The 461,373-nt window shown below is 55.7% G+C and carries 396 protein-coding genes, 5 tRNA genes, 1 other RNA gene, 17 pseudogenes and 2 riboswitches (1 of these 421 running past the window's edge); of the genes and pseudogenes, 185 read left to right on the forward strand and 234 right to left on the reverse strand.

Annotated features, from left to right (window positions below):
- Positions 1-1,100: the 5' portion of a YcjX family protein gene (locus R8G34_07045; protein ID MDW3222634.1), read on the reverse strand. Its footprint begins 316 nt before the window's first position; only the first 1,100 of its 1,416 coding nucleotides appear in the window; its start codon is at positions 1,098-1,100; its stop codon lies off the left edge, out of view.
- 112 nt (positions 1,101-1,212) lie between these two features.
- Here R8G34_07045 and truA point away from each other — a divergent pair, with 112 nt between their 5' ends.
- A complete protein-coding gene (gene truA / locus R8G34_07050) occupies positions 1,213-1,986 on the forward strand; it encodes a tRNA pseudouridine(38-40) synthase TruA (GenBank protein MDW3222635.1) in 774 nt (257 codons plus the stop codon).
- Between the two features lie 27 nt (positions 1,987-2,013).
- Here the strand turns inward: truA and R8G34_07055 are convergent, their stop codons facing one another.
- From R8G34_07055 to R8G34_07070, 4 genes are all read right to left on the reverse strand, one after another.
- Positions 2,014-2,520, reverse strand: coding sequence for a hypothetical protein (locus R8G34_07055; protein ID MDW3222636.1), 507 nt, complete (start codon positions 2,518-2,520; stop codon positions 2,014-2,016).
- Positions 2,517-4,169, reverse strand: a complete 1,653-nt coding sequence (locus R8G34_07060) for a hypothetical protein (protein ID MDW3222637.1) — start codon at positions 4,167-4,169, stop codon at positions 2,517-2,519. Before R8G34_07060 ends, R8G34_07055 begins: the two co-directional genes overlap by 4 nt.
- Positions 4,166-5,146, reverse strand: a complete 981-nt coding sequence (locus tag R8G34_07065; protein MDW3222638.1) for a membrane dipeptidase — start codon at positions 5,144-5,146, stop codon at positions 4,166-4,168. The genes R8G34_07060 and R8G34_07065 overlap by 4 nt, the downstream gene beginning before the upstream one ends.
- Before the next feature lie 215 nt (positions 5,147-5,361).
- Complete coding sequence (locus tag R8G34_07070; GenBank protein MDW3222639.1) at positions 5,362-6,597, reverse strand: acyl-CoA dehydrogenase family protein; 1,236 nt, start codon at positions 6,595-6,597, stop codon at positions 5,362-5,364.
- Positions 6,598-6,678: 81 nt separating this feature from the next.
- Here R8G34_07070 and R8G34_07075 point away from each other — a divergent pair, with 81 nt between their 5' ends.
- From R8G34_07075 to R8G34_07090, 4 genes are all read left to right on the forward strand, one after another.
- Positions 6,679-7,713 carry a phosphotransferase gene (locus tag R8G34_07075; protein ID MDW3222640.1) on the forward strand — a complete coding sequence of 345 codons (1,035 nt, stop codon included), beginning with the start codon at positions 6,679-6,681 and terminating at the stop codon, positions 7,711-7,713.
- A gap of 4 nt (positions 7,714-7,717) precedes the next feature.
- Positions 7,718-8,329, forward strand: a complete 612-nt coding sequence (locus R8G34_07080) for a 2-hydroxychromene-2-carboxylate isomerase (protein MDW3222641.1) — start codon at positions 7,718-7,720, stop codon at positions 8,327-8,329.
- 61 nt (positions 8,330-8,390) lie between these two features.
- Positions 8,391-9,581, forward strand: a complete 1,191-nt coding sequence (locus tag R8G34_07085; GenBank protein ID MDW3222642.1) for an FAD-binding oxidoreductase — start codon at positions 8,391-8,393, stop codon at positions 9,579-9,581.
- Between the two features lie 15 nt (positions 9,582-9,596).
- Positions 9,597-10,433, forward strand: a complete 837-nt coding sequence (locus R8G34_07090) for an NAD(P)-dependent oxidoreductase (protein ID MDW3222643.1) — start codon at positions 9,597-9,599, stop codon at positions 10,431-10,433.
- 4 nt (positions 10,434-10,437) lie between these two features.
- Here R8G34_07090 and R8G34_07095 read toward each other — a convergent pair whose 3' ends face one another.
- Together R8G34_07095 and R8G34_07100 are read right to left on the reverse strand one after the other, a co-directional pair.
- Positions 10,438-11,133: a UTRA domain-containing protein gene (locus R8G34_07095; GenBank protein MDW3222644.1), complete on the reverse strand. Its 696-nt coding sequence runs from the start codon at positions 11,131-11,133 to the stop codon at positions 10,438-10,440.
- Positions 11,130-12,494, reverse strand: coding sequence for a formimidoylglutamate deiminase (locus tag R8G34_07100; GenBank protein MDW3222645.1), 1,365 nt, complete (start codon positions 12,492-12,494; stop codon positions 11,130-11,132). The genes R8G34_07095 and R8G34_07100 overlap by 4 nt, the downstream gene beginning before the upstream one ends.
- A gap of 76 nt (positions 12,495-12,570) precedes the next feature.
- Between R8G34_07100 and hutI the strand changes: the two genes are divergently transcribed.
- From hutI to hutU, 4 genes are read left to right on the forward strand one after another with little or no spacing between them, the layout of a single operon-like run.
- Entirely contained in the window at positions 12,571-13,773 is a 1,203-nt protein-coding gene (gene hutI / locus R8G34_07105) for an imidazolonepropionase (protein MDW3222646.1), read from the forward strand.
- Complete coding sequence (hutH, locus tag R8G34_07110; GenBank protein MDW3222647.1) at positions 13,770-15,332, forward strand: histidine ammonia-lyase; 1,563 nt, start codon at positions 13,770-13,772, stop codon at positions 15,330-15,332. Before hutI ends, hutH begins: the two co-directional genes overlap by 4 nt.
- Positions 15,322-16,104 carry an N-formylglutamate deformylase gene (gene hutG / locus R8G34_07115; GenBank protein MDW3222648.1) on the forward strand — a complete coding sequence of 261 codons (783 nt, stop codon included), beginning with the start codon at positions 15,322-15,324 and terminating at the stop codon, positions 16,102-16,104. The genes hutH and hutG overlap by 11 nt, the downstream gene beginning before the upstream one ends.
- Positions 16,101-17,765 (forward strand): urocanate hydratase, encoded by a 1,665-nt coding sequence (hutU, locus tag R8G34_07120; GenBank protein MDW3222649.1) that lies wholly within the window; start codon positions 16,101-16,103, stop codon positions 17,763-17,765. The genes hutG and hutU overlap by 4 nt, the downstream gene beginning before the upstream one ends.
- On the opposite strand, the gene R8G34_07125 is transcribed toward hutU, so the two are convergent.
- Both R8G34_07125 and R8G34_07130 read right to left on the reverse strand, forming a co-directional pair.
- Positions 17,766-19,034 carry a tetratricopeptide repeat protein gene (locus tag R8G34_07125; GenBank protein ID MDW3222650.1) on the reverse strand — a complete coding sequence of 423 codons (1,269 nt, stop codon included), beginning with the start codon at positions 19,032-19,034 and terminating at the stop codon, positions 17,766-17,768. It lies immediately after the preceding gene.
- 59 nt (positions 19,035-19,093) lie between these two features.
- Positions 19,094-20,458, reverse strand: coding sequence for an MATE family efflux transporter (locus R8G34_07130; protein ID MDW3222651.1), 1,365 nt, complete (start codon positions 20,456-20,458; stop codon positions 19,094-19,096).
- A 326-nt stretch (positions 20,459-20,784) separates the two neighbouring features.
- Here R8G34_07130 and R8G34_07135 point away from each other — a divergent pair, with 326 nt between their 5' ends.
- Together R8G34_07135 and R8G34_07140 are read left to right on the forward strand one after the other, a co-directional pair.
- Positions 20,785-22,068 carry a dienelactone hydrolase gene (locus R8G34_07135; protein ID MDW3222652.1) on the forward strand — a complete coding sequence of 428 codons (1,284 nt, stop codon included), beginning with the start codon at positions 20,785-20,787 and terminating at the stop codon, positions 22,066-22,068.
- 187 nt (positions 22,069-22,255) lie between these two features.
- On the forward strand, positions 22,256-22,798 hold the full coding sequence (locus R8G34_07140; GenBank protein ID MDW3222653.1) for a hypothetical protein: 543 nt from the start codon (positions 22,256-22,258) through the stop codon (positions 22,796-22,798).
- 91 nt (positions 22,799-22,889) lie between these two features.
- On the opposite strand, the gene R8G34_07145 is transcribed toward R8G34_07140, so the two are convergent.
- The gene (locus R8G34_07145; GenBank protein MDW3222654.1) at positions 22,890-23,654 is read right to left on the reverse strand and encodes a VPLPA-CTERM sorting domain-containing protein; all 765 of its coding nucleotides are present in this window, start codon (positions 23,652-23,654) and stop codon (positions 22,890-22,892) included.
- Positions 23,655-24,042: 388 nt separating this feature from the next.
- Between R8G34_07145 and parE the strand changes: the two genes are divergently transcribed.
- From parE to R8G34_07160, 3 genes are all read left to right on the forward strand, one after another.
- Positions 24,043-26,001 (forward strand): DNA topoisomerase IV subunit B, encoded by a 1,959-nt coding sequence (gene parE, locus R8G34_07150; GenBank protein MDW3222655.1) that lies wholly within the window; start codon positions 24,043-24,045, stop codon positions 25,999-26,001.
- Positions 26,001-26,705 carry a hypothetical protein gene (locus tag R8G34_07155; GenBank protein MDW3222656.1) on the forward strand — a complete coding sequence of 235 codons (705 nt, stop codon included), beginning with the start codon at positions 26,001-26,003 and terminating at the stop codon, positions 26,703-26,705. The genes parE and R8G34_07155 overlap by 1 nt, the downstream gene beginning before the upstream one ends.
- 756 nt (positions 26,706-27,461) lie before the next feature.
- Positions 27,462-28,151, forward strand: a complete 690-nt coding sequence (locus tag R8G34_07160) for a hypothetical protein (GenBank protein MDW3222657.1) — start codon at positions 27,462-27,464, stop codon at positions 28,149-28,151.
- Here the strand turns inward: R8G34_07160 and R8G34_07165 are convergent, their stop codons facing one another.
- Positions 28,152-28,487, reverse strand: coding sequence for a c-type cytochrome (locus R8G34_07165; GenBank protein MDW3222658.1), 336 nt, complete (start codon positions 28,485-28,487; stop codon positions 28,152-28,154).
- Positions 28,488-28,672: 185 nt separating this feature from the next.
- Between R8G34_07165 and R8G34_07170 the strand changes: the two genes are divergently transcribed.
- On the forward strand, positions 28,673-29,107 hold the full coding sequence (locus R8G34_07170; GenBank protein MDW3222659.1) for a DMT family transporter: 435 nt from the start codon (positions 28,673-28,675) through the stop codon (positions 29,105-29,107).
- On the opposite strand, the gene R8G34_07175 is transcribed toward R8G34_07170, so the two are convergent.
- From R8G34_07175 to R8G34_07195, 5 genes are all read right to left on the reverse strand, one after another.
- A complete protein-coding gene (locus R8G34_07175; protein MDW3222660.1) occupies positions 29,104-30,087 on the reverse strand; it encodes an Ldh family oxidoreductase in 984 nt (327 codons plus the stop codon). The two genes, R8G34_07170 and R8G34_07175, sit on opposite strands and share 4 nt — an antisense overlap.
- A gap of 72 nt (positions 30,088-30,159) precedes the next feature.
- Entirely contained in the window at positions 30,160-30,843 is a 684-nt protein-coding gene (locus R8G34_07180) for an ABC transporter ATP-binding protein (GenBank protein ID MDW3222661.1), read from the reverse strand.
- Entirely contained in the window at positions 30,836-32,122 is a 1,287-nt protein-coding gene (locus tag R8G34_07185) for a lipoprotein-releasing ABC transporter permease subunit (GenBank protein MDW3222662.1), read from the reverse strand. Before R8G34_07185 ends, R8G34_07180 begins: the two co-directional genes overlap by 8 nt.
- Positions 32,123-32,174: 52 nt before the next feature.
- Complete coding sequence (locus tag R8G34_07190) at positions 32,175-32,672, reverse strand: DUF2937 family protein (protein MDW3222663.1); 498 nt, start codon at positions 32,670-32,672, stop codon at positions 32,175-32,177.
- A 69-nt stretch (positions 32,673-32,741) separates the two neighbouring features.
- Positions 32,742-34,133 carry a proline--tRNA ligase gene (locus tag R8G34_07195; protein ID MDW3222664.1) on the reverse strand — a complete coding sequence of 464 codons (1,392 nt, stop codon included), beginning with the start codon at positions 34,131-34,133 and terminating at the stop codon, positions 32,742-32,744.
- Between the two features lie 248 nt (positions 34,134-34,381).
- Here R8G34_07195 and R8G34_07200 point away from each other — a divergent pair, with 248 nt between their 5' ends.
- The 5 genes from R8G34_07200 to R8G34_07220 all read left to right on the forward strand — a co-directional run bounded on the left by R8G34_07200 (position 34,382) and on the right by R8G34_07220 (position 40,721).
- On the forward strand, positions 34,382-34,897 hold the full coding sequence (locus R8G34_07200; protein ID MDW3222665.1) for a fasciclin domain-containing protein: 516 nt from the start codon (positions 34,382-34,384) through the stop codon (positions 34,895-34,897).
- Positions 34,898-35,074: 177 nt separating this feature from the next.
- Positions 35,075-36,142, forward strand: a complete 1,068-nt coding sequence (locus tag R8G34_07205) for an AI-2E family transporter (protein MDW3222666.1) — start codon at positions 35,075-35,077, stop codon at positions 36,140-36,142.
- A gap of 1 nt (position 36,143) precedes the next feature.
- The gene (locus R8G34_07210; GenBank protein MDW3222667.1) at positions 36,144-36,818 is read left to right on the forward strand and encodes a chromosomal replication initiator DnaA; all 675 of its coding nucleotides are present in this window, start codon (positions 36,144-36,146) and stop codon (positions 36,816-36,818) included.
- A 41-nt stretch (positions 36,819-36,859) separates the two neighbouring features.
- Positions 36,860-39,034, forward strand: coding sequence for an RNA degradosome polyphosphate kinase (locus R8G34_07215; GenBank protein MDW3222668.1), 2,175 nt, complete (start codon positions 36,860-36,862; stop codon positions 39,032-39,034).
- Positions 39,035-39,128: 94 nt separating this feature from the next.
- Positions 39,129-40,721: a Ppx/GppA family phosphatase gene (locus R8G34_07220; protein ID MDW3222669.1), complete on the forward strand. Its 1,593-nt coding sequence runs from the start codon at positions 39,129-39,131 to the stop codon at positions 40,719-40,721.
- Here the strand turns inward: R8G34_07220 and R8G34_07225 are convergent.
- The 7 genes from R8G34_07225 to R8G34_07255 form a co-directional block, all read right to left on the reverse strand.
- Positions 40,706-41,026 carry a hypothetical protein gene (locus R8G34_07225; protein MDW3222670.1) on the reverse strand — a complete coding sequence of 107 codons (321 nt, stop codon included), beginning with the start codon at positions 41,024-41,026 and terminating at the stop codon, positions 40,706-40,708. The two genes, R8G34_07220 and R8G34_07225, sit on opposite strands and share 16 nt — an antisense overlap.
- Positions 41,027-41,063: 37 nt before the next feature.
- On the reverse strand, positions 41,064-42,068 hold the full coding sequence (locus tag R8G34_07230) for an endonuclease/exonuclease/phosphatase family protein (protein MDW3222671.1): 1,005 nt from the start codon (positions 42,066-42,068) through the stop codon (positions 41,064-41,066).
- A complete protein-coding gene (locus tag R8G34_07235; GenBank protein ID MDW3222672.1) occupies positions 42,068-42,748 on the reverse strand; it encodes a molecular chaperone DjiA in 681 nt (226 codons plus the stop codon). The genes R8G34_07230 and R8G34_07235 overlap by 1 nt, the downstream gene beginning before the upstream one ends.
- Positions 42,749-42,800: 52 nt before the next feature.
- The gene (locus R8G34_07240) at positions 42,801-43,277 is read right to left on the reverse strand and encodes an N-acetyltransferase family protein (protein MDW3222673.1); all 477 of its coding nucleotides are present in this window, start codon (positions 43,275-43,277) and stop codon (positions 42,801-42,803) included.
- Positions 43,277-43,888, reverse strand: coding sequence for a VOC family protein (locus tag R8G34_07245; GenBank protein ID MDW3222674.1), 612 nt, complete (start codon positions 43,886-43,888; stop codon positions 43,277-43,279). The genes R8G34_07240 and R8G34_07245 overlap by 1 nt, the downstream gene beginning before the upstream one ends.
- A 376-nt stretch (positions 43,889-44,264) precedes the next feature.
- Complete coding sequence (gene scpA / locus R8G34_07250) at positions 44,265-46,394, reverse strand: methylmalonyl-CoA mutase (GenBank protein ID MDW3222675.1); 2,130 nt, start codon at positions 46,392-46,394, stop codon at positions 44,265-44,267.
- Complete coding sequence (locus tag R8G34_07255) at positions 46,357-47,298, reverse strand: hypothetical protein (GenBank protein MDW3222676.1); 942 nt, start codon at positions 47,296-47,298, stop codon at positions 46,357-46,359. The genes scpA and R8G34_07255 overlap by 38 nt, the downstream gene beginning before the upstream one ends.
- A 165-nt stretch (positions 47,299-47,463) precedes the next feature.
- Here R8G34_07255 and R8G34_07260 point away from each other — a divergent pair, with 165 nt between their 5' ends.
- Positions 47,464-47,907 carry a DUF4174 domain-containing protein gene (locus R8G34_07260; GenBank protein MDW3222677.1) on the forward strand — a complete coding sequence of 148 codons (444 nt, stop codon included), beginning with the start codon at positions 47,464-47,466 and terminating at the stop codon, positions 47,905-47,907.
- Positions 47,908-47,957: 50 nt separating this feature from the next.
- Here R8G34_07260 and R8G34_07265 read toward each other — a convergent pair whose 3' ends face one another.
- The 6 genes from R8G34_07265 to R8G34_07290 form a co-directional block, all read right to left on the reverse strand.
- Positions 47,958-49,958 (reverse strand): acetyl/propionyl/methylcrotonyl-CoA carboxylase subunit alpha, encoded by a 2,001-nt coding sequence (locus R8G34_07265; protein MDW3222678.1) that lies wholly within the window; start codon positions 49,956-49,958, stop codon positions 47,958-47,960.
- A 495-nt stretch (positions 49,959-50,453) separates the two neighbouring features.
- Entirely contained in the window at positions 50,454-50,801 is a 348-nt protein-coding gene (locus R8G34_07270) for a hypothetical protein (protein ID MDW3222679.1), read from the reverse strand.
- 193 nt (positions 50,802-50,994) lie between these two features.
- Positions 50,995-51,375, reverse strand: a complete 381-nt coding sequence (locus tag R8G34_07275; protein MDW3222680.1) for a DUF6497 family protein — start codon at positions 51,373-51,375, stop codon at positions 50,995-50,997.
- A complete protein-coding gene (locus R8G34_07280) occupies positions 51,372-51,770 on the reverse strand; it encodes a cupin domain-containing protein (GenBank protein MDW3222681.1) in 399 nt (132 codons plus the stop codon). The genes R8G34_07275 and R8G34_07280 overlap by 4 nt, the downstream gene beginning before the upstream one ends.
- Positions 51,767-52,165: a RidA family protein gene (locus tag R8G34_07285; protein ID MDW3222682.1), complete on the reverse strand. Its 399-nt coding sequence runs from the start codon at positions 52,163-52,165 to the stop codon at positions 51,767-51,769. The genes R8G34_07280 and R8G34_07285 overlap by 4 nt, the downstream gene beginning before the upstream one ends.
- A gap of 11 nt (positions 52,166-52,176) precedes the next feature.
- Positions 52,177-53,709: an acyl-CoA carboxylase subunit beta gene (locus tag R8G34_07290; protein MDW3222683.1), complete on the reverse strand. Its 1,533-nt coding sequence runs from the start codon at positions 53,707-53,709 to the stop codon at positions 52,177-52,179.
- Positions 53,710-53,890: 181 nt separating this feature from the next.
- Here R8G34_07290 and R8G34_07295 point away from each other — a divergent pair, with 181 nt between their 5' ends.
- Together R8G34_07295 and R8G34_07300 are read left to right on the forward strand one after the other, a co-directional pair.
- Positions 53,891-55,120: a multidrug effflux MFS transporter gene (locus R8G34_07295; protein MDW3222684.1), complete on the forward strand. Its 1,230-nt coding sequence runs from the start codon at positions 53,891-53,893 to the stop codon at positions 55,118-55,120.
- A gap of 1,409 nt (positions 55,121-56,529) precedes the next feature.
- Complete coding sequence (locus tag R8G34_07300) at positions 56,530-57,930, forward strand: short-chain fatty acyl-CoA regulator family protein (GenBank protein MDW3222685.1); 1,401 nt, start codon at positions 56,530-56,532, stop codon at positions 57,928-57,930.
- Here R8G34_07300 and R8G34_07305 read toward each other — a convergent pair.
- From R8G34_07305 to R8G34_07335, 7 genes are all read right to left on the reverse strand, one after another.
- Positions 57,927-58,592, reverse strand: a complete 666-nt coding sequence (locus R8G34_07305) for a thermonuclease family protein (GenBank protein MDW3222686.1) — start codon at positions 58,590-58,592, stop codon at positions 57,927-57,929. The genes R8G34_07300 and R8G34_07305 overlap by 4 nt on opposite strands.
- A 65-nt stretch (positions 58,593-58,657) precedes the next feature.
- Positions 58,658-60,316, reverse strand: coding sequence for a choline dehydrogenase (gene betA, locus R8G34_07310; GenBank protein ID MDW3222687.1), 1,659 nt, complete (start codon positions 60,314-60,316; stop codon positions 58,658-58,660).
- Between the two features lie 85 nt (positions 60,317-60,401).
- On the reverse strand, positions 60,402-61,859 hold the full coding sequence (gene betB, locus R8G34_07315; GenBank protein MDW3222688.1) for a betaine-aldehyde dehydrogenase: 1,458 nt from the start codon (positions 61,857-61,859) through the stop codon (positions 60,402-60,404).
- Between the two features lie 41 nt (positions 61,860-61,900).
- The gene (gene betC, locus R8G34_07320) at positions 61,901-63,409 is read right to left on the reverse strand and encodes a choline-sulfatase (GenBank protein MDW3222689.1); all 1,509 of its coding nucleotides are present in this window, start codon (positions 63,407-63,409) and stop codon (positions 61,901-61,903) included.
- Positions 63,406-63,981 carry a transcriptional regulator BetI gene (gene betI / locus R8G34_07325; protein ID MDW3222690.1) on the reverse strand — a complete coding sequence of 192 codons (576 nt, stop codon included), beginning with the start codon at positions 63,979-63,981 and terminating at the stop codon, positions 63,406-63,408. The genes betC and betI overlap by 4 nt, the downstream gene beginning before the upstream one ends.
- Positions 63,982-64,049: 68 nt before the next feature.
- Complete coding sequence (locus R8G34_07330) at positions 64,050-64,955, reverse strand: DMT family transporter (GenBank protein ID MDW3222691.1); 906 nt, start codon at positions 64,953-64,955, stop codon at positions 64,050-64,052.
- A 39-nt stretch (positions 64,956-64,994) separates the two neighbouring features.
- Complete coding sequence (locus tag R8G34_07335; protein ID MDW3222692.1) at positions 64,995-65,594, reverse strand: LysE/ArgO family amino acid transporter; 600 nt, start codon at positions 65,592-65,594, stop codon at positions 64,995-64,997.
- Positions 65,595-65,683: 89 nt separating this feature from the next.
- Here R8G34_07335 and R8G34_07340 point away from each other — a divergent pair, with 89 nt between their 5' ends.
- A complete protein-coding gene (locus tag R8G34_07340) occupies positions 65,684-66,589 on the forward strand; it encodes a LysR family transcriptional regulator ArgP (protein MDW3222693.1) in 906 nt (301 codons plus the stop codon).
- A gap of 427 nt (positions 66,590-67,016) precedes the next feature.
- Here the strand turns inward: R8G34_07340 and R8G34_07345 are convergent, their stop codons facing one another.
- The 4 genes from R8G34_07345 to R8G34_07360 form a co-directional block, all read right to left on the reverse strand.
- Entirely contained in the window at positions 67,017-67,757 is a 741-nt protein-coding gene (locus tag R8G34_07345) for a YebC/PmpR family DNA-binding transcriptional regulator (protein MDW3222694.1), read from the reverse strand.
- 67 nt (positions 67,758-67,824) lie between these two features.
- The gene (locus tag R8G34_07350) at positions 67,825-68,094 is read right to left on the reverse strand and encodes a hypothetical protein (protein ID MDW3222695.1); all 270 of its coding nucleotides are present in this window, start codon (positions 68,092-68,094) and stop codon (positions 67,825-67,827) included.
- Positions 68,091-68,495, reverse strand: a complete 405-nt coding sequence (locus R8G34_07355) for a hypothetical protein (protein ID MDW3222696.1) — start codon at positions 68,493-68,495, stop codon at positions 68,091-68,093. Before R8G34_07355 ends, R8G34_07350 begins: the two co-directional genes overlap by 4 nt.
- Before the next feature lie 98 nt (positions 68,496-68,593).
- Positions 68,594-69,085, reverse strand: coding sequence for a hypothetical protein (locus tag R8G34_07360; protein ID MDW3222697.1), 492 nt, complete (start codon positions 69,083-69,085; stop codon positions 68,594-68,596).
- Between the two features lie 53 nt (positions 69,086-69,138).
- On the opposite strand from R8G34_07360, the gene R8G34_07365 reads away from it, so the two are divergent.
- A complete protein-coding gene (locus R8G34_07365; protein MDW3222698.1) occupies positions 69,139-70,911 on the forward strand; it encodes an SLC13 family permease in 1,773 nt (590 codons plus the stop codon).
- A gap of 171 nt (positions 70,912-71,082) precedes the next feature.
- Positions 71,083-72,102, forward strand: coding sequence for a hypothetical protein (locus tag R8G34_07370; protein MDW3222699.1), 1,020 nt, complete (start codon positions 71,083-71,085; stop codon positions 72,100-72,102).
- Between the two features lie 19 nt (positions 72,103-72,121).
- Here R8G34_07370 and R8G34_07375 read toward each other — a convergent pair whose 3' ends face one another.
- Genes R8G34_07375 through R8G34_07385 form a run of 3 tightly spaced genes read right to left on the reverse strand, consistent with a single transcriptional unit; the run spans position 72,122 to position 75,676 of the window.
- Positions 72,122-73,903, reverse strand: coding sequence for an SLC13 family permease (locus R8G34_07375; protein MDW3222700.1), 1,782 nt, complete (start codon positions 73,901-73,903; stop codon positions 72,122-72,124).
- 52 nt (positions 73,904-73,955) lie between these two features.
- Positions 73,956-74,867, reverse strand: coding sequence for a DMT family transporter (locus R8G34_07380; GenBank protein MDW3222701.1), 912 nt, complete (start codon positions 74,865-74,867; stop codon positions 73,956-73,958).
- On the reverse strand, positions 74,864-75,676 hold the full coding sequence (locus R8G34_07385) for a TIGR00282 family metallophosphoesterase (GenBank protein MDW3222702.1): 813 nt from the start codon (positions 75,674-75,676) through the stop codon (positions 74,864-74,866). Before R8G34_07385 ends, R8G34_07380 begins: the two co-directional genes overlap by 4 nt.
- A 126-nt stretch (positions 75,677-75,802) precedes the next feature.
- Between R8G34_07385 and R8G34_07390 the strand changes: the two genes are divergently transcribed.
- Positions 75,803-76,636: an SDR family NAD(P)-dependent oxidoreductase gene (locus R8G34_07390; protein MDW3222703.1), complete on the forward strand. Its 834-nt coding sequence runs from the start codon at positions 75,803-75,805 to the stop codon at positions 76,634-76,636.
- A 4-nt stretch (positions 76,637-76,640) separates the two neighbouring features.
- Here the strand turns inward: R8G34_07390 and R8G34_07395 are convergent, their stop codons facing one another.
- On the reverse strand, positions 76,641-77,249 hold the full coding sequence (locus R8G34_07395; protein ID MDW3222704.1) for an outer membrane beta-barrel protein: 609 nt from the start codon (positions 77,247-77,249) through the stop codon (positions 76,641-76,643).
- A 111-nt stretch (positions 77,250-77,360) separates the two neighbouring features.
- On the opposite strand from R8G34_07395, the gene R8G34_07400 reads away from it, so the two are divergent.
- Together R8G34_07400 and R8G34_07405 are read left to right on the forward strand one after the other, a co-directional pair.
- Positions 77,361-77,924, forward strand: coding sequence for a DUF2975 domain-containing protein (locus R8G34_07400; protein MDW3222705.1), 564 nt, complete (start codon positions 77,361-77,363; stop codon positions 77,922-77,924).
- Positions 77,925-77,970: 46 nt separating this feature from the next.
- Complete coding sequence (locus tag R8G34_07405) at positions 77,971-78,156, forward strand: helix-turn-helix transcriptional regulator (GenBank protein ID MDW3222706.1); 186 nt, start codon at positions 77,971-77,973, stop codon at positions 78,154-78,156.
- Here R8G34_07405 and R8G34_07410 read toward each other — a convergent pair.
- On the reverse strand, positions 78,153-78,713 hold the full coding sequence (locus tag R8G34_07410; protein ID MDW3222707.1) for a 5-formyltetrahydrofolate cyclo-ligase: 561 nt from the start codon (positions 78,711-78,713) through the stop codon (positions 78,153-78,155). The two genes, R8G34_07405 and R8G34_07410, sit on opposite strands and share 4 nt — an antisense overlap.
- Positions 78,710-80,101 carry a magnesium transporter gene (mgtE, locus tag R8G34_07415; GenBank protein MDW3222708.1) on the reverse strand — a complete coding sequence of 464 codons (1,392 nt, stop codon included), beginning with the start codon at positions 80,099-80,101 and terminating at the stop codon, positions 78,710-78,712. Before mgtE ends, R8G34_07410 begins: the two co-directional genes overlap by 4 nt.
- Positions 80,102-80,210: 109 nt before the next feature.
- On the opposite strand from mgtE, the gene guaD reads away from it, so the two are divergent.
- Positions 80,211-81,512, forward strand: a complete 1,302-nt coding sequence (gene guaD, locus R8G34_07420; protein ID MDW3222709.1) for a guanine deaminase — start codon at positions 80,211-80,213, stop codon at positions 81,510-81,512.
- 9 nt (positions 81,513-81,521) lie between these two features.
- Here guaD and R8G34_07425 read toward each other — a convergent pair whose 3' ends face one another.
- The 5 genes from R8G34_07425 to R8G34_07445 form a co-directional block, all read right to left on the reverse strand.
- On the reverse strand, positions 81,522-81,947 hold the full coding sequence (locus R8G34_07425) for a CAP domain-containing protein (GenBank protein MDW3222710.1): 426 nt from the start codon (positions 81,945-81,947) through the stop codon (positions 81,522-81,524).
- Positions 81,944-83,284: an 8-oxoguanine deaminase gene (locus R8G34_07430; protein MDW3222711.1), complete on the reverse strand. Its 1,341-nt coding sequence runs from the start codon at positions 83,282-83,284 to the stop codon at positions 81,944-81,946. The genes R8G34_07425 and R8G34_07430 overlap by 4 nt, the downstream gene beginning before the upstream one ends.
- On the reverse strand, positions 83,281-84,099 hold the full coding sequence (gene hisN / locus R8G34_07435; GenBank protein MDW3222712.1) for a histidinol-phosphatase: 819 nt from the start codon (positions 84,097-84,099) through the stop codon (positions 83,281-83,283). Before hisN ends, R8G34_07430 begins: the two co-directional genes overlap by 4 nt.
- A gap of 97 nt (positions 84,100-84,196) precedes the next feature.
- The gene (locus R8G34_07440; GenBank protein ID MDW3222713.1) at positions 84,197-84,568 is read right to left on the reverse strand and encodes a helix-turn-helix transcriptional regulator; all 372 of its coding nucleotides are present in this window, start codon (positions 84,566-84,568) and stop codon (positions 84,197-84,199) included.
- A 507-nt stretch (positions 84,569-85,075) separates the two neighbouring features.
- Positions 85,076-85,951, reverse strand: coding sequence for a LysR family transcriptional regulator (locus tag R8G34_07445; protein ID MDW3222714.1), 876 nt, complete (start codon positions 85,949-85,951; stop codon positions 85,076-85,078).
- 117 nt (positions 85,952-86,068) lie between these two features.
- Between R8G34_07445 and R8G34_07450 the strand changes: the two genes are divergently transcribed.
- Together R8G34_07450 and R8G34_07455 are read left to right on the forward strand one after the other, a co-directional pair.
- A complete protein-coding gene (locus R8G34_07450; protein MDW3222715.1) occupies positions 86,069-86,284 on the forward strand; it encodes a DUF1127 domain-containing protein in 216 nt (71 codons plus the stop codon).
- A gap of 177 nt (positions 86,285-86,461) precedes the next feature.
- Positions 86,462-87,199: a Bax inhibitor-1/YccA family protein gene (locus tag R8G34_07455; GenBank protein MDW3222716.1), complete on the forward strand. Its 738-nt coding sequence runs from the start codon at positions 86,462-86,464 to the stop codon at positions 87,197-87,199.
- A 282-nt stretch (positions 87,200-87,481) separates the two neighbouring features.
- Here the strand turns inward: R8G34_07455 and R8G34_07460 are convergent, their stop codons facing one another.
- The 7 genes from R8G34_07460 to gatC all read right to left on the reverse strand — a co-directional run bounded on the left by R8G34_07460 (position 87,482) and on the right by gatC (position 92,319).
- The gene (locus R8G34_07460; GenBank protein MDW3222717.1) at positions 87,482-88,003 is read right to left on the reverse strand and encodes an AAA family ATPase; all 522 of its coding nucleotides are present in this window, start codon (positions 88,001-88,003) and stop codon (positions 87,482-87,484) included.
- A 76-nt stretch (positions 88,004-88,079) separates the two neighbouring features.
- On the reverse strand, positions 88,080-88,247 hold the full coding sequence (rpmG, locus tag R8G34_07465) for a 50S ribosomal protein L33 (protein ID MDW3222718.1): 168 nt from the start codon (positions 88,245-88,247) through the stop codon (positions 88,080-88,082).
- Positions 88,248-88,641: 394 nt separating this feature from the next.
- An RNA gene (gene rnpB / locus R8G34_07470) (RNase P RNA component class A) lies at positions 88,642-89,032 on the reverse strand.
- Between the two features lie 99 nt (positions 89,033-89,131).
- Positions 89,132-89,785 (reverse strand): N-acetylmuramoyl-L-alanine amidase, encoded by a 654-nt coding sequence (locus tag R8G34_07475; GenBank protein ID MDW3222719.1) that lies wholly within the window; start codon positions 89,783-89,785, stop codon positions 89,132-89,134.
- A 6-nt stretch (positions 89,786-89,791) separates the two neighbouring features.
- Positions 89,792-90,505 (reverse strand): hypothetical protein, encoded by a 714-nt coding sequence (locus tag R8G34_07480; GenBank protein MDW3222720.1) that lies wholly within the window; start codon positions 90,503-90,505, stop codon positions 89,792-89,794.
- A gap of 39 nt (positions 90,506-90,544) precedes the next feature.
- Positions 90,545-92,032, reverse strand: a complete 1,488-nt coding sequence (gene gatA / locus R8G34_07485) for an Asp-tRNA(Asn)/Glu-tRNA(Gln) amidotransferase subunit GatA (protein MDW3222721.1) — start codon at positions 92,030-92,032, stop codon at positions 90,545-90,547.
- Positions 92,032-92,319: an Asp-tRNA(Asn)/Glu-tRNA(Gln) amidotransferase subunit GatC gene (gene gatC, locus R8G34_07490; GenBank protein ID MDW3222722.1), complete on the reverse strand. Its 288-nt coding sequence runs from the start codon at positions 92,317-92,319 to the stop codon at positions 92,032-92,034. Before gatC ends, gatA begins: the two co-directional genes overlap by 1 nt.
- A gap of 326 nt (positions 92,320-92,645) precedes the next feature.
- On the opposite strand from gatC, the gene R8G34_07495 reads away from it, so the two are divergent.
- Positions 92,646-93,335 carry a metal-dependent hydrolase gene (locus R8G34_07495; GenBank protein MDW3222723.1) on the forward strand — a complete coding sequence of 230 codons (690 nt, stop codon included), beginning with the start codon at positions 92,646-92,648 and terminating at the stop codon, positions 93,333-93,335.
- A gap of 245 nt (positions 93,336-93,580) precedes the next feature.
- Here R8G34_07495 and R8G34_07500 read toward each other — a convergent pair whose 3' ends face one another.
- Positions 93,581-94,030: a nucleoside deaminase gene (locus R8G34_07500; protein ID MDW3222724.1), complete on the reverse strand. Its 450-nt coding sequence runs from the start codon at positions 94,028-94,030 to the stop codon at positions 93,581-93,583.
- A gap of 63 nt (positions 94,031-94,093) precedes the next feature.
- Between R8G34_07500 and R8G34_07505 the strand changes: the two genes are divergently transcribed.
- From R8G34_07505 to R8G34_07575, 15 genes are all read left to right on the forward strand, one after another.
- Positions 94,094-94,954: a pseudouridine synthase gene (locus tag R8G34_07505; GenBank protein ID MDW3222725.1), complete on the forward strand. Its 861-nt coding sequence runs from the start codon at positions 94,094-94,096 to the stop codon at positions 94,952-94,954.
- A gap of 289 nt (positions 94,955-95,243) precedes the next feature.
- Positions 95,244-96,131, forward strand: a complete 888-nt coding sequence (locus R8G34_07510) for a 5-bromo-4-chloroindolyl phosphate hydrolysis family protein (GenBank protein ID MDW3222726.1) — start codon at positions 95,244-95,246, stop codon at positions 96,129-96,131.
- Positions 96,132-96,160: 29 nt separating this feature from the next.
- A complete protein-coding gene (locus R8G34_07515; GenBank protein MDW3222727.1) occupies positions 96,161-97,357 on the forward strand; it encodes a toxic anion resistance protein in 1,197 nt (398 codons plus the stop codon).
- Positions 97,317-98,306, forward strand: coding sequence for a DUF2927 domain-containing protein (locus tag R8G34_07520; GenBank protein MDW3222728.1), 990 nt, complete (start codon positions 97,317-97,319; stop codon positions 98,304-98,306). Before R8G34_07515 ends, R8G34_07520 begins: the two co-directional genes overlap by 41 nt.
- A gap of 25 nt (positions 98,307-98,331) precedes the next feature.
- Positions 98,332-99,444 (forward strand): SPFH domain-containing protein, encoded by a 1,113-nt coding sequence (locus tag R8G34_07525; protein MDW3222729.1) that lies wholly within the window; start codon positions 98,332-98,334, stop codon positions 99,442-99,444.
- A gap of 12 nt (positions 99,445-99,456) precedes the next feature.
- On the forward strand, positions 99,457-100,188 hold the full coding sequence (locus R8G34_07530; GenBank protein ID MDW3222730.1) for a hypothetical protein: 732 nt from the start codon (positions 99,457-99,459) through the stop codon (positions 100,186-100,188).
- A gap of 2 nt (positions 100,189-100,190) precedes the next feature.
- Positions 100,191-101,303, forward strand: a complete 1,113-nt coding sequence (locus R8G34_07535) for a TFIIB-type zinc finger domain-containing protein (protein MDW3222731.1) — start codon at positions 100,191-100,193, stop codon at positions 101,301-101,303.
- Positions 101,300-101,971: a nitroreductase gene (locus R8G34_07540; GenBank protein MDW3222732.1), complete on the forward strand. Its 672-nt coding sequence runs from the start codon at positions 101,300-101,302 to the stop codon at positions 101,969-101,971. Before R8G34_07535 ends, R8G34_07540 begins: the two co-directional genes overlap by 4 nt.
- Positions 101,968-102,414 carry a D-aminoacyl-tRNA deacylase gene (dtd, locus tag R8G34_07545; protein MDW3222733.1) on the forward strand — a complete coding sequence of 149 codons (447 nt, stop codon included), beginning with the start codon at positions 101,968-101,970 and terminating at the stop codon, positions 102,412-102,414. Before R8G34_07540 ends, dtd begins: the two co-directional genes overlap by 4 nt.
- Positions 102,415-102,427: 13 nt before the next feature.
- Positions 102,428-103,537, forward strand: coding sequence for a DUF4147 domain-containing protein (locus R8G34_07550; GenBank protein MDW3222734.1), 1,110 nt, complete (start codon positions 102,428-102,430; stop codon positions 103,535-103,537).
- A 42-nt stretch (positions 103,538-103,579) separates the two neighbouring features.
- On the forward strand, positions 103,580-105,571 hold the full coding sequence (locus R8G34_07555; GenBank protein MDW3222735.1) for a CocE/NonD family hydrolase: 1,992 nt from the start codon (positions 103,580-103,582) through the stop codon (positions 105,569-105,571).
- A 115-nt stretch (positions 105,572-105,686) separates the two neighbouring features.
- Positions 105,687-107,279, forward strand: coding sequence for an ABC transporter substrate-binding protein (locus tag R8G34_07560; protein ID MDW3222736.1), 1,593 nt, complete (start codon positions 105,687-105,689; stop codon positions 107,277-107,279).
- A gap of 12 nt (positions 107,280-107,291) precedes the next feature.
- Complete coding sequence (locus R8G34_07565; protein ID MDW3222737.1) at positions 107,292-108,248, forward strand: ABC transporter permease; 957 nt, start codon at positions 107,292-107,294, stop codon at positions 108,246-108,248.
- Positions 108,245-109,057 carry an ABC transporter permease gene (locus tag R8G34_07570; GenBank protein MDW3222738.1) on the forward strand — a complete coding sequence of 271 codons (813 nt, stop codon included), beginning with the start codon at positions 108,245-108,247 and terminating at the stop codon, positions 109,055-109,057. Before R8G34_07565 ends, R8G34_07570 begins: the two co-directional genes overlap by 4 nt.
- A gap of 103 nt (positions 109,058-109,160) precedes the next feature.
- Entirely contained in the window at positions 109,161-110,798 is a 1,638-nt protein-coding gene (locus tag R8G34_07575; GenBank protein ID MDW3222739.1) for an ABC transporter ATP-binding protein, read from the forward strand.
- Positions 110,799-110,966: 168 nt separating this feature from the next.
- On the opposite strand, the gene R8G34_07580 is transcribed toward R8G34_07575, so the two are convergent.
- Positions 110,967-111,452, reverse strand: a complete 486-nt coding sequence (locus tag R8G34_07580) for a hypothetical protein (protein MDW3222740.1) — start codon at positions 111,450-111,452, stop codon at positions 110,967-110,969.
- Positions 111,453-111,666: 214 nt separating this feature from the next.
- On the opposite strand from R8G34_07580, the gene R8G34_07585 reads away from it, so the two are divergent.
- Together R8G34_07585 and R8G34_07590 are read left to right on the forward strand one after the other, a co-directional pair.
- Positions 111,667-112,290, forward strand: coding sequence for a PAS domain-containing protein (locus tag R8G34_07585; GenBank protein ID MDW3222741.1), 624 nt, complete (start codon positions 111,667-111,669; stop codon positions 112,288-112,290).
- 74 nt (positions 112,291-112,364) lie between these two features.
- A complete protein-coding gene (locus tag R8G34_07590; protein ID MDW3222742.1) occupies positions 112,365-113,201 on the forward strand; it encodes an alkaline phosphatase family protein in 837 nt (278 codons plus the stop codon).
- A 3-nt stretch (positions 113,202-113,204) separates the two neighbouring features.
- Here the strand turns inward: R8G34_07590 and R8G34_07595 are convergent, their stop codons facing one another.
- From R8G34_07595 to R8G34_07610, 4 genes and pseudogenes are all read right to left on the reverse strand, one after another.
- Positions 113,205-115,097, reverse strand: a complete 1,893-nt coding sequence (locus R8G34_07595) for an acyl-CoA synthetase (protein ID MDW3222743.1) — start codon at positions 115,095-115,097, stop codon at positions 113,205-113,207.
- Between the two features lie 143 nt (positions 115,098-115,240).
- Complete coding sequence (locus R8G34_07600) at positions 115,241-117,052, reverse strand: ABC transporter transmembrane domain-containing protein (GenBank protein ID MDW3222744.1); 1,812 nt, start codon at positions 117,050-117,052, stop codon at positions 115,241-115,243.
- A gap of 994 nt (positions 117,053-118,046) precedes the next feature.
- Positions 118,047-118,120, reverse strand: a tRNA-Gly gene (locus R8G34_07605).
- 172 nt (positions 118,121-118,292) lie between these two features.
- Positions 118,293-119,425 (reverse strand): annotated as a pseudogene (locus tag R8G34_07610) (IS1182 family transposase).
- Between the two features lie 462 nt (positions 119,426-119,887).
- Between R8G34_07610 and R8G34_07615 the strand changes: the two are divergent.
- The 3 genes from R8G34_07615 to R8G34_07625 all read left to right on the forward strand — a co-directional run bounded on the left by R8G34_07615 (position 119,888) and on the right by R8G34_07625 (position 130,877).
- Complete coding sequence (locus R8G34_07615; protein ID MDW3222745.1) at positions 119,888-120,901, forward strand: DUF1214 domain-containing protein; 1,014 nt, start codon at positions 119,888-119,890, stop codon at positions 120,899-120,901.
- 60 nt (positions 120,902-120,961) lie between these two features.
- Complete coding sequence (locus tag R8G34_07620; GenBank protein MDW3222746.1) at positions 120,962-121,234, forward strand: hypothetical protein; 273 nt, start codon at positions 120,962-120,964, stop codon at positions 121,232-121,234.
- Positions 121,235-122,879: 1,645 nt separating this feature from the next.
- Complete coding sequence (locus R8G34_07625; GenBank protein ID MDW3222747.1) at positions 122,880-130,877, forward strand: calcium-binding protein; 7,998 nt, start codon at positions 122,880-122,882, stop codon at positions 130,875-130,877.
- A gap of 521 nt (positions 130,878-131,398) precedes the next feature.
- Here the strand turns inward: R8G34_07625 and R8G34_07630 are convergent.
- Positions 131,399-132,002: pseudogene (locus R8G34_07630) on the reverse strand (integrase core domain-containing protein).
- Between the two features lie 838 nt (positions 132,003-132,840).
- On the opposite strand from R8G34_07630, the gene R8G34_07635 reads away from it, so the two are divergent.
- Positions 132,841-136,860, forward strand: a complete 4,020-nt coding sequence (locus R8G34_07635) for a Calx-beta domain-containing protein (GenBank protein MDW3222748.1) — start codon at positions 132,841-132,843, stop codon at positions 136,858-136,860.
- Positions 136,861-137,127: 267 nt separating this feature from the next.
- On the forward strand, positions 137,128-137,475 hold the full coding sequence (locus tag R8G34_07640; protein MDW3222749.1) for a hypothetical protein: 348 nt from the start codon (positions 137,128-137,130) through the stop codon (positions 137,473-137,475).
- A 700-nt stretch (positions 137,476-138,175) separates the two neighbouring features.
- Here R8G34_07640 and R8G34_07645 read toward each other — a convergent pair.
- The 7 genes and pseudogenes from R8G34_07645 to R8G34_07675 form a co-directional block, all read right to left on the reverse strand.
- Positions 138,176-138,436 (reverse strand): annotated as a pseudogene (locus tag R8G34_07645) (transposase).
- Positions 138,437-138,806: 370 nt separating this feature from the next.
- Positions 138,807-138,977, reverse strand: coding sequence for a hypothetical protein (locus R8G34_07650; protein ID MDW3222750.1), 171 nt, complete (start codon positions 138,975-138,977; stop codon positions 138,807-138,809).
- Positions 138,974-139,402, reverse strand: coding sequence for a hypothetical protein (locus tag R8G34_07655; protein ID MDW3222751.1), 429 nt, complete (start codon positions 139,400-139,402; stop codon positions 138,974-138,976). Before R8G34_07655 ends, R8G34_07650 begins: the two co-directional genes overlap by 4 nt.
- Positions 139,392-140,636, reverse strand: a complete 1,245-nt coding sequence (gene speB / locus R8G34_07660) for an agmatinase (GenBank protein MDW3222752.1) — start codon at positions 140,634-140,636, stop codon at positions 139,392-139,394. The genes R8G34_07655 and speB overlap by 11 nt, the downstream gene beginning before the upstream one ends.
- Positions 140,614-141,384, reverse strand: a complete 771-nt coding sequence (locus R8G34_07665) for an ATP-binding cassette domain-containing protein (protein MDW3222753.1) — start codon at positions 141,382-141,384, stop codon at positions 140,614-140,616. The genes speB and R8G34_07665 overlap by 23 nt, the downstream gene beginning before the upstream one ends.
- The gene (locus tag R8G34_07670; GenBank protein MDW3222754.1) at positions 141,381-142,193 is read right to left on the reverse strand and encodes an ABC transporter permease; all 813 of its coding nucleotides are present in this window, start codon (positions 142,191-142,193) and stop codon (positions 141,381-141,383) included. Before R8G34_07670 ends, R8G34_07665 begins: the two co-directional genes overlap by 4 nt.
- 38 nt (positions 142,194-142,231) lie before the next feature.
- A complete protein-coding gene (locus R8G34_07675) occupies positions 142,232-143,281 on the reverse strand; it encodes a putative urea ABC transporter substrate-binding protein (protein ID MDW3222755.1) in 1,050 nt (349 codons plus the stop codon).
- Positions 143,282-143,362: 81 nt separating this feature from the next.
- A riboswitch (guanidine-I (ykkC/yxkD leader) is annotated at positions 143,363-143,468 on the reverse strand.
- Between the two features lie 2,212 nt (positions 143,469-145,680).
- Between R8G34_07675 and R8G34_07680 the strand changes: the two are divergent.
- Positions 145,681-146,359: pseudogene (locus R8G34_07680) on the forward strand (transposase).
- A gap of 141 nt (positions 146,360-146,500) precedes the next feature.
- Here the strand turns inward: R8G34_07680 and R8G34_07685 are convergent.
- The 6 genes from R8G34_07685 to R8G34_07710 form a co-directional block, all read right to left on the reverse strand.
- The gene (locus tag R8G34_07685; protein MDW3222756.1) at positions 146,501-148,342 is read right to left on the reverse strand and encodes a glycosyl hydrolase; all 1,842 of its coding nucleotides are present in this window, start codon (positions 148,340-148,342) and stop codon (positions 146,501-146,503) included.
- 3 nt (positions 148,343-148,345) lie between these two features.
- On the reverse strand, positions 148,346-149,455 hold the full coding sequence (locus tag R8G34_07690) for a P-loop NTPase (GenBank protein MDW3222757.1): 1,110 nt from the start codon (positions 149,453-149,455) through the stop codon (positions 148,346-148,348).
- 3 nt (positions 149,456-149,458) lie between these two features.
- Positions 149,459-150,223 carry a dimethylsulfide dehydrogenase gene (locus R8G34_07695; protein ID MDW3222758.1) on the reverse strand — a complete coding sequence of 255 codons (765 nt, stop codon included), beginning with the start codon at positions 150,221-150,223 and terminating at the stop codon, positions 149,459-149,461.
- A gap of 11 nt (positions 150,224-150,234) precedes the next feature.
- Entirely contained in the window at positions 150,235-150,882 is a 648-nt protein-coding gene (locus R8G34_07700) for a molecular chaperone TorD family protein (protein ID MDW3222759.1), read from the reverse strand.
- 107 nt (positions 150,883-150,989) lie between these two features.
- Complete coding sequence (locus tag R8G34_07705; GenBank protein MDW3222760.1) at positions 150,990-151,970, reverse strand: 4Fe-4S dicluster domain-containing protein; 981 nt, start codon at positions 151,968-151,970, stop codon at positions 150,990-150,992.
- 26 nt (positions 151,971-151,996) lie between these two features.
- Positions 151,997-154,732, reverse strand: a complete 2,736-nt coding sequence (locus R8G34_07710) for a molybdopterin-dependent oxidoreductase (GenBank protein MDW3222761.1) — start codon at positions 154,730-154,732, stop codon at positions 151,997-151,999.
- Positions 154,733-154,923: 191 nt separating this feature from the next.
- Between R8G34_07710 and R8G34_07715 the strand changes: the two genes are divergently transcribed.
- Complete coding sequence (locus tag R8G34_07715; protein MDW3222762.1) at positions 154,924-157,323, forward strand: ATP-binding protein; 2,400 nt, start codon at positions 154,924-154,926, stop codon at positions 157,321-157,323.
- Positions 157,320-158,051 (forward strand): response regulator transcription factor, encoded by a 732-nt coding sequence (locus R8G34_07720; GenBank protein MDW3222763.1) that lies wholly within the window; start codon positions 157,320-157,322, stop codon positions 158,049-158,051. The genes R8G34_07715 and R8G34_07720 overlap by 4 nt, the downstream gene beginning before the upstream one ends.
- 641 nt (positions 158,052-158,692) lie before the next feature.
- Here R8G34_07720 and R8G34_07725 read toward each other — a convergent pair.
- From R8G34_07725 to R8G34_07735, 3 genes are all read right to left on the reverse strand, one after another.
- The gene (locus R8G34_07725; GenBank protein ID MDW3222764.1) at positions 158,693-158,995 is read right to left on the reverse strand and encodes a helix-turn-helix domain-containing protein; all 303 of its coding nucleotides are present in this window, start codon (positions 158,993-158,995) and stop codon (positions 158,693-158,695) included.
- Positions 158,996-159,829: 834 nt separating this feature from the next.
- Complete coding sequence (locus tag R8G34_07730; protein ID MDW3222765.1) at positions 159,830-161,089, reverse strand: class II D-tagatose-bisphosphate aldolase, non-catalytic subunit; 1,260 nt, start codon at positions 161,087-161,089, stop codon at positions 159,830-159,832.
- Between the two features lies 1 nt (position 161,090).
- A complete protein-coding gene (locus R8G34_07735) occupies positions 161,091-162,041 on the reverse strand; it encodes a sugar kinase (GenBank protein ID MDW3222766.1) in 951 nt (316 codons plus the stop codon).
- 114 nt (positions 162,042-162,155) lie between these two features.
- Between R8G34_07735 and R8G34_07740 the strand changes: the two genes are divergently transcribed.
- The gene (locus tag R8G34_07740) at positions 162,156-163,199 is read left to right on the forward strand and encodes a LacI family DNA-binding transcriptional regulator (protein ID MDW3222767.1); all 1,044 of its coding nucleotides are present in this window, start codon (positions 162,156-162,158) and stop codon (positions 163,197-163,199) included.
- A 72-nt stretch (positions 163,200-163,271) separates the two neighbouring features.
- Here R8G34_07740 and R8G34_07745 read toward each other — a convergent pair whose 3' ends face one another.
- The gene (locus tag R8G34_07745) at positions 163,272-163,655 is read right to left on the reverse strand and encodes a hypothetical protein (GenBank protein ID MDW3222768.1); all 384 of its coding nucleotides are present in this window, start codon (positions 163,653-163,655) and stop codon (positions 163,272-163,274) included.
- A gap of 385 nt (positions 163,656-164,040) precedes the next feature.
- Here R8G34_07745 and R8G34_07750 point away from each other — a divergent pair, with 385 nt between their 5' ends.
- Positions 164,041-165,036 (forward strand): zinc-dependent alcohol dehydrogenase family protein, encoded by a 996-nt coding sequence (locus R8G34_07750; protein MDW3222769.1) that lies wholly within the window; start codon positions 164,041-164,043, stop codon positions 165,034-165,036.
- 123 nt (positions 165,037-165,159) lie between these two features.
- On the opposite strand, the gene R8G34_07755 is transcribed toward R8G34_07750, so the two are convergent.
- The 6 genes from R8G34_07755 to dctP all read right to left on the reverse strand — a co-directional run bounded on the left by R8G34_07755 (position 165,160) and on the right by dctP (position 171,094).
- A complete protein-coding gene (locus tag R8G34_07755) occupies positions 165,160-165,324 on the reverse strand; it encodes a hypothetical protein (GenBank protein MDW3222770.1) in 165 nt (54 codons plus the stop codon).
- 79 nt (positions 165,325-165,403) lie between these two features.
- Positions 165,404-166,921: a malonyl-CoA synthase gene (locus R8G34_07760; protein ID MDW3222771.1), complete on the reverse strand. Its 1,518-nt coding sequence runs from the start codon at positions 166,919-166,921 to the stop codon at positions 165,404-165,406.
- Between the two features lie 2 nt (positions 166,922-166,923).
- Positions 166,924-168,171: a malonyl-CoA decarboxylase gene (locus R8G34_07765; protein ID MDW3222772.1), complete on the reverse strand. Its 1,248-nt coding sequence runs from the start codon at positions 168,169-168,171 to the stop codon at positions 166,924-166,926.
- Positions 168,168-169,484, reverse strand: a complete 1,317-nt coding sequence (locus R8G34_07770; protein ID MDW3222773.1) for a TRAP transporter large permease — start codon at positions 169,482-169,484, stop codon at positions 168,168-168,170. Before R8G34_07770 ends, R8G34_07765 begins: the two co-directional genes overlap by 4 nt.
- A complete protein-coding gene (locus R8G34_07775; protein ID MDW3222774.1) occupies positions 169,484-170,032 on the reverse strand; it encodes a TRAP transporter small permease in 549 nt (182 codons plus the stop codon). The genes R8G34_07770 and R8G34_07775 overlap by 1 nt, the downstream gene beginning before the upstream one ends.
- A 75-nt stretch (positions 170,033-170,107) precedes the next feature.
- Complete coding sequence (gene dctP / locus R8G34_07780) at positions 170,108-171,094, reverse strand: TRAP transporter substrate-binding protein DctP (protein ID MDW3222775.1); 987 nt, start codon at positions 171,092-171,094, stop codon at positions 170,108-170,110.
- A gap of 140 nt (positions 171,095-171,234) precedes the next feature.
- On the opposite strand from dctP, the gene R8G34_07785 reads away from it, so the two are divergent.
- Positions 171,235-171,882 carry a GntR family transcriptional regulator gene (locus tag R8G34_07785; protein ID MDW3222776.1) on the forward strand — a complete coding sequence of 216 codons (648 nt, stop codon included), beginning with the start codon at positions 171,235-171,237 and terminating at the stop codon, positions 171,880-171,882.
- Between the two features lie 840 nt (positions 171,883-172,722).
- A complete protein-coding gene (locus R8G34_07790) occupies positions 172,723-173,628 on the forward strand; it encodes a hypothetical protein (protein ID MDW3222777.1) in 906 nt (301 codons plus the stop codon).
- 77 nt (positions 173,629-173,705) lie between these two features.
- On the opposite strand, the gene R8G34_07795 is transcribed toward R8G34_07790, so the two are convergent.
- Positions 173,706-175,790 (reverse strand): hypothetical protein, encoded by a 2,085-nt coding sequence (locus tag R8G34_07795; GenBank protein ID MDW3222778.1) that lies wholly within the window; start codon positions 175,788-175,790, stop codon positions 173,706-173,708.
- 98 nt (positions 175,791-175,888) lie between these two features.
- On the opposite strand from R8G34_07795, the gene R8G34_07800 reads away from it, so the two are divergent.
- A complete protein-coding gene (locus R8G34_07800; protein ID MDW3222779.1) occupies positions 175,889-177,343 on the forward strand; it encodes a transporter substrate-binding domain-containing protein in 1,455 nt (484 codons plus the stop codon).
- Between the two features lie 304 nt (positions 177,344-177,647).
- Here R8G34_07800 and R8G34_07805 read toward each other — a convergent pair whose 3' ends face one another.
- The gene (locus tag R8G34_07805; GenBank protein MDW3222780.1) at positions 177,648-178,037 is read right to left on the reverse strand and encodes an EamA family transporter; all 390 of its coding nucleotides are present in this window, start codon (positions 178,035-178,037) and stop codon (positions 177,648-177,650) included.
- Between the two features lie 643 nt (positions 178,038-178,680).
- On the opposite strand from R8G34_07805, the gene R8G34_07810 reads away from it, so the two are divergent.
- From R8G34_07810 to R8G34_07830, 5 genes and pseudogenes are all read left to right on the forward strand, one after another.
- Positions 178,681-179,052 carry a hypothetical protein gene (locus R8G34_07810; protein ID MDW3222781.1) on the forward strand — a complete coding sequence of 124 codons (372 nt, stop codon included), beginning with the start codon at positions 178,681-178,683 and terminating at the stop codon, positions 179,050-179,052.
- A gap of 2,003 nt (positions 179,053-181,055) precedes the next feature.
- Positions 181,056-181,435: pseudogene (locus R8G34_07815) on the forward strand (IS3 family transposase).
- Positions 181,436-181,818: 383 nt separating this feature from the next.
- Positions 181,819-181,893: transfer RNA gene (locus R8G34_07820), tRNA-Phe, on the forward strand.
- A 164-nt stretch (positions 181,894-182,057) separates the two neighbouring features.
- Positions 182,058-183,248, forward strand: coding sequence for an integrase arm-type DNA-binding domain-containing protein (locus R8G34_07825; protein ID MDW3222782.1), 1,191 nt, complete (start codon positions 182,058-182,060; stop codon positions 183,246-183,248).
- A 24-nt stretch (positions 183,249-183,272) separates the two neighbouring features.
- On the forward strand, positions 183,273-183,698 hold the full coding sequence (locus tag R8G34_07830; GenBank protein ID MDW3222783.1) for a hypothetical protein: 426 nt from the start codon (positions 183,273-183,275) through the stop codon (positions 183,696-183,698).
- A 30-nt stretch (positions 183,699-183,728) separates the two neighbouring features.
- On the opposite strand, the pseudogene R8G34_07835 reads toward R8G34_07830, so the two are convergent.
- Positions 183,729-185,111: pseudogene (locus R8G34_07835) on the reverse strand (IS3 family transposase).
- A gap of 129 nt (positions 185,112-185,240) precedes the next feature.
- On the opposite strand from R8G34_07835, the gene R8G34_07840 reads away from it, so the two are divergent.
- Positions 185,241-186,317 (forward strand): type I restriction-modification enzyme R subunit C-terminal domain-containing protein, encoded by a 1,077-nt coding sequence (locus R8G34_07840; GenBank protein MDW3222784.1) that lies wholly within the window; start codon positions 185,241-185,243, stop codon positions 186,315-186,317.
- A gap of 231 nt (positions 186,318-186,548) precedes the next feature.
- Positions 186,549-186,845, forward strand: a complete 297-nt coding sequence (locus tag R8G34_07845; GenBank protein ID MDW3222785.1) for a DUF6538 domain-containing protein — start codon at positions 186,549-186,551, stop codon at positions 186,843-186,845.
- Here the strand turns inward: R8G34_07845 and R8G34_07850 are convergent.
- The 3 genes and pseudogenes from R8G34_07850 to R8G34_07860 form a co-directional block, all read right to left on the reverse strand.
- Positions 186,768-187,323, reverse strand: a pseudogene (locus tag R8G34_07850) (integrase core domain-containing protein). The gene R8G34_07845 and the pseudogene R8G34_07850 overlap by 78 nt on opposite strands.
- A gap of 192 nt (positions 187,324-187,515) precedes the next feature.
- Positions 187,516-193,518, reverse strand: a complete 6,003-nt coding sequence (locus R8G34_07855) for an amino acid adenylation domain-containing protein (GenBank protein ID MDW3222786.1) — start codon at positions 193,516-193,518, stop codon at positions 187,516-187,518.
- Between the two features lie 522 nt (positions 193,519-194,040).
- Complete coding sequence (locus R8G34_07860; protein ID MDW3222787.1) at positions 194,041-194,271, reverse strand: DDE-type integrase/transposase/recombinase; 231 nt, start codon at positions 194,269-194,271, stop codon at positions 194,041-194,043.
- 448 nt (positions 194,272-194,719) lie between these two features.
- Here R8G34_07860 and R8G34_07865 point away from each other — a divergent pair, with 448 nt between their 5' ends.
- The 3 genes from R8G34_07865 (at position 194,720) to R8G34_07875 (ending at position 198,539) form a co-directional block, all read left to right on the forward strand.
- Positions 194,720-197,875, forward strand: coding sequence for an integrin alpha (locus R8G34_07865; GenBank protein MDW3222788.1), 3,156 nt, complete (start codon positions 194,720-194,722; stop codon positions 197,873-197,875).
- Positions 197,876-198,268: 393 nt separating this feature from the next.
- Entirely contained in the window at positions 198,269-198,457 is a 189-nt protein-coding gene (locus R8G34_07870; protein ID MDW3222789.1) for a DDE-type integrase/transposase/recombinase, read from the forward strand.
- The gene (locus tag R8G34_07875) at positions 198,396-198,539 is read left to right on the forward strand and encodes a DDE-type integrase/transposase/recombinase (protein MDW3222790.1); all 144 of its coding nucleotides are present in this window, start codon (positions 198,396-198,398) and stop codon (positions 198,537-198,539) included. Before R8G34_07870 ends, R8G34_07875 begins: the two co-directional genes overlap by 62 nt.
- A gap of 190 nt (positions 198,540-198,729) precedes the next feature.
- Here R8G34_07875 and R8G34_07880 read toward each other — a convergent pair whose 3' ends face one another.
- Positions 198,730-199,395, reverse strand: coding sequence for a YafY family protein (locus R8G34_07880; GenBank protein MDW3222791.1), 666 nt, complete (start codon positions 199,393-199,395; stop codon positions 198,730-198,732).
- 122 nt (positions 199,396-199,517) lie between these two features.
- Here R8G34_07880 and R8G34_07885 point away from each other — a divergent pair, with 122 nt between their 5' ends.
- The 5 genes from R8G34_07885 to R8G34_07905 all read left to right on the forward strand — a co-directional run bounded on the left by R8G34_07885 (position 199,518) and on the right by R8G34_07905 (position 203,532).
- Entirely contained in the window at positions 199,518-200,330 is an 813-nt protein-coding gene (locus R8G34_07885; protein MDW3222792.1) for an isocitrate lyase/phosphoenolpyruvate mutase family protein, read from the forward strand.
- Between the two features lie 69 nt (positions 200,331-200,399).
- Positions 200,400-200,582, forward strand: a complete 183-nt coding sequence (locus R8G34_07890; GenBank protein MDW3222793.1) for a hypothetical protein — start codon at positions 200,400-200,402, stop codon at positions 200,580-200,582.
- Positions 200,575-201,033 (forward strand): hypothetical protein, encoded by a 459-nt coding sequence (locus R8G34_07895; protein ID MDW3222794.1) that lies wholly within the window; start codon positions 200,575-200,577, stop codon positions 201,031-201,033. Before R8G34_07890 ends, R8G34_07895 begins: the two co-directional genes overlap by 8 nt.
- Before the next feature lie 95 nt (positions 201,034-201,128).
- Entirely contained in the window at positions 201,129-201,296 is a 168-nt protein-coding gene (locus R8G34_07900) for a hypothetical protein (GenBank protein ID MDW3222795.1), read from the forward strand.
- Between the two features lie 175 nt (positions 201,297-201,471).
- Complete coding sequence (locus tag R8G34_07905) at positions 201,472-203,532, forward strand: EAL domain-containing protein (GenBank protein MDW3222796.1); 2,061 nt, start codon at positions 201,472-201,474, stop codon at positions 203,530-203,532.
- A 6-nt stretch (positions 203,533-203,538) separates the two neighbouring features.
- Here the strand turns inward: R8G34_07905 and R8G34_07910 are convergent.
- The 3 genes and pseudogenes from R8G34_07910 to R8G34_07920 all read right to left on the reverse strand — a co-directional run bounded on the left by R8G34_07910 (position 203,539) and on the right by R8G34_07920 (position 206,136).
- A pseudogene (locus R8G34_07910) lies at positions 203,539-203,676 on the reverse strand (IS6 family transposase).
- A gap of 664 nt (positions 203,677-204,340) precedes the next feature.
- Entirely contained in the window at positions 204,341-205,015 is a 675-nt protein-coding gene (locus R8G34_07915; GenBank protein MDW3222797.1) for a GntR family transcriptional regulator, read from the reverse strand.
- A gap of 44 nt (positions 205,016-205,059) precedes the next feature.
- Positions 205,060-206,136: an aromatic ring-hydroxylating dioxygenase subunit alpha gene (locus tag R8G34_07920; protein ID MDW3222798.1), complete on the reverse strand. Its 1,077-nt coding sequence runs from the start codon at positions 206,134-206,136 to the stop codon at positions 205,060-205,062.
- 200 nt (positions 206,137-206,336) lie between these two features.
- On the opposite strand from R8G34_07920, the gene R8G34_07925 reads away from it, so the two are divergent.
- From R8G34_07925 to R8G34_07955, 7 genes are all read left to right on the forward strand, one after another.
- The gene (locus R8G34_07925; protein MDW3222799.1) at positions 206,337-207,374 is read left to right on the forward strand and encodes an aromatic ring-hydroxylating dioxygenase subunit alpha; all 1,038 of its coding nucleotides are present in this window, start codon (positions 206,337-206,339) and stop codon (positions 207,372-207,374) included.
- 39 nt (positions 207,375-207,413) lie between these two features.
- On the forward strand, positions 207,414-209,066 hold the full coding sequence (locus tag R8G34_07930; GenBank protein MDW3222800.1) for an ABC transporter substrate-binding protein: 1,653 nt from the start codon (positions 207,414-207,416) through the stop codon (positions 209,064-209,066).
- Positions 209,067-209,086: 20 nt separating this feature from the next.
- Positions 209,087-210,268, forward strand: a complete 1,182-nt coding sequence (locus R8G34_07935; protein MDW3222801.1) for a M20/M25/M40 family metallo-hydrolase — start codon at positions 209,087-209,089, stop codon at positions 210,266-210,268.
- Between the two features lie 822 nt (positions 210,269-211,090).
- On the forward strand, positions 211,091-213,151 hold the full coding sequence (locus tag R8G34_07940) for a hypothetical protein (protein MDW3222802.1): 2,061 nt from the start codon (positions 211,091-211,093) through the stop codon (positions 213,149-213,151).
- Positions 213,152-213,163: 12 nt separating this feature from the next.
- Complete coding sequence (locus R8G34_07945; protein MDW3222803.1) at positions 213,164-213,976, forward strand: hypothetical protein; 813 nt, start codon at positions 213,164-213,166, stop codon at positions 213,974-213,976.
- Between the two features lie 40 nt (positions 213,977-214,016).
- The gene (locus R8G34_07950) at positions 214,017-216,029 is read left to right on the forward strand and encodes a hypothetical protein (protein ID MDW3222804.1); all 2,013 of its coding nucleotides are present in this window, start codon (positions 214,017-214,019) and stop codon (positions 216,027-216,029) included.
- The gene (locus R8G34_07955; protein MDW3222805.1) at positions 216,026-218,011 is read left to right on the forward strand and encodes a peptidoglycan-binding protein; all 1,986 of its coding nucleotides are present in this window, start codon (positions 216,026-216,028) and stop codon (positions 218,009-218,011) included. The genes R8G34_07950 and R8G34_07955 overlap by 4 nt, the downstream gene beginning before the upstream one ends.
- Before the next feature lie 240 nt (positions 218,012-218,251).
- Here R8G34_07955 and R8G34_07960 read toward each other — a convergent pair.
- Positions 218,252-219,181, reverse strand: a pseudogene (locus R8G34_07960) (transposase).
- Positions 219,182-219,608: 427 nt separating this feature from the next.
- On the opposite strand from R8G34_07960, the gene R8G34_07965 reads away from it, so the two are divergent.
- The 4 genes from R8G34_07965 (at position 219,609) to R8G34_07980 (ending at position 224,286) form a co-directional block, all read left to right on the forward strand.
- Positions 219,609-220,298, forward strand: a complete 690-nt coding sequence (locus tag R8G34_07965) for a TetR/AcrR family transcriptional regulator (GenBank protein ID MDW3222806.1) — start codon at positions 219,609-219,611, stop codon at positions 220,296-220,298.
- Positions 220,299-220,366: 68 nt separating this feature from the next.
- Positions 220,367-221,896: a DUF1254 domain-containing protein gene (locus R8G34_07970; GenBank protein MDW3222807.1), complete on the forward strand. Its 1,530-nt coding sequence runs from the start codon at positions 220,367-220,369 to the stop codon at positions 221,894-221,896.
- 529 nt (positions 221,897-222,425) lie between these two features.
- The gene (locus R8G34_07975; protein ID MDW3222808.1) at positions 222,426-222,704 is read left to right on the forward strand and encodes a hypothetical protein; all 279 of its coding nucleotides are present in this window, start codon (positions 222,426-222,428) and stop codon (positions 222,702-222,704) included.
- A gap of 916 nt (positions 222,705-223,620) precedes the next feature.
- Positions 223,621-224,286 (forward strand): DUF1045 domain-containing protein, encoded by a 666-nt coding sequence (locus R8G34_07980; protein ID MDW3222809.1) that lies wholly within the window; start codon positions 223,621-223,623, stop codon positions 224,284-224,286.
- 239 nt (positions 224,287-224,525) lie between these two features.
- Here R8G34_07980 and R8G34_07985 read toward each other — a convergent pair whose 3' ends face one another.
- Positions 224,526-226,121 (reverse strand): choline dehydrogenase, encoded by a 1,596-nt coding sequence (locus R8G34_07985; GenBank protein ID MDW3222810.1) that lies wholly within the window; start codon positions 226,119-226,121, stop codon positions 224,526-224,528.
- A 105-nt stretch (positions 226,122-226,226) separates the two neighbouring features.
- Here R8G34_07985 and R8G34_07990 point away from each other — a divergent pair, with 105 nt between their 5' ends.
- The 4 genes from R8G34_07990 (at position 226,227) to R8G34_08005 (ending at position 230,393) form a co-directional block, all read left to right on the forward strand.
- Entirely contained in the window at positions 226,227-227,459 is a 1,233-nt protein-coding gene (locus R8G34_07990; GenBank protein ID MDW3222811.1) for a TRAP transporter substrate-binding protein, read from the forward strand.
- A gap of 116 nt (positions 227,460-227,575) precedes the next feature.
- The gene (locus R8G34_07995; protein ID MDW3222812.1) at positions 227,576-228,244 is read left to right on the forward strand and encodes a TRAP transporter small permease subunit; all 669 of its coding nucleotides are present in this window, start codon (positions 227,576-227,578) and stop codon (positions 228,242-228,244) included.
- Positions 228,244-229,599, forward strand: coding sequence for a TRAP transporter large permease (locus R8G34_08000; GenBank protein ID MDW3222813.1), 1,356 nt, complete (start codon positions 228,244-228,246; stop codon positions 229,597-229,599). Before R8G34_07995 ends, R8G34_08000 begins: the two co-directional genes overlap by 1 nt.
- A 14-nt stretch (positions 229,600-229,613) precedes the next feature.
- Entirely contained in the window at positions 229,614-230,393 is a 780-nt protein-coding gene (locus R8G34_08005; GenBank protein ID MDW3222814.1) for an IclR family transcriptional regulator, read from the forward strand.
- Between the two features lie 26 nt (positions 230,394-230,419).
- Here the strand turns inward: R8G34_08005 and R8G34_08010 are convergent, their stop codons facing one another.
- Both R8G34_08010 and R8G34_08015 read right to left on the reverse strand, forming a co-directional pair.
- Positions 230,420-232,240, reverse strand: a complete 1,821-nt coding sequence (locus R8G34_08010) for an adenylate/guanylate cyclase domain-containing protein (protein ID MDW3222815.1) — start codon at positions 232,238-232,240, stop codon at positions 230,420-230,422.
- Complete coding sequence (locus R8G34_08015) at positions 232,237-232,755, reverse strand: FecR family protein (GenBank protein MDW3222816.1); 519 nt, start codon at positions 232,753-232,755, stop codon at positions 232,237-232,239. Before R8G34_08015 ends, R8G34_08010 begins: the two co-directional genes overlap by 4 nt.
- Positions 232,756-234,551: 1,796 nt before the next feature.
- Between R8G34_08015 and R8G34_08020 the strand changes: the two genes are divergently transcribed.
- The 4 genes from R8G34_08020 (at position 234,552) to R8G34_08035 (ending at position 239,274) form a co-directional block, all read left to right on the forward strand.
- The gene (locus R8G34_08020; protein MDW3222817.1) at positions 234,552-236,066 is read left to right on the forward strand and encodes an ABC transporter ATP-binding protein; all 1,515 of its coding nucleotides are present in this window, start codon (positions 234,552-234,554) and stop codon (positions 236,064-236,066) included.
- A gap of 72 nt (positions 236,067-236,138) precedes the next feature.
- Positions 236,139-237,221 carry an ABC transporter permease gene (locus R8G34_08025; GenBank protein MDW3222818.1) on the forward strand — a complete coding sequence of 361 codons (1,083 nt, stop codon included), beginning with the start codon at positions 236,139-236,141 and terminating at the stop codon, positions 237,219-237,221.
- Complete coding sequence (locus tag R8G34_08030; GenBank protein ID MDW3222819.1) at positions 237,221-238,141, forward strand: ABC transporter permease; 921 nt, start codon at positions 237,221-237,223, stop codon at positions 238,139-238,141. The genes R8G34_08025 and R8G34_08030 overlap by 1 nt, the downstream gene beginning before the upstream one ends.
- 53 nt (positions 238,142-238,194) lie before the next feature.
- Positions 238,195-239,274, forward strand: a complete 1,080-nt coding sequence (locus R8G34_08035; protein ID MDW3222820.1) for a BMP family ABC transporter substrate-binding protein — start codon at positions 238,195-238,197, stop codon at positions 239,272-239,274.
- A gap of 84 nt (positions 239,275-239,358) precedes the next feature.
- Here R8G34_08035 and ppk2 read toward each other — a convergent pair whose 3' ends face one another.
- The gene (gene ppk2, locus R8G34_08040) at positions 239,359-240,249 is read right to left on the reverse strand and encodes a polyphosphate kinase 2 (GenBank protein ID MDW3222821.1); all 891 of its coding nucleotides are present in this window, start codon (positions 240,247-240,249) and stop codon (positions 239,359-239,361) included.
- A 197-nt stretch (positions 240,250-240,446) separates the two neighbouring features.
- Here ppk2 and R8G34_08045 point away from each other — a divergent pair, with 197 nt between their 5' ends.
- Complete coding sequence (locus tag R8G34_08045) at positions 240,447-240,764, forward strand: DUF3775 domain-containing protein (protein MDW3222822.1); 318 nt, start codon at positions 240,447-240,449, stop codon at positions 240,762-240,764.
- A gap of 53 nt (positions 240,765-240,817) precedes the next feature.
- Here the strand turns inward: R8G34_08045 and R8G34_08050 are convergent, their stop codons facing one another.
- From R8G34_08050 to R8G34_08060, 3 genes are all read right to left on the reverse strand, one after another.
- Entirely contained in the window at positions 240,818-242,188 is a 1,371-nt protein-coding gene (locus R8G34_08050) for a glutamate--cysteine ligase (protein ID MDW3222823.1), read from the reverse strand.
- 67 nt (positions 242,189-242,255) lie between these two features.
- Positions 242,256-242,777, reverse strand: coding sequence for a hypothetical protein (locus R8G34_08055; protein ID MDW3222824.1), 522 nt, complete (start codon positions 242,775-242,777; stop codon positions 242,256-242,258).
- The gene (locus R8G34_08060) at positions 242,774-243,505 is read right to left on the reverse strand and encodes a 16S rRNA (uracil(1498)-N(3))-methyltransferase (GenBank protein ID MDW3222825.1); all 732 of its coding nucleotides are present in this window, start codon (positions 243,503-243,505) and stop codon (positions 242,774-242,776) included. Before R8G34_08060 ends, R8G34_08055 begins: the two co-directional genes overlap by 4 nt.
- 12 nt (positions 243,506-243,517) lie before the next feature.
- Here R8G34_08060 and ubiA point away from each other — a divergent pair, with 12 nt between their 5' ends.
- The 3 genes from ubiA (at position 243,518) to R8G34_08075 (ending at position 246,766) form a co-directional block, all read left to right on the forward strand.
- Positions 243,518-244,480, forward strand: coding sequence for a 4-hydroxybenzoate octaprenyltransferase (gene ubiA / locus R8G34_08065; GenBank protein ID MDW3222826.1), 963 nt, complete (start codon positions 243,518-243,520; stop codon positions 244,478-244,480).
- Positions 244,481-244,560: 80 nt separating this feature from the next.
- Complete coding sequence (locus R8G34_08070; GenBank protein MDW3222827.1) at positions 244,561-246,447, forward strand: OmpA family protein; 1,887 nt, start codon at positions 244,561-244,563, stop codon at positions 246,445-246,447.
- Complete coding sequence (locus R8G34_08075; GenBank protein MDW3222828.1) at positions 246,440-246,766, forward strand: hypothetical protein; 327 nt, start codon at positions 246,440-246,442, stop codon at positions 246,764-246,766. The genes R8G34_08070 and R8G34_08075 overlap by 8 nt, the downstream gene beginning before the upstream one ends.
- A 4-nt stretch (positions 246,767-246,770) precedes the next feature.
- Here the strand turns inward: R8G34_08075 and R8G34_08080 are convergent, their stop codons facing one another.
- From R8G34_08080 to R8G34_08130, 11 genes are all read right to left on the reverse strand, one after another.
- Positions 246,771-247,217, reverse strand: coding sequence for a universal stress protein (locus R8G34_08080; protein ID MDW3222829.1), 447 nt, complete (start codon positions 247,215-247,217; stop codon positions 246,771-246,773).
- A gap of 86 nt (positions 247,218-247,303) precedes the next feature.
- Positions 247,304-247,747, reverse strand: a complete 444-nt coding sequence (locus R8G34_08085; GenBank protein ID MDW3222830.1) for a molybdenum cofactor biosynthesis protein MoaE — start codon at positions 247,745-247,747, stop codon at positions 247,304-247,306.
- A 3-nt stretch (positions 247,748-247,750) separates the two neighbouring features.
- The gene (gene moaD, locus R8G34_08090; protein ID MDW3222831.1) at positions 247,751-247,996 is read right to left on the reverse strand and encodes a molybdopterin converting factor subunit 1; all 246 of its coding nucleotides are present in this window, start codon (positions 247,994-247,996) and stop codon (positions 247,751-247,753) included.
- Positions 247,996-248,661 (reverse strand): CDP-diacylglycerol--glycerol-3-phosphate 3-phosphatidyltransferase, encoded by a 666-nt coding sequence (gene pgsA / locus R8G34_08095; protein MDW3222832.1) that lies wholly within the window; start codon positions 248,659-248,661, stop codon positions 247,996-247,998. Before pgsA ends, moaD begins: the two co-directional genes overlap by 1 nt.
- 146 nt (positions 248,662-248,807) lie before the next feature.
- Positions 248,808-250,685 (reverse strand): excinuclease ABC subunit UvrC, encoded by a 1,878-nt coding sequence (gene uvrC, locus R8G34_08100; GenBank protein MDW3222833.1) that lies wholly within the window; start codon positions 250,683-250,685, stop codon positions 248,808-248,810.
- A gap of 290 nt (positions 250,686-250,975) precedes the next feature.
- Positions 250,976-251,755: an SDR family oxidoreductase gene (locus tag R8G34_08105; GenBank protein ID MDW3222834.1), complete on the reverse strand. Its 780-nt coding sequence runs from the start codon at positions 251,753-251,755 to the stop codon at positions 250,976-250,978.
- Between the two features lie 22 nt (positions 251,756-251,777).
- On the reverse strand, positions 251,778-252,728 hold the full coding sequence (locus R8G34_08110; protein ID MDW3222835.1) for a calcium/sodium antiporter: 951 nt from the start codon (positions 252,726-252,728) through the stop codon (positions 251,778-251,780).
- Between the two features lie 175 nt (positions 252,729-252,903).
- Positions 252,904-253,701: a S49 family peptidase gene (locus R8G34_08115; GenBank protein ID MDW3222836.1), complete on the reverse strand. Its 798-nt coding sequence runs from the start codon at positions 253,699-253,701 to the stop codon at positions 252,904-252,906.
- Positions 253,702-253,770: 69 nt separating this feature from the next.
- The gene (locus R8G34_08120; GenBank protein ID MDW3222837.1) at positions 253,771-254,532 is read right to left on the reverse strand and encodes an ABC transporter permease; all 762 of its coding nucleotides are present in this window, start codon (positions 254,530-254,532) and stop codon (positions 253,771-253,773) included.
- Positions 254,529-255,467, reverse strand: a complete 939-nt coding sequence (locus tag R8G34_08125) for an ABC transporter ATP-binding protein (GenBank protein MDW3222838.1) — start codon at positions 255,465-255,467, stop codon at positions 254,529-254,531. The genes R8G34_08120 and R8G34_08125 overlap by 4 nt, the downstream gene beginning before the upstream one ends.
- Before the next feature lie 116 nt (positions 255,468-255,583).
- Positions 255,584-256,108: a carbon monoxide dehydrogenase subunit G gene (locus R8G34_08130; protein MDW3222839.1), complete on the reverse strand. Its 525-nt coding sequence runs from the start codon at positions 256,106-256,108 to the stop codon at positions 255,584-255,586.
- A gap of 122 nt (positions 256,109-256,230) precedes the next feature.
- On the opposite strand from R8G34_08130, the gene R8G34_08135 reads away from it, so the two are divergent.
- Entirely contained in the window at positions 256,231-257,208 is a 978-nt protein-coding gene (locus R8G34_08135; protein MDW3222840.1) for a DMT family transporter, read from the forward strand.
- An 85-nt stretch (positions 257,209-257,293) separates the two neighbouring features.
- Here the strand turns inward: R8G34_08135 and R8G34_08140 are convergent, their stop codons facing one another.
- A complete protein-coding gene (locus R8G34_08140; protein ID MDW3222841.1) occupies positions 257,294-258,256 on the reverse strand; it encodes an NADPH:quinone oxidoreductase family protein in 963 nt (320 codons plus the stop codon).
- Between the two features lie 864 nt (positions 258,257-259,120).
- Between R8G34_08140 and R8G34_08145 the strand changes: the two genes are divergently transcribed.
- On the forward strand, positions 259,121-259,501 hold the full coding sequence (locus R8G34_08145) for a CBS domain-containing protein (protein ID MDW3222842.1): 381 nt from the start codon (positions 259,121-259,123) through the stop codon (positions 259,499-259,501).
- Positions 259,502-259,985: 484 nt separating this feature from the next.
- A pseudogene (locus R8G34_08150) lies at positions 259,986-261,368 on the forward strand (IS3 family transposase).
- 149 nt (positions 261,369-261,517) lie between these two features.
- Here the strand turns inward: R8G34_08150 and R8G34_08155 are convergent.
- From R8G34_08155 to R8G34_08190, 8 genes and pseudogenes are all read right to left on the reverse strand, one after another.
- Positions 261,518-261,931 (reverse strand): hypothetical protein, encoded by a 414-nt coding sequence (locus R8G34_08155; GenBank protein ID MDW3222843.1) that lies wholly within the window; start codon positions 261,929-261,931, stop codon positions 261,518-261,520.
- Between the two features lie 24 nt (positions 261,932-261,955).
- Positions 261,956-262,180 (reverse strand): hypothetical protein, encoded by a 225-nt coding sequence (locus R8G34_08160; protein ID MDW3222844.1) that lies wholly within the window; start codon positions 262,178-262,180, stop codon positions 261,956-261,958.
- 243 nt (positions 262,181-262,423) lie between these two features.
- The gene (locus R8G34_08165; GenBank protein ID MDW3222845.1) at positions 262,424-263,269 is read right to left on the reverse strand and encodes an MBL fold metallo-hydrolase; all 846 of its coding nucleotides are present in this window, start codon (positions 263,267-263,269) and stop codon (positions 262,424-262,426) included.
- Between the two features lie 124 nt (positions 263,270-263,393).
- Positions 263,394-263,573, reverse strand: a pseudogene (locus tag R8G34_08170) (integrase).
- 292 nt (positions 263,574-263,865) lie between these two features.
- Complete coding sequence (locus tag R8G34_08175) at positions 263,866-264,549, reverse strand: hypothetical protein (protein ID MDW3222846.1); 684 nt, start codon at positions 264,547-264,549, stop codon at positions 263,866-263,868.
- Entirely contained in the window at positions 264,527-264,832 is a 306-nt protein-coding gene (locus R8G34_08180; protein ID MDW3222847.1) for a hypothetical protein, read from the reverse strand. Before R8G34_08180 ends, R8G34_08175 begins: the two co-directional genes overlap by 23 nt.
- A 426-nt stretch (positions 264,833-265,258) precedes the next feature.
- On the reverse strand, positions 265,259-266,416 hold the full coding sequence (locus R8G34_08185; GenBank protein ID MDW3222848.1) for an amidohydrolase: 1,158 nt from the start codon (positions 266,414-266,416) through the stop codon (positions 265,259-265,261).
- 360 nt (positions 266,417-266,776) lie between these two features.
- A pseudogene (locus R8G34_08190) lies at positions 266,777-267,592 on the reverse strand (IS110 family transposase).
- A 256-nt stretch (positions 267,593-267,848) separates the two neighbouring features.
- Here R8G34_08190 and R8G34_08195 point away from each other — a divergent pair.
- Positions 267,849-268,343 (forward strand): DUF4262 domain-containing protein, encoded by a 495-nt coding sequence (locus R8G34_08195; protein MDW3222849.1) that lies wholly within the window; start codon positions 267,849-267,851, stop codon positions 268,341-268,343.
- A gap of 176 nt (positions 268,344-268,519) precedes the next feature.
- Here the strand turns inward: R8G34_08195 and R8G34_08200 are convergent, their stop codons facing one another.
- Together R8G34_08200 and R8G34_08205 are read right to left on the reverse strand one after the other, a co-directional pair.
- Positions 268,520-269,704, reverse strand: a complete 1,185-nt coding sequence (locus tag R8G34_08200; protein MDW3222850.1) for a benzoate/H(+) symporter BenE family transporter — start codon at positions 269,702-269,704, stop codon at positions 268,520-268,522.
- Positions 269,705-269,922: 218 nt separating this feature from the next.
- A pseudogene (locus tag R8G34_08205) lies at positions 269,923-270,556 on the reverse strand (tyrosine-type recombinase/integrase).
- A 182-nt stretch (positions 270,557-270,738) separates the two neighbouring features.
- Here R8G34_08205 and R8G34_08210 point away from each other — a divergent pair.
- Positions 270,739-271,209 (forward strand): annotated as a pseudogene (locus R8G34_08210) (transposase).
- Between the two features lie 85 nt (positions 271,210-271,294).
- On the opposite strand, the gene R8G34_08215 reads toward R8G34_08210, so the two are convergent.
- The 6 genes from R8G34_08215 to R8G34_08240 all read right to left on the reverse strand — a co-directional run bounded on the left by R8G34_08215 (position 271,295) and on the right by R8G34_08240 (position 276,211).
- Positions 271,295-272,080 carry a hypothetical protein gene (locus R8G34_08215; GenBank protein MDW3222851.1) on the reverse strand — a complete coding sequence of 262 codons (786 nt, stop codon included), beginning with the start codon at positions 272,078-272,080 and terminating at the stop codon, positions 271,295-271,297.
- A gap of 207 nt (positions 272,081-272,287) precedes the next feature.
- Positions 272,288-273,127: a hypothetical protein gene (locus tag R8G34_08220; protein ID MDW3222852.1), complete on the reverse strand. Its 840-nt coding sequence runs from the start codon at positions 273,125-273,127 to the stop codon at positions 272,288-272,290.
- Positions 273,124-273,411 carry a hypothetical protein gene (locus R8G34_08225; protein ID MDW3222853.1) on the reverse strand — a complete coding sequence of 96 codons (288 nt, stop codon included), beginning with the start codon at positions 273,409-273,411 and terminating at the stop codon, positions 273,124-273,126. Before R8G34_08225 ends, R8G34_08220 begins: the two co-directional genes overlap by 4 nt.
- Positions 273,412-273,494: 83 nt before the next feature.
- On the reverse strand, positions 273,495-274,286 hold the full coding sequence (locus R8G34_08230) for a hypothetical protein (GenBank protein ID MDW3222854.1): 792 nt from the start codon (positions 274,284-274,286) through the stop codon (positions 273,495-273,497).
- Positions 274,287-274,657: 371 nt separating this feature from the next.
- Positions 274,658-274,743, reverse strand: a tRNA-Leu gene (locus R8G34_08235).
- Positions 274,744-274,879: 136 nt separating this feature from the next.
- The gene (locus R8G34_08240) at positions 274,880-276,211 is read right to left on the reverse strand and encodes a peptidoglycan-binding domain-containing protein (protein ID MDW3222855.1); all 1,332 of its coding nucleotides are present in this window, start codon (positions 276,209-276,211) and stop codon (positions 274,880-274,882) included.
- Between the two features lie 327 nt (positions 276,212-276,538).
- Between R8G34_08240 and lipB the strand changes: the two genes are divergently transcribed.
- Positions 276,539-277,255: a lipoyl(octanoyl) transferase LipB gene (gene lipB / locus R8G34_08245; protein MDW3222856.1), complete on the forward strand. Its 717-nt coding sequence runs from the start codon at positions 276,539-276,541 to the stop codon at positions 277,253-277,255.
- On the opposite strand, the gene R8G34_08250 is transcribed toward lipB, so the two are convergent.
- Positions 277,228-277,662 (reverse strand): response regulator, encoded by a 435-nt coding sequence (locus tag R8G34_08250; GenBank protein ID MDW3222857.1) that lies wholly within the window; start codon positions 277,660-277,662, stop codon positions 277,228-277,230. The two genes, lipB and R8G34_08250, sit on opposite strands and share 28 nt — an antisense overlap.
- On the reverse strand, positions 277,662-278,912 hold the full coding sequence (locus tag R8G34_08255; GenBank protein ID MDW3222858.1) for a HAMP domain-containing sensor histidine kinase: 1,251 nt from the start codon (positions 278,910-278,912) through the stop codon (positions 277,662-277,664). Before R8G34_08255 ends, R8G34_08250 begins: the two co-directional genes overlap by 1 nt.
- 299 nt (positions 278,913-279,211) lie before the next feature.
- Here R8G34_08255 and ctaD point away from each other — a divergent pair, with 299 nt between their 5' ends.
- The 4 genes from ctaD (at position 279,212) to R8G34_08275 (ending at position 283,198) form a co-directional block, all read left to right on the forward strand.
- Positions 279,212-280,882 (forward strand): cytochrome c oxidase subunit I, encoded by a 1,671-nt coding sequence (gene ctaD, locus R8G34_08260; protein MDW3222859.1) that lies wholly within the window; start codon positions 279,212-279,214, stop codon positions 280,880-280,882.
- 263 nt (positions 280,883-281,145) lie between these two features.
- Positions 281,146-281,886 carry an AraC family transcriptional regulator gene (locus R8G34_08265; GenBank protein MDW3222860.1) on the forward strand — a complete coding sequence of 247 codons (741 nt, stop codon included), beginning with the start codon at positions 281,146-281,148 and terminating at the stop codon, positions 281,884-281,886.
- Between the two features lie 68 nt (positions 281,887-281,954).
- Positions 281,955-282,335, forward strand: a complete 381-nt coding sequence (locus R8G34_08270) for a VOC family protein (GenBank protein ID MDW3222861.1) — start codon at positions 281,955-281,957, stop codon at positions 282,333-282,335.
- 380 nt (positions 282,336-282,715) lie between these two features.
- Complete coding sequence (locus R8G34_08275) at positions 282,716-283,198, forward strand: DUF2244 domain-containing protein (GenBank protein MDW3222862.1); 483 nt, start codon at positions 282,716-282,718, stop codon at positions 283,196-283,198.
- 23 nt (positions 283,199-283,221) lie between these two features.
- Here the strand turns inward: R8G34_08275 and R8G34_08280 are convergent, their stop codons facing one another.
- The gene (locus R8G34_08280; GenBank protein ID MDW3222863.1) at positions 283,222-283,680 is read right to left on the reverse strand and encodes a GatB/YqeY domain-containing protein; all 459 of its coding nucleotides are present in this window, start codon (positions 283,678-283,680) and stop codon (positions 283,222-283,224) included.
- Between the two features lie 224 nt (positions 283,681-283,904).
- Between R8G34_08280 and carA the strand changes: the two genes are divergently transcribed.
- Both carA and R8G34_08290 read left to right on the forward strand, forming a co-directional pair.
- On the forward strand, positions 283,905-285,065 hold the full coding sequence (carA, locus tag R8G34_08285) for a glutamine-hydrolyzing carbamoyl-phosphate synthase small subunit (GenBank protein MDW3222864.1): 1,161 nt from the start codon (positions 283,905-283,907) through the stop codon (positions 285,063-285,065).
- 98 nt (positions 285,066-285,163) lie between these two features.
- A complete protein-coding gene (locus R8G34_08290; protein MDW3222865.1) occupies positions 285,164-287,059 on the forward strand; it encodes a glycosyltransferase family 2 protein in 1,896 nt (631 codons plus the stop codon).
- Here R8G34_08290 and R8G34_08295 read toward each other — a convergent pair.
- A complete protein-coding gene (locus R8G34_08295) occupies positions 287,056-287,703 on the reverse strand; it encodes a GntR family transcriptional regulator (protein MDW3222866.1) in 648 nt (215 codons plus the stop codon). The two genes, R8G34_08290 and R8G34_08295, sit on opposite strands and share 4 nt — an antisense overlap.
- Positions 287,704-287,812: 109 nt before the next feature.
- Here R8G34_08295 and R8G34_08300 point away from each other — a divergent pair, with 109 nt between their 5' ends.
- The 3 genes from R8G34_08300 to R8G34_08310 all read left to right on the forward strand — a co-directional run bounded on the left by R8G34_08300 (position 287,813) and on the right by R8G34_08310 (position 290,047).
- The gene (locus R8G34_08300; protein MDW3222867.1) at positions 287,813-288,457 is read left to right on the forward strand and encodes a pyrimidine 5'-nucleotidase; all 645 of its coding nucleotides are present in this window, start codon (positions 287,813-287,815) and stop codon (positions 288,455-288,457) included.
- Positions 288,458-288,538: 81 nt separating this feature from the next.
- Positions 288,539-288,787, forward strand: coding sequence for a hypothetical protein (locus R8G34_08305; GenBank protein ID MDW3222868.1), 249 nt, complete (start codon positions 288,539-288,541; stop codon positions 288,785-288,787).
- A 60-nt stretch (positions 288,788-288,847) separates the two neighbouring features.
- Complete coding sequence (locus R8G34_08310) at positions 288,848-290,047, forward strand: UbiH/UbiF family hydroxylase (protein MDW3222869.1); 1,200 nt, start codon at positions 288,848-288,850, stop codon at positions 290,045-290,047.
- Positions 290,048-290,055: 8 nt separating this feature from the next.
- Here R8G34_08310 and R8G34_08315 read toward each other — a convergent pair whose 3' ends face one another.
- From R8G34_08315 to R8G34_08325, 3 genes are all read right to left on the reverse strand, one after another.
- Complete coding sequence (locus R8G34_08315) at positions 290,056-291,183, reverse strand: aminotransferase class V-fold PLP-dependent enzyme (GenBank protein MDW3222870.1); 1,128 nt, start codon at positions 291,181-291,183, stop codon at positions 290,056-290,058.
- A 126-nt stretch (positions 291,184-291,309) separates the two neighbouring features.
- The gene (locus R8G34_08320; protein ID MDW3222871.1) at positions 291,310-291,768 is read right to left on the reverse strand and encodes an Lrp/AsnC family transcriptional regulator; all 459 of its coding nucleotides are present in this window, start codon (positions 291,766-291,768) and stop codon (positions 291,310-291,312) included.
- Positions 291,765-292,220, reverse strand: coding sequence for an Lrp/AsnC family transcriptional regulator (locus R8G34_08325; GenBank protein ID MDW3222872.1), 456 nt, complete (start codon positions 292,218-292,220; stop codon positions 291,765-291,767). The genes R8G34_08320 and R8G34_08325 overlap by 4 nt, the downstream gene beginning before the upstream one ends.
- Before the next feature lie 135 nt (positions 292,221-292,355).
- Here R8G34_08325 and ilvC point away from each other — a divergent pair, with 135 nt between their 5' ends.
- Both ilvC and R8G34_08335 read left to right on the forward strand, forming a co-directional pair.
- On the forward strand, positions 292,356-293,378 hold the full coding sequence (gene ilvC, locus R8G34_08330; protein MDW3222873.1) for a ketol-acid reductoisomerase: 1,023 nt from the start codon (positions 292,356-292,358) through the stop codon (positions 293,376-293,378).
- Positions 293,379-293,468: 90 nt separating this feature from the next.
- The gene (locus R8G34_08335; GenBank protein MDW3222874.1) at positions 293,469-294,389 is read left to right on the forward strand and encodes a DMT family transporter; all 921 of its coding nucleotides are present in this window, start codon (positions 293,469-293,471) and stop codon (positions 294,387-294,389) included.
- Here the strand turns inward: R8G34_08335 and glmM are convergent.
- From glmM to R8G34_08375, 8 genes are all read right to left on the reverse strand, one after another.
- Entirely contained in the window at positions 294,386-295,732 is a 1,347-nt protein-coding gene (gene glmM / locus R8G34_08340; GenBank protein MDW3222875.1) for a phosphoglucosamine mutase, read from the reverse strand. The genes R8G34_08335 and glmM overlap by 4 nt on opposite strands.
- Complete coding sequence (folP, locus tag R8G34_08345) at positions 295,725-296,738, reverse strand: dihydropteroate synthase (GenBank protein MDW3222876.1); 1,014 nt, start codon at positions 296,736-296,738, stop codon at positions 295,725-295,727. The genes glmM and folP overlap by 8 nt, the downstream gene beginning before the upstream one ends.
- A 3-nt stretch (positions 296,739-296,741) precedes the next feature.
- Entirely contained in the window at positions 296,742-297,665 is a 924-nt protein-coding gene (locus R8G34_08350) for a dihydroneopterin aldolase (GenBank protein MDW3222877.1), read from the reverse strand.
- 92 nt (positions 297,666-297,757) lie between these two features.
- Positions 297,758-298,384: a cell wall hydrolase gene (locus tag R8G34_08355; GenBank protein MDW3222878.1), complete on the reverse strand. Its 627-nt coding sequence runs from the start codon at positions 298,382-298,384 to the stop codon at positions 297,758-297,760.
- 156 nt (positions 298,385-298,540) lie between these two features.
- Complete coding sequence (locus tag R8G34_08360) at positions 298,541-301,105, reverse strand: putative PEP-binding protein (protein MDW3222879.1); 2,565 nt, start codon at positions 301,103-301,105, stop codon at positions 298,541-298,543.
- Positions 301,106-301,159: 54 nt separating this feature from the next.
- Positions 301,160-303,253, reverse strand: a complete 2,094-nt coding sequence (glyS, locus tag R8G34_08365) for a glycine--tRNA ligase subunit beta (GenBank protein ID MDW3222880.1) — start codon at positions 303,251-303,253, stop codon at positions 301,160-301,162.
- Positions 303,253-303,774, reverse strand: coding sequence for a DUF6446 family protein (locus tag R8G34_08370; protein ID MDW3222881.1), 522 nt, complete (start codon positions 303,772-303,774; stop codon positions 303,253-303,255). Before R8G34_08370 ends, glyS begins: the two co-directional genes overlap by 1 nt.
- Positions 303,771-304,712: a glycine--tRNA ligase subunit alpha gene (locus R8G34_08375; protein MDW3222882.1), complete on the reverse strand. Its 942-nt coding sequence runs from the start codon at positions 304,710-304,712 to the stop codon at positions 303,771-303,773. Before R8G34_08375 ends, R8G34_08370 begins: the two co-directional genes overlap by 4 nt.
- Positions 304,713-304,871: 159 nt before the next feature.
- On the opposite strand from R8G34_08375, the gene R8G34_08380 reads away from it, so the two are divergent.
- A complete protein-coding gene (locus tag R8G34_08380) occupies positions 304,872-306,671 on the forward strand; it encodes a serine protease (protein MDW3222883.1) in 1,800 nt (599 codons plus the stop codon).
- A 168-nt stretch (positions 306,672-306,839) separates the two neighbouring features.
- Here R8G34_08380 and R8G34_08385 read toward each other — a convergent pair whose 3' ends face one another.
- From R8G34_08385 to R8G34_08395, 3 genes are all read right to left on the reverse strand, one after another.
- Positions 306,840-308,426, reverse strand: coding sequence for a thiamine pyrophosphate-binding protein (locus tag R8G34_08385; GenBank protein ID MDW3222884.1), 1,587 nt, complete (start codon positions 308,424-308,426; stop codon positions 306,840-306,842).
- Position 308,427: 1 nt separating this feature from the next.
- A complete protein-coding gene (locus tag R8G34_08390) occupies positions 308,428-309,876 on the reverse strand; it encodes a TrkH family potassium uptake protein (GenBank protein ID MDW3222885.1) in 1,449 nt (482 codons plus the stop codon).
- A 530-nt stretch (positions 309,877-310,406) separates the two neighbouring features.
- On the reverse strand, positions 310,407-310,646 hold the full coding sequence (locus R8G34_08395; protein ID MDW3222886.1) for a hypothetical protein: 240 nt from the start codon (positions 310,644-310,646) through the stop codon (positions 310,407-310,409).
- 135 nt (positions 310,647-310,781) lie between these two features.
- Between R8G34_08395 and R8G34_08400 the strand changes: the two genes are divergently transcribed.
- Together R8G34_08400 and R8G34_08405 are read left to right on the forward strand one after the other, a co-directional pair.
- On the forward strand, positions 310,782-311,096 hold the full coding sequence (locus R8G34_08400; protein ID MDW3222887.1) for a hypothetical protein: 315 nt from the start codon (positions 310,782-310,784) through the stop codon (positions 311,094-311,096).
- Complete coding sequence (locus R8G34_08405; protein ID MDW3222888.1) at positions 311,089-311,559, forward strand: hypothetical protein; 471 nt, start codon at positions 311,089-311,091, stop codon at positions 311,557-311,559. Before R8G34_08400 ends, R8G34_08405 begins: the two co-directional genes overlap by 8 nt.
- Positions 311,560-311,621: 62 nt before the next feature.
- Here the strand turns inward: R8G34_08405 and R8G34_08410 are convergent, their stop codons facing one another.
- The 3 genes from R8G34_08410 to metZ all read right to left on the reverse strand — a co-directional run bounded on the left by R8G34_08410 (position 311,622) and on the right by metZ (position 315,083).
- Positions 311,622-312,500 carry an IS1595 family transposase gene (locus R8G34_08410; protein ID MDW3222889.1) on the reverse strand — a complete coding sequence of 293 codons (879 nt, stop codon included), beginning with the start codon at positions 312,498-312,500 and terminating at the stop codon, positions 311,622-311,624.
- 134 nt (positions 312,501-312,634) lie between these two features.
- Positions 312,635-313,738: a GTP cyclohydrolase FolE2 gene (gene folE2 / locus R8G34_08415; GenBank protein MDW3222890.1), complete on the reverse strand. Its 1,104-nt coding sequence runs from the start codon at positions 313,736-313,738 to the stop codon at positions 312,635-312,637.
- A 163-nt stretch (positions 313,739-313,901) separates the two neighbouring features.
- Positions 313,902-315,083, reverse strand: coding sequence for an O-succinylhomoserine sulfhydrylase (gene metZ / locus R8G34_08420; GenBank protein MDW3222891.1), 1,182 nt, complete (start codon positions 315,081-315,083; stop codon positions 313,902-313,904).
- Between the two features lie 60 nt (positions 315,084-315,143).
- A riboswitch (SAM riboswitch) is annotated at positions 315,144-315,220 on the reverse strand.
- Between the two features lie 116 nt (positions 315,221-315,336).
- On the opposite strand from metZ, the gene R8G34_08425 reads away from it, so the two are divergent.
- From R8G34_08425 to R8G34_08435, 3 genes are all read left to right on the forward strand, one after another.
- A complete protein-coding gene (locus R8G34_08425) occupies positions 315,337-316,335 on the forward strand; it encodes an alpha/beta hydrolase (GenBank protein MDW3222892.1) in 999 nt (332 codons plus the stop codon).
- The gene (locus R8G34_08430; protein ID MDW3222893.1) at positions 316,319-317,020 is read left to right on the forward strand and encodes a glutathione S-transferase N-terminal domain-containing protein; all 702 of its coding nucleotides are present in this window, start codon (positions 316,319-316,321) and stop codon (positions 317,018-317,020) included. The genes R8G34_08425 and R8G34_08430 overlap by 17 nt, the downstream gene beginning before the upstream one ends.
- Before the next feature lie 115 nt (positions 317,021-317,135).
- Positions 317,136-317,861, forward strand: coding sequence for a cyclic nucleotide-binding domain-containing protein (locus tag R8G34_08435; GenBank protein MDW3222894.1), 726 nt, complete (start codon positions 317,136-317,138; stop codon positions 317,859-317,861).
- On the opposite strand, the gene R8G34_08440 is transcribed toward R8G34_08435, so the two are convergent.
- From R8G34_08440 to R8G34_08455, 4 genes are all read right to left on the reverse strand, one after another.
- Positions 317,858-318,472: an inner membrane-spanning protein YciB gene (locus R8G34_08440; GenBank protein ID MDW3222895.1), complete on the reverse strand. Its 615-nt coding sequence runs from the start codon at positions 318,470-318,472 to the stop codon at positions 317,858-317,860. The two genes, R8G34_08435 and R8G34_08440, sit on opposite strands and share 4 nt — an antisense overlap.
- 9 nt (positions 318,473-318,481) lie before the next feature.
- On the reverse strand, positions 318,482-319,384 hold the full coding sequence (locus tag R8G34_08445; GenBank protein MDW3222896.1) for an EamA family transporter: 903 nt from the start codon (positions 319,382-319,384) through the stop codon (positions 318,482-318,484).
- Between the two features lie 58 nt (positions 319,385-319,442).
- Entirely contained in the window at positions 319,443-320,819 is a 1,377-nt protein-coding gene (gene ftsY / locus R8G34_08450; protein ID MDW3222897.1) for a signal recognition particle-docking protein FtsY, read from the reverse strand.
- Positions 320,820-320,898: 79 nt separating this feature from the next.
- On the reverse strand, positions 320,899-322,599 hold the full coding sequence (locus tag R8G34_08455) for an NAD(P)H-dependent oxidoreductase subunit E (protein ID MDW3222898.1): 1,701 nt from the start codon (positions 322,597-322,599) through the stop codon (positions 320,899-320,901).
- 228 nt (positions 322,600-322,827) lie between these two features.
- Here R8G34_08455 and R8G34_08460 point away from each other — a divergent pair, with 228 nt between their 5' ends.
- The gene (locus R8G34_08460) at positions 322,828-323,148 is read left to right on the forward strand and encodes a hypothetical protein (protein ID MDW3222899.1); all 321 of its coding nucleotides are present in this window, start codon (positions 322,828-322,830) and stop codon (positions 323,146-323,148) included.
- A gap of 19 nt (positions 323,149-323,167) precedes the next feature.
- Complete coding sequence (locus R8G34_08465) at positions 323,168-323,575, forward strand: hypothetical protein (protein ID MDW3222900.1); 408 nt, start codon at positions 323,168-323,170, stop codon at positions 323,573-323,575.
- A 9-nt stretch (positions 323,576-323,584) separates the two neighbouring features.
- On the opposite strand, the gene xseA is transcribed toward R8G34_08465, so the two are convergent.
- The gene (xseA, locus tag R8G34_08470; protein MDW3222901.1) at positions 323,585-325,126 is read right to left on the reverse strand and encodes an exodeoxyribonuclease VII large subunit; all 1,542 of its coding nucleotides are present in this window, start codon (positions 325,124-325,126) and stop codon (positions 323,585-323,587) included.
- A gap of 80 nt (positions 325,127-325,206) precedes the next feature.
- On the opposite strand from xseA, the gene purD reads away from it, so the two are divergent.
- Entirely contained in the window at positions 325,207-326,478 is a 1,272-nt protein-coding gene (gene purD / locus R8G34_08475) for a phosphoribosylamine--glycine ligase (protein MDW3222902.1), read from the forward strand.
- Here the strand turns inward: purD and R8G34_08480 are convergent.
- Both R8G34_08480 and R8G34_08485 read right to left on the reverse strand, forming a co-directional pair.
- Positions 326,475-327,170 carry a VCBS repeat-containing protein gene (locus tag R8G34_08480; GenBank protein ID MDW3222903.1) on the reverse strand — a complete coding sequence of 232 codons (696 nt, stop codon included), beginning with the start codon at positions 327,168-327,170 and terminating at the stop codon, positions 326,475-326,477. The two genes, purD and R8G34_08480, sit on opposite strands and share 4 nt — an antisense overlap.
- 47 nt (positions 327,171-327,217) lie before the next feature.
- Positions 327,218-327,541, reverse strand: a complete 324-nt coding sequence (locus tag R8G34_08485) for a 2Fe-2S iron-sulfur cluster-binding protein (GenBank protein MDW3222904.1) — start codon at positions 327,539-327,541, stop codon at positions 327,218-327,220.
- 123 nt (positions 327,542-327,664) lie between these two features.
- Here R8G34_08485 and R8G34_08490 point away from each other — a divergent pair, with 123 nt between their 5' ends.
- Complete coding sequence (locus tag R8G34_08490) at positions 327,665-328,039, forward strand: OB-fold nucleic acid binding domain-containing protein (protein ID MDW3222905.1); 375 nt, start codon at positions 327,665-327,667, stop codon at positions 328,037-328,039.
- A 109-nt stretch (positions 328,040-328,148) separates the two neighbouring features.
- Here the strand turns inward: R8G34_08490 and R8G34_08495 are convergent, their stop codons facing one another.
- From R8G34_08495 to rpiA, 6 genes are all read right to left on the reverse strand, one after another.
- The gene (locus tag R8G34_08495) at positions 328,149-329,624 is read right to left on the reverse strand and encodes a Do family serine endopeptidase (GenBank protein ID MDW3222906.1); all 1,476 of its coding nucleotides are present in this window, start codon (positions 329,622-329,624) and stop codon (positions 328,149-328,151) included.
- 188 nt (positions 329,625-329,812) lie between these two features.
- Positions 329,813-330,016, reverse strand: coding sequence for a DUF2065 domain-containing protein (locus R8G34_08500; GenBank protein MDW3222907.1), 204 nt, complete (start codon positions 330,014-330,016; stop codon positions 329,813-329,815).
- Positions 330,013-330,912, reverse strand: a complete 900-nt coding sequence (locus tag R8G34_08505; GenBank protein MDW3222908.1) for a protease modulator HflC — start codon at positions 330,910-330,912, stop codon at positions 330,013-330,015. Before R8G34_08505 ends, R8G34_08500 begins: the two co-directional genes overlap by 4 nt.
- Positions 330,912-332,078, reverse strand: coding sequence for an FtsH protease activity modulator HflK (hflK, locus tag R8G34_08510; GenBank protein MDW3222909.1), 1,167 nt, complete (start codon positions 332,076-332,078; stop codon positions 330,912-330,914). Before hflK ends, R8G34_08505 begins: the two co-directional genes overlap by 1 nt.
- A 75-nt stretch (positions 332,079-332,153) precedes the next feature.
- Complete coding sequence (locus R8G34_08515; GenBank protein ID MDW3222910.1) at positions 332,154-333,614, reverse strand: FAD-dependent oxidoreductase; 1,461 nt, start codon at positions 333,612-333,614, stop codon at positions 332,154-332,156.
- Between the two features lie 106 nt (positions 333,615-333,720).
- Positions 333,721-334,509, reverse strand: coding sequence for a ribose-5-phosphate isomerase RpiA (gene rpiA / locus R8G34_08520; GenBank protein ID MDW3222911.1), 789 nt, complete (start codon positions 334,507-334,509; stop codon positions 333,721-333,723).
- Positions 334,510-334,700: 191 nt separating this feature from the next.
- Here rpiA and R8G34_08525 point away from each other — a divergent pair, with 191 nt between their 5' ends.
- The 3 genes from R8G34_08525 (at position 334,701) to R8G34_08535 (ending at position 337,746) form a co-directional block, all read left to right on the forward strand.
- Positions 334,701-335,393 carry a glutathione S-transferase family protein gene (locus R8G34_08525; GenBank protein MDW3222912.1) on the forward strand — a complete coding sequence of 231 codons (693 nt, stop codon included), beginning with the start codon at positions 334,701-334,703 and terminating at the stop codon, positions 335,391-335,393.
- A complete protein-coding gene (locus R8G34_08530; protein ID MDW3222913.1) occupies positions 335,394-336,767 on the forward strand; it encodes an L-serine ammonia-lyase in 1,374 nt (457 codons plus the stop codon).
- A 61-nt stretch (positions 336,768-336,828) separates the two neighbouring features.
- Positions 336,829-337,746: a DMT family transporter gene (locus tag R8G34_08535; protein ID MDW3222914.1), complete on the forward strand. Its 918-nt coding sequence runs from the start codon at positions 336,829-336,831 to the stop codon at positions 337,744-337,746.
- Here R8G34_08535 and R8G34_08540 read toward each other — a convergent pair.
- Positions 337,664-338,383: a thiamine diphosphokinase gene (locus R8G34_08540; GenBank protein MDW3222915.1), complete on the reverse strand. Its 720-nt coding sequence runs from the start codon at positions 338,381-338,383 to the stop codon at positions 337,664-337,666. The genes R8G34_08535 and R8G34_08540 overlap by 83 nt on opposite strands.
- A 138-nt stretch (positions 338,384-338,521) precedes the next feature.
- Here R8G34_08540 and R8G34_08545 point away from each other — a divergent pair, with 138 nt between their 5' ends.
- On the forward strand, positions 338,522-340,345 hold the full coding sequence (locus tag R8G34_08545) for a hypothetical protein (protein ID MDW3222916.1): 1,824 nt from the start codon (positions 338,522-338,524) through the stop codon (positions 340,343-340,345).
- Between the two features lie 69 nt (positions 340,346-340,414).
- On the opposite strand, the gene R8G34_08550 is transcribed toward R8G34_08545, so the two are convergent.
- Both R8G34_08550 and R8G34_08555 read right to left on the reverse strand, forming a co-directional pair.
- Positions 340,415-340,639, reverse strand: coding sequence for a DUF2842 domain-containing protein (locus R8G34_08550; protein MDW3222917.1), 225 nt, complete (start codon positions 340,637-340,639; stop codon positions 340,415-340,417).
- A 9-nt stretch (positions 340,640-340,648) separates the two neighbouring features.
- Positions 340,649-341,944, reverse strand: a complete 1,296-nt coding sequence (locus R8G34_08555; GenBank protein MDW3222918.1) for an adenylosuccinate synthase — start codon at positions 341,942-341,944, stop codon at positions 340,649-340,651.
- A gap of 167 nt (positions 341,945-342,111) precedes the next feature.
- Between R8G34_08555 and R8G34_08560 the strand changes: the two genes are divergently transcribed.
- Positions 342,112-342,507: a DUF6524 family protein gene (locus R8G34_08560; protein MDW3222919.1), complete on the forward strand. Its 396-nt coding sequence runs from the start codon at positions 342,112-342,114 to the stop codon at positions 342,505-342,507.
- Between the two features lie 46 nt (positions 342,508-342,553).
- On the opposite strand, the gene R8G34_08565 is transcribed toward R8G34_08560, so the two are convergent.
- The 3 genes from R8G34_08565 to nthA are packed head-to-tail and all read right to left on the reverse strand — an operon-like array spanning position 342,554 to position 344,159.
- Complete coding sequence (locus R8G34_08565) at positions 342,554-342,871, reverse strand: nitrile hydratase accessory protein (protein ID MDW3222920.1); 318 nt, start codon at positions 342,869-342,871, stop codon at positions 342,554-342,556.
- Positions 342,868-343,539 carry a nitrile hydratase subunit beta gene (gene nthB / locus R8G34_08570; protein ID MDW3222921.1) on the reverse strand — a complete coding sequence of 224 codons (672 nt, stop codon included), beginning with the start codon at positions 343,537-343,539 and terminating at the stop codon, positions 342,868-342,870. The genes R8G34_08565 and nthB overlap by 4 nt, the downstream gene beginning before the upstream one ends.
- Positions 343,536-344,159 carry a nitrile hydratase subunit alpha gene (gene nthA / locus R8G34_08575; GenBank protein ID MDW3222922.1) on the reverse strand — a complete coding sequence of 208 codons (624 nt, stop codon included), beginning with the start codon at positions 344,157-344,159 and terminating at the stop codon, positions 343,536-343,538. The genes nthB and nthA overlap by 4 nt, the downstream gene beginning before the upstream one ends.
- A gap of 322 nt (positions 344,160-344,481) precedes the next feature.
- On the opposite strand from nthA, the gene secG reads away from it, so the two are divergent.
- Positions 344,482-344,850: a preprotein translocase subunit SecG gene (secG, locus tag R8G34_08580; GenBank protein MDW3222923.1), complete on the forward strand. Its 369-nt coding sequence runs from the start codon at positions 344,482-344,484 to the stop codon at positions 344,848-344,850.
- A gap of 173 nt (positions 344,851-345,023) precedes the next feature.
- The gene (locus tag R8G34_08585) at positions 345,024-346,670 is read left to right on the forward strand and encodes a CTP synthase (protein ID MDW3222924.1); all 1,647 of its coding nucleotides are present in this window, start codon (positions 345,024-345,026) and stop codon (positions 346,668-346,670) included.
- A 229-nt stretch (positions 346,671-346,899) separates the two neighbouring features.
- Here the strand turns inward: R8G34_08585 and R8G34_08590 are convergent, their stop codons facing one another.
- Entirely contained in the window at positions 346,900-349,545 is a 2,646-nt protein-coding gene (locus R8G34_08590) for a calcium-binding protein (protein ID MDW3222925.1), read from the reverse strand.
- A gap of 326 nt (positions 349,546-349,871) precedes the next feature.
- Between R8G34_08590 and R8G34_08595 the strand changes: the two genes are divergently transcribed.
- Positions 349,872-350,099 (forward strand): hypothetical protein, encoded by a 228-nt coding sequence (locus R8G34_08595; GenBank protein MDW3222926.1) that lies wholly within the window; start codon positions 349,872-349,874, stop codon positions 350,097-350,099.
- 262 nt (positions 350,100-350,361) lie between these two features.
- Here the strand turns inward: R8G34_08595 and R8G34_08600 are convergent, their stop codons facing one another.
- Complete coding sequence (locus R8G34_08600; GenBank protein ID MDW3222927.1) at positions 350,362-350,832, reverse strand: hypothetical protein; 471 nt, start codon at positions 350,830-350,832, stop codon at positions 350,362-350,364.
- A gap of 297 nt (positions 350,833-351,129) precedes the next feature.
- Positions 351,130-351,582 (reverse strand): Lrp/AsnC family transcriptional regulator, encoded by a 453-nt coding sequence (locus tag R8G34_08605; protein ID MDW3222928.1) that lies wholly within the window; start codon positions 351,580-351,582, stop codon positions 351,130-351,132.
- Between the two features lie 84 nt (positions 351,583-351,666).
- On the opposite strand from R8G34_08605, the gene R8G34_08610 reads away from it, so the two are divergent.
- A complete protein-coding gene (locus R8G34_08610; protein ID MDW3222929.1) occupies positions 351,667-352,365 on the forward strand; it encodes an AzlC family ABC transporter permease in 699 nt (232 codons plus the stop codon).
- Entirely contained in the window at positions 352,362-352,658 is a 297-nt protein-coding gene (locus tag R8G34_08615; GenBank protein MDW3222930.1) for an AzlD domain-containing protein, read from the forward strand. Before R8G34_08610 ends, R8G34_08615 begins: the two co-directional genes overlap by 4 nt.
- Positions 352,659-352,863: 205 nt before the next feature.
- On the opposite strand, the gene R8G34_08620 is transcribed toward R8G34_08615, so the two are convergent.
- From R8G34_08620 to R8G34_08640, 5 genes are read right to left on the reverse strand one after another with little or no spacing between them, the layout of a single operon-like run.
- A complete protein-coding gene (locus R8G34_08620) occupies positions 352,864-354,141 on the reverse strand; it encodes an aminotransferase class III-fold pyridoxal phosphate-dependent enzyme (protein ID MDW3222931.1) in 1,278 nt (425 codons plus the stop codon).
- Positions 354,142-354,144: 3 nt separating this feature from the next.
- Positions 354,145-355,248 carry an enolase C-terminal domain-like protein gene (locus R8G34_08625; protein ID MDW3222932.1) on the reverse strand — a complete coding sequence of 368 codons (1,104 nt, stop codon included), beginning with the start codon at positions 355,246-355,248 and terminating at the stop codon, positions 354,145-354,147.
- Positions 355,245-356,351 carry an enolase C-terminal domain-like protein gene (locus R8G34_08630; GenBank protein ID MDW3222933.1) on the reverse strand — a complete coding sequence of 369 codons (1,107 nt, stop codon included), beginning with the start codon at positions 356,349-356,351 and terminating at the stop codon, positions 355,245-355,247. Before R8G34_08630 ends, R8G34_08625 begins: the two co-directional genes overlap by 4 nt.
- Positions 356,348-357,430: an alcohol dehydrogenase family protein gene (locus R8G34_08635; GenBank protein MDW3222934.1), complete on the reverse strand. Its 1,083-nt coding sequence runs from the start codon at positions 357,428-357,430 to the stop codon at positions 356,348-356,350. Before R8G34_08635 ends, R8G34_08630 begins: the two co-directional genes overlap by 4 nt.
- Complete coding sequence (locus R8G34_08640; protein MDW3222935.1) at positions 357,427-359,868, reverse strand: FAD-dependent oxidoreductase; 2,442 nt, start codon at positions 359,866-359,868, stop codon at positions 357,427-357,429. Before R8G34_08640 ends, R8G34_08635 begins: the two co-directional genes overlap by 4 nt.
- 66 nt (positions 359,869-359,934) lie before the next feature.
- Between R8G34_08640 and R8G34_08645 the strand changes: the two genes are divergently transcribed.
- The 19 genes from R8G34_08645 to R8G34_08735 all read left to right on the forward strand — a co-directional run bounded on the left by R8G34_08645 (position 359,935) and on the right by R8G34_08735 (position 377,072).
- Complete coding sequence (locus tag R8G34_08645) at positions 359,935-360,822, forward strand: MurR/RpiR family transcriptional regulator (GenBank protein ID MDW3222936.1); 888 nt, start codon at positions 359,935-359,937, stop codon at positions 360,820-360,822.
- The gene (locus R8G34_08650) at positions 360,819-361,898 is read left to right on the forward strand and encodes an aromatic ring-hydroxylating dioxygenase subunit alpha (protein MDW3222937.1); all 1,080 of its coding nucleotides are present in this window, start codon (positions 360,819-360,821) and stop codon (positions 361,896-361,898) included. Before R8G34_08645 ends, R8G34_08650 begins: the two co-directional genes overlap by 4 nt.
- Entirely contained in the window at positions 361,891-362,295 is a 405-nt protein-coding gene (locus R8G34_08655) for a GFA family protein (GenBank protein ID MDW3222938.1), read from the forward strand. The genes R8G34_08650 and R8G34_08655 overlap by 8 nt, the downstream gene beginning before the upstream one ends.
- 132 nt (positions 362,296-362,427) lie before the next feature.
- Positions 362,428-363,870, forward strand: a complete 1,443-nt coding sequence (locus R8G34_08660) for an aldehyde dehydrogenase family protein (protein MDW3222939.1) — start codon at positions 362,428-362,430, stop codon at positions 363,868-363,870.
- A 76-nt stretch (positions 363,871-363,946) separates the two neighbouring features.
- On the forward strand, positions 363,947-364,327 hold the full coding sequence (locus tag R8G34_08665) for a carboxymuconolactone decarboxylase family protein (GenBank protein ID MDW3222940.1): 381 nt from the start codon (positions 363,947-363,949) through the stop codon (positions 364,325-364,327).
- 337 nt (positions 364,328-364,664) lie between these two features.
- Complete coding sequence (gene rlmJ / locus R8G34_08670; protein MDW3222941.1) at positions 364,665-365,441, forward strand: 23S rRNA (adenine(2030)-N(6))-methyltransferase RlmJ; 777 nt, start codon at positions 364,665-364,667, stop codon at positions 365,439-365,441.
- Positions 365,442-365,506: 65 nt separating this feature from the next.
- Entirely contained in the window at positions 365,507-365,926 is a 420-nt protein-coding gene (locus R8G34_08675) for a hypothetical protein (GenBank protein ID MDW3222942.1), read from the forward strand.
- Between the two features lie 6 nt (positions 365,927-365,932).
- Complete coding sequence (locus R8G34_08680; GenBank protein ID MDW3222943.1) at positions 365,933-366,370, forward strand: TerB family tellurite resistance protein; 438 nt, start codon at positions 365,933-365,935, stop codon at positions 366,368-366,370.
- A gap of 37 nt (positions 366,371-366,407) precedes the next feature.
- A complete protein-coding gene (locus tag R8G34_08685) occupies positions 366,408-366,848 on the forward strand; it encodes a TerB family tellurite resistance protein (GenBank protein ID MDW3222944.1) in 441 nt (146 codons plus the stop codon).
- A gap of 14 nt (positions 366,849-366,862) precedes the next feature.
- The gene (locus R8G34_08690; protein ID MDW3222945.1) at positions 366,863-367,585 is read left to right on the forward strand and encodes a PhnD/SsuA/transferrin family substrate-binding protein; all 723 of its coding nucleotides are present in this window, start codon (positions 366,863-366,865) and stop codon (positions 367,583-367,585) included.
- A 127-nt stretch (positions 367,586-367,712) separates the two neighbouring features.
- Positions 367,713-368,489: an ATP-binding cassette domain-containing protein gene (locus R8G34_08695; protein ID MDW3222946.1), complete on the forward strand. Its 777-nt coding sequence runs from the start codon at positions 367,713-367,715 to the stop codon at positions 368,487-368,489.
- Between the two features lie 28 nt (positions 368,490-368,517).
- Positions 368,518-369,246, forward strand: a complete 729-nt coding sequence (locus R8G34_08700; protein MDW3222947.1) for a transporter substrate-binding domain-containing protein — start codon at positions 368,518-368,520, stop codon at positions 369,244-369,246.
- 53 nt (positions 369,247-369,299) lie between these two features.
- Positions 369,300-370,184 carry an ABC transporter permease subunit gene (locus R8G34_08705; protein ID MDW3222948.1) on the forward strand — a complete coding sequence of 295 codons (885 nt, stop codon included), beginning with the start codon at positions 369,300-369,302 and terminating at the stop codon, positions 370,182-370,184.
- Complete coding sequence (locus R8G34_08710; protein ID MDW3222949.1) at positions 370,181-370,987, forward strand: ABC transporter permease subunit; 807 nt, start codon at positions 370,181-370,183, stop codon at positions 370,985-370,987. The genes R8G34_08705 and R8G34_08710 overlap by 4 nt, the downstream gene beginning before the upstream one ends.
- 85 nt (positions 370,988-371,072) lie before the next feature.
- A complete protein-coding gene (locus R8G34_08715) occupies positions 371,073-372,407 on the forward strand; it encodes a glutamine synthetase family protein (protein MDW3222950.1) in 1,335 nt (444 codons plus the stop codon).
- Between the two features lie 7 nt (positions 372,408-372,414).
- Positions 372,415-373,092 carry a type 1 glutamine amidotransferase gene (locus R8G34_08720; GenBank protein MDW3222951.1) on the forward strand — a complete coding sequence of 226 codons (678 nt, stop codon included), beginning with the start codon at positions 372,415-372,417 and terminating at the stop codon, positions 373,090-373,092.
- The gene (locus R8G34_08725; GenBank protein ID MDW3222952.1) at positions 373,092-374,450 is read left to right on the forward strand and encodes a glutamine synthetase family protein; all 1,359 of its coding nucleotides are present in this window, start codon (positions 373,092-373,094) and stop codon (positions 374,448-374,450) included. Before R8G34_08720 ends, R8G34_08725 begins: the two co-directional genes overlap by 1 nt.
- A gap of 39 nt (positions 374,451-374,489) precedes the next feature.
- Positions 374,490-375,794 carry an FAD-binding oxidoreductase gene (locus R8G34_08730; GenBank protein MDW3222953.1) on the forward strand — a complete coding sequence of 435 codons (1,305 nt, stop codon included), beginning with the start codon at positions 374,490-374,492 and terminating at the stop codon, positions 375,792-375,794.
- Positions 375,795-375,881: 87 nt separating this feature from the next.
- Positions 375,882-377,072, forward strand: coding sequence for an aminotransferase class I/II-fold pyridoxal phosphate-dependent enzyme (locus tag R8G34_08735; protein MDW3222954.1), 1,191 nt, complete (start codon positions 375,882-375,884; stop codon positions 377,070-377,072).
- A gap of 3 nt (positions 377,073-377,075) precedes the next feature.
- Here the strand turns inward: R8G34_08735 and phaR are convergent, their stop codons facing one another.
- The 3 genes from phaR to phaC form a co-directional block, all read right to left on the reverse strand.
- The gene (gene phaR, locus R8G34_08740) at positions 377,076-377,639 is read right to left on the reverse strand and encodes a polyhydroxyalkanoate synthesis repressor PhaR (GenBank protein ID MDW3222955.1); all 564 of its coding nucleotides are present in this window, start codon (positions 377,637-377,639) and stop codon (positions 377,076-377,078) included.
- A gap of 133 nt (positions 377,640-377,772) precedes the next feature.
- Complete coding sequence (locus tag R8G34_08745) at positions 377,773-378,219, reverse strand: phasin family protein (protein ID MDW3222956.1); 447 nt, start codon at positions 378,217-378,219, stop codon at positions 377,773-377,775.
- A 140-nt stretch (positions 378,220-378,359) separates the two neighbouring features.
- Positions 378,360-380,165, reverse strand: coding sequence for a class I poly(R)-hydroxyalkanoic acid synthase (phaC, locus tag R8G34_08750; GenBank protein ID MDW3222957.1), 1,806 nt, complete (start codon positions 380,163-380,165; stop codon positions 378,360-378,362).
- 108 nt (positions 380,166-380,273) lie between these two features.
- Here phaC and phaZ point away from each other — a divergent pair, with 108 nt between their 5' ends.
- Positions 380,274-381,551: a polyhydroxyalkanoate depolymerase gene (phaZ, locus tag R8G34_08755; GenBank protein ID MDW3222958.1), complete on the forward strand. Its 1,278-nt coding sequence runs from the start codon at positions 380,274-380,276 to the stop codon at positions 381,549-381,551.
- 7 nt (positions 381,552-381,558) lie between these two features.
- On the opposite strand, the gene R8G34_08760 is transcribed toward phaZ, so the two are convergent.
- From R8G34_08760 to R8G34_08775, 4 genes are all read right to left on the reverse strand, one after another.
- On the reverse strand, positions 381,559-382,269 hold the full coding sequence (locus R8G34_08760; protein MDW3222959.1) for an alpha/beta fold hydrolase: 711 nt from the start codon (positions 382,267-382,269) through the stop codon (positions 381,559-381,561).
- A 966-nt stretch (positions 382,270-383,235) separates the two neighbouring features.
- A complete protein-coding gene (locus R8G34_08765) occupies positions 383,236-383,895 on the reverse strand; it encodes a hypothetical protein (GenBank protein ID MDW3222960.1) in 660 nt (219 codons plus the stop codon).
- Positions 383,895-384,329: a VOC family protein gene (locus tag R8G34_08770; protein MDW3222961.1), complete on the reverse strand. Its 435-nt coding sequence runs from the start codon at positions 384,327-384,329 to the stop codon at positions 383,895-383,897. Before R8G34_08770 ends, R8G34_08765 begins: the two co-directional genes overlap by 1 nt.
- Positions 384,330-384,338: 9 nt before the next feature.
- Positions 384,339-385,091: an alpha/beta hydrolase gene (locus tag R8G34_08775; GenBank protein ID MDW3222962.1), complete on the reverse strand. Its 753-nt coding sequence runs from the start codon at positions 385,089-385,091 to the stop codon at positions 384,339-384,341.
- A gap of 117 nt (positions 385,092-385,208) precedes the next feature.
- Here R8G34_08775 and R8G34_08780 point away from each other — a divergent pair, with 117 nt between their 5' ends.
- Together R8G34_08780 and R8G34_08785 are read left to right on the forward strand one after the other, a co-directional pair.
- Positions 385,209-385,967, forward strand: coding sequence for a helix-turn-helix domain-containing protein (locus tag R8G34_08780; GenBank protein MDW3222963.1), 759 nt, complete (start codon positions 385,209-385,211; stop codon positions 385,965-385,967).
- A 3-nt stretch (positions 385,968-385,970) separates the two neighbouring features.
- Positions 385,971-386,390, forward strand: a complete 420-nt coding sequence (locus tag R8G34_08785) for an MAPEG family protein (GenBank protein MDW3222964.1) — start codon at positions 385,971-385,973, stop codon at positions 386,388-386,390.
- Between the two features lie 20 nt (positions 386,391-386,410).
- Here R8G34_08785 and R8G34_08790 read toward each other — a convergent pair whose 3' ends face one another.
- Complete coding sequence (locus R8G34_08790; GenBank protein MDW3222965.1) at positions 386,411-386,656, reverse strand: hypothetical protein; 246 nt, start codon at positions 386,654-386,656, stop codon at positions 386,411-386,413.
- 189 nt (positions 386,657-386,845) lie between these two features.
- On the opposite strand from R8G34_08790, the gene thrS reads away from it, so the two are divergent.
- The 5 genes from thrS to R8G34_08815 all read left to right on the forward strand — a co-directional run bounded on the left by thrS (position 386,846) and on the right by R8G34_08815 (position 391,561).
- Positions 386,846-388,804 (forward strand): threonine--tRNA ligase, encoded by a 1,959-nt coding sequence (thrS, locus tag R8G34_08795; GenBank protein ID MDW3222966.1) that lies wholly within the window; start codon positions 386,846-386,848, stop codon positions 388,802-388,804.
- A 205-nt stretch (positions 388,805-389,009) separates the two neighbouring features.
- Entirely contained in the window at positions 389,010-389,312 is a 303-nt protein-coding gene (locus R8G34_08800; protein ID MDW3222967.1) for a DUF2282 domain-containing protein, read from the forward strand.
- 93 nt (positions 389,313-389,405) lie between these two features.
- A complete protein-coding gene (locus R8G34_08805; GenBank protein MDW3222968.1) occupies positions 389,406-390,260 on the forward strand; it encodes a DUF692 domain-containing protein in 855 nt (284 codons plus the stop codon).
- Entirely contained in the window at positions 390,257-391,012 is a 756-nt protein-coding gene (locus R8G34_08810) for a DNA-binding domain-containing protein (GenBank protein MDW3222969.1), read from the forward strand. Before R8G34_08805 ends, R8G34_08810 begins: the two co-directional genes overlap by 4 nt.
- Positions 391,013-391,561, forward strand: a complete 549-nt coding sequence (locus R8G34_08815; protein MDW3222970.1) for a DoxX family protein — start codon at positions 391,013-391,015, stop codon at positions 391,559-391,561.
- Positions 391,562-391,563: 2 nt separating this feature from the next.
- Here the strand turns inward: R8G34_08815 and R8G34_08820 are convergent, their stop codons facing one another.
- The gene (locus tag R8G34_08820; GenBank protein MDW3222971.1) at positions 391,564-391,881 is read right to left on the reverse strand and encodes an ArsC/Spx/MgsR family protein; all 318 of its coding nucleotides are present in this window, start codon (positions 391,879-391,881) and stop codon (positions 391,564-391,566) included.
- Positions 391,882-392,063: 182 nt separating this feature from the next.
- Here R8G34_08820 and R8G34_08825 point away from each other — a divergent pair, with 182 nt between their 5' ends.
- Positions 392,064-392,270, forward strand: coding sequence for a cold-shock protein (locus tag R8G34_08825; protein ID MDW3222972.1), 207 nt, complete (start codon positions 392,064-392,066; stop codon positions 392,268-392,270).
- Positions 392,271-393,027: 757 nt separating this feature from the next.
- Here R8G34_08825 and R8G34_08830 read toward each other — a convergent pair.
- The 15 genes from R8G34_08830 to R8G34_08900 all read right to left on the reverse strand — a co-directional run bounded on the left by R8G34_08830 (position 393,028) and on the right by R8G34_08900 (position 413,893).
- The gene (locus R8G34_08830) at positions 393,028-393,699 is read right to left on the reverse strand and encodes a TetR/AcrR family transcriptional regulator (GenBank protein ID MDW3222973.1); all 672 of its coding nucleotides are present in this window, start codon (positions 393,697-393,699) and stop codon (positions 393,028-393,030) included.
- A 3-nt stretch (positions 393,700-393,702) separates the two neighbouring features.
- Positions 393,703-395,244: a trimethylamine methyltransferase family protein gene (locus R8G34_08835; GenBank protein ID MDW3222974.1), complete on the reverse strand. Its 1,542-nt coding sequence runs from the start codon at positions 395,242-395,244 to the stop codon at positions 393,703-393,705.
- A gap of 4 nt (positions 395,245-395,248) precedes the next feature.
- Positions 395,249-397,654, reverse strand: coding sequence for an FAD-dependent oxidoreductase (locus R8G34_08840; GenBank protein ID MDW3222975.1), 2,406 nt, complete (start codon positions 397,652-397,654; stop codon positions 395,249-395,251).
- A gap of 423 nt (positions 397,655-398,077) precedes the next feature.
- Positions 398,078-399,280: a TonB family protein gene (locus tag R8G34_08845; protein MDW3222976.1), complete on the reverse strand. Its 1,203-nt coding sequence runs from the start codon at positions 399,278-399,280 to the stop codon at positions 398,078-398,080.
- The gene (locus R8G34_08850) at positions 399,277-399,654 is read right to left on the reverse strand and encodes a biopolymer transporter ExbD (protein MDW3222977.1); all 378 of its coding nucleotides are present in this window, start codon (positions 399,652-399,654) and stop codon (positions 399,277-399,279) included. Before R8G34_08850 ends, R8G34_08845 begins: the two co-directional genes overlap by 4 nt.
- A gap of 4 nt (positions 399,655-399,658) precedes the next feature.
- Positions 399,659-399,991 (reverse strand): biopolymer transporter ExbD, encoded by a 333-nt coding sequence (locus R8G34_08855; protein MDW3222978.1) that lies wholly within the window; start codon positions 399,989-399,991, stop codon positions 399,659-399,661.
- Positions 399,992-400,016: 25 nt separating this feature from the next.
- Positions 400,017-400,676, reverse strand: coding sequence for a MotA/TolQ/ExbB proton channel family protein (locus R8G34_08860; protein ID MDW3222979.1), 660 nt, complete (start codon positions 400,674-400,676; stop codon positions 400,017-400,019).
- Positions 400,673-401,095, reverse strand: coding sequence for a hypothetical protein (locus R8G34_08865; GenBank protein ID MDW3222980.1), 423 nt, complete (start codon positions 401,093-401,095; stop codon positions 400,673-400,675). The genes R8G34_08860 and R8G34_08865 overlap by 4 nt, the downstream gene beginning before the upstream one ends.
- Positions 401,096-402,763: 1,668 nt before the next feature.
- Entirely contained in the window at positions 402,764-404,872 is a 2,109-nt protein-coding gene (locus R8G34_08870; GenBank protein MDW3222981.1) for a DUF6605 domain-containing protein, read from the reverse strand.
- Between the two features lie 176 nt (positions 404,873-405,048).
- Positions 405,049-407,295, reverse strand: coding sequence for a molybdopterin-dependent oxidoreductase (locus R8G34_08875; protein ID MDW3222982.1), 2,247 nt, complete (start codon positions 407,293-407,295; stop codon positions 405,049-405,051).
- Positions 407,296-407,384: 89 nt separating this feature from the next.
- Positions 407,385-408,782, reverse strand: a complete 1,398-nt coding sequence (locus tag R8G34_08880) for an amidase (GenBank protein ID MDW3222983.1) — start codon at positions 408,780-408,782, stop codon at positions 407,385-407,387.
- Entirely contained in the window at positions 408,783-410,420 is a 1,638-nt protein-coding gene (locus R8G34_08885; protein MDW3222984.1) for an ABC transporter ATP-binding protein, read from the reverse strand.
- Positions 410,417-411,247, reverse strand: coding sequence for an ABC transporter permease (locus R8G34_08890; protein MDW3222985.1), 831 nt, complete (start codon positions 411,245-411,247; stop codon positions 410,417-410,419). The genes R8G34_08885 and R8G34_08890 overlap by 4 nt, the downstream gene beginning before the upstream one ends.
- A gap of 3 nt (positions 411,248-411,250) precedes the next feature.
- Complete coding sequence (locus R8G34_08895; GenBank protein MDW3222986.1) at positions 411,251-412,237, reverse strand: ABC transporter permease; 987 nt, start codon at positions 412,235-412,237, stop codon at positions 411,251-411,253.
- A gap of 60 nt (positions 412,238-412,297) precedes the next feature.
- The gene (locus R8G34_08900; GenBank protein MDW3222987.1) at positions 412,298-413,893 is read right to left on the reverse strand and encodes an ABC transporter substrate-binding protein; all 1,596 of its coding nucleotides are present in this window, start codon (positions 413,891-413,893) and stop codon (positions 412,298-412,300) included.
- 221 nt (positions 413,894-414,114) lie between these two features.
- Here R8G34_08900 and R8G34_08905 point away from each other — a divergent pair, with 221 nt between their 5' ends.
- Positions 414,115-414,366 (forward strand): hypothetical protein, encoded by a 252-nt coding sequence (locus tag R8G34_08905; protein MDW3222988.1) that lies wholly within the window; start codon positions 414,115-414,117, stop codon positions 414,364-414,366.
- Positions 414,367-414,667: 301 nt separating this feature from the next.
- Here R8G34_08905 and R8G34_08910 read toward each other — a convergent pair.
- Positions 414,668-415,804 (reverse strand): annotated as a pseudogene (locus R8G34_08910) (IS3 family transposase).
- A gap of 532 nt (positions 415,805-416,336) precedes the next feature.
- Positions 416,337-417,839, reverse strand: a complete 1,503-nt coding sequence (locus R8G34_08915; protein ID MDW3222989.1) for a CoA-acylating methylmalonate-semialdehyde dehydrogenase — start codon at positions 417,837-417,839, stop codon at positions 416,337-416,339.
- Between the two features lie 97 nt (positions 417,840-417,936).
- Between R8G34_08915 and R8G34_08920 the strand changes: the two genes are divergently transcribed.
- The gene (locus tag R8G34_08920) at positions 417,937-418,830 is read left to right on the forward strand and encodes a LysR family transcriptional regulator (GenBank protein MDW3222990.1); all 894 of its coding nucleotides are present in this window, start codon (positions 417,937-417,939) and stop codon (positions 418,828-418,830) included.
- A gap of 2 nt (positions 418,831-418,832) precedes the next feature.
- Here R8G34_08920 and R8G34_08925 read toward each other — a convergent pair whose 3' ends face one another.
- The 3 genes from R8G34_08925 to R8G34_08935 all read right to left on the reverse strand — a co-directional run bounded on the left by R8G34_08925 (position 418,833) and on the right by R8G34_08935 (position 424,658).
- Positions 418,833-419,081, reverse strand: a complete 249-nt coding sequence (locus R8G34_08925) for a hypothetical protein (GenBank protein ID MDW3222991.1) — start codon at positions 419,079-419,081, stop codon at positions 418,833-418,835.
- 1,356 nt (positions 419,082-420,437) lie between these two features.
- Positions 420,438-422,948 carry a CoA transferase gene (locus tag R8G34_08930; protein MDW3222992.1) on the reverse strand — a complete coding sequence of 837 codons (2,511 nt, stop codon included), beginning with the start codon at positions 422,946-422,948 and terminating at the stop codon, positions 420,438-420,440.
- Between the two features lie 42 nt (positions 422,949-422,990).
- Complete coding sequence (locus R8G34_08935; protein MDW3222993.1) at positions 422,991-424,658, reverse strand: GMC family oxidoreductase N-terminal domain-containing protein; 1,668 nt, start codon at positions 424,656-424,658, stop codon at positions 422,991-422,993.
- A gap of 137 nt (positions 424,659-424,795) precedes the next feature.
- On the opposite strand from R8G34_08935, the gene R8G34_08940 reads away from it, so the two are divergent.
- Positions 424,796-425,677 (forward strand): LysR family transcriptional regulator, encoded by an 882-nt coding sequence (locus R8G34_08940; GenBank protein MDW3222994.1) that lies wholly within the window; start codon positions 424,796-424,798, stop codon positions 425,675-425,677.
- 497 nt (positions 425,678-426,174) lie between these two features.
- Here R8G34_08940 and R8G34_08945 read toward each other — a convergent pair whose 3' ends face one another.
- The 4 genes from R8G34_08945 to R8G34_08960 all read right to left on the reverse strand — a co-directional run bounded on the left by R8G34_08945 (position 426,175) and on the right by R8G34_08960 (position 427,882).
- Entirely contained in the window at positions 426,175-426,837 is a 663-nt protein-coding gene (locus R8G34_08945; protein MDW3222995.1) for an aminotransferase class III-fold pyridoxal phosphate-dependent enzyme, read from the reverse strand.
- Complete coding sequence (locus R8G34_08950) at positions 426,834-427,073, reverse strand: hypothetical protein (protein ID MDW3222996.1); 240 nt, start codon at positions 427,071-427,073, stop codon at positions 426,834-426,836. The genes R8G34_08945 and R8G34_08950 overlap by 4 nt, the downstream gene beginning before the upstream one ends.
- A 60-nt stretch (positions 427,074-427,133) precedes the next feature.
- Positions 427,134-427,598: a nitrilase-related carbon-nitrogen hydrolase gene (locus R8G34_08955; protein ID MDW3222997.1), complete on the reverse strand. Its 465-nt coding sequence runs from the start codon at positions 427,596-427,598 to the stop codon at positions 427,134-427,136.
- A gap of 131 nt (positions 427,599-427,729) precedes the next feature.
- Positions 427,730-427,882, reverse strand: coding sequence for a hypothetical protein (locus tag R8G34_08960; protein MDW3222998.1), 153 nt, complete (start codon positions 427,880-427,882; stop codon positions 427,730-427,732).
- Between the two features lie 688 nt (positions 427,883-428,570).
- Between R8G34_08960 and R8G34_08965 the strand changes: the two genes are divergently transcribed.
- Positions 428,571-428,930 carry a hypothetical protein gene (locus tag R8G34_08965; GenBank protein ID MDW3222999.1) on the forward strand — a complete coding sequence of 120 codons (360 nt, stop codon included), beginning with the start codon at positions 428,571-428,573 and terminating at the stop codon, positions 428,928-428,930.
- Between the two features lie 493 nt (positions 428,931-429,423).
- On the opposite strand, the gene R8G34_08970 is transcribed toward R8G34_08965, so the two are convergent.
- Positions 429,424-429,768 carry a carboxymuconolactone decarboxylase family protein gene (locus R8G34_08970; GenBank protein ID MDW3223000.1) on the reverse strand — a complete coding sequence of 115 codons (345 nt, stop codon included), beginning with the start codon at positions 429,766-429,768 and terminating at the stop codon, positions 429,424-429,426.
- 193 nt (positions 429,769-429,961) lie between these two features.
- Positions 429,962-430,858, reverse strand: coding sequence for a LysR family transcriptional regulator (locus R8G34_08975; protein MDW3223001.1), 897 nt, complete (start codon positions 430,856-430,858; stop codon positions 429,962-429,964).
- 118 nt (positions 430,859-430,976) lie between these two features.
- On the opposite strand from R8G34_08975, the gene R8G34_08980 reads away from it, so the two are divergent.
- From R8G34_08980 to R8G34_09010, 7 genes are read left to right on the forward strand one after another with little or no spacing between them, the layout of a single operon-like run.
- Positions 430,977-431,909 (forward strand): VOC family protein, encoded by a 933-nt coding sequence (locus tag R8G34_08980; protein MDW3223002.1) that lies wholly within the window; start codon positions 430,977-430,979, stop codon positions 431,907-431,909.
- A gap of 22 nt (positions 431,910-431,931) precedes the next feature.
- Positions 431,932-432,534, forward strand: coding sequence for an alpha/beta hydrolase (locus R8G34_08985; protein MDW3223003.1), 603 nt, complete (start codon positions 431,932-431,934; stop codon positions 432,532-432,534).
- Between the two features lie 15 nt (positions 432,535-432,549).
- On the forward strand, positions 432,550-434,331 hold the full coding sequence (locus R8G34_08990) for a cation:proton antiporter (protein ID MDW3223004.1): 1,782 nt from the start codon (positions 432,550-432,552) through the stop codon (positions 434,329-434,331).
- Positions 434,328-435,266, forward strand: coding sequence for a pirin family protein (locus R8G34_08995; protein ID MDW3223005.1), 939 nt, complete (start codon positions 434,328-434,330; stop codon positions 435,264-435,266). Before R8G34_08990 ends, R8G34_08995 begins: the two co-directional genes overlap by 4 nt.
- 3 nt (positions 435,267-435,269) lie before the next feature.
- Entirely contained in the window at positions 435,270-435,968 is a 699-nt protein-coding gene (locus R8G34_09000) for a pirin family protein (protein MDW3223006.1), read from the forward strand.
- A 17-nt stretch (positions 435,969-435,985) separates the two neighbouring features.
- Positions 435,986-436,888 carry a DUF5996 family protein gene (locus tag R8G34_09005; GenBank protein MDW3223007.1) on the forward strand — a complete coding sequence of 301 codons (903 nt, stop codon included), beginning with the start codon at positions 435,986-435,988 and terminating at the stop codon, positions 436,886-436,888.
- A gap of 33 nt (positions 436,889-436,921) precedes the next feature.
- The gene (locus tag R8G34_09010; protein ID MDW3223008.1) at positions 436,922-437,122 is read left to right on the forward strand and encodes a hypothetical protein; all 201 of its coding nucleotides are present in this window, start codon (positions 436,922-436,924) and stop codon (positions 437,120-437,122) included.
- A gap of 1,468 nt (positions 437,123-438,590) precedes the next feature.
- Here R8G34_09010 and hypE read toward each other — a convergent pair.
- Positions 438,591-439,301: pseudogene (gene hypE, locus R8G34_09015) on the reverse strand (hydrogenase expression/formation protein HypE).
- A 79-nt stretch (positions 439,302-439,380) separates the two neighbouring features.
- Between hypE and R8G34_09020 the strand changes: the two are divergent.
- A pseudogene (locus tag R8G34_09020) lies at positions 439,381-440,763 on the forward strand (IS3 family transposase).
- Positions 440,764-441,351: 588 nt separating this feature from the next.
- On the forward strand, positions 441,352-441,936 hold the full coding sequence (locus R8G34_09025) for a hypothetical protein (GenBank protein MDW3223009.1): 585 nt from the start codon (positions 441,352-441,354) through the stop codon (positions 441,934-441,936).
- 105 nt (positions 441,937-442,041) lie between these two features.
- Here the strand turns inward: R8G34_09025 and R8G34_09030 are convergent, their stop codons facing one another.
- The 10 genes from R8G34_09030 to R8G34_09075 all read right to left on the reverse strand — a co-directional run bounded on the left by R8G34_09030 (position 442,042) and on the right by R8G34_09075 (position 451,707).
- On the reverse strand, positions 442,042-442,689 hold the full coding sequence (locus R8G34_09030) for a hypothetical protein (protein ID MDW3223010.1): 648 nt from the start codon (positions 442,687-442,689) through the stop codon (positions 442,042-442,044).
- A gap of 150 nt (positions 442,690-442,839) precedes the next feature.
- A complete protein-coding gene (locus R8G34_09035) occupies positions 442,840-443,523 on the reverse strand; it encodes a hypothetical protein (GenBank protein MDW3223011.1) in 684 nt (227 codons plus the stop codon).
- 795 nt (positions 443,524-444,318) lie between these two features.
- Positions 444,319-444,528 (reverse strand): hypothetical protein, encoded by a 210-nt coding sequence (locus tag R8G34_09040; protein MDW3223012.1) that lies wholly within the window; start codon positions 444,526-444,528, stop codon positions 444,319-444,321.
- Positions 444,529-444,616: 88 nt separating this feature from the next.
- On the reverse strand, positions 444,617-446,098 hold the full coding sequence (locus R8G34_09045; protein MDW3223013.1) for a YfjI family protein: 1,482 nt from the start codon (positions 446,096-446,098) through the stop codon (positions 444,617-444,619).
- Positions 446,099-446,457: 359 nt separating this feature from the next.
- Positions 446,458-447,018 (reverse strand): tyrosine-type recombinase/integrase, encoded by a 561-nt coding sequence (locus R8G34_09050; protein ID MDW3223014.1) that lies wholly within the window; start codon positions 447,016-447,018, stop codon positions 446,458-446,460.
- Positions 447,019-447,129: 111 nt separating this feature from the next.
- Positions 447,130-447,774 carry a hypothetical protein gene (locus R8G34_09055; GenBank protein MDW3223015.1) on the reverse strand — a complete coding sequence of 215 codons (645 nt, stop codon included), beginning with the start codon at positions 447,772-447,774 and terminating at the stop codon, positions 447,130-447,132.
- Between the two features lie 150 nt (positions 447,775-447,924).
- Positions 447,925-448,001 (reverse strand) — tRNA-Arg (locus R8G34_09060).
- Positions 448,002-448,111: 110 nt separating this feature from the next.
- Entirely contained in the window at positions 448,112-449,539 is a 1,428-nt protein-coding gene (locus tag R8G34_09065; protein ID MDW3223016.1) for a HAMP domain-containing sensor histidine kinase, read from the reverse strand.
- 15 nt (positions 449,540-449,554) lie between these two features.
- Complete coding sequence (locus R8G34_09070) at positions 449,555-450,973, reverse strand: FAD-dependent oxidoreductase (protein ID MDW3223017.1); 1,419 nt, start codon at positions 450,971-450,973, stop codon at positions 449,555-449,557.
- On the reverse strand, positions 450,970-451,707 hold the full coding sequence (locus R8G34_09075) for a TVP38/TMEM64 family protein (GenBank protein MDW3223018.1): 738 nt from the start codon (positions 451,705-451,707) through the stop codon (positions 450,970-450,972). Before R8G34_09075 ends, R8G34_09070 begins: the two co-directional genes overlap by 4 nt.
- Before the next feature lie 308 nt (positions 451,708-452,015).
- On the opposite strand from R8G34_09075, the gene rpmH reads away from it, so the two are divergent.
- From rpmH to yidD, 3 genes are all read left to right on the forward strand, one after another.
- A complete protein-coding gene (gene rpmH, locus R8G34_09080; protein ID MDW3223019.1) occupies positions 452,016-452,150 on the forward strand; it encodes a 50S ribosomal protein L34 in 135 nt (44 codons plus the stop codon).
- A 155-nt stretch (positions 452,151-452,305) separates the two neighbouring features.
- Positions 452,306-452,587, forward strand: a complete 282-nt coding sequence (rnpA, locus tag R8G34_09085; protein ID MDW3223020.1) for a ribonuclease P protein component — start codon at positions 452,306-452,308, stop codon at positions 452,585-452,587.
- Positions 452,584-452,808: a membrane protein insertion efficiency factor YidD gene (gene yidD / locus R8G34_09090; GenBank protein ID MDW3223021.1), complete on the forward strand. Its 225-nt coding sequence runs from the start codon at positions 452,584-452,586 to the stop codon at positions 452,806-452,808. Before rnpA ends, yidD begins: the two co-directional genes overlap by 4 nt.
- Positions 452,809-452,816: 8 nt before the next feature.
- Here the strand turns inward: yidD and R8G34_09095 are convergent, their stop codons facing one another.
- The gene (locus R8G34_09095; GenBank protein MDW3223022.1) at positions 452,817-453,347 is read right to left on the reverse strand and encodes a DUF3833 domain-containing protein; all 531 of its coding nucleotides are present in this window, start codon (positions 453,345-453,347) and stop codon (positions 452,817-452,819) included.
- A 372-nt stretch (positions 453,348-453,719) separates the two neighbouring features.
- On the opposite strand from R8G34_09095, the gene R8G34_09100 reads away from it, so the two are divergent.
- On the forward strand, positions 453,720-453,863 hold the full coding sequence (locus R8G34_09100) for a hypothetical protein (protein MDW3223023.1): 144 nt from the start codon (positions 453,720-453,722) through the stop codon (positions 453,861-453,863).
- 153 nt (positions 453,864-454,016) lie between these two features.
- Here the strand turns inward: R8G34_09100 and R8G34_09105 are convergent, their stop codons facing one another.
- Complete coding sequence (locus R8G34_09105; GenBank protein ID MDW3223024.1) at positions 454,017-454,802, reverse strand: cobalamin B12-binding domain-containing protein; 786 nt, start codon at positions 454,800-454,802, stop codon at positions 454,017-454,019.
- A gap of 952 nt (positions 454,803-455,754) precedes the next feature.
- On the opposite strand from R8G34_09105, the gene R8G34_09110 reads away from it, so the two are divergent.
- The gene (locus R8G34_09110; GenBank protein ID MDW3223025.1) at positions 455,755-455,946 is read left to right on the forward strand and encodes a hypothetical protein; all 192 of its coding nucleotides are present in this window, start codon (positions 455,755-455,757) and stop codon (positions 455,944-455,946) included.
- A gap of 60 nt (positions 455,947-456,006) precedes the next feature.
- On the opposite strand, the gene R8G34_09115 is transcribed toward R8G34_09110, so the two are convergent.
- The 4 genes from R8G34_09115 to R8G34_09130 all read right to left on the reverse strand — a co-directional run bounded on the left by R8G34_09115 (position 456,007) and on the right by R8G34_09130 (position 460,330).
- Positions 456,007-458,343: a hypothetical protein gene (locus R8G34_09115; GenBank protein ID MDW3223026.1), complete on the reverse strand. Its 2,337-nt coding sequence runs from the start codon at positions 458,341-458,343 to the stop codon at positions 456,007-456,009.
- A gap of 831 nt (positions 458,344-459,174) precedes the next feature.
- A tRNA-Arg gene (locus R8G34_09120) sits at positions 459,175-459,251 on the reverse strand.
- A 294-nt stretch (positions 459,252-459,545) separates the two neighbouring features.
- Positions 459,546-460,016, reverse strand: a complete 471-nt coding sequence (locus tag R8G34_09125) for a GNAT family N-acetyltransferase (GenBank protein MDW3223027.1) — start codon at positions 460,014-460,016, stop codon at positions 459,546-459,548.
- A gap of 2 nt (positions 460,017-460,018) precedes the next feature.
- Positions 460,019-460,330, reverse strand: a complete 312-nt coding sequence (locus R8G34_09130; protein MDW3223028.1) for an ETC complex I subunit — start codon at positions 460,328-460,330, stop codon at positions 460,019-460,021.
- Positions 460,331-460,530: 200 nt separating this feature from the next.
- On the opposite strand from R8G34_09130, the gene radC reads away from it, so the two are divergent.
- Entirely contained in the window at positions 460,531-461,325 is a 795-nt protein-coding gene (gene radC, locus R8G34_09135) for a DNA repair protein RadC (protein ID MDW3223029.1), read from the forward strand.
- Positions 461,326-461,373: the final 48 nt, after the last annotated feature.

Here is a 461,373-nt window from a genome sequence, read left to right on the forward strand (position 1 = left end):
GCCCCGGCAAAATGCGCGCGATCCTGTGCCCCGCGTAAAAGCGCCTGCATGATCGCGCTGAGGCGTGCGTGTTGTTTATGATGCAGATGATCGGCCTTGGTGGCAGCGAACAGGATCTTTTCAACCCGCTTGCCCTGAAAGATCTGGCTCAGAAAGGCGTTTTTGCCGGGCCGGAATGCACCGAGGATGTCGGCCATCGCACCGCGCATGTCCTCCACCGCGCGCGGCCCCTTGTGAATGGCCCCCAAGGCATCCACCAACACCACTTGTCGGTCGATGCGCGCGAAATGATCGCGGAAAAACGGGCGCACGACCTCTCGTTTGTAGGCTTCATAACGGCGGCTCATTTCGCGCAACAGTGACCCGCGCGGCCCCGTTCCTTTTCCTCGCAGCGGCGCGAAGGTCAGAACCGGCGAGCCAGCCAGATCCCCGGGCAGTAAAAACCGCCCCGGCGTACAGTCATAATACCCGGCGTCCCGCGCCGCGTTCAGATAAGCCGTGAATGTTTCTGCGAGGGCTTTGGCTGCTGGTTCTGCCAATGGGCCGGCAGGATCAGTATCCGCGATCAGGGATGTAAATGCCGCAGCCTCGGCGCGGACATCCAGACGATCCAGCGTTTGATCCGACCATTCTTCATAGGTCTTGTCCAGCAAGGCCAGATCAAGCAACCATTCACCGGGGTAATCCACAATGTCGATGTGGATTGTGCGCGGGCCCTGTAACCCGGCCAATAGCCCTGCCCGCCGCACCCGCAAAGACAGACGCAATTCTGAAATCGCCCGCGTGCTGTCAGGCCATCGCGGGGTGGCCGCCGTGAGCTGCGACAGGTGGGTCTCATAATCGAACCGCGGCAGGGTATCATCGGGCTGGGGTTGCAGAAACGCGGCCTCAATACGACCCTCGGAGGCGGCAACCAGATGTGCCATGCGGCCCCGGTCCAGCATGTTCGCCACAAGCGATGTGATGAACACAGTCTTGCCTGACCGTGCCAATCCGGTGACGCCGACACGAATCACGGGTTCGAACAAAGCTTCGTTCACCGTCTCCTGGACCGTTTCAATCTGGCGCAGAACCGTATCCGCGAATGCCGTAATGACCAAAGCCTGAACGCCCTTTTGGTTGTATGTCGCGCTACATAGGGTCTGGCGCGCGGTCCTGCCAGAGTCAACAAAGCTATTTGACGCAAAACCCCTCACGGGCTAGGGGCTGCCTATGCCCCGCTACGCTTTGAAAATAGAGTACCACGGCGCGCCTTTTGCCGGGTGGCAACGCCAGAATGACCAGAAAACGGTTCAGGGTGCCATCGAGGATGCGTTGGCCCGGCTGGAACCGCGCGCCCATACGATTGCTGCCGCCGGTCGTACGGATGCGGGCGTGCATGCGCTGGCGCAAGTGGCCCATTGCGATCTGAGTGCGACCTGGGATCCGTTCCGCCTGTCCGAGGCGTTGAATTATCATCTTAAACCAGCGCCCGTGGCTATTGTGGATTGCGCCGAGGTCGACGGAGACTGGCACGCCCGGTTTTCCGCGTGCCAGCGTCACTATTTGTTTCGCATCCTGACGCGCCGCGCCCCGGCCACGCATCAAAATGGCCTTGTCTGGCAAGTCAAACACGCGTTGGATCTGGCGGCGATGCAAGAAGGCGCGAGATATCTGATCGGCCGCCATGACTTCACGACCTTCCGCTCCACGATCTGTCAGGCCGAAAGCCCGGTCAAAACGCTCGACCATTTGGGGATCAGTGCTGTCGATACACCTGCTGGACCGGAGATACATTTTGATGTGCGCGCCCGGTCTTTCCTGCACAATCAAGTGCGCAGTTTTGTCGGCACGCTGGAGCGGGTCGGTGCTGGGTCATGGTTGCCGGATCAGGTTGGCATAGCACTGGAGGCCAAGGATCGCGCCGCCTGTGGCACTGTTTGTCCGCCGCAAGGGCTCTATCTGGCGCATGTTGAATATGACGTGGTCCCATTTGGGAGCGGGTAAGGTGGACTTAAGTCCACCCTACGGCGCTTAGTCGTTATCGCTCAGCCCTGCTCCCGCGCCAGCGCGGCGCGAGGCATCACTCTCGGGCACAAAGGTTTTCGCCGCCAGATCCGTCATCTGCGCAATCAACGAATCGCAACCCGATATGCGTTCTGGGGGTCTTTGTGTTTTTGAGCTGGCATCCCCACGTGTAAGTCGCAGGGAGTTCGGTGCCACCTCCGTGATGCCCACGTCAAAAGGCAACGCATCAAGATAGCTTTCCAGCAAGCCCAGTGGCGTCTGCGGGTCTATACCGACGCTGATTTCATCTGTTCCGGCAGCCATCATCAAAATGCGTTCGATCTCGACCGCGCAGCTCATGATTGGACCGGTCGGAAGCGCGCTCAAGGCATGCTCAAGCTCGGTTGCGCTGCGACCACGCGCCAAGTGCACCGCTGCGGCCTTGCCAAATTGTGCCGCCTGTCCGGGGGGTGCGCCTGCGCCGCGCGCCGCCTTGCCCGCCAAAGCCATGATTTCAGCCTGTGACCAACTCATGGGCCAAAAACCGGCAACCACCAATCATCAGCGTTCTGGTTCAATTCATCAGCCAATGGCGCGCCTTGGCACAGGGTAATCCGTGTCCAGCGATCTGATTTCGGGTCAAACTTTGAAGCGCCGAAAAAAGACAATTTGCAGCGCAGCATGTCGATCGGCAAGCAGGTCTCAGCGATCAGATTATCGCGAATTTCGCCGTAGGGGTATCTCTGCGCAAGACCGACACGCGACGCCGCAAGCAGATGCTCCGGATAGCGTTCCAAGAACGCGCATAGCTCCATCGCATCGGCCGGTAAATCCGCATGCAGCGCCTTCAGACGGCGCGCGATGTCCAGCGGACTTTCCAATTCCGCACCGGCTTCGTCAAAGCGATGCCCCAAACGCGGTTCCTGCTTGGCCGCGCTCACGTACCAGAACTGATGGCACTGATCCCGCGCGGTGTAATCTGGCGTCAGGGCCCAGGCAAATTCTTCCTCAAGCACCGCGCGCATTGCTTGCGTGTCCCGGGGCAGCGCATCGCTTGGGCCAAAAGGATCCGCCATGCACTCACTCAACCCGTCCACAAGCTCTGGGAACACTTCAATCACCAGAGCGATGACAAGTTCCTGCACGTCTTCCGATTTACCCTCAGACCAGATCAGCAAGGCATCAATTGCCCCCTCCGCCGCCAAGTTCTGTGGCGTCAGCCAGTCCAGAACAACCGCCCAATCCGCGCTCAGGGTCTCAATGCGGGTTTGATGGGCAGCCTCTGGCACATGCCATTCGCTCAGGTGTTGCGCAGCCCGTCGCGCCAAGGCAAGCAATCGCGCGCTCTGATCCGCATCCAACCGGGCCACAGCGCGCACCCGCGCCAGTGCCGTCTCGCGCGCCAGCATCCAATTGTTCAACAATACCGGATGGTTGACCAGAAACGGTGCCATCCCCAAACCGGTCGAATTCCCGATCCCAAGATGCCGTTTCATCCGTCGGTCCAAACACCCCTGCCCCACATGTTCAACCAATTCATGGGTGAAGTGCCGGATCAGCCAGACCGTCAACATTTCGGCCATGAAGGGGCCAGACAGGCCGGGGCGCGTATCAATAACACCGCGATCCGCGATCCCGAATTTGCCGTTGCCATAAACCGCTGTTGTGCGCATCAGATAGCCAATATTGCACACCATGTCAGCGTCTGGCTGCTGCCCAGCGCGCAAACGCTCTACCACATGCGTGAAAAGGCGCACGGATTTGTTGGCCCGACTCAGTACCAGGTCGCGCTCGGTGAACCGCGCGGCTTCCTGTTTTGGCGCAGACGCGCAGATACGCGCGATTTCCGACGCATCCGGCACACCATCATAAAGCACATAGGCCGTGTCCCACGCGGTGGCGATCACACGATCCGTGCGATCCTGGGGCGCCAATTGCGTTGAAACCGCCACCAGCGAATAGGTGTATCCGCCCAGATCAACGCAATACACCGCATGGCCATACCCGTCGGAACACATCTGCCAGACATGCCGCGACACCTGTGCTTGTTCAGTTGAAAGGAACCGGGTCAAGGTGCGCAGAAACGACAAGCGTGTAGGAAACATCGCCCCCATCCGACTCAGCCGCATGACTACATCGGGGGCGCGCAGAGGTGCTTGGGCTGGGGCGATGAAATCCTTCATGATGGGCCGAAGCTATCGGTATAGAAACGTTGCCAATTGCCCCCCATGATGCCGTCGACCTCCTCAGCGCTGAGGTTTGTCGCCAATAACCCGTCGCGAATATTGCCGAAATCGCGATTGTCCCTGAACCATGTGGGCATTGGCGGGAACCCTGCCTGTGCGGCGGATCCCTCGCCATAATCCATCACCTTGGACCACCGCCCGACGCGCATCCACTCCACAATACTGTCGGGTTGATCCTGACACAGATCCGACCCCAGACCCAAATGCTGCGCGCCGTAGCGCTCTGCCGCCTCGGCAATCATGGCACAAAAACTCTCGAGTGTGCAGGCACCGCCTCCCGCCAGATGATGCGGATACATTGAAAAACCAAGCATCCCGCCCGCGCTCGTCAATGCTGACAAAACCTCATCGGATTTATTGCGTAATGCCGCATGCCACCAGTGCGGATTGGCATGTGTGATCGCGATGGGGCGGGTCGAATGGTCGATTGCCTCAAGCGTGGAACGCTCTGCGGAATGGGACATATCTACGACCATCCCAACCCGGTTCATCTCATGTACAACCTGTTTGCCCATGCGGGTCAGGCCTGTGTCATCCGCCTCATAACATCCCGTCGCGAGCAGCGATTGGTTGTTATAGGTCAGTTGCATGAAGCGAATGCCAAGCTGGTGGCAAATCTCAACCAGACCAATGTCATCCTCAATCGGGCTTGGGTTCTGAAATCCGAAAAAAATCGCCGTGCGCCCGGTTTCTTGTGCGCGTTTCACGTCCGCTCCACATGTCCCCTTAAAAATCAGGTCGGCGTGGTTTTCAAACCAACGATTCCAGCGCTCAAGGTTCAACACCATTTCCCGAAATGTCTCGTGATAGGCGATGGTGACATGTACCGCGTCGACCCTCCCTGCGCGCATCTGCTCAAAGATACGGGGCGAAAAATTTGCATATTGCAGGTTGTCGATCAGGGGTGTCCGCATACGAGCAGTGTGAAAGAGAAACTCCTGTGGCTCAATTGGAAAAGCGACACCACATGCATCAAACACGCAAACACCGGAGCGCAACGACAACAATCTGGCTCCGTAGGGTGGACTTAAGTCCACCTTACGCGCATCTCGCAGTCCTGCGCGCTACGGTTTCCTCCCTTAAACTGCATCCCGTAGCATCAAGACCACAAAGACATTACCGCCTCTCCTCAAATCTTCTCCTGTGTATGCTTGCGTAATTCTGCGCGCGCCACCTGACGACGGTGCACCGCATCCGGCCCATCCGCAAAACGCAGCGCCCGTTGCCAGGTCCAGGCCATCGCCAGCGGTGTGTCCTGGCTGATTCCCTGTCCGCCGTGCATCTGCATCGCCTCGTCGATCACCTTCAGTGCCATGCGGGGGGCCACAACTTTGATCTGACTGATCCAGGGGGCGGCGGCGCGCGCATCGCCTTGATCCATCATCCAAGCCGCTTTGAGACACAGCAGCCGTGCCTGCTCGATTTCCATCCGGCACTCGGCAATGATGTCGAAATTCGCGCCCAGCTGCGCCAGCGGTTTACCGAAGGCCTCTTTGTGCAGGGACCGGTTGCACATCAGCTCCAGCGCGGCCTCCGCCTGACCCACCGAGCGCATGCAATGATGGATCCGCCCAGGTCCAAGGCGCCCTTGCGCGATCTCAAATCCACGTCCCTCCCCCAGCAGCAGGTTTTCGGCGGGCACGCGCACGTTTTTAAAACGGATATGCATATGACCATGGGGCGCGTCATCATGGCCAAACACATGCATGGGGCGCAAAATCTCGATCCCCGGTGTTTCGGCGTCCATCACGATCATCGAATGGCGCTGGTGTTTCGGGGCATCCGCATCCCCGGTGCGCACCATGACGATATAGACCTTGCAGCGTGGATCACCCGCGCCCGAGGCCCAGTATTTATCGCCATTCAAAACATAGGCATCCCCGTCACGCACACAGGACATGGCGATATTTGTCGCATCTGAGGAGGCCACCTCCGGTTCGGTCATCAGATAGGCGGAGCGGATTTCTCCCTCCAGCAGCCGCGACAACCACGTCTCTTTCATGGCCGGCGTGCCGTAGCGCTCAAACACCTCCATATTCCCGGTATCCGGCGCCGAGCAATTGAACACCTCCGCACCCAGCGGCGTGCGCCCCATCTCTTCGGCGAAATAGGCATATTCCACAGTGCTCAGGCCAAAGCCCTTGTCGCTGTCGGTCAACCAGAAATTCCACAGCCCCGCCGCCTTGGCGCGTGCCTTGAGACCTTCGAGGATTTCGGCCTGCCGCGCGGTATATTGCCAGCGATCCCCCTTGCCGATTTCAGCGTGATACTCCGCCTCCATGGGCATGACCTCATCGCGGATCATCGCCGCCACACGGGCCAATAAGTCACGGTTTTCCGGCTTCATGCCAAAGTTCATATCCACGGCCCATCTCTCCCACATGGCAATCGGGGCTTTCCCCGCCGCGCCAGACTTGCTTAGATCGCCACAGGTTGTCCATGCCACATGAAAGTTTTCACGATGCATACCTATGATCCACCCGCGCTCGAAGCCTATCTGGCCCGGCACATCGACGGTTTCACCACATTGGATGGCATCAAAAAATTTTCTGACGGACAATCCAACCCCACCTATCAGATCACCAGCGGCGCGCGCGCCTATGTGCTGCGCGCCAAACCCCCCGGCAAATTGCTCAAATCCGCCCATGCGGTGGATCGCGAATACCGCGTGATGCAAGCGTTGGCAGAAACGCGCGTGCCGGTGCCGCAGGTCTATCACCTCTCGGGGGATGACACGCCGATGGGCACGCAATTGATGGTCATGGAAATGGTGCAGGGACGGATTTTCTGGGACCCTGCCTTGCCGGAACTGGAACGCGACGCCCGCACGCGCACCTATGACGCCATGAACAAAGTGCTCGCTGATCTGCACAGCGTGGATCCGGACGCGGTCGGTCTGTCAGATTATGGCAAACCGGGCAATTACTTCGCACGACAACTGAGGCGCTGGTCCGGTCAATACCGCGATACCGCCACAGATGCGCGCCCGGATGTGGATTGGCTGATCGCTTGGCTGTCCGATCACATGGTCGCGGATGACGGGGCTGCCAGCATCGTGCACGGCGATTTCCGCATTGATAACATGATCTTTGATCCGATACGCGAAGAGGTGATCGCCCTGTTGGACTGGGAACTCAGCACGCTGGGCCATCCGCTGGCGGATCTGGCCTATCAATGCATGCACTGGCGGTTGCCCCACGCGGGGCATTTTCGCGGTCTCGGCGGCGTGGATCGCGCTGCCACGGGGTTGCCCGAGGAACAGGCCTATGTGGCGACCTATTGTGACAGACGCGGCATCGACCCGCCTGAAAACTGGACGTTTTACGTGGCGTTTTCCTACTTTCGCCTGTTGGCCATTTTACAAGGAGTGTTGCGGCGCGGACTGGAGGGAAATGCCTCCAACCCACGGGATTCCGGCCGTCTCAATAACGTCATCGATCTCATGGCCCATGACGCCCGTGCGCTCGCCACGAAAGGGTAAAATCATGAAAGAAATAGAATATTTTTACGCCTGCCATTCCGTATTCGCTTATCTGGGCGCGGGACGGCTCGCTGAAGTCGCCGCAGAAAACAATGCGCGGGTGATCCACCGCCCGTTTGATCTCAACCCGGTGATGGACGCAGCAGGCAGCACGCCCTTCACTGCGCGCTCCAAAACCCACAACGCTTATTTCTTTGGCCGCGAAATCACCCGTTGGGCCGAATACCGCGACCTGCCATGGATCAGACGTCGCCCGACGCACCATGACAATCCGCTTGCGCTTGGCAATGGCGCAATCATTGCTGCGCAAAACGCAGGACTGGATGCAGACGGGCTTTCCCGCGCGCTGCTCGCGGCGCATTGGCGCGATGATGCGGACCCTGCCGACCCGGACCTTATCTTGCGAACCGCCAAAGGTTTGGGACTGGACGGAGCCGCTCTTCTGGACGCGGCGCTCAGCAAGGAGGTACAGGATCAGCATCACGCCAACACCACTGAGGCCATTGCGCGACACATCCTCGGCTCGCCCACCTATTTTGTCGACGGTGACATGTTTTACGGGCAGGACCGACTGGATCTTGTGGCCCGCGCGCTCGACAAACCCTTTGCGCCATGAGAGGTCCGTGTGACACCGCTGCCATCTTACCTACCGGAATCACAAACATCGCGTGGATACCATGACAGAGCACAAGACATATGACGTGATCATCATCGGCGGTGCGATCTATGGCTCCAGCGTCGCATGGTGGCTGACACAGATGGCCGGGTTTCAGGGCCGCATTCTGGTGGTCGAAAAAGACCCCACGTACGAATTTGCCGGCACCAGCCACACCAACAGCTGCATCCGCCAGCAGTTTTCCAACAAGATCAACATCGGTGTGTCGCAATTTGGCGCTGAATTCATCAAGAATTTCCGAACCTTCATGGGGGATGATCCCGAGGTCCCCGAACTGGTCCTGCAAAGCTTCGGTTACATGTATATGGCCGACACGCCCGAATTTGCCGAGACCTTGCGCCAAAGCCAGCAGGTGCAGGCCGATTTAGGGGCGGGCACAAAATTCATGAACGCCGATGAAATCGCCCGCGATTATCCGTTCTACATGCTGGATGACATTGTCGGGGCCAACCACAATCTGGTGGATGAGGGGTATTTCGACGGGGGCACCATGTTTGACTGGTTCAAACGCATGGCGCGCAAGAATGGCGTAGAATACGTGGCCGATGAGGTCGTCGCGCTCACACGAAACGGCAACCGCATCGACGGTGTCACGCTGAAATCAGGGGCCACGCTCGCCTGTGGAACTGTCGTCAATAGCTCTGGAACGCGCGGCGCGCTGGTCGCGCAGATGGCCGGGCTTGATATCCCGATCGAGCCGCGCAAACGTTATACCTACATCTTTGACGCCGCCCATCCGCTGGATCGTGATCTGCCACTGACCATTGATCCCTCCGGCGTGCACATGCGCACGGATGGGCGCTATTATCTCGCCGGCGGTCCACCCGATGATGACCCGGCCGTGGCCCATGACGATTACAATGCTGATCACGGGCTTTGGGAAGATAAATTCTGGCCCATCATCGCCACCCGCATTCCCCAGTTTGAACAGATCAAGCTGATCAACATGTGGGTCGGGCATTATGATTTTAACACGCTCGATCAAAACGCGATTGTCGGCCCCCATCCGGAAGTTGAGAACTTCATGTTCCTGAACGGTTTTTCAGGACATGGGTTGCAACAATCGCCTGCTTTGGGGCGCGGTATGGCCGAACGGATCGCGTATGGTGAATACCGTTCGCTTGATCTAGAGCCATTCTATGTGGACCGCGTGCTGCGCGGCGAAAAATTCTTGGAAAAAGCCGTCATCTAAAGGCGAGGAAGGACTATCATGAAACTGGTATTAACTGGGGCTGCGGGCCGTTTGGGCTCTTATTTGCGCGAACCACTGGCGGCGATGTGTGATACGCTGGTCAGCACGGATATTGCCGAGGACATCGGCACGCTCTATCCCGGCGAATCCTATGTGCGCGCTGATCTGGCCGATATGGCGCAGATCGCTCCCGTGCTGGAAGGCGCGGATATGGTGATCCATTTCGGCGCTATCGTGGATGAAAAACCCTTTGAGGAACTGCTTGGTCCCAATTTTGTCGGCTCCTATAACATCTGGGAAGCGGGTTATAAGGCCGGTGTGAAACGCATCGTCTATGCCTCCTCGATCCACGCCGTGGGCATGTATGAGAAGTCGGAATTCATCGGCACCAGCGTGGAACACCGCCCCGATACGTTTTACGGCTTGGCGAAATGTTTCACCGAAGATCTGGGCCGGATGTATTGGGAAAAACGCGCGCTGGAATCGGTACATCTGCGCATTCTGTCCTGCGCGCAGGTCAACAACTCTCGCGCCCTTGGATCATGGCTCAGCTATGATGATCTGATCCAATTGGTCACCCGCGCGATTGACACACCTTCCGTTGGTTTCACCATTGCTTACGGTGTATCAGCCAATGATCGCGCTCCGGTGGACAATACCAGCGCCGCTTTTTTGGGTTATCGCCCCAAGGACAACGCCGAGCAATTTGCCGCCCAGATCCTCGCCGATGAAGGCCCGGTGGACGTGAACGATCCCGGTCAGATGTGTCATGGCGGGCCCTTCGCAAAGGTCGATCTGGGGCAAAGCGGGATGGCCCATCTGAATGTCATCGACGACAGGAAAGAGACCTGAGAGGTCAGATCTGCGTCTGCATCCGGTAGCCGGGCGCAAAACTCATCCGCACAAATGTGACGGAGCGTGCCTGCGCCCAGGTGCATCGCTCCGTCACGAAAATCGCCGCACCCGGCTCTGTTTGTAACATCTGTGCCGTGTCCGCCGTCGCCGCCTCAGCGCAGAACGTGATGTCCCCATGGGAAAACGGCGCATGACCCAGCAACCATTCATTGGCGCTGATCTGTGAAAAATCCTGCTCAGCGGCTTCTGGAACGGTTGTGAGGTTGATCCAGCGTTTCTCGGCGATAAACGGCGTATCATTTTGAAAATGAACCGCTTTCAGGTGTAACACATCATCATTCATCAACATTAAAGCGCCCACCTCCGCGGGTACCGCAGATGTTTGCGACAACATCAATTGATGCGCATAGCTGTGGCCTGCGTCCTCAACTTGCTTGCGTATCATCGGGATGTCCAATGTGGCCCGGCGCACCGGATGCAGCGCCACACGCGTGCCCGCCTTACGCCGCCGCTCCAACAGCCCGGAGTCCGACAAAGCGCGCAAGGCTCGGTTCACTGTGGCGCGCGCGCAGCCGAGTTCCTGCGCAATATCGACCTCATTGGGGATCATATCCCCCGGCCGCCAGACCCGCGCTTGCAAGCGGCGCAACATCTCATCCCGCACGGCCTGCCATGAATTGAAAGCGGCCTGCGTCATATCACATCGCGCAGATGCGCCAGTGTTTCGATATAATCTGCACGGATCGTGTCATGACGAATATGTCGGCCGTCTTGTACCAAATGCCGCCCGGCGGACCAGACATCGCGGATCACACGGTGATCGCTGGCGAAAATGAAACTGTCCAGAATTGTGTCCTCCTCGCGCCCCACAAGATCGGCAGCCCCTGCATCCAGCGCCAGCATGTCCGCCCAGGCCCCCGGTTGCAGACCACTTGGTCCCCGCCCCGCCGCCTGCGCGCCTCCTGTTACCGCGGTCTCAAACAGAAACCGCCCGGTAGAGCGGTCGCGCGTCGCCAGAATGGCCCGGTTTTGATCGCGCAGGCGCTGAGAATATTCCAGAGTGCGCAGCTCCTCTATCAGTGAAATGCGAATGTTGCTGTCTGATCCCACGGCCATGGCACCTTGCCCTGCCATCCAGCCGGTTGCGTTGAAAATACCGTCGCCAAGGCTGCTTTCGGTGATCGGGCACAGGCCCGCAACCGCGCCGGTCCGGGCCAGCCCCGTCGTTTCGCTCCCCGTCATCTGCGTGCAATGAATGAGACACCATTGCCCGTCCACATCTACGTTATCCAACATCCACTGTACGGGCCGCGCGCCCCAGGACGCCTCGACCTCTGTAACTTCGCCTTGTTGCTCCGCCAGATGCATATGGACGGGTCCAGTCCCTGAAAGCGCTGCCACACGCGCCAAATCCTGCTTCGCCACCGCACGCAGCGAATGCGGTGCCGCGCCCATGATCGCGTCCTTGGGCAGAACCTTCATCCCCGCCCGCGCGTCTTCCCACAGCATCGCAAATCGATCCAGATCATTGCCGAACCGCACTTGCCCCGGACCCAGCGCGCATTGATCACAACCGCCAAATTGATAGTGCACCGGTAACAGCGTCAGGCCGATGCCGCTTGTTTCCGCGGCTGCGATGATCTGCGCGGACATCTCCGCAAGCGCATCATAGGGCGCACCGCCCGGTTGATGATGCAGGTAATGAAACTCCACCGACGCCCCGAACCCCGCCTCCAGCATTTCCATCTGCACAAAGGCCGTGATGGCGGCCACATCCTGCGGGCGCAGCTTATCGAGAAAGCGATACATCAACTGCCGCCATGTCCAGAAACTGTCGCAGGGATCAGGCCCGCGCCGTTCGGACAATCCGGCCATCGCGCGCTGAAACGCATGGCTGTGAGCATTCACCGGCGCGGGCAACAAGATATCGACGCGCGTTCCCTGCGCTGGTTGGCCCGGTTCGACACGCGAAATTCGCCCGCTCGCCGCCACCTCGATCAGCACGTCATCCTGCCAGCCTTCAGGTGTCAGGGCGGTCTTGGACCAGATCAAAGCCACAGGCGTCTCCGTCTTGACAGTTATTATGTACGTACATAATAATCAGGCCAGTTCATTTCGCAAGAGGATCCTGCGCATGATTCTGTCCAATCTGACGCTGATGGCGATGACGGGCTCGGATCATCCGGTGCCTGATGCGGTGATTGCGATGCAAGACGGTCGCATCGCCTGGTGCGGTGCGCGCGCGGACCTTCCCGCAGAATACCACAATGATGACAACACGGATCTTCAAGGGCGGTTGGTCACGCCCGGCCTGATCGATTGTCATACCCATGTGGTCTACGGCGGCAACCGCGCGGCGGAATTCGAACAGCGGTTGGAAGGGGCCAGTTACGCCGAAATCGCGCAGTCAGGCGGCGGCATCATGTCCACCGTCACGGCCACACGCGCCACATCCGAGGAGGCTCTGATCGCGCAGGCCCTACCGCGCGTGGATGCGATGATCGCTGAAGGCGTCACCACGCTTGAAATCAAATCAGGCTATGGTTTGGATCTGGATACTGAATTGCGGATGCTGCGCGCCGCCCGTGCCCTTGCCGGGCAGCGCCCCATCCATGTGCACACCAGTTTTCTCGGGGCGCACGCCCTGCCGCCGGACTATCACGCGCGCCCGGATGACTATATCGACACGGTCTGCATCCCCGCCCTTCAGGCCGCCCATAAAGAGGGTCTCGTGGACGCGGTGGATGGGTTTTGCGAGCATATCGCCTTTGATACGGTTCAGATCGCGCGCGTTTATGACGCCGCACAAGCGCTTGGTTTACCGATAAAATTACACGCCGAACAATTGTCACATCAGGGCGGTACGGCACTGGCGGCAGCGCGCGGCGCCTTGTCGGCCGATCATCTGGAATACGCCACTGAAAAAGACGCCAAGGCGATGGCCGGTGCGGGCATGGTTGCCGTGATCCTGCCCGGCGCTTTCTATACACTGCGCGAAACGCAAATCCCCCCGATCAAAGCCTTTCGCGCGGCGGGCGTGCCCATGGCGCTCAGCACCGATTGCAATCCCGGCTCCTCGCCAATGACTTCCTTGCTCTTGGCAATGAATATGGGCTGTACCCTATTTGGGATGACGCCCAGCGAAGCCCTGGCTGGTGTGACCCGCAATGCGGCACAGGCGTTGGGTCTTGGGGATGTTGGACAGATCGCCCAGGGCCTGCGCGCCGATCTGGCTGTCTGGGACGTGGCGCATCCAGCGGAATTATCCTACCGAATTGGATTCAATCCACTTTATGCCCGCATCTTTGGCGGCCAAATCGCCACGATGCGCCCATGACACATGTTCTGGCTCCCGGCGCGGCAACCCTCGCCGATTTGTATGACATCTGGACCAGCGATGACGCCGTGGTTTTGCATGATACCGCCCGCGCGCGTATCGAAGCCGCTGCCGCCCTCGTGGAAACCGCCGCGCGTGGGGAGGCCGCCGTCTATGGCGTCAACACCGGTTTTGGCAAACTCGCTAGCATCAAGATCGCCACAGAAGATACTGAAAAGCTTCAACGTAACCTTGTTTTGTCCCATTGCTGTGGCGTCGGCGAACCACTGGAGGCCAACACGACGCGGTTGATGATGGCGTTGAAACTGCTGTCCTTGGGGCGCGGGGCATCGGGCGTGCGCTGGTCCACCGTGACGCATATTCAGGACCTTTTGGCGTGCGGCGTTATGCCCGTTGTCCCGGTGCAGGGGTCGGTCGGGGCCTCGGGCGATCTTGCCCCTCTCGCCCATATGGCCGCCGTGCTGATTGGCGAAGGCGAAGCCGTTTTTGAGGGCGCGCGCCTGCCCGGGCGCGAAGCCTTGCGCGCCGCAGGTTTGTCGCCAATCACGCTGGGCCCCAAAGAGGGGTTGGCCTTGATCAACGGCACGCAATTCTCCACCGCCTGTGCGCTGGTGGGTTTCTTTGAGGCCTGGGACAACGCCCGCGCTTGTGTCGTCACGGCAGCACTCTCCACGGATGCCATTATGGGCTCCACCGCGCCGCTGGCACCCGAAATACATACCCTGCGCGGCCATCCCGGCCAGATCGACGCGGCCCGCGCGCAACGCAGCCTGATGGCAGGTTCCGAAATCCGCGACAGCCACCGCGACGGGGACACCCGTGTGCAGGACCCCTATTGCATCCGCTGCCAGCCGCAAGTCTCAGGCGCGGCGATGGACCTGTTGCGCGCAGCCGGCGAAACCTTGCAGACCGAGGCCAATGCCGTCACCGACAATCCGCTTGTGTTGGTCGATCCCGATCATCCAACGGGCGGGCAAATCGTTTCGGGTGGAAACTTTCACGCAGAGCCCGTGGGATTTGCCGCCGATCAGATCGCCGTGGCACTGGCCGAAATCGGGGCGATTGCGCAAAGACGGGTGGCCTTGATGGTCGATCCGACGCTCAGCTTTGATCTGCCGCCGTTTCTGACACCGGATCCGGGGTTGAATTCCGGCCTGATGATTGCCGAAGTCACCACTGCCGCTCTGATGAGCGAAAACAAACACCTCGCGAACCCCTGCACCACCGACAGCACGCCCACCTCTGCCAACCAGGAGGACCACGTCAGCATGGCGGCCCATGCCGCGCGCCGGCTGCGCAAAATGAACGCAAATCTGAATGTCATCCTCGGGGTCGAAGCGATCTGCGCCGCGCAGGGCATTGAATACCGCGCGCCCCTGCGCACAAGCCCGGCCCTGCAGCGCGTGATCGCCCGCTTGCGCGCCAAACTGCCCCCGCTTGGACAGGATCGATACCTTGCAGGGGATATCGAGGCCGCCGCGCGTATGGTATCTGACGGCACATTGGCGCAGGACCTTGACCTGCCCGGCCTTACAAAGGAATCGCCTGATGCCCGTTGACGTCATTGCCGGATCAAGCCCGCTGATCCTCGCCTTTCCCCATGTGGACACCGAAATACCGCAGCCGATCCTGCAACGTCTGAACGATACAGGGCGTCGGCTGATGGACACCGACTGGCACGTCGACCGGCTCTACCGCGATCTGGTGCAGGATGTGACGACCGTGCGCGCCAACTTCCACCGCTATGTCTGCGATGCAAACCGCGATCCCTCCGGGCAGAGCCTCTACCCCGGTAAGTTCACCACCGGGCTGGTGCCGCTGACAAACTTTGAGGGCGCGCCGATCTGGGATGCACCGCCCAGCAAACATGAAATGGCCACCTGGCGCTCCGCCTTCCATGCCCCCTATCACGCCTCCCTGTCTGCGCAGATCGCGCGTCTGCGCTCCAAACACGGCTTTGCCATCCTGTTTGACTGTCATTCGATCCGCTCGCAGATTCCAAACCTGTTTGACGGCGTGCTGCCCGATCTCAATCTTGGCACGAATCTAGGCGCCGCCTGCGATCACAAAATAACCGCCCACCTCACCAATCTTTGCAAACAGGCGACCCCCTACAGCAGCGTTGTGAACGGTCGCTTCAAGGGGGGCTGGACCACCCGTAACCATGGCCGTCCCAAATCCGGCGTGCATGCGCTTCAGATGGAACTGGCGCAATCGACCTACCTCGTCGCTGAGAAAGATCCTTGGCTCTATGATGAGGCCAAGGCGGAGCCGTTGCGCGCCGTCCTGCGCGACATCCTTGAATACCTGCAAAACTGGAGACCCGCATGAGTGATCCGCGCAAAAACACCCGTGATGTTTATCCGGCCACAGGCCCCGAGATCACCGCCAAAAGCTGGCTCACCGAGGCGCCGATGCGCATGCTGATGAACAACCTGCACCCGGATGTGGCTGAAAACCCGCATGAGCTGGTGGTGTACGGCGGGATCGGACGCGCGGCGCGCACATGGGATGATTTCGACCACATCGTGGCCAGTCTGAAAACCCTCGAGGACGATCAGACGCTTCTGGTACAATCGGGCAAGCCTGTGGGCGTGTTCCAAACCCACAAGGATGCCCCGCGCGTGCTGATCGCCAATTCAAATCTGGTGCCGCATTGGGCCAATTGGGATCATTTCAACACGCTCGATAAAAAGGGGCTGGCCATGTATGGTCAGATGACCGCCGGGTCATGGATCTACATTGGGTCACAAGGCATTGTGCAGGGCACCTATGAAACCTTCATGGAGGCCGGGCGGCAGCATTATGACGGCGATCTCACGGGGCGCTGGATCTTGACCGGGGGCCTCGGGGGCATGGGCGGCGCGCAACCTTTGGCGGCGGTCATGGCGGGGGCGTGCTGTCTGGCGGTGGAATGCAATGTCGAGAGCATAGATTTTCGCCTGCGCACCAGATATTTGGACGAGAAAGCTGAGACTCTGGATGAGGCCCTCTCGCTCATCGAAAAATGGACCGCTGCCGGTCAGGCGAAATCCGTGGGGCTGCTCGGCAATGCCGCTGATGTGTTTCCGGAACTGGTGCGCCGCGGCATCCGTCCTGACATCGTGACCGATCAGACCAGCGCGCATGACCCGATCAACGGTTACCTGCCACAGGGCTGGAGCATGGGGGAATGGAAAGCCAAGCGGGAAAGCGACCCCAAGGCGGTCGAAAAGGCGGCGCGCGCCTCTATGAAAATCCATGTTGCGGCGATGGTGGATTTCTGGAACGCGGGGGTCCCGACGCTGGATTACGGCAACAACATCCGACAAGTCGCGCTTGAAGAGGGTTTGGAAAACGCCTTTGCCTTTCCCGGTTTCGTACCTGCCTATATTCGCCCGCTGTTTTGCCGGGGCATCGGGCCGTTTCGCTGGTGTGCGCTTTCCGGTGATCCGGAGGATATTTACAAAACCGATCGCAAGGTCAAGGAGTTGGTCGATGATCCTCACCTGCACAACTGGCTTGATATGGCGCGCGAACGCATCAGCTTTCAGGGCCTGCCCGCGCGCATTTGCTGGGTCGGTCTGGGCGTGCGCGACAAACTCGGTCTTGCGTTCAACGAGATGGTACGTAAGGGCGAACTTTCCGCCCCGATTGTGATCGGGCGTGATCATCTGGATTCAGGCTCTGTCGCCTCGCCTAACCGCGAAACGGAAGCCATGCGCGATGGCTCGGATGCGGTAAGCGACTGGCCGTTGCTAAATGCACTGCTGAACACGGCAAGTGGCGCGACCTGGGTCTCGCTGCATCACGGGGGTGGTGTCGGCATGGGGTTCAGCCAGCATTCCGGCATGGTGATCTGTTGTGACGGGACTGCAGATGCCGACCGGCGCATCGCCCGCGTGCTTTGGAACGATCCGGCCACAGGGGTGATGCGTCATGCTGATGCGGGGTATGAAGAGGCGATGCATTGCGCGCGCGACAACAAATTGGCCCTTCCTGCGATACTTTAGCTATGAGGCGTAAGTATCTGCAATCAAAGGACGCCTGAGCGCAGCCAAATGCCCTGCCTCCTCGGTTGATCCTTGCCGCATCAGGCAGGCCAACAGGCTGTGTTCGACCAGATCACGTTGCGCGCGGCTGCCGCCAATCCGCGCGGTATCGGCCATTGCAGCACGCAAATGTCTCGACGCCGCGGCCCAATCCGCCTGCGCCATATCCTGAAAGCCCAAGGCAATATTCGGCACAAGATCCGCCGCAGGCCCGGCGGGATCGGAAATGATGCGCGCCAACGCAGCACCATCCCCAGCCATCGCATGGGCGACCGCCGCATGCATATCAATAAATGCATTACCCGTGCGCGGGAAAGCCTTTGCGGCAAATTCGCTGATCGCCGCCCAGCGCGCGACGGGCACCTCCACCCCTGCCAGTTCCGCCCGGTGCAGCAAGGAGGCAGTATCCACCAGCACGCTCAGCGGCGCGCCCCCAATGGCCGCCTCAGGTGTCACCGCATCATCCAGCAGTGCCCACATGCCGTCCACATCCCCGGTCTGCAAACTCCACAGCGCCTGATGCCAACTGAGGTGCCCATGCATCACCCCTGCCTTGTCATACCCCTTCAGCCAATCCTTTAAAAAACCGATGCCATTTTTGACATCGCCTTCTTCATAAGACACATGAGAGCGCACATGCGCCCCATGGGCATTGTCCGGTTTGATCGCCAGGGCGGCATCAATCATCTCACCCGCCTGCGCCAATTGCCCGGTCTCGCAAAGCGCAAAGGCGTATTGGCTCATCAGCCACCAGTCCTGCCCGTAATGCGGCATCAGGCGGGACAGAAAGGCCAGCATCTGCGCCTCGCGGCCGGGCTGTCCGGAGAATCCGATCAACCCGTAAATGGATGAACTGGTCTGGGCCACAATTGCGTCGCGCGGGTATTGATCCGTATGGGCGTAAACCGCCTGCAAGGCGTCGGCCCCCTTGCCCTTCAACATCAGCGATACCGTATGGATCTGCGATGCTTCGCGCGCAGTGACGTCTTTGGCGAGGCCTTCAGCCTGTGCAATGGCCTGCCGTGCGCCCGCCGTATCGCCGACTGTCTGACGCGCCCTTGCAAGACCCACATGGGCGGCGGCAAAATGCGGGTCCGCCTCAATCGCCGCGAGGAATCCTTTGTCCATCTGTGGCTGTCCCGCCAACAATCGATCCATCGATTGATGAAAATGATCCGCCGCCCGCTCAGAAGAAGTGGTCAGCACATTGTCGTAGCGGTCTTTGATCATGGTATTCCCCCGGCGCCCGGACAAAGGCTAGGTCAGGTCGGGCAGAGACGCAAGCAAGCTCAAACCACGCGGGTTTTGAGCGCGCGCAGCATGACACTCCAGAACCGTATGGACAACAACAGGGCGGCGAGACCGAGACCCACAACAAGACCCAGCCAGACACCGATTGCGCCAAACCCCAGAACGAAGCCCAAAAGGTAAGAGCATGGAATTCCAATCACCCAATAGCTCAGCCCGGCGCAGATCATCGGGATCCGCGTGTCCTGAATGCCGCGCAAAAGCCCCAGTGCGATGACCTGCGCCCCGTCGACCAGTTGAAACAGGGCCGCCATGGCCAGCAATCCCACACCGATGGTCAGAATCGCCTCTCTCTGCGGCTCCTCTTTTTGCATGAAAAGAGAGATCAAAGCCTCTGGCATCAATAGGAAAATCACAACCGTTATGCCTGCGACCACGAGAGATGTGATCGTGACCACGAGAGCGCCCTTTTCCATGTGGCCCGGGTCGTGCCGCCCGTAGGCATTGCCCGCGCGGATGGTGGCGACATTGCTCAGCCCCATGTGGATCATGAAGGTGATTGAGGCCAGTTGCAGGGCGACGCCATGTGCGGCCAGCGTCACCGTGCCCAGCCAGCCCATCATCATGGCAGAGGCCGCAAACAGCCCGACTTCGCTGAGACCGGTCAATCCGATAGGCCAACCAAGACGAAACACCCGCGCCAGCATTTTCCAGTCCGCCCGCCAGAGCCGCTGAAACAACAGATGCTCGGGCAAGCTGGCGCGCGCGTAGATCACGATACCGATCAGAGCAATGACCTGCGTAGTGACGGAGGCAATCGCAGCCCCGGCGATCCCCAGTTCCGGCGCGCCCCAATTGCCAAAGATCAGCGCGTAGTTGACGATGGCATTCACCACCGCGCTCAACACCGTGATCCACAACACAACCTGCGTGCGCTCCAGAGCGGCGAGATAAGACTTCAGCACCATGACCAGCAGCGCGGGCAGGATGCCAAACCCGGCGATGCTCAGATAGACGCCGGCATCCGCAGCCAGCCGCTCTCCCTGCCCCAAGGCCCGTAACAAGGGATCAGACCACAGCATGGCCGGCAGGGCCAGCAGCGCAAATCCAAGGCTCAGCCAAAGCCCCATTCGCGTTGCGCGACGCAGGCCAATCTCGTCCCCTTCCGCGTCAAAAGAGGCCACCATGGGCATCACCGCCCAGGCAAACCCGGAGCCAAAGATGAACAACACAAAGAAAAACGTCGATCCCAGCGTTACCGCCGCCAGCGCCTCGACCCCGTACCAGCCCAGCATCACCGTATCGGTCACGCCGATCGCCGTCTGCGCAAGATGCCCACCGATCAGCGGCAGGCCCAGCCGCAGAATAGCGCGGCCGTGCTCGGGGTATGTCATGACTTTGACCATACCTCCCCCTTACGCCCCGCGTCGCGCATGTGGAAGAGGTCGCATGAGCAGGTCATTGGAAAAACCACGTCAAGGCGCTGACGCCCCTGGTTCAGATTGCGCACCCCACAGATGTATACATCAGGGGCGCCCGCGACAAAGGCATGTCACATTTACACACGCCCTGACACTATCAGCTTGTTCCCTGACGCAGATATGTGACACCGAAGAGACGGAAAAACACGCCTGACATGGAAATTTCATATCATAACTACTTGAATGCTCAAGAATACCTTGTCACTCTATACGTAGCAGTATGTACAGCGACCGCGCCGTGGAGCCCGAAGATGAAGACCAACCGACCTCTAGCAGCTTTGAGTGCGCTGCTGGCAGCCCCCGCTCTCGCGAACCCTATTGATCTGATACGACCTGATGCGCCGGAACTGGCCGCCTATGGTCTGTTGCCAATTGGGGTGCAAACGCTGGAACTGTCGCATCCGGGTCAGATCGATGTGGTCAATGTGGATGGCGATGACGCACCTGTCTATGACCGCCCGCTGAAGGCCGAGATCTGGTATCCTGCAGCGCCCGGCACCACGCCCGGTGGCACATATCGCGCCTATCTGCGTGATGGAAAGACCGAAGTCACACTGACCGGACGCGCCGCGCGCGATGCCCCCCCTGCGGCGCAGGGACGTTATCCGCTGATCATCATCAGCCATGGCTATCCGGGCAATCGCTTCCTGATGTCGCATCTGGGCGAAAACCTTGCCTCCAAGGGGTTTGTGACGGTTTCCATTGACCACACGGACAGCACCTATTCGGATCAGAACCTGTTTGGCTCCACCTTGCTGAACCGTCCGATCGACCAACGCTTTGTGCTCGATGAGATGACAAATCTTGGGGGGGATCTTGGCGCTTTGATCAATACCGGTGTCGTCGGCATCATCGGCTATTCCATGGGGGGATACGGCGCGCTGGTCTTTGGCGGTGCTGGCGTGACCCAATCGGCCACCGAATACAGCTGGGGCGCGCCCAACGGCCTGTTGGCCCGGCATCTTGCCGGCTCGGACAGCCATGAGGCCCTTGTTGATCCGCGTGTGCGGGCGATTATTGCCATTGGACCCTGGGGGCGCAACGCGGATTTCTGGGATGCCAACGGCATGGGCGGGCTGCGAGTTCCGACCCTGTTCATGGCCGGCAGCGCCGATGACGTCTCTGTCTATGAGACAATCCGCACGATCTTCGCTGAAGCCGGTGGCACGGACCGGCATCTGCTGACCTTTGATCACGCCAATCACAATGCTGCCGCACCGATCCCGGCACCCATCGAATCCTGGACCCCGGTGGAGGATCTGGATATCACCCCCTTCGAACATTATGCCGACCCGGTCTGGGACACGACCCGCATGAATAACATCGCCCAGCATTTCGCGACTGCTTTCATGGACTTGCACCTCAAAGGGGACATCAGCAAGAGCGCCTATCTCGATCTTATCGAGGAGTCAGAGGACGGCATTCAGGCGCTGGATGAAGAAGGCAAGCCGACTGAGGATCATACATATTGGACCGGATTTGCCCCCCGCACCGCCAAAGGGCTGAGGTTTGAAACCCTTCTGGAGGGCGAATAGGTAGGTTCTGGTGTGCAGAACGCGCGCCTTGGTCGATCAAAAATGCGGGCGGGCATTCCGCAAGCAAGCCAAAGTGGAGTGTTGCAATGCCAGCGGAGCGTGACCATTTTTCTCGCGGACATCCCGCTTGGTGCATAAGGTGGGTCACCGGGCTGCAAAGTATTTTTGCCGGGCAACCAGTGCAGCCATGATCCGCATTTTCAGAGACGCCCTCATCGGGATTGCAGCCATTTGCTGGACCACAGTAGCCCTTGCCCAGACCCTGACCGCTGAGGACCAGCGCGACCTGGCAGCCGTTGTCGAGCAATTCCTCGCAGATACGCGCGCGCTGAATGTGTCCGGCGTGGTCGAAACCATGCCCCCGTCAGTGATCGCCGATCTCGCCCACCGCAACGATATGACCGAAACGGAACTGATCAGCGCAGTGGTCGAGGCGATGGAAGCGGCGATGGAGTCGGTGGCGTTGCTCGAGGTTCAGATGGACAGCACAGCAGCGGTCCTGGGCGAAACATCGGCTGGGCGGATCTTTGTCCTCTTGCCGACAATGACGCTTATGCAGGTCGGGGACGCCGTCTATCGTGCCGGGTCTCACACATTGGCATTCAAAGAGACCGGTCAGTGGTCTCTCATCCGTCTTGATGAACCGAGCCAGCGCCAGATGCTGGTGAATGCCCTGCCCGAATTCACGGGCATCACCTTTCCCGAAGCAAGCTTGGAACAGATTGAATAGGGCCCTGATCACGGGGACTGCGCTGTTGCGATCCGCGCAAAAAAAAGCCCGCGAAATCAAGCGGGCTTTCTTGTTTGATTATATGAAGGGCTCAGGCCGCTTTTTGCTTGCGTCTGCGCATCGCGCCCAAGGCTCCAAGGCCGCCCAACAACAGCAGACCCGCCGCAGGAACCGGCACAGGCGAGATGTTGATGTTGATGTCGCCGTGGCTCCGTCCGGAAATGTTATCCAAGGACTTTGCTACGTAATTCGTATTGGTCGCCTGTGAAAGAATGTTCCAGGTGAACCAGCCCGCGCCGCCGACGCCTTGGTTTTTGTCATTTGCGCTCTCGCCCAATTGGAAAGGAATTTCCTTTGGATCAAGCGGGAACGGCGTCAAAGTCATCATCAGACCGTCGAGAAGGCCAACGCCCGTCAGGGTCGCCGATTTGATGTTATAGTAGGACCATGTATCCTTCAGCGCGTCTTTCTCCGCAGTTGTCAGACCATTGGCAAAACCGCCATCCATGGTGCCACCGCCGCCTGGAGCATTCGGGTTGAGCAGATCATACTCGACAGCAAGATCCATCTGCAGGTCGGTGTCACTGTTGTTTGCGATGCGGCCGTCAAGGGACGCTGTCACGTTGTTTGCACCGACGTTGAATTTGCCAGCGCCGCCGACAAACTGCCAGTAGTTGCTAGCAGCAGATCCAAAAATACCGGGCAGCCATACGGTGTGGAAATTGCTTCCGGATTTTACGCTCGTGGCGTTGTAGTCGCCCTCATACATTGTCGCGGCATCTGCCTCGCCTCCCAGCAAAACAGCGGCCGATACCGCCAAAGCGATCGCGCCTGTTTTAAGTAAGTTAAGACTCATTCAATCATTCCTCGTTCCGCTCAAATGAGCGCCTGGACGATTGCAATTACCGCCGCGCAGCCGCTGCTCATCTAGCACTTGTTAATTCTTCTGTTATGCGACCGGCAATCGGTCACAAGTCCGATCAAAAAACAGGCGGAAAACAGGCCAGCAGGCAATAATACTAAAAACCGCTCGCATCGCGGGAAATTCCATCCGTCATATGGGAACAATCTTTGGTGCCACACGTCATTTTTGGTCTTTTCCACCGTTTTCATTCGCTTTTTAGCGCACCTCATCACCCTCCACATCGAGTGATTCGTTTTCATAAACTGGCACTGGCAAGCCTTCCCCATAGGCACCGGCTCTGTCATACTTGGCTCAACTCATAAATGAGGTTCGAGCCCCCATGCCCAACGATCTGCTGTCCAACACGGACGCCCCCGCCTATGACGCCGCCTCCATCGAGGTCCTTGAAGGGCTGGAACCCGTGCGCAAACGCCCCGGCATGTACATCGGCGGCACCGATGAACGCGCCCTGCACCATCTGGTGGCCGAAGTGCTCGACAACTCCATGGACGAGGCCGTCGCAGGCCACGCCAACCGGATCGAGGTCGAATTGCACGCCGATTACGCCGTCACCATCCGCGACAATGGCCGGGGTATTCCCATCGATCCGCACCCAAAATTCCCGGACAAATCCGCGCTCGAGGTCATCCTGTGCACGCTCCATGCGGGCGGCAAATTCTCCGGCAAAGCCTATGAAACCTCCGGCGGTCTGCACGGGGTCGGCGCTTCCGTGGTCAACGCGCTCAGCGATTCCATGGTCGTTCAGGTGGCCCGCAACAAGGAACTCCATGAACAACGCTTTTCACGCGGGCTTCCTCTGGGCCCCGTCGAAATGGTGGGGGCTGCCCCCAACCGGCGCGGCACCACCGTCACCTTCCACGCGGATGAAGAAATCTTTGGCTCCCACCGCTTCAAACCCGCGCGATTGTTCAAATCCATCCGCTCAAAGGCCTATCTGTTTTCGGGCGTCGAAATCCGCTGGAAATCCCATATCGAGGACGGCGAAACTCCGACAGAGGCCACCTTCCACTTCCCCGGCGGCCTGTCGGACTACCTTAATGAAACGCTCGGCAAGGCCACAACCTACGCCGACAAACCCTTTGCCGGAACCGTTGATTTCAAAGAGAAATTCGGCCAACCGGGCAAGGTCGAATGGGCCATCAACTGGACCCCCTCGCGCGATGGCTTCATCCAATCCTACTGCAACACGGTCCCCACGCCCGAAGGCGGCACCCATGTCGCCGGGTTCTGGGCTGCGATCCTCAAGGGCATCAAGGCCTACGGTGAACTTTCAAACACCAAAAAAGCCGCCCAAATCACCCGTGAAGACCTCACATCGGGCGGCTGCGCGCTCGTTTCCTGTTTCATCGCCGAACCCGCTTTTGTCGGCCAGACCAAGGACCGCCTCTCCACCGAGGCCGCGGCCAAAATGACTGAAGGCGCTGTGCGCGACCACTTCGACAACTGGCTGGCCAATGACACGAAATCCGCCGGGGCCATCCTCGATTTTCTGGTGCTGCGCGCCGAAGAACGCCTGCGCCGACGTCAGGAAAAAGAGACCGCGCGCAAATCGGCCACCAAAAAGCTGCGCTTGCCCGGCAAACTCACCGATTGCACCTCCAAATCCCGTGAAGGCACCGAATTGTTCATCGTGGAGGGCGATTCAGCAGGTGGATCGGGCAAAGGCGCGCGCAACCGCAACACGCAAGCGCTCCTGCCGCTCAAGGGTAAAATCCTCAACGTGCTGGGCGCGGCCTCCTCAAAACTCGGCACCAATGCGGAGATTTCCGATCTCTGCGAGGCGCTGGGATGTGGCATGGGCACGCGCTTTAACCTTGATGATCTGCGCTATGACAAGATCATCATCATGACCGACGCGGATGTGGACGGCGCTCATATCGCCGCCCTCCTGATGACGTTTTTCTTTACCCAGATGCGCCCGCTGATCGACGCCGGCCACCTCTACCTCGCCTGCCCGCCCCTGTTCCGCCTGACCCAAGGCGCCAAACGCGTCTATTGTCTGGATGAAGACGAGAAAAACGCCTGGCTGGAAAAAGGCCTCGGCGGCAAAGGCAAAATCGACGTCTCCCGCTTCAAGGGCCTTGGTGAAATGGACGCCAAGGATCTGAAAGAAACCACCATGGACCCGACGACGCGCAAACTCATCCGCGTGTCGATTGACGAGGACATGCCCGGCGAAACCGGCGATCTAGTCGAGCGTCTGATGGGGAAGAAGCCCGAACTGAGGTATCAATACATTCAGGAAAACGCGAAGTTTGTGGAGGAGTTGGATGTTTGATGGATGATGTATCGAAACGCCCACGCCTAGGAATTGCTTTAACGATCATTTACCTAACGGTCGTCGGTCTAATCGTTGTCGTCAACTGGCAAAGTTTCGCGCGACTTGAACCCAATGCTTGGGGAGACTTCTTGGCTGGATCACTTGGTCTTCTTGCGCTTTTCTGGCTCATACTAGGATATTTCCAGCAAGGTGATGAACTCCGAAACAGCGTAAGAGCACTGGAACAACAGTCAAAAGAACTTTCAGCTTCAGTGCAACAACAGCGTGATTTGGTAAAAAGTAACGAGAATGCAGCAAAGCTCGAAATTCAGCGGTTTTTGGGATCACTCGAGATTGAAGCAGCCAAATTACAGGATAACATGCGTTTTGACGCCCGGTTGCTGCCGTCCCTTTTAAGTGACTATGACTCTAACGGCAGAGCCCATTTAACGTTTTCACATGGCGTAAAAAGCGGTGCCGTGGAACAGCATGATAATGAAGTGGCTGAACTCACCAAAGAAATTACAAAGATATTAGAAAACACAGAAACCCTGCAGGACATCCCGATACCAAATGAACAGGATCAGTTAATCCGCATTCTTCGAGTGCTCCATACAAAGCAAACAGAAGCGGCCGAGATGCGCAAATCTCTCGAGGCGAAGTTATCTGAAATCTCTGAAAAGCAAAGACTTCGCGCGATGAATCGACAAACCACTAGCTGACTCCAAAGAACCAGCCATCGTTTAGAAATACGCCCGACCCTCCCCACGGGAGGGCGCACTTCGTGCACCCTGGTCTTCGACCGCTCCGGCCTCAAACTGTCCACTGGACAGTTTACAAAACGCCCTCCGGCCCGAGGTCGGGCGCGGCCCATTCGATCTGTTTCACTTGATATCCGCTACGTCCGGGGCTCCGCCCGTTCAGATCTCAAACTCTCTCCCAGAGAGTTTGCAAGACGGTCCTCACCCATCCCCCACGGGGAGGGCGCATTTCATGCCCCCTCGATGCTATCGCATCCTTCCGGGCTGAAACTATCCACTGGACAGTTTGCAAAACGCCCTCCGACCCGAGGGTGAAACAGGAATCAGAAACCTGCCAGTGGCTGGTTTCCCTGTTGAGCGGGCGGAGCCCCGTACGGGCGTGGCACTAACTTCTGTTTCACGATGTACCCGGACACAGTTTTGAGCATTACTCACCGCCCCGGGGCTCCGCCCGTTCGCGGCTCAAGCGCTCCCCGGAGCGTTTGCCGGGCTAGGCCCGGATCGCCGCTCTCCCCAACCGTACACAGGTCGGTGTACAGCCTGTGTACAGGTTGTGTACGGATGTCACAGACCATTTTCCTCCTTCAAGGCTCCTGTCGCACAGTGTCGACCCGGGGCCCCATCCCCGCCACAGACACCAAAAATCCTGACGCGGAATTTACCGCATCTGCCAATTTTCACCTTGATCCCGCCCCCTGTTTCAGGCCCACTCACACCATGCGCGCACTCTTCACAGGCCTGATCATTTCATCCGTTTTTCTGTCGTCATGCGGTCGCCCGTTGACTCCGACTGAAACGGCATTTGCTCAAGCAATTCATGGGGATACGCTCGACATCTCCAAGGTGCGTCTGGTGGATGGCGCCCCCACCCGCGCCGTCACCTTCGAGCGCAAACCGCGCCCGCGCACCACCTGCCGCGAGCGCATCGTGCCACCCGTCAAGGCCGAAACCGTGACGTCAAAACCCGCTGCCGTCGCGCTTTACAATCACATCCTGTTTGATCGCGACTGGTATCTGGACGACTATCTCCCTGAATACCCTAACGAAATCGGCCTTGTGGCCGCCATGCTCTTTGCCCATGAGATGGTCCATGTGTGGCAATGGCAGAACCGGAAACAGACGGGCTACACCCCATTGCGCGCCGCTTTTGAACATGATGGCGCGCGTGATCCCTACCTGTTTGATCTGGATGCCAACCCACAGTTCAGCGATTTCGGCTTTGAACAGCAAGGGGCCATTATGGAAGAATTCGTCTGTTGCCGCGCGCTGGATCCAACCGCGCCGCGCACGCAGCGTCTACACGATATGATTTCCCAAGCCATGCCCGTGACGCCACTCCCGGATGCACGCGAGTACTCCGTTGGCCTCCCGTGGGAAGGCGTTGAATTAAAAGGGATTTGCAGTTAGTCAGGGCCGCTGCACAGTTTCCAGAAAAAGCAGCAGATCAGCCTGTGTTGCCGTGGTGCGCAGGCGCGTGCGATCGACACGAACGCGCTTTTTTCGATCGCTTTGAAGCCCGGTGAAACCAACCATCTGGCGACCCCTCATCCCTCCGATGGCGTATCCCTCCAGGACCGCAGCCGTTTCATAGACGGGGAATGTGCCACCGTTCCGGCTGCGCAATCGCGTGAGATCCGGCGGTGTTTTACTCAGGCCAAAAACGCCACCGCCACCGCCGCCCTTTGCATCACCACCGTGACAAGCCGCGCAATTCGCAGCGTAAAGCGCCGCGCCTCGGCGCACATCATCTCTCCCAGACCCACTGCACGCTGTCACCAGCGCAGAAATCAATAACAATAACAGACTTGGACGGATCACCGAAGAACCCTCGTATTTTCACGTATTTGACGCAGCTGCGTTCAATCAAGCTTGCTCAAATGATGTCGCACCTGCATGGTCACACGACACATCATAAAGGAGATGTATGAATGGCCCATTACGCGGCAATTATGTTGTTGGCCGGCATTGGCATTCCGCTGCTTGCAGCTCTTAACGCCGCATTGGGCGTCCGGATCGGATCGCCTGCCGCAGCCGCTACGGTGCTGTTTGCAGTCGCTTTTACGTCCTGCGTCGTGGTGATGTTAGTGACTGGCCCGCAGGCTCTCACCAAGGTGGCATCTGCACCAAGACATCTGTTTCTGGCCGGTATTCTGATTGCCTTTTATGTGCTCACAATCACCTATATCGCACCCACTTTCGGCGTCGGAAATGCGGTTTTTTTCGTGCTGTTGGGACAATTGATAAGCGCCGCTGCGATTGATCACTTTGGGCTGTTCGGCGCGCGGATAAACCCCATGGACGGGACACGCACGCTCGGCATCGCATTGATGACCGCAGGCGTTTTCATCACCCAAAAAGCCTAGCGGCCATTCGCGAGTTCGCGCAAGCGCTGCCAAGTGTGATCATCCACCTCCACCTGCCGTGCCATTTTCCGGTGTTGACCCGGGATCCGTACCCCCTCATCCTGCACCGCACTTTCACACAATTCGGCCAGCCGGGCTTCAAAGGCAGAAGACGAACCGGGATCCAACAAGATGTAATACTGCCCAAGATCATGCGGTGGGCCATCCGGTGCCTTGAGAGGTTTGACCTTTCGCGACAACACCGACCCGGTCATGCCTGCCGCCAGGATTTCAGCCATCAAACCAAATCCCCAGCCCTTGGGTCCACCAAGTGATACCAAAGACCCCGACAGGGCCGCGTCCGGATCGGTGGTTGGATTGCCTTGTGCATCTAGCGCCCATCCCAGCGGGATCTTTTGTCCCATAGCTTTGGCCATTGTGATCTTGCCCAGGGCCACAGCGGTGGTGGATTGATCAAATTGCATGGCAATTTCGCCCTCCTCGCCGGGCACCGAAAACGCAATCGGATTGGTGCCGATGACTCGGCTATTTCCCCCAGGTGCTGCGACGATCGGGGAGGCGTTGGTGAATCCGATTCCGATGCAGCCCGCGCGCGCGATCTGTTCGGTGAAATACCCCAGAGACGTGCAGGTGTGCGCATGCCCAATGGCCAGCGTCGCAGTTCCGAACTGGCGCGCTGCGTCTAGCGCGGGAACCAACCCATAGGAAAATGCAGGCTGCGCAAACCCGAACCCCGCATCCACATGAACCACGGCCGGACGCGGGGTTGACACAATGGGTGTCACATCGCCTTTCACACGCCCGGTCTTCAGTTGCAGGCAGTAGCTTTCCAAGTAGTAAAGGCCGCAGATCTTGTTCCCATAGCCCTCCGCCTCACGCACAGCACGCGCGACCTCTGACGCAACAAATGGCGCCGCACCATGTGTCAACAGCGCCTGCTGTGTGATGGTTTCGATTTCTTCAAGTGAATAGCGTGTCATGTGCATATTTCCTGCGTCGGATCGGGTCAGGTTGATCCCGCTTTGCGCACTTCGTCAAGCACCAGATAGACGTTACGCGGTGACCAACCTGCCCGCTTCAAGGCGGATCTGACGATCCATGCGCCCGGCAAGTTCCATGTTATGCGTAGCAATCAGGGCGGACAATCCAGTGCCGCGCACAAGATCCAACAAGGCGTCAAACACCTGCTCTGATGTAGCTGGATCCAGATTGCCCGTGGGCTCATCCGCAAGCAGCAGTTTTGGCTGATTGGCCAATGCCCGACAAAAAGCAACGCGCTGCTGTTCTCCCCCTGACATGGCTGCGGGGCGATGTGCAGCGCGTGCCGCGACGCCGACGCGCTCCAGCAGTTCCTCAGCGCGCGACCGCGCCGTGGTACGGGGTTCACCGTTGGCCAATTGCGGCAACATCGTGTTTTCCAGTGCGGAAAACTCGGGAAGCAAGTGATGGAATTGATAAATGAACCCGACATCGCGGCGCCGTACTGCAGTGCGTTTGGCGTCCGGTTGACCAGTCATGTTCTGCCCCACAATTTCGACCGTTCCCTGATCAGCTGTATCCAGCAGTCCCGCAATATGCAAAAGCGTGGACTTGCCGGCGCCTGAGGGCGCAACCAACGCGACAATTTCACCCCTATTCACCGTCAGGTCGATGTCGCGCAGAACGCTCACCTCCCCTGGCAGACCACGGTTGTAGGATTTCACCACACCGTGCAGTGCAAGTATCGCGTCACTCATAGCGCAACGCCTCAACAGGGTTCATCCGGGCCGCGCGCCGGGCAGGGAAAATCGTTACGACGAAAGACAGACCCAAAGACAATGCAACTGCCGAAAGTACGTCTCGCAAATGCAATTCAGCAGGCAAGGCATAGATGCCCCGGATGGATGGATCCCAAACACCGCCCCCCATCATGACGTTCACAAAGCTGAAGATCGGGTCGATATAGAGCGCAAAGAGCGAACCCAGAATGACGCCAAACAGAGTGCCCAAAATGCCCGTGAAAGCGCCGCAAATGAAGAAAACCCGCATGATCGAGCCTTGCGTCAGCCCTATGGTACGTAAAATGCCGATGTCGCGACCCTTGTTCTTGACCAGCATAATCAGACCCGACACGATGTTCATGGCCGCAATCAAAACGAGGATCGACAGGATGATGAACATCACATTATCTTCGACTTCGAGCGCTCTGAGGAAGCCGCCCGATGCGTCCTGCCAGGTCCAGACCTGTGCCCGTTCGCCGGCGGCCTGCAACAGGGCGGGGTTCATCGTTCTTACGCTCTCAGGCTCTTCAACCATCACTTCAATTTCATCCGCAAAGCCTTCGCGGTTAAAGAATAATTGGGCTTCGGAAAGTGGCAGATAAGCACGTGTTCTGTCGATGTCATATCGCCCGGCGGTAAACACATAGGTGACATCATAAGCGTTCACCCGGGGCGACGTGCCAAAGGCGGTTTTGACCCCGTTCGGAGAAATCAGTTTCACCCTGTCGCCAACCGTAACACCGAGTTCCCGCGCGACGCCGGAGCCGATTGCAATGCCCTGTGCGAAATCCGCGATTTCGCCGCGGGCGGTCTCGGGGTCGGCGATACGGGGCAAGGTCGCCAGATCCCCGGGCGCGATGCCGTAAACCTCAACGCCTGCATTGCGCCCCTGAAAAGCCGCCATCACTTGTCCGCGCACCAGCGGGGCCGCGCGCGTCACACCGGGCACTGCAGCGATACGTTGCGCCAGCCCCGTGTAGTCCGCGATGGTTCTGTCCACGCGCCCATCTTCGGTAATCTGACCGAGCGAATAGACGGTGACATGCGCATTGGACCCAAGAATTGTATCGACGAATTCGGCTCGAAACCCAGAGCGCACCGCCAGTGTTGCAATCAAGGCAAATACCGCCAGAGTAATACCTATCAAGCTGATCCAGGTCATCACGCTGACCCCGCCTTCGGCGCGGCGCGCGCGCAGATATCGCCAGGCAATCATCCATTCGAAGGGCGCAAAAGGAGCGGTCGATGTGGCCATAATTATTCCTCATCACAAACTGCGCGCAACCTGAGGCTTTGCCTTCAGAGCGTCAAGCGCGCATTACCCTACGCCGAAACGGCAATCGAAAAACCGCCAGAGTTAACTGAAAAATGCACGTGGCGATCCCGAAACCAAAGGCCGCGAAAAGAAGCGTTGCGACAGATATGGGGAAGGCTGGCTGAAAAGCCCGCCAGGCACGCGCGGCGATTTCAATATCTGCCAATGAACCTGCGTGATAGGCGCGCATGAACGGTCCCTGCCCCTGCAACGTGTCAAGATCCAGACGCAAGCTGTCATAGCGTTCAATTGTGCGGGTCATATCGGCGCGGCGTCGTTCTACGAATGCCGTGCCCTGCATTTCTCCCAGGGCGGCATCCCGGGTCAATCCCTCTGCCGCCGCTGAGGCGTCAAAATCAACGACAACCTGATGCAAGGCGTCCACCGCCCCGCCAAGACGCTGCATGTATTGCTGGGAATAGGCGGGGAACTGGGCCGCCCCAAATCCGCCTGCCAGCCCTGCGGCCAATCCCATGGCGCGAAGGATCATCGCTATGCTCCTGCTCTCCCCCAGGAGGCATTAGGGCATTCTAACAGACAGGCGCTCTGCCGCAAACCCTCAGATATAGGTATGGAATGATCGCTTGCCCATCATCTGGACATGTTCACTACCGTGGTGCCCGTCATAAATCTCGGCGATCTTTTTCACGGCCTGTTCGGGCGGCAGTTCTTCGCTTTCCCCAGTGCGTCGGCTGGTCAGTTCAACCAAGCCGCGCTTCAGACCGCGCGGCCCCACCGTTATGCGCCATGGCAAACCAATGAGGTCCATGGTGGCAAACTTTCCGCCTGCCCGCTCATCGCGATCATCATAAAGCGGCTCCAGCCCAAGACCTTCCAGTTTGGAATAGAGACCCTCGCAGGCCGCGTCTGCCTCCGCGTCGCCTTGTTTGAGGTTTACAATACCGCAATGATAAGGTGTCACGCCTTCGGGCCAGATGATGCCCTTGTCGTCATGGCTGGCCTCGATGATCGCACCGACAAGACGGCTGACACCAATACCGTGGCTACCCATATGTACCGGCACGGGCTTGCCATCAGGACCCTGCACCGTCGCCCCCATGGCCTCGGAATACTTGGTGCCAAAGTAGAAAATCTGCCCCACTTCGATACCGCGCGCCGTCCGGCGACGTTCTTCAGGGATCTGCTCGAACAGCGCCGCATCATGCGTCTCATCCGTGCGCGCATATTTCGACGTGAATTCTTCGAGCACACCGGCACATTGATCGACGCTGTCATAGTCGATTTTGCGATCGCCGAACGTAAGGTCTGTCACTGCGCTGTCGTAAAACACTTCAGACTCGCCGGTGTCTGCCAGGACCAGAAACTCATGCGTGTTGTCACCGCCGATGGGTCCGCTGTCCGCACGCATCGGTATCGCCTGCAAACCCATCCGCTCGTAGGTGCGCAGATAGCTCACAAGGTGACGGTTGTATGCATGCAGCGCGTCCTCCTTGGTCAGATCGAAATTGTATCCATCCTTCATAAAGAATTCGCGGCCCCGCATGACACCAAACCGCGGGCGCATTTCGTCGCGAAATTTCCACTGGATATGATAGAGCGTCAGCGGAAGATCCTTGTAGCTGCCCACATGAGACCGGAAAATATCAGTGATCATCTCCTCGTTGGTGGGCCCATAGAGCATATCGCGGTCCTGTCGGTCGCGCACGCGCAGCATTTCAGGACCATAGGCGTCATAACGCCCACTTTCCCGCCACAGATCCGCAGATTGCAGCGTCGGCATCAACATCGCGATATGGCCGGCCCGCGCCTGCTCTTCATGCACAATATTTTCAAGTTTGCGCAGCACCTTGAAGCCAAGAGGCAACCACGAATAAATCCCAGCGGAGTTCTGCTTGATCATGCCCGCGCGCAACATAAGCCGGTGGCTCACAATCTGAGCTTCTGCAGGGTTTTCGCGCAGCACAGGCAGGAAATAGCGGGTCAGGCGCATGGGACGTCCTCTCAAATCACAGGTCATCCCTGATTAGGCCAAAGAACGTGAGCCCGCAATCGTGAAACCTGCAACCTTTCAAAAGCGCCTGACCACACACGCTATAGTAGAATATTCCCAAACAAATGTCACGTGTGCAAATATTACACATTTCTCACAAAGCCGCGAGGGCCCTGATCCGTTGTGTAATCGGTGCCGTAAGCCTTGCATGTCAAACAGGCATACCCATTGAATTATAAGGATCATCCATGACGCATTTCCGTAACCTTGCTGCAACCGTAGCGACCGCAATGACCCTCTCCACTGGCGCACAGGCCGCAAACATCGTCGAGATCGCGTCGGGCGATGATCGTTTTTCCACACTTGTGGCTGCGGTATCGGCTGCCGGTTTGGTTGAGACGTTGCAAGGACCCGGCCCTTTCACCGTTTATGCCCCGGTGAATGAAGCTTTTGCAGCCCTGCCCGAGGGAACCGTAGAAACGCTGTTGCAACCAGAAAACAAAGAACAACTGACCAACGTGCTGCTCTATCACGTGGATGATCGCAAACTGACCGCCGAAATGATCCCGAACGGGTCGAACTATTTCAAGCCGGTCCTCGCCTCCGAGCGTCTGTGCATCAGCAAGAGCGCCAACGGCGTGACAATTGCGGATGGTACTGGCGAGATGGCAACCGTGGTTGTGGCGAACATCGAGGCCGACAATGGTGTGATTCATGTCGTCGACAAAGTGCTGCTGCCAGGCACGCGTCCCGCCTGCCACTGACGCCTCTTTTAAGCAAACAAAAGGCCCCGCAAAACGCGAGGCCTTTTGGCCAAACCCCGCCGGAATTTCGCGCAAACCGACGCAAACGCCCCGTCACATCTCACAATCCAGCTTTAAAGCCTTGAAACGCGCGCCTGCATGAGCGATGTCAGCCTCATTCGATACGCCGGAGCACGCATGGCACTGCCTGTCCACAAACAGCTTACCTATTGGGGGATCGCAACGGCGGTTTTCCTGATTATTCTGTGGTCGTTGGGCCATGTGCTGTTGCCTTTTATCCTAGGCGGTGCAATCGCCTACTTTCTGGACCCGATCGCAGACAAGCTTGAACGTTTCGGACTGAGCCGCATCGCGGCAACGGGCGTTATTACGGTCGCGGGTATTTTCATCTTCGTGATGATGGCACTACTGGTGATCCCAACACTGACCAATCAGGCACTTGCCCTCTTCAACGTGGCCCCAGAATACTCCCGTAGCATCAGCAACTTCGTCACCGAACGCTTTCCATCTCTACTGGATGCCAGTTCGACCCTGCGTCAGTCGATCGACACAATCGGGGAAACCATCAAGAGCCGCGGCGCCGAGCTTCTGGAAACGGCTTTGGGCTCAGTAGCCTCAATCCTGAATGTCGTTGTTCTGCTGGTAATCGTGCCCGTTGTGTCTGTTTACTTGCTGCTTGACTGGGACCGAATGGTGGCACGCATCGATGAACTCTTGCCGCGCGATCATGCAGACACAATCCGCCAACTGGCGCGCGAAATCGATGCAACCCTGTCCTCCTTTATCCGCGGCATGGGCACTGTCTGTCTCATCCTTGGCACGTACTACGCCATTGCGTTAATGGTGGTTGGCCTGCAATTTGGGCTGGTTGTTGGTTTCATCGCCGGGCTTGTTACCTTCATCCCTTATCTGGGGGCCCTGATCGGTGGCGCGCTGGCTATTGGTTTGGCCCTGTTCCAGTTCTGGGGCGATTGGCTCTCAATCGGGCTGGTCGCGGGCATTTTTGCCATCGGACAGGTTGTCGAAGGTAATATCCTGACCCCGAAATTGGTGGGGAATTCCGTTGGGCTACACCCGGTTTGGCTGATCCTGGCCCTTTCCGTTTTCGGCGCGCTTTTTGGGTTCGTGGGCATGCTGGTTGCTGTTCCAGTTGCCGCGTCAATTGGTGTGATCGCACGCTTTGCAGTGAATCAGTACAAACAGTCGCTGCTCTACCGAGGCCAGTCTGGGCGCGACGGGGACTGATATGTCTGAACAGCTCGGGTTTGATCTACCAAGTGTTCCCGCACTGGGGCGTGCAGATTTTTTGATTGCGCCCTCCAATGCTGTTGCTCTGGCCATGATCGAAAACATGCAATCAGATAAATTGGTCCTGACCGGACCGGATGGGTCCGGCAAAACCCACCTCGCCCATGTCTGGGCCAAGGCTAAAAACGCAACGATCATTCCGGCCACTACAATTACGGAAGAAATGGTGCCTGGCATCGCGCAGGGCTGTGTCGCGGTGGAAGATGTCCCGGATATCGCAGATGACCCGCGCGCACAAACCGCCCTGTTTCACTTGCATAATCTGGTTTTGGCAGAGGGGCATATGTTGCTTTTCACCGGACGCTCGCCCGTGCGGGACTGGGGCATGACCTTACCTGATCTGGTAAGCCGTATCGCTGCTGCCCCGGCGGTTGCTCTGGAAGCGCCGGATGACGCCTTGCTTTCGGCGGTTCTGGCCAAGCTGTTTGCAGATCGGCAACTGACGCCCAAAGCGGATCTGATCCCCTATCTGATCCGCCGGATGGACCGCTCGTTTGCGGCCGCTGGCGCGTTGGTGGATCAACTGGATGCGGCTTCATTGGCGCAAAAACGCCCGATATCACGGACACTTGCGGCTGCTTTGCTGGACAAGGACCGTCCGGACGCGCGATAGTTGTCACGTAAGTATTACAAACCTCATCCTAAAAGGCCTGCATGACACAAGCCGATTTTCTGATCTCAGACTTTCCCGCCGCCGCAGAGATGCCCGATTTTGACCCGAAAGGGCCCGCACGGTTTTTCAACCGTGAACTCAGCTGGCTGGGGTTCAACTGGCGCGTGGTGCAGGAGGCGGAAAACCCGCGCGTGCCCGCTCTCGAACGCTTGCGGTTTCTGTCGATCTCAGCGACCAACCTGGACGAATTCTATACGGTGCGCGTGGCCGGTCTGCGCGAACTTGCGCATGCGGGAAATACAACTCCCGCAGCGGACGGTCTGAGTCCCTCCGAACAACTGCTCCTGATTGATGAAAACGCGCGCCAACTGCTAGAAACACAACAACGCGTGCTGGTGTCTTTGCTCAAAGAACTTGAAGGTGACGGGATTTTTGTCCTGCGCAATGGCGATCTGACGGCTGCGGACCGCAAATACCTCGAAGAAGTATTCCTGACGCAGGTCTTCGCAGTTTTGTCCCCGCTTGCGATTGATCCCGCACACCCGTTTCCGTTCATTCCCAACACCGGCTACGCACTTGCTTTGCAATTGGAGCGAACCTCAGACAAGCGCCCCCTGCAAGCGCTCTTGCCGATTCCTGCTCAGATCGAGCGCTTCATAGCTCTTCCTGCAAAAGATGGACAAAACCGGTTTCTGCCGCTTGAAGAGCTATTGGTGCTGAATATTTCCGGCTTGTTCCCCGGTTACAAACTCAAGGCGCATTTCGAGTTCCGGGTGCTGCGTGACAGCGATCTCGAAGTCGAAGAAGAAGCCGAAGATCTGGTGCGCGAATTCGAAGTGGCCTTGAAGCGACGCCGCCGTGGCGAAGTTGTCCGTTTGACTCATTCTTCCGGGGCACCCGAAAAACTCAAAGCCGTGATCATGGAAGAACTCGACGTTGATCAGGAGGAAGTCATTGAAATTGACGGTATGATCGGCGCGTCAGATCTCAAGGAACTGGTGCTGGAAAGCCGTCCCGATCTTTTGTGGCCAATGTTTGCACCGCGCATCCCTGAACGTGTGACCGATCATGACGGCGACATGCTGGCGGCCATTCGCAACAAGGACATGTTACTGCACCACCCCTATGAAACCTTCGATATGGTCGTGCGGTTCTTGCAGCAAGCGGCGCGCGATCCACTGGTCGTCGCGATTAAACAGACTCTTTATCGCACCTCCCGCGACAGCCCGATTGTCGAAGCACTTTGCGAAGCGGCAGAGGAAGGCAAATCCGTGACCGCTCTGGTGGAACTTAAAGCCCGCTTCGACGAGGCTGCCAATATCCGCCAGTCCCGCCGTCTGGAACGCGCAGGCGCGCATGTGGTCTATGGATTTCTGGATCTGAAAACCCACGCCAAAATCTCAACTGTGGTGCGCCGCGAAGGCAACCAATTGGTGACTTACACCCATTATGGCACTGGAAACTACCACCCCATCACAGCGCGGATTTACACAGACCTGTCCTTGTTTACTTGCGATCAGCGTCTGGGCCGTGATGCAACCAAAGTGTTCAATTATCTGTCTGGCTATGCGCTGCCTGATGGCCTGGACAATCTGGCGATTTCGCCAACGACTCTGAAACCACGACTGCTTGAGTTGATTGGCGCTGAAGCCGATTATGCCCGTGCGGGCAAGCCGGCGGTCATCTGGGCCAAGATGAACTCCTTGATCGACAGTCAGGTCATAGACGCACTTTACGCTGCGAGCCAGGCCGGTGTAAAAATCAGCCTTGTGATCCGGGGAATTTGCGGTCTGCGCCCTGGCGTCAAAGGCCTCAGCGACAACATCCGCGTTAAATCCATTGTTGGTCGGTTTCTTGAGCATTCCCGAATTGTCTGTTTTGGCAACGGCTATGGCTTGCCGCACAAGAAAGCGCGTGTGTTCATTTCATCTGCTGATTGGATGGGACGCAATCTCAACCGTCGGGTCGAAACACTGGTGGAAATCGAAAACGCGACAGTCAAGGCCCAGATCGTAAGCCAGATCATGGCCGCAAACCTTGCCGATGTGGCTCAAAGCTGGGTCATGGGGCCAGATGGCATTTTTGAACGCCCCCCGGTGCCAGAGGGTGCTTTTGCCTTCAACTGCCACCGTTTCTTCATGGAAAACCCATCACTGTCGGGTCGGGGGACTGCGGGCGCGTCAGATGTGCCGAAATTGACCCACACCGAAGACTGAACATTGGCGTAAAAATCGTCGTAAAGAGATCAGCGAATGTTGACCCGCGCGTCGTTTTTGAACAGGGTGCCCCTGCAAAATACCGGATGCCTGCATGACCGAAACGACCGACCTTCCCGCACGCGCGGCACCGCCAACAGATCTAACGGATATCGGTTTGTTTGGGCGACCGCTATTTGAAGACCCAAGCGCACGCGCGTTGTCCCGCGTCGGGGTCGTGGATGTCGGATCCAACTCAGTCCGTCTGGTGGTTTTTGATGGTGCGGCGCGATCACCCGCCTATTTCTACAATGAAAAGATCATGTGCGCCTTGGGTGCAGGTTTGTCAGAAAGCGGCATTTTGAACCCGCAGGGCCGTATCCGCGCCCTGAGCGCACTGCGCCGGTTTCAACATCTGGCTCAGGGCATGGGTCTGGCAGAACTCACTGTCGTTGCGACAGCGGCTGTGCGTGATGCAAGCGATGGTCCCGACTTTCAGGACGAGGTACGCCGCGAAACGGGTCTGCGCATCTGGGCAATCGATGGAAAGGAAGAGGCGCGCCTCTCCGCGCAGGGCGTTCTGTTGGGCTGGCCCGGATCCTACGGGTTGGTCTGCGATATCGGTGGATCTTCGATGGAGCTTGCGGAAATTTCCGAGGGCCGTGTCGGTCGCCGCGTGACCTCTTCGCTGGGCCCTTTGAAACTGCGTGAAATAAAGGGCGGGAAAAAGGGGCGCGATGCCCACATCAAAGCGACCATGGCAGAATTGAAGGAAACCATGGGCAAGCAACGCGACCGTTTGTTTTTAGTTGGCGGATCCTGGCGCGCCATTGCCCGTGTTGATATGTATCGACGCGGTTATCCGCTGCACGTCTTGCATGAGTATCGGATGACGGCTCGGAGCGTGAGCGAAACTGTCAAATACATTCAAGCTGCGGATATTGACGTTTTACGCGGCGCTTGTGGCATTTCCTCAGCGCGCATGAGCCTTGTGCCTTTGGCCACCGAAGTTCTGAGCCGCCTGGTCAAAACGTTTCGCCCTAAAGACATTGCCATCTCGAGCTATGGCATCCGCGAAGGCATGCTCTACGAACAAATGCCGCAACGGCTGCGCGACCGTGATCCATTGATTGAGGCCTGTCGCTTTGCGGAGGCCAAAGACGCACGGATGCCCGGGTTTGGCAAATCACTCTATGCTTTCATCCACCCCATCTTTAAGTCCGTGCCCCTCGCAAGACGTCGCCTGATCAAAGCCGCCTGCCTGTTGCACGACGTCAGTTGGCGCGCGCATCCAGATTATCGGGCCGAGACCTGTTTTGACAATGCTACGCGCGCCAATCTGGGCGGCTTGAAACACTCCGAAAGAGTGTTTCTGGGGCTGGCTCTGTTACACCGCTATTCCAACAAGCGTGAAGGCACGCGGTTTGAAGATCTTTACAACCTGATCGACGAAAAAACGCAACTCGATGCCGAAATTCTGGGCAAGGCCATGCGTTTTGGCGCAATGCTATGGATGACACAGGATGCGGAACGCGGCACTCTGCGCTGGTATCCAAAGAAAAAACAGCTCCATTTACGTTTGACGCCCGACATGGTTCCGCTTTTTGGCGAAGTGGCCGAAGCCCGATTGATGTCCCTTGCGTCCTCTCTTGGGGCGGAAGTGCAAATCAAGAAAGCACGGTCTTCGCAAAGTCAGAGATCAATCTGAGGCGGGACGTCCTCTTGCGGCGTCGCGTCAGGCTTTCGGCGAATTATGATATCCCCATTTTCAAGGATCTCGGGAGTTTCATAGACGGACCAATCCTCAATCTGACCCATCAATTCGGCGAGCGCAGGTCCCATTTGTTCCATGAAGCCACGCATACTCTCGAACGCAGGCTCCATTTCCAAGAGAAGGCCTTCCAGGAATTGCTGTGCACCACGCTCCATCATCGAGGGCGGATTGTCTTCCTGCGCCACCGCAACCGAAGCTGTAAGGTGCAAGATGAGAAAAGCGTTCAGAAAGCGTCGCATGTCCCAAGTATACTCTCAAACTGCCGATTCTTCGAGGTCAGATGTTCATGTCGACAGAAACCGGGAAATGATCCGAAGCAACCATCAACGCGTCGCGTAGCCGTAGATTTGCCTGGCATTCGGGATCGTCAATTGGATGCCAAATACGCCAGTTCCCAGCGCGCGCCCGCAAATCAGGGCTAACCATGATATAGTCCAACAATGCGAGAAGATGACGGTTTTCATCTTCAATCCAGAATCGTGCCGATGTAGGTCCTGTGTCTGACGCCGTGTCCGGCACTTGCATCGCATGCGGATCATAAAGAGCACCCGCCTCACCCTGCATGACTATTTCAACCGATGAACGGCCAAAAAGATCCTCGAATTCATCAAGCCCGGGCCCGTCATTGAGATCTCCCAGAACGATCAGCGGCGTATCATCTGTCAAATGTTGATCAATCCGAGCACGCAGCCAGATCGCCTGAGCCAATTGTTTACGTCTGTTGGCAATCGCCAATTTCATCGCCTGGGAGGCGTTGCGCGCGCCATGCGGTGCCTTGGATTTCAAGTGCGCGCCAATCAATTGAATTTGGCTCCCGGACTTAGTGGTAATCTCCAGTTCCAAAGGCGGTTTTGAAAACCGCACCTCATCGCGCACAGCGTCAATATCAAGGTCTATTTCAAGCGTGCCATCAAAACGGGGAACCTTGACGTTTCCCGGCATCGGAACATGGCGCGCTGTCAAAACGTCAGGGTCAAACAGCAAAGCAATTTCCTGTTGCGTGTCGTTCATGAAACCCATCACCGCGGCGCGGGTACGCAGATCAAAATGGGCAGCAAAACTCTCTAACGCGGGGACGGTTTGGCGCTTGCCATTGGAATCGGGCGCCTCAATGATCATGATCGCGTCCGCGTCCATTGCCTGAAAGACGTCACCTAAGGCCGCGACCTGTTCGGCTTTGGTCACAGTGTAGCGTCCGGACAACTCGCCGCTTGGGTCAAGCCTGTTTTTGCGATCAAACAGCTTTGTGAACCACTCAATATTATATGTCGCCAAGCGCATCAGTGGGCAGTGACGGCGATCTCATCCCAAGCACGATTGATATCCGCCATGCGCTTTTGGGCGAGCTGCATCGCCTCTTCGGGAACGCCGCGTGCCATCATGACATCGGGATGGTTTTCACGTACAAGGCGACGCCAGACGCTGCGTATTTCATCGTGGTTCATGTCTGGAGTGACGCCGAGCACAGTGTACGGGTCTTGCGGCGCGTCCGGTGCGAAACGCATCCTCAGTGCATTGAATTCAGCCTGTGGCAATTCGAAAATCTCAGCAACACGCTCAAGAAATGCATCCTCATTCGGGTGATAAAACCCGTCAGCCATTGCAATATGGAACAGCCCCTCCAGCAGATCACGCAAGGTTTCAGGCGCTCCCGAAAACATGGATTTGATGCGCGCAGCGTAATCCTCAAATCCGGTCACATCCTGCCGTGCAAGGTTAAAAACCTTGGCGGCCCCTGCTTCATCCTTGGCTGCAATGTGAAATACTTCCCGAAAAGCAGTAACTTCGTCGCGCGTCACCTGCCCGTCTGCCTTCGCCATCTTGGCACCCAGCGCAACGACCGCAATTGCAAACGCCACCGACCGTTCCGGCGGGCTGCGTAATTGATCAAATACCTGAGACAGACCTTCACCAGCGGTGAGGGCCGACAGGGCGTCAGAGATACGGGTCCAGATCGACATGCCGCTGAGCATAGCTTCTCATGCCGGGTATGTCAGGTGGTGAAGCGTCGCCTCATAGAACTTTCTGCATCAAAACAAGATCAAGCCATTGTCCTGATTTGTGCCCTACCTGTGGCATCCGCCCCACTTCTGCATATCCCAATTTTCGATGAAATACCTGAGCATCAAGATTGGTATGACTGATTGCGCCCACCATCACATGATGCCCTAATCCTCGCGCAGCACTTTCTGCCGCCTGCATCAAATGCCGCCCGACCCCAGATGCCTGATTTTCATCGGCCACTAGAATGGTGTGTTCGGCTGTTGCGGCATATCCGGGCCCTTCCCGAAAAGGGCCGAAGGTTACAAAGCCAATGAGTTTTTGGTTTGTCAGAGCAACAAAAAATGCGCCCGTTCGCACCCCGATCAAATCCATGATGTCGTGAACAGATTTATCGACTGATGTGAAAGTCGATTGCGTATGGCGGATCATCTGATTCCAAAGGTCGGCTATTTGCACCGCATCCCGCAGTGTCGCAGCGCGGATCATCATGCCAGAACACGTCGGCCATGGGGCGTGTCAAATTCTGCCACAAGGCCACTTTCGCCCGTTTCATAGAACAGGCGATCATCCTTGAGATGCGGCGTGAAAACCGTTTGCAGGACAGTGGCTTGCGGATGTGACACAGTCAAACGGCGCAAGCGCACACCGCATTGGGCGAGCAGTTTCGCCGGACGCTCTTTTGTATCCCATTGAATGAGTGCCGGCGCACAGTTATCAAAGGGCAGAATTCCATTTTCAGGCACCGCCATACGCCAACGCAATGATCCACGCTGCAACGCCACGGGCCTCCCCATATCGGCTGGAATGTTCGACAGCGCCGCGTCAATATCATCAGTGCGGCAAATCCAGTTAGTCAAGCGGGGCGCACCAGTGAAACGGTCAAGATCAAACCAGCGTGATCGGTCGGGGTCTGGTGCATTCGGATCGATTGCAATCGCTTCAAGGTAAAGCCAATCTTCCAAGCCCAACAAAGCGTTATGTGTGAAAAAGACATCATGCTGGCCGCCGGCTTGCAACTTTACACCAAGAGCCGCCTCGACATGTTCGATGGCTTCTACCAGCGTTTCACCGGCAATTGCAATGTGATCAAACTCCAACTCATCCTCCCCGGTTGTCTAACGTTTCGCCTCGTCTGAAGTGAAGGAAACTCAACAGTGATTGACAGTGCGAATGTCTTCGCAAAGAAGGCTGGGCACAAGAGGCATCACGCGCGATCGGCCCTTTTCATAACGGCCCGCAGGATGTGAACTGGTCAGTCGGAGTATGGATTTCCCTTTGTCGCGATCCAACATCTGACTTTGGCCGTTCGTTGAATAAGCCGGAAATTGCGCCCATTCGGCGCATTGATAGAACATAAAAACCCTGAGGTTTTTTTGGTCCGCACCCAAACCGCGCGGCGCGCAATGTCAAAAGGCGCAGCGCAAACAGCCATCGCAAGATTTATATTTTTCCCACAGAAAAGTCGTTATGCGATCACAATCTTGCAGCGGATATGAGCTTTAAAATATCCTGCGCCGCCTTGGGAATATTGGTACCGGGCCCAAAGATCGCTTTGACGCCTGCATCATAGAGGAACTGATAGTCTTGCTGCGGAATAACGCCGCCACAGATGACCAAAATATCTTCTGCACCTGCAGCCTTCAGCGCCTTAACTAACTGTGGCGCCAGTGTTTTATGCCCTGCCGCTTGCGAACTGATTCCAATCACGTGCACATCATTGTCGACGGCGTCTTGCGCCGCCTCTGCTGGCGTTTGAAACAGCGGTCCGACATCCACGTCAAAGCCAATGTCCGCAAATGCGGTTGCGATCACTTTGGCACCGCGATCATGGCCATCCTGGCCCATCTTGACCACCAGCATACGTGGCCTGCGCCCTTCTGACTCCGCAAATTCCTCAACAGATTTCTGGATGGCGGCAAATCCTGCATCCCCTTCATACGCAGCCCCGTAAACGCCCGCGAGTGTTTTAACTTCGGCTCGGTGGCGTCCAAAGACTTCTTCCATCGCCATACTGATCTCCCCGACCGTTGCACGCGCGCGCGCCGCTTCGACCGCGGCCTCCAGCAAATTCCCACCCACAGCTGCGCGTCGCGACAATTCAGCCAGCGCGCTTTCACAAGCTGTCTCGTCCCGCTGGGATCTGATTTTGTCCAAGCGCGCGATTTGACTGTCGCGCACGGCGGCATTGTCAATGTCCAGAATATCAATCGGATCCTCGGTGTCGCGGCGATATTTGTTGACGCCAACGATGACTTCCGTGCCCCGATCAATACCAGCCTGCCGGGTTGCAGCCGCCTCCTCGATGCGCAACTTTGGCATGCCAGAACCGACGGCTTTGGTCATACCACCCATTTCCTCAACTTCTTCGATCAGTTTCCACGCCGCTTCCGCAAGATCTGCCGTCAGCTTTTCGACGTAATACGACCCTGCGAGCGGATCGATAACATTCGTGACACCCGTTTCTTCCTGCAAAATCAGTTGCGTGTTCCGCGCAATTCGACTGGAATTTTCCGTCGGCAAAGCAATCGCCTCATCCAACGCGTTTGTGTGCAGCGATTGTGTCCCACCAAGCACTGCGCTCATCGCCTCATAGGCGGTCCGGATGACATTGTTGTAGGGGTCTTGTTCCTGCAGGCTGACCCCAGAGGTCTGGCAATGGGTGCGCAGCATCGAAGATTTTGGGTTCTTCGGTTCAAACTCTGCCATGATGCGGCTCCACAAAAGACGGGCCGCACGCAGCTTGGCCGCCTCCATGAAAAAATTCATGCCAATTGCGAAAAAGAACGAAAGCCGTCCCGCAAATTTATCGACGTCCATTCCCCGCGCGATGGCCGCGCGCACATATTCGCGCCCATCCGCGAGCGTGAAAGCAAGCTCTTGCACCAAATTCGCCCCGGCCTCTTGCATGTGATAACCCGAGATCGAAATCGAATTGAACTTTGGCATGTAGTCAGAGGTGTATTCGATGATGTCCGCAATGATGCGCATCGAGGGTTCGGGCGGATACACATAGGTGTTACGGACCATGAACTCTTTGAGAATATCGTTCTGAATTGTGCCCGATAGCAAGGACTTGTCATGGCCCTGCTCCTGCCCGGCAACGATAAAGCTTGCCAGAATAGGGATCACGGCACCGTTCATTGTCATGGATACGGACACCTGATCGAGCGGGATACCGTCAAACAGGATATTCATATCCTCAACGCTGTCGATAGCCACGCCGGCTTTGCCCACATCCCCCTCAACGCGCGGATGGTCACTATCGTATCCGCGGTGTGTGGCGAGATCGAAGGCGACAGAAACGCCCTGCTGCCCGGCCGCGAGTGCGCGACGATAAAAGGCGTTGCTCTCTTCTGCTGTAGAAAATCCTGCGTACTGACGGATGGTCCAAGGACGCCCCGCATACATGGTCGCTTTGACGCCACGCGTGTAGGGCGCTTCACCTGGGATCGAACCCATATGGTCGAGATCTGCTGTATCATCCGCCGTGTAAACCGGCTGTACCTTGATACCCTCTAGAGTTTGCCAAGTCAGATCTTCAACCGATCTACCACGCAATTCGCTCTCAGCCAGGTCGCGCCACTTGTCTTTCTTCGTGCTCATCGCCATGTCCTTGTGTCTGTGCGACGGCTGGCAGAATTTTTCCTGCTCTTGTCCGTGCATTATCCTCTGTCAGTGTGGCCAGTCCATCCGCTCCAGCGACCAACCACATCATATCGTCTGCATATGTTTCGCGCAGCGCGGAATTCTCTTCAGGTGTGAAGGGGTTCCATCTGTCCATGCCGAACGGCAGTACGGCCCCCGCAACACCGCGGCCCGTCAAAACCCGTCTCAACTCAGCAAGATTGGGGGCGCGGTTGTGCCAACTGCGGTTTGTGTCTTTGGGCGCATCCACAGCCGCACCACGCGCCAGAAAAACTTCGGGCCGCCCAGCAAACTTCTCGAAGGGCAGCACCTTTATCTCAACACCTGGAACAGAACGGGCGACATCCGCGATGACATCTCGCCACCCCCGCGGTGATTGTGCGATGTTCCGCAATTTTTCGCGATCTGGCACGTCATGCCCATGCGCAACGCCGTAAGACAAGGCGGAACTCCAATACATCTCCAAGCTTCGTGGACTAATCAGGATCGTCGACAATTGACCTTCAAAGGCGCGCGCAATTCGGGCCACACGCTCGCCGATACCAGCATAGAGCGTACCGGACTTGATGTTCTCAGATACCGATCCGCATATATCTTCGTCACTCACGACCAGCGTTTTGACCGCTCGAGCCCGCGCGGCCGTCAATTTTAGTTGCACGCGACCCTCTGCACGTTGGCGTAAATCACTTACCTTGGCGACTTCCGGCGTAGGCAGCAGACCCGCGAACAAGCCGCGCCGTGTCCGTTCCGGCCCCCAATAGTCAACACCCACCTCAGCCAAAGGCTTGACATGGCGGTGCATGTAATCCTGAAAACTCGTTGTGCCAGTGCGATGTGCACCGATATGAAGAACAACGTCCATGACGCAATTAACCCAATTTTTCGCGACCGCCCCAGTCGGCCCAACAGATGAGGTGAGCGTCAGCATTACTCCTAATCCCTTGCTTTGGATTTAATGGTAAATTTGCGCGTATTACCCATCGCATATCCTGCGCACGAGCCTATATTAGTCCTAACAGGAGACTCGATGAAACCCATATTACCCATTGTTATAGCGTGCTTTTTCGCCAACGGTATGGTGGCACAAACGACCGAGCCAGAACCAACTGAAATGCTGTTTCTGCAGATAGACGAGGTCGATTTAAACCAATTTAAGTGGAAAAACCGCCCCGTGGTTGTATTTTCCGATAGCGAAAACAACCCAGCGTTCATAGAACAGATGCGATTGCTGCGCGAACGGCCCGAAGAACTTGCTGCACGCGACGTAGTAGTCATTACCGATACCGATCCCGACGCAATGTCTGATCTACGCCGAAAACTTCGTCCTCGCACGTTTATGCTGGTGATCATTGGCAAAGACGGCACTGTTAATCTGCGCAAGCCATTTCCTTGGGATGTTCGCGAAATTACCCGTACTATCGACAAAATGCCCCTGCGAAAACGCGAAATACGACAACAGTCGGAGCGCTGAGCCCAGCGGTCCTGTCTTTGTATCAAGGCGGTTCCGTGCATTTGCATCGCCTATTCGAACTCCATGATCACGTCGTCCACAGCGAGACTATCCCCGGCGGCCGCGTTGATCTTGGACACAACGCCCTTACGCTCAGCCCGCAGAATATTCTCCATCTTCATTGCCTCGATGGTACAAAGCGCCTGCCCGTCCTGGACCTCATCCCCCACGGCAACATCCAGCTTCACCACGAGCCCCGGCATTGGGCAGAGCAGCATCTTCGATGTGTCTGGCGGCAGCTTCTCTGGCATTTTACGGGCCAATTCTGCCTGACGCGGCGTGCGCACGTGCACTTTCATGTCCGCGCCGCGCGTCCTGATCCTGAAACCGCCACTGATTTTGCCGACCTTCAGAATGAGCGGCTTGTCGGCAACAACCATTTTGGCCATTTGATCCCCGGGGGTCCAATCACCGCTGACACGCAATTCGGTACTGTCCTCAAAACGAACCGTCGAGCCGGTCTGATCCGCGTCTATTGTGACGTCATAAGACTGTCCCTGAAGGCGAACATTCCATTCTGATCCGACCTTGCGCTCGTGGTTGTCCATGCGTCCAGACACGCGCGCACGGCGAATTTCGGCAACCCGGTGCATCGCCGAACAAGCCGCCGCAATGCGATGCAACTCGTCGTTCGCCAACGTCACACCCTCAAAACCGTCGGGGTATTCTTCGGCAATAAAGGCAGTGGTCATATCACCCGAAACGAATTTTGGATGGTCCATGACGGCAGAAAGGAACGGCAGGTTGTGGCCGATACCTTCGACTTCAAAGCTGTCCAAGGCGACGCGCATGCGTTCAATCGCCTCGCCGCGTGTCGGCGCCCAAGTACACAGCTTCGCAATCATCGGATCGTAATACATGCTGATTTCACCACCTTCATACACGCCAGTGTCATTGCGCACGACATGCTCAGGTTCGGTAACTTCCTCTGGCGGGCGATACCGCGTCAAACGCCCGATGGAAGGCAAGAAACCACGATAGGGATCTTCGGCGTAAAGCCGATTTTCGATGGCCCAACCATTCAACTTTACGTCTGATTGCTTGAGGGTCAGCTTTTCACCATTGGCAACGCGGATCATCTGTTCGACCAGATCCACATCTGTAATCAACTCCGTGACGGGATGTTCGACCTGCAGACGGGTGTTCATTTCGAGAAAATAGAAATTCTTGTCGCCATCGACGATGAATTCAACGGTCCCGGCGGATGTATACCCCACGGCCTGCGCAAGAGAGACCGCCTGTTCACCCATGGCTTTGCGGGTGCCTTCATCCAAAAACGGGCTCGGGGCCTCTTCGACAACCTTTTGGTTACGCCGTTGGATCGAACATTCCCGCTCCCCCAGATAGATGCCGTTGCCATGCGCATCACAGAGGACCTGAATTTCAATATGGCGCGGTTGCGTGACGAATTTCTCAATGAAAATACGATCATCACCAAATGAATTGGCCGCCTCGTTCTTTGAAGACTGAAAACCCTCGCGGGCTTCTTCGTCGTTCCATGCAATGCGCATGCCCTTGCCGCCGCCCCCCGCAGAAGCCTTAAGCATGACCGGATACCCAATTTCCCCCGAAATCTTGACTGCCTCATCGGCGTCCTCGATCACGCCCATGTATCCGGGCACGGTGCTGACACCGGCTTCTTGTGCGATCTTCTTGGAGGTAATCTTGTCCCCCATCTTTTCGATCGCACCTTTGGGTGGACCGACAAATGCCACACCTGCCTGCGCCAGCGCGTCGGCGAACTTGGCGTTTTCGGACAAGAACCCATACCCCGGGTGCACAGCCTCAGCGCCAGACGCCTTGATCGCAGCCATCACGTTATCAATGACAATATAGGATTGATTGGCAGGGGGTGGCCCAATATGGACCGCTTCATCCGCCATCTGAACGTGCAACGCTTGTTTGTCCGCGTCTGAGTAAATTGCGACGGTTTTTATTCCCATCTTGCGGGCAGTCTTTATGACACGGCAGGCGATTTCGCCCCGATTGGCGATCAGGATCTTGTTAAACATGGGATGTCCTTTTGAAGTCTGGAAGTCTGGTGCCGCCAAATGGGGCAATATGGCGGTCATAACGCGCGTTATGTGACCGAAACAATTTCCGGGAACGCGTCAAGCTTTTTTGGGGTGGGGCACTTATCCGCAGCCGTTCTTCGCGCGAAAAGTGCCATTTGGACGGGAAGGGTCGCGGAACAGATATCCACCGAGGTCGCCGCACGGTTGTTTTTCTGTTTGACGAAACCAATCGCAAACCTGCTGTACCCGCGGGCCCTACGATCCAACGCCAGGACAAGAAAAAGGCGGACAGTTTGAATGCATTGACGCAAAACTGTCCGCCAGGGGAAGGGGTACGAATAGTGTACACAGACGCAATGCGGGGATATTCGCGCGCTCCTGCAGAATTGACGATACTCGTATGGGTTGAATTCGCTAGTCCCTTGAAGATGAAGCCTTTGCGGTAAGCAAAGGCTTGCCGATCTGAAGGCTCAACAAGCAAAAAAACGCCGATCATTCCTCAAATGCCTCCGGAAAGGACAGACGGGCGACGCGTTCATCGATAACCAGCATCGCTTCGTAATCGGCTGCATCAAAAGGATCTGTCGCGGGTATTACCTCGCGCCCGAATATCCACGACAAGCGGCCTGCATCCAGATTGCCCCTCTCAAAAGGTTCATTGCCGAAATGCGCCCAAAGAGCTTTGAAAAAAGCGGCATCCGCGCGACGATCCGCCGGTTTGCGGTCATTGAAACGCGCACGTTCCGTCAAGGGCGTAACGCCACGCGGATTAAACCTGCGAAGTGTAAAGTGATAGTCTGTGCCGGGTAAACGACCGGGAAACCCTCGATGCTTCAGCATGACGAGGTCCTTGCCAACGCCGAGGTCATCATGAGGGCCTCGATTTCGTTCCATGCATCTGTTACACAACGCACAAAAGCTGAGGCGTGCTTGCTCGGCGACACGCCAAGGATGGCTGTAGAGCACCCAGATGCAAACACATGCACAAAACGTGACACTGAATCGTATCGCTGAAATGCACAACAATCGTCCACTATATCCCCTCCCAAACACAAGTACCTGATGTCACCCGGAACAAATCAATGAACTGCGTTACCTCCGGATCGGACACACCAAATTCAATCGGCTGATCGGATAACATCACCGCGACTATCTCCGGGCTGAGGTCAAACTCTGCGATGTAGGGCAAAGCCACCTCGGTGCATAGAAATTCCAAGTCAGGTTCGGCCTGCGTAAAGGTGATTGTGCCACCGTCTTTGGCGATCTGCGGGGCCAGAAATCGAAACCGAAGCCAGGTTTCGGTTCCGACTTCTTCGATCAGAACATCAAAGAGATCCACGGGCTGACCGGACGGCGTGTCCAACACCGGCATCAACACGCTGGTAACGAACACGGCGGCTGCGGCAAGACTCACGGCGCTACCTCATCACGGGTATCAAAACTCGCAGGCGATACGATCTCCAACAGCTCCAGATCATCCGAGTGGCGCACTTCCCGGTGCCTGATGCCTGGTGGCTGTAACACGCATGAACCCGCCCGCAGCATGTGTTCTCCCGAGCCTTCGTACTCGAACACAACCCACCCCTGAAGGATGTAGACCATCTGAAAATCCAGATCGTGGCTGTGCCAACTGGCCGGGCTCTCCATGCCCGGCACGGCACGTATCAAATGCGCCCCATAGGCTCCTTGCGTCGCATCACTGATCCCAAGGTCGCGATATTCAAAAAACGGGCGCAGCCCGGCCCCCTCGAATTTGCCAGCATCTGCATGGGCGATGGTAAAGGCCTGATTTTTCCACAGCTGGGTCATTCACTGCTCCGCCGATGTGCGATGCAATCGATTTCCACCAGTGCACCCACCGCCAATGCTGTAACACCTATCGTGGTGCGCGCGGGCAATCGCGAGGCCGGAAAATAGCCTTTGTATGTATCGTTGAACGTCGCATAGTCGCGTTCAAATTCCGTCAGATAGCAACGGCATTGCATCACGTCACTCAAATCCAGATCGAGCCCCGCCAGCACCGTTTGCAGGTTTGCCATGACTTGTCGGGTTTGGGCCTCTATTCCGACGACCAAGGGCGCATCCGGCGCGCCAGGCACCGTCGGCATCTGCCCGGTCAACACCACCCAGCCGTCTTCTTCAACTGCATGGGAAAACGGTGCGACATGTGTGGGCGCATCAGAAATATTATGGAAAAGCGGCATCTGTCAGGCCTCTAAAGCGGGATGTTATCGTGCTTTTTCCATGGCATCTGCGAGTGCTTGTTACGCAGCGACGCGAAAGCGCGCGCAATCCGTTTGCGCGTCGTGCGTGGCATGATCACCTCATCCACAAAACCGCGTTCGGAGGCCACAAATGGATTTGCGAAACGCTTTTCGTAGTCCGCCGTGTGTTTCGAGATTTTTTCGGTATCCCCCAGATCGGCGCGATGAATGATTTCGGTCGCGCCCTTTGCTCCCATCACAGCAACCTCTGCCGTGGGCCAGGCGTAATTGAAATCCGCACGCAGATGCTTTGATGACATCACCACATAAGCCCCACCATAGGCCTTGCGGGTGATCACCGTCACCATCGGCACCGTGGCTTCGCCATAAGCAAAAAGCAGTTTGGCCCCGTGCTTGATCACACCGCCATATTCCTGACTGGTGCCCGGTAAGAACCCAGGCACATCCACAAGCGTCAGGATCGGAATTTCAAAGGCATCGCAAAAACGCACAAACCGCGCAGCCTTGCGCGAACTGTCAATGTCGAGACACCCGGCCAACACCATCGGCTGGTTGGCGACCACGCCCACGGTGCGTCCTTCCAGACGAATGAAGCCAGTTATGATGTTCTTGGCAAAACCCTCTTGGATTTCGTAAAAATCGCCCTCATCCCCAAGCTTCAAAATCAGCTCTTTCATATCATAGGGCGTGTTCGGGTTTTCCGGTACCAGCGTATCCAGCGAGGCTTCCAGTCTGTTGGGATCATCAAAGAACGGCCGCACGGGTGGCTTTTCGCGATTGTTGGAGGGCAGAAAGTCGATCAGGCGACGCACCTCTGCCAGCGCCTCGACATCGTTTTCGAAAGCCGCATCCGCAACCGAACTTTTGCGCGTATGGGTCGAAGCCCCGCCCAGCTCCTCTGCGCTGACCTGCTCATTGGTCACGGTCTTGACCACGTCGGGACCCGTCACAAACATATAAGAGCTATCTTTCACCATGAAGATGAAATCGGTCATGGCCGGCGAATACACCGCGCCCCCCGCACAAGGCCCCATGATCACACTGATCTGCGGGACAACACCAGAGGCGGTAATATTGCGTTGAAACACCTCACCATAGCCCGCAAGAGAATCCACACCCTCCTGAATGCGCGCACCGCCGGAGTCGTTAATACCAATCACTGGCGCACCGTTTTGCACCGCCATATCCATGATCTTGCATATCTTTTTGGCATGGGTTTCGGAAACCGATCCCCCCAGCACGGTGAAATCCTGACTAAACACGTAAACAAGGCGACCATTGATCGTCCCCCAACCCGCAACAACACCGTCACCGGCGGGCTTTTGGCTTTCCATGCCAAAATCAGTACAGCGATGGGTGACGAACATGTCAAATTCTTCGAAGCTACCCTCATCCAGCAACAACTCCACCCGCTCGCGCGCAGTCAGCTTGCCACGCCCGTGCTGTGCATCAATCCGTCCTTGACCGCCGCCCATTCGGGCCGTCTCCCGGCGCTCTTCCAATTGTTGCAGAATATCTTTCATGACGACCCCGTTACATTGATTGCATGCACCATATCGTCAAGCGTGGCAGGATCGAAGGACATTTTGGCAAATTTGCAAACTATATTCACACCAGTCGGTGCATATTGCAAATCAGCAAACAGTCGTTCATGCATACCAGCTATGCGTGGACAACAAAACAACACTCGCATAGGTTTTTGCGATGCGAAATCCCCCCGTCATTCGTTTTTTGGACAGAACGACACCGCCCCATATTGTGACGCTGATCTTGCTGGCAGGCATGTCCGCGATGGTCATGAATATATTCCTACCCAGCCTGCCGAATATGACCGAGTATTTCCAGACCGAATATAGCACGATGCAGTTGTCGGTCGGACTTTATCTGGGCGTAAGCGCAGGTCTGCAAATCCTGATTGGCCCTATCTCGGACAAATACGGACGCCGACCCGTGCTTCTCTGGGGGTTGATCATTTTCATGATCGCCACAATCGGGTGCATCTTCGCGCCCACGGCCGAGATTTTTCTCGCCTTCCGCGTCAGCCAGGCCGTTGTGGCCAGTGCCATGGTGCTCAGTCGCGCAGCGGTGCGTGACATGTTTGATCAGGATCAGGCCGCCTCCATGATCGGGTATGTTACGATGGGCATGGCGATTGTACCGATGGTCAGCCCAATGTTCGGCGGTATATTGGACGAATTCTTTGGCTGGCACGCAAACTTCTGGGCTCTCTTTCTGCTGGGCGGCCTGACGCTATGGCTCGTCTGGGCTGATCTGGGGGAAACGGCAGTGAAAAGCGGTAAAACGCTGCCGCAGCAATTTGCCGAATACCCTGAACTTCTCACATCGCCGCGCTTTTGGGGATACTCGCTTGCGGCTGGTTTTTGTTCCGGAGCCTTTTTCGCTTATCTCGGCGGCGGGCCATTTGTGGGTTCAGTTGTCTTTGGCCTGTCCCCTTTCTGGGTAGGGATGTACTTCGGCGCGCCAGCCTTGGGGTATTTTTTTGGCAATATGCTGACCGGCCTGCTTGCCCAACGCGTCGGACTGAACAAGCTTGTGCTGATCGGCAGCCTGATCAACGCAGGCGGTGTCTTTTTATCTTTGATGATCTTTTTTGCCGATTATGGAAGTGCCCTCAGCTTTTTCGGTTTGATGACTTTCGTCGGTCTTGGCAACGGATTGGTGATCCCAAATGCCACCGCAGGTATGTTGTCCGTGCGGCCTCATCTGGCAGGTTCAGCGTCAGGCCTCGGGGGCGCAATCATGATTGGCGGCGGCGCGGTGTTGAGCGTGCTGGCTGGTGCCTCTCTGAGTGCGGGCACAGGCGCGTTTCCTTTGCTGTATATCATGTTGGGGACGTCCACGGCCGCTGTGATTTCGATCCTGATGGTCTATCGCCGGGAACGGCGTCTCGCGGTGGAAAACCCAACGGTTTGACACGCGATTAGACCATGATGGTGCACTGGCAGATCTCTCTTCAGTAACCCGCGGCTCTGAAAGAAAAGGTGGGCTGCCAAAACAGCACTTTTCAGGATGAAAGGGCACTTTTAAGCGGAAAATTCAGGTCCAGAAACGCCAATCCAGTGTTGGCAATTGTGCATAACCCGCCATCTCGGTCTGTGCATGTCGACAAGTCGGCTTTTCTCAAGTTATTGGGTCGGTTTCTGCAGTGTTGGATTGGCCCACTTCTGTCTGAGTGCTGGGTTTTTGATTTCAGGTCGGACTCTATTGTGGGTCAGGCGAGCACTCACTGAATCAATTCTAGGTTTGAAGGTACCAAAACGGTTTCACCTGCACCCCTTACCCAATGCCTGAATGATGTCTGATTTCTAGCTGGACCGTCTGGTTCGGTTCGTCTTGGCCGGGATGGGGATAGGAATACGCAATGACCTGTAAATCCACCAAGGCGCGGAAAACCTTTGTTGTTGCGTGAGGCGGAGACGGTAAAGCGGTTGCCGCGGCCAACCAGACCACATCTTGCAATAGAGACAAGTCACATAGCGGAATGTGATCGACAAAGGTGAAACGGAAGCGTGAGCTTGGAGCCGGGAAACGCTGGTGGATATGTTGATGCACTGAGGCGTGCCGCTCGACCAGATTGAAAAGATTGACCCCTTACCGCGCACAATCTCCGGGCACCGTTACGATCGGGCAACGTATGCATCAACGCCTTCTAGAACAGCCCCCGGGCCGCATGTTCGACAAGCCTGGGTGCGCTGCGCGTGAAGGTACGGTCAAAATGATGGCGTCTATTTCCTAATCCAGCGCAAGGGGCGATCAGGAAAGCCATTAGCCACATTCGTGACGGGACCAAAACAAACTGGGAAAAAATTTCCGACACAAGTTGGGATCAATCATCCTTTGGCGTTATAGAACACTCCATTTTGCCCATCACCTGACACAGCAAATACCTTTTTGGGCTTGCTTGACAGGGCGGACGATCAAACTGATCAGATCATTGGCGTCGAAGGCACTTGCACTTTGGTTATCAGCTCGCAAGTTGCGTCAGGTAGGCCCTGGGGTTGACCGCGACGCCTTTTTTGCGGCCCTTTGGATAAATCTAGGAAAGGCCGTGATCTTATTTTGCCCGATCCAAGACTAAGGAAAGTGGCATGACATCAGGCAGTGCAGTCTTGGTTTCACTAGCGTCACTTCACGGCGAGGATTTTGGCTTTGGGAGAACCCTCACCGATCAGCCAACTTACCGTTGCTCGATACACCAATTGAAGGGTCGGCATTAAACCAAATCTTAACCAAGAAAGATGCACCTTGCCGTCACTGTTTTGCAAATATAGCTTTTGCGAATCCGCAAAGTTGCAAAGCGACCTGAAAGGGGTACTCGGGGGATGGCTACACAAAAACTGTATGCCGGCGCAAAACTGCGTGAATTGCGCACGAGGCTGGGGCATACACAAAAGGACTTTGCAGCCAAACTTGGCGTCTCCTTGCCCTATCTGAATCAGATGGAAAACAACAACCGTCCGGTGTCGACAACGGTTGTTCTGGCTTTGGCGCAGGAATTCGGCCTGGATGTCACAGAATTGAGCGCTGGCGACAGCGAACGTTTGGTCAGTGACATGAAAGAGGCCATTGCAGATCCGCTTTTTGCAGAAACCCTGCCACCCCTCGCCGATCTGAGGCTGGCCGCCTCAAATGCGCCCACATTTGCCCATGCTTTTTTGGAACTGCACCGAAGTTATCGCCAGATGCAAGAACGCCTTGCATCTCTGGATGAGGTACTGGGGCGCGAAGATGCCCGCGCCACGCCGAGCCCCTGGGAAGAGGTACGTGACTTTTTCCACTATTGCGACAATTACATCGATGCTGTTGACCGCGCCGCCGAACATTTTGCCACAAAAGAAGGCGGGCACAAAAATATCCGTGTTGCCGCAGTTTCGGCCCTTGGGAATAGCGGTGTAACTGTTGGTTTTGTTGACACTGACAAGCTGCGCAGCTTTGATCCCGAGACCAACGAATTGTCGCTGTCCCGACGTGCGCCACCAGAAACACAGACGTTCCAATTGTTGTTGCAGGTCGCACTGATCAAGCAGGAAGCGCTTTTGGAGGCTACGCTCGATCTGGCAAGGTTTCATACCGCCGAAGCGCGCGCCATTGCCAAACTTGGTCTTGCCAATTATTTCGCTGGTGCCGCCCTGATGCCCTATGGTGTTTTTCAAAATGAAGCCAGCGCTTGCCGACACGATGTCGAAGCTTTGGCGGGGCATTTTGGTGCCTCTATCGAACAAGTTGCGCACCGGCTTTCGACATTGCAACGCCCTGGGTCTAAGGGGATACCTTTCTTCTTTGTCAGGGTCGATCAAGCCGGTACGATCACGAAACGTCACTCTGCCACACGGTTGCAATTCGCCCGTTTCGGAGGGGCCTGCCCTCTCTGGAATGTGCATCGGGCATTTGAATTGCCCGGCCAGTTCCTGCGCCAGCTTGCTGAAACGCCCGATGGGGTGCGCTATATCAATCTGGCCCGCGATGTGTCAAAGCCGGCGGGCCGTTTTGGGGCTCCTGTACGGCGCTACGCCATCGCTTTGGGCTGCGAAATACGTCATGCGCGCGATCTCATTTATGCAGATGGGATGGATCTCGGACGCGACGGCGCATTTGAACCTATTGGCATCTCATGCCGCATCTGCGAGCGGACAAACTGCCATCAACGCGCGCTGCCACCCCTGGAAAGGACCCTGCGCGTCGACCCAAATCTAAGAGATGTTCTACCCTACCAGATCGACTAGCGTTTTGCCCTGCGCCAACCTGCATCGCGCGCCTGCACAGGCGAACAAAACCACCGTTCGCCCTTTTCGGGTCGAATGCCGGTTCGCTCATAGTCACGCTGACCCGGCATGTGAAAAATCTTCACGCCCTTGGTCGATATATTGCCTTTGATCATGCATTCACGATCCGGTGGAACTCTCCCGATCGCGCGCGTTTGGCGAAACTGTGACGGGTTTTGTACGCGGCTTGCGTGCAAACCCACGTCACGCACCGCCGCAGCCTTTTCCGCCAAAACATAGTCTTGCGCATATTTGCGGTAGGCAAATGCCAAGCCGGAACTGACAATTTCATAGCCCATATCTTGCCCTTGGACACGACACCGCGCCACGACGCGATTGTAGCGATCGACGGTCACAGCCTCACAGGTCGCGAGCTTACCGGCGAACATCGCCATAACCTGCTCGCTCACCCAAGCTCCGCATTTCCAGTTTATGCCTTGCTCGGTCTTGCAAGTCTGATCTGCTTCGGGCGCATCGATCCCGTGTATACGAATACGGGTATCAGCCACCTCAATCGTATCTCCGTCGATGACCCGCACCGGACCGGAGAGCCCCTGCGCGGCGACCGGGGCCAAAGGAAGCGCTAAGGCTCCCACCAAAATACTGATCAGAAATTTTCCCACAGGTGGGATATGATATCTGACAACAGGCATTACAAGAAGAACTGTTAACCAAGGTTATCAGACGGTTAACGCTGTGATGTTTCCCAACGCGGATGCAACCAGGGCACATCGTTCGATCTAGCCAGAGGATCGCGTCCCAAGAGATGATCGGACACTTTTTCCCCGACCATGATCGAGGGCGCATTAAGATTGCCGTTGGTGATCCTTGGAAAAATGCTGCTGTCAGCCACGCGCAGACCTTCGACCCCAATCACCCGCGCTTGAGGATCAACGACAGCCATAAGGTCATCAGCCCGCCCCATGCGACAGGTGCCGCAGGGATGATAGGCACTTTCGGCGTGTTCCCTGATGAAGCTATCCAGTTCCTCATCCGATTGGAGGCTGGCACCGGGTTGTATTTCCTTTTTTACGAAGGGTTTGAACGCTTCCTGTGCAAAGATCTCACGGGTCAGGCGAATGCAGCGCCGGAAATCCGTCCAGTCCTCCTCTTCAGACATGTAATTGAAAGAGATGCGCGGTGCTGCATCTGGATCTGCGGACGCCAGACTGACAGAGCCGCGCGATATTGATCGCATGGGCCCCACATGGGCCTGAAACCCATGACCTTCTGGCGCGACCTTGCCATCATAGCGCACAGCAATCGGCAAAAAATGGTATTGGATATCGGGATAGGGCACACCTGACCGGGACCGAATGAAAGCACTGCTTTCAAACTGATTGGACGCGCCCATGCCCGTTTTTGTAAACAACCATTGAGCCCCAATCAGCGCTTTTGACACCGGGTTCCAGTGTTTGTAAAGCGTAATGGGCTGACTGGCTGCCATTTGAATATAGAGTTCCAGATGATCCTGAAGATTCTGCCCAACGCCGGGTCGGTCAGCGATGACGTCAATTCCATGTTCTGCAAGATGCGCCGCCGGGCCGATACCAGATAACATCAATATTTTTGGAGAGTTAATTGAGGAGGCCGCCAGCACGACTTCCCGGTTGGCCTTGATGATTTCGCGACCACGACCATTGCAAATTTCAATACCCGTTGCGCGATCATTTTCAACGATGACACGTTGCGCAAGACCATTCACCAGCGTGCAGTTGGCGTGTTTAAGTGCCGGTCTCAAATAGGCGTTCGCAGCCGACCACCGGCGGCCTTGCCACACCGTCTGCTCCATCGGGCCGAAACCTTCCTGCTTCTGCCCATTGTAATCTTCCGTTGTTTCATACCCCGCCTGACGCCCGGCTTCTACAAAGGCTTGATACAGCGGGTTCTTGCGCGGGCCTCGGCTCACATGCAGGGGGCCATCCGTACCACGCCAAGCCGGGTCCCCGCCATGTCCGTTGTCGTGCCAGCTTTCCATACGTTTGTAATAGGGCAGAACGTCAGCATACCCCCAACCCTCAGCGCCTTGCTCTTCCCAATGGTCAAAATCCATCGCGTGGCCGCGTACATAGACCATGCCGTTGATGCTCGAGGATCCGCCAATCACTTTACCCCTCGGACAGGCAAGACGCCGATTGTTCAAATGCGGCTCAGGCTCTGAGGAAAACCCCCAATCATAGCGTTTCATGTTCATCGGGTATGAAAGCGCTGCAGGCATCTGGATGAAGGGCCCGACGTCGCTGCCGCCATGCTCAATAACAATAACCGATGATCCTGCCTCTGCCAGTCGATACGCCATGGCACAGCCCGCACTGCCTGCGCCCACAATCACAAAATCCGCTTGCATCATTCTTCTTTCTTATCCGGATGGCACCGCGCGGCACGCGCACAAAACATGGCGTGCGCTGGAGCGCTCTTTTGGATCACATCTGCTAAAATGGCGCTTCCAAATCGCCCATGCGCACATAGACCGATTTCAACTGGCTGTAATGCGCGATAGCTGCTTTGGAATTTTCACGCCCTACCCCCGACGATTTTGATCCCCCAAAAGGCGCCTCGACAGGTGCGTCATTGTAAGTGTTGATGTAGCAGGTACCTGCTTCAAATCCGGCCGCAACCCTATGCGCACGCGCCAGATCCATTGTAAAAACACCTGCGGCCAAACCGAATTCTGTATTATTTGCACGAGCCATCACATCCGCCTCATCGCTGAAATCGAGCACTGCCATCACAGGTCCAAAAATCTCTTCCCGTGCAATGACCATGTCATCCGTCACATCAGCGAAAACGGTCGGTTGCAGATAGAAACCTTCCCGGTCCACACGCGCACCGCCCGTGACAAGCCGCGCGCCCTCAGCCTTACCTTTTGCAATGTAATCCAGAACAATCTTCATCTGGTTTTCCGATACCATTGGACCAAAACTCGTTTCCGGCCGCATTGGGTCACCAATCACAGCGTTGGCCAGCCTTTCACCGAGGCGCTTCAGAAACGCCTCCCGGATGGCGGTGTGTACAAAGACGCGTGTGCCATTTGAGCAAACCTGGCCGGAAGAATAGAAATTCCCCAGGATTGCCCCGCTGACCGCATTTTCGAGATCAGCGTCCTCAAACACGATGATCGGGGATTTTCCGCCCAGTTCCATGGTCACATTTTTGATCCCCGTCGCGGCTGCGGCGTAGACCTTACGACCCGTGGGAACCGACCCGGTGAGAGATACTTTCTCCACGCGCGGGTCCGAAACCAGAGCGCCGCCTACCTCGCCCATGCCTTGGATGACGTTGTAGACACCGGCTGGTAACCCGGCCTCGTGCAGTATCTCCGCGAACTTCAACGCGCAAAGCGGCGTGGTTTCAGATGGTTTGAACACCATACTGTTTCCGCAAGCCAGCGCTGGGGCGCCCTTCCAACAGGCGATTTGCGTCGGGTAATTCCAGGCACCAATACCGACACAAACGCCCAAAGGTTCGCGGCGGGTATAAACCCAATCCTCGCCCAGTTGGATATGCTCACCGGTCAGGGTCGCTGCCAACCCACCAAAGTATTCCAGTGCATCCGCACCGCTGGTGGCATCCGCCACACTGGTTTCCTGATAGGGTTTACCGGTATCATAGGTTTCCAGAACGGAGAGCTCATGGTTGCGCGCGCGGATCATATCCGCGGCACGGCGCAGAACACGGCCACGTTCGGTACCAGTCATGGCCGCCCAGGCTTGCTGCGAGTCTTGCGCAGTTGCCAAAGCCTTCTCAATGATTTCCGGAGTGGCGGCATGGACGGTCGCGATGACCGCTCCCGTTGCAGGGTAAATCACCGGGATCGCCGTGCCCGAAGTATCTTCGACATAGGCGCCATTAATGAAATGGCTGGCCTTGGGTTGTGTTGAATTGGTCATAGCGGGTCTTTCATCAGGCGTGTGTCAAATCTAAAACAGCGTCATTCCCCACGGGGAAAACGCTTGCTGTCTTCGAGAATATTGAGATCCATATGGTTGCGCATGTATTGCTCTGAGGCTGCGCGCAGCGGCTGGTAATCCCACGGAAAATACCCGCCCTGACGCAGCGCGTCATAAACAACCCATCGCCGCGCCTGGCTCTTGCGCACATCCGCGTCATAGGCGTCCAAATCCCATCGGGCCTCGGATTTCGCCTTGAGCTGGCTCAATGTGCCTTGATGCTCTGGGACGTCCGCAAGGTTTCTTAACTCATGAGGGTCCGCGTCCAGATCAAAGAGCTGATCGGGGTCCAGCGCACAGCGGTTGTATTTCCACCTGCCATAGCGCAACGACACCATCGGCGCATATGTGGCCTCTGCCGCGTATTCCATTGCCACGGGTTCGGTCCGCTCGACACCCTGCCCCATAGGGACAAGAGACGCGCCGGTGGTCCATTCCAAGACTTCTTCCATCGAAACGCCTGCCAGATCGCATAGCGTCGGACAAACGTCGATGTTCGAGACCGGTGTGGTGTGCAGGCCCGGTGCCATCTGCGGTGCGCAGATCATCAGCGGCACGCGGGACGATCCTTCAAAAAAAGACATCTTGAACCACAGACCACGCTCCCCCAGCATGTCGCCGTGATCGGAAACAAACAGGATGATCGCCTCTTGCCGCGTATCCTCGAGGGTTTGCAGTATCTCGCCGACCTTGTCGTCCAGATAGCTGATGTTGGCGAAATAGGCCTGACGGGACCGTTTTATGTCCGTCTCGGAAATGTCGAAGCTGCGCCAGTCGTTCGCATCAAAGATACGTTTGCTGTGGGGGTCCTGATCCTCGTAGTCAAAGGCCGGAATTTCTGGCAACAGATGCCCGCAATCCTCATAGAGGTCCCAGTATTTCTTGCGCGCGACATAGGGGTCGTGCGGATGCGTGAAACTGACGGTCAAACACCAAGGGCGCTCATCCGCGCCGCGTGACAGATCATACAATTTGCGCGTCGCGTTGAATGCAACCTCGTCGTCATATTCCATCTGGTTCGAAATCTCGGCAACCCCGGCACCCGTCACGGAACCCATGTTGTGATACCACCAATCGATCCGCTCGCCCGGTTTGCGATAATCCGGCGTCCAGCCGAAATCGGCAGGGTAAATATCCGTCGTGAGGCGTTCCTCGAAACCGTGCAATTGATCCGGGCCGACAAAGTGCATCTTGCCTGACAGGCAGGTCTGATAACCGGCACGACGCAAGTGATGCGCATAGGTCGGCACGGAAGACGGGAATTCTGCCGCGTTATCGTAAACGCCTGTGGCCGAAGGCAACTGCCCCGACATGAACGCCGCGCGACCGGGCGCGCAAAGTGGTGAGGCCGTGTAACTGTTCTTGAAACGGGTGGAGCGTGCGGCCAGTTTTTTAAGGTTGGGCGCATGCAGCCAGTCAGCAGGACCATCGGGGAAAAGCGTTCCGTTCAACTGATCGACCATCAGGATAAGAATATTGGGCCGGCTCATGTGCGCGTATCTAGCAGAAGGTTAAGAGCCTCAAGTGCGGTTCGCCGCGCCGCATCCGGACTCTGGGATCGCGACAGCGCCGCGCGCAAATAGAGACCGTCGATCAGCGCAGCCAGTGTTTCAGCCGCCGCTCCCGGGTCATCAAGCAAGGGGCGCAGCGCATGGCTCAGGTTGGATTTCAACCGCCTTTGATATAGTTGCAAAAGGCGCAGCATATCCCGATTGGTTTGCGCTTGCGCATAAAGCGTCATCCACGCGCTCACCGTGTCTGGCGCAAAACAGGTCGGCGAAAAACTGGCTTCAATCAGGGCGACAGCCCGGTCTTTTGGCGACCTTGCCACGCTCAAACCCCGACGCACTTCAACCCCAAAATCCCTTAGGATCTGGCGCATCGCTGCCAGGAATATCTGGTCCTTGCCGCCGAAATAGTGATGCGCCAAGGCCGTGGACATCCCCGCACGTTTGGCGATTTGGCCAACCGTTACGTCCATGGAACCTCTGGAGGCGAGTTCCGCAATCGTCGCATCTACGAGCGCAGACCGACGGATCGGTTCCATTCCAATTTTCGGCATAAGATTCCCCATTGCAAGCAGCGAGGATCAAATAACGGTTTTTTTATTGATCAGTCAATCAACAAAAACTACACCTTGGTCGCGTGGACTGTGGGAGTTGTTTCGCCACGCTTCAAAACCGCTTCGCGCCATGTGATAAAAACCACCGAGCCCAAAATCACGACGCCACCGATAAGAACCCAGACATCAACGGCTTCACCGAAGATCAGATATCCAATCAAAACCGCCCAAATCAGCTGGGCAAAGGTCACAGGTTGCGTGACGGTAAGGGGTGCGGCGGCAAAAGCCAGTGTCATCGTGTAGTGCCCCGCAACCGCAAAACACGCCACACAAAACAGCAGCGCCAGATCCCCAAGCGTCGGTGTGACCCAAACCGCAAGAGCAAAAGGCGCCAACACAATCGTGACGAAAATAGAGAGCATTGCGACCACGACGGATGGTTTGACCTCATCCGCCATCACCTTTGCCGTCAAATAGGATACGCCAAATAGGACGGCCGTCAGCAGCATCGCCAGATGGCCACTACTAACTTCGCGAAACCCTGGTCGCAGGATGATCAGCGCACCAATCAACGCCGCCATAACGGCCAACACGCGTCGAAACGCCAGCTTTTCGCCCAAGAACAAGGCGGCACCGATGGTCACGTATACAGGAGCCAGATAATTCATCGCGGTCACGTCTGCGATGGGAATGCGCACCATCGCATAAAACCACAGCATCACGCCGCACCCGTGCACCAGCCCACGAACCCCGAATAGCCCCCATTGTCGTTTGCTAAGACGTGTTTGACGCAAGGATCCAATCGCTGGGATTAAGAACACCAGCCCTAACAAGTAGCGAAGAAACGCCATCTCGACCGGCGGTAAACGTGGCCCGATGTACTTCACCAATGCGGTCACAGCAACAAAACACAGACCCGTAACGAACATCCAAAAGATGCCAACAACCGGACGATGTGAGGTATGGATAGCCATCTGCCATAGACACCGTGTTTTTCTGCAATCCGCAAGGGCTTATGCCCACAATAACCCGGCCGCGATGGCGCACATTGTAAGCGCTATTAACCCATCCAGGACGCGCCAGCTGGCCGCGCGGGCAAAAAGTGGGGCCAGAATCCGCGCACCGTACCCCAGTGCGAAAAAAAAGCTGATGCTGGCCAAAACTGCGCCCGTGCCGAACAGGAACCGGTCTTCATATTGCGCCGAGATCGACCCAAGCAGGACAACTGTGTCCAGATAGACATGTGGGTTCAGCCATGTGATCGCCAATAGTGTGAGGAGTGTGGACAGCAAGGGTTTCACTGCTGCGCCATCGGTCTGCAGCGCGTGCCCCCCCCTCCAGGCCGAGCGCGCATTGCGCCATCCATACCACAGCAAAAACGCCGCGCCGCCATAGCGCATTGCCATTTCGAACCATGGCAACCTTTCCGCCAAAGCGCCAAAACCAGCCACCCCGCTTGCAATCAAAATAGCATCGGACATTCCACAGGTCAGGCACACCCAGAACACATGCTCACGGCGCAGTCCCTGCCGCAGCACAAAAGCATTTTGGGCACCAATCGCCACGATTAATGAGAGACTTAGCAAAAAACCGGGAACAAAGGTATCAAACACGGCGAAGCTCCTATCAGGGTCTCGGATTGACTAAAAGCGGGCGCGGCATTAATCAAATTAAACATACTAACTTCAAGTAAGAATTACTAATGCCAATTGACCCGCATCAGCTGGCCGCCCTGGCGTCCATTGTACGTTGTGGCAGTTTTGAGGCAGCCGCCGCGCAGCTGAACGTCACACCGTCGGCGATTTCGCAGCGCATCAAAACCTTGGAAGAGTCAGTGGGCACCACCTTGATCTATCGTGGCCAACCCTGCCTGCCGACACCCGCTGGTGTTAAGTTGGCGCGTCACGCAGACGACGTTGCTTTGCTGGAATCTCACGTCAGGCGCGATATCGCCCCGACATCTCACGCAGCCGCGCCGCGCGTCCGGATCGCTGTGAATGCGGACAGCCTCGCCACATGGCTTGTACCAGCACTGTCACAAGCACCTGATATGCTGTTTGAGCTAGTAATTGATGATCAGGACACTTCTTCAGACTGGTTGCTGCGCGGGGCGGTCAGCGCGGCGGTGACAGGAGAAGCGCGTGCGGTGTCAGGCTGTAACTGCCAAGACCTGGGATCGCTGCGCTACATCGCGACTGCCAGTCCGGATTTCATGAAACGATGGTTCGACGCCGGGATCACCGCAACAACCCTCGCGCGCGCGCCGATCCTGACCTTCAATTCAAAAGACAAACTGCAACATCGCTGGATCGCGCAAGTCACCGAGGTAAAGTTAACGCCACCGGCACATCAACTGCCCTCCACCCATGCCTTTATCGATGCCGCTCTTGCCGGGCTCGGGTGGGGACTCAATCCGCTCTCTCTTGTGGAGGGTCACCTCAAACGCGGTACCCTCGTGCCAGTGATCCCCGATGCGCCATTGGACGTGGGTCTTTATTGGCAATCCAGCCGGTTAATGTCCGCGGCTCTGACCCCCCTTACACAGGGGATCAGAACCGCTGCACTGAAACATCTCGTTCAAAACTCTCACACAAGTGTGATGCGTTAAGTTTAATCACAAAAATCTGATCCTTGATGATTGGCGTATATATAATTGTTCCCCATATGATGAGGAGAGTAATAAGGATGTGTTTCAAATGTTAAATAACTTACACAGTTTGGATCTGACCGCAGACGATATCGAAATGATAGAATCTGCGTTGCACACCCAAAAGAAAATTCTGGCCGTTCAAAGCGAAGCCGGCGGCAGTGGTGCACGTAAAAAGTTGACGAATTTGAAAAACTTGATGAAACGCATCAATCGCAATTCGCGCCGCAAAACGATCCCTCAAACCCAAAGCTGGTCAGATTACGCCCGCATGCTGTTTTGCACGGACTGCAACCAGACCCGATAGTTAGTTTGCGCCAGGCAGGCACTAATAAAAGCCGCACTTGCATTCGGGTCCGCCTTGCAAGTGTCAAAATGGCGCCGCGTCCTATAACTCTGCCATTACCTCATCGGATGCATCAAAGTTCGTCGTGACACGCTGAACGTCATCATCATCCTCAAGCGCGTCAATCAGTTTCATCAGCTTTTGCATGCTTTCAAGATCCATCTCGGTCGTGATGGTCGGCTTCCAAACCAGTTTAGTACTCTCGGACTCGCCCAGCGTGGTCTCCAATGCCGTTGCGACGTCGTTCAAATCGGTATCGGCACACCAGATTACATGGCTGTCTTCCGCACTTTCGACATCCTCAGCGCCCGCTTCAATGGCCGCCATCATGACGCTGTCTGCATCCCCCGCATCTGCGCCATAGGTCACTTCGCCTTTGCGGTCGAACATAAAACCCACACTGCCGGTTTCTCCAAGATTGCCCCCATTCTTGGTAAAGGTCGAGCGAACCGTAGAAGCTGTTCGGTTGCGGTTATCCGTCATCGCCTCGACAATCACGGCCACACCATTCGGGCCATAGCCCTCGTAACGGATTTCTTCGTAATCATCACCGTCCCCCGCCTGGGACTTCTTGATCGCACGATCAATGTTGTCCTTTGGCATGGATTGGGACTTGGCCTCTTTAATGGCCAAACGCAACCGTGGGTTCTTGTCCGGATCAGGGTCGCCCATCTTGGCCGCCACGGTAATTTCTTTGCTGAATTTCGAGAACAGTTTTGCGCGCACAGCATCCTGTCGCCCTTTGCGGTGCTGGATGTTTGCCCATTTTGAGTGGCCGGCCATTGGAACTTCCCATTCTTTGGTTTTGGAAGTGTTTATCCGCCTGACAAAGAACGCTCAACCCCTGTGGCTATAAGGTCCAAAGTGCCAGGATGGTCAGTATAAGCCGCAAGCCCAAACCCAAGGTCAGTGCAGCAAGCATCCAATTTGGCATGACCCGCGCAAAATCCTGAAAATAACGCGCTTCTTCACGTTTCAACTGAACGGTCTGTGCGTCAACGCCCCCTGTGGCCAGTTGATCGGCCTGCCGTTCGTACCAACGCGACCGCAATAGATAGGAGCAAGCCCAAATTGCGGGACCCAGGATAAGCGCGTCAGACAGCAAAGTCGCGGAAATCACTTTTTGATAGCATTCAGCTCGATTCGGTAGCCCAACGCTTCAGCCAGAGCATAAAGCTTCCACAACGTTGGTCCGGTCTTGGACTCTCCGCGCGCGATGCGCGACAGCGCGGTGTGATCAAAACCCAGTCTTGCGCCAATTTCACGCCCGCTGAGAGGTGTTTCCTTGAGCATCTGCGCAATCACCTGCGCGCCCAATGTCCGCGCCAATTCCTCGCCAACATCGCGGAAAATTGCGTTTTTCTCGCCCGGGCTGAGGGCTTCGAACGTGGTTTGATGCCCCTGTTCATTCAGTGGCGCAAGGGTCACATCGGAGGTCTTTGCCGTCCTGGAGGCTTTGCGCCTGACCGCCCGGTGAGTTGGTTTGGTCTCCGTGCCCGCATTGACGTTCATTTCAGTCATAGATCACCATCTTTTCTTACGACTTGAAGGTATGTTGCCTCACAAGACAACAGATATGAAATAAGTGCCTTCGTGTCAAGGCTTCACAGAGCGATGCATTAAGGCTTTGGAAGCGCGCGCACCTGTGAAATCAGCTGTCTTGCACGCTTTGCGTCACGCAAATCGGACAATCGTCGATCACAATCAGCCAGCGTGCCAACCGACAAGAAAGCCATGCGCCGATCTGGCTGTTCAGTGTAGAGCACGACACTTGCCAACTCAAATTTGCGCGACCGGAAACGGGCAAAATAGCCCTGAGAGTCAGGGTCGTTTAAGCCTTTAACAGACTGAAACAGAACGGGCTTTTCAAAGTTGCATAGAAACGCACCAAATTCTGGCGGCGGATAATCCTGTCTAATATGGCGCGATTGTTCTATATGGCTCCAGCGCAGATGGTCTGCCCTGCGCCAACTGTGTTCAATCCCGCGCAGATACCTGATCAACCCAAAAATCCGCAGTTTCGCCTTGGAGGCCGCCCGTGGTCCCAGCTTCCCGGCCTCTTCCAGCGCGGTCGAAAATCCGTTGGTGATTATGAAGTTCAAATCAGACATAACCGCAGTTGAGGCAAAAAAATCTTGAAATCAAGAGCGTGGGGCATCAAGGCGTGACTTCTGACCAAATCATTCTGTTCACCCTCTTTGGCGCCGTCTTTGGCTTGCTCCTCTGGGGCCGGTTCCGTTACGATATCGTGGCTTTTTCCGCGTTGATGATTGGTGTCGTTCTGGGCGTGGTGCCCACAGAAAACGCATTTTCAGGCTTTGGGCATCCAGCAACATTGGTGGTCGCGCTTGTGCTTGTGGTCTCGGCCGGGTTGGTCCGTTCGGGCGCAGTATTCTTGATCACCCGTACCTTGGTTGATGCCTCGCGTAGCTTGGGCGCACATATCGCGCTGATGGGTGCCATCGGTGCCGTCTTGTCTGCGTTCATGAACAACGTCGCCGCACTCGCGTTGCTCATGCCCGTTGACATACAAACCGCACGCAAAGCCGGGCGCTCACCGGGATTGAGCCTGATGCCGCTCAGTTTTGCGACTATTTTGGGGGGTATGGCAACACTGATCGGCACCCCACCAAACATCATTATTGCGTCCATCCGAGAAGAGTCCCTGGGCGCGCCATTTGCGATGTTTGACTTTGCGCCCGTAGGAGGAGTCGCTGCCTTGGCCGGACTGGTCTTTGTTGCGCTGATCGGGTGGCGTCTGATCCCGCAAAGCGACGAGACAAACACGGCCCCACAGGATATTTCCCAATACATTGCCGAATTGACCGTCCCAGACGAAAGTAAACACATCGGCAAAAGGGTTTCGGAACTGAGCGAGCCAGCCGACAAAGCGGATGTGGCGATCCTGGGGCTGATCAGGGACGGCAAGAGACGCTACGGTCAGGCCCGGAACGCGGTCCTGCAAAAAGGCGACGCCCTCGTTCTGGAAGCCACCCCAGAGGCACTGGACGAATTCCGCACAAGTCTGGATCTGGCAATTGCGGACACAAAGCGCGAAGAAGCCCTGCGCGCAGATGGTGACGGCGTCGAAATCATCGAAGTTGTCGTGACCGAAACCGCGCGCATCAACGGCAAGACGGCTCAGGCTATCGGCCTTGCATGGCGACAGCGCAGCGTGCTGCTGGGCATTTCCCGGCAAGGCCAGAGGATCACGAAGCACCTGCGCAAAACTGAAGTCCGTACAGGTGATATTTTGTTGTTACTGGTCCCTCGCGACACAGGACAAGATGTGACCGATTGGTTGGGCTGCCTGCCGCTGGCGGATCGCGGTCTTGCAGTGACGGAAAATAGCAAGGTCTGGCTGGCCATCGGATTGTTCGCTGGCGCCGTGATCGCCGCCAGTTTTGGGTTGCTCTATTTGCCGATCGCGCTCGGTCTGGTTGTCGTGGCTTATGTTTTGACCCGCATCGTGCCCTTGAGCGAATTATATGATCATATCAACTGGCCAGTTGTTGTCCTGCTCGGTTCCATGATCCCGCTTGGCGCCGCTCTTGAAAGTTCTGGCGGAACCGAATTGATCGCCGGCGCATTGTTATCGTGGACGCACGGCTTGCCAGCCTGGGCAGTTCTGACAGTGCTGATGATTGTCACCATGACCCTGTCCGATGTGCTCAATAACACGGCAACCACGATTGTGGCGGCGCCCGTGGGGATCCAGATGGCACAGTCGCTTGGCGTGTCCCCGGACCCATTCTTGATGGCGGTTGCGGTTGCCGCATCCAGTGCGTTCCTGACCCCGATTGGCCACAAGAACAATACTCTGATCCTTGGACCGGGCGGTTACAAATTCGGTGATTACTGGCGGATGGGTTTGCCTTTGGAGGTGATCATCGTTGCGGTTTCCATTCCAACGATCCTCTTCGTCTGGCCGCTGTAACGCCTCCACAGAACGATTGAAACCCGGACGCTGATCAAAAACCTTTGTTTTCTCGGACAAAATCGAGAAAGGTTGTGCAATGGCACACAAATTGATGCCGGCAAGGGCACATAAGATGACCTGACAAGACATGGGATAAGAATGGATTTGCAACGCGGCTTTTCGAAAATCATGGTTCTCCTTTTGCTTTTGGTAATGGGGTTTCCTCTGTTGGCCGAGGAGCATGTGACGGCCGATGCTGACATTTGTTCTCTTACAAACTACCGGATCGATGTCCGCCCGAACTCAGATGGTCCACCGACAGAAGTGACCGTCGGCATGCGGATCATGGATATCACCGAAATCAACGATGTGGACCAAACCATCAGCGTTGATCTGGCGGTCAAATTGGCGTGGACGGATCCGCGCCTTGCCCCTTTTGCGGGATGCAGATTGGAGTCAGAAGATATTTGGTTTCCAACGTTGGTTTTGCGCAATTCAGGACGGCTATTCCAACGGTGGCCGGATAGCGTAAGCGTTGATGAAGGAGGCAAGGCGATTATCATTCAGCGGATATCCGGGACATTTGCAAGCTACGTCACCCTGCGAGAATTCCCTTTTGACAAACAGGAAATCGATCTTGAGTTTTTTGCCCTTGAATGGGGTCTGGACAAACTGACGATCAAAAACGACGAAGTGTTCTCGGGCGGGAGCAGCCGGATGAACATTTCTGACTGGGCCGTGACGAATGTGAGCGCGCATGCTGATGAGGTGCAAATACATGCCATGCAACAAATGCATGCAGGCTTAACCGTAACGATTTCTGCCAAACGGTTCCTGTCCTATTATGTCTGGAAAATCCTTTTTCCAATCGCGATGATCGTCATTATGTCTTGGTGCGTCTTTTGGATCGAGCCCAGCGAGTTCGGCACCAAGGTCGGTCTGTCCGCCACTTCTGTTCTCACCATGATCGCTTTTATTTTTGCGACAACAAACCTGCTGCCCAGACTAGGATATTTCACCACCTTGGATCGTTACATCGCAGGCGCCACATTTTTGGTGTTCCTGGCGTTGTTGCAGTCCTTGAGCACTGGTTTTCTTGTCTCGAAACAGCGCGAAAGCACGGCCGCGACCATGGATCGGTTCAGCCGCATTCTGTTTCCGGCCGTTTTCGCGGCCTTTTGCGTCGCCATCCTGTCACATCAACTCTAGCGTGAAATGCGCTGCCCGCTCAAAGCGGCCAGATCAGCGGAATGATCGTGGATACAATCAGCGCCATGCTGAGATTCAAGGGGATGCCAAGGCGCATGAAATCGGTGAATTTGTACCCTCCCGGTCCATAAACCAGCGTGTTGGTCTGATAGCCAATCGGCGTGGCAAAGGCACATGAAGCGGCAATCATGACGGCAACAACCAGAGGGCGCGGATCGAGCCCCAAGGCAGATCCCAAACCGATGGCCAAGGGCGTCATGATCACCGCTACCGCATTGTTGGACACTACTTCGGTAAAGGTGGAGGTCAGTAAAAACACCACCAAAACCACCAGCGTTGGTGGCATGTTCATCAGCGCGGGTGATACCCCATCAACAATAAGGGCCACCGCGCCGGAATGCTGCAAGGCCGCACCCACGGCGAGCATTGCAAAGATCAGCGCCAACAAACGACCGTCAATGAAAGAAAACGCCTCATCTGCGTCAATGCAGCCGGTGACCAGCACCAAGGCCACCGCCAGGACGGCCAAAAGCAAAATTGGCGCTACGTTGAAGGCCGCCAGTAGGACAATGCCCGCCAGTGCCAGAATGGCGATAGGCGCGTGACTTCGGCGAAAGCCGCGCGCTGAGGGCTGGGACACATCGACCATATCCATTTCTGCGGCGAGACGCTGGATATCGTCCGGCGCACCCTCGAGCAACAAGGTATCACCGATTTTGACCACCAGATCATCAAGCTGACGCCCGATGTTCTGATTGCGCCGATGCACGGCCAGCGGATAAACACCATACCGGCGACGAAGGCGCATGTCTCCCAGTGAGCGCCCCACCATTCGGCACCCCGGTGTGATCAGCGCTTCCACAGTTGATGTTTCCACTGCCGAAACCTGATCCACGCGCTTTAGTTCCTTGGTGGTCTGAAGGCTCAGCAGTTCCGTCATCTGGGTCCGCAACACCACGCGATCCCCGACCTGCAAGGCAACGTCCTTGAGGTTGCGCCTGAGCGAGGCATCCCCGCGAATGACGTCGATCAGACGCACACCGTCGCGTTTGAAAAGCTGCACGCTCAGGACATCACGCCCGATCAGGTTGCTTTCCGGCGGAATTACAGCTTCGGTGAAAAATTTCATCTTGGACCGGTTCGAAAGCATATTGGCCATGCTGTCCCGGTCCGGTAAGAGCCGCGGCGCCAGAACGGACATGTATAAAAGTCCCCAGATACAGACTACAACGCCGATCGGGAAAATTTCGAAGATCGTGAAGGGCTCGAGCCCCTGCCCGCGCGCGACCCCATCGACAAGAAGATTTGTCGATGTCCCGATCAGGGTGAGTGAACCGCCCATTATCGCCGCGTAGCTGAGCGGGATCAGTAATTTTGACCCTTTTGCGCCCAGCGTCTGGCTGAGTTGAACAACAACCGGAATCATGACCACTACGACAGGGGTGTTGTTCATGATCGCAGAAGCCCCCATCACGCACAGGATCACGCCGGCAACCGCCGATTTCGGATGTGTCTTTGCATAGCGTTCCGCAATTTGCGTCAACACTTCAAGCGAGCCCGTGCGCACCAGCGCCCCCATGATGATGAACATGGCCGCAATCGTCCAGGGGGCTGGGTTGGACAGTACTGCAAGCGCGTCGTCATAGGGCAGGACACCCAAAAGCAGCATCAGCGCAGCCCCCATGATGGCAACGACTTCGGTTGGATAGACCTCGCGCACAAACATAAAGAACATTACGGCAACAACGCTCAGGGTCAGAACGGCGCTAACGGGTGACGATGGTTCGATCAGCGGGAGCAATGCGGTTCAACCTGTATTTGATATGCGACCAGCGTTGAGTTTCGCTGATAGATCAGCCGGGGGCAAGCGTCGCTTTGGGACGCGGCTGCACCAGATACATGCCTGCAAACATGAGCAGCATTGCAACCCACACGCCGCCTGAATAAGCCTCATCAAGAATGAGTTTCGCCCAGAGCACACCGAAGCCCGTGACCAGATAGCTGACCTGCACTGCAAAAACCGAGCCCGCACGCCCCACCATCCAGACATACCCCGCGTAGACGATCACGTGGATTAGCGACGCCAAAATCAATGCCTGGCCTTCGTGGGTCATCGCTGCTGCAACCGGGATCCATTGTCCAGACAGGATAGCAACGGGCAGCATGATAATCGCGCCCATCAGCGACGCGCCATAAAGAACCTGAAAAGGATCCATTCCTGCTGTACCGAATTTCGCGACCAAATTACCCTCAAGCCCATAGCACAGACCACTGACGAGCGCGATTATCACCCAAAAAACTGCGATATTCAGCATTGATGCACCCGGCACGGCAATCAGAAACACGCCACAGAAGCCCAGAAACAGACCAAAAGCCCGGCGCCCTGAAAACTGATCCAACCCCATCAGCAGCGCGATTGCAAAGGCCCACATGGGCACCATCGACAGTAAAATCGATACGATGCCCGAAGGCAGATGCACAATCGCTTGATAGGAGGTCGTATTGGGGATCATCGTGCCGAAAACGGCAACCATCAGGCAAATGCTGATCTGTTTTCGCCCTCTGGGCAACTGCGTGCCGCGCACAGCGCAGAAACACGCCATAAGGGCAGCACCGATGAAGAGTTGCCAAAAGATCAATCCAAAATGCTTGTAACCTGTGGACACCGCGATTTTCGCCAACGGCTGCGTCAAGCCCCAGCCCGCACCCATGACCACCAGTGTGGCAGCACAGACCAGAACCTCACGCGTCGACAATTGCGTCATGGTGCTGCGGCTTGCAGGAGCCCGCCGTCACGCACCATTGCAATTCGGGTTGCGCGCCCAGTCTTGTCGTCTGTTTCCAGATAGACCCCGGACAGCGTGGCCGTACCATTGGCCGGCGTAAAACGATCGCGTGGCATACCGGTTATGAACCGCCGCAGCGGTTCCGCCTTGTCCATACCGATGACCGAATTGTAGTCACCACACATGCCAGCGTCGCTCAAATAGGCGGTGCCGCCCGGCAGGACCATCGCGTCTGCTGTCGGCACATGTGTATGAGTACCCACCACAAGACTGGCGCGTCCGTCGCAGAAATGGCCCATCGCCATCTTTTCAGACGTCGCTTCGCAGTGCATGTCCACGATGATCGCCTGCGCCATGCCCCCCAACGGGTGGGTTTTCAGTACAGTGTCAAGGGCTGAAAACGGATCGTCAAAAGGGCGTTTCATAAAGACTTGCCCCAGTGCCTGCGTCACCAGAACCTTGCGACCATTCTTGGCGGTAAACAATCGTGCGCCCTTGCCCGGTGCCGATTTGGAAAAGTTCAACGGGCGGATGATGCGCGGTTCCTGTTCGATGAACCGCAGCATGTCTTTTTGATCAAACGCATGGTCCCCAAGCGTCAGGCAATCCGCACCCGCATCCAGCAAAGTCTTGGCATGTGCACCTGACAGGCCGATGCCAGAGGTTGCGTTTTCACCATTTACGACAATAAAATCCAGCCTCCACGCCTCACGCAGACGGGGCAGGTTTTCGGTTATGGCGCGCCGACCGGCACGCCCCATCACATCGCCTAGAAACAAGATTTTCATGTCCGATGGGTAGGGTGCGGCGGCGCTCAGGGCAAGGGGTTGGATTAATAATCTTGACGCGCAGGTTGATGGCACCATGCCTGTTTTTCAGGTATGCTAGATCGACCAGCGGCGAAGGAGCAGAAAATGGCATGGCGTGATATCAAATCTTCGGGCGGGCTCGCTGTCATTACCGGCGGGGCAAGCGGCGTTGGTCTGGCCGCTGGGAAATACCTTTCTGGCGAAGGCTTTGAAGTGCTCTTGGTTGACGTGAACGCAGATCAACTCGCCACCGCCGCCAAGGACTTGCGTGCTTCAGGAGCCAGGGTTCACACTCAGGTCACAGACGTTTCGGATGCCGCAGCAGTATCAGCTTTGGCGGATGTCGCCTTTGGACTCGGTCGGGTTGCCATTCTCATGAACAATGCAGGCATCGGTGTAGGTTCATCGACGTGGGAAAACCCCGAAGCCTGGCGCAAAACCTTTGACGTAAATCTGTTTGGTATTCTTAACGGTGTTCAGGCATTTGTGCCGCGGATGATTGAGGCCGGTCAGCCTGCAGCAGTTATCAACACCGGATCAAAACAAGGCATTACGACACCGCCGGGCAATCCCGCCTATAATGCCTCAAAAGCCGCCGTAAAAGTTCTGACGGAACAACTCGCCCATGAGCTTCGTGAAAGTAACGCACCCATTGATGCACATTTGTTCGTTCCCGGGTTCACATACACCGGCATGATTGCAGCGATCATGCCAGTGAAACCGGACGGCGCCTGGACCAGCGAAGAATGCGTGAACTATCTGTTTGGTCGAGTCGCAAAGGGTGATTTCTACATTCTGTGCCCGGATAACATGGTGGACGAAAGAACAGACGCCCGCCGCGTTCTGTGGGCGGCGGGCGATATTGTGGAAAATCGCCCTGCTTTATCTCGATGGCATCCAGACTGGGGCGAGGCATTTTCCGCATTCGAAAAAGAATAGCGCTCTAGAACCTGCGCGTCAGACCGATGCGCAGCACGGTGGTGTCGGTTTCGGTTTCCCTAAACGATCCGCTGAAATTCTGCTCGGACGCCTGCCATTCGTAGTGCACCGCCTCAAGCCGGGTTGACCATTGTTCGTTGATTGCGAACTCCGCGCCTAACCCAAGACCAAACGATCCTATCAGATCGTCGTCATTCGACCCAGCCGGGCGCGTCCCTGCATCCGTAATCCCAAGCCCCAAAATACCATAAAAATATGCCCTTTCGGTCGCGTAGCCCGCCCGAACGCGAGGTTCCAGCAGGAAAGACCCGTCAAAATCGGTTGTACCAAGAGCGGTATCAGACGCAGTTCCGTTGGATTCGAGACGCGATAATACAACTTCTGGGGTCCAGACAAAATTCTGACCGCGACGGATCCCGTAACCCGCATAAATACCAACGCCCGTAGCTTCATCAGACAGATCATGCACCGTGCTGTTTTGTACCTGAGAGGACGTATCCGTGTGGTCGATCGACAATCCGAAGTACCCACCCGTCCAACGTTCCTGTGCATCCGCACTCAAAGTCAAAGCAACAAGTATCGTACCTGCCAAAAACAACTCTCGATAGTTCATTTGAAACCTCATATGATGTGAAAGAAAGGCAAATAATTAGCCTTCAGATTGCATTAATTATTGTTTTACGATAATTTTTGCAAGTAATGTTTTTATGTGGAGTGACCATTCATGTTCGACAGTCTTGACCGGCAGACTAAAATTGCTGTCACCGCGCGTGCTGGTGTGTGGTTCAGCACCTTGGCTTTATGTCTGGCGCTGCTATTCGCTGCTTACTTCATCTTTCTGTCCATCAACGATCCACAAAAGTTAGGGCAAGAGTTGGCCGGCGAACTTGAGCTCGACATCGACAGCCTGCGACTGACCACCGCGACTGCGCTTCTCGCCTCAACGATCTGGCTGATCACCGACTTCATAGCTGTTGCGATGGTCTTGCTCATCCGCCAGCTTTTTGCGGGTATTCGTGAAGGCACAGGCATATTCACCCAAAAGACAGCCATCCGGTTACGCCGTGTGGGCTGGGTGCTGGTTCTGATCGTTCCGGTGAGCGCGATTGTGGATGGAGTCGCAAGGGCAATTTTGCGCTATTTGGCAGAGCCTACCAGCATTGTCTTTGGGGTCGGTTTTAAGGATGGCGATGTATACGCTGTCATCTTGGGACTCATGCTTGTCGCATTGGGTCACATCATGGTGGACGCCGCGCATTTGGCAGAGGAAAACAAGGCTTTTGTCTGATCCGGATCAAGACCCAGGAACACGCATCACCGTCACGCTTGATGTTATGCTGGCCCGGCGCAAGATGCGTTCCAAAGAACTGGCGGAACGGGTGGGCATCACCGAGCAAAACGTATCGTTGCTGAAGTCCGGCAAGGTCAAGGGCGTGCGCTTTGAAACGCTCGCGCGGATTTGTGAGGCCCTGTCCTGCCAGCCCGGCGACATCCTGATTTATGAAGACCCCGATGATTAGCGCAGATCGCGTACTCCGGTCTCGGTTACGATGAAATCCAGTTTCTGATCTGTGACTTCCAGGGGCAGTGTTTGGAATTCTTGTGCGCCATACGCAAAGCCGACGGCCAGCGTTGGGCGGGCTGCGCGCAGCGCTTCCAATGTGCGATCATAAAATCCCCCGCCGTAACCTAGCCGCCCGCCCTGAGCGTCAAAGGCAACCAAAGGCACGATCACGATTTCTGGTTCAAAGAACGAAGGATTTTCCGGAATTCGCGCGCCGAACGGCCCATCGATCAGCGGCATCTCCGGCTCCCAATGCGCAAACTTCAAGCGCTGTCCGGCCTCAACAATCACCGGAATCCCGACAGGCCCATAAGCTGCTGCTTCGGCCATTGCCGGCACCGGATCAATCTCTGTGCGGATTGGCATATAGCCCGAAATCGCCACCCCATGATGACCTGCCAAAAGCCCTGACAGCATGCCCGCGCCCGTTCCAGAATCAGCCGCATGTGCCGCTTTTCGGCGTGCAAAAGCGTCTTTGCGCGCTGAAGCTTTGATTTCCGTGAGGTCCGTCACAAAAGAACCAGTGCTGCGAGACCTAAAAACGCGAAGAAACCAACCACATCGGTGACCGTTGTCACAAAGGCTCCCGATGCGAGTGCCGGATCCACGCCAACGCGATCCAGCACAACTGGTATCGCAGTACCCGCAAGCCCGGCCACCACAAGGTTAATGACCATCGCTGCCGCAATGACGTAGCCAAGTGCGGGTGAACCGAACCAGATGATGCCGATCGTCCCCATGATGACGGCGAAAATGAGGCCATTCACCAAGCCCACCAAAACCTCGCGACGAATGACCCGCCAGACATTGGCACCGGTGAGATCCTTGGTAGCGATGGCGCGCACAGCGACAGTCAACGACTGCGTTCCGGCATTCCCGCCCATCGAGGCCACGATCGGCATCAGCACGGCAAGTGCCACGATCTGCGCAATCGCCGCCTCAAACTGCGCGATCACAAGACTGGCGGCTATGGCCGTCACCAGATTGACCGCCAGCCAGGGCAGGCGTTGCTTTGTCGTTTCGACCACGCGGTCCGACAAAGACCCTTCGCCGACACCGGCCAGGCGCAGAATGTCTTCTTCGTGTTCTTCATCCAACACGACCATGGCATCATCAATTGTAATCACGCCGATCAATCGGTCCTCATCATCCACCACGGGCGCGGAAATCAGGTGATATTGGTTAAACGCATAAGCCACATCGGATTCATCCTGCAACGCGGGAATGACCTGAAAGGTTTCTTCCTTGATATCGAGCAGTTTCGTCGCGCGTTTAGACCGCATCACCTTTCCCAAGGTGACATTGCCAATCGGGTGCAATCGCGGATCAACGATGACGATATGATAAAACTGAGCGGGCAGTTCTTCTTCCGGCGTATTGCGCAGATGATCAATCGCTTCGCCCACGGTCCAATGTTCGGGGGCCATCACGACCTCGCGCTGCATCAGACGTCCGGCCGAATATTCCGGATACCCAAGCGCGCGTTGCACTGCATCCCGATCAACGTCTTCGAGCGCGTCAAGGATGGCTTCTTGTTGGTGGTCCTCGAGGTCCTCAACCAGATCAACAACATCGTCACTGTCCATGTCCCGCACGGCCTGGGTCAGCACTTGCGGGGTCAAAACGGCAATCACTTCCTCGCGCACCGACTCGTCGAGTTCCGAGAGAATTTCACCGTCAAATTCGCGCCCATAAAGGCGGATCAGGCGGGATCGGTCAAAGGCGTTGATCTGCTCCAGTAAATCCGCAATATCAGCGGCATGAAGCGGCTCCATCAGCTCCGTGAGTTTGGCCGCATCTTCGATATCGACAGCGTAGAGAATTGCTGAAATCGCCTTGGGACCAAGCAGATAGGCGTCTTCTTCTATCTCCGCTTCAAGCTCTGTTGTTTGATCAGACATCCATGTGACCCCCTACCCCTGCGCAGACCATAAGGGGGTGCCTGATAGGATACAATGCAACATCCAAACGCCAGTTGTCGCGCACCTGCAAAGCGCCTAGACACGACGCATGAACAGCCAAACTCTCCTCCTGGGCCAGACCTTCGAAAGTCGGGCAAATCCGCTGATATTCCCCTGGGAGGACGCGGTCAGCGTCAATAGCACCGGGGCTGTACTGATCGAGAATGACAGGATTGCCGCCGTGGGTGATCGCGATGCGCTGCGCCATGCACATCCCAAAGCGCGCATTGTGGATTATGGCGAAAACCTGATCTGTCCTGGTTTGGTAGACGCGCATGTGCACTACCCCCAAACCGCGATCATTTCCAGTTGGGGCAAACAGCTGATCGACTGGTTGAACACCTATACGTTTCCCGAAGAAATGCGCCTGCAAGATCCCGATTATGCCCAAAGGATCGCGGCGCGGTATTTTGATCTGGCACTCGATCATGGCACCACGACCATGTGTTCCTATGCCACGAGTCATCCCGTCAGCGTGGATGCGTTTTTTACTCAGGCCGCCAGGCGGAATATGCGGGTCGTTGCCGGCAAGACCTGCATGGATCGCAATGCGCCAGTCGGTCTCTGTGACACGGCGCAATCTGCCTATGACGACAGCAAATCTCTGCTGCAACGCTGGCATGGCAAAGGGCGTGCGCATTACGCGATCACGCCGCGGTTTTCGCCGACCTCTACCCCGGATCAGCTTGCCGCCTTGGGTGCGCTTTGGGCTGAATACCCCGAATGCCTGATGCAGACACATATCAGCGAACAACTGCCTGAGATCGCCTGGGTGCGCGCACTGTACCCAGAAGCGCGCGATTATCTGGACACCTATGAAACCCATGGCCTGCTCGGTGAACGCGCGGTTTTCGGACACGCAATTCATCTTGAACCACGCGAGATTGACCGCATTTCAGAAACTGGCGCGGCGCTGGTGCATTGCCCGACCTCCAACAGCTTTATCGGGTCTGGATTGATGGATTTGGCAGGGCTGGCTGCGCGCAAAATCCCGTTGGGTTTAGCGACGGATACAGGCGGCGGGTCATCTTTTTCGATGCTGCGCACCATGGCAGCCGCTTACGAAATCGCTCAATTGCGTGGGACTGCTCTGCACCCGGCCCGGCTTTTGTGGTTGGCGACAGCCGGTTCAGCGCGCACCCTGCATTTAGAAGACAGGATCGGCACGCTGGCGACAGGGTTTGATGCAGATATCACCATCCTTGATCTCGCCTCGACCCCAGCCATTGCCCAACGGGCGCATGAGGCTGAAACAATTTGGGAAGCTGTGTTTCCCACGATCATGATGGGCGATGACCGAGCAATTGCTGATGTTTGGATCGCAGGTCGTAGCTGTAAAGAAGCTAATTGATTTAGGGGATCAGCAACCGGGCGTGGCCAACACCATGACCCAGATCTGATCAGGCCCTTCAACCAAAGCGAACTGCGACACCTCACGCGAAAGCATATTGCGACGATGCCCGGGCGATTCCGACCAGTCTTGCATGACTTCCGGCATGGATTGCTGACCTTTGGCAATATTCTCGGCGACAATACACCAGCCATACCCTTGCCGGGATACCCGCTGGGCGACGTCCGAACCATCACTGCCCATATGATCGAAAAGACCGGATTGCGCCATATCCGTTGCATGCGCCAAAGCTGCGGCTTCAAGCTCTGTTGAATAGGTTAGCGGGGCGCGATCGTTGAGCGCCCTGTAGTCATTTATGGATTGAAGCGCCACCGGATCCGCACACGCGGCGCAGGTGGGCAGCCAAATAAACAGGGCGCAGATGACGCGCCTCACATCTCATCCCGCAGCGCGCGGGCCAAGCAGTTTTGACGTTCGATCAGCGCGCCCATATCAAGCCTTGTGATCTGTCCATCGCGCACGACATCGCGACCTTCGACAAACAAATCGCGCACGGTCGTTGGTCCAGCTAATAACAATGCGGCAGGGTCCCAACTGCCTGCGGCTTCAATTCCCGAGACATCCCAAACTGCAATATCCGCGCGGCATCCTACGGCGATGCGCCCGCAATCGGGTCGTCCCAACACGTCCGCTCCGCCACGGGTCGCGATTTCAAGGGCGGTCCGTGCGCTCATCGCGTCTGCGCCCTGTGCCACACGTTGCAAAAGCATTGCCTGACGGGCTTCTGACACCAGATTGCCTGCGTCATTGCTGGCAGATCCGTCCACGCCGAGGCCGACCGGCACGCCCGCCGCGCGCATCGCTTTGACAGGTGCTATGCCACTGCCCAATCGGCAGTTCGAACAGGGGCAATGCGCAACACCTGTTTTGGTTTGCGCAAAGAGCGCTATCTCGGAAGCATCGAGCTTCACGCAATGCGCGTGCCAGACATCCGGCCCGACCCATCCCAGATCCTGCGCATACTGCCCCGGTCGGCAGCCAAATTTCTCCAGCGAATAGGCGATATCTTCTTCGTTTTCCGCCAAGTGGGTGTGCATCATCACGCCTTTGTCGCGCGCCAGGAGTGCCGCCTCACGCATCAAGTCTCGGCTCACTGAAAACGGTGAACAGGGCGCGACCCCTACGCGGCACATGGATCCGACGGATGCATCGTGAAAACCGTCAATCACCCGAATGCAGTCTTCCAGAATGACGCTCTCTTTTTCCACCAGGCTGTCTGGTGGCAGACCTCCCTCCGAGACACCAATACTCATTGCACCGCGCGTCGGATGAAAACGCAAACCAACCTCGACAGCGGCATGAATGGTGTCTTCGAGCCGGGCACCATTTGGAAAAAGGTAGAGGTGATCACTGCTCAACGTGCACCCCGACAGGGCCAATTCTGCCAATCCAACCTGTGTAGAGGTGAAAACATGCTCCGCCGTAAAACGTGCCCAAATCGGGTAAAGCGTTTGCAGCCAACCAAAAAGCAATGCGTCCTGTCCGCCCGGGACAGCGCGTGTCAGAGTTTGGTAGAGGTGATGATGCGTGTTCACAAGTCCGGGCGTAACCACACAGCCATCAACATCAACCACTGGCGCATCTGAGGTCAGATTGGAGCCGATTTCCGCAATCACGCCATTGCAAATCAGGATATCCGCACCCTTCAATTCGCGTCGCGTGTCATCCATTGTCACAACACATTCGGCACCGCGCAAAAGGAGTGATGTCATGTTATCGCCTGACTTAACAAAGCAAGAGCCTCGGCATGCAACTGCGTATTCGCTGCCGCCAGAGCCCGCCCCCCCAGATGCGCAGGACCACCCTGCCAGTCCGTCACAATGCCCCCGGCTGCTTCGATAAGCGCAATTGGCGCCTGTATATCATAGGCTTGCAAGCCCGCCTCTATCACCAGATCGATCTGACCCGCCGCCAGCAAAGCATACGCATAACAGTCCATGCCGTACCGGGTGAGTTTGGTTTTTTCAGCGACTGAGTGGAATGCCGCGCGCTCCTGCGGCGTGCCCACTTCTGGAAATGTGGTGAAAATAACCGCATCCGCCAATGATTTCGTGCGCCGTGTTTCCAGCGACAACTGTCCTTGCGGGCCGGTCATGCGCGCGCGCCCTGCGCATCCAATGAATCGTTCGCCGATGTAGGGTTGGTCAATCAAACCATAAAATGGCCCCTGATCATCAGAAACCGCGATCAAGACACCCCAGGTTGGCGTCCCGCTTACAAATCCACGGGTGCCATCAATCGGGTCCAACACCCAAGTCAATCCGCTGGATCCGGGCTTGGCCCCGAATTCCTCGCCGAGAATGCCATCCTCGGGATGTTCGATTGCCAGAATAGACCGCATGGCCTGTTCGGCTGCACGATCTGCTTGCGTGACTGGATCATAACCCTTGTCGAGCTTGTTTTCCGTGGACAGATCATAGCGCCGGAAATAGGGTAAAATGGCCTTTCGCGCGGCGACAGCGAGCCTCTGCGCGGTTGCGTCCAGGTTCGCAATCTCTTCAGGTTTATGCCGCTTTGAATCGCTCATGTGTCACTGGTGCCAGCGCAATTCCAAAGACTCAAGTGCCGCAACCCAATGGATGGGGTGCGGATTCGCTTTTTAGACTGTCAATTGTGCGATCCGCTCAAGCGACGTCGCTGAGGACCCGCGCAAGCTCAAACAAGCGTCTGCGTTGATTTTCAGGTATCGCATAATAGGAGCGCACGAGGTCCATTGCTTCTTTGTCACCCATCATGTCAGCCGGAACCGCATCACTTATTGTGTCGGAAGCATCATCGGTCTTCAGACCTTCAAAGAAGAAAGCCACATCGACTTCCAATGCATCTGCAATGTCCCACAGGCGCGACGCGCTTACACGGTTCGCTCCCGTTTCATACTTCTGAATTTGCTGAAACTTGATGCCAACGCATTCCGCAAGCTTTTGCTGAGTCATTCCGACCAGCCAACGACGCTGACGAATTCGCTTTCCAACATGAACGTCTACGACGTGTACCATCTGCATATTCCTTACACTTACCTTGTCAAGAAGGTGGCCTACCGACTGGTATAACGAGTGGCACAACCTAGCCGCGATCACCAAAATACCGTTACATTGCGAAACAATAATGTAATTCGGGTTTCGATCAACAGGAAACACTTCCCATTCACGTGAGCACAGCCCGTCAAAAACACATCTTGAACCGTCTTATCTATAGATTTCAGCACCTTTGCCAAAACCGCCTCCGAGAGGCTTTTTCTATTAAAGTTTTTACTAAATGCTCAAATTTCAGGACAAATCTACTACTTTAAGTTGATTTTGGTGGATCTGAAGGATCACATCAGCGGCAAAACACAAGATGGAATCATGCCTTCACCGGCCCGTTTTCCTGCTGATAGAGATCGGCGGAATTCGTCTCGATTGCGCGATTTTTGGCGGATACCCGCCGCTCCAAGCCAGAAACTCAATTTAAATTCAACCGTGGGATATCTGCAAATGACTAGGCGCACCCGGTGCGACGACGACTCATCCCGCGCGCAACCGAACAGAATCAACGCCCGCAAATGATCGTCTTAGAAAATCCGCCAGCGTATCATGCACTATGCCTTTCTTGCCTTGCGCGCCATAAAGGTTGATCAACTGCGTCGGCAGATCCGGTAGTGCGCCACCATGATCAATCCGCTCCAGATGCGGTGGTTCGGTGCCTTCAATCATCGTGTGAACGGCCAAGTCAGCGCTCACCGTCGCTTCGATCGTGCGGTCACTTTCAGTTTCGACGATCACATCCCATGGGATACCAGATGCATCCAGCGCTTCGACAACACGCGGCCGGAAAGTGCATAATCTGCCAAAGGCGAGCTTCAGAGGCTTTTGCCGCCATGCGGCGCCCCCCGGCGCGCCAATCCAGCGCAACGGTTTCTTGCAGAGTGTCTGCGCCCCGGGTTCAACATTGTTTTCTGTTGTCAGGATCAGGTCACATTCGCCCCGGCCAAATTTCTCCTTGAGCGCGCGGGTATAAGACGAGACCAATTGAACCTTCACGCGTGGGAAGGCCGCGTGAAATTGTTTGAGCACCTGAGGTATGGCAGGATAGACAATGTCGTGAGGCACGCCCAACACGATTTCACCTTCATGCGCCTGATCGGTCAACCGACCAATCACCTCATCATTTAATGCGACCATGCGGCGAGCGTAGACAAGCAATTGTTCGCCCGATGCCGTCAATGCAATGGTGCGTCCGGACCGATCAAGTAATTCCAGTCCCAACAATTCCTCAAGGCGTTTCAGCTGCATTGAGACCGCAGATTGCGTCAGATGCAGGAAACCGGCTGCACGGGTCACACCGCCGGCATCTGCAACAGCAACAAAGGATCGCAGTGTCGTGACGTCCAGATTTCTCATATCAAAATTCCTGATGCATTACTTCACAAACATTCTCTTCACTAATGAAACACGTGCTGCCATATATATCAAGTAATTTGATGAAACACTGAGAACGCATCACGAAAGGTACACACAATGGCTTTGATCGATCACTTCGCTACAACGACGCAACGCATATCCGGCAACCGTGTCATGTCTCTGATAGCCCTTGTTGGGCTCTGGCGCTCTCGTCGCGCTCTGGCACGACTTGATACCCGTGCTTTGGAGGACATCGGCGTGACGCGGAACGCGGCTGATTTGGAGGCGAACCGCCCCTTCTGGGACGTGCCAGAAACGTGGAGAAACCAATGAGAAACCGGCCCATTCGGTCAAAACAAGCCGTTACTTCAGCCTTTGTTATCTATTTTTGTACAATCAAAAAGAATACCACCTAAAAAACCTTGAAATGCGGCTCGATGACACCGATATTCTGCACAGAACGCGCAGAAGGTCTGTTGCGTGAATAAAAAAGTTATTTTGGAGGTCTTAATGGCTGACGTGAATACAATCCGGTCCGTCGCCGGATCCCGCGCCGACCAGATTGATGAGGGTCTGCGCACCCATATGAGCAAAGTCTACGGAACGATGTCCGTGGGCATGTTGATCACATTCGCAGTCGCTTGGGCGGTTGGTACCGCTCCCGCTCTGCTGTCGGTCTTTCGTGATCCGATCACTCTGCAACCCAACATTCTGGGCTGGGTTATCATGTTTGCACCCCTTGGCATGGTGTTCGCCTTCGGGGCCGCGATCAATCGTTTGTCGGCCGCAGGCGCGCAGCTGTTCTTCTACGCTTTTGCGGGCGTGATGGGTCTGTCGCTGTCTTGGATTTTCGTTGCCTTTACCGGGTTTTCGATCGCACAGATCTTCCTGATCACATCGATCGCCTTCGCAAGCCTGTCGCTTTGGGGCTACACAACAAAGAAAGACATCTCTGGCTGGGGTAGCTTCCTGATCATGGGCGTTGTCGGATTGGTTGTAGCGTCCATCGTGAATATCTTCCTCGGATCACCAGCGATTATGTTTGCCGTTTCCGCGATCGGTGTTTTGATTTTCGCTGGTCTCACGGCCTATGATACACAGAACATCAAGAATACTTACTTGGCACATGCGCAGCATGGCGATCAGGAATGGCTTCAGAAATCCGGGATCATGGGTGCGCTGAGCCTCTATCTGAACTTCATCAACATGTTCATGATGCTGCTGTCGCTCTTTGGCAACCGAGAGTAACAGTCACTCTTCCGACATTTATCAAAGCCGCCGGGACCTTGTCTCGGCGGCTTTTTTCTATCCAGACATTTAATCCTGAGGAAGAGACACCCTTGAACAGGCCCGTCAGCGTTGATTGATCCCGGGCGGGATTGGTCTGATCCTGACAAAGCATGTCTCTCCCCGAAGAAATCGGCTGCGCCGAGTGCTCCTCAGGCCCTTTCCGACCCAGTTCCCGCAGTCTTTGCAGGTGAAGACCACGGTAAGGCTGCCGTATCTCGGGTGGCGTTAACGGCCTTGAATTCAAGGCTTTACGGCAAAGCTATCCATGAAACTTGTGACCTGAGCAGTCTTTGTCAACTGATGTACGTTCAGATGCGGATGGTCTTGGATCAAACGCACCAAACGCGCGCGGTGGCTCGATCTGGTGCGCCATATCCAGCGGTAAAACTCCGCTGTTTCGGAATGCAGCCCCTCCTGACATCCCTCTGCCATGTCCGGTCTTTGGCGACCGTAGTAGCGCAGCATGCGATACGTCACGCGCCACAGACGCAGGCTTACAGGCAGGTCCAGCCAGATCAAACAATCCGCACGGGTCGCGCGATGATCATAGGTTGTTGAGAAGCCGCCTTCAAATATCCACTTGGGCGATTCCTCGATTTTCAACGCCATCGCCTTGCGCTCCGGTGTGGCCCGCGCAACCCACCCCGGGGTCCAGTGGATATGGTCCATATGATAGACAGGCAGGCCGGTCCGCACGCCAAGAAAGCGCGCCAGAGTGCTTTTCCCCGACCCTGATCCCCCAACGATCATAACGCGCTGCATCAAAGATGCCTCTCCATGCACAAACAAAAAAAGCCGCGCAAACTGCGCGGCCACTTCACCTACAAAGAAATCAATCTTACTTGATTTTGCCTTCTTTGTATTCAACGTGCTTGCGCGCCACCGGGTCGTACTTACGCACAACCATCTTCTCGGTCATGGTGCGGGCGTTTTTCTTGGTGACGTAGAAATGGCCTGTCCCCGCCGAGGAGTTCAGACGAATCTTGATCGTGGTTGGCTTGGCCATGTTATCTCTCCTGCTGCAGCGGTCCTCCGGTGAGGGGCTGCGTGAAATCCTGAACCCCGGCTTTTAACCAGATGGGCTGGCGAGTCAACTGCAAAAGGACCGTTTTAGCGTGGCCCTAAGTGGTCATCCTGCGGCCGGCACCCTTGGGTAAACGCAGCGCACGCGCAACGATTTTGCCACGCGCCGCCACACCTTTCCCCTCAGCCTGGGTTAACGCCTTTTTTCAAGGGGGGAATCGCGAGGCACAGCCCGTACACAAGCTGTACACACCCTGTGCACCGAGAATGCACGGATGCGGTGGTTAAGAGATCGCGCGCAGCACTTTATGAGCAAAGCGTTGCGCAACCGGCTGGCGGTCAAAAACCGCATCCCGCCCAGCGCAGCGGGGGGAAATATGCGCGGAAGGCCTGTAAGCCGGATTCTGTTCCCCGGGGCGCAAACCCCGGTTCGATGACCATTCCTCTTGCCACCCGGTTGCCCGGACAGCTCTAGCTGCCAACCCGGATCTGCTGGGGCAAAAGCAGCCCTGTCTTGCGACGCGCGATCCCTATTTGGCATTGCTCCCGGTGGGGCTTGCCGTGCCACCCCTGTTGCCAGCGGCGCGGTGGGCTCTTACCCCACCGTTTCATCCTTACCCCTTTGCATTGCTGCGCGCGGGCGGTTTCATTTCTGTGGCGCTTTCCGTCAGGTTGCCCTGCCCGGGCGTTACCCGGCACCGTTGCTTTTTGGAGTCCGGACTTTCCTCGACACCGGTTGAAGGGTGCCGCGGCCATCCGGCCTTCCGCGCGCCCCGAGATGCGATGAATTGGCCGGCGGGTCAAGAGCTGGCAAAGGTCGGACGCCTCCGGCGGGAGTATTTCCGACCAAAAGAAGCGGGCCGACCCTCAGGTGCGTGCCGTCTCCAATGCGATGAAGTCTTCAGCCACCAGCGGGCCAAGCGCCTGCGGTCTGAACCGCAGCCTGACCGCCGCCAGCAGGATGTCATCGCCTACATCCGCCGTGAACCCGAGCGCCTGTGCGCAGGTGCGGAATTCAGCCGCTGTCGGCGCTGTCGAAGTCCTCCCGCTCTCGCCGTACACCGCCAACCCCTGCGCCGCCAGCCGCGCCCAGTCAAAGCGGGGGCCGGGATCGAATTTCCGACCAGGGGCCATGTCGGAATGGCCGATGACATTGTTCGGTACAATCCCGTGGCGCGCGATGATGTCGCTCAGCAGGATTTCCAGCGCCGCCATCTGCGGTTCAGGGAAGGGATGATCGCCGCCGTTGTCGAGTTCAATCCCGATGGAGCGGGAGTTTATGTCATCTTGCCCGCGCCATTCCCCGGCCCCAGCGTGCCAGGCGCGTTGATCTTCGGGCACCAGCTGGGTCATCTGCCCGTCGCGGGCGATCACATAGTGGCAGGACACTTGTGCCTGTGGATCGCACAGGCGTTCGATGGCGGCCTCAGCGCTTTGCATGGCGGTATAGTGCAGCACTACAATTGACGGTGTCAGGCCGTCGCGGCGCGGCCCGCAATTTGGCGAGGGATGCTGACGCACCCGGACCTAGCCGCCTGAGGCCCTGCGAAACGGTGCCGGATCCCACGTGCAGGCATAGCCATCCCCATCCGGATCAAGCCCTCTGCGGTCGCGCACGGGCCCGCCGCGCCCGAGGAAATCGATCTGTGCCAGATCAGGAGAGGCGTAATCCGCGCAATTGCGCTCCGCACGGCTCTCGCCGCCAAAACCCGCCCGGGCATAGACGCTCTGACCCTTTGGATGTTTGGTCTCCAGTGCGAAGGCCACGATGTTGGGCTGGGCGTCGGTTGAGCGCGTGGGCAATGCTTCTGGTTGAACGACCTCATATTGCGCGGCGTTACTGGCAATCCGCTCGGCGTCACTTTCGATGGTCTGGCGTTCTGCGACGGCATCGAAGTTGTTTTCATCAGAAATGCCTGGATTATTCACCGCAGCCGTGGACGCCGCGCCGGAAACGGTGGGTGGGGCTGGTACGCTCCCCTGCGTCGCCCCGGCCCGTGTTTGCTCCAGAACCCGCGTGGTTTCCGCCGCTGTTGCCTCAGCGGAGCCCGGCAAGGGCGATCCCAGCGGCTGCCCCGCCGCCTCCGGCAGGTCAAACGGATTGGTTGCCAGCGCCGTTTCCCGCTGAAGCTGCGCCTGGCTTGAGTTGGCGGCATTGCTGGTCCCGTAATCCGGGGTCACGGAGGCGCAGGCACTCAGCGTCGCAAGAGCGAGCCCCGCAATGTAAACACGTGGTGTCATTGAAAAACATGCCTGTCGTTGCTTTTGTAATGGGTCAAATTACCACCATTTGCCCGGCTTGGCCACAAAACCGGCGGCGGTTTCCAGCGCATGGGCGGCGCAGAGCAGGTCAGCTTCTGCCCAGGGTTGTCCGATCAGTTGCAGCCCCAGCGGCAAGCCTTGTTTATCAAGGCCCGTGGGCACGGCAATGCCCGGCAACCCGGCGAGGTTCACCGTCACGGTGAAGACATCATTGAGATACATCGCCACGGGATCCGCATCCGTCATTTCCCCCAGACCAAAGGCCGCAGAGGGTGTGGCGGGTGTGAGGATCGCGTCAATGCCCTGTGCGAACACGGTCTCAAAGTCGCGTTTGATCAGGGTACGCACCCGGCGCGCGCGGTTGTAATAGGCGTCATAGAACCCGGCGGAGAGCACATAGGTGCCGATCATCACGCGGCGCTGCACCTCGGGGCCAAAGCCTTCGGCGCGGGTCTTTTCATACATCTCGGTGATGCCATCGCCCTGCTCCAGCCTGGCGCGGTGGCCATAGCGCACGCCGTCATAGCGCGCGAGGTTCGAAGACGCCTCCGCCGGGGCAATCACATAGTACGCGGGGAGCGCGTATTTTGTATGGGGCAGCGAGATATCGACGATCTCGGCACCGGCATCTTTCATCATCGCGATGCCTTCAGCCCAAAGCGATTCAATTTCATCGGGCATGCCGTCCATGCGGTATTCCTTGGGGATACCGATCTTTTTGCCCCGGATGTCCCCGCTGAGCGCGGCCTCGAAATCCGGCACCGCCAGATCAGCAGAGGTGCTGTCCTTGGCGTCATGTCCGGCCATGGCTTGCAGCATGATCGCCGCATCGCGCACAGATTTGGTCATCGGACCCGCCTGATCCAGAGAGGAGGCAAAAGCCACAATGCCCCAGCGCGAGCAGCGCCCATAGGTTGGTTTGATCCCAACGGTCCCGGTGAACGCCGCAGGCTGGCGGATGGAGCCGCCTGTGTCCGTACCGGTTGCGGCCAGACATAAATCTGCCGCCACCGCAGAGGCGGAGCCGCCCGAAGAGCCCCCCGGCGTGAGTGGCGCGGTATCATTGCCGCGACGCCACGGGTTCACCGCATTGCCGTAAACGGATGTTTCATTGGACGAACCCATGGCGAATTCATCCATGTTCAGCTTGCCCAGCATGACCGCGCCCGCATCCGCGAGATTTTGGCTGACGGTGGATTCGTATTCCGGCAGGAACCCTTCGAGAATCCGCGATCCGGCCTGAGAGGCCACGCCTTTGGTGCAAAACAGATCCTTGATGCCGATCGGCAGTCCACACATGGCGGGCGCGTCACCTTGAGCGATGCGCGCATCCGCCGCCGCTGCGCGTTCCAGCGCCAGTTCCGGTGTTTTGTGCACAAAGGCGTTCAAATCACCGGCGGCATCAATCGCGCCAAGGCAGGCCCCGGTCAGCTCTTTGGAAGTGGTTTCACCCGCCCGCAGCGCATCGCGCGCGGCTGCCAGCGTCAGTTCATTCAGATCAGCCATTAGTCAACCACCTTCGGCACGGCAAAAAACCCCTCACGGGCATCAGGCGCATTGGACAGGATTTTGGCTTGCTGATCCCCTGCGCGCACGACGTCGACGCGACGTTTGAGCACTTGGGGCGTGACGGATGTCATCGGCTCAACACCGTCAATGTCCACTTCGTTCAATTGTTCGATGAAACCCAATATCGTGTTGAATTCGCCCGCCAACGCAGGCAGCGCTTCTGGTTCCACTTTGATCCGGGCCAGCTTGGCCACGCGGGCGGCTGTGGTTTCATCAATAGACATCGCGTTTCCTTATCTGCTTGGCATTGGCGTTTAGCGCCATGCGCGCGCCTTGCCAAGACTTGGCCGAATGGAAACCGCAATCATCCGCACTGGCCTGCCCTGAATGCACGGATCGCCCGCGACATCCGGATGAAATACCGCTGAATACCGGCATAAGATCCTCAATCTTCAAAAACACCTTGGCAAAACGAACCGCCGTCCAAGGGTCATATTACCAGCCCAAACCAAGCCGCTTTGCTCGTGCGTGGCAGAATCCCGGTGCAGGAGGTTCCCCTCCCTTGCAAAAGCCGGTTATGATCATGCCGTTGAACATAAGGAGCGGAACCGTGAAGATCATTTGGCTGGGGCATGGCAGTTTTCGTCTGGAAATCGCAGATCAGGTTCTGCTTGTGGATCCCTGGCTGACCGGCAACCCCATGCTGCCCGAGGATCAGCACGCCGCCGCCACAAATGGGGCCACGCATATCCTGATCACGCACGGACATTTCGATCACACCGCAGATGTTGTCAATCTGGCCAAAACGCTGTCGATCCCCGTCGTCGGCATCTACGATCTGATGAGCCATTTTGAACAATCCGAAGACCTCTCCACCATTGGGTACAACATCGGGGGCACCGTACAATTGGGCGAGGTGGCTGTATCAATGGTACCCGCGCTGCATTCCAACACGCTGTCCAGCAATCCAACCATTTCCCCCGGACGCGAAGCCGGGTTCATCCTGAAAGCCGAAGGACATACGGTCTATCTGTCCGGGGATACCGGGATCATGGCGGATATGGACTGGATCGGGGATTACTACAAACCCGACATCGGCATCCTGAGCGCAGGCGGGCATTTCACCATGGATATGGCGGGGGCCGCCTATGCCGCGAAACGGTATTTTGATTTCAAAACGGTGATCCCGTGCCACTACCGCACGTTCGAAATTCTGGAACAATCAGCCCAGGTCCTGAAAGACGCAGTCTCAGGGGTCGAGGTGATCGAACCCGAGGTAATGACCCCTATCACCCTCTGATCCGCAACCACACATGGTTCGGGTGTCGGCCGATGACATCTCACAACACTCCTGTGTCCAGGCACCGTAGGGTGGGCTTCAGGCCACCGCTCCCGCAGAAGATCTGACCGCACAGACATCATACGGGGGGCTGTACAGCAATTCGACTGAAACCTGACTCACTTGTTCGCGGCCTCTCCTTTCGGTCGAACGCAAAAAGCGATGCAGAATACCTATCGTCAATGTCGAAGCGCTATAGGCCACCGCTACCTGCGTGCCAGAAAGAACGCGCGCAGATAGGCCTCTGATTCCGCAGCGGCAATGCCTTCAAAAACCTCGGGCACGTGATGGCACTGGGGATGAGCAAAGACGCGCGCGCCCTGTGCCACGCCGCCCGATTTGGGGTCACTTGCCCCATAATAAAGCCGTTCAATCCGTGCCGCTGAAATCGCCGCCGCGCACATGGCACAAGGCTCCAGCGTGACATAAAGCGCATGACCCGGCAGACGCTCGGAGCCCAGCGCCGCACAGGCCGTGCGCAGCGCCAGTATTTCCGCATGTGCGGTGGGATCCTTCAATGCGCGTGTGCGATTGCCCTCGGAGGCCACCACATCACCGCTCGGATTGACGATCACCGCCCCAACAGGCACTTCGCCGCGCTTGGCCGCCGCGCGCGCCTCAGAGAGCGCCTGTTGCATATGAGAGTTGAATTCCATCTGCTCCAAATGCCCGCAAACCGCGCCCTTTCGCAAGGCTTTCAAACAGGATAAGGCGAGCCCATGTCTGACCCCAGCCCCAAAACGCCGCAAGGCGATCGCATCGCCAAAGTCCTCAGCCGTGCCGGCATTGCCAGCCGCCGCGAAGCCGAACGCATGATCGAAGCGGGGCGCGTGCGCGTCAATGGCACCCAAATCACCTCGCCCGCGCTGAATGTTACGCCCAAGGACGCCATTCTGGTGGATGGCAAACCGATTGCGGCACCAGAACCGCCGCGTCTGTGGCTGTTTCACAAACCCATCGGCCTTGTGAGCACGGATAATGACGAAAAGGGGCGCGATACGATTTATTCCGCGCTGCCGGATGACCTGCCGCGGGTGATGAGCGTGGGGCGTCTGGACATCAACTCCGAGGGCTTGCTGCTGCTCACCAATGACGGGGGCGTCAAACGCCAACTCGAATTGCCCTCCACCGGCTGGCTGCGACGCTACCGGGTGCGGGTGAATGGCCGCCCCAGTGATGACACGCTGGAACCGCTGCGCAAGGGCGTCACCGTTGAGGGCGAGAACTTTCAACCCATGAGCGTGACCATAGATCGCCAGCAAGGGGCCAATGCCTGGCTGACAATTGGCCTGCGCGAAGGGCGCAACCGTGAAATCCGCCGCGCTTTGGCGGAGGTCGATCTCTCGGTGAACCGGCTGATCCGCATCAGTTACGGCCCGTTTCAGCTCGGCGACTTGAAACAGGGTGAGGTCGAAGAGGTCCGGCGCAAAACCGTGCGCGATCAATTGGGCCTGGAAATTGAAGACCCCAGCGGCACGGCCACGAAAAAACCGGCCAAAGTCACGCGCCAGCGCAACGCCCGGCCCGCCAAGACCGGGCCAAAACCGGGTACGTCGCGCCCGCGTGGCAAACGCACCTGACCTCACATCTGACAAATCGCGCCGAAATTTCCCCCTCACGCTGCGCAGGCACCGTGACCAAATAGCGTTTCGGGGACGGCAAAGTCGTTTTTTCAAGCTTGGACGGCGCGTTAGAGCTTCCCTGCGTGATACTAGAACTGGCCAGCCGCGCCGCATGCGCCTATATTCATGTCAACACATGTCCGGGGAGACAGAATGACGCCGACACCCATTCAGAAGGTCGCCTATCTGGCGCTCCTGCTTCTTATGACCGGTGTCGCTGCCGGGCTCTTGGGCGGACTCTGAGCCTATGGCAAAACGGTTCGGCGGCAAATACAGCCCACAAAACACCGCATCTGACGATCAACCCGCGCCGCGCGGGACATTCACCGGCGCGCAGGTCGATCCGGTGGGCGCGCGGGCGAACCTGATGTTCCTGCCTGCCATTGTGCTGGTGTTCATGTCCCTGACACAAGGAGCCCTGGGCCTGACGCTGGGGTTGCTGGGCGCAGGTGCGATGACGCTGGGCGCGTGGTTGCTGCGCGGGGGGCTGATCGCGGAAGCGGCGTTTAACGCCCGCAAGGTTGCGCGCCGCCCGGCCCTGCCCCGCAAGGTGCTCGCGGCCTGTTTGGCCGGGGTGGGCACCGGGCTCGCCGCGCTAAGTCATGAGGGGGGCATTGTGGCGGCTGTTTTGTTTGGTGTGACGACAACGGGGTTGCACCTGACAGCCTTCGGGATTGATCCGTTCAAGAGCAAGGGCATAGAAGGGATCGACACCTTTCAACAGGACCGTGTTGCGCGCGTCGTGGATGAGGCTGAGGCTCATATGGCGGCGATGAATGACGCGCTCAAACGCGCAGGCGATCGGCATGTGTCCGCCCGGATGGAACAGTTTCAGACGGTCGTGCGGGATCTTATTCGCACCGTCGAGGAAGACCCGCGCGATCTGACGGCGGCGCGCAAATATCTGGGCGTCTATCTGCTGGGTGCGCGCGATGCGAGCGTCAAGTTTGCCGATATCTATGCCCGCACCCAGGACGCCGAAGCGCGCGATGACTATATGGCGCTGCTGAATGATCTGGAACGTAATTTCACCGACCGCACCAAAAAGCTGTTACTGGATGATCACAGCGATCTGACGGTCGAGATCGAGGTCCTGCGGGATCGTTTGCAACGCGAAGGAGTGCGTCTGGACTGACGCATCAAAATGAAAAGGACGAATTGAGCATGACCGAGACGACACGTGCAAAAGCCACTGAGAGCCTGAAGATGGTGGAAGAAGTGACCGCCGTTGTGCTGCCTGAACCCATCGAAGCAAACGCCATTGTGCCACTGGCAGAAGCGGATGCGCCGGTCAGTGCGGAGATTTCCAAGCGCATGGCGGAGATTGACATGTCCAACACGCAATCCATCGTCTCGTTCGGATCGCGCGCACAAGTCGAATTGCAGGAAATCAGTCAGGCCATGCTGGGCGGTGTGCGCAACAAGGATGTCGGCCCCGCCGGGGACAGCCTGCGCAATATCGTGACCACAATCCGCGGCTTTTCAATCTCTGAGCTGGACGTGCGCCGGGATCGTAGCTGGTGGGAAAAGCTGATGGGCAAGGCCGCGCCTTTTGCCAAGTTCACCGCCCAATATGAAGAAGTACAAGGCCAGATTGACCGCATCACCGATGATCTGCTGGCGCATGAGCATACGCTTTTGAAAGACATCAAGTCGCTGGACATGCTCTATGAAAAGACGCTGCAGTTTTACGATGAACTGGCGCTTTATATTTCGGCGGGCGAAGAAAAACTGCGCGAGCTTGATGACACGGTGATCCCGGCCAAGGCGGCAGAGGTCGACAAGGCAGCGGAAAACGATCAGGTGATGGTGGCGCAGGAACTGCGGGATCTGCGCGCGGCACGCGATGATCTGGAACGCCGTGTGCATGACCTGAAACTGACCCGTCAGGTCACGATGCAATCGCTGCCGTCGATCCGTCTGGTGCAGGAAAACGACAAATCGCTGTTGACCAAGATCAATTCCACGCTGGTCAACACGGTGCCCCTCTGGGAGACGCAATTGGCACAGGCCGTCACCATTCAGCGCAGCGCCGAGGCTGCACAGGCCGTGCGACAAGCCAATGACCTGACCAATGAATTGCTGACCGCCAATGCCAAGAACCTGCGCGAGAGCAACAAGGTGATCCGCGAAGAAATGGAGCGCGGTGTCTTTGACATTGAGGCCGTCAAACAGGCGAATGCCGACCTGATCGGCACCATCGAAGAGAGCCTGCAGATTGCGGATGAGGGCAAGGCGCGCCGTGCGGCGGCAGAAACCGAGTTGCAGGAAATGGAGACCAAGCTGCGCGACACATTGGCCAGCGCGAAATCGCGCGGTGATGGTGTGGGTGACACAGCGGCGGTTTCTGTACCGCGTTGAGGTGACGCTGCGGCGCACCCTCCTGCGCGCAAGCGTTCTGGCCTTTGCGGGCGTGGCTTTGGTCGCTTGCGATCTCGCCCAGCCTGTGGCTGGCGTCAAAACGCCGCGCGTTCGCCCGTCCGATCTTGGCACCCCGCAGGTGCGCCCGACATCACAGGCCAGCGCCGAGTTGCGCAGCTATCTCGTGCAGGTGCAATCCGCCCAGCTGGGTCAGGGCTTGTTGCGTCAGGATGGCGGCGGCGCAGACACGCCATTCACCGCAGATATGCTGGCGCGGAATTTCGAACGCATCGTTTTTTTCAATGAATACGCCAGCGATCTGGAGGGGCGCGGGGGCGAAAGCCCGTTGCGTCGCTGGGCCGGGCCGGTGCGTGTCGGCACGATCTTTGGCCCGGGCGTTCCGCCCTCTCAGCGCGCCAGCGACAATACCATCATCCGGGACTATGCGCGCAGGCTGGGCCAGATTTCGGATCATCCGGTCATGAATGCGCCGAACCAGAATTTCATTGTCATTGTCGCCAGTGAAGACGACAGAAACGACGCGCTGGACGCCGCAGCGGCCAGAATTCCGGCCATTGGCCGCGCCAGCCTGAATGCGCTGCGCAATCTGCCACGCGATACCTATTGTGCAGTGGCCGCGTTCGCCGCCGGGCCTGATCCCAATACATATACGGCAGCAGTCGCCATCATCCGGTCGGAAAACCCCGACCTGATACGGCTGAGTTGTGTGCATGAAGAAATGGCACAGGGGCTCGGTCTGGCCAATGACAGCCGCGACGCCCGCCCGTCGATCTTCAACGATGATGATGAATTCGCACTGCTGACGCGACATGACGAGATGCTCTTGAAGATGCTCTATGACCCCAGGCTCGAACCGGGCATGAGCGCGGCCGAGGCCGCACCGATCACACGCATCATTGCGCGCGAAATGATAAACGGACCCCTCTAGGGTCGGACGTAAAGGACTATGCAATATGGGTATTTTTGATTTTCTGTCCGGTGAATTCATCGACGTCATTCATTGGGTGGACAACACGCGTGACACGATGGTCTGGCGGTTTGAGCGTGAAGGTCACGAAATCAAATACGGTGCCAAACTGACCGTGCGCGAAGGTCAGGCGGCGGTTTTCGTGCATGAAGGGCAGCTTGCGGATGTGTTCACGCCCGGTCTTTACATGCTTGAAACCAACAACATGCCGATCATGACGACGCTGCAACATTGGGATCACGGGTTCAAAAGCCCGTTCAAATCGGAAGTGTATTTCGTCAATACAACCCGGTTCAACGATCTGAAATGGGGCACAAAAAATCCGATCATCTGCCGCGATCCGGAGTTTGGCCCGGTGCGGCTGCGCGCCTTTGGCACCTACTCCATCAAGGTCAGCGATCCGGCGAAATTTCTGGTCGAAATCGTCGGGACAGACGGCGAATTCACCATGGATGAGATCAGTTTCCAGATCCGCAATATTCTGGTGCAGGAATTTTCACGCACTCTTGCGCGCGCCGGGATCCCGGTCATGGACATGGCGGCAAATACCCGCGAGTTGGGACAGCTTGTGGGCAAGGAAATTGCCGCGCAATTGGCGGAATACGGGCTGAGCATGCCCGAGCTATACATCGAAAACATATCGCTGCCGCCAGCGGTCGAAGAGGTCATGGACAAGCGCTCCTCCATGGGCGTGATCGGAAATCTCAACGAATACATGCAGTTTCAGGCGGCTGAGGCGCTGGGGCGCGAGGGCGCGGGTGCCGCGGCCATTCAGGCGGGCCTTGGTGCGGGTCTGGGCATGCAAATCGGACAGGCGGCTGCCAGTCAGGGACCCTGGGGCGCACGCGCAGCCCCGGCGCCGATTGCTGCGCCACCGCCGCCGCCCGTCGAACATGTCTGGCACATCGCTGAGGCGGGCCAAACCAAAGGGCCGTTTTCCAAGGCCGCTTTGGGACGCATGGCCACTGAGGGCGCTCTGAGCCGGGAAAGCATGGTCTGGACACCGGGTCAGGATGGCTGGATGCGCGCCGAAGATGTCGCGGAACTGGCGCAACTTTTCACCGTTCTGCCGCCCCCGCCACCACCGCCACCGGCGTGAGGAGAATTTAGCGTGAAAGGATTTGACACTAAGACCCAAGAAGCACTGTCAGTTTACGTATATATATTGATGGACGGTACAAAACCTTTCTACGTCGGCAAAGGCACGGGAAACAGACTGTTCGATCATGCGAGGGGCGTTGTTGAGCAAGACAAGGCTTCCGAGAAGATTGAACGAATACTGCAGATCAAAAAGGAAGGGCGGGAAGTTGGACATGTTATTGTGCGTCATGGGCTCACGAATGAGGAAGCATTTCATGTCGAAGCCGCTCTTATTGATCTGCTCAGAAATTTCGATGATGGCCTAAGCAACATAGCTGCAGGACGTTACTCCAATATCCTGGGATGGAGGTCCGCAAACGACATCATCGCCGACTATGCAGCGAAACCACTTGAAAAACTGCATCACCCTGTTGTCATCATCAATATCAACACTTCCTACAAACGCGGATCCGACGCTCTTTCAATTTATGAAGTAACGCGCGGCGATTGGGTTATAGGCGAGAAAGGACGCGAGACTGTGAAATTTGCATTGGCAGAATACCGCGGGCGCATCGCCGAAGTGTTTGAAATTGCATCTTGGGAACCCGTTTTTGCAGGGGTATCGAAAGCAGACAAAGATAAATTTCGATGGAGGTTCGCTGGAAAAATCGCTAGTGATACCGTGCGCGACCAATATCTAAATAGGTCAATCGCCCACGTCAAAACACGCGGAGCGTCTAACCCAATCCGATATACGATTTAGTTATGGTGTACGAAACGACCTCGAAGACCAAGCTTTCCGAGCACCATTTTCCCTGTGACAAATGCGGCGCGGATTTGCGGTTTGATCCCTCCGAACGTCAGCTGGTGTGCGATCACTGCGGCAACAGCCAGGCCTTGGGCGGCGGTCCCTGGGGGAAAACCCAGATCAGGGAATTGGATTTTGACAGCGCCTTAAACGCATCCCTGCCCGCCCTTGAGATGGAGGAAACGCGGGTTTCCAAATGCCCCAACTGCGCCGCTGAGGTCGAGTTTGATCCCGACATACACGCCACGGAGTGCCCGTTTTGCGCCACGCCGGTGGTGACGGATACGGGCAATCACCGCCACATCAAACCACGCGCGGTTTTACCCTTTGCCTTTGATGAAAAGACCGCGCGCGCAGCCATGACCAACTGGCTGGGCCGCTTGTGGTTTGCCCCCAGCGGGCTTCAGGATTACGCGCGCAAGGGGCGCAAGATGCAAGGGATCTACGTGCCTTACTGGACCTTTGATGCGGACACCAAATCCGCCTACACCGGCGAGCGCGGCACAGTTTATTATGAAACGCGCACCGTAATGCGCGACGGCAAACGCCAACAGGTGCGTGTTCCCAAAATCCGCTGGCGCGCGGCGCGCGGTCGTGTGGCGCGGTTCTTTGATGATGTGCTGGTGCTCGCGTCCCGCTCCCTGCCGAAGAAATTCACCGACGCGCTGGAGCCTTGGGATTTGGCCAGTCTGGAACCATATGCCCCCGAATACCTCGCCGGTTTGCGCGCCGAAGGTTACGCCGTCGAAATCCGCGAAGGTTTTGGTGAAGCACGCCAGAAAATGGACCATATCATCGCGCGCGACATCCGCTTTGACATCGGCGGGGATCGCCAGCGCATTCATAGTGTGGACACGCAAGTGCGCGATGTAACGTTCAAACATATCCTGCTGCCGGTCTGGCTTGCGGCCTATAAATATCGTGGTCAAACCTATCGCTTTGTCGTCAACGGCAGCACCGGCAAAGTGCAGGGCGAACGCCCCTGGTCGGCGATCAAGATCGGTTTCGCGGTGGTCATCGGCTTGGTTGTTGCGCTGGCCATCGGATATGGCATGGCGGTAACCCAATGAGCCATATTGCCCCCCTGAAGCACCTGTTGAAGGCGCGCTATTCCTGTCGCGCCTTTCGCCCGGATCCCGTGCCCGAAGATGATATTCGCCAGATTGTCGATGCGGCGCGCCATGTGCCGTCGTGGTGCAATGCGCAGCCTTGGCAGGTGATCATCACGCAACCCGACGCCACAAACAGCTTTCGCACCGCGCTGCAAGCTGAGGTCGCCAATGGCGCGCCACAGCTCGATTTGGCAGGGCCGGAGGGCTATCCGGGCGTCTATGGCGAGCGGCGGCGCACCTGCGGCTGGCAGCTATATGATGCTGTGGGCGTTCAAAAAGGCGACCGGGCGGCGTCCGGCGCGCAGATGATGCGTAATTTCGCGCTGTTTGATGCGCCACATGTGGCGATCATTTCCAGCCCGCGCGCTTTGGGGGGATACGGCGCCATGGACACCGGCGGGTTTGTCACAGCCTTCACGCTGGCGGCGCGGGCTTTGGGTGTCGACACAATCGCGCAGGCGGCCATCGCCTCCTATGCGGATTTCATACGGCAACATTTCAACATCGACGAGGACCGGATGATCCTTTGCGCGATTTCCTTTGGCTACGCGGATCCCGATCACCCAGCCAATGGGTTTCGCACCGAACGCGCCGCCCTTGATGACATTCTGGATCTGCGCAGATGAGGGCCCTGATCCAGCGCGCGAGCGAGGCCAGCGTCACCGTGGACGACGAGATCGTCGGCCAGATTGGTCCCGGCCTCCTGATCCTTGTCTGCGCCATGCCCGGCGATGATTTTGTCACCGCGCAAGGGTTGGCTGCCAAAATCGCCAAACTGCGGATTTTCCATGATGATGCCGGCAAGATGAACCTCTCCCTGCAGCAAACCTCCGGTGCCGCGCTTGTGGTCAGTCAATTTACACTGGCGGCAGATACATCGCGCGGCAACCGGCCCGGATTTTCCGGGGCTGCGGGCCCGGATGACGCCAAATCGCTTTATCTTCACTTTGCCGAGGCGCTGCGCAGCCTCGATATTTCGGTTGAAACAGGCCGGTTTGGGGCAGACATGAAGGTCAGCCTGATCAATGATGGACCGGTCACGATCTGGATTGACACGGATGCGCCCTGAACAGGAAAAACCCATGACTTCGAAAGACTTGCTCGTAATGCTTTTTGATCGCGGTGTGCGGGCCGTGCGGGGGGATAGTGCCGTTTCCGCCGCCCTGCAGTCATCGCCCTGCGCGCCACCCGATTACATCATCGCCGTGGGCAAGGCGGCAACCGCCATGGCCTGCGCGGCCCACGCGCAATTTCCGGGGACGCCTTTATTGATCGTCACCAAATACGGCCATAGCGAGGGCGCGCCGGAGGGGGCCGAAATCATCGAGGCGGCGCATCCGGTTCTGGACGAAAACAGCCTGCGTGGCGGTGCCCGGATCGCTCAAATCGTGCGCGGTTTGCCAGCGGGCAGCCATCTGATGATGCTGGTGTCGGGGGGCGCATCCGCATTGGCCGAAGACCCCATCGACGGGCTGAGCCTTGCAGATATGACGGCCAAGGCGCAATCGCTGTTGGCCTCAGGCGCAGACATCCACGCGATGAATGCCGCGCGCAAAGACATGAGCGCGATCAAGGGCGGGCGTTTGCTGACCGGGTTTAACGGCGCGCGCGTGACAACGCTGGCCATATCGGATGTGGAGGGCGACAGCCTGAGCGTCATTGGATCGGGCATCGGGGCGGCACCGGATGCGCCGCGTTTTGATTTTGACCCCAGAATTGTGGCCAGCAACGCCATCGCGCGAAGTGCCGTGGCCAAAGCTGCCGCGCAGAACGATCTGACGGTGCAGGTGAACCGGGAAACGCTTTATGATGATATCAACGCGATCGCACCACAGATCAGCGATACGCTGAAAAACGGCGCGCCGGGGCTCTATGTCTTTGGCGGTGAACCCACCGTCGTTTTGCCGCAAAACCCCGGTCAGGGCGGGCGCAATCAGGCCTTGGCCCTGCTGATCGCGCGCGAAATTTCGGGCCTTGGGGGCATCGAGGTTTTGGTGGCAGGCACGGACGGGACCGATGGCCCGACAGATGCCGCCGGGGCCCTCATCGACGGGACGCTCTGGGAGACGTCAGGTCAATCCGCGCTGGATCAGGCGGATGCAGGCACATGGCTGGGCGCGCGCAATGCCCTGCTCAAGACCGGACCGACCGGCACCAATGTCATGGACCTCGTGATTGCGATCAAATCCTGACACCCGCTTGACATCATGCCTCTGCGTGGCAAACCTCTGGCCATGACAGAACAGAATAAGCTGCGCGAAATTGAGGACTTACCCGATTTCGCCATCACCCTGAGCGATGGGTGCCGCCTTTCCGCCCGTGTGTGGCGTCCCTTGGATGCCAGCGCTGATCCGGTCCCGGTGATCCTTGAATATCTGCCCTACCGCAAACGCGACGGCACAACGGCGCGCGATGCCCTGACCCACCCATGGTTCGCGATGCGCGGATACGCCTGCGTACGGGTGGACATGCGCGGCAACGGCGACAGCGAAGGGCTGATGGCCGATGAATACACCGCGCAGGAACTGAGCGATGCGGTTGAGGTGATCACCCAACTCGCGGCGCAGCCGTGGTGCAATGGCCGCGTTGGCATGATGGGCATCAGTTGGGGCGGCTTTAACGGGTTGCAGGTCGCGGCCCTTGCGCCGGACCCCCTGAAGGCGGTCATCACCTTGTGTTCGACCGTGGATCGGTTTGCTGATGATATTCATTACAAGGGCGGCTGTCTGCTCAACGAAAACCTCGGCTGGGGCGCGACCATGTGGTCCTATTCCAGCCGCGCGCCCGACCCTGCCCTGCGCGAGAACTGGCGCGAGATGTGGCTGGACCGGCTTGAAAACGAGCCGTTCCTGCCCTCGGTCTGGTTGCGCCATCAACGCCGCGATGCCTATTGGCGGCATGGATCGGTGATCGAAAATTATGATGCGATCAAGGCCAAAGTGCTGGCCATTGGCGGCTGGGGTGATGCCTATAAAAACGCCGTGCCGCAATTGATCGAAGCCCTGCCCGGGGCCAAGGGCATCATCGGACCATGGGTGCATAAATACCCGCATTTTGCGGTGCCTGAACCGCGCATCGGGTTCTTGCAGGAAGCGCTGCGCTGGTGGGATCGCTGGTTGAAGGACGCGGACAATGGCGTGACGGAGGACCCCGATTACCGCGCCTATCTGATGCACAGCACGCCGCCGGCGCGCTGGTACACAGAGCGCCCCGGTCAATGGATCGCCGAAGAATATGGTGCCACCTCCCATATCCCGCCGCGCCGGTTGCATTTCACGGATCGCGGGCTGTCAGACACTTCGGGCTGGCTGTCGGCTAAAATCTCCTCGCCGCTCGATTGCGGTATGGAAAGCGGGGAATATTGCGCCATCTGGCTCGGTCCCGAGATGCCGGGTGACCAGCGTCCCGATGATGCGATGTCCGCCTGTTTTGAAACCGCGCCTCTGGATGTGGATACGGACCTTGTGGGCGCGCCCCGCGTAAAGATTACACTGCGATGTGATGCGCCCAACGGGCAGATTGCCGTGCGCCTTTGCGATGTGGCCCCGGATGGTGCCAGCACGCGGATCACCTATGGCGTTTTGAATTTGACGCATCGGGATGGCCACGCAGACCCCACGCCCCTGCCCCCAAATGAACCGGTGGATGTGCAACTGACGCTGGATCACGCCGCCTACCGCGTGCTGGAAGGGCATAAGCTGCGGGTCGCGATCTCAAACAGCTACTGGCCGCTGATCTGGCCGTCGCCGGAGCGCCACACGATCACGCTTGATCAGGGCGAGATTCTGTTGCCGGTGCGCCGTACAAGCAAGCGCGAGGAGCACAGTTTCCCCCCGCCCACAGCCGCACCCCCCTGGGAGGTCGAAATTTTGCGCGCCTCCAAAAATAGCAGAACACGCGACGTTGATATGGTCACGGGCGTGACACGGCTGATGATTGAGGATGACTTTGGCAAGGTCCGCGACGCCGATCACGGCCTGATCGCGGGATCCGTTGCACGCGAAGAATGGTCAATCCATCCCAGTGATCCACTGTCCGCACGGGGCACCTGCCATTGGAACGATGAATTGGAACGCGATGGGATCCGCCTGCGCACGGAAGCGCAATGTTCCATGTGGTCGGATGCAACATATTTCTACCTGAGCGCGCGTATGGAGGCCTATCAAAACGACCACCTCGTGTTTGAGCGGGACCATTCGGACAAGATCGCACGGGATCACCTGTGAAACTGGCCTTAGTGAATATCCTGAAAACCCCTTGCGACAGACCCCAAAATGCGCAAGCCTTACGCATCACTAAAAAGAATGCGCAATAGACGCACTGTAAAACCGGGAGAAACCTATGAACGATCAACTGAAACATCTGTCCGACCGCGTGACAAAGGGCCTGATGACCCGTCGCGAGTTTGTTGGCCGCGCTGCCGCATTGGGCGTAACGGCGGCGGTTGCAAATTCCATGCTGTCCAGCGCGGCAAAAGCCGCCGGACCTGTCAAAGGCGGCATGCTGAAAATCGGTTCGTCCGGTGGCGAGAGCACGAACACACAAGATCCAGCCCTTGCAGCTTCCGAAGTGCCGGTCACAACCCTGCGCATGTGGGGTGAGCCGCTTGTGAACACAGCACCTGATGGGTCGCTGGATTTCCGCGCGGCCGAAAGCGTCGAAGCCTCTGCGGATGCAAAGACATGGACCTTCAAAATCCGCCAGGGCGTTGAGTTCAATAACGGCAAGACCCTGACAGCCGAAGATGTGATGGCGACCATGCAACGCCACACTAATGAAGACAGCCAGTCCGGTGCCTTGGGCATTGTGCAGGGCATTTCGAACATGAAAACCGACGGCGATAACTTCATCGTCGAGCTTGAGACGGGCAATGCCGATCTGCCCTATCTGATGTCCGACTATCACCTGATGATCCAACCCGGAGGCGGCGTGGACGACCCAACGGCCGCCATCGGTACCGGCGCTTACATCCTGGAAGTTGACGAGCCCGGCATCCGTCATGGTTTCAAGCGCAATCCAAACTATTGGGACGCGGCCAACACGGGCCATGCGGACGAAGTCGAAGTTCTGGTCCTGAACGATTCCACCGCCCGGACGGCGGCCTTGCAATCTGGTCAAGTGCATCTAATCAACCGGATCGACCCCAAGGTTGCGGGTCTTCTGGATCGTGCACCAAACCTCGGCGTCAAGAGCGTTTCGGGACGTGGGCATTACGTTTTCATCATGCATGTGGACACAGCCCCGTTTGACAACAACGAACTGCGACTGGCGCTGAAATATGCGATCAACCGTCAGGAAATGGTCGACAAAATCCTGCGTGGATATGGTTCCATCGGAAACGACATGCCGATCAACAAGGCCTATCCGCTGTTTGATGACACCATCGAGCAACGCGAACATGATCTGGCCAAGGCGGCAGAGCATTACAAGAAATCCGGCCATGATGGATCCCCCATCATCCTGCGCACCGCAGATGGGGCATTCCCGGGCGCGGTCGATGCCGCAGCGCTCTTCCAGCAATCCGCGCAAGCCGCTGGTATTCCTTTGGAAATCAAGCGTGAGCCAAATGACGGTTACTGGTCCGAAGTCTGGAACGTGCAGCCATTCTGCGCCTCCTACTGGGGCGGACGTCCGGTACAGGATCAGATGTATTCCACCGCGTATTTGTCCACAGCGGATTGGAATGACACCCGCTGGAAACGGGATGATTTCGACGCCAAACTTCTGGCAGCGCGCGCTGAACTGGATGAAGCCAAGCGCAAGGCAATCTATTCCGAAATGGGTGTGTCCCTGCGTGACAATGGCGGTTTGATCCTGCCCATGTTCAACGATTTTGTGGACGGCGTTGCAAACAACGTCGGCGGTTGGATCGAAGATCCAAACGATCAGATGATGAACAACCTGGCGAGCATCAAATGCTGGGTGAACGCATAGGGGGTCCGCAAAATGCACCCCATTCTGATACTGGTCGCCCAACGCTTAGCGTTGGGCTTCCTGTTACTCCTCGCCGCCTCAATCCTGATTTTTGCAGGCACCTCCATTCTCCCCGGAGATGTGGCACAACAAATCCTCGGACAATCCGCGACACCCGAAGCGCTGGAAAACCTGCGCCGTGAACTTGGATTGAACGAACCCGCCGTATCGCGATATTTCAGCTGGCTCGGCGGCATCCTGCAGGGGGATCTCGGCACCGCCCTGACAAACGGTCGCGACATCGCTGAAAGCCTCGGCAGCCGACTGGCAAACACCCTCTTCCTCGCATTCTGGGCCGCGGTCATCGCTGTGCCGCTTGCGATTTTCCTCGGCCTGCTCGCAGTGCGTTACAAGGACCGCTGGCCTGACAAACTCATCTCCGGTGTGACATTGACCACCATTTCGATCCCCGAATTCATGATCGGCTATATCCTGATCTACTGGGTCTCGATCAAATGGGGCATGTTCTCTTCCGTGGCGATCATCAATGACAGCATGTCGCTGGGCCAGAAACTCAACGCCATCGCCATTCCGGTCATGGTGCTGACGCTGGTGGTGCTGGCGCATATGATGCGCATGACCCGTGCGGCCATCCTGAACGTGATGCAATCCGCCTACATCGAAACGGCCGAGCTCAAGGGCCTCGGCATGCTGAAAATCATCCGCAAACACGCCTTTCCCAACGCCATCGCGCCCATCGTGAATGTGGTGATGATCAACCTCGCCTATCTGGTTGTCGGCGTTGTGGTGGTCGAGGTGGTCTTTGCCTATCCCGGCATGGGGCAATATCTGGTGGATCACGTGGCCAAACGCGACGTGCCCGTGGTGCAGGCCTGCGGTCTGATCTTTGCTGCCGTCTACATCGGGTTGAACCTGATTGCGGACATCGTATCCATTCTGGCCAATCCAAGACTGAGGCACCCGAAATGAGGATCCCCCTTTCCGCCCTCATCGGGTTGTTTTTCACCGGCCTGTTCTTTTTCATGGCCATTTTTGCCTCCTTCCTCGCCCCCTACGGCATGGCAGAAGTCGTCGGCGACGTCTGGGAACCGCCCTCTGATCAATTCATGCTGGGCACCGACAGCATCGGGCGCGATCTGCTCAGCCGGATGATCTATGGCGGCCAAACAACGATCTTTATCGCCACCGCTGCCACCATCCTCAGCTTTGTCACAGGGTCGGTTCTGGGCTTCTTCGCCGCCGTTTCAGGGGGGTGGGTGGATCAGGCAATCAGCCGATTTGTCGATTTGATCATGTCGATCCCCTCGCTGATCTTCGCGCTTGTGGTGCTCTCCGTGATGCCCACAACGATCCCCATCCTGATCATCCTGATGGGGCTTCTGGACAGCACCCGCGTTTATCGTCTTGCCCGTGCCGTCGCGGTGGACATCACGGTCATGGATTACGTGGAGGCCGCTCGCCTGCGGGGGGAAAAGATCGGCTGGATCATTTTCCGCGAAACTCTGCCCAACGCGCTCTCTCCCCTGGTGGCCGAAATGGGCCTGCGTTTCATCTTTGCGGTGCTCTTTGTCTCCACGCTGTCCTTCCTTGGACTTGGCGTGCAACCGCCACAAGCGGATTGGGGCGGCATCGTGAAAGAGAACAAGGAAGGCATCAACTACGGCATCTCGGCCGCCCTCTACCCCGCCTATGCCATCGCGGTTCTGTGTATCTCGATCAACCTCGTGGCGGATTGGGTGCTGAACCGGACCACATCGCTGAAAGGGGGCCGGGGATGAAGCAAGCTTCGCACAACACAACGAGCCCCCGGGTTGGCGGGTGGGCGCCTTTGGCGCAGCCAAACAGACCCACCGCCACCCGGCTCAAAAGGGCGCTGACATCATGACTGAACCTCTTCTCAAAGTCCGCGGCCTCAAAATTGGTGCCACAATTTACCCGCCGGGTGAAAAATCACGTGACATCGAAATTGTGCATGGCGTGGATTTCGACCTTGGACCTGGCAAGGTCCTCGGCCTGATCGGCGAATCCGGCGCTGGCAAATCCACCATCGGTCTGGCCTCCATGGCCTATGGCCGTGGTGGCGTGGAAATCACTGGCGGCACAGTGGAAATCAACGGGCGTGACATCCTCTCCTCCGGCCTGCGCGATGTGCGCCGGTTGCGCGGCGCTGAAGTCACCTATGTCTCGCAGTCTGCGGCGGCCTCTTTCAACCCGGCCAAACAGATCATGGAACAGGTCACAGAGGCCGCGATTTTCCAAAACAAGTTCTCCAAACAGGAAGCCGAAGCCCGCGCGGTGGAACTCTTCACCAAACTCGGCCTGCCGGATCCTGGAAACATCGGATCGCGCTACCCGCATCAGGTCTCAGGTGGGCAATTGCAACGCTGCATGACTGCGCTCGCACTTTGCCCGGAACCCGATCTTGTGGTCTTTGATGAACCGACCACCGCTCTCGATGTCACCACACAGATCGACGTGCTGGCCGCCATAAAGGAGGCGATCCGCGACACCGGTGTGGCCGCGCTCTACATCACGCACGATCTCGCGGTGGTGGCACAAGTCAGTGACCACATCATGGTCCTGCAACAGGGCGCCATGGTCGAATACGGCACCACGGATCAAATCATCAACGCCCCAAAAGAAGAGTACACGCAGGCACTGGTCTCTGTGCGCTCGATTGATCACGCTGAACAACGACCCACGCAAACACCGGTTCTCAAGGTCGAAGGCATCACGGCGCGATATCGCGGCACGGATTTTGACGTGCTCAAGAACATCAATGTGGAATTACACCCCGGTCAGACGCTGGCCGTTGTCGGCGAATCCGGATCCGGAAAATCGACGCTGGCGCGCGTGATCACGGGATTGCTGCCCCCCTCCGCGGGTCAGATCACCTTTGATGGGCGCGTATTGACACCTGACCTGCCAACGCGCCCGCTGGAAGATCTGCGCGAATTGCAGATGATCTATCAGATGGCAGATACGGCGATGAACCCGCGCCAGACCGTGGGCACGATCATTGGACGCCCGCTGGAATTCTATTTCGGGCTCAAAGGCGCGGAAAAACAAAAGCGCATTCAGGAATTGCTGGATGAAATCGAACTGGGTGACGGGTTTCAGGACCGTTACCCGGCAGAACTTTCCGGCGGTCAGAAACAGCGCGTCTGCATCGCCCGGGCGCTTGCGGCCAAGCCCAAACTGATCATCTGCGATGAGGTTACCTCAGCGCTTGATCCGCTGGTGGCCGACGGCATCCTCAAACTGCTGCTACGGCTGCAAAAGGCCGACGATGTCTCTTATCTGTTCATCACCCATGATCTGGCCACGGTGCGCGCCATTGCCGATAGCATCGCGGTCATGCTGCGCGGTGAGGTCGTCCGCTACGGTCCCAAGAGCGAAGTTCTGTCGCCCCCCTTTGATGATTACACGGATCTGTTGCTCAGTTCGGTCCCGGAGATGGAGTTAGGCTGGCTCGAAAAGGTGATCGCCACACGCAAAATGGAGAGTGCGGGCAACTAGAGCGGCGTGATTTGACCCTCACCCCCATGTTCGCTGCCCTTCCCTTCGGCCATACCTTCAAAATTGAATTTGAAAGCCCCAAGTAAACGTCGAAACGCCATAGCCTGGCGGCCATCGCCGAAATCAAACCTTGGTCTGCGCGCCGTCCCTGCAAGCGATTTGCGGGCTTCAGGAAGCGACGACCTTGCCGTGATGCGCCTTGAAAATGACATCCAGCTGATCACTGCTGCGCATCCCTTCGACCGTCTGGTGCAACCCACCTGATCCGTCAAAGAGCAACAACGTCACGTTGCCCACCCCATGACGGACCGCAAAAGTGCGCCCTTCAGGCGTGGTGATATCCGCAATCAGATACACCAGATCACATTCGCCAAATCCTTTCAGCGCTTTGCGCGCCTGTTTTTGCAATGCGGTGCATGTCGGGCATTGCGGATCATGGACCTGTACCACCACCGGCTTGCCCTGCCCGACCCGGCTGAGATCATGCTCGGCGGCATAGGCACGAAACGATCCCATCGCGACATAACCGCCGCCCGCCACAGCACCCAAAGCAATCGCCCCGTTCCGCACCACCTTGAAAAAATCGCGGCGCGTCGGGTTTGCATCCATCCGGGCCTTGGATTTGCGCGGGCGGTTCTTACGGGATTTACTCATCGGGACTTCCAATTGCGAAACAGTACAACACCCTAGGCCGGGTAATCCAAGCCGGGCAAAGGCTTTCGCGCCCTGCCGGTGTCACAATCCTGTCAGATCGCCGTGAAGCGGTGGTGATCGCATTCAGGGTCGGCGCGCGGAAAACGTGGCCATGCTGCCAGGCCTTTTTTTGTATCGCGCGCCGCATTGACGGTTTGACAAGCAGGCTTTGTCAATGTCATCGTCACCAACTGTGGATGATGTCATACCTTCCTTCGTGCAAATACCGACCGAGATCAGAAAACTGTGTGACGCCCTCCCGGTGCCCATTACTTTCGCTGATCCGAATGCGCATGACTTGCCCTTGGTCTATGTGAACGAAGCGTTTGAAAAACTGACGCAATGGCAGTCTGCCGACATCCTGGGCAAAAACTGCCGTTTCCTGCAAGGACCGAAAACGGACCGGACCATCGTCGAGGATCTTGCGCTGTCTTTTCACAATCGTGAGAGCGACGTATGCAGCCTGGTAAATTACAAACGCGATGGAACCGAGTTCGTGAACCTGATTGTGGTGGAACCGGTCCATGTTTCGAAAACTCTGGAATTGTTGATGGGATGCCAGTTTGAATACCAAGTCGGATCCAATCAAAAATCCCATGCTCAAAATGCCGCTGCAATTGACTTTGCCTTGCGACAATTGCACATGGGCCGCTCTTTGGGGGCCAAACGCACAACGGAGTTGGAAACCTACATGTTGGACTCCGTCCTCATGCGGTTCAACGCCGTTTTTGCCAACGTTCAGAATCAACTCATCGCCACCGCCGCGGCAAAAATGCAAAAAGAACTCACTGCGAAATAGACCGCACGCCCTTTGCGACGCGGATGACGCCCCCGCCGTGGCGTCCAATGACGCGATGTAAAAGGAGAGCGGCGATGGAAAACAAACTGTTGTTGATCATTCTCGACGGGGTGCCGTGGCGCAACTGGCGGCGCCTGTTTGGCAACCTGGAAGGTTGGGTTGATCGCGGCGATGCACGGGTCTGGAAAATCCGCTCGGTGCTGCCGTCCACCTCAGCGAGCTGTTATGCCTCGATCCACACAGGTGTTACCCCTGCCGAACACGGATGTACCGGAAACGACAACGTATTTCGCCTGTCCCAGCCGGATGTATTTTCCCAGACACGTCGCGCGGGTGGGGTGACGGGTGCGGTATCGCATTCGTTCTGGTCTGAGTTTTTCAATCGCGCCCCTTTCGATCCAGTGCGCGATATAGAATATGATGAACCGGAAAGCATGAGCATCAACCATGGGCGTTTTCATACCATGAAAGGTTACGGGTTGATCAATCAAATGACCCCGTCAGATGCGGACCTGTTTGCGACTCTCACCCGGCTTTGCGAAAAGTTTGATCTCAACTACGGCATGCTGCACAGCTGCACGCTGGACTGTATGGGCCATCGGTTTTTCCACGACTGTCAGGAGATGGATCACGCCTGTTTCGCAATGGATGAAATGCTGGCCCCCTACATCACGCGCTGGCGTGATGCGGGGTATGAGGTGATTGTGACAGCGGATCACGGACAGGATGCACGCGGGCACCACGGCGGGCGTGACCCGTTACAGCAAGACGCCGCGCTATATTATTTCGGATCCGCACAGGGGCCGGACCCGGATCATGAGATTGACCAGTTACAACTGGCGCCCACGATCCTGTCACGGCTTCGCGCCCCCATCGCCGAAACGATGAAGGCGCCTGTTTTTCTGACCTGAACCTCAGGCGGCAACGGCGCTGCTGGCCAGTTCCCATGGGCGCACAAACGCGCTGAGCGCGTCGGAAATCGCATCTTCGCCTGTGCCATTGGGTTCGATCTGCGCGAGCAACCCGCGTTTTTTATCATCGACAACCGACACCACCCGCGCGCTGACGCCCGCATTTTCAAGGGCTGCATTGTAAATTCGCGTGATCGCCATCTTGCGTAAATCCGGTTTGAAGATCTTGCCCACCGCAGTCTTTGGCAGTTCTTGCAGGACCGTCATGTGTTTGGGTTGTGCGGCCCGTTCGTGCACATGTTCCTTGCAAAAGGCCAAGAGTTCTTCCTCGGAAACGCTCGCGCCGTCCACCAGTTCGACAAAGGCGCAGGGCACCTCGCCGGAATGCGCATCAGGCTGACCAATCGCCCCGGCAAAAGCCACGGCCTTATGATGCAGCAAAGCCTCCTCGATCTCTGCCGGGTCAATGTTGTGCCCACCCCGAATGATCAAATCCTTTGCCCGCCCGGTGATCCAGAGATATCCATCCGGATCAACCCGGCCAAGATCCCCTGTACGCAGATGATTGCCGTAATAGAGATCCTTGTTTTTATCCTCTTCGGTATAAGTATTGCCCACAAACACACCGGGATTGGCCACGCAGATTTCGCCAATCTCATCGGTATCCGCTTCAATGGGACCATTTGGCGTTTCCTTGAATATCTTCACCTGGCAATAGGGCAATGGCACGCCGATGCTGCCGACCTTCTTGGGTCCGTCCACTGGATTGCAGGACACAAGACAGGTCGCTTCGGTCAGCCCATACCCTTCGACCAATGTCACGCCAGTGGCCTTTTCAAAACGGCGGAAGAGTTCAAGCGGCAAAGGAGCCGAGCCTGAAAACGCGGTTTTCACGGTGCTGACGTCCGCATCAATCGGGCGCTGCATCTTCGCGGAAATCGCAGTGGGCACCGTGATCACAAAGGTGATCTTCCAGCGCTCTACCAGCTTCCAGAAATTGTCCATGACCCCTTCGCCGCGATATCCCTGTGGGGTTGGAAAGACCACATGCGCGCCCGAGGTCACGGCCGCCATCAGGATGACATGGCAGGCAAAGACATGAAACAGCGGCAGCGGACAGATGATGTTGTCTTCCTCGGAAAACAACAGTTTCGTGCCCAGCCAACCGTTGTAAATCAGCCCGGAATATCGGTGCTGTGCCACCTTGGGCATGCCGGTCGTGCCGCCGGTGTGAAAATAGCAGGCAACACGATCTTCCTGAATGTCTTCGAAACTCAGAACCTTGGGCTGCCTGGCCACCTCGGCGCGAAAATCCAGGTATTTCGCGTGGTTCTGGACCGTCCGCTTGGGCCGGATCAGCGGCACAATCCACGACTTGGGCGGGGTCAGATAGCGCAGCAAATCGACCTCAAGCACGGTGGTGACATTCGGCGCCAGCGCCACGGCCTCAGCTGTTTTATCGGCCACGTCCGTCTTGGGGAACGGGCGCAGTGTCACCACGACCTTGGCGTTCGTTTCACGCAGGATGGAGCCGATCTGTTCGGCATCCAGCAGGGGATTGATCGGGTTGACGATGCCTGCCACAGCCCCGCCCAGCAATGCCAGAACGGTTTCATTGGCATTTGGCAAGACATAAGCCACCACATCGGTTTCGGTGACCCCAAGGCTGCGAAACAGGTTTGCGGTCTGGGTGACCTGCTCTTTGAGTGCGGACCATTTGATGGTTTCCGCGCGGTCTTTGGGGCCAGAAAAAATCTGGTAACTGACGGCATTGTGGTTCGGGAACTTTCCGGCCGTCTCGCTCAGCAGCCCATAAAGCGTTTTTGGCAGCTCACGATCCGTCCATGGCATTTCGGCCTCTATCGCATCGCGATCCTCAATCCCGGCAAAACTCATTCAAATTCCTCCCAAACCGCCCGATTTCAGGCGTTTTATCATTGGCAAGGAAGATGGGGCCTAATGCGTTTCAGTGCAAGCTTTGCAATGGGCATCCACCGCTGCGCAACGCTGCGTCACGGGCGCGGTTGGTGCAGAACTGCCTATTCCGCAGCAATACCATCGGTGAATTGCAACCGCGCCAGCCGCGCATAAAGCCCGTCCTCGGCAACCAACGCGTCATGCGGCCCGCTGGCGACCACACGGCCCTGATCCATCACTACAATCCGGTCGGCTTTTTTAACGGTGGCAAGCCGATGCGCGACAATGAGGGTCGTGCGTCCTTTGCTCAAGATATCCACCGCCGCCTGGACGGCGCGTTCGCTTTCTGCATCCAGTGCGCTTGTTGCCTCATCCAGCAACAACACAGGGGCGTCGCGCAAAATGGCACGGGCAATCGCAATCCGCTGCTTTTGTCCGCCCGACAGCATTACGCCCCGCTCTCCGAGATAGGCATCATACCCATCTGGCAGCGCGGTAATGAAATCATGCGCCGCAGCGGCCTTGGCGGCGGTTTCGATCTCCGCGTCCGTGGCACCGGGACGTCCAAAACGAATATTGTCGCGCGCAGAGGCGGCAAAGATCACCGGATCCTGCGGCACAAGCGCAACCGCCTTGCGAAAGGTATCCCGCCGCAGATCGCTCAGATTCACCCCATCCAGTGTGATCTGGCCCGAGGTTGGATCGTAAAACCGCAACAGCATCTGAATGATTGTTGTTTTACCCGCCCCCGATGGGCCCACAAAAGCCACGGTCTCACCGGGCTCGATTTGTAAACTCACATGGTCAAGTGCGTTGATCTTGGGCCGTGACGGATAGGCAAAGGTGACATCTTCAAAGGCAATGCGGCCGCTTACGGTTGCCGGTAAATCCACGCCTTTGTCCGGATCCAAAACGGTGTCTTCGGTTTGCAACAGCTCGACCAATCGTTCGGTGGCACCGGCGGCGCGTTGCAACTCTCCCCAAATCTCGGACAAGGCCGCAACACCCCCCGCAACCATGACCGCATAGATCACGAATTGCACCAAGGCCCCTTGCGACATGTCACCCGCGCGGACGTCCCGCGCACCAATCCAGAGCACGCCGACAATGCCCGCAAACACCAGAAAAATCACAATCACGGTCATCAAGGCCCGCGTCGTGACACGGCGGCGTGCGGCGTCATAAGACAGTTCGGTCACTTCGGAAAACTCGGCCCGGCTGGCAGTTTCATGGGTGAAGGCCTGCACGGTCTGCACCGCGCTCAGAGCCTCAGACGCATTGGCCGATGACGCAGCGATCCAGTCCTGATTTTCGCGACTCAGGAAGCGCAAGCGACGCCCCAGCACCAGAATGGGCACAATCACCGCCGGCACAATCAGGAGTACAAGCCCCGTCAATTTCGCCGAGGTCAGCATCATCAAGGCCAGCCCGCCCACAAAGATCAACAGATTGCGCAGAGCGATAGAAACCGATGACCCGATCACGGACAGGATCAGCGTTGTATCCGTGGTGATCCGGCTCAATACCTCACCGGTCATGACCTTTTCATAAAAAGCCGGACTCATGCCGATCACACGATCAAAAACCGCCTTGCGGATGTCGGCCACAACCCGTTCGCCCAAGCGCGTGACCAGCGCGTAGCGTAGGCCCGTGCCAATCGCCAGAAGCGCCGCGATACCGAGTGCTGCGGCGAAATACTGATCCAGAATATGAGAATTCGCGGTGTCAAAATTATCAACCACACGGCGGACTGCCAAAGGCAGCGTCAAAGATATTACGGCAGTGGTTACCAGAGCGCCAATGGCTGCAATCAACAGTCCGCGGTATGGCCACACGAAAGGCAGCAGCGCGGAAAGCGCGCCGATCTGGCGCGATTTGGCGCGTTCTTCAGTCTTGCCCGGCGCTGCGGGAACCGGGGTCGTCGTTCGAGCCATGGCGGGTCCTCTATTTCTTAACACATTTCATGGCGGCCCGCGCGCCAAGGGTCAAGGCTTGGCAGGTGTTAACTATTTGGATGGAGCCGAAATGCCGCGGATTGATTCTGTACCAAATCATAAGGCGGCGGTGAGATGAGGTCGTCAGCGGGTTGGCTTGTCAGCGAAATTTGGAATTGCCCCCATCCCGAATGTCGAGCCGTGATCCAGCATCCAAATTTCTCTGGATTGATCGCTGTCCTGGCAATTTTCGTGTGATCCGGCTTGCCCCCACGGGGGTTCAAGTCGACAAACGCAGGCCGACATCTGTCCCAGCCTGCACGCGCGGTGACGAGACCTTCCGGACCAAGGCAACCTGCCTTTCATACGCGCCGTTGGACTCCGATCTCTGGTCGCTTGCGGTATGGTCTGGATCGGCGCTGGACCGAAATCCTGTCAGACGGTAAGCAGCGCGATTGGGCGCAGCCGTTTCAATGAGACGTGGTTTGAGCAGCGATGATCTCTGGCGACTTTCTTTTTCCACTGAATGGTGTTTTGCCGTCAGGTCGTTGGGTAGCGGGTCACGGTGCATTTGTTTGGACTCGGTCCGGGCGAACATTCAACAGGCTGTTCCTGATGCTTTTGGTTTTCTTGACCCGCTGACCTGCGTTGTGACGCTTACCGCGGATTTTGCCGACGCTACCGGACACCGCAAGCGGCCCTTCGCAGATCGTCCGCGGCGGGTAAATACGCAGATGAAATTCGAAAATACATGCGTCGCAAAGCGAAAAGCCGAGGGCTCACTCCAAGAAGTAATCTTCCAAGGATCAGAGCGCCTCACTGCATCTCAGCAAGTCGCACTTACCCTCAGGTGGGAACGTTTTTTCATTCGACTGCGATGCCTAAAGTGCAACTGCAATCGCGGCTTGATGTTGTTGTTGGAGTGTAGCGACTCTGTCTATCGCACCAGATCCACTTGGCCTGGCGCAATATCATGAATTAATTAGTAAATCTCTGGAGCGGGCGGCGGGAATCGAACCCGCGTCATTAGCTTGGAAGGCTAAGGTCTTACCACTACACAACGCCCGCTGAACGAAGTTAGGTATTATTTCATAGCTATGTGGGCGTCAAGTGGCATCACTGAATGATTGTGATTGTAGACTTGTTGACAGTCACTTTCGGCCGATTCTGTGGAAAAAAACAACGTGTTGCTGGCGCAGAAAGTTGCGGCTTGAACTGCACACGAGCGCCTTTCTGATTGGGCCTTTTGCGTTTGCTGCGGTGCGGGAAAGATCTTGGCCAGTTTGCGGAGGTTTTGGGCGGTTGCGGCGAGGAGGAATTCGTCGTTTGCGCCGCATGGGCCTCGTAATCGGAGGCGTCCCAAGCCAGGAATGCGTTTGAGGTGGGCAAAGAGCATCTCGACCTTTTTTCTCAGCTTCATCGAGATGACGTATCGCTTGGTCTTGGCAATGTCGCGCGCAACCTGGCATGCGTCTTCGGTTTCTTCTCGAGTGATCTTGCGGGCATCGGCGTTCGGGCAGCACTTGGCTTTGGACGGGCAAGCCTGGCAGACCTCTTTGAGAGCACGATAGCGCGCAGTGCCTTTGCCAGTCGGCCCACGGTTCGGGTCGGAGTAGTTTCGGCGGAACTTCCTGAGGGCATGACCTTCTGGGCAGATGTATTGGTCGTTCTCCGCGTCCCATTCAAAGTGTGCACGAGACCAAGTGCCGTAGGCGGTGTCTGCAATCAGCCGCTCCGGATGCAGATCGAAATTGGCCTTTGCCCGGTTGAGCATGGTCTTGGTAGATCCAACCTCGGCCTGGCGGATTGAGCGGGTGGCTTCCACGTCGACAATGACGCCGTGGTTGTGTCGATCAGGTAGTTGTCCGAATAACTAAAGAACGCTGGGCAATTGCGTGCTACTGTCCGCTGGCTCGCCGGATCGGAATGCGAGGTGAACTTGGGCTGAACCTCGCTCGCTGCTCCGAATGCCGCCTCATCCAATGTGTCGAGATACGCGCGCACGGCACGCGGCGCGTCGGTTGGATCAATGGTCAATGCGTCCCAATCTTCCTTGGGTGTCGAGTTCTGCTTGTTCGCATCGGCTTCGATCAGGCTGGCATCGATTGCCATGCGCTGGCCACTGACGAGACCTTCCTCAATGCACCGTGCCACCGTTGTCTCAAATAGATGTCGGAGCAGTTCGCTCTCGCGAAAACGGCCATGACGGTTCTTGGAGAAGGTCGAGTGATCCGGAACGCGATCATTCAGATCAAGACAGCAAAACCACCGGTAGGCGAGGTTCAGATGCACCTCTTCACACAGCCGCCGTTCGGAACGGATGCCGAAGCAGTACACAACCAACAGCATTCGGATCAGAAGTTCAGGGTCGATGATCTACTGCCATGGAAAACCGCCCCATAAGGCGGTCTGACCGGACGCTCACGCAGGAAGTGACCGACGCGCCATTGTTGCAGGTACTGACCCACAGAAGGATTCCGGTTTGTCGAGGCACACCAAATACTTCCACCGACAGATAGTCGATCTGACCCTGCCAACGTCCGCTTCAGGCTGACTGCTGTCATCTGACAGTTTCCGTCAGGAGTTGCGAACTGGTCGAACTGTTTAAGCGGGAGCTATGCGCAGATAGCGACCTTTGCAAAGTTTGGCCCGTTTCCCGACAGCGGACTTTCGTGTTGCGTGCGGCGAATGACGGGTGAGAGACCAACGTACTGGATGCTGCACCGCGCACCAACGTCCGCTAATTTGGCTATCGCCCAAAGAAACGACAAGATCAGACTGGTTTCTGAAAAAGGCTTATGTCATCCTTCTCCTTGATGATTTGGAGGAGATTTTATGGTTTGTCGTACTGTGGTCTCAATTTCGGTGGCACTTGGCCTCGTGCTAGGCACGTCGTTATTCGCTCAAGAGCGCGTAAACGTCAGAAATTTCCCACAGGCAGAGACAGAGACATATTTCAAGGCAATCGTCGCGCAGGGCGCCTTGGGCGAAATGACTCACGAACGTGAGTTGACTCCGATTGACGCTCAAACAGTGGTGCAAATGAACCGGGACACGCTATATTCAAGCGCCGTATTTGACTTGTCGGAACCAGTAACGATCACAGCGGAAAACGACGATGGCAGATTTCAATCATTCTTGATCATCAACCAGAAGAACTTTGTAAAAGGTGTCGAACACGCGCCCACCTCCTTCGAACTGACACAAGAGCGAATGGGCTCGCGCTATGCCACCGTGCTTGTGCGAACGCTAGTGGACATAAACAATGACGCTGACATCAAGCTGGCACACGCCGCACAAGACAGTATTTCTGTTAGCCAGTCAGACCCGGGCTCGCTAGAGCTCACGGATTGGGACAAGACAACCCTTGACGACTTGCGTGCCAAGCTCAAACCACTTGCCGAGTACGAACCGGATACATTTGGAAGGTTCGCCGATGAAAATGAGATTGACCCCGTCAACTTCCTGATCGGAACTGCCATTGGCTGGGGTGGAAACCCTCGCGAAGCGGCTGTTTATTTTCCGTCGGTCCCTGACCAGAATAATGGCAAGCAAGCCTTCACGATGACCATGAAAGATGTCCCGGTTGATGGCTTCTGGTCACTGAGCGTCTACAACAAAGACGGCTTTTTCGTGGAAAACGAACACGACGCTTACACTGTGAACAACCTAACAGCACAAACCGAGGAGGATGGTAGCGTGATAATCCACTTCGGTGGCGACCCTGACCAACCAAATTACCTCTACTTACCTGAAAACTGGAAGTATCTGATGCGTCTCTACCGTCCCGAACAAGAGATCATCGATGGTAGCTGGGAGATGCCTCAGCTGGTGGCGGTGAACCCATAACACTTTGCCGGACCCGCTTTGCTTTAGGGTTTTTTGCAGTAGTGGCACCTATTGCATTTGATGGCCGTCCTGCTGAGCCAGAGACAAAAAAAGTCGAACATTATCGGCCGAAATAACAAAAACAGACATTGGCGCAGCCGCAGCGAAAGGCGGGAAAGTCCCGCATTGAGTGAGTTCGCGACCCGCGTAGTGAAGGTCCGCTATCGTAAATTCGCGTCTAAGACCATGGGTCTGCTTTGGGCTGCCTGCCGCCATCTGGCAGCAGGTTCCCGACGCGGATTCGCTGCAAGCCTGCTGCTGCATCGCCGCAAGTCCGATGTGAGCCCAACCTGATCTTTGCATGCAGTGCGGCGAACGGCGGACTACACTGTCACAATCCAATCCTACAGAACCAAAACACGCAACTAGTCAACGGACGGATTTGCCCTTCTCACCCAAGCCGACCAGCCCTGAGTTGAATGCACGCTAGGGCTCACAATCACCCGTTTTGGGAAAGAGCTAGTTTTGCCAAAACAGATGAGATGCGACCGTCGCGTCGCAACTATCAAGCCGCTCAAAAACACCAGCAACCAAGACTCAAACCTTACGTCCCAGCTTTGGCAATAGTTTTTTTGCCGAACACGGCGCGAATTACCCATGTGACGCAAGTGCCAGAAAGGACCCAAAACCAATTCTACGGATTTGAGCGACGCCATCGCGCTCTTTGCTGTCTTGGGTGATTACGCAACGCATCAATCCTATACTACCAATTTCGTAAGCCTTCAATTATCTGTCCTTTTGGCATTTCGATGTACCACTCGATTGCCATCGCTTGACTTTCTGGCAAATAATGAATGCGGCGAGCATGGTTCCAGACGGTTCGAAAATACTTGAGCACATGATTGGGACCAGAAGGCGTGCTGGCCATTGCGCGATGTCGCTCTGCCAACATCGACGTTGAAATCTCATCCACAGCCCTGGCCAACGTGCAGGACGCGTCCCTCCCCCTAACTCTCCTCCCGAAATTTTTCACCCAAGCCCCGGCCTAAAGGAAAACTCCCATGAAACTCAGTGTATTTGGTGCCGCTGGCGCTATCGGCTCTCGCGTGGAAGTCACTCGGCGGCGGCCTGTTTTTTTATAATTGCGGTCTACTTTTTCCGCCTTCGCTGCCAGCGCATCCTCTGGAATGGATCGGACTGACGGACTGAGGCACTTAGAGAACCCTTGGCAACTGGACACGAACAGCACCTTCAGTAAAGCCCATCACTTCTCCCATAAGAATTCTATCAAGACGTCGAATTTGTCCAAATTTCCGACCCAACATTTGTGTATCGAAATAACCAAGCCTCCTACACGAAAGTTCGTCAAAAGTTTCCGATTTCAATCCTGGATATTGTGAGCAGAACTGGCACGTTAAACTTGGGCCAGTCAGACGCGCGTATGCCTTGGGCATGTAGATCCGGCTTCGCAAGTGACCGGCCCTGCCAGACAAGAAAGATGTTGGTGGGCGCCGACTGTTGAACAGCCTCTTTGTCTGATTTGCTCGAAGCCCAGCGCTCGGATACGGCACCAGCGACGTCTCATCTGTTCCAGTGCCTTTTGATGAATGCCAAGTCTCCACGGCTATTTGGTTCCATGGCAGCATCGATGTCCACGCTGCTTGAAGCGAGTTTGACCGCGCAGGTGAGCCGATACGATACACGGGGACAGAGCAGGTTTTAACGATCAGGAACCGTTTAACACGACTAAGGCAACAGGTCTGCACGAACCGCTAGAACATTGGCCGGTGGTGGCACCCGAAATGGCCACAAACAGGTCTGGCACCGGCCCAAACTGTGTTGACACAACGTTAACGGCTAAATAGCCTCATTCGAAATAATAATTAAATTCATAGAGATGCTCCCCAATGCGGGATCTCGCAAAGCCATTTTTATAACCCGGGCTGACGTTGCCGAGTAATTTGACCTCGGAAAAAATACCCCGGACAGGGAGACAGTCATGGCCCTTTCGTATTTCGGCAGCAACTATAATGTCGTCGCCACCACGGTAACTTTTACACCAAAAGACAGCCAGTTTGGCCCCGGCGCCGGTGGTGATCCGATCGAGCCCATGTTCTTTGGCATCGGCGGTGATGAATTACGAACGACCCCGTTCAGTGTCGGCGGTCCCGTGGTGCTTGATTTGCCCTTTCTGGGCGAGACCGAGGTACTGCGGGCGCGATTATTCGGCGAGTTGGGCGCGCGTCTGGGCCTCGAGATAATCGCCGGGCTGGAGAAAGGCGCAGACGACCCAGACGATCCTGAAATTATCACAGCGGGCCAGATCGCTGCCGTTTTACCTTACGATTTGGTGGTGGCCTATCCCACGCTTGCACCGGATGTTGCTTCAGGCGATCTGGTTGATCTGTTTTTTGATACGAATTTCAATCCTGGTGCAAGTTCTGATACCGGGTTTCAGACCCGGTTTCCCAGTCTGATTTTTGAGATGAACCTGATCAACGAGCTTGATGTCGTTCTTGGGGCTGAGGTCGGTGTGCTCGGGGCGAACACAACGTTCACGCCTGTTGATTTCGAAGCCTCTTCATCGATTCCGCTGATTTCTGTGGATACCGCGCGTACGGATGACGAGGGCGGTGCGGACCCGCTCAACATACTGGGCGTCGGCACACAAACGATTATCAGCCTTCTGGGTCTTGATCCGATCGAGAACGAAAACGGCGAGTTCGCTGGCATCTCCGTGCCGCTCAATGCCTTTTTTGACACAACCCTGCCGTCGGACCGCGCGGGTAGCGACACCGATGTGACCGGCGAGCAACCCACCGGCCGCGTGCCCGAGCGCCCCGAGATCGACATCGGCCGGATCGAATTATTCGTACCCAACATCAACGTCACGTCCAAGGAAGTTGACGGCGTTTACGTCGCTGATCCCGATAAGCGCGTGGTCAACGGCGTGATACAGGACGATGAAACGGGCCGCGGCGACAAGGATGATCTGGCAGCACTGGTTCTGGATCTGGATGGCCTTACCACGCTTGCCACCGGCGGGGCCTTTCCACCACTTGAATTGGGGTGGGAGCTCTTTAACAGCAACAATGGCGAAAGCGACGAGGACGCCAGCCCCTTTGAGTTGGCCATCGATTTCTACTATAACTTGCTTGACGTGGAACTTCGTGCCGCTTTCCCACTGGCGCAAGAGTTCGAACTGACGCCTGAAATTGCAACAAAAGTATCGTTCTTCGAGACGACGCCGGAGGGCGAAAAGGGCGACGCGGTTGCCGTACAGGTCGCGCAGACGAAAAAGCAATTGCTCTTTGATGCATCCGGTTCGTTTACCAGCGATGCTGTGGCGCAGCGGTTGTCGGAACTGGCCGCCCAATCCACGCAAGTGGCGCGCGACATCGCGTTATTCGTTGACCTTGAGCGCGCCATTCCCGGTGCCTTTACAGGCGACGTGGGGGGCGTATCAGGCGTGCTGGGCATCAGCCGCGATGGCGGGGCGTTCCAGCCGCTGGATGCTTTGGGCGATACGCCTATCATCGAATCCGCGCCACAACTGGGCGAAAACCAAAATGTCGACCTTGATCTGACCGGCGTGCAGTTTGGCTATATCATCAGCAGCCAGATCGACGGGCCAGAAACGACCGAAGTTATCCCGTTGGACTTTGACCCGGACGCGACCGTCTTTCGTCTGGTGGATGTTGAAACACCGGCGGGGTTGACCGAAACTGATTTCCTGACCGATCTGTCGGCCCTGAATGTGGTCTATGGCGGTGAGCAGATCTTCGTCGAGGTCGAGACCGAGGCGCGCCCAATCATACGGAGCAAGACCGGGTTGGAGTTCGATCTGTCTCTTTTGCTGTCGGGACTGGAGTTCGAAGCCGGGTTCAACGCCAGCGTCGATCTGGGACCTTTCTCGGTTGGGGTCGGCCTTGACCTGGGCGTTGGGCCACTGTTTGACGAGATCATTCCGCTGTTTAATGCGGATATCATTACGCTATTTGACGAGACATTCTCGATCACTGACAGCCGGACGACCTCATCCTTTTTGCTGGGCGGCGATGAGGCTCAGGGCGAACTTGCGCCGGGTGCCATTGTCGGTACGGAAGATGACGACAAGGTAGCCGCGGACGAGATCGACCCTGTCGCCGTCGCCGATGCGACACAGCAAGCCGCCGACGCTCAGGTCGTGATCGATGAAACCACACCGTTGATTCCCCCGGCCATTGCTGCCGTGCCCCCTGCTGAGGCTCAGTTAGCACAGGCAAATGCGGTGGAGGCGGTCGCCCAAGCGACCTTGCAGCGCAATATTCAGTTGTTCAACTTTGGCCTTATCACCGCAGCACAACTTCAGGAAAGCAGGGATGCTTTCGAGCAGGCGCAAGCTAACACCGCAAATGCACTTGCAGTGCGCAATGCACTTGTGGCTGAGCGTGACGGCCTGATCCAAACGCTCAATGATGCAAACGCTGATCTGGCGGAGGCCGAACAGATACTGGCCGACTTGAACGGAAACCCTGAGTTGCTGGGCACAGCGCAAGCTGATGTTATCGTCGGGCTTGCAGGTGACGATCGGTTGTTGGGTCTGGAGGGCGATGACACGCTGTTTCCGGGCGAGGGCGCGGACAGCGTTGACGGAGGCGCGGGCATTGATCTGGTAGATTTCAGTGATTTGAACGGCCAGGTTCTGACCACAGCTTACGCGGGTCTGCTGCCGTCGGGCGCGCGCGCGGGGGTTGATGCAACGCTGGATGGCGGGATTGAGACCGTAGCCGAAGTGACCAGCGCTGGTACCGCAGGCGCGATCACAGAAGTCAGCAACGTGGAGCGTTGGCGCCTGACCGATTCAGCCGATGTCTTGCGGATGCAGATATTGGTCGGGCCCGAACTGGATACATTGCGTGAGGTCGCGCTGCTGGGCGGTGACGATGTGGTCGAGGTCTCCGGGCTTGCTCTGCGCAGTGTAGATGCCGCGCCTATGACCGTAGATCTGGGCGATGGCGACGACCTGTTCACCATAGCGAACAGCGGCGGTCTGGCGGATCTTGCGCCGGGCATGACCCTCTTGGGCGGAGCGGGTACGGACACCCTCGCCTTGACCGGAGACGTGGATTTACAAGTGCCTTCAGGGCCGCTTGGCGCAACCTTTACCGGGTTCGAGAACATTATCCAGTTGGGCAGCGGTGCCGCAACTTTGGCGGGTGATGACGGGGCCAACAGGGTACAAGATGGCTCAGGCGATGGCGTTCTGATCGGACGCGGCGGCGTGGATACTCTGCTGGGCGGTGGTGGCAATGACCGTCTGATCGGGGGTCTGGGCGCGGATGTGCTGGACGGTGGTTCCGGGACAGATACGGTCAGCTACGCCGACAGCACCACATCGATTTTTATCCGCGAAGTGCCCGGCGCTCAGATGCTGGGCTTTCGTGGCGAGGCACAGGGTGATGTGCTCATCAACATCGAACGGATCGAAGGCTCGGCGTTCAACGATCTGTTCCGTGGCGGCGACCGCAGCATGACCATTGAGGGCGGCGCGGGTGATGACCGTATCGTCGCAGGCGCTGGCAACGATACAATTTCTGGACAAGACGGCAACGACCTGCTCTTGCGCGCCGAAGAGGGGCAAGTCTTCGGTACTAACACATTTGATGGCGGCGACGGGTTTGACTTGCTGGGCGGATTCGAGGGCGGCGTGCGTTTCGCCACCGGATCTGTCACTGGGACTGTGCGCTTTGTTGACCGCGATCCACGCGGTATCTTACCTTTTCAAGACAATAACATAGATCGCACCGGGACATTCACCTATACCTCACCGGTAGAGCAGTTCCTGCGCGTGCGCATGGCCGATGGTGTGGCCCAGATGGTCGAGGATGACCTCAACAGCAATGCCATCTTCACCAGTGTCAGCGTGTTGGGCCGCTACAACTACACCGAGTTTGGCTTGTTCAACATACCAACGGACTGGCGCAATGTGAACATTCAAACCTTTGAGCAGTTTGGCTTCACGCGCGCATCATTGCTGGCTTCGAGCAACGATTTCGTAGATGGAACCGGTCGGGATTCGCTGAATACCTTCATCGCCGATGCCGTCAGCGGCCTGTCGTCCAGCGAAATTGTCTCGAGCTTTTATTCGTCCGACATCCGCTCCATCGGTTCCTTGTCCTCTAACGAGCGTATCCTGTCGACCGATACTTTCACCAATGTAGAAGGCATTATCGGCACCGCGCAGGACGACGAGCTTTTCGGTGCTGGCGCTGATGAGGCGTTCTACGGCAACGGTGGGGACGACTACATCGAGGCCGCAGCGGGCGATGACATTCTGGGCTTTGGTGAGGGCCAGGCCCTGCGGGATCTGACCGATCCACCCGGCGAAACCGCTGTTCCAACCTTTGGTCGGCGCGGCGGGACAAATGCGCCACAGAACAACCCCACCATTCTTGAGCGTCTCCGGACTCTGGACCCTGACGACAATGTGGCGAGCGCATCGCGCGTGACCCTGACGGGCGACGTCGACGGTGCCGGAAATACCCGCGTTGACTGGGGCTCGTTTCTCTGGGGCGGCAACGGGATCGACACGCTGGATCTACGCTTTGACCGGGGCCTCAACTTCTTGCCGACAGATGGGCCAGCGGCCCGCGCCATCGTCGATCTGGACGTGGCACCCACCAACACCACAATCAACACCTTCACCGGGGAACGTGTCGTCTATGGCACCGCAGTCTTTACCAACCCGGGTGAAGACGCGAGCGCAAGGGGCTCTTACGTCAATGCAACGCTTTATGGCATCGAAAACGTGCTGGGCACGGCGAACGATGACATCATAAGCGGCGACGGGCGCGACAACCGCATTGAGGGCGGCGGAGGAGCCGACACCATGGACGGGCGCGGCGGCACGGATACGGCCAGCTACGCGCTAGCGTCCGAAGGCATTGCGTTGAATCTGCTGCGCGACGGTGCTGGCGTCCGGCTGGACAACACGGGCGGTGGCACAGGCGACGCTGCGGGTGATACGGCGGTCGGCTTTGAGACCTATGTCAGCACTGACTTTGGGGATACGGTGACGGTAACGGGGGCCGTGGACGTGACATCGGCCACCATTACGATTGACGTCGACCATGTGTTTCCGGCCGTTACCATACCTGACCCGGACCCGCTGTTGGACGTTACCCTGCCGGAAGAGACGAAAACCTTCAGCGAAACTGTTGCGGTCTATGACGAGCTGGCGACCCCCCTGGCACCCTTGGTTACACTGTCGCTGGGTGCTGGAGATGATGTGCTGACGGCGGATGCAGGCGCTCCGGTCGCTGCTGATCTGGGCGAAGGAGCTGATACGGCGCATCTTTCCGGCGTAGGTCACGATATCGACCTTGGCCTTGGTGACGATATGGTCACCATTGCTGAACTACCCGATGCTGCACTGACGGGACACTCGGAGTTCGAACGCACCACGTTCATCGATGGCGGAGAGGGCGTGGATACAGTGATTTTCGCGCCGGATGCGTTTGTCAGCCTTCGCTCGGATGGCGCAGGCCGCGCAGTGGTTACCGTCGATGCCACGCCAAGCCAGATTGAGACCTCTGCGGTCATAGCCGGGCGCAGCTTCACCCAATCCGACTCGGAAGGTCCCAACCGCACATCGGTTTTTGACGGTCCCGTGGACCTGACGCAAGAAGACGCCTATTTTGCGGCACTGGAGGATGCCACCGCATCCCCGGCCATTTACGACCTGACCAATATTGAGTTCATCGAGATTGCAGGCGAGCGGATACGCCTCAACGCAGCCGATCCGGTGGTAGATGCCGACAAGACGTTGGCGATTACGGAGGACGCGCGCGATCCCTTCGATCTGGGCATCAACGTCTCGGCAGCAGAGCGCACAGCAAGCGCGACGTTCCGCATAGAAACACTGCCAGAGACAGCGCAGATCGCCCTGCCCGCTGCTGGCGCGGTGGCCGTCGGCGACATCCTCTCCGCCGATGAGTTGGAAGCGCTGCAGGTTATTCCGGGGCAGCTGTTCGGGAATGCGGTGGACCAGTTGGAATATGCCCGCGTCGATCCACCAGAGCCCGAAGCGCCGCGCATCGCCACCCTGCCAAGCACAGCCCCCGTGGACGGCGTATCGCTGAACATCACAGCGCCGGTAAGCCCTGACGGCGACCCGATCACCGTCACGATCACAGACGTGCCAGACAGTGGAACTCTGTTCATCATGCGCCCCGACCCTGGCTTTCTTGCGCTTGGGGTGACGATGTTGATGCCCGTAGAGGTTGTGGCAGGCGATACGCTGACCGCCGAGGAGCTTGCGGACCTGGCCTACCGCCCCGCTGACAACGCAACAGGATCGGTTGGGGCTGTAGCCTATGTGGCAGATACCGGTCTTGGCCTGCGCCAGCTGGATCAAACCACGCAAAGCGACGATGCGCCTGCTGAACGTGATGGGCGAGCGGAACAGGTGATCACCATCGAAATCACGCCTGTCGATGACGCGCCGCAAGTGTCTCGCCTGCTCTACCCGCTCTCACCGAATGGTGTTTTGGAAGCGACAATAAGCGCGTCAGATGCAGAGGACGATGCGTTTACCCTGAGTGTCGAAGAGCAACCGACGCTGGGCTCGCTGGATCTGAACTCGGACGGCTCATTCGTGTACAGACAGAACGAGCAAGTGGATTTCGCAGGCGCGGAATTCATCGAAGACCGTTTCAGCGTGCGTGCCATACAAGACGGCAGCACTTTGTCATCTCCGGCGGTCACGCAAGTTGTCCGCATCATAAACCCGGCCACCCAAACACCTATTGTGTTTGATGCGACACGGCCCGACGTCTTCTTTGACGACCAGGGCGATCCCATCGCGCTTGGGGGGTTAGGAACAGACGATACAATCATCGGCCATGGCGGCAATGATCACTTGTTCGGCTTTGGGGGCAATGACCGTATTCTGGGTTTTGCCGGGGATGATAATCTCTTGGGCGGTACCGGCGATGACACGCTGAATGGGGGCGAAGGGAACGACACAATCGAAGGCGGCGACGGTGACGATCGCATTTTTGCAGGACCGGGCGAAGATTCGATCAGCGGCGGTGCCGGTGACGACCTGCTGGAAGGCAATATTGGCAGCGACACGCTCAACGGGGACAGTGGCGATGACATTCTGCGCGGTGCCGACGGGAATGACGTGATTGACGGCGGCGACGGTGACGACGTGGCATTTGGGGGGAACGGCGACGATATTATCATTGGCGGCGCAGGTGACGACATGCTCGGTGGCAATGGGGGCGACGACACGATCGACGGCGGTAGCGGCGACGACACACTTGTCGGCGATACTGGCATCGACGTGCTGATTGGTGGTGGCGGTGCGGATACTCTGCGGGGCGGCGGCGGAGATGACACGCTCTTTGGCGGCGACGGGGATGACCTGATGTTCGGCTCCGCCAGCGAAGACCTGCTCTTTGGCGGCGCGGGCAATGATGTGCTGAATGGCAACAGCCAAGCGGACGAGCTCTTTGGCGGCACTGGCAATGATATTCTGCGGGGTGGCGACGGCTTTGACTTTCTTGATGGAGAAGCGGGGGCTGATGTTCTGGTAGGTGGCAATGGCAATGACATTCTGAAGGGCGGCAGCGGACAAGACACCCTGCGCGGTCAGGCCAACAGCGATACATTCGTCTTCGAAAACGCCTCGGACTCCGCTTTTGGTAGTGCGGATGTTATCGATGGCATTGACGGGGTTGGCAGCGCAGGTGGTGATATAATCGATGTGTCGTTGATTGATGCCGATGTCGCCAACAGCGGAGACCAGAGCTTTACCTTCCTCGGTGAGATCACCACGGCGCAGGGCCTCGCAGCAGGCGCAGGCGCGCTTTGGGTTGAGAATTCAGGCGACCAAACGCGCCTCTATGGTCTTGTCGACGACGATAACACAATCGATCTCGCCGTTCGGATAAACGATGGTGTCGGCACGATGGCTGGCGGCTATTTTACTGGCGACTTTATTCTATAGTGGACAGACGATATGAGCCAAAAGAGGTCACAAGCATTCGACCCCGTCGGTTAGGTGGATTGCAACGCGAAAGGACAACAGGCTTTTCATTTAGTCATCATCTTCCCCCAACCTATTGATTTTTTTTGGAAAGGGGAATTTTTCAATGTGCGAAAAAGCGGTCGCTGCGGGAAAATCAGGTGCAGTCGAAATAGATTGAGGTTGAACCCATTGCGGGTTGATTGACCAAGTCACCCGGTGTTGGCCAAAGTAACGCACATCATATCCCGTTGCATGAACGATAAAAATTCCAGAATTAACTTTGGTGGGGTCAACACTTCTGCGAGCTGGATTTACCCAACCAAATTAGAACTTTGATGCCGAACCAACGACATTCAATTGTGTTGATCCACACGCTTGGATCTTCCTCTCTAAGGCCCTATCCAAACCTTAATGGCGTTTTCCAAGTCACAAGGTAAAAACGGCGCTATGTGTGCTCCGATTTAAGGTGGGATGTGTCTGAGCGCTTCCCTATTGCCCCCTTAGCTCCCGCATTCACAACGGAAGCTCGCATGTCTGCATTTCATGCTCAGGGCGCTGATTTGGACAAGCGTGTCAGGCGCAGAGCCCTGCAGTTGCCCAGGCGTCCGGCGCATTTCTGCGGGCGTTTGACTGCCCGGCGATGGGTGCGGCCTGACGGCATTGTCGTGCGATCGCCACAGCGCCGGTTTGCGCCGGGCATCATCCAGACTGTCGAAGAGCGCATCGTTTTCGCATTGCGCAGAGTGCCATTAAATGACCCGATGCAGGCATTCGCTGGGGCTTGCCCCGGATCGATGTAGCGCCAGTCGAAATTGTCGTCATTGACCCATTTCAGGACCGCCCGACCGATGGACTCTATGCGGGTGACCGACTTTGCTGGCCGAAGCGTTACAGGCCCGAAGAAGCGCATCCAACGCGCGTGTGACGCGGGCAAGCATCGCCCCGATCCGGCAGTACTCAAATCGGCGGCGCTTGGCTGCGACGGCCTTCATCTCCGCTCTATTCTCGGGAGTGTCCGGCGGGCAATCACGCCGAACAGTTTTGGGGATCGACAGAGACAAACCGGCAGATCCTGCGCCTCGAGACATCATGCGACCGCATCGCACCCGCGCCCATTTGGTCAGCATCGCCTGTCCGTGCCCGGCAGATACTGAGCCGCCACAATACCTAGCATGGAGGCCGTCGGCAGGGTCTGGCCACCTCAGAACTGCAAAACAGGTTGAAAGAACTTGGTGTTTACGTGACCGATGATTCTAATACAGACACGCCTTGGAATTGCAGACCGATATCGACCGATTGGCAAAAGCACTGGAAATGCCAGATGCAATTGCGGTCTCGGCAAAGTTTCAAGACGTAAAGAACGGCAATGCGCGCGACGTCGCAGCCGTACCGGATCGAGGGGATTTGCAATCGAGGAATGCGGCACGCGTGTCGCTGCATCGAACTGAATACCGATCAATCAATTCCTGTTCCGTCAGATAGTATTTGAACGTCAACCAGCGGTACTACAGTGACAACGACTGCAATATTCCTGCTTCTGTTCGTCTTGAGACTTTTGTCGTTGCTCCAATTACCGCCCGAGGCCGACATGGCTATTTCCTGGAAGGCAGATAAGTCTGTTGAGGTCGCTGTACCACGCAAGCCCTGAAAAAAGCCTCGGGAAACACGAAGTTCTGGGCGAAACCAAGCACGCGGCGCGACCGCCCATCGCGATCGTGGGTTGCCGATCCTTTAGCAATTGAAATGAGCCACAGCTCCTTGGTCAGATTGAACCTTTCAAGGCAGGTTCACGGCCCTGCGACTGCAAAATAATCATGTGACTGAAACAGTCTGATGAAATTTGCAGCTTCGGTATTGTTGAGCCTTTACAGGCCCATCCGGGAAAAGGTTAATACAAAAATATTAATGTCATTACTTAACCACAGAAGGTGGAGAATTTTATATGCTGATAATTACGGGTGGAGAAATCATTGAAGGCAACAACGGCTTCGACAATTTTGTCTTATATACAGCGACCCTGACAGAGGCTTTGCTGGACCCGGTTTCATTCAGATACGCCGCACGCTCGGGCTCAGCAGATGAAGAAGCGGATTTCGACAGCGCCGGCACCATTCTGACAATCCCCGCGGGACAAACCTCAGTGCAGTTTTCTGTCCGCACGGTCGCGGACAACGCTTCCGAAGCCGATGAAAGCGTCAAGGTCGACATTTTTAATGTGCAAGGCACGACGCTTGCCAATGGTGAATTGCGCGCAACCGTACAAGGCGTCATCCTCGATGATGATGGCACGGGTCAAAAGCGGTCAGTGCTGGTCAGTGATGCCTTCCTAGTCGAGGGCGATGCAGGCACAAAACAGGCGGTTTTCGAAATCCGCCTATCGCAGCCATCAAGCGAGGCCATCACGATCAACTATGATACGCGCGACGGCACTGCGCGCGCGGGCACCGATTATACTGCGGCGCTCGGGTCAGTGACCATCGCGGCAGGGGACACGGTGGCAACGGTCGCTGTGGACGTCAGTGGCGACACCACCCTTGAAGGGACCGAGCAATTCACTCTTGTTGTTGCTCCCACCGCAGCAGATGCCGATGAGCTTGCGATCGATTTCGCAAGCGGTATTGCGACGATCTTTGACGATGACGCCTCGGATAGCGCACCTACGTTAACAGTTACCGGCGCAGATGTGCTGGAAGGCAACAATGGCTTTGACAACTTCATTGCCTATACAGCGACCTTGTCAGAGCCCTCTCTCTCGCCAGTGTCTTTCACCTATCGGGCAAACTCGGGCACGGGGGATGAGAACGCGGATTTCGACAGCGCGGGCACAACAGTCACCTTCGCCGCCGGACAGACCACGGCGCAATTCTTTATTCGCACGGTCGCTGACAACAGTTTTGAGGCTGATGAAAGCGTTCACGTCGATATTTTCAATGTGCAGGGGGCTGCTCTACCCAATGGGGAGCTTATCACCACCGTCCAAAGCGTCATCCTCGATGATGACGGATCAGGGCAAAAGCGCGCAGTCTTCGTCAATGATGTCGTGTTGCTGGAAAGCGACGCAGGCACAAGACAGGCAGTTTTCGAAATCAGCCTGTCAGACCCTGTCAACGAAACGATCACGCTGACCTACGAAACTCGGGATGGGACGGCGACCGCTGGTTCGGACTATACGGCGACCGCTGGTACTGTAACCTTTGCAGCAGGCCAGACGGTCGCATCGGTGGCTGTTGATATCTCGGGTGATACAGCCGTTGAAGGAAGCGAAAAATTCTCGCTTGTCGTCGCCCCCATTTCGGCGGACGCCGATCAACTTGCGGTCGACTTTGCGGGTGGGGTGGCTACGATCCTTGACGATGACGCCTCGAACAATACGCCCTCGTTGACCGTTACAGGCGGGGAAACTGTTGAAGGGAACAACGGTTTCGACAATTTCATCGCCTATACTGCGACGCTGTCAGAACCCGCGCTGTCGCCAGTATCTTTTGCCTATCGCGCTGTTTCAGGAACAGCAGATGTCGCCACAGATTTCGACAATACCGGCACGAACACGATATCCTTAGCCGCTGGGCAGACCTCGGTGCAGTTCTTCGTCCGCACAGTCGCGGATAACAGTGCGGAAGCCGACGAGAACGTGCAGGTCGACATTTTCAATGTGCAAGGTGCTGCGCTTGCCAACGGCGAAGAACTCATGACTGTGCAATCGGTCCTGCTGGACGATGATGGCTCCGGCCAGAAACGGTCGGTTATTATCCAGGATACCACAATTGCAGAAGGCGACAGCGGTACCAAGCAGGCGGTCTTTGAGATCCGTCTCTCAAATCCGTCCGAAGAGGAAATTGTTTTTGATTTCACGACCGTCGAGGGTACCGCGACGAGCAATGCCGACTTTCAAGGCGCGAGCGGTCAAGTGACCTTCGCAGCTGGTCAAACCGTGGCTTCGGTGGCTGTCGATGTTTTCGGTGACACAGCGTCCGAGCAGATGGAAAGCTTTCAGCTGGTGCTAACAACTGCATCGCCTGAGATCGAAGGCGGACAAACAGGTGTCGCTGCTACGGCCACGCTGCTTGATGATGACACCGCGCTGGGTTTGGCGCCGGAAATCTCCCTGAGGGCCGGAGAAATCGTTGAGGGGAACAATGGTTTTGATAATTTTCTGACCTTCACGATCACTCTGTCGGAACCGTCCACGAGCCCGGTGTCCTTCAGTTACGAGGCGCTCTCGGGCACGGCGATCGTGTCCACGGACTTCGACGTAACCGCCAATACGTTGACCATTCCCGCCGGTTTGACCACCGGACAGATCTTCGTGCGCACCGTCGCGGACAATTCGCCGGAGGAAGATGAAACCGTTGTGCTTGAACTGTCGAACCCGACCGGTGCGCTATTCGCTGGCGGCGGTGCCACGTTAAGCGCGACAGGTACCATTCTGGACGACGACACGCCCGCACCGGTGCTGGGCACGCCGCGGGTGTTGGTGGACGATGCCAACGCGCTTGAGGGTAATGTCATGACCTTCACGTTGACGCGGATTGGTTCGACGGCTGAGCTAACGACCGGGTCATTCATGCTGCTGGATGGCACTGCCGATTCCGGATCGGACTTCGCGGGGGCCAGCGGGCAATTCACCTTTGACGTGGGCGCTCTCACCACGACGATTTATGTGCCGATCAGTACAGATAGCCAAAGCGAGGGCGCGGAGACACTGGTCCTGCAACTATCGGACCTCGACAATGGCGTCTTTCCCGGAAACGCACCCGAAGCTTACGCCATCGGCACCATTGAACCCACGATAGACCCCCCGAGTTCGAACATCATATCGGGCTCTGAGGCCAGCGAGACGATCAATGGAACAGCCCTTGACGAACAGATACTTGGATTTGGCGGCGATGACCGGATCCTCGGTTTGGAGGGGAACGACACCATCTTTGGCGGTGTCGGGCTGGATGTGCTCAATGGGGGCGCGGGCAATGATGTGCTCGACGGTGGCGCGGGCAATGACCGGGTCTTTGCAGAAGCGGGCGATGATACGCTGATCGGGGGCGCTGGCGACGATCTGCTGGACGGCGGTGTCGGCCGCGATACCATCCTCGGTGACACCGGCAACGATATTCTGCGCGGCTCCGACGGCAACGACGTCCTGGATGGGGGTGACGGTGACGACACCGTCTTTGGGGGCAATGACGACGACGTCCTGCGCGGTGGCGAAGGCAATGACATGCTGGATGGCAGCGGCGGCAACGATACGATCTATGGAGACGCCGGGAACGACACGCTGGTGGGGCAGATCGGGATAGATGTGCTCAGAGGTGGCACCGGCGAGGACATATTGCGCGGCGGCGGCGGCGACGACACTTTGTTCGGTGATGAAGATGACGATCTGATGTTTGGCTCTGCGGGCGAGGATCTCATGTTGGGTGGCAGTGGCAACGACACCATGGAAGGCAACGCGCAGGCCGATACGCTTTTTGGAGAGGATGGAAATGACATCCTGCGGGGCGGCGATGGCTTTGATTTCCTTAATGGCGGTGCTGGCGATGACATCCTGGCCGGCGGTAACGGCAATGACCGTCTCATCGGCGGCGGTGGCCAGGATACGCTGCGCGGCCAAGGCAATGCCGACGTCTTCGTCTTTGAGGCGGTATCTGATTCCGCTTTCGGCATTTCGGATCTCATTGACGGGATCGATGGCGTCGGTTCTGAGACAGGCGATCTGATCGACGTTTCCACGATCGACGCGGATTCCACGCTTGGTGGCGATCAGAGCTTCACTTTTCTGGGAGAGCTCACCACCGCGCAGGGGCTTGCTGCTGGTGCAGGTGTTCTTTGGGTTGAAAACGCCGGTAACCAAACGCGGATCTACGGGTCCGTGGACAATGATGGTACAATAGATTTTGCGTTGCGCGTTAACGATGGCGCCGGGATCGACGCGGACGATTGGGTTGCTGACGACTTCTTGCTCTAGCTTGGATCGACCAACGACAAAATGCCACCGCGCCGGAGCTTTTCTTTGCTCCGGCGTCAAATGAGTTGCGCCGAAATCATAGGCTGGTGGAAGATGATATGGTTGACCGCACAAGGATTCATCAAGTCTTGTGCCCACCTCAAGATATGTCTGCGTCATTGCAGCGTTGCCCAAAGAGTCTGCCCCTCTGGTTGGTATCCCATTCGCCTTTCCTGAACTGGATATGATCTGCGACCGCCTCAACAGAGCGCACAGGAAAGGCCTTGGTTGGAGGACACCCACAACGGTTTTCCGCGAAAAGGTGATGGAGGGTACGAGCATATCTATCTTGTTTACGCGCCAAGCGGCGTCGCATTTGAAGGTGCGCTTACATTTTTAGTATCGAACATGCCGTCTATTTCTATTGCAGCGTTTGTAACTTCGACCGAAACAGGCGAACGGTCTCTTCGCAAACCAAAGCACTGTCGGCAAAAAGGTTGGCTCTTTCCGTTCTTTTCTTGTTCGCCCAAATTGCAGCAGGATGGCTCGTTTCTTGATGGGGAATACAACCGCTGTCGCGCACTGGGCGGCACGGCGGCAAAACACGTGCCGCGACCACGAAAGCATGCGGGGTAAGCGGCAACCGTGCGTGCATATGGCAGTTCTGTGCGGAGGTGGTTTTGGAAGAGTTGTTTGTTCGGCGGTCTGTTTCAGGTTTGCGGATTTTGCCACAAGCATCCCTTCATCACGCCGGGTTTGGATGGGGACAAATTCGGCCAGTTTCCAGAGGTTTTGAGTAGTCGCTGCGCGTTGGAGCTTTTGAGTTGCTCCTTTTGGACCTCGCAGCCGCATTCTGGCAGCGCTCGCTGATCTCGAGTTCGATCTTGGTTAAACCACAGGCCTCATGCGCTTCCATGGGCAACAATTAAATCCATTCTAGCGTTGTGGCTGGTTGCATTTTCAGGCGCGATGTTTCGCTTGTAGGCACGTTACAACGCAAAACGTACTCGGCTGGAATAGGAACGTAGCGGACCAGCGACGGAGCCAGAAAGTCGTGTTGGCCCCCGCCTCCGTTCTGTCTGTGAAACCTGCGGCAATGGGCTGTTCTCGATATCAGTGCACGCAGATTACCCCGGCGATTGTTTGGCGAAGCCCGGGACGTAGGGGTTTCGGGTTATGGAGAGGGTCAAATGTGGAAACGGGTCTTCACCTGCAGTGTGCGTGCTGGGTGGCTGCTGTCTGAACATCCGGGCGCATGTGACAGCCAGTCTGCTGTGATCAACCCGATTGCCCGGAAGGATGTGATCAGACCCACTTATTTGGTCCAACTTGAACGTTAGCGCATGATTGGCCTGGGTTCCATCGGGACAATGGTTTCCGGAGCCGGTGGGCGGTAGCCCAGAACAATGTGTGGTCGTTTGGTGTTGTAGTGTTTCCTCCATTGTTCGATCAAGATTTGTGCCTCCCGTAAGCTGTAGAAGACCTCCCCGTTCAGCAGTTCGTCCCTGAAGCGGGCGTTGAAGCTTTCGCAGTATCCGTTCTCCCAAGGTGATCCCGGCTCGATGTACGCGGTCTTGGCGCCGACCGCTGCAATCCAGCCTCGGCACCGTCGGGGACACTGTACGCGCCGGGACGCTGCCCGGCCTCCTCACGGCAGACGTCACGCACGGACCTCACCCCATCGAGGTGCAGCGCAAGCCTTGAAAGGGGCCTGGTTCAACACCTGTCACCAACCTGACCCCATCGCACAGATGAAACCCGCTGAGGCAGCATCATCTGCAAAAATCAACGCTCTCGATAACGCCGCGGAAAAAGAGACAAACCTCCGGGAATGCGAAAAGTGCGGGGAGGTTCAAGGTTGATATGCGCTCATTGCAAGCGAGTGCGACGCGCGGGAAAACGCTTCGCAATATGACTTTTGACGCTAGGGTGGCTGTGGCTTTTTCCCCAGAGGTCGGATGTCTGCATCAAAATTTTGCAAACCTTCTGCCCAAATATCCAAGGAAAACGGCTATGAGGATGCCGACAAGGGCGTAGGGGTGCATTGCCTCAACAGGCATTATGCTTGCTTCAGGTGCGTGGTGCGCTCCAACTGGCAGCGCCCAAAATGCTGGCAATACAGCAAAGAGATTTTTCATCTGTTTTCCTTATCCGATGCGGTGTGATGTCCCAAAAAAGTCCGGAGATCTACGACCTGTTTGGTTTTGAGTGAGACGTAGACAAGACCCATGTTCGTACGTTCCGTCACCATTTCACCCGGGTATGGCAAGTAACTGAGTTCTTGCGATCCGAATGACGGTGATGCCGTACCGACCTGCCATTCTGTGGTGAGTTGTATGTCCACCAACTTCATCTTTGGCCCGCCGCTCACGCTATCGATTTCAAGTGGGACGCCAGCGATACGCAGATAAGACATTTTGTCTTTTGCGCCGACAAAACCGTCAATGAATTGCGTTGTAAGCACCATCAATTCATCTGCCTTGTCCGCATCAGGCATGTGGCTGTGCAGGTGGTCGTGGCTGTGGTTGTGGCCGACATGACCGTTCACGATATCATGTGGCATTGGACCACCGCTTTCCTTCGAATTCACCATGGGGAATGGTGACAGGTTTGTCTATGTGCTGCTTATGCGCACCCATTTTGCCATTGGCCACCAACGACCCCAGCACGTCAACGATGACCCGGGTGCCCATTAGGGCGGTAATCTCGGATTGGTCATAAGGCGGTGCAACCTCGACCAGCTCCATCCCGCAAATACCTTCTGCGGCTACTCTGGAGACCAGGCCGAGCGCTTCACGGGGAAGAAATCCACCGGGCTCTGGCCAACCAGTACCCGGCACAAAACCGCAATCAATACTGTCGATATCAAAGGACAAATAGACCATATCCACCCCGTCCCATGCCATCTCCAGCGCCATTTCAGCCGTCTTGTCTATCCCCATCTTTTCCATATCGCCCATGGTAATGATGTTGGTTTCGCGCTCGCGCGCCACTTTCACGGCTTCGCGGGGTACCTGCCAGCCACCAATACCCACCTGCACCAGATTCTTCGCGGGAACATTGGGCATATTCGTGGCATGGAACCAGGGCGTCGTGTGCATGCGCTCATCGAGGTCTTTTTCCTGAATGTCGGCATGACGGTCAAAGTGAATGATACCGATCTTTTTGGACGTGCATTCGGCAATGCCGCGCACGCAAGGAAAGCCGATTGAATGATCCCCCCCGATCATGATCGGCAAGCTGCCAGACGAAGCGACATGACTGACCGCCCGGGTGATCTGATCGAATGTCTTTTCGATATTGCCGGGGATGGTGAAGACGTCCCCCGCATCGCAAAGCGTCATCTGTTCGCGCAGATCCACGCCCATTTCGTAGTTGTAGGGTGTATACAACGCGCTGATCTTGCGCACGCCTTGTGGACCAAACCGGGTACCCGCGCGATAGGTTGTGCCCCCATCAAACGGAATGCCCAGAATCGTGGCGTCATAGTCGCTGACCTCTGTCACATCCTCTGCATAGGGGGCCTTCAGAAACGTGTTGATGCCCGCGTAATGCGGCAATTCCCCTCGTGCGAAGGTCGGGATGGACTTGTCTTCGATGCTTTCAGCGCCTGTCAGGCCCATGCGCAGTGCCCATTTTTTTTCCTGCTCCCAGCCCGAGCCGGGGATGTCGGACTCGGCCTGCATCGCTTTCCACCCGCGCAGCTTGGTCAGGTCGGGGTGGTGAAACCGACGCTCATCATGGGCATGAACGGTCGGATTATGTGACCTTGATCTATCCGTTTTCTTGAAAAACATGGGTGTGCTCCGTTAGAGTTTGAAAAGGAATGCCGCCGTCGCGCGCATCGAAATCGTAAGTGATTGTGGCGCCATAGAGGTTGGGATCATGCGGGTCCCAGCGTGGCTTGTCGAATACAAGCACGCGGTCCCCAAGTTTGAAGGCTTCTTCCAGATCATGGGTGACCATAAAAACGGTCATGCCCGTTTCTGCCCGTAAGTCTTGCAGGAAATCGTGCATGGACAGGCGTGTGCCGGGGTCAAGCGCACCAAATGGTTCATCCAACAACAAGATACGCGGTTTGGCCGACAGAGCCTGCCCAATGGCCAGCCGTTGCTGCATACCGCCTGACAGAGTAGCCGGATAATGATCCGCCACATGATCGAGCCCGCAGCGGGCCAGTGTTTCATCCGCGCGCGCCAAAGCAGCCTGGCGTTCGGCGCCAAAGAATCGACCCCAGCCACGGCGAAAACTCTCGCCGGCAACGACGTTTTCCCGCACGGTGAGATGCGGAAACACCGAGTATCGCTGGAAAACGATGCCTCTGTCGAGGCCCGGTTCGCGTGCGGGCGCAGACCCGTTAATTCGGATTTCTCCGCGCGTAGGCCGTTCTTGCGCCAATAGCAACCGAAGGAAAGTGGATTTACCGCAGCCGGATGCGCCGACGACAGACATAAATGTCCCTTCATCGACCTCGACGTTGACGCGCTCGATGATGGGTCGGCCATCATAGCTTTGGAAAATATCCGTGGCAGAGACGAAACTCATAGCCCGCCCTCCGCCCAGGGAAAGAGGCGGCGGGACAGGTTGCGCAGCGCCCAGTCGATCAAAAAGGCGAGGATCGTGATCCAGATCACATATGTGAGGATCACATCCATTGCGAGGTAGCGGCGCACCAGAAAGATGCGGTAACCAAGACCCAGATCAGCGGCAATCGCCTCTGCTGCAATGAGGAAAAGCCACGCCGGACCAAGGGAAAGGCGCACGGCCTGGATCAAGCGGGGCATGATTTGCGGTAGGGCAACCCGGATTGCAATGACCCAGCTGGAGCCGCCAAGTGTCTGCGCTTTGACCAGCAACTCTTGCGGAATTTCCAGCGTTCTCTGGCTGAGATCGCGAATGAGGAATGGGAGTGTGCCGATGACGATCAGGACTACTTTTGACAGCTCTCCCAGTCCAAAGACGATGAACAAGATCGGCAATAGGGCCAAGGGCGGGATCATCGACAAAACCGCAACAAATTGCGCGAGCAAACTACGCAACAATGGAAACAATCCGATCAGTAAACCAAAAACGAGGCCGACGAAGGCGGAAATGCCAATCCCCAAGCCCAACCGCTTTAGGCTTGCCCATGTGTCATGCCAGAGCAGAATGCGCCCGGTCCGCCGGTCGCCTTCCGTCCCCAGCCGTACGGCCGTGTCCCAAATGGTGCCGGGCGCAGGCAGCAACTTGTCGGCGGGGTTTTCACTTAGCCGGATATCAGAACCGACTGTATAGGTGATAAAGACCAATACAAAGGGCAGCAGCGCCAAGAAAAGCGCAAGCGGTTTGCCAGGTATGATGTTTATGAGACGCATCCAGTGGCCGCGGCGCAAACCGCAGCGACCGTCCTTTCTTACAGTGCGCCGTCCGCGGCCATTTGCATATAGGTTGTGTCAAAACGCAGCATGACGTTGCCTTCTGCCCCGGTGATTGAGCCATCAGGATAGGCGACGCCTACGAAGTCCGCTGAGGGCGCACCCTCACCAAGTATACCCTTGTCAAACAGAAATTCGGCGACATTCACCATCGTGACAGGCAAGGCGGCGTCGCTTGTAAAACTCACCGCCTCGGCCGGGGTGAAGAACATCTCAGTGGAATCCAATTGCGCCTTGTAACCATCCAAATCTGTACCGGAAGCTTCCGCCATCGCGCTCAAGGCTGCTTCATCCCCGGAGGCCATCAGACCCATTACCTCGTACCATGCCCCGACCAAGGCTTTGCCGAAATCGGGGTTTGCGGCGAGGGTTTCCGTGTTCACGACCATCATGTCAATGATCTCACCGGGAATATCGGCGCTGTCGAACAACTTGTTTGCGCCCGGTTCTTCCATGATCGCCGAGACCAGCGGATTCCATGTGACGACGGCCTGCACGTCATCTGTTGCGAAAGCTGCAATCATGTCAGCGTCTGATGTGTTGATCACGCCACCAAGATCTGCTTCGGACAATCCGACGGTGTCCAGGCCACGGGCCAAAAGGTAATGGGATACCGAAAGCTCAACCAGGTTCACCTGTTTGTCCTCCAAGGCCGAAAGGTCACCTTCGCCCTTGATGACAATAGCGTCGTTGCCGTTGGAATAGTCTCCCACGATCAACGCTGTGGTATCCACACCGCTGCCCGAAGGGATGGACAGCGTGTCCATGTTGGTAGCTGAAACGCCGTCAAACTGACCTGCAGTGTATTGGTTGATCGACTCGACGTAATCGTTGATCTGGACGATCTCGACATCAATGCCATATTTCCCTGCCCATTTGTCCATAATGCCGCTGTCCTCAAGATACCCCCAAGGCATCCAGCCCACATAGATCGACCACGCGACCCTGAAATCCGTTTTTTCCTGCGCACCCGCGCATGTGGCAAAAGTAAGGGCAACTGCAGTGGTTGCGGCAAGTATCTTGATCATTCTTTTGGTCCCCATTGTTTTTTACAATTGGATTGACCGCGTGGTGAGCAAAGGGAGGGCGCAGATCAAACCGGCGCAGTAGCCTCCCGGGATTTTGCCCCGCCGTGTACCTCCTGGCTTGTGGCAAGGAGGCGACATCTCTCGGACCAGGCCCTTGGAGGAAGGCGGAACCCTAGATATCCTGCGCGTTTATGAAACTGCGTTTGCGAGATTGACTCAACGCGCAGATCCTGAGCCGGGATGTGGAAACACTGAGCTGCTCATTTTTGCGGCAAAAAATGATATGGTGTGGAAAATTCGGGCGAAAAAGGAATGATTTGGGACCAAGACTATGGTTGAAGCACATGTCCAGCGCACCGGCACCAAAAACATCGGCTAGGTATTCAACGCTTGTTACAGCGCTCGACAGCCGACGCCGGCAAATACAATCACGCATCCGAGCCATCGCTTCGTTTGCATCCGCTCGCCCGGGACCGTTGAAGCGAACCAAAACGCGGGCAACCCGTCCATTGACGTCGTGACAGTATCGTAATGCGTTTTGGGAATTTGCCGCGATGCTGATCAACACCACGCAGACAGCGGTCAATTGCGCCAATGTAACGGTCACGGCATCACCACCAGAAACACCAAAGGAAAAGACCTAAAAACGGGCTACGAGCGACTCCAGCAGCCAAACCAGCCCCCTTATGGAAAGCGCCGTGAAGAGCAAAGCTTTGGATGCAATGTTAAGACCGGTCGAGATTGCCCGCCGAGTGGCCTCCCGTGGCAATGGTTAATATGATCGGGTCACCAATGTGAAAGTCAAGAAGCAAAAACCCCGAGATCGGGACGGTTAGATACACGCGCTGATTGCGGTTTTTTGGCTGATAAACCGCAACCAGAAATCGTGGATGCCCTGGCTTGCCGCAGCCATGGGCCCCAGAACCAGGGCGTTTTCAAAGCAATTCCCATACGTTCGTCCCAATCGATCAATCGACCAAACGGCGTTGACCTCTCGGAAAGACCGATCATACACATTTTCGCAAACAGAATGAAAGAAAACCAGCAAGATCCGCGCCTACATGTGACCAAAAAAGGTTATTCTGATCGTTTGCTGTTTTCCGCAAGAAGGACTCGATTGCGACTCTTTCTGCGCGACGAAAACGGCCGATGTCATTTTCGATTTCGCGTAGGTCAAAAAATTTAACAGGCTGTATTACAGATTAAACCCCGGCCATAAGGCTAAAGCACAACAGGGCCCTCCTAACCCGAACTCGTATTTCAAAAAGTCTCATTTCGCGGAGGGGGGGCGTCCGTTTTACTCAACCCTAGATCTCCTAGAACGTGTATCTGTACGCAACTGCATCCCCTTTTGTCCAAATCAAAAAAAGATGATATCCGCTCTGGGCAGAATTCGATTATCCCTATCATGCCCAGACTCCGATGTGGAAAAGAATCTGTTTTTAAAGCAAGAGCTTTTAGCTTTTGGGATGTTTTCGATCCTCGCTTCAATCGTAAACGAAGTTAAAGCCATCCCCTTTTCCCTCGGCGAGCGCTAGAGGCGTGAGTTTTTCTGGTTTCGCAGGGTTTTAGGCAAAAGCAGCGACGGCGAGTTCATATTTTCGCCCAAAAAACCGTTATTGGTCGCGACCGTCTTCGACCAAAAATGCGTTGGAGTATCGCAAACAGCATTTTAACCTGCGTGCGGTTTTTTTGCGCGGGCACGTTAAACGCTCAGACTGCGGGTCAAAGCGCAACTTCAGTGAAGTTCCCTTTCTTTCGGCGGATCTTACGGTCTTATGAATTTGGGCAGCCTTTGGCTTTTGGCAGTCGGGTCATTTTTTTGGGTTTGAGCGCCCGATAAATGGATGACCACCAGCTTGTTGCATGCCGCGCCTGATCAGAGCAGGGCCACGGCTCATAGATCGGTTTCGCCCTCCGGCTAGATGCCGTGACCGATCTGATTGTTCCATTCAAGATCGGATTAGGAAAGCGTCCCAGTTTTACGCTTTTTTGTGCGGAGGACCGGGGACGCAGAGGCGAATCCACCATGCAAGCGTGGACCCCAGCCGAGTGCCGGAGGATAAATAGGCTGTATCCACAACCTCCCAATCCGGCTTGGAGCCGGATCGCTCCTGGGTCCGGCCCATCATCTTGCGGACACAGGTTTCGGGCGTCTTTTTTGGGCCGACCGACATCTGCATCAAGGCTGATACTGCAATCTGTACTCCTGTGACAGCCTCGCGAGAAGGCTTCGGACCCAGGCCTATTGCGGGTTATTGGCCTCTTGTCGACGGGATCGGCGCGCGCATCGGAATGCTGACACCTTCGTCGTGTAGCCCATTACGGGTTCTGAGACAGATTGAGTGTTTTGCCAGGTTTGGGTTTTTATCTCGTCATAATCCTTGCGGGGATACGAGATGAGAACGCGAACCGGGGTGAATGGATCGGCTGACAGACATGTCGCGGAAAACAAACGTAAAACACGCCGGAAGATCTCTGCAGAAGACAAGATCCGGATTGTTCTGAATGGCTTGTGTGGGAAAGCTTAGTTGCGCAATTGTGCCGACGAAGGCCAGAAGTTTGTATTACATTTGATCGAAGGACTTCATGGAAGCTGGGGAGAAACGGCTGGCGGGGATACGGCGCGTCAAGCTACATCCAGTGACGTCACCAGTTTATGAAACCTGAGGCCTGCGCCTAACCGGTGGTGGCAAACAGACTTCACCTATCTCAAGGTCATCGGCTGGGAGTGGGTTTACCTTTCGACAATCCTGGAGGACTACAGCCGCTACATCATCATCCTGCTGCCCGGCAGTCGTTTGCCAGGCAAACGATGAGCGGGCGCGGGAATGCTGGCGCCAGACTCTCAAGAACCGCATCTTGTTGGAAAACGACTTCCTGCCTGGTGATCTCGAGGCGCAGATCGCGGCTTTTGTCAGGCACTGCAATCACCAGCGATATCACGAGAGCTTGCACAATTTGACACCCGCCGACACCTACAAGGGTAGAAGCCAAACCATCACGCTCGAACGTGAAAAGACAAAGAGGACAGCAATGAAACCAAGGCGCTTGCAGCACGCCAAATCCGCTGCTTAACTAAAACCAGAGGAACAATGACACCTCAAAGTCAGACTGCGATCTGTCTCAGACTGTTCGAAAAGAGACAGAATTACTTTTCTTGCCAGAGCGTTCCGCCAAACGACGTAGTCATGCTCGGAAAAAGCACACTTTGCGACATCAACTCATATTGCGCCGCAGGATTGTTCCACCATCTCCGGCTGCATAATATTGACCGCTGGCATCAACGGCGAGCGCGCGCAGACCTGCGCTCGTGCCGGTTGGGTCCATGTGCCAGCGTTGTCCATCATAGCGTGCCGCGACACCACCCGCGCCAACAGTCATTACGTCGTTTTCACATCCGGTGACAGCAAGCAAGTCATTTCGGGCCCTTATCGGAGTGATTTGCCAGCGCGTGCCATCGAAGTGACCGATGGTGCCTGACAGACCAACGATAAAAATATCGTCCAATGCCCGTCCCCAGACGTCGAACAAGAAGTGTTCAGTTCCTGCGTTGAACTCATCCCAACGAGAACCGTTCCATCGCATGACCTGGCCGAAATCGCCGACCGCAAGAAGGTGCTGTGCATCCAATCCCCAAAGCCCATACAACGCGCTTTTGGTGCCTGAAGGCATGCGTTCCCATTTTGTGCCATCCCACTGCAACACCAGCCCTTCGTCACCGGCGGCAAAAATCTGTCCCGTGCCGTCTGCCCAAATCGACAGTAAGGTGACATCCATCAGCAAGTCGAAGTGTTTGCGCCAATCCTGACCGTCAAAGTGGTGGATTTCCCCCAATTGGCCAGCGGCCAGCAGTCCGCCATCCGGTGCCCGGTTCACATCATGGATGCCTATTGCTGCCACTGGTGGCAGCTTTTCCCATGTACCGCGATCAAGAAAAAGGACCGTGCCCTCTTCGCCGCATGCATAGAGTTCATCCTCAAGGGGATCATGCCACATCCCCCAGAGTTGCCGATCTGTCCCGCTGTCCATCGCTTCCCAATTGGCGGCGTCTTCTTTTGACAAAACAGCAGGCGCAAAGGACTCCAAGGCCTCGCTATGACCGACCAGTATGGTTCCGAAGTCTCCCACGGCCAAGGTTTCGCCAGAAGGGAGTTCCACGAGGCCCAACAGGTCATGCGACGTACCGCTTTGCAGGCGATCAATGCGACCTTCGCGGATTAGGTGGACCTGCCCGGCATCACCCAGTGTTAGGATGCCTTTTGATGTAACCCCCAACGCACGGAAACGGCTGAATTTCATGTCTGTAAACAGTTTTTCAAATGTCTCGCCATTCCAAAGAACAGCGTCGCCGCGAAATCCGTTGGCATCAACGAAGTACCGCCCGCCTACCAACAGCGCGCCACCAGTTTCCAAACCAAGTGACGCGGTGAAATGAGACCCGATAGGGCAGACCAGTTGTTGCCATTGCCCGTCACTTTCGCGGACTAGCACGGTCCCATCACCGCCCGAGGCCATGATGCGACCATCCTTTAAGACAATGACAGATCGCAGGTGAACCTTTGTCCCAGAAGTCTCGGGCGACCAGCTTTGCCCATCAAAATGCAGGATTGTCCCATGATCTCCGACCGCCCAGGCGCGCGCATCTTCGAGACCGCAAATGTCAAATAAAGGTGTGTTTTCGCGCGTCGCCGGATATTTGCCCGACGCGTCCACAACACAGCCATGTGCGTGATGCCACTGCGCGCCATCATAGCGCAGGATGAGGCCCATCCACCCAACGGCCCACAGGTTGGACCTGTCAATGCCCCAAAGCGCATGAATCGGCACTGGAACCGGACTGGACTGACGGTTCCAGTCCGCACCATCAAAAGAAAAGATCACCCCATCATCGCCGACAACGAACAAGCCTTGTTCATCGGCCCAAGCGTCCCAGAACACATCCCCCGGACCTGCGGCCAGTCCCTCAACCGCATACCACTCGCCAGCCGCTTCCGGTGGCGCGCCAAACTGACCTCGGAACAATCCGCGACGCGAAACCGACTCCGGTGTTCCATCCATGGTTCAGTTGTCCTTTGAAGTAAGGGTCGATTGCGACAGGCGCGCGGCTTCCGTCTCCAGCAGCTCTGCAACTTCTGTGCCCAGCGCCTCGCCATCTTGCACCTGCGCCAAGGCAGCTTGCAGATCGGCGTCCGCCAAGTTTTCTTGAAAGACACCTGCCATTGTTTCGGCCACTGCACGATTGAAGGTCTTGCGCCCAAGTGCCGCGACGGACGCGATCATCGGCGCGAATGCGCGGGCCTCAGGGCTCTCTGGCAAAGCGCTTACGATCGGCCTGCCCTCGTCTGATCCCATCGCCAGTTCCGGTGACAGCGGCACTTCCGCAATTTTGCCGATATTGAGTTTTGCCAAGGCCTCAGTCACGCCGGCGTCGGGAAAGAGATGAAAGGTCTCGCTGCAATGCGGACATTGAACACCGGCCATGTTCACCACGGCCCCAACCACGGGCAGACCCCTTTCGTTACAAAAACGGCCAGCTTTGAGACTGTCCATCTGCGCAATCGCCTGGGGCGATGTCACCAACACGGCGGACATATTGCTGCCTTCGAGCATGTCACAAAGCGTAATCAATTCGTTGCCCGTTCCCGGCGGCATATCCACCACGAGGTAATCAAGAGAGCCCCAGTCAAAACTGCCGATCAGGTGGTGAATGAAATCATGTTTATAGGCATCTCGCCAGACGATAGGCGTGGTTTCGTCTTCCAACATGAATGCAAGTGAGCCCACTTTTACGGGATGTTCGATGTCATCCGCTTTGAAACCATGGGTTGCGAGGCCACTTTTTGAGGTCCGCGTCTTGGACCCTGCAAATCCGAAAAACCGGCTTTGATTTGGACCGTGGATGTCGGCATCCGCAACGCCGACCCGGAAGCCCTCCTTTGCAAGGCCCGCAGCCAGATTTGCACTGACCGTGCTTTTCCCGACGCCTCCCTTATTGGCCAATACCACAATGATCTGGTCGATCTCCTGCAGTCGGTTCTCGATCAGAACCTTATTGTGATATGGCTTGTCGAGGTTGCAGGTGGATTCTTTTGGACAGAATTGGCAGGCGTGACCCAAGCCACAATCTTCGTGCACCACACTGGCTTTTTCTTCGGGGAGAAGGAAATCCATCGGCTATTCCGACGCCATATCGAGCAAAATCCAGCCTTCCGACACAGACTTGAACCCATCGCGTTGTGCATTGCTGCCTTGCCAATGGGCAAACGCAACAGGCACGACATCCCGGTCAAAGGAAGCGTCGTGATCACCTGTTTCCGCCAAGGGACGCGACATCACAACCGTCCACTCATTGGGATCGCCATCATTGTCAAAATAGAGGCTGTCACCGGTGACCGTTTGCTCGTCAAGCATGGTGGTGCTTCCGGGGCCACCGGCCGCAAGATTTTGCACCCCGTCACCGTCTGATCGCCAGTACCAGATGTTCACCGGGCTATCGGGTCCATCCCCCATAATGTAGGATGTCTCATCGTCGCCAAGCGAAAACTGCACTGCGGCGCCGTCGCGGAACCTGTCGAGAGATGTCAGCGTATCGCGCGTGTCATCAATCCAACGCATCCTGACATAAAACCGTTCCGATGTCCGGGCGAGGGTCAAGTACAAATAGGTCGTTTCCTCATCGTAGTCTGCACGCAGCTCGACAGATTCGTGCACGGCGGGTGCGGGGTTCATGGAGACGCGGTATTCTGGCAAACGATCCCAGATAATATCATCAGGATCATTGGTCGACCGAAGGTATATCCCGTCTGGGATTTTTGAAACAGACACGCTGTCATAGGCTTCAAGCAGCTTCACATTCGCCTCGACCAGGTTTTCCGCAGTTGCCGGAGCGGGGACCGTCAGCGTGGCCAATGCGGTCAGAGTCGCAATTGATTTCATCATGGTGGTTCTCCTTAATCCCAGAGAGACTGTGCGGGCTGTTCGACGGGAATGCGGCTTGGTTGCGGGGCGTCCGGGTCCCTGAAAGGGCCGACGCGCACTTCCAATTCGTTGATCTGCACATCGGACCAGACGCAGATATCCTGGACCAGTTGCGCGACTGTCGAATCAAGTGTTTCGACGGGGCTGCGCCGCAAGAGACCTGCGACGGTATTGAGAGTGGGACCAAGATAGCGGCACAGAAAGTCGCGCTGTGCCCTTTGATAGCCGGTCTCGTCCTTGCCTTCCGCCAAAGCACGCGCTTCGAGATGACAGAGCACAGACATTAGCTCCAGCATGCTTGCCAGATGGTCGGGTTCGTCCTGCTTGCCCTCATCACGCGTGGCCGCTTTCAGCCCGAAGTGTTTGTAAAACGCAATAATGTTCAGCATGAAGACCGGGCGTGTCAGACCGGCCAGAATGTGTTCGTGATCCCCTGCCAGAAGTGCTGCCACGGGCTTGCCTCCCGGGCCATGTAAAAATGCGCTGATGTAGCCCGCCTCAAACGTCTTGTAGTCCTTTGAAGGTGACGCCACGGGCCATGGTGATCCTGTGTATGCGCCCCAGGCCTCATTCAATGCAGTGTGAAACTCACCCGACGACACGGCTTCGTAGAATTCCACAGTAGGATGTCCGAAAGCCAATGCAGCAAGCCGCCAAATCGTTTCTTTTGACCTGGCTCGACTTGGGCTGCTACCCATTGCGGGTTGTGATGTCACCCCAACTGACATCAGCTCAGCTTGAACATTTCGGCATGGCGATAGCCGATCAACGTATCCATCAACTCGCTGTCGCCGCCATCAGCCTTTTTGGCCCGTTCGGCCGTGATTGTGTCAAGCGCCGCGCTCACTCCGTCTCCAAACAGCCCTTCCAGATAATCCAACGGCACCCGGCTTTCTGCGGAAACCTCACCCGCAGCATCAATTTTGGGAGGCGACAAAGGTGGCACGTAGAACACGTTGGGCTTGGTGCCCCATTCAGGGTGGAGCGGTAGAGCCACCTTATACTTGTCCACCAATGTGTGGATCGGGCCCTCTTCGTCATCTCGGTAGCCAATCCAACGAATCCGTCCAACGCATTGCTTGGCACAGGCAGTGGGCAAACCTTTCTCGATCCTAGGATAGCAGAATATGCATTTCTCGGATTTGGAAATCTCTTCGTTGAAATAGACCTTTTTGTAAGGGCAGGCAGAGACGCAATAACGATAGCCCCGACAGCGCTCCTGATCGATAAGCACGATGCCGTCTTCCTGGCGCTTGTAAATTGCGTTGCGCGAACAGGCCGCCAGACAGGCTGGGTTTTCGCAATGGTTACACAGACGCGGCAGGTAGAAATAATACGAGTTGGGATACTCCCCCTCGCCTTCGTCCTCGTCCCAGTTGGCACCCCAAGTCGGCTTGACGTTGGGACGCAACCAAGGATCGGTGCCGGTCATCAGCGCCTCTTCGTAGTTGTAGTCCCAAGGAACACCATAGTCTTCTGCGCTGGGCTCTGTCCCAAGCTTGAGCGCTCCATCCTCGTCAAAACCACCGCCCATATCGGCATAGTTCTTGGGATAACCGGTCCCGGGCATGGTCTCGACATTGTTCCAATACATGTATTCCCGGCCATTGCGGTTGGTCCATTGCAATTTACAAGCCGACGTACAGGTGTGACATCCGATGCATTTATTCAGGTCCATCACCATGCTGATTTGACGTTTTACAGCCATTTCTTAGTCCTCCCTCTCACGCCGTCTCAAACTGGCTCCACGTCAACGCTGCTTTCATGCGCAAGCTGGTTTGCGTTCCATTTGAATAGCTTAAAGCCCAGATGTCCCCAACCACCGGCAAGTTCCAAAGGTTGGATCAGGGTTGCCATAGTATTGTTCATTGGCTTCATCTGTTCGTATTGATGCGGCTCCCAGCCATGTTCCATCATGATCGACGTGTCGGGCATGCTGGGGTAAAACTTGGCCTGCGCGAAAAACTCGCCGATGCCGTTGAAAACCCGCACCTTCGAACCGTCAGTGATACCTTTTTGCGCCGCCAGTCTCGGGTTGATGTAGATGTTGGGCTCACCCCGTTGCAGACGCATCATGAACTTGTTCGAGCGCCAGTTGGAATGGATACCCCATCGGGTGTGCGGCGAATAGAAGCTCAGCGGGTAGTTCGAGGCTTCTCGACCCGCATGGTGGCGCGCTGTCGGCACCACCGCACCGAGTTTTTCGAAATTCGGGTGATCACAATAGAACGTCACCCGACCTGTCAGGGTGTCATATGGTTTTTTGTCCTCGGTCTGGGCGACGAACGGATTATAGGGTTCATCCACCGGGATCGGCTGATTGTTCCCGCCCTGAGCGTTCATCACAATGAAGCCTTGCTCGGCGGCTTCCTCCAATGTCACACCGCCCATTTCGGGACTGTTGTCGACAAGCCATTTCGTAGCGTCGTAATCCGTCATTAACGCGCCGTTCATCGTGTAATCATCATGGATCGTGTGCAGATCGCGGGTTACCCCGCCATCTTCGTACCCTTCAGTGATGCCCCGCGCGATCGCCCGTTCCTGGATCTTCTTGGAGAGGTGCGCCATGATTTCCCAATCGGGTTTGGCTTCACCAATCGGGTCCACCGGACGTGAGAACACGTTGATGAAACGGTGAAATCCGACGGAGCGCAAATCCCAGGCCTCATAGTGGCTGGCGGCGGGCAAAAGGTAGTCGGCCCATTGCGCCGTTGAATCCATCCGCACGTTGATGTCAACGAAAAGCTCTTTGACCTCTTCGAGGATGCGCTCACGGTATTTGTCAGCCGACTTGTTCCGGCGGAACTTGTTATCCGCAATCGAGATCAGACCTTTGACATCGCCATTGTACGGCATCCAGCCTTCCGAGATGCTTTCATTGATCATCTCTTCCATCTCGTCGAGATCGAATCCGACGCGGGCTTTGAGCTTTTCATTGTCGAAATGCTTGCGCGCATGATCAATCAAGTGACCGCGCTGAAATTCGGCCATGCCACCGGGTTCGAGACGAGGAAACTTCTCAAAACCAAAGAGCGCGAGGCTCAGCCAGGGTCCGTGGTTCCAGTCGATCCAGGACGTATCAACCCCACCGGTTTTACCGCCATGGCCGGTCAAGCTCAGCATCAGCGCTTGGGCCCAGCCCGTGTAGATACCGTTGGAATACCGTCCTACGTTAAAGCCGAGCATCAGGATAGCTTTTTTGGCATTCGCAAATGCGCGCGCCTCTTGGCGCAGCATCTCAGGCGCAATACCGGTATCAGCTTGCGTGGCTTCAGGCGTATATTTCGCCGCCTCGACTTTGACCTTCTCAAAAACGGTTGTGACCTCGATCCCATCAACGGTGAAAGTGCCTTCGAGGGCTGGATCGACACCATCCAATGCGATGGTTTTTTCTTCAGCACCCATGCTGCCTTTCAGAAGGACCGCGGCACCCGAATTCAGATCCCAGTGATAAAAGTTCTGATCCGAGCCGCCATCGACCAGATCCGCTTCACGCAGCATCTTGCCATTGTCGGTGCGCACCAGAACCGGCAGGTCAGTCTGTTCCTTCATGAAATCGGGCTTAAACAGACCTTCCTCAATGATCACCTGCACGAATGACATGGCGAGGAACGGGTCCGCGCCTTGCTTGATCGGCATCCAGAGATCGGCGTGGATCGATGAGGGGTTATAATCCGGCGCAACAGAAACTATTCGTGCACCATTCCACTTGGCTTCCCAGATATAATGAGCGTCCGGTATCCGGGTTGCGTTGGGATTGAACAGCGACATCATGATGTAGTCTGCGTCAAACCAGGCATCCGATGTGAAACTCTCCAACGGATTGCCATACGCCAGATGCGCGCCGGTGTTCAGATCACCGACGTCGGTGAAGATGTCGAGTTGTACGCCCCCGACGAGCGATGCAAATCGGTAAGGCGCCGCAAATCTCACCATAGAAAGGTTACCCGAGCCAGTATGGGTCATGAGGTTACCCGGGCCGTATTTTTCGAAAATGTCGATTATTTTGTCGGCAATCTCTTCGGTGATCTCGTCCCATTCCATGCGTTGCCACTTGCCTTCGCCGCGCTCTCCCACACGCTTCATTGGGTAGCGCAAGCGGTCACCTTCATACATGGCGGCCGAATGGATCGCGCCTTTCTGGCACCCGCGCGGATTGGCATCTGGCACATTCGGATTGATTTGCGGATATTTTGCAAGCTGTTCTTCGCGGATAACGATCCCGTCTTTGACGTAGACATCAAAGGCACAGTTCCCGACGCAGTTTATGCAATGCGCAGCCTTGCCGATCTTGTCCCAGGTAAATTCACGCCGATAAAGATCTTCCCAGTCGCGGTAGGGATAATCTTCACCCAAAGTATCTTCGATGGGCTCCAATCTGTTAAGCGACCAAGCCTTGTTGGCGGCGAATACTCCGGCCCCTGTGATCGTTGTGTTTCGCAGGAACTCTCGACGCTTCATGCGCAGCATGTCCATCCTCCCCCTATGGCAATGCGTCCATCGAATTTGGACGGATACTTGCGACTCAGCGTAGCGAAGTCAGAGAAATCAAAGGCTGCAAAGTTGTTATGAGATGTTAATCAAATGTAAACAAACCCGATCCGGGGTTTTCTGAGACGCCATAAAATGCTGTAATTCAAGGGCAAGCTTCGTCTGGGAGGATGATCGCAACGATCAAGAAGCACATGCCAAAGGATCCGGATCACATTGTTTCGCCCCCCCGCGGGCGAGATCACCGCATCGACGCGCTCGTAGGGTTTCTGGACCAGCGCCTCGACATGCTGGTGGAAAAGTCCATAGAAATCGCAAAATCAAACGGCTACGCACCCTTTACCACAACCATTCGTGCAGCTTGGGTTCAAGCCATCTTAAGTGTTACCGAGAGTCTGGGGAAATACATCCGCAGCAGCGTTGATACACCCCATGGGCCACTTGCCACACTTGATTATGCAGCGGATCCCCGCTTTGCCCGAATGCGGCTGATTGCAAGGCAACACCGGTCCAATGGCATCACTTTGCAGATGTATGTTGGTTTGTTCAAACATTTCCGTAACCTCTATTTAAGTGAGCTTGCTCGATTGCCAGGCGGTATCAGCGCCGAGGAAACTGCGCGGGTGCGTGACTTCTTTGATGAAACGGAACTAAGCATAGCCGCCGATTGGAACGCCAAGGGAGACAATCAAAGGCTGCGCGAACTGCAAGACCGCACACGGGCCATAACCTTGGACAAGGACCTCTATTTTGCGGTCTTTGAAAGCCTGCAAAACCCGGCTTTCCTTTTAGATCGGGTCCAGAATCTCGTAAATGCGAACCAGGCCTCTGCCGAACTGTTTCTGGGACGCGATGCTCAGGCCGGCGACATTATCTACTTGCGTTCAATGCGGCTCAGAAAAAGCTCCCTGCAAAACGTGATCAACCAGATCATGGAAGCTGCGCAATCATCAGAACAGCCGATTTGGCTGGAAACCCTGGAGGGTCTGCGCTGTTTCGACGTGCGCACCCGCGGGTTGCACGATGCCGTCGAAAACACCGCTCTGGGGCACGTCGTTTTGCTCAACGACGTTACAGCTCACCATCGCCGCGCCGAAGAAGCTCAGCAATCCGAGCAAGGCATGTCAAGGTTTCTGGCAACAATGAGCCACGAGATCCGGACACCGCTCCACAGTGTGCTGGGGGCTGCGGAACTGTTGCGAACTGCGGATCATGCTAATGGCGAGACATATCTCGACGTGATTGAAGGAGCGGGCAAAGCTCTTTTACAGACGCTGAGCAATGTGCTGCACTATTCGAAGTTTGAAAACGAAGCGCCCTTGCCGCGACCGATTTCGATAGACTTGAACGAAGAAATACGGACGTTTGAACGCAACGCCGTTGTTGGAGGCAATACTCTCAAGAGCCGCCTAAGCTTTGATATTGCGAAGGATGTTCCGAAATCTGTCTATATCGACTGGGGCATGACGCAGCAAATCTTGAGCAATCTGGTGTCAAATTCGCTGAGAGCGGACAACGGCGACGGTGTTGTTGTGTCAGTCCAACGGGTCGAAGCGTCTGATAACGCTTATGTACTGCGCTTTGAGGTGCGTGACCAAGGAACAGGTATCCCGGAAACGGCGGCAGCTGCGTTTTTTCGTCCTTTCGCGCAAACGACCGCGCGCGATACCGCCGGCGGCGGTTCAGGACTGGGCCTCGCGATCGCGCGCCACTTGACCGACGCCATGGGTGGTCAGATCGGATATGACAACCTGGAGTCGGGCACTGTCGTTTGGTTCGAAATCCCTTTCAAGCCATGCAGATTGCGAGAGTCGCGTGTTCTGCACAAGTCCGACCCTTCCGAATTAGCAATGAACGGCGTGAATTCCTGCTTGCTGGTTGACGACGATCCCATCGGCGTGATCGTCACGGCACGCCAACTGGAGCGTCTCAGTCTGTCGGTTACAAGGGCCGCCTCGGTAAAAGAAGCAAAACAACAGGCTGCTGAGGCAACATTCGATATTTTCATTGTTGACTATTTGTTGCCCGACGGTGACGGCCCCGGGCTGGTCAAAGACCTGAAACGGCACGGCAACGGTCGCGCCAAATTCTTGGCGCTGACTGCCAACGTCGAGGCGCTTGCGGGATGCACCAACGATTTTGATGAAGTGCTCGCCAAACCAGTTGGACAGGTGCACCTTTCCGCGGCCATATTCGGATCGGGGTCTCGCGTACTCCCTTCCGAGGAGAGCATGCGGGCCGGTTTTGATGGACTCTGGGGGCTATCGCCGAAAACCGTTACCGCGATGATCAACACGTTTTCCTCCTCTTGGGAAGATTTCCGGGCACAAATGCAGACTGAAAGCCCTGCATTTTCAAAACATGATTTGGCGCTGATGTCGCACAGACTTGCCGGTAGTTGCGCAATCATGGGTATCGTCGAATTGGAAGCTGGGCTTCGCCGGCTTGAGTCGCAATGTCTCAGCGAGACAGACACAATCAATCTGGCCGACTTTGTGCCTGAGCTTGACAGGGACCTCGCGGACCTGGCGTCTTGGCGGCGGTTGAACACCGCATGGCCCACCGAATGAGCGAACTCTACCGCCATAAATCAAAGACGCATGATGCCATCAAAAGCGCCGTGCTTTGCATCGAGGATGATCCAATTGTTCAATTGATGCTGGACGATATCGTTGGCGTTGCGGGCGCGGATTGTTTTGTTGTCGGCACGGCGCGTGAGGCAGAAGAACATCTCTCCAACAGCACGTATGATCTGGTTTTATTGGACCGACAGTTACCAGACAGTGACGGGCTATTGCTCATTCAGTCCATCAAAGAAACCAGCGACTGCCCGATTATCGTCCTTAGCTCAATGAATGAAACGAGAGACAAGCTTCTTGGAATTGGCCTCGGTGCATCCGAATATGTGACCAAGCCCTTCAATCCATTGGAATTAAGCACGCGCATACGACAATTGTTGCACGCAAATTCCAGTTTGAACGCGGGAATCGATAAACGCGTTTTCAAAAGAGCGGGCATTCAATTTGATCCCGGCACGCGAAGTTTAAAATTCGGTGGCGGCGACCGGGTTTTTCTGGCACCGGCAGAAGCGCGGTTGCTCCATATCCTTATGTTGAACGAAGGAGAGGTTCAAACCAGGGATCAACTGTCCCAATTCGCGTGTGGGCGTGAATGGTCTCCGGGCGACAGGACTATTGATGTGTTGATAAACCGATTGCGCCGCCACATACAGGCAACGTTCGCCGAGATTGTAACGGTCCATCGGACAGGTTACCTCCTTATTATTACTCAAGATTAAGCTTAGCGCGTCAGCCGAACTCAGCGACAGCGGATCCAGTCGCGTATCTCACATAACGACACCGTTGGGTCTTGCGAAAGAGATCGGATCCACCGATTTCAGCACTGCACAGGGCGTTTCCAGTCGCGCACAGTACGGAATTTGGAAGATGCACAACACTAGAGTGCGTCCGGAATAGCTTTGGGATCGCCATCGCCCTTGTAGACGTGGCGCTGATAGGCTTACCGCCCATCGGACCCTTGTGATCGCTCGAGCTCGCGCTTGAGATGCGCCGTCCCGCCTCTGGAAACGTGCTGCTACCGTGATGGCGCATCTCTAAAACACCCTGTCAATAAAACGAGATGACCGTGTTCCGTAGCCAAGCCTGGGTTATCCACGCGACAGAGTTGCGGAGATGTCTGCTTCGAGAGCGGACATATCTGTCAGTGTTGTTTCAGTATGGCGGGTCAATAAGCCACTGATCTGAGAACGCAACGTGGTAAAATTGGTCGCCAAGATCGCCTTACTTGTCCCACGCAATGCAACGGCGCCATACCGACGACCGCGTTCCATGACCTGGTTGGTTTTTGGCGATCCACCTTATTAATTTGAGCGACGATTAGGTTTTCGCATGCGGCGAGGTAGACTGTTTCGCCTGTCTCCTAGGACAGATGCAGCAATGCCAATGCACTCATCTCACGCAGGTTCAAGCTATCGACGGAGTCGCGGCCAACCTGCCAAGTCTTGAGAATTGCCGCATTAGACTTGTCGGGACTGTGTTTCACATAACTGCTCGTGATCAGCGTTTGCAGCAGGCGAAAGGTATTCGATTTAGTGAAGCCCATCTCCTTGGAAAGCGCCGTAACGCCCTTGCCTTTTCGGGAGGCCGGCAGGTTTTCCAGAATCGCGAGGCCCTTGGACAGGGTGGATTCGATTGTCGGTTTTGTAGGTGCGTCTTTTGTCATCGGACAAGTTTTCTTCGCCCGAAACCTCCGCGGTGATCGAGGACAAAACCGGCGTACAAAAAGTGTTGTTTGCTTTGCCGGTTTGCGCAAGTTCAAAATGCGCATGCCGCATGGCGCATAAGTTCCGAAGCCAAAGCCATTGGCGTTCTAGCAGGGCGAAACGAGCAGATAAGGACAGGATAAGTAACAGCCTCCCCAATCCGTCCGTCGCCGCCGATGGCGGTCCTAAAAGTCGCTTTCTATAACTGGATAATAGTCGTGAAGCGGATCATCAACAGGTACACGAGCCTTGAGGTCTGCTGCATCGCGGGCAGGCCAATCATGCACTAACATTCAAAGTGCACCACTCAAGTGGCGCTGATCAATCGGATAAAGAGTACAGAGACTTAAGGAAAAAATGTCCAAGGAAAGCGATGTCGTTCCGAACGGCGGCGCAGTCATTTGAGCGGCACGCTTGGTGTCTTTCTCCACAATTCAATGCTCTTGAGTGTGTTCTTGGCCACTATTGGGCTTAGAATACGCTATTTGAGATTGAACTGCTGTTTCAGAGTGCCGTGATGCCTTCAACTCGGATGTTCGGACGCGCGTGTTCAACGTGCTTTTTGGCCCCTTTGGAGCCACAGTTGCGGCTTGTGTCAGTGATCACTCAGGCATCATTCATCAGCTGATCTCACCGAACGTGGTTTGCGCAATCGCATGGAGAAAGTACGCAACTTCTTCAATCGATGTCGAGACCGGAATAGTCTAAAGTGTCATTGTCACATAAAAGCGCCTCGTTTGAGATCCGCATGTTTTTCGAAGTCGTGTACATGGTAGACGCCCCTGCTAACCACGCTACTGCGATGTAAACCCTGCTGCTTTGAAATATCTGCTGAGGCAGCGCTGCACGTGTTGTTCTATCAAAGTGCGCGGGCACGTTGGCGTCTCGCCAAAGTCCAGCCCCATGAAAGCCTGAGAGACTAGAGTTTCTGGGATCGATTTGGATGTAAGTACGCCCAGCATCCGATCCAATGCAGAGGCAATCTCCGGGTTTGTCCAGTAGTAACGAATCCGATCACTGTAGCTGTAGACCTTCAGGATGTTGAGTTCTTCTTGGGTGCCACTGTAATACCCCTGCCAATAATCGGGCTTAGCACTCATTTGCTCATCAATAATATCTTTTATCCCCGAAGGCTGTGCATCGGTAAACTTTTCTTCAATGGAGGCCAAGGCCCAGACCGCCTCCCGAAAACGGAAGGTGAGTTCAGGGCCGACTTTGAGAAAGAAAAAATGGTTTTCGACCAGATCGCTCAGAGCTTTGGTAGATTGATAATCGGTCGAATGCGCCTCAAAGGTCAGTCTATCTTCGGACAGGATTGCCTCGCTCAATGGGCGCGCTTTTTCCGGCGCAAATGGGTAGATCGACGTATGTCCAAAGTCGACACCCGGCTGGGTAACAACAGAAACGATACGCGACCATGCGGCGTCTAAGCCCCGTGCAGCCCACGCATCGCGGTGCGTTTGAATCGTTTCGCGAAAACGCGCTACGGAAGTCACATCAAGCGAGTCTGGCTCCTCGGTTTCGCCGCCCGGAATGGGAACTTCAGTTCCGATGATGTAGATCAGTTCATCGGGCTGGAGCGCATGGGCTTCGGCGACCGCGCAAAGATCGGCCGCTCGTTCGGCGATTTGTGCGAAAGTTGGAGTGGGTTCGCCGCCACAAGCCATGCTGGTGTCGAGGTGAATTTTCTTGAACCCAGCCTGCACATAGGATTTCACCAACTCACGTGATTTATCCATGGCGATATCCAGCGGCTCCGCCTTCCAGACATTCGGGCCAAGGTGGTCACCACCCAGGATCAACTGGTCCATCGGAACGCCAGCCTTTGCAGCCATTTCACCAAGCCATGCGATGAAATCCGCCGCCGTCATTCCGGTGTAGCCACCATATTGATTGACCTGATTACAGGTGGCCTCGATCACGGTCGGGAAGCCGGTTTGTTTGGCATAAGACAGCACGGCACGCAAAACGTATTCGTTGGCCGTACAAAAACAAGGCAAACCTATGGCTTCGCCTGCGCGGTTGCGTGCAATCATGTCATGGACAGCGCTCATGCTATGTTCTCGCCGTTTGAAGTTTCAGGAAAGCGGTGATCTCTGCCGGGCTGGAATTGCCTTCCATGGGACCACGTCGTGTTACAGCAAGAGCGCCAGCCGCATTGGCGCGCTCCCCCGCATCCTTGAGTGTTCCACCCAACGCCAGCAGAGAAATAAAAGTACCACCAAAACAATCGCCCGCCCCGGTTGGATCAATCTCTTCAACCGCGTGCCCAGCGTATTCGTGACGTTCGCTGCCACTTATGACTGTCGCACCGGCAGAACCGCGCTTGATGACAATAACTTCAGCCTTTGACGTCAACAATTGTTCGATTGCCTCCTCTTCTGACAGATCTGGAAACAAGAACTTCAGATCGCTGGTACTGGGCATGAGGTAAGTGCTCCGTTCGATTGTCTCGGTCAGCGCGATGCGGACTGCGCCGTCTCGCATAAGTTCCGGGCGTGCATTCGGGTCGCAGCAAATCTTGCCACCTGCTGCATCGACGCGGCGGAGCGTTTGCATGATCATGTCGCGCATCTTGGCGTTACCGAGCGATGCAGCAGACACGTGAAGGATCGTGTTCGCCGGATCCAAGAGCGTTTCCGGGACAACGAAATGATCGGACGCGGTGTTGGCCATATGAAATATGAAGTCGCGCGTTCCATCGTCATAATAAGACACGAACGCAACGCCGGTCGTGTGATTTGCGTGACGTGTGACGCCACTTGTTCCGACGCCATCGGCTTCCAGGCGACTCAATACGGATTGACCAAAACCATCCTTGCCAACGCCGCCGACCATTTCTGTCCGCGCGCCCATTCTGGCGGCCTGATCAAGGAAAATTGCAGGCGCGCCGCTGGGATACGGGCCTGAATAGTCACTAATCTTGCTCAATCCACAGTTTCTTTGGTGCGAGACAAACTCCACGAGTAGCTCTCCGATTGCCGCGATGGCGGGTGTTTTTCCCATAGGGTTCATCCTTTTCAAGGGAAGACTTAGGGAATTTTTTTGCACATGTCAAAAAACGTGATATACACCTGCTGAACATTGCAGCTCCAAATGCAAGGCAACCGAGTTGGCCGCATGAGTAAACCTAAGATCCACACCATGAAAGAGCTTTCCAAGGTCATCGCAATCTCGCGACCGACCTTGGCCCGCTACTTTGAAGATGAGTCCAGCGTCTTGCCTTCAACAGCAAAAAAGATCAAGGAGCGCTTGGGTGAAGTCGACTACGTCTACAACTTCCTTGCGACACGGCAGAACCGCAAGTCGACGGGGCTCGTTGGGGTCGTGATCCCATATTTTGAGGATCTATTCTTCGCGAGTTTGCTTGATTCCATTGAAGTCGCGGCGCGCGCAACTGGGCTTACAATCATCACTCAAAGTTCGCACGGAGACCCGGATCTGGAAGCGGAGGCAATCCGCAAGCTTAGGTCGATGAACGTCGATGGCGCAATCGTGGCGCCTCTTGGCAATGACGGCAATTATGCCACTTTTCGGGCAGCCAGTGAAGATTTTCCCATTGTTTTTGCAGATTCCTACCCAGATGGACACCTGCCTAACGCCGACTTTGTCGGCACAAACAATGCAAACAGCATCGGTCTCGTGGTCGACTATTTAAGTCGAACCGGCGCACCACCTGTGTTTTTGGCGATGCCACAACTCAACTCAAACGCGCTTGAACGTCAAAATGCTTACTTCACAAGAATGCGCGAAGATGGTCGCGATGGTGCGCTTATAGAAACGCCCGGAAATCTGAAATCCTGGCAGTTCGAACGCTACGGCTTTGAGGTGATGGACGATCATTTCAGCCATGGCAGGTATGTTGATGCGACGATCTTATGCGCCAATGACCGCATCGCCATTGGAGCAATTCGGGCCGCCAACACTCATGGACTTTTCTTTGAGCGACACGGTGAGGCGCGCGGGCGTTTGCGCATCGCGGGCCATGATGATCATCCATTGAGCCGATACACTTTCCCGGCGGTAACAACCGTTGCGCAGGAAGTTGAAAAAATTGGTCAGGACACTGTGGAGCTTTTGGTGAATCGGGTGCGCAATGGCAAGGATGGCGAGGGCATTAAGCGCCTCAGGGATGGTGCGCTCAAGGTGCGTGAATCGGCTTGAACATGTATCATTTCGCAGTTGGCTTTGGAAGATTTTTTGCCACGTGCAAAAACTTGGACCTTCTGTCTTGGGCTATAGATTTCTTGCATGCGCCAAGCGCAATAACCCAATGCCAATCAAAAAAGACCACGGTTGATCTCTACGTTCGGGATCATCCTTTTTGCGGACATTACATTTACATTTGTGGAAAAAATCCCAAGCGCGACTGTGAGTCATGCCGACATGATCGCCAAAAAAGAGAGCGCACCAGCTTGAGAAGAAGCGATAGGCAACATCATCAACCGCGTGGTTCAGGAAAGCTACATACTGCACCGGCGCTCGCTTACTGGCATCGTTTTCAATGCTGGCTTCCTCAACTTGGGGTTCATCGGCGGCTCCAACAAACTCAACAAGGCATAAAAGACTGGCTTGCTCCTTTGAACGGACTCGCCGTGGATGCGGGCTATGTCGAAACAACCGGCATCTTCTTCTCTACCCCACGGGATTATCGAAACCTTTCGCCAGTTGACCTTTTACCGGTCAACTCATCAAAACGGAATTGTCTCGCAGGTAGGGAAGCTATGAACGCGTGGCCAATGTCAGGAGTAACCTGGGTATGCATGCGCAGCGGTTCAGGTTGCGATGGTTTGATCATCGTAGCAAAACTGACAACTGGACATCCTCACCGTTGCCACAAAAGTTGCAAAATGCAATCCGCAATCGTGGCTGAACCAGCGCAAGTTCTACGGCGATTTAGCAAACAACTCAGCTTTCCAGAGTTGTTTTCAACATTGGCCATCTGTGACCTGGTCAGTCGTTACACGAAAAATATCCCGTTCCAATTTTCGAGGACAACAACATCATGAAAGCCATAGTTTTCACTGGGAAGAATGACGTTGATTTCACGAAACTGCCTGATCCAAAACCGGGTGCAGGCGAAGTCGTGGTGGAGGTGAAGGCGAGCGGTATTTGCCACACTGACTACGAGGTCCTGAAGGACAACTATGGCACGGGCGCGTTTCCGGTTGTGCCAGGTCACGAGTATTCCGGTGTTGTCATCGAAGTCGGATCAGGGGTGACAGGTGTTAGCACAGGCGACCGTGTTGCCGTCGACCCAAATCTTGAATGCGGATCCTGCCGGGCGTGCCGACGCGGATGGGCACATCTTTGCACACGGCTTGGCGCATACGGCGTGACGACGCACGGTGGTTTCGCGGAGCTCAGCCTCGTGAAAGCCTCCGCAGTGCATCCAATCGGTGACATGAGCTTCATGCAGGCGGCCCTTGCCGAACCGATGGGTTGCGTATTGAACGGAGTCGATGCGGTGCACGCCCCTTGGATGGAAGAGGCTCTCATTTTTGGCGCCGGCCCTATGGGATTGCTTATGGGCATGGCATTGAGAGCAGAAGGCATCTCAAGAGTCGCCTTTGTAGATCTAGCGGAAAGTCGGCTGGAACTCGCGTCCAGTTTCGGCTTTGATGCGATCGCAGCCGGATCAGGCGAACTGCAAAACTGGCATCAAAGAGCCGATCTGGCCGTAGAAGCCACGGGTGTGCCGGCGGTTGCCTCGATGCTCACGAATTACATGGCAAACGGTGGCAAGGGATTATTCTTTGGCGTCTGCCCATCTGACGCAAAAATCGAGATTTCCCCTTTTGAAGTGTTCCGCCGGCAGCTGACACTCGCAGGTTCTCACTCCCTCAACCACAACATTCCCAGATCTCTCGATATCATTGCGGGTCTTGGTTCTGACATTGACCGGGCCGTCTCACATCAATTGCCACTCAGCGACATCTCACAAATTCTCGCAACCAAGCCGCCAAAAAACAGTTTGAAAATTCAATGGGTGCCGAATTGAAACCTTGCGGATTTTCGAACGAAGGGTGTTGAAACAGTGAATTTTTCGCCCTTTCAATGCATCAACTGGTTTACCTCAAACAATGTCGACGCTTCCGTTTGCCTAGTAAATAACCCACCATAGTCAAGCTTGGTACTGAGCGCCCGCTTGATCGACTTGAAAATCCTGCATGAATGCCAACCGCACCTCGATCCCCTTCAGCCCCTTTTTGCTGACACTCATCCGCTCGATGGATAGGCAAGGAACGCATCCGTCGGGGCGCACGATATCCGGTTCAAGGATGTTCATGCGGGCTCTGTGCATAGCTGGCCGTGATCTGAGATCTACGATTGCGAGATCCGCGCTGCCAATACCCGGTTCAGCAAGGTCATGCGGGCGCAAAGAGGTCTTTGTAGTTTTCACGAAGGGTCTTTTTTTGAACTTTGCCCATTGTATTTCGGGGCAGTTCGGGCAGCACGATGAGCCTCTGTGGATGCTTGAAACGCGCAAGCGATGTCGCGATGTTGTTCTTGATTGCATCAAGATCGAGGTCTGCGCCTCCTTCGGCAACAAGCACGCCAACCACAGTCTCGCCGAAATCAGGATGGGGGACCCCGATAACGGCGCTCTCCAAGACACCGGATTCCTCATCCAGCAGCAATTCAATTTCTTTCGGGTAAATGTTGTATCCACCTGAGATGATCAGGTCTTTGTTGCGCCCGACGATGTGCAGGTATCCCTCTGCATCAATCTGACCGAGATCGCCGGTAATGAAAAAGCCATTTTCGCGCAGTTCTTCGGCGGTTTTTTCCGGCATCTGCCAATAACCCTTGAAGACATTAGGGCCACGGACCTCGATTTCGCCGATCTCCCCTTGCGGTATGGATGCTCCGGTATTGCTGTTGGTAACCTTTATCTCGACACCGGGAAGCGGAAACCCAACCGTCCCGGCACGGCGTTCGCCTATGTAAGGATTGGACGTCGTCATGTTTGTCTCGGTCATACCGTATCGTTCGAGAATACGGTGGCTGGTGCGGTTCTCGAACTGCGAGTGAGTTTCCGCCAGCAAAGGGGCGCTGCCAGATATAAACAATCGCATGTGCTGCGCCAGATCCTTGGTGAATCGTTTGTCCTCCAGCAGGCGTGTGTAGAAAGTTGGGACACCCATCATCGTTGTCGCTCGCGGCATACATTCAATCATTGCATCCATATCGAATTTGGGAAGGAACAAAATTTTGCCACCAGCCCGTAGCATAATGTTGGTGGCAACAAACAATCCGTGCGTGTGAAAAATTGGTAGCGCGTGCAGCAGCGCATCATCAGAAGTAAACTGCCATAGTTCGGTTAAAACCTCACAGTTGGACAGCAGGTTGCCTTGTGTCAGCATCGCCCCTTTTGAACGCCCCGTCGTTCCCGAAGTATACAAGAAAGCCGCCAAATCATCTTCGGTGCGATCCACAGTGGAAAACGTTGACGGCATCACTTCGGCTTGCAGTGCAAAACTGCCGCTCCCATCGCTGTTCATTGTCTCAAGCGCTGCGCCTGTTGCCCTCGCGACGGGCACAAGGGCTTCGGACCGTTTGCCATCACAAAGGATCACGCGCGCACCGCTGTTTTCGACAAAATACGAAACCTCATCTGCGGTGTAGGCCGTGTTCAGTGGTAAAAAGACGATGCCAGCCTGAACACAGGCTGCGTATACAGCCAGCGCCTGCGGAGATTTGGCAATCTGGACTGCTACCCGGTCGCCTGCACTCACGCCTAATTGGGTGAGAACATGCGCGTACTGTGCGGCAAGCTCCAAGTATTCGTTATGCGTCATCACGGTGCCGTCTGCCAACTCAAGAAATGGCGTAGTCTTACCCCGGTGTTGCCCGAAAAGTGTATCATACAAAGGGTTTGTCATTATCAATCTCCTAGGCTCTTGTGTGTCACCGATCCACTCAGCGCTCTGACGGCAGCAGAAGCGACTACAGTTTTTTCGCCGACGAACTGTTCGTGATTTTGCGATATTTGGGACAGATCATAGAGGTAGTTGACCATCGTTCCGTTTGACTGTTTGCGCCCGTTCCTGGAGGTGTCCGCATTGGCATGAACGGCGTGAACCATGGCGCCGTTGCCCAGGTGGAACCTTGCGACAGGATCGAACGGCATACCGTCCGAGCGCTTGGCTTCCAGCAGATAATGGGCGGCCAGGGACTGGTGATCATTACTTTTCAAAACTTCGAGGTCAGTCTCGCCAATCCACTTGTTCAGGTTTGGAATCGGGGAAAGCGTCACAAAGGTCGAAAGACTTGGCAAGTCCTTGGCAAGATCAGCGACCACCTGCTTTATGAGTGAGTTGCCAAAGGAGATGCTTGCAAGCCCGGCTTGACAGTTCGAAATAGAATAGAAAACAGCAGTGTCTGCGTCTTCGGCCTCAATCGCTTCGCGGCCATCAGCGAGCAAGTCCTGCACAGAATTTGGCACGCCTTTTGTCAGAGCGACTTCAACAAAAATCAGCGGCTCATCCGCCATTGATGGGTGGAAAAACCCGAAGCAGCGGCGGTCATTTGGTTTCAATCTTCGCCGCAAATCATCCCAACTGTCGATTTCATGCACAGCTTCGTAGGCGATGATCTTTTCCAGAATGTCCGCCGGGCTCGCCCAGTCGATCGGGCGCAGGACCAGAAAACCCCGGTTGAACCAAGACGCAAACAAATGCCGAAAATCCACATCGAGCGGTTCAAGATCCGGATGCTCCCTGATCATGCCAAGTAGGTCCTTTCGCATCTGAACAAGTTGCCCAGTCGCACCGGGCACCTGATTCAAGCGTCTTGCGAGTTCCTGACGCCGCGGTTCACAAGCAGCGGCAAAGGCACGATAGCTACCTTTGCCCGGTTTAGCTTTGTAAGCTTGCAGCGAACTGATGACATCAACGGGATCAATTTCCAGCTCATGGGTCATGAACTGAAAGAATGCCGTCTTTTCTTCTTCCGTCATGCCCGCGTAACGATCCAGGATATTGCGAGCAAGGGTAACCCCGGACACCTCTCCCTGGCTGCTGAGCAAGGCTTCGCAGAGGTCTTCTGTCGTCCTTCCATCGACCTCGTTTGAAAGCGCTTTCTGATAGCGCCGTTCAAAAACTGTTGAAATCAATTCGCCGAAGTAGCTCACACCGCTTCTCCCATTACGAAGTCAGGCAACCATGTTGCAATGCCCGGGAAAAAGCACAGCAGGATGATGGCGATCACCATGCAGGCAACAAACGGCAGTGATCCTTTCAGGATGGTCTTGAGCGAGATGTCTGGCGCAATCCCGTTGATCACATAGAGGTTCAGCCCAACAGGTGGGGATATCAATCCAATCTCCATATTGATGGTCAGAACAACCGCGAACCAGATCGGATCGAAGCCAGCTGTCGTAATGATGGGCAGCAGAATTGGCGCAGCCATCAAGATCACGGCAACTGGCGGCAAGAAGAAACCCGCTATAAGAAGGAACAGCATCACGAAGCCCATCAAAACCCAGCGGTTCACCTCCAGGGTCCCGATCCACTCCGCAATCGCCTGCGTGATGAACAGGCTCGACAGCATATAAGAGAAGACACCAGCCGCCGCGATGATGAAGAGGATCATCACGCTTTCCTTGGTACTGTCACGCAGGACTATCCACAGGTCTTTTGGATTCCAGAGCTTGTAGATGATCATAGCGATCAAAAGACAAAGCAATGCGCCAACGGCCGCTGTTTCAGATGGCGTGGCAACACCGCCATACATCGCGTAGAGCACGCCAACGATGATGAAGAGAAAGGGCAGAACACGGGGAAGAATTTCGAATTTTTCTTTCCAGGTGTAGTTCCCTGCATTCAGCAATTTTTTGTCACCCGACTGCCATGTCGAATAGAGCGACCAGATCATAAAAAGCAAAACCAGCATCAAGCCCGGCAGAACACCCGCGAGGAACAAACGTCCAATCGAAGTCTCGGTGGCGATCCCGTAAACAATCATCGTGACGGACGGAGGGATCAAGATACCAAGTGTTCCGCCAGCAGCGATCGAGCCTGCGGCAACACCGTCGGGATATCCTCGTTTTCGCATTTCGGGGATACCCATCTTGCCAATGGCCGCACAAGTGGCGGGACTGGAACCCGACATGGCTGCGAACAATGCGCAGGCGCCAAGGTTCGAAATAACCAGGCCACCCGGGACCCGCGTCAGCCAACGTTCAAGCGCTTCATAGAGGTCGGCGCCTGCGCGTGTGGAGGCGATAGACGAGCCCATTATGATGAACATCGGGATGGCAAGAAGAGCGAAGTTGTCGAGCTTTCCGAATAGGATTTCTGGCAGCAGTTCGAGCGATCGCATCCCATCAAAAATAATCAGGAAGCCTGTCGAAACAATCATCAGACCGATGGCGACAGATACCCCGGAAAAAAGGACAAGGATGGTAGATACGGCGACGATGCCGCCCAGCAAAAGCGGATCCATTATACATCCTCCAAGCCAAAGGGCTTATCGATTTTCAAGATGACGGCGACCAGATCCGCAATAAGCTGCAGCAGCAAGAGGCCAAAACCAATCGGCAGGGCAAGGTAGGGAATCCACAGGCGAACGCCCCAGACGGTGTCGGATTTCCAGTTGCGCTCATAGGTCAGATGCCAATGCTCATACCCGTAAAAGAACAGCACTGCGACCATCGCAATCGAAAGCGACAGTGTTAAAAGACACAAAAAATACCTGGCTTTGCGGGGCAGCGACAAAGGGATCAAATCGACGTTGACGTGACCGCGAAGCCGCTGGACATAAGGAAGGCCGACAAGGGTAGAAGCAATTGCGAGATATACCACCGCCTCAGTTTGCCAGACCGTCGACGCGTTAAGTACGAAGCGTACGAAAATCATCTGACAAGTGATGGCAACTGCAGCAACGATCATGGCTGCGGAACACCATCCAGCGATTGTAGAAAGTACCGCGACGACACGCAGGAAAAGGTTGTTACCCGTGCGTGATGCCACGGCTGAGCTTTGGCCAGCCATGTCAGCTATCCTTCCAACACTTAGAATGAATTGGGATTTTGGGACGGCGGTCAGAGTGACAGCCGCCCCGAACGCTTATTCGACCGCGAGAGCCATATCCAGTAGCGCCTGACCGTCGGGCACTTCCGCCACAAACGACTTGTACGAAGTTTCCTGCGCAAGTGCGCGCCATGCTTCAAAGTCTGTTGCTGTCATTTCTGCAATTTCGACACCGGCTTTTTCAAAGACTTCTACCGAGGCTGCATCTTGCTTCTTGGCCTCTTCGAGATAGAATGCTTCCGCTTTTTCAGCTGCCGCCATCAGAGCCGTTTGCTGTTCTGAGGTCAGCCCCTCAAAAGTCGACTTGTTCATAAGCAGAGGCTGATACATGAACCACAGCGCGACGTCAGATGCCGGCGTGTAACATGCAGCCTGTTCATAAATGCGGTACGACACGAAAGAAGAGGAAGAGGTATTTGCAGCATTCAAAATACCCGTCTGCAAAGCGGAATAGATTTCCGAGGATGCCATCGACGTGATCGATGCATCGGCACCAGCGAGCATTTGTTCAAAGGATTTACCAGCCGCACGGGTCTGCAATCCGGCTACGTCGGAAGGTTTGGTGATGCATTTGTCTTTTCCGACAAAGCCGCCAGCAAGGTAGCCGTGTACCAGAACCATCACATCATCATCAGCCAGCTTTGCTTCCAGTGCCTCCATGAATGGGGACGCGCTCAGACGCGCGGCGTGGTCGTGGTTTTTGACCAGACCAGGCATCAGTGTCAGATTGAAAGCCGGTTGTTGACCACCAGCATAGCTCAGCGGCAAAACGGTCATATCCAGCAAGCCTCGGCTCAGGGGGCGATATTGCTCGCGGGGTTTGAACAGCGATTTCGATCCGAAAATCTTGATGTCAAGATCGACATCCGCTTCTGCGACGCCGTCAGCAACCATTTGTGCCACCTGGTGACGGATATCTTTGTTTGACCATTGGTGAGACAAACGAAGCTCAGTCGCACTCGCGACGGATGCAATGCCCATTGCCGCGACCATGGCCACTGTTGTTAGAAATCCCGGTTTCATAGTTTCCTCCCGTATGTAAGCCGACTCTCTTCAGGTGCGGCAATGGGTAATCATTACTTATTCTGCATCCGCAGTCAACATTCTTGTATACAATATTTTAATTCTTGCGTTCTTTCAGCGTTACATAGTATCGTATCTGTATGGAATTGAAGCGCGCAGACCAGATCGCCGAGACGTTGGAACAGCTTGTATTCCAAGGAGAGTACAAGGACGGTCAACGGCTTGACGAGATCAAACTTGCCGAGCATTTCAGCGTATCGCGCACGCCTATCCGGGAGGCGTTGCAAAGGCTCGTAATGTCTGGAATGGCAGAACAAATTCCCCGCCGTGGGGTCTTTGTTCGCCAGCCTGGCCCGGTTGAGTTGCTTGAAATGTTCGAGACCATGGCAGAACTCGAAGCTGCTTGCGGTCGTTTCGCTGCGGCTAGAATGACGGATGAAGGGCTGGACCGCTTGGCCGATGCTAATGCGAGATGCAAGGACGCAGTCGAACGAGAAGATGCGGCGGGTTACTACTCGGAAAACGAAGCTTTTCACAAGGAAATCTATCGCGGCGCGACGAACTCTTATCTACAAAATCAAGCTCTTCGGTTGCAAAACAGGTTGAAGCCTTACCGCAGAGTTCAACTGCGCTTTAGAGGCCGCATGGCACAGTCTCTTGCCGAACATGAAGCAATAATAGATGCGCTGAAAGCAGGTGACGCCAGACTTGCAGCAGACACTCTACGCTCTCATGTCACTGTACAAGGCGAGAAATTCCAGCAACTGATGGCAGGACTAAAGCACTGATTTCTTGACGTTCAGAGGTAGATGATGGCTGTTAGATTTGTAACCCGAAAGACTGGCGTGATTGAAAATTTCCAGTGCAAATTTAGCTGTTTAACGGCTGGATCAGACAAACTTGGCGTGAATGGTGAGGCTCAGGTGACGTTCTTCGGCGTATGTCAACACCCGCCCCCCAAAGCATCGCACCGCGTGAAAGACATGGTATTCACCCTTTAGACGGATCAGAGGGGCCAATTCTGAGCCGGCTCTGAGCTTACATTGTCCAGCGCATGCTTCCCATTAAGCTCCCACCAACACAGCGAAGACTTTCCGCTAATCGAGCATTTTAAGAAGCTCACTTCACGCGCGATCAAATGGAGCCACGAGCATTTCTGACTTTTAAACCTGCTGTTCTTGCCGGAAGCCCTGCAGTGGTCAGGAAATTGGGGTGTGGCAAAGAAGAGCACTGGGACGGGTGGTCCGGATGAGTTGCGCGCGCGTGCGGTGCACAGCTTCGCGATGCGTTGTGGCGGGTTACCGCGTATTTTAAACTTCCTATGACCCTCCAAGAAACTGAATTTAAAAGATATGAGGCACCCCAAAGACGTTCTGGTGCTCTTCGCAGATTATGCATCAGGTTGGGATAGCTTTGTACCTCGCACCCCGCTTTCATCACAGTTGACCAACGAACAATTTCTACTCAGGTGCGCGTCCGACACGGATAATATCATTCACGCGTTCGATGCTGCCAATCACAACAAGCTTTAAGAAACTGGCATTTCGTGGTAATATACAACTATTAGATGTAAAAAGTCCTTTTGAAATGCTGATTTTAAACAACTGCACCCGTTTTGAGGTGTGTGCATGACCCGAGACCTTGACTGGCGGCGGATCGGCGATGATCTCGCAACGCATTTGCATGAAACGCGCCAAAAACGCGGCGACTTTGCACGGCGCATCGGCATAACTGTAAATGATCTTGAGGCTGTTTTTTCGGGCCAACCGGTGCACATGTCGGTGGTTACCTTACTGTCAAAAGCGCTGGATGACGACTTTTCGACATACGCAACAGGCTTCGGAACGCGCAAACCGGCTTTTGATGTTCCTGCCAACGACCCCCCGCGTCAGTTGAGCACAGGAAGTTTCCTTCAGCATTCTTTTTCCTGCAATGACGGCCACCAGATCGAAACCGATCTGATTGTCATCCGCCATGATCCCTACAGCCGCAGGACACAATTCCTGTCTATGCCCGTGCACGCAGGAAACGAAGGCACCTTATATGATACGACTCAAGAGGGGTTTGTCTGGCACGCACCCGAAGCCGGAGCGACGCAATTTGTCGCGGAAATGCGTGGCCTGTTGAACGTCACGACGGTTGGGCACCCACAGGTTCGAATCCTCGAACCGCACGGTAGGATACTGATCGTAACTGGTACAGCGCAGCGGACGCCGCATGGTGGTGGGTCTGGTTATGTTCCCTGGGTAACGCCCGTTGTGCTTCATGATGTCAGGCTGCCCCAAACTATTCGAAAAAAACTGGCTGACGCAGACGATGTCATAACTTTGAAACAGCGCATGGAAAGCCTGGGAACGCAACTGCGACAGGACATTGCCAGTTTGGTTGATACCGACCCGTCGGTCTCTTTCGCACAGGATACGCTGTCGGCGCTCTGCCACAAGTTGTTCCCGAGCGTTGATCTGAGCGTCGTTAAGCGTCAGAAAGGCCCAAGCCCCAGCGCTCGCTCTGATGCCCACGCAAGAGCAAAGTAGCCCGGACAATCCTGGGATTTTCACCGACTGAAATCTTTGCCGCACCGTGCCTGGCTTTCGCACGCGCCATTACGTGGTTATTCGGCCGGCGCTTTGTCTCTTCGGGCTCTGCGCGCCGGGAGGACAACACGTTTCAGAATGTGCAACAGTACCACGGGAGACACCAAGACAAGAAACATTGCATCTTGAAGCCATAGTTTGATGTGTCGCTGTTCGTGTCGGTCTTCCTCGTCATAGCTTCTGCGGATTCTGTCGCGATCAAGAAGCCAGATGAGACCAACGAGGGTGGCAGGCACCAGGAACGCCGCGATGGCGAGCGTTATCAGAAAGGGATCAGGCATTGGCGTACTACTGGCCAACATAGCTAAGGTTGCGAAAACGCACGACACAGTCGCCAGCCTTCTGAAGTGGTCCTTGCAATACACGATACCGTCGTTTCGCAACGGCGCCAATCTGTCATTGGTTTCACGTACGTGCTCCCGTGGCGTTTTTGGCCGGTCAGGCAGACTGACATGTTCGGTCTGCTTTACCATCTTGTCACGAAACTTCGCTTCTTTCACGACCGTCGACGCGACATATGTACCATAGCACGCAGCGACAGGCGCGTACCAAAGAGCTGCCATGGCCTCATTCGGATAGAACTTCTGCAAGATCACGAGTGAGAAAAGCGTCGATATCAACGGAAAGACAAACAACATGACGTTGTCCGATATCGTGAGTTTTGGCGTCTGATTTCGGCGGCTTGAAAGCGTTGCGCCAAGAATCATGTTCGCCACGACGAAACCGCTGAGAAAACAGGCGCTCAACATACAGAGCGAAAAAACGAATACGATCCACACCGAAGAGGGGCTGACAAAATAGAAAATACCCGTGATCAGAAAAGACAACGCAAAGGAGATAATCACCAGCCAAGGCGCGATTTCTGTCTGATCCGTTTCCCCCCGTTCAAGTCGAAAACCGAGGTATTCAAGAAGCACTCTTGGCGAGGCGGTGGATCGCAAGGACATCAGAACGATGATCTTCAGCACATCATAATAGAGGTCAGTACTCCGGGCGCTGATCTCCTTCAACCTGCCCAACATAAACCGCCGTAACTCTTCGTCGCTGTCCGAGAAGCCCTCGTCAACGTTCTTCACATTGTGCAGGATGTTATCAATGCGCGTGATCGCATATTCTCCGCGGGAGCGATCTCCGAAGTCTTCTCCAAATTGCTCACGCAACCGGGCAGCATCAATCTTGGAATTTGAGTTGTACTGATCAGCGTCAGCATCCTCGTTTGCGGGTTGCGTATAGTGAAAGCTGCTGAAGTCTCCGGCAAAGCGTTTCCCGAGTGTCTTGTCCAAAGTCTGATGCAGGCCGGCGATATCGCTGCGGATCGAGTGAAACTGTTCGTAGAGTTTGTCGAGGCCGCTGGAAAAGCGTGCATAATCGAACATTCGACGTTTCTCCGCGTCGAAACGGGACAAGCGATAGAGAATGATTGCAATGCGGGGATAAGTTTCCAAATAGCCTTCGTCGCGCTTGGTATAGATGTCGCCACGAAAGAGTGGCGGCCCTTTCCCGTCATTGTAATGCTCAAGAAAGGCGTCCACGATCTCTTTGCTGGGCGCGAAAACCTCGAACTTCTGGAGCAACATCATGAAAAGGTTGGTGGCGCGTGAAGGAATATCAGCCGACCGCTGAAGCGCAGAGCGCCAGCGTTCCTCGATCAAGGGGACACCAAGCAGCGCAATTGCCACCGCCAAACCCAACGAAAGTGATGACAGACTCCACCGCCCGACGTTTTCGAACCCCTCTTTGCAAACCGGCAAGCTTAGCTCAGGCACAGCACAGAGAAGTCCCAGCGCGCCTTGCGGTGTCCCGTACACAATAAAAAGTGTCGCTACGCCAAGCGACGCATAGGCAAGGACAAACAGGTGATATCGCACACGCGTCGTAAACTGGCTTGTCGGGCCATCGGGAAAGCCAACCGGCAGGTGGTTGTATTTCGACCAATCCGCAAATCGAGCGCTATACAACCAGTAGATGATCGCAAGCGCGACAAAGACCAGAAATACATGCTCGGATTCTGGGTAAAAATCAGACCGCAGTGAAAAGTCCAGATCAATCCACCATCCCAGAAGGCAGAGCAAAGACATGACAATGGCCGCAAAATAGTGCATCTTACAACTCATAGATGAAGGTATTTGTGGCGATGCTACCAGAATTTTCCATTTTGCGCCAATGTTGCTGTTTGGCGGCCATCACGATTTTTCTTTGTATGTTGCCGCCGACAGCAAAGACTGAAACTGAGCAGCCTGTAATAATCCGCATCGGTGTACGCGCCGACGCTGCACCCTTTTCGTCGGAATTCACGTCACCTAACGCCTACGACGCACGCCTCTGTGCGACAGAGGGCATAGAGCCCGATCTCGAAGTCACCTATCGCGGCTATTCGGTCGACCTGTGCCGAGACTTTCTCGGTGCGCTCAAGACACGCAGCAGCCAGCAAGTCACGTATTGTTTTGTCGAGGTGGCGACGCACAATAATGGTACAGCGCCCAACCGTTTCGAAGCCTTGGCCTCGGGCGAGATTGATCTGCTGTGCGGCGCCACGACCGCAACGCTGCAAGTTCAAAGCAGGTTTCGTTCGTCGCTTATGACGTTTTTGTCCACCAGTTCATTTCTGTTCAACAAAAGCAGCGTTGACATGAAAGTTAGGGAACAGCTTCCTCTGCGTATCGGCGTGCTGGCAGATACCACGTCCGATGATAGCAAGAACCCTGATGCTGCATCACAACATGCCGCTGTGCGAACTGCGCTTGAAGCAATTGGCCAGGATGCCCCGGTCGCCTTCGACAGTCACATGGATGTGGCGGAAATGCTCTGTACACCGAACGAAGATACCTCAGGCTGTCGCAACGCTATCTCTGAGGAAGAAACTGCAAGCGCAGAAAGTGGTACGCCACCTGCGTTGCAGGAGACTGACGACCCGCTGGAAATCTCCAAGTCGGAATACTGCGTCTACAAAAGCCAACCCGTCCAGTCATGGCTGAGCTTTGCCTGGATCTGTTCGGGGGCGCAACAATTTGTTGCCAGCCTTACGCCAGATTCGGGACAGGACACTGAAACAGAAGAACTTCTCGCGTCTATCGATGTTGACGCGTCTTCGGGCGGAATGCCGAGCGGGGCTGTCGTTGATAGAGACTTAAAAGCGAATTTGCAGCAATCAACCGATAACAAAAACGTTCTAGGATCCAATCAAACCGCTGTCTTAATCGCCAAACCACAAACAGGCGATAACCTAGGCACCAAGCTCGCCGTTGAAGAGCAGAAGTTAACAACAGACATCCCCTTCGCAGACCGTCGCGCCGCCCGGGAAATTGATGTCTATGTGGCTGACCGGCCAATACTGGAAAGCATCCTTATCAAAGCCAAGAAGGACGGTAATGACGACGGTATCGAGTTGCACACAAGTTCCATCATGTCTCAGCCCTATGCCATTCTTTTTCCTGCAAAGGACATTGCTGATGCGTCAAATGCCGTACGGCGACTGGGGCTCGACTTGCATCTTGCGTTCAACCAGTTTCTCGTTAACGACGTGTATGCACCGGAACGGGCCTCGGAATTGAAACTGCGGCTTAAAAAGTATTTCAAGACAACCTCGGATCGCAGTTTCATCAATATGATCCCAGTCTTCGCGCGGTGGCCAACCGGTGCCCCCCTACCCCGTTGAGGGAACACACAAGTGGCTACTGCCTCTAAACCATACCATAAAAAAGCAGTACAGGAGGGTTGAGAGGAGTCTCGGAATGCTTTTGTTGCATTGGTTTCTCACGGATTAAGCATCGGCATTGGGCCGCATGGGCCTAGAATTTGGGACAGGCGAACAAAGCCTGTCTTAGGCAAATTGGGATAGTCCATTTTTGCTCGACCTCGTTTGTTACGATGTGAGCAAAGCTTGCCAAGTCCGGAGTGGGGTGTACGGGAATAAAAAAAATACCCCCCCGAACAGATTTCAGCCTATTGATTATAAACAACTATCGAAAAGATAACGCACCCTGTGACCACACTTGCTGGCTAAGCGCGGTCGCAAGGCCAATGACCGACCTTAGCGAGACCGATGCAATTCTGGCCAAAGGGGCAATGCGCGACAAGCGGTGTACGAGAACACATATGCCAAAACTAAAAGGTGCCGCCAACGAGATGAGTAGCGTTGAAATTTGGTTTGGAGGTACAATTGCCGGAGATCCTGCAATTATCGCCGCAACAACAATCAATCCTGCTGCAACAAGACTGCGCCGCGTCGGTCGGTCGCCAAAAAGCGTCAGTGCGATAACAATCGTGAACACCCGATAAGTCAAATAGAGGACGCCGACCGTCGATGCAGGAACTGTCTCAAGAGCAGTGCCATAGCTGAACCCAGCCACCTCCCATTGCGGCTACTGCAACCATCCCCCAGACGTTTCACTGCCAATTTGAACGATACTTCAGGATTGCCGATAAGAGGATAACCGCTTCTAATATGTAGCGATAAAAAGCGACCGCATAGGGAGGGAGGCCTTGATCGGTCAGCCCACGGCCACAAATCCGTGTAAAGCCAAAACAGATGGATGCAAATAGAACACCTGCGACCGTAAGGGCATAAGGTCTAGATTCCTGCTTGGCTGAGGCTGGTGTATCCATTTCTGATAGCTACCACGCGCTGATCTGGTTGGCATCACCACGACGCAAGAACGGCAACTCTGTCCGCTTGACCGGCCAAACGCGCCGCAATTCAAATGTCAGCTCGGGGCTGGGAGGGGTTCGGCCAAATTGAGCTTCTGCCGATCAAGTGCCTGCTCACTGCGCGTCACGAACGATCTCGTCTGACTTTTCGTTATAACGGGCGATTTCAGGAAAAATTCGATATCTAAAATTCGGTGTTTTTCAACACAATCAGCCCAAAGTGCGCGATGCTGCAAAGTGACAGGTTGACTGCTACACTCATAAAGCAACCGATGCCCAAAGATACGTTATTTTATTGTATTTCTTGCTGCAGGCTTGTTTGTATGAGCTTGGATAGGGTCAGACGTGCGCGACAGCGAGACCGCTAACACATCGCATGAAGCGCAACTCCGTCGCGCTCTCGTGGACGCTCTTGAGTTTTGCTATTGTCCCACCTTTCTTGCGTTTGCCTATTTCCTCGCATTCGATGATGCGACACAAGAAATATTTGCTGTTTTAGCTAGTAATTTTTTATCTGCGCGAACAGTCATGGAACTCTTCGATTCTTTGTCAATGAGTGAGAAGATTCAGTTTGGCGCAAACGAATATACCAATGACCCGACTACCCTAAAAAAACTAGCGGAAGACGCAAGCGCCTACTTTCATGCATTATACAGCGTTGCGTTGCTCACACTGCTTCCGTTCTTTTTATACTGCGCACTCATGATCGCTCTCTAAGCGCGCTATACAGGGGGCGAGCCTAGAACACCTCAGGCGACGGCTGTGGACGATTTTATATTTTTTGCCGTCGTTCAAATCCCTTTGCTCGGTGCGGCGGTCGGCGCCTATCGTGCTGCGCAGAGGTCAGAAACCGACGGTATTGTTCGGCCGGAAATCGACTTCGGATTGAAATATATCGGGCAGTTTCTCACCGGCGATTTGGCGAATATACTCTACGCTTTTAGCAATGGACTTTGCCTTGTCATGTTGTTCCTTTCCACCGTCCTATGGTGTTGGGGTCCGGAGGCACCGCTGCGAGCGATAGGCAAACTGTCGAAAATACTTCTTTATCTCATCGGAATATGCGCAGCCATCTTTCCCCTCGTAGTCATATTCATTTCTCTTTTCCAACCGGTCTTAGCTGATCACGTCGGTTCTCTTGCAATCACGGTTGCGTTCATTTGCTTACTTTCGCTCTTGACTGCGACCCTGACCAAACTGTCGGTCAAGGCAAGTTTATTTCGATGTCCCCTCATTCTAGTGTTGGCGGGCGCAGGCATGGCCGCTTCCAGCCCGATTGCCCCATGGTTCTTCGGTGGCTTCGCAATCATTTATGTCGCTCTCACGATCCGTCGATATGGCTCGCAATGCCATAACTGCTTGCGCTGTTGCTACAGTCGGGCTGTTTTTGATAATCACCAAGTGGGTGGCGCCAGACTGCCAAACGCTCGTAGGCTGCAACATCCTGCGGGGCGCCGAACTTCTAGTCGAGGACAGAGAGACCGACACCGTAGCTGCGGCCTTCGCGCAATGGTCTGAAAACAATCCCGGCCCCGTGCGCGTGGTCGCAGCACACGGCGGAGGACTGTATACTGCCTATCATATGGAACGCACCCTTGAGCGACATGCCGAAGCGTGTTGCCTATTTTTTAAATAAGCGCTAAGACGAGGGGCCGACAAAGATCGGCCCGAAGGTACTGGCAAGCGGGTTAGAGCAAAGCTGGCAGCCGGACGACGGGGCACCAATGCTGTTTCTGAATACAACTGATGTGCATACTGGTGCACGGGTCATTGCGTCACCGAAGGCCAGTTTTGGTCCGAACGATACACGACCGACGCGTGTTTTGGTTCAAGACACTCTCGGGTCAAGTCCGAAAAATAGGAACCTGACCGTGGTCAATGCTGCAACGATCTCTGCACGGTTTCCTGTCGTCAGCCCACCGGCGCGCATCTTCCAAAACCGACAAACCCATCAACTCGTTGATGGTCGTTACTTTGACAACTCAGGCCTTGAAATACTGAGCGATATTATCGCCACAATCCGGTCTGAGCCTAACGCTGCAAGTGCTTACAAAATCGATGTGATCTCGTTCGAAGTCGAAGACGTCTCTTGCGAAGGGAACGAAAAGAGCGCCAATACCACACGCCCAAAAAGCTGCAGCCAATTGCTAGGCAATCAAGATGGCGACATTTTGCCCGACCGTCAGATGGAAGGCACATTGGCAGCTCCTTTAACGGCCTTTACTGCGTCATCGAAATCTCGGCGGTCACTGTCAGCCCGACGGTTTTGCGACGCCTGGCAAAATGCGTTTTCAACTCAGGTCTCGGAAATCAAGAGCCGTGACATCAATTTTACCTTGAGTTGGCTTCTCGCGGATCGCACATTTTCGGAAATATCAAATCAACTTAAGCAGCCAGAAACGAGCACACTCTGCAAATGAGGTATTTGTGTTTCAAACGTGCGGCGATGCGCCCTAGCCAAGCCAAACGCCTTCCGAGATTGATGTTGCCAGTCACTACTTCGTCATCGCGGTAGGGTTAGATCGCTTCTCGCTTAGCGTTGTGTTTCGGTGCACACTTTGTGACCGTAAACACTGATGCGGTAGATATTAAAAAAACAAAACACGCCTTGTTTGACAAGACAAAACGCATATCGCCGATCCAAGTTTTATTTCCGCGCCGAGACTGCCCAATTCCACATCTGTTTGGCCTCTGTCGACATAAAGTTACCGATAGCGGGCAAGCAGTATGGTGGGATGGGAACCGACCAACTGAAAGAGCTAAAGCGGCTTCAGAAGGAGAATGATCGGCTGCGGCGAGCGGTATCGGACCTGACGCTGGACAAGCTGGTCCTGTCGTAGGCCGCACGGGGAAACGACTGAGCTCTTCACGTCGCCGTGCCTGCATTGACCATGTGCGGAGTCAGCTCCACATCTCGGAGCGTCGTGCTTGTCGTGTCCTGGGGCAGCCTCGCTCCACACAGAGGCGGGTGCCCGTTGGCCGCGCCGATGAAGATCGTCTGGTGTCTGACATGATCGAGCTGACGCGCCAATATGGTCGATACGGGTACCGCCGGATCGCGGTTCTGTTGAGAGATGCTGGCTGGCAGATCAACGACAAAGCGCGACCTCATCAGTCATGCTACATTGAACGCGACTACCCATAAGCAACCGCCGCACCGGACGATGGAATCGCGATACGCGTTGGGTGCATGATCTTTGATGGCCTTGCGGCTTTAAACGGTGGCTTCAGTTGCAGCTTAAGGCTTTGTTAGGAAGTCAGAAATGCACAATTACGACTGACCCTAGTCATATGAGACCAGCAGATTGGTGGAAATACTCTCCGTCGCTGTGCTTAAGATATTTATTGCTTCCAATTTGGCGTGCCAAATTTCCAAAAATAACGTTAAAGAACTGCACGAGCAATTTTGGGAAAATATGTGCTGGACAGCCAAGCAGCAAACTCCTAGAACGCCGAGACCCAGCCAATTTTTTGGTCTCCCGTGCCCGGGTAGCTCAGGGGTAGAGCAGTGGACTGAAAATCCTCGTGTCGGTGGTTCGATTCCGCCCCCGGGCACCATCTTAACATCTGATAATGCCCGCCTACATATGATAAGGCTCTTGTTTTTAGGGCTTTGGCGCTTCCTGTTGTTTGATCACGTCTAACTTGGTCCGACAGAATGCTCCCAAATTGGGGGCACATATGGGGGCACCGCGAGTGCAGATGATTTGAGGATGCCCCCAATGCCGTTGACAGATGCTAGGATTAAGAACCTGAAAGCAAAGGAAAAGCCCTATAAAACGGCTGACTTTGGGGGCCTTTATGTTGAAGTGCGCCCTACTGGGGCGAGGCTTTGGAGATTGAAGTATCGGTTTGATCGTCGAGAGAAGCGTTTGTCTTTCGGGGCTTACCCGGATGTTTCCTTGGCCGATGCGCGTACCAAGCGAGACGAAGCCAAGATACTGTTGGCAAAGGGCATTGACCCGGGCAAAGCCAAACAGGATGAAAAGCGCGGGAAACGGGCGTCTGGTGAAAACACGTTTGAACGTTTGGCAGATGCCTTTCTAGCTAAGGGGCAAGCTGAGGGACGAGGGCCAGCTACTCAGACAAAAAACAGTTGGTTGTTAGGATTGGCAAAAGCCGATCTTGGCAATTTCGCTATTGCTGAAATTACCGCGCCAATGATCCTCGGGTGCCTTCGAAAGATTGAGGCAAAAGGCAATTATGAAACTGCCCAAAGGTTGCGCGCCAAGATTAGCGCCGTTTTCCGGTTCGCTGTTGCCAGCGGAATAGCTGAATCTGATCCTGCGCACGCTCTACGCGATGCTTTGATTAGGCCAACTCCCACACCTCGCGCGGCGATCATAGACCCAGTTGCCTTGGGCGGATTGCTGAGGGCCATAGATGGGTTCGACGGGCAAGAAACAACCCGTATTGCTCTTCAGCTACAGGCTATTCTTGCTCAGCGACCGGGCGAATTGCGCTATGCGGAATGGTCAGAAATCGACTTCAATGCAGCGATTTGGTCAATCTCTGCTGAACGAATGAAAATGCGGCGTCCTCATAATGTGCCTTTGCCAGAGCAAGCAATGAAGCTTTTGGATGATTTGCGGCGGATTACTGGCAATGGCCGCTATCTGTTCCCTAGTCTACGTTCTTATCAGCGCCCAATGTCCGAAAACACATTAAACGCAGCACTTCGCAGGATGGGTTATTCAAGTGACGAAATGACGGCTCACGGTTTTCGCGCCAGTTTTTCCACATTAGCCAACGAAAGCGGCCTCTGGAATCCGGACGCAATTGAACGGGCATTGGCACACGTCGAAAAGAATGAAGTTCGCCGAGTTTATGCAAGGGGGGAGCATTGGGAGGAACGTGTTCGATTGGCGAGTTGGTGGGCTGGTCAGTTGGTTGAGATGCGGTCAGATTGTTAGCACTGACACCAACGATGGAATCACATGGCGCAAAGCGAACAAGCAAGGAATCCTGCTGCTTTCAAAGCACTGATGGAAGAAAAGCTGGGAAGGCACTTGGACTGGAGTCAACCAAATCTGCAAAACTACGTAGGCCCTTATGACCCCAAAGTCTTCGAAGAGTACGAATTATACAGAAGTGAAGTTGTGGGGTTGTGTGGCGAAAAACTTTCAAGCTTTTCAAACACGGACTTCTTGATCCTCGCTCACTCCAACTTTGACGATCCCAATGATGTTAGAAGCGAGTGGCGTTCATTTGCAAGAGATGAGATTGGAAAGCTCAACAAGGCTTGCCCGCCTTGGTTCGCAGGTGGGTTTGGACACCCAGAATATGCTGCTGACTTTGAGTACTGGGCGCAAAATAGATTGTCCGTCGTCAGGGTTTTTGGCACCAAAGGCGGCCTAAGCTAAGAGAGAGTTTGGCTCATCTGGTTGGTTTGATTATGCGGCGTGCTGGCGGTGATGCAAGCGTCGCGCTTCGAGTGTCTTTCGTTTGATCTTTTCGCGTTGTTTTAGAATGGCTTTGTCACGCCCGAAGTAGACGTCAGCAGGTGTGACGTTGTTGATGCTCTCGTGATATCGCTGATGATTGTAATGATCGACGAAGGCTTCGATTTGCGCTTCGAGGTCACCTGGCAGGAAGTAGTTTTCCAGCAAGATGCGGTTCTTCAGGGTTTGATGCCACCGCTCGATCTTGCCTTGGGTTTGCGGATGATAGGGGGCTCCGCGCGAGTGCTTCATGCCTTTGTCTTTCAACCATTCCGCCAGATCCCCGGAGACGTAGCTTGATCCGTTATCGCTGAGCAGACGTGGCTTGTGAACGACATGGACCTGATCACAGCCAGACGCTTGCAACGCGAGGTCCAGTGTATCGGTCACGTCTTCGGCCCGCATGTTCGTGCAGAGTTTCCAGGAGACGATGTAGCGACTGTAGTCGTCCAGAACCGTACTGAGATAGAACCAGCCCCAACCAAGGACCTTGATGTAGGTGAAGTCGGTCTGCCAAAGCTGATTGATGGCCGTGGTTTTGTCTTTGAACTCGCTGGCGGCTTTCATGACGATGAAGGCTGGGCTGGTGATCAGATCATGCGCTTTGAGCACGCGATAGACAGTGGATTCTGACACAAAGTAGCGCTCTTGATCCGTGAACGTCACTGCCAGTTCGCGCGGTGACAGCTCTGTCTCTTTCAAGGCGAAGTCGACAACCTTGCGCTTCACGTCGTCAGGCACGCGGTTCCAGACATGCTTTGGCTTGGGCGATTGGTCCTGCAGACCAGCCTCACCGCGTTGAAGATACCGGCCGTACCAGCGATAGAACGTGGTGCGCGGAATGCCGAGCTTGGCTAATGTCAGACGGGCCGACAGATGCGACCCCTCGACCAGCCGGATGATCTCAAGCTTCTCAGATGCGGGGTACCTCATTCGTGGTCGCCCCCATCTATTACCCGGCAGGTGAATGTCTTGCATTCACTGAGAGGGCCCGAGCATGCTTTTTTTGAGAAGACGCAGTTCGAGCGTTTGTTCTGCCACCACCTCTTTGAGCTCCTTGGCTTCGCGGCGCAGTTCCTTGACCTCATCAGTGTTCGCAGCGCGTGCTGTATCCCCAGCTAGCCGCTTCTTTCCGGCCTCCATGAAGTCTTTCGACCATTTGTAGTAGATGCCCTGCGATATCCCTTCACGGCGGCACAGCTCAGCAATGCTGTTTTCACCACGCAGACCATCCAACACGATCCTGATCTTCTCTTCAGATGAATAGTGCTTGCGCGTTGCACGTTTAATATCTTTGACGATCTTCTCGCCAGGGCTCTTCGCTGTCTTTCTCATCGTCCACTCCTCGGTGGTTACGATGAGCAACAAACACTCCCTTAGCAAATAACCCTATTTGGATCCATAAGCGCTGACGTCAGACAAATCGTCATTCCAGAACGCGAGCAAAGCCGCATTCACGAGTTCATGGACCAGATCAACCCGCTCCAGAAGACGCTGGTGTTCTGCGCGACCCAGAACCATGCGGCGGCGGTGCGCGACTATATAAACCAGATCAAAGACATTGACGATCCGCACTACTGCGAGCGCGTGACCGCAAATGACGGCGCATTGGGTGAACAACACCTGCGTGAATTTCAGGACAATGAGCGCAGCATTCCGACGATCCTGACGACATCGCAGAAGCTGTCCACCGGTGTAGATGCCCGCAACGTGCGGAATATCGTATTGATGCGCCCTATCAAGTCGATGGTGGAGTTCAAGCAAATCGTCGGGCGCGGCACACGGACCTTCGAAGGCAAAGACTTCTTCACAGTCTATGATTTTGTGAAGGCATATGAACACTTCAATGATCCCGAATGGGATGGCCCGCCGGAGCCGCCAGACATCCCGACCCCACGGCCACCAAAGCCAGATGATCAACTCGGTCCCGACGGTCCTCCCCCGACGCCACCAGAACCAGAGGCTAAAATCCTAGTTAAACTGGCAGACGGTAAAGAGCGGCGGATCCGGTATATTGCAACAACCACCTATTACTCGCATGACGGCAGGATGATCTCTGGCGAAGAGTTCATGGAACAGCTTTTCGGAGACTTGGGTGAGCTTGTCACCGGTGAAGATGAACTTCGAGAAATCTGGAGTAACCCAGAAACACGGGTTCAGTTCCTCAAGGTCTTAGCGGATAGAGGATATGACAGCGGACGTCTTGAAGATATGAAGCGTCTGATTGATGCCCCTAATAGCGATGTGTTCGACGTGCTGGCTTATGTCCGGTTCACATTGGCACCGCAACTCAGATCGGAGCGGGCAGAAGCTGCGCGCGCCAAAAGTCTTGTGGGCTTTGAAGGCGAGATGAAACTGTTTCTCGAAGCTGTGTTGAACGCTTATGAAGTGCACGGCGTTGAAGAGTTGGCGTTGCCGAAGATTAGCGGTTTTCTAAAAGTGAAATACGGCGGGACAAATGGAGCAAAGCGTGTCCTCGAGGATATTCCAAAGATCCGGCGGGCGTTTACCGAAATTCAAACCTATCTTTACGCTCAATAGGGCGTGGAACTCGTATCACAATTCGAAGTTGGGGGCATAATTGGGGGCACTCAGAAAAAACATAATAATTATATCTACACACTTCAATATTTTAGGCTCTAAACGCGACGCCGCCCCCGGCACCATCACCTCAGCTAACACGTTGGTTTCGCTCTAGCTTTTAACAACTGCTTGGAGCCGTAGACCTTGTCGGAGACCATTTCACCCACGTTCGCCTTCGTAAAAGACGGAGTGTTCTACTTTAGCCGTCGCATCCCAAAAGAGCTTGTTCCTCATTATTTGTCACCTCGGATTGCATATTCTCTGCGCACACGGTCAGCAAAAGTAGCGGAAGCGAGAGCGAGAAAAGCTGCTGATCAACTGGACGACTACTGGTTCCACCTCAGGTCTCGTAATGCTGAGCTGCCAGGAAAGCACATGCTGAGGCAGCGGAACGCTGGGTCTGTGGAGCTAGCCCCGGGCCCTATGTTGTCGTTTGGTGTTGTAGTGTTTCCTCCATTGTTCGATCAGGATTTGCGCCTCCCTTAGCGAGTAGAAGACCTCTCCGTTCAGCAGTTCATCCCGAAGCCTTGCATTGAAGCTTTCACAATACCGGTTCTCCCAGGGCGAGCCGGGCTCGATGTAGGCGGTCTTGGCACGGACTGCTGAGATCCAATCTCGAACGGCCTGAGCGATGAACTTCTGGGCCGTTGTCTGACCGGATGTAGGCAGGGACACCGCGCAGAATGAACAAGTCGGTCAGCGCGTCGATACCCTCGGTCGAGTTCAGCCTCCTCTTCACTCGGATCGCGAGGCACTCCCGTCTGTGTTCATCCAGGATGTTGAGCGTCCGGAACGCTTTCCCATCATCGGTCCGATGATGAACGAAGTCATAGCTCCAGACATGGTTGCGGTATTCAGGCCTCAGCCGAACACAGGAACCATCCTTCAGCCAGAGCCGTCCTTTCTTTGGCTGTTTCAGGGGCACTTTGAGCCCTTCACATCGCCACAGGCGTTCGACCTGCTTTCCTCAGAAGAATACTGTTTGCGAGTTGCCCGTTTGATGTTTTTGACGACCTTCTCGCCTGGGCTGTTGGTTGTCTTTCTCATTATCCACTCCTCAGTGGCTACGATGAACCAGAAACACACTCTTATCAGATCGCCCTATTTGGACTCATAAGCGTCAGTTTCAGACAACATATCTAAACACCCTTGTGTGTCACTTTTCATTGAGATTTTCAGAAGAACTAGGCTTAGCACTAATGGCTTTTAGAGCTTGCTCCAGCGCAGTGGCAAAAGCAGGAGCATTTTCGCCCTTAAAACAATTATAGTGATCGCCTGGAGCATCAATAATGCTTATGAGGTCCGCAATCTTAGATAACCCGTAATCGCCACGACGAACGCCAACGCTTGTTTCTGACGCCCTTACGAGAACAACCCGAACGTTGCTCCTGGGGGAATACCCACGCAAAAGACGCCCGTGCTGGTGATCTGATACCCGGCGAAACCGGCGTCGATCCATTTCCACAGGATCGCGATCTCCAATTCGCATGTTGGCATAAGCATCACTGATCTTACGAAGCGTTATGCGGCAAAAACGCTTTGTTTTGCCCGCCAATCGCAAAAGTGTCCCGAAAGCCGATTGGTCCCCAAGTCCAGCATCCAAAATGACGCAACTGGCCTCGCCACCATCTTGGATCAGTTTTCGGGAAATTTCATAGACGGCCCGGCCACCAGCAGAGTAACCAGCAAGAATCCACGGTCCGTTTGGATCAACGCTTCGAATGGCCGTTGCCATGCGAGTAGCCAAGTCTTCTATGTTCCAAAGCGGTTTTTCGTCGTCAAACAAAGCGGGATCAAGCACGCCGAATCCCTGCCAACGATCTGTGAGGCGTTCAATAACCGGGGCGAAGGGCGCAACGTGTCCACCGCCGCCCGCGACCAAAAAGAACTTGGTACCGTTAGAATTCGCATTCAATTTAGTTGGGAAGCGTTCGATCAAACGGTCCCAATCCTCATTTTTGTCCAGGCACTGCAGAGAGTCTTCGACAAATTGCGCGATACCTTCGGGAGTTGGGTCGGCAAACATTCCTGACGGGGGCAAAACGACCTTCAATCGTTCTTCCAGCAAATGCGTCAAGCGCAGCATTGACATGGAGTCGCCTCCTTCATCGAAGAACGACACACCTGGCTCAACAGTCTGGGTTTTCAGCATTTCCTTCCAAAGGTCGGAAACAATTTTTTGTATCTCAGGTTGAACAGGATTTCTGATAAAGGGCGCGAACTCGTTTGTTTTGAAACTCTCGACAACCTTTGTTGCGCTTTGGATCGACAAATCAGAAAGGTTCATTTCGGGACTTCTCGAAACGGCAGCCATCGCACTTTGGATCTGTTCGGCAAACAACTCCATGTTCTGTTTGTCTTGCCGGGCAGGATTATAGATCACGCGAAGTTCACGCCCTTCCGGATGGTCAATAATTGTTATCCAAAGGTCGATCCACGCTGCTTCTTTGTCTGGCGCAATTTCAGTCGACAATAAATCTTCAGATAATTCTAGGGGGTCAAACGACTTGCGATGGGTAAAAACGATACGTCCAAATGGCGCGGCCTCCATCCGATGTGCAAGTTTCATGTGTTGGAACAGGGCTTCCGCGCGGATGTCTTGTTGGGCCAAAGCATCCAAGACCGTCCCGCGTACCCTTTGCAAAATCGACGCATAGCTGGAATTTCGATCGATCTGGGATCGCACAACAACCGTGTTTGTGAACATCCCAATCAAATTCGCCACTTCCGGGCACGAGCGCCCCGCAATCTGCGTCGAGATCGTCACATCGGTTTTTCCAGTCCATTTATGGAGCGTACATATAACAGCCGCCAATGTGGTCATAAATGGCGTGGTCTCAGATGCGCGACCAAACGTGTCAAGCCGGTCAGTCAAATGGTCTGGCAAAGGACGTTTGACAATTTGGGATGAACCCGGGGTCATAGGCGCGGTGGAGGTTCGCGGTAACGCATTGTCTAGGTCAGCGCCATCTAACGCACCTGCCCAACGATCAAGCACCGCAAGCTGTTCAGATGTGTCGGCCTTTTGCCCTTGCCACGCGGCAAAGTCCGCGTATTGCAGCGGCAATTCTGCTAAATCATGTGCGACGCCACGACAGGTTGCACGATAGGCTTTGGCAACTTCAGATCGCAAAATACGCATGGACCATTCGTCGCTGACGATGTGGTGAACGTTTAAGATTAACAGCGATATGTTTTCGGTATATCGCAAGAGCCGAGCACGAAAAGGCGGCTCCGACAACAGGTCAAATGGGTGTGTTGCAGCAGCATTGACCTCCTTCATGGCTGCGTTGACATCCTCAGCCCACTGTACCTCAAGCGCTGGCGTGGTTTTGCTCGCTAAGCAAACCGGTGTCGCGCGGGTATGGTCGAACTTCACACGAAGCGCTTCATGCCGAACGACAATTTCATCAATCGCATGGCGCAGCGCTTTAACGTTCAAAGGTCCTTCCAGCAAATCGGCCTGGACGAGATTGTAACTTTCCGGATTTGGAGAAACGAGATGCGCAAAAAGTATGCTTTTCTGCGCATCAGATAGAGGCAAAGGTGCGCCGCGGGGCAGCGCCGGGATCTCGCGTATTCTGGATTTTTTGCGCCGACGGGCCAGCAATTTCGTCTCCAAGGCCTGACGCTCTGCAAGCGAATTTGTGCTTTCGGATTTGCACGGATCGCTACCCTGTTGATCTTCCGCTATCAGCGCCTCTAACACGGCCTCGCCGAGGCTGCGTAGTGTTGGGTTCTGGAAAACGTAGGAATTGGACGGCGGCAGATCCATGTCCTCTTCAAGCCGAAAACTCATCTGCATGGCCAACAGGGAATGGCCGCCAAGATCGAAAAAACTTTCGTCAATACCAAAGCCATTGCGCTGTAGTAAGTCTTCCCACACCTCCATCAACAGTTCTTCTACTGGGGTCCGTGGTGCAACGATCCTCTGAATGGCGGCCGGAGCGTCCAAAGCCAAAAGGGCATTTCGGTCAATCTTACCGTTCGAGTTAAGAGGAAGTAGATCTACGATCCGCCATTCCCCAGGGATCATCCAGGTCGGCAAATGATCCCGCAGCCTAGTGCGCATCATGTCGATCGTTAAAGTGGCTTCATCCATAAGTACGACAAAAGCCGCAAGCGCCGTGACTTTTGCACCTGACTGTCGCGGAATGATGACAGCATCTCGTACCTCGTCGAAAGCCCGAAGAGCGGATTCAATCTCTTGCGGTTCAATCCGGAACCCACGCATTTTCACTTGCCAATCCTGCCGGCCATGAAAATGCAAAACCCCATCGTTGTCCCACATGGCGCGGTCACCCGTACGATAGAGCCGCGCGTCCTCATCACGCTGAAATGGGTCTTTTAGAAACACGGCAGCCGTATCCTCGGGACGATTCAGATAGCCGCGCGCAACGCCGTCGCCGCCAACCCACAGATCGCCTTCAACTCCGATAGGTACCGGGCGCATGTCACCATCCAGCACGTAGGTCGAAGAGTTGGCCAAGGGGCGCCCGATGGGGATTGCGCCATGGGCCTGACCCGGCGTGACACGATGCAATGCAGAAAACGTCGTATTTTCTGTCGGTCCATACCCGTTGAAGAGGACTAGATTGGGAGCCGTTTCAAGTGCCTTTTTCACGTGATCCGTGGAAAGCACGTCACCACCGGCCAAAACGCGGCGATGACCAATAAAGCAGTCGGGGCGCAAATCGACCATCTGTTGGAAAAGACCGGCAGTTAGCCAGATCGTATTGATATCTTCAACTACAATGAGGTCCGCCAGGGAGTTCAATGAAGGCATTCCACTGGGTGGCTGGATGAGCGTCGCGCCAGAGAGAAGAGCGCCCCAAATTTCAAAGGTGGACGCATCAAAACTGGTGGGGGAAAAATTCAGCATTCGGTCGTCTGGCCCAATTTCGAGATCCGTCAAACCATTGACGAGCCGCAAGACGTTGCGCTGAGTAACGCATACGCCTTTTGGGTTTCCTGTCGAGCCTGAGGTATAGCCGACGTACGCCATAGACTGTGAGGCAATTGCAGGACGTTCAAAAGCCTCGCCGTTCCCGCGTAAGCCATCGACATCAATAATTTTCGCAGTGCTTTGCAACCGTGCAATGTCTCGGTCAGGCAAAATCACCTTTGCCCGGGAATCGTTTAGCAGAACTTCTAGGCGAGCTGGCGGCTGAGTTGGATCAAGGGCAAGGTACGCTCCGCCCGCCTTCAAGATCCCCAAAAGCGCCGCGATGAGCTTTGGCGTGCGTTCCATCAAGGTTGCAACGATCACCTCGGGTCCAACCCCAGACTGGCGCAACTCTGCGGCAATCCCATCTGACCAGGCGTCAAGCTCCGCATAGGTCAGCGCAGCATCCCCTTGCTGGACGCAGATCTTGTTGAAATATTTTTTAGCAACTCCGGCAAAGACTTCCGCAATCGAGCTTTGGCGCGGGTAGTCTTGCGCCGGACCCACAGACATCTTCAGTGACTCGGCCGCTTCGTCTGCCGGCAAGCTTGTGTAACTGCTTATCGCAGCGACAGGGTCCGCGATCACATTCGACAGGAGCGCTTCAAACCGGGCACTCATGAGATGTACTGTTTCTGCGCCCAGGATGTCGGTGGAATATTCAAAAAACCCACCAAGCCGGTCGTCGGTTTCTTCCATCATCAAAGTCAGATCAAACCGCGCAAAATCATGATCAAAGTTGAAATACTCCACCTGAAAGCCGTGCTGAACCTGTTTTCGAGCATCCTTGGGCATCATCGCGCAAAGCACTTGCACCAATGGCGGTTCACCCGAGCGGGTATTTGTAGCAAACTCGGTTGCCAACAATTCAAACGGCACATCACGGAGTGCCCGCGCACGCGAAACACGCTGGTTCGTTGCCTTGGCATGTTCGAGAAAAGTAAGGCTCGGGTCAATACGCACAGGGATCGGAACAGGGCCAGTAAAAGATCCTACAAGCGCATCGCGCAATTCATCTGGACGCGTGTCGATGCCAGTTCCAAGCACAAATTCGCGCTGGCCAGACAAGTGATGCATTAAGAGTTCAAAAGCCGCCAAAGCCACGGTGAAAACTGACGCGCCGCTCAGGTCAGCAAGACGACGCAGCCCGATGACGATTTTCGTGTCATACTCAATCGAGATGCGCGCACCCTTAAGGCTTCGTACAATCGGACGGTCATGATCAAGAGGCAAGCGCAAGGCGGTGACACGGTCGCCCAGATCTTTACGCCACTCAGCAAGCAGGTCTTCCTGACGTTCATTGACCATCTGATCTGAGTTCCAAACAAGCGCATCGCCAAAGCTGACTTCAATCGGGGCAAGGTTGGGCGTCCCATTTGCTGCTACGGCGGCGGCAAGTTCCTCCGCCAGGATCGCGGTAGAAATTACATCACCAATAATATGATGGGTTTGGAACACCAAGCCCACGCCCATCTCCCCAAGCAGGAAAGCACTGGCGCGGGCCGGAGGTCCAACTTCCAATTCATAGCGGGCGGCAGCGGCCTGCTGTGCGCGCTTTCGGTATGTTACCTCGCGCGTTTCAAGCGGTTCATCCTGTAAATCCACGATCTGCAATGACACCCTAGGGTCTGTGTCAAAGCTCTGAAGTGGTAAGCCGTCTTGAAGCAAGAAACGCGCGCGTAGCGCCTCATGCCGGGTAATTAAATAGTCGATAGAGCGTTGTACTACCTGTAAATCCACGTCTTTGGACAACCGCAGACTGAAGGCCGAATTGTACATCGCAGACGTAGGATTGGTACTGCATTTGGTCCAAATATGCTCTTGCGCAGAGTTAAGGACGATGGGCGCGCAAAGATCCGTCCGTTTCGGAATTGTCTTATTGGGCTTTGAAACGCTCGTTGCGTCGTTCAAAGAGCGACGCAATCCAGCTAAAGTGGCCCCCGGTCCAAAGAGCGTATCCATCTGTAGTCGCCGGTCAAATTCATTTTCAATCAGCATCAGCAACCGCATGCTGCGCAAAGAGTCCCCGCCCATCATTGAGAAGCTCGCGTCCTCATCCACTTTCGAGCGCCCAAGGACCAGACACCAAAGCTCCGCTAGGCGATCGCTTGGCGAAGTGCTACTCGCCTCTTGCTGTGCTGATTCAGCATCCAACTGCGCCCCAACAACATGACGCAGCGGTTTGGTTCCGGGACCGCCCAAAATCTCATCCACTGTAAAAAAACCATCTCAGGAAGTTTATACCTTGCAAGCGCGAGTTCGGGATAAGCCAACGGCACGGCTGGATCAAGAACCTCACCCTCTCTCAGGCAAAGAGCCGCTGCAACGGTTTCACCCAAAGTCGTTTGGGGCAAAGGAAAACAGATCAATTCCTTGACAGACGGATGCTCGGCAATCGCTTTTTCGACCTCTTAGGGTGAGACCTTTTGTGCACCGGGACTGACGGTATCGGAAACTTGCCCCAAAACAATCAAAAATCCATCTCCGTCAAATGCGCCGATTTCCCCCGTTCGAAAAAAGCCACCGACAATTATCTCTCTTGCTATAACCGTATCATCATGACCGTCGAACACTGCACTGTTGCGCATCGCAATTATTCCGAACTCACCTCGTGGGGTCCTCTCACAAAGTTTCGATTTCTGTTGCGTTGTTGCACCCGGCGAGCGAGGTCCTTAATTTTCCCTGGGACTGTTGCATAAACCTGTATTGTCCCAAATTCGGTATGCGGCTCGGATGTTATGCAGCCAAACCAAAGAGTCCTTGAACTAAGCTGATCTCACCACGAACGCTTGGTTGTTTGTCTTGAATGTGTCCGTTCTTGATCGCTCTAATCCTCTCCATGCCTTGCAATTTCGCCTTTGCACATCGCAAAGATCGGAAACTTTGACGATATCTCATCAGCCTCTCGAGAGCGGCATGGTCGCTCTCAACCCGGTTGTTTCGATACTTGTCGTCGATATGGGTGATATTGGTATCGTCACATTAACTGATGGCGGAAGAGGGCTACCTTGTGGTTCATCCGCGTAATCAGGATGGGCTCCGGCAGGCAGATCATACCGTGTTCGCCCGTTGCATCGAAAGTGTTTTGACTATTGTTACCTAGAACGCGCGATATTTTTGCGCGCGCGGCGCGTGCTGGTATCTACACTGGTCTGATCACCTTATCGCGTCTTGGCAGAATCCAGGCGAAAGCGCTTGTAAAGACTGCAATTGCCCATCTTGAAAGGCGCGGTGACCCGTCGAATGCTATGGTGAACAGAGTTTTGGATGCAAAAGTAGGCGCAACCATGACGCTTTATGATTTACCGGAATTATAGTACGAATGATAACGAGGTCCTTTTATGAAACTTTTTCCGGTACTAAGTCACCATAGACGAAGCGGCATTCCTTGCGACAGCGCGTCGGAGGTGTTTCTGTGAGCGACACTGGGGACACGAGCGCCGACTCTCCTGTTTTCTTTGCCGCCATCGACATTGCCCCGATCATCCCGGCCCAGTATTTTGATTACTCAGGTGTCGCATTTTTGGAGCCTTGGGGCTTGGGTGGAATGGGGTATTATTGCGCTTGTTATACCGCGCCGTACTTCCCTATCATCACACCATACACGGGGGTGGAAGTCGGGCCGCCCATTTCTATTCCTCCCACTGCTTTGTCTGATAGCTTCACTGCCTTTGCAAACGATGCGGGGGAAAGACTACGCCTTGGTCAGGTCAGCGACGGCACCGGACTTTTGTCCAATGATTATGCTGCCCGGAGTGTCACGGCGGTCAATGGGCAGGCCGGCAACGTGAGCACACAAGGCAATACCGTGCGGGTTGAAGGGTCCAACGGGGGATTCTTTCGAATATATGAGAACGGCGCGATGGATTTCCGTTTTGCGCCAGACGATGTCATGCTCGGGGAGACAACGGGCTTTGAGTATACAGTCATCAATATTACTGGCGAGACGGACACCGCAACGGTAAAAGTGAGCTGGGAAGAAGTTGCGCCGAATTATGATCTGTTCTTAGTCGAAGCGCCAGGATTAAGCCGGATCGCCACGCAGAAAGAAGGTACAGCCCTACTCGCTGGTAAGACAGCTCCAGACGGCACGCCCATCACCATCACGGCGATAAACGGCAACCCGGATCTGGTAGCGCCTTTGTCCAACAGTTTCTGGGAGACGTTTAAGGGTAGCAATGGTGGTTTGTTCACAGTTTTCCCAGGCGGCGTTATCGATTTTGATCCCGACAAAAATTCGACGCCAGGCGAGATCACGGGATTTGAATACACCTTGTCCGCTGCTGTAGATGGTACGACCACTGGTGTGGTCGAGGTGGCGTTACTCAGTTTCGCCAACCCCGACGTCGCCGTGCTTTATGGCGATGATCTGACCGCTGCGGCGGGCGGTCCCATTGCTGTTGGCGCGATCGATGATGGCACGGATGCGCTGTACAACGACATTGCAGGCGCGCGCATCGTCGGAGTGAACGGGTTCACGTTTCTCGGCTCCGGCTTTTGGTTTGGTGGATCGAACGGCGGCCAGTTCCGCGTGTTCGAGGGCGGCACGGTTCAGTTCCGCGATCAGGGCGCCCCCGTTACTCCCGGTGAATCTACTTCCGTCTCCTACACCATCGCGGTCCCCGGTGGATTCGGCGACACCCTGACCAGCACATTCACGGTTGATCTGATCGACCGACCGTCCGAGGTGTTTGCAGCGGATGATGTCTATTCATTGAGCCCCGCCGAATTGTCATCCGCACAAGCGCAATGGGTCCGGTTGGGCAGCGTCAACAGCGACGACGTCCTGCTGGCCAACGACTTCTTTGTCTCCGAAATCACGCAAATCAATAGCGCAGCCCTGCAAGAGGGTGTATTTTTTGACGGCTCAAACGGGGGTCAATTCCGAGTATTTTCGGGTGGTGTCGTCGATTTTGTGAACCGCGGTCTGGACAAACTAGCGGTGGGCGAGACGACGTCCTTCACCTACACCGGCGATCAAGGCTCTACAGCAACCGTGACGCTGAGCATAGAAGGCGATGTCACCCCATCGCCCACCACGTTCGGCGCGGTTTTCGCAGGAATTTCTGTTGGGGACAACAGCGGCAGCGCGGTGTCCTCAGCGGGCGACGTTAATGGCGACGGATATGATGACATGCTGATCACGACGGATAGAGGGTTTGATCGTGCTCCAATCGAAGCCTACCTCGTTTACGGATCGGCGTCGGGTCCTTCCCCGAATTTTGAATTATCATCGCTGGATGGCACCAACGGCTTTGTGATTGTCGGCGACGTTGGGGATAATGCCAATGCGCGGTCTCCGGCTTCCGCAGGCGATGTAAACGGCGACGGCTTTGATGATTTCTTGATCGGGGCACCTTCTCTGAGCCCCAACGGAAACTTCAGCGGTTCAAGCTTCTTGGTGTTTGGAGCGGCTTCGGGACTGCCGCCTCGCCTGGAACTCTCGTCCCTCGACGGCAGCAATGGTTTCAGGATTAATGGAATTGCTGCGAACGACAGCAGCGGTCATGCCGTTTCCTCGGCTGGGGACATCGACGGGGATGGCTATGATGACATTCTGATTGGCGCATTTAACGTGGATCGCGATGGTCTTGAGAAGGTCGGCGAAAGCTATGTGGTTTATGGTGCGGCCTCAGGGTTTGCCGCTTCGTTCGAGCTGTCGGACCTGGATGGAACCAATGGTTTTACCATACGCGGCGTTAATGCGAATGATGGAAGCGGCACGGCGGTTTCTGCGGCCGGGGACGTGAATGGAGACGGCTATGATGACATTCTGATTGGGGCGCCCTTCGCGCGGAATGGCCCTCCCTCTGCGGGCGAAACCTATCTGGTTTACGGTGCGCCCTCCGGCATTCCGGCGAGGCTGAACCTATCCGACCTGAATGGTACGAATGGTTTTACCATGAACGGTGTGGATCCCCGCGATTTTAGCGGCCGAAATTTGGCTTTCGCAGGAGACGTCAATGGCGACGGCTTCGATGATATGTTGATCTCCGCGAGCTTTGCGGATCCCAACGGGGTATCCAGCGGCGAAACTTATCTGGTTTATGGCTCACAAGCCGGACTGCCCACCAGCTTCGATTTGTCACTTCTCGATGGCACCAATGGTTTCGCGATGTTGGGCATCGACGAACGTGACAAGATTGGCCGGTCTATATCCTCGGCAGGGGATGTGAACGGTGATGGCTTTGATGACATATTGATAGGGGCGGGAGACGCTGACTTTAAGGGCAGTGAAAGAGGGGAGACCTATCTTGTATTCGGCGCCGCGTCGGGTGGCGCTGCGGCGTTGCAGCTATCCGATCTGGATGGCACGGACGGCTTCGTTTTCAGGGGCGTAGAGCGAGGTGACCGAAGCGGTCACTCCGTGTCTTCTGCTGGAGATGTGAACAATGACGGCTTTGATGATTTGCTGATTGGCGCCTATACCGCATCATCCAACGTACGCCTGAGTGGCGAGACCTATTTGGTTTATGGCGGCGAAAAGATCCTTGATTTTTTTGACTTGGCTGACGGCACTCAGGACGGCAGCATCGCACTAATCCACATCACGGATGAATTTATTTTTTAGAAATAGTTGACTCAATCAAAATTGTTTTCTTCGGGCTCCACTGGGACTGTTGCGTTAATTTGAAGGGGCTGTTGCATTAACTACGGAATTTTTGCGATGAATATTCCGAAAAGATCCCATCATGCCGCTTAAACAGCCGTTCAAGCTTCATAGATTTCCAGCTTCATTTGTCTTTTGTAACGAAAGGATGTAATTGCGCAATCCGTTGTCCTTTCAGGATGTCACCGATCTGCTGGCAGAACGTGGCTGGATATGGATCGATCTACCATCTTCCGATGGGTGTAAAAATTTGGTCCTGAGTTATCCAAAGGAACCGAAAAACACCTAACGCGCGCAAGCCTGAATTGGCATATCGAAGAAACCTACGTACGGGTTGGTGGGAAATGGCGGTACTTGTGGCGCGCAATTGATGCAAACGGGCAGTTGGTTGACTTTCGACTGGCAGCGCGACGAGACGCTAAGACTGCCAAAGCCTTTTTTAAAGGCGATTGGAAGATTGCGTTTACATCAACCAATATCAATCTGCACCGACAAAGTACCAGTTTATCGCAAGGTAATCCGCGAGATCTATCACGTTTTTGATCCGCTCTGTGATTCCACCGCTCATATCGACCGCAAGTATCTCGACAACCGCGTTGAGAGTGAGCATGCTGCTTTAAAATGATAATTGGATACCGCCACAGTTTCCGATCACTGCAATCTGCGAAAGCGACGCTAGCGGCAATGGAAATAATCTGGAGGATCAAGAAGGGCCAGATTCACGACGGAGCATTAAGAGGCGTATTAAACAACTTCGAACCCTTCGTAAGACAAATCCTGCGCAGCCTCTGGGTTCAGGACGAAGAGATGTGGTTTCATAACCACTCTGAATAGCCTTTAATCCACTCTTGACGCATTCGATCTCCTTCACCCCGGAACCTCTCGGGTAGGATGTCATACGACGAAATCCGATCTGGCCGGAAATGTCGGAAGTCACGTCTGAGTTCGCACCAAGCGGCAAGGACAATGGCTTCAGAATGATAGGCGATGGCAATCGGCAAGATGGTTCGTTCGCTTTTTTGATCATCGACATTGGAATAAGATATTTTGAGCTTTTGTTCCTCACGGATTGCCTGTCGTACATCGGACAAGTCTACTAACGAAGGCTCGTCCGCCCCCCCGCTTGAAGCAAATACTGTGCTGCTGAGCGGCGTGGCATCGGTTAGCTTTTGTGCAGCACTGCGCGCGGCCCGTTTAAGCCCTCTGTCGCCTGTTCTGGTGATCATTGCCAAGCCAACGGTTATTGCTTCCGCTTCTTCTATGTCGAAATTTATAGGCGGCAAATCGAACCCGGTTCGCATGATATATCCGACTCCCGCCGCCCCCTCGATCGGAATCCTCAGCGCCTGTAGGGATGCAATATCGCGGTAGACCGTGCGTTTGGTAACTTCCAACTCCTCCGCTATCTCGCGTGCTGTGCATGGTCTGCGAGCGTTGCGAAGCAACTGAATTATTTCAAACATCCGAACAGAGCGACCCATTGTTATTTTTCCTAGAAATGACCAAGGTTTCGGCAAATGCGTGAAGACTGCTGACACATACATGTCAGCATCAAGGTGCTAAAGATACAATGCTGAAGCCCGCAAGCATAAGGATAATCCGAATGTCGCAATCCTTTCGTAATCTGCACGCACGCGCAAACCCGTTCATCTTGGCAAATGCTTGGGACAAGGGCACCGCTTGCTTGTTCGCGGGGCTTGGCGCAAGAGCGCTCGCAACCTCGTCTGGTGCACATGCCTTCACTTTGGGGCGGCCTGACCTGGGAACAGTTACACGGGACGAGGCGCTTGCCCATGCTGAAACAATCGTGTCGGCAACATCGCTTCCTGTGTCAGGGGACTTTGAAAACGGATTTGGCGATGCACCTGACATCTTGGAAGAGACGGTCAAATTGTCGGCGGAAATTGGGCTAGCGGGTATTTCGATTGAAGACATCTCCTATCCAAACACCCAACCCTACGATTTTGAACGAGCGGTTGAACGCATCAAAGCTGCAAGCGCTGCAGCGAGAGCGCTGCCAAAGGATTTTGTCCTCGTCGCGCGCGCTGACGGCTTTATGAACGGCCTTTATGATTTGGATGAAAGCATCAGACGCATTCAAGCCTTTGAAACTGCTGGCGCGGATTGTGTTTATATCCCTTACCTGCAAAATCTGGAGACGGTCACAAAAGTCTGCAGCAGTGTCTCAATACCTGTGAATGTCGGGATCAGTACCGTTGAACATATATCGCTACAGGAATTCGCGGACGCTGGAGCCGCGCGCATTTCTTTGGGAATGGCGATGGCGACCGCCACGCACACGATCTTGCACAACCTTTCCACTAACATATTCGAAGACGGAAACTTTGCGAAACTCGGCGACAACCTTTCTTACGAAACCATTGATCAGTGCATGGCAAAGGGGCGGACGCGGTGACCACATACACCGAACACAGTCTGATACACTTGGCCTGCATTGCCGATCAGAGCGATGGGGAAACGTCTGATGATCAAGTACTACTATCCTGATGGAACGCATTGCTATCGCGCGCTTCACACTACCCATGCAGTGTATCGCTCCGACGATGGCAAGCTGATCGCGCGAGCTATCAAGCCAGACAATACTGAGATGTATGAGTTTGAAATCGCGGGCTTCGAGTTGCTCAAAAACGGAGTGCGCTATGACTAAAACGGAACATGAACTCGATGGATTTGATATGGCACCCGCTGTGCTTGAGCGTGAGTGGGTCGTTACAATTGATACGCCGACTGGTGGAGTTGAAGCAGTGGTGGCAGCACTTGGAAATGCGTTGCCATTGACCCAAGGTCCCTATGACAACTGCATGTTTGTGCGGGAGGCTGGCTATCAACGGTTTCGTGCGATGGAAGGTTCACATGCCGGTGCCGAAGGAACCATTCAAAATACCGCGGCACAGCAAATCGTGTTTTCTTTACCTTGTGATCCAGCGCTTCTGCGTAAGGCCTTCAACGTCATCTTTGCAGTGCATGTGAACGAAGAACCGACGATACGTGTCGAAGAAATCTGGGGAAGCCGTTCGAAGCTTCTGGACGATAAAGACAATCCAAACCGATATTGGAACCGACCTGACGCCGAACAACTTCATGGCGACAGTGTTTAGCTTTGATCGGATGACGACACATAGCGTGGGATCTTGTGCCCTCTCGCACCTGACCCTAACAACCTTATCAAGACGTATTGCGACGCAGCGGCGGAGTGAGCCAGCTAAGTCGCCCGCTTGGCGATCATCATGTGGCCGTTACGGACTTTGACGAACCTCTTAAAGAACTCGAAGCCGCTGTTGGTGAAATACGCACTTTTGGAGCAGCCGTGCGGGAGCGGTTGGCGCAGATCACAGAACGCGGTTGGCAGAGTGACGAATAGTCCGACGCGGTCGCAACTACGCCAGTTACCGGCTGAATCATATACCAGCCCGTGATGCGGCGTCACAGCTACAAAACCAATCACAAGGTATTTTGTCTAATTTTATGTAGGTGGCAGAAAGCGAACAACGGCTTCTCAACCACAATTGTCTACCAAAGGCGACAAGGGAACAACAATGGATATGCTCGCGTTGGCTTGGTTGAACGAAAAGAGGCTGCGGATAATTGTTTGTTTGCTCTGCGCCATAGTTGTCGGGGCAGTATATTTTCTCGCCTACAACTACAAAGTCATGAAAAGTGAGATATCGCAGCGCCAACAGCTGATCGATATGACAAATGCCTTCACCAGCGCATTTTCGATGCATCGTGATGAAGACAATCTCGTCCCTGCAACATTCCGCCGGATCGGGATCCAGGAGTTCACAGACAACGTAAGAAGCAGCGCAGACGTACGCGCAAGTGCATCAACGATGCGCATGCCCGGCACACCGGGATTAGAATTGGAAACCGTTGAAGAAGACCCACGCATCCGCGCGATCATCACCAGCATGGCCGACACAAATGCGGCAAAACCATATAATGAACACCTCTGGTCAAACCGACAGTTTATAGGCCGAACGATTGTACCCTCGATTGCGTCCTCCAGCAGTTGCGTTGAGTGCCACAACGCGGCACTTGGCCAAGATATCTACGACGTTGGCGATGTGATGGGCGCATTTGTTGTGGAGACAGACCTGACCAGCGTAGTGACGCAAGGAGCTGCTTATGCGATTGCAACCGCACCGCTCGTTGGTTTCCTTGTCTTTTTTCTGATCACATCGCAAGCCAAACGGTCCGCTAAAACTGTTACTGCGTTGCGACGCCAAGTGACGGCAGAGCAGAAGCAGCGCAAGGCTGAAGAAACCGCAAAATTTCTTGCCTCACACGATTCGCTAACGAATTCAGCCAATCGGAACATGTTTCATGACCAACTCGAAGCGAATATTACACAGCTGGATAGTGGCGAGGCAGCAGATGTTGTTATCGCTTTGATTGATCTGGACGACTTCAAACTGATCAACGACTCCATGGGACATGATGCCGGCGATGCGGTTCTCGTTACCTGCGCGCAGCGTTTGCGGCGCTTGATAGATCAATTCGATGGCTTGGTAGCGCGTTTTGGTGGCGACGAGTTTGCGGTAGTTGTGGCTCCAAGATCGGTTGAATTTGACGTCGCTCTACTGGGGAAACAGCTTGTCGATACGGTGCATCAGGACTTTCAGTTTGGGAAATCCGTCATTCGACCCGACTGCTCGGTTGGTATCGCACAACTTTCGGCGATCGATGGCACTGACATTGCCGCTCTAATGAAATCTGCCGATATGGCACTTTATGCTGCCAAAGACGCCGGTAAGTCGTGTTTTCAGGTTTTTGATGAACCTCTGCGGGCCAAGATGGGGCGAAAGATGGCGCTGATCTCAGAATTGCCTATCGCACTTGCCAATGGCGGAATTCGTCCAGTTTTACAACCAAAGATCGACCTGCGAACGGGTGATCTGATCGGGTTTGAAGCCCTCGCTCGCTGGCGCCTCGAAAACAAGGAGATCCCCCGCGCAGAATTCATTCCCTTGGCGGAAGAGTGCCGTCTGATTGAACAAATCGACTTTCAAATTATGCAACAGGCGGCGATCTTTATCACACGAGCGTCTCGAACTGTTGAAAACCCGATCAACCTGTCCGTGAACGTGAGCACGATAGATCTGCGAAACTCTGATTTCGTGGAGCAGGTTCTGGATGTCCTTTTGGTAGCGGGTCTCTCGCCCTCACATCTCACGCTCGAAATCACAGAAAGCGTTTTCATGCAAAATTGGGACCAAGCGCGTCAGACTTTAATGACTCTTCGCAAGGCGGGCGTAAGCATCGCCCTGGATGACTTTGGGACGGGCTACTCGTCCTTGTCTTATGTCCTGGAATTTCCGTTCGACGAGATCAAGATTGACCGCTCTCTCGCGAAAGATATGACTAGGATCGAGCAAAATCGGGGGATGCTCGCTCATCTGGTACGTATGTTCCATGATCTGGACAAAAAAGTGACCGTAGAAGGTGTCGAGACTTGGGAGCAAACGCGGCTTCTGATGGATATCGGAGTTCATGCGGCCCAGGGTTTTTACTTTGCTGAACCCCTTGAATTAGATAAAGTAATGGCGCACCTGCAACAAATCGGCGTTGGCGATCCCATCACTAGCAGAGCTAGATAGTCGACTAACGCCACGTTCTGAAAACAGATCCTCAACATCCGCCGTACTCAGCGCAAACCGATGGTATGCCCAGACTGCGTAAGCAATGACTTCACGAGGGTAACGAAAGCCCTTCAGGCGCGCCATTGAGGTCGGTATTTTCATGCGCCACCCCGTAGCCAAGTCACAAGGATCAAACAACTTGGCAATGCCTCTCAAGCGCTTGAAGCCATTATCGCAGATCCGAGTAACCGAGCCAGATTTCGTCGCTGCTGAAATTGTCAAATATTTGGAGGCAGCGCTTGCACAGTTTCGTAGCGTTGCCGAAGATTTGTCAGTGACCACTGAGTAGGCATAGTCTACTCTTATCGATGCCAACAATTTAGATGTAATCTTGGCTAACTTTTCGGATAGAATGATACAAAGGTTTAGCGCCATCTAAGGGTTTTGGATTGGGCCGTTTTGACTAAGGATAATTTTATTGCTTGAGCGCTGTCGACGTGGGTACTGCGCGCCCTGACTAAGCTCACTCCAAAATTGACGATCCCGATGAGATTGGAAACGAGTGGCGTTCGTTTGCAAGATATAAGATTGACAAGCTCGAAAAGGCTTGTCCGCCTTGGTTCGCAGGTGGGTTTGGACACCTAGAATATGTTGCTGACTTTGAATAATGGGCGCGAAATAGATGTTTCACGAACAATGCCCGACGAGCGGCAAACAATACAAAGCTCACATTGGCAGATCTAAATAAAGCTAAAGTGACCTAGTGCGGCCGAGTGCCTAGCGGTCCAGCATTAATCTTGACCCTGAAATGATATGGCCAACTGTATTACTTGCGACCGTTGGCCCGGATGGACGGCGTGCCCAATTCGGCCCAATCCCATCGTATGTCTTGAAGCAGGTGCCGCCGGATCCCGCTAGCGCGATTTTTGTGCAGGGCGTCAAGAAGGGCAAGGTGCACATCAGTCCAGGCCGGATCTGGATATGAGGTTTCCACCCCCTGTCTGAGCGATGGACCAGTCTGCATCCACAGTTGTTCGATCAGCGCAATCATGTCGGCATTGCCGCACTGGCGGTAGATCAGGAAATGGAAGTGTTGGTTCTCGACCATGTAACTATCAAAGTGCTTGGCCATGATCGTCTCGTGAACGCGGTCGACACAGCTACGCAGCTCGACCATCTGATCCGCGTCTATAAAAGGTGCTGCCAGGGTTGCCGCCTCGCTTTCCAGCAGTGCGCGCAAGTTGAACAGGTCTGCGGCACGTTTCTTGTCAAGTGCCGGAACAACGTAGGACTTCTTGACCGAACTGCTGAGCACGCGCTCCGAAGCCAGACGCTTCAACGCCTCGCGCACTGGCATGATGCCGGTGTCCATCTCGACCGAGAGTTTCCGTAAAGAGAGTTTCTGATCAGGCAGAAAGGCACCGATCATCAGCCGTCGCTTCAATTCCCGATAGAGCGTTTCCGCCTGGGTAGGTTCGGGAAGGGAGGTCAGCAGCGACATGCGGTGCATCTTGCCCGATGTGGTCTGCTTTGCAAGCGGCAGGATCAGGTACCCAAGTGGCGCGCCATATAGGAGATGAAGTCCCGGATCGTGCCCTCGTAATCATCCGGTGCCAGCGGGCCACCCAGATAGGTGCGGGTCTTGAGCGCCTGTTGCAAGGTTTCGAGTTTCTCCTTGTCTTCAGAATTGAAAGACCGACAAAGCGCCACATAATCACGCACCTTGCCGGACTTGGGATCATCCTCCAGCCCGGTCACGCCCCAGCGTATTTTCACCCGGTCCGCGCCGTCAGGCCGCAGACACATGAAAAGGGTGAAATTTGTCGCCATCCCCACCACAAGGTTGGGATAAATACCAAACATCGGCGAATTGGCGCGTTCTTCTTCTGTCAGGTCCGGGTGGAACGGGCCGCGCGGTGGATAGGAAGGGTCGTAATAGGCGTGGTAGCCGGTCCAGCCTTCGCCGTTTTCCATCTTGCGGCAAAGCTTGGTCGGCGTGATGGGATGCAACGTGTGCAGATGCGTCGCACTCAGGTGGTAGCCTTCCATGAAGTTCTCAAAGAGCGTCTTCCAATTGCAAGCCCAGCTGTCTTCTTCGATGAACGCCAGAAAACGGTCCTCTGGATGGTAATTCTTGACAATCTGGTCAAGGCCGCCGAGGCGCTCGGCCAGCGGGGTGGCGGTGCCGTCTAGATTGACGAAGATCCAGCCCTTCCAAATTTCGCTGGCGAACTCCGGCAGCCCGCAGCGCGACTTGTCAAAGCCCGATTGCCCCTTCATGAGCGGTGCCGCGACCAGCGCGCCCGTCGTATCATAACTCCAGGTGTGATAGCGGCAGATGAACTTGCGGGTGTTGCCTGTGCCTTCAGCCACGCGGTTGCCCCGGTGGCGACAAACGTTCGAAAGCACCCGCACCGCCCCATGCTTGTCGCGGGTGACAATCAATTGTTCATCTAAAAGGTCGGTAGTGAAGTAATCACCCGGGTTCGTGATCTCTCCGACATGGCCGAGACACATCCATTCGCGGCGCAGTACCTCTTCTGTTTCCAGTTCGAGGAATTCTGGCGATGTGTAGAATTCCGCCGGCATCGCAAACCCGTCTTGGGCCGCGATGTCGCGCAATTCACTCAGACGTACACGAAGGCTGTGCACGGTCCCTGATCGCTGGTCCAGCATCACGAAAATCCTTTGACACGAAAACTCAACTGTGATCACAGTTAGCGAGGTTTTTCGCCTTTGGCCACCCAAAATTGTCGGTCTGGACGGACAGCGGAACCGCGAAAATGCACCGCTTGCGTTGCAGGCGATCTGGGGAAGACACGATGTTTCTGAGAAACGCCTGGTACGTTGCCGCCTGGTCAGACGAAATCACCGAAACCCTGCAGCCGGTAGTTTTGCTAGGTGAGCGTATTTGCATGTTCAGGGACACAGGCGGACAGGTTGTTGCGCTCGAAGACGCCTGCCCCCATCGCAAGATGCCACTAACAAAGGGCCGGCGGAAGGGCGATACCGTAGAATGTGGCTATCACGGGCTGACGTTCAACGGCACCGGCCAATGCGTGAAAGCTCCCGGTCAGGGCGGCATCCCGTCGAATGCAAAAGTGCATGCCTATCCGGCGGAGGAACGTTATGGTCTCGTCTGGCTCTGGATGGGCAACCCGGCTCTGGCAGACCCGTCCGAGATTTTCGACATTCCCGAATTCGACGATCCCGCCTGGGGTATGAACCGGGGCAAAGCATTGGAGATCGATTGCAACTACCTCTACGTCACCGACAATCTATTGGATCCCACCCATGTCGCCTGGGTGCACCAATCGTCTTTCGGGCAGGCGGCGACCGAGGACACGCCGCTGCGCATCACCAAGGCGGAGAATGGCGTAACCGTCTGGCGCTGGATGATGGATGTTGAACCCGCGCCATTCTACAAAAAGATCGTGGAGTTCGATGGCAATTGCGACCGGCTACAGCATTACGAGGTGCGTTATCCCTGTCATGCGATCATCCGCGCCGTTTTTGTCCCCGCTGGAGCGGGCGGCGACGACGCGGAATCGCACACACAGGCTTTTGTGATGAACAGCTATAACTTCATGACGCCCGAGACCGAGGGGCGCACCCGCTACTACTGGTTCCAGACGCGCAATATTCGCCCGGATGACGCGGACCTCAGCCAGATGATGAGCGACGACGTCAAACATGCGTTCGAGGAAGACCGCGAGGTCCTGAATGAGGTCCAGAAGGGGATGGCGCAAAAGAAGACACCTCACATCGACCTTCCCATCGACGGCGGTCAGCTGCGGTTCCGCCGCCAGTTGGAGGTGATGATCGAGCAAGAGCGCATCGCCGATGCAGCACTCGCTTAGCGCGTGCAAGACCTAGTTACATCCAACGGGAGTAGACAGATGACATTGGAGAAGAAAGCGCATGCCGCAGCGGAATCCTGGGCGGCTGAATACATGGACGGGCAAATGGGTCGCCGCGAATTCTTGTCGCGTGCCACGGCGCTTGGCGTGTCCGCCGGGGCGGCCTATGCGATGCTCGGCTTGAGCGCGCCCGCGCAAGCCGAGACTGCGGCCAAACAGGGCGGCACCATGCGCATCTCGATGCCGGTGCGCGAACTACGCGTGCCGCGCATGTATGATACGGTGGAGATGGGTAACCTAACGACTGGCGTTTTCGAGACGCTGGTAGAGTATCAGGCTGACGGCAGCTTTCGACCCATGCTGGCCGAAAGCTGGGAGGTCAACGAAGACGCCACCGAATATACGATCAAGCTGCGCGCGGGCGTGAAATGGGGCAATGGCACGGATCTGACGGCGGAACAGGTCGCCGCCACCATCGAAGGATGGTGTGACAAGACAGTCGAAGGCAATGGTATGCCGAACCGCGTCGGCTCCCTGATAGATGAGGAAACGGGCAAGGCCGCCGAGGGCGCAATCACCGTGGTCGACGCCCTGACCATCGTCCTGCGACCGCGCATCTCGGACATCACGCTGATCCCCTCGATGGCCGAATACGCAGCCCCCATCGCACACCCCGATTTCGACCCCTCGGATGTCTCGACCGCCATTGGCACCGGACCCTTCCGGCTGGTGGAACATGAAGTCGGTGGCAGGCTGGTGATCGAACGGAACGCAGATGTCGCGTGGTGGGGCACAGAGGTCTATGGTGGCCCCTACCTTGATCGGTTCGAAATCATTGACTACGGGACCGAAATGATCTCTTCGATCTCCGCCGTTGAATCCGACGAGGTGGATATTCTTTGGCAATCCACTGGTGAGTTTATCCAGATCCTCGATGATCTCGGCTGGGCCAAGTCCGAGACCATCACCGGGCAAACAGTTGTCTTCCGCCCGCAGCAGGTGGCCGAAGTCGACGGCTCCCAACCCTACGCCGACGCCCGTGTGCGTCGCGCGCTGGCCATGGCAATTGACAACGCGATTATCCTTGAGCTGGGCTATGCCGGGCTTGGTTCAGTGGCGGAAAACCACCACGTCGCGCCAATCCACCCCGAATACGCAGAACTGGATCCGGTGGTTCATGATCCGACGGCCGCAATGGCGCTGATGGAAGAGACCGGGATGGCGGATTTTGAGCATGAGCTTGTCTCCATCGATTCTGGTTGGATGAAGGACACCGCAGACGCAGTCGCGGCGCAGCTGCGCGACGCTGGCATGACCGTGTCCCGCAAGGTTGTCCCGTCGGCTGCCTACTGGAATGACTGGAACAAGTTCCCCTTCTCCAGCACTGATTGGAATCACCGCCCACTGGGCATTCAAGTCCTCAATATCGCCTATCGCGGGGGCGCGTCCTGGAATGAATCCGGTTTCAACAATGCCGAATTCGACAGCCTGCTGGATCAGGGGCTGGCCATCGCCGATGCGGACAAACGCCGCGAGGTCTCAAGGCGGCTGCAGGAAATCATGCGCGAGCAAGGCGTTGTGATTCAACCCTACTGGCGCAGCTTGTTCCGGCATTACAAACCCGAAGTGGTTGGTGCAGAAATGCACCCGACGGCGCAGATATTTCCTTACCGGTTTGGCTTTGCGGCCTGATCGCATGGGGTGCTGAAGACGTGCAGGATCTCGACTCCGTTTTGAAGTGGCTCGACCTTCTGGTAGCGGTCGACACCACTCCAGGACGGGGCAACGCCCAGATCATTGACATGATTCTGCAGCATCTCGCGCCGCAGGGCATCCGGGTTATCCGCGTTCCTTCTCCATTGGGAGATGCCGATGGATTGGTGCTGAGCGCAGGTCCGGAGGTGCCGGGCGGGTTGATACTGTCTGGGCATCTCGACGTTGTGCCGGTGCGGGCCCAGGATTGGGCCAGCGATCCTTTCCGATTGACAAAAGTAGGCGACAAGCTGTTCGGGCGCGGCACCTGTGACATGAAAGGTTTTATCGCCTGTGCCCTTGCGGCACTTCAGGTCCATAGCCGTGCCCTTCCCGACGTCCCCTTACATATCATTCTGTCGGCCGACGAAGAAACCAGTTGCAGGTCCATCGAAACACTGGTGGATGCGGCAAAATCCCAACTGCCGCCGGTGCGGGGTGTGCTCGTGGGCGAACCGACGATGATGGTCCCGGCCAACCGACACAAGGCATCCGCGACCCACCACGTGACGATCACCGGGCGCGCCGTGCACGCCAGCCTTGCGCACCGCGGCGCCGATGCCGTGGCTCTTGCAGCGCGGCTGATTACCTGGCTCGCCGAAGAAACTGCCAGGTCAGCGGCATCGCCTGCCGGGTCGGGCTTCGATCCTGACTACGATCTGCACACGGCAACGCGGATCGAGGGTGGCACGTCACTCAACACCGTTGCGGACACCTGCAGCTTTGACTGGGACATGCGGTTGGTGCCGGGGAGGTCGATGGTAAGCATCACCGACCCATTCGATGCCTTTTCCAGGACGCAAGCGGGCGTGGAAGCGAGCGTTGCCAGAACCTGCACGGCTTTCTTTCCTGGGCTCGAACCCCGTCCACCTACGCGTCTTGCGGACAGCCTTCTGGACGCCTGCAGTGAGGCGACCTTTGCAAGCCTTCCTTATGGTACCGAAGCAGGTTTTTTTCAGACGGCCGGGTTCGACACCTACGTTTGTGGCCCCGGAGACCCGCGCGTCGCACATCTCGCCAACGAATGCATCGACCTGGAGCAGTTGGCAACCTGCATCAGGTCGATCTCCTACCTGCTGTCAGTTTCAGGCAATGGCTCAAGCCCGAGGCCAGATGTGGAGAGTGGCTTTGAAATAAGGTGAGGGAACATCCTGTTTCCCCTCCGTTGTTACGACAGTTGTCACTTAGACCGCGTTGCGAATATAGCGCAGGCCAATGTCGTCCCCTTTTGGTCATCAAATACGCTGCGCGGCTTCGCTGAGAGTCTTGTACTATCATAACGGCCCCTCCGTTTGTTGGATCCAGAGAATAACCAGAAGTTCTGTGCGCATTTGCCCCTTTCAAAAGCCGGCGTTGTCGCGCCTTGGGGGCATTCGCAAACAATCGAGAGAGGAAATAAGCGTCGCGCGGGTCGCCCAGCCCGATTTTTTTGGGCTAAGGAAATGGCGCGCGTTTTGGGTTCATTACTCACTTTCTGACCCTGGCATGGTGCCAACATCCGCAATAGCGCCAACAGAGGGCTCTTGGCGTTTAACGACCGCTATCGGGGCAAGAGCTATTCTTCTGGCTGAATCGATTTTTCATGCCCGCAACTGGCGGCAGAAATTCGAGATTCTTGACTATTTAGCAAATTAAAACAATGGTCTATGATATAAACCACTTTGCTTCTGCAGATAAAATTCAATCCCAGATACTTAACTTGATAGCACCGAAAACGTATTTGCTAGCGAACAAAACGACGCGCAAGCCAGCGCGTGGGGTCGAAACGATGGCCCAAGGTTTTTTGGACAAATTTTCGTTGACCCAATGATGAAACCATTTGTCTCAATTCGATGCCGTTTGAAGGGCATTGAAAGTTGTCCGGCCTGCAGAATTCGGGAAAAGAATTGATTTCGCGGCATACGGGAGTTAACATTTACGAATTGTTGAGAGATTTTATAACGAGCTGAATATTGACCGTACCCGTGACATTGATCCCGGTGGCTATTTCCGCACTGCGCAGCCTTGTTCACCTACGCGGGCGGGTTATCGAGATACGTGACGTCGAACGTATTGATGATCCTCTGCCCCTGCTTCTGCCTGCTTTGCCGCCGAATTTGATCCGAAACCAAACCAAAGATCCAGGTGACATGCAGAAAGCATTCTCCCAGGATCCCGTGTTCCGCGCAGCCCTTGAAGCACGTGGCCTTCTCGATCAGTTTGACAAGTTTCATGCCAATCTGGACCCGCAAGATGGCGGGCCATTGGAGCCGGAACGCCACAGGGATTTGTTCTGGCGGTTCATGGGGCTTTACTACCAGATCAGCGATCAGAAGGCCGGACAGGAAGACACTGAAATCGGACCGGGACCGTTGGGTATCGACCGTTTCATCGTGCATTCCAGCGTTTCCGGTGACAGCACATCGGGTCTGCGCATCTTGCGCGTTACGGCAGAAACCCTTGTGGAATTTCTCGGTGACAATGCGGGGGTATTCCTCGCGGGATCCTCAAACAAACTCGTCATTTCGAGTATCTTGCGTGAGTTCGCTTCGCGCAGTGATATCGAAAATGACACGCCTAAACGGATCCTAAAGGTCCTCGTGGGTTCAGTTGCCGTCGCCGCTGCGGAAAACGGACAACACATTTCGGACAATCCGGCGGCGGCGATGCTTTTTTCCTCTCTGGGGCGCGCGCGCACTGAGTTCGGGGATGACTTTGTCGCTCGCATTGTTTCGCATGAAGGCTTCACTGCAGTTGTTTCTGACTGGGCAGGCAGCCTGATGGAAGAGCCGTATCTGGTTGAGCTTCTGGCCGACATGAAGGGGTTGGACGCGGGGTCCTATGACCCGGCAGACCCGACGACTTTGCCCGCACGCCTGCAATTGGTTTTTGGCGCCCTCAAAAATACTGTGGGCGTTATTGGCGATCACGTTGGGACGGCTGATGCCTTGTCGCGCGAAGACGTTTTCAGAGACGTTTTTGGCGCCGTATTGAGCGGGATCACACAGAATTCGCGCGCGGTCTTGCAAGATGAATTGCAAGGCGACCGCTTTATGGCTTCGCTTCTGCAAGCTGTGATCGCAAACATCTCGCGCACCGGAACCCTCGAGAATAACGACCTGATTGCGCCGGTTTTCTCCACTCTCATGGGGACGTTCGCGAAAATTATTCCCGAGGTGGCACAAGATCGCGCCCTCGGTCGCGCAGAACAGATCCTTGTGCAGTTGGCTGCGCGCATACAGTCACCCGATATGCAGGCGACACTCACAGAACTTGAGCGCTTTGGCGGCGAGAGCTTCGCGCGCGGTTTGATGATCGACCTTTTCTCTGCCGCGCATGCGCGGGCAGATGTGTTGCGGGAAGGCGAAAGCGAGCGCTCACAGGCAATTGCCGCCACATTGCTTGGCCAAATACCGGGTCTATTGCAGACCGGCCTGAACCGGGAAGGAACGGTTCGGGTCGTCAAGTCTGTTCTCGGACAGATGTTCCCGGCTGACAGCGCCGAAGGCGCGTTCGTCTTTGAAATAGTACCACAACTTACGGATATCGTGAAAGCAATTGGCGATGGGCGCCCTACCCCCGAACCAGAATTGATCGAGAACGCGATGGGCCTCTTGATCCAACGGATCGAAGGCGACCGTCCTGTATGGCAGCGCCTGCACGAAGCCGGACATTTGCCCATCGTGATCCAAACCATCAGCAGCGTTCTGGCTGGAGAGGATGTGCCTGCGCATCTGTCATCCCAGACTCTCCTGGACATCGCTGACGAGGCTTTGGGCGGTTTTGCAAGTCACGGGCTGACGATCTCCGATCTGGCCGTCCTTGCCGCGGATCCCGAAGCGTTCTTGCGCGAAAAGATACGAACGTTGCTGACGCAGGCCCTCCACGCTGCCGTTGAAAAGCTGGGGCGCGAGGCGCGTGGCGACGACATGCCAAGGATTATCCGCAAAATCCTGCGCAAGGCCTTGAAAGTGCGGAATTTGGAAAACCTGAGCGATGCCGATCTCGCCGCAGCCATTGATGAGGCCCTGGCAGAACGAATTTAAAAAGAGGATGCTATGATACGGATTTTGATATCGATCCTGATGACCCTTTCGGTCGCCAGCTGTGGTGTTCCTCTCACCACGCAGGACCGCACCCGCATCAGCGCCTTGCAGGCCACATATGATCGCGACTTTCGCGAAGCCATTGCGGCGGACGGGCTTGATGTCGGTAAAGAGCGCTTTTCCCGCACACTTGCCGCCCTGCCTTCAGAAACAACCGGACAGAGCGACGCGTTGACCGGTTTCTATACTTTGCTTGAGGGTATGATCTATTTGCAAACCGGTCAGTTGGGCCTGGCGCAGGCCATCGCGCCAGAGGTCGCGGCGGCGGCAGACAACCTGAATACAGACGGGATAGAGCGGCGAAATGTTATTCTGGCAAACAACTATGCAGCACTCGTGGCCGGACGCAGCGCAACAGCCAGCCTTGCGCAGCTGACAAGCAACAGCACCGAGCAGCAAGCCCAACGCCTCGCCATTGTCCGTGACATCGAAACCCGCACAGAGGCTGTGTCGCGCAGGCTCTGCCGGGCCGGCAGCGTCGATGAAGGTGCCGCGGTGGTAGCGGCCTATCAGGCGTCTTTTCTGGTTGAAGCTGACCGGGCGCTGGCTCAGGCGTGCATCCCAATACAGACAGACGCCGCAGCCTGCGCCGGATTTCTGGGCAACCGGGTCCAACTTCAGGACGCCCGTAACCTGATGGCGGCCTTCGCAGGGTCGATTTCAGGCACGTCGCAGATCGCTGACATCCAACGTCAGATTGAAAGCGACCTTCTCCAGTCTCAGGACGGGCAGCCATTGGCCGCACCGGACGATCCCTGCAAGTGAGCCTGGGGGCATAACGATACAGAAGCCAAAGGAACATCAGATGGAAACGCCAACAGAGCTCAAACAGCGCCTCTTCAAAGAAGCGCAGGCAATGGTCTTTTACATCGCTGCACGCGGCATCGACAAGGAAATGCCCAACGCCTCGCTTATGACTTCTCTAGACCTTCCGGCAGATCAGCGAGAAACTGTGTCCTTATCTGAGGTGCTGGCCTTGCACCAAGGCCTTGCACGCGCGGTTGCCCCGGCCTTTCCTGAAACCATCGAGAAACTGCACGAACACCGCGAGCAAGGTGCATGGTGGCGCAGGCTCGCGCCGCTGAACTCGATCCTCGGGCTGATCGTATCAACCATCGCTTTGATCGTTCTGTTTGGATGGGGTCTTTCGCAAACCAGTCATGTCGACCTGCAGGAAAGCTATTTCCAAGCGCTCAACGAGGTGTACGCCACGGGAGGGACTGCAGCAACAGGAGCTAGCCTGGCTGCGGATGCGTCATCAAACGTGAGACGCGCCGCCGAGGTCAACTCGATGAAATTGCCTTACTTCCAACCGGTTATTGAGTACCTGCAGGGCAAATGCCGCCTTAGCATAGAAGAACTGGCAAGCGCTGATCAACGTGTCAATCAAACGGATCCAAAGTTGGAATTTGACGATGCCATCCGCAATCACGAGGAGCACTGTCAGACTCTGCGCCGCCCCATACTATTACGTATGTTTCTCTTCTTTGGAGCCCTTGGCATGTTGGGCGCGGCGTATTCATCCATTTATGACAGCTTCAGCTATATTCGCGAAGGGCGATATGACCTGCGTCTGGCCTCCACTTACTATGTTCGCATCCTGCTGGGTGGTTTTTCAGGTGTCCTGCTGGCCGAACCGTTGAGCGACTTTCTGGAACAGGGCGTTTTGTCCTCTGCGCTCCTCGCATTTGTCGGGGGGTTCTCGGCACAGCTTGTCTATGACCTGCTTACGAAAATCGTCGATTCCGTGGCAAACATGTTCCGGGCAGACCGACGCAAGGAAGTTCAAGGTATCCTTGCCCAAGCCGAATTGAACGCGCGCAGCATCATCTCCGAGGATGATGCAACCAAACGACACGGCCTCGCCACCGTGTTGAGCGAAGCGCAACAGGAACCAGATGCAGAAAAACGCGCGAAGAAAATGCAGGATGCGATCCTCGCGATGCTTTCTGGCAATGCAACTGGCGACCACGTGCCAAACGCCACAGCAAACACAACCCATGTGCTGGGCGCGTTGCGCGATGTCACATGGCTGGTAGAGTTGAGCCAGCACGTGGCACCAGTCCTGCCGGACGCCTCACCGGATGCGGCGGGCGCTGCGACAAAGGCGCTCTCAGCGGCGCGTCTTGCCATAAAGAACGCGCAAACGGAGCAGACGCCCGAGATCCTAACCAAGGCCGATGCAGCACTCAGCGCCGCACGTGATGCCGACCTGATTACCACAAATGTCCAAAACGGCATTTCATCGCTTCAGAAGGTTCTGCAAGGGGATGCGCTGACGGGCGTAACCAAGGGGGCTCTCGTGGCCGCGTCGCTGCTTGATGCAAATCAGATCATGCGCTGGCATTACGTGGCTTATGGTGCCGCTGAGGCTACAGGCAGTCTGCTGGATGGGGTCGCTGTTGCGGAAATCCGTGCGGGACTGTCAACACCTTCAGGTCAGGAAATCCCGGCCACAAGTCTTCTGGAGCAACTGCGAGCCGGAGGGGCGGACGGCGTTTTTGATGCCGAAGGCAACAGCTTCCCAGACCGGGGTGCCTTTGATTCCGCTTTGTCAGGCTGGATGGACACAACTGTACGAGAAGTCCTGACCAACGACATCCGTGACCTCATCATCCCCGAGATAGACGTCCCCTTGAGCGCGGGTGCGTTCGTTGAAGCGTTGGCGCGTATCGCGCCCGACGAAAGCGCGCGAGGTGGCTTGCAGTTGCTGGAACTCGTCGGCAGCGGTGTTTCCGAAACCAGCGCCCAGAGTGATTTTCGCACGCATCTCCTGACGCTGGCCACGTCCAAGCTGAATACGGAGGCAATATCATGAACGCCGCATTTTCCCGCACGTTGAGGTACAAGCTTCCCATGATGCAGGGAGGAGATGTCCGCGCTCTGCAGGACGCGTTGGTTCTGCAGGGTATCCTGCACCACGCCGGCGTGGATGGTCTGTTTGGTCCGGGAACCAAAAAGGCGATTGCATCTTTCCAACGCCAAAGCGGCCTGGCTGTCACTGGAGTTGCAGACGCGCAGACATTTGCCGCATTGATCGGCGGTCGACCGCCTGATGTGGACTCTGTTGCGCCTCAACCCGGACTTCCTGCCACGTCAGCGGGGCGGAAAATCCCGACAAGCTGGATGCCCGCAGCCCCCATGACACGTATCATTTTGCACTGGACCGGGGGCACTCACTCGCCAAGTTCCTCTGAAAAAAAGCATTACCACATCCTGATCGACGGTGAAGGTGAACCGCATCGCGGCAAGCTCCCGATCAGCGCGAACGTTCCCCCGCTGCGCTCAGGTGCCTATGCAGCACATACTTTCCGAGCGAATAGTCATTCGATCGGTGTTTCGCTTTGCGCCATGGGCGGAAATGCCCGCGAAAACCCGTTCCGCTCCGGGCCTTTCCCGATCACGCGCGCGCAATGGGAGATGCTGGCGCAGGTCGCCGCCGAACTCTGCCTGCGCTACGGCATTCCCGTCACGCGCAAAACCGTTCTGGGACACGGGGAGGTCCAGAACAACCTCGGCATAGAGCAAAATGGCAAATGGGACCCTCTGGCACTGCCCTGGGACCCACAGCGCCCCTATATCGAAGTCGGCGATGGCTTGCGCGCGCGCGCGCAGGAAATCTTGGATGCCTTGAAACATCCGATGTCCGTGAGCGCACCCCCCTTGGATGAGGAGGAAATCCCGCCCTCAGAAACGGTCACGTTGGATGGTGTACCTTTGCGCGGCGCAGCGATTGATGGTCGCATTTTTCTGGATATGGCGCATTTGGTTGAACACAAGGGCTGGCCTGCGCCCTTGATTGATGTGCAAAACATGTCGGCAACGATAGCGACGCCCTCGGTGCGCTTCGCCATTGTGCAGATGAATGACCGCGACGGCTTCACACGCCACTGGATCGAAGCGGCTGAGGTCAGCGAGCGGCTCGGCATGCCCCTGCGCGAGGATGACGCAGGCGATCTGCATCTTGCGAGCATTCCCGACGATGGGCTTCGGCGCGTCATTGTCAAACGCGGCCAAACGCTGGGACAGATCGCGCAACAACACCTGGGTGATCGCACAAGATGGCGCGACCTGCTCAGCGAGAATGGCGACACGTTCACTGAAGATACCGCCCGCCGATTGAGCGTAGGACAGATTGTCATTTTGCCCGATGGCACTAAGCCTGTCGCACGCTCGGGGACCCCTTTGAAACCCAAGGGGATTACCGACATCGCCCAGAAAATCGCGCGACTAGAGGGGGGTGGCACTTCCATGCAGCAGACCCGTGCGAATGCCGTCAAAGCCATCCTGAGTGCGTGCCAATCCCAAGAGGTCAATGACTTGTCACATCAGGCCTATATTCTCGCCACGGCCTATCATGAAACCAATCTTGGCCAGTTCATGACCGAACTCTGGGGGCCCACTAAACATCAGAAAACCTACGGCTCACGCCTTGGCAACCGGAGTGACAAAGAAGGTAGACTTTACCTAGGGCGCGGTTTCGTACAAATCACCGGTCGCCACAATTACGGCAAATATGGCGAGATCTTTAAGAAAGACTTTCTGTCGGATCCAGAACAGGTTGCAGATCCGGCTGTAGCAGCAGAAATCCTCGTCCGCGGGATGAGCGAGATCGGATTTACGGGCAAAGGGCTTCTGGCGGATTTGGGTTTTGATGGCGATTTCGACTGGTTTCGTGCGCGAAGCCTGATCAATGGCGATATGAACCATCGCGGAGATGATCGCTATCCGGGCCTGAAAAAGGGAGAAGGTATTGCGAAAAAGGCCCGCAAATACAGAGAGATCATTGCGACAACCTGAGCGCTTAAAACCCCCAAGAACGAAGTGTGCCGATACCTCTCGGTTTGGATAGGTCGGCAAGCCTCTGAAGTCAGGCAATCAAGACTGAGCCTGGCACCGTGCGCGTCAGACCAGAGCCAAAACGCTAAAATAGCTTGCAGAGATAGGTATTGGCAGGTCTTGCGTTCCGCAGACGACGAATACATCTGCGCGCAAAGCGGCAGTGAACGAGAAATACCAAAGACTTCCCTATTGCCCCGCTTAGCTCCCGCATTCACAACGGAAGCTCGCATGTCTGCATTTCATGCTCAGGGCGCTGATTTGGACAAGCGTGTCAGGCGCAGAGCCCTGCAGTTGCCCAGGCGTCCGGCGCATTTCTGCGGGCGTTTGACTGCCCGGCGATGGGTGCGGCCTGACGGCATTGTCGTGCGATCGCCACAGCGCCGGTTTGCGCCGGGCATCATCCAGACTGTCGAAGAGCGCATCGTTTTCGCATTGCGCAGAGTGCCATTAAATGACCCGATGCAGGCATTCGCTGGGGCTTGCCCCGGATCGATGTAGCGCCATTCGACATCGTCATCTTTGACCCATTTCAGGACCGCCCGACCGATGGTCTCTATGCGGGTGACCGACAGTGCGGGCCGAAGCGTTACAGGCCCGAAGAAGCGCATCCAACGCGCGTGTGACGCGGGCAAGCATCCCCCCGATCCGGCAGTACTCAAATCGGCGGCGCTTGGCTGCGACCGCCTTCATCTTCGCTCTATTCTCGGGGGTGTCCGGCGGGCAATCACGCCGAACAGTTTTGGGGATCGACAGAGACAAACCGGCAGTTCCTGCGCCGCAAGATATCATGCGACCGCATCGCACCGGCGCCCATTCGGTCAGCATCGCCTGTCCGTGCCTGGCAGATCCTGCGCCGCGAGATTGTCCAGCATGGAGGCGTAGGCACCAGCATGAGCATTCGACATTGTCGCTTAGATAATTGACGCAACATTGTGTATCATTCTTATCCTGAAAAGACTTCAGTTTAACCGCGTCAGAAACGCCCGTACTCCCGTACGCCGATTTGCATTTATGGAACATACTCGGACTGAGGCCGTGCTTTCGGCCAACCTCCTCGGTTGGCATAGCGGCTTCTCGTTTATTGGATGTCGCTATGAATTGGGCTTCTGTGAAATGGCTCTTCCGCATTCGCTTGTTCTTTAAAAAAGGTTGAGCACGCTCGAGTTCAGATCTGGGGAGTCCGGGCTCCGCGCGGTCTTTGCAGGCATAGGCGACATCCGTCTGACATGGCGACGATAAATGGACCTGCTTAAAACGCCCGTCGCAGACGAGCCGTGCGCGCAAATACTGATCCGTTTCAAAGTCAAAGCGAAGTGCCTAAGTTATGTTGCATTTCAAAGTTGTGACTCTCCGGCGTTTTCAATGCTTTGCATCTCTTCGCTTGCGTTGGTTTTCTTCGCACCCAACCAAGCATGATTTTCCTCTCCCTTGAGTCAGACCCGTTCAATAACTCGCCAGTCAACTCAGTGTGACCTGCGCTTGCCCCCCTTTCTTTTCTCGAAGGATGCAAAGGCACAACTGGAAGATGTGGCACCTTCCTGCTATATCTGACACCATGTCAGATAGAATCAAATCAGACTTGCGCCGACAGGCCGTGGCGGTGAACGTGATGTCGCCAAGCAAATCCTCAGTGACCCAATCTGCAATTCTTAACGCCGCCACGCGGTTTCTGGAAAACCGGCAGTTTCGCGACCTCACAGTTGGTATTCTCATGCAAGATGCGGGCTACAGTCGCGCCACGTTCTATCAATATTTCATCGACCTGCACGGTTTGATGGAAACGCTTCTTGATCGGATCAAGGGACAGATCATTGACGGGGCGCAGCCTTGGCTCATCGGTCAAGGGGATACAGTTGCCAATCTGCAAGAAAGCCTCCGGGCCTTGGTGGATGTGGGTTACGATCAAGGATTCATTCTGAAAGCCGTCGCGGATGCATCAGCCAGTGACGCACGACTGGAACGTGTCTGGGAGAGTTTTCTGACCTCCTTTGACACATTGGTCAGCGCGCGTATTGCGAAGGATCAGGCGGCGGCGTATACGACGAAATTTGATCCAAGCCCGGTTGCGCATGCTCTCAACCGAATGGATGCAGCCGTGCTGATCAGCTCTTTCGGTCAGAACCCCAAAGCAAACAAAGACGTCGTCTTATCGGCAATTTTGCGCATCTGGATTTCAACGCTTTATCCGCAACACGCTGGGAAACTCACCAGCGTCGCAGGGCCGCAACCGATGGAGCAACCCTGAATAATTACACCCCGGCAGGAGACACATCACCAGGCCGGACCAACGAGAATCAAAAAAAGGGATAGGAAATGAAGCTGACAAACAAACTGGCCATAATTGCCAGTTCAATTGCAATTTCGGGGATCGCGTTCCCGGCAGGGGTCTGGGCCGAAGATCCGCCGATCATGAAAATGACCACGGAAATTCCAGATGGGATCACTACGCCCGACGATATTCAAACCCAGTTGGGCGAACTGAGTTTCTTTGATGGCGTACCGGATGACCCGACAGCGGATAAAATCTATAACTTGCTGGACTTCACCCATGCCTATCAGGGATATCTGGACGGTGTGAAAATCGCCTCCATGGACGCCATGCGACGCGGTATCCTGACGTTCGGCCCCGCCAATACGACCGTTTTGCAATTCGCCAATCTGATGGATTCAAAAACCCTGTTTCTGACACCAAACACCACGAGCGTATATCAAACGATGTGGCTTCAACTTGGTGACGAACCAATGGTGATTGAAACGCCACCGAATGTGCTTGGGTTCTTGAACAACGCCTGGTTCAAATACGTCAGTGATTTTGGCAACCTTGGACCTGACGAAGGCAAGGGCGGCAAGTTCCTGATTGTCCCGCCTGATTACGAAGGTGACATCCCACAAGACGGGTACTTCGTCGTCAATACAAACACTTACGGGAATTGGGTCCTATGGCGGGGGTATCTGGAAAACGGCTCTACAGAGACTGCGATCAACGCGACGCAAGAAAAGTTCCGCGTGTACCCGCTGTCTCAAGCCGGCAGCCCCCCGGACATGACCTTTGTCAATGTGTCCGGAGAGGAATTCAACACCATCCACGTAATGGATGAACGCATGTTTGAAGAGATCAACACTGTCGTTCAGGCCGAACCATTGATGGGAGAAAATCCGGAATTGCTGGGCCATCTGGCCGCCATCGGGATCGTCAAAGGCCAGCCTTTTGATCCAAACCCGCGGATGCATGGCATCCTGGAAAAGGCTGCATCAGCCGGTGCGGTCACCGTAAAAACGTTGATTTCCAAACCCCGTGATGACCGCGCCTATTGGTATCCGGGCGAAAGCTATTGGCAGAACGCATTTCCCGGCGGTGCCTATACCTGGATTCTGGACGGCGTGACCTTGCAGGATTTCCGCGCCTCCTTTCACTTTTACGCCACCGGTATCACACCGGCGATGGCGCTCAAAATCGTCGGGAAAGGGTCGCAATACGCCCTCACATACCGCGACTCTGACGGCAATGCGCTGGATGGCTCAAAGACCTACAAGTTGAACGTCCCTGCAAACCCGCCGGCAAAAGACTTCTGGTCCTTTACACTCTATGACAATCAGACCCGATCCATGTTGCAGACGGACAAACAATTTCCGGCGCTTGGAAGCAACAACGCAAATCTGCGTCAGAACGAAGACGGGTCCGTAGACATCTATTTCGGGCCAGAGGCGCCAGAGGGCCAGGAACACAACTGGCTTCAGACCGTTCCGGGCAAAGGATGGAACACGATCATGCGGCTCTACGGACCGCTTGAACCATGGTTTGACCAAACATGGCGCCCTGGCGAGATCGAACTGATCGAGTAGTGAGCCTCGCGAAAACGGGCGGGCCATGTTGCGTGGCCCGCCTCGGTTCAAGAGATACCGGCACGCGAACCAGGCGTCTGGCGACGATCCAGCGGCTTGTTTGCATATGTCAGATTGATTTCTGCTTTGCATAGCGGTCACATGCGTTGAGGAACCTGCTGGACCCGGCGCAATGTTCCGCCAGCCAATGCCGCGCTTGAAAATGGAAGTCAGCAAGGATCAACAGCAAGTGTTTTGCGAGATCTGCAGAGTGGGTTTGCTCGCTTCTAAATGTGTGGCGAGAAGTCAGGCAAAACCCGGGACCGTCTGCCCCGCAGTTGATGTGTTCCTTTCCTCGTTCCTGTGCATCTAAACTTAAAACGCGCGATCACGGTTTAGTAACCATCATTAAAGTTCTGACCTCTTTGGTCAGGCGAAATAGACACGGCAGTTTCATGTTTTTGCAATTTCGTGTAAAAAAGGAAGTTAGTTGGGAATATCTAACAAGCCTAATACGTATCTCAATTGTAATAGGTATGGAGTTAAGTTCATGACATCAAAACTTTTGGCATTGGCCGCGTCTTTAATGCTTGGCGCATGCGCGACTATCAGCAGTGAAACACGCACGCCCGCATATCTCGATGGCGGGTTATATCATGGCGAGCGTTATGACATCAGACAACGTTTGGTGGACGGTCCACGAGGGACCTATGAGCAGACAAGCGTCGTTTACAAAGGTCTGTCCAGTCAATGTATTTTTGACAGCCCCAATGACTGTGAAGCAGCAGCACGCCAACTCATTGATGATTACAACGAGTTCATCTTTTGAGCCAACGGGTCGCTTTTGCCCGATTGCGAACGTTCAAGAACCTGTTGGGCATTGCGTAGGCAGGAAATCAGGGAGTGCCATCTGGTATGCCGCTCCCCGTTAATCGAATGAGTGGTTTGGCGTCCCTGTTGTCTTCGCTGGTGATAGCAGACGTCGCACGCCGGATAGTGCGCTATGGAAGCACCAGATCGGTGGCGCGGGGGATCACAAATCGTCGAACCAAGACGCCAGTGGGCAAGGCATGCGTATTGGCAAGCCAGTCTCTGACACTGGAGCCATCCTGCACAGGCGCAAGACGGCGAGCAACTTTATCTAACAAGCGGCGGGTGGACGTTGGGTAGAACAGATCAAGATAGGACTGCCCCCGGAATTACGGCGCACCCGCAATAAACTGATCGGTCGCTAAGGGCTCAATCGAGCAGGGCCGCGATGCTGCGCGCTTCAAACCCAGGGATTCGGCGGCCGTTCAGGGTCATCCTTCATCCATCGCCGATTTTTGGTGCGTCTTTGCCTCCACTCATAAAACGTTGTTAGGAGCGGCCGAGACCCGCGCGGCGCAAAGGAGAACCACTGTATGCTGATTTGGCTACCAGCGCCGCGGCAGAAAGCTGAGCGCGTTATGCGCCGTGACGACAGATCCGCGAACGGCAAGGGCACCCCTTGCGGGATCGGTGTCTGCATATGGATGCGCCCTTTGGCAAATGCCCCAGCTCAACCTTGATTTACTCTCTGGGGAACGGTTGCGACCGGAAGCGTCCTCTCGACAGCACACATCAAAGCCGCCGAAATATAGTCGGAAAACTATAAGCCGTTGCCGGTGGTCGCGCGATTTTGCATTTCCCCATTTTTTTTGAGATGTCATTGCCATGTCACTTTCAATTGAAAAACGACGCCGCATGCAATGGAAATGAACGCGATGAATTTCACACGCTACGGTATTTACTTTACACCGCGCTCCGGTGCTTTTTCTGATGCCGGGTCCGCGTGGCTCGGGTGGGACCTCATCAACGGCCAGGTCGGTGAGATGCATGATAACGACATCACCGCACGCCCGCGAAAGTACGGATTTCATGGCACCATCAAACCGCCTTTCAGCCTAAACGCCGGAACTCATGAAGCGGATCTGAAAATGGCAATCATTGATCTATGCGCAACCTTGGAGCCCGTCGCTTTGGAAGGGTTGACCCTGTCGCGAATTGGCTCTTTTCTGGCGCTGACCCCTGTGGGCGACGTACGTGAACTCGGCCGAATGGCGGCACGCGTTGTGCAGGAACTGGACCATTTCCGTGCGCCTGCCAACGCGGATGAAATCGCGCGACGGAAGAGCGCCAAACTCACACCGTTGCAAGAAGAAAACCTGCGCAAGTGGGGATATCCTTATGTCATGGAGGCTTTCAAGTTTCATATGACACTTACTGGACCGCTGCCAAATGCGCTGGTTGGCAAAGTCACAGCAGATGCAAACGCACATTTTGCAGATCTCCCGCCACGACCGTTCCTGATCGACAGCCTCACCCTCGTGGGTGAAGCCGAAGACGGGATGTTTCGCGAAATCCAACGCTACACGCTGAGCAGAAAGTAGGGCGGGCGAAACATACAACCGCAAAGGTCGTGAGACCACCACGGCTAACAAACGGGCCCTAAACGCGCCGAAGCTAGTGTCCGTAGATGGTTCCAGATCTGCGGCGGAAGGTCAGCATAAGGTTCAATTCCCTTTGGCGCATCGACCAACGCGGCAGAGTTCTGATCTGGAGCAGACCTCAAGCTTTTCTCGGCGCGACGCTCTGCACGCCGAGCGCGCGTGCTGCGAATTGTCCAAAATCAGTGCGCACCAAGCATCAGGTCCGATGCCTTTTCGCCAATCATGATGGCAGGCGCATTGGTGTTACCCGATACGATCTCTGGCATGATCGAGCAATCAGCGACACGCAACCCTAAGATGCCATGCACTTTCAACTCGGCATCAACGACCGCATCCTTTCCGGATCCCATTTTGCACGTTCCGGTGGGGTGATAAATGGAGGCTGTGTTGTTTCGAGCCCAGTCAAGGGTCGCATCATAGTCATCCATGTCCAGATCGGCATGCGGGCGGAACTCTTCGGAAATTTTCGACGTCAAAGGCGCATGACGGGCGATGCCCCGCGCGATATTGACCCCTGCAACCACAGTCCGACAGTCTGTTTCCGTCGACAGGTAATTCGGAAAGATCTTTGGGTAGTCGCGTGGCTTGTTTGACGTGAGCCTTATCTCGCCCCGACTTTCAGGACGCAGCTGGCACACCGACATTGTGAAAGCAGAAAATTTGTCAGCCCCTTTGCCGGGGTTTTCGGCTGAGAGCGGCTGTACATGGAATTGGATGTCCGGCGTTTCAATGTCTTCACGGGTCTTCAGGAAACCCGTTGCGAGACTGGCGGCCATCGTCATTGGTCCCGCACGAAACAGCGCGTATTTGAGGCCAATCTTGGCCTGCCCATAGAGGCTGGACACTTCGTCGTTCAGCGTCGGTTCGTTGCATTTGTAAACCAGTCGCGCCTGCAGATGGTCCTGCATGTTCTTGCCAACGCCCCCGAGCTCATTTTTGACCTCGATACCATGCTCACCAAGTTGAGTGGCCTCGCCAATACCCGAGAGCATCAAGAGTTGCGGCGAGTTGATTGCGCCTCCGCACAACACAATTTCGCGCGTCGATCTCACAACCTGATCCTTGCCTGAGCGATCCCTGTACCGCACCCCGGTTGCGCGCCCGTCTTCTATTTCGATCTTGTCTACCTGGGCACGGGTGATGATTCGCAGATTGGGCCGTTTCTTGATCGGATTGAGATAAGCCACCGCAGAACTGCACCGTCGGCCATTGCGCGATGTCAGTTGGAAAAATCCGACACCTTCCTGATCCGCGCCGTTGTAATCGGGATTGAATTTGTAACCAGCCGATTGCGCCGCTGCGACCCATGCATCCGTAATGGGACGTTGAATACGCATATTGGAAACCGAAAGCGGGCCCTGATCTCCGTGGAAATCATCCGCGCCGCGCTCGTTGTTTTCGGCGCGCTTGAACAGCGGCAACACGTCGTCCCATCCCCAACCGGTGTTGCCCATCTGGCGCCAGCGATCATAATCCTGCGGCTGCCCGCGTACATACAACAAACCATTGAGTGAAGAGGATCCACCAAGAACCTTGCCGCGCGGCCACTCAATCGAGCGACCGTTCAGACCCGGATCGGGCTCCGTCTTGTAGCACCAATCAACATTCGGGTTATGGATGGTCTTGAAATAGCCCACTGGAATGTGGATCCATGGGTTAAGATCGCGGCCGCCAGCTTCCAGGAGGATCACTTTGTTTTTTGGATCTGCGCTCAATCTGTTTGCCAGAACGCATCCGGCGGACCCTGCTCCAACGACGATAAAATCTGCTTCCATCTCGACCCCCAAACCAATTTAAAAAAACTCTATGCAAAAAGAAAATACTATACTAGTGTTTTTTGGGACTAATAGTCTCAATAAATGACATTCAGGGAGGAAGTCATGAAAATTCAGAACAATTTAGCGGGTATTTCGCGCCGCGACCTTTTCAAGGTTGCCGGGCGATATGGTTTGAGCTCGACACTTCTTGCAGCCGGTGGTTTTGGTGGCGCAATGAGCCTCGCCAACTTGGCCAGTGCAGCCGAATCAACCTACGAAAAACGGTTCGCAAAAGAACCAAAATTCATGCTGAAATTTGGCGCATCCGGCTTTAACGCCCGCAACCTCTTGATCGAACGCGCTGGTGCTTTGGAATTTGCACGCGACTTGGAAAGCCGCACAGACGGCGAAATACGTGTCGAATTCATCGGTGACAATCAAATCTGCGGACAAACATCCTGCGTCGAGAAAACACAGCAAGGCATCGTCGACATCTATGCGGCTTCGACACAGAACTCTGCAGGTGGTGCGCCGTATCTGAATGTTCTGGATTACGCATACATGTTCCGTAACCGCGCGGATCAGTACCACTTCATGTACTCACCTGCGTCCCAACGGCTGCTGCGCGAGCCTTATGAAAAGCGCCACGGTCTGAAATTTCTGTTCACCCACTGTGAACTTCGCGGTATCCAGTTGGGCCTGAACTTTGAAGACAAGCCAACTGTGACCTCCGTTGAAGAGCTCGCTGGCACCAAGAACCGTGTCACGGGTACGCAGCTTGGTCGGATCGCAATGGAAGCCCTCAACCTGAACCCGGTTCCAGTTGCTTGGGAAGAAACGCTTGATGGTCTGAAGCAAGGCCTGATTGATGGTGCTGAAACATGGGCCTCAGCTGTTGCCTATGCAAACATGGCGCCAGTTGTGTCACAGTCGGTTCACCTGAACTTCTTCTGCGGAACAGAGCACACAGCAATGTCAGCTTCGGTGTTTGATAGCCTTGGCGGTGAATTGCAGGATGCTGTGATGGAATCCTCTTACCTGGCACAGGTTCATGTGCAGGCTGCGAACGAAGTAGCCCTCATCAACACGGTTGGTCAGTCCGATCCACAGCTTCCAAACACGATCTTCGCACAAAACAACGTGCGCAACGCATTCTTGTCAGCGGAAGAGATCAAGAAAGCCGAAGAAATGTGCTCGCCAGAGTATCAACCACAGCTATGGGAACAATGGCGCGAGCGGCTTAACGGCTGGTCCGGTGGTCTGGACACATATCAGGAAATCTATGACGAAGTTCGCACAATCGACGCTGGCACGTTGCCTGAGAATGTTGAGCCTCGCCGGTGGTGGAAAGCCTAATAAGGGCTGCGCACTATGAGATCGGGCCGGCCGGAGGAGGAGTTCGGGTCGGCCCTTTTTGTCTCAACAACACCACACTATAGTGGTTGAATTCAAAATATGTGGGGGAGATCTTAATGTCGATGTTGGCTGAATCGGTGGCTATTGTTTCTGCTATTTTCTCGGGCAGTACATGGGAGATGAGGAGCGCATTTCAAGCAGATGGCATGTGGCTGTTCTGTTTCGTGGCCACCTTGGTTGGTGGTTATCTGGCCCACTTGTTTTATAAATTCGTTCCATTCTTTGAAAGGCACCTTGAACGCGGTCTTTCCGTCACAGCCTATCTTATCATTGCCGGAATCATCTGCTGGGGCGTGATCGACCGTTTCGTATTTTCCCATCAATGGTCAGGATCAACAACGATCCCGCCCTTCCTGTTTATGGTGATGGCGTGGTTTGCCTGCTCTTATAATGTCAAACTTCGAACCCACCTGAGTTTCAGCGAATTTCGATCGAAAATGTCGCCCGTTGGCCAGATGGCAACCCTGACGCTGGACACGCTCCTTTGGCTTGGTTTCTGCTGGATTGCGATCACAACGTCACTGCGCTTCACTGTGCTGTCTGCTGACAATTTCCAACTGGTCGACGGCGTTGATGATGTCATGAAGTGGTGGTTTTACATCACAGTGCCAATTGCCTTTACCCTGATGTCCGGTCGCGTGATCGGCAATTGGCTGGACGATTGGCACAATTACCGGTCTGGCAATCAGATCATCAAGCAAGCAGTTATCGGCGGAGACGTATAATGTCGGATGGTTCTTGGATTACACTTATTTCGCTTGGCGTGACGGTTTTCTTCATGCTTGGAACACCGGTTCTGCTGGTCATCTTTTACTGGGTGATCGGGTGCAGTTTTGTTATCGGACTGCCCCTGGCCAACACCGGCAACGAACTGATTAACGTTTTCAGCAAAGGCTTTGCACTGCTGGCCATGCCGTTGTTTATCCTGACCGGGGATTTGATCAACCAATCCGGGATTGCGCGACGATTATCGGATTTCGCCTATTCCTGTCTGGGGTGGCTGCGAGGCGGGTTGGCGATGGCTTCTATTGCCGCTTGCGGACTTTTCGCGGCGATCTCCGGTTCAAACTCGGCGACAACGGCGACTATCGGATCAATGCTGCACCCTGAAATGGTCAAAGGTAATTACGACGAACGCTTCTCTGCGGCCACAGCGGCTGCGGGTGGTACGGTCGGGATCATCATTCCGCCCTCGATCATCTTTATCGTTTATGGGTTCTTGATGAACCTGCCGATTTCAGAACTGTTCATCGCGGGTATCGTTCCCGGAACACTGATGGTGCTCGCCATGATGGCAGTGGCATTCGTCGTGTGCACCATCAACGGCTGGGGCATCCTGATTGGCCTGTCCTTCCAGCGCGTGGTCAAGACCGCGTTTGGTGCTTGGCTCGGGTTCTTTGCCATTGGGTTGGTCCTTTGGGGCATCTACACCGGGAAATTCTCCCCGACGGAGGCTGCGGGTGTAACGGTTGGTTTCTGTGTGTTTGTTGGATTGCTGTGCTTTCCGCTGAACAAAATAATGGGAAGCGGTGCCGACGTACCAGTGACCGAAAAGAGCTTTCTGTCGATGTTTGTAGTTGAAGGGTTCACCTTGCCGAACCTGCCAACCATCGTGTCGCGCTCTGCGCAGATTACAGGAATTTTGGTCCCCTTGATTGCGGTGTCTGTTGCGATGCAGCAGGTGCTGTCGTCCTTGGGTGCAAAAGACTACATCGGTGATTTCGTGATCAGCATGGGCGGTTATTACGCGGTTCTGTTTACCGCGATGGCCATCGTGTTCGTCACTGGCATGATCCTTGAATCTCTGCCTGTGACGATCATTCTTGCGCCCATTCTGGCGCCGATTGCAGTGTCCGTGGGTGTCGATCCTATCCACTTCGCAGTTGTTTTCCTTGTGGGTGCGTCAATCGGCTTCATCACACCACCTTACGGGCTCAATCTATACGTGGCATCGGGCGTTACAGGAGTACCCTATTTCCGTCTGCTCAGGTATTCGACTATGTATCTTTTCGCTCTGCTTGCAGTTTGGATTCTGGTCGCTTTGACGCCCACACTCGCACTGATGCTCCTGCCAGCTTGATAGGTTGACTGACAATGCCGGACGATTTTGCAAATGAGAGACAGGGCCAGATACCGACAAACTTGCGGTTGCTGGTCCTGCTCGAGGAAGTTGCAAGAGCCGGTGTGCCAGTCACCCCGTCATCGCTCAAGGATACATTAAACCTGCCAAAACCCACGCTGCACAGGCTTTTCAATACCGCCGAGGCAGCCGGGTTTTTGCAACGCGATATCGATGGGCGATCTTATGGCCCCGGTCCGCGCCTGCGCCAATTGTCATTGAATACCATGTCGTCCCATCGCTTGAGAACCGTACGATTGGCTATCCTGCGAAGCGTCGCAGAAGAGATCGGGGAGACCTGCAACATCGCAACCCCCGACCGCGAAGGGATGATTTATCTGGACCGTGTGGAGACACACTGGCCGCTTCGCATTCAATTGCCGATTGGCACGCAAGTTCCATTCTACTGCACGGCCAGCGGCAAGATGTATCTTTCCTCTCTAAGGCCCGCTTATTTTGATCGCTACCTTTCCACAGCTCTGCTGGACAGCAAGACGCCGGGCACAATCACGGATAAGGATGCGCTGAAGATCGAGATCGATGCGACGCGCAAACGCGGGTTTGCCACAGACGACGAAGAGTTCATGGAAGGCATGGCCGCCATCGCCGTGCCAATTTATGACGACCGAAAAAGGCTGGTTTCCACCCTGTCAGTTCACGCGCCATTGCAGCGACGTAATCTTGCCAGCCTGTCCAAGAGTATCGATACCCTCAAATCAGCGGCGCAGGAACTGACCAGTCTGATCAATACCTGACGGTTTCCTAACGCGTCGGACTCTCATCAGGTCCAGAAATGGACCAGTGCGTCGCTTTCCCGTCCCCGCACGGCCACTGGTTTTACAAAAGCGGGCGCAGGCTCAGCATTGTGGGTGGCAATCGACAACACAGCGTCCGTCGCGGCAATTGTGGCACCTTCCTCTTTTGTGATCTCCAAAAGCCTGCTCGCAAGGTTCACCGTATCACCGGCAACGGAAACCTGGTGATGCTGATCGCCTCCAAGTCGGGACAGGATGACGTCGCCGTGGTGGAGCCCGATGCGGCACCCGACATATTGACCCTGCGCCAAATCTGGGCCGAGTCTTTCTATGTCCTGCACCAGACCAAATGCTGCCTGCATCGCATCATCCGCGCCGCGTGAGGCTTGTGTGGTCATGCCGAATATGGCCAGCGCGCCGTCCCCCATAAAATTAAGAACAATGCCGCCATTTGCCTCGATCGTGCGGGCGGTCAACTGGTGGAATTGCTTCAGCAGATCCTGAGTGCCGGCAGGCCCAAGCTTCTCGGAAAGGTTCGTGAAACTGCTGAGATCTACAAAAAAGACAGACAATCGCTGTTCTGTTGGATGTTTCAGAAAAGCGGGATCGTTAGCGATCATCTCTGCGAGAGCGGGAGACTGAAATTGTTTGAGAGCTGCAAGTGCCTGTGCGCCCCGCGCGGCACTGCGTCTTTCGCCGAAATAGCGCCAGCTTGCTCCGGTCAGAATTGTCACGATGGCACATACAAGCGGGATCGAACCGCTCAACCAAATACCAATGGAAAACGCGTACCAGACAACGCCCATCCAAACAGCCAAGCCCGCCACCGCCAGCGGAATTCCAACAGAAAGCGGTAGCACGATCACCAAAAAAGTGGTCAGCACGGCCAATGCAATACCTGCCGCAGCATCAACGCGGCGGGTTACAGCGTCTCGCCGTAAGCTCGGTGCGCCCAGAATTTGAGACACGGCCGTCGCGATGATTTCCGCGCCGGGTACGTTTTCATCAAAGGGATTTGGAAACCGATCACCAAAAGCAGTGGCCGTAAAACCAAGAATGACCGCCTTGCCGGCAAGCTCCTCTTTGATTTGACCAGACAGGAGATCCCTTGCGGAATACGTCGGTATTGTACCCGTGGGGCCCGCAAGGCGTAAGGGCATATTCAAGCCAACATCCAGCGGTATCATTTTGCTGCCGAGCGCGAGGTTTGTCGTTTCGATTGTTGGCGAGGCACTGTTGAACTTTGAGGCAATATGCAATGCAAACGCGGGTTCCAGCCCTTGCGACGTGCGAAACAGGATGGGCAAGTAGCGCGGCGTGCCCCCCGCATCTGTCGACAGGTTCACCAAGCCGGATGTTGCCACGCGCAAGAAACCGTCTTGCGGTCTGATAACGCGGCCCGGCCGTGAAGGATCAGCGGCGCCCAAATCATCCGGGAAGCGTCCCGCCGCCGCAATTACTGCGTCGGTTTGTGACAGAGCCGCCGCCAGTTGCCTGTCAATTTCAGGATCACCCGTATCCGCCAATAGCACATCGAGGCCAAGCACTTTTGGTGCGGCAGCGGCGATCTGACGGATAACGCCCGCCAGCAACAGACGGTTGTCGGGAAACCTGTCGCGCACCTCATCCAGAGTGGCATCATCGATGGCGACGACAACAACATCAGGGGATGGCGCAATAGGGCCAAAACTTGCGTATCGCGCATCCAGCAGCGCGGATTCCAATCGATCAAACGGGCTTGCGATGGCAAGAACGGTCGGGCGGCTGACGAATACGGCCCAGATGATCGACAGGGTGATTAACAGAACGCCAAACAGAAACGGCGTCCGACGACGTCGTGGTGTCATCTGCCAAAGCGCGCCAGTAGCGCGCGGACACGCTCTTCGGGCCAGGTTCTAACAGTCAGGTCCGCGTCTGCGCCAACGTCAACGCCCTCTCCCGGCCCCAAGACAACACTGTCATTCAGGGCGTTGGTCGATGCCACGAAAACCTCCCCCTGCAGCACAAACACCGATGTGACCTCAGCCGAAACATCCACCACATAGATCGTCCCACGCACGGCAGCAATCGCATGTGGCGTTCTGATCTGTGGCCGCGCAGAGCCAGGCTCGACCTCAATGAAAGCGGCTCCGCTTTGCAAATTGATGTCGGTTGGGTCGATCTCGAGGATCGCGCCCGAGATACCCATCTCTGCTGCGGCATCCAGTTCAATGATCAAGCCAAAAGCGCATTTGAGGACCTTACGATCAGGATCCGTGACCTGCTCCATATTGCAATTTGGGGGTACTTGCGCCGACACAGGCCCGGCCCACCCAAGCACTATTGCGACAAAAAGAGTTGCGACAAAGCGAAAGAAATTCATATCAAACAACTTTTCCAAACGGGGTTTGCGATTACGCCAGCAATCTCAGGCTCAAGTCAGGGCTGCGGCTGGACTGGGTCCGATCTGTGAGTGCCTAACACTAAAGCGGTATGCGCTAAAGTCGATGACTGAACAAAAGCTGTACTGAAAGCAAAATTGTGCCGAAATTATTTTAGGGTCGCTTTTTTATGCATATCCATGACTTACTCCGGGCTTCATAACCGTCCGTGCAGTTCGCTTGCACCTTTCGCTACCCAATCAACCGGCAACAGCTTTCTTATATCCGCGTGTTGGCAAGCGGGAACACCAAAGATGAACAACGCTATCGTGTGGAACACGCTCAACCCATTGCTGCGACCGCGTGGAAAACAAGAATACACCCGCTCTGATAAAAGCTCAGAGTGCATCTGGGCAAGCCTAAAAGGAAGGTTCAGAGGGGTGGGCAATTAGTCGATGCAGATCTATCAACGATCATCCAGGGAGACTGGCGACAACACAGTCGTCATTAGTCTTATGCGCCACGAAGCCCCTGATGCCAACTGGTTCCACACGGCTTAATTGACTGAGCTCGTCGTTAATCACCGGCTGGGCCGGAAAAAGAGCATCTGACTACATCAGGTTCTAAAGTTGCGACTAGCTGACCTGTTGCCCCAAATGTGGACCAAAGAAATGGAGCTGGGCAATGATCCTGGCGGGGGTATTCGCTTTGTGTCAGGTTCCGATGCCGACATGCGAGCATGTTTTTTGACGAGATGGCAAGCGCCGGAGCCTCATAGGCCTTACGTGCGGTCGTCATGCAGATCACAAGTCTTTCGCAAGGGCGTTTTTTGCCTGAATGACTGATCGATCCCGCGTTACGATTATGGTCTCTCTTTTGCGACTGAACTTTCACGCCGCAGCGGCACAGGGCGCGTGCAGGTGTCAACACTTACCGCGCGCGGATCCTATTCAAATAGTATCAGACAAATTACGTCTTCCCAGACACGCCGCTTGGGCGTTTTGCTGAGCAGTCGCATGCCCAGCCCCGCGTAAAACCCCATTTAATCGCTGCGGTGATACCTCAACCCTCCAGCCATTGAGCGACATGCCCGCGGCGATGCGTAGGACGCAGGTAAATCTCTTTGATGCGCTCTTCCATCGCAGTCTGTCCCGGCCGCACATGGCTTCGCAGACAGGCGTCGAGAGCTGGCAAGTTGTCGCGCGTTCCAGAGCGACACATACAACAGCGCTTAATAGTCCGAAGCCATGTCTCCGGTGATCTGCTCCCGCTGGGACGTCCTGCCTTCCAATGAGCGCCACCGCGTCGCCTCGGTTTGCGACGTCCCGGAACAATCCAATCGGTAACCAATCATTGGGTCGGCAGACTTCGCAAGGCACTTCACCAAGTGCGGCGTAAACCCACCGGAAACAACAAACTCACTGTAATGCTTTTGGGGCGTAGTTTCGGCCGATCCTAGGCGCATCTCAGCTGAAAAGTCACATTCGGCGCTAAAGATCGTACGACATTGGTGCTTGCCCCGTCAAAGAGGGAACAGCGAGGAATACAATGAAGTTCTTTGTCGCCTGCCCGCCGGTATCAAACATGGCGCGCCGTATCCCGCAAAGGGCCTGCGCTTGTTTCCGGTAAGAGCTTGGAGCGTCTTGGCAACACTGAACGACTCGCCATCTACCTCCCATGGCCCCTTTCAAGACAAGACTTTCATCAGATGGCTTACTCGCTCATGTGATTGCCATTGGCCTCTTAAGCGCGCTTCTATAACACAATTAGAAAAAGCAATTATAAGGAAGCGTCGCGCATGAGCCCTTTGTTATCCCTCGACGGTCTTACCAAGGAATACCCAGGCGTTGTTGCGAATGACAAAGTTTCATTACAAATTGCGCCCGGCGAGGTTCATGCGTTGCTGGGTGAGAATGGCGCTGGCAAATCAACGCTCGTCAAGATGATCTACGGGCTGGTGAAACCCGATCAGGGTGAAATGCGCATGCATGGCGCGGCCTTCGCGCCCTCAGAACCCAGAGCGGCGCGCGCGGCTGGCGTTGGGATGGTATTCCAGCACTTTTCGCTTTTTGACGCGCTCAGTGTGGCCGAAAATATCGCCTTGGGCATGGAAAACGCACCGAAAATGAATGCGTTATCCAAGAAGATCAGGCAGGTTTCAGAGACTTATGGCTTGCCCCTTGCGCCGGATCGGATTGTTGGTGATCTGTCTGCAGGCGAACGCCAGCGCGTGGAAATCATACGGTGCTTGCTTCAGGATCCAAAACTGTTGATCATGGATGAGCCAACGTCGGTCCTCACCCCTCAAGAAGTCAACATTCTCTTTGAAACGCTGCGAAAGCTCAGCGCGGAGGGTACTGCAATACTGTATATTTCTCATAAGCTTGAGGAGATACGCGCCCTATGTGATGCAGCAACTGTGCTCAGGTTGGGAAAGGTTGTCGGCACTTGCATCCCCCGTGAGACCACTGCGCGTGATATGGCGGAGATGATGGTGGGAAAGGTCCTCGCAACGCCGACAAGAGCAGGTGTCGTCTTGGGCGAAACTGTCCTTGCCCTGCAAGGGTTATCCCTGCCGTCACCATCCGCTTTCGGCATGCCTTTGCGTGATATCTCTATATCTTTGCGTGAGGGTGAAGTGCTCGGCATCGGCGGTGTTGCAGGCAACGGGCAAGACGAACTTTTGGCAGCACTTTCCGGCGAAATGCGCGCACCGCCCGGTATGGTGCACTTCAAAGGAATCGACATCGGCGCGTCTGGACCCAACGCGCGGCGCATCGCAGGTCTTCTCGCAGCGCCAGAGGAGCGTTTGGGTCATGCAGCGGCCCCCGATATGTCATTGACCGAAAATGCAATGCTCACTGGAGCCGCCCGCGAAGGCCTGGAAAAGGGTGGGTTTTTAAGCTGGCCCGCAGCACTCGGCTTTGCCGATAGAATCATCGAAGCCTTTGACGTGCGCACACCGAGTGCGGCCAACGCGGCGCGCTCTCTTTCCGGGGGTAACCTACAGAAGTTTGTCATCGGTCGTGAGGTTTTGCAGCGTCCTGAAGTTTTGGTTGTCAATCAGCCGACATGGGGCGTGGATGCCTCTGCTGCTGCTGCCATCCGACAAGCACTTTTGGATTTGGCCAAAGGGGGCGCGGCGGTGATCGTGATCAGTCAGGATCTTGATGAACTGATGGAGATTTCCGACCGCTTCGCCGCCCTCAATGAGGGGCGTCTTTCTGAGCCCTGCTGTACGGATGGTCTCACGGTGGAACAGATTGGCTTGATGATGGGCGGGGCCCATGGCATGGAGGTTGCGCATGTTTGAAACCCTGCCGAAAACCTATGGCAAAAACCCAACCGCATCTCATTTGACGTCGACCAAAGCCGGGGTTTCCCAATGATCCAACTGGAAAAACGCCCGCAACCGAGCCGTCTCTTTGCGTATCTGACGCCTCTTTTGGCCGTTTTAGCCACTTTTTTCTTTGGTGGTTTGTTGTTTGCAGCGCTCGGCAAAGATCCGGTCACATCAATCATGACGATTTTCTGGGAGCCGCTTTTCGGCGAGTTCTCTTTTTACTATCGCCCTCAATTACTGATCAAAGGCGCGCCGCTCGTATTGATCGCCATTGGTCTGAGCCTTGGATTCAAAGCCGGCATCTGGAACATCGGGGCCGAAGGGCAATACGTCATGGGCGCTCTTTTTGGCGCTGGCGTCGGTCTGGCATTTTATCCCGCTGAAAGTGTTTTCATCTTTCCGGCGATGGTCTTGGCGGGCGCTTTTGGTGGTTGGGCATGGGCGATGATTCCCGCCATCCTGAAGGTAAAATTTGGCACCAACGAAATCCTTGTCTCCCTGATGCTCGTCTATGTCGCAGAACAATTTCTTGCTTCTATGTCGCTGGGACTGTTGAAAAACCCGGAAGGGTTTGGTTTTCCTGGAAGCCGCAATCTGCAACAATACGCCTCAGCGCATAACGCGGAAATATTCGCGGGCTCAGGCATGCATTGGGGTGTGGTGGCCGCGATGATCGCCGTCATCTTCGCCTATGTCCTGCTTGCGCGACATCGCCTTGGGTTTGCCGTGCGTGTCACTGGCGAAGCCCCCCGCGCCGCACGATTTTCTGGCGTCAACCCAAGCCGCCTGATCCTTTTCTGTCTGGGCACATCGGGCCTACTCGCCGGACTCGCAGGGTTATTCGAGGTCGCAGGCCCTGCGGGACAGGTCAGCATCGATTTCAACGTAGGCTATGGTTTTACTGCCATTATCGTCGCCTTTCTGGGGCGTCTGCATCCGGTCGGGATCGTGCTCGCGGGCCTTTTGATGGCGCTGACCTACATTGGCGGCGACATCGCGCAAAGCCAATTGGGCCTGCCCGCTGCCGCCATACAGGTGTTTCAGGGGATGTTGTTATTCTTCCTTCTGGCACTTGATCTTCTGACCAATTACCGGCTGCGTTTTGGCCGGGCGGAGGCCGCATAATGGATCTTTCAGTTATCAATCCGATCCTGTTGGTCGCAGCCCTGATGAGCGCCGCAACCCCCATCCTTCTGGCTGCAACAGGTGAACTGGTCGTGGAGCGCGCGGGTGTTTTGAACCTCGGGGTTGAAGGGATGATGATCGTCGGGGCGATCTGTGGATTTGCCATCGCTGTAGAAACCGGCTCCCCGCTCACAGGCTTTGTCGCAGCGGCCGTGGGCGGAGCCGTTCTCAGCTTGCTGTTCGCCTTCCTCACACAAGTCACACTGGCAAATCAGGTGGCGTCAGGTCTTGCACTTACACTTTTTGGTCTCGGCCTTTCCGCCCTTCTTGGACAGGGGTATGTCGGCGTCAAACCACCACGCATAAGCGACATTGGCTTCGGACCACTCGCAGACATTCCCGTGATCGGCCCCATTCTTTTTTCGCACGACCCGATCCTTTATTTCGGGATCTTCCTCGTGGCCGGTGTCTGGGCTGTTCTGAAATTCACCCGTGTCGGCCTCATTTTGCGCGCAGTCGGGGAAAATCACGACGCGGCCCATGCCCTTGGATATAAGGTTGTGCGCATCAGAACCCTTGCAATCATGTTCGGCGGGGCCTGTGCGGGGATGGGCGGGGCTTACATCAGCTTGATCCGCGTGCCGCAATGGACCGAAGGCATGACGGCGGGTGTCGGCTGGATCGCTCTCGCGTTGGTAGTATTCGCCAGTTGGAAGCCCTGGCGCGTTCTTTTAGGTGCTTATCTTTTTGGCGGAATCACTCAATTACAGCTGAATTTGCAAGGCGCTGGCGTTGCCATTCCGGTCGAATATCTGGCAATGTCCCCCTATGTAATCACCATCGTGGTGCTGGTCGTTCTTTCTGCGGACAAAAGCGCTGCTCCCGGCTCTCTGGGCCGCACATTCCACGCCTCTCACTAGGGGCAAATCAACGCCTCACATAAGGGGCGGTTTAACATGGGGAAGACCTGAATATGAAACTCAAAACACTTCTGGCCAGTGCCGCAATGGCGCTTGGTCTGGCTTCTGGCGCGTTCGCCGATGGCCATGAAAAGACAAAAGTCGGCTTTGTCTTTGTAGGGCCGATCGGTGACGGTGGCTGGACCTATGAGCATAACAAAGGCCGTCTGGCCGTTGAAGAGGCGCTCGGTGATGCGGTCGAAACCGTTTACGTCGAAAGCGTCGCAGAAGGCCCGGACAGCGAACGCGTGATGACGGAAATGGCGCTGAATGGCGCAGATCTGATTTTCACCACATCCTTTGGTTATATGGATCCGACGATCAACATCGCAGCCAAATTCCCGGACGTGAAATTTGAACATGCCACGGGCTACAAACGCGCGGATAATGTTTCGACCTATTCCGCACGTTTTTATGAAGGCCGCGCGATCCAAGGTCACATCGCGGGCAAGATGACAAAATCCAACATCATTGGATACATCGGGTCCTATCCGATCCCCGAAGTGATCCGCGGCATCAACTCCGCCTTCATTCACGCGCAAAAGGTCAACCCCGACGTCGAATTCCGCATTGTTTGGGCCTATACGTGGTTTGACCCCGCCAAAGAGGCCGATGCCGCCAAGGTGCTGATCGAACAGGGCGCGGATGTTGTGCTGCAACACACCGATTCCACAGCGCCTCAAGCGGCCGCACAGGAAGCGGGCAACGTTGTGACCTTTGGTCAGGCTTCGGATATGGGCCAATACGCGCCCTTCCCGCGTGTTTCCTCCATCATTGACGACTGGGCACCCTACTATATCGCCCGTACTCAGGCAGTCATTGATGGTACATGGGAAAGCACCGATACGTGGGACGGCATCGGTCCGGGCATGGTTGGCATTGGCGAGATTTCCGACGCGGTCCCCGCTGACGTCAAAGAAGAAGCACTCGCGATGAAAGCGGCGATTGCAGACGGATCCTACCACCCGTTTACGGGACCGATCAAAAAGCAGGACGGGAGCGACTGGCTGGCGGATGGCGAAGTGGCCGATGATGGCACGCTTGCGGGCATGAACTTCTACGTCGAAGGCCTGACAGGCGAAATCCCACAATAAGCTATTCTACCAAAGGAAAAGGCCTCGCATCAGCGGGGCCTTTTTTTGTTTCACGAATGACCTTGGCCCTCAAGGGCTGGAAAATCAGGTTTTCCGGGTTCCCGGATGCAAGGATGCGGCCAAGATATGGTCGGCTGCACGCACAACGCTTTCCGCACGATGAACAATTTTGGGATCAGGCTGTTGCGCCACTTCCATGTCCTTATCGGGGTAATCCAGTTCGGATAAGAAGTGCCGCATGCAATTGAGCCGCGCGCGTTTCTTGTCGTTGGAGCGTATCACGGTCCAGGGGGCGTCCGCCGTATCGGTGTAAAAGAACATGGCTTCTTTTGCTTCGGTGTAATCGTCCCATTTATCCAGACTGGCGCGATCGATAGGGGAAAGCTTCCAGCGTTTCAAAGGATCGGTTTCGCGCGAGGAAAAGCGGCGTTTCTGTTCGTCCTGCGTCACGGAAAACCAATATTTGAAAAGCTTTATGCCGCTGCGCACCAGCATCCGCTCAAATTCCGGTGTTTGTCGCATGAATTCCAGATATTCGTTCGGCTCACAGAAACTCATTACCCGCTCGACACCCGCCCGGTTATACCACGACCGGTCATAGAGCACGATTTCCCCGGCAGTGGGCAAATGCTTGACATAGCGCTGAAAGAACCACTGGCCGCGCTCCTCATCTGACGGTTTGTTCAGGGCCACGACACGCGCCAACCTTGGGTTCAAATGCTCCTGAAATCGCTTGATCGTGCCGCCCTTGCCGGCCGCATCGCGCCCTTCAAAGAGCATCACAGCTTTCTGATTTGTTTCCTGAAACCAATGCTGCACTTTCAGCAGCTCGACTTGAAGTGCGGCTTTCTCGGTCTCATATGCATCCCGGCCCAGCCGCTGAGCATAGGGGTATTCGCCTTGCTCAAATCCAATGATCTCAGCGGTGCGCCGTTCTTTCTGTTCAATTGAAATTGGCTGTGCTGTGTCTGACATAAAAACCTCCAATGATCTGCGCCATTTTATCCAGAACGGACCGAACGGGTCGTTGACCTGCATCAACTTATGACAAAAACCTCGCAGCGACAGAACGCTACTCAAACCGCCATGCGTTGAGCGTTGATCTAGATCATGTCACCGACCCGCTTTACCTGAGATAAATCGGGTGCCTGTTGCAAAAAGGAGTGGAGCCAATGCTAGATATTACCACAACCAAAGTGGCTCAGATTATTCTCTTTGGGCATGAGATAGAACGCGCAGAGGCCGAATTGCGTGGATTTCTGGAAACACTCAATGAAGACGAATGTTACAGCCTCATCGCGCTCATGTGGATCGGTCGGGACAGTTTTGCCGCCGACGAATACGATGAGGCTCTGGCGACTGCCAAACGCGAAGCTGTGACACCAACGGCGGACTATCTGATCGGCACGCCGCATTTTGCAGACCATCTTGAAACCGGCCTTGAACTGCTCGGGATTTCGGTTGCGGATGCAGAACAGTCTTTATTGTAGGCCTGTTGCGTGCCAGTACCGCGCCCGCAAAGCAAGCAGAACTAACGTTCAGGTCAGTATGAAAACTCGGCGTAAATGCGGCTCAGATCGCCGTTCCAGTCCCCATGATAATGGTCCAGCAATTCGTCAGCCGGGGTTTTGCCGGTCTCGACACTTTCATGCAATGCGTTCAGGAAGTGCGTTTCATCCGGCACCATGCCCCCGGCACCGGATCGGGCGCGGGCTTTCAGCCCCGTGTGGCTGATCGCCACCGCTTCCCGGGCAATATCGTGCATTTTGATGCCATGCACCTCAGCCTGCAAGCCATCGATGGATGCTGCAACCCGCATCAATTCGCGCGTACCGGCGTCCCAATCCTTCGCCAAATCCCAGGCGGCATCAAGGGCAGATTGGTCATACATCAGCCCAACCCAGAACGCAGGCAAGGCACACAGCCTACGCCAAGGACCACCGTCGGCCCCGCGCATTTCAATGTACTTCTTTGTGCGCGCTTCGGGAAAGGCCGTGGTCAGGTGGTCCGCCCAATCGGACAATGTGGGAATTTCCCCGGGCAACGCGGGCAGTTCGCCTTTCAGGAAGTCCCGAAAAGACATGCCCAAGGCGTTGATGTATTTGCCATCGCGATAGACAAAATACATTGGCACATCCAGCGCGTATTCCACCCAGCGCTCAAACCCCATGCCGTCTTCAAATACAAACGGTAGCGTCCCGGTGCGCGCAGCGTCCAGATCCCGCCAGACGCGTGAGCGCCACGATTTGTGACCATTCACTTTGCCCTCAAAGAAAGGAGAATTGGCAAAAAGCGCCGTGGCAACAGGTTGTAGGGCCAAGGCCACGCGCATTTTCTTGACCATATCGGCCTCAGATCCAAAATCCAGGTTGACCTGAACGGTACAAGTCCGGCGCATCATGACCCGGCCCATTGTGCCGACCTTGGCCATATATTCATTCATCAACTGATACCGACCCTTCGGCATCAGATCCATGTCCTCATGGGTCCAGACCGGGGCAGCCCCCAGCCCGATGAAACCGGCACCGATCTTATCGGCGACGTCCTTCACTTCGCGCAAATGCACGTTCACCTCATCGCAGGTTTCGTGGATCGTCTCGAGCGGTGCGCCGCTGAGTTCCAACTGCCCGCCGGGCTCCAGACTGATGTTCGCGCCGTCTTTTTCCAAGCCAATAAGATGGCCACCTTCCAGAACGGGGCTCCAGCCATGTCCATCCCTCAACCCTTCGAGCATCACGCGGATTGAACGCGCACCCTCATACGGCAAAGGTTTCAGTGTATCTTTGCAATAGCCGAACTTTTCATGCTCGGTGCCAATGCGCCATTCCTCTTTGGGTTTGCACCCATCCGCCAGATATTGCGCCAACTGATCATGTGACGTGATCGGACCGCCGCCAGATTGAGGAATAGACATGTTGGAGGCTCCGTTCGTTCAGCAGATGGGTTCAGAACGTCAGGGATGGGACGAATTGAACGAGGTGTCAATGCAGCGCAATTGGGGTATTCTTGGCATCGTCCTTTTGCCAGATCACAATCAGGTGCTGATCCTGCCCCTGCATCGCATGCAGCATTCGCTCGGTTCTCAGCCCCGGTAAAGTGGCAAAGGCGTCAAACAAGCCATCCGCACCTTCGGCATTTATCGGGATCAAGAGTTCGGGCTGACCCGGTTGTAATAGTCGCCAATGCGCAGGAAAGAGCGATTTATCAAGTACGAGCTGTGACACTTCGCGCAGCGCGACCACCCCACCCGTCAGAGGTCCAAAATAGGTAATTTGTCCTTCGTCGACGCTGACGGTACCGGGCCCCTCTCCGATGCTTCGGAAACGCGTGCGCTGAACGCCAACCCAAATCACCCCGGCGCCGACCACCAACAGACCAATTGCCGGAAGAATCAACAAGCGCCCCGGACCAAGCAGCCACCAAAGGCCCAGAAACACCATGAAACTGCCCACCAGCACTTCGCGCCACCGCATCAGTTGGGCTTTCGCTTCGGGACGAATCATTGCCAGTCCCCCAAGTGTTGCTGCCAGACGGTCAGCGCCGATACAGCTGCTGTGTCTGCGCGCAGAATCCGCGGCCCAAGTGAGACCGCATGCGCAAAATCAAGCTCCTGCAAGCGGGCGCGCTCTGCTTGGGAAAACCCGCCTTCAGGCCCGATCAGGATCGCCCAGGAACCTGCAAGCGCCGGTAAGGTGGGCTTTGAGGCGGCCTGAGCCTCATCGCAAAACATGATCTGGCGAGATGGGTCCCAACCCTCTAGAAGACGCGACAGACGAACCATATCAGACACCTCCGGCACAAATGTTGCGCCACATTGCTCGGCGGCCTCGATCGCATGCGCTTGCAGTCGGTCTCGATGAATACGACCGGAATTTGTGAAGTCGGTTTGCACCGGAACAATCCGCGCGCTACCCATTTCGGTGGCCTTCTCCACAATGAAATCCGTGCGGGCTTTCTTGATTGGCGCAAAGAGCAGCCACAGGTCGGGGGGCATATGCAAAGGTTTCGTCCGTTCCAACACAACGAGGACACCACCACGCTTGCCTGCCTCCTTGACCTCGGCCAACCACTCGCCACTTTGACCATCAAACAACAGGACGCGTGCGCCCACAGCCAAACGCATCACGCTGAAAAGATAGTTTGCCTGCTCCCGCGACACTGGAACAGATTGCCTCAGGCTTAGAGCATGCTCTACATACAGTCTGATTTTGGCTGAAACAGTTCGGTCCATGGAGAGATACATATGCAAGACCGACAGTCAGTACCAGATGGTCAGGTCGCAGATGCCGTAAACGGGAATTGGGTGGACACAATTGCCCCGGCCTGGACGCGGCCCTACCTGCGCCTGAGTCGCGCGGATCGTCCGATTGGCACCTGGTTGCTGCTTTTGCCCTGTTGGTGGGGGTTGGCGCTGGCCATGCTCCACGACCGCCAGGCCAGCTGGTTTGATCTTTGGATTGCCTTGGGTTGCGCCATGGGTGCATGGCTGATGCGCGGAGCGGGCTGCACGTGGAATGACATCAGCGACCGTGACTTTGATGGACAGGTCGAACGCACACGATCACGCCCCATCCCATCTGGCCAAGTCAGCCTGCGGGGCGCAATCATCTGGATGTGCCTGCAATCCCTGTTGGCATTCTGTATCCTGTTGACCTTCAATCTCGCGGCCATCGGCATGGGCATCCTCGCGCTGCTGCCGGTGGCGATCTATCCCTTTGCCAAACGGTTTACGTGGTGGCCTCAGGTGTTTCTGGGGCTGGCATTCAACTGGGGCGCCATGCTGGCCTGGACGGCTCATAGCGGCACATTGGGCGCGCCTGCGGTCGTACTCTATCTTGCCGGGATCGCCTGGACACTCTTTTATGATACAATCTACGCGCATCAGGACACAGAAGACGACGCCCTGATCGGCATCAAATCCACCGCGCGGCTTTTTGGCGATCAGACAGCCGCGTGGCTGCGGCGCTTCCTGATGGCAAGCGTTGGATTGATGGGCGTGGCCGTGATCTATGCGGCACTGCCGAACACCAGCGTTCTGGCCATGGTTCTGGCTCTCGCTGGCCCTTGGGCCATGGGCTGGCACATGGCATGGCAATTGCGCAACCTTGACACTGAAGACAACGCAAAACTGGTAAAGCTTTTTCGTGCCAATCGTGACACGGGCGCGATCCCGCTGGTATTTTTTGTTGCTGCCCTGCTGGCGTGATTGAATCTGCTTCACTTGGGGCGTATCACGTCACCAAAGCAAGTTGAGACCAGGATTACATGGGCCTGTCCAAAACAAAAATGACTGTTTCTGCCTTTATTGCTGCTGCGGCGGTCTCACTGTTTGCAGCAAACTCGTCCGTTCAATTGGTCGAAGATTCATCGGAAATCGGTGTACGCAATGCTTTGGATGACAATGAACTGATCTGGGCCGAAGTCGAAGCGGACGGGCTGCGTCTGGCTCTTTCGGGGACAGCACCCTCAGAGGCTTTGCGTTTTCAAGCGCTCTCTGTGGCAGGGTCCATCGTGGATGCGGCGCGTATCATTGATCTGATGCAGGTCGAGGCAGTGGCCGCAATTGCCCCGCCACGGTTTTCCGCTGAAGTCTTGCGCAATTCTGCGGGCCTATCGATCATCGGTCTGATCCCGAAAACTACTGATCGCGACGCCATGGTCGCAGGTTTCAGCGCCATGAGCGATTTGCCGGTGACGGATCTGCTTGAAACCGCCGATTACCCGGCCCCGGCGGGATGGGAAGACGCTTTGGCCTTCGCCATCAGCGCCGTCGAAGACCTGCCCCGCGCCAAAGTATCTGTGACTGCGGGACGCGTGAACATAACAGCCATTGCCGACAGCGCAGAAGCCAAGGCCCGGATGGAAAAAAACCTGATCGCATCGGCACCTCCGGCCTTGCGATTGTCTCTCGATATCTCGGCACCGCGCCCCGTCATCACACCCTTTACCTTGCGCTTTGTGATAGATGAAAAGGCCGCCCGCTTTGATGCCTGTTCGGCTGACACAGACGAGGCACAGCGCCGCATTCTGACAGCCGCCTTTGAGGCCGGCCTCACGGGACCGGGGCGGTGTACGATAGCCATGGGCGTCCCGTCCAAGAACTGGGCCGGAGCTGTTGAGAAAGCGATCCGTGCTCTGGCTGAAATCGGCGCGGGCAGCGTGACCTTTTCCGACGCCGATGTAACCCTTGTGGCAGCTGAAGGGACAGACGAAGCTGTTTTTGACAAAATTGCGGGCGAGCTTGAAAATGATCTGCCGGGTGTTTTTTCCCTCCGTTCCATCCTGCCGGAAACACTTGATCCTTCGATTGGCCCGTCGGAATTTATCGCAACGTTAAGTCCCGAAGGTCAGGTGCAGTTGCGCGGTCGCCTGTCCGGCGAAAAGATGCAGGAAGTGGCTGACAGTTTTGCCCGCGCTAAATTTGGATCTGAAAACGTCTATACAGCAGCGCGCATCGTTTCCGATTTGCCGGCGGACTGGTCCACGCGCGTGCTGACCGCCATTCAGGCGCTGGCTTTTCTGAACAACGGTGTGGTTACCGTCACACCGGACGACATATCGCTGAGCGGACTGTCCGGAAACCAGAACGCAAGCGACGTCATCGCGCAATTGATGGGCAGCAAGCTGGGACCGGGAGAGACATTTGAGATCGATGTAAAATACGTCGAAGAACTTGACCCCGTTGCCAGCCTTCCGTCCCCAGAGGAATGTGAAGTTGCGATTGCCGAAATTGTGTCTGGCGCAAAAATTGTGTTCGAACCCGGAAGTGCCACAATTGATTCAACGGCCCTTTCAACGATGGACAGTATTGCCGAGGTGCTTCAGGACTGCGGCACGATCCGGCTTGAAGTGCAAGGACATACAGACAGTCAGGGGCGCGAAGAGATGAACCTTTCGCTCAGTCAGGCGCGTGCCGAATCTGTTCTGAATGAATTGCGAGCGCGCCGCGTTCTGACCGGCTCGTTTTTGGCCAAGGGCTACGGCGAGGCGCAGCCGATTGCCGAAAACGACACGGAAGCGGGGCGCGAGGCCAACCGGCGTATCGAATTCCGCCTGATCCGACCTGAACCATCTATCCCGGAAGGCGATTCAGCACTGGAAAGCGTCGCAGAATCCGGTGATATAGGCTCCGAAGGCGAAAATACTGAAGCGGAAGGTCAAATCGATGAGTAGGACGGAGTTTGTCATTGCGACAGCAATCATCCTGTTTGTTGCTTTCTGCCTGGGCTGGTTCGCCAACTGGTTGATACACCGCTTTACCCGTGTGGCAGCTGACGATGTGGCGCAACTGGACAGGATGAGCCAAGAGCTGCATGAGGCCGAAGAGACCCGAGATCAGGCGATCACCTATCTGCAACAGCGGGAGGCGGAACTGACCAATCAACTGGCCCAAGCCGACGCAGAATTGCGCGCCGCGATGGACGGATTGCGCGACGCCCGCCATGAAGCCGAAGAGTTGCGGGCCTATGTCGAGCGGCAACGCGCAATCTGAACCGCTACATCACAGTCAGGTGAGCGCAATGCGCAAGGTGCCCGACCCTCTGGGATGTGCTGCCCAAGACCAGCGCGGATAAGTTCCCCAAGCCGCGTCGCCCGGTTACGATCAGATCTGAATTCACCGCCTTCGCATGCTCCAGCAACGATTCTGCAGCGTCTCCTTCTCCCACTTCAGCCACAATTGACGTTTGGTTTGACTCAGCTGCGATTTTCTTCGCCTGATCCAGCAGTTTCTGAGCACTTTCGGCGACTTCTTCGGTCGATGGCATGGTCGTCGCAACGTGATACCCCGCCACAGCCCCCATGGCGAAGGCAACTGTTTCAGGCTTGGGCGTATGCAAAACATGAATTTCAGAATCATACTTAGACGCCAGATCACATGCCAGACGCAACGCATTTTCAGATGGGCCAGACCCATCAAAACCAACTGTAATTGTCTTGAACACTACATTTCCTCCTCATTGTCATCAGATGACAACAGGTTAATGCATATGGAAAAAAACCACCTTGATGCACGTCAATAAGACCGCGTTCACCAGCGGTTTAACGCATCCTCGTCCTCACTGCGCGCATCGACCCAGGACGCGCCTTCATCGGTCACTTCCCGTTTCCAGAAAGGCGCGCGGGATTTCAGGTAGTCCATCAGAAATTCAGCTGCTTCAAAAGCATCCTTGCGGTGCCGCGCAGCTGTGGCCACCATCATAATCATCTCCGCTGGCTTCAGATGACCATATCTGTGGATGACCAACACATCTCCCAAGGACCATCGCCTTTCCGCTTGTGTGGCGATCTCTCTCAGCGCCGCTTCGGTCATGCCAGGGTAGTGTTCAATTTCCATCGCATTGAGCGTTTGTTCACCCGTATCGCGCACGACCCCCGTGAACGTCACCACCGCGCCGATATCGCTACGCCCTGCGGCAAATGCCGTGGCCTCCTGCCCCGGATCAAAAGGCGCTTCCTGAACCGAAATCCGCATCGCCTATCCGCCTGTCATTGGTGGGAAAAATGCAACCTCCCGAACCCCTTCAAGCTTGGCATCAAAATCACTGAGTTCCTGATCGAGCGCCACGCGCAGGGCGGAGCGGTCGCCAAAGGCCGCAGCATAGCGGTCCTCGCGCGCGACCAGTTCGTCCACCAGTTCGGAAACGGTCTCAGCCGAAGTTTCAACATCTTCACGCGGCACCCCGATCCGTTCGCGGACCCAGGCAAAATACAGCACATTCATCAGCGTTCGTCCTTTAGATGAGGCAGCGATTTCATCAAATAATCCACTCCCGTGATCAACGTCAACGCCGCCGCGAGCCACAACAGAACAAGGCCCGAAATCCCCGCCCACTCCATTGCCATATGTTTCCAGCGCAGACCTTGCAGGTCCGGTTGCGCACCTGCGAAAATCTCATTCACCAGATCCTGATCCATCCCAAAGGCAGACATGCCCAGATAGTGCTCAAAAACGCCGTGGGAAAACAGAACTGCAATCGCAATCATCTGGCAGGTGGTCTTCCATTTTGCCAATTGTGTCACCTTCAATGTGCCCGCAGTTTCACCAAGAAACTCGCGCAGGCCAGATACGAAAACCTCCCGAAACAGGATCACAGTGGCTGGCAAGACCAGCCAGGGCGAGTAACTGGAGAACCCGATGATCACCATCAGCGCAATGACCACCATGGCCTTGTCCGCAATTGGGTCCAGCATCGCACCCAGCTTGGTTTCCTGTTTCCAGGCCCGCGCCAGATATCCATCAAACCAATCTGTCACAGCGGCCGACACAAAAAGCACCAACGCGAACCAATCAGCATAAGGCCTTGTAAAATAAAGGAACATCACAGCCACCATCGGCGCTGCAATCAATCTGACAATTGTCAGTAAATTGGGCAGGGTCATCGTCATGATGCTACCTTACAGCGCTAAAATCAGCTCTGAAAGCCGCAACCGCTTCCACAGCAATAGATCGCTCCCATGTGACCGACTTACAGATGCCTGAAACGCGACGGCAATACAAAAAATCGTGTCGCGCGGCACGCGCGTCCTTTGGATCAACCGCGTTCATGAAAGAAATCATAAATCTTTTCCGCCAAAGCACCGGAAACACCATCCACCGCTTTCAGATCATTCAGGTTGGCACGTGCAACCGCCTTGGCAGATCCAAAATGCGCCAGCAGCGCGCGCTTGCGCGAAGCTCCCACACCGGGCACGTCATCCAATGGCGTTGCTCCGACTGATTTTGCGCGTTTTGCGCGATGTGTTCCGATGGCAAAGCGATGCGCCTCATCGCGCATACGCTGAATAAAATAAAGGATCGGATCATTGTGGCGCAGGGCAAAGGTCGGCTTTCCGGTACGGTAGAATTCCTCCTTCCCTGCGTCTCTGTCCACACCCTTTGCCACCCCGACCATTGGAATGTCTTCCACGCCATATGTGCACAGAATCTCGCGCACGGCACTGACCTGGCCCGCCCCCCCGTCGATCAGCAAAAGGTCAGGCCACTGCCCCGCCTTGCGTTCCGGGTCCTCCTTGATCAACCGTTTGAACCGCCGCGTCAGAACCTCTTTCATCATCCCAAAATCATCACCGGGCGTCAGGTCATCGCCCCGGATGTTGAATTTCCGATACTGGTTTTTCATGAAACCCTCTGACCCGGCCACAATCATGGCACCCACGGCAAAGGCGCCCTGGATATGGGAGTTGTCATAGACCTCGATGCGTTCTGGTGGCGTCTTCAGATCAAAGGTGTCGGCAATCCCTTTCATCAATCGTGCCTGCGTCGCGGTTTCCGCCATCTTGCGCGCGAGCGATTCTCGGGCATTGCGCAACGCGCCTTCTATCAGCTCAGCTTTTTCGCCTCTTTTGGGCACCATGAGCTCAACCTTGCGCCCAAGCTTGCCACTCAAAGCATCCGCCATCAGATCCGGGTTCTCGATCTCATTGCTCAGGATCAATTGCCTTGGCGGCTCCTTGGTATCGTAAAATTGCCCAATGAAAGCTTCGAGCACTTCGGCGGCATCCACATCAGGTCCAACACGCGGATAATAATCCCGGTTGCCCCAGTTCTGATTGGCGCGAATGAAAAACACCTGCACACAGGCTTGCCCGCCCTCCATGTGCAACGCAATGATGTCGGCCTCCGACACGCCTTTGGGGTTGATGCCCTGCGCTGTCTGAACCTGTGTGAGCGCCTTGATGCGGTCGCGCAGAGCCGCTGCGCGTTCAAATTCCATTGCCTCGGAGGCGCTTGACATCTCGCGGGCCAAACGCGCCTGAATGTCGGTTGTTTTCCCAACCAGAAATTTCTCGGCATCCTGAACGGTCTGAAGGTAATCCTCCGCGCTGATTTTGCCGACACAAGGGGCTGAGCATCGCTTGATCTGATACTGCAAACAGGGCCGTGTCCGGCTCTCAAACATGGCATTGGAACAATCCCGCAAAAGAAAAACGCGCTGGAGTTGATTGAGCGTGCGATTTACCGCCCCCGCCGAAGCAAAGGGTCCGTAATAACTCCCCTTCTCCTTTTTGGCACCGCGATGTTTCTTGATTTGGGGAAAATCATGATCCGCCGTCACCAGAATATTGGGAAAGCTCTTGTCGTCGCGCAGCAGAACATTGAATTTTGGCTTGAGTTGCTTGATCAGGTTTTGCTCAAGCAGCAGGGCTTCGGTTTCTGTGCGCGTGGTCAAAAACATCATCGACGCGGTGTTTGAGATCATCCGGGCAATCCGCGCAGAATGCCCGGTCGGGCGCGCATAATTGCTGACCCGTGCGCGCAGGTTTCGCGCCTTGCCCACATATAAAACGCGACTTTCCCCATCCAGCATTCGGTAGACACCCGGCGATGTATCAAGGGTCTTCAGATACCCCTGAATTACCTTGGCACCGGTGTCTGCATCCTGAGGCTGAGTGTTAACTGGTTCGGTCATACAACCCTAATAATGATTCTGGCGGACTGCTGCACGTAGAGCGGACGACTGCAAGCCATAACATGTCCACCATTCCTGTGGATAACTCTGCCGATAACTTCCGGTCAATTTGAATTTTTCGTTGTAATTTGGGTATTTCAAGGATTTGCCTAAAAAATAGGCACATAATTAACCCACTGATTCATATCGATATTTTCTTTTTGCTCATGCAAGTTTTTGAAAACAAAGACATTTTAGTAACGAATTTGTAACACAGATTAAACCGGTGCAAAACTTGAAAACTTGTCCGTTTACTCTACTCCCAACACGTCTGGCGTTTGCCATGCAAGGTGCTGTCCCCCATCGACACAGAGCAGTTGACCTGTAACGGCGGGCGCATCGAGAAAATAGCCCAACGCTGCCGTCATATCCTCGGGATTTGACCCCCTCTCAAGCGTCGTATTTGCGCGTTGTTGCGCAAAGTGATCGCTTGATTGCCGCCCGCCCTGAAGCGTCGGACCGGGCCCGATGCCGTTGACACGGATGGCGGGTGCCAAGGCTTGCGCCGTGGTGCGCGTCATCGCCCACAAACCCATTTTCGCCAGCGTGTATGTCATGAATTCCGGTGTCAGTTTTCGCACGCGCTGGTCGACCATATTGACAATCAGAGCGGCAGCGCGCGGCTCACCGGCAGCGTCCGTCGTCGGCTCTAGCCCTTGTGCTGCCATGGCCTGCGTCAACAAGAACGGCGCACGCAGATTGCTTTGCATATGGCGGTCCCACGTCTCGCGCGTGGCACTCTCAACCGTATCATATTCAAAAATCGAAGCATTGTTGATCAGGCAGGTGACTGGCCCGCCAAGAGCTTCGAGCGTTTGCGCAAAGAGCGCCTCAGTTTGGGCATCTTCCAGCAGGTCAGCCTGGATCGCAATGGCGCGACGCCCGAGCTTTTCGATCATCGTCACCGTTTCGCGCGCGCCCCGGTCTGAGGAGGCATAATGCACACCAACATCATACCCGCGTTGTGCCAGGTAAACGGCCATGGCGCGCCCGATGCGGTGCCCTGCTCCTGTTACGAGTGCTGTGCCCATGATGTGGCCTTCCTATTGTTGATCAAGAACTGAGGACAATCACCAGGTAGGCTACATAGAGCCCGCTCAGCACGACCCCCCAGAAGCGCGTGATATTCCAGCACAGATAGACGAAAGGAAACAAAAGAACAGAGGCCCCCAGCATGACCCATAGATCAAATCTCAAAAACTCCGGATCAACCGGGATCGGACCAACAAAGCTGGCAATTCCAATGATGGCCAGAAGATTGAACATGTTGGATCCGATGACATTGCCCAAAGCCACATCAGCCTGCCTGCGCAGGGCGGCCATGACGGTTGTTGCCAATTCCGGCAGCGAAGTCCCGATCGCGACCAGCGTCAATCCGATTACCGTGTCTGAGACGCCATAGGTTTTCGCTATGATCGTGGCATTATCCACCAACAAACTGGCGCCCAAAGGCAATCCGATCAGGCCCAGCACCAAAAACACGATGATACGCCACCAAGGCAGGTTAGGGTCAGCGCCCTCAGGCTCCTCTTCGGGTTCGTCTTTGTCCGCTTGGCGATGCAAATGGGCATCCCGGAACGCGTCCCCCAACATCAGCGACAGTCCGGCCAGCAAGACCAGACCCGCGATCCAGTCATATACCCCGCGAAAAGCCAGTGCGATGAAAAGCAAACTCGCGAGAATCATGAAATTATAGGTTTTGCGGGTGTTGCATTCCGATGTGTGCATGGTTGCCAGCAACGCCGGGATTCCGAGCACGAGCAATATATTGGCCGTGTTTGACCCGACAACATTGCCCAGCGCCAGCCCCGGAGCGTTGTCCTTGATCGCCTGAATGGAGATCAGCAATTCAGGCGCGGATGTTCCAAAGGCAACGATTGTAAGGCTGACGATCAGGGCAGGCACCCCCAAACGCAAGCTGAGGTTGACGGCACCTTTGACCAATGCGTCGCCCGCCAGCAGCAATAAAGTCAATCCAACGCCGCACAAAACCCACGGCATGATCATGCGTCATCGCCTTTTCCGCAAGCGCACGGCCCCCGGCCAATCCTGTAACGGCCGCACTTTCGGCATTTGGCGCTGGCCAAACGTTTCCCGCCCAGCCAGTGCAATTTCCCAAACATCGCAAGGACAGCCATGAACACCAGAAAAAGGGAGACGATCTTGAAAATCATATGGTCTAAAGGCCGAACTGCGCAAAGGCACTGCGCTCTTCGATACTATGCAGCGCGTCGCCAACTATGCGCGCGCCAAAACGGGACAGAAGCGGTTTGCGCAGCCCATAGCGGCGAAACTTGACCTTGTCTCCAAAACGCAGCTTCATCATTGGCTTGAGGTGGCCGATACCGTCGATCAGGCCAAGATCAACCGCGCGCCGCGCCAGCCAGATCTCTCCCGTGAAAAGGTCGCGATCCTCAGGCAGCTTACCCTGTCGCCGTGTCGTTATGTGATCCTTGAAATTGGCGTGAATATCCTCAAGCAGGGTTTTCAAACGTTCCACATCTTCGGGATTTTCAGGCCGAAAGGGGTCCAGCATGGATTTGGATTTGCCTGCGGTGTACACACGGCGTTCAATGCCCTGTCGCGCCAGCAGTTCATGCGCGCCAAAGGACGCGGAGATCACGCCAATCGAGCCGACCACGGAACTGTCATCCGCATAGATCTCGTCAGCCGCCGCCGCCAGCCAGTATCCACCCGAGGCGGCGACATCCTCGACAAAGGCAATCACGGGGATTTCCTTTTCCTCTGCCAAGCGGCGAATGCGTGATCCGATCAAGGAGGATTGCACCGGGCTACCCCCCGGCGAGTTCACTTCCAGGACAACTGCGGCAGGTTTGCCGCGAGAGAAGGCTTTTTCGACGATGGGCGCGAGGCTTTCGTCATTCAATGTGCCACGACCTGATGCGCTGATCACGCCTGACAGGCGAAGGATTGCAACCACAGGGTCTGACTTGAGAAAAGGTATCCAGCGTTTCATGACATCCCATGTAGATTGGCGACCCCGATCAAACAAGGCGGCGCGCGCAATGAGTTTGACCCTGCGCCTTTATTGACGAATGCGCCAGCCGGTTTTGAAAATCCACCAGATGACCAGCATGCAGATACCGGTGAATCCTGCGATCGCGCAGAGCGACAGAAAAATCGGTACATCTGCCGTGCCAAAGAATGCCCAGCGAAAGCCTGAGATCAGGTAAACGACAGGGTTGAAAAACGAAATTGTTTGCCAGACCGGCGGCAACATCGAAATTGAATAGAACGACCCCCCAAGGAAAACCAAAGGCGTCACGATGAGCAGAGGCACGAGTTGCAGCTGCTCAAAATTGCCCGCCCAGATCCCGATGATAAAACCCAGCAAGGCAAAACTGAGACAGGTCAGCAATAAAAACGCGACCATGGCGATGGGATGCGCAATCGTTACATCCACAAAGAAAAACGCGGTGATCAGGATGATTACGCCGATGAACAGCGCTTTGGTGGCCGCAGCACCAACATAGCCCGCAACGATTTCCAGAAAGCTGACCGGTGCGGAGAGCAACTCATAAATCGTGCCGATGAATTTGGGAAAATAGATCCCGAAGGAGGCATTTGAAATTGCCTGTGTGATCACTGAAAGCATGATCAGTCCCGGGACGATAAAGGCACCATAACTCACACCGTCGACTTCCTGGATCCGGCTGCCGATGGCCGCGCCAAAGACAACAAAATACAGGCAGGTTGAGAGCACCGGAGAGATGAAACTCTGTGCCAGAGTGCGAAAGAAACGCGCCATTTCAAATACATAAATGGATTTTACCGCCATCCAATTCATGCTTGATCCTCCTGCTCTTCATGCACGAGACCGACGAAAATATCCTCAAGGCTGCTCTGCCGGGTGACCACATCGCGCAAGACAAGTCCCGCCGCGGAGACATCAGACAACAGCTTGGTTATGCCTGTACGCTCGGCGCGGGTGTCATAGCTATAGGTCAGGGTCTGGTTGTTATCACACAGCGTCAGGTCGTATTTGGCCAAGGCCGACGGGACGTCATCGAGCGGCTTGGACAATTGCACATCCAGTTGCTTTTGCCCCATGCGCGCCATCAGACTGGCCTTGTCCTCAACCAATAACAATTCGCCCTTGGCGATCACACCCACCCGATCGGCAATGGCTTCGGCTTCTTCGATGTAATGGGTGGTCAGCACGATCGTGACACCATTGGCCTTCAACTCGTTCACCACGTCCCACATGTCCTTGCGCAGTTCGACATCCACACCAGCGGTTGGCTCATCCAGAAACAGCAAACGCGGCTCATGGCTCAAAGCCTTTGCAATCAGGACGCGTCGCTTCATGCCACCTGACAATTCGCGGATCTGATTGTTGCGTTTGTCCCATAGTGAGAGTTGCCGCAAAATGCGCTCAAGGGCGGCTTCATCCGGCGGTTTTCCAAAAAGCCCGCGCGAGAACCGCACCGTGTTGATCACTTTCTCGAAAGGTTCGAGATTGATCTCTTGGGGCACCAACCCGATCATCGCACGCGCCGCGCGGTAGTCGCGCAGAATATCGTGCCCCCCGACCGTGACAGATCCGGACGTGGCAGTGGTGATACCGCAAATCGTCGAAATCAGGGTCGTCTTGCCGGCCCCATTTGGTCCCAGCAGCGCAATGATCTCCCCGGCTTCGATCTGCAAGCTCACGCCCTTGAGAGCTTCAAATCCGTCTGCATAGGATTTGCGCAGGTCTGAAATGTCGAGAATTGGTTCCATGACGGTCTTATCCTACCCCGGTTGGGTCGCTACTTAGGGTGTGCGGATCCGAGATAACAGCGCAGCCATGCACATGACACTTGGCGTTATTGCGCGCTGACGCACTCTCCAGGGACTCAGGATTTCCCGGTCAGACGCTTCAACCACCCCTTCTTTTCTTCTTCAGGGGCATCCTCACCAGGGGCTTCGTCATCGCTTGCAGGCCCCTCGATTGTGTTTTGCAGGTTCGAAAAAAACTGCTCCGCCATCTTCTTGGCAAAGCCATCAATGATCCGGCTGCCGAGCTGTGCAAGTTTTCCGCCGACCTTGGCCTCGACATCATAGGACAATTCTGTCCCGCCGTCTTTGGCCACGAGGCGCACTTCCGCACCACCCTTGGCAAAGCCTGCCGCACCACCCTTGCCCTCGCCTGTTATTGTCAGGGCCTCATTGGGCACCATATCCGACAGGGTCACGGCCCCTTTGAATGTCGCTTTTACCGGTCCGACCTTTTGCACAACGGTTGCCTCGAACCCTTCTTCGGCGGATCCGGTCACCCCCTGCGCACCCGGCACGCAGGCTTCCAAAACCTCCGGGCTCAGCAAGGCGGCATAGACCTCTGCGGGACTTGCGGCAATCTGGCGGGTATCTGACATTTGCATGGGCGGGCTCCTCCAAAGCTGTTCTAGGTCTTTCTAGCGCAGAGATTTCAGATGCGCCAATGCGATTTCCAAAATGTCGTTTCCATGCGCGACACATCCCACGCACTTGATACCTCTGCACCATGACCGCTCACCCGCAAAATCGCGCAACGCTTGGCATCCTGTTTGTGGTGGCCGGAGTCTTTGCCATTTCAATCAATGACATGCTGATCAAACAACTGTCGGGCGGGTACCCCTTGCATGAAATTGTCTTTCTGCGCTCAGGCATCGGCATCATTTTTTCGCTGATCATGGTGCAAATGGAGGGCGGTTGGCGCATCCTCAAAACCCGAAGACCCTTTTTACATGTCATGCGCGGACTGCTGATTGTGATCTCCAACATGAGCTATTTCGTGGCGCTTGCCGCGATCCCGCTCGCGGATGCCACCGCCCTGTTTTTCGCAGCTCCCCTGTTCATCACCGTCCTGTCCATCCCGATCTTGGGTGAAAAAGTCGGGATCATGCGGATGAGCGCCGTGCTGGTCGGGTTCGCGGGCGTCATTATCATGCAACGCCCCTGGGCCGACACCAGCACTCTGCAAGCCTCGCGACTGGTCCTGTTGCTGCCGGTTCTGGCGGCCCTGACGTATGCGCTCAATCAACTCATGACGCGCAAACTCGGCGTCGAAAGCAAGGCCTCTGCCTTGTCTGTCTATATTCAGGCGGTGTTCATCGTGGTCTCTGTCGGGTTTTATCTGGTTGCTGGAGATGGACGTTTTGCGGAGGGATTGGACAACCCTTCCTTGCAATTCCTGTTGCGCGCGTGGGTCTGGCCTGCCTCTGCTGATTGGTGGGTCATAGCGGGTCTGGGCGCAAATTCGGCTATCATCGGCTATTGCCTCAGCCAGGCTTACCGCATGGCTGACGCGGCATCTGTGGCCCCTTTCGAATATGTGGGCCTGCCCCTGGCTGTGTTATGGGGATGGGTGGTTTTTGCGGAGTTGCCGGTCTGGGAGGTCTGGGCCGGGATCATACTGATCCTTGGATCCGGGCTGTTTGTCTTCCTGCGCGAACGTCAAAAAGCCAGAATTGTGGCCCGCGCACCCGTAGGTCGCAGGTAACCCCAATCGAAAAATCATTGCCAAAAGCGCTGCCCGCGCGGCTGCATCTTTGGCTTTTCAGTGTTATTGCGGCCGGAGCAGGCCTTCAATCAATTTGAACAACGACCTTCCCTGTGGCCTTGCGGGTTTTCAGCAGATCCAACGCTTCATTTGCCTGCTCAAGCGGCAAGATGTGGCTGACATGCGGTTTGATTTTCCCCTGAACATACCATTGCGTCAGAACCTCGAAACTATCCGTCAGCACCTTGGGATTCACCCGGGTATAGCCGCCCCAGTAAAACCCGATCACTGTCAGGTTCTTGACCAACAGATGGTTTGCCGGGATTTGCGGCACCTCCCCTGAGGCAAACCCCAGAGGGATCAACCGAGCCTCCGGTCGGCAGGCGCGCAGGGCTGCCTTGAATTGATCACCGCCAATCGGATCATAGACCACATCTGCACCGCCAAGCGATTTGACACGCTCCCGGATGTCATCGGTTTCCGAGTTGATCAGGTGATCCGCCCCCATGGATTTGGCCACGGCGAGCTTTTCCTCACCGCGCGCCACGGCGATGATTTCGGCCCCCATCAGTTTTCCCAATTCAACGGCCGTCAACCCGATGCCCCCGGAAGCGCCCAAGACCAGCAGCCTTTCACCTGGTTTCAAATGCGCCTTGTAATCCAGCGCCACATGGCTGGTCCCATAGGCGATCAAAAAGGCGGCTGCATCCGCGTCGGTCATCTCATCTGGAATGGGCACACAGATATTGGCCGCAATTGCTGCATATTCCGCCAACGCGTCAAACCCGCAATAAGCCGCAATGCGTTGTCCGACTTTGAACGTGCTTACACCCTCGCCAATCTCGGTCACTGTGCCGCAAAGCTCCATACCCAGCGTAAAGGGCACCTGTGGTTTTTCCTGATACGTGCCTTTGATGATCAGCAAATCGCCAAAATTCAAACCGCAGGTATGCACCTTGACCACCACCTGACCTGTGCCTGCTGTCGGCGTCGGGATATCGCGAAGGCTCAACGGTTGGCCGAGTTCTGTTACTTGCATTGCCCGCATGTCAGGTCCTTCAAGGTCGCTCTTCTCCAAGTGATCAGGCCAGAGCTGAACCAGATTGGCAAGGGACAAAGCATCTCGTACCAACCAGAGCCTCCGGGGCCGCCCATTCCGGTTATTCAGCCCATTCGATCACCCGGCGTTTTATTCATGTTTGAAAACACGCGCTAAGGGTCGTTCGTGTTGAGCAGACCACCAAGTTGGTGGCGCGCCGGAATTTGGCGAATGAAACGCGGAAACCTTAAAAACTTGCAGCCTGTGTCATGAAGGGACAATAAACCCGCGCACCCCAGCAGAAATTCCCTTCGTGGACATTGCATGTGCGTGCAGGTTCAGCCCAAAAACCGTTGGTGCCTCTCGTCACCACTCACTCAAGGACATTCTGTGGGAAATGCAGGGCAAGCATGGGGCGCCTGACGCCGGCCCAAAACAGGCCAAGATCTCATAAATCAATGCTGCAGTTTCATCGCCGCGTATTCTTTCATTTGCCGCGGGCTTCAGACAGCGGCGCAGTTGGCTGAGGAAGCAGGAGCGCATGACCCGCATCTGAAGCGGCAATGCGATCAACGACAGCGTCGTGACGCAGGCAGTGCGCCGCATCATATTCAGGAATTTCGTGACCCGGACATGGCGTCCTGAAAGCTTGGAACAGGCACCAACACGGACCAGAAACCGCGCGCACGCCGGGGCGGCGTCGGTTTTTCCGCTATGGCATCAGCTCGTTGCATCGCAAGGTGCCCGGACAAAAGATGCGAAACAAACAAGTTACGTCAGTTCAATTTTAACCTATTCGGCGGCATAATTGGGCTTCTCAAACTCTCTGATCCCAGTAACGTCAGAAGTGTGGGAGTGTCAGGAGAAAGTCGCGTGAAAATCAAATCATTGTGTGAAATTATCGACGGTCGAACGGTATGTTCCATAGAGGCGAAAGAGACAGTTCAATTCGCCTGCTGCATGATGCATCAGGAAAACATAGGTGCTTTGGTGGTGATGGAAAACGAGACACTCGTTGGAATTCTAAGCGAGCGCGATGTGGTACGCCGCTGCGTGGTGCAACATCTTGACCCGGAAAATACCTTGGTTTCTCAAGTGATGACAAGTGATCCATTCCATGTCAGACCCTCAACCCCGCCCTCTGAAGCTTTGAGTTGCATGCTGGACGGTGGGTTTCGCCATCTGCCAATTGTCGATGAAAGCGTGGTGGTCGGCATGATTTCGATGCGTGACATCCCGGCAGCGGCGGCCTGAGGGGGTTAAATAGACTGGAATGCAGATACGTGTCTCTTTGTACCAGCAGATCAAAACTCGGGAACGGATTCGCAATTCCAAGTCGCTAGCCTAGGATTGTGACAGCAACCGAGCCCACTGAGAAACAAAAAGCGAGGCGACCCAACCATACGCTGACGCTGATTAAACGGCACCTTAAAAGGGACGGCACGACTCGGTTCCTTATCGCTGCGCGTGTTGTAACTGGCGATGCCAAACGCTTGCGCATTGAAACCAACCTGAGACATGGATTGAATCCACCCGCGAATGCGCGGGGGGCTCACGCCATCTGCTGTCAAACCGCGGCGCTGGTCCTATGGGGCCAGCCTACACCAACTTCCATCCGCCCAAAGTCCTGCACCACATGTCCGGTCTTCTGGTGTCTGACGTCAGCGCTTATGGATCCAAATAGGGTTATTTGCTAAGGGAGTGTTTGTTGCTCATCGTAACCACCGAGGAGTGGACGATGAGAAAGACAGCGAAGAGCCCTGGCGAGAAGATCGTCAAAGATATTAAACGTGCAACGCGCAAGCACTATTCATCTGAAGAGAAGATCAGGATCGTGTTGGATGGTCTGCGTGGTGAAAACAGCATTGCTGAGCTGTGCCGCCGTGAAGGGATATCGCAGGGCATCTACTACAAATGGTCGAAAGACTTCATGGAGGCCGGAAAGAAGCGGCTAGCTGGGGATACAGCACGCGCTGCGAACACTGATGAGGTCAAGGAACTGCGCCGCGAAGCCAAGGAGCTCAAAGAGGTGGTGGCAGAACAAACGCTCGAACTGCGTCTTCTCAAAAAAAGCATGCTCGGGCCCTCTCAGTGAATGCAAGACATTCACCTGCCGGGTAATAGATGGGGGCGACCACGAATGAGGTACCCCGCATCTGAGAAGCTTGAGATCATCCGGCTGGTCGAGGGGTCGCATCTGTCGGCCCGTCTGACATTAGCCAAGCTCGGCATTCCGCGCACCACGTTCTATCGCTGGTACGGCCGGTATCTTCAACGCGGTGAGGCTGGTCTGCAGGACCAATCGCCCAAGCCAAAGCATGTCTGGAACCGCGTGCCTGACGACGTGAAGCGCAAGGTTGTCGACTTCGCCTTGAAAGAGACAGAGCTGTCACCGCGCGAACTGGCAGTGACGTTCACGGATCAAGAGCGCTACTTTGTGTCAGAATCCACTGTCTATCGCGTGCTCAAAGCGCATGATCTGATCACCAGCCCAGCCTTCATCGTCATGAAAGCCGCCAGCGAGTTCAAAGACAAAACCACGGCCATCAATCAGCTTTGGCAGACCGACTTCACCTACATCAAGGTCCTTGGTTGGGGCTGGTTCTATCTCAGTACGGTTCTGGACGACTACAGTCGCTACATCGTCTCCTGGAAACTCTGCACGAACATGCGGGCCGAAGACGTGACCGATACACTGGACCTCGCGTTGCAAGCGTCTGGCTGTGATCAGGTCCATGTCGTTCACAAGCCACGTCTGCTCAGCGATAACGGATCAAGCTACGTCTCCGGGGATCTGGCGGAATGGTTGAAAGACAAAGGCATGAAGCACTCGCGCGGAGCCCCCTATCATCCGCAAACCCAAGGCAAGATCGAGCGGTGGCATCAAACCCTGAAGAACCGCATCTTGCTGGAAAACTACTTCCTGCCAGGTGACCTCGAAGCGCAAATCGAAGCCTTCGTCGATCATTACAATCATCAGCGATATCACGAGAGCATCAACAACGTCACACCTGCTGACGTCTACTTCGGGCGTGACAAAGCCATTCTAAAACAACGCGAAAAGATCAAACGAAAGACACTCGAAGCGCGACGCTTGCATCACCGCCAGCACGCCGCATAATCAAACCAACCAGATGAGCCAAACTCTCTCTTAGCTTAGGCCGCCTTTGGTGCCAAAAACCCTGACGACGGACAGGACAAGCCTTGATCTCACTTTTTGACTGTAGGTCGTTGGCCTTGCGTACGCCGGGGTTTTTGAATTTCAAGACATCAAGCATGTGCCGTTTTCCCCTTTGGTGTGATTTGAAGTCGACCTTTGCGCCACGCGAGATAGACGATCGTCACGGCGAGCATCAAAAAATCGCTACCTGACAGGACAGGGCCCATCGTCTCAAGTGCAAGCGATGTCGAAACACCCAACCCCAGCATGGCAACCCCAACGACCCATGTCGGCGTGGCACAGCATACAACCCAGCTCATGGTCGCGTTGGTCATGGCCACAAGCACCGCCCCGAGGCCCGTCGTTGCCCGCAAGGTCGCCCCAGCATTTGCTGCGCATTTGTCCTGTTTCGTCAGCGCAAGGCACCAAGACACCATCGCGCCGAGAACAAAGAGCACGATCAAGCGCGATGGAATGACATTGAGACTCCATTCCGAAATACCGGTGCCGAAATCATAATTCATGTAACCGACCTCGATCAGCCATTCTTACCAGATGATGCGCGCTATGTCGTTCCAGGAAGGCGTGGACTGGATGATCCACGATACATTTCCGAACCAGCTGTAGAAGGTAACAAAATTGGGCAGGTTCTGAAACCGGACCATGAGCGCCAAGATCATGAACACCTGAAACAAGAGCGCAAGAATGAGCCCGTGCAAGACCATCGTTTTCCAGTTGAGGCTGAAATTGCCCCACAGGGTTTTCAACGTCACTATTACCGTGTCCTATCCTGCCATTTGAGCATCGGACACGTGAACATTTTTACAGCAGCGGTTGATGCCGTACCCGAGAATCCAATCACAAGCATACCGACCACGATGTCCTGACAGTTGATGAGGCTGTTTGCATTCCAGGTGAAGTATCCGATACCGTGTTGGCCCGAGATGATTTCCCCTGCGAGCAGTGAGAACCAGCTGACCCCCATGCCGATGGCCAACCCGAAATGGAGGGAGTTTTTATGTGTCCTCTTCCCACCGAAACACCTCGCCATTCGCTCGCACGCGACCGATAGAGGGCAAGATGAAGTGAGTGCCGAGGACACGGCAGTTGGCCTCGGAGGCCGCCTCGAGGAGAGCGCGGCGTGAGGTTGCAGCTTGGTCGGGATCGGTGTCGTAGATGAAGTGCCAATCTGGGTGCCAGCATTGCGCGGTAGTGTGCAGGGCATCACCAGTGATAATTGCCTTGGCCGCACCGCTCTTGATCAGAACCGAGACGTGGCCAGGTGTATGACCTGGCGTGGCGATGAGGGAGACATAATCGCCAAGCTGATGGCCGGAGGTGACCATCTCGCTTTGACCTGCAGCAATGACCGGTAACACGCTTTCGGTGTAGCTGTCGGTGGCCATCGCTGCGAAGGCGGTATTGTCCGCGTCAGGCAACAAGTAGCGGGCGTTCGAGAAGGTAGGCACCCAGCGGCCATCCTTGAGCTCGGTGTTCCAGCCAACGTGGTCGGTGTGTAGATGGGTGCAAAGCACATAGTCGACATCGTCCGCGGTGACCCCGGCGGCTGTGAGTGATGCCATGAAACGGCTGTCGCTTCGACCGGTCCACGGGGGATAGCGGTTGGTCTTGTGGTTGCCTACGCAGGCGTCGACGAGGATCAGGTGCGATGGAGTTTTCAGAAGGAAGCCCTGAATGGGCAGGATGAGTGCGCCGGAAGCCGGGCAGATAGCGCGGGGATCGCGAGCCTCAATTAGTGCGGCGACATCAGCGACATCTGGGAAGAGGTCCTCGGCGGGGAGGTAGGGCGCGTTGATTTCGAGGATACGCCAGATTTCAACGTTTCCGATACGGCACAGCATGAAGGGTCTCCTTGGTTTTTCGTAAAGTGCGCGTATTTGGCATGAATGACCAGAGATGGCGGGATGGTTTGAAATAGGATTATTGTATTGCCGTAACCGCAACGAACGGCGGCGATGTCCCGCATAATTTGCTGTCGATGGCCATATTAAACAGGGCGAGATCGCGGTGATTTTCAGCAGGTTCGAGTCGCACGCGGATCGCCCAGACGTGCTTAGACTTGAGTGGTCGCTTCTGACCCACGATACGCCCTTTGTTCCATGCAGGGCGAAGTGCTTGGATGGCAGGTAAGTTTGGTGTTTCCATGACTGATCCTCCAATCCGCCATGCCCTCCCACAACGACAACGCGACGTTGACGGACGCAGTGTATCACAGGATGTTGCGCTGCCTCTGACGGCAGCAGAGAGCCCACACTGACTGATGCTGCGCCGCGAGCCAACGTCTGCCCTTCGGGCTCGGCCAAAAACATGACAAAATTAAGAGTAGTTTTAGCATGCAATTGTGGCGCAAGACCCTTCTACGATTCCGGCGCTAGTCCTGTTTCTAAAAGAATGGCCGTTCTTGACACATAGGTATTGGCTGGTGTTTTCGTCCAGACTATTGGCGTTGGCGGTAGGCAGGACGTGAAAACCGCATCCACTGTAACGTACTGAATGCCACAAGTAGAGCTGCCGACAATGCAAGTATAATAGCAGACCGAAGATCGAAACGCCTGACATTCATCATAGAGAACGTGTATCTCAAGGTGCCTGTCCTCACTCCGATTGCATGATACTGGTTCTCGCCTACCGAAACGATCGTGCGACAACTGCGAAAATCTACCCACCTCGCTCCCCGGCATAAGTTTCCATCATCATCAATATACCAGTCCCATTCTTCTTTTTCGGCGCTATGATCCGCGTGATCGTAGATCATCGTACCGTCCTCGAGATATTCAGCGCGATACCAAGTATTTGGGCGTCCCTCGAGAATCTCTTCACTGCGTTGAACAATCCTATCTGTCTCGGAGTTACCAACGATCAGTTCTCGCACTGCATCACCACTTAACCGGATTGGGTTCTCGGCAGATGCGTCAAAAAAGAAAGGCTCTGGACGGACAAAATTATTGAGGGGCCGTATGCTGTCGGCGGTACTCGCAAGAAAACCAAGAAATGCCGGGATCGTTATGATTACAATTGTGACCGGATGTTCTTCTAGATAATCTTGGAGCCGCTTGAAAGCGGTTTTTCCCGCTGACTTGTCGTCTTTGGATTCTGGCTTAAGTTCCGGTTCGTGCAACATCGAGAATAGCTTGGGCTGCTGAGACGGCTTCAGAAATGCGCATTCGAATACCGCCAACCGGTACAATCGCGTTAACGCCGGGGCTTCGTTCTGATGTTCGTGGCATCTCCGCGTCCCCGGCACGGTTCGCGTCAATCCAGTAGGTTTGGCCGCGAATGCCGGTCAGTGTTGTGTAACTTGCAAGCTCTGCCTGAAGCGCTGGTCCGACGACATTGATCTCTTCCAGAACCATGATGCGCGGTTTAAAAATTGCAGACCCTGTGACACCTTCCGGCGTTTCCATTTCCCAAGAAAATGCCGCTCGTGCCCTTACAAACTGTGTTGCGGGAACCTCGACGGACGATCCGTTCGGTCGTGTGAAACTTGCCATTTCGAAGCACTCATGATTCCTTCCAACATTCTCTCTGATGGGCTGGCTTGTGTGAAGCCTCTATTCTACGGTGACACCTTCGCATATGCTGCGTAGTAGATCCTGTTAAATCTCATGAGCGGTGGAGTTTTCCGCCGCTCAAGCATTCCAGTCAAAAACTCGTAAGATTTTGCACCGACGATAACGGCCGATATTGGTACTGCCAATTCGATTGAGCTGACCTTGGCGCTGGCGCCGCGAATGTCTCCTTCGACGGGCCGCACCGCAGCATGCCGTCCCATGAGTGAATGGCCGGTTTGGGCCGGTTTCACTTTTGGATGGGGCCGGACAAGCCCTTCCTCACTTTCTGGAAACAGGCAATCGGCTTCGGACAAGCTCCACGAACCATTTAACGCTGGGTACAAGTGCGGCATCATCGAAGTCGTACGTTGGACTGTGCAGAGGCGCGCTGTCTCCGTTTCCAAAATTGAAGAAAGCACCCGGAGAGACCTTCAACGCTTGTGCAAAGTCTTCAGATGCTCCCATGCGAGGTGCTTCCGGATTGGTACTCTTCTCGCCAAACACTGTCTCTGCCGCTTTAAGACCGTGTGCTGTTGCTTCTGGATTATTAACAAGTGGAACAAAAACCCGGTCGTAAGCGATCTCAGCTGCGCAGCCATGACCATCTGCTAGCCCATTCACAATTCGGCGCATTGCGTCCTCAATAGTATGGCTGACGGTATCACTGAAATGGCGGCAATCCCCTTCAATGTACGCCTCGCTCGCAATTGCGTTCTTGATGTTGTCGCCTTCGATCGATGTAACAGATACAACAGCCAGCTCTGCAGGATCGATCGTCCGAGACACGATCATCTGAAGCTCAGTCACAATCGAACACGCACATAGAATTGCATCCTTGCAGTCGTGAGGCCGTGACGCGTGGCCGCCGCTGCCACGGACAGTAATTCGAAATCCATCTTCGGCGCCCATGAACGGGCCGGGCTTCGTTTCAAATGAACCAACTGGAAGCCCCGGCTTATTGTGTAGACCATAGATTTCATCGAACGCTAGTCGCGAACCTAGCCCGTCTTGGATCATGGCCTTCATTCCTTGGCCCCACTCCTCTGCGGGTTGGAAAACGAACCGTACTTTACCGTCAAATCCGCCGTAATTGGCCAAAACCGCCGCTGCGCCCAACAGAATTGTTGTGTGTCCGTCATGGCCGCATGCGTGCATCAAGCCAGGCTTATTTGACGAATACGGGAGGTTTGTCGTCTCATGGATTTTCAGACAGTCCATATCCGCGCGCAGCGCTATGATCCGATCGCCATTTCCACACTGCAGGGTCGCAATGACACCTGTTCCACCTACGCCCGTTTCGATATCTTCAATGCCAAACTCCCGCAGTTTTTCGACGACAAAACGAGCAGTGGCTTCTTCTTCAAAGCCAAACTCGGGATTCTGGTGCAGATGGCGTCGCCATTGCAGCATAGCATCAGCAAGTTCACTGGAAACCAAACTTCGATCCTCACTCTCTCTTCTGTTTACGATGTTGATCGCTTGCTAACTCAAGTTCAAGGTCTCAGAGAGTTCCTGCTGCTGCGTGCAACAACCTCAAATCGAAACCAATTTCGTGTGTCGATAGCTCCTGCATAGCAAGACATTTTTGATCTGATCTGTGCATTTGTCAGCTGTAGTCGTGTGTCCGGCCTGTTTGCGCGGTTTTCGACCGCTGGCCCTGATGGGTTCCGCAAACCCGGTGCCCTACGGCGATGCGGGCTGTAGCGCCCGTGACATTCGGCGGGATGTCCTGGTTCTGGCGGCAGACTTATGCACCTTCATCTCGCGGCTCTTGCTAACTCTTTGTTTTCTTTCTTTCTAAGCCGTGTGGGGCTTATAGGGTTCGTTGCGTGTCAGTACAGCCCAGACGATCCGAGCGGTTTTGTTGGCCATAGCGACGGTCGCAAGACGTGACGGTTTGCGTTTCAGCAAGGATGTAAGCCATTTGCTGGCGCCTTCCGGATGGGACCGCACCAACGCCGGGTATCGTGCGCAACAGGCGTACCCGTTCATCTTCTTTAGCCACTTGCTTCAAACGCTCGTCATACCAGCGGATCCGCTGGTGCAGCGCCATGAGTTACTCAGACAGATTGTGGATCACTTCATTGGCAATGTCTGGCAAATCAAGCACTTCACCCAGGGTGATATCTTCGGCAAAGCCAATCACCCGAGCGAGGCCCCTTGGAATGTAGATGCCAAACTCGGCAACCAAGCCACGCAAACCATCGATCAACTGTGTCCTTTGGCGCACCAACAGATCGCGCACTCGATGCAGCGACAGTAAAGATTGTTGTTCAACGGTCTTGATCGCTACAGAGCGCATTGTTGGTCGGGTCACCGCTTCACAAATCGCTTCTGCATCAATCACATCTGACTGGCCGCGTTTAACATAGGGCTTCACATACATCGGCGGGATCAACCGTACGTCGTGTCCCAATGCGCTAAGTTCGCGAGCCCAATGATGGGCAGTGCTGCAGGACTCCATACAATGACGCAGGGATCTAACTTTTTGAAGAATGGCAAAACTTGCACCCGCCGCAGAGGGCGGTTGAAAACAACGGTTTCCTCATCATCGATGCCGTGCACCTGGAAAACGTTCTTGGCCAGATCAAGGCTGATCGTGGTAACTTGCATGGGGTGGCTCCTCTCATAAGCAGTTGTTGACACCTGCACTAGGGCGCATCGCGACAGCGGTTGGAGCAGAAGCCATCCACCCCATCGGCAAAGCGGGTTGCAACTGCAGCATTGGGCGTCGCAAACGGACGGCTGCTCTGGGCCGTATCCCGTACTTCCGACTACGTTTACCATGAGTCCACGGAGGGATTGCGTCCAAGCCGTCGGTGAGAGACGTTAACAAAGTGTTAACGATTGCTCCAATGGGGGAACAGGTATGCAGACCAAGTCGCGTGTAGAAGTCGACGTTGAGTCATGGGTCCAAAAGATGATCGCCAAGAACGGTTATGCTCAGATCTCAAGACATGGTCCTTCTTCGGGATTGCCGGGTTTTGCGTTTACAATCGGCCTTGAACACTCGCGACAGGTCCCCGAGCTGATCTGTGTAGGCGTCGCGCCAGATATCGCGGCACAACTGTTCGCGATCTGCATCGAGGGCCACGACGCGTCGCTCTGTGACTTGGCAAGGGGAAACCAGAGCGTTTCAGGGCTTGTAGAAGGCTACAGTTTGCGTTTTCGTCGCGTCAGCCCGGCAATGGTATTGAAAGCAAATGAGGTTCGCCCCAATCGCCCCGAAGACATTTCGGACATGGTGCAGCTCTTGCTGCCCGACAATAACGGGTTTTTCCCAGGAGACGCTGAATGTGATCCTGGAATTGCCGCTTCGCAAGACACCGATTGGCTTTTAGCGTCGTCAAACGGGCTAAGCTGAGGGCTTTCGACTAAGTGTCGCAAACCGCCGTATGAGCAGACTGAAGAAGCCGCATCGTAACAACTCATATCCTAGGTCAGTCGTCAGTTCAGTGGCCCGCAGGCCTCCATCAAGATCGCTAGAATCGTCCCGCTGTGATGATAGCCGTCATATTGCGCGTTGGTTTTGCGGATTGCCTAATGATCCACTGTTTGATTGGCCATCGTTTTGGATAACCAGATGAGCACGCCAACAACAACGCCCCAGAACGCGCCACTTACACCGAAAAGCGTCATGCCGCTTGCTGCAATCAGAAACGTCAATGCTGGCGCCTCCAACTGAGCGGGTTCGTTGAATGCAGCCGAGAGTGAACCAACCAACGCAGGGACAAGCGCAAGTCCCGCGACCGCAGTGATCAGAGCAAGCGGTGCGAGGCTTGCCAATGACGTGACAACCGCGGCGGCAAATGCCAGTACCACATAAACGATGCCTGATGTGATCGCGGCCCAGTAGCGGCTTGCTGGATCGCGCCCGGCGTCCTCACCCGCCATCATCCCTGCTGTGATCGCGGACATGTTGACGGGAAGCGATCCGAACGGTGCAAACGCCAGACTGACAAGGCCGGTTTTGCGGATCAGAGGTTGGCGTTCCACCGGATAACCATTCAGTTCCAGCACTGCAAAACCGGGGATATTTTGTCCTGCCATTGTGACTAGATACAGCGGGAGGGAAATTGAAAAGAACGACTGGATCGTAAAGACTGGCATAACTGGGGCAAAGGCAGGAAGCCATATGACTTCTGTTTGATCAACGTTGCCCGACGTATCGACGGCGAAATAGAGAACCACTAAAAACGCAAGTACTGCAAAGGGCATCGCGGCAAGCCTGTTCCATGTCAATCCAATCAGCCAAGCGACGAGCACGGGCAGCACCAACAATGGAATGGAGCCGAGCGCAAGCGCCGGGGCCAGGCACAGCTTGAGCAAAACACCCGCAAGCAAACCGTTGGCAACCGGTTTCGGAATAGCAGCTACGATCCGGCCGAGGGTTGGGACCAATCCGGATAAGACAAGCAACACAGCACAAAAAATCAGCGCCCCGACGGCCTCGCCAAAACCGCCCGGCAAAGTGGCCGTTGCCGCAAGAAATGCAGCTCCAGGCGTAGACCAAGCCACAGCCGCGGGAATGCGCGTTACAGCAGGCAGCCAGATGCTGCAGATTCCCATCCCGATGGTAGCAAAGAACAACCCTGTCGTCGCCTGCTCGCCCGTGGCACCCATCGCCGTTAATCCCGCCAGAACAATGGCAAATGACGCTGAATATCCAACGAAGGCGGCGAGTAACCCCATGGAAATAGACGGTATCGAAAGATCTCGGAACATTGGATGAAAACGCCTTGGCTTGGTTCTTTCGCACCTTTATCGCACTCAGCTGAATTTACCACAGCCGTCATTCCAAGTCGCTAAATCTGCGTTGTCGATCCTGGTGCATTTGATTGCTGCACAAAGCGAAGGAGGTCCGCTCTCGGGAACCTGCAGCGCAGCGCGGATGTTCCCAGCGAATGGCAGGTTTGGGCCGCCCCTGTAAGCGGCCCCTTTTGTTAGATCTCATTCGCTTCGGCGATGGCCAAAGCGTCCTCAAGTTCAACGCCGAGATAAGGGACGGCGCTGTCCATCTTCGTGTGACCGAGCAGAAGCTGCACGGCACGCAGATTGCCCGTCTTCATATAGATCTGCGTTACCTTGGTTCGGCGCATCGAATGTGTGCCGTATGCTGTTGCCTCCAAACCAATGGATGTCACCCAGTCACGGACAATCCGTGCGTACTGACGTGTCGAAATATGCAGTCGTTCATGGAACCGGCCAGGCCAGAGGTATTCCGACCCAACCATCAGCTCATCCTCCCTCCATTTTTCGACAGACGCCCGGGTCCCCTCAGAAATTTCGAAGCGAACTGGTTTTTTGCGTTTTGCTTTGAAGCACTGATGCCCGTTCTTTGATTTGGCCCGACTCCATGACATCGACCACTTTCATCGTCACCAGATCACAACAGCGAAGCTTGCTATCAATAGCCATGTTGAACAGAGCTAGGTCGCGATGGTTCTCGGCCAGTTCAAGTCGTACCCGGATCGCCCAGACGCGCTTTAGTTTCAGTGAGCGCTTCTGGCCGACGATGCGGCCCCTGTTCCAAGCAGGGAGAAGCGCGCGAATGGCAGGTAGGTTTGGTGTTTCCATGACTGATCCTCCGATCCGCCATGCACTCCCACAACGACAACCCGACGTTAACCAACGTATCTTATCACAAGATGCTGCGACCGATCTGACTGCAGGCTGGAGCCGATTTTATTGAAAAACTCTTCCTTGATCGACGGATGACCTGCTGATTCAATTCTCTCAACGAGCAGGAGGATCTGGCGATGATGGGACCAAAGCAGGAAGCACAGGCTGCACTGTTTTACGAGTTTTCGCTGGAGGATCATGTCCCGCAGGGTCACTTGTTGCGGTCGATAGATCGCTTTGTTGATCTGAGAAGCATTCGGGCGCATCTTGCGGACTTCTACAGCTACACGGGCCGCCAATCGATTGATCCTGAATTGCTGATCCGCATGCTGCTGGTAGGATCCTGCTTCGGCATCCGATCCGAGCGGAGGTTGTGCGAAGAGGTGCATCTGAACCTAGCCTATCGCTGGTTCTGCCGCCTTGATCTGACAGACCGCCTTCCAAATCATTCGACTTTTTCCAAGGACCGGCACGGTCGGTTCCGTGAGAGCGATCTGCTAAGGCATGTGTTCGAGACAACCGTGGCACGCTGCATGGAAGAAGGGCTTGTCGGTGATCAAGGTTTTGCTGTGGACGCCAGTTTGATCAGCGCCGACGTCCAGAAACAGAACTCCAGCAACCCGGAGGACTGGGCAGCACGCGACACCGATCCGACGACAGCGCCACGAGCGGTGCGCGAGGACCTGGGTACGGCTAATAGCGAATACGGATCGTCAATCGACCATCTTCGCCAAAGATCGCGGACGCGAGTAAGACATCGCCACCTGAGACCTCGTGCAGTTTCGAGAGTGTACCAATAAGTCGGTCTCCTGCCAGAACGCAGATATGGCGCCCACTCATAGAAGTGGTAAGCCGCAAACCCGGAAAGAGGCGGTGCCCTATGACCGCGCCGTAGCCAAGATGAACATTATCGATCGCCACTATGACGCGCCGAAACTGGCGTTGTCCCGATGCCTCCCGAAGCAAATGCGCACAAAGAAAAGGTTCTACGGTCCATCGGCTTTTCCTTTGGAAGCGCTCAAGAAAGCGAATTAAAGACGGCTCAGTTTCGGCAATATCGGCTTTTGCTTCATCAAAGGGTCGCGTTTCCCCGCGTTGTGCCAGGAACCATGCTGCGAGCGCGTGTGATCGGCGGGCCAATGGACCGATTGAGCCGTCGAAGCCCAGCCAAAAGTCGCTGGCCGATATTGTCGAGGCACGCGCAAGTGCAAGACGTGCTGCTTCTTCTGCCGGCATAGCGTTGCTCTTGGCAGTTGAGAGCCAAGCATCCGTGGTTTCCGTGTTGGCCGACCCAAGGTCGGAGAGAAACAGAGTCGCCCAGTTGGTTTGCCAGGGTGCGTTTTCGTGTCTGCCCGCGATCTGCGCCACGTATTCTGCGGCGCCACTTGGAACGTCGCCAAAGGGCGGGAGCGGCCAAGCGAGTGAATGGCGCGTGCGGTGGAAACCCCGGATGACCGGCAAGGCACGAACAGCGTCCACCGGAGTCCCGCTTTGGCAAGCATCAAAGAACCAAGACCGTGTGCGCCCCGGGTCAGCTGAAAAGTACAGCTCGAAACAGTCGGAATCACGCCATGGGGCGGCCCACCCGGGCCGGAGTGAGATCATTCCCACCTGGCCGATATACTCGTCGAGAGAATGCCCCGCCTCCGTATTGTCCTGTAAAATCTGGGCTCTTTCCTCAAGAACTTAGCGGGCTTTTTCTGTGTCCAGTTCACAAACTTTATGGCGCCCTGAAAGTCCGATTGAGGTGAGACCGGCCTCCACGATGGAAACGGCGTCGGGATCCAGTAAAAAGTATTCGTCGCGATGGCGAAAGAAGTTGGCCCCGGACTGCGCGACAGCATGGTCTACCGGTCGGAGATAACTATTGTACAGAAAGGCGAAGGCATCATCGACCGTGGGAAGACCGCCATCGTTTCTTGCGAGTAGGCGGCTCAAAAACTGAACCTGTTCATCGATCACTCCCGCAGAGGTCATCACCGTTTGAAGCCGTTTTGGTGTGGCACTGTTCTGGAAGGCTGTGACGTCGACCACTGTGACCTGATCACCGTAACCCACTTCAAGTAAGTCCAGGGCAGCAATCTCCAGTTCCTCAGCACCGTCGACGGGGGCTTCAAATGCAGAAACACGTTCGTTGTGGAAGCCGAACCCAAGTATTTTGTCTCTCAGGTGCCCAAGCATTAGCTTTGGAGCCGCATCTGCAATCATGGCGTGTGTGGCAAGCCGAAGCGATAGCGGCAAAGCCATCGCTTTCAAAGAGCGCCCACTTTCACGTGGGACTGGGAAACGTGCCGGTGCTGCAGATTTGAGAGTACCGCCGCGCCAAACAACTTCGAGTTGGTCGACAAACAACTGCCTGTCGAGCCGAATGTCTTCAAAAGAAATCGGGTCGACCAGCCAGTCGTCAAATTGATCAGCTGTGCGGACTCCTCCTGGCCCTTCGCCAACTATGCCGCCGAACAGCCATTCGAAATTGGGCGTTCCGCCACCATCAAGCCTGAGAACAAGACATTCCATTTCACTCACTCCTGCTCTGGTTTTATCGCTTCTTTGGACTTGAATGAGACGATCAGATGCAGCCCTAAACCAATGACCAGAGCGGCGGTCGCTTTGAGAAACAGGTCGAATGGTGCGTCTGGTGCTAGCGCGTTCCAAAGTGGCACATGTGCTCCGGCGAGGTTGGTTGCCGCGCCAACCGCGCCGCCACTTAGCAGCATGATGCCAATGAGACGCGGTGCTGAAAACGGCAAGCCGCGCGCCCAAGCGGCAACGAAGGCACCTGCAAGCGCCAAAACAGCGAGCCATGTCACTTCATGTGTGATCCGACCAGCGTCGTTGGCGAGTGAGCCATGTTGCCACTCGTCCCGGACGATTCCAAATGCCCGTGCCTTTTCTACGCGAGCCCTAATGTAAGCGCCCGGCCTCCGAGCATGATCGTCGCATTTCCGTTCTGTGGAAGAGCATAAACCGCATCAAGAAGCGCGCTCCAACTGTCTGCGCCATATGAACAGGAGCCGGTGGCCGAACTGGAACAGGAAATTCCAAGGCCCGCCGCACCTACTTCCGCTGCACGCGCCGCTGCTGCAAGCAGGGCTCTCTCCAGTGCCACCGCTGCGTCACGCTCATCTGGCGCAGGAACGGCAGTGAAAACCAGAGCATAAAGTCCAGTTCTTTGGTGTGTGGTTGAATTGGGAGAGATAGAGAAAAAAACAGGGCGCTCGAATTCAGGGCCGGTCCCGTCTCGCAGAAACTCTACGAATTTGGCTTTCAGGACAAGATCCTCGGTCGTAGGCCTAAGTCCAGGGATCTTTTCCCCGTTGGCTAAACGCATGTCGAGCAGCTTGCGGATCTTCAGCAACGAGGTCTGGGCATTCCAGTGAGGGGAACCGCGGGGCCATAAATTCATCACTACCGTGTCGATACGCGGTCCATCCACGCCGAAATCTTCCGGGTGGAGCAGGTCGGCTGTAGTAAACCAAACGCGCTTCCCCGTATCAGACCAGAGCGGAACAGGTTCAGTTTCTGAGGCTGTGATAGCACCGATTTCAATCCGACCATCGTACAGGCTGGGCGCTTGGACAACGGTAACGGCGAGAATGAGAGCGGGCAACATAAGAGCTGCAAGCCACAAATGCGCACCAAGCGACGCATCCTTCGGAGCAAGTGGCTTCTCGTTGGTAATCATTTCCAAAATTACTGTCTCAATCCAATGACAATCCCGACCGCTAACGCCCTAAGTCAACTGGAGCAGTTTGTTGCAGGGCAAATATGACCCCTGTGCCTTTGTCCTAACATAGCAAGTTAAAGGGCCTAAGACGACGATGGAGTATAGCGAAAAATTGTGCTGCGCGTCTTCAGAGCATCTCATCTCATTCCGATAAGCCCGGGCCGCTAGATCTGCGCTGATTATGTGCGTCACCGCAAATCATGTTGGGTTTTTTAACGTCATGTTTTGGGAACGTGGAGCGCAACAAGTTATCGATCTACAAGCTGCTATTCAGGATATACCCGCGCCAAACAAATCAACGTGCGACACGCTGCCTTCGAATGCGCTATTGGTGCGGATGAGAAGACTCGAACTTCCACGGGTGTTACCCCACAGCGACCTCAACGCTGCGCGTCTACCATTCCGCCACATCCGCACGTTTTAGAAAGGTCCCGAGTCTTTAGCCTGCTCCCGCCGTGTTGTGAAGAGCCATTTTCATCAAAATGCCCCGACGGTGCAGAACCATCGGGGCATGGGCAGGATCGTTTGGTCCGCCGCATCGGGCGCGCCCATCACTCCGTGACAGAAAACACCGGCATCACACCCGCTTGTGCCGGGGCCTGGCCCGTCAGCTGCAAGGAGGCTTTGCGCAGAATATCCGTCCGCTCGGGCTGACCGGGTACAAATACCGCATCCGCTCCTGCGTCCGTTGCAGCCAGCGCGGCTTCATACCACGGACCTGAAGCGCTTACGTTCTTCAGCGTGCCAAAACCCAATGCCAGATGGTGGCCCATCAATTCGCCGTACACGGTCTCACCGAGGGAATAGAGGATCAGCGCCGAGCCCAGCGCCACATTCATATTATCGGTGCGATATCCGACGCCCAGACAGATTTGCGCGGTGGCCGACATCTGCTGCGCCGAGGTGCCGGTCGAGGCGACGAAGCCGGATACGTCACGGGACACGATATCGCGCGGCTTGACCGGCAACTCATCCACATAGGGCTGCACGACCGGTCCGAAACCGTCACATTGCTGTGCGACCTGTTGTGGCGTGAACCCATTGACTTGGCTGATCAATTCTTCGCTGCGCGCAATGGCATAGGTACGCGCCAGGCAGAACTGTTCGTTCAGCGCCGCAGTCGGGTCGCTCATCGAGGCTGCTGTGGTGTAACCGTTGGTGCTGGTCAGCAGCGACACGGTATTGCAATGCGATGCCAGCGACGCTTCGGGCGTGCCACTTTCGAAAAAGTTCGGCAGTGCCGTGCTTGACTGTGCGGCTGCCGGTGCGGCCGCCGCAGCGACAACCTCAGGCGCAGGGGTAACCACCTGCGGCGCGGGGGCGGTCACTGCAACAGGGGCCGGTGCCTGCACAACCGGCGCCACGACCTGAGGAGCAACCGCCACGACCGGGGCTGCGGGCTGTGGCGCGGATTGTGCCGCCAACTCATTGCGATAGGTTCTCAGCAGGCCACGCGCGCCCTCCGGGCTCTGGGCGACCAATTGGGTGGTCTGATACCCGCCCGCCTGGGCACGGTTGTAAGAGGTCACCAGAAAATTCTGCTCAAACGGGGACAATTGCCCGGTGGCCGGATATCCCAGATAGGCCTGATAATTGGCAACGGCTGCGCGCGACTGACGCCCCAGTTGCCCGTCAACGCGACCTGCGTTGAACCCGAAATAGTTCAGCGAAGCCTGGATCTGGCGACCTTCCTGTGTCGACGGGATACGTGATCTGTAGGTTCTGGTTTTCTTTTTCTGGGCGTTTTTTGTCGCCGCATGGCCCACAATACCACCGATCAGCGCCCCCGCGATGAAATCACCCGCATCAGCAGTCGCCCGCGCTGCGGGCATAACCGCCACCGAGGCCGCTAGGACTGTAGCCGTTAAACCTTTGGAAAACATAAAAAATCTCCGCCATAAAATAAAAGTTAAAAAAACGTATCATAGGAAGCGATTCGACCGAAGCCCCGGCTGGCAAACTTTTGCCTGCCTGCGGCGACTTGCAGCACAATCGCTCACAATTTTTATAACACGTTCAGAGGGTCAAAAACCAGTGAAAACCCGCGAAATCGGTGTGATTAACGCCTAAGATTTCAGGTAAAAACACCGCCCTCCTTCGGGGAAAACCACCTCCTGCGCGCCGCATACCTTCATACCTTCGCCAAAACGCAGCATCTGCCGGGGCGGAATTGACTTTGCCCCGGTCGCGGGGTGCGCTAGAGGATCGCCATGGTGGAATGGATCACAAGCGACGGTCTGACGGAATTTCGCGCGGCCGAGGCGTGGATGGAGGCGCGCGCCGATGCCATTGCCCTTGGGCAGGCGCGTGAATGCATCTGGCTGGTGGAACACCCGCCGCTCTATTCTGCCGGCACCAGCGCCAGGGCTGAGGATCTGGTCGATCGGGACCGGTTTCCCACCTATGCAACGCGCCGTGGCGGGCAATATACCTATCACGGCCCCGGTCAACGCGTCGCCTACGTGATGCTGGATGTTGGCGCGCGCGGGCGCGATGTGCGCCGGTTTGTGGAACAGTTGGAAACCTGGGTGATCCAGACTTTGGCGCAGTTCAACGTTAAAGGTCATATTCGTCCCGGTCGGGTCGGTGTCTGGGTCGAGCGCCCCGACAAGCCATCACCCGGCGCGGGCGCGATGGCTGAGGATAAAATTGCGGCCATCGGCATCCGGCTGCGCAAATGGATCAGCTTTCACGGCATTTCGATCAATGTGGAACCCGACCTGACCCATTTTTCCGGCATCGTGCCCTGCGGGATCACCGAACATGGTGTCACCAGCCTGGTTGATCTGGGCTATCCGGTCACGATGGCGGATGTGGATGTGGCGCTGCGCCAGCAGTTTGCCGGTGTTTTCGGGGATCAGCCCACCGCAGCAGAAAAAGGCGGGCACGCCGCGCGCCTTCAGCAACAGCTCGCTGAAAATTCCTGATAGTCTTTCACGAAAACAACAATGTCCTCGGCGTGGATCGGCTTGCTGATGAAGCGAAAGACATTCGGATCGGCCTCGGCACGCTCCTGATCTGCGCGCAACACCGATGTGGACAGCATGATGATCATCGGCTTTACCGGCTGCGCGGCGGCGTCGAGCTTTGCATATTCCTGCAGGAATTCGAACCCGTCCATGCGGGGCATGTTGATGTCCAGCAAGATGACTTCCGGCAAGGGCGCGTCTTTGATCGTTTTGTCGTTCAGATATTCCAGCGCGGCGATGCCATCCGTTGCAATATCCACATGATCCACCAGACCCGACCGGTCAATCATGCGCGTATGCAGCAGGTTGGTCACCGTGTCATCCTCCACCAGAAGGATTGTGCCGAGATGATCTCCAGATGCCATCACGCAGGTTCCGGTCTGTTGGGCAATCGGAACGAAAAGCAACTGCCCTGCCCGACCTCACTGGATACCTCGATGGTCCCGCCTGCCCGTTCCAGAACACGCCGGATGGCATAAAGGGACACGCCCGCACCCTCCGGGGTGGCATGCGCGCGCTTGAACAGTCCAAAGACCTTGGCCTCGTCACGGGGCAGATCAATCCCGGTGCCATTGTCGATGATCGACACCTCCACCCCCTCCGCACAGGGGCGCGATGTGATGGTGATGCAGGGTCGGCGCTCCGGCGCGTGGTATTTCAGGGCATTGCCGATCATGGACTGCAGAATGTTTTCAGCCTCGCGCGGCATGAACCAAATGGTCTCGACTTCGAGATCCAGTGATACATTCGATTTGGTCTTTGCGATCTGGAACTGCAGGTTTTCCAGAACATGCGCCACGACGCTGTCCAGATTCACGTCCGAGAAATCCGTCAAGGTCGCGGAATGGGCCTGTGCAACGCAAATCAGCGCGTCCAGCTTGTCGCTGGCCTGTTCGCAGACATGGCGCATCCAGCCCAGTGTTTCAGCATGTTCGGCAGGCAGATTGCTTTGTGCTTCGGACAGGATATGGGTCAGGCTGGTCATGTTGTTGACCGGCACTTTCAGATCATGGGTCGCCACAAACGTCAGGTCTTTGAAGTCCCGGTTGATGTCGCGCAGTTCCATGGTGCGCTGTGCGACACGCATTTCCAGCTCATCGTTCAGCGCTTCCAACTCGGCGGTGCGCGCCGCAACACGCGCTTCAAGCTCCTCGTTGGCGTCCCTGAGCCGAATTTCTGTGATTTTTTGTTCTGTAATATCAACCGCGATTCCGATGTGGCGCAGCACTGATCCGTCAGCGGCAAGCTCAAAAACTGTGTCGACGCTGCGCAACCACTTTTCAGTGCCTGCTCTGGACGTCACCCTGTATTCAAAGGTGCGTTCGGCGCCAATTGAAAGGCGGCTGAGCTCCGCCAGATAGGCGAAAAGCGCTGCGTGGTCCTCATCATGCACCAGCGTTGGAAGCAATGCGTCACCCATTTCGCGCGCTTCTGCCGGCGAATACCCCAAAAACTCGGCAATGGTGCAATTGGAATACTCATTGGACATTGTCGCATGGTTGAAAATATAGATGATGCCCGGGACCAGCTCACCCACTCTCGTCCAGAACGCCAGACTGGTCACATCCACGGATGCGGCCGTCTGATGATTATGATGAGACTGGACTGCCTGCATGATTGTTAACTTGTCCCCTCGTCTCCCCACGGCGGAGGAAAAATTACACACCCACCTCAGATTGGCGCAGGAACGTTAATCGCCCGTGAAGGAATGCATTGATGAATAAAATTGTAGGGAGAACGTGAGGAGGTAAGCACGCTCGCATGAGATTAGAATAGAACAGCCAAAAAAATTTTGCGGCTGCGACGATTACGATCATTGCTCCTCTGCGCAACTCCCTCTAAAACCGGGGAGACTCGGATGCGCAGCCTGGGAACCGTTGCGTGTCATTTAACAGCTACTCAGGAGGCAAGAGCATGGCAGACGCAGCCGTCCACGGCCACGAACACCATGATGAACGCGGGTTCTTCACACGCTGGTTCATGTCCACAAATCACAAAGACATCGGTATTCTCTATCTGATCGTCTCCGCCCTGGTGGGCTTTGTATCGGTGGCCTTCACCGTCTACATGCGCCTCGAACTGATGGACCCGGGCGTCCAATACATGTGTATGGAAGGCGCGCGTTTCTTTGCCAGTGCCGAGACCTGCACGCCCAACGGACATCTGTGGAACGTCCTGATCACCGGACACGGTATTCTCATGATGTTCTTTGTGGTCATCCCCGCCCTGTTCGGCGGATTTGGCAACTATTTCATGCCGTTACAGATCGGCGCGCCGGATATGGCGTTCCCGCGGATGAACAACCTGTCGTTCTGGCTCTATGTCGCAGGCACCACGCTGGCGATCTGCTCGGTGCTGTCACCGGGGGGCAATGACCAGCCGGGATCGGGCGTGGGCTGGGTGCTCTATCCGCCGCTGTCGACCAACGAGGGCGGCTTCTCGATGGACCTCGCGATCTTCGCGGTGCATGTCTCCGGGGCCTCCTCGATCCTGGGCGCGATCAACATGATCACCACTTTCCTGAACATGCGCGCGCCGGGCATGACACTGTTCAAAGTGCCGCTGTTTTCCTGGTCGATCTTCGTTACAAGCTGGCTGATCCTTTTGTCCCTGCCGGTTCTGGCGGGCGCGATCACCATGCTCCTGATGGACCGCAACTTTGGGTTCACCTTCTTTGACCCTTCTGGCGGCGGGGATCCGGTGCTCTATCAGCACATCCTGTGGTTCTTTGGTCACCCCGAGGTCTACATCATCATCCTGCCCGGTTTCGGCATCATCTCCCATGTGATCGCGACTTTCGCGCGCAAACCGATCTTTGGCTACCTGCCGATGGTCTGGGCGATCATTGCCATTGGCGCGTTGGGTTTCGTCGTCTGGGCACACCACATGTATACCGTCGGTATGACCCTCAACCAGCAGGCCTACTTCATGCTGGCCACCATGGTCATCGCGGTGCCCACAGGCGTGAAGGTCTTCTCTTGGATCGCCACCATGTGGGGTGGATCGGTGGAATTCAAAACGCCCATGCTCTGGGCTTTTGGCTTCCTGTTCCTCTTCACTGTGGGCGGTGTGACCGGCATCGTGCTGTCACAGGCCGCTGTGGATCGCTATTATCACGACACCTATTATGTTGTGGCGCACTTCCACTATGTGATGTCGCTCGGGGCCGTCTTCGCCATCTTCGCAGGGATCTACTTCTACCTGCCGAAAATGTCGGGCCGCATGTATCCTGAATGGGCGGGTAAACTGCACTTCTGGGCCATGTTCATCGGGGCCAACCTGACCTTCTTCCCCCAGCACTTCCTGGGCCGTCAGGGCATGCCACGCCGTTACATCGACTATCCGGACGCTTTTGCCTACTGGAACCAATGGTCGAGCATCGGGGCTTTCCTTTCCTTCGCTTCCTTCCTGTTCTTCTTCGGGATCATCGCCTGGACCCTGCTCAAGGGCCGTCGCGTGACCGAGAACAACCCGTGGAACGAATATGCCGATACGCTGGAATGGACCCTGCCCTCGCCGCCGCCCGAACACACCTTCGAGCAGCTGCCAAAGCAGGAAGACTGGGACAACAAACACGCGCACTAGCGTCCTCAAGCAGCGCAGCGTTAGGACATAAAACCGTCCTCAAGCAGCGCAGCGGCAGGATGTAAAACCATCCTGAAGCGACACGGCGACAGGCAAATTTCAGCCTAGCGTGAAATTTCAAAGGCCCCGGAGAAATCCGGGGCCTTTTTCATCGCGACATCCCAACAACCCCGCCCCCGGCCATGCCCAGCGCCCCACTCTGTCAGCCGGCGGCGCAATGCTGTATCAAAGCGTTCGGACCCCAGCACAAGAAGCAACCAGACATGTACGATCCAAAAGGCAACGGGAAAGATAAATCCGTTAAAACAGTGGCCTTTGTCGAGGCCGAACCACCGGCCCATCTGCGCGGCATCGTGCATCGGTTTCTGGAACTCAAGACCACCGGGACGCTGGCTGAGGATTACAGGTTTCACGCCCTGCCGGACGCCTGCGCCTATATCGTGTTTGACCAACGCAACCCCGCGATCACCGGCGTGTCAAAGCTGCGCGCGGAATCCGAGGAATTCAATCTTGGCCGGTCCTTCCACTTCGTGAACATTCGCTTCCTGCCCGGCGTCTGGCAAAACGAAGTGGAGCCGCTGTCCTACGGCATGATCGCAAACCCCTATCGCGGCGCACTGGGCCTGCGCGACATCAACCAAACCCTGAAGGGGCGTGATTTCGAGGATCAGCAAACCCTTTTGATCGACCTTGTGGACACTCTGCTGGACCGCAAGATGGTGGCGGTCAACCCGGTGACCGACCGGATCTTTCAGCACCTTGATGACATCGCCTCGGTGGCGGATATGGCAGAGGTTGCGGGCCTGTCGGCACGGCAATTGCAACGCACCCTCAAACGCACTACCGGTTTTGCGCCGCATGACTTTGTCAAGGTGTTGCGCCTGCAACAATCCCTGAACGGCACTGACACATGGTCTTATGCCGACCAGTCCCACTTCATCCACTCGTTTCGCAACGCCACAGGCTACACACCGGGAAAATACTCAAAAAAATTCGATGTCTGAAATCTACAATACGCATGCCCGGGGGCTTGGTATTTGAGGGGCATAACCTCAGACAAAGGATTTGAAAAATGACCAAGATGAACGCAGTTGGATGGTTCGACATCTATGTGGATGACATGGAGCGCGCGGTGACTTTTTACGAAACCGTATTGGGGGCCAAGCTCGAGGCGATGGGCGATCCCACTGGCGAGTCCCGGATGATGAGCTTTCCCGGCGACATGAGTAGCTATGGGGCCGCCGGGGCCTTGACCAAATCGCCCCACTCCAAGCCCGGCGTGGGCGGCACAACGATTTATTTCATGGCTCAGGATTGCGCGGTGGAAGAGGCCCGTGTGGCTGAGGCTGGCGGCGTGGTCATCCGGCCCAAGTTCTCCATCGGTGAATTTGGCTGGGTCACCCTGTGTCAGGATACCGAAGGCAACATCTTTGGCCTCAACTCGATGCAATAGCGCGCCAGGACCCCGGCGCACCGGTGAGGCCAGAGATGTGACAGCACGGGGACCTTTTTTGGGGGTGCCCGTGCCGCACCTGTCTGGGCGAGGTTCGGGTCATCCCGGCGCTGCGGGTCTTAACCCTCTTTTCATGTTTCACGCCGTACGCCCTGTTAAACCCGACATCGGCGTACAATCGGTGTACCGGTTGTGTACAGCTTGTGTACGGGTGGTGCATCGCCCGCAGACGTTGTTTTTAGGGCGTTAACTTGCGAGTCGCGCTCCGGCGGGAAATCGCCCCACCGTACGTTGCGCGCCGCCCGGTCAGAATGTCACCTTGCGCGCAGGTCAGGCACCGCGATACGCTGTGGCAAACGAGACCGGTAAACTGACCGCCTATGCCCTACCAATGGACATCCGCCCCCGGGGATACCCCCCAGACGCTCAAGCTCTGGCCGCATAACTCGCTGCCCGCGCGCGGCATGGCGGCCTTCGTGCTGAGCACCTTCACGCTGATCTGTATTCCGACCCTGCCGCTGCTCGGATCACCGATCCTGTGGGGCTTGTTGCCCTTCCTGCTGGCGGCGGTCTGGGGCATCTATTACGCGCTGCAGCGCAACCACCGCGCGCGCCAGATCACCGAGGTGCTGACGCTGGATGAGGACGACGCGCGACTCACCCGACAAGAGCCGTCAGGCAAGGTTCAGGAGTGGGATTGCAACCGCTATTGGACGACCATCACCAAATACGAAAAAGACGGGCCGATCCCGCATTACGTTACCCTCAAGGGCAAGGGCCGTGAGGTCGAAATCGGAGCATTTCTGAGCGAGGAAGAACGGGTATCCCTCTATGATGAATTGCAAATCGCCTGGCGTCGTTAAGGGCCCGTCGCCACCCTCAAAATTCAGGTCAGACGTGTTTTCACCATCGGGCCAACCGATCCGAAATCCATCTGTCCGGTATACTTGGATTTCAGGATCCCCATGACCTTGCCCATGTCGCGTATGCTCTTGGCGCCGGTCTCGGCGATGGCTTCTGAAACCGCTTTTTCTGCTTCATCTTCAGAGAGTTGACGCGGGAGGAACTCTTCGATCACTTCAATCTCGGCCTGCTCACGCTCGGCCAGATCAAGGCGTCCACCTTCCTCATAGGCGCGCGCGCTTTCAAGCCGTTGCTTTGACATCTTGCCCAGGATCGCCAGCACTTCGCTGTTGGGCACGCCATCCTCATTGCCCTCCGCCCGTGCCGCGATATCCTTGTCCTTGATCGCTGCATTGATCAGGCGCAGGGTGGACAAACGATCCGCTGCCTTGTCCCTCATCGCCTGTTTGAGCGCCGCAGAGACTCTTTCGCGCAATTCCATCGCAATGCATCCTTCAAAAGTTGACCGCATGAGGTTTTGACCGCGGTGAGGTCTGTTCGACCCTTGGACCATATCCAATGCATCACCGGGCCGCAATACGATCCCCGGCGTCACCTTGTGTCAGCCTGGGTCATTTTCGGTCTGCAATGGGCCTTGACCCGCCCTTGTCCGGCGTCTAGTTTCCGCCAGATTTCACTGCCGCCCAGCCCCCGAAAGGATCGCCCATGCAGCCCTCTGCGTCCGACCGCCCAACCGCTTGTCTGGCGCTTGCTGACGGGACTTTGTTCTATGGGGTCGGGTTTGGAGCCACGGGCCAGACGGTTGCGGAACTGTGCTTCAATACCGCCATGACGGGGTATCAGGAAATCATGACGGACCCGTCTTATGCGGGTCAGATCGTGACCTTCACCTTTCCCCATGTCGGCAATGTTGGTGTGAACCCCGAAGATGATGAAACCGGGGATCCGGTGGCAGACGGCATGATCGTCAAATGGCTACCGACCGACCCGTCGAACTGGCGCGCGGTACAGGACCTTGATACCTGGTTGACCTCCCGCAATCGTATCGCTCTTGGGGGGGTCGATACACGCCGCCTGACCCGCGCGATCAGAGCCTCCGGCGCACCACATGTGGCCTTGGCGCATGACCCGGAGGGCAGCTTCGACGTTGCGGCACTGGTGGCCGCCGCACGCGCCTTCAGCGGCCTTGAAGGCCTTGATCTGGCACGTAAAGTCACTTGCGCACAGTCCTATCACTGGAATGAAATGCGGTGGGCCTGGCCCGAAGGATACGCTCCGCAACGGCAGGCGAAACACAAGGTGGTTGCCGTGGATTACGGAGCCAAACGCAACATCCTGCGTTGCCTTGCCAGTGCTGGATGTGATGTCACTGTGCTCCCGGCCACTGCCAGTTTTGACGACGTCATGGCCCATAACCCTGACGGTGTTTTCCTGTCCAACGGTCCAGGTGATCCCGCAGCGACCGGCGAATACGCGGTGCCGATGATCCAACAGGTTTTGTCGGATACAGAACTGCCGTTGTTCGGGATTTGCCTGGGGCACCAGATGCTTGCGCTGGCGCTCGGCGCTGAGACGATCAAGATGAACCACGGGCATCATGGTGCCAACCATCCGGTCAAGGATCATGATACTGGCAAGGTTGAAATCACCTCGATGAACCATGGCTTTGCCGTGGATGCGCAAACCCTGCCAGCGGGCGTTCTGGAAACGCACACCTCTCTCTTTGACGGCTCCAACTGCGGCATCCGCGTGGATGGTCGGCCCGTTTGGTCGGTACAGCATCATCCCGAGGCGAGCCCGGGCCCGCAGGACAGCTACTATCTGTTTGAGCGCTTTGCGCAGGCGATGGCAGAGCGAGCAGCCTAATCCAGCTTTGCCCGCCCAAGTAGAAAACGTTAATTTAACAGATCTTTAACCGCGTTCTGACATTTGTCTTGTGTTGAATTTTAGCAAGGCATTCACAAATGAACACCCTGCGGCTGGTTGTGTCCGACCCGGTGCCCGAACCGGAGTTGGCAGCACCCGCGATCACATATGAACCGATTGGGCGAATGCTGGTGGAGCGAGGTAACATCGCGGCCACCGATCTCGATCATGCGTTGAAAATTCAGGGCCATATCGACGCGCCGCTGGGTGAGATCATGGTGTCTGAAGGTCTGCTGGACAAGCGCGACCTGCTCAGTGCACTGGCAACACAGTGTCACGCCCGGGGGGCCGATCTGGACCTCGACCCACCGGCCGCCAAGATGGCCGCCTGCCTGCCCGCCGAAGTTTGTCTGCGTCACGGGGTCGTGCCGTGGAAGCGGGAAGATTTGCGGATTCTCGTGGCCACCAGCAGCCCGGCGGATTTTGCAGCGCTTTGCCAAACGATGAAGCGACGGGGGCTGTCGCTGTTCCCGGTGATCGTGGACGAGTTGCAAATCCAGTCGCATATCAACCGGCTCTACGGCGCAGAGCTGGCTCAAAAGGCGGAAGTCCGTGTGCCCGAGGTTGAAAGCTGCCGCAATTGGGGTCCAAGCGGCCAGAACCGGTCTGTCTGGGCATCAACAATCTGCCTGTTAACGCTGGGGGCTTTGCTTTGGGCGCCCCTGTGGACCTTCACTCTCGCGGTCCTTTGGGCGGTCCTGACACTGGTGATGACGACCGGCATGAAAGCAGCCGCCTTCGCCGCGCAGCTCTCTCAGAAAAAGCCCGTCAGGAAAGACAATTTCGATCTGCAGTCCGTCAAGTTTCGCCTGCCGCGTGTCTCTGTTTTAGTGCCGCTTCTCAAAGAAAAGGAGATCGCCAGTCATTTGATCAAGCGGCTGAGCAGACTGACATATCCAAAATCACTGCTCAACGTTGTTCTGGTCCTGGAAGAAGGCGACGAGACGACACGCGCCACTATTGCGCGCACGGAATTGCCCGACTGGATGAGCGTCATCGAGGTGCCCGGTGCAGGCGATTTGACCACGAAACCGCGCGCTCTGAATTATGCCCTCGATTTTTGCCGGGGCAGCATCATCGGCGTCTGGGATGCGGAGGATTGGCCAGAAGCGGATCAAATCGAGCGCGTTGTCAGTCGATTCAACGAAGCCCCGGAGAATGTCGTGTGTTTGCAGGGCATTCTGGATTATTACAACGCGCGCACCAATTGGTTATCACGCTGCTTCACCATTGAATATGCCACCTGGTGGCGGGTCATCCTGCCCGGGATCGCCAAACTGGGTCTGATCATTCCGCTTGGTGGCACCACATTATTCTTTCGCCGCGACGCTTTGGAACAACTTGGTGGATGGGACGCCCATAACGTCACTGAAGACGCAGATTTGGGCGTCCGGCTGGCGCGGCACGGGTTCGTAACGGAGTTGTTGCCCACTGTGACTCATGAGGAGGCGACCAGCCGTGCCTGGCCTTGGGTGCGTCAACGCTCGCGCTGGCTCAAAGGGTTCATGATCACCTATTTCGTGCACATGCGGCACCCGCTGAAACTCCTGCAAGATATTGGATTCAAAAAGTTTCTGGGGTTTCAAACGATCTTTCTGGCATCGTTTTCCCAGTTTGCCGCCGCCCCGTTACTGTGGTCTTTCTGGTTGACGCTCGCCGGGGCAACACATCCGGTTGAACTCACTCTGGGAGTCTCTGCGATCTGGGTTTTGATAGGCCTCTTTGTCTTTTCTGAACTGCTCAGTATGGCCATGGGTTTGTTCGCTGTGTCTGGACGGACGCACCGGCATCTGATGCTCTTTGTTCCCACGATGATGTTCTATTTCACTCTCGGCGCTCTCGCGAGCTACAAGGCGTTGTGGGAAATGGTGCGATCGCCGTTTTACTGGGACAAAACACAGCATGGCGTATCACGCCAGCCCGACGTCGATTAGCCCTCTTCTTCGCGCCGTGCCGCATCCTGTTTTAGGCGGGTCATGAAGGCCACGGAAATGTGGTCGCGCAATGCGTCTCCCGCGCCTTCGGCATCCTTGTTTTCAATGGTGCGAACGATGGCATCATGCTCGGATTGTGCGATCTCCCCGCGCCCCTCCGCCGCCAGCGACGTGGTCGCCATCAGCGCCATTGTGCGGTGTACCAGGTCCAGTTGCTGGACAAGATAGCGGTTATGTGATGCCAGATGAATTTGCTTGTGAAACCGCCGGTTGGCACGCGCCAGAGCCGCCGGATTATCGGTCAAAGCATTGTCTGCCTCCACCATCTCGCGCAGGATGCGCACCTCTTCTGGCGTCGCGTGCTGTGCTGCCAACCGCGCGGCCAGACCCTCCAACTCGCGGCGCACCACATAAAGCTCCGCCATCTGATTATGGTCCAGTGAGGCCACGATCAGACTACGTCCATCTCGCGCCAAAAGAGATTGCGTTTCAAGACGTTGCAGCGCTTCGCGGATCGGTGTGCGCGACACTCCAAAGCGGTCGGCCAACTCGCTTTCAACCAACCTGTCACCGGGGCGGTAAACGCCAAGATCAATCGCGTCGAGGATCAATGAATATGCATCTGTCTGCTGTGGTTTTTGCAAATCTGTGATCCTGACTTTTTCAAATTGTTCCCGCACTTTAACGAGGCGATGCACCATCGTGCAACCCTATCACCTTGCCCGCCAGGACCTGACGTTCTAGACAGTCGTCATGCCAAGAGAACATTTCGCCGACGTCAGCACATGGGTCTTTGATCTGGACCACACGCTCTACCCACCTTCTGCGCGGCTCTTTGATCTGATCGAAGTGCGCATGACGTCTTATGTCATGGACACGCTCGACGTTGATCACGCAGAAGCGGACAGGTTGCGCAAATACTATTGGGCCAAGCACGGCACAACGCTGGCGGGTCTGATGCGCGAACATGATGTCGATCCGGGCCCCTATCTGACTGACGTACATGATATTCCGATGGACCGTCTGGCACCTGACCCTGTTCTGGCCGCCCAGATCACGCAGTTGCCAGGCCGCCGTATCGTCTACACGAATGGTTGTGCGCCTTATGCGGAACGGGTTTTGGCAGCGCGCGGTTTGAGTGGTGTTTTTGATGCAATATACGGCGTGGAACACGCAGACTTCTTGCCCAAACCCGATCGTGCGGCCTTTGACACGGTGTTCCGCAAAGACGGGCTGAGCCCGGAAACCGCCGCGATGTTCGAAGATGATGCACGAAATCTTAAGGTTCCCCATGACATGGGTATGCGCACAGTCCATGTGGCTGAGACACGTGGGACGGGCGCGCACATTCATTTCCACACAGAGGATTTAAGTAGGTTTTTAAACAACTTGCTTTGATTTGCCTGCGACAATCAGGCCTCTGTAAAAGAGCATTTGCACGCCTATCTGACAATGAACGTCGGAATGAGGAGTACGCAGATGACCATCGCCACAAACCCCCCGTCCCCGCCATTATGGCAGCGCATGTTTTTCAAGATCCCGGTACTTGGATGGATCGCCAGAGACTTGCTATTTGGTGACAAAAACAACGTATGGTTCGCCATCATCGGATTTGTCAGTTTGTGGATGAGCGCCGCCCTGACTTTTGGCCTGCCCGGTTTGTACCTGCCGGCCGTTGGGTTGGTTCCGGTCATGTTCTTGATTCTGTTGCTGATCACGAAGGGCTAGCGCTCTACTGGCCATTCTCGATAACGCACCATAATCTACCGCGACGGAAGCGGAGGATGAATGCCCCAAAATACATGTGATGTGTTGGTTTCAGGCGGCGGGATCGCTGGTCTGACGGCGGCTGCGGCATTCGGGGCCGCCGGTTTTGACGTGGTCTGCGTTGATCCGGCGCCGCCGATTACCGATCGTGAGGCGAAAGGCGCGGACATGCGGTCCACTGCCATGTTGCAACCCGCGCGAGGCGTTTTGCAGGCGGCGGGTCTTTGGGACAAGCTCGTACCGCATGCTTCCCCCTTGCAGATCATGCGGATCGTGGACGCCGGAGGCGAGACCGCCGAACCGCGTTTGACAAAAGATTTCAATGCGGCGGACGTATCTGACTTACCTTTTGGATGGAATTTTCCAAATTGGCTGTTACGTCGTGAAATCGTCACGCGCCTTGATGAATTGCCCAATGTTACATTTATGCCGGGCACCGCCACGACGTCTTTGTTCACCCGCGAACGCGAAGCACGTGTTGGACTGAGCGATGGATCCAAGGTGCGCGCACGGCTTGTCATCGCGGCGGACGGTCGCGCATCTCCGATGCGGCAGACTGCCGGGATCGACGTTCAAACGACACGCTATGGCCAAAAAGCGTTGGCGTTTGCGGTAACACACCCGATTCCACATGAGAACGTATCGACCGAAATTCATCGTACTGGCGGCCCCTTTACCCTGGTGCCCTTGCCGGATCGGGATGGAATGCCGTCATCAGCGATTGTGTGGATGGATGATGGCCCTTTGTCACAGGGTCGTATGGAGATGGACGTATCGGAATTTGAAGATGAAATCTCCGCGCGCAGTTGTCACTTGTTCGGGCCGTTGACCTTGGTATCTCCCCGCTCGATCTGGCCCATCATCACCCAGAAAGCCGCACGACTGTCCGGTGAGCGCCTCGCCTTGATCGCTGAGGCCGCACACGTTGTCCCACCTATCGGAGCGCAAGGTTTGAACATGAGCCTTGCGGATACCGCAACGCTCTTAAAACTGGCGCTCGAACGCCCCGATGACCTTGGAGACCGTCGCATGCTGGATGCGTATCACAAGGCAAGGTACAGCGACATTTCCGTTCGAATTCAGGGGATTGACCTATTGAACCGTGCAAGCCGGGTGAACGCACCGCTGCTCCGGGATGCCCGTGCAACAGCGCTGAATGCTCTTTATGCAATGGGTCCGGTGCGCAAAACGCTCATGCAAATGGGGTTGGGCGTAAAATAAATCCGCCCTTACAGAAGCTGATCCATCACCCGTTGCAGCCTGCCCAATGTACCTTCGACATCATAAAGTTTGTCGAGGCCAAAAAGTCCCAAACGAAAGGTTCGAAAATCAGCCGGTTCGTCGCATTGCAACGGGACTCCTGCAGCGATCTGCATGCCCTGAGCGACAAATTTCTTGCCGTTTTGGATATCGGGGTCAGACGTGTAACTCACGACAACGCCCGGTGCGCCGAACCCGTCCGCGGCAACCGACGTCACGCCTTTTGCGGCCAGCATTGCGCGCACCGAATCTCCCAATTGCCACTGCGCTTCTTTCAGACGCTGAAATCCATAGTTTTTGGTTTCAAACATTGTATCGCGAAAGGCACGCAAGGCATCTGTCGGCATCGTCGCGTGATAGGCATGTCCGCCATTCTCATAGGCCTTCATGATGCTGTGCCATTTGGCCAGATCAATTGCAAAGCTGTCCGACTGTGTTTCCGCCAGCCTTTGCTCGGCACGCTCAGACATCATCACCAATCCGGCGGAGGGGGAAGCAGACCACCCTTTTTGTGGGGCTGAAATCAGAACATCAACGCCAAGCGCGCGCATATTCACCCACGCGCAACCCGATGCGATACAATCCAATACCATCAACGCACCTACCTCATGGGCGGCTTTGGCCATTGCCGTGATATAGTCATCTGGCAGGATAACACCTGCGCTGGTCTCTACATGTGGGGCAAAGACCACGTCAGGTTTTTGTTCGCCAATCGCTTTGACGACCTCGTCAATCGGGGCGGGTGCAAAAGGCGACGGCGTGTCATTGGCCGTCTGGCGCGCTTTCAGTACAGTCGTATTTGACGTCAGCCCACCAGTTTCAAAAATCTGACTCCAACGGTATGAAAACCAACCATTTCGCACGACCAGGACTTCAGCGCCACGTGCAAACTGACGTGCGACGGCCTCCATTCCAAAGGTACCACCGCCCGGAATTATTGCCACTGCATCGGCTGAATAGACGCCTTTGAGCATCTCGGAGAGGTCGTTCATAACCTGTTGAAACGCAGCACTCATTGAATTCAGTGAACGGTCTGTGAAAACAACCGAGAATTCTTCCAATCCTGACGGATCCACGGTGTCGAGCAATGCTGGCATGATGAATTCTCCCTAGGTTTGATACTGATCTATCGGGTCATTGCGTGGTTGGCAAAGTCTACTTTTCTATGAGCGCGCGCATCCAGCAGATATCTTGGTTCCTACAGGAAACAAACGGAGCCTGCCTTAGCCAATCGGGCCGGCGCGGCGTTCTTCACTGAGCAGAACATTGGCTTCAACTTCGCCAACGCCCGGCAGCGTCATAATCCGCCGCCTGAGGACACGCTCGAAATCTGGCAGGTCACGTGCGACAACCCGCAGACGATAGTCATACATCCCCAGAACGTGTTCAACGCGTTGCACTTCCGGGATTGCGCTCACAGCGCGTTCAAAATCCTCCAGGCTGACGCGTCCTTTGGTCGCGAGTTTGATACCCAGAAATACCGTCACACCAAACCCCAAAGCCTCCGCATTCAGGCGCAATTGACGACCCTTGAGGACACCCGCACTTTCCAATTTACGAATACGCCGCCAGGTTGCAGGCTGAGAAAGGCCAAGATTGCGCCCCAGAGCGCCCGCACTCTGACTCGCATCCCGCGCCAAAGCGCTCAACAAACTGCGATCCAGATCATCCAGGTCAATCATAGCGGCAAAATCTCCTCTGCTTTGATTTGGGCAATTTGCATAAGGGCCTCAATGTCAGCAATATGCGGCAGGATCAGGATCCGTTTGCGGTAGATATCCTGATAATGCGCCATGTCCCGCGCGATAATGTTGAGACGCACATCAACCCGGCCGAGAAAAGTCTGAATTTCCGTCACTTCCGGAACCCCGCGCGCCGCTTCGATGAAATCATCGAATGCACTTGATTGCGTCTTATCCAAGGTGACCCGCAGCGACACCTCAACCGAATAGCCAAGCGCAGTCCAGTCGATCACCGCACGCACACCGGCAATCACGCCAGTTTCCTGCATCCGTGTGATCCGCCGCGCCGCCTTCCCAGTGGTTGTCGCACACCGCTCTGCCAATTCGATAGGCGTCAGACCGGGATCGGACTGCCAATTTCTTAATATGCGTCGATCCAGATCATCAAGCATGAAAATCTCATTTATCTTCAATAACACGCATGACTATTTCACAATGCAGGCGAAAGATAAACATATGGCGAATAGAAATCGCAGTAATTCAATGTATTTTCGCCTCAGATTTCAACTACTCAAAGGACCACCGATATGCGCGTTTATTATGATCGCGATTGCGATGTAAACCTGATCAAAGACATGAAAGTCGCTATTCTTGGCTATGGTAGCCAAGGTCACGCGCATGCGTTGAACCTGCGCGACTCAGGGGCGAAAAATCTTGTCGTTGCGCTGCGCGACGGTTCGCCATCAGCGGCGAAAGCCGAAGGTGAGGGCCTGACAGTTATGGGCATTGCAGAAGCCGCTGCATGGGCCGATCTGATCATGTTCACAATGCCAGACGAGCTTCAGGCAGAAACCTACAAAAAATATGTACATGACAACATCCGCGAAGGCGCCGCAATTGCATTTGCCCATGGTTTGAACGTCCATTTTGGCCTTATTGAACCCAAGGCAGGGATTGATGTCGTGATGATGGCGCCCAAGGGGCCCGGCCATACGGTGCGCGGCGAATACACAAAGGGCGGTGGCGTGCCTTGCCTAGTTGCGGTGGATAAAGACAGCTCTGGCAAAGCGCTGGAAATTGGCTTGTCTTATTGTTCTGCCATTGGCGGTGGGCGCTCCGGCATCATCGAAACCAATTTCCGCGAAGAATGCGAAACCGACCTTTTCGGCGAACAGGCCGTACTATGCGGAGGCCTAGTCGAGCTGATCCGGATGGGTTTTGAAACCCTGGTTGAGGCAGGCTATGCGCCCGAAATGGCCTATTTCGAGTGCCTTCACGAAGTGAAACTGATCGTGGATCTGATCTATGAAGGCGGTATCGCCAACATGAATTACTCGATCTCGAATACGGCGGAATACGGCGAATATGTCTCCGGACCGCGCATCCTGCCTTATGACGAGACCAAGGCTCGGATGAAAGCCGTACTGACCGACATTCAAACTGGCAAATTTGTTCGGGATTTCATGGCGGAAAATCAGGTCGGTCAGCCATTCTTCAAGGGTACACGCCGTATCAACGACGAACACCAGATCGAAGCAACTGGAGAAACCTTGCGCGGTATGATGCCTTGGATTTCGGCGGGAAAGATGGTCGACAAGGCAAAGAACTGATACTTCGACACAGATCGAAACACGTCGGCGCGTTGCAGCGCTATGATGAACGGGGCGGGATGATCCGCCCCGTTTTCATGAAAGAAGACAATGACCTCATCGCCAGACATCACGGCAAGAAGCTGGCTCTTGGTCACTATTCTGGGCCTGACATGGGGCGGGACGTTTTTGGTCACCGAAATCGCCCTGCAAGGCCTGACACCGTTTTGGCTTGCCGCAGGTCGGATCGGTTTTGCGGCTTCGCTGATGGTCGCGGTCTGGGCGTTTATGGGGTTTGGCCTGTTTGATGAAACCGCGCCCGTAAGAACATGGGTCGAAACCGCCCTGATCGGCGCCTTGAGTTCTGCCATTCCCTTTATGCTTCTGGCGTGGGGGCAACAATTCGTCACGGCTGGATTTGCGGGTGTGTCCATGGCGGCAGTCGCACTGATTGTCTTACCCCTTGCCCACTTTCTTGTACCGGGTGAACGTTTGACGCCGCGCAAGGGTCTTGGATTCGTGATTGGTTTCATTGGTGTTTGTGTGCTCATCGGAGCGCAAGCCTTTGAAACAACAGGAGCACGCATGGAACCCGCCGGCCGTTTGGCCTGTCTCGGCGCCGCTTCTTGCTATGCAATGTCCTCGATATTGATGCGCAGGTTGCCGTCAGTCGACACCATTGGTCTATCGACGGTATTGCTGTTGATCGGGGCGACCCTCGTTATTCCGCTTGCCGTGATCATCGAAGGACCTCCGCCCCTGCCCGACCGCCAAACACTATTTGTTGTCGCTATGCTTGGCTTGATCCCGACGGCCGCTGCGAACCTTTTGCGGGTTCAGGTCGTGCGTACTGCAGGACCCGTTTTTATGTCCCTGACCAATTACCAGGTCCCGATCTGGTCGGTCGTTCTGGGCGCTGCCCTGCTGGGCGAACCACTTCCGACGTCGCTTCTCTGGGCCATGGTTTTAATTTTGGCAGGCGTCGGAATTAGCCAATATGGTGCGATACGTCGCCTGTTTCGTCCCGTCTAATTACTCACTGCATCCGCGACCGCTTCAACAACACTATCAACCGCGCGCTCCATAAGCACCGAATCTTCATGCTCTGCCATAACGCGCACCAGAGGTTCGGTTCCCGATTTTCGGATTAACAGCCTGCCTGCACCCGAAAGATCCGCTTCCGCCTGCGCAATCGCCTTTTTGACAAGGATGCTTTCAAGCGGAGTCTGTCCAGCTGAAAAGCGCACGTTCTTAAGAATCTGTGGTACGGCGTCGAAATTGTGCAGCAATGCACTCGCAGGCTTTTCAGACCGTACCATTTCCGCAAGGAATTGGAGTCCCGCCATCAGCCCATCCCCCGTGGTTGCATAATCAGACATCACGATATGCCCGGACTGCTCACCGCCGAGGTTGTAATTGCCCGAACGCATGCGCTCGACGACATACCTGTCACCCACCGCGGTGCGTTCCAGTCGCACACCCTTGCCAGCAAGAAAATGCTCAAGGCCAAGATTGGACATCACTGTCGCGACGAGTGCGTTGTTCGCCAGCTTGCCTTCAGCGGCCCACCTTTCGGCCATCAACGCCATGAACTGATCGCCGTCTCCGATCTTGCCGTTTTCATCCAGCAAGATCACCCGGTCCGCATCGCCATCAAGGCAAATGGCCACGTCAGCGCCATGTGCAACGACTGTTTCGGCCGCAAGTTGTGGATGCGTCGACCCGCACCCCTTGTTGATGTTCTGACCATTTGGCCCCACACCCACCGGGATAACCGTAGCCCCAAGCTCCCAAAGTGCCTCAGGTGCAACGCGATACGCTGCCCCGTTTGCGCAATCCACAACCACCTTGAGCCCATCCAGACGCATCTGGCGTGGAAACGATGACTTCACGCGTTCAATATAGCGAAAACGCCCGTCATCGATACGCTTGGCCCGCCCGATGTGTTTAGCCTCAATAGGCGCAACACCTGTCGCAATCAGTCCTTCGATATCCGCTTCCATCTGATCAGAAAGCTTGAACCCGTCGGGCCCGAAAAATTTGATCCCGTTATCCTCGGCGGGGTTATGGCTGGCCGAGATCATCACGCCAAGATCGGCGCGCATTGAACGTGTCAACAAGCCGACAGCCGGCGTGGGCACGGGTCCAAGCAAGAGCACGTTCATTCCGGTCGATGTGAGCCCTGCCGTGAGGGCATTCTCAAACATGTAGCCGGAAAGGCGGGTGTCCTTCCCAATGACCACGCGGTGCACGCTGGAGCGGTCCCGACTGAAATAGCGCCCGACGGCTGCTCCAATTTGCAGCGCCATATCAGCGGTCATTGGGTGTATATTAGCCGTGCCGCGCACGCCATCTGTGCCAAAGAGTTTATCCATCCGCGCAACCTGCCATGGCCGCACGCCAAAGCGCAATGGCCTGAGCGGTTTCTGGCACGTCATGCACCCGCACAAATTGTGTCCCATGTTTCAAAGCCGCGAGGGCTATGCTCAAAGATCCGGGCATGCGGTCCTGCGCAGCTTCGGCTTTGCCAATTGTACCTATGAACTTTTTACGCGACGCCCCCAGCAAGATCGGCACACCCAGCCCATGAAACAATGACAATCTCGCGAGAAGCGCCAGATTGTGATCTAACGTTTTGCCGAAACCAATGCCGGGGTCAGCGATAATCCGAGCTTTGGGGATGCCTTGAGCAACAAGACTGGCTATCTGTTTTTTCAGAAAATCGAATACGTCCAAAACGACGTCTTCGTACTGCGGATCTTGTTGCATGGTTGCTGGGTCACCCTGCGCATGCATCACGCAGACTGGTATGGACTGCGCAGCGCACAGCGGCGCGAGGTCCTTATCGAAGGTGAAACCAGATACATCGTTCACCAGGTTGGCACCGGCCTCCAATGCGGCCGCGGCGACAGCAGACTTGCGCGTGTCTATTGAAATGGTTTGGTTGATACCCGCAGCTCTCAAGGCCTTGATGACCGGCACAGTTCGTTCGATTTCCTGATCTGCGGATATGAAAGCGGCACCGGGGCGTGTCGACTCACCACCAACATCCAAAACATCGGCAGTGCGCATTTTCAGTGCGCCCGACACGGCAGCTTCTTCCGAATTGTGTTTACCGCCGTCTGAAAAACTATCAGGGGTGATGTTCAGAATCCCCATAATGCGTGGTCTGTGCATCTTTATCCCGGCAATGTCAGCGCGTGGTTCGATCAGTGACGAGATATCTGCCGGATCCAGATCGGCGGCAGATACTGTAACGGGCACCGCAGAACGGGATAGAATTTCGATGTCAGTGAACCACCCCCTCCCACCCGCAAGGGTCAAAGCGTGAGCGGGGCGGGCTGTATCAACTTGAACAATCGGGCGAAAATACGCAGTCATCGCCTACAGGTTTTCGTCCTGAGCTGAAACCGACCGTAACGGCACAGAAGCGCTTTGCGGCAAGTCTGCGCCGATCACCAGCATTTCGCTCGCTTCAAAGGTCGCGGCAAACCAGGCCGCCAGAGCAACCGCATCACGCGGTTGTGCGGAGGGTCCATCGACCGCATCCAATACAATCTTTGACGGGGCCCAGACACAGGATTGCCCGTTCTTCATGGCCCAGTCGAGCTCCGTGCGCGTATTTACGACAACGCAACGATCATCCTTTGACGCGAGAACCCACGCATTTTGTTCGATCGCCAGCAGATCAATCCGACGCTGCGCCATTTTGTGATCAATCTGGGGTGCCGACGTATCGGACGCACCGACGCAGAAAATCAATGGTCTGCCCGTCGTTTCCAACTGGTCAATCCAACCCTTGAGAAACCGAGACCTGATTGCTGCATTACTCAAATAAATCAATTCTGGCTGAGGTGCGGAATCTTCTTGCAGCGGTGTGACAACAGATCCCCCACGTGCCCGCACGATCTCGACGCCCAAAGCACCGGGTCCACGGTCCAGTTTTTCAATCCGCACAAAAGCACGCTTGGCTTGAGGTTCCAGAAGAATCCGCTCTGCCACGCGTTCCGCAAGCGTTTCCAGAAGGTTCAAGCGCTCCTCAGAAAGTTCGGATGCAATGGATTCCGTGACTTTGTCATAGCTCAGGATGCGGTCCACATCGTCGTCTATAGGTCCAGTCAAGGGCTGCACTTCAACAACAATATTGAAACAAATCCGCTGCGTGACTCCGCGCTCGGCTTGAAACGCGCCAATTTCTACTTCGACAATATGATCCCGCAAGGAAATTCGATCTAGCTGATCTGTTCCCGCAGTGGCCTGCGATCTTTCGCTGGGATGCGCGAAGGCAAGTCTGATTTCGGAGCTCATGGGCTGGACTTTCTGTCGAAATGGGCGCGCATCTCTATGGAGGGCGCGTTCCGTTTACAGCCATCCGCAGCGCGCGCAAAGTACCGAAAGCGTCAATTGCTCGCTGTTCTCCACGTATGTCGGTAAAATACGTGAACACCGATAGCAGCAGTTTTGGTGTAGACTTTGCTCCACCGAGGTTTCACGGCAGTTGTATGGTAATGAGTTGCGCCTTCGGTGAGGTCCGGAGCGACCCCATCCAACGCCGCGCGCGCCACTTTGGACACCCGTTCAAAGGCTCGCGGCTCCGCAATAATCTCTTTTTGTCCATCACATGTATAGGTGAACTGGCACTGGTATTTCTTACCGGTACCTTGATGAATCACGCCACACGCCGAACTTGGAAACCGCCCGGATTGCACGCGGTTCAGGATCACTTCTGCCACCGCAAATTGCCCTTTGACGGTTTCCCCACGCGCTTCGAAATAGAGTGCTTCCGCGAGACAGCGCCACTCATCGCCGCCCTGCGGTGAAGGCTGCCGATCAATCCACGACTTTGAAAACTCCAAAGTAGGCGCCGATTTGGCTGATCCATTTTTGTCTAGCTTGCGCTTTTCGACGATGGATCCAGAATCGCTGTTTTGACGCTCGCCTTGGCGTGCTGTCGCGGTATCAGCGACAAAAGCACTCAAAAACAGGCCTAAAGACAGCGAAAAAATCGCTTTGCAGATAATACGCACGACTGCGTCCCCCAAGTCAAATTCTTGGCCGTGCTCTACCCACTAAAAAAGTTGACGTAAAGTTTACGCGTTCCGGCATGGTTAACATCGGCAGGCAACCGCTCAACACGTCATCCGTGAAACCGCTATATATAGATTCATATAATTCAGAATCCGCTACATGTTGATGCCTATCGCCAATTGTGCGGCAGCTAGTCGCGCCACTGGGACGCGGAAGGGTGAGCAGGACACATAGTCGAAACCCGCATCTCGGCAGAAGGCAATTGATTCGGGATTACCGCCATGTTCACCGCAAATGGACAAAGTGACGTCAGGCTGCGCGGAGCGCCCTCTTTCTGCTCCAACTTTCAACAACTCTCCCACACCGTCCTTGTCCAAGACGTGAAATGGATCTTCCGGGAAGACTCCCTGTTGAACGTAGTCTGACATGAAACGCCCGGCATCATCGCGCGACAATCCGTAAGCCATTTGTGTCAGATCGTTAGTTCCGAAACTTAAAAAAGCGCAATGCGGTGCAATTTCAGCAGCCCTTAGCGCCGCACGTGGCGTTTCCACCATCACGCCCAACCGATAATCGAACTCTTCACCCATTTCAGTGCGAACCGCCGCCGCAATACCATCAATCGAGGTCTTTACCAGTTCAACCTCGCGCCGGGCAGAAACAAGTGGGATCATGATCTCAGGCACAACGGCGGTGCCATGCCTGCTGATCTCGATTGTGGCTTCAAAAATGGCCCGTGCCTGCATTTCATAGATTTCCGGCACAGTCACGCCAAGACGCACACCGCGCAAACCCAGCATCGGGTTATACTCAGACATCGCTTCGATCCGCCGGGATACATCCGACAAGGGCAGATCCAGTGCTTCGGCCAATTCGCGCTGCCCAACGCGGTCTGTTGGCAGGAATTCGTGCAAAGGTGGATCAAACAGACGGATGCAGACCGGCTGCCCTTCCATAATCCGGAAAAGCTGTGTGAAATCTGCGCGTTGCATGGGCAACAATCGCTCAAGAACAGCGCGGCGGTCCTGCGATGTTTCAGCAAATATCATTTCGCGCATGACAGTCAGTCGGCCCGCTTCGAAAAACATGTGCTCGGTTCGACACAGTCCGATCCCCTGCGCATTAAAGTTACGCGCGGTCTGTGCGTCTGCTGGCGTATCCGCGTTTGCACGAATGCCGATGTCACAAAACTCGGTAGACCACTCCATCAACTTCTGAAAGCTCTCATCCAAAGCGGCTTCGCGCATCTCCGGCGCGCCGGCAAGTACTTCGCCGCTGGTGCCGTCAACGGTTATGACTTCTCCCGTCGTAAAGACGCGGCCATCTTTTGTGACCAATTGGTTTTTGCTACGGTTGAATCTCATATTCGAAGCACCCACCACACAGGGCAGACCAATCCCGCGTCCAATGACCGCGGCATGGCTGGTGATGCCGCCCCGCTCGGTCAATACGGCTTGCGCGGCATGCATCCCTCTGATGTCTTCAGGCGAAGTTTCGCGACGCACCAGAATACAAGGATCACCCCGCGCGGCGCTTGCCTGTGCTTCGGCGGCTGTAAAGACGATTTGCCCTGCTGCAGCCCCTGGGCTTGCCGCAATTCCACGCCCAATGACATCGCGCCGGGCATCCGGGCTCACCTGCCGGTGAAGTAGCTCAGACAAAGTGCGCGGCTGAATGCGCATCAACGCCTCCGCGCGCGGAATGACCTGATCATCGGCCAGTTGTACCGCAATCCGAACCGCGGCCTGACTGGATCTTGCAACCCGAACACCATCAAGGATGTGCAGGGCCCCGTTTTCGATGGCAAATTCAACCTGCATCTCTTCGCGCAACTTGACCCGCATCAGCGCCGCATGCGCTTTCAGATCCTGAAAGGCATCTGGTGCCAATTCTTCCAGAGAAGCGCCTCGAGGATCACAGCTGAGATACAAGGCGGCGGCATCCCCCTCAAGGGCATCGCGCCCCTGACTTTGACTGAGATATCGGCCTGTAATCTGCGGCAGCCCGGTGTCACTGTTCACCAGTTGTAAGACGCCGGATCCGCATTCTCCCTGACCAAGGCCGAGCGCCATTTCCTGCACCACCAGCCCCAGCCCTGCGTCTGCTGGCGCGCCTTTGGCTTGCCGCAACAACCGCGCGGAGGTTCCATCCCACGCGCGCGCCATGGATTTCAACACCGCCGCCAATTGCTCTGAGGGGTCTTCGGGAAAAGGCTCTTCGAGATCGTTTTCATAAGCGCGCAACGCTTCGCTCAAACCTTCGCGCCCTTCGCCATGCACATCTTCAAAAACATCCGGGTCAAGGCGCGCGACATCAACCGCATAAGACTGCACGAAACGGGTAAAAATTGCCCGCGCCGCTGTTTCGCCAAGCCGCTCTTTAAGTGCTTCAAAGCGGCGTTCATTCATACCGATATTCAAAACGGCGCCGGGACCACCCCAGTCCGGGTCTTCCGAGGAGGGCCGCACACAAAGCAAGGCCCCGTCCGGGAATTGCGACACGATTGCCGGGATATCGGGCAACTCGCCTTTTGCAATGCGTTTGACAGCGTCAAAGGACAACGCAACGGTCCGCGGGACGGGCAACTCCAACCGGACCAGCCGCTGCAAGCATTTTGCCCGACCCCCATGTGTTTCCGCCGTAATCGGCGCTTTTGGCGTTACAAGTGTGGTATGTGGATTATTCTGCACTGCGGCACCCAATTTGTATGGCCGCAGCATAGGGTGTTAACCTGCACTGACAAGTACCTAGAAATGCTTACGATCAGTCGCAATTCATCCGTCGATGAGTGTCAGATCGGCCACCGACCCACAAAGCTTTTTGATTTGGCTCAGCAGGTTCAGGCGGTTGCGTCGAATGGTGCTATTGTCCGAATTGACTTGCACGGCGGTAAAGAATGCATCCAACGGCTCGCGCAGGGCGGCCATTGACGACATTGCAGTTGCAAAATCCAATGCATCCATTGCGGGTTTGATTTTCGCCTCAGCCGCGTCGAGGGCTGCAAACAAAGCGCGCTCCTCATCGGTTTCGGCGTATTTTACATCGGCACCATAGGAGTATTCCACGCCGTCTGCGGCCTCGGCTTGCATCAGAATGTTATTCGCGCGCTTGAAGGCCTGAAGGAGGTTTTCACCATCATCTGTTGCCAGTACTTCCGATAGAGCGGTCGCACGCTTTGCCAGCAGCGTCAGGTCGTCATTGCCCGGCATCGCGATGCAAGCGTCGATGATATCATGGCGAATGCCTTGGTCCCGGAGATAGACCTTGAGGCGGTCGTGGAGAAAAGAACGAATTTCACTGGTATCTGCGTAACCCTTACCGCCATCACGTTCTTTCCCGCCGACAACTTCGGCACTCTTGGAAAAGACGCCGTCAAACGCCAGTGAAAGATCATTTTCCAAAACAATTCGAATGGCTCCCAGAGCAGCGCGCCGCAGCGCGTACGGGTCTTTGCTGCCAGTGGGTTTCTCATCAATCGCCCAGAACCCTGTCAACTTATCGATTTTTTCTGCCAAAGCGACGGCGATAGACACCGGGGCGGTCGGTACATCATCTGAAGGACCAAGTGGGGCGTAGTGTTCCTGAGCCGCCGCCGCCACTGCATCAGAGCGACCTGAAGCTTTAATGTAATACCGCCCCATAAGCCCTTGAAGTTCAGGGAATTCATAGACCATTTCAGAAGAAAGATCTGCCTTGGCCAAACGCGCGGCTTCTTCGGCTTCATCCGGATCAGCACCAACAAGCGGAGCCAGTTCACGCGACAGTGCCATCATGCGTTCAATCAGCTCGGCTTGGGTGCCCAGCTTGTTATGGAACGTCACATTTTCAAGACTTTGTAGCCAGGTGTTCATGTCATTCTGAGCGACTCGCAAGTCATTGTCCCAAAAGAACTTGGCGTCTGCCAAACGGGCCGACAGAACTTTCTCGTTGCCCGCCAAAATGGTAGATCCATTGTCTGCGGTCTCTATGTTCGCGACTGTGATGAAACGTTCAATACGACCCGATTTCGGATGACGTACTGAGAAAAACTTCTGATGCTCTTTCATCGATGTTTGGAGAACTTCTGGCGGCAAGCCAAGGAAATCTTGGCCAATTTCGCCCATCAGAACCACGGGCCATTCCACAAGTCCGGCAACTTCGGCCAAAAGGCCGGGATCCTCGACCACCTCATATCCACTAGCGAAGGCCATATTGGTTGCATCATGCCAGATAGACCGCGCCCTTTCCTCCGGGTCGAGAACGACGTAAGCGCGTTTCAGTTTCGCAGCGTAGTCCTCAAAAGAAGTAACCGAGAAACTGTCATGCGCCAGGAAGCGGTGCCCCTTCGTCGTGTCGTTTGCAGTAATTCCGTCAACTTCGAGTGGCACAATTTCAGTGCCCGCTTCGTCATTCAACACACACAGGATCGAATGGAGGGGTCGCACCCAACGCAAACCGCCAGTTTCCCAGCGCATGGATTTTGGCCATGGGAAGTTCCGAATGGTGGCCTCAAGAACTTCAGCGATAATATCAGCGGCAGGACGCCCTTGTTTTTCGATCTTCGCAAAAAAGACGGCGCCTTTTGGTGTGTCGCGTTGCTCCAGTTGATCCCGCGTGAGGCCTGCGCCGCGCAAAAATCCTTCGATGGCCTTATCAGGTGCATCGGCACGGGGGCCTTTGCGCTCCTCGATTGTGGTTGGGCTGGCGGCAAGAACGTCTTCTATGGTTACGGTCAGGCGACGCGGCGTGGAAAACTCTGCTGCGGAGGCGTAGGTCAATCCGGCATCGACCATGCCATTGGTCATCAGCTTTTTAAGGTCCTGAGCCGCGCGGCGTTGCATGCGCGCTGGGATTTCTTCGGAAAAAAGTTCGATCAAAAGATCAGGCATCAGTTTTCATCCAGTCTTGGGCATTCTTCGCCCACAATCGTTCCGTCGTAAGCTTTTTCGCCACAATCATTGAGTTCGTGCCAGATGTAACCGCGCCCGTCCTCGGAGATAGCGACAATTCGATCGACCCCGAACTCCACGTTTTTCTGACCCAAAAAAGGTAAAGCCCGACCGCTCGCCAAATCGTCAGCGATTGCGGCAGCGTCAAAACAATCAAACCACCCCGGTGCATTGCGCGGTGTTGCACTTTCGAGGCCAACATATGTTTCGCTCAGCATCGCCAGGCTGGAGGAGGTTTCAAAACAAGCCCGGAACCGTATGGGTGAACTGTCGGCGTCAATCGCCTGAATACCCTGCGCTAAAATCGTTTCGGGCTGATTTGAGGTGAGTGACACGAGTTGCACTTCAGGCAGCGCAGAAGTGGCCTCTTGGTAAAACCCATAGACCTGCAAGTAATAGAGCGCGACGCCGGCAATTGCCGCCGACGTCAGTATCGCAATGCCAACGATTTTTCCGTTCATGCCGCGTTTTCCGGTGTCCAGCCTCCGGCACGTGTTTGCACAAAGGCATCCGCGCATCTTTTGGCCAACGCCCGCACCCGCCCAATATAGGCCTGTCGCTCGGTGACGGAGATCACACCGCGCGCATCCAGTAGATTGAAAATGTGACTGGCCTTGATGCACTGATCATAAGCCGGGTGAGCCATAACGATCCGTTTTCCGGTCTTGGGATCCTCATGTGGCGTGTCCAGAATTTCGCTGCAATGCTGTTCGGCTTCTTCGAAATGGCGCAATAGAACGGACGTATCCGCGGTATCAAAATTCCAGCGCGCATATTCTTCTTCGGTCTGTTTGAAGATATCACCATACGTCAGCGCGATTGGCGTTTGCGGATCGTTGAAGGGCATGTCCATGACGTGATCTACGCCGAGAATATACATGGCCAATCGCTCCAACCCATACGTCAATTCGCCCGAAACCGGGTGGCAATCATGCCCGCCGACCTGTTGGAAATAGGTGAACTGGCTGACCTCCATGCCATCGCACCAGACTTCCCACCCAAGGCCCCACGCACCCAAAGTTGGACTTTCCCAGTCATCCTCAACAAATCGAATGTCGTGCATCGACATGTCAACGCCAATGGCCCGAAGTGATCCGAGGTATAGGTCCTGCAAATCCGGGGGGCTTGGCTTGATCAGCACTTGAAACTGGTAATAGTGCTGCAATCGATTGGGATTTTCGCCATAGCGCCCATCCGTCGGCCGTCGGCAGGGTTGCACATAGGCCGCCGACCAAGGCTTGTCGCCCAGCGATCGCAACGTTGTCGCAGGATGAAAGGTGCCAGCGCCCACTTCCATATCATAGGGCTGCAGGATCGCACATCCCCTGGCGGCCCAATAAGATTGCAATCTCAGGATGATGTCCTGAAACGATTTAGGGGGGGGTAATGTATCAGACATGGGGGCCGCCTCGGCTGCTCTTGCGCGCCTTTCCTACGTGTGTGTGCTGGAAGCGTCAATTGCACACAACTCGATAATTCGAACCAATGCCTTATGGTCATACCCTCCTTTTCCTGATTATCTGCGCCCGATTAAATTCGGTTTGGGGTTGATACTGAAATGATGCGGTTGTTCGTGGTTTTTGCTGTCGTTTTTTTCAGCGTTGCGCATTTGGCGCGCGCGCAGTCTTCTGATGAAGTGGTCTGGGTGCAGATCGAAGCGCAACCCAGCCTTCAGGGCGGGGAAAACCGCGCGCGCGCCTATTCTAGTACACTGGCTGACGTGAATGGCTTTTCCCTTGGCAATGGATGGTATGGCATCGTGCTCGGCCCTTATACCGCTGCCGATGCGCAACAGGTCTTGCAGGTCTATCGCGCAGATGGCCTCATCCCACGTGACAGCTACATCGTGGCAAGCGCTGCTCTCGCCCAACAATTCTTTCCAGCGGACGTTGATATTTTACAGCGTTCAAGACAATCTATTGAGCCCGTAGAAACCGCCCAGGGCGCGCCACTATTGCCAGAAGCAACTGTTGATCAGGGTCCAACGCTGACGCTCCAAGGCCTGTCTCAATCGCCCAGTCGAAACCTTGAGCGTCCAGTCGAAACACCCGCCGAGGCAAGGCGCAATGAACGCGATCTTTCACCCGCAGAGCGACGCCAGATTCAGACGGCATTGCAATGGGCCGGGTTCTATAACTCAACCATTGATGGCGCGTTCGGGCGTGGAACGCGCAGTTCGATGTCGGCCTGGCAGCAGGTAAATGGCTTTGAACCGACAGGTGTGTTGACCACTTTGCAACGCGCGGCTTTGCTCAACGACTACAATGCAGTTTTGGAAGGACTGGATCTGCGCCGCGTCACAGATACCCTGGCCGGAATCGAGATGATAATTCCGAGCGGTAAACTGGAGTTTCGCCGCTATGAAGCACCCTTTGCTCAGTTTGAAGCATCAGATGGCAGTAATGCGCGTCTATTGTTGATCAGCCAAGAGGGTGATGCCAATACGCTCGCCAGTCTTTTTGAAATCATGCAGACGCTGGAAATAGTCCCTTTGCAAGGCCCTCGTGACTTATCAAAGACGGGGTTCTCTTTGATTGGCCGCAACGCAGACATCATCAGCGAAACCCGCGTGACCCTGTCAGACGATCAAATCAAGGGTTTTACGCTGATTTGGCCGTCAGGTGATGAAGAACGCCGCACGCGTCTGCTGAAAGAGATGCAGGCCAGTTTTACAAAGCTGCCCGGCGTTTTGGACCCGTCCGTCGGAACGGACACGCAACAGCAGGTCGATTTGGTTGCAGGTTTGCAAATACGCAAACCCCGCATATCACGGTCCGGCTTTTTCGTGGATCAAAATGGTACCGTCATAACGACCTCCGAAGCGGTTCAGAGCTGCACACGGATTACGCTTGATGAAGAGTTCGAGGCCGATCTAAAGGCGCTGGATGGTGAACTTGGCGTTGCTCTTTTGACGCCTTCTGCGCGCCTGTCGCCGCCTCAGGTCGCCCGTTTCAGCGCGGCCTTGCCGCGCCTGCAATCGGATGTGGCGGTTGCGGGGTATTCATACGAAGGCGTTCTTGACGCCCCCACCATGACATTCGGAAAGCTGTCTGATCTGCGCGGTTTGCGCGGTGAACAAGACCTCAGCCGGTTGGCCCTCGCCAGTTTGCCCGGCGATGCTGGCGGCCCCGTCTTTGATGAAAAAGGCGATGTATTGGGCATGTTGTTGCCCCGTGGTGGCGGTGAGAGACAGTTGCCAAAGGACGTGACCTTTGCCTTGGCAGGATCCGCGATTGCCAGTGTGATGGAAAACGCCGGTCTGGTGGCGGATAGCGGGAACGGCCTCGTTGGGACGGCGCCCGAAGACATCACGCAACAGGCGCGTGCCATGACCGTTTTGGTCAGTTGTTGGGAGTGAGCACAAAGATATTGCTGGCGGGTCGTCTGCGGCACCATCTACATATCTCATCGCGACGGGGTCAATTTTCGCCGGTTTAATGCCCATCCCGATACTGAAGTTGAACGGATCTCAAAAGTTTTTTCAAACCAATCGCAATTTTGGAACACGGCGAGCCGCCCCTGACGACTAGGCGATGATATCCGGCGTGACGTGGATCAATGTCGGACCTTGTGATGAAAAGGCTTGACGTACCGCGTTCCCAAGTTCCGCCAATGTCTCTGGCGCCTCGGCACGCGCGCCAAAGGCTTCGGCTAGTTTGCAAAAATCGGGATTACGCGCGATGACTGCATTCGGCGCGATTTGTGCCCGGATCATGCTATCTTCGATCTCTTTCAGTTTACCATTGTCCCACAGGATTATCGGCAAGCTCAGACCCAACTCTACAGCCACCCCGAGTTCCTGCATGGTATAGTGAAACCCATAATCCCCGATGATCGCCATGGTCGGCAAACCGCGCCGCGCGACCGCCCCGCCAATGGCCGCCGGTGTCGCATAACCCAGCGTGCCAAAACCGTAAGGGTGATGCCAGTGTCCGGGGCGATCCATATCCCAGACCTCTTTGGCGACATAGGCAAGCTGCGTCATGTCAGAATAAATCATCGTGTCTGCCGGCACGACATCCCGAATTGCGTCACATATGGGCACAATGCCGGGGCGCTCGGCATCAACTTCTGCGCGCCACCGCGATCGCGTTTCGGCCACGTGTTCAGCGGTCCATTCGGTCGCATTCTGGGTGCCTTCAAGCGCAGCGGCCAACGCTGAAAGCCACTCAACGGCGTCCGCCTGATACACATCATCACCTGCATTGGCTCGGGCGAGAACCTCCGGGTCAAGATTGACATGAATCGCCGGGCAGGAATGGCCGGGCTTTTCACGCCAAAGATCCACCTCCGCCAGATCGGTCCCGACAAAAATCAACAAATCCGCGTCCGACAGGATTTTCGCACTGCCCGGGCGCGCCAACGCCGCCCCAAAAAACAATGGATCATCTGCGGAAACGATCCCTCGGCCCGCATAACTGGTGAAGGACGCCGCATTTAGGCTTTTCAGGACTGCGTGGGCGGGGCTGTCCATGCCACCGGCTTTGGATGCGCCACCGCCAAACACGAAGACGGGCTTCCCAGCGCTTGTGATTTTACGAGCGGCCATCGTCACGTCAGCCTTATCTGTTTTGAATAGCTTTGTGACCTGCACTTGGGCGGGTTCTGCTTCCGCCACAAGAACCTCAATCGGCACCTGAATGTGCTTGGGCAAGGGGCTACGGGCTTGAAACTCGACAAAAGCCCGGTCAACAAGCGCATAGGCTCCCTGCGCCGTACGCGCCTCTTCGGACCAGTCACAGACCGTCTCCGCAGCAGCGCGCTGGTCTTTCATCTGGTGCAACTGTCCGCGCCGCGCCGCCGTTTCGTCCAGACAACTGGATATAACCAGCATCGGCACCGAATCCGAATAGGCCTGCCCCATCGGCGTCATGATATTGCACAGCCCCGGCCCGGTGATCACATAGGCTACGCCCGGTTTGCCAGTGGCGCGCGCATACCCATCCGCCATAAACCCCGCGCCCTGCTCGTGTCGGGCAAGAACATGCGTGATGCCCGCCTCGTCAATGCCACGGTACATTTCCTGATTGTGCACACCCGGAATGCCGAAGATCACATCGACACCTCGATCTTTCAGCATGTGGGAAATCTGCGCGCCCAAGGGTCTTTGCATCTCAGTCTCTCCAGAATTGCACGGTCAGGATTGCGTAGACCGCCAAGAGTTCAAGCCGTCCCAGCAACATGCCTGCGGACAAAAGCCATTTTGCTGTATCGTTGAGGCCGGAAAAGTTACCCGCAGGTCCGATCTCTGCCCCCAATCCCGGCCCCACATTCGAAAGGGCCGTCGCGGCGCCGGACAGAGATGTAATGAAATCCAGTCCCGTCAAACTGAGCGCCACTGCCAGCAGGCCAAGTGTCACGATAAAAAACATGAAAAACGAAATTACTGAGCTCAAAACATCCTCGCCCACAGGGCGTTTGTCATATCGTACAACAAAGACACCATTGGGAGACCTGATGCGGCGCAATTGCATTTTGATGGAGGCAAAGAGCAATTGATACCGGAAGATCTTGATCGAACAGGTGGTCGATCCCGCGCAACCGCCAATCAATCCGATGAAAAAGAATGTCGCAATCAACAAAGGACCCCATTGCATGTAATCCGCCGAGGCATAGCCTGTCCCGGTCATGATAGAGGTCACATTGAACAAGGCTTCGCGCATGGACTGTACCGGTGCCAGCGCAGAAAACCGCATCAGGACAAAGGAAACAGCCAGTACAATGATCAGAAGCGTGACGGAAAATACACGCACCTGACTGTCCTGCCAAAGAGGTCTGTGCTGACCGTTTATAAGCTGGACATATCGGACAAACGGCAAGGCCGACAGGATCATGAAAAGCGCAGCAGCAATCTCTATGTTGCCCTTGAACACGCCAAAGGAGTCATCGTAGTTGGCAAAACCACCTGTTGAAACCGTGGTCAGGGCATGCACGGTTGCATCAAAAGCATTCATGCCAAGTGCGAGGTAGCTGAGGGCGCAAACCATAGTCAAGCCAAGGTAAATGCTGGAAATCTGGCTGGCGATCTGCCCCGCACGCGGCAGGATTTTTCCCATCGTATCAAAACCCTCAGAGCGGAAGATTTGCATACCCCCGACACGCAATTCTGGCAAAAACACCATGGCAACCACGATGATGCCGATGCCTCCCAGCCATTGAAGGATCCCGCGCCAAAGCAGTAACCCTTTTGGCAGGTCCTCAAGCCCAGAAAAAACGGTGGATCCCGTTGTTGTAAGGCCAGACATCGCTTCAAAGAACGCATCGACAAAACGAGCCTCGGTGTCACCGAACATAAATGGCAAAGCGCCAAAAAGCGGCAACGCGACCCAAACGCCGGTCGTCAGCAAGAAGGTTTGCTGAATGGTAAGTCCTTCTTTGACACCGTTTGCGCAGGCGAGCGCGATGAGCCCCCCAGCCAGCACAGTCATAGCGGCAGATTGCATAAAAACAGGCCAGTGCTCGCGTCCTTCGGCGATATCGATCAGCATTGGCAGCAGCATGGCCACCCCGAGCACGGCCACCAGCAAACCGATCACATATCCAACAGGGCGAAGGTCCAACATACCCGCAGGGTTGGCCGTGCGTTGCTCCAGTGTCAAGCGGATGCGACGCGTGCTCTATCGCAGACATCGGTCATGTTGGAGCGTCTGAAGTTTTTCTGTCTGAAGGGCATCAGAAAACTTGGCGACTGAGCCCCAAGCCCTCAATGCGGCGTAGAGTCTTTAGCGCGACCAAAAAAGAAACAACAAGTGCGTTGGTGATCTTAGCCGTACGATAAAGTTCCACAGAACACCCACTATCGGGATTGCTCAGGATCAGTGCGCCAATTTGGTCATTAAATTGAAACATATTTCCTGTGAGCCTCGAAAAGACCACGAAAACCGGGTGCAATGCCGGATGGATCAAATGATCTCAACGCAGCAGGTCTAAAGGTTCCTTGGGCCTGAAGAGGCGTTCGCTCCCGCAAGTGTGACCCGCTCAAAACCCCACAGGATTCCCGTATCCCGACGCAAAAAGGCAATCTGGTACAAGACCCCGTGCACGCCGCGATTGCGGGCCATTACACGAGGTGACACGGGAAGTTCAAACATCCTTACGCGTAGTACAAGTCCTGAAACACCAGATGTACAATATCGTCGCGTTTGATATCCAGCGCCGCCAACTGTTCATCCGACTTTGCATGAAGAGCTTGAAAATTTTGGACGCGCACGGTGTAGGCGCTCGAGATCAAAAGCCCTGACCCGATGGATTTGAGAAATCCACATGCAGAAGCAAATGCATTACGTAGTATGCGACCGCTTTCGCCGCCCATATGGGTTGATTGATTAGCCATAGGAGATCCTTAATTCTTGTTGGGTCTCCTCCCTGCTGTCTTTATAACGGCTTCCCGGACGTTTTAGAATTGCAACTTCCGCGGGGTGTATCCCCTCAGCATACGTTATGATTGACGAATCTTACATTTCCGCTGATGCTGCATATCTTAGTGAAAAGGTGGGCAATGTCAGATTACAAACCGCATCCAGACGACACCGAGGAAAATACGCTGGAGAAGGCGACAGAGGCGATTGTTCGCGCTCGACCAACAAACCGTTACTATATTTTCCCCATGGCGGACAGAACCGAAATTGCATTTGGCAACGGTCGGCACCTCACTGGAAGAGATGGCAAGGAGTCGTTTCAGCTACAATACCATACATCAATATCGTTAGACGATTTCACCGTTCGAGACCTTCACCGGTCTCTAACGACCCTGCTAGAGGTGATCGACAAGAACGATGGTTAGAGGACTAAAGCAAGGGCAAGCAAACGAGCCAATTGGCCTCATCGGCATTGAGGGCGGAAGGAGCGGCGGCGGCGGTATCGGGTCTGGAAGTGGTGGCGGCGGTGGCGGTGAGATTGATCGTGCATATGTTGATGCGAGAATCGAAGCCGTGAAAGCACAGAACGAAACAGCATATGCAAGATTAGAGGCGAAGATTGACAGCATCCAGCCGGGCGCGACATGGCAGCAGAACGCTGGGCTACTGGGTATCGGTATCGTCGGAGCTTTGGGACTTATTTTCGCTATTCTCAGTTGGGGCAGTGATAGATTCGATAGTGGGGTTTCTGCGATGGGTGCCGTAGAGGAGGCGTTAGACACGCAACGGGAATTAAATGTCGCGCAAGATGCGCGTCTTGAGAAAATTCTAGAAGCCTTGGAGGCGCAGAGTGGCGAACCTGAAACAGGCCCGGAAGGGCAAGATTGAAGATTTTATCAAGGAACATGAGGCAGACCCAGACGGCGACCTCGACAAGCTGGATGCGCTGATTAAGCGTCCAGTTCAGGAAAGCGAGAAAGCAGCTCGCCCAGCATCACCTCAGGAGTCGTCCGACGATTGAAGCGGTACTCAAACTCTTTGACGTAGGCTTCAAGGTACTTGGGCGACACGTTGTTGTGCGTACCTTTCAAAGACCGCTTCAAATGACCAAAGAAGTTCTCGATTGAATTGGTGGTTTCGCCGTTTGGCCCGACATACTCATCCTTGGAATGGTTCACCGTCTTGTGGGTGAAGCGATCAACTGGAATGGCCTTGTTATAGGAGCGCAATTCATCGGTGTGGATTTCCGTGCCGTCAGCAATGTTCTCATGAATGTGGGGCAGTAGCGAGCCGCGTGACTGATCCTCAACAACTTTGAGCATCACATCACCGTCACGCTCCATCATGCCCATTACGACGCTCTTGCGATCCCGCCAGTCCATACCGGTAGTTTTGCCGCCAACATAGGTTTCATCGACCTCTACAACCTTACCAGAGCCACCAAGGGAGGCTTCGCCGTCAACTTCTGCCATGTGCTCGCGGATCAGCTTCGCCATGCGCCATGCTGTCTTGTACGTCACGCCAAGCTGGCGCTGCAATTCCTTGCCAGACACGCCATGCTTGGACGTGGTGAACAAGAAGATAGCATAGAACCAAAGCTGCAACGGTGTGCGGCTCTTTTCAAAGATGCTGCCGACCATCGGGTGGATGTGGTGGCCGCACCATTGGCATGAAAAAGCCTGTTCAGACTGCAAGCGATACCACTTGGCGTCACGCTCACACTTGGGGCAAGCGTGGCCTTGACCGAAGCGAACATTAAAGAGGTGTTCCAAACATGCCTCATCTGTGGGGAACTGCTGGAAGAACTGGCGGACGTTTGTCTGTTTCATGTACTATAGGTGGGTATTCACTCACCGTATGTCAAGGGGATACACCCCACTTCCGCATAGCCGCTATCCAACAGCAACGTCGCTTATAAAAACCACGCGCTTATGAGCGCGTGATTTTCGCTTCCAACATGGGTTTAACCAACGTGGAACAACGTATTGAATAACTGGGGGTCGAGGCTTTCTGCCGAGAAAGTTTCGCCCTCAACCAAAACACTGACGGCGTCGTGGCTGTGAAGGCTTTCCTGATGGCTTGCAATAATTCTGAAGTCACAGATCCTTACGTCGGCCTGCAACTGCTCACAGAACAAACGCGCTGCATCCTCAACAAAAATAGGGTTCGCCGCGTTGAGCTCGGCAAATGCCTGCTCGTCCTCGCGTTTCACCATCACTTGCGTTTCGGTCGGGACAGCGCGACGGCATGCCTCGATCAGATCCTCAAACCACAGACACCCGGCATTGTCGTCAATCTCGGCCGAGACCCGCGCAACTGAGCGTTGGGAATGCGGCGTGGCCAGTTGGCCGCGCGTCGCACGCGCGTGTTCCGACAATTCCAGCGAACAGGGGCAGGTCGATGAATAGACGTAATCAAGATGCATGATTTTTTTACGCACGCCACCCGTCTCGACCAATTCCAACGCGATGTCATAATATTGATATCCGGACAGGCCAGATCGCAAACTATCGACTTTCATCGGAAAGCTGAAACGCATCTGGATGCGTGCGTCAAAACTCTCAAGGTCCGTGATGTAATCGTCCAGAGCCGCTTCAATGACTCCAAAGCTAAAAGTCGCATCGGCGTGCTTGTAGAAGGAGCGCATGATCCGGGACATGTTGATGCCCTTTTTGTCCGCTTCAAGGCTGACAGAACCCGTTACCGAAGTCTCAAGCATAACTTCGCCGTTGTCACGCGTCCGGAACCGAATGGGAAGGCGGAAGTTCGAGATACCGACGTGTTGGATTTGCTGCTTGGCCCCCCGGATCAGGCTGGATGGCCCGTTTTGCAGGTCAGGAAGCGACGATTTGTAGCCCTCATCCGTTTCGAACCCCTCGGGGTATTCACGCGAGAAGGCAGGATAATTCACCGCGTCCCCGCCAGGAACCAATCGCGCTACAGAGGGATCGAGCTCCAAAATCTCAGTGCTACTGGCACCTTTTGCCCAAGTGCGCAAAAGGGCCAAGGCAGCTTCCGCCTCATCCCGATCTGGCGTGGCATCAAGGATGGGTGTGTGGATGTTCATCGCTATGTCCCTCATGATGGCGTCTGTATCAAGAGATAGGTCATCGTGTCGCTCTGACCAACTCTCCTCACAGATACGTCAAGTCGTGATAAAAGGATCAAAATTCTTAGCTTGGTCCGTCCGGTGGCCCCAATCAAAATGCGCCGCCCCCCGATCGGCCCGATCAAACAGACTCCAGCGCGTTAACGATGTCTGCAATCAAATCGGAAGCATCCTCAATACCAACACTGATCCGCACCAGACCCGCTGAAATGCCCAAAGCATCTTTTTGATCTTGCGGCAGGCGCTGATGCGTTGTGGTCGCCGGGTGAGTCATGATGGTTTTGGCATCACCAAGGTTGTTTGAAATCAGGCCAATTTCTATGGCATTCAGGAAACGGAACGCTGCCGTTTTACCCCCTTCCAGATCAATCGAAAGCACGGTTCCACCCTGCCCCATCTGGCGTTGTACGAGTGCATATTGCGCGTGGTCGCAAAGGCCGGGATAGATGACCTGCGCCAGCTTTGGATGCCCGCTCAGTGCTTCTGCAATCGCCGTGGCGTTGGATGTCTGCGCCCGAACCCGAAGGTCCAGTGTTTCCAATCCCTTGAGCATGAGCCAGGCCGTAAACGGGCTCATCGAACCACCAGTGTGCTTCATGTAAGGCTCAACCGTCTTGCGGATGAAATCTCGGCTCCCCATGATCACGCCTCCGAGGGCGCGGCCTTGCCCGTCAATGTGTTTCGTCGCCGAGTAGATCACGACATCTGCCCCTTGAGAAATGGCCTTTGACCAGACCGGAGTGGCAAAAACATTGTCAACAACAACCTTCGCTCCCCTAGCATGGGCAAGCGCTGATACGGAAGCAATATCAACCACCTGCAAGGTTGGATTCGAGATAGATTCAAAGAATACAACCGCAGTATCGTCCGTGATTGCCGCCTCCCACGCGGCAAGATCGGTGCCATCCACAAAGGTGACCTCCACGCCAAATCGCGTCAGGATTTCCTCCAAAACATACAAACATGATCCGAAAAGCGCCCGCGCAGAGACCACATGGTCCCCAGCTTTGAGCATCGCCATCAAAGCACCAGATACCGCGGCCATGCCAGAGGCTGTGGCAAACGCATCCTCCGCACCCTCAAGTGCTGCGATCCGCTCCTCAAACATCGCCACTGTCGGATTGCCATAACGCGCATAGATGAATTCATCCGGTTCGGCCTCGATGAAGCGTGCTTCTGCCGCCTCCGCTGTTTCATAGACGAAGCCCTGCGTCAGGAAAATCGCTTCGGAAACTTCGCCATACTGGCTGCGGCGGGTGCCCGTGTGAATGGCCTTCGTACGCGGCTTCAAATCCCATGTCATCTTTTCACTCTCCAGCCCGATCGGGCACAAAAAAACCCCAGACGCGGTCAACGCGACGGGGTTCCCTCATCGGTGACCTTTTAGCGGAATATTTTACGTGGCCCGCAATCCGGTAACAAATCACCACGGTCAATTCGTTAGGCCAAAGGGTGTTGCGCGTCAACACCGTCACGGTGCTGTAACGATAATTTCACGCCCCTGTAATATCCCATTGTCATAGCTCAGCCACAACATCTTGTAGAAGGGGCGGATTATGCCAGTGCTCAGGATCAATGCGACCCACGAAAAGTTGCAGATGCATGAAAGCACGATGGCCGTGCCAGATGTTTTGGTCGCAGAGTCCCACAAAGCCGGCCCGATTGTAATTATGATACATGGTTACAAATACATACCCAACGATCCGGTACATTGCCCCCATCGAAAAATATTCAGCGCTTCAGAACAAGGTTGGCCGAAACAGCTTGGCTTTTTGACGGGTCAACCCAACGAAGGCCTGTGCATTGCATTTGGATGGTTTGCGCGAGGACCGTTACGACAAGCGCATCGCCGCGCCACAAAACTGGGCGAAAACCTCGCATCACTGATCAACAACCTTCGCACGATTGCACCCGATCGACCCATTCACGTGATTGCGCACTCGCTGGGATCGGAAATCGCTCTCTCTGCTCTGGAACATCTGAATGCTCACAAGGTTGAACGCATGCTGCTTTTGACGGGAGCCAGTTTCCACAGCAAAGCCCGCGACATGCTGAACACCCCGGCCGGGCTGAGCACAGAACTGTTCAATGTTACCAGCCGTGAAAACGATCTTTTCGATCTCGCGTTCGAACATATGGTCACCGCACCCGAATTGCACGACCGCGCCATTGGTCAGGGATTGAGCGCACCCAACGCGGTCAACCTCCAACTGGATTGTGACAAAACACTCGACGCCTTCGCGCTTTTGGGATTACCCGTCGCGCGCGCGCAACGGCGCGTATGTCACTGGTCGGCCTATCAACGTCCTGGCATCATGGCACTTTACACTGAAATCCTTCGAAATTGTGATACTTTTACACAGTCCAGACTGGCCGGGTTGCTCCCCAGTGCGGCGGCCCCCCGTTGGTCACGTTTTCTGCCCCGTAAGGACGCAGGAATTGGTAATGCAACACCAGCCATTGTCCGCCCCTTTGCCCCCCTTGCCTTGAAGATGAAAAACCGCATCATGTCGGTCACATCTGCGCAAGGGAACAAAAATGAGCACGCCTATTGATCTGTATTTCTGGCCCACCCCAAATGGCTGGAAAATATCCATCGCGCTTGAAGAAATGGTGTTGCCCTACAAAACCCACCTGATCAACATCGGCGCCGGTGATCAGTTTGACCCGGCGTTTCTCAAGATCGCGCCCAACAACAGAATGCCTGCAATCGTCGATCATGATGGTCCGGACGGCGCAGCTGTTTCGATCTTTGAATCCGGTGCAATCCTGCAATATCTAGCGGATAAAACCGGTCAGTTTGGCGGCACAACGGCGCGTGAAAAAATCGCCGTCACCGAATGGTTGATGTGGCAGATGGGGGGGCTTGGTCCGATGGCGGGGCAAGCGCACCACTTTTTGAAATATGCGCCTTTCATGGAACCTCCCAACGATATTCCCTACGCCAAAGACCGTTATCGCACTGAAACGGGCCGCCTCTATGGTGTTTTAGATCGCCAATTGGAGCGAAATGAATATGTGGCGGGTGATTTTTATTCTATCGCGGATATGGCGATCTGGGGGTGGGCCTCTCTCTGGGAAGGCCAGCAACAGACCTTGGAAGACAAGCCAAACATGACGCGCTGGTTGGCAAGCATGGTGGCGCGGCCGGGCGTTCAAGCCGGACGCGCTCTTCATGCCGAAAAACGGGCTGACTTTCGCAATGATCAAAGCGCGCAGGACAAACTCTTTAAAAAGTAGTAAAAATCAGAATTGGATTGATGGCTTTCCAAGAGAGATCGTCCCGATTTTCTTTGCAATGCGGTTCATTCAGCGCCACAACCTTGGCAGCGGCGTTAAAGGGTAGTCAGTCTGAATGTATGAAGGCGTTCTAATTCCAGAGAACCTTGTCTATCTGGCAGGGGCATTCTACGTCGCAGGACTTGCTATTACCAACCAGATCATCCTGCGCATTTTGCTTTTGGCCGGCACGGCCGTCTATCTGGTGTATTATTCCACGATTGCGGATAACCCCCTGTGGGAGGCCATTTACGTCAGCATGCTGATTGGACTGGCAAATCTTGGCGGCCTGACCAGCCTGATTGCGCGTAATTCCAGATTGGCCATTCCGGCGGCTCATGCAGATATATACTTTGATTTTCCGCGCCTGCCCCCGGGCGATTTTCGCGCGCTCATGAAACTGGCGCGTCGCTTTACAGTAGAGGAGGACCGACAGGTCACCGTCGAGGGCGAGTCCGGTACCAAATTGTATTTTGTGATCAGCGGCGCGACACTTCTGCGTAAAGGCGATCAGGCGTTTGTTCTGGCACCCAAGCTGTTTCTGGGCGAAATCGCCTTTTTGATCGGATCGCCCAGTTCTGCATCTGCCTGGCTGGAAGAGGGCGCCGAAGTTCTTGAATGGCGCTTCGATGATCTGCGCCGGAAATGCGCAAAGAACGCGCGGTTCAAGCTGGCACTAGAAGCAGCGATTTCGGTGGATCTGGCGCGCAAAGTATCCCATTCGATGGGCAAAGACGCTGTGCGCGTAAACAATATCCCCAAATCGATGATCGACGCGTTGGAAACCGTAGAAAAGGGCTAGGCGTCGTCCTCGGTTTCATCGGTGATCAGATGGCCTTGTAAAGCCGTGAACTGCCACATCAGGAATCCCATCAAAACCACAGGGAAACCGAATGTTTCAATCTTGACCCAGGCGTCCGTGGACATCGTGCGCCAGATCACCTCATTTGCAACAGCCAGAAACGCAAATACCGCACAGAGTCTGCGGGTCAGGATCATCCAGCCTTCGTGGCGCATGGGCATCATTTCATTCATTACGAAAGCCAGATAAGACTGACCCCGCATCAAACCGATGCCCAACAACGCCGCAAACAACCCGTACACAATGCTGGTTTTCATCTTGAAAAAGCGTTCGTCGTTAAACCACGCAGTGAGGCCCCCGAAGAAAATGACCATAAAGGCGGTGAACACCTGCATACGGCTGAGCTGGCCCGTCAATTTCCATAGGATTGCCATCGCGACAAGAAGGATTGGGACAAAGACCAATGCCGCAACGATAAAGCCGGTGTATTCCGTGCCCCCGATGACGAACACGTCTTCTTTAATCTTCAGGTAGATCAGAAAAAACAGGATGGTCGGGCCCAGTTCGAGCCCTTGTTTTACAATCGGGTTGATCGGTTTTGGGTCTGACATTTCGCTTCCTTATCCGCCCATCTCAACTATCACAGCTCCCAGCGCAATCAATGCCATAAGGGCAATGCGGCGCGGTCCCACGGTTTCTTTCAGTAACAGCCACCCGATTACAGCGGCAAAGACCGTGGAGGTTTCGCGCAAGACGGCAGCTTCGCCGACCTTGTCAAGACGCGTGGCCATCATGACTGCGCCAAAACTCAAGGGCGCGACCAGACCACCTACCAGCCCGCGCATCATGAGCGGGCCCAGTGTTGGGCGATTTTTCATACGCATCCAGCGCGCGCCTGCGACCAGTGGCATAAAAAACCCATCGATCATGAAAAACCACGCAAGAAACGTAAATGGGTTCGCCGTGGCCCGGATGCCGTAGGCGTCATAGGTGGTGTAAAGCGCCACGAACAGGCCCGTGAGGACGGCCAACCCAAGGGCCGCATTTAGCGTTTCGCGCTCTGACACCAGAAAAATCATGTTGTAGATCGCAAGGCCAAATATTCCGGCCAACAGCACGGCGACCCCGATCCATTGGACACCCGTGAAGGTTTCTTCAAAGATCAGATAGGCGCCGATCACGGTGAACAAGGGGCCCGTCCCACGCACCACCGGATAAACCACAGTATAGGCACCCTTGGTATAGGCCCAGGCCTGCAGCAGTTTGTAGATCACATGGATCAGCCAGACAGCAGCAAAAATGGGCCACATATGCGGTTCGGGCCATGGCACCACAAACAGAACAAATGGAACGGCCATAAGCATGTAGCAAAAATCAATCGCGCCGCGTGTCAGCCAGGGATCGTGTCTTCCCTTTTGCAGCGCGCCAAAGACTGCGTGCAGAAGGGCCGCCATGAGAGCGAGCATCAGCGCCACTTGATGGCCTGCTTCCGTTCCCTCGATTGAAATCAGCCAGTCTGTCATGCGGTTAGGAAAGGTGGCGCAAGCCCCACCCTACGGGCGCATTGGTCTGGGGTAGATGTCAACGTTCAAGGCCCATCAGGGCATCGGCGAATTCTTGCGGGTCAAAAGCGTCAAGATCATCGATCTGCTCGCCAACGCCGATGGCGTGGATCGGCAGGCCAAATTTATCGGCCAGCGCCACCAGCACACCGCCCTTGGCTGTGCCGTCCAGCTTGGTCATCACGAGGCCGGAAACGTCCGATATCTCGCTGAAAACCTTGACCTGATTGAGGGCGTTCTGTCCGGTGGTGGCGTCCAACACCAGCAGTGTATTGTGCGGCGCGGTCTCATCCTTTTTGCGGATAACGCGGACGATTTTGGCCAGCTCCTCCATCAAGTCTGACCGGTTTTGCAAACGCCCTGCCGTGTCGATCAGAAGCAAATCCGCGCCATCGGTTTGCGCCTGCGCCATAGCGTCATAAGCGAGGCTGGCGGGATCGGATCCTTCGGGCGCTGTCAAAACTGGCACACCGGCCCTATCGCCCCAGACCTGTAATTGTTCAACAGCGGCGGCGCGGAAGGTATCGCCCGCTGCAATCACGACTTTCTTGCCCGCAGCCTTGAATTGACTGGCCAGCTTGCCAATGGTGGTTGTTTTGCCGGAACCGTTCACACCCACGACCAGGACCACCTGCGGCGTGCGTGGGTAGAGCGGCAGAGGTTTGGCCACGGACTCCATGATACGGGCAATTTCAGCCGACATCAGTTCCTTGATTTCCTGAACAGACAGTTTCCGCCCGATACGGCCCTCGGCCATATTGGCCACAACGCGTAAAGCCGTATCCACGCCCATATCCGCAGTGATCAGCAATTCTTCAAGCTGCTCCAGCATCGCATCATCTAGAGTGCGCCTGACGACAGTCTGGGCGTTTGAGCGCCCCATGAGGCGACCCAACAATCCGGGCTTTGTCGTTGTAGCACCTTCTTGTTGCTCGTCGATCAGAGCTTCTGCAACGGGTGCCGGGCTGCGGGGCAGTGACATCGGTGTGTTGCCAAAGGTCTGATCCGAACGCGTTGTGGAGCGGGCATATGCATCATCTGCGTCGGGCTGGTCCATGCGCGGCGGTATGTCTTGCGGGTGAAGCTCTGGCTCTGGCTCTGGCTCTGGCTCTGGCTCTGGCTCTGGCTCTGGCTCTGGCTCTGGCTCTGGCTCTGGCTCTGGCTCTGGCTCTGGAAAAGCATCGGGCACCGTAGCAGGCGCGTCAACCAGTTTTGCCGCATCCTCGGCGGGCGTGTCTATGATGTCCGGGGCCGCCGCTGCCTGTGGCATGACCGCGTCAACGGAAGATGCGACAGACTCCTCAACGCCACCATCCTCGACGATGGCCTCCAAACCCTCATCAATCCTGGAGGAGGACTTGAACAGACGATCTTTGAGTTTCTTGAAAAATGCCATATCAGCGCCTGCCCTCTTGCCGGTCCTTCCACCATCTAAGGGGAATTAACGGCAAGGGAAAGACCCACGCGTCGTCTGCTCAGATCTCTTCCGGGAAATGTTTCATGACCAAGCGGATCGGGTTGGGGGCGGCCTGCCCCAGGCCACAAATCGAGGCATCCACCATGGCGGTGCTCAATTCTTCCAACAGCGGTTGGTCCCATGTATCCTGCTGCATCAGTTTCACCGCCTTTTCGCACCCAACGCGACATGGCGTGCATTGACCACAGCTTTCGTCCTCAAAGAAGCGCAACATGTTCAAGGCTGCAGCCCGTGCGGAATCCTGATCAGACAAAACGACGACGGCAGCGGACCCGATAAACGACCCCAACGGTTGCAATGTGTCGAAATCGAGCGGTACGTCATGGATCGACGCTGGCAACAATCCCGAGGACGGCCCGCCGGGTTGGTAGGCTTTGAACACATGGCCTTTCGCCATACCGCCAGCGGCTTCGATGATATCGATGATCGTGGAGCCGGCGGGCAACAGATAAACACCCGGCGCGGCGACACGTCCGGATACGGAATAGCTGCGCAGACCTTTGCGACCATTCTTTTCGGTGGAAGACAAAACCTCCGGCCCTTCGCGGCAAATGCGCGTCACCCAATGCAGGGTTTCCACGTTGTGCACCAGCGTGGGTTGGCCAAAGATACCAACCTGTGCCACAAAAGGCGGACGATGACGCGGCATGCCACGCTTGCCCTCGATGCTTTCGATCATCGCGGATTCTTCGCCGCAGATATAGGCACCCGCACCGCGGCGCAGATCAATGTAGCCTGGCTCAACAATCCCGGCTTCTTCCAGCGCTTTGATTTCGCGCGCCAGAATCTCCAAAACGGCAGGGTATTCATCGCGCATGTAAATAAAGGCTGTTTCGGCCTCAACTGCCCAGGCCGCGATCAACATGCCTTCCAAAAACAGATGCGGCACGCGTTCGAGATAATAGCGATCCTTGAAAGTGCCCGGTTCGCCCTCATCGCCATTCACGGCCAGATAACGCGGCCCGGCGTTTGCGCGCACGAACCCCCACTTCTTGCCCGACGGAAACCCAGCACCCCCCAGCCCTCGCAGACCGGAGGCCAGCACTTTTTCCTGCACCGCTTCCCAATCTCCGTTGGCGCGCAGCTCTTTCAAAACGGCATATCCGCCATCTGCCGCGTAGGTTGCAAAATCCTGATAGGCGGGGATATGCGCGTGCGTATGCCCTGCGGCGATTGCTGCGGTCACCTTTTCCGGCGTGGCGTGATCAATATGCGCATGGCCCAATTCCAATACAGGGGCCGTGTCGCAACGTCCCATGCAGGGTGCGCGCAATACGCGCACTTCGGCAGGGTCAAGCCCGTCCTCCAGCGCTGATTTCAAAGCCTGCGCACCGGCCAGTTCACACGATAGGGAATCACACACCCGGATGGTCAACGCGGGGGGCGGTGTTTCACCCTCTTTGACTACATCGAAATGCGCATAAAACGTCGCCACTTCATACACTTCGGCCATGGACATGCGCATCTCTTCAGCGAGCGCGCGCAGATGCGCCGCTGACAGATGGCCAAATTGGTCCTGGATTTTATGCAGATGTTCGATCAACAGGTCGCTGCGCCGCGGGGCATCCCCCAACAGCGATTTGACCGCGTCCCAGGCATCGTCCTGCAACTGTCGGCCCTTGGTGTGACGGCGGCCCTTGCCTTTGCCGGATTTCCACACACCCTTGCGCGGGGATTTGTCTGCACCATCCAATGCCATAGTCTTGGTCTCCGTCCCATCGCTGATCGCCTGGGTTTCAAATTTCATCGTGTCGAGCGGAGCATAGCAGCCCGATCTGGCTCAGCATAAGGCCAAAACAGACCCCCTGTGAGACCATATGCGACACTCTGCATCCCATCCTGTATCTCATCAGAAACTTATGGCGTTAACCGAGACATATGGCTGCGCTTGGTGGAACCCGCACAACAGGGTAAACAGAATCCTAATATGATTTTGCCTGTCTCTTCTCCCGTGGTTTCTGCCAGACACCTGTCCTGGCTGGCGCAGTTCCGTTCTGCCATGCTGACCGTCCGTCCGGGCACCTTTGCAAAACTCAAAATGCTGCGCGGCGAGCTTCTGCGCCATCAATGTTTTGTCTCACCTTGGCCATCTGACGCGCATCTCTTTTGCTTCGGTCGTCAACATGCGATCATCAGCCTGCTATTTTTCAAGCAGCTGCGTAAATGCGCGGCAAATGAGCCGTTCGATCACGGCAACGTCATGCCGATCACAACGCATCCCCCTAGTCCCATACCCTCACTTCTGTAAGAGTATTGCCATGTATTCAATGTTCAAATCCACTATGACTGCTGTTGTCGGGCTTTGCCTTGCCACCGCTTCTGTTGCAGCGGAAGACACAATGAACGCTCAGGAATTTGACGAATACACGCGCGGCAAGACCCTGTTTTACGGTCAGGGCGGCATGTCTTATGGCGCGGAAAAATACATGGATAACCGCCGGGTGCGCTGGTCGTTTCTGGATGGTGAGTGCAAAGAAGGCCAATGGTACGAGGAAGCGGGCCAGATCTGCTTTATCTATGAGGACGATACCGACGACCCCCAGTGCTGGACGTTTCGTGAAAAAGGGTCCGGCTTGGTCGCGCGCTTTCAGAATCTGCCCGGCGCTACAGATCTCTATGAGGCGGGAAATCTGGGCGACGAAATGGTGTGTCTTGGACCAGAGGTCGGCGTTTAGGCGCGTTTTCTAAAACAGAGTCCCTTGTTGGGGCGGTTTGGCCGGCGCCTTCCGCGGGGTCGTTTTCGCGCCAAGGCTGACACGGCCATCAGCGAATTGTATCTCCAGTGATGCGGCTTTCCCGGCCGTCTTGCTATCTGTCACGACCGCACCCTCACTGCGCACCACCGCGAACCCGCGCTCCAGGGTCGCCTCATAGCCCAATGTCAAGCGCAGGCGTTCAAGCGTTTCGATCTGGCTTTGCCAATTGTTGATGTTGCGCTGCCCCGCATCAGACAGGCGTTGCGCGATGGCATTCAAGTTCTTTTCTTTGCGCTCAAAATCCTGCGTCAATGCAACTGGACGAAAACGCCGCGCGCGGGCTGTCAGTTGCTCTTGCTTCGACGACACAGCGCGCGAAAGCGCTGGTGCCAGACGTGCGGATGTATCGCGCAGACGCCTGTTTTCCATAGAAATCGCGCGATCCAAGGTCGAGGGCCGCAAACTACCGCTCATATCCGCGAGGCGCACTTTGCGCCTCTGCACACTGGCAATCAACGCTGGTCCCAGCCGTGCACTCACCGTGTCGAGCCTCTGGCGGGGCGTATCCAACAACGACTCCGGGCGCGGCAAGGCGCGTGACATGTCCCGCAAGCGTTGCCCACGCCGGGTCAATCCCTGGCTTAGCGCCTGTTTCATCCGCGCGTCCTGACCTTCCAGCCAGGCCATCAACTCGTGACGGACAGGCACCGCAAGCTCCGCGGCAGCCGTGGGTGTCGGCGCGCGCTGATCTGAAACGTAGTCAATCAGAGTCGTATCGGTTTCATGTCCAACGGCCGAAATCAGGGGAATATCGGATGCAGCGGCTGCCCGTGCCACGCTCTCTTCATTGAACCCCCAAAGGTCTTCGACCGAGCCACCACCGCGTGCCACGATCAGCAAATCTGGGCGTGGCAACGCGCCGCCGGGGCTCAGCGCATTAAATCCTTCAATCGCGCGGGTAACTTCCGGCGCGCAGTTGGCGCCTTGCACCGCCACTGGCCAGATCAGCACCTTGCGCGGGAACCGGTCCCGCAACCGGTGCAGAATATCGCGGATTACCGCCCCTGTGGGCGAGGTCACGACTCCGATCACTTCCGGCAAATACGGCAAGGACCGTTTGCGCGCAGCACTGAAAAGCCCTTCTGCCTCCAGCATCTTCTTGCGCTTTTCCAGCAATGCCATCAACGCGCCTTTGCCCGCCACCGCAACATCATCGACGTTCATGTTGTATTTCGACTGCGCGCCATAAGCCGTGATGCGCCCGGTAACGACGACCTCAAGCCCTTCTTCGGGAATCACGCTGAGTTTGGCGACTTGCCCCTTCCACGTGGTGCAGGAAAGCTGATTCCGATCATCCTTGATGTCATAATACATGTGGCCCGAACGGGCCTTGATCACACGGCTGACCTCTCCGCGCACCCTTACACGGCCAAATTCGCCCTCCAGCGTGCGTTTTACCGCGCCAGAAATTTCGCTGACGGTGAATTCAGGCGTGTTCTGGCCCGGCGCGGGGTCATCAATCAGGTCCATATGGCCTCTGGTGTTGTATCGCGGTTGCGCGCAGCTTAGAACGCCCAGAACCCAAGGCCAAGCAGATCAGGAGCACGCCAATGAACATTCTTATCCTTGGCAGCGGCGGGCGCGAACACAGCCTGGCCTGGGCGGTGATGCAGAACCCAAAATGTGATCGCTTGATCGTGGCCCCCGGCAATGCGGGCATCGCCGAAATCGCCGAATGTGCGGCGCTGGACATCGAAGACGGCGGAGCGGTCGCCACGTTTGCCGCCGAAAACGCCATTGATTTTGTGATCATCGGCCCCGAAGCGCCCTTGGCTGCAGGCGTCTCTGACAGGTTACGCGCGGCGGGAATTTTGGTTTTTGGGCCCAGCGGCGCGGCTGCGAAGCTCGAAGCGTCCAAGGCTTTCACCAAACAAATCTGCGATGCAGCCGGTGCGCCAACAGCCGCCTACGGACATTTTACCGACGCCACATCTGCCAAAGCCTATGCGCAGAAACAGGGCGCGCCCATCGTGATCAAGGCTGACGGTCTCGCCGCAGGCAAGGGCGTGATCATCGCCGAAACCCTCGATGAAGCGCTGAGCGCGATAGATGATATGTTTTCCGGCGCTTTTGGCGAGGCCGGCGCAGAGGTCGTGATCGAAGAATTCATGACAGGCGAAGAGGCGTCCTTTTTTGTGCTTTGTGATGGCGAAAACGTCCTGCCCATCGGAACCGCACAGGATCACAAGCGGGTCGGTGAGGGCGATACCGGCCCCAACACAGGTGGCATGGGGGCGTATTCTCCGGCCCCGGTGATGTCCGATGGTGTGATCAACGCAACGCTGGACCGCATCGTGAGACCCACGATGGCCGAGATGGTCAAGCAAGGCACGCCCTATCAAGGCGTGTTATTCGTCGGTTTGATGATCGAAAACGGAAACCCCCGGCTGGTGGAATATAACGTGCGTTTCGGGGACCCGGAATGTCAGGTTCTGATGATGCGGCTGGGCGCTCAGGTGCTGGATTTATTGCAAGCCTGCGCCGAAGGGCGTCTGGCAGAGACGCAGGTAAACTGGGCCGCAGACCACGCTCTGACGGTTGTGCTGGCGGCCAATGGGTATCCCGGCGTCTATGAAAAAGGCTCGGTAATCGGCGGGTTGGAGAACGCCGCCGAGGACAGTAGCCACATGATCTTTCACGCGGGTACAGGTCGCGCCTCGGGTCAATTCGTGGCGCAAGGCGGCCGTGTTCTCGCGGCGACGGCCCGCGCAGGGTCGCTCAGTGAAGCACATGCAATGGCTTACGATATGGTGGATGAGATAGACTGGCCGGAGGGATTTTGCCGTCGTGATATCGGCTGGCGCGCGCTGCCCAAAACCTAAGAGGCACATTCCAGCGCACGGGCAAATGCGGCGCGGCTGGTATCTGTGCCGATGGCACGCGCCTCCAGCGTGTCCTCAAATGTGACACTGACCATCCGCGACCAATCCGCTGAGGCAACCAACATTTCGGGCACCCCGTCACAGCTTCGCACGCCTCCTGCGATATCGACTTCACCGATACGATGATTGGTCAACCCACGCAAACTGGCGACCTCGATCAACTGCTGATCACGGTAACGAAAAAGGCGCAGGGTCTTGGCCAGATGCGGACGGTCAATATAGGCGATTTCCATGTGCCCGTCGCCGTCGAGATCAGCAGCACCTATCGGCGCAAGCCATCGAAACCGCGTTCCAATGTATTCGGTCGCAGTAATGCGTCCCTTTGATCCGTAGATCGCCAGCCGTGCGCCTTGAGTCTGGCTGCTCTCAACCACGATGACTTCAGGCGCCTCGTCAAAATCCAGATCTATGACGCGCGGTGCCGTATCTTCGAACACCAGATTTTCTGGCAAGTTAAAGCGACGCGTAACCCCATCCGCCAGACCCACACTCAGGGTGATATGCTCAATGGCGTCACCCAGAACATTGTGGGCATACCGCGCAGTCGGCCCCTCATATTTTGCGGATGAAATTACCTCATTGGCCGCAAGAGGCCCTGGCAACACGCACACCGCCAACAGCGCGCGGCGCATGAAACCGGGCAAATGGCACGACAGCAGACGCCGTGCCTTGGTCCACATCAAATTTGCTTTTCGGGCATCTTCACGATCAGACCGTCCAAAGCGTCTGTCACTTTCAGCTGGCACGTCAGCCGCGAACGCGCCGGATCAGGCTCATAGGCGAAATCCAACATGTCCTCTTCCATATCTTCCTTGGCAGGCAGCTTTCCGACCCAGGTAGGATCCACATAGACGTGGCACGTGGAACAGGCGCAGGCCCCGCCACAATCCGCTTCAATGCCGGGTATGTTGTTGTCCCGCGCGCCTTCCATCACGGTGAGGCCGTTTGCGACATCTACAACATGCTCTGTGCCGCCATGCTCGATATAGGTAATCTTGGCCACGTCTATCATTCCCTTCGTAATCTTTGTGCCTGTCTACCCGCGCGATATAGGACGCGCCAGCTTCTTTTGCGACCCTTAAAATCTGGGGTTACATCAATGTTCAGATGTTCTATATTTGTTCTTATGCGCGTAATGACATCATCCTCCCCGACCACATCCGATACGTCCTGGCCGCGCCCGCCCGCCTGTCTGGTGGCCGTGCGGTTGAACGAACCGCCTGTCAATGCACGGGTCACGGTGGCCGGTCTGGTGATTCTGCGCCAACGCCCGGGCACGGCCAAAGGCGTTATTTTCATCACGCTGGAGGATGAAACCGGCGTTGTGAATGTCATCGTCTGGCGCCACATCTATGAAAAATTTCGCCGTGCTGTGATCGCTGGGCGCATGTTGCGTGTCACCGGCCCCGTTCAGCGCGCGCATTCCGTGACACATGTGCTGGCTGAAAATATCGAAGACATCTCCCCCATGCTGGACGCCTTGGTCCTTGCCAAAGCATAAACCCCGCACAAAACCTCTGCGCATCGCCAGAGTAAGGTTTATTGAAAACAGCACTCCACACAAAAAAGGGCGCCCACAAGGACGCCCTTTTCGACAACTATACGGTTGCTTACTCTACCAGTGACAGCGCCACAAACCGCGGATCACCCGCGCGCCGCACAAGCAACAGCAATGACTTGCGCCCTGCTTCTTCCGCGGCTTCGATACGTTTCTCAAGCTCGGAAATCGTGGTCACCTTCTGCTGGCCCGCTTCGGTGATGATGTCACCCGTGCGCAACCCTTTTTCAAAGGCTTCGGAGCCTTCATCCACGGCGGTTACGGCCAGACCCTGCATGCCCGCATCAGCACCGAGTTCCTCACGGATCTCATCCGTTAAAGAGGTCAGTGTCAGGCCCATCAGGTCTTTGGTGACAGGCGCTTCCTCTTCCTCGGGACCCGCAGCAACCGCTGGAACGGCCCCTTCAGCTTCCTCGCGACGGCCAAGCGTCACTTTCAAAGTCACGGATTTGCCTTCACGCATGACAACCACACGCACGGTTTCACCTACAGGGCTATTGCCAACACTGCGCACAAGGCCACGCGTGTCCGCCACTTCGTTGCCGGCAAAGCTCATGATCACATCGCCCGCTTCCATGCCCGCTTCCATGGCCGGGCCCTCAGGCACATCGGTCACAAGCGCGCCGCTGGCGGCCTCAAGGCCCATCGCCTCAGCCACGTCCTCGGTCACATCCTGGATGCGTACACCCAACCAACCGCGGCGTGTCTCGCCAAATTCCTGCAACTGATCGACAACGCGGGTCACAACGTTAGAGGCCATTGAAAACCCGATCCCGATGGATCCACCGTTCGGGGACAGGATCGCCGTGTTCACACCGATCACATCGCCGTCCATGTTGAACAACGGTCCGCCGGAATTCCCCCGGTTGATCGCCGCATCGGTCTGGATGTAGTCATCATAGGTGCCGCTCAACGCGCGATTGCGCGCGGAAACAATCCCGGCACTCACTGAAAATCCTTGGCCAAGCGGGTTACCCATGGCCACAACCCAATCACCGACGCGCGCCACATCACTGTCCGCAAAGGACACAAACGGCAACGGACCGTCCGCTTCGACTTTGAGCAGGGCAATATCCGTGTTCGGATCGGTTCCGATGACCTCTGCCTTCAGCTCTTCGCCATTGAAGAACTCGATCAGAATTTCGTCCGCCCCGTCAATCACGTGGTTATTTGTGACCACAAACCCATCTTCGGAAATGACAAAACCGGACCCCAGGGCAGACGATCTGCGCGGTCGCTCACCGTCCCCATTGTTGCGGTCCTGGAATTCACGGAAGAAATCCTCAAACGGCGAGCCTTCCGGCACAATGCCCTGCGGACCGGTACGTCCCGCCACAACCGTAGAGGTCGTGATGTTCACCACGGCGGGGCTGATTTTTTCTGCCAGCGGCGCAAGGCTTGCCTGTTGAGCAAAAGCGCTCAGTGGCTGGACCAGCAGAAATCCCAGCGTCAAAATCGCCATGATCAACAGGCGCATCTGTAGGTTTACGTTTTTGGTTATGGACACGGATACCGCTTTGGGTCGCATGCGTCGTCTCCTGAAATACTTGTTTATTGGCTTTGATACCATTTTGATTAGAGCTCGGGGTGAATAATCACATAATCCACTTAAGGCCGCAATCGTTCAACATGAAGATGTATCGTTCTTACACAGTTTCAACAGTCTGTTACCAAACTGTGAAGGCACCGAGCTTATTTGCCGCGCCTGAATGGTGCTCAACCCAGGCTTGCGCCTAATTGCCATGCCAGCCAAACAACGATCAACCCGCTGACAACAATGAGTAACCCGACCTGACGCACTGCCGCTTCGGGCAGAGCGCGCAGGGCTTCAAGCATTCGTTCAATAAGCGAAGGGGCCAGCGCATAGGCCAGCCCCTCCACAATCATTACCAGCCCGAGAGCAAGCAGCAGGGTGCTCACCGACGTTCGCCTTCTTCCGAGCGCAACCCCTGATCGGAGCGCAAATAGTTGAAGAATTCGCTGTCCGGCGACAAAACCATCGTGGAATTCTGGCCTTGCAAAGCGCGTTCATAGGCTGTCAGCGAGCGATAGAATTCGAAGAATTCCGGATCAGCACCAAAGGCTGCCGCGAAGATTGCGTTTCGTTCCGCATCCGCCTGACCACGTACAATGTCCGCTTCTCGCGTTGCTTCCGATGTCAGTTCGACTACAGTACGATCCGCCAAGGCGCGTACCCTCTGGGCCGCTTCCTCACCACGCGCGATTTCGTCCGCAGCTTCACGTTCCCGCTCCGCCCGCATACGCGCAAAGGTCGCATCAAGGTTCTGCTCCGGCAGGTTGGTCTGTTTCAGACGCACATCGACAACTTCGAGACCCAGAGGCAAAGCACGCAGCCGCGCTTGTTCTGTGATCCGCGCCATCAATTCAGCCCGATCTGCCGACAGAATGGTGTTCGACGTCACACCGTCTGAACCCAAAACCGCCCGAATGGTCGGATTGAGAATACGTTCGAGCAAGCCCTCAGCCGCACGCATACCGCCGACACCAACAGCCTGACGGAACTGGGTCACATCAGAAATCCGGTAGCGCGCGAAAGCGTCCACAACGAGGCGACGATCATCAGAAGGCGTGACTTCCGTGACATCCGTATCCAGTGACAGGATGCGGTCATCATAACGCACAACTTCTTGAATCAAAGGAATTTTAAACGCCAAACCGGGGTCTTCTTTGACCGATTTGATCTGCCCGAACTGAAGCACCAGCGCTTTTTCACGCTCATCCACAATGAACACAGAGCTCAACAGGCCGACAACGGCGATCACGACAATGGGTATCAGAAAACTGCCAGCACGCATCAGTTTGTTCCTCCAGCAGCGCCACGGCGCAATTCATTCAGTGGCAGATACGGGACAACACCCTGCCCGCCGTTTCCGCCCAGATCACTTTCCAGAATGATCTTGTCCACGTCACCAAATACTTTTTCCATCGTTTCCAGATAGAGCCTCTTGCGCGTCACATCCGGCGCCTTGGCGTATTCTTCCAGAACCGAAGTGAAGCGTGCCGCCTCACCCTCGGCCTCGTTGACTTGCTGGGCACGGTAGGCTTCGGCCTGCTCCAACTGGCTGGCGGCTTCACCGCGCGCACCCGCTGTCACACGGTTGGCATAGGCATCCGCCTGACGCTCCAGACGGTCGCGCTCCTGCTCTGCGGCCTGCACTTCACGGAAGCTGTCAATCACTTCACGCGGCGGATCCGCCTTGTCGAGGTTGAGACGCACGATGTTCACACCACTGTCATAGGCGTTCAACGTGCCCTGAATAAGCTGCTCTGCTTCATCTGCGATCAACTGACGATCCCGGTTGAGGATCGGAGCCAGTTGGTTACGCGCAATGACTTCGCGCATCGCCGATTCGGACACCGCACGGATTGTGCCGCTGGGGTCCGCGAGGTTGAACAGGAACTTGGCCGGATCATTGATGTTCCAGACCACCTGAAAATCGATGTCGATGATGTTTTCATCCGTGGTCAGCATCAAGCCGCTGTCGGTACGTGCGCCGATGTCTTCGGTCTGCTCGCGCGTCACGGGCAGGACTTCTGCCGTCACCAGGGGCCAGGGTGCAAAGTTCAGACCGGATTCACCGGTGGCGTAATATTCGCCCAGGAAAAGCTCAACTGACTGCTCTTCGGGTGCGACTGTGTAAAAACTCGCCATGCCCCAAAGGATGACCGCGCCCAGCACGCCCAAGCCGATGGTGCCCCGGGTGAAGGCGGGTCCACCACCGCCTTCGCCGCGACCGCCACCCGTGCCAGAGCCGCCACCCTTGCCGCCCATCAGAACCCGCAGACGTTCCTGACCTTTCTTGACCAGTTCGTCGATTTCCGGAATTTGCGGTCCGTCGCCGCCCGGTCCACGTGGCCCGCGCGGGCCGCCGCCATTGTTCCCACGGTTTCCGCCACTGGGTTTGTCGCCGTCAGAATTTCCACCGCCGCCCCCCCAGGGGCCGCCATTGTTGCCAGCCATTAAGTCTCTTTCCCTTCTGGACCGCCCAGATCAGCGATCAATTTCAAGTCATAGGTACGCTAGGTTGCGCGGAATTCAAGCCGTGCGCACCGGCTTGCGCATGGTCACTATTTCTTCGGACATGGTGGGATGTACCGCAACCGTCCTGTCGAAATCCTCTTTAGTTGCTCCCATCTTGATCGCGATGCCCGCCAGTTGAATCATCTCACCCGCCCCCGGTGCGACGATGTGACAGCCCAAAACTTTGCGCGATGCCTTGGACACAATCAGCTTCATCAGCACCCGGTCCGGACGCCCGGCAAAGGCCGTCTGCATCGGGCGGAAGGAAGTGCAATATACCTCAACAGGTTCAAGATCGCGCGCGTCTTCTTCGCTCAGGCCAACGGTACCCATTTCGGGCTGCGTAAAAATGGCCGAGGGGATCAGCTTGTGGTCGACCGGCGTCGGATTGCCATGGAACACTGTTTCCACAAAGGCCATTCCCTCACGGATCGCGACCGGCGTTAGGTTCACCCGATCCGTTACATCCCCGATCGCATAGATCGACGGCACTGCAGTCTGACTGTACTCATCGACTTCAATCTGCCCGCGCCGTCCCAGCTTCACGCCGACCTCTTCCAATCCCATGTCGCGGGAATTCGGGTCGCGCCCGGTGGCAAAAAGCACCATGTCAAAGACCTGCTCCGACCCGTTTGTAGCCTTGACCCAGACCGGTCCTTGCGCGGCTCCCGTCACTTGCGGTGCATTCATCTCCTGTGCAGGCGCTCCCATGGCCGCATCGGATCCCGTTCCGGCGCGGCTCATCGAATGATCCGCATCGGCCGGTGCCATATCCACGATATTGGTGCCCAGATGCAGTTTCACACCGCGTTCCCGCATTTGTTCAGCCACCAGGCCCCGCGCTTCATCATCAAAGCCCCGCAGGATCTGCGCACCACGATAATACTGCGTCACCTCAACGCCCAAGCCGTTCATGATGCCTGCAAACTCACAGGCGATGTAACCGCCGCCAATGATCAGCAGCGATTTGGGCAGAGACTCAAGGTGGAAGATGTCGTCTGACACAATACCCAGATGCGCATTTGGCATGTCCGGGCGCACGGGGTGGCCGCCCGTGGCCACCAGAATATGCTTGGCAGTCTTGACCTCACCCGTGGATAGCGTCACCTCATGCGGTCCTGAAACGGAGCCGCGCGCATCGAAGGTATCCACGTTCGATCCCTTGAGCAGGTTGCGATAGACCTGTTCAAGACGGTCCAACTCATTGTTCAGACGCTCGCGGAAAGACGGCCAGTCAAATGGCCCCTGTTTCAGATCCCATCCATAGGATTGTGCATCCTCAACAACGCCTGCGTATTCGCTGGCAAAAACCATCAGCTTTTTAGGAACGCATCCCCGGATCACGCAGGTGCCGCCATAACGGTCATCTTCGGCCAGGGCGACCTTGGCACCGGCCTCGCCCGCCGCCACGCGCGCCGCGCGCACGCCGCCTGACCCACCGCCAATAACAAAGAGATCATAATCAAAATCGCTCATTCGGGGAGGGCCTTTCAGGTATTTGGTGTTCGGAACGTCTATATATGGGTGCAGGTCGGTTTTACCACAGCCAAGCTGCGCTTTAGGTAAACGCCCGTCCTACCTCTCAGTCGGGCATATCCGCAAAAAGATTGTCGCTGTCGCCGGTATCCGCCTGTCCGGTTTCGATTGTACCCGCAGTGATATCGCGCATTTCAACCTTGCCATCACCAAACCCGATGATCACGCGGTCACATATGTCGATGAACAACCCGTTTTCCACAACCCCCGGTATCTGGTTCAAAGTTAAAGCCAATTGGCGCGCATCACCGATCCGTTTGACGTGAAGATCAAGGATATGATTGCCCTCATCGGTGACAAAAGCGGCATCGCCCTTCATCCGCAAGCTGGTGTCGCGGCCCAGCACATCCATCGAGACAAGTGTTTCCTCCACAAGCTTTTGTGTGGTCTGCAACCCAAAGGGGATCACCTCGATCGGCAAGGGAAAGGCGCCCAGTGTTTCCACCTCTTTGCCTGCATCCGCGATGACGATCATCCGGTCAGAGGCTGTGGCGACAATCTTTTCCTGCAGTAACGCACCACCGCCGCCCTTGATCAGGTTCAGGTGCCCATCAAATTCATCCGCGCCGTCAATGGTCAGATCAAGCCACTTGGCCTCATCCAGCGTAATCACCTCGATCCCCACACTGCGGGCCAGTTCCGCCGTCTGCGTCGAGGTCGGCACCGCCCGGATGCGCAAGCCGTCATCCCGCGCCATCTCACCAAGGCAGCGTACCAGCCATGCAGCAGTGGACCCGGTGCCCAACCCGACGCGCATCCCCGTTTCCACCATCTGCGCTGCACGTTTCGCCGCGACGCGTTTGGCATTCTCAATGGGGGACAATTCAGAGGACATGCGCAAGTTCCTTTGGCTGAGGTGCCCGTCTTATAGGAAACATGTGCTTGGGGTGCGAGGGGTGATTTCGTGCATTTTGGCGCTTTTGCACAGATCTCTGCCATGACCCCGCCATTGCGATGTGTGAAATGCCGTGACAACGGTCGCTTTTTGCAACTCCGGTAGATGAGAATCGGGTTAGCACAGTCACCATGAATGATGCGCCCTACACACTGCACTATGCGCCGGACAATGCCTCAATGGTCGTCCGTCTGGCCCTTGAAGAAATTGGTGTTCCCTATGCCACGCGCCTTGTGGATCGCCGTGCCATGGGACAACGCGACCCCGACTACCTTGCCTTGAACCCGGCAGGCAAGGTTCCCGTGCTAGAAACGCCCCATGGTGCGGTGTTTGAAACGGCTGCGATCTTGTTGTGGCTGGCTGATACACATGGCGCTCTGGCGCCGGCCCCCGACGCCGCCGAACGTGGCGAGACGCTGAAATGGTTGTTCTTTCTGTCCAACACGCTGCATCCGGCATTGCGCATGCTGTTTTACCCCAGCGCCTATGCCGGGTCCGATAAAACCGATCAACACCGGATGCGGGCGCAGGTGCGCCGTGACATTTTGCACCACCTCACGCTAATTGACGCGCATTGGCGTCAACGCGAAACACCCAGTGTTTTGGAACTTTATACCGCCCCCATGCTGCGCTGGTTGCAGCTTTATCCAACCGCGTCGGACACCAGCTGGTTTGACCTGACCACCTTCTCTGCCCTACACCGCATGGCATTGGGGCTGGAGACCCGCGCCAGCGTTGCCGCCGCACAAACCGCCGAGGGTCTTGGCCCCACCCCGTTCACTGCGCCACAAATACCCCGCCCACCCGAAGGAAGTGCTCTTTAGATGTTTCTGTCCGTATTCGATATGTTCAAGGTCGGGATTGGCCCGTCCTCCTCACACACCATGGGGCCGATGGTGGCTGCCGCCCGCTTTCTGGACCTGATGCGCGCCTCACCTTTTGCCTTTCATGGGCTGCGCGCGTCCTTGCACGGATCGCTTGCTTTCACCGGGGTAGGTCATGCGACGGACCGCGCCACAATCCTTGGGCTGGCTGGGTTTATCCCTGATACCTATGACGCCGAAAAAGCCGAAAAGGTGCTGGCCGAGATCAAGGCCAGTGGCGTGATTCATCCAGAGGGTCTTCCAGCATTGCGCTTTGCGCCCGAACAGGATCTGCTGTTTGATTTCGACACCATCCTCAGTGGTCATGCCAATGGAATGATCCTGATGGCCACAGATGCGCAGGGCGATGTGACCCTGCGCGAAACCTACTATTCAGTTGGCGGCGGGTTTGTCCTGACGGAAGCCGAATTGGCGCAAGGCAAGGCAACAGATGAAGGTGAACCAGTCCCGTTTCCTTTCAAAAATGCAACGCAAATGCTAGAAATGTCAGAGGTTTCCGGCCGCTCAATTGCCGAAATGAAACGATCCAATGAAAATGCGCGCGGTGGTGTGGATACTCTCACATCCGGAACGAAGCGGCTTTGGGAGGTCATGAACGACTGTATCAACCGGGGACTCACGAGCGAGGGGATTCTGCCCGGTGGCCTGTCCGTCAAAAGGCGCGCCAAGGGGATCCACGACAAATTGCTGCAGGAACGCGGCATGAACCTGACGCCGCCCCATACCATCAATGACTGGATGAGCGTCTATGCCATGGCGGTGAATGAGGAGAACGCCGCAGGCGGTCAGGTCGTCACAGCGCCAACCAACGGGGCAGCCGGTGTGCTGCCAGCCACGCTGCGCTATTACCTCGATCACGTGCCCGGCGCCTCGGAGTCCCATATCGAGGATTTCCTGCTCACCGCCGCCGCCATCGGCGGGCTGGTGAAATACAATGCCTCCATCTCAGGAGCCGAAGCCGGGTGTCAGGCAGAGGTCGGTTCCGCCGCCGCCATGGCCGCCGCTGGCCTTTGCGCCGTCATGGGTGGCACCCCCCAGCAAGTGGAAAACGCGGCTGAAATCGCACTGGAACATCACCTCGGAATGACCTGTGATCCGATCAAGGGACTGGTGCAGGTGCCCTGCATTGAGCGCAACGGTTTGGGCGCAATAAAAGCCGTCTCAGCGGCCTCTCTTGCCCTGCGCGGAGACGGCACCCATCTGGTACCTCTGGACGCCTGCATCGAGACGATGCGGCAGACCGGCGCTGACATGTCAGAGAAATACAAGGAGACATCCTTGGGCGGATTGGCCGTAAATGTGCCAAACTGCTAAATCTTGTGTTAACCATTCAGGTATTCTTGCGTTGACCCGGTGACAGTTCTACTTTCCGCCCATGGCAGTAGATAGACCCCTTCTTGGAATCATGTTGATGCTCGGATTTTGCGTCCTTGCACCTATGGGCGATGCCGTTGCCAAAATCCTGGGTCAGACCGTACCTCTGGGCCAATTGGTACTGGTGCGGTTTGCCATTCAGGCGCTTTTGTTGATCCCGATTGTCTGGGGCACGAACCGGATGTGGAAAATGCGCGGCCGTATTCTGTCGCTGACAGTTCTGCGGACGTTACTGCACATACTTGGGATCGGGATGATGGTGACCGCCCTGAAATTCCTGCCGCTTGCTGACGCGATTGCCATCGCCTTTGTCATGCCTTTCATCATGCTCATCCTCGGTCGGTATGCCCTGAACGAAGAGGTGGGGCCCCGGCGCTTGATCGCCTGCCTCGTGGGTTTTGTTGGAACTCTGCTGGTCGTACAACCGAGCTTTGCCCAGGTGGGCTGGCCGGCGCTGCTCCCCCTCGGGGTGGCGGTGAATTTCGCCCTTTTCATGCTGGTCACCCGGCAGATCGCCAAAGAAACCGACCCCATCGGGCTTCAGGCCGTCAGCGGCGTTATCGCCGTTGTGATCATGCTCCCGGTGCTGTTGCTCTTTCAGGGCTCCGGACAAGCGCAACTGCAACTGATTGCGGTATCCAGTACCGACTGGGTGCTCCTGCTTGGCATCGGGCTCCTGGGGACCTCAGCGCATTTGCTGATGACCTGGTCGCTGCGTTACGCCCCCTCGGCCACGCTCGCGCCCATGCAATATCTCGAAATACCCTTTGCCACGGTTATCGGATTTCTGGTGTTTGGCGACTGGCCCGACCCCTTGGCTTCAGTCGGCATCCTGATCACAATTTCTGCGGGTCTCTACGTCGTTCTGCGCGAGCGGGCCAGCGCGCGTGAATTGGCAGCCCAGCAAGCCGTTCCGTAACATCTCCCAGAAACCTGCGGGGCAGTATGCACAGCATCAGCGGTGCATCCATCTGCAATTGGATATCACCGGTGGCGCAATTGGACGTCCCCGACATGCATGACGGCGCGAACTGCAACCCTTCAATCGGCCATTGCAATCCTTCCGAACGCCCGGTGACCGGCCCCATCGGAAACAGTGACACGCGTGTGCCGGACGCCATCGGCAGTTCAAACTGTGGCGGGCAAACAAAAATGATATCTTCTGCGCCCAACACGACGCAGGCCACATCAGGATACATCACCAAAGTGTGCAGCACGCCCAGTTGATGATCAATCCGCGCTCCGGAGAACCCCACCGCGATGATGCAGGGGGCTGATATATTACGCAGCGCCTTGCCGAAATCCGTGCTCATCTGCTCGGGGATCTTGTGAAACCGCTCAGGCGGGATCTGCGCCACGCTCGCTGGCGCAATGGAATCCATATCACCAATCACTGCCGCCAGCTCTATCCCGGCCTGCAACACGATATCAGCGCCGCTGTCGGCCGCCACGCAGACCGGTGCCAGCGTCAGCGCCGCCGTCAGGTCCTGCGTTCCGACCGCGCCGCCCCCGACCAAAGTGACCGGTTTGATTTCATGGATAATTTTGATATTCACCTCGTATTAACGTCCTTTTTAGAAACAAAACACAATCTAGCCACGAAATGGTGCGATTGTTAGCAAGGATTCGAGACGTTTTAGACTTGTGGCATGTGGTAGACAGCTTGTTGAGATCACGCAGAGGACACATATCCGATGACGAAAGACAACAGAGTTTTGACGCTTTCCTATGGGACCCATGCCTGCACGCTTGAAGGGTTTGAAAACGCTCTGCACGCGGTTGAACCCATTTTGGAATACTTTCGGGACATGACGCAGGACGCACAGAGCGGCACTGTGGCGCGATTGCAACCAGACGCCGTGGTGTTGGCTCAGATTGCGGCGCGCGCTACATCCCTCGCGGTTGAACCAAGCCAGCAGGCCGGGCGCATTGTCCTGAGCGTGATTGAGGATCCACTTGTACCGCCACCAGCGGCAGCTGCCGAACCGACAATGGTCAAGTTGATGGGAGATGCTCTGACTGCAGCCATCGTCCAGAAAAAGCCTGATCCGCAAATTGCAGCCAAAGCCGCTGCGCTGGACGAAGAGACATGGGACCCGGACCCTGCCGTGCAAGATGCCCCGCAAAGTGCAGAAGCGTTTTTTGCCAACAGCACCCCGATTGCCTATATCGATGAAAACGACATGGCCGCGCCTCCTGTTGCGACGCATTCTGATGGGCGCGCACAGAGTGTAACCACCGCGTCGCCGCCCCCGGCAGATGACGATAGCGTTGCGGCGAAGCTGCGACGCATACACGACGTTCTGTCTCGCGAGGACTCCGCGTCAGCCGGCGCGCAAAGCGAACAAACCTCTCGGGACCAATTTCATTCCAAAGATCACATGGCGCCTGTGCAAAACACAACACTGACCGAGGCGGCAGAAGAGATCGCGGCAGCCCTTGTCGAGGATGACCAGATTGCGGTTCTGGCCGAAGACGTTTTCGACGCAGAAAAGGAAACTCTGCGAGAGACACTGAACAGTTTGACCTCTGATACGGAGCCGCCGCTTACAGAGCCCGAAGATGACGATGAGACAGAAAACGTGTTTGCTCGGACAGGTCCACAGCGTGATGCGGCGGGGAATAACAACGTTGGGACGCTGAGGCTACGCCGCGATTGGGCTGAGGGCACGGCGTTGCCGTCAAACACATCAGATGCGGGGGCTGACAAGGCCGCCTTCGACACTAGCACCGCGGACGATGATACGCCGGTCACTTCAGATCAGCCGCAGCCTGTGAAAACCAGTCTCAGGCGCCGGGACAGAGAGGCGGAAGGCGATCCTGCGGCACAGGAGCCGGCAGTGCATTACTGCTCGCCAGGGTTTGATCAAAGCGCGGGAGAAGACCTGTCGCGTCTGATGGCAAAAGCGGAGCATCAGATGGAAGACCCTGACGGCGCGACCCGGCGTAATGCGTTTTCACATCTTCGCGCAGCCGTGGCCGCACGTTTTGCCGACAAGAGCATGCGCGACGGGACCACGGAGACTGAAGCAACCAAGGCATATCGCAGCGACCTCGCAGAGGTGGTCAGACCGCGCCGCCCGGTTGCGTCCGTGAAACGTACCACGCGTCGGCCCAACGCACAGGCAACACCTCTGAAACTGGCCCCCGAGCAGCGTGTTGACATTGATGTGGTGATGGCAAAAAAACCGGCGGCTTCCCAACATGCTGCAACGTCGGCTCGGGCAAGTCCTGATGCGTCAGCGATGCCCGGCTTTGCCAATTTCGCCGAGGAAATGGGCGCAACGAAACTGCCGGATCTGTTGGAAGCAGCGGCGGCATATCTCTCCCTTGTTGAGGGGAGCAAGCAGTTCTCCAGCACGCAGGTCATCACGCATGCGCGCCTGGCAAAACGTACCCCTTTCAGCCGTGAAGAGGGCTTGCGCGCATTCGGGCAGTTGCTGCGAGATGGCAAGATCAACAAGCTCAAAGAAGGACGATTTACGGTTTCTGACACCAACAGTTTTGTGCCGGGCTGAAACGGACAATAATTTCTCCGTCACGCCAGCCGACATCACATTCTTCTGTTGTGACAAATGATCGGAATTCTAACCGTCCGGATTATCCGGGTCTGCCTGTCCGATGCCCCGGAACACATATTTGAACGGGATAATCCAAAGGATACCCAATCCGAGATAGACCAACACTTCCAGCCAGATCGACGGCCGTTCCATCCAGTTCACCAGCGTCACCGCGATGATGATGTAGGCTGGCAATCCCACCAGAAGAATCAACAGGGACAATCGGCGACGGGCTTTGTAACTTAACGGCATGGCGCTTTCTCAATCGGCAAAAGGGTCCGTCACAAGGATGGTGTCCTCCCGTTCCGGTGAGGTAGAAAGTAGCGCGACCGGACATTGGATCAACTCCTCCACACGACGCACATATTTGATCGCATTGGCGGGTAAATCGGCCCAACTGCGCGCGCCTTCGGTGGATCCGTGCCAGCCGGGCATTTCCTCGTAAATCGGCGTGCAGCGTGCCTGATGATCCGCCGCCGTGGGCAGATATTCCATCCTTTCGCCGTCCAGATCATAGCCCACACAGATCTTCAGCGTGTCAAACCCATCGAGCACGTCGAGCTTGGTGAAGGCAATACCATTCACGCCGGATGTTGCGCAGGTCTGGCGCACCAGCACCGCGTCAAACCAACCGCACCGTCGCTTGCGCCCTGTTACGGTGCCAAATTCACGGCCCCGCTCGCCCAGTCGCTGGCCGTCCGCATCGTCCAACTCGGTCGGAAACGGCCCCTCGCCGACACGTGTTGTATAGGCCTTGACGATGCCCAGCACATAATTGACCGCGCCCGGTCCGACGCCAACGCCGGTCGCGGCCTGTCCGGCAATCACATTGGAGGAGGTCACAAAAGGATAGGTCCCGAAATCAATGTCCAGCAACGCACCTTGTGCGCCCTCAAACAGAATGCGTTTGCCCGCCTTGCGCTTTTCGTTCAGCACCTTCCAGACCGGGGCCGCATATTGCAGAACACCCGGGGCGATGTCGTGCAGCTGCGCCAGCAGCGCGTCGCGGTCTACGGGCTCAATGCCCAAGCCGCGGCGCAACGGGTCATGATGCTGCAACGCCCGATCCACCCGCTCCTCCAATGTCGCTGGATCCGCCAAATCCGCCACACGCACCGAGCGCCGACCGACTTTATCCTCGTAAGCCGGGCCAATGCCGCGCCCCGTCGTACCGATTTTAGTGCCCTTGCTCGCAGCCTCTTCGCGCGCGCGGTCCAGCTCCCCGTGGATCGGCAGGATCAGCGGTGTGTTTTCCGCGATCATCAGGGTTTCAGGCGTGATTTCAACGCCTTGCTTGCGGATCGTATCGATCTCTTTCAGCAAATGCCACGGGTCCAGAACCACACCGTTGCCGATCACTGACAACTTGCCCCCCCGCACAACGCCGGACGGCAACGCGTTCAGCTTGAACACTTCGCCATCAATCACCAGTGTGTGCCCGGCATTATGCCCGCCCTGAAAGCGCGCGATCACATCGGCACGCTCGGACAGCCAATCCACAATCTTGCCTTTTCCCTCATCGCCCCATTGAGCGCCGACAACGACGACATTTGCCATGGCTGGTCCCTTTTGATGTGCTTCAAACCCGGGTCGGTATAGCCGCGCACAGCACGGGGCGAAAGGTGAAAAACAAGACACCTCAAACGCGCCTGCCCCATAGACAAGCCCGCACCGCGCCGCGTATCTAACCGCCTCAGATGACGCATGAATTTGGAGCGCCCCTGATGGGATTTCTGACCCGGTGGTTTTTTGCCTTTGCGCTTGTGGCGCTGACCTTCAATCCGACGCCCTATAATTACGTGACTTGGCTGCGTGATTTCGGAGCCGCAAACCTGTCTGTTGCCGTGCTGCTCGGGCTGGTCCTGACGGTGGGCTATATCATCTATCTGCGCGCCACGTTGCGCTCGATCGGCGCCGGAGGCATGGTTTTGGTGCTGGCGATCCTCGCGGCCCTTGTCTGGGTTCTCTATGATCTGGGCGCGTTAAAACTGGAAAGTGCCGGGTTCAAAATCTGGTTGGGGCTTGTGGCGCTTTCGTTTGTATTGGGGATCGGGCTCAGCTGGAGCCATGTACGCCGCGCCCTTTCGGGTCAATCCGATATGGATGACGTGGACGACTGATACGCCGCCGTTAGCAAGACAGCGAGCACAACAGCGCTTGGACATCCTACGTTTCCAGCGTCACGGGTGCCCCATGCGGCGTGCTCAAATAGGCATTTTCCCAGGCTTGTTTGACCCTCATAGCGTCTTCCGCTTCGGCCAACCCCATGCTCGCCAGATAATGCTCCAGCGTTTCCAGCCAGGCGGCGAAATAATCATCCCCGCCGTCCAATTCACGCGCCAGCCCATGGCGTTTCAACGTGGCACCAAAACGCGTGGCCCAGTCCGGCCAGTCAAAATGCCCAGCTTCATTCAATACAACAGTCAGTGCAAACACCTGCGCATGCCAGGGTTCTGAAAACTGAGGCTCCGGTTTTTCACTCATGCCGGTTCCAGATAGCTCTGCCACAGATCAAGCACGACCTCATCACGGGGATGCTCCGGGTGGGACCACAATTCAGAGGCCGCAAAAACCACCGCATAAAGCGGCTCGGCTGCGTCGCCCAACCCATGCGCCGAACTGTCGGGCAGGATATGCGTGCCATGAAACCGCACCACACGCCCAACCGCCCCGGCGGCATAGGACGGCAACCGCGTATGCCCGCCATCGACCAATATGTTGGCCGCAATACGCCGCGTGCGCACGGCGTCTCCGGGATTAAACGCTGCTGTAATATCGCTGGGTCGGTCTGCCGGTCCGCCTTTGGCCAAAACCGCCGGCACGTCACGCGCCTGCAACGTGGCCGGCGCGCGGGGTGTGGCATCAGCGTCCCCGCGGGACAGGTCCCGCGCGCCTACCATGCCCTTTGCAACCAGCAAATCTGCCAGCCCCGCCATCCATTTTTCGTAATAGGAAAAGCCCGCGTAATCCATCGGTGCAAGGCACTCGCGGGCATGGCGTGACACATCAATGTTCCACTTGCCATGCGCGCCAGACGCAAGCGTCACCGCCAGGGCGCGCGCGTGCCAATCAGCATGAAACACCTCGCCCTCGGCTTCCGGGATGACCGGCCCATCGCCGTAGCGCCCCCCCATATCATGCGGGCGAGTCACGTCGCAGCCTCCGGTGCCAGCGCCAACCCTGTCCCGATCATACTATCCCGCGTGACCAGATCCATCAGCGCGGCCTCATCCATATCTTCTGTCCCTTCAGGGCGTTGCGGGATCACAAGATATCGCACCTCAGCAGTTGAATCCCAAACACGCACCGCTGTTTCCGGCGGCAAAGCGACCCCAAAATCGGCCAGAACGGCGCGCGGCTCACGTACCGTACGGGCACGGTAGGCATCCGATTTATACCATGTGGGCGGAATGCCCAGCAACGGCCAAGGATAGCAACTGCACAGCGTACAAACGACCATATTATGCGTGGCGTCCGTGTTCTCAACCGCCACCATATGTTCGCCCTGCCGACCGTAATACCCCAGATCCGCCACGACGGAGGTGGCATCTTCCAGCAGACGCGCCTTGAAATCGGGATCTCGCCAGGCCCGCGCCACCACATGGGCACCGTTGCGCGGGCCGATCTTGTTTTCATAGGTGTCAATGATCGCGTCCAGGGCGGCCGGGTCAATCAGCCCCTTGCGCGTCAGGATCGTTTCCAATGCTTTGATGCGCAAGGCGGGATCAGGTGGCAAAAGGCTGTGCGGGTGGTCAGGGTCATCATGAGGCATATGCGCATCTTTGCGGCGGCGCTCTCCATTGTCCAGCCTTTGCAAAACACACTTATCCACAGGCTACATTTTTTATGCGATTTTGCGCGAGTTTTATGGTATGGTTATCTTATGGAGCGAGTCCGCAGCGCCTCAATTCCAGGATAACCCTCTTAGTCTGCGCGCATGACAGACCAGCTTCGACAGACCGTCGCCCGGATCAAACCGCTGGTGGCGGTCTCGCCTTGTGAAACCCTCTTGCTTTTCGACGCTTTCCTCCCTTGCGAGCCGGGCCAAACTTCCCTAGATACCCCCAAAGCCGTTCCAAACCCGCAGGTCTTTAATGGAAAACGTCGTCCTGATCGTCCACCTTATACTGGCGCTGAGCCTGATCGCTGTTGTCCTGCTGCAGCGCTCTGAGGGCGGAGGCCTGGGTATGGGTGGTGGCGGCGGCGGCGGTGCCATGTCAGGCCGTTCCGCAGCAACAGCCTTGGGCAAAGTCACCTGGCTGCTGGCAATTGCCTTTATCTGCACCTCGATCACGCTAACGATATTTGCCGCCGAGAATGCATCGGGCTCTTCGGTTGTGGACAGGCTGGGTGTCACACCGCCTGCGCTCAACCAACCGGCATCGCCGGATGTGCCGGATGGTGGCGCGCTCCTGCCGCCGGGCCCGGATGACAACGCACCTTTGGTCCCCCTTGCGGATTGATCGCTAACGACAATACCTTGCGGATGCGCGACGAAATGCAACATCATGTTGCGTCATGCCTTGCGTAAGCACACCGAATCCTGTTAGACTTAAGTCCCGTGGAGTTGCGTGTTTCGCGCCCCATTTGAGCGGCCTTTCACACACCGCCAAGATGCACGGGAGCAAATCAAACCATGGCACGTTATATCTTTATCACCGGCGGCGTGGTCTCCTCTCTTGGCAAAGGTCTGGCCTCCGCCGCCTTGGGCGCTTTGCTGCAGGCGCGTGGCTTTTCGGTGCGTTTGCGCAAGCTGGATCCCTATCTGAACGTTGACCCCGGCACCATGTCGCCCTTTGAGCACGGCGAAGTTTTTGTCACCGATGACGGGGCGGAAACCGATCTGGATCTGGGCCACTACGAACGATTCACCGGCGTGTCGGCGCGCAACACTGATTCCGTTTCTTCCGGGCGCATCTACTCCACCGTGCTCGAAAAAGAGCGGCGCGGCGATTATCTGGGCAAAACCATTCAGGTGATCCCGCATGTCACCAATGAGATCAAAGCCTTTCTCGACGTGGGCGGGGATGAGGTCGATTTCATGCTCTGCGAGATTGGCGGCACCGTGGGCGACATTGAGGGCCTGCCGTTTTTCGAGGCCATCCGCCAATACAGCCATGACAAACCGCGCGGCCAGTGTATTTTCATGCATCTGACGCTGCTGCCCTATCTCGCGGCGAGCGGGGAATTGAAAACCAAACCGACGCAGCATTCGGTCAAGGAATTGCAAAGCATCGGCATCGCGCCCGACATTCTGGTTTGCCGCTCCGAACAGCATATCCCTGAAAAAGAACGCGAGAAAATCGCGCTCTTCTGCAATGTGCGCAAAGAGGCCGTCGTGGCCGCTTATGATCTCAAAACCATCTATGATGCCCCGCTGGCCTATCACGAACAGGGGTTGGATCAGGCGGTGCTGGATGCGTTTGATATTTCTCCCGCGCCCAGGCCCGATCTGACTGTCTGGCGCGATGTCTCCGACAGGGTGCACCACCCCGAGGGCGAGGTGAAAATCGCCATCGTTGGCAAATACACCCAGCTAGAAGACGCCTATAAATCCATTGCCGAGGCGCTGACCCACGGTGGCATGGCCAACCGCGTCAAGGTCAAGGTGGAATGGGTGGACGCCGAGGTGTTTGACCAGGCCGATGACGTCGCCCCTCATCTTGAAGGGTATAACGGCATTCTGGTCCCGGGGGGGTTTGGCGAGCGCGGTACAGAAGGCAAGATCAAGGCGGCCGAATTCGCCCGCACCCGCAAGGTCCCCTATCTGGGCATCTGTCTGGGCATGCAAATGGCCGTCATCGAGGCGGCGCGCAATGTGGCGGATATCAAGCTCGCAGGGTCAGAGGAATTTGACCACGAATCCGGAAAGAAGCGTTTTGAGCCGGTTGTTTATCACCTGAAAGAATGGGTGCAGGGCAACGCGAAAGTCTCCCGCAAGGTCGAGGATGACAAGGGCGGCACAATGCGTCTGGGTGCCTATGACGCGGTGCTGACGGCAGGTTCAAAAGTTGCCGAGGTCTATGGCAGCACAACAATAGATGAGCGCCACCGCCACCGCTATGAGGTCGACATCAAATACCGCGAACAGCTTGAAAACGCCGGTCTGAGCTTTTCGGGCATGTCCCCTGATGGCAAATTGCCCGAGATTGTGGAATGGCCCGATCATCCGTGGTTTGTTGGTGTGCAATTCCACCCCGAACTCAAATCCAAACCCTTTGCCCCGCACCCGTTATTCAAGGATTTCGTGCGCGCCGCCAAGGATATCTCGCGGCTGGTCTAGACGTCGCGACCTAAACCCGAAGCGGGCGTTGGCAGCCACTTCCGTTGACCGAACGCGATAAGCGCTTCATAAGGTCGCAAGTAAAGCTCGAAATACGATAGGCGTCGTAACTGGCTTTCAGGCCGGTCTGTAGCCTGCGCGGCCCGCTTAGCCCACCATCCGCAATTCTAAGGCTGTGTAACCGGCAAGGGCGTCATGTCGTGGACGGCTCTCCAGACGTTTTCCGGTTTTACAATATGAAGTCTGTCGCAAGGTAATCACCTGCCAAGATCCCGACACCATCATTGATGCGGATGGCAAGGTCGATGGCATTGTCGCCATCCGTCAAACCATAGACCCGTGTCTGGTCGTTCGCATTCTCGACCCAAAGCGATCCGGCCCCTGCCGCCAATCCTTGTGCGGTTGTCAATGCGCCCAGAAAAGTGAAGGCCTGCGTGCCCGCGGTTTGTGTATCTGCGTCTATCGCGGAGAGATCGATCACATCGCCACCGGCAGCACCCACGCCAGCGATCCCATCAATGAGGTCCGCGAACCCAAAAGCCGACTCCGCCGCGGCTGAGAAGACAAAAACATCATTATTGGCCTGACCGCGCAGAATATCCTGTCCGCCTCCCCCGTTGAGCACGTCATTGCCGTTGCCGCCGACCAGCACGTCATTATCCGCGCCCCCTTCCAGCAGGTCAAATCCGTCGCCACCGCGCAGCGTATCTACACCGGCACCCCCAAAGAGTTGATCCGCTTGCGCGTTGCCGTCCAGAATGTCATTGCCCGCACCACCGAACAGCATGTCTTCGCCCGAGCCGCCAAAAATCAAGTCATTCCCATCCTGACCGGATAGCATATCATTGCCACCGCCGCCGCGCAGGATGTCGTCACCGTCACCACCAGTGAGGGTATCCGTGCCGATATCGCCCGCCAGCACATCATCGCCTGCATCGCCGTTGATGATGTCATTACCGCCACCGCCATTGAGCGTGTCATTGCCCAGACCACCGTGCATGGTATCGTTGCCATCCCCGCCAAACCCGGTGTCATCTCCCTCCTCGCCGCTCAGCGTATCTTGTCCCTCTCCGCCGCGCAGAATGTCATTGCCGTCGCCCCCGTTGATACTGTCATCCCCAGCCTCGCCCACCAGCACGTCATTGCCTACGCCACCGTCAAGACTGTCATTCCCGGCACCCGCATAAAGGCGATCATCCCCGGCGCCTCCCTCTAGCAGGTCATCCCCCTCGCCACCGTTGAGCCGATCATTTCCTTCTTCGCCAATCAAAACATCATTCCCGGCGAACCCGAGAATGCGGTCAGACCCGCCGCCGCCTTCTATGCGGTTCGCAACCGATGACCCTTTCAAATCGTCATTCCCGTTTCCGGCGATGAGGTTCTCAAAGTTATAGAACGCCTCTCTCGCTTCCGCCGGTGCGCCAAAGTAATCCGTCTCACCCGTCTCGAGGTTGATGGCGTAATTGCCGTTGAAAGCCGTGGTATCCAACGTGTCGATACCCGCTTCCCCGTTCAGGTATTTGAAGTCTCCGGGGAGAGCGAAATCGGCACTGGAAATGATCAGGTCATTGCCGCCGCCCCCATAGAAGTCCCCGCTGCCAGAGGTATAGATGATATCATCCCCGGCCTGACCCAGAATTGTGTCGCCAATTTCACCTTCTAGGACGGTTGAGCCATTGACCCCGGTCGTGATCACATCGGTGGCGAGGAAATTCGTGCGGATCTGGCCATAGTCGTCCGGGTTGATGATCTCGCCCCTCGGGTCCCAAATGGAGGAGAAAAGCTCATTGTTTGGACCTTGCCATCCAAACAGCACGCGACCATCCGCAGCCAGCCCGATTTCGACGTCCGCACTATTGAATGTCCCCCCGGCGCCCACGAAAAAAGCATCGCTTTCAGGGGTGCCATCAGCGTTGAAGCGGCGCGCATAAACATCATTTACCGGGTCTGTGTCCCAAGCGAGAATGAATCCGCCATCATGCAGCCCAATCACCCGGGGTATAGCTCCATGACTACCGCTGGAATTTGGTTCGTAGTGAAGTGTTCCGACCTCAGCACCCGTTGAATCGTAAACCTGCGAATAGACTTCATTATTCAATCGGAAAGCAATTACGAAACCTCCACCGGCGAGACTTGCAAAGTGGTTCACGCTCCCGCTGACAGATATCTCTATCAATGGGGTCAATGCTGTGCCTGCGCTGTCAAAGACAGAAAACGCGTAGCTCGTGTCTGACCCGTCCGAGATCGAGTATATGGTTCTGTAGCTGCCATCACTTAAGACATCCACGCTGTGTGTGAAGACAGTTGCGCCTGGTGCCGCCGCCGGGGGTTGGATAAATCGACCTACATTGCCATCGCCGTCGATTAACCGCGCGCCTGTATAGTCAAGCGTGATATCGTTGAAAGGCACATAGAAACCTGCACTCTCAGGCACAAGGTTCACAGCAAATTTTGAAGTAGTAAGAAAATTGGATTGCACGCCAACTATGGTTGCAAATTCCTTTGGCCCGTCCAGATCAAACTGCTCAAATCTTATGGCTCTTTCGTCGGGTCCATATCGAGCTTCACTTGCATCTACAAAGCTGATTGCAAAACCGTCGTGGGTCGCCGTGACATTGTGGTCGGTTTCGCCATCACTGAAGAAGTACGAATTAAGCTGGAATGAATCGTAGACGACCAAACCATCTGCGTCGTAAATTTTTCCAACGATGTCGCCGCGCGGTGATGCTCCTATGACGCCATTCTGACCCTCATCCCATGTGACCAGAATCCACCCGTTCGCCAGTCCCAGGACATTTTGATTGCTTTGAAAGCCGATTGAAGCATCACCGGTATTTACTTGAAATGGGCCTGCCCACTGGGTTGGCTGTGCCATAAAAAACGTCCTTGAAAAAAAGCTGACCGATCAGTTAACAATGATAGATCCGGATCTTTTGCCCGAGTCAATTGGTACTCGAAGTATTTGGAAATAATAATTTTCTTCCGCCACCAAAGACACCGGTTCCCGCAATTCAGCGTAGAAAATTTTTGCCTGAGGTTGATCAAATTGTCAGATTTCAACCTGGGAGTCTCGCGGTGCTGCGCGGCATCCAACGCGACCGACACAGTTGCAATATTTCCGCTTGCCGCGCTTGTTCCTGACAAGGAGGGGTCAATGAACGACGCACTGTCGCGCCGTAGATGGACTTCGGCTTGCGTCCCATGGCCCCTCAGATATCACGTTCGACCGTGCTCACCCATCAGGTCCAAAAAGCAACGCGCGGCGGCCTTTTGGGTTTCCTTGCAGATTTTATGATCATCGTGAGTTATCCCATCTTTTGTGCTGGGATCAGGCAGATGCCAATGCGCGATCTGGACGATGCTCCTGTTCTGGCGATGGCTGTAGTCAGTCAGCCCGAACGTTATGTCGCCGCTGCTGTTTGCGGGTGATCGATTTCACGTCTTCAGCAAGTCGCTGATATCTATGCAGCCTTTTGACCGGTTGTATTTTGCCGGGGCCTTGTGGGACGGGCAAAGGCGGCGCTGTCTCATGACATAGCAGATCATGCATGACCATTTGAGCTGCCAGGCTTTGGGTGCGTTTTGCTTCCGTTGCATGCAGTCGAGATTTACCAATACCGTTGCCAGCTTGGGTCCGATCAGACCGCAGCCGCTGTCGCTTCTGCCTCCAAATCGAAGGTTTTGCCGGCGTTCAGGACGCGCCAGCTTGTTCACCTGTGCAACACCAGACTTGTTGTGTTGCGGACGCACTGCAACGGGTTCCAAGCGCGTGCCAATGCAGAACCGTTGCCAGGGTTTCGGGCGCTGCGTGATGACCAGCGCGGTTTGCACAAACAGCATGCGCAGATATCGGCGCCAGATTTATGTTTCCGCCCCAAATCGCCCGCCAGCGCGACTCTGTCGCTGGATCAATCTGAGCCACGCGTAAATTCGCGCCCACGGCCAAAGACCTTGCCATGGCAGCAGCCATTGCCGTTGAGATCAGCGAGCGGATGCGGGGATTGGTCATGAAGCGCGGGCAGCCCGGCGCGGTCTCCCGGCCCTCATGTATGTCGGATGCGCCCCTCTCGATCCGCCTGTCCAGCCAGATCCGGTCTTGCGGATGCCCAAGGATCAATTTCCGCATCTGCAGGGACATCTCGCCACGGCGATGGTCCAGCATACTCTTCAGCGCGGAGCGCAACGCGGCGCTCAAGAGTGATCCGTGTACGCCGGGACAGGCGCGGATCTGGTTCGTTGCTTCCGTCCGCCGCGATACAAAGCGAGATCGGACGCGCTGCAGCGCCTGCTTATCTAATTGTTCCCGCCTCTTCTCAAGACGCCCATGAGGGGGCAACGCGGCCTCAGCATCATTTTCATCGTACTTGCGGCCCTTGTTGAGCCGTTTCACACAGATCGCGAAAATGGTCCGGCGCTTAAATCCCGTCGCTGGCGGATGCTGCGCGGCGCACGTCAGATCTCAGATCGGAAGTTCCAGCGTCGCTTTTTCCGTCGATACCACAATTGAAGTGCGGAATTTCCGGACATTCCGGTCTGCAAAGAAAAACCGATGGGTGAAAGCTTCGTAGTCCCCGATATCCCTGGCTACCACGATCATCACAAAATCGGCATCACCGGCGATGCAGTAGAAATTTGTCACCTGCGGATCCTGACGGGCTTTCCGTTTGAAAGCGTCGATCTGGTCCAAACGGTCTCGTTCAAGCTCGACGGATACCACCGCCGTGATGCCAAAACCCAGCTTCTCCTGATCCAGCACAGCAACTTCTTTTTTGATGACACCGCTATCGCGCAAGACCTTCAGCCGCCTCTGCACCGATGCGGTGGAGGCGCCGATGTGGTTCGCCAGCGCCTGTATGGACGTTCGTGCGTTTCGTTGCAGCAAAGCCAATACTTGATGATCTGAGTGATCCATGATCGCTCCCTAGCAGAATAAGACATATTTTGATCGTAGTTACTCATTATTTGGAAGAATAGGTAGTTTATCCAATCAACTCCAGTGCCTAATCTGCTGGCTATGAAATACGGTATTATTGCAATTCTTCCGCTTGCCGCCGGGGCCGCCGTCTACGGTTTTGCCTTCGGCTTGCTGGCGGCACAGGTTGGCTTTCCTTGGTGGGGCGTCGCCCTGATGAGCGGGTTCGTCCACGCGGGATCATCCCAAATCGTCGCTGTTGAACAGTTCGCCGGCACCTCCGCCGTGTTGGGTGCCGCATTGGCAGGCGCAGCTCTGAACCTGCGTTACATTGGAATTGCCGCGTCGCTGTCAGGGGTTTTAAGCGGGTTGCCACTTCGGATGAAACTATTGGCGATCCACATGACCGGCGACGAAAACTGGGCTTTGACGATGGCTGAACGGGCGAAAAACCCTCATATCGGGGCGGGTTTTCTGATCGGCTCCGGAACTGTGATGATCACGGTCTGGACGTTATCCACAACGCTCGGCGCGGTTGCCGGTGCCACGCTGCCAGACCTTGAACAATTTGGTTTGGGCTTTGCATTCACCGCTGCCTTTATTGCCATGGCGCGCGGGTTATGGCGCGGCCCAGCCAACCTCATGCCATGGGCTATGAGCTTTGCTGTCACAATCGGCGTCACCGCCGGAGGTTCCCCCAAGGCCTATGCGATTGTTTTAGGCGCTTTCTGCGGCCTTGCCATTTCACATGTCCTCAGAAGCAGAAGAGCGCGCCTGTCATGAGCTTTCCGTTCTGGATGTTGATTGTTGTTCTGGCCAGCGCCGCATTTTCGATCCGGGTGCTTGGTCTTTATGCCGGTGACGCACTCAAATCGTCCCGCTTCACATGGGTTCTGGATGATCTGCCGGGTCTTATTGTAGTGTCATTGGTAGCGTCTTCCCTGGCGGGCCAATCAACTGGGGCATGGATGGCCGGCGCCGTTGCCCTCGCTGTCGCTTATGCCAGCAATCATGTCATTCTGACCATGTGCGTTGGCGTTGCGGTATACGGCGGGCTGATTTGGTCCGGGCTATAGTTTCGCCGCGTGCCACCAATCATTTTCAACCCGCAAAGCGCCGGAGAATCCCTCACGACCGTTTTACCTGCGCACTGGTTTTGCGCGCACGACAGCGAACCGCATTGCGCCATTGCACGGCAATGAAGCGCCGTGAAACGGCCCAAAGAAAGGGGGCAACCGGACAACTCCGTGGCCCTGCCTTCGACCTTTCTCTGTGATCGCGTCAGCTTCTAGCGATCGCCTGAACCGCGGCTAAAACGGCCGCGCGCGTTTGATCCAGATCAGCATCGGTGATCGCCAGCGACGGGTAAAGTTTGCCCGCGGACTTGAAGACACCATTTTCGCGCAAAGTGGCATTATAGGTAGCGTTCCGGTGGGGGTCGTCGTGTTTTGCCGTGCGGAAGTCCCGGCATGTGTCAGCAGTAAAGACGACATCAAAAAGCGTTTCGTCACCACAGATCTGGTGTGCAATTCCGGCCTCATGCAGCGCGGTTGTTTGCATGTCCTGAAGCGATTTGCCGATGGCTCTCAACCGCGTGTAGCTGTCATCACGGCGCAGTATTTCCATTGTCTTCAGCCCTGCAGCCGCCGCGATGGGATTTCCGGACAGGGTGCCAAGTTGCATCAGCCATTTGTCCGCACCCACAATGGATTTATCAAAGTGCTGCATGATGTCTGCACGTGCGCCCAGCGCGGCCAGGGGAAAGCCGCCGCCAATGATCTTTCCCAGCGTGCAAATGTCTGGCGTTACGCCATAGCGTTCCTGCGCCCCGCCGTAGGCCAGACGAAACCCTGTTACGATCTCATCAAAGATCAGCAGCACATGGTACTTGTCACACAGGTCGCGCAGGCCCTGCAGGTACCCCGGTTCCGCAGCGATGATCCGTTGCAGGGGTTCTGCGATGATCGCTGCCACATCCTTGTGTTCAACCAACAGCGCTTCGACCGCCGCCAGATCATTGAAAGGGGCGATAAGCATCTGATCGGCAACGGCTTGCGGGATGCCCGCGCTGTCCGGTACCGCCTGTGGAAAATTGGCGCGCGCAGTTGGCGCGAGGCTCATCTGGGCTTCGGCGCTCATGCCGTGATAACCGCCTTCAAACTTCAGGATCTTGTCACGGCCCGTATAGGCCCGCGCCAGGCGCATCGCGTACATATCCGCCTCGCCGCCCGACGTGACAAATCGGACTTGCGCGCAACAGGGGACCGCCTCGACGATGGCCTCGGCCAGTTCGATGCCCGTGGCGTTATTGGCAAAGAAGGTCATGCCGTTGGGCAATTGCGCGAGCACGGCTTCCAGCACCTCCGGGTGACCATGCCCCAGCAGCATCGGACCGGACCCGATCAGATAGTCGATGTATTCCTTGCCCTCCACATCCCAGACGCGGCTGCCCTGGCCTCTGGCGATCACGATGCCGGGGTCAAAATTGCCGAACCCACCGCCGGGCAAAACCCGCTGCGCGCGGGCGATCCAATCTGATTGAGACGTCAGTTTTTGCATAGGTCAGGCCAATTCCAGAAGAGGGTTTCCAAGGATGTCCGGGTCCGGTGTCACGCCAAGCCCTGCCCCATCAGGCGGTGCGATGCGGCCGTTCTGGCGTATCGGGCAATCCGGCGCGATGCGCGGCGCGACGTAACCTGACAGATCGCAGGTATTGAGCAACGCGCCGTGGGGCGTGGAGGCGGCAAAATGCAGCGAGGCGGCCGTCACAATGTCAGAGCCCCAAGTGCATTCCGCGCAAATCTCGGCCCCAAGTTGGATCGTCAGATCACGGGCACGGCGCATGGCCGACAGACCGCCAAATTTCGAGAGTTTGAGCGCGACCGCATCAAGGCATCCCAAAGCATGCGCCCGCATCAAGCTCGCCAGATCAAAGGCGCCTTCGTCGATCTTCATGGCCAGCCCTGTGGCCTGGCGCACGGCGGCACAGTCTTCCAGAGTTTTGCAGGGCTGCTCCAGCATCACATCGAGATGGGCGACCGCGCGGCCGGTCCGTGTGGCGTGTAATTTCGAGGCACCGCAGTTCCAATCGCCATAGACCAGCGGCCCCTCTCCAACAGCTTCGCGCACTTTTGCCAGACGTTCCGCATCAGCCTGCCAATCCGCGTCAGACCCCAGTTTGGCTTGAAACTGTCGGATGCCGGTGGCGTAGGCCTGCGCCGCGACGCGCGCCATTTCATCAGGGTCGATACAGGTGATGGAGTGATAAAGCGGCATATCGCGCCGCGTGCGACCGCCAAGCAATTGATAAAGCGGCAGATCCGTTGCTTTGCCGAAAAGGTCCCATAGCGCCATATCGACAATTGATTTCGCATCTGCGTGACCCGGCAGGAAGCCATCCAGTTTGCGCATCGGTGCGTCAATGCCTGTTGGCGTGATGCCAAGTATTTCGGGGGCCATTTCGGTGATGGCACTGGGCACGCCATCGGCAAAAGCAGGCAGGTAATGCGGGATCGGGCAGACCTCGCCCCACCCCTTCAGACCGGTATCCGTCTCAAGACACAGCACATGGGTCTTGACCGTTGCGCAGGTTTTGCCCTCCGCCATGTAATAGGTCTCATGGCTTGTCAGATCGACAGACCACAGGGTGATGCGATTGACCTTCATGAATAGACCGCCACCGGGTCGCCCAGCGTTTCCTCATCCGGATGCACGCCCAGACCCGCGGCTTCGGGCAGATGTAAATGGCCGTCTATGTTGCGCGGGCCGCGCCCGCCTGCAATGTCCACAGTAATCATGTCCTGACAGGCCCAGACCGCATGGCAGTTTTCATCCGGAACCGTTGCGGCCAGATGCAAAGCCTCGGTGTCGGCCAGGACAGTTCCGCCCGTGGCCATGACAAACATGTCGATGCCATGCACCAGTGCAACGTCGCGCATCCGGGCGGCTTTGGTCAGGCCGCCAACGCGGTTGAGCTTGATCCCGAACACCTCCGCCAAACCATCGCGCGCAATGCGGACCGCATCCTGCAGTGTCACGAGCGATTCATCAATGGACACAGGGGCTGCGTGCTTGCCTGACAGGGCGCAGATGTCATCGAGGCTTTCGCAGGGCTGTTCAAAGGTGACGTTCAGATCCTGCGTGGCCGACATGACCTGCAAAGCCTGGCCGCGCGTCCAGCCGCGATTGACATCGTAAAGCACAATCTCTCCGTCGTGCCGGTTGTCTTCGACGTCTCGGATGCGGGCGATGTCACGTGCCACGTTGCCGCCGATCTTGACCGAATGCGCGATGTAGCCGCGCTGGCGGTACCGCTCGATCACCTTGCGCGTTTCCTCTACGGTCTTGGCGCCAACCGAGGATGCGATGGGGCGCGGCGTGCGCGACCCGCCGCCCATCAGATCGGCAATCGGGACACCGGCCACTTGCCCCGCAATGTCCCAACACGCCATATCAATCGGGCTTTTCGCATAGAGATGACCCGGCAGCGACAAATCCATGGCCCGCTCCACATCCAACACGCGCCGCGGATCAAGGCCGATCACAAAGGGGGCCATGGTCTGGATCCCTGCGCGGATACCGGGGCCATGGGCGGGCACGTAGGTGTGCCCCCAGGGCGTGCCTTCGCCCCAGCCCGTGACGCCCGTGTCCGTCTCGACCTTGAGCAGTGTTGCGTCCAGTGTTTCGAACTTTAACCGCCCGCCGGACAGCCAGTAGGGATGCGCCAGCGGCAGGTCGCACTGGTAGACGGAGATCTTCGCAATCCTCATGGCGTCACGACGATATTGCCGACGTGGGTCTTTGCGATGAAAGCCGCTTGTGCTTCGCGCAGCTGCTCCAGCGGATAGGTCGCCGCCAGCGCAGGTTTGATGTCGCCGTTTTCGATATAGCGGATCAGGTTGGACATGACTTCCGGCGCAATCACGGTTGATCCCGTGAACGTCAGATCGCGCAGGTAGAAGGTGCGCAGATCCAGTTGCACGATCGGCCCGGCAATCGCGCCGGAACAGGTATAGCGCCCACCGCGTTCAAGCACATCGATCAGCGTCGGCCAATATGGCCCCCCCACAACGTCCGCAAGAACAGTGACCTTTTCCGCCCCCAGTGCGGCGCGCAGATTGTCAGGTGCGCGGGGCAGGATCAGATCCGGCCCGAGTGTTGCCACCTCCGCATGTTTGGTCTCGGACGCCATGGCAATGACACGCGCGCCGCGCCGCTTTGCCAGTTGAACAAGCGCACCACCGACGCCGCCGGATGCACCGGGGATGAGGACTGTATCATTTCCTGTCACTTGGGCGCGCGTCAGCATCCCCTCCGCAGTGGAATACGAACAGGAGAATGTCGCAAGCTCCGCATCTGACAGGTCGGACTGGATGGCCAGTGCATTGCGCGCGGGCGTCGTTGTGAACTCTGCAAAACCGCCATCGCGTTCAGATCCGAAATAGCCCGTCTTGTTGAGGTCTTCGAGATCGTCCGCATCACGAAGCCAGCCATCTGTAATGACCCTTTCGCCGATGCGTGCGGCATCAACCCCGGCCCCCACCGCCACGATGCGACCACAAACATCTGCGCCCTGAATGCGGGGAAATGTGATCGGCGCACCGCCCCATGACGGATCTTCCTGATCAACCTTAGCGTAGCCTGCGCCTGTTGTGGCATCACTCACCGCCTTGGAATACCAGCCTGAACGCGTGTTCACGTCGGTGTTGTTCAACCCGCAGGCCCCGACGCGGATCAGCACATCACCGGCAGCAGGCACCGGGCGCGGCCACTCTGCGTGCAGGACCATCTGGTCAAGGTCTCCATGGCCCATGGTGACCATGGCTTTCATTGTTTTGGGCAGGGTCATGGCGCATCCGATCTTGGTTTGAGGCTTTGAGGGTCATAGGCGGGCTCTCCCAGAACGCGCGCTTGGCGCGGCGCGCCATGGATGACCACCTGCAAGGCGGTTCCCGGGTTTGCGGCCTCCGGTTTGACGTAGGCAAAGGCCAGAACCTTGTCGACGGTCGGGCCATAGGCAACCGATGCGGTTGACCCGACCACAGTTCCGTTCAGCATCACCGCTTCACCGCCATGGCCATCCGCCTTGCCATCCGGGTCAATCTCAAGATACGCGCAGACCCACGGCAGCTCCGTGTTGAATGTCATATCGCGCCCCAGATAGTCCTTGTCCCTGCGCGCAAAACGCAGCACATCGGCCTCGGCCAGCGTCACCTCGTTGGTCAACTCTCCCGCACCCTTGAAGCCTTTTTCCATGCGCATGACGTTCATGGCAAAGGATCCGTAATCTGCGATGCCAAAGGCCTCCCCCGCCGCCCAAAGAGCGGAATAGACATCAAGGCAAGCCGCGTTCGGCATGTGAAATTCCCACCCCAACTCACCCGCATAGGACATGCGAAACGCCCATATTGAATGGCCCGCGACCGTGATTTTCTGCGCGGATAACCAGCGAAAACCCGCATTGGACAAATCCGCATCCGTACAAGCGGCCAAAACGTCCCGCGCCTGCGGTCCGTTCAGGGACAAGGCGGACCAGTCGGCAGAGAGGGATGTAACGGTCACCCCTGCACCATCGCAATGCTGGTTCAGATGGTCCAGCAAACGGTGCTCAAAGAACGCGGCGCACACCAGATAATATTTGTCCGCCGCCATGCGCACAATCGTGGTTTCCAACTCGATCCGGCCGGCGCGGTTCAGCATATGGGTCAGAGTGATCGAGCCGTCTTTTTGCGGCATCCGGTTGGCGGTCAGGCGATCCAGCACGGCATGGGCGTCCGGCCCCTGGACAAGAACCTTGGTGAAGGCCGTCACATCCATGATACCAACGGCCTTGCGTACGGTTTCCACCTCCGCCGCCACAATGTCATCCACCGGTGTGCGGTTGAAGGAATAGTGATCATGTTGCGCCACGCCATTCCTTGCAAACCAGCGCGGGCGTTCAAATCCGAAGACTTCCTCATGCACGGCCCCTTTTGCGCTCAGCAGATCGTGCAACGGAGAGGGTTTGACAGGTCGCCCCGCAAAACGGTTGAAATGCGGGAACGGAATTTCGTGTCGCAGGCAATAATCTTCCTCCGCCTTCACCACTTGCCATTCCTTCGTGGCATAGCTGCCAAACCGGCGCGGATCATACTCGCGCATCGAGATATCGGCCGCCCCATGCACCATCCAGCGCGCCAACTCGCGGGTCAGCCCCGGGCCCCAGCCAATGCCGATCTGCGTGCCGCAACAACACCAGTAATTGCGCACGCCCGCGGCCGGACCAATCAGCGGATTGCCGTCAGGGGGGTGGCTGATTGCCCCGTGGACTTCGCGTTGAATGCCAAGCTCGGCAAAAATCGGCATGCGGTTCAGGCTTTCCTCAAGATAGGGCATCACACGGTCATAATCCGCGTCAAACAGCCAGTTTTCGTAATCCCAGGGGCAATGGTCATGCCAAACGGAGTTGGGGTTTTCCTTCTCGTAAATCCCGATCAACCCGCGTTTTTGCTCCATACGGATGTAGCCGGACACCTTTTTGTCGTCGCGGATCACCGGCAGTTCGGTCTCCAGCGTTTCGAATTCCGGCACCGGTTCGGTTACGAAATAATGGTGCGTCATCGAGGTCATCGGCAATTGCAGGCCCGACCACACACCCATCTGGCGCGCATAAGTACCGCCTGCGTTGACCACGTGTTCACAGGTTATACTGCCCTTGTCCGTCTCGACAATCCAGTCCCCGGACGGGCTTTGCGTGATGTTGGTCGCGCGGCATTGGCGGATGATCCTGACGCCCTTCTGGCGCGCGCCGGCGGCCATCGCCATGGTCACATTTGTCGGATCGACATGGCCGTCATCCGGCGTATGGAGCGCGCCCAGAACGCCCTCAAGATTGTAGAACGGATGCAGCGCGGCAACCTTGTCCGGGCGGACCAGTTCAATGTTGAACCCAAGCGCGCGCCCGACGGACAGCGTATGGCGCAGCCAATCCATCTCGTCCTCGGTATAGGCCAGGCGAAAGGAGCCGCACCCATGCCACGTCACGGGCTGGCCCGTCTCGGCTTCCAACCCGCCCGAATAGAGCCCGATGTTGTAATCCACGCATTTCCCGAGGCCAAAGCTCGATGTGGAATGGGTGATCTGCCCCGCCGCATGCCAGGTGCTGCCCGATGTCAGCTCCGCCTTTTCCAGCAAAACCGTGTCCTCGCCCCAGCCCTCATGGCCAAGGTGATATGCAAGCCCCACGCCCATGACCCCGCCGCCCACGATGACGACACGGGCCTGGGTTGGAAATTCTGCCGCCACGATCACATCCTTTTTTTCGAGTCGATTTTCACTCGACAGGCTAAGCAAACAAAAATACCATCGTCAATCATGAATGGGACAAATGTATCAAAAACGATTCTCGAGCGTCTGGCAGGCGAGCTTTCAGATCTGACGCCAGAAGCCCGCAAGGCCGCCACCTATGTGCTGGAAAACCCGCGCGATGTGGGGGTGTCGACCGTGCGCGAAATCGCGCAATCCGCCAACGTGAAGCCCAACACAGTTGTGCGCATGGCGCGGCAGGTGGGCTTTGAAGGGTATGAAGACTTCCGCGCGCCATTTCGCGATGCCATCCGGCGCGGGGCGGCTGATTTCCCCGACCGCGCCCGCTGGTTGCAGGACATCCGCAAAACCGGCGAGTTGGGCGGGCTCTATGCTGATGTGGTCCGCGATGCGCTGGCCAATATCGAAGAAACATTCGCTGATATCTCGACGCAGGATCTGAAAACCGCCGCCGAGGCAATCTGGAACGCGCGCCGCGTCTTTACGCTTGGGGTGGGCGTCAACAATTCGGTTGCGCGCAACTTTACCTACCTTGCTTCGACCGGCATGACCGAATTTCATGCCATCCCGCGGCCCGGCTCAACGCCGGTGGATGATCTGGCCTGGGCAGATGGCAACGACATCCTGATCGCCGTGACCTGCAAACCCTATCGCTCTGAGGTTGTCGAAGCCGTCAAGATCGCCCGGGAGCAGGGCATGAAAATCGTGGGTCTGTCCGACAGCCCGGCCAGCCCGATCATCCGGGACGCCGATCATGGCTTTGTCGTCTGCGTTGACACTCCGCAGTTTTTCCCATCCTCGGTCAGCATCATCGCGCTTCTGGAAACGCTGCTGTCCTTCGTGATCGCAGTCGCCAGCGATGAAATCGTTGAACGGGTCGAAACATTTCACAAACGCCGCCATCAGCTTGGCCTCTATCATGAGGAGACAAAATGACCGCCCCGATCCGATCCTTGGCGGCGCGGTACTACACCGACCCCGAAGTGTTTCGCATCGAAAACGCAGGTCTTCTGGCGCAGACATGGCAATTCGGATGTCATGCTTCCGACCTTGCGCGTATCGGCGATTATGCCACTTTCGAGATTGCCGGTGAAAGCCTGTTTGCGATCCGGGGCCGGGATGAAAAAATCCGCGTGTTCTACAACGTTTGTCAGCATCGTGCGCATCAACTGGTTTCGGGCCGGGGATCAACCCGTGTTGTTGTGTGCCCCTATCATGCGTGGACGTATGAGCTGACCGGCGAACTGCGTGCGGGACCCAATATCAATGCTGTCGAAGGCTTTGATAAATCAGGCATTTGCCTCACGGAGGTGCGCGCCGAAGAGCTTATCGGATTTGTGTTTGTGAACCTTGATCCGGATGCGGCGCCGATGGAGGAGTGGTTTCCACAAGCGCGCGCCGAATTGGAAGAATGGGTGCCGAACTGGGCTGATCTGAGGCCGCTGGAGTGGGTGGACATTCCCGAGACCTGCAACTGGAAGGTCTCGGTCGAGAACTATTCGGAGTGTTACCACTGCGCGCTCAACCACCCGACCTTCGCCAATGGGGTCGTCAGGCCGCAGACCTATGACATCCAGCCGCAGGGCAAATGCCTGCGTCACACAACCGAATGCCAAAGCCTTGAGGACATGACCTATGATGTGCACTCGGGCTTCGCCCATCAATATGAGTATTCAAGCTGGTTTCTATGGCCGATGTTTTCGTTTCAGGTCTATCCGGGCAATGTGCTGAACACCTATCACTGGCGCGCGATTGATGCCACTCATGTGGTGGTATGGCGGGGCTGGTATTCGGTGGGCGGTGTTGAGGACCCAAAGGTCCGCGCTCTGGCCGTGCAGGACCGTGAAACCACCGTTGAAGAGGATATTCATCTGGTGGAATCCGTACAGCGCGGGCTTGGCTCGCGCGGGTATCGACCCGGTCCTCTGGTTGTTGATCCCCGGGGCGGGGTGAATTCGGAACATCCGGTGATGCATTTGCAAGCCTGGATGCGCGAGGCGATCGATGGATAAGTCACGCGCCGGGGGCTGCGCCTGTGGCAATCTGCGCTACACCGTGAGCGGACCGCCGAATTGGACGGCCCTGTGCCACTGTGACGATTGCCGGCGCGCCTGTTCTGCGCCCATCGTTGCGTGGATGGGATACTCTCTGAACCGGGTTGACTGGGACGGCGTGCGGGCGACGCGCGCGTCCTCGGCATTCGCAACGCGCGGGTTTTGCCCGGAGTGTGGCACGCAGATGAGCTTTGAAAGCAGCCGTTGGCCCGGCGAGGTTCATCTCTACCCTGTGACCCTGGATGATCCGTCAGACTATGTGCCCGACCTTCACTGCTATGTCTCAGAGCGCCTCACCTGGCTGCATGTTGTGGATGATTTGCCAAAACACGCAGGGTCCGCAGATGCACCCTGACGGACGTGGCGCGCATGGGTGGATGCCTGTCCGGATTGGCCCTCGCATGTGCGATCTCACGCGCATCAGGCACCTTTACCGCCGGGTAAAACCGCATGATGCTCACCCCCCTCAGCACCGGATCAAACCCGCATGAAAAACCACTGGCAAAACTACATCAACGGCGCATGGGTCGATGGCGGCGCAGGGCGGATTGACGTCATGAACCCCGGCACCGGTGAAAAACTGGCCGATCAAGCGCTCGCAGACAGCGCCGATGTGGACCGCGCGGTGCAGGCCGCGCGCGCGGTGCATCTGTCGGGTGCGCTCTCTGATCTGCGTCCGGTTGAGCGTGGCCGCAAGGTCCAGGCCATGGGCCGCTACCTGCTGAATCACATCGAAGAGATCGCCCCGGTCCTGACACTGGAACAGGGCAAACCGCTCTGGGAATCGCGCATCGAAATTGAAGGTGCCGCGCGTTATTTTGAGTATTACGGCAATCAGGCCGAGACCGTGGAAGGCCGCTCGATCCCGCTTGGCAGGGGCTATTTCGACTTTACCACCTGTGAACCCTTTGGCGTCAGCGCGCAGATCATCCCGTGGAACTACCCGGTGGAAATGACTGCACGCTCGCTTTCTGTGGCACTTGCCACCGGCAACGCCTGTGTGATCAAGACGCCGGAATTGACACCACTAAGCACGGCTTGGTTTGCCCATGCCGCAGAAGCCGCCGGATTGCCCAAGGGGGCCGTGAACATTCTGTGCGGTCTGGGTCAAGAGGCCGGGGCCGCCCTGTCTGCGCATCCGCAGGTCAACCAGATCGTCTTTACCGGCTCGGTGCCAACCGGTGTCGCCATCGCTTCGGCCGCTGCCAGAAACGTGGTGCCTTGCGTTCTGGAACTGGGCGGCAAATCCGCCGCAATCGTTCACGCGGACGCAGACCTTGAAGCGTTTGAGAAAGACGTGCGATGGGGCATCTACTTCAACGCCGGCCAGGTTTGCTCCGCCATGAGCCGCGTCATCGCGCATGACAGCATCCATGACGAACTGGTCGCGCGCATGGTGGGTGTGGCGCAGTCGCTCACGGTCAGGCCCGGGATCGAACAACCCGAATTCGGACCCGGGATGGGCGCGATGGTGTCCGAGGCACAGCGTGACCGCGCCGTCGCCATGATCGCCCAGGCTCAAGCCGAGGGCGCCACTGTTGCCACCGGCGGGCACAAACTGAACCGGCCCGGCGCGTTTCTGGAGCCGACGATCCTGACCGATGTGACGCCCGAAATGACAATCGCACAGGAAGAGGTGTTCGGCCCGGTCTTGTCCGTCCTCAGGTTTTCCCATGATGCAGACGCGCTCAAAATCGCGAACGGCACGCCCTATGGTCTTGTCAGTGGCGTCTTCACCCGCAGTCTGGATCGCGCAACCACGGCGGCGCGCGACTTGCGCGCGGGGCAGGTTTTTGTAAACGAATGGTACGCGGGTGGCGTGGAAACCCCCTTTGGCGGATATGGAAAATCCGGCTATGGCCGCGAAAAGGGCCGCGAGGCCTTGTGGAATTACGTGCAGACGAAAAATGTCGCGATTAAGCTCGCCTGAGCGCGCAATACTAGAAAGTAACGATCAAGCTCGCTTGAACGCCCAAATTATGGAAGAACTCTTGAAGGACAAGGATATGAGCAGTTTCGACGAAGACCTCTTTCTCAAAGGCCTGGCACAACGCAAAGCGACCCTTGGCGCGGAATATGTGGAGAAAAACCTGGCCGCCGCTGATGATTTCACCCGGCCGTTTCAGGAAGCCATGACGGCCTGGTGCTGGGGCTTTGGCTGGGGCGACGATGTCATTGATGCCAAGACGCGCTCGATGATGAACCTGTCGATGATCGGGGCCTTGGGCAAGATGAACGAATGGGAACTGCATTGTCGCGGCGCGATCAACAACGGCGTCAGTCATGACGAGATCCGCGCCATCATCCACGTCATTGGCATCTATTGCGGTGTGCCGCAGGCACTGGAGTGCTTTCGTGTGGCGCGCAGGGTAATTGAAGCGGAATAACAACCAGCTCCACATCAATCACGGCGCCCATCGAGCCCGCGGGCAAGGGTGCCGCGCCCAAACGGCAGCAATAACCACCCTTGCAACCTTTTGTGTCGTATCGCGGGGGTTACAGCGCCGCGTGATCGCTTAACCCCATCTCAGCAAACCCCGCCGGGCGCTTTGTTAACCGGCATTTTCACGTACACGGGGTGTACAGCCTGTGTACAGGTTGTGTACGGGCTGTGCCACGCGCTTTGGCCATAAGGCAAAGGCGTTTACCACGGCTGACCGGCGCTTGCCCGGAACCCGGCCGTTAACCGTTGCGCGTGCGCCCTGTTCGCCCTTATGAAAGCGGATGCTGAGTTACCAACATATCTATCACGCCGGCAATCTCGCGGATGTGCACAAGCACGGGCTGCTGGCCTGGATCCTGTCTTATCTGACGCGTAAGGACAAACCGCTGAGCTATATTGAAACCCATGCGGGCCGCGCGCTTTATGATCTTGATGATCCCTCTGCGCTGAAAACCGGCGAGGCGGTGCGGGGCATCGACAGGCTGTCCCCGCGGGTTCCGCCCGATCACGCCTACGCGCAGGCGCTGGCGCGGACACGGGCGAGCCATGGTGCGCGCAGCTATCCGGGCTCGCCCCTGATTGCCGCACAAGTGTTGCGCCCCACAGACAGCATACACCTGGCAGAACTGCATCCGCAGGAACACGCAGCACTTGATTTTGCGATGTCGTCCCATGGTGCGAAATGCTACCGAACGGATGGGTTTGAACTGGCACATTCCCTGTGTCCGCCCACCCCTCGGCGGGGCATCATGCTGATTGATCCCAGCTATGAAATAAAGAACGACTACCGCGATATTCCGCGCCACGTCGCCAGAATTACGCGCGCCTGGAATGTCGGGATTATCTGCCTGTGGTATCCCATTCTCACCTCGCGCGCGCATCTTGAGATGGTGCAAACACTCCGGGCCCAGCACCCCGAAGCGCTGTCCCATGAAGTGCATTTCCCTCCGGCGCAGCCCGGTCACGGCATGGTTGGGTCGGGTCTTTTCGTGATCAATCCGCCCTATGGGCTCACAGAGGAAACCGACAGGTTTTCCAAGCTTTTCAAGAACCTGTAGGCTCCACAGGGGTCACCGGGTTTTAGGCGCTAGGCACATGGAGAATTGCGTGTCAGAGTAGGGCCATGCGCGCGTTGTTGACAGTATGCCTTGTGGGTTTTGGCCAGACAGCCCTCGCCTGCAACGCGCCGGTTTATCCGGTGCAGGCAAAGGTGGGCGAACCGGTTCATATCAGCATTTTAGACAGGTTCGGTTCGATCCAACGGCGGGCGTATCACAGCTGGGCTGCAAAAGCTGTGGACGGTGTCATGGATTGCCCGTCTTCGCATGAGCATTCGGCGGCGGCCTTCCGGTCAGACAGCGACGCACCCGCCGCGTTTTACCATCCGCAGCGGCTTGCAATTATGCATCCACGCGACTGCGCATTTGGCTTGATGCTCGCACTGTCCGCAGCACATGCCACAAGAATTACGCCAACGCGTACCGATCTTTTGGATCGCCGCGCATTATTTCATCGATATAAACCCACACTGGATTTCAGCTAAAACACAATGTTTGATAGACTTTTTTCGCGCAGACCGGCCAAATCAACCCCCTTGCCGCAGCCAAACGCACAGCTCGCCCTCGGCGCTCTACTGGTGCGTATTGCTTTGGCCGACCGCACCTATATGGCGTCTGAAATCGGGCAGATTGACCGCATTCTGGCAGCCACATTCAATCTGAAACCGTTGGAGGCGGCCAAGCTGCGCGCGACCTGCGAAGCGCTGGAACGCCATGCGCCCGGAACGCCCGAATTTGCGAAAATACTGCGCCAGGAAGTCGCCTATGATGATCGCAAAGCGCTCGCAGATGCCATGTGGGCCGTCGCCCTTGCAGATGGTCACCAAGACGAAGATGAGGAAATTCAATTACTTGCCATTGAGACGGCCCTTGGATTGTCAGACGCGGATATTGCAGCGGCGCGACAAAACGCACTGGATCGCAAATGATATTGGCACCCGGGAAATTCCTGACTATATCGAGGCCATGTTTGGAGAATTCATAAAACGGTTGACGCAACCCGATCCCGAGATGCTTCCCGATGAGGATGCGCGTCTTGCCCTGACGGCTTTGCTGGTGCGCATTGCGCGCTCGGACAATGACTATAGCGCGGGCGAAAAAGAACGCATCGATCAGATCACGGCGCGCCGCTATAACCTTGGCCCCGGGGCCACGACCGCCCTGCGCGCCGAAGCCGAAGCACTGGAAGCCGAGGCCCCCGATACGGTGCGCTTCACACGCGCCATCAAAGACGCCGTGCCCTATGAGGAGCGCCGCGCCGTTGTTCAGGCGCTCTGGCAGGTCGTGCTGGCGGATGGCGAACGTGCGCATGAAGAGGACGCATTGGTCCGGATGGTCACGAATTTCCTCGGGATCAGTGATCGGGACTCTGCGCTCGCGCGACAGGCGGTTGACGACAGCGCATGATTGCCAGCCTGCCCATGTATGATGGGCCAACGACGCGGTCCGCGAACGATAGATTTTGGCGCCTGACCCGGAACCGACTTGGGTTTGGCCCCGACAATTTGAACCGAACCGATGATCCACATGACACATGGGTCAGACCGGATCTGGTAATGTCCCAGACCTGCGGCCTGCCGTTTCGAAGCGGTCTCCACGGGCGGGTCAGCTTGATCGGTACACCGGATTACGGTGTCACGGGCTGCCCGCCGGGGTATTACAACTCCTGCGTCATCGTCCGCAGAGATGACCCTCGACGATCGCTCTCGGATTTTAAAAACGCGCGGTTGGCGCGCAACGATGTGCGCTCACAATCCGGCTGGGCTTCGATCGAAGGGCATCTGGCGGAAAACGATTTCGGCTTCAGCTTTCTGGGTAAAACCTTAGACACGGGCAGCCATGCCGCATCTGCACGTGCGGTTCTCGACGGGACAGTGGACATTGCCGCGATTGATGCCGTAAGCTGGGCGCTGTTTCAAAGGGAGACCCCAGCGGCGCAGGATCTGCGGGTGTTGGTCTCTACCCGGCCAACACCTGGTTTACCGATCATCTCATCCGCAACGGCAGACAAGGACCAATTGTTTCAGGCGATCAGCTCCGCGCTGGAGGCCTTGCCCGAAAAAGACAAAGCCAGCTTGTTGATAAAAGGCCTCATTGCGATTCCGCCCGAAGCCTATCTGTCCGAACCGCTTCCGCCCGCGTGAGAGCGCACGATTTGGCCCAAATTGCGCAATTTACCCTGCGGAACGGGCGCCAAACTGCTTTCAACATTGCAAAAGCTATAAATTTGGCACTTTATACTGCACTGAAACCAATAAGAGACAGTGTGCTTTGTCCATTCAACCGCCGGTTATTGAAATCCATAATTTACACAAAGCCTACGGGACGCTTGAGGTTCTCAAAGGCGTCCATATCTCTGCTCCCAAAGGACATGTCATTTCGCTGATTGGCTCATCCGGTTCTGGAAAATCCACCCTCTTGCGATGCTGCAATCTCCTGGAAGACAGCCAAGAAGGCGAGATCAGGTTCAAGGGTGAACCTGTGGCGTGGAAGGGCGAGGGCCACAATCGTCGCCCCGCAGATGCCGAGCAGGTCCTGCGCATCCGGACAAACCTGTCGATGGTGTTTCAGCAGTTTAACCTCTGGGCGCATATGACAATTTTGCAAAACGTCATGGAAGCGCCGCTGACCGTGCTCAAACGGGACCGGACCGAAGTGGAACAGTCTGCGCGCGGATACCTCGACAAGGTGGGGATTGGCGACAAATGTGACGTTTATCCCGCCCAGTTGTCAGGCGGTCAGCAACAACGCGCGGCCATCGCACGCGGCCTCTGCATGGAGCCCGAAGCCCTTTTGTTTGACGAACCCACTTCTGCGCTGGATCCGGAGTTGGAGCAGGAAGTTGTCAGGGTGATCAAAGACCTCGCAGCCGAGGGTCGCACCATGATGATCGTCACCCATGATATGAAACTGGCCGCCGACGTGTCAGACCATGTGGTCTTTCTTCATCACGGCCTGATCGAAGAACAAGGCCCGCCTGAGACTCTCTTTGGCGCGCCCAAATCCGAACGACTGCGCGGGTTCCTTTCAGCAACCCACGCCGCGTAACCTAAAGATAAAAAACGGGAGTAATACCATGAAATCACTAATCCTTGCCTCTGCGGCATTGGCCATGACGGCTGGAATGGCCTTGGCTGATGGCCATTCAAAAACCGTGCGCATGGGGACGGAAGGCGCCTACCCCCCCTACAACTTCATCAATGATGCGGGCGAAGTGGACGGGTTTGAGCGCGAGTTGGGCGATGAGCTGTGCAAGCGCGCCGAACTGACCTGCGAGTGGGTCACCAATGAATGGGACAGCATTATCCCCAACCTCGTGTCCGGCAACTATGATGTGATCATTGCGGGCATGTCCGTGACCGATGAACGTGACGAAGTCATCGATTTCTCAGAGCAATACACCCTGCCTGATCCTTCCGGTTACCTCGCATCCTCCAGTGACGCGGACATCAAAACCGGCGTGGTCGCGGCACAGTCCAATACAATTCAAGCCAGCTATATTGCTTCCACGGATGCGACCTTGGTTGAGTTTGCAACGCCCGAGGAAACCGTCGCCGCTGTGAAAAACGGCGAAGCAGACGCGGTTCTGGCCGACAAAGCTTTCTTGTCTGAACTTGCAAACGCGGACGCGGATTTGCAAATGCTGGACGAGGAAGTGATGATCGGCGGCGGCATCGGTCTGGGCATTCGCGAAAGTGACACCGAACTCAAAGAGAAGTTCAACGTTGCGATCCGTTCCATGAAAGACGATGGCAGCCTGAATGCCTTGATTGGCAAATGGTTGCCCGACCTGGAACAATTCTGATTTGACCACCGGGGGCAGCGCATCGTTGCCCCCTTATTTTGTTAGAGGATGTTATTTTTAGCTTTTGCACAGATCCAAGCACCCTGTCCGGCTGGCAGTGGATGGCCTGCTACCTGACCACAGGTAAGCATATGTCGATCTATTATTCGGTTTTTACAGTGTTTTTGCTGCTGGCGATTACGGCTCCGATCGCCTTGGCCTTCGGCTTTGGTGCGGCATCTGCAGCGCGCTCACATTTCGTGCCGCTTCAATGGTTTGGAAAATCCTATATCGCTGTCGTGCGTGGCGTCCCGGACATCGCATTCTTTTTGTTCTTCGTGATTGCATTGGATCAGGGTATCGAATACCTGCGCCACAAGGCCCTGTGTCCGGATTGGTCGGAACCCATCCGACAAGGCAATGATTTTGTGGTTTGTCAGGCTGCCAAAGTGCCCCTTGGCAGTGCACCTCAATGGGTGCATGAGAGTTACGGGTTTTCGCTGGCCGTATTGACCTTTGCCATTGTTTTCGGGGCTTTTGCCGCGAATGTGCTGTTTGGCGCCATGCGCGCAGTACCCCGTACACAGCTGGAAACAGCGGAAGCCTACGGCATGTCACCGCGCCAGACCTTCTGGCGGGTGTTGGTGCCACAAATGTGGGTCTATGCCCTGCCCGGTCTCAGCAACCTTTGGATGGTATTGATCAAAGCCACGCCGCTTCTGTTCCTGCTGGGCGTCGAGGACATTGTCTATTGGGCGCGTGAGCTGGGCGGCACCAAGACGCCCCGCTTTACGGAATATCCACATGGGGACTGGCGCATGTGGTATTTTCTGGCACTCCTCGTCTTCTACCTCGTCTTTACCCGGGTTTCTGAAATCGTTCTGGGCCGGATCATGACACGTTTGACCCATGGTCAGGCCACCGCGGGCGGCGAAGCTCAACGTAAGGCCGCCGCATGAGTTGCTGGCAAACAATTCAAGACTATGGCCTGCGCGCTGTTGGCATTGGCGAACGGCTCTTGCCACGTGACGATTTCACCCTGTGCCAGCAATTTACCCTGATTGGCTCGGGCATGATCTGGAACATCTACTTTGGTGTTTTCGCCCTGTGCATGGGCTTTTTCCTGGCCACAGCCCTGGCCCTTGGAAAAGCATCCCCACGTGCGATCTATCGAAAGCCCGCCGAATGGTTCATCTTCCTGTTCCGCGGCTCACCGCTGTTTATCCAGTTCTTTTTCGGGTATTTCCTATTCCTGAATCTTAAATCAGTCTCCCCGTTTTTTGATCCGTTTACAGCCGCCTGGTTAGGGGCCCTGATCGTTTTGTTCTGCAACACCGCAGCCTATTCGGGGGAAATCTTTTACGGTGCGCTCTTGTCGATTCCCAAAGGCGACATTGAGGCCGCAGATGCGTATGGTATGACGGGTTGGGCGCGGTTCAAACGCGTGATCTGGCCGACCATGCTGCGCCTTGCATGGCCCGCCTATACGAATGAGGCAATCTTTCTCTTCCAATCCACAGCGCTTGTGTTTTTCTCCGGTTTCCCGGCGTGGCAACAACGCGGTGATGCGCTGTATTACGCGAGTTACTTTGCCGATAAAACTTTCAATCCGTTCGTGCCCTATCCGATTCTGGCATTCTATTTCATTTTGCTGACGCTCGTGATTATTGGCGTTTTTGGTCTGGCCAATGGGCGATTGAACCGGCATTTGCCGCAAAATATGCGCCGCAAATTGAGGTTGCGCCCTAACCTCATCCGGTAGTATCCATAATTTGATCAAATTGTTTGTGGCGCTGGCCACAGGTCAGGTACATGCGCCTTTTGCCAACACACCGCAGCGGTAAGCTATGAAGAACTGGCTTCGCAAAAACCCCCAAGTGCGTACCATTCGCGTGGCCGCCGCTGATCTGAACGGTCAGGCACGCGGCAAACGTATTCCCTCCCGTTACGCGGATAAGGCTGTTGAGGGCGGTACGCGCTTTCCAATGTCAGTCCTGAACCTCGATATCTGGGGGGAAGACATCGAAAACAGCCCTCTCGTCTTTGAAAGTGGCGACAGGGACGGTGTTTTAAAACCGACTGAACGCGGATTCATGCCCATGCCATGGCTAGATGCGCCTACTGCATTGCTCCCCATCTGGATGTTTCATGAAGACGGGCGTCCCTATGCGGGTGATCCCCGCCACGCCTTGAGGTCTGTATTGGACCGTTACAAAGCACGGGACCTTACGCCGGTTTGTGCGGTTGAACTGGAATTTTTTCTGATCGACGATTCCGGTCGCAAGCTTCAGGTGCCGCCCTCACCCCGCTCGGGAAAAAGACGTGTCGCGGGCGAGATCTTGTCGCTGCGCGCCTTGGATCAATTCGACAGCTTTTTCACCGATCTTTATGACGCCTGCGAAGAAATGGACATTCCCGCCGATACGGCCATTTCCGAAGCAGGGTTGGGCCAGTTTGAAATCAATCTGATGCATTGTGATGATGCTTTGCGCGCCGCAGATGATGCCTGGCTGTTCAAGATGCTGGTCAAAGGGTTGGCGCGGCGACACGGCTTTGCCGCGAGTTTTATGGCAAAACCCTATGAAGATTACTCCGGATCCGGCTTGCATATGCATTTTTCGGTTCTGGACGCAGAAGGCAGCAACGTGTTTGACAATGGGGGCGAGGAGGGTTCCGATATCCTGCGCCATGCGGTGGCGGGATGCCTGAACGCCATGCCGGGATCTGCCTTGATCTTTGCGCCCCATGCGAACAGTTTTGACCGTATGGTCCCGGGATCCCACGCGCCCACTGGGGTGAGCTGGGCCTATGAAAACCGCACCTCGGCGATCCGGATTCCATCCGGAAGTCCCAGCGCGCGGCGTATTGAACATCGCGTCGCAGGCGGTGATGTAAACCCTTACTTGATGCTGGCGGCTGTTTTGGGGGCGGCAATCGGTGGCATTGAAGATAGCGCCGAGCCACCAGAACCGATCACGGGTAACGCATATGCCGCTGACTTGCCGCAAATCCCAGGGGATTGGAAATCCGCAATTGACGCTTTTGAAAAGGATCCGGCGATTGCCCGCATTTTCCCGGCCGAACTGATCCAAAATCTCGTTCTGACCAAGCGGCAGGAGTATCATTTCATGCAGGAACTTACCCCATCCGAACAGGTCAACGTGTACCTTGATACAGTGTGAGGCAACCATGAAAATCGGCATTCTGATGACGGGTCATCCCCCTGATACGATGATGGCGGGGGGGCTCTACGACCAGTATTTCGAGCGGCTTCTTGACGGCCATGGTTTTACATTTGAAGGCTGGCCCGTTGTTGATGGCATTTTTCCTCAAAGCGTCGAAGATGCAGACGGTTGGTTGATCACCGGCTCCAAGCACGGAGCCTATGAGGACCACGCGTGGATTGCGCCGCTCGAAGAATTCATTCGCGACACATTCGACGCCAAACGACCCATGATTGGCATTTGTTTCGGGCATCAGATCATTGCGCAAGCCATGGGGGGACGGGTCGAAAAATTTGCCGAAGGTTGGGCCGTGGGGCGCACTGAATATCAAATGGATGGAAAAACCTGTTCGATTAACGCCTGGCATCAGGATCAGGTTGTCGAAAAACCGAACATGGCAGTGGTGACCGCGCGCAATGACTTCTGTGAGAATGCTGCTTTGATGTATGAAGATCGGATCTGGACCCTGCAACCGCACCCGGAATATGGCGCTGATTTCATCCAAGGTCTGATCGAAACGCGCGGCAAGGGTATCGTACCCGACCGTCTTTTGGACCAAGCACGCGCAACCTTGTATGCTCCCACGGATCGTCACGCTGTAGCTAAAGCCATGGCTGAATTTTTCACGAAAGAGAGGGCCTGATGGCCGATTGGACAGCGCAACTCCCGCCTGCAGCAGCAGCTTATCTGGAAGGGCGGCGGTTGGATGAAGTCGAATGCATCATCTCGGATCTTCCCGGTATTGCGCGCGGCAAGGCCGTTCCGGCGTCAAAATTCGCGCGTCAGGAATATTTCCATTTGCCGGACAGCATCTTCTATCAAACCATCACGGGCGATTGGGGCGAAGCAGCGGGCGATGACGGTTTTATCGAGAAAGACATGATCCTCAAGCCTGATATGAACACGGCGACCGCGGCACCCTGGACGGGGGACTGGACACTGCAGGTGATCCATGACGCCTTTGATCGCAATGGTGAAACCGTGCCCTTCAGCCCACGCAACGTACTGAAGCGCGTTTGCCAGCTTTACCGGGACAAAGGATGGGAACCGGTTGTCGCACCAGAAATGGAGTTCTTTCTGGTCGCGCGCAACCTTGACCCGGCACATGACATCAAGCCGATGATGGGCCGTTCCGGTCGACCGGCCGCCGCACGCCAAGCCTATTCAATGACCGCTGTGGATGAATACGGACCTGTCATTGACGACATCTACGACTTTGCCGAGGCACAAGGGTTTGAAATCGATGGGATCACCCAAGAGGGTGGCGCGGGCCAGTTGGAGATCAACCTGCTACACGGTGACCCGGTCAAACTGGCCGATGAAGTCTTCTATTTCAAACGACTGATCCGCGAAGCCGCCCTGCGCCATGATTGTTTTGCGACTTTCATGGCCAAACCCATCGCTGATGAACCGGGCAGCGCCATGCACATCCATCATTCGGTTTTGGAAACGGGAACGGGTCGCAATATTTTTTCCACGGAAGACGGGCATGAAACAGAGGCATTCGCGCACTTTATTGCCGGGCTTCAAAATCATATGCCGGCGGCTCTGGCTGTCATCGCCCCCTACGTGAACAGCTACCGGCGATACGTTAAAGATCACGCAGCACCGATCAATCTGCATTGGGGACGGGATAATCGCACCACAGGCATCCGGGTACCGCTGTCTGGTCCTGAGGCGCGACGGGTGGAAAACCGGGTGGCCGGGATGGATTGCAATCCCTACTTGGGCATCGCGGCCAGTCTGGCTTGTGGGTATCTGGGTCTCACGCAGAAGCAGAAACCGCGCGATGAGTTCAAGGGGGATGCTTATGATGGAGACGGTGATATTCCGCGCGTCCTTGGATCTGCGTTGGATCTGTTTGAACAAGCGACAGCATTGCACGACGTTCTTGGGCCGGAGTTTGCGCGGGTCTATTCAATTGTGAAGCGTGCAGAGTATGACGAATTCCTGCAAGTTATCTCCCCATGGGAACGCGAACACCTTTTATTGAACGTCTGATCCCAACAAATAACCAACGGACAAACCTGAGGGCCGCTTGTGAATTTGCTCTATGCCAATGATACGCTTGGGAAATATCCTCCAAGTTGGTACGCGGCCAGTACCCCCGCGCTCCCTCCTTTTGAAAGCTTGAAGGGAGATGTCAAAGCAGACGTCTGTATCGTCGGTGCAGGTTACACAGGCCTGTCCGCGGCCCTTCATCTGGCACAAGCCGGGCGTCGTGTGATCCTGCTTGAAGCCCACCGTGTGGGGTTTGGCGCATCCGGGCGCAACGGGGGTCAATTGGGGAGCGGTCAACGCGTGACGCAAGACGCACTGCAAAAGATGCTCGGAGACTCGTCTGCCCAAACACTCTGGGATCTGGGTGAAGACGCAAAAGCGCTTGTGAAATCGCTGATCGCGGAACACAGCATCAATTGCCATCTGAAACCGGGTGTCGCCTGGACCGGTTCCTCTGCCTCCGAAGTGGATGATTTGCATGCTTATGCAGAACTGCTCGATACGTCATATGGGTATTCGGACATCCAGACATTAAACGCCGCGCAATGCCACGAGATTTGCCCATCACCGGACTATCGCGGCGGTATCCTGGACAAGGGTGCCGCACACTTGCACCCCCTGGCCTTTGCCTTGGGATTGGCGCGCGCGGCAACAGACGCAGGCGTCGAGATTTACGAGAAATCTTGTGTTTTGGACGTTGCCCATGGCAAAGTTGCAGTCCTTCACACAGAAGCAGGGCGTGTTACCGCGGATCATGTCATCCTTGCCTGCAATGGCTATTTGTCATCACTCGCCCCCTCTGTATCTGCCCGCGTGATGCCGATCAACAATTTCATCGTCGCCACTGAACCTCTGGGAGATCGCGCAAAACAAGTGTTGAACGAGGACGTTGCAGTCGCCGACAGCCGTTTCGTTGTAAACTACTTTCGTTTGAGCCATGACAACCGGCTCCTTTTTGGTGGCGGCGAAAGCTATGGCTATCGCTTTCCAAAAGACATCTCCGCGACCGTTCGCAAACCAATGGAAATCGTGTTTCCGCATTTGAAAGGTGTAAAGATCGACTATGCTTGGGGCGGAACTCTCGGAATTACGATGAAACGCTTTCCCTATCTTGCTCGGGTAGCTCCCAATGTTCTGTCTGCGTCAGGATACTCCGGTCACGGAGTCGGTACCGCCACGCACGCGGGTCAATTGATGGCACATGCCGTTCAAGGACAAAGCGACGGTTTTGACGCGATGAGCGCCTTTCCAACGCCCGCTTTTCCAGGGGGTGGCGCATTGCGAAGCCCGCTGCTTGTTCTGGCCATGACGTGGTATGCGCTTCGTGACCGTTTCGGGGTTTAAAACGCAACACGCGTCATGAAAGATTCACTTGGATGCTGTGACCAATTGATTTATATTTTCCAAATATCAGATTTTGGAAAATCAAATATGACACCTCCCAATATGCATGCGGCCGAACCCATTCCCGAAAGCGCGCGATCAGAAATCGAGCGGCTTTTGCAATCCGGGGATCTCTTTCGTTACACGGCAGACAATGATTCACCCGTGGCATTGCTGGAATCCGAATTCGCGCAAATGATGGGCAGCAAATATGCCCTTGCCGTTTCATCCTGCTCGGCGGCTTTGTTCTTATCACTCAAAGCATTGGATCTACCCCGTGACGCCAAGGTTTTGATCCCCGGTTTCACATTTGCGGCGGTGCCTTCCGCCGTAGTTCACGCGGAATGCATTCCCGTTCTATGCGAGGTGGGCGATAACTATCGCATTGACCTGGATGACTTTGCATCCAAGCTTTCGGACAACATAAGCGCTGTTATTATAAGCCACATGCGCGGACATACCTCTGACATGGACGCGATCATGGCGCTTTGTGACGCGGAGCGTGTTCCTGTGATTGAGGATGCGGCGCATTCCCTTGGGACCGTCTGGCGCGGGCGAAAGATCGGTACAATTGGCCAAATTGGATGTTTTTCTTTCCAATCCTACAAGTTGATCAATGCGGGCGAAGGCGGCATTCTGATCACAGATAACGCCGATCTGGTGGCGCGCGCCATTATCATGTCAGGAGCTTATGAACATAACTGGCAAAAGCATCCTGTCTTGCTCGCAGCTTTTGCGCGCCATCAGAACAGATTGCCACTCTATAATTTGCGGCTGAACAACCTGTCTGCCGCTCTTATCCGTCCGCAATTGGATCTGTTGCCGAAGCGAGTTTTGGATGGCCGGCGAAATCACGACTACGTGGCGGCCCAACTGAAAAAGTCGCCTCATATCGCCGTACCGCATGAACTTGACGGCGAAGAACGCGCGCCCGACAGTATTCAATTCAATCTGATTGGACTGGATCATGCTGCAATCACGGATTTTGCAGCTTTCGCCGGGCAAGCAGGGGTAAAGGTGCAAGTTTTTGGTCAAAGCGCGGATAATGCGCGTGCCTTTTGGAACTGGCAATTTATTGAGAACCTGCCTGAATTACCTCAGACACGTGCGATGCTGATGCATGCTTGCGACGTGCGTTTACCCGTACAGCTGTCGCGCGGCGAACTCGATGCGGTCATAGGTGTCTTGCTGGATGCGGCCGACAAAGCGGCACCATCCAAGGCAACAGCAGTCGCCTGATCCCTATTTCAGCTTCGAAAGCTTTTCCTGCAAATCTGCAAGTTGCTTTTTGATCGCGTCAAGGTCTTCACTGTTCTCTTCTTCAGCAGCCGCTTCACCTGCATCTGGCGCGCTCCAGCCGCTGACACCGCCCATGCCACCGGTCATCGCTTTGATGAAGGCTTTTTGCTGCGCCTGCATCAATTCAAATCCTGGCATTTTCGCCATGGGGTTCATTGTTGTCATCTTGTCCATCACTTGGGACTGCCCGTCGCGCAGCATTTCAAATGAGGCCTGAAGAAACTGCGGCACCACGCTCGCTCCCGGCGTCATGTAACTGCGCACCAGATCATTCAGCACGTCAACTGGCAATACGCTTTCACCGCGGCTTTCATGTTCTGCAATGATTTGAAGAAGATATTGACGAGTCAGATCGTCGCCTGATTTCAAATCCACGATTTGAACCTCGCGGCCTTCACGTATCAAACTTGCGATATCATCTAGTGTGACGTAATCGCTGGTTTCCGTGTTATACAGGCGCCGGCTTGCATATCGCTTGATAAGCAATGGTTTGTCTTTTTCCGCCACGCAATTTCTCCCTGATCCGACGCTGCATTGCAGCTTAGGGCACAGATTTGTAAAAAGAAAGGGCGGGCTGTTGCAGCCCGCCCTCATAGTTTGCGCCATTCAGGGAGGAAGTAGGCGCTAACTGGGAGAGAAATTACTTTGCAGCAGCGGCTTTCTTGACTGCGGCTGTTGCTTCTTTTGTCGCTTTGTTGACAGCGGCGGATGCGTCTTCGCCCATATCTTTGCCTGCGGCCATCATCAGCTCAACTGTTTCCATTTGCGCTTTTTTCGCAACTTCAGCAAAAGCAGCCATATGCTCGGCAGCTGTTTCGGAATACGCGGATGCGAAATCGGTCATCGCTTTTGCGTAGTCGGCTGGTTCAGCTTTGGCTTTGGACATGCTCGCCAGTTTGGCCAGTGTCTCTTGTGTCCATTTGCTGGAGATTTCAGTTGATTTTTCAGCGGCAGTCAAAGCTACGCCGGACAGTTTTTCGTTCAGGGAAGCTGTTGTTTTAAACGCGTCTTCCATCGAAGCTGTGTCCACTGGGAATGCGCCCAGAACGTCTTTGAATACGGCGGTCATGTCAGGTGTCTTTGTCATGTCTAGGTCCTTTCGTCGCTTTCCGGATGATCCCGGCTGTGTCGCGTCTGACAAAGGATATACATGCTGCAGTGCGGCATTTCAAGTATTTTTTTCTGCACTGCAGCAATTTTATTCTGCATCGCTAAATGGATTTTAAATCAAAGGGTTGCTTTCTTCTCCACATATGTACCGGGAGCATCACAGAGCACTGGATGGCTGGAATCCCCCGGGATGCGTGCAGGAATCATCTTGCCAGACTGCTTTTTTAACCAGGATTCCCAGCGCGGCCACCATGAGCCTTCGGTGAAGTCGGCTTTCTCCAACCAGTCGGGATACTCCAGCGATAGATCCGTATTGGTATAGTGCCCATATTTGTTCCTTGTGGGCGGATTCACGATTCCCGCGATGTGACCGGATTGTGTGACAATGAACGTTTTGTTCTTAGAGCCCATTTGCTGCACTCCCCGATAACAGTCTTTCCAGGCTGCAATATGATCGGTCTCACAGGCGATCGCACAGATTGGAACATCGAGGTCTTCCAGCCGTAACTTCATGTCCAGAAGATCGAACCCACCCTGTGCCAATTCATTGCGTTGGCACAATCCACGCAAATATTGCATCGCCATTTTCGCAGGCAGGTTGGCGCCGTCCCCGTTCCAATAAAGCAAATCAAATGCGGGCGGCGTTTCGCCCATCATATAGCTTTTGATCGCCGGGCCATAAATCAAATCGTTGGACCGTAAGAAAGAGAAAGTTCTCGCCATAATAACCGAAGGCAGAACGCCTTTGTCTTCTACTTCCAATTCGATCCCGTCGATAAAGTCATTAGTAAGAAACGGCGCGAATTCACCTTGGTCAGAAAAATCCGTCAGCGCTGTGAAAAACGTTGCTGACTTGACCGACTTGTCGCCGCGTTGTTTCAAAAGGGACAATGTCAGCGACAGCGTGGTACCTGCGATGCAATATCCGACGGCGTTCACTTGCTTTTCTTTTGTGATCTCTTTGATCTGTGAAATCGCAGTCAGATAGCCGTCTTCAATGTAGTCCTCCATACCAACATCGCGGTAGGTCGGATCCGGATTGATCCATGACACCATGAAGACAGTGTAGCCCTGATCCGTCAGCCACTTCACCATTGAGTTCTGCGCTTTGAGATCCAGAATATAGAACTTGTTGATCCAGGGCGGGAAAATTACCAGCGGCGTCTTGTGCACCTGTTCCGTCGTGGCGGTGTATTGAATGAGTTCCATCATGCGATTGCGGAAAACAACCTTGCCCGGCGTGGTCGCGATGTTGCGCCCCAATTCAAACGCGCTTTCATCCGCAAGCTTCACAACGAGCTCGCCTTTATTGACTTCCAGATCGTGGATCAGATTTTCGAGCCCGTGCACCAGGCTCTGACCTTCCGTTTCAAGCGCTTTTTCCAAAGCATCCGGGTTTGTCGCCAGAAAATTTGTGGGTGACATCAGATCGACGATCTGACGCGCGAAATAGGTCAATCTGTTTTTCTCGGACGGGTCCAGGTCGCTGACATCCTGAACGGCTTGGTTCAGCGTTTCGGCGTTAATGAGGTACTGTTTCTTGACGTAATTGAAGTATGGATGCGTGTCCCACAGCGGATTGGCAAAACGACGGTCTTTGGGTCCGGGATCATCTGGCGCGGTAAGTTTACCCTTGGCCAACTCTTGCTGCGCCTGCACAAACTGCTTCATTGTTTCTGACCAAAAGGACATTTGGTGTTCAAAAACCTTGGCCGGATTGGTCACGGCTTCCGTCCAATATGCTTGTGCCGCGCGACCAAAAAGCTCCTGATTCGGCCCATCCAACGCCGGATTGTGCGTTTGGCGATTGGTTATCACACGGTGTAACCGTTCTGACAGCGCTTCAACTTTCTTGAGATTTTCGGTCATTCTCTCAAGTGTTTGCTCCGAAGGAATCACCTCGCTGTCAGTTCCTGTTGTCATATTAATCTTTCCCTCGTATGTTTGCAGTTGCAGCATAATGTCGTTGGCTTTCAGGGGGCGAACCGACTGTATGTTCCGGTAGGTACGGATATTAACAAGGAGACCCCTATGCGCTACATGGCCACTTATGACCTTATGGAGACTGTCCGCAACACAAACCAATGGCTCGGCGCGACAGCACTTGCCATGGGAGCTTACCCCGCTTTCTCATTGATTCCAAACCCCGCATTTGCATGGATGCAAGCATGGGGCGAAGTAACGGAGCGCACCTTTCAGCGTATGGTGGTGAAGCCGGACTGGAATATTCCGCCGGTACCCTGCAGCGATGGAAAGGACCACGTGGTCAGCACCGAAATCGTAGTTGAGCGGAGTTTTGGTGATCTCTTGCGTTTTGTAGTACCGGGACGCGACTTGCCAGACCGCAAGGTTTTGCTCGTTGCTCCGATGTCCGGTCACTACGCGACACTTCTGCGCTCAACAGTCATCAGCCTGCTACCGGACGCCGACCTCTACATCACGGACTGGCATAACGCGCGGGATATTCCGGTCAGTTCCGGCAAATTTGATATCGAAGACTACACGCTGTACCTTGTCGACTTCATGCGCGAACTCGGCCCGGACACGCATGTCATCGCAGTGTGCCAACCCGCACCGCTTACCTTGGCGGCAACGGCCTATCTGGCTGAAGAAGATCCCAAAGCGCAACCCCGCAGCCTGACCTTGATTGGCGGTCCGATCGATCCGAACGCCTCGCCCACGGACGTCACTGATTTTGGTCACCGGATGACAATGGGTCAACTTGAGGAGTTGATGATCCAACGCGTCGGCTTCAAATATCCCGGTGTTGGCCGCATGGTATACCCCGGTTTGTTGCAACTGAGTTCCTTTATCTCAATGAACTCCGAAACCCACAGTAAAGCGTTTGCCGATCAGATCGGTCGCGTTGCGCGGGGCGAAGCGGCTGATCACGACAAACACAATAAATTCTATGATGAATACCTTGCTGTCATGGACATGACGGCTGAATTTTACCTCAGTACCGTTCAACGGATTTTCAAAGACGGTGAAATTGCACGCAATGACTTTACAGTTGCGGGCAAGAAAGTCGATATCGGCAAAATCACGACTGTGGCTGTGAAAACTGTGGAAGGCTCCAAGGACGATATCTCTGCGCCTGGGCAGTGTATTGCGGCGTTGGATCTTTGCACCGGCCTTCCTGACAATAAAAAGGCCAGCCACTTGGAAGAAGGTGCAGGTCACTACGGTATCTTCGCAGGCAAAAGCTGGCGGCAAAATATACGGCCACTGGTGCTGGATTTCATTGATGCCAACAGCGGCAAACCCCCGCGCAAAGACCGCAAAGCAGCGAACAAAAACGCAGCTTGAACCAGATTTACCGCAGGACCAGAGGGAGCGCCATCCAGTCCCTCAGAGCCTGTGTGGTTTCTGAGGGCTGCTCCAACACGGGTAAATGTCCTGAATCCTCTAACACGCATAGTGTCGCATAAGGGATCAGCTCCGACATCAGTTCGTGCCGCTTGACCGGACAGAGGGCATCATGACGTCCGCATAGGACAAGTGCCGGAACTTTACACTTTCGCAGCGTGCTTTGTTGATCACGCCGGCGCTGCAGTGCACGGGACTGACGCACAAAAACTTCAGGGCCTAGCGCGACGGCCATATCCATGACCAGTGCGAGTATAGCTTGCTGGTTTGGTCCGGGAGCCAGATACTTGGGCTTCATTTCTTCGCGCATCACATCAAGCATGCGCCCGGTCCGCGCCGCAACGATTTGAGGTTCGCGAGCAGCTGCAATCTGGGGCGTTTCTGCAAGCGGGTTTGTGTCCAAAAATGCAATCCGCGTAACCCGATCTGGAGCACGGCGCAGGATCTCCATGGCTACGATACCGCCCATGCTCAATCCCGCCAAGGCAAACCGCTGGGGCAATTGGTCCAGCAATCCTGACGCAATCTCTTCAATCCGCTCACCTTGGGTGATCGGTGCAACTGTCACTGCCGTGTCTGCTGACAACTCAGCAATTTGTGGGCCAAAAAGACGCGCATCACACATCATTCCGGGCAGCAGCACCAACGGCTCAGTCATACTTTTGCGGCCCGCTAGATTTTCGACCTGCGTCTCTCATAACCTGCTCCAAAATGTAGAGTTTCCGACATGAGATTTACCTGCAATCATCTAGACCGCAAGCCCTCGGTGCATCGATTGGCTCAACGCCCAGTGTTACCAGAAACGTGCCACGCTCGCAGATCTACGGTTCAATGATGCCGCGCTGCCCATGCAGCGTATTTGACGCCGCTCATAAGTCCAAGGAAACACATTTTGCGTGGGACGACGCCAAGATCGATATCCGCCGAAAGCACTTTCATTGAGGCATCCTTGCTCAGGTAGGCGGGCCTTAAAATCTGCGTCGTTGCAAAATTACTGTTACAGAGAAGCAAAATAGAGATTTGGCGACCGGATCTTTGTCAGACCCGTGATCATTTGTGCGGGCATGGGTGGTTCTGCTATGCGAATTAGACCAGACCCTGTCGTTTCCTTTATTTGCTGATCAGCCCTGCATTGCAGCCTTTTGTCTTGCGCCAGCATTCTGGGTCAAAGCGCACACCGTTTGTGGGCCCTTTATCTAATCTCGAGCATTTTGCAACGCCGCGCGGGTGTGTCCAAGATCTGTGCTGAGAAAATTATCTCAGCGGTCGCTGCCTGATTAGTACTTTGGTCCATTACAAAGCCGGAAAAGAGCATCAATAAACCTTTCCAAGGCCCTCGAAGTCTTCGTGTCGAAAGTCAAGGACATCAACGACTTACCGTTGTCGTGCGCCATTACATTCCCAGTGGAAAATGCCTTTCCCTTGTTAGGAGAAACACAGTTTAGAGACCCGACTAAAATTCGCCGCGCTCATTGAAAACATGCCTGTCCCGAAGTGTTCGATGTTCATCGGCGTGCGCAGCTTTTGCCCACGGCGCATCGCCATCTCATTGTATCAACGCTGCCCCAGGCACAGGAATTGTGGAATTTTTGATGCGTGGACCCAACGTATTCGACCTCTTCTGCTAAAAGGCACCCTCACAATTTTCGCTATTTGGTAATTTGATGCCTCGGTAGGAAGGGAAGTCGGCATATCGTTGGCGACGTTCGGAGATGTTTTCTGACGGCGCATCGCCTGCGCGCAGCAACATACCCTTTGGCGCAATATAGCTGGATATTGTTTGCAAGGGCACTGGTCGCCATACAAGGTTAAAAGCCGCCAGTTTGGGAAAGAACCAAGCCTCCGAATAAGGAAGGTGGTCATGGATCCACCATGCCAGATCACGCCAGTCGCGCCCCTTTTCGTATTGGTCGGTGAACCATGGAATTGCGAGCGATGTTCCTGCAATGGCCTGCGTCCCGCTCCCTCTGTCCCAGATGTGGCATTCAATTGGGTTGTCATTTGCAGCACAGTTTAACTTGTTGACGTTGCCGTAACTATTCAAAGTCGGAGATCGATAGCCTGAACGTATTGCGACCCGACCGAACGTCTCTTCCAGAGGGTCCAGTAATTCGCAGCATAGTTTGCGACCGTTGGCGATCGTCAGTTCGGGGTTGGGCGGGAGATTCGAAATCCGATGCATATTGCCGATTTCAGAGTATAGAAAATCCCTCATGTAGTAGTATTTGGACAAGCGGATGCGTCCAAGTGTTTCGAGGCTCCACATGGACTTTGGGCTGCGCATCAAGTGTCACCGTATCCCAACCAACGAAAAGCCCCGTCGTTTCTCAGCGGTGCAAACGGGTTATGCGCGATTTCCCAAATGTGTCCCTCAGGATCAGAAAAATACCCATGATGCCCTCCCCAGAATACGTCCTGTGCAGGTTTTAGAATCTTCGCACCAGCCTCCTGCGCGCGCGTCAAGAGCGGGGCCACCTCATCTTTGGTCGATAGGTTGTGGGCAAACGTGCTTGCACCATACCCCAGCGCAGCCATCGGCACGCCTATGTCCTCGGCTAATTTTCTCAAAGGGTACAGACCAAGCGTCTGACCGATCAAATCATAAGCAACCACACCATCCGGGGACGGCGTGCGCTGCCAACCGAGCGCGTCATAGAAAGTAGACAGCACCTGCACATCCCGCGCGCCAAGAGTGATCAGGCTGATCCGTTGCTCCAATTTCGCCTCCTATTCTGCAAGGGCCAGTATGTCTTTAACCGCCGTTTCAATCATCTCAAGACAAGGTTCATCCGAGAAACGATGATCCGCATCCTTCACCAGTATCAATCGCATGTCAGGACAGGACGCATGGCCCATCAGGCGTAACGCTGTATCTGTGCTGACAGCAGTATCTGCCGTACCTTGCAGGCACCGCACTGGGAACGGCAACATCAGCGGCGTCCGCAATACCAGTTGTTTTCGACCGTCTTCGATCATCCGCCAGGTGATCACATAGGGCTCCATGTAATCAGACGGAATTTCGATACGGCCTTTCTTCTCCAGTTCGGCTTTTTGGGTCGCGTTGAACCCTTCCCAATACCCATCTTCGGTAAAATCCGGCGCTGCTGCAATCGTTACAAGGCCCATGATCCGGTCTGGAACACGCCGCGCCAGCAGCAACGCCTGCCATCCTCCCATGGAAGACCCGACCGGGATGATCGGCCCATCTGTAAGCTCTTCAATGATGTGAATGGTGTCTTCCGCCCAATCCCCAATGCAACCTTCTTCGAAAACCCCGGAGGACTGGCCATGACCCGAATAGTCGAACCGCAAGAACGCGCGCCCCTGCGCCTGCGCCCATGCTTCCAGATGAAGCGCTTTTGTACCCTCCATATCCGATTTAAGCCCGCCCAAGAACACGATGCATGGACCGTTACCTGACGTCAGGTGGTAGGCCAGCCTGCGACCCGATGGACCGTCGAGATAGTGTGGAGAGGTCATTCAGCATCCTTTTTCTTCAATCATGTGTGCAAGCAGACGTTCTCTGCAACAGCTATCTGGCAAATTTTATACGTTACCACATTGTCACGTGACTATATAATCACCTATAAGCAATCTATGGATTCGACTTTCAAAGCACTCGCAGATCCTGCACGCCGTACCCTGCTCGACAGTCTACGGGCTAAACCGGGGCAAAGCCTGCAAGATCTTGAAGGCCAACTCGACATGACACGGTTTGGCGTGATGAAGCATCTGCGTGTGCTGGAAGACGCAAAACTGATCGTGACCCAAAAAAAAGGCAGGTTCAAATTCCACTACCTCAACGTACTTCCCTTGCAGGAGGCCATAGATCGCTGGGTCGAACCTTTACTCGTCAAACCAGCGGCGCGAGCGGTGCTCAATCTCAAATCTCAACTTGAAGGAACACCGAAAATGACCAAACCCGACTTCGTTATGCAGACTTTCATTCACTGCACACAAGATGCCCTTTGGCATGCCTTAACCGACCCTGAGGCCAATGCAGCCTACAATTTTGTTGCTGGCAGTTGCGTGCGCGAGGGCAACAAACTTGTGTTTAAAATGCCCGATGACGGTTTGATGTTGGTTCTGACGGAAACGCTACTGACGCCAAAAACCCGCATCGAAAGCACCTTTGAACCCCATTGGGCAGGTCCCGATGTCCCGCTTGAGCAATCACGCTTTGTCTATCTGATCGAACCGCAGGGCCCGAATTGCCTACTGACGGTGGAGCATTACGACATTCCCGCAGGTCAGGAAGGTATCGCAGATGGTTGGCAGCGGACACTGGCAGGGCTGAAAACATGGCTGGAAACCGGTCAGGCTATAAAATTTGCCCGCGCGGAAGCGGAGGTCTGAGGGATGCAGTCAGGATCTCTTTCAACCGAACTTGTTATCGTTGTTCTTCTGTCGGTTTTTGCGGCATCCCTTTGGATTCCCTACATCGTGGGTGTGAATATGCACCCACAAGCCGATGTTGATGATTTCGAACGCCCGCCATCCCTCACAGAATTCCCACCATGGGTCCATCGAGCGCACCGCGCGCACCTGAATCTGATTGAACAACTGGTCCCGTTTTCCGTACTGGTTTTAGTCGTTGACCGGTTGGGAGCATATTCCGCACTGACATATTGGGCGGCGGTCATATTTCTTTTGGTACGGGTCGCTCATGCGGCGGGAATGATTTCCGGATTGGCGCGCTTCCCATTGCGCCCTATCCTTTTCTCCGTCGGATGGCTGTGCTGTTTAGCAATTGGCTATGCTGCGGCCTTTCACACATGAAAAAGCTGATCGTCGCGCAATTACCCGCCGACGTAAGGCGTCGCACCGGGACGATAGAAAATCTTTTGATTGTGCAAACGCCCAAGTAGCTCTTCGGTCTCCCGCTGGTCCGCTTCAATTACGGTGATTGACTGCAAGTCGGCCGGGTTTTGATCAGACAAAGCCCGCCGCATCTTGCACAATTCACGTCCACGCGCCCGCAGAGACTCTTCGATCAGATCGACATCATGTATGCTCAATTCAAAACTGCGATTGAAACGTGGCATTTAGCTTCTCCTTGGACGCAATTACGCTTTTGTTATGTCGGAAATAACATGTGAAATGTCGCAGTCAACGTATTCTTCGGTATACAAGCAACCGCTTCGCTTGACAGTTTGAATCCCAGCCGTCATGCCACTGCACATAACCCGCAACCGGGCGTCTCGTAGGCGTCAAACTGACGAGGAGTGCCCCAGATGGCCCCAAGCGACAGCTCAGTCTCACTTACCTTTCCCGATGGCAACGCACGCGAATACAACGCAGGCATAAGTGCGGGAGAGGTCGCCGCTAGCATTTCGACATCGCTGCGCAAAAAAGCGATCAGCGCAACCGTCAATGGCGCGCATTTCGATCTGGCATGGCCCATTGACGCAGACGCCAGCATCGCCATCCACACCATGCAAGACGAAGATCAGGCGAACGAATTGGTGCGTCATGATCTGGCGCACATCATGGCGCGGGCAGTGCAGGAAATCTGGCCTGACACCCAGGTCACCATTGGCCCGGTGATCAAAGATGGTTGGTATTATGACTTTGATCGCAAGGAACCGTTTACGCCTGAAGATCTCGGCCTGATCGAGAAAAAGATGAAGGAAATCATCAACAAACGTGATCCGGTGCGCACAGAGGTCTGGGACAGATCGCGCGCGATCAAGCATTATGAGGACAAAGGCGAACCTTACAAGGTCGAGCTCATCGATGCGATCCCCGGCGATGAGCCGCTGCGCATGTATTGGCATGGCGACTGGCAGGATCTGTGCCGCGGACCGCACCTACAACACACCGGTCAGGTACCCGGCGATGCGTTCAAGCTCATGTCCATCGCCGGCGCATATTGGCGCGGCGACAGTGATCGCGCGATGCTACAACGTATTTACGGGGTGGCTTTTACAGGCAAGGAAAAATTGCGCGCCCACCTCAACATGCTCGAAGAGGCTGCCAAACGCGATCACCGCAAACTGGGCCGCGAAATGGACCTCTACCACATGCAGGAAGAAGCGCCGGGCCAGGTGTTTTGGCATCCGAATGGTTGGTCGATCTACACCGAACTGCAAGACTATATGCGGCGCAAACAACGCGCTGCCGGCTATGTAGAAGTGAACACACCACAAGTGGTGGACCGCAAATTGTGGGAAGCGTCAGGACACTGGGACAAATACCAGGAGCACATGTTCATCGTCGAGGTGGACGAAGAGCACGCGCGCGAAAAAGCCATCAACGCTTTGAAACCGATGAATTGTCCCTGCCACGTGCAGATATTCAACCAAGGGCTCAAGTCATACCGGGACTTGCCCCTGCGTATGGCGGAATTCGGGTCCTGCAACCGGTACGAACCTTCCGGCGCATTGCATGGTATCATGCGCGTGCGCGGATTTACGCAAGATGATGGGCATATATTCTGCCGCGAAGACCAGATCGAAGCGGAATGCGCCGCATTCATCAATTACCTGTCGTCCGTGTATAGCGACTTGGGCTTTGAGACCTTCGAAATCATGTTCGCCACACGTCCCGAAAAACGCGTTGGTTCCGAGGAAAGCTGGGACCACGTCGAAGCCGCTCTGGAAAACGCGATCAAGGCAACCGGTCATCCCTATACATTGGATGAAGGCGAAGGCGCCTTTTACGGACCAAAACTCGACTTTAAGTTGACCGACGCGATCGGCCGCGAATGGCAATGCGGTACGTTTCAGGTGGACCCGAACCTGCCTGACAGGCTGGATGCGACATATATTGCAGAGGATGGCGCAAAGCATCGCCCTTATATGCTGCACCGTGCCTGTTTAGGGTCATTTGAGCGTTTCATCGGCATCCTTATTGAAAATTCGGCCGGTAAGTTGCCTTTTTGGCTGGCACCGCGACAGGTCGTAGTTGCTTCGATCATTTCGGATGCGGATGAATACGTGTTGGAGGTTGTTGAAAACCTACGCAAGGCAGGTGTGCGGGCCGAGGCCGACACGCGCAACGAAAAGATCAACTACAAAGTCCGCGAACATTCTGTCGGAAAGGTGCCGGTGATCTTGGCCGTTGGTGCGCGTGAAGTTGAAGAGCGCACTGTCACAGTCAGACGTCTGGGTGAAAAACGGACCAGCGTCCAACCACTGGAAGAGGTTACAAATGCGCTTTCCATCGAAGCAACGCCACCAGATCAGCTGTAACAATCAATCAAGGTATTGGTGAATATCAGCCCGTTTCGGCACTTTTTGTAACAATTCAGGGGAAATCAGGCAGGATTTTGCGGAATTGGACACTTTTGCCTGACACCTCTGTGAAACACCGCGTCGTGAATGGAGTTTTAAGAGATCAGCGGCTAGATATTTTGGTATCGTTGGCCGCTATGGTCCGTAAAAAGGGAATTGAATCATGTCCAACACAATGAAAACAGTCGCCATTGCAGGTGCAGTCGCAGCAGCAATGGCATCTCAGGTGACGACAGCTCAAGCTGCTGCCAAGGAAAAATGCTATGGCATTTCCCTGGCTGGCGCGAATGACTGTGCAGCAGGTCCCGGAACAACCTGCGCCGGTACATCAACCGTGGATTACCAAGGCAATGCATGGACGCTGGTGGATGCCGGTACCTGCGCAGAAATCGACTTGCCCGCCATGGCGGATGGCACATCCCGTGAGGGCTCGCTTGAAGAACTTGAGCGCGATCTGCCTGCATAAAGCGACCCACAAGCATCTGATCAGTCGGTTTTGCACCGGCTGATCCTGCACACAAACAACCACTGGACCGAGGCAAAACCTAGGAGGGCCAAGATGTTAGACACCTCTTCCGGTTCTCCCGGATTGCCGCTTGCACCCGGTGTCGGTTACAAAGCACAGCATTTCTCAGAATTGTGCGCCGATCCCGGCCCGGTCCAATGGATCGAAATTCACGCCGAAAACTACATGGGCGACGGCGGGAGACCGCACGCACAACTGCGCACTTTAAGTGAGCGGTTCAGCCTTTCGGTACATGGTGTCGGTTTGAGTATTGGCGGCGACACACCATTGGACCGCAATCATCTGGCGCGCCTCAAACATCTCGTCGAATGGTCCAATCCTGCCAGCTTCTCCGAGCACCTCGCTTGGTCCACACATGACGGCGCATTTTTGAATGATCTGCTGCCGCTGCCCTATACAAGCCAAACCTTGGCACGCGTTGCAGATCACATTGATGACGTGCAATCCACGTTGGGGCGCAAAATGTTGCTGGAAAACCCATCCAGCTATCTGACTTTCGAAGAAAGCACCTGGTCGGAGACCGATTTTCTGAATGAACTGGTGCGGCGTACCGGATGTGGTCTGCTGCTGGACGTCAACAACGTTTTCATCTCTGCCACGAACCTGAAGGTTTCCGCGCGCGCTTATGTCGAAGCGCTTCCGCTTGACGCTGTTGGCGAAGTTCATGTCGGCGGACATGACGAAGACACAGACGACAAAGGCTCCCCTTTGCTCATCGACAGCCATGCAAAGCCAGTAGAAGACCCGGTTTGGGAGTTGCTGGACTTCACGCTCGCCAAATCCGGCGCAAAGCCTGTGCTCGTGGAGTGGGACAATGATGTTCCAGACTGGCCGACACTGCGCGCGGAAGCGGAACGCGCATCAACAGCGCTTTGCGCAGTTCTATGAGCGTGTCACAAACAGAATTCAGCGGCGCTCTGCTGAACGCCGAAAAGGATGTGCCGAAGGGCTTATTGGACGCTGGACGAGCGCCAGCCGGTCGCAGGTTTTCTGTTTACAGAAACAATGTCATTGTATCACTCGCCGAAGCGCTCGAAACGGCCTTTCCCCTCATTTGCAAGCTCTTGGGACGCGATAGCTTCACCAAACTCGCGACACTTTATGTCCGTGAACACCCCCCGACTTCACCTTTGATGATGTTTTATGGTGACCTTCTGCCAGATTTTCTGGCGAATTTTTCACCGCTTTCTCACATTGGCTATTTGCCTGACTGCGCGCGCCTAGATCTGGCCATGCGCCGCTCCTATCACGCGGCGGATGCGATCCCGATTGACCCTCTGATTTTTCAGGACAAGCCGGAAAAAATCATGGCGCTAAAGCTATCACTTGCGCCGTCCACAATTGTTATCAGGTCGCCTTGGCCAATTTTTGACATCTGGCGTGTCAATTTTGACACCGATGCTGCGCCACCACGCCCCATTGCTCAGGATGTCATAATCACCCGGCCTCAGTTCGATCCTTCTCCGCATTTACTTGAGCATGGCGTCGCTGACTGGCTTGAACGGATGCATAACGGTGTCAATTTTGGGGAGGCCCACGAGCAAACCCTAAAAGCCACCCCGGCTTTCGATCTGGAAACTGCCCTGGCCCAAGCACTGCAAACCGGTGCTCTTACGGAATTCAAGACAAAGGACTACTAAATGATTGGCCTCTATACCTCAGTAACAGAGCGTCTGGCGCGTGCCGATTGGCTGCTGTCAACGCTGGCACGCTTTGTTTTCGCGGCCACACTATTGTTGTATTTCTGGGTGTCAGGACTGACAAAGCTGGGGGAGGGATTTGCTGGCCTGTTTCAACCATCAGTTGGCGCCTATGCCCAAATTTTCCCCAAAGCCATGGAGGCCGTGACATATGACACATCGCAACTTTCGATGTTTCACTGGGCTGTCGTGGTTTCTGGCACATGGTCTGAGTTTATTTTGCCCGCTCTGATCGTGTTGGGCCTTTTAACGAGATTATCCGCATTGGGCATGATCGGTTTCATTGTAGTACAGTCTCTGACTGATCTTTACGGCCATGGTGGGTTGGAACACCCCGAAACCTTTGGCGCCTGGTTCGACCGCTTTCCAGACAGCGTCATTATGGACCAGAGAAGTTTTTGGGTTTTCCTTTTGATTGTGCTTGTCATCAAGGGCGCAGGCCCCCTGTCTCTGGACAACGCGTTCAAACGCCGCAATACCCCAGTATAACATCAGGTCACCACCAGCTCTTGTTGCGTCTCGCGGTGCCAGCCCAAATATAGCGAGGCCTCTGTTGCTATCAGGGGACGCTTCATCACCGCCGGATGTAACCGCAGCAAGTCAATGGCCGGTAAATTTCGTTCGTGTTCTTCCAGTCCACGCCACGTTTTTGAGCGCGTGTTTATCACAGCGTCCCCAAAGGTTTCCAATGCAGCAGTCAGAACTGAATCGGGAATACCGTCCAGGCGAACATCGACCAACTCAGCTTGTGGCAGCGACTTAAGCGCTTTTCGGCAAGTATCACAGTTCTTAAGTCCAAAAATTATCATAATTTACTCACAATCCATATTTTCTGAGGTGCAATTACAGGCTTTAGTCCCGTTTTTCTTGATTTTTAAACCTAAAGGTCAATCTCTTAAACAGTAGTCTTCCGATATTTCGGTTGATCCATAAATAAGCCGCGTCCGAGCGAACGACGCGGTGCTAGATTGAAAAAGGAGGCACGGGACTGATGCCAAACGGCACCGTGAAATGGTTTAACACAACCAAGGGCTATGGTTTTATCGCGCCCGAGGAAGGTGGTTCTGACGTATTTGTACATATATCGGCTGTTGAAAGGTCGGGTCTGACCGGGCTTGCTGATGATCAAAAGGTCAGTTTTGAGCTATCCGAAGGGCGAGATGGCAGACAAATGGCAAGCGACCTGAAGGTATTGTAGAGTGTTTGGCGCCAATCGAAATCCGGCTATCGGCCGTTTCCGATTTGATCTTCATAATGGAGGCGGTGCTATGCAATCAGAGATGAAGGATTGCTGCCCCTTGTTTAAAACGACCTGAAGGATATTTGGATCCGTCAGGCGGTAGTTTAGAGCACAACACGGTGGTCTTGTGTTGTCGTCATTCTACCGTGTTGGATGACGACCGATTCCTCATGACGGGTGTGAGATAACTGGCCAATCAGTCATTCATTGTGGATCCAGGCATGAGGGTTTCACAACATCTGTTCTGAAGAGGGTGATCCTCGCGTGTTTCAAAGTATATTTTTTTGCGATCAACTCGATGGCGTCCTGTGCAATGCACGCTGGACGTTTATTCGATCGGATTCGGGTAATGGCGCCGAGAAAGCAGATGAAGAAGTGGCCGCGGCATAGATGATCTCTTTTGCATTCTGCATGCGTTTGATTTCGATCGCCAGTGGTTTCCGAAGGTGTTTGTCCGGGATGTGCGGCATTAGGAAGGCTTCGGCGTCACCAGTCCACCGATGACAATAGCGTTTGACAATGGTCAGTTGCAACGCGGCGGTTCGAGCCGGTCGCATGCGGTATCAATCAACGAGACGTGCTCGTGACCTGACGGCGGCCAAACGCTGCTGCCAACGGCGACGGAACCTTATGTGCCCCTGAACCTAACTTTGCGCGAGGCAGGTATTAAACCTTTGGCAGGGCACAAAGCATACAGCGCGATGAAAGCCTTGCGTCAAACCAGCCCCCTATTTTCAACGTACTTCAGAAAGGCCGCAATTACGTCCGGGTCGGGCTCGCGTCCAGTGAATCCGCGAACGTAAGGTGCCAGCCGCGACATGCGCGTTTCCATGTCTTCCTTCACTTCCAACGCGTGATACCCCAGTTGCATGAAGTACAAGATCCGCGCCCGTGCATCCGCGTCTATCTCTGAATAACCATGTATCGCAAAGGACGCTTTCAGGCCCGAAATACGCTTGCGGTCTGCGTCATCCAACCGGCCACGAAGGGCTGGATCCCGGCGAGACCACTCACGTATCGCAAAATCCAGACCACGATCAAACTTTGATGTATCCACAAAACAGCGAAAGAAGTTGCAGACAGCCTCGGTGATGTTGGCTGAGGGAATCTGGCAGTGATGCACGATCTGCGCTGTATTGCGTGCCTCCCATTCATCCAAGAGCGCGGCTTGCAGGTCAGCGCGATCCTTGAAATACCAATAAAAGCTGGACCGTGACACGCCCATCCGACTGGCCAGCCCAAGTATTTTAACCTCTCCAACACCCTCAGTCACAAGCACATCACGAGCCATGTTCAGCCAATCCTGACGTGTCACTTTCACATGGCCAACCAGTGGATCCTTGTCTGGGTCGTCGCGATGAAGGAGAGGTATGTTGCGCATTGCCATCGTTTAACTCTCGGGCGGCGCGCCGCCTTCGGCCGTCCGTTTTGCAATGAAGGTATTGAGCGCTTCGACTTTAGTGTCATCTACCGGTATCGGAGCCTCGTTCTTCACGATCTCTTGCCAGACGTCTGTCGCGCGCGTCGAGGCATCCCGCGCGCCGCGATCCGTCCAAGTGCCAAAATTGGCGTAGTCATGCACGATGGGTTCATAGAATTCGGTGTCATAGCGTTCCATTGTCTGCGGTGATGCGAAGAAATGGCCGCTCGGATCCACTTGAGACAATGCGTTCTCAAATCCAATCTCATCCGCGCTCGCCCCTTTGCCTGCGCATAGTTCAGCCACCATATTGAGGACTTCGACATCGGTGATGATCTTTTCATAAGATACGCTGAGACCGCCTTCGAGCCAACCTGCAGAATGAATGACGACAGTTGCACCTGCCATCAAACAACCCCAGAGACCAAATTGGTTCTCATTCGCCGCCTGGACATCGTTCTGGTTCGACGCAGAGCCTGCGGCGCTTCGCCAAGGCAGACCGGTCAATCTCGCCAGCTGTCCCGCGGCAAGCGAGGCCTGAAAATGTGCTGGTGTGCCAAAGGCGGGCGCGCCGGATTTCATGTCAACATTTGAGGTGAAGGTACCATAGCAAATTGGCGCGCCGGGAGTCACAAGTTGGGTAAGAGTAATCGCGGCCAAAGCTTCGGCATGGCTGAGTGTAACTGCGCCAGCTACCGTGATGGGCGCCATGGCCCCCATCAGCGTGAAAGGCGTGACAATCGACATTTGCCCGTGACGGGCAAAATCTATCAGTCCCTGCGCCATGGGAATATCTAACGTTCGCGGGCTGTTTGTGTTGATGATCGTGTAGCAATGCGGGTTCGCGGCAAACTCTGCATCCGTCACACCGCGAAAATCGCGTAGCATTTCAAAGCAGTCCATGCTTTGAGGGGTCCCACGAGAGAACACAAACGGGAATTTATTCGACAGCGTCATCTGGGTTTTGGTCGTAAAGTAATGCCGAATATTCGTGGCAATATCTTGTGGCTCCACGGAAGGCGACAACATCTGCAAGACATCAAAGTGTTGGTTCAGTTTTGTGTACTCTACGAAGTCAGAAGATGACCCGGGACGCCGTCCACGCACCAGATCGGTCGCGTGCGGCGCGCCGGCACCGGGTTGGAAAATCATACGTCCAAGTTCGAAGGTTAGGTCTTTACTGCGATGGCCTGCCCGGCCCTGAATGGATTTGGGTGCCGTTTCCAGTGCAGCATTGATCACGTCAGCGCCAAGGTAAACCATATCGCCTACAACACGCGCACCGGCTTTGCGGTAAATCTCGACGGCCTCTGGAAGCAACACCTTCACACCCAGCTCTTGTAGCGTGCGCAGAGCCGTTTCATGAATTGCGGCAATCTGATCTGTCGAGAACACCTCTGCGACTGGAAAAGGATTGCGCAAGTCGTGATAATTAACCCGCCGTTTTGACGCGGGCGTTGCCGCAGTCGCGCGCCTGCGCCGTCCACGCGATCTGGGTTCTTGGGTGTCCATCTGCCTAAACCCGCATGGCCCGGCCCGCCGGGTCATAAGGCGATGCTGCGATCACCCGGGCGGGCTGCTCAGCGCCTACAATATGAACCGACAGCTCCGTGCCCTCGGCGCAGTGTTCCTGGTCGATCATCGCCATTGCCAAGGACTTGCCAACCGTGTGGCCATAGCCGCCTGAGGTCACGAAGCCAACGACCTTGCCGCCCGCCCAAACGGGCTCGAACCCTGTCGCATCCGCGTCCTTGGATTCCACCTCAAGCGTGACCACTTTTTGGGCGGGTTCATTACCATTGCGTTCAGCAGTCGCCGCTGCCTTACCGATGAAGTCCGTGTCCCAGTCAATCCAACGATCCATGCCTGTTTGTGCGGCCGTGTACCCTTGAGTGAATTCCGCTGACCAAATACCAAAGCTCTTTTCCAGACGCAGGCTCAGCAACGCGTTAAATCCGATTTCACGGATGCCCTGATCGGCCCCTGCCTCCAATAACATCTTGCGCAACGCGATATGTTCTGCCGCTTTGCAGTGAATTTCATATCCCAGTTCGCCGGAAACCGACAGACGCCCGACTCTCGCACGAACCAGACCAATGTCAAAGACGCCGCACCCCATAAACGGAAGATCACCGATCGGACCATCCGTCAGCTTTTCGATCACATTGCGACTTTCAGGGCCTGAAAGGGAAAAGCCGACAGTCGCGTCTGCAATGTCTTGCAGAACAACGTTTTCGCCCATGTGGTCGTGAAACCATCGCATGTGCCAATCGCGCAGGTAATAACTGCCCATAATCCACCAGGTACCATCGCCCCAGTTGAACACCGTCAAGTCGCCTTTCAGGTTGCCCTCGGGTGATAACATTGGGGCCAGTTTCGCACGCCCGGCTTTGGGCAACTTGCAAGCCATGATCCGGTCCAGCCATGCCGCTGCCCCGCTCCCGGAAACCTCGAATCTGGAGAAGCCTGTAATGTCCAGCAAGCCCACATGTTCGCGTACCGCTTTGCATTCTTCTGCGACAATCTCGAATGCGTTTGACCGCTTGAGGGTCGGCGTTTCCTCAAAATCAGGCGTTGGGGCAAAATACAACGGCAGTTCAAGACCCGCACTTGCACCCCAGCGGCACCCCGCTGCGGTCATGTCAGTATAAGCTGGTGCCATCTTGAGCGGACGGCCCGCCGGCAACTGTTCGTTTGGATAGGTCATCACAAACCGACGCGTATAGAACTGGCCTGTGGTTTCCTTGATGAATTGCTTATTCTCGGCGTAATCGCCAAAACGCGCAATATCCATGCCGTAAACATCCGCCTCAGTCTCACCGTGGATCATCCATTCCGCCAGCGATTTGCCCACACCGCCACCTTGCAGGAAGCCCGCCATGACGCCGCAGGCGCACCAATACCCTTTCTTTCCGCGCACAGGCCCAACCAGAGGATTGCCGTCCGGAGCAAACGTAAAAGCGCCGTTCACCCAGGTTTTGACGCCAACGTTCTGCAGATCAGGATAGCGTTGGAAACCCAGCGTCAGTTCGTGTTCGATCCGGTCCGGATCTTCTTGCTGCAACTCAAAGCCGTATTCCCATGGCGCACCATCCATCATCCAATGTTGATGATCGATTTCATAAATGCCCAATAATATACCGTTCTGATCCTGTCGCATGTAGGTGAACCCTTCAAGGTCGACGACCAGCGGTAGTTCCTTTTCCAACGCTTCCACTTGCGGGATCGTATCCGAGATCAGATAGTGGTGATTCAACGGGCTGACGGGCAATTCAATTCCTGCCATACGACCCACCTGCTTTGCCCAAAGGCCAGCGGCGTTCACGACATGCTCGGTTTTAATGGTGCCCATGTCGGTCACCACCTCCCAGCCAACTGCGGTCTGGTTCAGTTCCAACACGCGAGTGTTCTCAAACACTTGGGCACCGTTCTTTTTGGCAGCACCTGCATAGGCATGCACCGTGCCTGTCGTGTCAACATAACCTTCGCGGTCCGCCCACATGCCACCCAGAATGCCGTCAGTGGACATGATCGGGCAGAGTTCGCCCGCTTCTTCGGGGGTGATCAGGTGAACGTCGTCAATGCCGATAGACTGGAATGTGCGATAAGCCGATTGCAACCATTCCCAGCGATCTGGCGTGCCTGCAAGGGTCATGCCACCGGTCATATGCATACCAACGGACTGGCCTGACTCTTTCTCGATTTCGCCCAACAGATCGATGGTGTAAGCTTGCAAACTGGCAATATTAGGATCCGCGTTCAACGCGTGAAACCCCCCTGCCGCATGCCAGCTCGAACCAGCCGTCAGAATTTTTCGCTCTAGCAGGCAAACATCTTTCCAACCCATTTTCGCAAGGTGATACAGGACCGATGTGCCAACAACGCCACCGCCAATCACTACAGCCTGATAGTGTGTTTTCATTTTGATCTCCCTGCCGATTTCGCATGCTGCAAGCAATACGGGTGCAAAAACTGTCTTCAGCCTATTTCCACCTCATATATGAAACACTATTGGACATACCTGTCCAGAGATATAATGATCGTATTGCCAATCGCGACAAACCGGTTCTGCAGAGTCCCAATGCAGCCTACATCGGATGCTCATTTACACTTATCGGGCACGCCGTGCGGACCAATTGATAGATCCGGGCTTTCTTGGCCCTGCGCGCATCCGCAATCTATACTTTGGGCAGTTTTGCTTCGCGAAGCACCCCTCGCGATCACGATTGGGGCTAGAAGAAAACCGCCTTTGAAACGATCGCAAGCCGACAACTGGGAAGCGATTGGGCACTCGTGGAATGGGAAACTGGAACCCTAGTTCCAAGGCTGTTCGTCGACTATCTAATCACTGGATTCGATAGACAAAGTTGAGCTTTCTACTCCTACCACCCGGCGGGCGCGGGAATGGCACGCCGTTTCTCACTTGTGCTTTGGCTGCACGCTCGATTTCAGGCGAGCCTACGCCATCAATAATGTCCACCGAGGCCAGTGTTCCGTCAGGATTGATCTCGAAGAACACCCGCGCCCAACCCTTTCCTGAAACAGCAATGGGTCGAACGCGGTTCAGATGGACTAGAACCTGACCGGCATAGTTGGTCACATCCGAGTTTCCCGGGCCGCTGGAATTACGAAAACCGATCCCCCCGGATCGGGTACCGCCGCTTTGACCCGCAAAAACATTGGTCCCGTCACGCTGGTAAGCAGTGAGCGGTGACTCAATCGTTTGCGCCGGCGCAAGCCGCGTGTCTCTGAGTTCTGGCGTGCCGTTCGCGAGTCCCTCGGGCCCTGATGATTGCCGCGGTGTGCGCAGCCGCGGTCGCAAGGATGTCGTCACCCGCGTTTCAGAAACGGCAGTGTCATCTTCATCAATAGGGTTTTGCACGTCCGCAGGCTCAGGCTCTACCGGCGTTAACTGATCTTCCGGGTCAACCGTTTCGGCTTCCAACGGCGTTACCGGGACTGCCGAGGGTAAAGCGGCGAGCCGCTGTGGCGTTGAAACGACCGGAGGTGTCGGCAGGGACTCAACCGGAACGGCCTCAAGACGTACCAAGCCCCCCTCCGGGCTACCCTCCGGCACTTCGGTGGCTGTATCGGTGCCGTCCGGCGGTGCGACCGGCGCTTCAGCGATCTCGTTGCCTGATCCGTTCGAAGGTTCGATTGTTGTTGGTTCTGGTACGTCACCCAGCGCCGGTTCGGAGGGTCCTGTTGTCTCAGGCTGTACAACCGGCGCCGAGCCAGTATCCGGCGACGCGACCTGCTGTGGATTGTCCGAGGCCACAAGCGCCTGACTTGTGGGTGTATCGGCACGCTCCGGTTCTGGGACAGGTTCGGAGTCAGGCTCGGGGACTGGAGCACGTTCCGGCTCGACAGGCTGGGCACGGGTTTCAGCGACGTCTTCAAATGCACGGCCCAACGAGACCACATTCGTTGATACATCCTCTTCGGGTTGCTGCAATTGGGCCCGGGTTGTCATACCCAGACCAAGAAAATGCACCGCCAAGGACAATAAGACGGCGACGATCGCAATCGCGGTCGACCTCGGGATCATTCGAGCGCCCGCTCAGTCACGAGAATAACAGATGTCGCGCCAAGACGGCGCAAGGTACTCGACACCTCGATCAGGCGTGCACCAAGTGCATCGCGATCAGGGACGATCCGTACAGGACCCGCTTCGTGGTTGGCCATATAACGTTCCGGATCCGTCAGCATCCCGCGAAAACTCAACGTTCCGTCTTCGCGCAGAACCAGAGCGTCGGGTGGCTCGCGCCCTTCAAGACCGGATGTGTCTACAAGTTTTAAATCGCTATCAAGCGGCGCGGCAACCGTGCCCGCGATCAGAAAGAAGATCAGCATCAAGAAGACCACGTTGATCAAAGCGATCGAAGGGTCTCGTTTCCGGCGTTGGACTGCGGAACGGATCATGTGTTCACTCCAGCACCAAAACGCTTAAGGTCTCGCGCCCCCGAAGACGAACCAATAAATCGACAAGTCGTTGTGTCGAAACGTCCGGGTCGAGGCTGACCAATACTTGCCCAATTGCCACTTGTTCGGCGAGTTCGTCCAATGCGATGGTGGCACCATTGAGCACCAGACGCGAGCTCCCAAGCTGCACAAAAAAACGTTCAGGCGCAGTACCCTGCGTAGGTGGACCCGCAGTTGCCTGATTGAGCTCGATCTCACCGAAACTTGAAAAAGTCGAGGTCAGCATAAAGAAAAGCAAAAGCAAAAAGACCACGTCGATAAGCGGGGTCATCGACATGGGTCGGCGGACAAAGGGCGCCGTATTACGCATGGCTGGACGCGGGAAACTGCGCGGCTGTCTCCTGTGGCGCGGCTTGGACAGGTGCCAGCACAGTTTGCAGCGCCTTATCCGCGAAGACACGTTCGCGCGCGGTGCGGCTTTCAAACCAGGCAAGAATCATTGAGGTCGGCATGGCGACGGCCAACCCGACGGCCGTGGTGAGGAGTGCGACCCATATGCCCCCCGCAAGCAAAGCCGGATCGACAGATGATCCAGCCGCTTGCAAACTTTGAAATGCCTCAATCATGCCCAAAACCGTACCAAAGAGGCCCAGCAATGGCGCGAGTTGGGCAACGGTATCCAGCAAGCGAAAACCACGTTCCAGTCCAGCCAGTGCCACTCCGGCTTCGGCGTCCAGCCGCCCCTCAAAACCAGGAAGGTCTCTCGCTTCCATGGCCGTGCCCAGCAGTGGAGCAAGGTAGCTGCGGCTCTTGGCCAACCTCGCGCGCGCGGCGTGGTGGTCACCAGCATCCCACGCCGACAAGGCTTCAGAAAGTACCCGGTGGCGCCCAACCCCGGAGGCCGCGAACTGCCACAGTTTATAAAGCGTGACTGAGAACGTCAGGATCGACATCACAAACAGGATGGCAACCACTGGTCCACCAAGAGCAAAAATCCCACTCAATGCGTCAAAAAAAGTCATCCAAGCAGCTCCACCGAAAGCCTGCTGCTAAGAGACAGGGCCTGATCGCAAACCCCGCTTTCGGCACCATCCACCATGCAGATGCTCGCGCCATTGATCAGCGCCTGCCCCAGCGTATCACAGGCCACCCCCGGCAGATCAAACTGACGAACCCTCGGCCTGTCCATCGGCAGATTCTGAAAGTCGAACAGCGACAAGCTCATCACCCCGCCTGTTGTGTCAAAGACTACGGTTTCAAAAACTGCTTCTTCTATCGCCGCCCCGGTCTCGTTCCGAGCTAAAAACGTCAATCTGCAATTTGCGCCAACGTCTTGTAGTGCGTTGAGCTCCAAAAAAAGTTGTGCAGAACGATCTGTATCGGATTGCGCCAGTGCTGCGCTGGCATAAAACAAGGCAAAAGCAAAAAAACGAAATAGCATCAGAAGGTTCCCAATTGCGCCACGCCGGTTACTCGGGCTGGTGAAGCACCGCTGGCGAAACGACGCATCATGCCCTTATCTTTATCGTGGAGCACGCGCTCGTGGAAGGGTCGCCGACGTCATTGTGAGCAAAGGAAGCTCTGAATTCACTGAAAACGAGCGTAGCCGATCGCTATTCAGAGTTTTCTGCAGAAGTGGGCGCTATTCTTTGACGGCGGCCTTGGTTCATTTTTGAACCTGCCCTCCCCTGCGGTTTTCTGATGCGGTAAGTGGCGTTTCTGGATTATCGGTTCCAGATCTTTTTGCCGTTCTGCGAGAATGGCCTTGGTCCTTCCAAAGCCGACGCGACCTCGTGTGGCGCTCTTGATGGCGCTAATGGGTATGCACTTTGGGCTCCGACAGGACGTAGTGCTTGGTGGGGGTGCAATTTTGAGCCAGCTCTTGTTGCGACAGCGCCCCGTGCTCCAGCGCATAGGAAATAAGGTGAGCCCGCTTGTCACCCGGGATGCGGCTGCCCCTTCGGTCAGGCTTGGCGCATTCGTGCGGCAGAGCCGCCATGCCGCCCTCTGGATCAGGGTCATACCGACTGTAAATTTGTGCTTGGGATTGCCAATCAGTGCCCGCGTTTGTTTTGCCGACAGGTGTGACGCCTGCCCGGTGCAGTTCGCCATCATGCGCGCTCCAATGTCCCGGATATCTCCTGTGTCCTCCCCGCCATTATCCAGCAGGCGCACGCTGCCGCAGGGGGGCAATCATGCTATTTGGGGCAGAGGATTTTCAAGGGTGCGTTCCGCCCCGGCTTCAGATCACAACCCTTCTCCTTAGGCGAGGATATCAGGGGCGCCGGACAGACAGCGTTTCCCGGCGTCAAAACCCTTCGCTCCGCTGAAACAGGGGTTCTCAGAGATGTCTTCGCGGCGGCACGGGTAGGCGATTTCTTCGTTGCTGGACCTGCAAGAACACCAAGAACCTTTCCCGCGCCGCGCGCAGGTTATGCGGCAATGCCCGTCACCAAATTGCCAGCCACGGGTTCTGATTTTGCGAAAATCTGTCGCCTCGTCACGCCTTGAAGGCCAGAACGCACCAGCGACCCTCCGTCACCCCAATCCCTCGAACCTCGTCGATCCAGTATGGACAGAGGCAGCGCCCCTGATGTTCTTTGCAATTCGGACGATTCATGGACGGGACAAGATTTGACATGTCACGCGCCACAGCAGGGGGAAGTGGAAGGCGCAGCTATTTGAGCGATATCACACTTATGGCCAAGGAGCGCTCATCTTAGCCGGAAAAAGAACCGGCAAAAGCAAAGACACTGTCATTTACAGCTTTCTCCAAAGTAGTTCGTTCAACAAAATGACAACAGTAAATTGATATCTCCCCTGCGCCGGTTGATAAATACAGTGTTTTTAGGCTCCTCGCTTGTCGAGCGCCATATTTTAAAGGGCGGACAAGTCGGCAACAGCTCAGTGGTAAAACGACAGAATCCAAGTCTTGGATGACAGAACAGCAGCTTGCAACCCTGCCCGCCGCACGTCAGTATTGCCGCGCGCAACTTTATGGCGCGATCTGACCATGGCGACACTGGTTTTGATTGCAAAAACACCTGTCGGACACCGGAAGCAAGCTTACGCGACCTGCTATCAAAAACATTGATGAGTTCGAAACTGTTCAGATCAACGCACGCTCAAACACATTCTGCAATAGTTTGGAGACATTATTGTCGAAGTCATTCCAAGGTAGGCTTCCGCAGAAGGTGATGGAGCCTGTGGCAAAGACCGATCCGCCGCCTGGGTAACTGCAGAAAATCATTTCCGCGTGTTTGGCCTCGGCTTCTGTAGAGCCTGTCAGGTTTGTCAGATGGGTAAGCTGTTCTTCAGGTACAAGCACAAAGCCATCTTTGCGGGTGACTGATCGCGCGAGCAGAACCGCGTTTTCAGGCGTCCCAATACGCATGTCCATGTGATCAAGCTCAAAGCCCGCAGCGCCATTGCCAGAGAACCCGAAATTCCCGATAACCTCGTCTTCTACGCCATCAAATACCCAATCGAATTCCGGGTCCGTGCAAACCCGTCGGTAGGGATCGCCAAAGAATTCTCCCTGAGCTGCAAAGCCGACACCAACAAGATCTTGAGGTGCACGCCCGTTGCGCCGCCACAAACCGCCATAGGTTCCATCAAAAGCGTTGTAGTACTCTCCCGGCTCGGCAGCCCAGGCACGAATGCCATCTTCGGCTCGGCGAATTTCCAGCATGCCGTCATTTTCGCTGTGTTTGGCAATACGCCAGTAGAATCCGTTGCCGCCCAGATAAGCTAGATGACCGCCGTTGTCCCTGAAGTCACGCAAGGCATTCAGGGTCTCCTCCGTGTGATATTCGGGATGGCTGCCAGTGGTGAGCGCCTTATACCCCGCAATGGCCGCCCGGCCATGGGAATGTAAATCGTCATCCGTGACCAAATCGTACTCTATGCCTTTCGCATGTAGCCAACCAATCAGGTGACTGTCCGCCGGGAAATGACGCAATCCCGAACAAGGCGTGGCACCGAAAGTCAGGTAGCCTGGACTGAGATTGAACAAGGGGCGACGGTGCGAGGCATGGCATATGCCCGACCCGTCCGAATGGTAGTTATAGGTGGAAAGCCCGTAGTCTGGGTATTCCGCAGGATTGTAGGGATACGCGTTCCAGTCATTGATCCGGTCTTGCCATGACGGGTGATAATCCGGCCGCGCATGATTTCCATAGATCGAATAGGTGAAAGTGGACACCAGCACGCATAGATCGGCGTTGCGCTGACCCCGCGGCGGGCAGATAAAAAACGGGATCGCTTCGTGATGGCCGGCGCAGTCCAACCGCATGATATAGACGCCTGACGGCATAGTATCAGGGATGGTCAGGGCAAAGCTTGTGTCCCATGCAAAATCATAGATGTCATCTTCATGGAAATGGATGGCAGCATAATGGTCGGGGCGATGCGTCCAATTCATCTCGGTGGCGTCCCAGTCAGACGAAGTCACCGCGCGGGTCGGAAAGTTGATCAGCTTGAGATCCGGACCAGCTTGTGCAGACACCGTGGTTTTTTTCATGTCACGCGCAAAATCCCACGCGCAAAGCACCAGACCATCGGCAAGGATAACGGGTTTCTCAATCTTGCCATTGAAGTACTGGGTTTTCCGTCCCTCCAGCACGCGCGCTCCAATGGTGGGTCTGCCTCGCAAGACAAACGGCTGACAATTTGTTTCAGCACATATTGGATCACCGGACTGTCGGTCCAAACCTTGATACGTGATGCTAAGGACGTCACTCTGGACGCGTCCCTCGATCCGGTACCATCGCCGCAATTTCAAAGGCGCGTTCGTTTCTACTTTGATCTCGCCCACTTGAAAACAGGCCGTACCGTTTGCATTGATGCGCAGATCAGCGCCCCCACACCCTATTAAAGTTTGTGCGTCGGCGCTGTTCTTTGTCGAATAAAACGTCACAGAGAACACTAGACCCGCCTCTGAACTGGCCGACACATCTGCCGTCGCCACCCCGTAAGAGCCGGGAAAGAACGGTTGGTATTCTGACTTGAAACTTTGGAGCGCAAAGAAGTCCGACGCGTCCTCTTCGACGATCCCCGGGCCGTCTGGATTTGGGTCTGCGCAGATAGACCTCACTAACCGGGCATTGAAGGGCACATCCGCACGCGACGAGACTTTGAATTCCAAGGTCTCACCGGGACGTCCGGAAAGTTGCTCGACATATCCGGCGAGCGGCACTTCCTGAGGGGCTTCATTCACCACGTCGGTTTCGTCATAACGTCTTGCCAGAGTGATGGTCGAACAGGATCATTCTTCATTACCTATTGGGTGGAGGATTTCCGACGACGTCCCAAGACAGAAGTCCGGGAACGATCCGGGCAGGCTACAGAACCGCTTGATGACTCTCAAGGTGTGAAGCATGGGCGTATCGAACTTCACAAGAGAGCAACTTCAACAAGGGCGGTGTGGGCGCTGCACCCCTGCCCAAGCCGGGAGGTTCCAACATCAAGCGTCAGAACATTCGGATTGCCTTGCGGATCGATATTGCAACCTGGGTCACCGTACCATGCTCCGGTCGGCAATGCGACGACCCCGGCAAGGATTTCTGATGATATCAGCGCCCGGGCCCGGCAAGCGCCCCGAGCATTGAAAACCCGCACGAGATCTCCTTGCGTGATACCCCGTTGCGCCGCATCATCCGAATGCAGGACGAGAGAGACCGGTCGGGCGCCCGGAACGTCTGCCAGAGCTGCCTCTAACTGACTGTGGAGCTTGTCTCCGGGTTGAGGCGACAGAAGGTGCAGCGGTGCGTCGCTCTTGGCATTTCCCAACCATTCAGACGGGGGCAACCAAATAGGATGGCCAGGACAGTCGTCATAGCCAAAGCCGGCAATGGTTTCGGAAAAAATCTCGATCCGACCTGATGGCGTCGGCACGGGTGACTTGTCGGGATCGGCTCGAAAAGGCGCAAAAAAAGTCTTGTTCGGGCCCTCGGCTTGAATCGGAAGGCGTACCCAGTTCTTCGTGCGCAATTGCCCCAGATCGGGCACGGATATTCCCTGGTCAGCCGCAAGGTCGCGATATTCATCATAAAGCTTGGCGATCCAATCATCTGCCGAGCGGCCCTCGGTAAAGTGCTCCTCAACGTTCAAGCGTGCTGCAAGGCCTGCAAAGATCGCATAATCGTCACGTGCCTCGCCAACCGGTGGGATGAGTTGCGGCATGTGGAAAAGGTAATCATCAAGGTTGGAACGACCAATATCCTGGCGCTCATAGGGTGTTGTTGCAGGAAAAACGATATCGGCCCGTTTAGCCGTCGCCGTCCAAAAAGGCTCATTCACGATGATGGTTTCCGGGCGCTGCCATGCTTCGTGCAGCGCATTCAGATCCTGGTGATGATGGTAAGGATTGCCACCAGCCCAGTAGATCAACCTGATGTCTGGATAAGCCTCGCGCTGGCCATTGAACTCATAAAGCTGTCCCGGGTTGCGCAGCATATCAGCCATACGTGCGACAGGAATGATCTGTTTGACCGGGTTTTTCCGCTGCGGGAACGTCATACCCGACATGCGTAGCAATGATTTCCCCACACCGCCGATTGCCCCAAATCCATAACCCACGCCCCCGCCGGGAAGGCCGATTTGACCAAGCATCGCGGCCAGAACCGCCGACATCCAATAGGGTTGTTCACCGTGTTCAGCTCTTTGCAGTGACCATGCTACAGTAATAAACGTACGTGTTTTAGCCATATGCCGTGCAAGTTCGCGAATGGAATGGGGATCTATTCCGCAAATTGGGGCGGCCCAATCCGGCGTTTTCGGCTGGCCATCGCTTTCGCCCATAAGATAGGGAAGAAACCGGTCAAACCCGACGGTGCAGCGGTCGAGAAAGGCTTGGTCTTGCAACGCTTCAGATTGAAGGACATAGGCAAGCGCCAGCATCAATGCTGTGTCTGAGGCGGGTTTGAGCGGGAGCCACTCGCATCCCTCCGGCGCATCTGTTCGCTGCGGGCCGACATTGATGCAGCGCGTGCCTTTGGCGAGACATCGTTCCAGCCAACTGCCCGTGTCATGCTCAGTGATACCGCCCATGCTAACCTGCGCATTCTTGGCGTTGATACCCCCGAACATGACAAGCGTTTGTGTATGGGCATGAATCGTTTGCCATCCATCTTGATGTTCGTAGCCCATCGTCAGGAATTTCTTGCCGAAAACATGTGGCATGATCGCCTGCGCACATCCTGTGGAGTAACTTCCGAACGACTCAACATACCCACCGACACAATTGAGAAAGCGGTGCATTTGACTCTGGGCGTGATGAAACCGTCCGGCTGACGCCCATCCGTATGAACCGCCATATATCGCTTCGTTTCCATGGGATGTGCGCACGCGATCAATTTCGCGCGCGGCAATATCAAGCGCTTCGTCCCAGGGAACTTCGACAAAACTGTCGCTGCCTCGTCCCGAACGGTCCCCATTTTTCAGCCATTCCCGACGGATCGACGGGCGCGAAACGCGCGACGGATGATGCACTGCCGCTGGGATACTATCGGAGATGGAGCTTGGCTCTGGATCGGGCCCGAACGGGCGCGTTGCAACAATCAGGTCTCCCTCGACGTCGACCTCGAATGCTCCCCAGTGGCTCGATGTTACCTTCGTCTTTCGCGTCGAATTATCCACCATTTCTGGTCCTCTGTTTGCCCGCAGGCCTTGTTACTAATTTCCCAACATGCCTTGATTTGCGCGCCGAATGAAACCCCATTGGCGCGAAGTCAGGACAGCATCGGCAATGGCAGAGGTGGCTGAAGTGCCTCAAAAGCCGCACCGATGCGCAGAACAGTCGCCTCTTCGTTGGGCCGCGCGATCACTTGAAGACTGGTCGGAAGCCCGTCCTTTCCCAACCCTGATGGCATCGACAGCGCGCACATACCAAAATAATTTACGTGCCTTGTAAAATGGCTTGGCGCGATGGACTGATCCACAACATCAATCGGTGGCGCCGTTGAGGTCATCGTAGGCGTCAAAAGCGCATCCAGGCCTTTCATCCGCTTCAAATACGCATCCTGCGCAGCCAACCGGTCTTTCAGGAGTTGGATGTAGTCGACCGCCAGAACATCTCGTCCAACAAGCATTCGAGTGCGGACGTCCTCGTCCAAAGGAAGGTCGTCCTGCTCATAAAGATGTCCATGATGGAAATACCCTTCAGCAACGATCAGCAATCCGCAGGTCGCCGTCAAATCCGCATAAGGCTGCCGGGCCGAGAAGACGACCAGTTCGGCACCAGCATGTCGCAGTCTGTCCAGCGCGGCATCATAGGCCTCCAAAACGTCAACGGAACAAACTGCACGTTCCGTTCCATCCAATACGCCCAGTCGCATGCCCTGAACACCGCGCTTCAGATCTGCGAAAGGCCCGGTGGCATCGCGACGGTGACGGTCAACACGCCATCCTTCAGCGCCCTTCATGGAAAGATACATCAAGAGCGCATCCTCGACAGATCGTGCCAAAGGGCCGGGTGTGTCCAAAGTGTCCGACAACGGCAAAATACCCTCAGTCGGAAGTTGGCCTTCGGTGACCTTTAGGCCAACAAGCCCACAGTATCCTGCAGGAAGACGTACGGATCCTCCGGTGTCCGTTCCGACGCCGCAAACGATCATGCCAGCGGCCGTCCCGGCGCCCGTTCCGGAGGAGGATCCACCCGGCACCCTGTGCACACTCATATCCCAAGGATTGCGTGGCGTGCCCATCTTCTGGTTTGTGCCCCAGCCTCCTAGCGCGAATTCGACCGTTTTTGTCTTTCCGATCATGATGCCGCCTGCCTCGAACAATCGGTGCGCCAAAGCACAGGTCGATGGGGAAACCCGGTCTTTGAAGACCATCGAGCCACCGGTTGTTACACGTCCTTCGACGTCACAGATATCCTTCAATCCGAATGGTATCCCATGAAAAGGCCCCAATCGTGCGCCCGTCGCCAACATTTGATCTGCGGCCTCCGCTTGCGACATGGCCTCTTCCGCGTAAACGGCTTGGAAAGCACCGATCGTGGAATCCAGCCTCTCGATCCGGTCAAGATGAGCTTTTACAACGTCGGACGGGCGCAGTGATCCGTTGGCATAACCATCGGTGATTTCTGCCAGGGACGGATAATGCGCATCACTCAGCAAACTCACCTAGTTAACCTTCGTGGCAGTAACATTCTTTTCAGAGAACCAGTCCTTGCCAGGCACAGCGGCAAGCAGTTCCCGGGTGTAGGATTCCGACGGGTTTGCGAACATGGCCGATGTTGCCCCAACCTCGATCACTTTGCCGCGTTGCATCACGGCAATTCTGTCGCAGACCTGAGCAGCGACTCTCAGATCATGCGTGATGAAGATCATTGAAAGATTCATGCGATCTCGGATTTCATCCAACAGTTTCAGGATTTGCGCCTGAATAGACACATCCAGTGCAGATACAGGTTCATCAGCAACTAGGATCTCGGGTTCAAGCGCCAAAGCCCGTGCAATGCCGATACGCTGTCGCTGACCACCCGAAAACTCGTGCGGAAAGCGTTCATATGCACGCGCGTCCAGACCAACAATGTCGAGCAATTCCAGCGTGCGGTCTTTGGCTTCCTTTGCGCTTGCCCCGTACATCATCGGTCCTTGCGCGATAATTTTACCAATGCGCGTGCGCGGATTCAAAGAAGCGAACGGATCCTGAAAAACCATCTGGATTTTCGAACGGTGGGGACGCATCGCGGCCCGCCCAAGCGGCCGCAGGTCGGTATCACCAAGCAAGATCTGGCCCGCTTCAGCATCGTTCAACCGGACGATGCAGCGCGCCACGGTGGACTTGCCAGAGCCGCTTTCACCGACAATGCCAAGTGTTTCACCGCGTGCCAGATCAATGGAGACATCGTCGGCTGCATGCACAACCCGGCCTTTACCCCCAAACAGCCCGCCGCCACTTCGGTAGGTCTTTTCCAGGTTCTTTACCTTGAGCACCTGCTCCGTGGATCTCGGACGTGCCGGACGTGGCACGAGATCCGGCACGGCACTGATCAAAGCCTTGGTATAGGGATGAGAGGGGTTGCGCAGCACCTGATCCGTTGTACCCGTTTCTACAACCAGACCATTTTGCATGACACACACTCGATCAGCGATATCAGCGACAACGCCAAAATCATGTGTGATGAACAAAACGCCCGTTCCGTGCGCGGCCTGCATCTCCTTGATCAGCTTCAGCACCTGCGCCTGTGTGGTCACGTCCAAAGCTGTAGTAGGTTCATCTGCAATCAGAATTTTGGGATCCAGAGCAAGCGCCATGGCGATCATGGCCCGCTGGCGTTGACCCCCAGAGAGTTCATGCGGATATGCTTTCAGTGTCTGTTCCGGATCCGGCAGTTGCACATCCTGCAAGAGTTTCAGCGCTCGACTGCGCCTTTCCTTGCCCGGCATCCGGTCGTGAAACCGAAAAACCTCGTCAATTTGCGTTCCAATCGTCATGACAGGATTCAAGGCCGTCATCGGTTCCTGAAAAATCATTGAGATTTCGGAGCCGCGGATTTCCCGCAAGCGTTCCTCGCTCGCCTGTGCCAGATCCTCACCTTCAAAAACCACGCTGCCTTTGGAGATTTTCACGTGCGGTTTGGGCAGCAGCCCCATAACCGCCCGCGCAGTCAGCGATTTGCCTGAGCCGCTTTCGCCCACAACACAGAGTATCTCATTGGGATCGAGTGACAGGTTCATGGTTTCGACGGCAAAGGGCCGCTGGCTTTCTGGCGGCAGTGAGACGTGCAAATCAGCAATTTCCAGAAGGCGGCTCATGTACGTTCCCTCAGCCGCGGGTTCAGTGCATCATTTATGCCCTCGCCAACAAGATTGATCGCAAGCACCGTCACCAGAATTGCGATCCCGGGAAACGTGCAAACCCACCAGGCGGATCGCAAAAGCGTACGCCCAGCCCCGATCTGAAACCCCCAACTCATGATGTTGGGATCACCAAGGCCGAGGAAAGCAAGACCACTTTCGATAAGAATTGCCGTTGCCACCATGAGCGAGCCGATAACAATAACAGGGGAGAGACAATTGGGCAGGATTTCACCAAGCATGATCCGGAGATCGGACATGCCCAGAGTGTGACAGGCCTGCACGAATTCCCGGTTTCGCAACGACAGGAATTCACCGCGCACCAATCGCGCGACCGCGGGCCAGGACACAACCGCGATCGCAATCACAATACTCTCGATCGAGGGCTTCATAATGGCCACCAAGAGTATCGCAAAAATAAAAGAGGGGATGGTCTGAAACATCTCGGTAAAGCGCATCAGCAGGTTGTCGATGATCCCCCCAAAGTATCCCGCAAACGCCCCCATCAAGATGCCCACAAACACGGCCACCAACGTTGCCAGTAATCCGATCAAGAGCGATGTCTTGGCCCCATGGGCGATCCCGGCAGCCACATCACGTCCAAGGCTGTCGCTGCCCAAAAGAAAGCCGTTTTCACCGGGAGGCGACATCGGTTTGCCCGCCAGACTGAATGGATCTTCCGGGTAGAACAGACCAGCCGTTGCCGCCAGGAATGTCATGAGAAAGAGGATCATCAAACCAATGACAGCGCCACGGTTTCGCACAAAGAGTTTCCAGAATGACATAGTTCAGTCCACCTCGATCCGGGGGTCGAGCGACGAATAGACGATGTCGACAACAAGATTGACTGCCACGACCAGCAGGGCAGACAGGAAAAATATCCCAAGGAGCAAGTTCAAGTCCCGGGAAAACAAGGCCTCAAAGGCCAGCATGCCCAGCCCGGGCCAGGCAAAAACAGATTCCACAATGACTGATCCGCCAATCAGGGCCCCAACCTGCACACCTGCCATTGTCACCACTGGCAGCAAGGCGTTGCGCAAGACGTGAACGAACATGATCCGATTTTCCGTCACCCCTTTGGCACGTGCAGTGGTCACGTAATCCTGACCGGCCTGTTCGAGCATCGACGCGCGCATGAGGCGGGTGTAGAGCGCAAGATAGAACAACGCCAAAGTGATCGTGGGCAGAACGAGGTGGTGTGCGATATCTTTCACCCGGTCCCAGCCTTCATAAAACATCGCAAAATTTTCCATACCCGATGTCGGGAACCAACCAAGGTTCAAAGAGAACACGACGATAAGCATTAATCCGACCCAGAAAAGCGGCGTGGCGTAGGTAATCAATGCGAAAATCGATATCGCGGTATCGCGCCATGTATTCAATCCCATGGCCGCAACAAGACCCAGGAAAATGCCGAAGCTCACGGCAAGTGTAATGGTTGATACCATCAGCAGGACTGTAGCGAACAGGCGGTCGAAAATCAGCTCTCCGACAGGCATTTCGTGCCGGAATGAATATCCAAGATCCAAGAACACAACGTTCTTAAGATATACGGCAAGTTGCACCGGAAGCGGCTGATCTAGTCCAAACTTCGCCCGTAATTCAGCCATATACTCAGGCGTTGCCGACCCTGCCTCTCCCGCCAAAACATCAACGGCATCACCTTCGGCCAACTGCAACAGAAGGAAGTTCAAAATGATAATCGCCAAAACGATTGGGATGGCTTGAAGCAGCCGCTTTACGACATACCGCATGCGGCGCGCAAAATGTGACACGATTGAGATCCCCCGGGGATGCCTCCGGCCCGGCGCGGGCCAGAGGCTGATTATTTCAGATTACTGTTCAATCCAAGCTCTGTCGAACGGTCCATAAGCCCCAAGCGCCGACGTGGCATGATCTTTCAGCTTATCATTGTACACCGTCAGGAACTCCATTTCGAACACGTTTGCCACGGGCAGATCTTCGGCGAGAATGCCTTGGATCTCAGCATAGATTTTCGAACGTTTTTCGGCATCCGGCTCGACCGCACCGGCAGCCAAGAGGGCATCGATTTCGGAGTTCGAGTAGCGCGACGAATTCACAAAGGCCGTCCCCTGACGGATCTGGTCGGTACCATAGTGACGGTGAACACCCAGCACCGGATCGGAAAGCTGGTAGAAGTAGTTGACGTTCATTTGGAAATCATAGTCTCCATACACCCGCTTGATCCAGGTCGGCACATCTTCATAACGCAGATCAACTTCGATCCCGAGTGGCAGCAACGCTTGCTTCATGTATTCGCCAGCACGGCGCCAATCTTCCCCGTAAGGAATCAGATCCAGTGTGAAGGATGCGCGCACACCGTCCGCATTTGGTTCGATGCCAGCTTCATCCAGCACGGCGATCGCCGCTTCTGTGTCTCCATTGGACGGATAGTTTGGCATGCCAGCGGCATAAAGACCGGTTGCATCAAAGTTACTGGACAAAGCGGCCGTGGCGGATTTGCCATATCCAAACCAGATGTTTTCGATCAGGAACTCGCGGTCCACCACCAGCGAAATAGCTTTGCGCATAGCCGGATTGTCGAATGGTGCGGTGGTCGTGTTGAACTCAATCAAGGCCATTGGGTTGATCATTGAGTAGCCATCGGTCGTGACCGAGAAACCATCCATCTCACGCAAGCGAACGGCGTCAATATTCGGGATCGCACCATAAGCACCGTAAAGAACTTCACCATTCTCCATTGCTGCAGTACGGGTTGATGCATCAGGAATAAAACGTCCTACGACACGGTCGAGATAGGGCAATCCAGGTTTCCAGTAGTTTTCGTTTTTGTCCAAACGAATATACTGACCTTTTTTCCACTCAACGAATTTGAATGCTCCAGTGCCTACAGGGTTGTTTACCAGATCGGCGCTCCGCAGATCTTCACCTTCAAGCAAATGCTTCGGAACAATCGGGCTTTCGTAACCAGAAAGCGCGCGCAACATATAGGGCGCCGGATTGGCAAGATTGAAAACCGCTGTGTGCTCATCGGGCGTATCGATAGATGTCACTTCGCGGAATGAATTCGGTCCCCTCGGGTGCACCTGCTTGAGGACATCCATCACCGTGAACTGAACGTCGGCGGAAGTGAACGGCTCCCCGTCGTGCCAAGTCACCCCTTGGCGTAGGTTGAATGTAACGGTCTTGCCGTCCTCGCTGACCGCATAGCTTTCGGCGAGCGCAGGAACAATGTTCAGATCGTTGTCATAATCAAACAGACCATCGTAAATCTTGGGTGCAACCAGACCAATTGGACCCGAGGTCGAAAGATAAGACGCCAACGATGGCGGCTCGGGCTGGACAATATACACAAACGTCCCGCCGGCGTCTTGCGCGCCAGCCAACCCAGGGGCAAAGGCCGTTCCAATTGCACACAGGGCCGCACCGACCCATCTCCGAAAATTCATTTAAGTAACTCCATGTCAGACTTCTTGTTCTTTTGGTTCGTCACGACACAATGCCTTAATATTCCATTGCAGCAAGAGACTTACGTGCCGCCTCCCCGAAACTCGTTAAAAACATTAAATAAAATTCTGTACTGCCTATTTTTTCGACAGCCGCTCGTCAAGCAAAGCCTCGAAGTAGAACACTTTCGAATCGTCCCTGCGGCATCGACAAATTTCTGCGAATGACGGAGCTGGAAGACTTTGATACCATCCTGAAACGCCGCCGGTTTCTTGGTGCGCGGCGGAAACTGGCAATATCAGATCAATGGCAGCCATCTTCAATTGCAGCCAAAAAGTTCGCCTTGTTGGACATCACAAATCAGATATTCGCCGTTGAATGCGTACTTCGCAGTGTTGGCTTCGCGGTATTTCATAAGCCGACGCCTCTACGCTTAGGGGCAAATGACCTACATCACAATAAAATACAAGAATGACCTCTTCCCGGCCTTTGCAGTAATCGCTTTCAATTTTGCCATCCAGAAAGGGCTGAAATTCGGCTACTCAGTTTTTGAGAAGTGTCCTCTTGGTTTGTCGAAAAGTTCTCCTGTTTCTGTGATCTGCAGGAAGTCGCACAATTCTTGGATAAATCTTGTGCGCCGGCCCTATTGAAACGAAGATTAAATGGTGTGGCAGTCTCAGGTAAGTTCGTCGCTAGCAGGCTCGTTTGCAACATTCGAAAAAGAAAGAACAGAGCACCTCCAACAACAGCAGCCTGATCAGCGCCACTTGGTTGGTTCACTTTGAATGTTTGTGCATGATTGGCCTGGGTTTCATCGGGATGATGGTTTCCGGAGCCGGTGGGCGGTAGCCTGGGGCCCTATGTTGTCGTTTGGTGTTGTAGTGTTTCCTCCATTGTTCGATCAGGATTTGCGCCTCCCTTAGCGAGTAGAAGACCTCTCCGTTCAGCAGTTCATCCCGAAGCCTTGCATTGAAGCTTTCACAATACCGGTTCTCCCAGGGCGAGCCGGACCCGATGTAGGCGGTCTTGGCACGGACTGCTGAGATTCATTCTCGAACGGCCTGAGCGATGAACTCTGGGCCGTTGTCTGACCGGATGTAGGCAGGGACACCGCGCAGAATGAACAAGTCGGTCAGCGCGTCGATACCCTCGGTCGAGTTCAGCCTCCTCTTCACTCGGATCGCGAGGCACTCCCGTCTGTGTTCATCCAGGATGTTGAGCGTCCGGAACGCTTTCCCATCATCGGTCCGATGATGAACGAAGTCATAGCTCCAGACATGGTTGCGGTATTCAGGCCTCAGCCGAACACAGGAACCATCCTTCAGCCAGAGCCGTCCTTTCTTTGGCTGTTTCAGGGGCACTTTGAGCCCTTCACATCGCCACAGGCGTTCGACCCGCTTGTCGTTGATCTGCCAGCCAGCATCTCTCAACAGAACCGCGATCCGGCGGTACCCGTATCGACCATATTGGCGCGTCAGCTCGATCATGTCAGACACCAGACGATCTTCATCGGCGCGGCCAACGGGCACCCGCCTCTGTGTGGAGCGAGGCTGCCCCAGGACACGACAAGCACGACGCTCCGAGATGTGGAGCTGACTCCGCACATGGTCAATGCAGGCACGGCGACGTGAAGAGCTCAGTCGTTTCCCCGTGCGGCCTACGACAGGACCAGCTTGTCCAGCGTCAGGTCCGATACCGCTCGCCGCAGCCGATCATTCTCCTTCTGAAGCCGCTTTAGCTCTTTCAGTTGGTCGGTTCCCATCCCACCATACTGCTTAGGCTAGCGATAGAAGGTCTGTTCTGTGATCTGCACGTCGGATGGCGTCTACGCGCGCCATCCCTTGGCCGCACAGCACCTCAACCTGCCGCAACTTACTGACAATCTCTTCCGGCTTGTGTCGCTCGATTCCCATCTTTGACCCTCCGATTCCTAACCATAGGGGCCGAACACTTCAGTGGGGCAGCACCATAAGATCAGAGCTGACACGAGTTGTGCACTGTCTTCGGCTATAACGTCATGAAAACCGGCAGTGGTCTTGATAATGCGTCCCTGCCCCGTCGCGAAACCGGGTAACCATCTGTTCTTCGACCGAGGCCATGACGCCAATGCACTTGCAGGTGACAGCCATGTTGTCCGGTGTCGCGACCCTGGTCAGAAAAGCCGCATGCTCAGGAGGCAGTGTGTACGTCTTGGTGGCGGGGGTCGAAATCGATAACCCGTGATGTCACCATGACACCAAGCCATTCCCGTACATATCGCTCTGCCAAGTCGGCTTTCTCTGCCAACGCCTAGGAAGCACTCTTTGGAATGGTACGATTGCGCCGTCGAAGAGCGCCCGGACTCGTCGCTCAGATTTTTACTGTTACGGCAAGGTATGGCCCGGCATATGCCGGGCCGCTGTTCAAAAGTGGCCGTTGATGGTTTGGATGCCACTAACCGGACCTTTAACCCAGAGTGGGCATGGTGAATTCAGGGTCGGAACGCCGACCGGATGGCCAACGCGTCGTGGTGGTCTTGATGCGGGTATAGAACCGTACGCCCTCCATCCCATGCATGTGATGCTCACCGAAGATAGAAGACTTCCAGCCGCCAAATGAGTGATACGCCATTGGAACGGGGATAGGCACGTTGATGCCGATCATGCCGACTTCAACATCCTGACTGAAGCTGCGCGCGGTATCACCGTCACGGGTGAAGATCGCGGTCCCATTGGCATAGTCGTGGCTATGCACCAGATCGAGCGCTTCCTGATAGGAATTCTTGCGCACCACGGACAGAACCGGACCAAAGATTTCTTCTTTCCAGACGGCCATGTCCTCTGTGACATTGTCCAACAGCGTGCCGCCAAGGAAATACCCCCCCTCGTAGCCCTGCATATCCTGCGAGAAATCGCGCCCATCAACGACGACTTTGGCACCCTCAGATTCGCCAGTAGCGATATAACCGCGCACCTTTGCCAAGTGCTGTTCAGTGACCAAGGGCCCCATTTCGGACGTCTTGTCGGTGGTCGGGCCGATTTTCAGCGCGTTGATCTTGGGCACCATGATGTCAATCAGCGCATCGGCGACAGCATCGGTCACGGGAACCGCCACGGAGATTGCCATGCAGCGCTCGCCGGCTGATCCGTATGCCGCCCCCATCAGCGCATTCGCCGTCATTTCCAGATCCGCGTCGGGCATGATGATGGCGTGGTTCTTCGCGCCACCAAGTGCTTGCACGCGCTTCCCGTTGGCGGTGCCGGTCTGGTGGATGTATTTTGCGATAGGCGTGGAGCCGACAAAGCTCACGGCCTTGACATCAGGGCTATACAACAGCGCATCGACGGCTTCTTTGTCACCATTGACGACGTTGAACACGCCTGCGGGCAGACCAGCTTCGCTCAGCCATTCGGCCAGTTTCAGCGAGGCCGATGGAACGCGCTCGGAGGGTTTCAACACAAAGGTATTGCCAGTCACGAGGGCCACAGGGAACATCCACATCGGCACCATGGCGGGGAAATTGAACGGTGTGATGCCTGCGCAGACACCCAGGGCCTGACGGATGTTGTGGCTGTCGACGACTGAGCCCACATTCTCGGAAAACTCACCTTTCATGAAGTTTGGTGCGCCGATTGCGAACTCTACGACTTCGAGACCGCGGGTGACTTCGCCTACAGCGTCGTCATGGGTTTTGCCATGCTCGGATGCGAGGATGCCCGCCAGCTCATCTGCGCGGTCCCACAGGATGTTCTTGAATTTATCCAGAATGCGCGCACGGCGCAGGACCGGAGTTTTTGACCATGTGGGGAACGCGGCTTTGGCGGCGGCGATGGCGGCGTCGACTTCGACGGTCGAGGCCAGTGGTACAGAGCGTTCGGACGCGCCAATGGCAGGGTTGAAAACGGGTTGTGTGCGACCTGATGTGCCCTGCACATGCGAGGCGCCAATGTAATGTGTAAGTTCGGTCATGGCTTGCTCCTGAAATTATGGCCCCGCTCTACAGTCTTGCTATCACCAAAAACATACACAATACTGATGAACTGTTATTCGAATTTGGATGTAATGGATGAACTGGGATGATCTGCGTTTCTTTCTGGCCGTGTCCCGCGAAGGGCAGATCCTGCGCGCAGCCCAAAGACTCGGCACCTCACAAGCGCGGGTCAATCGCAGGATCACCCAGTTTGAAGAAGCGATCGGAGACAAGCTGTTTGACCGCCGCACCGTTGGGTGCAGCCTGACACAGGCAGGGCGTGCCTTAATGCCAAATGCGCTGGCAGCAGAAGAGGCGATGCTTCGATTGCGAACGCGCCGCGATGCGGATGGCGCAGGCAGTGTCAAAGGGACTGTGCGCATCGGCGCGCCGGATGGTTTTGGAGCGGGCTATCTCGCAGCGCATCTTCCCAAGCTGCGGGCGCTCTATCCGGATCTGAAGGTGCAGCTTGTTCCCGCGCCGCGCTCGTTTTCATTGTCTCAGCGCGAAGCGGACATCGCCATTGTCATCGGGCGTCCCCAGAAAGGGCGGCTTAAGGCAACCAAACTGACGGACTATTCGCTCGGGCTTTATGCCGCGAAATCCTATCTGGCCGAACGAGGCGTACCTGCTGCCATCGACAACCTCAGTGAACATGAACGCGTGGGGTATGTGGACGATCTGATCTATACGCCCGAACTTGACTTCAACAAGGGCTTCTGGCCGGGTTGGAAGTCGCAAATTGAGATCTCCAGCGCGCTGGCTCAAGTGACTGCGGTGCGCGCCGGTGCCGGGATCGGGGTCTTGCATGATTTTGTCGCGCGCGAGGACCCTGAACTCGTCGCGCTCTTTCCTGAGACGAAAGCTGAACGCAGCTATTGGGTGGTCTGGCATGAGGCGATGGATGCGATCCCGCATATCTCCGCCACGACGCGCTTCATTATCGACACCGTGCGTCAGGATCGCAGGCTGTTTTCGCCCGGATTTTGATCTCAGCCGAACGACAGTGCGCGCACGGCCCCCTTTAAAAGACCATTCGGCGACGTGAACGGCCTGCACAGCGTTCTTTGCGCACAGATCAGAACCATCACAAATGAGAACGGCAATGCGCCGATACCCACAGCGGACTGAATTGCACCGACACGCCCAGCGATCAGCAGACCACCAACAAACCGACGAGAGAGCCGCACCCCAGACAAGTGGATGGGCACGCGCGGATGGCTTTTCAGCGATTGCTGCATTGATCGTGGTTACAATCAAGATCGAGCAGTCTGCCGCTTTCACAAGGTATGTGAGTAACAAAACAAAAACGATCGCAGCCATAAACCACGCCAAACCGGAACCGGGGATGAAGTAGACCATCGCGAACAACTGGTTCTGCTGACCTGTGCCAGAGATCGCATTACCTACGCCGCCGTTCGATATCAGATCAATTGCTATTCCACCTACGATCGTGAGCCAGACAAAACGCGTCAGGGATGAGATGATGATCGCCCCCAGGATATCTTCGTGCACGAAGCGACGGCGGGAAATACGCGCAAGAATGGTGAAAATTCGACCCACTGGGCCAAATTGAAGACAACCAACCACCCTGCCAGCTCAGCAATTGCGCGGCTTAGCTGCCTTCAACATCGTTGTTCGTTCAAACGACAAAGAGGAATTGGGGCAGTTGAACGCTATAGGCAATCAGGCCCTGAGACAGCGCGCTCAAACCGAAGAAAGCGGACCCGAACAGCAAGAAATGAGGAGCAAGGAGAAACTCAGGCCGGTGCTGACCAGATACAATTTGCTGAACACCAAAACTCAGGATTTAGGCCACGCCAAGAATAGTCGCAACAACGGCTACGATGTGGCCCGAGACGCCTTAGAGCTGTCCCCAAAGATCGACGCCAACGCAGATCAGATGGCCAATGGTAGGTTGCTACGATACGAGAAGCGGACGCGTGACAGGCCGACAATCGGGTAGCAAGCCCATGTTGTAAAAACTCAGTGCAGAAGCGAACACAGCTACGCGTTGTTGACGTTAGCAGCGGAAAATACTCTCGCTTTCCTATGGTCCCCTTCGGATTTGTTGCAAAGCGATACATTGGCTCGACTGTTGCAAAGAACAACATTCTGATGCCGATCCCGGCATCGAACATCACCGAGAACCAAGAGAAGTTTGGAATCCCGGCACATCGCCGTCGAGATCAAGCTTCAATCGTCCAGTGATTTGGATAAGTGAGAGAACCACCCATATAATGTAAAACTCCGCAACAACTTAAACCAACCATCTTGAGAAAGCTCCCAGCAACGGGTCGTTCAGATCACCATGGGTTTTTGCGGTCGATCCTACGACCGCAATGGCCCAAACGATCAGAGCCGCAAATAAGGTTTTGGATGTGATCGCAACGTCTTTGCTGAAAACAGTGTAAAATCCGCGATCTGCGGTTTTGATGGGTCAGTCCATCAATGGAGGTTTTGGGCAGGTTTCCTCCTAAGTGGCGTCAGAGTATCGGACACGGCTCACCTGTCTCCTATTGCCACGAATTTGCGTTGGCATGTGTCGTCAAGCTCGGGCGGTAGGGCCGCAGACCTCTTGCAACTTGATAATTGCCTTAACTTGGCAAGTATTCTTCGCTCCAGGATTCACTGACGCCGCCGGATTTGATCATCGCCTCAATAGCTTGATCAGCGTATCCAAGCTCTTTTAAAATGGTTCGGGTCGATGTGCCGAATTTCTCTGCCGGGCGAACCGCAGTAACAGCACCACGCACTGTGCGCACAGCGTAAGGGTCCAGCTGGGTGACTTCGTGCCCGCTGGGGTGATCGGGGTAGACAGAAAACGAATAGCTACCGTTTTCCGTTCCGGGCGTACCGTCCGCTTCGCGCGAGTTCTCTGCCCTGATCGCATCGAGGAACTCGCAGACTGCGCCGCCGATATCTGCTGCGCGCAATCGTTCGACCCATTCAGCGGCACGCTGGCCCTGGAACGCCGTTGCAAGATAAGCGGCGCGATCTTCTGCGGGCAGATCGGGCAATTCTTCCAGCCCTTCGACATTGCGGAACCGTGGCAGATCCGCCTCGTAAGCACTAAGCAGGATGTGGCGCCCCGATGCCGTACTGTAGAACCGCGTGAGCGCATCATATCCGTTGGTTTCCGGGCCTGAGGGTTCATCGTAAAGCCCACGCGCCTTGAAGTCGAAGGCAAACGGCACCTGCAGCAAGCCACTGTTGGCGTTGAGCGAGGTGCGGCCCCGCCCAATGCGGCCATGACGGTATTTCTGATAGAGTGCTGCCGCCACACCGAGCGCACCCCCAAATCCACACATCACGTCGATTGTGCCAACGTGGGCGTGCTCTTCTGGCCTGTCCATCCCGCCACCAAACCGCAGCATGATACCCGTCGTCGCCTGTACAAGATCGTCATAGCCTATGTAATCGGTGCGCGTGCCCCGGCGCACGCCGCTAAAACAATCGAGCTTGCAGAATAGCGCATCAGGATTGATCTTGCGCAGGTTCTCTGTATCCAATCCCATTTTCTTGATCTGATTGTCGGGTGCGTTCCAAACGATCACGTCGACAGATTTCACCAGATCTTCGAAGACCTGCCGCCCATGGCGGGAAGTGATGTCGGCCAGGATCGACCGTTTGCCACGCATCTGGCTGAGTCCGTAGATCACGGTGTTCCAGCTATCATACATCGGCTGTGACGGGTCCAACTTGATCACTTCGGCCCCGAACCGCGCCAGATAACTGGCTGAATGCGGCCCTGCAATCACATTGCACAGATCCAACACCCGCACACCGGAAAGCCAGCCCTCTTGTGTCGTTGCATCCTGCGGTTCAGGAATTTCGGTGCGGATTTTCCTAAGGATCTTGAGCGCCTCGTCGAATTCGACCCAACGGCGTGGTTCAGGTGCTAACGCTTCTTCCCCGCTTTCTTCCATCCAGACCACCGGGCCGGGCTGGGTCATGTCGCCGTAGACCGGATCGTTGACGTCGATCATCAGGCCGGATGTCTCGGCGAATTCATCATGCACCCACTCCTGTAACCAGCGTTGAGCGGCACCGGGAATATGTCCGCGCCCAAACATCTTTTTCCACTCATGCGAGGTGCGGGTCATGAACACCTCTTTCATCCGCGCGGAAATCTTGTCGGCCCAGTCTTTCGGCATCGGGTAAACGCCCAGCGATGTCCTGTGCTCCCACTCGGACCACGGCTTGTAGGTATCGTCTTCCGAGGTCAGCCCGTCCTCGACGAGCTCATCATAGATGCCCAGCACCTCAAGACAGCGCCGCGCATGGTGTTTGTGGCTGGGGCAGACGACATAGAACATCCGCCCATCTTTGCACATGTAGCTGCGAAAGAACGGATCCAGCAGCTCTTGTAGATCCTCATAGCTCAGGTTCATCGGCAAACCCTCGACACGGCGGCGCTCGATCTCGACCTCGCGCTGGGTCAGATAGCGTTCGGGCATGTTTTCGACCTTGATCGAATTATAGCACAGCCCTTCCATGACAGCAGCAGCCAGCGGCACCTCGATCTGGTCACCAAGGCCCGTGATCTGCCGCGATTGCAGCGCCAGAACCGTGGCGGATGCAGCGATCTGCGAGGCATAGGCCGACGCCAGTGGTAGCGGTGAAAATGACGGGTTGAGCCCCATCAACACGCGGTTCAACCCCATATCGGTAAAGACGCCTGAACTGGCCGCGATGATGCTTTCAAAAGCGCGCTGCTCGCGCTTTTCCGCGTCATTGGAGGCGAAGCCGGGCAGTGAGATGGTGATCAGTTCGGGGCGGGCGGCCCGCATCTCGGCGAAATTGATACCGAGCGCTGCCAGCTTTCCGGGGCGAAAGTTCTCTACGATGATATCGGCCTCAGCGCAGAGCGCGTGCGCCTTTTCAAGCCCGTCATCGGTCTTGAGGTTCAGGTTCACGATCACCTTGTTGCGGTTCAGCGTGGCATTGGCGGGGCTGTCCCACATCGGGCCGTCTGGCGGGTCGATACGCACCACCGTCGCCCCAAGATCGCCCAGCAACATCGCAACAGCAGGTCCGGCGATATACTGACCGAAATCAACGACCTTCACGCCTGTCAGCGGTAGCATGGAAAATGAATTGCGCATAGGATCTCCCGCAGCCTTATCTTTAATTATGGACAGCAGAGCTTACTGGCCCGCCAGAATCCAGCCCGCCGCTTTTTCAGCGATCATGATTGTGGGCGAATTTGTATTGCCGCTGGTGATTTCCGGCATGACCGAAGCATCAACCACGCGCAAACCTTTCACGCCTTTCAAGCGCAAGTGCGGGTCCAGCACGGCGGTCTCGTCATCCTCGCGGCCCATTTTTACCGTACCGACGGGGTGAAAGATCGTGCTGGCAATGTCACCGGCCAGCTTGGCCAGTTCTGCGTCGGTCTGGTACTGGATGCCGGGTTTGTATTCCTCGGGCTCGTAGGCTTTCAGCGCAGGCTGCGCCATAATCTCACGCACCTGGCGCAGACTTTCGGCCGCAACTTTGCGATCATCATCCGTGTCCAGATAGTTGGGCGAAATGTCTGGTGCATCGCGGAAGTTGTTAGAAGCGATACGCACATGGCCCCGGCTGGTCGGGTTCAGATTGCAGACGCTGACAGTCATCGCTGGGAATTCATGCAGATCATCGCCAAAAGCCTCAAGGCTGAGCGGCTGGACGTGATATTGCAGATTGGCGTGCGTGCGATCAGGTGAAGACCGGGTAAAGGCCCCCAACTGACTGGGCGACATGCTCATCGGACCAGAGCGTTTCAGGACGTATTCCAGTCCGATCTTGGCCTTGCCAACCAAAGAATTCGCCAGCGTGTTCAGTGTTTTGGTGCCCTTGACCTTGAAAACCGCACGGATCTGGAGATGATCTTGCAAGTTCTCTCCGACGTGTGGTGCGTCCTTCACAACCTCAATGCCGTGTTCTTTCAACAGCGCCGAAGGGCCGATCCCGGACAATTGCAGGATTTGCGGTGAATTCACCGCGCCTGCGGACAGCACAACTTCTTTGGTTGCACTAACAGGAATGGGCTTGCCCGCGCGTTGTACTACCGCGCCAGTGCAGCGCAACTGCCCGTCTGCACCCTTGTCGAAGGTCAGTTTTTCCACCTGCGCCTCGGTCCAAATGGTCAGGTTTCCACGCGATTTGGCCGGGCGCAGGAACGCCTTGGAGGTATTCCATCGCCAGCCGGATCGCTGGTTTACATCGAAGTAGCCAACCCCTGCATTGTCACCCGAATTGAAGTCATCGGTCTTCTCAACACCGGCCTCGGCCGCGGCGTCAGCAAAGCTGTCCAAAACGTCCCACCGCAAGCGCTGCTTTTCGATCCGCCATTCGCCGCCGTGCCCGTGCATGTCTGAAAACCGGCTGTTGTCACCGGTGGATGGGTCGGCACCGTCATCCAGCTTGTAATGGTCCTCATGGGCTTTGAAATCGGAAAGCGAGTTTTCCCAGTTCCAGGCTTCGTCACCCGAAAGGTCAGCCCATTTGTCATAATCGCGCGCCTGACCACGCATGTAGATCATGCCATTGATCGACGAACAGCCGCCCAGCGTTTTGCCGCGCGGATACAGCAGGCTGCGCCCGTTCAGACCCTTAGTAGCTTGCGTCTTGTACATCCAGTCCGCGCGTGGATTGCCAATGCAATACAGATAGCCGACGGGAATGTGGATCCAGTGATATTTGTCTGGTTTGCCCGCCTCCAGCAGCAGCACCCGGTTCTTTGGATCAGCACTCAACCGATTGGCCATCAGGCACCCGGCCGAGCCGCCGCCGATCACGATATAGTCGAAGCTGGTCCTGCCGTCCGTCATGTGAGCCCCCATTATTTATCATTTAGCCGTCTGACTGGTGCCTCATGAGGTAAAGGCAGGAAAAAACCTAATGACAAATTTCACACTACGATATTAGTATTTTTAATATGGACCGTATTTCCAATATTAACAACATCATGGCCTTTGTGACCGTGGCCCGCGAGGGCAGCGTTTCGCGCGCGGCAGAAGTGCTGAACCTGACTCAGCCAGCGATCAGCCATCAGATCAAGCGGCTGAGCGAGGAGACCGGAATCACGCTGTTTGCCCGCTCGGCAACCGGATTGAAGATCACCCCTGACGGAAGCGAGATGCTTGAAAAAGCGGAGCAGGTGTTGCAAGCCATGGCCGAGTTTCGCCGACATGCCAGCACCCGTGCCGCGCGTGTCAGCGGCAAGCTGAAGATCGGTACGATCGTTGATCCGGAGTTCATTCGGCTGGGACGCCTGCTGGCGCAGCTGCGTGCCGAACATCCCGATATCGAGACGGAACTTGTGCATGGGGTTAGCGGAGATATCCTGAAATGGCTCAGACAAGGCCGGATCGACGCAGGTTTTTATCTGTGCGGCCCGGATGACCTGCCCGGCGCAGGGGCCGACAACGAAGAAACGGTACACGCGATCAAGCTGGCTAACTTTTCCTACCGGGTAATCGCCCCCGTCGGCTGGCAAGCGCAGGTGGAAAACGCTGATTGGGTATCGCTGGCCGCGCTCCCCTGGATCGGCACCCCGGAAACATCCGTCCATCACCGGCTTTTGGCATCGATTTTTGAGGATCGGGGTAGTCGCCCGAACGTGGTTGCCCTGGTCGATCAGGAGCCTTCTATGCTGGCGATGGTCCGGTCGGGTATCGGCCTCTGCCTATGCCGCGATTCCATCGCGCTGCATCAGAAACAGACTTTCGGCCTGGCCGTCGCCGATGCGGTTTCGGTGCCTGCGTGTCTGTGTTTCATTACGCTGGACCGTCGCAAGGACAACCCGATGCTTTCGGAAACTTTCAAGCTGCTGCACCGTTCCTGGTGATCTTCAACTCTTCGATAATTCCAGCGTTTCTATCGTTACAAGTCATCGGAAAAAGGTGGTAATTATGATTCTTTACCAGATGGTTAGTATTTCCCGCAGCGTTGTTCTTGGCCTTCTGCGCTCGCTGAGGACCCAATAAGTAGCTGCTTGATGAAGATAGTGACAATTTAGGAAGTTAATGCAAAAGCCCCTAACTTTGCCCAGTAAGAACCTGCAGGGCGTCGACAGCTATTCATCGAGGACAGTCCGGATCGCGGCATCCATAGTGCCAACTATCATCTGAACATCCGCGTCCATACAGATATACGGCGCGCTGACGGCCACCACGATATCTATGATCTGAAAACCCCCGCTGCACGAGCGTCTTGGAAAGCAATCGAAGCGACAAAAGCAATTGATCAGACCTCTCCGATTTCGGGATGGGTTCGAGGTGTTGCCAACCCTTCAGACAGCAAGCGACCCAATCGAGCAACTTGGGTCGGCAAATCCATTTTTTCTTAGTTGCTCAACGTTTCAACTGCGATGGCGCCGCCTATTGGTTGGCCTTCATATGTCACGCCATGATCCAATGCGCCAAGTGCATGCGCTTGTTTTGCAATACCAGCGTGCACTTTGTCCGACATTGCAACGGCAGACATTGGAAAGATCGCACCCGTCATCTTCTTAGCCAAAGTCATCATATCCGGTTCGATTCCGAAAGCCTCGCAGCCAGTCCAAGTTCCACAACGACGAAACCGGGAGGTGACTTCATCTACGACAAGAAGGATGTCATGACGCCCTAGGACCTCCTGTTTCTTCGCCCAGTATCCTTTTGGCGGTATGAAGACGCCGCCCGAAACCATCAGCAGCCTGGAAGTAAATGCGCATATGGTGTCAGCGCTTGCGTCCTCATCCAGTACCTCAAGCTCGCCGGCGCGCCGCTTTGAAAACGCCGGTTCACTTTCGCCTGATCGTGAATCAACAAAATAATGCGCCCGTCCGGTGCGCAAAACCTCGTTCTTGGGCAGATGGTATCCATCGTGATCATCGGACATTCCCGTCAGCGCGGCACTGATTGCTCCAGAAACATGACAGGCACTTTCACGCGCAAAAACCCGTACGTTTACAGATCGTTCTTTGCTGATCTGGTAGTACCGGGCGAACTTGACCGCATTGTTCACAGCCTCGGACCCAGAGGTTCCAAAAGAAAATGATCAAGTCTGGCAGGCAATTTCTCAACCAGTCGCGCCGCTAGGTCGACCGTGGGGCTTAAGGTGCGGCCTATGAAACTGTGGTAGTGCCCCCAAGACCCGATCTGCATTGCCGCCTCGCGTTGCAGACGTTCGGGATTTAGCCCCAGCGATGCACGCCAAAGGCCCGAGACGGCGCCCAGATAGGTTTTGCCATTGATTTCCATCGCGCGTGTTCATCGCCGTAGAGCATTTGCAAAGGTGGCTCACGCTCCGCGACTAAGGGGTCAGCGAATAGGAAGAATGCACGCCCATGATGGCAGCCGGGTCACACCATCCATCGTGAGAAGAGGCCCATACAGGTCCGGCCGACGATCCCGAAACAACCCCCAGTGCACCCGCATTTCACTAACTTCGTCGAGATTAAAGGTGTGGCAAATGCTAGTTGTGGATGACGTGTCGCCCCGCTCAGGGATGTCACCACGGGGACCCGAAATGAAGGCCTGCCCAAAGAAGGTCACCTGACCAGGTGTTCCCACTTCGACGCCCACTCTGTTTGAGCAGACGAGCGGCATGATATTGGCCGCCGCAGGCCCTCGCATGACCGTCTCCCAATGATCGTGACAGTCAGACCCGATCGCAGAGGTGAAAAACAATAACTCGGCCCTTTCCAGCGCCATGGTCCGCGCTGATTCTGGGAACCATTGATCCCAGCAACTCCTACGCAGATTTTGCGAAAGACTGTCCGGAATGCCAGAAAGCCCGTGTCGCCAGAATTAAAATACACCATTTCATAGCAACCGAGCAGATCAAAGGGAATGTGTGACTTGCGACAACACCCCAGTACCTGACCGTTCGCGTTTATGAAGGTGTCGGTATTTTCCTAGGCGGTATTGGCTTTTGCGAAGATGTTCACCGGGAAAACAACCCCGAGGCCCTTGGCAAGGGCAAGCACACGGCGAACGGTCTTTCCGCCCAGGCATTCGGCACCTTCAAATGGCTCTGGCCCCATCTCCATGAACTGGAATTCGTGCATGGAGAACATTTCCTGCAGCAAGATGATTTGCGCACCAGCTCCTCTGCATTTGCCATGTTCTCCTCATAATCTTTGGTGCAGGCCATCTGTGTCGCCGCAACGGTCACCTTCATGGAACCTTCCTCTCGCCAGCTTCCATATTCCAAATTTCCGGAAAATTCCTATAAATTTGTCAAACTCGAAAACAGAATGGCCCGCATGAGATTTCGGAATGGCAAATATGCTATCGAACTTCAATTTGAGTTCTCTGCGCGCGGTTGAGACAACCGCGTGTCTGGGAAGCTTTACCGAAGCCACGACCGCGCTGCGTGTCAGCCAGTCCGCAGTCAACAAGCAAGTCGCAACCCTCAAAGCAAAGTTGGGGCAGTCGCTGTTCGTTCGGACGCATCGTCGTATCACGTTGACACCAATGGGTGAGGTTGCAGATCAGGCAAGCGCTGCGTTCTTTGCTCTTCGCGATGGATCCGCATCATGGACTGGGAAGCGGTCTGTTCAGATACGACGCCGGCTTTGCGCAGCTATGGATGATGCCGCGCCAGCCGCCCTTCGAAACGAAAAACCATATATTCGTCTGTCGATCGGACCTGTTATCGGCCTCAGTCATCCCCCTAACACAGAGTTCGCGTGCGCGGTCATTTGGCGGTGCGCGACGTGGCATGATCAAAATTACACACCGCCCATGACAAACATGGTTTTTCCAGTCGTCGATCCCGGCTTTTTCGCCGATTGGGGCCGCGCTCCTTGCCCCGCCGATGTGAATGTCCACGATCAAATGACACATTGGTGGTCTGCAATTCGCGCCGTCATCGCGTCAACACCCTTTAATCCCGAACAAGGGCGCATCTACGGCCAGACAGCCTTGTGTTTGGACGCCGCAACGCGCGGTGTCGGTATTGCCATGTGGATGAAATTTCGGCGGGCCTATTTCTTACATTCGAACGCCTCGAAATCTCTCTTTAATCATCGCCTTCCGTCAGCAGACGCCTACTATTTCATTCTGGATCAGCGTCGCCTGAAATCTGGGGAGGTGAGCGTGTTTAAGCACTGACTGTTGTCTCAAGTTCATGATCACCACAAGCACTGTTCGAAGTTTTGGGAGCAGCGCAATGCCTAAACTCAAATCAGGCCGTTGCCAGTAAGTTCAGTATGAGTTGGCGTTCGTCCAATTGAACCTCAGCTCTCGCACAGCGGGTGGAATATTTCGAGAATTCCGGTTTACCAACGTGGTCATTCAAGCAAAGCCACATCTGATTACGGTTTAATCCGTCACGCTATGCGCAATGGGCCGAACACCTAGTTGGTGTAGTATGCTGACGCTTTCGGGTGGGAGCTCGCGTGGTGGGCACTCTTGGCCTTAAAGCAAGGCCCACCTTAAGTGAATTGCAGGCCCGCCCAAGGCAGAACCTGCTGAGATTCCTGGGCTGCCTCTTAGCGGCGCGACGGCGCAGTCCACGTGGTTTTTTCATGAACGATCGTTGGGATTTGCAACCAAGTGATTAGAATAGCTCGAGATCTCCTTGGTTGCTACTGCCAGCACAAAATCAAGCACGTGCTGGGGGTGACCCCGGCGTTGAGGAACGCTTCACAACCGCGTCGCCCACATGCCCCTTCTGATCCACAACCGCAGTCACAAAATCTCGCAAGGCTGCGATTTGGGTGTCCGGAATTGCGGTGCTTTCGCGCGAGCCCTCGACCGCCGGAGCATCAACGCCCGCGTTTTGCGCCAGCAAACTGTGCCCGGATATACCATATCCACATTCGTTCACGCGGTTGATGGCGAGAAAGATGATCTGCTGCTCTGCCGGGGTTACGGATGATTTTGCAAAGGCAGCATTGTGGGTTTCAGGCGCCGTGACACTCTCCGCCAGGATGCCGTGCAGGTTCAATGCTGCGTGGAAGGCCTTGGCCTGGGCGAGGCGCTTGAGGCCAAGAGCGACGTCGACGCTGCCCTTGCCGCATGGGAACCGCGGCAGCTGAAGCTCGGTCAGTATCTGTTTGGAAAGGGAACGGCAACCTGCAACTTGCTGGTGTTCGCTTGATCAAAAGCAACCCTTCGAGCGACGCTTGGTGCGCCCTGTGTCAAGCACATTCCTTCATATGCGCCTCTACAAAATCAATGAACGCCGCGACCTTGGCGGGCAGCCTGTCATAAGGTGGCACTGTTGTTGTCAGCCAAATCTCAGGTGGGTTCCAATCGCTCAGCACGGGCTGAAGCGCGGTATCGTTCAGAGCGGCTTTCACAATGAACTCTGGCAAAAGGGCAATACCTTCGTTACGGATCGCGAGCTGGGCGATCAGGTCGCCGTTATTGCTGCTGAAACAGGCGGGCAAAGTGATGCGATGGGATGCCTCGCCATTGGTCAGCGTCCATATTCGTGCTGCGTTGCGATGCCCATAGTGCAGACATTGATGATCCTTCAGCGCGCCTGGCACATCCGGCGTCCCCCGCACCGACAGATAACTGGGCGCGGCGACAAGCAGGCGCGGGATGACACATATCTTGCGCCAGATGGTCGTCTGATCCCTGGGGGCCTCGGAGATGCGCAGGGCAAGGTCGAACCCTTCGCCGGCGATATCGACAAAGCGATCAGTCAGCTCCATCTGCACATCTACCGCCGGATGAAGGATGCGAAACTGAGCGATGATATCGGGCAGAAACCGGATACCAAACGACAACGGCGCGCTGATGCGCAGCGGCCCGCTCAGACCAACCTGCCGCTTGCGGACCTCTGCATTGGCCTGATCCAGTTGCGCTACCAGCCCTGACACGGTCTCGCGGTATTGCCGCCCGGCATCCGTCAGATCGACTTTTCGGGTGGTGCGGGTAAACAACTGCACCCCAAGCTGCGCTTCCAGCTCGGCCACGTGACGTGTGACAATTGTCGGCGACAAACCCAGCACGCGAGCTGCGCGCGAAAACCCGCCCTCGGAGGCAACCTCCAGAAAGCTTCGGATGTATTCGATTTGACCGCTCATTCCATCTCCGTGATTTACGCAATAATACTCTGCTGATTAATTGTATTATCATATATATCGGAATGGCTATGTTCCTCTTCAGACAAACGCTGCAGCGTAATTTGAAAGGACATAAAAAATGATCACGGACATCAAAGGCCTGCACCACGTAACCTCGATGGCGGGTGATGCACAAATCAACAATGACTTCTTTACCAAAACCCTTGGACTGCGCCGCGTAAAGAAAACCGTGAACTTCGACGCGCCCGACGTCTACCACCTCTACTACGGTGATGAGGTTGGCACGCCCGGCTCTGTGATGACCTACTTTCCGTTTCCCAACATGCCCAAAGGCCGTCATGGTACGGGAGAGGTGGGTGTCACCGGGTATGCCGTGCCCGAGGGTTCGCTGGGGTACTGGAAAGAGCGTCTCGCAGATCGCGGCGTTTCCGGGTTAAAGGAAGATACCACCTTTGGTGCACAAACACTTCAATTCGCTGGACCGGATGTAGAGCAATTTTCACTAATCGAGGCCGCAGGGGATACGCGTCCCGGGTGGACCGGTAACGGTGTCTCCGGGGATCATGCGATTCGTGGGTTCCATTCGGCGTCCATGCGCCTTCGCGATGGCGGCGCAACATCAGAGCTTTTGAAATTCATGGGCTATGACAAACTCGAAACCGATGGCAACGTGACCCGCTTTGCGATCAACGGCGGCAACGAAGCCAATATCATCGACCTAGAGACTCTGCCCGACACCGATTACGCAGGCCAGGGCGCGGGATCGGTGCACCACATCGCCTTCGCAGTCGAGGACCGCGCAAAACAGCTAGAGGTGCGTCGCGCGCTTCTGGATACCGGGTATCAGGTCACGCCTGTCATCGACCGGGACTACTTCTGGGCGATTTACTTTCGCACGCCGGGCGGTGTGCTGTTCGAGGTGGCCACCAATGAGCCCGGTTTTGACCGGGACGAAGACACGGCGCATCTGGGCGAAGCTTTGAAACTGCCAACACAGCACGAACCGCTGCGCGGCCGGATCGAAGAAACCCTGAAGCCAATCCACGATTGAGTTTCGAGGAAGGGATAAGACCATGAGTTATCATTTTGCCGAGAAAGGTGCCCCTGCGGGGGCACCAATGATCTTCACCTTCCACGGCACAGGGGGCGACGAACAGCAGTTTCACGGATTTGCAGGACAGATCAGGCCGGATGCGCATGTGATCTCACCACGCGGGGACGTGTCCGAACACGGGGCCAACCGGTTCTTCAAGCGCACTGGCGAAGGTGTCTATGATATGGACGACCTGGCACAGCGCACAGAGACTATGGCAGCCTTCATCGCGGACCAAAAAGAACGCACAGGTTCACCAACCGTTGCGGGACTTGGCTATTCCAACGGGGCGAACATTTTGGCAGCCGTCATGCTGAAACATCCCGATCTTTTTGACCGGGCCGCTTGGCTACATCCGTTGATCCCTTGGGATCCCGCGCCCCAACCTGGGTTGGCGGGAAAGGAGATCCTGATCTCTGCTGGTCGGCGAGATCCAATCTGTCCGGCCCCGCTCACGCAGTCACTGGCCGATTATGTCGCAAAACAGCATTCTGCGCTGTCTGTGATTTGGCATGAAGGGGGCCATGAGATACTGCAAGTCGAAGTCGACGCTCTGTCGAGTTTCCTCAAAAACGCTTCATAATCAGAAGGATGCGTAATGCCCACCTTTGAGCCCTCCCATCTGGAACTCTACTTTTGGGAGGCGCTCGCCATCATTGTGCTGGCCTGCATCTTTGTGCCGCTTTCGCGCAAACTGGGCCTTGGCACAATCATTGGCTATTTGCTGTCCGGTGTGGCCGCGACACTGGCTTTATCGCTGAGTTTTGAGGCTCATCCAGAAGAACTGCTGCACTTTGCCGAATTTGGCGTCGTGCTGTTTCTCTTCGTGATCGGGCTGGAGTTTCGCCCCACGGAACTTTGGGAATTGCGCGGGACAATCTTTGGCCGCGGATTGGTGCAGGTCCTGATGTGCGGTGCCGTTCTGTCTGTCCCACCGCTTCTTTTTGGTCTGAACTGGCAGGCAAGCCTGATCATCGGACTTGGCCTCGCGCTCTCTTCAACCGCCCTGGTAATGCAAGCCTTGGAGGAAGCCGGCGATCGCAACAGCGAACACGGTCAATCGGCCATTTCGGTCCTGATATTTGAAGACCTCGCGATTGTCCCACTTCTCTTACTGGTCGCCTTCCTGGCCCCGACCCAGGGGGCCGGGACGACGATGGGCCAGAACCTTGCCAGCATTGGATGGGCGATTGGGATGATTGTTTTTTTGATCCTCGCGGGCCGGTTTCTGCTCAATCCGATGTTTACCATTTTGGCGCGTACAGGCGTGCAGGAGGTGATGACAGCAGGTGCATTGGGTGTCGTCATCGCAGGCGCGATGCTGATGGATCTGGTCGGCCTGTCTTACGCAATGGGTTCGTTCATCGCGGGTGTAATGCTGGCCAGTTCCAGGTTTCGCCATGAGGTCGAAGCCGACATTGAGCCGTTCAGAGGACTATTTCTCGGCCTTTTCTTCATCGCTGTCGGCTTATCACTGAACCTGTCAGTCGTTGCGGAAAATTGGCTTATCATTTTGTGTGCCGTTCCCTTGCTCATGGCTCTGAAAGCTACGGCTATCTACGCAACAGGCCGGATATTCAAAACCGATCACGCAGCGGCATCACGTACTGCACTGGCGTTGTCTCAGCATGGGGAGTTCGGCTATGTACTCTTTGCCGCCGCGGCCTCCGCCTCGCTTTTTGACGTGGCCGTTGGATCGATCCTTGTGTCCATTGTGACGCTGTCGATGGCGGCATCCTCAATTGTGGACAAAGTGATGAGCCGCAGAACGCCAGCCGCGCGCCACCTTGACGAAGATTTTGCAGGCGCAGGTTGTGACACCCTCTTGATCGGGTTCGGGCGGTTTGGGCAACTGACGGCCCAACCCCTTCTCGCGGCAGGAATGCAACTGACGATCCTCGACAACAACGCGGACCGCGTGGAAGAAGCGCGCAGTTTCGGCTCGAACGTCCATTTCGGTGACGGACGAAGGCGCGATATTCTGCGCGCGGCCGGTGCCACCAAGGCGCGCATAGCCATTGTCGCAACGGACGATCCAAAGCACACAAATGAGATTGTCGCCCTATTGCGGCGCGACTTTGCGCATCTGCGCCTGTTCGTGCGCGTCTTTGACCGGCTGCACGCGATCACGCTTGGTCCTGTGGATGGATGTGTGCGCGAAACGCAGGCCAGCGCGTTTGAGATGAGCCGCCTTGTTTTGCAGGGCCACGGTTTACCTGAAAGTGAGATTGAAAGCATCATCACGGCGACCAAAGATGCCGATGAAAAACGCCTTGTTGCGCAAACCGCAAAAGCGCCCAAAGACCCAAGCCGCGCTGATTTGCTGGCGACGATCAAACCCGAACCCATGTCCGAAACCTCAGGAGCACCAAACACATGAGCTGGAATCCCGCGATTGAACCGCATTGCCCAAATGCAGGCGATCTTGATGCCATTGAAACAATCATCATTCCCCGCGCCCGCGATCTGGGCGGTTTTGAAGTACGCCGGGCCTTGCCCGCGCCCAAGCGTCAGATGGTGGGGCCATTTATCTTCTTTGATCAAATGGGGCCGGTGGAGTTTCTGACCGATCACGGCATCGACGTGCGCCCGCATCCCCACATCGGTCTGGCGACGGTCACATACCTGTATAAAGGCGAGTTCCAGCATCGCGACAGCCTTGGGACCAACCAGATGATCTATCCGGGGGAGGTTAACTGGATGATCGCAGGGAACGGCGTTACGCATTCCGAGCGGACAAGCCTGGACACGCGCAAGGGTGAAAGCAGCCTGTTTGGCATTCAAACCTGGGTCGCTTTGCCCGAGAAAGACGAGGAAACCAACGCTGGGTTCGAGCATCATGCCGAGGAAGCGCTGCCGTTCATTGAGGGCGAAGGCAAGGAAGTCCGACTAATCATCGGTAACGCATGGGGGGAACGCGCCCCCACCAAGACCTTCTCAGAGATGTTTTATGCGGATGCCGTCCTGCAACCGGGCGCCATGATCCCGATGCCCGACAATCACGAGGACCGCGGTGTCTATGTGACTGCAGGCAGCATCACCGTTGCGGGAGATAACTTTGAAGCAGGTCAAATGATGGTGTTCCGCCCCGGCGACGCGATCACTTTGAAGGCAGGTGAGCGTGGGGCCCGCCTGATGCTACTGGGTGGTGAAACACTGGGCCAATCACGGTATCTGTGGTGGAATTTTGTGGCGTCGTCCCAAGACAAGATTGACGCCGCCAAAGAAGCATGGCGCGCGGGCGATTGGGAGCACGGGCGCTTCCAGCTTCCTCCGGATGACCGCGATGAATTCACCCCGGCGCCGGAGGGTTAAATCATGGCCCTGATCCACGAACGTATGAACAGGGGCCGCACCCAAATGGGATGGCTCGACAGCTTTCACACGTTTTCTTTCGGCGGGTTTACTGATCCCACGCGAATGGGCGTGCGCAACCTGCGCGTTATCAACGAGGATCGCGTGATACCCGGCGGCGGATTTGGCAAACACTCCCACGCACAGATGGATATCTTGACATATGTTCTGTCGGGCGCACTGAAGCACGAAGACTCGATGGGCAACAGCGCTGTCATCAAGCCCGGAGAAGTCCAGCTGATGTCTGCCGGGTCCGGCGTGACCCATTCCGAAATGAATGCCTCAGACTTGGAGCCGGTGCACTTCCTGCAAATCTGGATCATTCCGGACCAGCAAATTGACACCCCAACCTATGAAAGCGTGACAGTCGATGGTGATGCGTCCACCAACAGGTTTGCCTTGGTCGCCGGACCTGACAAGGAGCCTGATAGTGTGCAGCTTCTGTCAAACACACGCATCTATTTGACCCGCCTGACGGACCAGCACAGTATCACGCATAATTTTGACGACTCCCATGCGGGTTTTCTGCACGTCATCAGCGGACAAATCGACATTGATGGTGAAACGCTCTCAACCGGCGATGCCCTGCAATTTGAAAACCGTTCTGGGTGCACGATCACAGCAAAAAGCGATGCGGAGCTGCTGCTCTTCGATCTCCCCTAACAACGAGGAAAGCCATAATGACCGACACCGCCCCGCCGCCGCTGCCCTATGCAGATTGGGTCGGAACCCGCGACACCTTGCATCTTTTCCTGCAAATCATCGGCAAGATCCGCCTCAAATCGCACCCCAAACTAAACCATTGGTGGCACGTCACACTGTATCCCTACGTGCACGGGGTCACGACTGGCCGCATACCCTACGGCGACATAGGCTTTGAGATCACCTATAATATGATCTACCACTACGTGATGGTCAGCCGCAACGACGGGCGGCACACGCGATTTGACGCAGCCGGTCGGACAGTGGCTGAATTCTACAATGCGACGATGAAGAGTCTGGACGATCTTGGCATCACTGTCAAAATTCATCCCGTCCCCTATGAAAACAAATCAACCGTTCCCTTCCCGGATGACACCGCGCTACGCGCCTATGACAAAGCGGCTGTCACCGACTACCGGAAAGCGCTCTGTCAGATCGCCAGCACATTCGAAGTGTTCCGCACGCGTTTCAACGGCAAGCAGACCCCCGTTCATCTTTACTGGCATTCCTTCGATTTGGTGGTGACACGGTTCTCTGGCAGGGCACACGCGTTGCAGGGGGGCACGCCATCGGATCGTGAAGCCTATTCGCATGAGGTGATCTCAATCGGTTTCTGGCCGGGCGACGATACCTTTCCCAAAGCCGCCTTCTATGGCTACGCCTACCCCGAACCGGCAGGATTGAACGCCACACCCCTTGCGCCCGGTGCCGCGCAGTGGGTCGAAAGAAACGGAGGCGCGCTGGCTGTACTGGAATACGACGCATTCAGACAAGCCAAAAATCCGGCTGACGATCTCTTGGCTTTCCTCGAAAGTGTCTATCAGAATGCTGGCCAGCTTGCGGACTGGGACATCAGGTCGTTTGAACACGCGCCAGACTGACATCCTCATCCACAACCTGCGTGACGCATCAAATTGACCACAGCGATCCCCGGCCCGCGCGGCACCGAACACTTCGGGATGACGGTCCCGAAACTGGACGACGCCCTTGCGTTCTTCCATGACGTGATGGGTGCCGAAGTCGTTTGTGACGTCGGCCCCTATCGGGCAGAGGATGACTGGATGACGTTTGACCTTGTCGACAAAAAACGGGTCATCATCCCAAAAGCGCCATGATCCGCATCGGGAACGGCCCGGCTGTCCAGGTGTTTGACAAGTCACTAAAAAGCCCACAGTTAAACAAGAGAGATCTCTTACCAGCCGTCAAACCTTAAAGCTGACGCGCACCGCCGCCCTTGCCGGGCGGCGTCAGTTTGGTTCCGGATAGCTTCTCGTTTACTGCGGAAAACTGAAACGGGTTCGAGTTCGTCTGACCGGACCCTTTCTCCCTGCATCATCGGAATGGACGCTTGCGGCTCTGCCCATCACTGTGGTCGCGTTGCTCAAGTTGCAGGCCATGAAGTCAGGCTATCCCAGCACAGTACGTCAAAGCATTCGTCAGACGCCAAAAGAATGGTGCAATCGATGTTAAGCCAATTAGTGGAGATTATTTCGCGGCCTTCCACGCAAACTGTTGCTGTGAAACCGAGAATCCGCAAACTCAAGCAATTTTGCTCCTGACACGTGAGATGTTTGTTCGGCAGCGCACTCAGCTAATCAATTTTGTCCGGGAGCATTTGACAGAATTTGGCATAGTCTTGCCGCAGCAGCGACGAAAGGGGAGGCTTTTGGGGAAGCGTTGCAGTTCAAAGTTCATCAACGCCCCCGAAATCGTCAATTCAATGGTTGAGATTTACCTCAGATAGATCGAGACCATTGACCACGACGTTGTGGAGCTCGACATCTATGTTAAGAAGAGCGTTCTTTGGAATTCTGAAGCCAGACGATTACAGACTATATTAGGTGTCGGCTCAATGTGCGTCATGGCCATTCAGGCCTTCTGCCCCCTTCAGACCTTTCGGAAAAACCGCGATTTTGCTGCCTGGCTCAGTTTGGTCCCGCCACAACAGGCCACAGGAGGCTGAGATCAGCTTGGGAGAATGACAAGGATGGGGCAGCGAGATGTTCGTAAACCACTGATTTATGGCGCAGTGTCGGTCAAAAGTGACCGTGAACGGAAAGGACATTGCGAAGATGCATGGCGCGCGCTGACGTTTGAGAAGAGATCACATATGGTCGTTGCGGTCGCTCTGGCGACCCGAATGGCTCGACGACTTTAGGCAACGATAGCCAAAGAACAAAATTACGGAATTCGGGTCGTGGCCTAATCGCGCGGTCAGGATACCGGCGGGACTGAAAGGACAAAAGAAGAGTTACCGAACAATACGATCATGGGATCGGCGGCGGAAAAACCAATGCAAGATGGTGGCCCTCGAGGCGGTTAATCTGATTTGGAACCGCGCCTCATGTCTCCATAAAGGCCCGTGGTCATTGTAACGGCACTCTAGAGGCTGGACACATCACAGGATCTGATCAGCCGTTCCAAAATCTTGAATTCACTCTCAGTATCCGGGAAATCCACACAAATTTTTTGTGAAATCTGTGCTGATTGTAGCTGTTACGCCCCGGGCTTTACGGGGAAAGAAGCTGATAATCTGAACCGTTACACGGAACTCCAAGTATTCCTTCTTGTGGTAGCTGATTTTTAGCAAATGCGCGGGAGCTGTTCGCCCACCAACGTATCAACGAGACGCTGACCACCGAAGAGCGTTTTCATTGTGACGCGCCCGGGATGCCCAACTTTTGCGCGTCCAATTATTGTGGCTTCTCGCCCCTCTGGCAACGCCCGCATGGCTGAAAGGGCCGCCGGTGCTTCAGCCTCCGGTACAAACATCACGAGCGTGCCTTCGTTCGCGAGGTACAGCGGATCAAGACCCAGCACCTCGCAGACGCCCTTCACCTCGGTTCTAAGTGGCAAAGTGATTTCATCAATTTCGATGCTCACGCCTGCAGCTTCCGCCATTTCGTTTAGACACGAGGCGACCCCACCGCGGGTCGCATCACGTGCGGCGCGGACATTGGGCGCGGCTTGCAGGACATGTTCGATCAGGCCATTGAGGCTCTGGCAGTCCGACTCCAGATCAGTAAAAAGCGCCATATCACCGCGTGCCGCAAGAATGGCTGCGCCATGATCTCCCAGCACTCCGTTTACAATCGCCACATCGTTGGGTTGGATCATATCTGCCGCAAGGTGGCGCCCCGCCGGTATCACGCCGACGCCGGAGGTGGTGACAAAGACCTGATCCGCAGAGCCGCGTTCAACAACTTTAGTATCTCCGGTCACGATCTGCACACCCGCTTTCTGGGCCTCGGCTTGCATTGAGGCAACAACCCGCCGCAAGAGCGCAATGTCTGACGTCAGCGCTTATGGATCCAAATAGGGTTATTTGCTAAGGGAGTGTTTGTTGCTCATCGTAACCACCGAGGAGTGGACGATGAGAAAGACAGCGAAGAGCCCTGGCGAGAAGATCGTCAAAGATATTAAACGTGCAACGCGCAAGCACTATTCATCTGAAGAGAAGATCAGGATCGTGTTGGATGGTCTGCGTGGTGAAAACAGCATTGCTGAGCTGTGCCGCCGTGAAGGGATATCGCAGGGCATCTACTACAAATGGTCGAAAGACTTCATGGAGGCCGGAAAGAAGCGGCTAGCTGGGGACACAGCACGCGCTGCGAACACTGATGAGGTCAAGGAACTGCGCCGCGAAGCCAAGGAGCTCAAAGAGGTGGTGGCAGAACAAACGCTCGAACTGCGTCTTCTCAAAAAAAGCATGCTCGGGCCCTCTCAGTGAATGCAAGACATTCACCTGCCGGGTAATAGATGGGGGCGACCACGAATGAGGTACCCCGCATCTGAGAAGCTTGAGATCATCCGGCTGGTCGAGGGGTCGCATCTGTCGGCCCGTCTGACATTAGCCAAGCTCGGCATTCCGCGCACCACGTTCTATCGCTGGTACGGCCGGTATCTTCAACGCGGTGAGGCTGGTCTGCAGGACCAATCGCCCAAGCCAAAGCATGTCTGGAACCGCGTGCCTGACGACGTGAAGCGCAAGGTTGTCGACTTCGCCTTGAAAGAGACAGAGCTGTCACCGCGCGAACTGGCAGTGACGTTCACGGATCAAGAGCGCTACTTTGTGTCAGAATCCACTGTCTATCGCGTGCTCAAAGCGCATGATCTGATCACCAGCCCAGCCTTCATCGTCATGAAAGCCGCCAGCGAGTTCAAAGACAAAACCACGGCCATCAATCAGCTTTGGCAGACCGACTTCACCTACATCAAGGTCCTTGGTTGGGGCTGGTTCTATCTCAGTACGGTTCTGGACGACTACAGTCGCTACATCGTCTCCTGGAAACTCTGCACGAACATGCGGGCCGAAGACGTGACCGATACACTGGACCTCGCGTTGCAAGCGTCTGGCTGTGATCAGGTCCATGTCGTTCACAAGCCACGTCTGCTCAGCGATAACGGATCAAGCTACGTCTCCGGGGATCTGGCGGAATGGTTGAAAGACAAAGGCATGAAGCACTCGCGCGGAGCCCCCTATCATCCGCAAACCCAAGGCAAGATCGAGCGGTGGCATCAAACCCTGAAGAACCGCATCTTGCTGGAAAACTACTTCCTGCCAGGTGACCTCGAAGCGCAAATCGAAGCCTTCGTCGATCATTACAATCATCAGCGATATCACGAGAGCATCAACAACGTCACACCTGCTGACGTCTACTTCGGGCGTGACAAAGCCATTCTAAAACAACGCGAAAAGATCAAACGAAAGACACTCGAAGCGCGACGCTTGCATCACCGCCAGCACGCCGCATAATCAAACCAACCAGATGAGCCAAACTCTCTCTTAGCTTAGGCCGCCTTTGGTGCCAAAAACCCTGACGACGGACAACAGCCTCTAACAAAAGTGCCAAATCGTTCGTCCGATTTGAGATCGTTAGATAGCTCGCCTATGGTCACATCGATTTGGATAAGGTTGGACGTATCACAGTCCAAGAAATCAGCTTCCATGAAGGTGATCCATCTAGGCGAAAGCGTCGCTTCGATTGCGTCTAGCAGGCTTGTTTTTCCTATGTCACCGGAGCCAATCAAGCAACAGAACGGCGCTTGTGGCTTCCAATATAAAGATGCAATACCCTTGAAATTCTGAACGGTTACTTCTCTAATCTGCATAAACAAACTCTTCGGCTATGGATGTCTCCATAAGAGTATAGCAGGATGGCATTTACTAGGCTGCACGTGTCATCGGCGGACGATATTCCGAGACTATGCGCCGCGGGCATGCCATGGAGCGACGCAAGTCATGTGCGGTTCCACGCTTTCCGAGATTGACGAGGCACTGGCTGAGGATATCTTAGCGATGACGTAAACGAAATCCGTGGACTCCTTTTGGAACTCTCCATCAATGAAAAAGAGAATTAGCCGCTCGTCCAAGCATCCGACACTTCATACTCTCATCATCGGCGACATTCGCGCGGCTTGGGAGAAGATGTATTGGGACGTAGACCTCTTCGGAGATGCCCAACGATCATTCCCGGAAGAACAAGAACCTCTAGCCTACTTAGCATGGAATGCTTGTATTGCGGCTTCTTCTTTAGAGAGTTGGTCTTTGACGGAATGGAAGAGGCAACGTCGAAAGAATAAAATCAAAGCACAGGATAAGGACTTCAATGATTTACTGGAACGTATGATACCTCATCAGGGGCTCTGTGTTGATGTAGCGAATACTACAAAACATGGCGACCATCGCGAACTTCGCTGGAAAGGTGGCGAACTTGGGCTGAGATACGATGAGGCAAGCGAGCATAGTCCGCCCGGTTTTGCAGTTCTGAATTTGACCGAGGATGGGACTAGCTACCTCTACAATGACCTTCATGATTTGCCGCGTCTTTGGTGGGCAATCCTTCAAGCCGTGGACTTGGTTTCAGGCGAACAACCTACACCTGATTGGTGGCAACGCAAGATGGCGCGACTTTTCAATCGACCGTAAGAGATTACTACCATCTGCCGAAATGGGATTTCTCCAAGGATGCTGCAAGAAACGTACAAGGTCTTGCACACTATGTGGTAGGGATGGCTTAATTACCAAACTGAGTCAGGCATCCGTAACAATTGATTTGATCAAGAAATTCATCTGAGATGAATTGCCAAAATATTCAAGTTTGTGGTTGCGAGAAATCGGAAGGAGTTTGCGATGTCCAACTGCACTCGCCCAGGCCAACCAATCCGAACGCCCGGCCACCAAATGACCATCCCTCATCTCAAGCAACCCATATCTGTTGTCGGGTATCTCAAGGATTTTTGCTTTTGAGATGTCTGTCGCATTCTTGTGATCATAGAGTTTTCCAATAATGCGCGGTGCAAACTCTGTATCCATGAGAAAATCCTGCAATATCCATGCAAACCAGAACAGTTGGTACTCTTGCAGTCCACTGTTGTCGGCGGATTCCTCCAAAAACTCACCTATAAAGTCATTGTCATCCAAATGTTTGCAGAACGACCAGATATTCTTGGCTAAGTGTGGGAACGCCTGCGCGAAGCCAGCTAAGTGGGGACGTACCTCTTCTGTATGATCTCTGAAGACACTCAATATGAGCTCTGCATCTTCCTCTTCAAGATGTTCAGCCTGCAACAGATTTCGAATGTATTGGAGCTCTTCTTCGGTCAGTTGGAGCGCTTCGAGCGCGGCTTCAAAATCATCGAGATAAGCATGCTTCTCTGCAATGCGACGCTTAGCAAGCAAACTTGCTTTGACATCGTCAACTTCTTCTTCGATTTTTGTACCATCTTTTGCACCGATCTTGGTCTTACTTGGGTTGACCGATAACCCTTTTTGTCCGAGCAGCTTTTGGATCGAGTGAAAGTCGATGGTAAGCGCTTCCGGGTCGTCAGACTATAAACAAAAGTCATCCATAAATCTGACAATCGCAGATGACTTGATCGCATGATGCTGTTCAACAAACCGCAGGAAATCATTTCCTACCATTTTCGCCGGGTAGATTCCCTGCGGCCAACAGTCGATGCTTCGCCCGGAGTTTATCTGACGCAAGAACGTACCAAGCGAGTTGACGTCTTTAGCGGACGCACCAGCATTTGCGAACCAAGACACGATATCGTGGTGGTAAATCCCATTAAAGTAAGACGCGACATCGAAACTTAGAGAGTGATCATATAGAGCTTCATAAGCAGATTGGGCCTGTTTGAAACCTTTATATGATGACGAGGCGGAAAGAGGTTCGCCTGCTTCGAAGCGGTAACCAAAGTGCTTTTTGTCGTCTTTGAATGGTTTCCTGAACCTAGATCGATTTTGATAAACTACATCATAGAGGAAAAATTCCGAAACCGGGTCGAGCTTTACAGTCCGACGTAGATGGTTTTTGGGCTTAGATGCGTAAACTCTTGTCTGTGCCATAAATTGAAATGCCGTGTCTTCAGGCTTGTCATTCAAGCATTTCTTGATGTGTTCTCGTATCTTTTTCTCACCATTTTCGATCAAGAAACGGCAGGATTCCATCGGGAAAAGAGCGCTGAAGTAATCGTATTCAAAGAACTCTTTTGTTGATTTTACTTCAGGCATAATAACTCAGCTGCTAACGTTTGACCCTTCGCATATCTAATGAATCTTCCGGCTATAGTCTATCATGCGCGCGGGATTCTTATAGATGCCACCCCTGTGTGACCCCCTCCAAAAATTCATCGCGGACCACCATTGCCGATTGCATCTCAGTTAACGTCTGCTTCTGCCATGCCCCCGATCCAGGTTGCTTCCGCAGCGAAGGTCAGCTTCCCTGAAGAACCATACCGAAAGAAGACCGATCAGACCGCTCGGCATTGAAGGTCTGCTTTTGCGGTATCTCAAAGTTCTCGCCGCAAAGCGGCGAATTCACACTTTCCGCCCTTTCTGTGGAAAACAGCGTTTTGCTGACGCAGAAAGTAGCCCTCTAATCTGGGCGCAAGCGCCCTTCCTATCAGGCTTTGCGTGTATGCTGCGATGCAGGAAAGATCTTGGCCAATTTGCCTAGATTTTAGGCGGTGGCGGCGAGTAGGAATTCGTCATTTGCGCCGCATGGGCCTCGCAATCGCAGCCTGCCCAAGCCAAGGATGCATTTGAGGTGGGCAAAGAGCACCTCGACCTTCCTTCTCAGTTTTGTGAATTGCCGTAGCGATGACTTTTGGCGGTATCATGCGCAACGTAACTACCGTCCTTTTGTTCTTCGCGATTGACTGTGCGGCGCACGTATTTTTGAGGTCAAGCTTGACTTCGACAACAACCACAACCCAAACTTGAAGTTACAAGGTGGACAGAACTTTTCAGCGAAACGCGGTGCGAATTACCCTCATGTTGTAAAGTCGGCAAAGAACCTAAGCCCGTTCAGCCGTCCCCGTAGGCTTCCATGACCAAGATGAACGCCTGACGCTCGGCCTCTGCGCGTGTCAGGCCTGCGTCATATTCGAGGATTGCGGCGCGTTCTTCGAAAGCGTCGCGCGCGATTGGATCCAGCGCCATGAACTTTGCGACCAGCGACATTTGCGACACTTTAAGTTTTTCTATCTTGGCCAGAGGCTTAGGTGTCGTTTGCATGCGCGCTTTCTCAGGCGTTGTCGCAAATATTGTGGGCGAACTTGTGATCGATGCCGCGGCAACTGTTTCGTCGGTATACGTAAACAACTTATACACTGGTGCGGACCCTCCACGCTTTTGCAACTGTCCGGCCATCGATCTGCGCCCCCGGGCAGGGCGTGATCCAATGATGTTGATCCAGTAGCTTCAGCAAGATCTCCACGGTCTTGGTGTCGCGCACTGCACCGGGGCCGCGACGCACAATCGTGCGTTTGTCGAAGGGCTCAAGAGGAAATCTCTCCCGCAGCCAGCCCCCCAGCAGTTCGGCCATCTGCAGTGTCGGGTCAACGTGCCCGGCATCGAGCGTCCTTTGCGCCTCAGACAGGTACCAACTCGTGAGGCCAATGGCGTCCAACAACACGGGTTGGGTCACGGTGCGGGCGGTTTGGTCTTCCAGAAGCGTGAACACCCCAGCAATCCGCGCAGCCTGTTCCGCAGCCTTTGATGCAAAGCCTCGTATATGGACAAAATCGCCACCATCGCCCTGCAGGCGTTCGACTTCATTGGCAAAGCGGATCAAACAGGACCGCGCCTCGGGCGACAGTCTCACCGTCGATGGAGCAAGCTCGCGCGGGTCCGCAGTGGTTTCCGGCGACAGTGAAAGCAAGCTGGTAATTTTGCTATGATGCCGTGCGAGCGTTACCTGCGCTGCAGCTTGCCGTCTAGCGTCCGCGTCAGTTTCAGAGATGATACGGCTGCCAATACGGCTTGCGGGCCAGGCGATGAGACAGCGGGACAGAAAGCCCTGATCCCGCAAAACCTCATTGGAAAACACGCTTTCGGCAACCCCGCTTTGCAACATTAAATGCAGGCACCCGCGACGATGTCGAAAGGTGGCCAGCGATTGACCCGCGCGCGTCCGGTTCAAGGACGCCGCATCCCACAGTTTTGAAAGACCCGCCACCGTTTTGAGCTGATTGTCCTTGCTCATGGCATGCCCGCCAAAGAGTTGGCCGCCTTCATCGGAGAAAATACCAACCGAAGGGTCGCCCTCTTCGAAGTGGTGCAGCAGCCCTTCAAAGGTAACATCCGACAAGATTTTTCGCGGCATCAAGGGCGCTTGCGGCGCCTGCGGGGCATCACTCTCCACCACATCTTCACCGTCGCTGCGCGCTTTAACATGCTTGCGATTCATGCTTTCAAATATCTCTTGTTCAAGATCAAAAGATTTTCGGCATTGAAGGTAGTCATTGAGACTGGCCTCTTCCCACGCCTGAACCGATGCCATGGCCAGTTTGTCACACGACGACTTGCGCTCGCCCGAAGCTGCGACAGTGAGAAAGAAGAGGCTCAACGGAGTTTTCCCAGCTATTGCTTCAACATCTGCAATCGGCTGCGTGGCCAGCGAAGCGACTGCAAGCAAAGACTGAAAGCCAATCTCTTCGGGCGCCTGGGTCAGCGTCGCCAGGGCCTCTGTTGGAGCACAAAGTGGCCCCAGGTGTTCCAGTGGAAAAGGGTGACCCTCTGGTCGCGCTCTGATCAGCGGCTCTGGTGGTGTTGTGTCGGGAGATGCGTTGAAATCTTTGGCCATGATGTTTGAAACCTCCGTTTTAGAAATAGCTCCTCCATGACCTGAATGGTAACATTCAAGCTTGTACGGGTTCGTTTTCACCGCACGCGAAAGAGCCTGCGCGGCGCGTGCCGGATCAAGGATGAACCGGGCACGCGTGCAGTGCTGCATGATGTTCTTTTTTTGCGAGACTGTGCGCCTCGCACCAAACAAAAGCGCATCTAAAGGTTAAACTTCTTTTGTATTGTGCGCGCGCCATCAGTCGGAGGCGCAACACCTCGAAGATAGATAAATTATTGATTTAAATACGATAAAGATTCATATCACTGCGAACTAGAGGCATTCCTGGTTAATTTTTTTAACTTTTAAACCTGGTAGAACTACTGTGCGATCTTGGCTAGTGCCTCGCGTCGCATGGTCAGCCCACCGCCAGCCCCATAAACAGGCCGCTTGTACTTGTGACCTAGAATATCCGCGCGCACGCGATCATCAATTCCAGCGGTGAGCAGCGCATCCTCGACATAGTGCCGCAGACTATAGGCCACGTGCGCGGGTGTTTCCTTCAAGCCATTCGTCTCGAGGTACTTGTTGGCCAGGCTCGACCATCCATTTGCCTTGTCGCAGTACCGCTGGATTCCGCCCCGTGTCACGAACCGTTGTGCCGCGGCAAGCGAGACCCTTAAAAGTGGGATGTCGCGCGCCGTGTGATGTTGTTTGAGCTCCCGACCATGCGGAGCCACGCGCAAATAGGGAATAGGCTGATCTAGACAGAAATCTTCCAGCGGGCAGGACAGCACCTCAGATGGCCTGAGCCCTGTGTTGACGAGCACAAGAAACGCATCTGCAGCCTCGACGTTGAGCCCGCCCAGAGCGCCAGGTGCCAACAACCGTTCTTTCACCCACTTTGGCGAGAATGGCGGGCGCGTGACTATGGGATCCACCGCCTTGTCAAACCGGAGCCTTGCGAGGGGGTTCTCCAGATTGGCATGACCTTTGAACTCACACCATTGCCGAAGGATCTGCGCCAGGTGACCAAAGTCCTCGTTTGCGGTCTAAGCCCGCGTCTCTCCCGTCTCGATCCGCTGCGCCCACCAGCCCCGAAAGGCAAGCGCATCTTCCCGCGATATCTTGTCGATACCCGCCTTGGAACGCTTCGGCACAGCTTGCTCGAAGTTCGACACGGCGCGCGCGCGGGGTAACCACCATAGATGCCGCTGACGGTCAGATTTGCGGATCTGTTTTGTTTTAGTGAGAGTGATGAACTCCTCAAGAACACTGCGCAGCGGAGGAAGCGCAACCGCAGCGCCGCACAATATGGCGTCCGCCACATCCGGCGAGGTGGGTTGAGACGTGGTTCCCGCCGCTGCAAGCAAGCGCGGTAGATCTTCCTGAAACGATTTCCGCAACAGCACGGTGCTTGGCACATAGTCGAAGCCGCGGCTTTCCGCCATGAGTTTGGCAGCAGCAAATTTCTTGTGGGCAAGTGCGTCTTCCCCCATTTCTAGCATATGCCATTCCGAACGTTTCAGCTCTTCCAGCTCGAATGCCTTGCGCTTGGCCATACTCAGGTACGCCGTTCGCAACGCCTGCCGCACTTGCCGCACCGGCTGCCCCGCCTTGCCTAACACGTGCCCAAAGAGACGGTTGGGCACATTCATCACAAAATAATAGCGCCCCCGATCCAAAGTCAGTCCCATGCAAAATCCTCCATCACCGCCGCCCCACCTATGCGGGAATCCATGCGGGATTTTATGAGGGATATGCTGGGTAAAACGCGTAAACGCGGCGTGCGCACGTTGATTTCATTGAGTTTTCTTGAAAAGAACTGACACATACGATCAGTTTAGTGGCGGACCGAGGAGGATTCGAACCCCCGACCCCTTGATTCGTAGTCAAGTACTCTATCCAGCTGAGCTATCGGTCCACTGACGCGGGGTTTAGTTGGGCTGGCCCTGGTTTGCAAGCCCAATCAGGCGAATTTTTTGATCGGAAGAGATGTCATTTCAGTGCCGCGCAGAAGAAAAAATATTGATCTCAAGTGAGGAAGTGAGGGTCGCGTTCTGCAAGCGATCCTGCCTTCAAGGTCCCATCTCCCTTTGGCAAACATATCGAGAAACATGTGCCTTGGACGCCGGTTCGCGTCAGTTCCAAAGTGCCGCCGTGCCCTTTTATAAGTTCCGCCGAAATCGCAAGGCCCAGACCAGACCCGCCTTTGGACGCGCCGCCTTGAAAAGGTGTAAAAAGATGCTCCTGCGCTTTTGGCGGTAGACCTGGACCGGTATCAACCACGTCGATCCACCATGCGTTTTCGTCTTCACGGCCGTTCACACTGATTTCACCGGGCGTATTTGCCGCAATCAACGCTTGCCGCGCATTGCGAATGAGGTTGGCCAATACCCGGTATAATTGCTCGGGATCCGCGCGCACGCTCATCTCTCGCGGCACATCGCAAGCAAAGGAAAGATCAAAATCCCCAACCGCCAGCCGTTCACTTTCTATGACTTCATCAACCAGGCTGACCAGCGGCAGCATGGTCAGCGTCGGGCTGGGTTCTTCTGCTTTGCCGAAAGCCAGCGTGCTTTCGCACAAATGCACTGCGCGGGTTATGGATCCAACCAATTTGGGCGCCATACGCTTGACCGTTGGATCTTCGCTCATTTCGATCCGGTCAGTGAACAGCTGCGCCGTGGTCAGTATGTTGCGCAGATCGTGGCTGATTTTGCTCACAGCGCTTCCCAATTGCGCCAGACGGTCTTTTTGCCGCAACGCCTGCGTCAGATCCGTTTCCAGTTTTTGCAAGGCTTCTTCTGCCTCGCGCAACTCGGTGACGCCCGCTGAGGGTGTGATGATACGGCGCGCGTCTTCTGGGGCTGCCGCATAGTTTTGCATATGCCCAACAACACCCTTGATTGGCTTGAGTAACAGTGCCCGCATGGCCAGAAACAGCAGAAAAGCCGTAAAAATGGATATGACGGCCGACAGGATCAGAATGCGAATGCCGTAATCAATCATCGCGGCGCGCAGGGGCTCAGTTTCCATTGTGATTTCGATCAGCAATCCCGCGTCGCGAACAGGCGCGCCAATCACCCGGATCACTTCATTTTCGGCGGCCACAAATCGGGTCAATGCGTCCCTGATCAGAACAATTGCGCTGTTGTCACGCATATCGAACGTCTGTGAAATAGGCTGCGGCAAGTTGGAGGCAAGCATCAATTGCCGCACCTGATCGCGCCGCAGCACCACATTGAAAACACCTGCATTTTCAAGTAGTTCAGCCTCCAACTCACGGTCAATCATATCATCCGCCAACAAAGCCAGCGACGCAATCTGCGCCCGCTCCAGCCGGTTCATAAGATAGTCTTCTCGAAACCGCGCGATCGAGGGCACAAAAATCAGCACTTCTGCCAACATCACAAAGATGGTGGTCAGTACAACCAGTCGTCCTGAAAGCGAATTAAACATGGTTTGCGCAGGGTTTCACGGCACGAAGCGTTGGACAAGCCCCACGACCCTTTTAACGGCCGGACTGTCAAAAAGACGTGGACTGAAATAAGCACCCGCGGCGCGTTTGTTGACTTCTCCGATTGTGGGATAGGGCGCGACCATGGCAGCAATCTGGCTCATTTTCATCTTGTTCGCCAACGCCAGCGCCCAAAGACTGATCAACTCACCAGCCTGATACCCTACGATCGACGCACCGACAGGGCGACCTTTAACGACCATAACCTTGATAAAACCCGTGGTCTTGCGCTCGGCAATCGCGCGGTCGTTGTGGTGATAGGGGAAACGGACCACTTCGAGATTGGTACCATGCTCTTTTTTGGCCTGCGCCTCAGTCAGCCCGACGTGCGCAAGTTCCGGATCGGTATAGGTCGCCCAGGGGATGTGGGTTGTCTTGGCCCTGGAGGGCAACGCAAACAACATAGAGCGGATGATAACGCCCGCATGATAACCCGCCACGTGCGTGAACTGCAGCCCCCCTGCCACATCGCCAATGGCATAAACACGCCGGTTGGTACTGCGCAGGCTTGCATCGACCTTGACGCCGGTCCGTGTTGTTTCAATTCCAGCGACGCTCAGGTTCAGCTTGTCGATGTTACTTTTGCGGCCCACAGCCATCAGCAGATGCGTGCCCTTTATGGATCGGCCATCTTCGGTCACGATCTCAATCGCGCCAGCTTTGCCCTTGATTTCTGAGGCCTTGGCATCTTCTTCGATCACCACGCCCTCGTCGCGCAACGCATCTAGAACCACCTCTGCAAGCTCTGGATCATCTTTACCCATCGCCTTTGCCCCCTCAATAACTGTCACCTTGCTCCCCAGGCGGATGTGCGCCTGTGCCATTTCCATACCAATCGGACCTCCGCCGATGATCAGCAAGTGTTTGGGCGCGTCGCGCAGATCAAACAGCGTTTCGTTGGTCTCAAACGGCACTTTTTCCAGACCGGGAATTGGCGGGACCAGAGGTGATGACCCGGTAGCGATGACGATGCGACGCGCCGAAATAACGATCTCGCCAGCCTTTACTTCAGTCGGCGAAACAAAGTGGCCAAACTCGCGGATCACCTTGACCCCAAAACCCTCGAAACGTTCCTGGCTGTCCACCGGGGCAATCTGTACGATAACATCTGCCACATGATCCTTGGCGGCGGCGTAATCGGCCTTGCCCGGCGCATCGGTCACCCCGAAAGATGCGCTGTGTTGCTGCGCGGCGGCGGCCTTGCCACTGGCCAACAGCGCTTTGGAAGGAACACAACCGTAGTTCAGGCAGTCCCCGCCCATTTTGTGCCCTTCCAACAGCACCACTTTGGCCCCCATCTGCGCCGCACCGGCAGCAACTGAGAGCCCGCCAGACCCGGCCCCGATGATCAAAATATCCGTCTTGATGCGTTTCACTTGCTCAAATCTTTCTTGCCAGTCAGGGCCTTGACGAATATCGGCAGCAGAGACAACGCGCTCAGCCCCAAAATCGGGATCAGGATATGCGGCTCAAAGATCAAGCCAAGATTTGGGCTTTCGCCGCGTTCAAAAACCTCACCAAGACCTGCGCCCACGGACGAGTACACTAACGATCCGGGAATAATTCCCAGAAAGGTTGAGATGGCAAACCGGTGAAGTGGTACTGCCAAAAAGGCCGGAATAAGGTTTGCAACGAAAAACGGTACCGCAGGGACAAGCCGTATGAAAAACAGCATCGACCATTGATTTTCATCCAGCCCCTTTTTGATCTTGTTGACAGCGCCTTGCGATGCATCCATGCGCTCTTTGAGCTTGTCACCAAGACCATGGCGCGCCGCCAGAAAAATAATGGCCGCCCCAAGCGTCGCACCGGTGACGCTGAACAGCGACCCTGCCAACGTGCCAAACAGGAACCCACCAGTCAGAGTGGCGACCAATGCGCCCGGCAGTGAAAAACCAACGATGACCACATAGGCCAGTACAAAGCCGAGAACAGTCAGCAGGTAATGCGCATCGCGAAATCCAATCAGCGCATCGCGATTGTCGCGCAGTGCGTCAAAACTCAGGTACTCCCGCAGGGTGAAAGCACCCAGCACAGCAACGCCGAGGATTATCATCATGGGCAGATGCCGCATTGGGCCGGATTTCGGGTCTTCTGTCATATCTGACATCTCTTGTCCTTTTGGGCCGTGAGTTTCAATTCCTTAGGTAGATGATCGCTTTACGTCCATGGCGATAGGGCGATCACGTGTGCTTGATCCGTCGTGACAGATTGCGCACTTCAGGCCATCCAAAGCGCAGGTAATTGAAACAAGTTGACGATTCATACACTTTTCCCGGTGAAATTGTTGCAAACCGTCGCAATTAACCGGTCGCAGGGTTTGACTTGGCTTCCCCGGCACTTTAGAGGACGAGCTTCTGATAACATCTGACGGTCGGCGATTCCTCGAGACCAGTCAGCAGACATGGAGACGGAGCGATGAAACGCACCTTTCAACCCTCAAACCTCGTGCGCAAACGGCGCCATGGTTTCCGCGCGCGCATGGCCACGAAAGCCGGCCGCAAGATCATCAACGCGCGCCGCGCCCAAGGCCGGAAGTCGTTGAGCGCGTAACTGCGCTTTTGACTGGTTCAGACGTCATGACACCGTCGCAAGCTTATCCGACAGGCGTACCCGCCGGGGATAGGCTTCCGGCGGTTTTGTTATGTTCGTCGACCCTCAAGCGGCGCGCTGATTTCCAGCGCGCATCGCGGGGCCCACGTGTGGTAATGCCCGGATTCATCTTGCAAATGTGCGAACGACGAGCGGGCGAGATAAACGGCATTCGCATAGGGTTCACCTGTTCTAAAAAAGTAGGCAATGCCGTTGCGCGCAATCGCGCCAAACGTCGGTTGCGCGAAATCGCGCGATTGGTCTTGCGGCCCCTCGGGCAGGATGGGAATGATTACGTCCTGATTGGTCGACACAAGATGACAGCGACACTGCCGTTCCACCAATTGCAAACTGACCTGCACACGGCAATCACCAAGCTGCATAGCAGTCGAAAATGACCTTGCTCGCCCGCGTCCTGAGCATTCCTGTTTATGCCTATCGTTTATTTTTCAGCCCATGGGTCGGACATAATTGCCGCTATCAACCCACGTGCAGCGCTTATGCGCTTGAAGCTTTGCAAAAGCACGGTGGTGTGAAAGGCGGGCTCCTGACACTCAAGCGTTTGTTGCGATGCCACCCGTGGGGCAGTGATGGCTATGATCCGGTGCCCAAAGACTGATCGCGCGATCAGCTTTGTTTTTCAAAGGTTATGATGACCTCGCCGATGTCCAGGCCGTACTTTTTCATGTAGGCTCTGTTCAAAACACGCGTATCGCTGAGCCTCCACATCCAGTCGTCAAACCGCACTCGCAGGGTCCCGTCCGGCACCGGCAGATCAATAGCATAGCGCCAGTTGAACGTGTCACCGCGCTCTTCCCCTATGGCTTCTCCAATCACCCCTGGCGCCGTACCCCGCCATGTATCCGGCCCGGTTTTTTCAAGCGTCCAGACACGTTGCTCGGTACTGCTGTCTTCATAGACGAAATCCTCTATTAGCGTCAGCGTCTGACCATCCCAGGTCCCATTGATATCAACGTCAAATCTGCGTCTTACAGTGCCAAATACATCCTGAAACTGACCATAGGCAATCACCCGACCATCAAAGAAGTCTTCCAGATCAAGCTTTCCTGCGGACAGGTTTTCATCTTGCAGCGACGGCTTGGCCACGCATCCTGAGAGCAAAACGGCGAAAATAATGCCAAATGCGATCCGAAACATCCTACTCTCCCTTATTGAATGTCCTACGCGCAACGCTGACTTTTGGTTCACTTGAGCAACGATGCGCCGGTGACCTGACATCCAAGAATGCTACTTCACCGTGATGGAGGTGACACCGAGAGGATCATCCCGCTACACCGCCCGATCACCAAGACCCTTAATCTTGCAGGCATGTTGGCGTATGGTGATGTCGTTTTTTGGATTGGCGGCCAACTGTCTGAACCCAGTGATCCGCGACCCGGTTTCAAACTTTCTCGATCGGCGCGGCCTTGTTGATGGCCTACTATGTGGTGTGCGTTTCGTGGACGTCGGGACCGTCTGCCAGGCCAGCACTAACTGGGCATCTAGCTTGTCGGTGTTTGTGGATATTTCATGTCAATCCATGTGCTTGGGCAGGCCGCTGCGCTGCGAACCATGAGCCGAGGCATCGGAAACCGGATCCTAGCAGGCCGCTCAGACTGGTATGTTTTCTGGCTTGACCCTCGGATTGAGACTGAAAACGAAAACCTGATCTGATGTGCAAATTTTATTTCGCCGATCTTTGCCACGTTTGGGCCCGACTCGCTTCAGATCGAACCCGATCTCTGAGGTCGAACCCCCGATCGACGGAAGAAGCGCGATAACTCTCCACCAGTCCGGATCAGCGAAAAGGTTCCCAGCCAGGCATTCCTAAGCGATCGATGAGGAGGTTTGAGCCCAAAACCGGTTCATCAATGCGAGGGCGGTGTCAATGTCGCTTGCGACACCATCCACCCCCATCAACCCAACCAGATCCGGTGCCTCTTGGGAAATCTGACCGCTGACAAAGATGAGTGCCGCTGGCATTCTAATCCGCAAAGCAATGACAAGGCGCGCTAAGTTCGACGCCGTATGACCGCCGCCTGCCGACAGACCAATGACGCGGCAAGCACTTTGTGAAATGGTTTCCACAAGTTCGTCATGCGTTAGACCAACCTGTAAATCAATTTCCCAGCCTTCTTTGCCAAGTAAATCCGCTGCCATACGCACGCCCACGATATGAGTTTCTTCCGGCACAGAAGCAAAAACAGCCGATTTCTTGACGACAGGACGATTCGGCACAAACAGATAGCTCAAGCTCCGCATAATCGAATAGATTCGACTCGTGCCAATGGACACTTCAACGAATGTTACGTGATCCTCGTTCCACCAATCACCCAATGTGCGTGCAGCTTCGGCGAGGTAAGCCAGATAGATCGCCTCCAATGTTGCACCGTCTTGGCGCAACTCATCGATGAATTCCGCACCTTCATCTGCTTCGGGTGAGATCAGCGCATAGCACAGGTTGTCCACTACACGTTGTGGTGGATGGTCAATATCATAACTACTGGTTGAACCGATCGCTCTGACGCGAGTGAGCACTTCGTCAATTATGACACCCACAGCGTCCTTGGGGAGTTTTGATTTTAACTCCAGAACGTCCGTCTGTGTCCTCAAGTAAGTCTCAGGAGAGAACTGCTCGAATTTTTGTTTTGTCAACGGCACGACCGCCCCCAGGGTTGCAAAACCTCAGATTCCCAATTTCAGAAAATACACACCGTGCAAGGATGTTAGATTTCGTTCCGCCGATCTGTCAATGAAAGTTTACATTTTGCGTTAGATCTCGGCTTGTAACGCTATCGAAAGCCGCCAGCTTCGAAAAAATCCCGAAACTCAAGAAACCATGAATGCTGCCGTTAGACAGGCAGTTACATCCAAATTCAATTTCTAAAGTTCACCTGCTTGTTCTGCTATCTTGAATTCACTGTCCTTGAAGAGGCGCTTCCGCAAGTGAGACGACAACGCTGCCTCTGACGTTGTCGCATGCTCAGAGAGAACAGCACCTACAGTCACAGTTTTAACCGGTACAAATCGCGATCAGCTGTCACGACCGCCACCGAAAACGTTTCAAGTTAATAGCCTGGTAGCGATCCCCGAAGAACTACGAGTTTCGTTGATTCTGAGGGGTTTTTGCGATTTCAACAGAACCCTTCGCCAACAGGCATCAATAGCTTACACAGAAGTTTTTAGGTGGATACTCATCATACATTTGCAAACAAACGCGCACTGAAACATGCGCGAGAAGGCTGAAAACAGACATCAAAATGCTCTGAGCTAATCCTTTCCTTGATCCTCCTCCGTTGAGTGACCGGCAGCCCAAAATGGAAGCGTCTCTGCCGGTTTGAAATTCGCATAGCTGACTTTCAACGCACGATCAGTGAAATTGCGCGCGAAGCGGCCTTGTTCAACCGCGTCAATTGCTAATGCGGACTCCGCTCGCAGTCGGATAGGGTTCATCGCGGTATTGGGTTCGATGTCACCAAACCTGTCATTAACACCTACGATCTCAAACCGCCTTATCGCTGCAATAGGGATTGATCATCAAGATGCGGAGCAGACCCGTCTGTAGTTGCAGAGCATTTCTGCGCAGGCGCTTAATGCACGCCAGCGCGATGCATCTGGTGTCATCGAAGCGGCTCTTGAGTTTGGGCTGGCAGGGGGTGTCTACGGCATCGGCGCAAAAAGAGAGGTCAGAGCAAGCGAAATGAAGCACAGAGTCGCTTTTTTCGATACACCGCCGCACTTGCTTGGATGTGCATAAAACAAAACATCAGCAAAAAATCGGCGATGTATCAAGCACCACAATGTGAGAGTGATCTCGCTAGAGCAGAAAGTCTCCCGCCATATAGTCGGCCGCTGAGACCACGGCACCATCCTGAATTCGAACGGCAAATTCGATGTCATTGTCACCGTCTGTGTTTCCGTATAGCCGGGTTTGGATGCCTACGTCTTCGACCCAGAGAGCGCCCGCACCGAAGCTGAGGGCATTTGCAGTTGTCTGAAGACCCAGAAATGTGAAGCTATCCGAATTAGAGAAGTTTCCTACTATTGCGTCTATGTCAGAGACATCGATCATGTCGCCCCCGGCGGCTCCTATTCCGTCGATCCCTTGTATTAGATCAGATGCCGCAAAGGTTGAATCCTGCGTGTTTTCGAAGACAAAAGTATCATTTTGTGCATTGCCACGCAGAATATCGACGCCGAGACCTCCGTTTAGGATATCCTCGCCGTTACCTCCATTCAGGATATCATCGTCAAGACCACCTTCCAATCGGTCGAAACCGTCGCCGCCGCGCAAGATGTCGTTGCCGTCGTTTCCAAAGAGTTCATCGGCTTGCGTATTGCCCTCGAGAATGTCGTCACCATCGCCTCCAAAAAGCTTGTCCTCACCTGCAGAGCCAAACATCAGATCATCACCTTCACCGCCGTCCAGAACGTCATCACCGCCGCCGCCGCGCAGGATGTCATTGCCATCACCGCCGTTCAGATCATCATCGCCAGTTTCACCAATCAGTGTATCGTCGCCATCAGCGCCAAATATCACATCATCGCCACCGCTGCCGTCGAGCATGTCGTTGCCATCACCGCCGCCGAGCCTGTCTTTGCCATTGCCGCCAAAAGCAATGTCATCGCCGTCGCCACCAATGATCAAGTCCTCCCCGTCAGAACCGCGCAGGATGTCATTTCCGTCGCCACCATTAAGCGTGTCATCGCCGACCTGCCCAGCGAGCACGTCATTACCGGCACCGCCATTGACGATGTCATCTCCCGCTTCGGCAAACACCCGATCATCGCCATCTCCGGCATTGATCGTATCGTTACCGTCCCCGCCATTCAGCGTGTCATTCCCGGCGCCGCCTGACAAATTGTCGTCACCGCCAAAGCCAAGAATGCGGTCATCCCCAGCCTGACCCAATACGGTATCCTTCTTTACACCGCCAAACACAGTCGTGTTGCCAGTGCCGGTTGTTACCATATCTGTTTCCAAAAAATTGGCTTTGCTAGCGAATTCACCGTTGTAGTCATCCGTGTTGAGCACAGAGTCCCGAGGGTCCCAGATCGATGTGAAAACATCACCTGCCGGGCTGTTCCACGCAAATAGGATACGCCCATCCGCGCTCACATCGATATCGACAGGGCGGCTTGGTGCGACGTTGGCAACGGTAAAGGTCGTTCCATTGGCCGTACCATCGCTATCGTAGCGACGTGCCACAATCTTGTCCTGGCTTTCGACCTTCCACATAACCACAAAACCATCATCCGGGAGTGCCCTGACGACAGGCTCACTCTTGTCGGCCCCGGCCGAAGCCACCGTGATCAATCCACCGATCTGCGTTCCGGCATTGTCGAAGGTTTTGGCAAATATGTCGTCGTTGTCTTCATACACCACGACGAAACCGCCGCCGTCCAGACTGGATACCTGCACATCGTCACCTGAGGCTGCAACCGTCTGAAAAGAGACAATATTGACACCAGTGGAAGTCCTGATCGAGAAATCAACGCTTGTTCCACCGAAGTCGTTTTCTTGAAAAACGGTTACAAAATTGCCGTTGCTCAAAACAGCGACGTCCCCCAGCCGGTCGAAATCCGAACTGTTTTCAGCGGCTCCAAACTCTGGATTCAGGTTGTTGTCCTGACCGATCACACGGGCATTGATGTCGATATCTCCAGCAGAGAACTCTTCGTATGCAATGAAGGCGTCGTCGTTACTGGGCGTCAAGTTGATCGCTAATTGTGGGTCCCGTAAGTAGTCAGGTGAAACATTTTCGGTCTTGATGATATCAGAAAATATCTGGTCGCCATCAAGATCGTAGCGCTCATAGCGAACCCTCGTGAAATCTGGAAATACAGAGGATTCATCAATGTAGGTGATGGCAAAGCCGTCATGCGTCGCCGCGAGGTCGAAGTCGCTCTCATCATCCTCGCTTATGCCACTCAACCTGAAACTATCGCGTACGACGTTTCCTTCGGCATCATAAATCTTTGCAATGATCGCTGAGCCAGGTTCGGTTTCGATCGCGCCTGGGGAGCCTTCCACCCAAGCAACAACATAGCCGCCGGTTGCAAGGCCAAGTATTTTGGGTTGCGCGTCAAACCCAGCAGCAATCGGGGCTGAGTTGACTTGAGTTTCAGAAAGCCATTCCGTTGGAGTCGCCATTTATTTTAATCCTTTGTTAACAATGCCTCCAAATTGCTTTCTTTGTTTCCAATGCGTCAATAGTTTGGGTTTGTGTTTCAACCTCAGATAGTGCTCGTATCTTAAACGTTAATCCAAAGTCCTCGACTGGCACCTAGAAACACTGCTCGGACGCGTTCTTAGAAACCGAAAATCCACCCCTAAGAGAAAATGGCCGAAACCATGTCGTTTCATTCTGGATCCATGTGACAGCGCCATGATCCGGCTATCGTACTACCTACGAAGCTTACCTCGTTTGTTTGAAACATGTGCGCCGAGCTGCAAACAGGTCTTTGCCAATCACCTTTAGACGCATGAATGTTGCACCATGCGTGCTGAGGTTTGTGTGCACGCCGCAGATTGAAAATAGGACCGTTTTCGTCGCTGCGCAGTAAGATCGGAGTTTCTACATCAGCCGCATTGCTCCGTTTGCGAGCGCGTGAGGTAAAACAATTTAGTGTACACAATAGGCTTTTAACTACCACAAGCCCCACTGAGCTTGAAGGTCCGCCGTCGGGGAACGGCCCAGACCATACAAAGTCCGCTATTGCGCAGTGTTGTCATTGCGCGTTCGCAACTATTGATGATTTTACGCACTAATTGGAAGAGCACCTTGTGCAAGTTTGGAATATCCAGATTGCATGGGAGGCTCAAAATCACGATATCTGCTAAGCCAGAAAATACGCTTTCACAAAAAGGCTACAAAACACCGTGGTAACTATGTCGAACAAGAGCAACCAGGGTTCGACTAAGCAAGATAGTCTACGCCTCCACTGAACACCTGTAGACAATTGATTTAAATAAGTAAAAAGGTGGCGATCCCGGGAGGACTCGAACCCCCAACATCCTGATTAGAAGTCAGGTGCTCTATCCAGTTGAGCTACGGGACCTTAATGCACGATAGCTGTTCGAAAATAAGTTGGCAACGCTTCACTCATCCCCTATCGATCTGTTTCCAATCGCCTTTTCACGGCACAACTTCAAGTGTGAAAGTCAAGAAAGCTCGGTGACAGGTTGCTTGGACGCATAGTGTCAGTTCAGCCATTCCAACAATGCGGTTTCGACAGGTATTCCGTTCTCTCAGCGCGCATTCTTTCTTGAGATCTAATCAAAACCCATGCGTTTTCAGGTATTTGGAGTTCGAGAGTAATTTGCGGCTTTCCATTTAACCCACGAACCGGATCTTATGCGTCCAACTGCTGCAGATCACGACACATGAATATGCTCAATGGGTCTGCGCGGTAGTCACCAAATGGGGGGCAAGTCACAAAACCTGCTTGCTCATAAAGCTGCCGCGCGGCTTTGTGCTCACCCCCGGATCCAGTCTCAAGTTTCAGGCTTTGCAGTTTCAGAGATTCCGCTTCGTCAATCAAAGTGGCGAGCATGGCGCGCCCATACCCACGCCCGCGCGCCTGCTCAACGGTATGCATAGACTTTACTTCCGCCCAAGTGTCACAAATTTTCAGCGCCCCAATGGCGTAGACCGTACCCGTTTCACGCAATGCAAACATATGTATGTCGGAAGCGGTAAGCGCGTCAGCAGGCAGGACGTGACAGCTTTCGGCGGGAGACTGCGACCGCATCAGGTCAAAGTGTTTTCTCAAAAGCGCTGCGACATCGCCCTCTGATGCATCTGCGGCGGCAATTTCATACACGCTCAATGCGTCCAGGCACCGCGCCGTCCCGTGGCAAAATTGTCTCCGTAACCACCCGGGCGGATATTCGCACGCCGCTTCTTGGGTTCTTGGACATCGGCCTCAATACCGTTTTCACGCGCATATTCGATGGCTGCTTCTTTCGTGTCGAACCGCAACCGTACCTGACTTTGCATATCATCGGAAGACGTCCAACCCATCAAAGGGTCAACCTCACGCGCCGAGTCAGGTGCAAAATCCAATACCCAGGCATGGGTTTTGGCCGTGCCCGATTGCATGGCCGTTTTTGTGGGCTGATAGATGCGTGCACGCATGAGGAAACTCCTGCCGGCTTCTTGCTGCATTTTATCGGTGATTTGATGCGCTGGAGCAAGACACGTTTTGCACCAGAACTGCGCGATTATACAGTAGATGCAAAAAATTTGTCGCAAAACAATGGCGATTAAGACTTCGCTAACCGTAATTCCGCAAACATCCGACTCATGCGAATGAAATTAGGTGAATGCGTGCCACTATGAGACATGGGTTTTCTGAAGCAGCGTTGCGCGGGCTTGAAGAACTGGATCGTCGTATCCCCAGCGGCGTCGAAACCAAACCGTTGAACAAAGACGAATACGCCGGGCCTGGCGGCGGCCCGTCGCCGCATTATGTCGGGCATCGCGAACGGTTACGCATCCGGTTCCTGACCGGTGGCCACAGCGCCATGCCCGAGTACGAATTGCTGGAATTGCTGTTGTTCAATGCCATCGAACGCATTGACGTGAAGCCCTTGGCCAAAAAGCTGTTGTCCACATTTGGCGATCTCAACGGAGTCATTGCCGCCTCCGAGCACCGACTGCTACAGGTCCGCGGCACCACCAAGAAAGTGTATGTTCAGCTAAAAATGGTCGAGGCTTTCGCACAACGTATGGCGCAGGCCAAGGTGTTGGAACACTGCGCGCTGTCGTGTTGGGATGACTTGATTGATTATTGCCGCACCACCATGGCGCATCGTGACACGGAACAATTCCGGATTCTGTTTCTGGACAACAAAAATGTGGTCATCGCCGATGAGGAACAAGCGCGCGGCACGGTCAATCATGTTCCCGTCTACCCCCGCGAGGTCGTTAAACGCGCGCTGGAACTCAACGCCTCCGCACTTATTCTGGTACACAATCATCCGTCCGGCGATCCCTCGCCCAGCCAGGCCGACATCAGCATGACGGACAATATTCTGATGGCGTGCCAGGCAATTGACGTGCGCGTACATGACCACGTGATAATCGGCAAAACCGCAGAAAGCTCTTTTCAAAGCCTTGGACTTTTGTGATGCACTGCGGAGAGCCTGCTGCCAATTTTTGTCACGAGGCGTCAACGC

This window comes from Paracoccaceae bacterium (assembly GCA_033344815.1).
GTDB lineage: Bacteria > Pseudomonadota > Alphaproteobacteria > Rhodobacterales > Rhodobacteraceae > Roseobacter.

What these genes read in the sequence shown, in the direction of transcription:
- truA (MDW3222635.1), top strand. Translation starts at nt 1,213, where the DNA reads ATGCCCCGCTACGCTTTGAAAATAGAGTACCACGGCGCGCCTTTTGCC.
- R8G34_07055 (MDW3222636.1), bottom strand. Translation starts at nt 2,520, where the DNA reads ATGAGTTGGTCACAGGCTGAAATCATGGCTTTGGCGGGCAAGGCGGCG.
- R8G34_07060 (MDW3222637.1), bottom strand. Translation starts at nt 4,169, where the DNA reads ATGAAGGATTTCATCGCCCCAGCCCAAGCACCTCTGCGCGCCCCCGAT.
- R8G34_07065 (MDW3222638.1), bottom strand. Translation starts at nt 5,146, where the DNA reads ATGCGGACACCCCTGATCGACAACCTGCAATATGCAAATTTTTCGCCC.
- R8G34_07075 (MDW3222640.1), top strand. Translation starts at nt 6,679, where the DNA reads ATGAAAGTTTTCACGATGCATACCTATGATCCACCCGCGCTCGAAGCC.
- R8G34_07080 (MDW3222641.1), top strand. Translation starts at nt 7,718, where the DNA reads ATGAAAGAAATAGAATATTTTTACGCCTGCCATTCCGTATTCGCTTAT.
- R8G34_07085 (MDW3222642.1), top strand. Translation starts at nt 8,391, where the DNA reads ATGACAGAGCACAAGACATATGACGTGATCATCATCGGCGGTGCGATC.
- R8G34_07095 (MDW3222644.1), bottom strand. Translation starts at nt 11,133, where the DNA reads ATGACGCAGGCCGCTTTCAATTCATGGCAGGCCGTGCGGGATGAGATG.
- hutI (MDW3222646.1), top strand. Translation starts at nt 12,571, where the DNA reads ATGATTCTGTCCAATCTGACGCTGATGGCGATGACGGGCTCGGATCAT.
- hutH (MDW3222647.1), top strand. Translation starts at nt 13,770, where the DNA reads ATGACACATGTTCTGGCTCCCGGCGCGGCAACCCTCGCCGATTTGTAT.
- hutG (MDW3222648.1), top strand. Translation starts at nt 15,322, where the DNA reads ATGCCCGTTGACGTCATTGCCGGATCAAGCCCGCTGATCCTCGCCTTT.
- hutU (MDW3222649.1), top strand. Translation starts at nt 16,101, where the DNA reads ATGAGTGATCCGCGCAAAAACACCCGTGATGTTTATCCGGCCACAGGC.
- R8G34_07125 (MDW3222650.1), bottom strand. Translation starts at nt 19,034, where the DNA reads ATGATCAAAGACCGCTACGACAATGTGCTGACCACTTCTTCTGAGCGG.
- R8G34_07130 (MDW3222651.1), bottom strand. Translation starts at nt 20,458, where the DNA reads ATGGTCAAAGTCATGACATACCCCGAGCACGGCCGCGCTATTCTGCGG.
- R8G34_07135 (MDW3222652.1), top strand. Translation starts at nt 20,785, where the DNA reads ATGAAGACCAACCGACCTCTAGCAGCTTTGAGTGCGCTGCTGGCAGCC.
- R8G34_07140 (MDW3222653.1), top strand. Translation starts at nt 22,256, where the DNA reads ATGATCCGCATTTTCAGAGACGCCCTCATCGGGATTGCAGCCATTTGC.
- R8G34_07145 (MDW3222654.1), bottom strand. Translation starts at nt 23,654, where the DNA reads ATGAGTCTTAACTTACTTAAAACAGGCGCGATCGCTTTGGCGGTATCG.
- parE (MDW3222655.1), top strand. Translation starts at nt 24,043, where the DNA reads ATGCCCAACGATCTGCTGTCCAACACGGACGCCCCCGCCTATGACGCC.
- R8G34_07155 (MDW3222656.1), top strand. Translation starts at nt 26,001, where the DNA reads ATGGATGATGTATCGAAACGCCCACGCCTAGGAATTGCTTTAACGATC.
- R8G34_07160 (MDW3222657.1), top strand. Translation starts at nt 27,462, where the DNA reads ATGCGCGCACTCTTCACAGGCCTGATCATTTCATCCGTTTTTCTGTCG.
- R8G34_07170 (MDW3222659.1), top strand. Translation starts at nt 28,673, where the DNA reads ATGGCCCATTACGCGGCAATTATGTTGTTGGCCGGCATTGGCATTCCG.
- R8G34_07175 (MDW3222660.1), bottom strand. Translation starts at nt 30,087, where the DNA reads ATGACACGCTATTCACTTGAAGAAATCGAAACCATCACACAGCAGGCG.
- R8G34_07180 (MDW3222661.1), bottom strand. Translation starts at nt 30,843, where the DNA reads ATGAGTGACGCGATACTTGCACTGCACGGTGTGGTGAAATCCTACAAC.
- R8G34_07185 (MDW3222662.1), bottom strand. Translation starts at nt 32,122, where the DNA reads ATGGCCACATCGACCGCTCCTTTTGCGCCCTTCGAATGGATGATTGCC.
- R8G34_07190 (MDW3222663.1), bottom strand. Translation starts at nt 32,672, where the DNA reads ATGATCCTTCGCGCCATGGGATTGGCCGCAGGGCTGGCAGGCGGATTT.
- R8G34_07195 (MDW3222664.1), bottom strand. Translation starts at nt 34,133, where the DNA reads ATGCGCCTGACCCGCTATTTCCTGCCTGTGCTGCGCGAAAACCCTGCA.
- R8G34_07200 (MDW3222665.1), top strand. Translation starts at nt 34,382, where the DNA reads ATGACGCATTTCCGTAACCTTGCTGCAACCGTAGCGACCGCAATGACC.
- R8G34_07205 (MDW3222666.1), top strand. Translation starts at nt 35,075, where the DNA reads ATGGCACTGCCTGTCCACAAACAGCTTACCTATTGGGGGATCGCAACG.
- R8G34_07210 (MDW3222667.1), top strand. Translation starts at nt 36,144, where the DNA reads ATGTCTGAACAGCTCGGGTTTGATCTACCAAGTGTTCCCGCACTGGGG.
- R8G34_07215 (MDW3222668.1), top strand. Translation starts at nt 36,860, where the DNA reads ATGACACAAGCCGATTTTCTGATCTCAGACTTTCCCGCCGCCGCAGAG.
- R8G34_07220 (MDW3222669.1), top strand. Translation starts at nt 39,129, where the DNA reads ATGACCGAAACGACCGACCTTCCCGCACGCGCGGCACCGCCAACAGAT.
- R8G34_07225 (MDW3222670.1), bottom strand. Translation starts at nt 41,026, where the DNA reads ATGCGACGCTTTCTGAACGCTTTTCTCATCTTGCACCTTACAGCTTCG.
- R8G34_07230 (MDW3222671.1), bottom strand. Translation starts at nt 42,068, where the DNA reads ATGCGCTTGGCGACATATAATATTGAGTGGTTCACAAAGCTGTTTGAT.
- R8G34_07235 (MDW3222672.1), bottom strand. Translation starts at nt 42,748, where the DNA reads ATGTCGATCTGGACCCGTATCTCTGACGCCCTGTCGGCCCTCACCGCT.
- R8G34_07240 (MDW3222673.1), bottom strand. Translation starts at nt 43,277, where the DNA reads ATGATCCGCGCTGCGACACTGCGGGATGCGGTGCAAATAGCCGACCTT.
- scpA (MDW3222675.1), bottom strand. Translation starts at nt 46,394, where the DNA reads ATGAGCACGAAGAAAGACAAGTGGCGCGACCTGGCTGAGAGCGAATTG.
- R8G34_07255 (MDW3222676.1), bottom strand. Translation starts at nt 47,298, where the DNA reads ATGGACGTTGTTCTTCATATCGGTGCACATCGCACTGGCACAACGAGT.
- R8G34_07260 (MDW3222677.1), top strand. Translation starts at nt 47,464, where the DNA reads ATGAAACCCATATTACCCATTGTTATAGCGTGCTTTTTCGCCAACGGT.
- R8G34_07265 (MDW3222678.1), bottom strand. Translation starts at nt 49,958, where the DNA reads ATGTTTAACAAGATCCTGATCGCCAATCGGGGCGAAATCGCCTGCCGT.
- R8G34_07270 (MDW3222679.1), bottom strand. Translation starts at nt 50,801, where the DNA reads ATGCTGAAGCATCGAGGGTTTCCCGGTCGTTTACCCGGCACAGACTAT.
- R8G34_07280 (MDW3222681.1), bottom strand. Translation starts at nt 51,770, where the DNA reads ATGACCCAGCTGTGGAAAAATCAGGCCTTTACCATCGCCCATGCAGAT.
- R8G34_07285 (MDW3222682.1), bottom strand. Translation starts at nt 52,165, where the DNA reads ATGCCGCTTTTCCATAATATTTCTGATGCGCCCACACATGTCGCACCG.
- R8G34_07290 (MDW3222683.1), bottom strand. Translation starts at nt 53,709, where the DNA reads ATGAAAGATATTCTGCAACAATTGGAAGAGCGCCGGGAGACGGCCCGA.
- R8G34_07295 (MDW3222684.1), top strand. Translation starts at nt 53,891, where the DNA reads ATGCGAAATCCCCCCGTCATTCGTTTTTTGGACAGAACGACACCGCCC.
- R8G34_07300 (MDW3222685.1), top strand. Translation starts at nt 56,530, where the DNA reads ATGGCTACACAAAAACTGTATGCCGGCGCAAAACTGCGTGAATTGCGC.
- betA (MDW3222687.1), bottom strand. Translation starts at nt 60,316, where the DNA reads ATGCAAGCGGATTTTGTGATTGTGGGCGCAGGCAGTGCGGGCTGTGCC.
- betB (MDW3222688.1), bottom strand. Translation starts at nt 61,859, where the DNA reads ATGACCAATTCAACACAACCCAAGGCCAGCCATTTCATTAATGGCGCC.
- betC (MDW3222689.1), bottom strand. Translation starts at nt 63,409, where the DNA reads ATGAGCCGGCCCAATATTCTTATCCTGATGGTCGATCAGTTGAACGGA.
- betI (MDW3222690.1), bottom strand. Translation starts at nt 63,981, where the DNA reads ATGCCGAAAATTGGAATGGAACCGATCCGTCGGTCTGCGCTCGTAGAT.
- R8G34_07330 (MDW3222691.1), bottom strand. Translation starts at nt 64,955, where the DNA reads ATGGCTATCCATACCTCACATCGTCCGGTTGTTGGCATCTTTTGGATG.
- R8G34_07340 (MDW3222693.1), top strand. Translation starts at nt 65,684, where the DNA reads ATGCCAATTGACCCGCATCAGCTGGCCGCCCTGGCGTCCATTGTACGT.
- R8G34_07345 (MDW3222694.1), bottom strand. Translation starts at nt 67,757, where the DNA reads ATGGCCGGCCACTCAAAATGGGCAAACATCCAGCACCGCAAAGGGCGA.
- R8G34_07355 (MDW3222696.1), bottom strand. Translation starts at nt 68,495, where the DNA reads ATGACTGAAATGAACGTCAATGCGGGCACGGAGACCAAACCAACTCAC.
- R8G34_07360 (MDW3222697.1), bottom strand. Translation starts at nt 69,085, where the DNA reads ATGTCTGATTTGAACTTCATAATCACCAACGGATTTTCGACCGCGCTG.
- R8G34_07370 (MDW3222699.1), top strand. Translation starts at nt 71,083, where the DNA reads ATGGTTCTCCTTTTGCTTTTGGTAATGGGGTTTCCTCTGTTGGCCGAG.
- R8G34_07380 (MDW3222701.1), bottom strand. Translation starts at nt 74,867, where the DNA reads ATGACGCAATTGTCGACGCGTGAGGTTCTGGTCTGTGCTGCCACACTG.
- R8G34_07385 (MDW3222702.1), bottom strand. Translation starts at nt 75,676, where the DNA reads ATGAAAATCTTGTTTCTAGGCGATGTGATGGGGCGTGCCGGTCGGCGC.
- R8G34_07390 (MDW3222703.1), top strand. Translation starts at nt 75,803, where the DNA reads ATGGCATGGCGTGATATCAAATCTTCGGGCGGGCTCGCTGTCATTACC.
- R8G34_07395 (MDW3222704.1), bottom strand. Translation starts at nt 77,249, where the DNA reads ATGAACTATCGAGAGTTGTTTTTGGCAGGTACGATACTTGTTGCTTTG.
- R8G34_07400 (MDW3222705.1), top strand. Translation starts at nt 77,361, where the DNA reads ATGTTCGACAGTCTTGACCGGCAGACTAAAATTGCTGTCACCGCGCGT.
- R8G34_07405 (MDW3222706.1), top strand. Translation starts at nt 77,971, where the DNA reads ATGCTGGCCCGGCGCAAGATGCGTTCCAAAGAACTGGCGGAACGGGTG.
- mgtE (MDW3222708.1), bottom strand. Translation starts at nt 80,101, where the DNA reads ATGTCTGATCAAACAACAGAGCTTGAAGCGGAGATAGAAGAAGACGCC.
- guaD (MDW3222709.1), top strand. Translation starts at nt 80,211, where the DNA reads ATGAACAGCCAAACTCTCCTCCTGGGCCAGACCTTCGAAAGTCGGGCA.
- R8G34_07430 (MDW3222711.1), bottom strand. Translation starts at nt 83,284, where the DNA reads ATGACATCACTCCTTTTGCGCGGTGCCGAATGTGTTGTGACAATGGAT.
- hisN (MDW3222712.1), bottom strand. Translation starts at nt 84,099, where the DNA reads ATGAGCGATTCAAAGCGGCATAAACCTGAAGAGATTGCGAACCTGGAC.
- R8G34_07440 (MDW3222713.1), bottom strand. Translation starts at nt 84,568, where the DNA reads ATGGTACACGTCGTAGACGTTCATGTTGGAAAGCGAATTCGTCAGCGT.
- R8G34_07445 (MDW3222714.1), bottom strand. Translation starts at nt 85,951, where the DNA reads ATGAGAAATCTGGACGTCACGACACTGCGATCCTTTGTTGCTGTTGCA.
- R8G34_07450 (MDW3222715.1), top strand. Translation starts at nt 86,069, where the DNA reads ATGGCTTTGATCGATCACTTCGCTACAACGACGCAACGCATATCCGGC.
- R8G34_07455 (MDW3222716.1), top strand. Translation starts at nt 86,462, where the DNA reads ATGGCTGACGTGAATACAATCCGGTCCGTCGCCGGATCCCGCGCCGAC.
- R8G34_07460 (MDW3222717.1), bottom strand. Translation starts at nt 88,003, where the DNA reads ATGCAGCGCGTTATGATCGTTGGGGGATCAGGGTCGGGGAAAAGCACT.
- rpmG (MDW3222718.1), bottom strand. Translation starts at nt 88,247, where the DNA reads ATGGCCAAGCCAACCACGATCAAGATTCGTCTGAACTCCTCGGCGGGG.
- R8G34_07480 (MDW3222720.1), bottom strand. Translation starts at nt 90,505, where the DNA reads ATGACACCACGTGTTTACATTGCGGGGCTCGCTCTTGCGACGCTGAGT.
- gatA (MDW3222721.1), bottom strand. Translation starts at nt 92,032, where the DNA reads ATGGCTGATCTGAATGAACTGACGCTGGCAGCCGCGCGCGATGCGCTG.
- gatC (MDW3222722.1), bottom strand. Translation starts at nt 92,319, where the DNA reads ATGTCTATTGATGAAACCACAGCCGCCCGCGTGGCCAAGCTGGCCCGG.
- R8G34_07500 (MDW3222724.1), bottom strand. Translation starts at nt 94,030, where the DNA reads ATGGAATTCAACTCTCATATGCAACAGGCGCTCTCTGAGGCGCGCGCG.
- R8G34_07505 (MDW3222725.1), top strand. Translation starts at nt 94,094, where the DNA reads ATGTCTGACCCCAGCCCCAAAACGCCGCAAGGCGATCGCATCGCCAAA.
- R8G34_07510 (MDW3222726.1), top strand. Translation starts at nt 95,244, where the DNA reads ATGGCAAAACGGTTCGGCGGCAAATACAGCCCACAAAACACCGCATCT.
- R8G34_07515 (MDW3222727.1), top strand. Translation starts at nt 96,161, where the DNA reads ATGACCGAGACGACACGTGCAAAAGCCACTGAGAGCCTGAAGATGGTG.
- R8G34_07520 (MDW3222728.1), top strand. Translation starts at nt 97,317, where the DNA reads ATGGTGTGGGTGACACAGCGGCGGTTTCTGTACCGCGTTGAGGTGACG.
- R8G34_07525 (MDW3222729.1), top strand. Translation starts at nt 98,332, where the DNA reads ATGGGTATTTTTGATTTTCTGTCCGGTGAATTCATCGACGTCATTCAT.
- R8G34_07535 (MDW3222731.1), top strand. Translation starts at nt 100,191, where the DNA reads ATGGTGTACGAAACGACCTCGAAGACCAAGCTTTCCGAGCACCATTTT.
- R8G34_07540 (MDW3222732.1), top strand. Translation starts at nt 101,300, where the DNA reads ATGAGCCATATTGCCCCCCTGAAGCACCTGTTGAAGGCGCGCTATTCC.
- dtd (MDW3222733.1), top strand. Translation starts at nt 101,968, where the DNA reads ATGAGGGCCCTGATCCAGCGCGCGAGCGAGGCCAGCGTCACCGTGGAC.
- R8G34_07550 (MDW3222734.1), top strand. Translation starts at nt 102,428, where the DNA reads ATGACTTCGAAAGACTTGCTCGTAATGCTTTTTGATCGCGGTGTGCGG.
- R8G34_07555 (MDW3222735.1), top strand. Translation starts at nt 103,580, where the DNA reads ATGACAGAACAGAATAAGCTGCGCGAAATTGAGGACTTACCCGATTTC.
- R8G34_07560 (MDW3222736.1), top strand. Translation starts at nt 105,687, where the DNA reads ATGAACGATCAACTGAAACATCTGTCCGACCGCGTGACAAAGGGCCTG.
- R8G34_07565 (MDW3222737.1), top strand. Translation starts at nt 107,292, where the DNA reads ATGCACCCCATTCTGATACTGGTCGCCCAACGCTTAGCGTTGGGCTTC.
- R8G34_07570 (MDW3222738.1), top strand. Translation starts at nt 108,245, where the DNA reads ATGAGGATCCCCCTTTCCGCCCTCATCGGGTTGTTTTTCACCGGCCTG.
- R8G34_07575 (MDW3222739.1), top strand. Translation starts at nt 109,161, where the DNA reads ATGACTGAACCTCTTCTCAAAGTCCGCGGCCTCAAAATTGGTGCCACA.
- R8G34_07580 (MDW3222740.1), bottom strand. Translation starts at nt 111,452, where the DNA reads ATGAGTAAATCCCGTAAGAACCGCCCGCGCAAATCCAAGGCCCGGATG.
- R8G34_07585 (MDW3222741.1), top strand. Translation starts at nt 111,667, where the DNA reads ATGTCATCGTCACCAACTGTGGATGATGTCATACCTTCCTTCGTGCAA.
- R8G34_07590 (MDW3222742.1), top strand. Translation starts at nt 112,365, where the DNA reads ATGGAAAACAAACTGTTGTTGATCATTCTCGACGGGGTGCCGTGGCGC.
- R8G34_07595 (MDW3222743.1), bottom strand. Translation starts at nt 115,097, where the DNA reads ATGAGTTTTGCCGGGATTGAGGATCGCGATGCGATAGAGGCCGAAATG.
- R8G34_07600 (MDW3222744.1), bottom strand. Translation starts at nt 117,052, where the DNA reads ATGGCTCGAACGACGACCCCGGTTCCCGCAGCGCCGGGCAAGACTGAA.
- R8G34_07615 (MDW3222745.1), top strand. Translation starts at nt 119,888, where the DNA reads ATGGTTTGTCGTACTGTGGTCTCAATTTCGGTGGCACTTGGCCTCGTG.
- R8G34_07620 (MDW3222746.1), top strand. Translation starts at nt 120,962, where the DNA reads ATGGCCGTCCTGCTGAGCCAGAGACAAAAAAAGTCGAACATTATCGGC.
- R8G34_07625 (MDW3222747.1), top strand. Translation starts at nt 122,880, where the DNA reads ATGGCCCTTTCGTATTTCGGCAGCAACTATAATGTCGTCGCCACCACG.
- R8G34_07635 (MDW3222748.1), top strand. Translation starts at nt 132,841, where the DNA reads ATGCTGATAATTACGGGTGGAGAAATCATTGAAGGCAACAACGGCTTC.
- R8G34_07650 (MDW3222750.1), bottom strand. Translation starts at nt 138,977, where the DNA reads ATGAAAAATCTCTTTGCTGTATTGCCAGCATTTTGGGCGCTGCCAGTT.
- R8G34_07655 (MDW3222751.1), bottom strand. Translation starts at nt 139,402, where the DNA reads ATGCCACATGATATCGTGAACGGTCATGTCGGCCACAACCACAGCCAC.
- speB (MDW3222752.1), bottom strand. Translation starts at nt 140,636, where the DNA reads ATGTTTTTCAAGAAAACGGATAGATCAAGGTCACATAATCCGACCGTT.
- R8G34_07665 (MDW3222753.1), bottom strand. Translation starts at nt 141,384, where the DNA reads ATGAGTTTCGTCTCTGCCACGGATATTTTCCAAAGCTATGATGGCCGA.
- R8G34_07670 (MDW3222754.1), bottom strand. Translation starts at nt 142,193, where the DNA reads ATGCGTCTCATAAACATCATACCTGGCAAACCGCTTGCGCTTTTCTTG.
- R8G34_07675 (MDW3222755.1), bottom strand. Translation starts at nt 143,281, where the DNA reads ATGATCAAGATACTTGCCGCAACCACTGCAGTTGCCCTTACTTTTGCC.
- R8G34_07685 (MDW3222756.1), bottom strand. Translation starts at nt 148,342, where the DNA reads ATGGATGGAACACCGGAGTCGGTTTCGCGTCGCGGATTGTTCCGAGGT.
- R8G34_07690 (MDW3222757.1), bottom strand. Translation starts at nt 149,455, where the DNA reads ATGGATTTCCTTCTCCCCGAAGAAAAAGCCAGTGTGGTGCACGAAGAT.
- R8G34_07695 (MDW3222758.1), bottom strand. Translation starts at nt 150,223, where the DNA reads ATGATGAAATCAATTGCGACTCTGACCGCATTGGCCACGCTGACGGTC.
- R8G34_07705 (MDW3222760.1), bottom strand. Translation starts at nt 151,970, where the DNA reads ATGGCTGTAAAACGTCAAATCAGCATGGTGATGGACCTGAATAAATGC.
- R8G34_07710 (MDW3222761.1), bottom strand. Translation starts at nt 154,732, where the DNA reads ATGCTGCGCATGAAGCGTCGAGAGTTCCTGCGAAACACAACGATCACA.
- R8G34_07715 (MDW3222762.1), top strand. Translation starts at nt 154,924, where the DNA reads ATGATCGCAACGATCAAGAAGCACATGCCAAAGGATCCGGATCACATT.
- R8G34_07720 (MDW3222763.1), top strand. Translation starts at nt 157,320, where the DNA reads ATGAGCGAACTCTACCGCCATAAATCAAAGACGCATGATGCCATCAAA.
- R8G34_07725 (MDW3222764.1), bottom strand. Translation starts at nt 158,995, where the DNA reads ATGACAAAAGACGCACCTACAAAACCGACAATCGAATCCACCCTGTCC.
- R8G34_07730 (MDW3222765.1), bottom strand. Translation starts at nt 161,089, where the DNA reads ATGAGCGCTGTCCATGACATGATTGCACGCAACCGCGCAGGCGAAGCC.
- R8G34_07735 (MDW3222766.1), bottom strand. Translation starts at nt 162,041, where the DNA reads ATGGGAAAAACACCCGCCATCGCGGCAATCGGAGAGCTACTCGTGGAG.
- R8G34_07740 (MDW3222767.1), top strand. Translation starts at nt 162,156, where the DNA reads ATGAGTAAACCTAAGATCCACACCATGAAAGAGCTTTCCAAGGTCATC.
- R8G34_07750 (MDW3222769.1), top strand. Translation starts at nt 164,041, where the DNA reads ATGAAAGCCATAGTTTTCACTGGGAAGAATGACGTTGATTTCACGAAA.
- R8G34_07755 (MDW3222770.1), bottom strand. Translation starts at nt 165,324, where the DNA reads ATGAACATCCTTGAACCGGATATCGTGCGCCCCGACGGATGCGTTCCT.
- R8G34_07760 (MDW3222771.1), bottom strand. Translation starts at nt 166,921, where the DNA reads ATGACAAACCCTTTGTATGATACACTTTTCGGGCAACACCGGGGTAAG.
- R8G34_07770 (MDW3222773.1), bottom strand. Translation starts at nt 169,484, where the DNA reads ATGGATCCGCTTTTGCTGGGCGGCATCGTCGCCGTATCTACCATCCTT.
- R8G34_07775 (MDW3222774.1), bottom strand. Translation starts at nt 170,032, where the DNA reads ATGGCTGGCCAAAGCTCAGCCGTGGCATCACGCACGGGTAACAACCTT.
- dctP (MDW3222775.1), bottom strand. Translation starts at nt 171,094, where the DNA reads ATGAAACCGGGATTTCTAACAACAGTGGCCATGGTCGCGGCAATGGGC.
- R8G34_07785 (MDW3222776.1), top strand. Translation starts at nt 171,235, where the DNA reads ATGGAATTGAAGCGCGCAGACCAGATCGCCGAGACGTTGGAACAGCTT.
- R8G34_07790 (MDW3222777.1), top strand. Translation starts at nt 172,723, where the DNA reads ATGACCCGAGACCTTGACTGGCGGCGGATCGGCGATGATCTCGCAACG.
- R8G34_07795 (MDW3222778.1), bottom strand. Translation starts at nt 175,790, where the DNA reads ATGCACTATTTTGCGGCCATTGTCATGTCTTTGCTCTGCCTTCTGGGA.
- R8G34_07800 (MDW3222779.1), top strand. Translation starts at nt 175,889, where the DNA reads ATGTTGCCGCCGACAGCAAAGACTGAAACTGAGCAGCCTGTAATAATC.
- R8G34_07825 (MDW3222782.1), top strand. Translation starts at nt 182,058, where the DNA reads ATGCCGTTGACAGATGCTAGGATTAAGAACCTGAAAGCAAAGGAAAAG.
- R8G34_07830 (MDW3222783.1), top strand. Translation starts at nt 183,273, where the DNA reads ATGGCGCAAAGCGAACAAGCAAGGAATCCTGCTGCTTTCAAAGCACTG.
- R8G34_07840 (MDW3222784.1), top strand. Translation starts at nt 185,241, where the DNA reads ATGGACCAGATCAACCCGCTCCAGAAGACGCTGGTGTTCTGCGCGACC.
- R8G34_07880 (MDW3222791.1), bottom strand. Translation starts at nt 199,395, where the DNA reads ATGGGTCGCTCTGTTCGGATGTTTGAAATAATTCAGTTGCTTCGCAAC.
- R8G34_07885 (MDW3222792.1), top strand. Translation starts at nt 199,518, where the DNA reads ATGTCGCAATCCTTTCGTAATCTGCACGCACGCGCAAACCCGTTCATC.
- R8G34_07890 (MDW3222793.1), top strand. Translation starts at nt 200,400, where the DNA reads ATGATCAAGTACTACTATCCTGATGGAACGCATTGCTATCGCGCGCTT.
- R8G34_07895 (MDW3222794.1), top strand. Translation starts at nt 200,575, where the DNA reads ATGACTAAAACGGAACATGAACTCGATGGATTTGATATGGCACCCGCT.
- R8G34_07905 (MDW3222796.1), top strand. Translation starts at nt 201,472, where the DNA reads ATGGATATGCTCGCGTTGGCTTGGTTGAACGAAAAGAGGCTGCGGATA.
- R8G34_07915 (MDW3222797.1), bottom strand. Translation starts at nt 205,015, where the DNA reads ATGTCGCTGCTGACCTCCCTTCCCGAACCTACCCAGGCGGAAACGCTC.
- R8G34_07925 (MDW3222799.1), top strand. Translation starts at nt 206,337, where the DNA reads ATGTTTCTGAGAAACGCCTGGTACGTTGCCGCCTGGTCAGACGAAATC.
- R8G34_07930 (MDW3222800.1), top strand. Translation starts at nt 207,414, where the DNA reads ATGACATTGGAGAAGAAAGCGCATGCCGCAGCGGAATCCTGGGCGGCT.
- R8G34_07945 (MDW3222803.1), top strand. Translation starts at nt 213,164, where the DNA reads ATGATACGGATTTTGATATCGATCCTGATGACCCTTTCGGTCGCCAGC.
- R8G34_07950 (MDW3222804.1), top strand. Translation starts at nt 214,017, where the DNA reads ATGGAAACGCCAACAGAGCTCAAACAGCGCCTCTTCAAAGAAGCGCAG.
- R8G34_07955 (MDW3222805.1), top strand. Translation starts at nt 216,026, where the DNA reads ATGAACGCCGCATTTTCCCGCACGTTGAGGTACAAGCTTCCCATGATG.
- R8G34_07965 (MDW3222806.1), top strand. Translation starts at nt 219,609, where the DNA reads ATGTCAGATAGAATCAAATCAGACTTGCGCCGACAGGCCGTGGCGGTG.
- R8G34_07970 (MDW3222807.1), top strand. Translation starts at nt 220,367, where the DNA reads ATGAAGCTGACAAACAAACTGGCCATAATTGCCAGTTCAATTGCAATT.
- R8G34_07975 (MDW3222808.1), top strand. Translation starts at nt 222,426, where the DNA reads ATGACATCAAAACTTTTGGCATTGGCCGCGTCTTTAATGCTTGGCGCA.
- R8G34_07980 (MDW3222809.1), top strand. Translation starts at nt 223,621, where the DNA reads ATGAATTTCACACGCTACGGTATTTACTTTACACCGCGCTCCGGTGCT.
- R8G34_07985 (MDW3222810.1), bottom strand. Translation starts at nt 226,121, where the DNA reads ATGGAAGCAGATTTTATCGTCGTTGGAGCAGGGTCCGCCGGATGCGTT.
- R8G34_07990 (MDW3222811.1), top strand. Translation starts at nt 226,227, where the DNA reads ATGAAAATTCAGAACAATTTAGCGGGTATTTCGCGCCGCGACCTTTTC.
- R8G34_07995 (MDW3222812.1), top strand. Translation starts at nt 227,576, where the DNA reads ATGTCGATGTTGGCTGAATCGGTGGCTATTGTTTCTGCTATTTTCTCG.
- R8G34_08000 (MDW3222813.1), top strand. Translation starts at nt 228,244, where the DNA reads ATGTCGGATGGTTCTTGGATTACACTTATTTCGCTTGGCGTGACGGTT.
- R8G34_08005 (MDW3222814.1), top strand. Translation starts at nt 229,614, where the DNA reads ATGCCGGACGATTTTGCAAATGAGAGACAGGGCCAGATACCGACAAAC.
- R8G34_08010 (MDW3222815.1), bottom strand. Translation starts at nt 232,240, where the DNA reads ATGACACCACGACGTCGTCGGACGCCGTTTCTGTTTGGCGTTCTGTTA.
- R8G34_08015 (MDW3222816.1), bottom strand. Translation starts at nt 232,755, where the DNA reads ATGAATTTCTTTCGCTTTGTCGCAACTCTTTTTGTCGCAATAGTGCTT.
- R8G34_08020 (MDW3222817.1), top strand. Translation starts at nt 234,552, where the DNA reads ATGAGCCCTTTGTTATCCCTCGACGGTCTTACCAAGGAATACCCAGGC.
- R8G34_08025 (MDW3222818.1), top strand. Translation starts at nt 236,139, where the DNA reads ATGATCCAACTGGAAAAACGCCCGCAACCGAGCCGTCTCTTTGCGTAT.
- R8G34_08030 (MDW3222819.1), top strand. Translation starts at nt 237,221, where the DNA reads ATGGATCTTTCAGTTATCAATCCGATCCTGTTGGTCGCAGCCCTGATG.
- R8G34_08035 (MDW3222820.1), top strand. Translation starts at nt 238,195, where the DNA reads ATGAAACTCAAAACACTTCTGGCCAGTGCCGCAATGGCGCTTGGTCTG.
- ppk2 (MDW3222821.1), bottom strand. Translation starts at nt 240,249, where the DNA reads ATGTCAGACACAGCACAGCCAATTTCAATTGAACAGAAAGAACGGCGC.
- R8G34_08045 (MDW3222822.1), top strand. Translation starts at nt 240,447, where the DNA reads ATGCTAGATATTACCACAACCAAAGTGGCTCAGATTATTCTCTTTGGG.
- R8G34_08050 (MDW3222823.1), bottom strand. Translation starts at nt 242,188, where the DNA reads ATGTCTATTCCTCAATCTGGCGGCGGTCCGATCACGTCACATGATCAG.
- R8G34_08055 (MDW3222824.1), bottom strand. Translation starts at nt 242,777, where the DNA reads ATGATTCGTCCCGAAGCGAAAGCCCAACTGATGCGGTGGCGCGAAGTG.
- R8G34_08060 (MDW3222825.1), bottom strand. Translation starts at nt 243,505, where the DNA reads ATGGACCGAACTGTTTCAGCCAAAATCAGACTGTATGTAGAGCATGCT.
- ubiA (MDW3222826.1), top strand. Translation starts at nt 243,518, where the DNA reads ATGCAAGACCGACAGTCAGTACCAGATGGTCAGGTCGCAGATGCCGTA.
- R8G34_08070 (MDW3222827.1), top strand. Translation starts at nt 244,561, where the DNA reads ATGACTGTTTCTGCCTTTATTGCTGCTGCGGCGGTCTCACTGTTTGCA.
- R8G34_08075 (MDW3222828.1), top strand. Translation starts at nt 246,440, where the DNA reads ATGAGTAGGACGGAGTTTGTCATTGCGACAGCAATCATCCTGTTTGTT.
- R8G34_08085 (MDW3222830.1), bottom strand. Translation starts at nt 247,747, where the DNA reads ATGCGGATTTCGGTTCAGGAAGCGCCTTTTGATCCGGGGCAGGAGGCC.
- moaD (MDW3222831.1), bottom strand. Translation starts at nt 247,996, where the DNA reads ATGAATGTGCTGTATTTTGCCTGGGTCCGCGAACGGATCGGGGTGCCG.
- pgsA (MDW3222832.1), bottom strand. Translation starts at nt 248,661, where the DNA reads ATGACGATGACCCTGCCCAATTTACTGACAATTGTCAGATTGATTGCA.
- uvrC (MDW3222833.1), bottom strand. Translation starts at nt 250,685, where the DNA reads ATGACCGAACCAGTTAACACTCAGCCTCAGGATGCAGACACCGGTGCC.
- R8G34_08105 (MDW3222834.1), bottom strand. Translation starts at nt 251,755, where the DNA reads ATGGGCACAGCACTCGTAACAGGAGCAGGGCACCGCATCGGGCGCGCC.
- R8G34_08115 (MDW3222836.1), bottom strand. Translation starts at nt 253,701, where the DNA reads ATGAAACGCTGGATACCTTTTCTCAAGTCAGACCCTGTGGTTGCAATC.
- R8G34_08120 (MDW3222837.1), bottom strand. Translation starts at nt 254,532, where the DNA reads ATGAATTGGATGGCGGTAAAATCCATTTATGTATTTGAAATGGCGCGT.
- R8G34_08125 (MDW3222838.1), bottom strand. Translation starts at nt 255,467, where the DNA reads ATGGAACCAATTCTCGACATTTCAGACCTGCGCAAATCCTATGCAGAC.
- R8G34_08130 (MDW3222839.1), bottom strand. Translation starts at nt 256,108, where the DNA reads ATGCAAATGTCAGATACCCGCCAGATTGCCGCAAGTCCCGCAGAGGTC.
- R8G34_08135 (MDW3222840.1), top strand. Translation starts at nt 256,231, where the DNA reads ATGACCGCTCACCCGCAAAATCGCGCAACGCTTGGCATCCTGTTTGTG.
- R8G34_08140 (MDW3222841.1), bottom strand. Translation starts at nt 258,256, where the DNA reads ATGCGGGCAATGCAAGTAACAGAACTCGGCCAACCGTTGAGCCTTCGC.
- R8G34_08155 (MDW3222843.1), bottom strand. Translation starts at nt 261,931, where the DNA reads ATGAATTATGATTTCGGCACCGGTATTTCGGAATGGAGTCTCAATGTC.
- R8G34_08165 (MDW3222845.1), bottom strand. Translation starts at nt 263,269, where the DNA reads ATGCTGTGCCGTATCGGAAACGTTGAAATCTGGCGTATCCTCGAAATC.
- R8G34_08175 (MDW3222846.1), bottom strand. Translation starts at nt 264,549, where the DNA reads ATGTTGCACGAACCGGAACTTAAGCCAGAATCCAAAGACGACAAGTCA.
- R8G34_08180 (MDW3222847.1), bottom strand. Translation starts at nt 264,832, where the DNA reads ATGGAAACGCCGGAAGGTGTCACAGGGTCTGCAATTTTTAAACCGCGC.
- R8G34_08195 (MDW3222849.1), top strand. Translation starts at nt 267,849, where the DNA reads ATGCAGACCAAGTCGCGTGTAGAAGTCGACGTTGAGTCATGGGTCCAA.
- R8G34_08200 (MDW3222850.1), bottom strand. Translation starts at nt 269,704, where the DNA reads ATGTTCCGAGATCTTTCGATACCGTCTATTTCCATGGGGTTACTCGCC.
- R8G34_08230 (MDW3222854.1), bottom strand. Translation starts at nt 274,286, where the DNA reads ATGATTACCAACGAGAAGCCACTTGCTCCGAAGGATGCGTCGCTTGGT.
- R8G34_08240 (MDW3222855.1), bottom strand. Translation starts at nt 276,211, where the DNA reads ATGTTTTCCAAAGGTTTAACGGCTACAGTCCTAGCGGCCTCGGTGGCG.
- lipB (MDW3222856.1), top strand. Translation starts at nt 276,539, where the DNA reads ATGGTGGAATGGATCACAAGCGACGGTCTGACGGAATTTCGCGCGGCC.
- R8G34_08250 (MDW3222857.1), bottom strand. Translation starts at nt 277,662, where the DNA reads ATGGCATCTGGAGATCATCTCGGCACAATCCTTCTGGTGGAGGATGAC.
- R8G34_08255 (MDW3222858.1), bottom strand. Translation starts at nt 278,912, where the DNA reads ATGCAGGCAGTCCAGTCTCATCATAATCATCAGACGGCCGCATCCGTG.
- ctaD (MDW3222859.1), top strand. Translation starts at nt 279,212, where the DNA reads ATGGCAGACGCAGCCGTCCACGGCCACGAACACCATGATGAACGCGGG.
- R8G34_08265 (MDW3222860.1), top strand. Translation starts at nt 281,146, where the DNA reads ATGTACGATCCAAAAGGCAACGGGAAAGATAAATCCGTTAAAACAGTG.
- R8G34_08270 (MDW3222861.1), top strand. Translation starts at nt 281,955, where the DNA reads ATGACCAAGATGAACGCAGTTGGATGGTTCGACATCTATGTGGATGAC.
- R8G34_08275 (MDW3222862.1), top strand. Translation starts at nt 282,716, where the DNA reads ATGCCCTACCAATGGACATCCGCCCCCGGGGATACCCCCCAGACGCTC.
- R8G34_08280 (MDW3222863.1), bottom strand. Translation starts at nt 283,680, where the DNA reads ATGGAATTGCGCGAAAGAGTCTCTGCGGCGCTCAAACAGGCGATGAGG.
- carA (MDW3222864.1), top strand. Translation starts at nt 283,905, where the DNA reads ATGCAGCCCTCTGCGTCCGACCGCCCAACCGCTTGTCTGGCGCTTGCT.
- R8G34_08290 (MDW3222865.1), top strand. Translation starts at nt 285,164, where the DNA reads ATGAACACCCTGCGGCTGGTTGTGTCCGACCCGGTGCCCGAACCGGAG.
- R8G34_08300 (MDW3222867.1), top strand. Translation starts at nt 287,813, where the DNA reads ATGCCAAGAGAACATTTCGCCGACGTCAGCACATGGGTCTTTGATCTG.
- R8G34_08305 (MDW3222868.1), top strand. Translation starts at nt 288,539, where the DNA reads ATGACCATCGCCACAAACCCCCCGTCCCCGCCATTATGGCAGCGCATG.
- R8G34_08310 (MDW3222869.1), top strand. Translation starts at nt 288,848, where the DNA reads ATGCCCCAAAATACATGTGATGTGTTGGTTTCAGGCGGCGGGATCGCT.
- R8G34_08315 (MDW3222870.1), bottom strand. Translation starts at nt 291,183, where the DNA reads ATGCCAGCATTGCTCGACACCGTGGATCCGTCAGGATTGGAAGAATTC.
- R8G34_08320 (MDW3222871.1), bottom strand. Translation starts at nt 291,768, where the DNA reads ATGATTGACCTGGATGATCTGGATCGCAGTTTGTTGAGCGCTTTGGCG.
- R8G34_08325 (MDW3222872.1), bottom strand. Translation starts at nt 292,220, where the DNA reads ATGCTTGATGATCTGGATCGACGCATATTAAGAAATTGGCAGTCCGAT.
- ilvC (MDW3222873.1), top strand. Translation starts at nt 292,356, where the DNA reads ATGCGCGTTTATTATGATCGCGATTGCGATGTAAACCTGATCAAAGAC.
- R8G34_08335 (MDW3222874.1), top strand. Translation starts at nt 293,469, where the DNA reads ATGACCTCATCGCCAGACATCACGGCAAGAAGCTGGCTCTTGGTCACT.
- glmM (MDW3222875.1), bottom strand. Translation starts at nt 295,732, where the DNA reads ATGGATAAACTCTTTGGCACAGATGGCGTGCGCGGCACGGCTAATATA.
- folP (MDW3222876.1), bottom strand. Translation starts at nt 296,738, where the DNA reads ATGACTGCGTATTTTCGCCCGATTGTTCAAGTTGATACAGCCCGCCCC.
- R8G34_08350 (MDW3222877.1), bottom strand. Translation starts at nt 297,665, where the DNA reads ATGAGCTCCGAAATCAGACTTGCCTTCGCGCATCCCAGCGAAAGATCG.
- R8G34_08360 (MDW3222879.1), bottom strand. Translation starts at nt 301,105, where the DNA reads ATGCTGCGGCCATACAAATTGGGTGCCGCAGTGCAGAATAATCCACAT.
- glyS (MDW3222880.1), bottom strand. Translation starts at nt 303,253, where the DNA reads ATGCCTGATCTTTTGATCGAACTTTTTTCCGAAGAAATCCCAGCGCGC.
- R8G34_08370 (MDW3222881.1), bottom strand. Translation starts at nt 303,774, where the DNA reads ATGAACGGAAAAATCGTTGGCATTGCGATACTGACGTCGGCGGCAATT.
- R8G34_08375 (MDW3222882.1), bottom strand. Translation starts at nt 304,712, where the DNA reads ATGTCTGATACATTACCCCCCCCTAAATCGTTTCAGGACATCATCCTG.
- R8G34_08380 (MDW3222883.1), top strand. Translation starts at nt 304,872, where the DNA reads ATGATGCGGTTGTTCGTGGTTTTTGCTGTCGTTTTTTTCAGCGTTGCG.
- R8G34_08385 (MDW3222884.1), bottom strand. Translation starts at nt 308,426, where the DNA reads ATGCAAAGACCCTTGGGCGCGCAGATTTCCCACATGCTGAAAGATCGA.
- R8G34_08390 (MDW3222885.1), bottom strand. Translation starts at nt 309,876, where the DNA reads ATGTTGGACCTTCGCCCTGTTGGATATGTGATCGGTTTGCTGGTGGCC.
- R8G34_08395 (MDW3222886.1), bottom strand. Translation starts at nt 310,646, where the DNA reads ATGGCTAATCAATCAACCCATATGGGCGGCGAAAGCGGTCGCATACTA.
- R8G34_08400 (MDW3222887.1), top strand. Translation starts at nt 310,782, where the DNA reads ATGCTGCATATCTTAGTGAAAAGGTGGGCAATGTCAGATTACAAACCG.
- R8G34_08405 (MDW3222888.1), top strand. Translation starts at nt 311,089, where the DNA reads ATGGTTAGAGGACTAAAGCAAGGGCAAGCAAACGAGCCAATTGGCCTC.
- R8G34_08410 (MDW3222889.1), bottom strand. Translation starts at nt 312,500, where the DNA reads ATGAAACAGACAAACGTCCGCCAGTTCTTCCAGCAGTTCCCCACAGAT.
- folE2 (MDW3222890.1), bottom strand. Translation starts at nt 313,738, where the DNA reads ATGAACATCCACACACCCATCCTTGATGCCACGCCAGATCGGGATGAG.
- metZ (MDW3222891.1), bottom strand. Translation starts at nt 315,083, where the DNA reads ATGACATGGGATTTGAAGCCGCGTACGAAGGCCATTCACACGGGCACC.
- R8G34_08425 (MDW3222892.1), top strand. Translation starts at nt 315,337, where the DNA reads ATGCCAGTGCTCAGGATCAATGCGACCCACGAAAAGTTGCAGATGCAT.
- R8G34_08430 (MDW3222893.1), top strand. Translation starts at nt 316,319, where the DNA reads ATGAGCACGCCTATTGATCTGTATTTCTGGCCCACCCCAAATGGCTGG.
- R8G34_08435 (MDW3222894.1), top strand. Translation starts at nt 317,136, where the DNA reads ATGTATGAAGGCGTTCTAATTCCAGAGAACCTTGTCTATCTGGCAGGG.
- R8G34_08440 (MDW3222895.1), bottom strand. Translation starts at nt 318,472, where the DNA reads ATGTCAGACCCAAAACCGATCAACCCGATTGTAAAACAAGGGCTCGAA.
- R8G34_08445 (MDW3222896.1), bottom strand. Translation starts at nt 319,384, where the DNA reads ATGACAGACTGGCTGATTTCAATCGAGGGAACGGAAGCAGGCCATCAA.
- ftsY (MDW3222897.1), bottom strand. Translation starts at nt 320,819, where the DNA reads ATGGCATTTTTCAAGAAACTCAAAGATCGTCTGTTCAAGTCCTCCTCC.
- R8G34_08455 (MDW3222898.1), bottom strand. Translation starts at nt 322,599, where the DNA reads ATGGCATTGGATGGTGCAGACAAATCCCCGCGCAAGGGTGTGTGGAAA.
- R8G34_08460 (MDW3222899.1), top strand. Translation starts at nt 322,828, where the DNA reads ATGATTTTGCCTGTCTCTTCTCCCGTGGTTTCTGCCAGACACCTGTCC.
- R8G34_08465 (MDW3222900.1), top strand. Translation starts at nt 323,168, where the DNA reads ATGTTCAAATCCACTATGACTGCTGTTGTCGGGCTTTGCCTTGCCACC.
- xseA (MDW3222901.1), bottom strand. Translation starts at nt 325,126, where the DNA reads ATGGACCTGATTGATGACCCCGCGCCGGGCCAGAACACGCCTGAATTC.
- purD (MDW3222902.1), top strand. Translation starts at nt 325,207, where the DNA reads ATGAACATTCTTATCCTTGGCAGCGGCGGGCGCGAACACAGCCTGGCC.
- R8G34_08480 (MDW3222903.1), bottom strand. Translation starts at nt 327,170, where the DNA reads ATGCGCCGCGCGCTGTTGGCGGTGTGCGTGTTGCCAGGGCCTCTTGCG.
- R8G34_08490 (MDW3222905.1), top strand. Translation starts at nt 327,665, where the DNA reads ATGCGCGTAATGACATCATCCTCCCCGACCACATCCGATACGTCCTGG.
- R8G34_08495 (MDW3222906.1), bottom strand. Translation starts at nt 329,624, where the DNA reads ATGCGACCCAAAGCGGTATCCGTGTCCATAACCAAAAACGTAAACCTA.
- R8G34_08505 (MDW3222908.1), bottom strand. Translation starts at nt 330,912, where the DNA reads ATGCGTGCTGGCAGTTTTCTGATACCCATTGTCGTGATCGCCGTTGTC.
- hflK (MDW3222909.1), bottom strand. Translation starts at nt 332,078, where the DNA reads ATGGCTGGCAACAATGGCGGCCCCTGGGGGGGCGGCGGTGGAAATTCT.
- R8G34_08515 (MDW3222910.1), bottom strand. Translation starts at nt 333,614, where the DNA reads ATGAGCGATTTTGATTATGATCTCTTTGTTATTGGCGGTGGGTCAGGC.
- rpiA (MDW3222911.1), bottom strand. Translation starts at nt 334,509, where the DNA reads ATGTCCTCTGAATTGTCCCCCATTGAGAATGCCAAACGCGTCGCGGCG.
- R8G34_08525 (MDW3222912.1), top strand. Translation starts at nt 334,701, where the DNA reads ATGAATGATGCGCCCTACACACTGCACTATGCGCCGGACAATGCCTCA.
- R8G34_08530 (MDW3222913.1), top strand. Translation starts at nt 335,394, where the DNA reads ATGTTTCTGTCCGTATTCGATATGTTCAAGGTCGGGATTGGCCCGTCC.
- R8G34_08535 (MDW3222914.1), top strand. Translation starts at nt 336,829, where the DNA reads ATGGCAGTAGATAGACCCCTTCTTGGAATCATGTTGATGCTCGGATTT.
- R8G34_08545 (MDW3222916.1), top strand. Translation starts at nt 338,522, where the DNA reads ATGACGAAAGACAACAGAGTTTTGACGCTTTCCTATGGGACCCATGCC.
- R8G34_08550 (MDW3222917.1), bottom strand. Translation starts at nt 340,639, where the DNA reads ATGCCGTTAAGTTACAAAGCCCGTCGCCGATTGTCCCTGTTGATTCTT.
- R8G34_08555 (MDW3222918.1), bottom strand. Translation starts at nt 341,944, where the DNA reads ATGGCAAATGTCGTCGTTGTCGGCGCTCAATGGGGCGATGAGGGAAAA.
- R8G34_08560 (MDW3222919.1), top strand. Translation starts at nt 342,112, where the DNA reads ATGGGATTTCTGACCCGGTGGTTTTTTGCCTTTGCGCTTGTGGCGCTG.
- R8G34_08565 (MDW3222920.1), bottom strand. Translation starts at nt 342,871, where the DNA reads ATGAGTGAAAAACCGGAGCCTCAGTTTTCAGAACCCTGGCATGCGCAG.
- nthA (MDW3222922.1), bottom strand. Translation starts at nt 344,159, where the DNA reads ATGCCTCATGATGACCCTGACCACCCGCACAGCCTTTTGCCACCTGAT.
- secG (MDW3222923.1), top strand. Translation starts at nt 344,482, where the DNA reads ATGGAAAACGTCGTCCTGATCGTCCACCTTATACTGGCGCTGAGCCTG.
- R8G34_08585 (MDW3222924.1), top strand. Translation starts at nt 345,024, where the DNA reads ATGGCACGTTATATCTTTATCACCGGCGGCGTGGTCTCCTCTCTTGGC.
- R8G34_08590 (MDW3222925.1), bottom strand. Translation starts at nt 349,545, where the DNA reads ATGGCACAGCCAACCCAGTGGGCAGGCCCATTTCAAGTAAATACCGGT.
- R8G34_08595 (MDW3222926.1), top strand. Translation starts at nt 349,872, where the DNA reads ATGGCCCCTCAGATATCACGTTCGACCGTGCTCACCCATCAGGTCCAA.
- R8G34_08600 (MDW3222927.1), bottom strand. Translation starts at nt 350,832, where the DNA reads ATGCTGGACCATCGCCGTGGCGAGATGTCCCTGCAGATGCGGAAATTG.
- R8G34_08605 (MDW3222928.1), bottom strand. Translation starts at nt 351,582, where the DNA reads ATGGATCACTCAGATCATCAAGTATTGGCTTTGCTGCAACGAAACGCA.
- R8G34_08615 (MDW3222930.1), top strand. Translation starts at nt 352,362, where the DNA reads ATGAGCTTTCCGTTCTGGATGTTGATTGTTGTTCTGGCCAGCGCCGCA.
- R8G34_08620 (MDW3222931.1), bottom strand. Translation starts at nt 354,141, where the DNA reads ATGCAAAAACTGACGTCTCAATCAGATTGGATCGCCCGCGCGCAGCGG.
- R8G34_08625 (MDW3222932.1), bottom strand. Translation starts at nt 355,248, where the DNA reads ATGAAGGTCAATCGCATCACCCTGTGGTCTGTCGATCTGACAAGCCAT.
- R8G34_08630 (MDW3222933.1), bottom strand. Translation starts at nt 356,351, where the DNA reads ATGAGGATTGCGAAGATCTCCGTCTACCAGTGCGACCTGCCGCTGGCG.
- R8G34_08635 (MDW3222934.1), bottom strand. Translation starts at nt 357,430, where the DNA reads ATGACCCTGCCCAAAACAATGAAAGCCATGGTCACCATGGGCCATGGA.
- R8G34_08645 (MDW3222936.1), top strand. Translation starts at nt 359,935, where the DNA reads ATGAATGGGACAAATGTATCAAAAACGATTCTCGAGCGTCTGGCAGGC.
- R8G34_08650 (MDW3222937.1), top strand. Translation starts at nt 360,819, where the DNA reads ATGACCGCCCCGATCCGATCCTTGGCGGCGCGGTACTACACCGACCCC.
- R8G34_08655 (MDW3222938.1), top strand. Translation starts at nt 361,891, where the DNA reads ATGGATAAGTCACGCGCCGGGGGCTGCGCCTGTGGCAATCTGCGCTAC.
- R8G34_08660 (MDW3222939.1), top strand. Translation starts at nt 362,428, where the DNA reads ATGAAAAACCACTGGCAAAACTACATCAACGGCGCATGGGTCGATGGC.
- R8G34_08665 (MDW3222940.1), top strand. Translation starts at nt 363,947, where the DNA reads ATGAGCAGTTTCGACGAAGACCTCTTTCTCAAAGGCCTGGCACAACGC.
- rlmJ (MDW3222941.1), top strand. Translation starts at nt 364,665, where the DNA reads ATGCTGAGTTACCAACATATCTATCACGCCGGCAATCTCGCGGATGTG.
- R8G34_08675 (MDW3222942.1), top strand. Translation starts at nt 365,507, where the DNA reads ATGCGCGCGTTGTTGACAGTATGCCTTGTGGGTTTTGGCCAGACAGCC.
- R8G34_08680 (MDW3222943.1), top strand. Translation starts at nt 365,933, where the DNA reads ATGTTTGATAGACTTTTTTCGCGCAGACCGGCCAAATCAACCCCCTTG.
- R8G34_08685 (MDW3222944.1), top strand. Translation starts at nt 366,408, where the DNA reads ATGTTTGGAGAATTCATAAAACGGTTGACGCAACCCGATCCCGAGATG.
- R8G34_08690 (MDW3222945.1), top strand. Translation starts at nt 366,863, where the DNA reads ATGTATGATGGGCCAACGACGCGGTCCGCGAACGATAGATTTTGGCGC.
- R8G34_08700 (MDW3222947.1), top strand. Translation starts at nt 368,518, where the DNA reads ATGAAATCACTAATCCTTGCCTCTGCGGCATTGGCCATGACGGCTGGA.
- R8G34_08710 (MDW3222949.1), top strand. Translation starts at nt 370,181, where the DNA reads ATGAGTTGCTGGCAAACAATTCAAGACTATGGCCTGCGCGCTGTTGGC.
- R8G34_08715 (MDW3222950.1), top strand. Translation starts at nt 371,073, where the DNA reads ATGAAGAACTGGCTTCGCAAAAACCCCCAAGTGCGTACCATTCGCGTG.
- R8G34_08720 (MDW3222951.1), top strand. Translation starts at nt 372,415, where the DNA reads ATGAAAATCGGCATTCTGATGACGGGTCATCCCCCTGATACGATGATG.
- R8G34_08725 (MDW3222952.1), top strand. Translation starts at nt 373,092, where the DNA reads ATGGCCGATTGGACAGCGCAACTCCCGCCTGCAGCAGCAGCTTATCTG.
- R8G34_08735 (MDW3222954.1), top strand. Translation starts at nt 375,882, where the DNA reads ATGACACCTCCCAATATGCATGCGGCCGAACCCATTCCCGAAAGCGCG.
- R8G34_08745 (MDW3222956.1), bottom strand. Translation starts at nt 378,219, where the DNA reads ATGACAAAGACACCTGACATGACCGCCGTATTCAAAGACGTTCTGGGC.
- phaC (MDW3222957.1), bottom strand. Translation starts at nt 380,165, where the DNA reads ATGACAACAGGAACTGACAGCGAGGTGATTCCTTCGGAGCAAACACTT.
- phaZ (MDW3222958.1), top strand. Translation starts at nt 380,274, where the DNA reads ATGCGCTACATGGCCACTTATGACCTTATGGAGACTGTCCGCAACACA.
- R8G34_08760 (MDW3222959.1), bottom strand. Translation starts at nt 382,269, where the DNA reads ATGACTGAGCCGTTGGTGCTGCTGCCCGGAATGATGTGTGATGCGCGT.
- R8G34_08765 (MDW3222960.1), bottom strand. Translation starts at nt 383,895, where the DNA reads ATGCGCAGCCCAAAGTCCATGTGGAGCCTCGAAACACTTGGACGCATC.
- R8G34_08775 (MDW3222962.1), bottom strand. Translation starts at nt 385,091, where the DNA reads ATGACCTCTCCACACTATCTCGACGGTCCATCGGGTCGCAGGCTGGCC.
- R8G34_08780 (MDW3222963.1), top strand. Translation starts at nt 385,209, where the DNA reads ATGGATTCGACTTTCAAAGCACTCGCAGATCCTGCACGCCGTACCCTG.
- R8G34_08785 (MDW3222964.1), top strand. Translation starts at nt 385,971, where the DNA reads ATGCAGTCAGGATCTCTTTCAACCGAACTTGTTATCGTTGTTCTTCTG.
- R8G34_08790 (MDW3222965.1), bottom strand. Translation starts at nt 386,656, where the DNA reads ATGCCACGTTTCAATCGCAGTTTTGAATTGAGCATACATGATGTCGAT.
- thrS (MDW3222966.1), top strand. Translation starts at nt 386,846, where the DNA reads ATGGCCCCAAGCGACAGCTCAGTCTCACTTACCTTTCCCGATGGCAAC.
- R8G34_08800 (MDW3222967.1), top strand. Translation starts at nt 389,010, where the DNA reads ATGTCCAACACAATGAAAACAGTCGCCATTGCAGGTGCAGTCGCAGCA.
- R8G34_08805 (MDW3222968.1), top strand. Translation starts at nt 389,406, where the DNA reads ATGTTAGACACCTCTTCCGGTTCTCCCGGATTGCCGCTTGCACCCGGT.
- R8G34_08810 (MDW3222969.1), top strand. Translation starts at nt 390,257, where the DNA reads ATGAGCGTGTCACAAACAGAATTCAGCGGCGCTCTGCTGAACGCCGAA.
- R8G34_08815 (MDW3222970.1), top strand. Translation starts at nt 391,013, where the DNA reads ATGATTGGCCTCTATACCTCAGTAACAGAGCGTCTGGCGCGTGCCGAT.
- R8G34_08820 (MDW3222971.1), bottom strand. Translation starts at nt 391,881, where the DNA reads ATGATAATTTTTGGACTTAAGAACTGTGATACTTGCCGAAAAGCGCTT.
- R8G34_08825 (MDW3222972.1), top strand. Translation starts at nt 392,064, where the DNA reads ATGCCAAACGGCACCGTGAAATGGTTTAACACAACCAAGGGCTATGGT.
- R8G34_08830 (MDW3222973.1), bottom strand. Translation starts at nt 393,699, where the DNA reads ATGGCAATGCGCAACATACCTCTCCTTCATCGCGACGACCCAGACAAG.
- R8G34_08835 (MDW3222974.1), bottom strand. Translation starts at nt 395,244, where the DNA reads ATGGACACCCAAGAACCCAGATCGCGTGGACGGCGCAGGCGCGCGACT.
- R8G34_08840 (MDW3222975.1), bottom strand. Translation starts at nt 397,654, where the DNA reads ATGAAAACACACTATCAGGCTGTAGTGATTGGCGGTGGCGTTGTTGGC.
- R8G34_08845 (MDW3222976.1), bottom strand. Translation starts at nt 399,280, where the DNA reads ATGATCCCGAGGTCGACCGCGATTGCGATCGTCGCCGTCTTATTGTCC.
- R8G34_08850 (MDW3222977.1), bottom strand. Translation starts at nt 399,654, where the DNA reads ATGATCCGTTCCGCAGTCCAACGCCGGAAACGAGACCCTTCGATCGCT.
- R8G34_08855 (MDW3222978.1), bottom strand. Translation starts at nt 399,991, where the DNA reads ATGTCGATGACCCCGCTTATCGACGTGGTCTTTTTGCTTTTGCTTTTC.
- R8G34_08860 (MDW3222979.1), bottom strand. Translation starts at nt 400,676, where the DNA reads ATGACTTTTTTTGACGCATTGAGTGGGATTTTTGCTCTTGGTGGACCA.
- R8G34_08865 (MDW3222980.1), bottom strand. Translation starts at nt 401,095, where the DNA reads ATGCTATTTCGTTTTTTTGCTTTTGCCTTGTTTTATGCCAGCGCAGCA.
- R8G34_08875 (MDW3222982.1), bottom strand. Translation starts at nt 407,295, where the DNA reads ATGGTGGATAATTCGACGCGAAAGACGAAGGTAACATCGAGCCACTGG.
- R8G34_08885 (MDW3222984.1), bottom strand. Translation starts at nt 410,420, where the DNA reads ATGAGCCGCCTTCTGGAAATTGCTGATTTGCACGTCTCACTGCCGCCA.
- R8G34_08890 (MDW3222985.1), bottom strand. Translation starts at nt 411,247, where the DNA reads ATGTCATTCTGGAAACTCTTTGTGCGAAACCGTGGCGCTGTCATTGGT.
- R8G34_08900 (MDW3222987.1), bottom strand. Translation starts at nt 413,893, where the DNA reads ATGAATTTTCGGAGATGGGTCGGTGCGGCCCTGTGTGCAATTGGAACG.
- R8G34_08905 (MDW3222988.1), top strand. Translation starts at nt 414,115, where the DNA reads ATGACGGAGCTGGAAGACTTTGATACCATCCTGAAACGCCGCCGGTTT.
- R8G34_08915 (MDW3222989.1), bottom strand. Translation starts at nt 417,839, where the DNA reads ATGACCGAACTTACACATTACATTGGCGCCTCGCATGTGCAGGGCACA.
- R8G34_08920 (MDW3222990.1), top strand. Translation starts at nt 417,937, where the DNA reads ATGAACTGGGATGATCTGCGTTTCTTTCTGGCCGTGTCCCGCGAAGGG.
- R8G34_08925 (MDW3222991.1), bottom strand. Translation starts at nt 419,081, where the DNA reads ATGCAGCAATCGCTGAAAAGCCATCCGCGCGTGCCCATCCACTTGTCT.
- R8G34_08930 (MDW3222992.1), bottom strand. Translation starts at nt 422,948, where the DNA reads ATGCGCAATTCATTTTCCATGCTACCGCTGACAGGCGTGAAGGTCGTT.
- R8G34_08935 (MDW3222993.1), bottom strand. Translation starts at nt 424,658, where the DNA reads ATGACGGACGGCAGGACCAGCTTCGACTATATCGTGATCGGCGGCGGC.
- R8G34_08940 (MDW3222994.1), top strand. Translation starts at nt 424,796, where the DNA reads ATGGCCTTTGTGACCGTGGCCCGCGAGGGCAGCGTTTCGCGCGCGGCA.
- R8G34_08950 (MDW3222996.1), bottom strand. Translation starts at nt 427,073, where the DNA reads ATGGAAATCAATGGCAAAACCTATCTGGGCGCCGTCTCGGGCCTTTGG.
- R8G34_08960 (MDW3222998.1), bottom strand. Translation starts at nt 427,882, where the DNA reads ATGCACGAATTCCAGTTCATGGAGATGGGGCCAGAGCCATTTGAAGGT.
- R8G34_08965 (MDW3222999.1), top strand. Translation starts at nt 428,571, where the DNA reads ATGGTTTTTCCAGTCGTCGATCCCGGCTTTTTCGCCGATTGGGGCCGC.
- R8G34_08975 (MDW3223001.1), bottom strand. Translation starts at nt 430,858, where the DNA reads ATGAGCGGTCAAATCGAATACATCCGAAGCTTTCTGGAGGTTGCCTCC.
- R8G34_08980 (MDW3223002.1), top strand. Translation starts at nt 430,977, where the DNA reads ATGATCACGGACATCAAAGGCCTGCACCACGTAACCTCGATGGCGGGT.
- R8G34_08985 (MDW3223003.1), top strand. Translation starts at nt 431,932, where the DNA reads ATGAGTTATCATTTTGCCGAGAAAGGTGCCCCTGCGGGGGCACCAATG.
- R8G34_08990 (MDW3223004.1), top strand. Translation starts at nt 432,550, where the DNA reads ATGCCCACCTTTGAGCCCTCCCATCTGGAACTCTACTTTTGGGAGGCG.
- R8G34_08995 (MDW3223005.1), top strand. Translation starts at nt 434,328, where the DNA reads ATGAGCTGGAATCCCGCGATTGAACCGCATTGCCCAAATGCAGGCGAT.
- R8G34_09000 (MDW3223006.1), top strand. Translation starts at nt 435,270, where the DNA reads ATGGCCCTGATCCACGAACGTATGAACAGGGGCCGCACCCAAATGGGA.
- R8G34_09005 (MDW3223007.1), top strand. Translation starts at nt 435,986, where the DNA reads ATGACCGACACCGCCCCGCCGCCGCTGCCCTATGCAGATTGGGTCGGA.
- R8G34_09025 (MDW3223009.1), top strand. Translation starts at nt 441,352, where the DNA reads ATGAAAAAGAGAATTAGCCGCTCGTCCAAGCATCCGACACTTCATACT.
- R8G34_09035 (MDW3223011.1), bottom strand. Translation starts at nt 443,523, where the DNA reads ATGCCTGAAGTAAAATCAACAAAAGAGTTCTTTGAATACGATTACTTC.
- R8G34_09040 (MDW3223012.1), bottom strand. Translation starts at nt 444,528, where the DNA reads ATGCAAACGACACCTAAGCCTCTGGCCAAGATAGAAAAACTTAAAGTG.
- R8G34_09045 (MDW3223013.1), bottom strand. Translation starts at nt 446,098, where the DNA reads ATGGCCAAAGATTTCAACGCATCTCCCGACACAACACCACCAGAGCCG.
- R8G34_09055 (MDW3223015.1), bottom strand. Translation starts at nt 447,774, where the DNA reads ATGGGACTGACTTTGGATCGGGGGCGCTATTATTTTGTGATGAATGTG.
- R8G34_09065 (MDW3223016.1), bottom strand. Translation starts at nt 449,539, where the DNA reads ATGTTTAATTCGCTTTCAGGACGACTGGTTGTACTGACCACCATCTTT.
- R8G34_09075 (MDW3223018.1), bottom strand. Translation starts at nt 451,707, where the DNA reads ATGTCAGATATGACAGAAGACCCGAAATCCGGCCCAATGCGGCATCTG.
- rpmH (MDW3223019.1), top strand. Translation starts at nt 452,016, where the DNA reads ATGAAACGCACCTTTCAACCCTCAAACCTCGTGCGCAAACGGCGCCAT.
- rnpA (MDW3223020.1), top strand. Translation starts at nt 452,306, where the DNA reads ATGCCCGGATTCATCTTGCAAATGTGCGAACGACGAGCGGGCGAGATA.
- yidD (MDW3223021.1), top strand. Translation starts at nt 452,584, where the DNA reads ATGACCTTGCTCGCCCGCGTCCTGAGCATTCCTGTTTATGCCTATCGT.
- R8G34_09095 (MDW3223022.1), bottom strand. Translation starts at nt 453,347, where the DNA reads ATGTTTCGGATCGCATTTGGCATTATTTTCGCCGTTTTGCTCTCAGGA.
- R8G34_09100 (MDW3223023.1), top strand. Translation starts at nt 453,720, where the DNA reads ATGTCAATCCATGTGCTTGGGCAGGCCGCTGCGCTGCGAACCATGAGC.
- R8G34_09115 (MDW3223026.1), bottom strand. Translation starts at nt 458,343, where the DNA reads ATGGCGACTCCAACGGAATGGCTTTCTGAAACTCAAGTCAACTCAGCC.
- R8G34_09130 (MDW3223028.1), bottom strand. Translation starts at nt 460,330, where the DNA reads ATGCGTGCACGCATCTATCAGCCCACAAAAACGGCCATGCAATCGGGC.
- radC (MDW3223029.1), top strand. Translation starts at nt 460,531, where the DNA reads ATGAGACATGGGTTTTCTGAAGCAGCGTTGCGCGGGCTTGAAGAACTG.